This window comes from Mesorhizobium sp. J8 (assembly GCF_016591715.1).
GTDB lineage: Bacteria > Pseudomonadota > Alphaproteobacteria > Rhizobiales > Rhizobiaceae > Mesorhizobium.
The window spans coordinates 2,824,506-3,268,050 of sequence record NZ_AP024109.1 but is presented as its reverse complement, the minus strand read 5'-3'; the positions used below and the strand labels follow the sequence as shown (position 1 = coordinate 3,268,050).

General features: G+C 63.2%; 448 protein-coding genes, 1 tRNA gene and 7 pseudogenes (2 of these 456 only partly in view). 191 read left to right on the top strand and 265 right to left on the bottom strand.

Features of this window, described 5'->3' with window-relative positions; all coding sequences use genetic code 11:
• Positions 1-948: the 5' portion of an enoyl-CoA hydratase/isomerase family protein gene (locus MJ8_RS15565; RefSeq protein WP_201415184.1), read on the bottom strand. The gene continues 96 nt to the left of window position 1, outside the view; 948 of the gene's 1,044 nt are visible here — the first part of the coding sequence; it begins with the start codon at positions 946-948; its stop codon lies off the left edge, out of view.
• A 178-nt stretch (positions 949-1,126) separates the two neighbouring features.
• Between MJ8_RS15565 and MJ8_RS15560 the strand changes: the two genes are divergently transcribed.
• From MJ8_RS15560 to MJ8_RS15550, 3 genes are all read left to right on the top strand, one after another.
• Positions 1,127-1,939 (top strand): DUF2066 domain-containing protein, encoded by an 813-nt coding sequence (locus tag MJ8_RS15560; protein ID WP_201415183.1) that lies wholly within the window; start codon positions 1,127-1,129, stop codon positions 1,937-1,939.
• Between the two features lie 242 nt (positions 1,940-2,181).
• A complete protein-coding gene (gene hemB, locus MJ8_RS15555; protein WP_201415182.1) occupies positions 2,182-3,213 on the top strand; it encodes a porphobilinogen synthase in 1,032 nt (343 codons plus the stop codon).
• 140 nt (positions 3,214-3,353) lie between these two features.
• Complete coding sequence (locus tag MJ8_RS15550) at positions 3,354-3,998, top strand: dihydrofolate reductase family protein (RefSeq protein WP_201415181.1); 645 nt, start codon at positions 3,354-3,356, stop codon at positions 3,996-3,998.
• Positions 3,999-4,195: 197 nt separating this feature from the next.
• Here MJ8_RS15550 and ppk2 read toward each other — a convergent pair whose 3' ends face one another.
• The gene (gene ppk2, locus MJ8_RS15545) at positions 4,196-5,116 is read right to left on the bottom strand and encodes a polyphosphate kinase 2 (protein WP_201415180.1); all 921 of its coding nucleotides are present in this window, start codon (positions 5,114-5,116) and stop codon (positions 4,196-4,198) included.
• Positions 5,117-5,378: 262 nt separating this feature from the next.
• On the opposite strand from ppk2, the gene MJ8_RS15540 reads away from it, so the two are divergent.
• Positions 5,379-6,422, top strand: coding sequence for an aldo/keto reductase (locus MJ8_RS15540; RefSeq protein WP_201415179.1), 1,044 nt, complete (start codon positions 5,379-5,381; stop codon positions 6,420-6,422).
• Between the two features lie 7 nt (positions 6,423-6,429).
• On the opposite strand, the gene MJ8_RS15535 is transcribed toward MJ8_RS15540, so the two are convergent.
• Positions 6,430-7,401: a glycosyl transferase family 90 gene (locus tag MJ8_RS15535; RefSeq protein WP_201415178.1), complete on the bottom strand. Its 972-nt coding sequence runs from the start codon at positions 7,399-7,401 to the stop codon at positions 6,430-6,432.
• A 114-nt stretch (positions 7,402-7,515) separates the two neighbouring features.
• Positions 7,516-8,181 (bottom strand): GntR family transcriptional regulator, encoded by a 666-nt coding sequence (locus MJ8_RS15530; RefSeq protein ID WP_201415177.1) that lies wholly within the window; start codon positions 8,179-8,181, stop codon positions 7,516-7,518.
• A 115-nt stretch (positions 8,182-8,296) separates the two neighbouring features.
• Between MJ8_RS15530 and MJ8_RS15525 the strand changes: the two genes are divergently transcribed.
• Both MJ8_RS15525 and MJ8_RS15520 read left to right on the top strand, forming a co-directional pair.
• Complete coding sequence (locus MJ8_RS15525; protein WP_201415176.1) at positions 8,297-9,544, top strand: MFS transporter; 1,248 nt, start codon at positions 8,297-8,299, stop codon at positions 9,542-9,544.
• A gap of 81 nt (positions 9,545-9,625) precedes the next feature.
• Positions 9,626-9,955 carry a DUF423 domain-containing protein gene (locus tag MJ8_RS15520; RefSeq protein WP_412177103.1) on the top strand — a complete coding sequence of 110 codons (330 nt, stop codon included), beginning with the start codon at positions 9,626-9,628 and terminating at the stop codon, positions 9,953-9,955.
• Position 9,956: 1 nt separating this feature from the next.
• Here the strand turns inward: MJ8_RS15520 and MJ8_RS15515 are convergent, their stop codons facing one another.
• Positions 9,957-10,103 carry a hypothetical protein gene (locus MJ8_RS15515; RefSeq protein WP_201415174.1) on the bottom strand — a complete coding sequence of 49 codons (147 nt, stop codon included), beginning with the start codon at positions 10,101-10,103 and terminating at the stop codon, positions 9,957-9,959.
• Between the two features lie 57 nt (positions 10,104-10,160).
• On the bottom strand, positions 10,161-10,304 hold the full coding sequence (locus MJ8_RS15510) for a hypothetical protein (protein ID WP_201415173.1): 144 nt from the start codon (positions 10,302-10,304) through the stop codon (positions 10,161-10,163).
• A 172-nt stretch (positions 10,305-10,476) separates the two neighbouring features.
• On the opposite strand from MJ8_RS15510, the gene MJ8_RS15505 reads away from it, so the two are divergent.
• Entirely contained in the window at positions 10,477-11,556 is a 1,080-nt protein-coding gene (locus MJ8_RS15505) for a LacI family DNA-binding transcriptional regulator (protein ID WP_201415172.1), read from the top strand.
• Between the two features lie 54 nt (positions 11,557-11,610).
• Here MJ8_RS15505 and MJ8_RS15500 read toward each other — a convergent pair whose 3' ends face one another.
• A complete protein-coding gene (locus tag MJ8_RS15500; protein WP_201415171.1) occupies positions 11,611-12,798 on the bottom strand; it encodes an OpgC family protein in 1,188 nt (395 codons plus the stop codon).
• A gap of 198 nt (positions 12,799-12,996) precedes the next feature.
• Here MJ8_RS15500 and MJ8_RS15495 point away from each other — a divergent pair, with 198 nt between their 5' ends.
• Positions 12,997-13,662: an alpha/beta hydrolase gene (locus MJ8_RS15495; RefSeq protein WP_201415170.1), complete on the top strand. Its 666-nt coding sequence runs from the start codon at positions 12,997-12,999 to the stop codon at positions 13,660-13,662.
• Positions 13,663-13,845: 183 nt separating this feature from the next.
• Here MJ8_RS15495 and sthA read toward each other — a convergent pair whose 3' ends face one another.
• Positions 13,846-15,234, bottom strand: a complete 1,389-nt coding sequence (gene sthA / locus MJ8_RS15490; protein ID WP_201415169.1) for a Si-specific NAD(P)(+) transhydrogenase — start codon at positions 15,232-15,234, stop codon at positions 13,846-13,848.
• Between the two features lie 194 nt (positions 15,235-15,428).
• Between sthA and MJ8_RS15485 the strand changes: the two genes are divergently transcribed.
• The 4 genes from MJ8_RS15485 (at position 15,429) to MJ8_RS15470 (ending at position 18,626) form a co-directional block, all read left to right on the top strand.
• Entirely contained in the window at positions 15,429-16,112 is a 684-nt protein-coding gene (locus MJ8_RS15485; RefSeq protein WP_225248278.1) for a methyltransferase family protein, read from the top strand.
• Positions 16,113-16,219: 107 nt separating this feature from the next.
• Positions 16,220-16,690: an RDD family protein gene (locus tag MJ8_RS15480; protein ID WP_201415168.1), complete on the top strand. Its 471-nt coding sequence runs from the start codon at positions 16,220-16,222 to the stop codon at positions 16,688-16,690.
• Between the two features lie 160 nt (positions 16,691-16,850).
• Positions 16,851-17,615: an arginyltransferase gene (locus tag MJ8_RS15475; RefSeq protein WP_201415167.1), complete on the top strand. Its 765-nt coding sequence runs from the start codon at positions 16,851-16,853 to the stop codon at positions 17,613-17,615.
• A gap of 123 nt (positions 17,616-17,738) precedes the next feature.
• On the top strand, positions 17,739-18,626 hold the full coding sequence (locus tag MJ8_RS15470; RefSeq protein ID WP_201415166.1) for a DMT family transporter: 888 nt from the start codon (positions 17,739-17,741) through the stop codon (positions 18,624-18,626).
• Here the strand turns inward: MJ8_RS15470 and MJ8_RS15465 are convergent.
• Positions 18,614-19,813: an AI-2E family transporter gene (locus MJ8_RS15465; protein ID WP_201415165.1), complete on the bottom strand. Its 1,200-nt coding sequence runs from the start codon at positions 19,811-19,813 to the stop codon at positions 18,614-18,616. The two genes, MJ8_RS15470 and MJ8_RS15465, sit on opposite strands and share 13 nt — an antisense overlap.
• A gap of 296 nt (positions 19,814-20,109) precedes the next feature.
• Positions 20,110-22,365, bottom strand: a complete 2,256-nt coding sequence (gene parC, locus MJ8_RS15460) for a DNA topoisomerase IV subunit A (RefSeq protein ID WP_201415164.1) — start codon at positions 22,363-22,365, stop codon at positions 20,110-20,112.
• Between the two features lie 414 nt (positions 22,366-22,779).
• On the opposite strand from parC, the gene MJ8_RS15455 reads away from it, so the two are divergent.
• Positions 22,780-23,970 carry a hypothetical protein gene (locus tag MJ8_RS15455; protein WP_201415163.1) on the top strand — a complete coding sequence of 397 codons (1,191 nt, stop codon included), beginning with the start codon at positions 22,780-22,782 and terminating at the stop codon, positions 23,968-23,970.
• A 233-nt stretch (positions 23,971-24,203) separates the two neighbouring features.
• Here the strand turns inward: MJ8_RS15455 and aspS are convergent, their stop codons facing one another.
• Positions 24,204-25,997, bottom strand: a complete 1,794-nt coding sequence (aspS, locus tag MJ8_RS15450; RefSeq protein WP_201415162.1) for an aspartate--tRNA ligase — start codon at positions 25,995-25,997, stop codon at positions 24,204-24,206.
• Between the two features lie 111 nt (positions 25,998-26,108).
• Positions 26,109-26,867 carry a DeoR/GlpR family DNA-binding transcription regulator gene (locus MJ8_RS15445; protein ID WP_201415161.1) on the bottom strand — a complete coding sequence of 253 codons (759 nt, stop codon included), beginning with the start codon at positions 26,865-26,867 and terminating at the stop codon, positions 26,109-26,111.
• A 119-nt stretch (positions 26,868-26,986) separates the two neighbouring features.
• Here MJ8_RS15445 and MJ8_RS15440 point away from each other — a divergent pair, with 119 nt between their 5' ends.
• Both MJ8_RS15440 and rnd read left to right on the top strand, forming a co-directional pair.
• Positions 26,987-28,213: an MFS transporter gene (locus tag MJ8_RS15440; protein WP_201415160.1), complete on the top strand. Its 1,227-nt coding sequence runs from the start codon at positions 26,987-26,989 to the stop codon at positions 28,211-28,213.
• Positions 28,214-28,379: 166 nt separating this feature from the next.
• The gene (rnd, locus tag MJ8_RS15435; RefSeq protein ID WP_201415159.1) at positions 28,380-29,531 is read left to right on the top strand and encodes a ribonuclease D; all 1,152 of its coding nucleotides are present in this window, start codon (positions 28,380-28,382) and stop codon (positions 29,529-29,531) included.
• Between the two features lie 155 nt (positions 29,532-29,686).
• Here rnd and MJ8_RS15430 read toward each other — a convergent pair whose 3' ends face one another.
• The 4 genes from MJ8_RS15430 to MJ8_RS15415 form a co-directional block, all read right to left on the bottom strand.
• Entirely contained in the window at positions 29,687-30,217 is a 531-nt protein-coding gene (locus tag MJ8_RS15430; RefSeq protein WP_225248277.1) for a hypothetical protein, read from the bottom strand.
• 61 nt (positions 30,218-30,278) lie between these two features.
• Positions 30,279-31,781 carry an IMP dehydrogenase gene (gene guaB / locus MJ8_RS15425; RefSeq protein ID WP_127235843.1) on the bottom strand — a complete coding sequence of 501 codons (1,503 nt, stop codon included), beginning with the start codon at positions 31,779-31,781 and terminating at the stop codon, positions 30,279-30,281.
• 140 nt (positions 31,782-31,921) lie between these two features.
• Positions 31,922-32,371 (bottom strand): PIN domain-containing protein, encoded by a 450-nt coding sequence (locus MJ8_RS15420; protein WP_201415158.1) that lies wholly within the window; start codon positions 32,369-32,371, stop codon positions 31,922-31,924.
• Positions 32,368-32,613: a type II toxin-antitoxin system Phd/YefM family antitoxin gene (locus tag MJ8_RS15415; protein ID WP_127873837.1), complete on the bottom strand. Its 246-nt coding sequence runs from the start codon at positions 32,611-32,613 to the stop codon at positions 32,368-32,370. The genes MJ8_RS15420 and MJ8_RS15415 overlap by 4 nt, the downstream gene beginning before the upstream one ends.
• Positions 32,614-32,819: 206 nt before the next feature.
• Here MJ8_RS15415 and MJ8_RS15410 point away from each other — a divergent pair, with 206 nt between their 5' ends.
• Positions 32,820-34,241 carry an MFS transporter gene (locus MJ8_RS15410; protein ID WP_201415157.1) on the top strand — a complete coding sequence of 474 codons (1,422 nt, stop codon included), beginning with the start codon at positions 32,820-32,822 and terminating at the stop codon, positions 34,239-34,241.
• Between the two features lie 156 nt (positions 34,242-34,397).
• On the opposite strand, the gene MJ8_RS15405 is transcribed toward MJ8_RS15410, so the two are convergent.
• Together MJ8_RS15405 and MJ8_RS15400 are read right to left on the bottom strand one after the other, a co-directional pair.
• A complete protein-coding gene (locus tag MJ8_RS15405; protein WP_201415156.1) occupies positions 34,398-35,093 on the bottom strand; it encodes an RlmE family RNA methyltransferase in 696 nt (231 codons plus the stop codon).
• Positions 35,090-36,451 carry a Ppx/GppA phosphatase family protein gene (locus MJ8_RS15400; protein ID WP_201415155.1) on the bottom strand — a complete coding sequence of 454 codons (1,362 nt, stop codon included), beginning with the start codon at positions 36,449-36,451 and terminating at the stop codon, positions 35,090-35,092. Before MJ8_RS15400 ends, MJ8_RS15405 begins: the two co-directional genes overlap by 4 nt.
• A gap of 264 nt (positions 36,452-36,715) precedes the next feature.
• Between MJ8_RS15400 and MJ8_RS15395 the strand changes: the two genes are divergently transcribed.
• Complete coding sequence (locus MJ8_RS15395) at positions 36,716-37,648, top strand: lysylphosphatidylglycerol synthase transmembrane domain-containing protein (protein ID WP_201415154.1); 933 nt, start codon at positions 36,716-36,718, stop codon at positions 37,646-37,648.
• 237 nt (positions 37,649-37,885) lie between these two features.
• Here the strand turns inward: MJ8_RS15395 and MJ8_RS15390 are convergent, their stop codons facing one another.
• Together MJ8_RS15390 and MJ8_RS15385 are read right to left on the bottom strand one after the other, a co-directional pair.
• A complete protein-coding gene (locus tag MJ8_RS15390) occupies positions 37,886-38,167 on the bottom strand; it encodes a hypothetical protein (RefSeq protein ID WP_201415153.1) in 282 nt (93 codons plus the stop codon).
• Positions 38,164-38,484, bottom strand: a complete 321-nt coding sequence (locus MJ8_RS15385) for a hypothetical protein (protein WP_201415152.1) — start codon at positions 38,482-38,484, stop codon at positions 38,164-38,166. Before MJ8_RS15385 ends, MJ8_RS15390 begins: the two co-directional genes overlap by 4 nt.
• A gap of 76 nt (positions 38,485-38,560) precedes the next feature.
• Here MJ8_RS15385 and MJ8_RS15380 point away from each other — a divergent pair, with 76 nt between their 5' ends.
• The 6 genes from MJ8_RS15380 (at position 38,561) to MJ8_RS15355 (ending at position 41,126) form a co-directional block, all read left to right on the top strand.
• Positions 38,561-39,124 carry a dienelactone hydrolase family protein gene (locus tag MJ8_RS15380; RefSeq protein ID WP_201415151.1) on the top strand — a complete coding sequence of 188 codons (564 nt, stop codon included), beginning with the start codon at positions 38,561-38,563 and terminating at the stop codon, positions 39,122-39,124.
• 176 nt (positions 39,125-39,300) lie between these two features.
• Complete coding sequence (locus tag MJ8_RS15375; protein ID WP_201415150.1) at positions 39,301-39,588, top strand: hypothetical protein; 288 nt, start codon at positions 39,301-39,303, stop codon at positions 39,586-39,588.
• Complete coding sequence (locus tag MJ8_RS15370; protein WP_201415149.1) at positions 39,588-39,968, top strand: hypothetical protein; 381 nt, start codon at positions 39,588-39,590, stop codon at positions 39,966-39,968. The genes MJ8_RS15375 and MJ8_RS15370 overlap by 1 nt, the downstream gene beginning before the upstream one ends.
• Before the next feature lie 2 nt (positions 39,969-39,970).
• Positions 39,971-40,675 (top strand): SOS response-associated peptidase, encoded by a 705-nt coding sequence (locus MJ8_RS15365; protein WP_201415148.1) that lies wholly within the window; start codon positions 39,971-39,973, stop codon positions 40,673-40,675.
• 12 nt (positions 40,676-40,687) lie between these two features.
• Positions 40,688-40,861 (top strand): hypothetical protein, encoded by a 174-nt coding sequence (locus MJ8_RS15360; protein WP_201415147.1) that lies wholly within the window; start codon positions 40,688-40,690, stop codon positions 40,859-40,861.
• 13 nt (positions 40,862-40,874) lie between these two features.
• On the top strand, positions 40,875-41,126 hold the full coding sequence (locus MJ8_RS15355) for a hypothetical protein (protein ID WP_201415146.1): 252 nt from the start codon (positions 40,875-40,877) through the stop codon (positions 41,124-41,126).
• 2 nt (positions 41,127-41,128) lie between these two features.
• Here the strand turns inward: MJ8_RS15355 and MJ8_RS15350 are convergent, their stop codons facing one another.
• Entirely contained in the window at positions 41,129-41,353 is a 225-nt protein-coding gene (locus MJ8_RS15350; protein WP_201415145.1) for a hypothetical protein, read from the bottom strand.
• 87 nt (positions 41,354-41,440) lie between these two features.
• Here MJ8_RS15350 and MJ8_RS15345 point away from each other — a divergent pair, with 87 nt between their 5' ends.
• Complete coding sequence (locus MJ8_RS15345; RefSeq protein ID WP_201415144.1) at positions 41,441-41,674, top strand: hypothetical protein; 234 nt, start codon at positions 41,441-41,443, stop codon at positions 41,672-41,674.
• On the opposite strand, the gene MJ8_RS15340 is transcribed toward MJ8_RS15345, so the two are convergent.
• Positions 41,649-42,518 (bottom strand): RNA ligase family protein, encoded by an 870-nt coding sequence (locus MJ8_RS15340; protein ID WP_201415143.1) that lies wholly within the window; start codon positions 42,516-42,518, stop codon positions 41,649-41,651. The genes MJ8_RS15345 and MJ8_RS15340 overlap by 26 nt on opposite strands.
• A 127-nt stretch (positions 42,519-42,645) precedes the next feature.
• On the opposite strand from MJ8_RS15340, the gene MJ8_RS15335 reads away from it, so the two are divergent.
• Positions 42,646-42,831, top strand: coding sequence for a DUF3606 domain-containing protein (locus tag MJ8_RS15335; RefSeq protein WP_201415142.1), 186 nt, complete (start codon positions 42,646-42,648; stop codon positions 42,829-42,831).
• Positions 42,832-43,006: 175 nt separating this feature from the next.
• On the opposite strand, the gene MJ8_RS15330 is transcribed toward MJ8_RS15335, so the two are convergent.
• Positions 43,007-43,210 carry a KTSC domain-containing protein gene (locus MJ8_RS15330; RefSeq protein WP_201415141.1) on the bottom strand — a complete coding sequence of 68 codons (204 nt, stop codon included), beginning with the start codon at positions 43,208-43,210 and terminating at the stop codon, positions 43,007-43,009.
• Between MJ8_RS15330 and MJ8_RS15325 the strand changes: the two genes are divergently transcribed.
• The gene (locus tag MJ8_RS15325) at positions 43,131-43,487 is read left to right on the top strand and encodes a hypothetical protein (protein WP_201415651.1); all 357 of its coding nucleotides are present in this window, start codon (positions 43,131-43,133) and stop codon (positions 43,485-43,487) included. The two genes, MJ8_RS15330 and MJ8_RS15325, sit on opposite strands and share 80 nt — an antisense overlap.
• 379 nt (positions 43,488-43,866) lie before the next feature.
• On the opposite strand, the gene MJ8_RS15320 is transcribed toward MJ8_RS15325, so the two are convergent.
• The 3 genes from MJ8_RS15320 to MJ8_RS15310 form a co-directional block, all read right to left on the bottom strand.
• Complete coding sequence (locus tag MJ8_RS15320) at positions 43,867-44,232, bottom strand: hypothetical protein (RefSeq protein ID WP_201415140.1); 366 nt, start codon at positions 44,230-44,232, stop codon at positions 43,867-43,869.
• A 171-nt stretch (positions 44,233-44,403) separates the two neighbouring features.
• Positions 44,404-44,697: a hypothetical protein gene (locus tag MJ8_RS15315; RefSeq protein WP_201415139.1), complete on the bottom strand. Its 294-nt coding sequence runs from the start codon at positions 44,695-44,697 to the stop codon at positions 44,404-44,406.
• Positions 44,698-44,807: 110 nt separating this feature from the next.
• Complete coding sequence (locus MJ8_RS15310) at positions 44,808-45,656, bottom strand: glycoside hydrolase family 108 protein (protein WP_201415138.1); 849 nt, start codon at positions 45,654-45,656, stop codon at positions 44,808-44,810.
• 42 nt (positions 45,657-45,698) lie between these two features.
• On the opposite strand from MJ8_RS15310, the gene MJ8_RS15305 reads away from it, so the two are divergent.
• Positions 45,699-45,974: a hypothetical protein gene (locus MJ8_RS15305; protein WP_201415137.1), complete on the top strand. Its 276-nt coding sequence runs from the start codon at positions 45,699-45,701 to the stop codon at positions 45,972-45,974.
• On the opposite strand, the gene MJ8_RS15300 is transcribed toward MJ8_RS15305, so the two are convergent.
• The 4 genes from MJ8_RS15300 to MJ8_RS15285 all read right to left on the bottom strand — a co-directional run bounded on the left by MJ8_RS15300 (position 45,971) and on the right by MJ8_RS15285 (position 48,122).
• The gene (locus tag MJ8_RS15300; RefSeq protein WP_201415136.1) at positions 45,971-46,987 is read right to left on the bottom strand and encodes a phage late control D family protein; all 1,017 of its coding nucleotides are present in this window, start codon (positions 46,985-46,987) and stop codon (positions 45,971-45,973) included. The two genes, MJ8_RS15305 and MJ8_RS15300, sit on opposite strands and share 4 nt — an antisense overlap.
• Positions 46,984-47,214, bottom strand: a complete 231-nt coding sequence (locus MJ8_RS15295; protein WP_201415135.1) for a tail protein X — start codon at positions 47,212-47,214, stop codon at positions 46,984-46,986. The genes MJ8_RS15300 and MJ8_RS15295 overlap by 4 nt, the downstream gene beginning before the upstream one ends.
• A gap of 24 nt (positions 47,215-47,238) precedes the next feature.
• Positions 47,239-47,628 (bottom strand): response regulator, encoded by a 390-nt coding sequence (locus MJ8_RS15290; protein ID WP_201415134.1) that lies wholly within the window; start codon positions 47,626-47,628, stop codon positions 47,239-47,241.
• 74 nt (positions 47,629-47,702) lie between these two features.
• Entirely contained in the window at positions 47,703-48,122 is a 420-nt protein-coding gene (locus MJ8_RS15285) for a phage tail protein (protein ID WP_201415133.1), read from the bottom strand.
• Between the two features lie 139 nt (positions 48,123-48,261).
• Here MJ8_RS15285 and MJ8_RS15280 point away from each other — a divergent pair, with 139 nt between their 5' ends.
• Positions 48,262-48,504: a hypothetical protein gene (locus tag MJ8_RS15280; RefSeq protein ID WP_201415132.1), complete on the top strand. Its 243-nt coding sequence runs from the start codon at positions 48,262-48,264 to the stop codon at positions 48,502-48,504.
• Between the two features lie 7 nt (positions 48,505-48,511).
• Here MJ8_RS15280 and MJ8_RS15275 read toward each other — a convergent pair whose 3' ends face one another.
• The 4 genes from MJ8_RS15275 to MJ8_RS15260 form a co-directional block, all read right to left on the bottom strand.
• A complete protein-coding gene (locus tag MJ8_RS15275; RefSeq protein WP_201415131.1) occupies positions 48,512-50,464 on the bottom strand; it encodes a phage tail tape measure protein in 1,953 nt (650 codons plus the stop codon).
• Positions 50,464-50,865, bottom strand: coding sequence for a phage tail assembly protein (locus MJ8_RS15270; protein WP_210345622.1), 402 nt, complete (start codon positions 50,863-50,865; stop codon positions 50,464-50,466). Before MJ8_RS15270 ends, MJ8_RS15275 begins: the two co-directional genes overlap by 1 nt.
• Positions 50,865-51,398: a phage major tail tube protein gene (locus tag MJ8_RS15265; protein WP_201415129.1), complete on the bottom strand. Its 534-nt coding sequence runs from the start codon at positions 51,396-51,398 to the stop codon at positions 50,865-50,867. Before MJ8_RS15265 ends, MJ8_RS15270 begins: the two co-directional genes overlap by 1 nt.
• A gap of 140 nt (positions 51,399-51,538) precedes the next feature.
• Positions 51,539-53,071, bottom strand: a complete 1,533-nt coding sequence (locus MJ8_RS15260; protein ID WP_201415128.1) for a phage tail protein — start codon at positions 53,069-53,071, stop codon at positions 51,539-51,541.
• Positions 53,072-53,186: 115 nt separating this feature from the next.
• On the opposite strand from MJ8_RS15260, the gene MJ8_RS15255 reads away from it, so the two are divergent.
• Positions 53,187-53,942 (top strand): methyltransferase domain-containing protein, encoded by a 756-nt coding sequence (locus MJ8_RS15255; protein WP_201415127.1) that lies wholly within the window; start codon positions 53,187-53,189, stop codon positions 53,940-53,942.
• Here the strand turns inward: MJ8_RS15255 and MJ8_RS15250 are convergent.
• From MJ8_RS15250 to MJ8_RS15215, 8 genes are all read right to left on the bottom strand, one after another.
• Positions 53,939-54,232, bottom strand: a complete 294-nt coding sequence (locus MJ8_RS15250) for a hypothetical protein (RefSeq protein ID WP_201415126.1) — start codon at positions 54,230-54,232, stop codon at positions 53,939-53,941. The two genes, MJ8_RS15255 and MJ8_RS15250, sit on opposite strands and share 4 nt — an antisense overlap.
• Positions 54,232-55,578 carry a hypothetical protein gene (locus MJ8_RS15245; RefSeq protein ID WP_201415125.1) on the bottom strand — a complete coding sequence of 449 codons (1,347 nt, stop codon included), beginning with the start codon at positions 55,576-55,578 and terminating at the stop codon, positions 54,232-54,234. Before MJ8_RS15245 ends, MJ8_RS15250 begins: the two co-directional genes overlap by 1 nt.
• A 17-nt stretch (positions 55,579-55,595) precedes the next feature.
• Complete coding sequence (locus MJ8_RS15240; RefSeq protein WP_201415124.1) at positions 55,596-58,835, bottom strand: DUF4815 domain-containing protein; 3,240 nt, start codon at positions 58,833-58,835, stop codon at positions 55,596-55,598.
• Between the two features lie 40 nt (positions 58,836-58,875).
• The gene (locus MJ8_RS15235; protein WP_201415123.1) at positions 58,876-60,003 is read right to left on the bottom strand and encodes a phage tail protein; all 1,128 of its coding nucleotides are present in this window, start codon (positions 60,001-60,003) and stop codon (positions 58,876-58,878) included.
• The gene (locus MJ8_RS15230) at positions 60,000-60,863 is read right to left on the bottom strand and encodes a baseplate J/gp47 family protein (RefSeq protein ID WP_201415122.1); all 864 of its coding nucleotides are present in this window, start codon (positions 60,861-60,863) and stop codon (positions 60,000-60,002) included. Before MJ8_RS15230 ends, MJ8_RS15235 begins: the two co-directional genes overlap by 4 nt.
• 110 nt (positions 60,864-60,973) lie before the next feature.
• On the bottom strand, positions 60,974-61,351 hold the full coding sequence (locus MJ8_RS15225; RefSeq protein ID WP_201415121.1) for a GPW/gp25 family protein: 378 nt from the start codon (positions 61,349-61,351) through the stop codon (positions 60,974-60,976).
• Between the two features lie 11 nt (positions 61,352-61,362).
• Entirely contained in the window at positions 61,363-61,581 is a 219-nt protein-coding gene (locus MJ8_RS15220; protein ID WP_201415120.1) for a hypothetical protein, read from the bottom strand.
• A 137-nt stretch (positions 61,582-61,718) separates the two neighbouring features.
• Positions 61,719-62,582 (bottom strand): sigma-70 family RNA polymerase sigma factor, encoded by an 864-nt coding sequence (locus tag MJ8_RS15215; protein ID WP_201415119.1) that lies wholly within the window; start codon positions 62,580-62,582, stop codon positions 61,719-61,721.
• Positions 62,583-62,819: 237 nt separating this feature from the next.
• Between MJ8_RS15215 and MJ8_RS15210 the strand changes: the two genes are divergently transcribed.
• Entirely contained in the window at positions 62,820-63,275 is a 456-nt protein-coding gene (locus MJ8_RS15210) for a carboxymuconolactone decarboxylase family protein (protein WP_201415118.1), read from the top strand.
• 131 nt (positions 63,276-63,406) lie between these two features.
• Here MJ8_RS15210 and MJ8_RS15205 read toward each other — a convergent pair whose 3' ends face one another.
• The 15 genes from MJ8_RS15205 to MJ8_RS15135 form a co-directional block, all read right to left on the bottom strand.
• On the bottom strand, positions 63,407-63,955 hold the full coding sequence (locus MJ8_RS15205; RefSeq protein WP_201415117.1) for a phage baseplate assembly protein V: 549 nt from the start codon (positions 63,953-63,955) through the stop codon (positions 63,407-63,409).
• A 202-nt stretch (positions 63,956-64,157) separates the two neighbouring features.
• Positions 64,158-64,967: a hypothetical protein gene (locus tag MJ8_RS15200; protein ID WP_201415116.1), complete on the bottom strand. Its 810-nt coding sequence runs from the start codon at positions 64,965-64,967 to the stop codon at positions 64,158-64,160.
• Complete coding sequence (locus MJ8_RS15195) at positions 64,964-65,356, bottom strand: hypothetical protein (RefSeq protein ID WP_201415115.1); 393 nt, start codon at positions 65,354-65,356, stop codon at positions 64,964-64,966. Before MJ8_RS15195 ends, MJ8_RS15200 begins: the two co-directional genes overlap by 4 nt.
• A 30-nt stretch (positions 65,357-65,386) precedes the next feature.
• A complete protein-coding gene (locus MJ8_RS15190; RefSeq protein WP_041005510.1) occupies positions 65,387-65,617 on the bottom strand; it encodes a hypothetical protein in 231 nt (76 codons plus the stop codon).
• 48 nt (positions 65,618-65,665) lie between these two features.
• Positions 65,666-66,721: a major capsid protein gene (locus MJ8_RS15185; protein ID WP_201415114.1), complete on the bottom strand. Its 1,056-nt coding sequence runs from the start codon at positions 66,719-66,721 to the stop codon at positions 65,666-65,668.
• A 57-nt stretch (positions 66,722-66,778) separates the two neighbouring features.
• Positions 66,779-67,558, bottom strand: a complete 780-nt coding sequence (locus tag MJ8_RS15180) for a hypothetical protein (RefSeq protein WP_201415113.1) — start codon at positions 67,556-67,558, stop codon at positions 66,779-66,781.
• Positions 67,559-67,603: 45 nt separating this feature from the next.
• Entirely contained in the window at positions 67,604-68,935 is a 1,332-nt protein-coding gene (locus MJ8_RS15175; protein WP_201415112.1) for a S49 family peptidase, read from the bottom strand.
• A gap of 9 nt (positions 68,936-68,944) precedes the next feature.
• On the bottom strand, positions 68,945-69,217 hold the full coding sequence (locus MJ8_RS15170; RefSeq protein WP_201415111.1) for a hypothetical protein: 273 nt from the start codon (positions 69,215-69,217) through the stop codon (positions 68,945-68,947).
• Complete coding sequence (locus tag MJ8_RS15165) at positions 69,217-70,821, bottom strand: phage portal protein (RefSeq protein ID WP_201415110.1); 1,605 nt, start codon at positions 70,819-70,821, stop codon at positions 69,217-69,219. Before MJ8_RS15165 ends, MJ8_RS15170 begins: the two co-directional genes overlap by 1 nt.
• On the bottom strand, positions 70,818-72,815 hold the full coding sequence (locus MJ8_RS15160) for a terminase gpA endonuclease subunit (protein WP_225248275.1): 1,998 nt from the start codon (positions 72,813-72,815) through the stop codon (positions 70,818-70,820). The genes MJ8_RS15165 and MJ8_RS15160 overlap by 4 nt, the downstream gene beginning before the upstream one ends.
• Positions 72,812-73,378 (bottom strand): hypothetical protein, encoded by a 567-nt coding sequence (locus MJ8_RS15155; RefSeq protein ID WP_210345621.1) that lies wholly within the window; start codon positions 73,376-73,378, stop codon positions 72,812-72,814. The genes MJ8_RS15160 and MJ8_RS15155 overlap by 4 nt, the downstream gene beginning before the upstream one ends.
• Before the next feature lie 174 nt (positions 73,379-73,552).
• Complete coding sequence (locus MJ8_RS15150) at positions 73,553-74,149, bottom strand: phage tail protein (RefSeq protein WP_201415108.1); 597 nt, start codon at positions 74,147-74,149, stop codon at positions 73,553-73,555.
• A gap of 96 nt (positions 74,150-74,245) precedes the next feature.
• On the bottom strand, positions 74,246-75,082 hold the full coding sequence (locus MJ8_RS15145; RefSeq protein ID WP_201415107.1) for a hypothetical protein: 837 nt from the start codon (positions 75,080-75,082) through the stop codon (positions 74,246-74,248).
• A 310-nt stretch (positions 75,083-75,392) separates the two neighbouring features.
• The gene (locus tag MJ8_RS15140) at positions 75,393-77,117 is read right to left on the bottom strand and encodes a phage/plasmid primase, P4 family (RefSeq protein WP_201415106.1); all 1,725 of its coding nucleotides are present in this window, start codon (positions 77,115-77,117) and stop codon (positions 75,393-75,395) included.
• A 17-nt stretch (positions 77,118-77,134) separates the two neighbouring features.
• A complete protein-coding gene (locus MJ8_RS15135) occupies positions 77,135-78,379 on the bottom strand; it encodes a P4 alpha zinc-binding domain-containing protein (RefSeq protein WP_225248274.1) in 1,245 nt (414 codons plus the stop codon).
• 137 nt (positions 78,380-78,516) lie between these two features.
• Here MJ8_RS15135 and MJ8_RS15130 point away from each other — a divergent pair, with 137 nt between their 5' ends.
• Positions 78,517-78,798, top strand: a complete 282-nt coding sequence (locus MJ8_RS15130) for a DUF982 domain-containing protein (protein WP_201415105.1) — start codon at positions 78,517-78,519, stop codon at positions 78,796-78,798.
• Between the two features lie 62 nt (positions 78,799-78,860).
• On the opposite strand, the gene MJ8_RS15125 is transcribed toward MJ8_RS15130, so the two are convergent.
• Genes MJ8_RS15125 through MJ8_RS15110 form a run of 4 tightly spaced genes read right to left on the bottom strand, consistent with a single transcriptional unit; the run spans position 78,861 to position 79,893 of the window.
• A complete protein-coding gene (locus tag MJ8_RS15125) occupies positions 78,861-79,091 on the bottom strand; it encodes a hypothetical protein (protein WP_201415104.1) in 231 nt (76 codons plus the stop codon).
• Positions 79,084-79,380, bottom strand: a complete 297-nt coding sequence (locus tag MJ8_RS15120; protein WP_201415103.1) for a hypothetical protein — start codon at positions 79,378-79,380, stop codon at positions 79,084-79,086. The genes MJ8_RS15125 and MJ8_RS15120 overlap by 8 nt, the downstream gene beginning before the upstream one ends.
• A complete protein-coding gene (locus tag MJ8_RS15115) occupies positions 79,358-79,594 on the bottom strand; it encodes a hypothetical protein (protein WP_201415102.1) in 237 nt (78 codons plus the stop codon). The genes MJ8_RS15120 and MJ8_RS15115 overlap by 23 nt, the downstream gene beginning before the upstream one ends.
• A 50-nt stretch (positions 79,595-79,644) precedes the next feature.
• Positions 79,645-79,893, bottom strand: a complete 249-nt coding sequence (locus MJ8_RS15110; RefSeq protein ID WP_126083020.1) for a transcriptional regulator — start codon at positions 79,891-79,893, stop codon at positions 79,645-79,647.
• An 83-nt stretch (positions 79,894-79,976) separates the two neighbouring features.
• On the opposite strand from MJ8_RS15110, the gene MJ8_RS15105 reads away from it, so the two are divergent.
• The gene (locus MJ8_RS15105; protein ID WP_201415101.1) at positions 79,977-80,681 is read left to right on the top strand and encodes an XRE family transcriptional regulator; all 705 of its coding nucleotides are present in this window, start codon (positions 79,977-79,979) and stop codon (positions 80,679-80,681) included.
• 10 nt (positions 80,682-80,691) lie between these two features.
• On the opposite strand, the gene MJ8_RS15100 is transcribed toward MJ8_RS15105, so the two are convergent.
• The 5 genes from MJ8_RS15100 to MJ8_RS15080 form a co-directional block, all read right to left on the bottom strand.
• A complete protein-coding gene (locus tag MJ8_RS15100; RefSeq protein ID WP_201415100.1) occupies positions 80,692-81,786 on the bottom strand; it encodes a DNA methyltransferase in 1,095 nt (364 codons plus the stop codon).
• Positions 81,783-82,883, bottom strand: coding sequence for a hypothetical protein (locus tag MJ8_RS15095; protein WP_201415099.1), 1,101 nt, complete (start codon positions 82,881-82,883; stop codon positions 81,783-81,785). The genes MJ8_RS15100 and MJ8_RS15095 overlap by 4 nt, the downstream gene beginning before the upstream one ends.
• Positions 82,884-83,963, bottom strand: coding sequence for a ParB N-terminal domain-containing protein (locus MJ8_RS15090; protein ID WP_201415098.1), 1,080 nt, complete (start codon positions 83,961-83,963; stop codon positions 82,884-82,886).
• A 260-nt stretch (positions 83,964-84,223) separates the two neighbouring features.
• Complete coding sequence (locus MJ8_RS15085) at positions 84,224-85,081, bottom strand: thermonuclease family protein (protein WP_225248273.1); 858 nt, start codon at positions 85,079-85,081, stop codon at positions 84,224-84,226.
• Entirely contained in the window at positions 85,078-85,494 is a 417-nt protein-coding gene (locus MJ8_RS15080; protein ID WP_225248272.1) for a hypothetical protein, read from the bottom strand. The genes MJ8_RS15085 and MJ8_RS15080 overlap by 4 nt, the downstream gene beginning before the upstream one ends.
• 52 nt (positions 85,495-85,546) lie before the next feature.
• Here MJ8_RS15080 and MJ8_RS15075 point away from each other — a divergent pair, with 52 nt between their 5' ends.
• Positions 85,547-85,819 (top strand): hypothetical protein, encoded by a 273-nt coding sequence (locus MJ8_RS15075; protein WP_201415097.1) that lies wholly within the window; start codon positions 85,547-85,549, stop codon positions 85,817-85,819.
• Between the two features lie 204 nt (positions 85,820-86,023).
• On the top strand, positions 86,024-86,620 hold the full coding sequence (locus MJ8_RS15070) for an outer membrane protein (protein ID WP_201415096.1): 597 nt from the start codon (positions 86,024-86,026) through the stop codon (positions 86,618-86,620).
• 176 nt (positions 86,621-86,796) lie between these two features.
• Here the strand turns inward: MJ8_RS15070 and MJ8_RS15065 are convergent, their stop codons facing one another.
• Complete coding sequence (locus MJ8_RS15065) at positions 86,797-87,420, bottom strand: hypothetical protein (RefSeq protein ID WP_201415095.1); 624 nt, start codon at positions 87,418-87,420, stop codon at positions 86,797-86,799.
• Positions 87,421-87,554: 134 nt separating this feature from the next.
• Here MJ8_RS15065 and xth point away from each other — a divergent pair, with 134 nt between their 5' ends.
• Positions 87,555-88,328 (top strand): exodeoxyribonuclease III, encoded by a 774-nt coding sequence (xth, locus tag MJ8_RS15060; RefSeq protein WP_201415094.1) that lies wholly within the window; start codon positions 87,555-87,557, stop codon positions 88,326-88,328.
• A 218-nt stretch (positions 88,329-88,546) separates the two neighbouring features.
• Positions 88,547-88,975, top strand: a complete 429-nt coding sequence (locus tag MJ8_RS15055) for an EF-hand domain-containing protein (protein WP_225248270.1) — start codon at positions 88,547-88,549, stop codon at positions 88,973-88,975.
• A gap of 67 nt (positions 88,976-89,042) precedes the next feature.
• Here MJ8_RS15055 and MJ8_RS15050 read toward each other — a convergent pair whose 3' ends face one another.
• Both MJ8_RS15050 and MJ8_RS15045 read right to left on the bottom strand, forming a co-directional pair.
• The gene (locus tag MJ8_RS15050; protein WP_201415092.1) at positions 89,043-89,918 is read right to left on the bottom strand and encodes a plasmid partitioning protein RepB C-terminal domain-containing protein; all 876 of its coding nucleotides are present in this window, start codon (positions 89,916-89,918) and stop codon (positions 89,043-89,045) included.
• The gene (locus MJ8_RS15045) at positions 89,915-91,480 is read right to left on the bottom strand and encodes a recombinase family protein (protein WP_201415091.1); all 1,566 of its coding nucleotides are present in this window, start codon (positions 91,478-91,480) and stop codon (positions 89,915-89,917) included. Before MJ8_RS15045 ends, MJ8_RS15050 begins: the two co-directional genes overlap by 4 nt.
• Before the next feature lie 65 nt (positions 91,481-91,545).
• Here MJ8_RS15045 and MJ8_RS15040 point away from each other — a divergent pair, with 65 nt between their 5' ends.
• Both MJ8_RS15040 and MJ8_RS15035 read left to right on the top strand, forming a co-directional pair.
• Positions 91,546-91,806 (top strand): type II toxin-antitoxin system HicB family antitoxin, encoded by a 261-nt coding sequence (locus MJ8_RS15040; protein ID WP_201415090.1) that lies wholly within the window; start codon positions 91,546-91,548, stop codon positions 91,804-91,806.
• Between the two features lie 181 nt (positions 91,807-91,987).
• Complete coding sequence (locus MJ8_RS15035; RefSeq protein ID WP_201415089.1) at positions 91,988-92,305, top strand: YMGG-like glycine zipper-containing protein; 318 nt, start codon at positions 91,988-91,990, stop codon at positions 92,303-92,305.
• Between the two features lie 38 nt (positions 92,306-92,343).
• Here MJ8_RS15035 and MJ8_RS15030 read toward each other — a convergent pair whose 3' ends face one another.
• The gene (locus MJ8_RS15030) at positions 92,344-94,377 is read right to left on the bottom strand and encodes a sensor histidine kinase (RefSeq protein ID WP_201415088.1); all 2,034 of its coding nucleotides are present in this window, start codon (positions 94,375-94,377) and stop codon (positions 92,344-92,346) included.
• 161 nt (positions 94,378-94,538) lie between these two features.
• On the opposite strand from MJ8_RS15030, the gene MJ8_RS15025 reads away from it, so the two are divergent.
• Positions 94,539-95,153 carry a class I SAM-dependent methyltransferase gene (locus tag MJ8_RS15025; RefSeq protein WP_201415087.1) on the top strand — a complete coding sequence of 205 codons (615 nt, stop codon included), beginning with the start codon at positions 94,539-94,541 and terminating at the stop codon, positions 95,151-95,153.
• Between the two features lie 20 nt (positions 95,154-95,173).
• Here MJ8_RS15025 and MJ8_RS15020 read toward each other — a convergent pair whose 3' ends face one another.
• From MJ8_RS15020 to MJ8_RS15010, 3 genes are all read right to left on the bottom strand, one after another.
• Entirely contained in the window at positions 95,174-97,045 is a 1,872-nt protein-coding gene (locus tag MJ8_RS15020; protein ID WP_263649675.1) for a PAS domain-containing sensor histidine kinase, read from the bottom strand.
• Between the two features lie 210 nt (positions 97,046-97,255).
• The gene (locus MJ8_RS15015) at positions 97,256-97,507 is read right to left on the bottom strand and encodes a hypothetical protein (RefSeq protein ID WP_225248269.1); all 252 of its coding nucleotides are present in this window, start codon (positions 97,505-97,507) and stop codon (positions 97,256-97,258) included.
• A gap of 172 nt (positions 97,508-97,679) precedes the next feature.
• Positions 97,680-97,949 carry a hypothetical protein gene (locus MJ8_RS15010; RefSeq protein ID WP_201415084.1) on the bottom strand — a complete coding sequence of 90 codons (270 nt, stop codon included), beginning with the start codon at positions 97,947-97,949 and terminating at the stop codon, positions 97,680-97,682.
• Between the two features lie 233 nt (positions 97,950-98,182).
• Between MJ8_RS15010 and MJ8_RS15005 the strand changes: the two genes are divergently transcribed.
• From MJ8_RS15005 to MJ8_RS14990, 4 genes are all read left to right on the top strand, one after another.
• The gene (locus MJ8_RS15005; protein WP_201415083.1) at positions 98,183-98,698 is read left to right on the top strand and encodes a hypothetical protein; all 516 of its coding nucleotides are present in this window, start codon (positions 98,183-98,185) and stop codon (positions 98,696-98,698) included.
• Complete coding sequence (locus tag MJ8_RS15000) at positions 98,698-99,384, top strand: hypothetical protein (RefSeq protein ID WP_210345620.1); 687 nt, start codon at positions 98,698-98,700, stop codon at positions 99,382-99,384. The genes MJ8_RS15005 and MJ8_RS15000 overlap by 1 nt, the downstream gene beginning before the upstream one ends.
• A gap of 101 nt (positions 99,385-99,485) precedes the next feature.
• On the top strand, positions 99,486-100,694 hold the full coding sequence (locus MJ8_RS14995) for a tyrosine-type recombinase/integrase (protein WP_201415081.1): 1,209 nt from the start codon (positions 99,486-99,488) through the stop codon (positions 100,692-100,694).
• 45 nt (positions 100,695-100,739) lie between these two features.
• Positions 100,740-100,813: transfer RNA gene (locus tag MJ8_RS14990), tRNA-Gln, on the top strand.
• Here MJ8_RS14990 and MJ8_RS14985 read toward each other — a convergent pair.
• The 3 genes from MJ8_RS14985 to MJ8_RS14975 form a co-directional block, all read right to left on the bottom strand.
• Positions 100,781-102,370, bottom strand: a complete 1,590-nt coding sequence (locus MJ8_RS14985; RefSeq protein WP_201415080.1) for a recombinase family protein — start codon at positions 102,368-102,370, stop codon at positions 100,781-100,783. The genes MJ8_RS14990 and MJ8_RS14985 overlap by 33 nt on opposite strands.
• A gap of 66 nt (positions 102,371-102,436) precedes the next feature.
• Positions 102,437-102,664, bottom strand: a complete 228-nt coding sequence (locus MJ8_RS14980; RefSeq protein WP_201415079.1) for a hypothetical protein — start codon at positions 102,662-102,664, stop codon at positions 102,437-102,439.
• A gap of 92 nt (positions 102,665-102,756) precedes the next feature.
• Positions 102,757-103,347 (bottom strand): hypothetical protein, encoded by a 591-nt coding sequence (locus tag MJ8_RS14975; protein WP_201415078.1) that lies wholly within the window; start codon positions 103,345-103,347, stop codon positions 102,757-102,759.
• On the opposite strand from MJ8_RS14975, the gene MJ8_RS14970 reads away from it, so the two are divergent.
• Positions 103,346-103,720, top strand: a complete 375-nt coding sequence (locus tag MJ8_RS14970; RefSeq protein ID WP_318528215.1) for a helix-turn-helix transcriptional regulator — start codon at positions 103,346-103,348, stop codon at positions 103,718-103,720. The genes MJ8_RS14975 and MJ8_RS14970 overlap by 2 nt on opposite strands.
• Positions 103,721-103,928: 208 nt before the next feature.
• On the opposite strand, the gene MJ8_RS14965 is transcribed toward MJ8_RS14970, so the two are convergent.
• The 3 genes from MJ8_RS14965 to MJ8_RS14945 form a co-directional block, all read right to left on the bottom strand.
• Complete coding sequence (locus MJ8_RS14965; protein ID WP_210345619.1) at positions 103,929-104,195, bottom strand: hypothetical protein; 267 nt, start codon at positions 104,193-104,195, stop codon at positions 103,929-103,931.
• A 19-nt stretch (positions 104,196-104,214) separates the two neighbouring features.
• Positions 104,215-108,876 carry an RHS repeat-associated core domain-containing protein gene (locus MJ8_RS14960; protein WP_225248267.1) on the bottom strand — a complete coding sequence of 1,554 codons (4,662 nt, stop codon included), beginning with the start codon at positions 108,874-108,876 and terminating at the stop codon, positions 104,215-104,217.
• 432 nt (positions 108,877-109,308) lie between these two features.
• Positions 109,309-110,280: a hypothetical protein gene (locus MJ8_RS14945; RefSeq protein ID WP_201415075.1), complete on the bottom strand. Its 972-nt coding sequence runs from the start codon at positions 110,278-110,280 to the stop codon at positions 109,309-109,311.
• 343 nt (positions 110,281-110,623) lie between these two features.
• Between MJ8_RS14945 and MJ8_RS14940 the strand changes: the two genes are divergently transcribed.
• The 8 genes and pseudogenes from MJ8_RS14940 to MJ8_RS14915 all read left to right on the top strand — a co-directional run bounded on the left by MJ8_RS14940 (position 110,624) and on the right by MJ8_RS14915 (position 117,472).
• On the top strand, positions 110,624-111,676 hold the full coding sequence (locus MJ8_RS14940) for a phosphatase PAP2 family protein (RefSeq protein ID WP_201415074.1): 1,053 nt from the start codon (positions 110,624-110,626) through the stop codon (positions 111,674-111,676).
• Positions 111,677-112,649: 973 nt separating this feature from the next.
• Positions 112,650-112,811 (top strand): annotated as a pseudogene (tnpA, locus tag MJ8_RS32795) (IS66 family insertion sequence element accessory protein TnpA); the annotation flags it as partial.
• A 30-nt stretch (positions 112,812-112,841) separates the two neighbouring features.
• Positions 112,842-114,281, top strand: a complete 1,440-nt coding sequence (gene istB / locus MJ8_RS14935) for an IS21-like element helper ATPase IstB (RefSeq protein WP_201415073.1) — start codon at positions 112,842-112,844, stop codon at positions 114,279-114,281.
• 145 nt (positions 114,282-114,426) lie between these two features.
• Positions 114,427-114,981, top strand: coding sequence for an IS66 family transposase (locus tag MJ8_RS32550; protein WP_263649673.1), 555 nt, complete (start codon positions 114,427-114,429; stop codon positions 114,979-114,981).
• The gene (tnpC, locus tag MJ8_RS14930; RefSeq protein ID WP_263649672.1) at positions 114,929-115,789 is read left to right on the top strand and encodes an IS66 family transposase; all 861 of its coding nucleotides are present in this window, start codon (positions 114,929-114,931) and stop codon (positions 115,787-115,789) included. Before MJ8_RS32550 ends, tnpC begins: the two co-directional genes overlap by 53 nt.
• Before the next feature lie 132 nt (positions 115,790-115,921).
• Positions 115,922-116,395 (top strand): hypothetical protein, encoded by a 474-nt coding sequence (locus MJ8_RS32675; protein ID WP_201415072.1) that lies wholly within the window; start codon positions 115,922-115,924, stop codon positions 116,393-116,395.
• A complete protein-coding gene (locus MJ8_RS14920; RefSeq protein WP_201415071.1) occupies positions 116,395-116,847 on the top strand; it encodes a hypothetical protein in 453 nt (150 codons plus the stop codon). Before MJ8_RS32675 ends, MJ8_RS14920 begins: the two co-directional genes overlap by 1 nt.
• Before the next feature lie 70 nt (positions 116,848-116,917).
• Entirely contained in the window at positions 116,918-117,472 is a 555-nt protein-coding gene (locus MJ8_RS14915; protein WP_201415070.1) for a hypothetical protein, read from the top strand.
• 256 nt (positions 117,473-117,728) lie between these two features.
• Here MJ8_RS14915 and MJ8_RS14910 read toward each other — a convergent pair whose 3' ends face one another.
• From MJ8_RS14910 to MJ8_RS14900, 3 genes are all read right to left on the bottom strand, one after another.
• On the bottom strand, positions 117,729-118,574 hold the full coding sequence (locus MJ8_RS14910; RefSeq protein WP_201415069.1) for a S1 family peptidase: 846 nt from the start codon (positions 118,572-118,574) through the stop codon (positions 117,729-117,731).
• Positions 118,575-118,651: 77 nt separating this feature from the next.
• Positions 118,652-120,103 (bottom strand): SMODS domain-containing nucleotidyltransferase, encoded by a 1,452-nt coding sequence (locus tag MJ8_RS14905; protein ID WP_201415068.1) that lies wholly within the window; start codon positions 120,101-120,103, stop codon positions 118,652-118,654.
• Positions 120,103-120,498 (bottom strand): hypothetical protein, encoded by a 396-nt coding sequence (locus tag MJ8_RS14900; protein WP_201415067.1) that lies wholly within the window; start codon positions 120,496-120,498, stop codon positions 120,103-120,105. Before MJ8_RS14900 ends, MJ8_RS14905 begins: the two co-directional genes overlap by 1 nt.
• Positions 120,499-121,300: 802 nt before the next feature.
• Between MJ8_RS14900 and MJ8_RS14895 the strand changes: the two genes are divergently transcribed.
• Complete coding sequence (locus MJ8_RS14895; RefSeq protein ID WP_201415066.1) at positions 121,301-121,651, top strand: hypothetical protein; 351 nt, start codon at positions 121,301-121,303, stop codon at positions 121,649-121,651.
• A 22-nt stretch (positions 121,652-121,673) separates the two neighbouring features.
• Here MJ8_RS14895 and MJ8_RS14890 read toward each other — a convergent pair whose 3' ends face one another.
• A complete protein-coding gene (locus MJ8_RS14890; protein WP_210345625.1) occupies positions 121,674-122,090 on the bottom strand; it encodes a hypothetical protein in 417 nt (138 codons plus the stop codon).
• Positions 122,091-122,305: 215 nt separating this feature from the next.
• Here MJ8_RS14890 and MJ8_RS32315 point away from each other — a divergent pair, with 215 nt between their 5' ends.
• Positions 122,306-122,599 (top strand): hypothetical protein, encoded by a 294-nt coding sequence (locus MJ8_RS32315; protein WP_225248266.1) that lies wholly within the window; start codon positions 122,306-122,308, stop codon positions 122,597-122,599.
• Between the two features lie 224 nt (positions 122,600-122,823).
• Here the strand turns inward: MJ8_RS32315 and MJ8_RS14875 are convergent, their stop codons facing one another.
• Genes MJ8_RS14875 through MJ8_RS14865 form a run of 3 tightly spaced genes read right to left on the bottom strand, consistent with a single transcriptional unit; the run spans position 122,824 to position 123,462 of the window.
• Positions 122,824-123,072 (bottom strand): hypothetical protein, encoded by a 249-nt coding sequence (locus MJ8_RS14875; protein WP_201415065.1) that lies wholly within the window; start codon positions 123,070-123,072, stop codon positions 122,824-122,826.
• Positions 123,069-123,248, bottom strand: coding sequence for a hypothetical protein (locus MJ8_RS14870; protein WP_201415064.1), 180 nt, complete (start codon positions 123,246-123,248; stop codon positions 123,069-123,071). Before MJ8_RS14870 ends, MJ8_RS14875 begins: the two co-directional genes overlap by 4 nt.
• Positions 123,238-123,462, bottom strand: coding sequence for a hypothetical protein (locus MJ8_RS14865; protein WP_201415063.1), 225 nt, complete (start codon positions 123,460-123,462; stop codon positions 123,238-123,240). Before MJ8_RS14865 ends, MJ8_RS14870 begins: the two co-directional genes overlap by 11 nt.
• On the opposite strand from MJ8_RS14865, the gene MJ8_RS14860 reads away from it, so the two are divergent.
• Positions 123,461-124,042, top strand: coding sequence for a hypothetical protein (locus tag MJ8_RS14860; protein ID WP_201415062.1), 582 nt, complete (start codon positions 123,461-123,463; stop codon positions 124,040-124,042). The two genes, MJ8_RS14865 and MJ8_RS14860, sit on opposite strands and share 2 nt — an antisense overlap.
• Before the next feature lie 260 nt (positions 124,043-124,302).
• Here the strand turns inward: MJ8_RS14860 and MJ8_RS14855 are convergent, their stop codons facing one another.
• Complete coding sequence (locus MJ8_RS14855; protein ID WP_201415061.1) at positions 124,303-125,484, bottom strand: hypothetical protein; 1,182 nt, start codon at positions 125,482-125,484, stop codon at positions 124,303-124,305.
• A 995-nt stretch (positions 125,485-126,479) separates the two neighbouring features.
• Here MJ8_RS14855 and MJ8_RS14850 point away from each other — a divergent pair.
• Positions 126,480-126,935, top strand: a complete 456-nt coding sequence (locus tag MJ8_RS14850; RefSeq protein ID WP_225248311.1) for a DUF4145 domain-containing protein — start codon at positions 126,480-126,482, stop codon at positions 126,933-126,935.
• Between the two features lie 316 nt (positions 126,936-127,251).
• Here the strand turns inward: MJ8_RS14850 and MJ8_RS14845 are convergent, their stop codons facing one another.
• Positions 127,252-127,521 carry a hypothetical protein gene (locus MJ8_RS14845; protein WP_201415059.1) on the bottom strand — a complete coding sequence of 90 codons (270 nt, stop codon included), beginning with the start codon at positions 127,519-127,521 and terminating at the stop codon, positions 127,252-127,254.
• A gap of 254 nt (positions 127,522-127,775) precedes the next feature.
• Here MJ8_RS14845 and MJ8_RS14840 point away from each other — a divergent pair, with 254 nt between their 5' ends.
• On the top strand, positions 127,776-128,078 hold the full coding sequence (locus MJ8_RS14840; RefSeq protein ID WP_201415058.1) for a hypothetical protein: 303 nt from the start codon (positions 127,776-127,778) through the stop codon (positions 128,076-128,078).
• Between the two features lie 422 nt (positions 128,079-128,500).
• Here the strand turns inward: MJ8_RS14840 and MJ8_RS14835 are convergent, their stop codons facing one another.
• Positions 128,501-129,289, bottom strand: a complete 789-nt coding sequence (locus MJ8_RS14835; RefSeq protein WP_201415057.1) for a hypothetical protein — start codon at positions 129,287-129,289, stop codon at positions 128,501-128,503.
• Positions 129,290-129,296: 7 nt separating this feature from the next.
• Complete coding sequence (locus tag MJ8_RS14830; protein ID WP_201415056.1) at positions 129,297-129,563, bottom strand: hypothetical protein; 267 nt, start codon at positions 129,561-129,563, stop codon at positions 129,297-129,299.
• A 415-nt stretch (positions 129,564-129,978) separates the two neighbouring features.
• Between MJ8_RS14830 and MJ8_RS14825 the strand changes: the two genes are divergently transcribed.
• From MJ8_RS14825 to MJ8_RS14815, 3 genes are all read left to right on the top strand, one after another.
• Positions 129,979-130,185 (top strand): hypothetical protein, encoded by a 207-nt coding sequence (locus tag MJ8_RS14825; RefSeq protein WP_201415055.1) that lies wholly within the window; start codon positions 129,979-129,981, stop codon positions 130,183-130,185.
• Between the two features lie 3 nt (positions 130,186-130,188).
• A complete protein-coding gene (locus MJ8_RS14820) occupies positions 130,189-130,554 on the top strand; it encodes a hypothetical protein (RefSeq protein WP_201415054.1) in 366 nt (121 codons plus the stop codon).
• A 231-nt stretch (positions 130,555-130,785) separates the two neighbouring features.
• On the top strand, positions 130,786-131,247 hold the full coding sequence (locus tag MJ8_RS14815) for a hypothetical protein (RefSeq protein ID WP_201415053.1): 462 nt from the start codon (positions 130,786-130,788) through the stop codon (positions 131,245-131,247).
• A 184-nt stretch (positions 131,248-131,431) separates the two neighbouring features.
• Here the strand turns inward: MJ8_RS14815 and MJ8_RS14810 are convergent, their stop codons facing one another.
• The 9 genes from MJ8_RS14810 to eis all read right to left on the bottom strand — a co-directional run bounded on the left by MJ8_RS14810 (position 131,432) and on the right by eis (position 140,420).
• Positions 131,432-132,493 (bottom strand): ABC transporter ATP-binding protein, encoded by a 1,062-nt coding sequence (locus MJ8_RS14810; RefSeq protein ID WP_201415052.1) that lies wholly within the window; start codon positions 132,491-132,493, stop codon positions 131,432-131,434.
• Between the two features lie 7 nt (positions 132,494-132,500).
• A complete protein-coding gene (locus MJ8_RS14805) occupies positions 132,501-133,313 on the bottom strand; it encodes a carbohydrate ABC transporter permease (RefSeq protein WP_201415051.1) in 813 nt (270 codons plus the stop codon).
• A complete protein-coding gene (locus MJ8_RS14800; RefSeq protein ID WP_201415442.1) occupies positions 133,313-134,194 on the bottom strand; it encodes a carbohydrate ABC transporter permease in 882 nt (293 codons plus the stop codon). Before MJ8_RS14800 ends, MJ8_RS14805 begins: the two co-directional genes overlap by 1 nt.
• 141 nt (positions 134,195-134,335) lie before the next feature.
• A complete protein-coding gene (locus MJ8_RS14795) occupies positions 134,336-135,628 on the bottom strand; it encodes an ABC transporter substrate-binding protein (RefSeq protein WP_201415050.1) in 1,293 nt (430 codons plus the stop codon).
• Between the two features lie 59 nt (positions 135,629-135,687).
• Positions 135,688-136,704: a Gfo/Idh/MocA family protein gene (locus MJ8_RS14790; protein ID WP_201415049.1), complete on the bottom strand. Its 1,017-nt coding sequence runs from the start codon at positions 136,702-136,704 to the stop codon at positions 135,688-135,690.
• Complete coding sequence (locus tag MJ8_RS14785; RefSeq protein ID WP_201415048.1) at positions 136,701-137,417, bottom strand: N-acetylmannosamine-6-phosphate 2-epimerase; 717 nt, start codon at positions 137,415-137,417, stop codon at positions 136,701-136,703. The genes MJ8_RS14790 and MJ8_RS14785 overlap by 4 nt, the downstream gene beginning before the upstream one ends.
• Before the next feature lie 65 nt (positions 137,418-137,482).
• Positions 137,483-138,394, bottom strand: a complete 912-nt coding sequence (locus MJ8_RS14780; RefSeq protein WP_201415047.1) for an N-acetylmannosamine kinase — start codon at positions 138,392-138,394, stop codon at positions 137,483-137,485.
• Positions 138,378-139,205 (bottom strand): MurR/RpiR family transcriptional regulator, encoded by an 828-nt coding sequence (locus MJ8_RS14775; RefSeq protein ID WP_201415046.1) that lies wholly within the window; start codon positions 139,203-139,205, stop codon positions 138,378-138,380. The genes MJ8_RS14780 and MJ8_RS14775 overlap by 17 nt, the downstream gene beginning before the upstream one ends.
• 75 nt (positions 139,206-139,280) lie before the next feature.
• The gene (gene eis / locus MJ8_RS14770; RefSeq protein ID WP_201415045.1) at positions 139,281-140,420 is read right to left on the bottom strand and encodes an enhanced intracellular survival protein Eis; all 1,140 of its coding nucleotides are present in this window, start codon (positions 140,418-140,420) and stop codon (positions 139,281-139,283) included.
• A 52-nt stretch (positions 140,421-140,472) separates the two neighbouring features.
• On the opposite strand from eis, the gene MJ8_RS14765 reads away from it, so the two are divergent.
• Entirely contained in the window at positions 140,473-140,652 is a 180-nt protein-coding gene (locus MJ8_RS14765; RefSeq protein ID WP_201415044.1) for a hypothetical protein, read from the top strand.
• A gap of 424 nt (positions 140,653-141,076) precedes the next feature.
• Here MJ8_RS14765 and MJ8_RS14760 read toward each other — a convergent pair whose 3' ends face one another.
• The 5 genes from MJ8_RS14760 to MJ8_RS14740 form a co-directional block, all read right to left on the bottom strand.
• On the bottom strand, positions 141,077-141,481 hold the full coding sequence (locus tag MJ8_RS14760; RefSeq protein WP_201415043.1) for a periplasmic heavy metal sensor: 405 nt from the start codon (positions 141,479-141,481) through the stop codon (positions 141,077-141,079).
• A complete protein-coding gene (locus tag MJ8_RS14755; RefSeq protein ID WP_201415042.1) occupies positions 141,478-141,918 on the bottom strand; it encodes a hypothetical protein in 441 nt (146 codons plus the stop codon). Before MJ8_RS14755 ends, MJ8_RS14760 begins: the two co-directional genes overlap by 4 nt.
• The gene (locus MJ8_RS14750) at positions 141,915-142,511 is read right to left on the bottom strand and encodes an RNA polymerase sigma factor (protein WP_225248265.1); all 597 of its coding nucleotides are present in this window, start codon (positions 142,509-142,511) and stop codon (positions 141,915-141,917) included. Before MJ8_RS14750 ends, MJ8_RS14755 begins: the two co-directional genes overlap by 4 nt.
• 91 nt (positions 142,512-142,602) lie before the next feature.
• The gene (locus tag MJ8_RS14745; RefSeq protein ID WP_201415041.1) at positions 142,603-142,986 is read right to left on the bottom strand and encodes a hypothetical protein; all 384 of its coding nucleotides are present in this window, start codon (positions 142,984-142,986) and stop codon (positions 142,603-142,605) included.
• A gap of 28 nt (positions 142,987-143,014) precedes the next feature.
• Complete coding sequence (locus MJ8_RS14740; protein WP_201415040.1) at positions 143,015-143,449, bottom strand: EF-hand domain-containing protein; 435 nt, start codon at positions 143,447-143,449, stop codon at positions 143,015-143,017.
• Between the two features lie 241 nt (positions 143,450-143,690).
• Here MJ8_RS14740 and MJ8_RS14735 point away from each other — a divergent pair, with 241 nt between their 5' ends.
• The 3 genes from MJ8_RS14735 to MJ8_RS14725 are packed head-to-tail and all read left to right on the top strand — an operon-like array spanning position 143,691 to position 145,047.
• The gene (locus MJ8_RS14735; RefSeq protein ID WP_225248264.1) at positions 143,691-144,101 is read left to right on the top strand and encodes an EF-hand domain-containing protein; all 411 of its coding nucleotides are present in this window, start codon (positions 143,691-143,693) and stop codon (positions 144,099-144,101) included.
• Positions 144,102-144,132: 31 nt separating this feature from the next.
• Positions 144,133-144,555: a BA14K family protein gene (locus tag MJ8_RS14730; RefSeq protein WP_201415038.1), complete on the top strand. Its 423-nt coding sequence runs from the start codon at positions 144,133-144,135 to the stop codon at positions 144,553-144,555.
• A 57-nt stretch (positions 144,556-144,612) separates the two neighbouring features.
• Positions 144,613-145,047 (top strand): VOC family protein, encoded by a 435-nt coding sequence (locus MJ8_RS14725; protein ID WP_225248263.1) that lies wholly within the window; start codon positions 144,613-144,615, stop codon positions 145,045-145,047.
• Positions 145,048-145,589: 542 nt separating this feature from the next.
• Here the strand turns inward: MJ8_RS14725 and MJ8_RS14720 are convergent.
• Both MJ8_RS14720 and MJ8_RS14715 read right to left on the bottom strand, forming a co-directional pair.
• Positions 145,590-145,943: a response regulator gene (locus tag MJ8_RS14720; protein WP_201415036.1), complete on the bottom strand. Its 354-nt coding sequence runs from the start codon at positions 145,941-145,943 to the stop codon at positions 145,590-145,592.
• Positions 145,940-148,123: a PAS domain-containing protein gene (locus MJ8_RS14715; RefSeq protein ID WP_201415035.1), complete on the bottom strand. Its 2,184-nt coding sequence runs from the start codon at positions 148,121-148,123 to the stop codon at positions 145,940-145,942. Before MJ8_RS14715 ends, MJ8_RS14720 begins: the two co-directional genes overlap by 4 nt.
• A 275-nt stretch (positions 148,124-148,398) precedes the next feature.
• Here MJ8_RS14715 and MJ8_RS14710 point away from each other — a divergent pair, with 275 nt between their 5' ends.
• The 4 genes and pseudogenes from MJ8_RS14710 (at position 148,399) to MJ8_RS14695 (ending at position 153,561) form a co-directional block, all read left to right on the top strand.
• Positions 148,399-149,382, top strand: coding sequence for a sensor histidine kinase (locus MJ8_RS14710; RefSeq protein ID WP_201415034.1), 984 nt, complete (start codon positions 148,399-148,401; stop codon positions 149,380-149,382).
• 778 nt (positions 149,383-150,160) lie between these two features.
• The gene (locus MJ8_RS14705; RefSeq protein ID WP_201415440.1) at positions 150,161-151,087 is read left to right on the top strand and encodes a sigma-70 family RNA polymerase sigma factor; all 927 of its coding nucleotides are present in this window, start codon (positions 150,161-150,163) and stop codon (positions 151,085-151,087) included.
• A gap of 1,374 nt (positions 151,088-152,461) precedes the next feature.
• Positions 152,462-152,848, top strand: a complete 387-nt coding sequence (locus MJ8_RS14700; protein WP_201415033.1) for a response regulator — start codon at positions 152,462-152,464, stop codon at positions 152,846-152,848.
• Positions 152,849-153,109: 261 nt separating this feature from the next.
• Positions 153,110-153,561 (top strand): annotated as a pseudogene (locus tag MJ8_RS14695) (MucR family transcriptional regulator).
• A 466-nt stretch (positions 153,562-154,027) separates the two neighbouring features.
• Here the strand turns inward: MJ8_RS14695 and MJ8_RS14690 are convergent.
• From MJ8_RS14690 to MJ8_RS14675, 4 genes are all read right to left on the bottom strand, one after another.
• Positions 154,028-156,553 carry an Ig-like domain repeat protein gene (locus tag MJ8_RS14690; protein ID WP_201415032.1) on the bottom strand — a complete coding sequence of 842 codons (2,526 nt, stop codon included), beginning with the start codon at positions 156,551-156,553 and terminating at the stop codon, positions 154,028-154,030.
• 147 nt (positions 156,554-156,700) lie between these two features.
• Positions 156,701-159,892, bottom strand: coding sequence for an autotransporter domain-containing protein (locus MJ8_RS14685; protein WP_201415031.1), 3,192 nt, complete (start codon positions 159,890-159,892; stop codon positions 156,701-156,703).
• Between the two features lie 455 nt (positions 159,893-160,347).
• Positions 160,348-162,318, bottom strand: coding sequence for a BTAD domain-containing putative transcriptional regulator (locus MJ8_RS14680; protein WP_201415030.1), 1,971 nt, complete (start codon positions 162,316-162,318; stop codon positions 160,348-160,350).
• 247 nt (positions 162,319-162,565) lie between these two features.
• A complete protein-coding gene (locus MJ8_RS14675; RefSeq protein WP_201415029.1) occupies positions 162,566-162,703 on the bottom strand; it encodes a hypothetical protein in 138 nt (45 codons plus the stop codon).
• A gap of 272 nt (positions 162,704-162,975) precedes the next feature.
• Here MJ8_RS14675 and MJ8_RS14670 point away from each other — a divergent pair.
• From MJ8_RS14670 to MJ8_RS14650, 4 genes and pseudogenes are all read left to right on the top strand, one after another.
• Positions 162,976-163,545: pseudogene (locus tag MJ8_RS14670) on the top strand (alpha/beta hydrolase); the annotation flags it as partial.
• Positions 163,546-163,990: 445 nt separating this feature from the next.
• Positions 163,991-164,365, top strand: a complete 375-nt coding sequence (locus tag MJ8_RS14660; protein ID WP_201415027.1) for a DUF2147 domain-containing protein — start codon at positions 163,991-163,993, stop codon at positions 164,363-164,365.
• Between the two features lie 13 nt (positions 164,366-164,378).
• The gene (locus MJ8_RS14655) at positions 164,379-165,848 is read left to right on the top strand and encodes a cryptochrome/photolyase family protein (protein ID WP_201415026.1); all 1,470 of its coding nucleotides are present in this window, start codon (positions 164,379-164,381) and stop codon (positions 165,846-165,848) included.
• A complete protein-coding gene (locus MJ8_RS14650) occupies positions 165,845-166,255 on the top strand; it encodes a DUF2177 family protein (RefSeq protein WP_225248262.1) in 411 nt (136 codons plus the stop codon). Before MJ8_RS14655 ends, MJ8_RS14650 begins: the two co-directional genes overlap by 4 nt.
• On the opposite strand, the gene MJ8_RS14645 is transcribed toward MJ8_RS14650, so the two are convergent.
• The 5 genes from MJ8_RS14645 to MJ8_RS14625 all read right to left on the bottom strand — a co-directional run bounded on the left by MJ8_RS14645 (position 166,234) and on the right by MJ8_RS14625 (position 170,000).
• Positions 166,234-166,767, bottom strand: coding sequence for a hypothetical protein (locus tag MJ8_RS14645; RefSeq protein WP_225248261.1), 534 nt, complete (start codon positions 166,765-166,767; stop codon positions 166,234-166,236). The two genes, MJ8_RS14650 and MJ8_RS14645, sit on opposite strands and share 22 nt — an antisense overlap.
• A gap of 61 nt (positions 166,768-166,828) precedes the next feature.
• The gene (locus tag MJ8_RS14640) at positions 166,829-167,857 is read right to left on the bottom strand and encodes an SAM-dependent methyltransferase (protein WP_201415024.1); all 1,029 of its coding nucleotides are present in this window, start codon (positions 167,855-167,857) and stop codon (positions 166,829-166,831) included.
• 2 nt (positions 167,858-167,859) lie between these two features.
• Complete coding sequence (locus tag MJ8_RS14635; RefSeq protein ID WP_201415023.1) at positions 167,860-168,684, bottom strand: DUF1295 domain-containing protein; 825 nt, start codon at positions 168,682-168,684, stop codon at positions 167,860-167,862.
• A 9-nt stretch (positions 168,685-168,693) separates the two neighbouring features.
• The gene (locus MJ8_RS14630; RefSeq protein WP_201415022.1) at positions 168,694-169,347 is read right to left on the bottom strand and encodes a ChrR family anti-sigma-E factor; all 654 of its coding nucleotides are present in this window, start codon (positions 169,345-169,347) and stop codon (positions 168,694-168,696) included.
• Positions 169,344-170,000, bottom strand: coding sequence for a sigma-70 family RNA polymerase sigma factor (locus MJ8_RS14625; RefSeq protein ID WP_201415021.1), 657 nt, complete (start codon positions 169,998-170,000; stop codon positions 169,344-169,346). The genes MJ8_RS14630 and MJ8_RS14625 overlap by 4 nt, the downstream gene beginning before the upstream one ends.
• A gap of 148 nt (positions 170,001-170,148) precedes the next feature.
• Here MJ8_RS14625 and MJ8_RS14620 point away from each other — a divergent pair, with 148 nt between their 5' ends.
• From MJ8_RS14620 to MJ8_RS14610, 3 genes are read left to right on the top strand one after another with little or no spacing between them, the layout of a single operon-like run.
• Entirely contained in the window at positions 170,149-171,483 is a 1,335-nt protein-coding gene (locus MJ8_RS14620) for an NAD(P)/FAD-dependent oxidoreductase (protein WP_201415020.1), read from the top strand.
• Complete coding sequence (locus MJ8_RS14615) at positions 171,480-172,280, top strand: DUF1365 domain-containing protein (RefSeq protein ID WP_412177102.1); 801 nt, start codon at positions 171,480-171,482, stop codon at positions 172,278-172,280. The genes MJ8_RS14620 and MJ8_RS14615 overlap by 4 nt, the downstream gene beginning before the upstream one ends.
• On the top strand, positions 172,280-173,521 hold the full coding sequence (locus MJ8_RS14610; RefSeq protein WP_201415018.1) for an SAM-dependent methyltransferase: 1,242 nt from the start codon (positions 172,280-172,282) through the stop codon (positions 173,519-173,521). The genes MJ8_RS14615 and MJ8_RS14610 overlap by 1 nt, the downstream gene beginning before the upstream one ends.
• 141 nt (positions 173,522-173,662) lie before the next feature.
• Here MJ8_RS14610 and MJ8_RS14605 read toward each other — a convergent pair whose 3' ends face one another.
• A complete protein-coding gene (locus MJ8_RS14605; RefSeq protein WP_201415017.1) occupies positions 173,663-174,151 on the bottom strand; it encodes a TspO/MBR family protein in 489 nt (162 codons plus the stop codon).
• A 400-nt stretch (positions 174,152-174,551) separates the two neighbouring features.
• Between MJ8_RS14605 and MJ8_RS14600 the strand changes: the two genes are divergently transcribed.
• Both MJ8_RS14600 and MJ8_RS32310 read left to right on the top strand, forming a co-directional pair.
• A complete protein-coding gene (locus MJ8_RS14600) occupies positions 174,552-175,928 on the top strand; it encodes an HWE histidine kinase domain-containing protein (RefSeq protein WP_201415016.1) in 1,377 nt (458 codons plus the stop codon).
• Between the two features lie 937 nt (positions 175,929-176,865).
• Positions 176,866-179,121, top strand: a complete 2,256-nt coding sequence (locus MJ8_RS32310) for a hypothetical protein (protein ID WP_225248260.1) — start codon at positions 176,866-176,868, stop codon at positions 179,119-179,121.
• Positions 179,122-179,231: 110 nt separating this feature from the next.
• Here the strand turns inward: MJ8_RS32310 and MJ8_RS14590 are convergent, their stop codons facing one another.
• Positions 179,232-179,870, bottom strand: coding sequence for a hypothetical protein (locus tag MJ8_RS14590; RefSeq protein ID WP_201415015.1), 639 nt, complete (start codon positions 179,868-179,870; stop codon positions 179,232-179,234).
• Positions 179,871-180,889: 1,019 nt separating this feature from the next.
• On the opposite strand from MJ8_RS14590, the gene MJ8_RS14585 reads away from it, so the two are divergent.
• Complete coding sequence (locus MJ8_RS14585; RefSeq protein WP_201415014.1) at positions 180,890-181,156, top strand: hypothetical protein; 267 nt, start codon at positions 180,890-180,892, stop codon at positions 181,154-181,156.
• An 86-nt stretch (positions 181,157-181,242) separates the two neighbouring features.
• On the opposite strand, the gene MJ8_RS14580 is transcribed toward MJ8_RS14585, so the two are convergent.
• From MJ8_RS14580 to MJ8_RS14565, 4 genes are all read right to left on the bottom strand, one after another.
• Entirely contained in the window at positions 181,243-182,790 is a 1,548-nt protein-coding gene (locus MJ8_RS14580) for a hypothetical protein (RefSeq protein ID WP_201415013.1), read from the bottom strand.
• Between the two features lie 340 nt (positions 182,791-183,130).
• On the bottom strand, positions 183,131-184,564 hold the full coding sequence (locus MJ8_RS14575; protein ID WP_201415012.1) for an aldehyde dehydrogenase family protein: 1,434 nt from the start codon (positions 184,562-184,564) through the stop codon (positions 183,131-183,133).
• Positions 184,565-184,736: 172 nt separating this feature from the next.
• Positions 184,737-185,120, bottom strand: coding sequence for an ACT domain-containing protein (locus tag MJ8_RS14570; RefSeq protein ID WP_201415011.1), 384 nt, complete (start codon positions 185,118-185,120; stop codon positions 184,737-184,739).
• Positions 185,121-185,149: 29 nt separating this feature from the next.
• Positions 185,150-185,614, bottom strand: coding sequence for a GNAT family N-acetyltransferase (locus tag MJ8_RS14565; RefSeq protein ID WP_201415010.1), 465 nt, complete (start codon positions 185,612-185,614; stop codon positions 185,150-185,152).
• 445 nt (positions 185,615-186,059) lie between these two features.
• Between MJ8_RS14565 and MJ8_RS14560 the strand changes: the two genes are divergently transcribed.
• A complete protein-coding gene (locus MJ8_RS14560; RefSeq protein ID WP_201415437.1) occupies positions 186,060-187,019 on the top strand; it encodes a YeiH family protein in 960 nt (319 codons plus the stop codon).
• Between the two features lie 26 nt (positions 187,020-187,045).
• On the opposite strand, the gene MJ8_RS14555 is transcribed toward MJ8_RS14560, so the two are convergent.
• Entirely contained in the window at positions 187,046-187,555 is a 510-nt protein-coding gene (locus MJ8_RS14555) for a GAF domain-containing protein (RefSeq protein WP_201415009.1), read from the bottom strand.
• Positions 187,556-187,645: 90 nt separating this feature from the next.
• Here MJ8_RS14555 and MJ8_RS14550 point away from each other — a divergent pair, with 90 nt between their 5' ends.
• The 7 genes from MJ8_RS14550 to MJ8_RS14520 all read left to right on the top strand — a co-directional run bounded on the left by MJ8_RS14550 (position 187,646) and on the right by MJ8_RS14520 (position 195,980).
• Positions 187,646-188,074, top strand: coding sequence for an NUDIX hydrolase (locus tag MJ8_RS14550; RefSeq protein ID WP_225248259.1), 429 nt, complete (start codon positions 187,646-187,648; stop codon positions 188,072-188,074).
• Positions 188,071-189,048: a GlxA family transcriptional regulator gene (locus tag MJ8_RS14545; RefSeq protein WP_201415008.1), complete on the top strand. Its 978-nt coding sequence runs from the start codon at positions 188,071-188,073 to the stop codon at positions 189,046-189,048. Before MJ8_RS14550 ends, MJ8_RS14545 begins: the two co-directional genes overlap by 4 nt.
• A 134-nt stretch (positions 189,049-189,182) precedes the next feature.
• Positions 189,183-190,481, top strand: coding sequence for a M24 family metallopeptidase (locus tag MJ8_RS14540; protein WP_201415007.1), 1,299 nt, complete (start codon positions 189,183-189,185; stop codon positions 190,479-190,481).
• A gap of 27 nt (positions 190,482-190,508) precedes the next feature.
• A complete protein-coding gene (locus tag MJ8_RS14535) occupies positions 190,509-191,186 on the top strand; it encodes an isochorismatase family protein (RefSeq protein WP_201415006.1) in 678 nt (225 codons plus the stop codon).
• A 5-nt stretch (positions 191,187-191,191) separates the two neighbouring features.
• Positions 191,192-192,163, top strand: a complete 972-nt coding sequence (locus tag MJ8_RS14530; protein WP_225248258.1) for an alpha/beta hydrolase — start codon at positions 191,192-191,194, stop codon at positions 192,161-192,163.
• Between the two features lie 364 nt (positions 192,164-192,527).
• Positions 192,528-194,168: an ABC transporter substrate-binding protein gene (locus MJ8_RS14525; protein ID WP_201415005.1), complete on the top strand. Its 1,641-nt coding sequence runs from the start codon at positions 192,528-192,530 to the stop codon at positions 194,166-194,168.
• Positions 194,169-194,303: 135 nt separating this feature from the next.
• Complete coding sequence (locus MJ8_RS14520; protein WP_201415004.1) at positions 194,304-195,980, top strand: tetratricopeptide repeat protein; 1,677 nt, start codon at positions 194,304-194,306, stop codon at positions 195,978-195,980.
• 32 nt (positions 195,981-196,012) lie between these two features.
• Here MJ8_RS14520 and MJ8_RS14515 read toward each other — a convergent pair whose 3' ends face one another.
• Positions 196,013-196,876 (bottom strand): hypothetical protein, encoded by an 864-nt coding sequence (locus tag MJ8_RS14515; protein ID WP_201415003.1) that lies wholly within the window; start codon positions 196,874-196,876, stop codon positions 196,013-196,015.
• A gap of 143 nt (positions 196,877-197,019) precedes the next feature.
• Here MJ8_RS14515 and MJ8_RS14510 point away from each other — a divergent pair, with 143 nt between their 5' ends.
• Genes MJ8_RS14510 through MJ8_RS14480 form a run of 7 tightly spaced genes read left to right on the top strand, consistent with a single transcriptional unit; the run spans position 197,020 to position 203,239 of the window.
• Complete coding sequence (locus MJ8_RS14510) at positions 197,020-197,646, top strand: DUF4129 domain-containing protein (RefSeq protein WP_201415002.1); 627 nt, start codon at positions 197,020-197,022, stop codon at positions 197,644-197,646.
• Positions 197,643-198,857, top strand: a complete 1,215-nt coding sequence (locus MJ8_RS14505) for a DUF4350 domain-containing protein (RefSeq protein ID WP_201415001.1) — start codon at positions 197,643-197,645, stop codon at positions 198,855-198,857. Before MJ8_RS14510 ends, MJ8_RS14505 begins: the two co-directional genes overlap by 4 nt.
• Positions 198,844-199,797 carry an AAA family ATPase gene (locus tag MJ8_RS14500; RefSeq protein ID WP_201415000.1) on the top strand — a complete coding sequence of 318 codons (954 nt, stop codon included), beginning with the start codon at positions 198,844-198,846 and terminating at the stop codon, positions 199,795-199,797. The genes MJ8_RS14505 and MJ8_RS14500 overlap by 14 nt, the downstream gene beginning before the upstream one ends.
• Entirely contained in the window at positions 199,794-201,098 is a 1,305-nt protein-coding gene (locus tag MJ8_RS14495; protein ID WP_201414999.1) for a DUF58 domain-containing protein, read from the top strand. Before MJ8_RS14500 ends, MJ8_RS14495 begins: the two co-directional genes overlap by 4 nt.
• Positions 201,095-202,111, top strand: a complete 1,017-nt coding sequence (locus tag MJ8_RS14490) for a stage II sporulation protein M (RefSeq protein ID WP_201414998.1) — start codon at positions 201,095-201,097, stop codon at positions 202,109-202,111. The genes MJ8_RS14495 and MJ8_RS14490 overlap by 4 nt, the downstream gene beginning before the upstream one ends.
• Entirely contained in the window at positions 202,098-202,976 is an 879-nt protein-coding gene (locus MJ8_RS14485; RefSeq protein WP_201414997.1) for an RDD family protein, read from the top strand. The genes MJ8_RS14490 and MJ8_RS14485 overlap by 14 nt, the downstream gene beginning before the upstream one ends.
• Positions 202,973-203,239 carry a hypothetical protein gene (locus tag MJ8_RS14480; protein WP_225248257.1) on the top strand — a complete coding sequence of 89 codons (267 nt, stop codon included), beginning with the start codon at positions 202,973-202,975 and terminating at the stop codon, positions 203,237-203,239. Before MJ8_RS14485 ends, MJ8_RS14480 begins: the two co-directional genes overlap by 4 nt.
• A 13-nt stretch (positions 203,240-203,252) precedes the next feature.
• Here the strand turns inward: MJ8_RS14480 and MJ8_RS14475 are convergent, their stop codons facing one another.
• Positions 203,253-203,939, bottom strand: coding sequence for a D-lyxose/D-mannose family sugar isomerase (locus MJ8_RS14475; RefSeq protein ID WP_201414996.1), 687 nt, complete (start codon positions 203,937-203,939; stop codon positions 203,253-203,255).
• 188 nt (positions 203,940-204,127) lie between these two features.
• Between MJ8_RS14475 and MJ8_RS14470 the strand changes: the two genes are divergently transcribed.
• Positions 204,128-205,186 (top strand): D-TA family PLP-dependent enzyme, encoded by a 1,059-nt coding sequence (locus MJ8_RS14470; RefSeq protein ID WP_201414995.1) that lies wholly within the window; start codon positions 204,128-204,130, stop codon positions 205,184-205,186.
• Between the two features lie 34 nt (positions 205,187-205,220).
• Here the strand turns inward: MJ8_RS14470 and MJ8_RS14465 are convergent, their stop codons facing one another.
• The 8 genes from MJ8_RS14465 to hutI form a co-directional block, all read right to left on the bottom strand.
• Positions 205,221-205,979, bottom strand: a complete 759-nt coding sequence (locus MJ8_RS14465; protein ID WP_201414994.1) for a heme ABC transporter permease — start codon at positions 205,977-205,979, stop codon at positions 205,221-205,223.
• A gap of 62 nt (positions 205,980-206,041) precedes the next feature.
• Complete coding sequence (locus MJ8_RS14460; RefSeq protein WP_201414993.1) at positions 206,042-207,811, bottom strand: glucan ABC transporter ATP-binding protein/ permease; 1,770 nt, start codon at positions 207,809-207,811, stop codon at positions 206,042-206,044.
• 375 nt (positions 207,812-208,186) lie between these two features.
• On the bottom strand, positions 208,187-216,766 hold the full coding sequence (locus MJ8_RS14455) for a GH36-type glycosyl hydrolase domain-containing protein (protein ID WP_201414992.1): 8,580 nt from the start codon (positions 216,764-216,766) through the stop codon (positions 208,187-208,189).
• A gap of 270 nt (positions 216,767-217,036) precedes the next feature.
• A complete protein-coding gene (locus tag MJ8_RS14450; RefSeq protein WP_201414991.1) occupies positions 217,037-217,624 on the bottom strand; it encodes a HutD family protein in 588 nt (195 codons plus the stop codon).
• Positions 217,625-217,628: 4 nt separating this feature from the next.
• Positions 217,629-219,302, bottom strand: a complete 1,674-nt coding sequence (gene hutU / locus MJ8_RS14445) for a urocanate hydratase (RefSeq protein ID WP_201414990.1) — start codon at positions 219,300-219,302, stop codon at positions 217,629-217,631.
• A gap of 25 nt (positions 219,303-219,327) precedes the next feature.
• Complete coding sequence (gene hutG, locus MJ8_RS14440) at positions 219,328-220,146, bottom strand: N-formylglutamate deformylase (protein ID WP_201415433.1); 819 nt, start codon at positions 220,144-220,146, stop codon at positions 219,328-219,330.
• Positions 220,146-221,687: a histidine ammonia-lyase gene (gene hutH / locus MJ8_RS14435; protein ID WP_201414989.1), complete on the bottom strand. Its 1,542-nt coding sequence runs from the start codon at positions 221,685-221,687 to the stop codon at positions 220,146-220,148. Before hutH ends, hutG begins: the two co-directional genes overlap by 1 nt.
• Positions 221,684-222,913 (bottom strand): imidazolonepropionase, encoded by a 1,230-nt coding sequence (gene hutI, locus MJ8_RS14430; protein ID WP_201414988.1) that lies wholly within the window; start codon positions 222,911-222,913, stop codon positions 221,684-221,686. Before hutI ends, hutH begins: the two co-directional genes overlap by 4 nt.
• Before the next feature lie 97 nt (positions 222,914-223,010).
• On the opposite strand from hutI, the gene MJ8_RS14425 reads away from it, so the two are divergent.
• On the top strand, positions 223,011-224,366 hold the full coding sequence (locus MJ8_RS14425; protein ID WP_201414987.1) for a formimidoylglutamate deiminase: 1,356 nt from the start codon (positions 223,011-223,013) through the stop codon (positions 224,364-224,366).
• 14 nt (positions 224,367-224,380) lie between these two features.
• A complete protein-coding gene (gene hutC, locus MJ8_RS14420) occupies positions 224,381-225,127 on the top strand; it encodes a histidine utilization repressor (protein WP_201414986.1) in 747 nt (248 codons plus the stop codon).
• 8 nt (positions 225,128-225,135) lie between these two features.
• On the opposite strand, the gene MJ8_RS14415 is transcribed toward hutC (MJ8_RS14420), so the two are convergent.
• Positions 225,136-225,480 carry a RidA family protein gene (locus tag MJ8_RS14415; RefSeq protein ID WP_140751684.1) on the bottom strand — a complete coding sequence of 115 codons (345 nt, stop codon included), beginning with the start codon at positions 225,478-225,480 and terminating at the stop codon, positions 225,136-225,138.
• Between the two features lie 220 nt (positions 225,481-225,700).
• Between MJ8_RS14415 and aztA the strand changes: the two genes are divergently transcribed.
• From aztA to MJ8_RS14395, 4 genes are all read left to right on the top strand, one after another.
• A complete protein-coding gene (aztA, locus tag MJ8_RS14410; protein ID WP_201414985.1) occupies positions 225,701-226,510 on the top strand; it encodes a zinc ABC transporter ATP-binding protein AztA in 810 nt (269 codons plus the stop codon).
• On the top strand, positions 226,510-227,385 hold the full coding sequence (aztB, locus tag MJ8_RS14405) for a zinc ABC transporter permease AztB (RefSeq protein WP_201414984.1): 876 nt from the start codon (positions 226,510-226,512) through the stop codon (positions 227,383-227,385). Before aztA ends, aztB begins: the two co-directional genes overlap by 1 nt.
• 35 nt (positions 227,386-227,420) lie before the next feature.
• The gene (gene aztC / locus MJ8_RS14400; RefSeq protein WP_201414983.1) at positions 227,421-228,362 is read left to right on the top strand and encodes a zinc ABC transporter substrate-binding protein AztC; all 942 of its coding nucleotides are present in this window, start codon (positions 227,421-227,423) and stop codon (positions 228,360-228,362) included.
• A 148-nt stretch (positions 228,363-228,510) separates the two neighbouring features.
• Positions 228,511-228,849: a TIGR01244 family sulfur transferase gene (locus MJ8_RS14395; protein ID WP_201414982.1), complete on the top strand. Its 339-nt coding sequence runs from the start codon at positions 228,511-228,513 to the stop codon at positions 228,847-228,849.
• A gap of 150 nt (positions 228,850-228,999) precedes the next feature.
• On the opposite strand, the gene MJ8_RS14390 is transcribed toward MJ8_RS14395, so the two are convergent.
• Positions 229,000-229,467, bottom strand: a complete 468-nt coding sequence (locus MJ8_RS14390; RefSeq protein WP_201414981.1) for an Lrp/AsnC family transcriptional regulator — start codon at positions 229,465-229,467, stop codon at positions 229,000-229,002.
• A 136-nt stretch (positions 229,468-229,603) separates the two neighbouring features.
• On the opposite strand from MJ8_RS14390, the gene hppD reads away from it, so the two are divergent.
• The gene (gene hppD, locus MJ8_RS14385; RefSeq protein WP_201414980.1) at positions 229,604-230,719 is read left to right on the top strand and encodes a 4-hydroxyphenylpyruvate dioxygenase; all 1,116 of its coding nucleotides are present in this window, start codon (positions 229,604-229,606) and stop codon (positions 230,717-230,719) included.
• Between the two features lie 61 nt (positions 230,720-230,780).
• Entirely contained in the window at positions 230,781-231,008 is a 228-nt protein-coding gene (locus MJ8_RS14380; RefSeq protein WP_201414979.1) for a type II toxin-antitoxin system Phd/YefM family antitoxin, read from the top strand.
• Positions 231,009-231,011: 3 nt separating this feature from the next.
• Here the strand turns inward: MJ8_RS14380 and MJ8_RS14375 are convergent, their stop codons facing one another.
• The 4 genes from MJ8_RS14375 to hmgA are packed head-to-tail and all read right to left on the bottom strand — an operon-like array spanning position 231,012 to position 234,786.
• Complete coding sequence (locus tag MJ8_RS14375; RefSeq protein ID WP_201414978.1) at positions 231,012-231,548, bottom strand: DinB family protein; 537 nt, start codon at positions 231,546-231,548, stop codon at positions 231,012-231,014.
• A gap of 16 nt (positions 231,549-231,564) precedes the next feature.
• Positions 231,565-232,578 carry a fumarylacetoacetate hydrolase family protein gene (locus MJ8_RS14370; protein ID WP_201414977.1) on the bottom strand — a complete coding sequence of 338 codons (1,014 nt, stop codon included), beginning with the start codon at positions 232,576-232,578 and terminating at the stop codon, positions 231,565-231,567.
• Positions 232,575-233,462, bottom strand: coding sequence for an MBL fold metallo-hydrolase (locus tag MJ8_RS14365; RefSeq protein ID WP_201414976.1), 888 nt, complete (start codon positions 233,460-233,462; stop codon positions 232,575-232,577). Before MJ8_RS14365 ends, MJ8_RS14370 begins: the two co-directional genes overlap by 4 nt.
• A gap of 10 nt (positions 233,463-233,472) precedes the next feature.
• Complete coding sequence (gene hmgA, locus MJ8_RS14360; protein WP_201414975.1) at positions 233,473-234,786, bottom strand: homogentisate 1,2-dioxygenase; 1,314 nt, start codon at positions 234,784-234,786, stop codon at positions 233,473-233,475.
• Positions 234,787-234,919: 133 nt separating this feature from the next.
• Here hmgA and MJ8_RS14355 point away from each other — a divergent pair, with 133 nt between their 5' ends.
• Entirely contained in the window at positions 234,920-235,366 is a 447-nt protein-coding gene (locus MJ8_RS14355; RefSeq protein WP_201414974.1) for a MarR family winged helix-turn-helix transcriptional regulator, read from the top strand.
• A gap of 64 nt (positions 235,367-235,430) precedes the next feature.
• Here the strand turns inward: MJ8_RS14355 and tdh are convergent, their stop codons facing one another.
• Together tdh and MJ8_RS14345 are read right to left on the bottom strand one after the other, a co-directional pair.
• Entirely contained in the window at positions 235,431-236,465 is a 1,035-nt protein-coding gene (gene tdh, locus MJ8_RS14350) for an L-threonine 3-dehydrogenase (protein ID WP_201414973.1), read from the bottom strand.
• Positions 236,466-236,517: 52 nt separating this feature from the next.
• Positions 236,518-237,705, bottom strand: a complete 1,188-nt coding sequence (locus MJ8_RS14345; RefSeq protein ID WP_201414972.1) for a glycine C-acetyltransferase — start codon at positions 237,703-237,705, stop codon at positions 236,518-236,520.
• Between the two features lie 287 nt (positions 237,706-237,992).
• Here MJ8_RS14345 and MJ8_RS14340 point away from each other — a divergent pair, with 287 nt between their 5' ends.
• Complete coding sequence (locus MJ8_RS14340; RefSeq protein ID WP_201414971.1) at positions 237,993-240,062, top strand: putative bifunctional diguanylate cyclase/phosphodiesterase; 2,070 nt, start codon at positions 237,993-237,995, stop codon at positions 240,060-240,062.
• A 111-nt stretch (positions 240,063-240,173) separates the two neighbouring features.
• Entirely contained in the window at positions 240,174-240,908 is a 735-nt protein-coding gene (locus MJ8_RS14335) for a polysaccharide deacetylase family protein (protein WP_201414970.1), read from the top strand.
• On the opposite strand, the gene MJ8_RS14330 is transcribed toward MJ8_RS14335, so the two are convergent.
• The 3 genes from MJ8_RS14330 to MJ8_RS14320 form a co-directional block, all read right to left on the bottom strand.
• Positions 240,899-241,354, bottom strand: coding sequence for a type II toxin-antitoxin system VapC family toxin (locus MJ8_RS14330; protein ID WP_201414969.1), 456 nt, complete (start codon positions 241,352-241,354; stop codon positions 240,899-240,901). The two genes, MJ8_RS14335 and MJ8_RS14330, sit on opposite strands and share 10 nt — an antisense overlap.
• A gap of 17 nt (positions 241,355-241,371) precedes the next feature.
• A complete protein-coding gene (locus MJ8_RS14325) occupies positions 241,372-241,614 on the bottom strand; it encodes a type II toxin-antitoxin system Phd/YefM family antitoxin (protein WP_201414968.1) in 243 nt (80 codons plus the stop codon).
• A 64-nt stretch (positions 241,615-241,678) separates the two neighbouring features.
• Complete coding sequence (locus MJ8_RS14320) at positions 241,679-242,110, bottom strand: MarR family winged helix-turn-helix transcriptional regulator (protein ID WP_201414967.1); 432 nt, start codon at positions 242,108-242,110, stop codon at positions 241,679-241,681.
• Positions 242,111-242,256: 146 nt separating this feature from the next.
• Here MJ8_RS14320 and MJ8_RS14315 point away from each other — a divergent pair, with 146 nt between their 5' ends.
• Positions 242,257-242,664 (top strand): hypothetical protein, encoded by a 408-nt coding sequence (locus tag MJ8_RS14315; protein ID WP_201414966.1) that lies wholly within the window; start codon positions 242,257-242,259, stop codon positions 242,662-242,664.
• A 117-nt stretch (positions 242,665-242,781) separates the two neighbouring features.
• Here the strand turns inward: MJ8_RS14315 and MJ8_RS14310 are convergent, their stop codons facing one another.
• From MJ8_RS14310 to MJ8_RS14275, 8 genes are all read right to left on the bottom strand, one after another.
• On the bottom strand, positions 242,782-243,564 hold the full coding sequence (locus tag MJ8_RS14310) for an ABC transporter ATP-binding protein (protein WP_201414965.1): 783 nt from the start codon (positions 243,562-243,564) through the stop codon (positions 242,782-242,784).
• 13 nt (positions 243,565-243,577) lie between these two features.
• Entirely contained in the window at positions 243,578-244,372 is a 795-nt protein-coding gene (locus MJ8_RS14305) for an ABC transporter permease (protein ID WP_201415432.1), read from the bottom strand.
• Between the two features lie 80 nt (positions 244,373-244,452).
• Positions 244,453-245,454, bottom strand: coding sequence for an ABC transporter substrate-binding protein (locus MJ8_RS14300; protein WP_201415431.1), 1,002 nt, complete (start codon positions 245,452-245,454; stop codon positions 244,453-244,455).
• A 272-nt stretch (positions 245,455-245,726) separates the two neighbouring features.
• A complete protein-coding gene (hutC, locus tag MJ8_RS14295; RefSeq protein ID WP_201414964.1) occupies positions 245,727-246,458 on the bottom strand; it encodes a histidine utilization repressor in 732 nt (243 codons plus the stop codon).
• A 32-nt stretch (positions 246,459-246,490) separates the two neighbouring features.
• Positions 246,491-247,513 (bottom strand): zinc-dependent alcohol dehydrogenase, encoded by a 1,023-nt coding sequence (locus MJ8_RS14290; protein WP_201414963.1) that lies wholly within the window; start codon positions 247,511-247,513, stop codon positions 246,491-246,493.
• Between the two features lie 12 nt (positions 247,514-247,525).
• On the bottom strand, positions 247,526-248,848 hold the full coding sequence (gene hisD, locus MJ8_RS14285; RefSeq protein ID WP_201414962.1) for a histidinol dehydrogenase: 1,323 nt from the start codon (positions 248,846-248,848) through the stop codon (positions 247,526-247,528).
• 100 nt (positions 248,849-248,948) lie between these two features.
• Positions 248,949-249,722: an SDR family NAD(P)-dependent oxidoreductase gene (locus MJ8_RS14280; RefSeq protein WP_201414961.1), complete on the bottom strand. Its 774-nt coding sequence runs from the start codon at positions 249,720-249,722 to the stop codon at positions 248,949-248,951.
• 176 nt (positions 249,723-249,898) lie between these two features.
• Positions 249,899-251,944 carry an FAD-dependent oxidoreductase gene (locus MJ8_RS14275; RefSeq protein ID WP_201414960.1) on the bottom strand — a complete coding sequence of 682 codons (2,046 nt, stop codon included), beginning with the start codon at positions 251,942-251,944 and terminating at the stop codon, positions 249,899-249,901.
• A 126-nt stretch (positions 251,945-252,070) separates the two neighbouring features.
• Here MJ8_RS14275 and queF point away from each other — a divergent pair, with 126 nt between their 5' ends.
• A complete protein-coding gene (queF, locus tag MJ8_RS14270; RefSeq protein WP_201414959.1) occupies positions 252,071-252,532 on the top strand; it encodes a preQ(1) synthase in 462 nt (153 codons plus the stop codon).
• Between the two features lie 11 nt (positions 252,533-252,543).
• Here queF and MJ8_RS14265 read toward each other — a convergent pair whose 3' ends face one another.
• From MJ8_RS14265 to MJ8_RS14250, 4 genes and pseudogenes are all read right to left on the bottom strand, one after another.
• Positions 252,544-253,140: a hypothetical protein gene (locus MJ8_RS14265; RefSeq protein ID WP_201414958.1), complete on the bottom strand. Its 597-nt coding sequence runs from the start codon at positions 253,138-253,140 to the stop codon at positions 252,544-252,546.
• A gap of 4 nt (positions 253,141-253,144) precedes the next feature.
• A pseudogene (locus MJ8_RS14260) lies at positions 253,145-253,617 on the bottom strand (DUF3828 domain-containing protein).
• Between the two features lie 110 nt (positions 253,618-253,727).
• Positions 253,728-255,377 carry an ABC transporter substrate-binding protein gene (locus MJ8_RS14255; RefSeq protein ID WP_201414957.1) on the bottom strand — a complete coding sequence of 550 codons (1,650 nt, stop codon included), beginning with the start codon at positions 255,375-255,377 and terminating at the stop codon, positions 253,728-253,730.
• A 121-nt stretch (positions 255,378-255,498) separates the two neighbouring features.
• Positions 255,499-257,049 (bottom strand): trimethylamine methyltransferase family protein, encoded by a 1,551-nt coding sequence (locus MJ8_RS14250; protein WP_201414956.1) that lies wholly within the window; start codon positions 257,047-257,049, stop codon positions 255,499-255,501.
• An 89-nt stretch (positions 257,050-257,138) separates the two neighbouring features.
• Between MJ8_RS14250 and MJ8_RS14245 the strand changes: the two genes are divergently transcribed.
• Together MJ8_RS14245 and mutL are read left to right on the top strand one after the other, a co-directional pair.
• Positions 257,139-258,041: a LysR substrate-binding domain-containing protein gene (locus MJ8_RS14245; RefSeq protein ID WP_201414955.1), complete on the top strand. Its 903-nt coding sequence runs from the start codon at positions 257,139-257,141 to the stop codon at positions 258,039-258,041.
• Positions 258,042-258,165: 124 nt separating this feature from the next.
• Complete coding sequence (mutL, locus tag MJ8_RS14240; protein ID WP_201414954.1) at positions 258,166-260,034, top strand: DNA mismatch repair endonuclease MutL; 1,869 nt, start codon at positions 258,166-258,168, stop codon at positions 260,032-260,034.
• A gap of 30 nt (positions 260,035-260,064) precedes the next feature.
• Here the strand turns inward: mutL and MJ8_RS14235 are convergent, their stop codons facing one another.
• Entirely contained in the window at positions 260,065-260,796 is a 732-nt protein-coding gene (locus tag MJ8_RS14235; protein ID WP_201414953.1) for a hypothetical protein, read from the bottom strand.
• A 141-nt stretch (positions 260,797-260,937) separates the two neighbouring features.
• Positions 260,938-261,831 carry a DMT family transporter gene (locus MJ8_RS14230; RefSeq protein ID WP_201414952.1) on the bottom strand — a complete coding sequence of 298 codons (894 nt, stop codon included), beginning with the start codon at positions 261,829-261,831 and terminating at the stop codon, positions 260,938-260,940.
• A 90-nt stretch (positions 261,832-261,921) separates the two neighbouring features.
• On the opposite strand from MJ8_RS14230, the gene MJ8_RS14225 reads away from it, so the two are divergent.
• Positions 261,922-262,845, top strand: coding sequence for a LysR substrate-binding domain-containing protein (locus tag MJ8_RS14225; RefSeq protein ID WP_201414951.1), 924 nt, complete (start codon positions 261,922-261,924; stop codon positions 262,843-262,845).
• Between the two features lie 6 nt (positions 262,846-262,851).
• Here the strand turns inward: MJ8_RS14225 and MJ8_RS14220 are convergent, their stop codons facing one another.
• Positions 262,852-263,454: a hypothetical protein gene (locus MJ8_RS14220; protein WP_201414950.1), complete on the bottom strand. Its 603-nt coding sequence runs from the start codon at positions 263,452-263,454 to the stop codon at positions 262,852-262,854.
• A gap of 115 nt (positions 263,455-263,569) precedes the next feature.
• Here MJ8_RS14220 and MJ8_RS14215 point away from each other — a divergent pair, with 115 nt between their 5' ends.
• Positions 263,570-263,803, top strand: coding sequence for a DUF2093 domain-containing protein (locus MJ8_RS14215; protein WP_201414949.1), 234 nt, complete (start codon positions 263,570-263,572; stop codon positions 263,801-263,803).
• A gap of 74 nt (positions 263,804-263,877) precedes the next feature.
• Here the strand turns inward: MJ8_RS14215 and lpxK are convergent, their stop codons facing one another.
• The 7 genes from lpxK to epmA form a co-directional block, all read right to left on the bottom strand.
• Positions 263,878-264,906, bottom strand: coding sequence for a tetraacyldisaccharide 4'-kinase (lpxK, locus tag MJ8_RS14210; protein ID WP_201414948.1), 1,029 nt, complete (start codon positions 264,904-264,906; stop codon positions 263,878-263,880).
• A gap of 32 nt (positions 264,907-264,938) precedes the next feature.
• Positions 264,939-266,255 (bottom strand): lipid IV(A) 3-deoxy-D-manno-octulosonic acid transferase, encoded by a 1,317-nt coding sequence (gene waaA, locus MJ8_RS14205; protein ID WP_201414947.1) that lies wholly within the window; start codon positions 266,253-266,255, stop codon positions 264,939-264,941.
• A complete protein-coding gene (locus MJ8_RS14200) occupies positions 266,255-267,031 on the bottom strand; it encodes a lysophospholipid acyltransferase family protein (protein ID WP_201414946.1) in 777 nt (258 codons plus the stop codon). The genes waaA and MJ8_RS14200 overlap by 1 nt, the downstream gene beginning before the upstream one ends.
• 5 nt (positions 267,032-267,036) lie before the next feature.
• Positions 267,037-267,282 carry a DUF4170 domain-containing protein gene (locus tag MJ8_RS14195; RefSeq protein WP_201414945.1) on the bottom strand — a complete coding sequence of 82 codons (246 nt, stop codon included), beginning with the start codon at positions 267,280-267,282 and terminating at the stop codon, positions 267,037-267,039.
• A 75-nt stretch (positions 267,283-267,357) separates the two neighbouring features.
• Positions 267,358-268,167, bottom strand: a complete 810-nt coding sequence (locus tag MJ8_RS14190) for a 3'(2'),5'-bisphosphate nucleotidase CysQ (RefSeq protein WP_201414944.1) — start codon at positions 268,165-268,167, stop codon at positions 267,358-267,360.
• The gene (locus tag MJ8_RS14185) at positions 268,154-269,497 is read right to left on the bottom strand and encodes a TldD/PmbA family protein (protein WP_201414943.1); all 1,344 of its coding nucleotides are present in this window, start codon (positions 269,495-269,497) and stop codon (positions 268,154-268,156) included. The genes MJ8_RS14190 and MJ8_RS14185 overlap by 14 nt, the downstream gene beginning before the upstream one ends.
• A 188-nt stretch (positions 269,498-269,685) precedes the next feature.
• Positions 269,686-270,729 carry an EF-P lysine aminoacylase EpmA gene (gene epmA, locus MJ8_RS14180; protein ID WP_201414942.1) on the bottom strand — a complete coding sequence of 348 codons (1,044 nt, stop codon included), beginning with the start codon at positions 270,727-270,729 and terminating at the stop codon, positions 269,686-269,688.
• 129 nt (positions 270,730-270,858) lie between these two features.
• Between epmA and efp the strand changes: the two genes are divergently transcribed.
• Complete coding sequence (gene efp, locus MJ8_RS14175; protein ID WP_201414941.1) at positions 270,859-271,428, top strand: elongation factor P; 570 nt, start codon at positions 270,859-270,861, stop codon at positions 271,426-271,428.
• A 164-nt stretch (positions 271,429-271,592) separates the two neighbouring features.
• On the opposite strand, the gene MJ8_RS14170 is transcribed toward efp, so the two are convergent.
• Positions 271,593-272,246, bottom strand: coding sequence for a phytochelatin synthase family protein (locus MJ8_RS14170; protein WP_263649669.1), 654 nt, complete (start codon positions 272,244-272,246; stop codon positions 271,593-271,595).
• 455 nt (positions 272,247-272,701) lie between these two features.
• Between MJ8_RS14170 and MJ8_RS14165 the strand changes: the two genes are divergently transcribed.
• On the top strand, positions 272,702-273,964 hold the full coding sequence (locus MJ8_RS14165) for an MFS transporter (RefSeq protein WP_225248256.1): 1,263 nt from the start codon (positions 272,702-272,704) through the stop codon (positions 273,962-273,964).
• Between the two features lie 107 nt (positions 273,965-274,071).
• Positions 274,072-275,160, top strand: coding sequence for an acyltransferase family protein (locus tag MJ8_RS14160; RefSeq protein WP_201414939.1), 1,089 nt, complete (start codon positions 274,072-274,074; stop codon positions 275,158-275,160).
• Between the two features lie 26 nt (positions 275,161-275,186).
• On the opposite strand, the gene MJ8_RS14155 is transcribed toward MJ8_RS14160, so the two are convergent.
• Complete coding sequence (locus MJ8_RS14155; protein ID WP_201414938.1) at positions 275,187-275,825, bottom strand: DUF6923 family protein; 639 nt, start codon at positions 275,823-275,825, stop codon at positions 275,187-275,189.
• A 30-nt stretch (positions 275,826-275,855) separates the two neighbouring features.
• Positions 275,856-277,076: a helix-turn-helix domain-containing protein gene (locus tag MJ8_RS14150; protein ID WP_201414937.1), complete on the bottom strand. Its 1,221-nt coding sequence runs from the start codon at positions 277,074-277,076 to the stop codon at positions 275,856-275,858.
• Positions 277,077-277,197: 121 nt separating this feature from the next.
• On the opposite strand from MJ8_RS14150, the gene MJ8_RS14145 reads away from it, so the two are divergent.
• Together MJ8_RS14145 and MJ8_RS14140 are read left to right on the top strand one after the other, a co-directional pair.
• Entirely contained in the window at positions 277,198-277,947 is a 750-nt protein-coding gene (locus MJ8_RS14145; RefSeq protein ID WP_201414936.1) for a DUF899 domain-containing protein, read from the top strand.
• Positions 277,948-278,021: 74 nt separating this feature from the next.
• Positions 278,022-278,258: a hypothetical protein gene (locus MJ8_RS14140; protein WP_201414935.1), complete on the top strand. Its 237-nt coding sequence runs from the start codon at positions 278,022-278,024 to the stop codon at positions 278,256-278,258.
• Between the two features lie 22 nt (positions 278,259-278,280).
• Here MJ8_RS14140 and MJ8_RS14135 read toward each other — a convergent pair whose 3' ends face one another.
• Together MJ8_RS14135 and MJ8_RS14130 are read right to left on the bottom strand one after the other, a co-directional pair.
• Positions 278,281-280,326, bottom strand: a complete 2,046-nt coding sequence (locus MJ8_RS14135; RefSeq protein ID WP_225248255.1) for a response regulator — start codon at positions 280,324-280,326, stop codon at positions 278,281-278,283.
• A 19-nt stretch (positions 280,327-280,345) separates the two neighbouring features.
• Positions 280,346-286,042, bottom strand: coding sequence for a HAMP domain-containing protein (locus MJ8_RS14130; RefSeq protein ID WP_318528213.1), 5,697 nt, complete (start codon positions 286,040-286,042; stop codon positions 280,346-280,348).
• 327 nt (positions 286,043-286,369) lie between these two features.
• On the opposite strand from MJ8_RS14130, the gene MJ8_RS14125 reads away from it, so the two are divergent.
• Both MJ8_RS14125 and MJ8_RS14120 read left to right on the top strand, forming a co-directional pair.
• Complete coding sequence (locus tag MJ8_RS14125; RefSeq protein WP_201414933.1) at positions 286,370-287,392, top strand: aminopeptidase; 1,023 nt, start codon at positions 286,370-286,372, stop codon at positions 287,390-287,392.
• Between the two features lie 33 nt (positions 287,393-287,425).
• A complete protein-coding gene (locus MJ8_RS14120) occupies positions 287,426-288,067 on the top strand; it encodes a class I SAM-dependent methyltransferase (protein ID WP_201414932.1) in 642 nt (213 codons plus the stop codon).
• Positions 288,068-288,099: 32 nt separating this feature from the next.
• Here MJ8_RS14120 and MJ8_RS14115 read toward each other — a convergent pair whose 3' ends face one another.
• Positions 288,100-289,056: an AraC family transcriptional regulator gene (locus MJ8_RS14115; protein WP_225248254.1), complete on the bottom strand. Its 957-nt coding sequence runs from the start codon at positions 289,054-289,056 to the stop codon at positions 288,100-288,102.
• Between the two features lie 51 nt (positions 289,057-289,107).
• Here MJ8_RS14115 and MJ8_RS14110 point away from each other — a divergent pair, with 51 nt between their 5' ends.
• Entirely contained in the window at positions 289,108-289,935 is an 828-nt protein-coding gene (locus tag MJ8_RS14110; RefSeq protein ID WP_201414931.1) for an oxidoreductase, read from the top strand.
• A gap of 42 nt (positions 289,936-289,977) precedes the next feature.
• On the opposite strand, the gene MJ8_RS14105 is transcribed toward MJ8_RS14110, so the two are convergent.
• Positions 289,978-291,210 carry a cyanate transporter gene (locus MJ8_RS14105; RefSeq protein WP_201414930.1) on the bottom strand — a complete coding sequence of 411 codons (1,233 nt, stop codon included), beginning with the start codon at positions 291,208-291,210 and terminating at the stop codon, positions 289,978-289,980.
• Between the two features lie 17 nt (positions 291,211-291,227).
• Positions 291,228-291,821, bottom strand: coding sequence for an ankyrin repeat domain-containing protein (locus MJ8_RS14100; RefSeq protein ID WP_225248253.1), 594 nt, complete (start codon positions 291,819-291,821; stop codon positions 291,228-291,230).
• A gap of 210 nt (positions 291,822-292,031) precedes the next feature.
• Here MJ8_RS14100 and MJ8_RS14095 point away from each other — a divergent pair, with 210 nt between their 5' ends.
• Genes MJ8_RS14095 through MJ8_RS14085 form a run of 3 tightly spaced genes read left to right on the top strand, consistent with a single transcriptional unit; the run spans position 292,032 to position 295,235 of the window.
• Complete coding sequence (locus MJ8_RS14095) at positions 292,032-292,883, top strand: LysR family transcriptional regulator (protein ID WP_201414928.1); 852 nt, start codon at positions 292,032-292,034, stop codon at positions 292,881-292,883.
• Between the two features lie 57 nt (positions 292,884-292,940).
• Complete coding sequence (locus MJ8_RS14090; RefSeq protein ID WP_201414927.1) at positions 292,941-294,401, top strand: phospholipase D-like domain-containing protein; 1,461 nt, start codon at positions 292,941-292,943, stop codon at positions 294,399-294,401.
• Between the two features lie 24 nt (positions 294,402-294,425).
• Positions 294,426-295,235: an endonuclease/exonuclease/phosphatase family protein gene (locus MJ8_RS14085; protein WP_201414926.1), complete on the top strand. Its 810-nt coding sequence runs from the start codon at positions 294,426-294,428 to the stop codon at positions 295,233-295,235.
• A gap of 12 nt (positions 295,236-295,247) precedes the next feature.
• Here the strand turns inward: MJ8_RS14085 and MJ8_RS14080 are convergent, their stop codons facing one another.
• From MJ8_RS14080 to MJ8_RS14060, 5 genes are all read right to left on the bottom strand, one after another.
• Entirely contained in the window at positions 295,248-297,239 is a 1,992-nt protein-coding gene (locus MJ8_RS14080; protein ID WP_201414925.1) for a glycoside hydrolase family 127 protein, read from the bottom strand.
• A gap of 18 nt (positions 297,240-297,257) precedes the next feature.
• Entirely contained in the window at positions 297,258-298,115 is an 858-nt protein-coding gene (locus tag MJ8_RS14075; RefSeq protein ID WP_201414924.1) for a carbohydrate ABC transporter permease, read from the bottom strand.
• Positions 298,115-299,032 (bottom strand): carbohydrate ABC transporter permease, encoded by a 918-nt coding sequence (locus MJ8_RS14070; RefSeq protein WP_201414923.1) that lies wholly within the window; start codon positions 299,030-299,032, stop codon positions 298,115-298,117. The genes MJ8_RS14075 and MJ8_RS14070 overlap by 1 nt, the downstream gene beginning before the upstream one ends.
• Before the next feature lie 363 nt (positions 299,033-299,395).
• Positions 299,396-300,634: an ABC transporter substrate-binding protein gene (locus MJ8_RS14065; protein ID WP_412177117.1), complete on the bottom strand. Its 1,239-nt coding sequence runs from the start codon at positions 300,632-300,634 to the stop codon at positions 299,396-299,398.
• Between the two features lie 84 nt (positions 300,635-300,718).
• Positions 300,719-301,762, bottom strand: a complete 1,044-nt coding sequence (locus MJ8_RS14060) for a LacI family DNA-binding transcriptional regulator (RefSeq protein ID WP_201414921.1) — start codon at positions 301,760-301,762, stop codon at positions 300,719-300,721.
• A gap of 350 nt (positions 301,763-302,112) precedes the next feature.
• Here MJ8_RS14060 and MJ8_RS14055 point away from each other — a divergent pair, with 350 nt between their 5' ends.
• Positions 302,113-303,417 (top strand): outer membrane protein, encoded by a 1,305-nt coding sequence (locus tag MJ8_RS14055; protein ID WP_201414920.1) that lies wholly within the window; start codon positions 302,113-302,115, stop codon positions 303,415-303,417.
• Positions 303,418-303,501: 84 nt separating this feature from the next.
• Here MJ8_RS14055 and MJ8_RS14050 read toward each other — a convergent pair whose 3' ends face one another.
• The 9 genes from MJ8_RS14050 to MJ8_RS14010 form a co-directional block, all read right to left on the bottom strand.
• On the bottom strand, positions 303,502-303,912 hold the full coding sequence (locus MJ8_RS14050; RefSeq protein WP_201414919.1) for a hypothetical protein: 411 nt from the start codon (positions 303,910-303,912) through the stop codon (positions 303,502-303,504).
• Positions 303,913-303,919: 7 nt separating this feature from the next.
• Positions 303,920-309,085 (bottom strand): SdrD B-like domain-containing protein, encoded by a 5,166-nt coding sequence (locus MJ8_RS14045; protein WP_201414918.1) that lies wholly within the window; start codon positions 309,083-309,085, stop codon positions 303,920-303,922.
• A gap of 81 nt (positions 309,086-309,166) precedes the next feature.
• A complete protein-coding gene (locus MJ8_RS14040) occupies positions 309,167-310,468 on the bottom strand; it encodes an HlyD family type I secretion periplasmic adaptor subunit (protein WP_201414917.1) in 1,302 nt (433 codons plus the stop codon).
• Position 310,469: 1 nt separating this feature from the next.
• A complete protein-coding gene (locus tag MJ8_RS14035; RefSeq protein ID WP_225248252.1) occupies positions 310,470-312,515 on the bottom strand; it encodes a type I secretion system permease/ATPase in 2,046 nt (681 codons plus the stop codon).
• 556 nt (positions 312,516-313,071) lie between these two features.
• Positions 313,072-313,929: a patatin-like phospholipase family protein gene (locus tag MJ8_RS14030; RefSeq protein ID WP_201414916.1), complete on the bottom strand. Its 858-nt coding sequence runs from the start codon at positions 313,927-313,929 to the stop codon at positions 313,072-313,074.
• The gene (locus tag MJ8_RS14025) at positions 313,926-315,320 is read right to left on the bottom strand and encodes a M16 family metallopeptidase (protein WP_225248251.1); all 1,395 of its coding nucleotides are present in this window, start codon (positions 315,318-315,320) and stop codon (positions 313,926-313,928) included. Before MJ8_RS14025 ends, MJ8_RS14030 begins: the two co-directional genes overlap by 4 nt.
• Before the next feature lie 2 nt (positions 315,321-315,322).
• On the bottom strand, positions 315,323-316,684 hold the full coding sequence (locus tag MJ8_RS14020) for a M16 family metallopeptidase (RefSeq protein WP_201414914.1): 1,362 nt from the start codon (positions 316,682-316,684) through the stop codon (positions 315,323-315,325).
• Positions 316,685-316,838: 154 nt separating this feature from the next.
• Positions 316,839-317,393: a 16S rRNA (guanine(966)-N(2))-methyltransferase RsmD gene (gene rsmD, locus MJ8_RS14015; protein WP_201414913.1), complete on the bottom strand. Its 555-nt coding sequence runs from the start codon at positions 317,391-317,393 to the stop codon at positions 316,839-316,841.
• Positions 317,374-319,290, bottom strand: coding sequence for a pseudouridine synthase (locus MJ8_RS14010; RefSeq protein ID WP_201414912.1), 1,917 nt, complete (start codon positions 319,288-319,290; stop codon positions 317,374-317,376). The genes rsmD and MJ8_RS14010 overlap by 20 nt, the downstream gene beginning before the upstream one ends.
• Before the next feature lie 180 nt (positions 319,291-319,470).
• On the opposite strand from MJ8_RS14010, the gene MJ8_RS14005 reads away from it, so the two are divergent.
• Positions 319,471-319,932, top strand: coding sequence for a nucleoside deaminase (locus tag MJ8_RS14005; RefSeq protein ID WP_201414911.1), 462 nt, complete (start codon positions 319,471-319,473; stop codon positions 319,930-319,932).
• Positions 319,933-320,001: 69 nt separating this feature from the next.
• Here the strand turns inward: MJ8_RS14005 and MJ8_RS14000 are convergent, their stop codons facing one another.
• The 4 genes from MJ8_RS14000 to MJ8_RS13985 form a co-directional block, all read right to left on the bottom strand.
• On the bottom strand, positions 320,002-320,679 hold the full coding sequence (locus MJ8_RS14000) for a hypothetical protein (protein WP_201414910.1): 678 nt from the start codon (positions 320,677-320,679) through the stop codon (positions 320,002-320,004).
• Positions 320,680-320,868: 189 nt separating this feature from the next.
• Positions 320,869-323,832 (bottom strand): isoleucine--tRNA ligase, encoded by a 2,964-nt coding sequence (gene ileS, locus MJ8_RS13995; RefSeq protein WP_201414909.1) that lies wholly within the window; start codon positions 323,830-323,832, stop codon positions 320,869-320,871.
• Positions 323,833-324,152: 320 nt separating this feature from the next.
• Positions 324,153-324,950: a MipA/OmpV family protein gene (locus tag MJ8_RS13990; protein WP_201414908.1), complete on the bottom strand. Its 798-nt coding sequence runs from the start codon at positions 324,948-324,950 to the stop codon at positions 324,153-324,155.
• A 110-nt stretch (positions 324,951-325,060) separates the two neighbouring features.
• Positions 325,061-326,176, bottom strand: coding sequence for a glycosyltransferase family 4 protein (locus MJ8_RS13985; protein WP_225248309.1), 1,116 nt, complete (start codon positions 326,174-326,176; stop codon positions 325,061-325,063).
• 274 nt (positions 326,177-326,450) lie between these two features.
• On the opposite strand from MJ8_RS13985, the gene MJ8_RS13980 reads away from it, so the two are divergent.
• The 4 genes from MJ8_RS13980 (at position 326,451) to MJ8_RS13965 (ending at position 330,545) form a co-directional block, all read left to right on the top strand.
• Complete coding sequence (locus tag MJ8_RS13980; RefSeq protein WP_201414906.1) at positions 326,451-327,344, top strand: hypothetical protein; 894 nt, start codon at positions 326,451-326,453, stop codon at positions 327,342-327,344.
• A 141-nt stretch (positions 327,345-327,485) separates the two neighbouring features.
• Complete coding sequence (locus tag MJ8_RS13975) at positions 327,486-328,436, top strand: glycosyltransferase (protein ID WP_201414905.1); 951 nt, start codon at positions 327,486-327,488, stop codon at positions 328,434-328,436.
• Positions 328,436-329,866: a glycosyltransferase family 4 protein gene (locus MJ8_RS13970; protein WP_201414904.1), complete on the top strand. Its 1,431-nt coding sequence runs from the start codon at positions 328,436-328,438 to the stop codon at positions 329,864-329,866. Before MJ8_RS13975 ends, MJ8_RS13970 begins: the two co-directional genes overlap by 1 nt.
• Positions 329,867-329,990: 124 nt before the next feature.
• The gene (locus tag MJ8_RS13965; protein ID WP_201414903.1) at positions 329,991-330,545 is read left to right on the top strand and encodes an HdeD family acid-resistance protein; all 555 of its coding nucleotides are present in this window, start codon (positions 329,991-329,993) and stop codon (positions 330,543-330,545) included.
• A 17-nt stretch (positions 330,546-330,562) separates the two neighbouring features.
• On the opposite strand, the gene MJ8_RS13960 is transcribed toward MJ8_RS13965, so the two are convergent.
• Both MJ8_RS13960 and MJ8_RS13955 read right to left on the bottom strand, forming a co-directional pair.
• Positions 330,563-331,546, bottom strand: a complete 984-nt coding sequence (locus MJ8_RS13960) for a bifunctional riboflavin kinase/FAD synthetase (RefSeq protein ID WP_201414902.1) — start codon at positions 331,544-331,546, stop codon at positions 330,563-330,565.
• A gap of 25 nt (positions 331,547-331,571) precedes the next feature.
• The gene (locus MJ8_RS13955) at positions 331,572-332,432 is read right to left on the bottom strand and encodes a TIGR01459 family HAD-type hydrolase (RefSeq protein ID WP_201414901.1); all 861 of its coding nucleotides are present in this window, start codon (positions 332,430-332,432) and stop codon (positions 331,572-331,574) included.
• A 293-nt stretch (positions 332,433-332,725) separates the two neighbouring features.
• On the opposite strand from MJ8_RS13955, the gene MJ8_RS13950 reads away from it, so the two are divergent.
• The 3 genes from MJ8_RS13950 (at position 332,726) to MJ8_RS13940 (ending at position 337,816) form a co-directional block, all read left to right on the top strand.
• Positions 332,726-334,693, top strand: a complete 1,968-nt coding sequence (locus MJ8_RS13950; protein ID WP_201414900.1) for a pilus assembly protein TadG-related protein — start codon at positions 332,726-332,728, stop codon at positions 334,691-334,693.
• Between the two features lie 199 nt (positions 334,694-334,892).
• Positions 334,893-336,866, top strand: coding sequence for a TadE/TadG family type IV pilus assembly protein (locus MJ8_RS13945; RefSeq protein ID WP_201414899.1), 1,974 nt, complete (start codon positions 334,893-334,895; stop codon positions 336,864-336,866).
• Positions 336,867-337,183: 317 nt separating this feature from the next.
• The gene (locus MJ8_RS13940; protein ID WP_201414898.1) at positions 337,184-337,816 is read left to right on the top strand and encodes a LysE family translocator; all 633 of its coding nucleotides are present in this window, start codon (positions 337,184-337,186) and stop codon (positions 337,814-337,816) included.
• Positions 337,817-338,075: 259 nt separating this feature from the next.
• Here the strand turns inward: MJ8_RS13940 and MJ8_RS13935 are convergent, their stop codons facing one another.
• Positions 338,076-338,900 carry a DUF2189 domain-containing protein gene (locus tag MJ8_RS13935; RefSeq protein WP_201414897.1) on the bottom strand — a complete coding sequence of 275 codons (825 nt, stop codon included), beginning with the start codon at positions 338,898-338,900 and terminating at the stop codon, positions 338,076-338,078.
• A 237-nt stretch (positions 338,901-339,137) separates the two neighbouring features.
• On the opposite strand from MJ8_RS13935, the gene MJ8_RS13930 reads away from it, so the two are divergent.
• The gene (locus MJ8_RS13930; RefSeq protein ID WP_201415426.1) at positions 339,138-339,644 is read left to right on the top strand and encodes a CAP domain-containing protein; all 507 of its coding nucleotides are present in this window, start codon (positions 339,138-339,140) and stop codon (positions 339,642-339,644) included.
• A 68-nt stretch (positions 339,645-339,712) separates the two neighbouring features.
• On the opposite strand, the gene MJ8_RS13925 is transcribed toward MJ8_RS13930, so the two are convergent.
• The 8 genes from MJ8_RS13925 to MJ8_RS13890 form a co-directional block, all read right to left on the bottom strand.
• Positions 339,713-340,690: an isopenicillin N synthase family dioxygenase gene (locus MJ8_RS13925; RefSeq protein WP_201414896.1), complete on the bottom strand. Its 978-nt coding sequence runs from the start codon at positions 340,688-340,690 to the stop codon at positions 339,713-339,715.
• A 78-nt stretch (positions 340,691-340,768) separates the two neighbouring features.
• Positions 340,769-342,301: a DHA2 family efflux MFS transporter permease subunit gene (locus MJ8_RS13920; RefSeq protein WP_201414895.1), complete on the bottom strand. Its 1,533-nt coding sequence runs from the start codon at positions 342,299-342,301 to the stop codon at positions 340,769-340,771.
• A gap of 295 nt (positions 342,302-342,596) precedes the next feature.
• Positions 342,597-343,796 (bottom strand): HlyD family secretion protein, encoded by a 1,200-nt coding sequence (locus MJ8_RS13915; RefSeq protein ID WP_201414894.1) that lies wholly within the window; start codon positions 343,794-343,796, stop codon positions 342,597-342,599.
• Positions 343,793-344,272 (bottom strand): MarR family winged helix-turn-helix transcriptional regulator, encoded by a 480-nt coding sequence (locus MJ8_RS13910; RefSeq protein WP_201415425.1) that lies wholly within the window; start codon positions 344,270-344,272, stop codon positions 343,793-343,795. Before MJ8_RS13910 ends, MJ8_RS13915 begins: the two co-directional genes overlap by 4 nt.
• Before the next feature lie 194 nt (positions 344,273-344,466).
• Entirely contained in the window at positions 344,467-345,402 is a 936-nt protein-coding gene (locus MJ8_RS13905) for a helix-turn-helix domain-containing GNAT family N-acetyltransferase (RefSeq protein WP_201414893.1), read from the bottom strand.
• Between the two features lie 142 nt (positions 345,403-345,544).
• Entirely contained in the window at positions 345,545-346,681 is a 1,137-nt protein-coding gene (locus MJ8_RS13900; protein ID WP_201414892.1) for an alanine racemase, read from the bottom strand.
• Positions 346,678-347,958 carry a D-arabinono-1,4-lactone oxidase gene (locus tag MJ8_RS13895; protein WP_201414891.1) on the bottom strand — a complete coding sequence of 427 codons (1,281 nt, stop codon included), beginning with the start codon at positions 347,956-347,958 and terminating at the stop codon, positions 346,678-346,680. Before MJ8_RS13895 ends, MJ8_RS13900 begins: the two co-directional genes overlap by 4 nt.
• Positions 347,959-347,972: 14 nt before the next feature.
• Positions 347,973-349,157, bottom strand: coding sequence for an MFS transporter (locus MJ8_RS13890; RefSeq protein WP_201414890.1), 1,185 nt, complete (start codon positions 349,155-349,157; stop codon positions 347,973-347,975).
• 122 nt (positions 349,158-349,279) lie between these two features.
• On the opposite strand from MJ8_RS13890, the gene MJ8_RS13885 reads away from it, so the two are divergent.
• Positions 349,280-349,906, top strand: coding sequence for a TetR/AcrR family transcriptional regulator (locus MJ8_RS13885; RefSeq protein ID WP_201414889.1), 627 nt, complete (start codon positions 349,280-349,282; stop codon positions 349,904-349,906).
• A gap of 6 nt (positions 349,907-349,912) precedes the next feature.
• On the opposite strand, the gene MJ8_RS13880 is transcribed toward MJ8_RS13885, so the two are convergent.
• Complete coding sequence (locus tag MJ8_RS13880) at positions 349,913-350,809, bottom strand: LysR family transcriptional regulator (protein WP_201414888.1); 897 nt, start codon at positions 350,807-350,809, stop codon at positions 349,913-349,915.
• A 106-nt stretch (positions 350,810-350,915) separates the two neighbouring features.
• On the opposite strand from MJ8_RS13880, the gene MJ8_RS13875 reads away from it, so the two are divergent.
• Complete coding sequence (locus MJ8_RS13875) at positions 350,916-351,677, top strand: SDR family NAD(P)-dependent oxidoreductase (protein ID WP_201414887.1); 762 nt, start codon at positions 350,916-350,918, stop codon at positions 351,675-351,677.
• A gap of 8 nt (positions 351,678-351,685) precedes the next feature.
• Here MJ8_RS13875 and MJ8_RS13870 read toward each other — a convergent pair whose 3' ends face one another.
• Positions 351,686-352,537 carry a hypothetical protein gene (locus tag MJ8_RS13870; RefSeq protein WP_201414886.1) on the bottom strand — a complete coding sequence of 284 codons (852 nt, stop codon included), beginning with the start codon at positions 352,535-352,537 and terminating at the stop codon, positions 351,686-351,688.
• Positions 352,538-352,610: 73 nt separating this feature from the next.
• Between MJ8_RS13870 and MJ8_RS13865 the strand changes: the two genes are divergently transcribed.
• From MJ8_RS13865 to groL, 3 genes are all read left to right on the top strand, one after another.
• Positions 352,611-353,411, top strand: a complete 801-nt coding sequence (locus MJ8_RS13865) for a class I SAM-dependent methyltransferase (protein ID WP_201414885.1) — start codon at positions 352,611-352,613, stop codon at positions 353,409-353,411.
• 227 nt (positions 353,412-353,638) lie between these two features.
• Positions 353,639-353,935 carry a co-chaperone GroES gene (gene groES / locus MJ8_RS13860; RefSeq protein WP_040975262.1) on the top strand — a complete coding sequence of 99 codons (297 nt, stop codon included), beginning with the start codon at positions 353,639-353,641 and terminating at the stop codon, positions 353,933-353,935.
• A gap of 65 nt (positions 353,936-354,000) precedes the next feature.
• Complete coding sequence (gene groL / locus MJ8_RS13855) at positions 354,001-355,653, top strand: chaperonin GroEL (protein WP_071034971.1); 1,653 nt, start codon at positions 354,001-354,003, stop codon at positions 355,651-355,653.
• A 153-nt stretch (positions 355,654-355,806) separates the two neighbouring features.
• Here groL and MJ8_RS13850 read toward each other — a convergent pair whose 3' ends face one another.
• The gene (locus tag MJ8_RS13850; protein ID WP_201414884.1) at positions 355,807-356,412 is read right to left on the bottom strand and encodes a TetR/AcrR family transcriptional regulator; all 606 of its coding nucleotides are present in this window, start codon (positions 356,410-356,412) and stop codon (positions 355,807-355,809) included.
• A 113-nt stretch (positions 356,413-356,525) separates the two neighbouring features.
• Between MJ8_RS13850 and MJ8_RS13845 the strand changes: the two genes are divergently transcribed.
• The 3 genes from MJ8_RS13845 to MJ8_RS13835 are packed head-to-tail and all read left to right on the top strand — an operon-like array spanning position 356,526 to position 358,414.
• The gene (locus MJ8_RS13845) at positions 356,526-357,536 is read left to right on the top strand and encodes a zinc-dependent alcohol dehydrogenase family protein (RefSeq protein ID WP_201414883.1); all 1,011 of its coding nucleotides are present in this window, start codon (positions 356,526-356,528) and stop codon (positions 357,534-357,536) included.
• Between the two features lie 38 nt (positions 357,537-357,574).
• The gene (locus MJ8_RS13840; protein WP_201414882.1) at positions 357,575-358,009 is read left to right on the top strand and encodes an OsmC family peroxiredoxin; all 435 of its coding nucleotides are present in this window, start codon (positions 357,575-357,577) and stop codon (positions 358,007-358,009) included.
• A gap of 18 nt (positions 358,010-358,027) precedes the next feature.
• Complete coding sequence (locus MJ8_RS13835) at positions 358,028-358,414, top strand: nuclear transport factor 2 family protein (protein ID WP_201414881.1); 387 nt, start codon at positions 358,028-358,030, stop codon at positions 358,412-358,414.
• Between the two features lie 76 nt (positions 358,415-358,490).
• On the opposite strand, the gene MJ8_RS13830 is transcribed toward MJ8_RS13835, so the two are convergent.
• Together MJ8_RS13830 and MJ8_RS13825 are read right to left on the bottom strand one after the other, a co-directional pair.
• Positions 358,491-359,006: an OsmC family protein gene (locus MJ8_RS13830; protein WP_201414880.1), complete on the bottom strand. Its 516-nt coding sequence runs from the start codon at positions 359,004-359,006 to the stop codon at positions 358,491-358,493.
• Positions 359,007-359,062: 56 nt separating this feature from the next.
• The gene (locus MJ8_RS13825) at positions 359,063-359,488 is read right to left on the bottom strand and encodes a GFA family protein (RefSeq protein WP_201414879.1); all 426 of its coding nucleotides are present in this window, start codon (positions 359,486-359,488) and stop codon (positions 359,063-359,065) included.
• Between the two features lie 180 nt (positions 359,489-359,668).
• Here MJ8_RS13825 and MJ8_RS13820 point away from each other — a divergent pair, with 180 nt between their 5' ends.
• Positions 359,669-360,694 carry an AraC family transcriptional regulator gene (locus MJ8_RS13820; protein WP_201414878.1) on the top strand — a complete coding sequence of 342 codons (1,026 nt, stop codon included), beginning with the start codon at positions 359,669-359,671 and terminating at the stop codon, positions 360,692-360,694.
• Here MJ8_RS13820 and MJ8_RS13815 read toward each other — a convergent pair.
• The 3 genes and pseudogenes from MJ8_RS13815 to MJ8_RS13805 all read right to left on the bottom strand — a co-directional run bounded on the left by MJ8_RS13815 (position 360,691) and on the right by MJ8_RS13805 (position 362,954).
• Complete coding sequence (locus MJ8_RS13815) at positions 360,691-361,302, bottom strand: LysE family translocator (protein ID WP_201414877.1); 612 nt, start codon at positions 361,300-361,302, stop codon at positions 360,691-360,693. The two genes, MJ8_RS13820 and MJ8_RS13815, sit on opposite strands and share 4 nt — an antisense overlap.
• A gap of 273 nt (positions 361,303-361,575) precedes the next feature.
• Positions 361,576-361,893, bottom strand: a pseudogene (locus MJ8_RS13810) (YkgJ family cysteine cluster protein); the annotation flags it as partial.
• A 305-nt stretch (positions 361,894-362,198) separates the two neighbouring features.
• On the bottom strand, positions 362,199-362,954 hold the full coding sequence (locus tag MJ8_RS13805; RefSeq protein WP_201414875.1) for an SDR family NAD(P)-dependent oxidoreductase: 756 nt from the start codon (positions 362,952-362,954) through the stop codon (positions 362,199-362,201).
• Between the two features lie 209 nt (positions 362,955-363,163).
• Between MJ8_RS13805 and MJ8_RS13800 the strand changes: the two genes are divergently transcribed.
• A protein-coding gene (locus MJ8_RS13800; protein WP_201414874.1) for an IS630 family transposase occupies positions 363,164-364,112 on the top strand; the annotation gives its coding sequence in 2 pieces (ribosomal slippage) (positions 363,164-363,499 and positions 363,501-364,112; 948 coding nt in all).
• A gap of 100 nt (positions 364,113-364,212) precedes the next feature.
• On the opposite strand, the gene MJ8_RS13795 is transcribed toward MJ8_RS13800, so the two are convergent.
• A complete protein-coding gene (locus tag MJ8_RS13795) occupies positions 364,213-364,542 on the bottom strand; it encodes a YciI family protein (RefSeq protein WP_201414873.1) in 330 nt (109 codons plus the stop codon).
• A 95-nt stretch (positions 364,543-364,637) separates the two neighbouring features.
• Positions 364,638-365,291 (bottom strand): glutathione S-transferase family protein, encoded by a 654-nt coding sequence (locus MJ8_RS13790; RefSeq protein WP_201414872.1) that lies wholly within the window; start codon positions 365,289-365,291, stop codon positions 364,638-364,640.
• A 168-nt stretch (positions 365,292-365,459) separates the two neighbouring features.
• On the opposite strand from MJ8_RS13790, the gene MJ8_RS13785 reads away from it, so the two are divergent.
• A complete protein-coding gene (locus MJ8_RS13785; protein ID WP_201414871.1) occupies positions 365,460-365,639 on the top strand; it encodes a CsbD family protein in 180 nt (59 codons plus the stop codon).
• A 46-nt stretch (positions 365,640-365,685) separates the two neighbouring features.
• Here MJ8_RS13785 and MJ8_RS13780 read toward each other — a convergent pair whose 3' ends face one another.
• Positions 365,686-366,816, bottom strand: coding sequence for a metallophosphoesterase (locus MJ8_RS13780; protein ID WP_201414870.1), 1,131 nt, complete (start codon positions 366,814-366,816; stop codon positions 365,686-365,688).
• A gap of 148 nt (positions 366,817-366,964) precedes the next feature.
• Here MJ8_RS13780 and MJ8_RS13775 point away from each other — a divergent pair, with 148 nt between their 5' ends.
• The gene (locus MJ8_RS13775) at positions 366,965-367,552 is read left to right on the top strand and encodes a hypothetical protein (RefSeq protein ID WP_201414869.1); all 588 of its coding nucleotides are present in this window, start codon (positions 366,965-366,967) and stop codon (positions 367,550-367,552) included.
• A gap of 4 nt (positions 367,553-367,556) precedes the next feature.
• On the opposite strand, the gene MJ8_RS13770 is transcribed toward MJ8_RS13775, so the two are convergent.
• On the bottom strand, positions 367,557-368,183 hold the full coding sequence (locus MJ8_RS13770; RefSeq protein WP_201415424.1) for a TetR/AcrR family transcriptional regulator: 627 nt from the start codon (positions 368,181-368,183) through the stop codon (positions 367,557-367,559).
• Between the two features lie 148 nt (positions 368,184-368,331).
• Here MJ8_RS13770 and MJ8_RS13765 point away from each other — a divergent pair, with 148 nt between their 5' ends.
• A complete protein-coding gene (locus MJ8_RS13765) occupies positions 368,332-369,090 on the top strand; it encodes an NIPSNAP family protein (protein WP_201414868.1) in 759 nt (252 codons plus the stop codon).
• On the opposite strand, the gene MJ8_RS13760 is transcribed toward MJ8_RS13765, so the two are convergent.
• Together MJ8_RS13760 and choX are read right to left on the bottom strand one after the other, a co-directional pair.
• On the bottom strand, positions 369,091-369,915 hold the full coding sequence (locus MJ8_RS13760) for an alpha/beta fold hydrolase (protein ID WP_225248248.1): 825 nt from the start codon (positions 369,913-369,915) through the stop codon (positions 369,091-369,093).
• A gap of 8 nt (positions 369,916-369,923) precedes the next feature.
• Positions 369,924-370,862, bottom strand: a complete 939-nt coding sequence (gene choX, locus MJ8_RS13755; protein WP_201414867.1) for a choline ABC transporter substrate-binding protein — start codon at positions 370,860-370,862, stop codon at positions 369,924-369,926.
• A 77-nt stretch (positions 370,863-370,939) separates the two neighbouring features.
• Between choX and betI the strand changes: the two genes are divergently transcribed.
• The 4 genes from betI (at position 370,940) to MJ8_RS13735 (ending at position 374,409) form a co-directional block, all read left to right on the top strand.
• On the top strand, positions 370,940-371,590 hold the full coding sequence (gene betI / locus MJ8_RS13750; RefSeq protein ID WP_201414866.1) for a choline-responsive transcriptional repressor BetI: 651 nt from the start codon (positions 370,940-370,942) through the stop codon (positions 371,588-371,590).
• A 205-nt stretch (positions 371,591-371,795) separates the two neighbouring features.
• Positions 371,796-373,193: a class II fumarate hydratase gene (fumC, locus tag MJ8_RS13745; protein WP_201414865.1), complete on the top strand. Its 1,398-nt coding sequence runs from the start codon at positions 371,796-371,798 to the stop codon at positions 373,191-373,193.
• A 195-nt stretch (positions 373,194-373,388) separates the two neighbouring features.
• Positions 373,389-373,811: a DoxX family protein gene (locus tag MJ8_RS13740; protein ID WP_201414864.1), complete on the top strand. Its 423-nt coding sequence runs from the start codon at positions 373,389-373,391 to the stop codon at positions 373,809-373,811.
• A gap of 175 nt (positions 373,812-373,986) precedes the next feature.
• A complete protein-coding gene (locus MJ8_RS13735; protein ID WP_201414863.1) occupies positions 373,987-374,409 on the top strand; it encodes a DoxX family protein in 423 nt (140 codons plus the stop codon).
• Positions 374,410-374,537: 128 nt separating this feature from the next.
• On the opposite strand, the gene ppx is transcribed toward MJ8_RS13735, so the two are convergent.
• Positions 374,538-376,073, bottom strand: coding sequence for an exopolyphosphatase (ppx, locus tag MJ8_RS13730; protein WP_201414862.1), 1,536 nt, complete (start codon positions 376,071-376,073; stop codon positions 374,538-374,540).
• Positions 376,070-378,265: an RNA degradosome polyphosphate kinase gene (locus MJ8_RS13725; protein ID WP_201414861.1), complete on the bottom strand. Its 2,196-nt coding sequence runs from the start codon at positions 378,263-378,265 to the stop codon at positions 376,070-376,072. Before MJ8_RS13725 ends, ppx begins: the two co-directional genes overlap by 4 nt.
• A 241-nt stretch (positions 378,266-378,506) precedes the next feature.
• Between MJ8_RS13725 and MJ8_RS13720 the strand changes: the two genes are divergently transcribed.
• Both MJ8_RS13720 and MJ8_RS13715 read left to right on the top strand, forming a co-directional pair.
• Entirely contained in the window at positions 378,507-378,752 is a 246-nt protein-coding gene (locus tag MJ8_RS13720) for a zinc-finger domain-containing protein (RefSeq protein ID WP_201414860.1), read from the top strand.
• A 15-nt stretch (positions 378,753-378,767) separates the two neighbouring features.
• On the top strand, positions 378,768-380,000 hold the full coding sequence (locus MJ8_RS13715) for an FAD-dependent monooxygenase (protein ID WP_201414859.1): 1,233 nt from the start codon (positions 378,768-378,770) through the stop codon (positions 379,998-380,000).
• Between the two features lie 230 nt (positions 380,001-380,230).
• Here the strand turns inward: MJ8_RS13715 and MJ8_RS13710 are convergent, their stop codons facing one another.
• The 5 genes from MJ8_RS13710 to MJ8_RS13690 form a co-directional block, all read right to left on the bottom strand.
• Positions 380,231-380,899: a TIGR02117 family protein gene (locus MJ8_RS13710; RefSeq protein ID WP_201414858.1), complete on the bottom strand. Its 669-nt coding sequence runs from the start codon at positions 380,897-380,899 to the stop codon at positions 380,231-380,233.
• Positions 380,900-381,006: 107 nt separating this feature from the next.
• Entirely contained in the window at positions 381,007-381,810 is an 804-nt protein-coding gene (locus MJ8_RS13705; RefSeq protein ID WP_052457670.1) for an amino acid ABC transporter ATP-binding protein, read from the bottom strand.
• A gap of 77 nt (positions 381,811-381,887) precedes the next feature.
• Positions 381,888-383,045, bottom strand: a complete 1,158-nt coding sequence (locus MJ8_RS13700) for an amino acid ABC transporter permease (RefSeq protein WP_201414857.1) — start codon at positions 383,043-383,045, stop codon at positions 381,888-381,890.
• A gap of 4 nt (positions 383,046-383,049) precedes the next feature.
• Positions 383,050-384,237, bottom strand: a complete 1,188-nt coding sequence (locus MJ8_RS13695) for an amino acid ABC transporter permease (RefSeq protein WP_201414856.1) — start codon at positions 384,235-384,237, stop codon at positions 383,050-383,052.
• A gap of 62 nt (positions 384,238-384,299) precedes the next feature.
• Positions 384,300-385,328 (bottom strand): amino acid ABC transporter substrate-binding protein, encoded by a 1,029-nt coding sequence (locus MJ8_RS13690; protein WP_201414855.1) that lies wholly within the window; start codon positions 385,326-385,328, stop codon positions 384,300-384,302.
• Between the two features lie 483 nt (positions 385,329-385,811).
• On the opposite strand from MJ8_RS13690, the gene MJ8_RS13685 reads away from it, so the two are divergent.
• The 4 genes from MJ8_RS13685 to MJ8_RS13670 all read left to right on the top strand — a co-directional run bounded on the left by MJ8_RS13685 (position 385,812) and on the right by MJ8_RS13670 (position 388,779).
• Positions 385,812-386,984, top strand: a complete 1,173-nt coding sequence (locus tag MJ8_RS13685; RefSeq protein WP_201414854.1) for a cystathionine beta-lyase — start codon at positions 385,812-385,814, stop codon at positions 386,982-386,984.
• Positions 386,985-387,141: 157 nt separating this feature from the next.
• Positions 387,142-387,840, top strand: a complete 699-nt coding sequence (locus MJ8_RS13680) for an RNA polymerase sigma factor (protein ID WP_225248247.1) — start codon at positions 387,142-387,144, stop codon at positions 387,838-387,840.
• A 109-nt stretch (positions 387,841-387,949) separates the two neighbouring features.
• The gene (locus MJ8_RS13675; RefSeq protein WP_140751966.1) at positions 387,950-388,474 is read left to right on the top strand and encodes a DUF4142 domain-containing protein; all 525 of its coding nucleotides are present in this window, start codon (positions 387,950-387,952) and stop codon (positions 388,472-388,474) included.
• Entirely contained in the window at positions 388,471-388,779 is a 309-nt protein-coding gene (locus MJ8_RS13670) for a cupredoxin family copper-binding protein (protein WP_201414853.1), read from the top strand. The genes MJ8_RS13675 and MJ8_RS13670 overlap by 4 nt, the downstream gene beginning before the upstream one ends.
• A 184-nt stretch (positions 388,780-388,963) precedes the next feature.
• On the opposite strand, the gene MJ8_RS13665 is transcribed toward MJ8_RS13670, so the two are convergent.
• A complete protein-coding gene (locus tag MJ8_RS13665; RefSeq protein WP_201414852.1) occupies positions 388,964-389,143 on the bottom strand; it encodes a hypothetical protein in 180 nt (59 codons plus the stop codon).
• Between MJ8_RS13665 and MJ8_RS13660 the strand changes: the two genes are divergently transcribed.
• Positions 389,142-390,221, top strand: a complete 1,080-nt coding sequence (locus MJ8_RS13660) for an HPP family protein (RefSeq protein ID WP_201414851.1) — start codon at positions 389,142-389,144, stop codon at positions 390,219-390,221. The genes MJ8_RS13665 and MJ8_RS13660 overlap by 2 nt on opposite strands.
• Positions 390,222-390,241: 20 nt before the next feature.
• Here the strand turns inward: MJ8_RS13660 and MJ8_RS13655 are convergent, their stop codons facing one another.
• Positions 390,242-391,099 (bottom strand): crotonase/enoyl-CoA hydratase family protein, encoded by an 858-nt coding sequence (locus tag MJ8_RS13655; protein ID WP_201414850.1) that lies wholly within the window; start codon positions 391,097-391,099, stop codon positions 390,242-390,244.
• Positions 391,100-391,180: 81 nt separating this feature from the next.
• Here MJ8_RS13655 and MJ8_RS13650 point away from each other — a divergent pair, with 81 nt between their 5' ends.
• Positions 391,181-391,771: a TetR/AcrR family transcriptional regulator gene (locus MJ8_RS13650; protein ID WP_201414849.1), complete on the top strand. Its 591-nt coding sequence runs from the start codon at positions 391,181-391,183 to the stop codon at positions 391,769-391,771.
• Positions 391,772-391,818: 47 nt separating this feature from the next.
• On the opposite strand, the gene MJ8_RS13645 is transcribed toward MJ8_RS13650, so the two are convergent.
• From MJ8_RS13645 to MJ8_RS13635, 3 genes are all read right to left on the bottom strand, one after another.
• On the bottom strand, positions 391,819-393,042 hold the full coding sequence (locus MJ8_RS13645; protein WP_201414848.1) for an anion transporter: 1,224 nt from the start codon (positions 393,040-393,042) through the stop codon (positions 391,819-391,821).
• Between the two features lie 584 nt (positions 393,043-393,626).
• Complete coding sequence (locus MJ8_RS13640) at positions 393,627-393,791, bottom strand: DUF3309 family protein (protein WP_082045228.1); 165 nt, start codon at positions 393,789-393,791, stop codon at positions 393,627-393,629.
• Positions 393,792-393,885: 94 nt separating this feature from the next.
• Positions 393,886-394,023 (bottom strand): hypothetical protein, encoded by a 138-nt coding sequence (locus MJ8_RS13635; protein WP_201414847.1) that lies wholly within the window; start codon positions 394,021-394,023, stop codon positions 393,886-393,888.
• A 141-nt stretch (positions 394,024-394,164) separates the two neighbouring features.
• Between MJ8_RS13635 and MJ8_RS13630 the strand changes: the two genes are divergently transcribed.
• The 4 genes from MJ8_RS13630 (at position 394,165) to MJ8_RS13615 (ending at position 396,328) form a co-directional block, all read left to right on the top strand.
• The gene (locus MJ8_RS13630; RefSeq protein WP_095819989.1) at positions 394,165-394,332 is read left to right on the top strand and encodes a Thivi_2564 family membrane protein; all 168 of its coding nucleotides are present in this window, start codon (positions 394,165-394,167) and stop codon (positions 394,330-394,332) included.
• A gap of 100 nt (positions 394,333-394,432) precedes the next feature.
• Complete coding sequence (locus MJ8_RS13625) at positions 394,433-394,684, top strand: hypothetical protein (protein WP_318528212.1); 252 nt, start codon at positions 394,433-394,435, stop codon at positions 394,682-394,684.
• Positions 394,685-394,806: 122 nt separating this feature from the next.
• On the top strand, positions 394,807-395,247 hold the full coding sequence (locus MJ8_RS13620) for a GFA family protein (RefSeq protein ID WP_201414845.1): 441 nt from the start codon (positions 394,807-394,809) through the stop codon (positions 395,245-395,247).
• Between the two features lie 535 nt (positions 395,248-395,782).
• Positions 395,783-396,328, top strand: a complete 546-nt coding sequence (locus MJ8_RS13615; RefSeq protein WP_201414844.1) for a PAS domain-containing protein — start codon at positions 395,783-395,785, stop codon at positions 396,326-396,328.
• Between the two features lie 17 nt (positions 396,329-396,345).
• Here MJ8_RS13615 and MJ8_RS13610 read toward each other — a convergent pair whose 3' ends face one another.
• Positions 396,346-396,612: a hypothetical protein gene (locus MJ8_RS13610; RefSeq protein WP_201414843.1), complete on the bottom strand. Its 267-nt coding sequence runs from the start codon at positions 396,610-396,612 to the stop codon at positions 396,346-396,348.
• 169 nt (positions 396,613-396,781) lie between these two features.
• Between MJ8_RS13610 and MJ8_RS13605 the strand changes: the two genes are divergently transcribed.
• Positions 396,782-396,976 (top strand): hypothetical protein, encoded by a 195-nt coding sequence (locus MJ8_RS13605; RefSeq protein ID WP_127235553.1) that lies wholly within the window; start codon positions 396,782-396,784, stop codon positions 396,974-396,976.
• 158 nt (positions 396,977-397,134) lie between these two features.
• Here MJ8_RS13605 and msrA read toward each other — a convergent pair whose 3' ends face one another.
• The 3 genes from msrA to MJ8_RS13590 form a co-directional block, all read right to left on the bottom strand.
• Positions 397,135-397,656, bottom strand: coding sequence for a peptide-methionine (S)-S-oxide reductase MsrA (msrA, locus tag MJ8_RS13600; RefSeq protein WP_201414842.1), 522 nt, complete (start codon positions 397,654-397,656; stop codon positions 397,135-397,137).
• Positions 397,657-397,835: 179 nt separating this feature from the next.
• A complete protein-coding gene (locus tag MJ8_RS13595; protein WP_225248246.1) occupies positions 397,836-398,189 on the bottom strand; it encodes a hypothetical protein in 354 nt (117 codons plus the stop codon).
• Positions 398,182-398,544, bottom strand: a complete 363-nt coding sequence (locus tag MJ8_RS13590) for a hypothetical protein (RefSeq protein WP_201414840.1) — start codon at positions 398,542-398,544, stop codon at positions 398,182-398,184. Before MJ8_RS13590 ends, MJ8_RS13595 begins: the two co-directional genes overlap by 8 nt.
• Positions 398,545-398,782: 238 nt before the next feature.
• Here MJ8_RS13590 and MJ8_RS13585 point away from each other — a divergent pair.
• Together MJ8_RS13585 and MJ8_RS32545 are read left to right on the top strand one after the other, a co-directional pair.
• Positions 398,783-399,759, top strand: a pseudogene (locus MJ8_RS13585) (IS1595 family transposase).
• Between the two features lie 159 nt (positions 399,760-399,918).
• Entirely contained in the window at positions 399,919-400,041 is a 123-nt protein-coding gene (locus MJ8_RS32545) for a hypothetical protein (protein ID WP_263649667.1), read from the top strand.
• Here the strand turns inward: MJ8_RS32545 and MJ8_RS13580 are convergent.
• Positions 400,038-400,223 (bottom strand): hypothetical protein, encoded by a 186-nt coding sequence (locus tag MJ8_RS13580; protein ID WP_201414839.1) that lies wholly within the window; start codon positions 400,221-400,223, stop codon positions 400,038-400,040. The two genes, MJ8_RS32545 and MJ8_RS13580, sit on opposite strands and share 4 nt — an antisense overlap.
• Between MJ8_RS13580 and MJ8_RS13575 the strand changes: the two genes are divergently transcribed.
• The 5 genes from MJ8_RS13575 (at position 400,222) to MJ8_RS13555 (ending at position 403,098) form a co-directional block, all read left to right on the top strand.
• On the top strand, positions 400,222-400,992 hold the full coding sequence (locus MJ8_RS13575; RefSeq protein WP_201414838.1) for a hypothetical protein: 771 nt from the start codon (positions 400,222-400,224) through the stop codon (positions 400,990-400,992). The two genes, MJ8_RS13580 and MJ8_RS13575, sit on opposite strands and share 2 nt — an antisense overlap.
• 261 nt (positions 400,993-401,253) lie before the next feature.
• A complete protein-coding gene (locus tag MJ8_RS13570; protein WP_201414837.1) occupies positions 401,254-401,574 on the top strand; it encodes a hypothetical protein in 321 nt (106 codons plus the stop codon).
• A gap of 147 nt (positions 401,575-401,721) precedes the next feature.
• Positions 401,722-402,219: a hypothetical protein gene (locus MJ8_RS13565; RefSeq protein WP_201414836.1), complete on the top strand. Its 498-nt coding sequence runs from the start codon at positions 401,722-401,724 to the stop codon at positions 402,217-402,219.
• Positions 402,220-402,445: 226 nt separating this feature from the next.
• Positions 402,446-402,715: a hypothetical protein gene (locus MJ8_RS13560; RefSeq protein WP_201414835.1), complete on the top strand. Its 270-nt coding sequence runs from the start codon at positions 402,446-402,448 to the stop codon at positions 402,713-402,715.
• A 77-nt stretch (positions 402,716-402,792) separates the two neighbouring features.
• Positions 402,793-403,098: a hypothetical protein gene (locus MJ8_RS13555; protein ID WP_201415421.1), complete on the top strand. Its 306-nt coding sequence runs from the start codon at positions 402,793-402,795 to the stop codon at positions 403,096-403,098.
• A 94-nt stretch (positions 403,099-403,192) separates the two neighbouring features.
• On the opposite strand, the gene MJ8_RS13550 is transcribed toward MJ8_RS13555, so the two are convergent.
• From MJ8_RS13550 to MJ8_RS13540, 3 genes are all read right to left on the bottom strand, one after another.
• Positions 403,193-403,615 carry a DoxX family protein gene (locus tag MJ8_RS13550; protein ID WP_201414834.1) on the bottom strand — a complete coding sequence of 141 codons (423 nt, stop codon included), beginning with the start codon at positions 403,613-403,615 and terminating at the stop codon, positions 403,193-403,195.
• Positions 403,616-403,941: 326 nt separating this feature from the next.
• On the bottom strand, positions 403,942-404,880 hold the full coding sequence (locus MJ8_RS13545) for an IS110 family transposase (protein WP_201414128.1): 939 nt from the start codon (positions 404,878-404,880) through the stop codon (positions 403,942-403,944).
• A gap of 408 nt (positions 404,881-405,288) precedes the next feature.
• A complete protein-coding gene (locus tag MJ8_RS13540) occupies positions 405,289-406,044 on the bottom strand; it encodes a tryptophan 2,3-dioxygenase family protein (RefSeq protein ID WP_201414833.1) in 756 nt (251 codons plus the stop codon).
• A 137-nt stretch (positions 406,045-406,181) separates the two neighbouring features.
• On the opposite strand from MJ8_RS13540, the gene MJ8_RS13535 reads away from it, so the two are divergent.
• The gene (locus tag MJ8_RS13535; protein ID WP_201414832.1) at positions 406,182-406,652 is read left to right on the top strand and encodes an Lrp/AsnC family transcriptional regulator; all 471 of its coding nucleotides are present in this window, start codon (positions 406,182-406,184) and stop codon (positions 406,650-406,652) included.
• A 252-nt stretch (positions 406,653-406,904) separates the two neighbouring features.
• Positions 406,905-407,570, top strand: a complete 666-nt coding sequence (locus MJ8_RS13530) for a hypothetical protein (protein WP_201414831.1) — start codon at positions 406,905-406,907, stop codon at positions 407,568-407,570.
• A gap of 42 nt (positions 407,571-407,612) precedes the next feature.
• Here MJ8_RS13530 and MJ8_RS13525 read toward each other — a convergent pair whose 3' ends face one another.
• The 7 genes from MJ8_RS13525 to MJ8_RS13495 form a co-directional block, all read right to left on the bottom strand.
• Entirely contained in the window at positions 407,613-408,779 is a 1,167-nt protein-coding gene (locus tag MJ8_RS13525) for an SdrD B-like domain-containing protein (RefSeq protein ID WP_201414830.1), read from the bottom strand.
• Complete coding sequence (locus MJ8_RS13520; protein WP_201414829.1) at positions 408,776-409,681, bottom strand: HTTM domain-containing protein; 906 nt, start codon at positions 409,679-409,681, stop codon at positions 408,776-408,778. Before MJ8_RS13520 ends, MJ8_RS13525 begins: the two co-directional genes overlap by 4 nt.
• Positions 409,665-410,105, bottom strand: a complete 441-nt coding sequence (locus tag MJ8_RS13515) for a hypothetical protein (protein WP_201414828.1) — start codon at positions 410,103-410,105, stop codon at positions 409,665-409,667. The genes MJ8_RS13520 and MJ8_RS13515 overlap by 17 nt, the downstream gene beginning before the upstream one ends.
• Positions 410,106-410,428: 323 nt before the next feature.
• Positions 410,429-410,599: a hypothetical protein gene (locus MJ8_RS13510; RefSeq protein ID WP_201414827.1), complete on the bottom strand. Its 171-nt coding sequence runs from the start codon at positions 410,597-410,599 to the stop codon at positions 410,429-410,431.
• A gap of 145 nt (positions 410,600-410,744) precedes the next feature.
• Positions 410,745-411,098, bottom strand: coding sequence for an SPW repeat protein (locus MJ8_RS13505; protein ID WP_201414826.1), 354 nt, complete (start codon positions 411,096-411,098; stop codon positions 410,745-410,747).
• A gap of 184 nt (positions 411,099-411,282) precedes the next feature.
• Entirely contained in the window at positions 411,283-412,341 is a 1,059-nt protein-coding gene (locus MJ8_RS13500; RefSeq protein ID WP_225248245.1) for a sensor histidine kinase, read from the bottom strand.
• Positions 412,342-412,392: 51 nt separating this feature from the next.
• Positions 412,393-412,638 carry a hypothetical protein gene (locus MJ8_RS13495; protein ID WP_201414825.1) on the bottom strand — a complete coding sequence of 82 codons (246 nt, stop codon included), beginning with the start codon at positions 412,636-412,638 and terminating at the stop codon, positions 412,393-412,395.
• 268 nt (positions 412,639-412,906) lie between these two features.
• Here MJ8_RS13495 and MJ8_RS13490 point away from each other — a divergent pair, with 268 nt between their 5' ends.
• Positions 412,907-413,242 carry a hypothetical protein gene (locus MJ8_RS13490; RefSeq protein ID WP_201414824.1) on the top strand — a complete coding sequence of 112 codons (336 nt, stop codon included), beginning with the start codon at positions 412,907-412,909 and terminating at the stop codon, positions 413,240-413,242.
• Between the two features lie 33 nt (positions 413,243-413,275).
• Here MJ8_RS13490 and MJ8_RS13485 read toward each other — a convergent pair whose 3' ends face one another.
• The 3 genes from MJ8_RS13485 to MJ8_RS13475 all read right to left on the bottom strand — a co-directional run bounded on the left by MJ8_RS13485 (position 413,276) and on the right by MJ8_RS13475 (position 414,456).
• Entirely contained in the window at positions 413,276-413,497 is a 222-nt protein-coding gene (locus MJ8_RS13485) for a hypothetical protein (protein ID WP_201414823.1), read from the bottom strand.
• A 103-nt stretch (positions 413,498-413,600) separates the two neighbouring features.
• A complete protein-coding gene (locus tag MJ8_RS13480; RefSeq protein ID WP_201414822.1) occupies positions 413,601-413,810 on the bottom strand; it encodes a cold-shock protein in 210 nt (69 codons plus the stop codon).
• Between the two features lie 232 nt (positions 413,811-414,042).
• Positions 414,043-414,456, bottom strand: a complete 414-nt coding sequence (locus tag MJ8_RS13475) for an HD domain-containing protein (protein WP_201415419.1) — start codon at positions 414,454-414,456, stop codon at positions 414,043-414,045.
• A 420-nt stretch (positions 414,457-414,876) separates the two neighbouring features.
• Between MJ8_RS13475 and MJ8_RS13470 the strand changes: the two genes are divergently transcribed.
• On the top strand, positions 414,877-415,080 hold the full coding sequence (locus MJ8_RS13470) for a CsbD family protein (protein ID WP_201414821.1): 204 nt from the start codon (positions 414,877-414,879) through the stop codon (positions 415,078-415,080).
• A gap of 61 nt (positions 415,081-415,141) precedes the next feature.
• Here the strand turns inward: MJ8_RS13470 and MJ8_RS13465 are convergent, their stop codons facing one another.
• Positions 415,142-416,392: a trimethylamine methyltransferase family protein gene (locus tag MJ8_RS13465; RefSeq protein ID WP_201414820.1), complete on the bottom strand. Its 1,251-nt coding sequence runs from the start codon at positions 416,390-416,392 to the stop codon at positions 415,142-415,144.
• Positions 416,393-416,631: 239 nt separating this feature from the next.
• Here MJ8_RS13465 and MJ8_RS13460 point away from each other — a divergent pair, with 239 nt between their 5' ends.
• The 3 genes from MJ8_RS13460 to MJ8_RS13450 all read left to right on the top strand — a co-directional run bounded on the left by MJ8_RS13460 (position 416,632) and on the right by MJ8_RS13450 (position 418,368).
• Entirely contained in the window at positions 416,632-416,832 is a 201-nt protein-coding gene (locus MJ8_RS13460) for a hypothetical protein (protein WP_201414819.1), read from the top strand.
• A 519-nt stretch (positions 416,833-417,351) separates the two neighbouring features.
• Positions 417,352-418,071 carry a Crp/Fnr family transcriptional regulator gene (locus MJ8_RS13455; RefSeq protein WP_201414818.1) on the top strand — a complete coding sequence of 240 codons (720 nt, stop codon included), beginning with the start codon at positions 417,352-417,354 and terminating at the stop codon, positions 418,069-418,071.
• Positions 418,072-418,143: 72 nt separating this feature from the next.
• Positions 418,144-418,368: a hypothetical protein gene (locus MJ8_RS13450; protein WP_201414817.1), complete on the top strand. Its 225-nt coding sequence runs from the start codon at positions 418,144-418,146 to the stop codon at positions 418,366-418,368.
• A gap of 177 nt (positions 418,369-418,545) precedes the next feature.
• Here MJ8_RS13450 and MJ8_RS13445 read toward each other — a convergent pair whose 3' ends face one another.
• Both MJ8_RS13445 and MJ8_RS13440 read right to left on the bottom strand, forming a co-directional pair.
• Positions 418,546-419,472 carry a YihY/virulence factor BrkB family protein gene (locus MJ8_RS13445; RefSeq protein WP_201414816.1) on the bottom strand — a complete coding sequence of 309 codons (927 nt, stop codon included), beginning with the start codon at positions 419,470-419,472 and terminating at the stop codon, positions 418,546-418,548.
• 9 nt (positions 419,473-419,481) lie between these two features.
• A complete protein-coding gene (locus MJ8_RS13440) occupies positions 419,482-420,585 on the bottom strand; it encodes a flavodoxin family protein (protein WP_201414815.1) in 1,104 nt (367 codons plus the stop codon).
• Positions 420,586-420,856: 271 nt separating this feature from the next.
• Between MJ8_RS13440 and MJ8_RS13435 the strand changes: the two genes are divergently transcribed.
• Positions 420,857-421,042, top strand: a complete 186-nt coding sequence (locus MJ8_RS13435; protein WP_201414814.1) for a hypothetical protein — start codon at positions 420,857-420,859, stop codon at positions 421,040-421,042.
• Between the two features lie 20 nt (positions 421,043-421,062).
• On the opposite strand, the gene MJ8_RS13430 is transcribed toward MJ8_RS13435, so the two are convergent.
• Together MJ8_RS13430 and MJ8_RS13425 are read right to left on the bottom strand one after the other, a co-directional pair.
• Positions 421,063-421,380 carry a hypothetical protein gene (locus MJ8_RS13430; RefSeq protein WP_201414813.1) on the bottom strand — a complete coding sequence of 106 codons (318 nt, stop codon included), beginning with the start codon at positions 421,378-421,380 and terminating at the stop codon, positions 421,063-421,065.
• A gap of 29 nt (positions 421,381-421,409) precedes the next feature.
• A complete protein-coding gene (locus MJ8_RS13425) occupies positions 421,410-422,351 on the bottom strand; it encodes an SDR family oxidoreductase (RefSeq protein ID WP_225248308.1) in 942 nt (313 codons plus the stop codon).
• Between the two features lie 242 nt (positions 422,352-422,593).
• Here MJ8_RS13425 and MJ8_RS13420 point away from each other — a divergent pair, with 242 nt between their 5' ends.
• Both MJ8_RS13420 and MJ8_RS13415 read left to right on the top strand, forming a co-directional pair.
• Positions 422,594-422,770 carry a hypothetical protein gene (locus tag MJ8_RS13420; protein ID WP_201414811.1) on the top strand — a complete coding sequence of 59 codons (177 nt, stop codon included), beginning with the start codon at positions 422,594-422,596 and terminating at the stop codon, positions 422,768-422,770.
• Between the two features lie 195 nt (positions 422,771-422,965).
• Positions 422,966-423,265, top strand: a complete 300-nt coding sequence (locus MJ8_RS13415; protein WP_201414810.1) for a DUF982 domain-containing protein — start codon at positions 422,966-422,968, stop codon at positions 423,263-423,265.
• A gap of 4 nt (positions 423,266-423,269) precedes the next feature.
• On the opposite strand, the gene MJ8_RS13410 is transcribed toward MJ8_RS13415, so the two are convergent.
• Positions 423,270-423,989, bottom strand: a complete 720-nt coding sequence (locus MJ8_RS13410; protein ID WP_201414809.1) for a Crp/Fnr family transcriptional regulator — start codon at positions 423,987-423,989, stop codon at positions 423,270-423,272.
• Between the two features lie 167 nt (positions 423,990-424,156).
• On the opposite strand from MJ8_RS13410, the gene MJ8_RS13405 reads away from it, so the two are divergent.
• Both MJ8_RS13405 and MJ8_RS13400 read left to right on the top strand, forming a co-directional pair.
• Positions 424,157-424,390, top strand: a complete 234-nt coding sequence (locus MJ8_RS13405) for a DUF6894 family protein (protein ID WP_201414808.1) — start codon at positions 424,157-424,159, stop codon at positions 424,388-424,390.
• 40 nt (positions 424,391-424,430) lie between these two features.
• The gene (locus MJ8_RS13400) at positions 424,431-425,324 is read left to right on the top strand and encodes an alpha/beta fold hydrolase (RefSeq protein ID WP_201414807.1); all 894 of its coding nucleotides are present in this window, start codon (positions 424,431-424,433) and stop codon (positions 425,322-425,324) included.
• A 52-nt stretch (positions 425,325-425,376) separates the two neighbouring features.
• Here the strand turns inward: MJ8_RS13400 and MJ8_RS13395 are convergent, their stop codons facing one another.
• Entirely contained in the window at positions 425,377-425,601 is a 225-nt protein-coding gene (locus tag MJ8_RS13395; RefSeq protein ID WP_201414806.1) for a hypothetical protein, read from the bottom strand.
• Between the two features lie 437 nt (positions 425,602-426,038).
• Here MJ8_RS13395 and MJ8_RS13390 point away from each other — a divergent pair.
• From MJ8_RS13390 to MJ8_RS13370, 5 genes and pseudogenes are all read left to right on the top strand, one after another.
• Positions 426,039-426,134 (top strand): annotated as a pseudogene (locus MJ8_RS13390) (KGG domain-containing protein); the annotation flags it as partial.
• Between the two features lie 153 nt (positions 426,135-426,287).
• Complete coding sequence (locus tag MJ8_RS13385; protein WP_201414805.1) at positions 426,288-426,782, top strand: hypothetical protein; 495 nt, start codon at positions 426,288-426,290, stop codon at positions 426,780-426,782.
• Positions 426,783-426,809: 27 nt separating this feature from the next.
• A complete protein-coding gene (locus MJ8_RS13380; protein ID WP_201415649.1) occupies positions 426,810-427,028 on the top strand; it encodes a hypothetical protein in 219 nt (72 codons plus the stop codon).
• Between the two features lie 49 nt (positions 427,029-427,077).
• Positions 427,078-427,275, top strand: a complete 198-nt coding sequence (locus MJ8_RS13375) for a hypothetical protein (RefSeq protein WP_201414804.1) — start codon at positions 427,078-427,080, stop codon at positions 427,273-427,275.
• Positions 427,276-427,310: 35 nt separating this feature from the next.
• Positions 427,311-427,631, top strand: coding sequence for a plasmid stabilization protein (locus MJ8_RS13370; RefSeq protein WP_201414803.1), 321 nt, complete (start codon positions 427,311-427,313; stop codon positions 427,629-427,631).
• A gap of 45 nt (positions 427,632-427,676) precedes the next feature.
• Here MJ8_RS13370 and MJ8_RS13365 read toward each other — a convergent pair whose 3' ends face one another.
• Entirely contained in the window at positions 427,677-428,135 is a 459-nt protein-coding gene (locus tag MJ8_RS13365; protein ID WP_040981044.1) for an Lrp/AsnC family transcriptional regulator, read from the bottom strand.
• 170 nt (positions 428,136-428,305) lie between these two features.
• Between MJ8_RS13365 and MJ8_RS13360 the strand changes: the two genes are divergently transcribed.
• Together MJ8_RS13360 and MJ8_RS13355 are read left to right on the top strand one after the other, a co-directional pair.
• Positions 428,306-429,049, top strand: coding sequence for an AzlC family ABC transporter permease (locus tag MJ8_RS13360; protein ID WP_201414802.1), 744 nt, complete (start codon positions 428,306-428,308; stop codon positions 429,047-429,049).
• Entirely contained in the window at positions 429,046-429,345 is a 300-nt protein-coding gene (locus MJ8_RS13355; RefSeq protein WP_201414801.1) for an AzlD family protein, read from the top strand. The genes MJ8_RS13360 and MJ8_RS13355 overlap by 4 nt, the downstream gene beginning before the upstream one ends.
• Before the next feature lie 5 nt (positions 429,346-429,350).
• Here the strand turns inward: MJ8_RS13355 and MJ8_RS13350 are convergent, their stop codons facing one another.
• The 5 genes from MJ8_RS13350 to MJ8_RS13330 form a co-directional block, all read right to left on the bottom strand.
• On the bottom strand, positions 429,351-429,857 hold the full coding sequence (locus tag MJ8_RS13350) for a hypothetical protein (RefSeq protein ID WP_201414800.1): 507 nt from the start codon (positions 429,855-429,857) through the stop codon (positions 429,351-429,353).
• Positions 429,858-430,128: 271 nt separating this feature from the next.
• Complete coding sequence (locus MJ8_RS13345) at positions 430,129-432,222, bottom strand: EAL domain-containing protein (RefSeq protein ID WP_201414799.1); 2,094 nt, start codon at positions 432,220-432,222, stop codon at positions 430,129-430,131.
• A gap of 100 nt (positions 432,223-432,322) precedes the next feature.
• Positions 432,323-433,477: a M20 aminoacylase family protein gene (locus MJ8_RS13340; protein WP_201414798.1), complete on the bottom strand. Its 1,155-nt coding sequence runs from the start codon at positions 433,475-433,477 to the stop codon at positions 432,323-432,325.
• A gap of 88 nt (positions 433,478-433,565) precedes the next feature.
• Positions 433,566-434,762 carry a diaminopropionate ammonia-lyase gene (locus MJ8_RS13335; RefSeq protein ID WP_201414797.1) on the bottom strand — a complete coding sequence of 399 codons (1,197 nt, stop codon included), beginning with the start codon at positions 434,760-434,762 and terminating at the stop codon, positions 433,566-433,568.
• A gap of 190 nt (positions 434,763-434,952) precedes the next feature.
• Positions 434,953-436,155 (bottom strand): diaminopropionate ammonia-lyase, encoded by a 1,203-nt coding sequence (locus MJ8_RS13330; protein WP_201414796.1) that lies wholly within the window; start codon positions 436,153-436,155, stop codon positions 434,953-434,955.
• A 102-nt stretch (positions 436,156-436,257) separates the two neighbouring features.
• Between MJ8_RS13330 and MJ8_RS13325 the strand changes: the two genes are divergently transcribed.
• Entirely contained in the window at positions 436,258-436,731 is a 474-nt protein-coding gene (locus tag MJ8_RS13325) for an Lrp/AsnC family transcriptional regulator (protein WP_201414795.1), read from the top strand.
• A gap of 21 nt (positions 436,732-436,752) precedes the next feature.
• On the opposite strand, the gene MJ8_RS13320 is transcribed toward MJ8_RS13325, so the two are convergent.
• The 5 genes from MJ8_RS13320 to MJ8_RS13300 form a co-directional block, all read right to left on the bottom strand.
• Entirely contained in the window at positions 436,753-437,742 is a 990-nt protein-coding gene (locus MJ8_RS13320; protein WP_201414794.1) for a branched-chain amino acid ABC transporter permease, read from the bottom strand.
• 1 nt (position 437,743) lies between these two features.
• Positions 437,744-438,631 (bottom strand): branched-chain amino acid ABC transporter permease, encoded by an 888-nt coding sequence (locus MJ8_RS13315; protein WP_201414793.1) that lies wholly within the window; start codon positions 438,629-438,631, stop codon positions 437,744-437,746.
• Between the two features lie 268 nt (positions 438,632-438,899).
• On the bottom strand, positions 438,900-439,604 hold the full coding sequence (locus tag MJ8_RS13310) for an ABC transporter ATP-binding protein (RefSeq protein WP_201414792.1): 705 nt from the start codon (positions 439,602-439,604) through the stop codon (positions 438,900-438,902).
• Positions 439,601-440,365, bottom strand: a complete 765-nt coding sequence (locus tag MJ8_RS13305) for an ABC transporter ATP-binding protein (protein WP_201415418.1) — start codon at positions 440,363-440,365, stop codon at positions 439,601-439,603. Before MJ8_RS13305 ends, MJ8_RS13310 begins: the two co-directional genes overlap by 4 nt.
• A gap of 44 nt (positions 440,366-440,409) precedes the next feature.
• Complete coding sequence (locus MJ8_RS13300; protein ID WP_201414791.1) at positions 440,410-441,618, bottom strand: ABC transporter substrate-binding protein; 1,209 nt, start codon at positions 441,616-441,618, stop codon at positions 440,410-440,412.
• Between the two features lie 487 nt (positions 441,619-442,105).
• Here MJ8_RS13300 and MJ8_RS13295 point away from each other — a divergent pair, with 487 nt between their 5' ends.
• Complete coding sequence (locus MJ8_RS13295; protein ID WP_201414790.1) at positions 442,106-442,402, top strand: hypothetical protein; 297 nt, start codon at positions 442,106-442,108, stop codon at positions 442,400-442,402.
• Positions 442,403-442,512: 110 nt separating this feature from the next.
• On the opposite strand, the gene MJ8_RS13290 is transcribed toward MJ8_RS13295, so the two are convergent.
• Positions 442,513-443,112, bottom strand: coding sequence for a YdeI/OmpD-associated family protein (locus MJ8_RS13290; RefSeq protein WP_201414789.1), 600 nt, complete (start codon positions 443,110-443,112; stop codon positions 442,513-442,515).
• 177 nt (positions 443,113-443,289) lie between these two features.
• Between MJ8_RS13290 and MJ8_RS13285 the strand changes: the two genes are divergently transcribed.
• Positions 443,290-443,545: the start of an SDR family oxidoreductase gene (locus MJ8_RS13285; RefSeq protein ID WP_412177101.1), read on the top strand. Its footprint extends 467 nt past the window's final position; the window shows 256 of its 723 coding nt (coding positions 1-256); the start codon lies at positions 443,290-443,292; its stop codon lies off the right edge, out of view.

The window sequence follows — 443,545 nt, the reverse complement described above, 5'->3', positions numbered from 1 at the left end:
CGACCCCTTCTCGATAATGGCGGCGCGGATGCCTTCGTAGAAATCGTGGCCGGCCAGCATGCGGTTGAGGATGCGAAACTCCATCTTCATGCATTCGTCCATCGTCAGCGTCGATCCCGCGCTGATCTGGCGCCAAGCGACATTGAGGCTGGTCGGCGAGCGGGTTTTCAGCGTCGCCAGCGTCTTCGCGGCAAAGGCATCTTCAGCCCCTGCCCGTTCCAGGCTGTCGATAATGCCGGCGAGCGAGCTCTGCGAAAAATGGCGCGCGATCGCCTCCAGGTCCTGCCGCTCGGTCTCTCGTTTGGCGGGCACGAAGAAATCGCGCAGCTCCGCGTTTGCATCGCCGCTCGTCGCCAATTCGTCGAGCAAACCCGCCTGGTCGTCGGCCTTGATGGTGTGCGTGGCCAGCCCCGACCACAGCGCGTCGCCATAACGGATGCGGTTTCCCGTCAGTCCGAGATACATGCCGAAGGAGCCGCCCAGGTTCGGCAGCAAGTGGCTGGCGCCGACATCCGGGAAGAAGCCGATACCCACCTCCGGCATTGCGAACTGCGCGTTCTCGGTCAGCACCCGGTGCGAACCGTGGAAGGAAATGCCGACGCCGCCGCCCATGACGATGCCATCGATCAGCGCGACGTAAGGTTTCTTGAAGCGGGCGATACGGGCATTGAGCCGGTACTCGTCGGCGAAGAACTCGACAGGCGGCTTGCCGGCGCGGCCCGCCTCATAGATGTGCAGGATATCGCCGCCCGCGGAAAACGCCCTGCCCTCGGCCTTGACGACGACGACGCCGATGCCCGGATCCTGCTCCCAGGCGTCCAACGCCTTGCCGAGCGCCTTGACCATGTTGTGCGTGACGGCGTTGAGCGCCTTCGGCCGGGTCAACGTGACCACGCCCGCCCTGCCCAGCCGCTCGAAGCGGATCTCGTCGCCTCCGCCAAAATCCATCACCAGAGAATCCTTCTCTCCGCCCGCCGGGGGAGAGAAGTGCTAAAGGCGGCATGCGGACGCGTCAATGGCAGTGGTTCCGGGGCGGCGGCTCTTGCGCTGGCGGGCGGCCGCGCCAGATGTTAGGTAACCGGCAAAGCACCTCGCCCGCGTCCGACCGGTTTTCGAGCAGATCGACATGCCTGGAATTTCCCGCTTCGTGGTTGGATTGGCCGGTCTCCTGTGCCTAGGACTGCCTGTCCGCGCCGCGCCAATCGCCGAGCTCTACCAGGCGCAAACGATTGTCACCGGCACCGGAGAGGTAAACCGGCAGATCGGCTTCAAGGATTGCCTGGACAAGGTGCTGGTCAAGGTCTCGGGCGACCAGCGGCTGACGCAGAAGACGGAGATGCTGGCGCTGCGCGACAAGGCGGCCGACTTCGTCCAATCCTTTCGCTACCATGACCGGCTCGAGGGCATCCCGATCCATGACGAGCAAGGCACGCATGACAGGCCGCACGACCTGACCTGCCTCTACAAGCCTGCCGTCGTCGACAAGCTCCTGGCGCAGCTCGGCAGCAGGCCATGGCTCGGCGAGCGGCCACCGATCGCCGTCTTCATGACCGTCGAGCAGGGGGCGCGGCATTTCGTGCTGACGGCTGATGAGGATCAGGGCAAGGCGATGCGCGAATCCTTCGCCAATGCGAGTGGTCCGTTGCTGATGCGCCTCATCTTTCCCAAGGCCGGGCAGCTTGGCGGCCTTGGCGACAAGGCGCTTTCAGAAGCCGATATGACAAGGCTCGACAAACTCGCGAAGAAAACGGGAGCGGCCCGGGCGCTCGCCGGCAGCATCGTGTGGAGCGACAAAGACCTGGGCTGGATCGCCGACTGGCGGCTGGCCGATCGCGGCAAGACCTATCGCTGGCAGGCGCGCGGCGTCAGCTTCGACGAGGCCTTCCGGGTTGCGGTCAGGGGCGCGGCGCAAATCTTGTCGGGGCACGGGGCGCCTTGAGTTTCCTCGCCCCGCGAAGTGGGGAGAGGCGGCTCGGCGAAGCCGAGACAGAGAGGAGGCGCCGATTCCGTCGGCAAAGGCCCTCATATTGGAAGACTTTCCGCCCTGCTCCGTCCGCTTTGCGGACACCTCTCCCCGCCCTGACGGGTGAGGACCTCGCGCTTCGTCGCTGGCACAATCGTGTCGCATTGGTCAGCGATGGAGACGCGTGGTAAAAGCCGGCCCAAAAGAGAGTTTCGGCCATGAACAAATTCACCCCCGCAAAGCCTGCCGGCGCGCGCAGCGTCGACGAGATCACCGGCAGCCGGCGGCTCAGGCGCATGCGCAAGGCCGACTGGTCGCGCCGGCTGGTGCAGGAGAACCAGCTTTCGGTGAACGACCTGATCTGGCCGATCTTCGTCGTCGACGGCAAGAATACGCGCGAGCCGATCGCCGCCATGCCGGACGTCTATCGCCTCTCCGTCGACCTCGCGGTGAAGGAGGCCGAGCGCGCAGCCAAGCTCGGCATTCCGGCCATCGCCACCTTCCCCAATGTCGAGCTTGCGCTGCGCGACCAGACCGGCTCGCATATCCTCGACCCGGACAACATCATCAACCGCGCCACACGCGCCATCAAGGACGCGGTGCCGGGGATCGGCATCATCACGGATGCCGCGCTCGACCCGTTCACCAGCCACGGCCATGACGGCATCCTGCGCGACGGCATCATCGTCAATGACGAGACGGTGGAGCAGGTCGCCGCCGCGGCCGTCATCCAGGCGGCGGCCGGCGCCGACATCATCGCGCCTTCGGACATGATGGACGGCCGCATCGGCGCCATCCGCGACGCGCTCGACGCCAACGGTTTCCAGGACGTGGCGATCATGTCCTACGCGACGAAGTTCGCCTCGGCTTTCTACGGCCCCTATCGCGAGGCGGTCGGCACCGCTGGCCTGCTCAAGGGCGACAAAAAGACCTATTACATCGACCACGCCAATTCGGACGAGGCGGTGCGCGAGGCCGAGCAGGATCTCGCCGAAGGCGCCGACATGCTGATGGTCAAGCCCGGCCTGCCCTATCTCGACATCATCCGCCGGCTGAAGGACGAGCTCCAGATGCCGACTTTCGCCTACCAGGTGTCCGGCGAATATTCGATGATCAAGGCAGCCGCCGCCAATGGCTGGATCGATGGCGAAAAGGCGATGCTGGAATCGCTGCTTTCGCTGAAGCGGGCGGGCTGCGACGGCGTGCTGACCTACTTCGCGCCGGTGGTGGCGCAGATGCTGAAGGGATAAGCCCCCGACTGATCTGATGCTGTTGGATAACCGGCCGGCCACTCTGCCGGCCGGATTTTTTTGCCCGATAGAATACTGATTGCAAAATGCAATCAGTTAAGCTATTCCGCTTGCATATCACAACTGATCAGGAGGAAACCGTGTCCAAGCTCCGTGTTGATTGTTTTACGCTCTCGCTCGACGGCTACGGCGCCGGCCCCGACCAGAGCCTCTCCAGCCCGCTCGGCGTCGGCGGCGAAAACCTGCACAAATGGATGATCAAGACCCGCTCGTTCCACCAGATGATCGGCAAGGAAGGCGGGACGACGGATACCGATAACGATTTTGCGGTACGCAGCTTCGAGAATGTCGGCGCCTGGATTCTCGGCCGCAACATGTTCGCGCCGAGCCGCGGCGAATGGCCGGACGACGATTGGAAAGGCTGGTGGGGCCCCAACCCACCCTATCACGTGCCGACCTTCATTCTGACGCATCACAAGCGCGCGCCGATCGAGATGGATGGCGGCACAACGTTCTACTTCGTCACCGAAGGCATCCATTCGGCGCTCGAGCAGGCGAAGGCAGCCGCCGGCGGCAAGGACGTGCGCGTCGGCGGCGGCGTCTCGACCGTCCGTCAATATCTGCAGGAGAGCTTGATCGACGAGATGCATCTGGCGATCTCGCCTGTCCTGCTCGGCTCGGGCGAGCATCTGTTCGCCGGTCTCGACATGCTGAAGCGGGGATACCGTTGCACCGGGCAAGTGGCGACCGCCGATGCAACGCATGTGATGATCGGGCGGGTGTAGTTACAGCTCTTTCTCCCTGTTCACGGGGAGCAATCCGACAGGGCAATGAGGGCAGCGCTGCCGGTCGGAGATTAGCGACGGGCTACCCATGGTATTCCGCCTGCGCGACGAATTGCAGCTCAATCGCCGGCGCCGGCGCTGCCCTCATCCGCCCTTCGGGCACCTTCTCCCCGTGGAACGGGGAGAAGGAAAAGTGCTCAATACTTCTGCGGCACGTAAAGCTCGCGCGGCAGCACCTGGCGCTCGTAGTCCGGGTTAAAGACACGCTCCGGCAGCGTGATCTCCTCATGCGGCACTTCCTCGTAGGGCATCTGCTGCAACAGATGGTCGATGCAGTTCAGCCGCGCGCGCTTCTTGTCGTTGCCCTCGACGATGAACCAGGGCGCTTCCTTGATGTTGGTGCGGGCGAAGGTCTCTTCCTTGGCCTTGGTGTATTGCTCCCAGCGCACGCGCGACTGCAGGTCCATGGGCGACAATTTCCACTGTTTCATCGGATCGTGGATGCGCATCAGGAAGCGCATCTGCTGCTCCTCGTCGGTGATCGAGAACCAGTATTTCACCAGCGTGATGCCGGAGCGGACCAGCATGCGCTCGAATTCCGGCACGTCGTGGAAGAACTCCTCGACCTGATCCGGCGTGGCAAAGCCCATCACGCGCTCGACGCCGGACCGGTTGTACCAGGAGCGGTCGAACAGCACGATCTCTCCGCCCGCCGGCAGATGCGGCACGTAGCGCTGGAAATACCATTGCGACTTCTCGCGCTCCGTCGGTGCCGGCAACGCCACGACGCGGGCGATGCGCGGATTGAGCCGCTGCGTGATGCGCTTGATGACGCCGCCCTTGCCGGCGGAGTCGCGGCCCTCGAAGACCACCACCAGCTTCTTCTTGTGGTAGGCGACCCATGACTGCAGCTTGATCAACTCGGATTGCAGCCTGAGCAGCTCGCGGAAATATGTCATCCGCTCGATGGAAGGCGGGTGCGACTTCTTGTAGATCTTGGCGATCTCCAGCGAGAGCGCCGGTTCGGAAAGCTCCAGTTCATAGTCCTCGTCGAGCGTGTCCTCAAGTTCGGCTTCGAGCCAGTCCTTCGCCCCGGAATTCGGTTTCGAGTCATTCATCGCGCAGCTCCGTCTGCCTGTCAGCCATCATCGCCTCGGAATCCGCGCCGGCTCCGGACGGACATTCCTTGAGCCGACTGAGATACAGAGGCGCGGTGACGGTTTTATTGCAATCGGCCGGCGGCGAGCATCGACATAGAAGATATGTGATCGACCCGTATCGATAGCGGGGCGACAAGCGGCAGGAATTGTCCTACAAATCCCCTCACCTCTTCCGGGCGCTCACCACGGCGCTTCTTCAAACAAAATCGCGAGGACAGACATGGAATACCGCACGCTGGGCCGATCCGGCTTAAAAGTCTCGACGTTGACGCTTGGCACCATGACCTTCGGCGGCACCGGTCCGTTCGCCGCTGTCGGCAATTCCGACCTGGCGGAGGCCGGGCGCATCATCGACACCTGCATCGATGCCGGCATCAACCTCATCGACACGGCAAACGTCTATTCCAACGGATTGTCGGAAGAGATCATCGGCGAGGCGCTTGGCGGCAAGCGCAAGAACGATGTGCTGATCGCGTCCAAGGCGCGCATGCGCATAGGCTCAGGCCCGAACGACGAGGGTCTGTCGCGACATCATCTCATCCGTGAATGCGAAAAGAGCCTGAAGCGGCTCAGGACCGATGTCATCGACGTCTATTTCGTCCACCAATGGGATGGGCTTACCCCGGTAGAGGAGACCATCGCGGCGCTCGACACCTTGGTCAATCAGGGCAAGATCCGTTACATCGGCTGCTCCAACTGGTCGGGCTGGCAGGTGATGAAGGCGCTTGCCGTAAGCGACCGCCGCCACCAGGCCCGCTTCGTCACCCAGCAGATCCACTACACGCTGGAAGCGCGCGAGGCCGAGTATGAACTGCTGCCGATCTCGGTCGACCAGGGCCTCGGCGTGCTGGTCTGGAGCCCGCTGGCGGGCGGGCTGCTCTCCGGCAAATACCACCGCGACAGCCCGACGGCGCGCCAGCTCGGCGGGTGGAAGGAGCCGCCGATCCGTGACGAGGACCGCCTGTGGCGCATCGTCGACGCGCTCACCGACATCGGTAACGCGCGAGGGGTGTCGGGAGCGCAAGTCGCGCTTGCCTGGCTGCTCGACCGTCCGGCCGTAAGTTCGCTGGTGATCGGCGCGCGCAACGAGACGCAGCTCAAGGACAACCTGGCCGCGGCCAACCTTTCGCTCTCCGAGGAAGAAAGGCAGCGCCTCGACGCCGTCAGCCGGCCGCCGGTGCTCTATCCTTACTGGCACCAGCAGTTCACGGCCCGGGACCGTTTCGGGCCGGCCGATCAGGTGCTCGACCGCAGCGCCATTTGACTGATGGTCAGCCTGCGATGTAGCGCCAGACTTCCGCGTCGGGCTTAATCTGTCCGCTCAGCACGAAATATTTGTAGAGGACGAGCAGCGAGATCGCCTGCTCCTCCTGCTCATTGCCGAATTGGCGGCAATAGGCATTGGCGGCGGCGGTTATCCGGCCCGCCTCGGCGGGATGTTTTTCGAAATAGGCCACCTTGTCGACAAGGTCGGAGAAATCCGGCTGCAGCGGCACGTAGTGCACGTTGGGCTCGACCCGGGCTTCCGCAAACCAGGTTTCGTAGGTCGGCTCCGGCATCAGGCAGAGCGAATTGGAGCTCATGATCCATTTCAGGTTCGTCGCGACGTCGTTGCCCTCCAGCGAGACGATGTAGCGATAGCGGCGCTGCTGCTCGATATTCAGGAACGGCTTGCGGTATCCGTCCGGCGCGTCGGCCCGGTGGGAACCCGCATCGCAAATCGGCAGGTTGGCCGCCTTTTCCACGAAGCGGGTGCGAAGCGGATTGTTGAGATGACCGCGCCAGACCACCATCGGGCGCTTGTCGGCGAAAGACAGCTTGTCGGGCGGCATATAGAAGTGACGGAACTTGTTCAGCTTCATCAGCACGCCGTTCGCATTGTCGTCGCCGATGGGCCGGTCCTTGACGATCCTCGGGAGCTCCGGAACGCCGACGACGTCGCCGAATTCGAAATCGATCAGCAGGCCGGGATCGAAATAGCGGGCGAATTCCTTGAGGTCGTAATAATACATGCTGGAAGAGGTCGGCAGCTTGCCGATGGCTATGGCGTCCGGACTGGGCACGAACGGCTGTTCCAGCTTGTTGTAATAGTTCAGTCTCTCGCGGACCGTGTTGCCCGAAAGCCTTGCCTGCTCAAGCCGGCTGGCCAAGCGGTCGCGGAACAGCGATTGCGGTGCGCGGTCACGCGCGAAATTGCGCGCGTAGTAGAACAGCTTTGCGGCGGTTCGTGAGAGTGAGGCCATGCGTCCGCGAGTTCAGCAAGATGGTCAATGGTAGTCAGCCTTCATCCCCCTCGTCTCCTACAGCATTCTCCCGGCAATGTTGCAAGCCGCTAATGCGATTGGCCACACGACAACTTACGCGGCGACGACGGCGAACCCTCTTGCACGCAAGCCCCGCCGGTCGTCATGCAAGGAGTTGACAAGCCGATCGCGACTGCCCGCGATGTGAGCCGAAAGCAGCCGTGCCGCTTCGTCGGCATCGCCGCTCCTGACGGCGGCGAGGATGGCGTGGTGCTCGGCCCAGGCGCGTCCGAGCGCCCTTTCATCCCGTACCTCCAACCAACGTGCCCGCGACAGCCTCGTCATCGCGTCGCGTACCGCCCTGAGCAGAAACTCGTTGCCGGAAAGCCTCGCCAATTCGATGTGGAAATCCATTCCGACGCGATGCCATTCCTCGCGTGGCGTCTCGACATCGCACGAATCGAGCATCGCCGCGATCACCTCGATCCCGCTACGGTCTTCGAGCGCCGCCGTCAGGCGAACCGCGGCCACCTCGACGGCCTCGCGATAGACGGCGATCTGTCCGAGCTCGGCAAGATTGATCGGCGCGACCGTCCAGCCGCGACCGTCGCGGCCGATCAGCCCTTCGGTTTCCAGACGCAGCAGCGCCGCCCGCACCGGCGTGCGCGACGCGCCGAACCGGCTCTCGATCCAACGCTCGGTCAAACGTTCGCCCGGACCGATCTCCAGCCCGAGGATCATCTCGCGAAGCTGCCTTTCGACATTCTGCATCTGTGACATTGTCGCTCCGCTCTTCAAAGCCGCATTGACAGCGGCACCCGCCAGGTCCATGACGGATACCATCTTGGTATCCCAAGTCGGTATTCGTAACAACCCTAGCATTGGCATGCGCGACATGACGCCCAGCGAATCCGGACAGAGCGGCTTCAACATTCATTGGCGGCGCAACCTCGCCGTCTGCTTCGCCGGCTCGTTCAGCACGCTTATCGCCATGACGCTGCTGCTTCCGTTCCTGCCGCTTTACGTCGAGCAACTCGGCGCCGAGGGCCACGCAGCGATCGTGCAGTGGTCAGGTGTCGCTTATGGCGCGACCTTCTTCGCGGCAGCGCTGGTCGCACCCTTGTGGGGGCGGCTGGGCGACCGCTACGGCCGCAAGCTGATGCTGGTGCGCGCTTCGTTCGGCATGGCGATCTGCATGTCGCTGACCGGCATGGTCCAGAGCGTCTGGCAGCTGGTGCTGCTGCGGCTGCTGATCGGTTTTGCCGGCGGCTATTCCTCGGGTTCGACGATCCTGGTGGCGATGCAGACGCCGAAGGAGCGCTCCGGCTGGGCGCTCGGCGTGCTGGCGGCGGGCATCACGGCAGGCTCGCTGGTCGGACCGCTGCTCGGCGGCCTGCTGCCGCCGCTGATCGGCATCCGCGCGACCTTCCTGCTGTCCGGCGGCGTGATCTTCCTGGCGTTCTTGGCGACGACTTTCCTGATCAAGGAAAATCCGCCGGCACCCAAGCCCGCCTCGACAGCGAAGCCGAGAAGCGGCTGGTCGCAGATCCCCGACAAGCGGCCGATCGTCGCCATGCTGACCACCGGCATGCTGCTCGCCTTCGCCACAATGTCGATCGAGCCGATCATCACAGTCTACGTGCAGCAGCTCGTCGAGGACCAGAGCAAGGTGACCATGGTCGCGGGCGTCGTCATGTCCGCGGCGGCGCTCGGCACGATCCTGTCTTCATCCTGGCTGGGCAAACTCGCCGACCGCGTCGGCCACTGGAACGTCGTGGTCGGCGCCCTTGCCGTCTCAGCCCTACTGCTTGTTCCCCAAGCTTTCGTCACCAACGGCTGGCAACTGATCGGCCTGCGCTTCCTGATGGGCCTGGCGCTGGGCGGATTGCTGCCCTGCATCACCAGCGTCATCCGGCACAACATCCCCGACGGGATCGGCGGCAACGTGCTTGGCCTGGCGATCTCGGCGCAATATGTCGGCCAGGTCGCGGGACCGCTGTCCGGCGGCTTCGTCGGCGGGCATTTCGGCATGCGCTCGGTGTTTCTGGGTACGGCGGTGCTGATGGCGCTGGGTGCTGCCTACAACTGGATTGTTCAGTCGCGCCGGGCACGGCATATGCTGGTTGAGGCTGGCGAATCCTGACGGACGCCTCGCCCAACCGCAGCACGGAGCATCCAGGTGAGCCTTACCGGGCAAGTATCAAACGGCGGGAGCCGGATCCTCGTGCTGGCAGCCGGCCTCGTCGGCGCGGCCGGCGTGGCGCTGTCGGCAGCGGCCGCGCATCGCGGCGGCGCCTTCACCGGCACCGCGGCCAATTTCCTGCTGATGCATGCGCCGGCCTTCCTGGCCATCGGCCTCGCCGGCGGCAACCGCTGCCTCAGAATTGCCGGCCTCGTCCTGCTCGCGGGACTGCTCCTGTTCTGCGGCGATCTGCTCGCCCGCGACTTCCTCGGTTCGCGGCTGTTTCCAATGTCGGCGCCGATCGGCGGCACCCTGCTGATCGCCGGCTGGGTGGCGATCGCCGTCTCGACGCTGTGGCGCCCGCGGCCGTAGGTTATTTCCGACGACTTTCAATGGCGCGCCGCTTGTGCTTGCGCGCCAGCAGGTCGTTGGCGCGGCGCCGTTCGGGCTGCTCGGTTCCTGGTGTGATGCCCCAATAGTTGCGGTAGATGTCCTGAAACAGATGACCGATCGGATGCATGGCTGTTCTCCTCGTATTGAATCGATCCAACACATAGATGCGGAAAAGAGCGGCAGTTCAGCTGCGCTTGCGCTCCACGAGAAAGCGCGGCTCGCGGCGCCACGGACCCAACCTGCCTCTCCGCTTCTCGCTGACAGCGGCCGAGATGATACCCCAGTCGTTGCGGTAGACGTCCTCGAACAAATAGCTCACCGGATGCATGGCACCCTCCTGTCAAAGCCACTCCCCGTGGAGCAGAACTTGGACCGATTCAAATTATACTCCTCGATCACCTGACGTCAAGCGAAATTTGAATCGATCCAACAAAAATGTTAGATGACCGGCGGCAATTCAGCGGTCATGTTCGTCGCGTGACCGGATTCGGAGGAACGACATGGCATCACTCCTCGAAGGCCAGGCAAGACCGATCAGGCTGGCCGACATCGCCAAGGCCGCCGGCGTCTCACACGGCACGGCCTCGAATGTTTTCAGCCGGCCCGAGATCGTGCGCGCCGAAGTGCGCGAGCGGGTCAAGGCGGTCGCGGAGCAGATGGGCTATGCCGGCCCGGACCCGAAAGGCCGACTGCTGCGCGCCGGCAAGGTCAACGCCATCGGCGTTGCCACCACCGAACCCCTCTCCTACTTCTTCGACGATCCGTTCGCGCGCGTGATGATGGCCGGCATTTCCGAAGCCTGCGACGCCACCGGAGCGGGCATCGCGCTGGTATCGGCCGCCAATCAGGAAAAGCTCGCCTGGAATATTCAGAGCGCGCTCGTCGACGGTTTTGTGCTGTTCTGCATCGAAGGCGGCTCGCGGCTTGTCGACCTGACACGCGAGCGCAAGCTGCCCTTCGTCGCGCTGGAGCTCGGCTTCCAGGACGAGACCGTATCGGCGATCGGCGTCGACAATGTCGCCGGCGCGCGGCTCGCCGCGCGCCACCTCGCCGAGCTTGGCCATCGCCGCTTCGCAGTCCTGTCACTCGGCTTCGCCGACGATCGCACCGGCTTCGCCACGCCGGAAGTGGTGCGCAGCGCCGTCTATACCGGCACGCGCGATCGCCTTGCCGGCTATTTCGAGGAGCTTTCCCGCTTCGGCATCGATACGGCGACTATCCCGGTCTATGAGACCGAGAACGAGGAAAAAAGCACCAGGGCCGGCCTCGAGGCGATCTTCGCCAAGGGTGAAAGGCCAACCGCCATCCTGGCGATGTCGGACCGCATGGCCCTGATCGCCATCGACTGGCTGAAGGCGCGAGGTCTCAATGTTCCCGGCGATGTCTCGATCGTCGGTTTCGACGGCGTGCCGGACGGCGCGCTGTCCACGCCGCCGCTGACAACGATTGCCCAGCCGATCACCGAGATCGGCCGTCGCGCCGCGCGCATGATCCTCGACAATGACGGCGCGGTGCGCCGCGAGACGATGGGCGTCGAGTTCATCGTCAGAGGCTCGACCGGTCCAGCCCCGAAAGCCTGAGCAAGCTCAGATAGCTCCGCGCGGATACGCCGGCACCTGTCCTTGGCGCTGCGGTCAGTAGCCCACCCTGACCGGCTGCGCGCCGAATGGCGCGCGCGCAGGCTCCTCGCGCACCGGCTTGGCGCGGGACGGGCCGAGGCCGGCAAGCCATTCGAGATAGAGCGCGAGCGCGAGCTGCATGGCGATTCCGGCCGCGATCAGCAGCGTGTCGTAGGCAAGGCCGCCCGGGTTGATCAGCTTCAGCACCTGCGCCGCCATGGCCAGCAGCGTGCCGGCGATGAAGACCGGCAGCGAGCGCTTGCCCAGGATCGCCAGAGGGTTGTCGGGCCGTACGCGGAAGACGTTGGAGACCGCCGGCAGCGCCACGATCAGATAGGTGACCGACAGGATGTGCAAGAGCCGCGGCAGCGACAGGAAGGTCTTGTCGAAGCCGCCGATGACCACCGGCAGGTTGAACCAGGTGATCTGGCCCCAGAGCGGGCTGTGCACCCAGATCGCCGCGCCGATCACATAGATGCCTGCGGCGCCAAGCAACCACGGATTGACCGGAATCCGCCCGCCGCGCTTCACATGCAGCATGGCGGCAAGGCCGATGTTGAACAGGAACTGCCAGGATAGCGGGTTGAGGAACCAGAGGCCGGGCTCGGGATAGTTCGGCGGCGCGATCTGCCAGATGCCGGCGACGAGCCAGAGCAGGCCGGACACGATCAGCGCCGGCACCGGCCGATAGCTGACGAACAGGACGAAAGCGGGCGCAGCCAGAAGCAATGCCGCATAGACCGGCAGGATGTTGTTGTAGCCGAGCTGGTGTCCAAGCATGACGATGCCGAGCAGCACCTGCGGCGTGTTCTTCATCAACGGCTCGATGTTGATCATCGACAGCATTTCCGGACGGTGCGCGAACAGCGCAGCGGCGCAAAACAGCGCGATCACCACCATCGTGATGACAATGTGCGAGATATAGAGCACGCCGGCGCGCCGCCACATCTTCAAGGTTGCGAGCAATCGGCCGCCCGGCTTGAACTTCGTGCCGTAGGCCAGCGCCACCGAGATCCCGGAAATCAGCACGAAAGCTTCGGCCGCATCGGAAAAGCCGAAATTCTTGTAGGTCCAGTTCTCGAAGACCGTACCCGGCACATGGTCGATAAAAATGGTGAGCAGCGCGAGCGCGCGCAGCACGTCGATGCGTGTGTCACGCTCTCCGACTCGCTTGCCGCGATCGTTAGGGACAGGGGTGGTCATCGACAAAAGGCCTCAAAGCTGGTTGTTCATAGCCAGCAATGCGACCCCCGGGGCGCACCGCTTCGATTCCTCTCATAGGGAGTGTATCGGCGCAGAAACGGACTGAAATGCGCCTGGTTCAATCAACTTTCGCGGAGCGCGAAAATATTCCGTTTTGAAGCCGGCAAATCAACAAATCTCTCATGGAATCAAATGGATATGAGCGCTTCCGAATATAGCGACGAAAACAGCGTCCTGCGCGAGGATCTCAACTTTCCCTACCGTCTGCTCAGGCCCGCGAACGCGAGCGGCGAGTGCCTGTTCGTGCTGCATGGATCCGGTGTCGACGAGACGACGATGCTGCCGCTGGCGAGGCGGATTGCGCCCCGTTCGGTGGTCGTCGCAGCGCGCGGCCGCGTCCCGCAAGAGGACGGATTTCGCTGGTTCGAGCGAATCACGCCGACCAGTTTCGAGCAGGCCAGCATCCATGCCGAGACGGCCGCCTACGCCCGGTTTGCGACGGAAGCCGCGCGCCGACATGGGCTCGACCTAAAGCGTGCGACCTTCCTTGGCTATTCGAACGGCGCCAATGTGGTCTCCAGCCTGATGCTGCTCCATCCCGGCCTTGTCCGGCAGGCGGCGCTCCTGCGGGCAATGCCGGTGCTCGACCCGTCGCCGAAGACCGACCTCCGGGGAACGCGCGTGCTGATCATCGCCGGCGCCGCCGACCAGACCTATGGCCCCTTCGCCCATGCCCTTGTGACGCTGTTCAGCGAACGCCGCGCCGAGGTCGACGCGCGCATCGTCGCCTCGGGTCATGAATTCGGCGATGCGGACGCCGCGATCGTGCGGCAATGGCTGGCGGGTCCTATGGCGATCGCCTGACCCCGGCCAAGCGGGCTCCGGCGCCGCAGTCAACGGGTCGGGACCATTCTCAAAAAGCGGCTCGTGGCCACCCGGTAACGACCGGCGTTGCCGCCACCCGGTCGACTGTCGCAATACCAGCACTGGAGCATGATCCAGCCACGCGTTGGGGAGGCGACCCGAGCAACCTCCCGTGAAAAGCCCTCACCCCTGCCCCATCCGGTTCCAGGCGTCCAAACCCGCAATCTTGTAGGCTTCCGCCAGCGTCGGATAGTTGAAGGTGTTGTTGACGAAGAAGTCGACCGTGCCGCCGAGATTGATCACCGCCTGGCCGATATGGATGAGCTCGGTGGCGCCCTCGCCGACGATGTGGGCGCCGAGCAGGCGGCGCGTCTCGACGGAGAACAACAGCTTCAGGAACCCGCTTGAGACGCCCATGATGTGGCCGCGCGAGGTCTCGCGAAAACGCGCCAGGCCGACCTCATAAGCAGCGCCGCTCTCGCGCACCTGCTCTTCCGACAGACCGACCGTCGAGATCTCCGGCACGGCGTAGATGCCGTATGGAAAGCTCTCGGGCGGCGGCGGCAGGTTGACGCCGAAGGCGTGGCAGGCCGCCACCCGCCCCTGCTCCATCGAGGTCGAGGCAAGGCTCGGGAAGCCGATGACGTCGCCGGACGCGTAGATGTTCGGCACGCTGGTCTGAAAGGTGTGCGGGTCGACCTTGATGCGGCCTCTGGCATCGGCCTCGATGCCGATCATGTCGAGGCCGAGGCTGGCGACATTGCCGGTGCGGCCGGCGGCGTAGAGCACCATCTCGGAGCGGATGGTACGGCCATCGGCAAGCGTCACCTCGGCATGGTCAGGCTTCGAGGCGATCTCCTTCACCGTGCTGCCCAGCCGGATGGTCATGCCGCGGTCGCGCATCTGGTGGATGAAGTCGTCGACGATCTCGCGATCGATAAAGTCGAGAATGGTGTTGCGCGGCTCGACCAGTGTCACTGGCACGTCGAGCGCGGAAAAGATGGTGGCATATTCGACGCCGATGACGCCGGCGCCGATTACCGTCAGCGTGCGCGGCAGATGGTGGAGCTCCAGCATCTCGTCGCTGTCGAAAACGCGCTTCTTGTCGAAGGGCACGTCGGCCGGGCGGTGCGGCCTGGTGCCGACGGCTATCAGCGCGTTGGCGAAGCCGACCTCGCTGTAGTCGCCATTGTCGGCGGTCAGGCTGACCTTGTTCGGCGTAAGGAATTTTACCGCGGCGCGCGCGCTCCTCACCGTGTTGCGCATGAACTGGTGCTGCAGCACCTCGACTTCGTGGTCGAGCGTCTTGTGCAGCCGCTCGACCAGATCCGAGATCGAAATGTCCTGCTTGACCCGGTAGCCGCGCCCGTAGAAGCCGCGTTCGCGCCAGCCCGAGAGGTTGAGCACCGTCTCGCGCAGTGTCTTGGACGGAATGGTGCCAGTATGCACCGAGACGCCGCCCAAGCGCCGCCCTCTGTCGACCACCAGCACCGACTTGCCGAGCTTGGCCGATTGCACCGCGGCGCGGCGCCCCGAAGGGCCGCTGCCGATGACCAGCATGTCGTAGTCCATGTCCCCCGTCCCTCGTTGTGCGCCGCAGCAAGCTAGACCGGGAAGAATGTCATGTTCAACAGGCAACACGTTGTCCGGATATTCCCGGAATGACGCGAACCGACCAGAAACGGCCAAAAGCGGGCGAAACCTTAACGCAACGGCAAGCCCTTGCGTGCAAAGGTCTGACTGAGGGGACCATTGGGGTAACAGAGTTGGCGATTTCCAAAAGTGATGCGCTGACTGGCGCGGAAACGGGATTTTGGTCCGGACTACGAAGCAGCGGAGCCATCACTGACCTGCGCGAGGGCCTGTTCCGGTTCATAGCATTGCTGGTCGCCGCGATCTTCGTCTATCGCGGCGCGCGCCATCTGGTCGTCGATCCGGGCCGGCTGAACATCCTGCTGCTCATGATCTCAGATGCGCTGACTTTCATCTGGCTGCTTTTGGCGCGGCGGCCGATTGTCCGCGACTGGAGTCCTTTCACGGTATTCATCTCGCTCACAGCCGGTTTCGGCTCGGGCTTCGTCTCGCTCCAGGACGGCATCGCCATCCTCCCGCTTTATATCGCGGCGCCCCTGCAGTTCCTGGCGCTATGGCTGGTGATTTGGGGCAAGATGTCGCTCGGCCGTTCCTTCGCCATCCTGCCCGCCAATCGCGGCGTCGTCACCGGCGGCGCTTACCGCTTCGTTCGCCATCCGATCTATGCCGGCTACCTGTCGGGACACATCCTTTTCCTGCTGTCGAGCTTCTCGGTCTACAATTTCACCGTCTATGCAATCATCACCCTGTTCCAGATCCATCGCATCCTGCGCGAGGAACGTATCCTGGCGCTGACGCAGGAATATCGCGACTATCTCGGGCGGGTCCGCTATAGGCTTTGCCCCGGCATTTTCTGACGTCGCGCCGGTCCGCCGACGGCGTGTTCCTTGAATTCCGGGCCGCTCTCACCATTTGAGAGGTCGGCAGTATCCCTTCACAAGGATGCCGCGATCGAGGAACGGACATGAACGCACGCGTATTGGACGGCGAGATCATCACCACCAGATTCGAGGATACCCGCGCCTATCGTGGGGTCCGGACGAGGCGTATCTTTGCCTTCCTGCTCGATTATTTCTTCGTCGCGCTGCTGACCATTCCCTTCGCCATCCTGGTCGCCATTCTCGGGCTGTTGACCTTCGGGCTCGGCTGGGCGCTGTTTTCGGTGCTGTTGCCGATGGTCGCCATCCTCTACATCTGGAACACGCTGGGCAGCCGCGACCAGGCGACGACCGGCATGAAGATCATGGGCATCCGCCTGGAGAAGCTCGACGGCAGCCGCATCGACGGCATGACTGCCGTGGTTCACTCGGTGCTGTTCTGGGCCGGCAACGTCATCCTGACGCCGCTGGTGCTCCTGGTCACGCTGTTCTCCGACCGCAAGCGCACGCTGCATGATCTTTTGCTCGGCACCGTGGTCACCCGGACCGATATCTGACGGTGTCTCTGACGGTGTCGAGGGGCCGGGCGATCAAACCGCCGCGCCGCCCGCGCTAAAATATGAACAGGTCCAGGCCGTCGCGTCAGCACAATCCTGTTGAAATTTTCGCTGGCCGGGCCAAAGGTAGGGCGATTCGCAGGAGCGTTTCCAAGATTAGATGACGCAGCATCCGACCCAGTCGCCGCAGTTCTTCCTGACCGCGCCGTCACCATGCCCCTATCTGGAGGGACAGTTCGAGCGCAAGGTGTTCACGCACCTTGTCGGTGACAAGGCGCCGGAGATGAACGACCTGCTCACGCAAGGCGGCTTCCGGCGCTCGCAGAACATCGCTTACCGCCCAGCCTGCGAATCGTGCCGCGCCTGTGTCTCGGTGCGCATCCTGGCGCAGGAATTCGATCCCAGCCGCAACATGCGCCGCGTCGTCCAGCGCAATGCCGACCTCGTCGGGGCCATGCATGACGCACAGCCCTCGACCGAGCAATATTCGCTCTTCCGCGCCTACCTGGATGCCCGCCACCGTCGTGGCGGCATGTCGGACATGACCGTGCTCGACTATGCGATGATGGTGGAAGACACGCATGTCGACACCAAGATCATCGAATACCGGCGTCGCGGCCCCGACACTTTCATCACCGGCAAGGGCCATGGCGAGCTAATAGCCGTCGCGCTCACCGACAAGATGGCCGATGGTCTGTCGATGGTCTATTCCTACTTCAGTCCAGACTTCGAGGACCGCTCGCTTGGCACTTTCATGATCCTCGATCACATCGCCCGCGCCAAGGCGATGGGTCTGCCCCACGTCTATCTCGGCTACTGGGTCAACGGCTCGCGCAAGATGAATTATAAGATGCGCTTCATGCCGCAGGAGCATCTCGGCCCGAAAGGCTGGGAACGTTACGACCACGAAGCGGTCAGTCGCTAAAACAAGTTTTCCCGAATCCGCCGTCTATAGTGTTTCAAGGGAGAAGACGCTGGTCTTGCGCCCTCGCGCGACAAATCTGCAATCGCGCCGGCGCCGCTCCCGCTTTATTTCGAGAACGATCACATGTCTTCCCACCAGAAGGGCCTCCTGATCACCGCCATCGGCGGACTGGTGTTGAGCGTCGATATTCCGCTGATCCGGCTTGCCCATGGCGAGGCCTGGACCATCCTCTTGCTGCGCACGGGTTGCACCCTCGCGGCGGCACTGATCATGTGGGCCGTCTGGCGCTCGTACAGCAAGGATGCGCCGCAGCTCATACCCGGCCGGTCGGGGCTGATCGTGGCCGTAATTTACGGGCTCGGCGCGGTCGCCTTCATGACGGCCGTCTACCATACCTCGACCGCCGACCTGGTTTTCATCCTGGCCTTCAACACCGTGTTCGCGGCGCTGCTGTCGTGGCTGTTCCTGAAGGAACGGCCGCGGCCCCTGACCTTGGCGGCAATGGCCCTGATGATCGTCGGGGTCGCCATCATTGTCGGCGATTCCGTCGGGACAGGATATCTGTTCGGCGACATGATGACATTGTGCTCGGCCTTCCTGATTGCCTGCGCCATCACCATCTCGCGCGCCAGCGGCAAGGACATGGGCTTTACCGCGCTGATCGGCGTGATCCTGCCCTTTGCGGCGGCGGCGTTCATGGTCTCCAGGACCGGTTTTCAGGTGGAGGCGCCGTGGTGGATCATCTTGAACGGCGGTGTCGTCATGCCGATCGCGTTCTTCTGCCTTGCCAACGGGCCGAAATACATCTCGGGCGCGGAAGTCGCGATGTTCTATCTCCTGGAAACGGTGCTGGCGCCGGTCTGGGTCTGGATGATCTTTGCCGAGACGCCCTCACGCAACAGCTTGATCGGCGGCGGCATCATGATCGTCACGCTGGTGGCGCATTCGCTCTGGCAATTGCATGAGGGCCGCAAGCGCCGGAGCGACCTGGCCGTGCATCATCCTGCCTGAATTTTCCTCTGTTCGGCGGCCGCCTCGATCCGGAGCGGCGCGCCGGCCTCGTCGGCGGCAGGCGGACTCTCATCCATCAATTCGACCTCGCGCAGCCATTCGCGCCAGATGGCGACGAGCAGCGCCATCAGCACCGGACCGATGAACAGGCCGAGGAAACCCATCGTCTTGACGCCGCCGATCAGGCCGAAAAAGGTCGGCAGGAACGGCAGCTTGATCGGCCCGCCGACGAGCTTGGGCCGCAAGGTCTTGTCGACGATGAAGAGCTCGACCGCGCCCCAGATGAACAGCGCCGCGCCGGCAACCAGCTTGCCGCTGGCGGCAAGGTAGATCGACACCAGGGTGAAGGAGAGCGGCGCGCCGCCGGGGATCAGCGCCATGATGCCGGTGAGCGCGCCGAGCGTGACCGGCGATGGCACGCCCGCGAGCCAGTAGGCGACGCCCAGCACCAGGCCCTCGCCGATGGCGATGATGGTCATGCCCGTCACGGTCGAGGAAATGGTTGCCGGCACGACACGCGAGATACGCTCCCAGCGCGTCGGCAAGATGCGCTCGCCGAGACGGTCGACCTGGGCCGCGAAAGACTCGCCGTCGCGATAGGCGAAGAACAGCGCGATCATCATGAACAGAAGCGTCAGCAGCAGGCCGAAGGCGCTGCCGCCGGCGGCGAGGGCGCCGCGATAGATGGTGCCGATGTTGGAGCCGCTGATCAGCTGGATCAACTCGCCGATGCCGCCGGGATGGCCGAGATAGGCCGTCCACTGCTCGTTCAGCCACTCGCCGATCACCGGCATGGTGGCGATCCATTGCGGCGTCAGAGCGCCGTGCCGATTGGTCTCGATCGCCCAGATGACCCACTCGCGAAGCTCGTTGATGGCATAGGTGCCGGCGAGCGCGATCGGCACCACCAGGAAGGTCAGGATAAAAAGGATTGCCAAAGTCGCGCCGATTGTGCGGTTGCCGCCGACGGCGGCAAGCAGCCTTCGATAGAGCGGCCAGCTGGCGAAGGCGATGACGAGCGCGGCCAACACCGGGAACAGGAAGCCGTGGAAAAAATAGACGCCGGCGGCCACGATCAGCACCAGGAGCCAGCGCGCCGCCGACAGCGGCGGGATGACGGCGGCCCTGAGCGGCGTCGACAGACCGAACAGTCGCTGTCCCGGCTTCTGGATCTCAGCCCGCTTCAACCCGGCGTTTCTCCTCTGCCCGATGGTTCAATGGATGCTTATGCACCATCATAGTGCAGCAATCGTGACGATAGTCCAAATGATTGGGGCGACCTTTCCTTCTCACCTTGTGGGAGAAGGTGGACCGGCGCGATGGCGCCGAGACGGATGAGGGGTGTTCCAGCGAAGTGAGACGCCAAAACATCCAAGGAACTTAAGCGCTTTGGGACCGAGAGGTAGCGATCCATCCAACACCCCTCATCCGGCCGAGCTCCGCTCGTCCCCCTTCTCCCACACGGGGAGAAGGTTAGGTCGCGCTACCCAAACTTCCCCGTCCTCGGGAAACCCTTCGGCACCATGCGGCCGGCGGCGGCGCGCGCGCCGATCCACTCGGCCAGTTCCTCGCGCGACTTGGTGAAGGTGCGGTCGGCCGAATCCTGCCAGGAAAGCCCGGTCTCCAGCGTGAAGGTCTTCAGGTCCAGCACGCCGCCGTCCTTGTATTTCTGCAGGCGCACGCCCTTGCCGCGCGCCATTTCCGGGATTTCGGCGAGCGGGAAGACCAGCATCTTGCGGTTCTCGCCGACGATGGCGAGATGGTCGCCCGAAACCGGGATACAGCGCTTGGCCTCGTCCGGCGCCTTGACGTTCATCACCTGCTTGCCCTTGCGGGTGTTGGCGACGACCTCTTCCTCCGAAACGACGAAACCATTGGCGTCGTAGGAGACGAGCAGCAGTTTGCGCTTCGGATCATGGACGAAGGCGGTGACGATGTCCTGGTCGTTCTCCATGTCGACGATGATGCGGATCGGCTCGCCATGGCCGCGGCCGCCCGGCAGGCGGTCGGCGCCGATGGTGTAAAACTTGCCGCCGGTGGTGAAGACCAGGATCTTGTCCGTGGTCTGAGCATGGAAGGCGAGCTTCAGGCTGTCGCCTTCCTTGAAGGCAAGCTGCGAATAGTCGGTCAGGTGGCCCTTCATGGCGCGCAGCCAGCCCTTTTCCGACACAACGACAGTGACCGGCTCGCGCTCGATCATCGCATGCGCGATGTCGGTCAGGTCATGCTCGGGCGCGTCGGCGAACTGGGTGCGCCGCTTGCCGAGCTCGGTCTCGGGGCCGAACTTGTCGCGAAGCTGGGTGACTTCCCATTTGATCGTCGCCCACTGCTTGGCGTCCGACGCCAGCAGCGCCTCGATCTGCTTCTTCTCCGCGGTGAGGCCGTCGAACTCCTTGCGGATCTCGATCTCCTCGAGCTTGCGAAGAGCGCGCAGGCGCATGTTGAGGATGGCTTCGGCCTGGTTGTCGGTGAGCGACCAGCGGGCCATCATCACCTGCTTGGGCTCATCCTCCTCGCGGATGATCCTGATGACCTCGTCGATGTTGAGATAGGCGATCAGGTAGCCGGCAAGGATTTCCAGCCGTTTCTCGATCTCGCCGAGGCGATATTTCGAGCGGCGGACCAGAACGTCGCGGCGGTGGTCGAGCCATTCCTTCAGCACGCCTTTCAGCGAGAGCACGTTCGGCACCTTGCCGCGCGACAAGACGTTCATGTTGAGCGGGAAACGGCTTTCGAGCTCGGTGAGCTTGAACAGCGATTCCATCAGGATGCCGGGATCCACGGTGCGGCTCTTCGGCACCAGCACGATGCGGATGTCCTCGGCGCTCTCGTCGCGGATGTCCTCGAGCAGCGGCAGCTTGCGCGCCATCAACAGCTCGGCGATCTTCTCGATCAGCCTGGCCTTCTGCACGCCGTAAGGGATCTCGGTGACGACGATGCTCCAGGTGCCCCTGCCCTGGTCCTCCTGCTCCCATTTCGAGCGCACGCGGAAACCGCCGCGGCCCGTCTCATAGGCTTCGAGGATCGAGGCGCGGCTGTCGACGATGATGCCGCCGGTCGGGAAATCCGGTCCCTGGACGAAATCCATCAGCTTCGCCACCGGCGCATCCGGATGCTCGATCAGATGGAGAGCCGCGTCGCAAAGCTCGGCGGCGTTGTGCGGCGGGATCGATGTCGCCATGCCGACGGCGATGCCGGAGGAGCCGTTGGCGAGCAGGTTCGGGAAGGCGCCCGGCAGGACGGACGGCTCTTCATCCTCTTCATTGTAGGTCGGCCGGAAGTCGACCGCGTCCTCGGTGATGCCGGCAAGCAGCTCGGTCGCCACCTCGGTCATACGCGCTTCGGTGTAGCGCATGGCGGCGGCATTATCGCCGTCGATGTTGCCGAAATTGCCCTGCCCGTCGACCAGCGGGTAGCGCATCGAGAAGTCCTGCGCGAGGCGCACCAGGGCGTCGTAGATCGACTGGTCGCCATGCGGATGGAACTTACCCATGACGTCGCCGACGATGCGGGCGCATTTGGCAAACCCCTGATCGGGGTTGAGCCGGAGCAGCCGCATGGCATGCATGATGCGGCGATGGACCGGCTTCAGTCCGTCGCGCACATCCGGCAGTGCCCGGTGCATGATGGTCGACAGCGCGTAGGAGAGATAGCGCCGCTCGAGCGCTTCCTTCAGATCGACCGGTTCGATTTTGTCGCCGCCGCCATTGTCATCGGGCGGCAAATGCCTCTTTCCCATGGATTTGGACTAGCCGAGCGGGTGATTCGCGGCAAGCGCCGCGTGAACATCGGCGCATTTCGCCACGGCAAGTAGGCGCAACCGCGGTGTGAAGGATTTCACGGAAGCGGCGCCGCGACGGCTGCAATTTGCCGCCGATCTGCAACGGGCCGCGGCGGCTCCATCACGCCGGCCAACATCAATCCGTTACATGCGGCAGCTATCTGGCATGCAACGCGCTGGCGGAGGGAAGCCGCGGTCTTCATGACAAATTCACCGCACCGGGCAATGGCCGCCGACCGGCGTTTGCTTTCGTCGCCATTTTCGACAAATGTGCCGGGAAATGCCTTTTTCCCGTCCCGTTCGTCACGGAATGGTGATGAAGCAGGTTTCAAACAAATTTCATCATAGCCAAATCAGGACAGGGAACTCGCCATGACAATCCAACGCTCAACGCTCAAGAAATTGGCCTTTTCGACCTTTCTGCTGACGCTGCCGCTCAATGCGGCCTTCGCCGCCGATCCGGCGGTGGCCGAGCGCATCAAGGCAGCCCTTGCCGCCCAGGGCGTCGACATTTCTTGGACCGGCGTCTCCGGCGACGATTCGAACGCCGTGCTGCAGGGCGTTTCCATCAAGCCGGCGGCCGAAAAGGAAGCACTGCCGATCGGCGACGTGAAGCTGGAAGGGGTCAGCGAAGCCAATGGCGGCTACGAGATCGCCACCGTCTCCACCTCGCCCTTTGAGCACAGCAAGGACGGCGTGACGCTCAATCTCAGCCCGGTCGTCATCCACGGCATGAAGGTCCCTGCCGAGGGCGGAACGGATCCGCTGGGCTCGCTGATGATGTACAAGTCGGCGGAGCTCTCCAACATGACGGTCAAGGTCGGCGACAAGACGGCGTTCGCGATGGACGGGCTTGCCGTCCAGATCACGCCGCCGGCCGACGGCAAGGCGATGGATTTCACCGCCAATACCCAGAAATTCACCGCCGACCTGTCGCTGGTCGACGACCCCAAGTCGAAGGAGGCGATCGAGGCGCTGGGCTACCAGAACATCTCCGGCAACATTGCGATGGCCGGAACCTGGCAGCCGAGCGACGGCAAGATGGAACTGTCGAAATATGACATCTCTGTCGAGAATGCCGGCACGCTGGGCATGACCTTCAATCTCGGCGGCTACACGCTCGACTTCATCAAGTCGATGCAGGCCATGCAGAAGCAACTCGCCTCGCAGCCGGAAGGCGCCGACAAATCGGCGCAGGGCATGGCCATGCTCGGCCTGATGCAGCAGCTCTCCTTCAACGGAGCTTCGATCCGCTACAAGGACGACTCGCTGACCGGCAAGGTGCTCGACTATGTCGGCAAGCAGCAGGGCATGTCGGCCAAGGACATCGCCAACCAGGCCAAGGCGATCGTGCCGTTCGGCATGGCGCAGCTCAACAATCCCGAGCTGACGGCCGAGGTGTCGGCTGCCGTCAACACCTTCCTCGACGATCCGAAGAGCCTGGAAATCTCAGCCGAGCCGCCGTCGTCGGTGCCGTTCGCGCTGATCATGGCCGGCGCCATGTCCAACCCGCTCGACCTGCCGAAGACGCTGGGCGTCAAGGTCAAGGCGAACCAGGACTGATCAATAAGCTGCCTTCTCCCCGTCACAATACGGGGAGAAGGTGCCGGCAGGCGGATGAGGGGCAGCGCCGACGCTTGCGATTATCAAATCGATGCTGAACCGATGGCCTGTCGGAAGGCCCCAGTTGCTACGACTGCTCGCAAATAGCCAGCACCCGCGCCGCCCCTCATTGTCCTGCCGGACATTTCTCCCCGTAAAGTGGCGGGGAGAAAGGGGCAGTTGCCACGCCGCCGTCAGTCCTTCTTCGTCACCGCGACGCGCAGCGACAGTTCGCGCAGCTGCTGCGGAGTGGCTTCCGACGGCGCGTTCATCAGCAGGTCGTAAGCCTGCTGGTTCATCGGGAACATGGTGATCTCGCGCAGGTTCTTCGCCCCGACGAGCAGCATGACGATGCGGTCGACGCCGGCCGCCATGCCGCCATGCGGCGGCGCGCCATACTGAAAGGCGCGGTAGAGGCCGCCGAAGCGCTCTTCCACCGTCGCACGATCCAGGCCGCGAATCTCAAAAGCCTTGACCATGGTCTCCGGCAGATGGTTGCGGATGCCGCCCGACGCGATCTCGAAGCCATTACAGACCATGTCATATTGATACGCCTTGATTTCGAGCGGATCCTTGGTCATCAGCGCTTCGATGCCGCCTTGTGGCATCGAGAAAGGATTGTGCGCGAAATCGATCGCCTTCGCCTCTTCGTCCCATTCATAGAACGGGAAGTCGACGATCCAGCAAAGCTCGAAACGCTCGCGGTCGACGAGGTTCAACTCCTCGCCAGCGCGGGTGCGCGCGGCGCCCGCGAAGGAAACGAACTTCTTCGGGTCGCCGGCGACGAAGAAAGCGGCGTCGCCATCGGCAAGGCCGAGCTGCTGGCGGATCGCCTCGGTGCGCTCCTCGCCGATGTTCTTGGCGATCGGACCGGCGCCTTCGAGTTTCTCGCCTTCCTTGCGCCAGAAGATGTAGCCCAACCCGGGCTGGCCCTCGCCTTGCGCCCAGGAGTTCATGCGGTCGCAGAAAGCGCGGCTGCCGCCGGTCTTGGCCGGGATCGCCCAGACCTCGGCCTTCGCGTCATTGGCAAGTATGTTGGCGAACACCTTGAAGCCGGAATCGCGGAAATGATCCGAGACCGCCTGCATCTCGATCGGGTTGCGCAAGTCCGGTTTGTCAGTGCCGTAAGTGCGCATCGCCTCGTCATAAGGGATACGGCGGAACTTCTGCGTCACCGGCTTCCCGTCGGCAAACGTCTCGAAGACACCGCGAAGCACCGGCTCCATGGTGGAAAGCACGTCGTCCTGCTCGACGAAGCTCATCTCGAGGTCGAGCTGGTAGAATTCGCCCGGCAGGCGGTCGGCGCGCGGGTCCTCGTCGCGGAAGCAGGGCGCGATCTGGAAATAGCGATCGAAGCCCGAAACCATTATTAACTGCTTGTACTGCTGCGGCGCCTGCGGCAGCGCATAGAAGGTGCCGGGATGGATGCGCGACGGCACCAGGAAGTCGCGCGCGCCCTCCGGGGACGAGGCGGTGAGGATCGGCGTCGAGAACTCGGTGAAGCCGACCTCGCCCATGCGCTTGCGCATCTCGGCGATAATTTTCGTCCGCGCCACGATATTCCGGTGCAGCGTCTCGCGGCGCAGGTCGAGGAAGCGGTATTTCAGGCGGATATCTTCAGGGTACTCCGGCTCGCCGAAAACGGGGAGCGGCAGTTCCTTGGCCGCCGATAGCACTTCGATCTCGCGCGCGAAAATCTCGATCTCGCCGGTCGGCAGGTTCGCATTGACGGTTTCCGACAGCCGCGCCTTGACCTCGCCGTCGACGCGGATCACCCATTCGCCGCGCACGGTCTCGGCGACCTTGAACGCCGGCGAATCCGGATCGGCGACGATCTGGGTCAGGCCATAGTGGTCACGCAGATCGATGAAGAGCAGCCCGCCATGGTCACGCACGCGATGCACCCAGCCCGACAGGCGGACGGAATTGCCGACGTCGCTCTTTCTCAACTGGGCACAGGTGTGGCTGCGGTAACGATGCGTGGTCATGGGTAAAGTCCGGAAATTGCGGGCGAAGGCCCGGCTCGAAAATTGGCGCGAAAAGCGCATGAGAGGCCGGCTTTGTCAAGGCAACCGGTCACAGAGGCGCAGCTTGCGCCGTCAGGCAAAGTGAATTTGCGCGCCCTGGCTTTGGAAATCGGCGAGCGTGGCGGCAGGCGCGGTCTTTTCCACCACGAGATGGCGGATCGCATCGGCCCCCGCCACGCGATAGGGTGCGGCGGTGGCAAGCTTGTCGTTGGTGACGGCAATGACGATGCCGGCGCTGTTTTTCGCCATGGCGCGCTTCACTTCGGCTTCGGCCGAATCGAAAGCGGTGACCCCGCGCGCGACATCGAGCCCACAGGAGCCCAGAAAGAACAGATCGGCGCCGAGCTGAGCCACGGCGGCAAGCGTGTCGGCGCCCACGCAGGTGCCGAGATCGGGCACATAGCGGCCGCCGAGCACGATCAGTTCGACCAAAGGACGATCGACCAGCGCCGAGGCGACGCCCAGCGAATTGGTGGCGACGGTCAGTTCCATGTCGCGCGGGATCGCTCTGGCGATCGCCTCGTTGGTCGTGCCGCCGTCGATGAACAGGGACTGTCCCGCCGCAAGCAGCCCAACCGCCGCCTTCGCAAGGCGTGCCTTCTCCTCGACCGCATGACCGCTGCGCTGGCTGACGCTCGCCGCGGCAAAGGGCGCCGAGGCCACCGCGCCACCATAGACGCGGCGCAACTGCCCGGCCTTGGCCAATTCCCTGAGATCGCGGCGCACCGTGTCTTCCGAGACGCCGAAACGGCTGGCGAGCTCGCCGGCCAGCACCTTTCCGTCCGCCGCAAGCTGGTCGCGAATAAGTTGGTGGCGCTCCTCGGTAAGCATGCACGATCCTATTTATTTATGCACGTTATTGCATGTTTTGCCTGTTCATGCAAGAAACGGAGTCGTGAGCGGGCCTCGGAGTTCGCCCGCCTGTTTCCCTTGTTGTTGGATTGCCCACCATGAGCCTTGGCCTTAAACTCGCCCCGCAGCACCGCGTCTATGCCGGCTTTGCGATCTATTCCTTCGCCATGGGCAACATCTTCCCGCGCCTGCCCGACATCAAACATGCCATGGGGATCGAGGACGGCACGCTGGGGCTCGCCCTGATCGGCACGCCGATCGGCACGCTGGTCGCGCTGACGCTCGCGGCGCCGATCCTTGAGCGCGTCGGCTTTCGGCGCGCGCTGCTCTGGCTGGTGCCGCTGCTTGGCCTCGCCTATGCAATCGCGGTGCACGCGCCTGGGCCGGCGCCTCTGTTTCTGATGCTGCTTCCGGTCGGACTGATGATCGGCAGCATCGAGATCATCTTGAATGTCGAGGCCGACAGGACCGAGTTCCTGCTCAAGCGCCGCATCATGAACCGGGCGCATTCCTTCTGGAGCATCGGCTTCTTCGGCGCCGGGCTGTTCGGCGGTGCGCTGGCGCATCTCGGCCTGTCGCCGCAGCTGCATCTGGCGCTGGTGGTGCCGATGGTGACTGTTGCGATGGCGCTGTTCCTCGGCGGCTTCGAGCCGGCGCCCGCGCGTTTCGCCGCGACCGGCGACAAGGCGCCGATGTTCGCCCGGCCGACGCTGCCGATCCTCATCCTCGTCGCGGTGACGCTGTCGGCCATGCTGATGGAAGGCGCCAGCATGGACTGGTCGGCGATCTATATGCGCACCGTATTCGACTCTGGCCCGTTCGTTGCCGGCATCACCGTAGCGCTGTTCGCCTTCTCGCAGGCGACGACGCGCTTCTTCGCCGACAGCTTTGTCGACCGTCACTCGCCAAGCCGCGTGGCGCGCGTGCTTTTGGCGGCGATGATGGCCGGCGTGTTCATCGTCTTCTTCTCGCCCCTGCCCTTCATCTCGATGCTGGGATTTGCGCTTCTCGGCATCGGCAGCAGCGCCATCTTCCCGCTGGCGATCTCGGCGGCCGCTCAGCGCGCCGACCGCCCCGCGGCGATCAACGTCGCGGCATTGTCGCAGATCTCCTTCGTCGCCTTCCTGCTCGGGCCGCCGCTGCTCGGCTTCGTCTCGGATCACTGGGGCATCCGCTCGGCGTATGGCATCGGCATACCGTTCATCGTGCTGAGCCTTGCGGCAGCGGGCGCGCTCGGCCGGCGACCTTCGCCGAACGCTGTTTCGAACGGCACGGCGTCCGGCTCGACGGCAGAGGGGGTTCCGGCGCGGGCCTACGAGGCATGAACGGCTCGCCCGCCGCCTGAGGGGCATGGCGGGTTGGCGCGCGAGCGCCGTGCGATTTCGCATGGAAGAATCCGGCGATCGGGCTACCGCTTACGTTGCGGCGGCTTGACGAAAGCGCGCGCGGCTGAAATTGAAAGAGGCCTAATACTGTGCCAAAAGCGATTTGATGCGCGTCATCACCACACAAGAAGAACTCGAGAGCGTTATCGCGGCGTTCGAAAAGTCGGAATTCGTTACCGTCGATACCGAATTCATCCGCGAAACGACCTTCTGGCCGATCCTTTGCCTGATCCAGATCGCCGCGCCTGGGATCGAGGCGCTTATCGATCCGTTGGCGCCCGGCATCGACCTGAAGCCGTTCTTCCGGCTCATGGCCAATGAAGCGGTGCTGAAGGTCTTCCACGCGGCACGCCAGGACATCGAAATCATCGTCCATCTCGGCGATCTGGTGCCGCACCCGGTGTTCGACACGCAGGTGGCGGCGATGGTCTGCGGCTTCGGCGACAGCGTTTCCTACGACCAGCTCGTGCAGAAGGTCACCGGAGCGCGGCTGGACAAGTCCTCGCGCTTCACCGACTGGCGGCACCGGCCGCTCTCCGACAAGCAGCTCGAATACGCGCTTGCCGACGTCACCCACCTGATCAAGGTCTACCAGCACCTCAGCGCCGAGCTGAAGCGCGAGAACCGCGCACACTGGCTGAACGAGGAGATGGATATCCTCACCTCGCGCGAGACCTACGATCCGCATCCCGAGGATGCCTGGAAGCGGTTGAAGATGCGCTTGCGCAAGCCGCAGGAGCTGGCGATCGTCCAGGCGGTGGCCGCCTGGCGCGAGCGCGAGGCCCGCGAGCGCGACGTGCCGCGCGGCCGCGTTCTGAAAGACGACGCGATCTACGAGATCGCGCAGCAGGCGCCGCGCGACGCGGCGGCGCTCGGCAAACTGCGCACCACGCCGAAAGGCTGGGAGCGTTCCGCGACGGCAACGGCGCTGCTCGGCGCGGTGAATGCAGCCCTCGCCGTGCCCAAGGACGCGATGCCGAAACTGCCGAAAAGCGTGCAGCCGCCGGAAGGCTCGAGCGCGGCGGCGGAACTGCTCAAGGTGCTGCTCAGGATCGTCGCCGAGAAGGAAGGCGTCGCCACCAAGGTTCTGGCCTCCAGCGACGATATCGACCGCATAGCGGCCGAAGGCGACGAAGCCGACGTACCAGCGCTGCAGGGCTGGCGGCGCGCGGTTTTCGGCGAGCAGGCGCTGAGGCTGGTGCGCGGCGAGATCGGCATCAAGTTCGACAAGCGCAGGATCGCGGTGTTCGACCTATAGTGCGTTTCACCGTTTCACGGAAACGGCGAAACGCCCTACCTCTTTGATTTAACGCGTTGATTTAACGCGTTCCTGGACGGAAAACCGTTCACACTTTTCCTGAAATTGCTCTAACGCCCCTTTCCTTCTCCTACAAAGAGGAAAGGAAAGTCCGCTCAGCGCCGCTTTACTGCCAGCGCGAAGACCGCAATGACGAAGACCGGGATCGCCAGCAGCGCGAATTTGGTGACGGTTAGCAACGAGGCGAAGGCCAAAGAATCCGGATTGGCCAGTTGGAAATCGGAGAGCAGCCGGGCCAGGGCGAAATTCTGAGCGTAGTCGGCGATCGCATAGGGAAGCACCAGCGCCAGCGAGAACAATGCCTGGAGCTGCGCCGGCATGGCGCGGAACGTGCTGAGCCGCCGTCCGAAAACAAGGATGAGGCTTACCAGCGTCAACGACAGCAGTGCCGGGAACAGAAGGTCGAAGGTCAGGTAGTGCCAGACGATGATGATCTCGCCGCCGCGCCGGCCGAGCGCGGTGAGCCACGCCATGCCTTCATCGGGCGTGAAGCCGGCGACGCGCATGTCAAGCGAGATCAAGCCGCCGCTCAAGCGCTGGAAATAGAGAAATTCCAGCGCCGTCATGACGAGGAACAGCGCGATCGAAGCAATGGAGAGCGCCGCTGCGTGACGCGAAAGCCGCAACACCGCCGTGCTCAGATCACGCCACAGTCTCCGCTGGCGGTCGGACTGATCGGCCTGCCGATCAAAGTCCGCCCGGGTAATTGGGGCTTTCGCGGGTGATCGTGACGTCATGGGCGTGGCTTTCACGAAGTCCGGCGTTGGATATGCGCACAAAGGTGGCGCGCTCGCGGAAGTCTGCAAGGTCACGTCCACCCACATAACCCATAGCGGCTTTCAGGCCGCCTGCAAGCTGGTGCAGCACACCAGCCACAGGTCCTTTGTAGGGAACCTGCCCTTCAATGCCCTCCGGAACCAGTTTGAGGGTGTCGCGAACCTCGGCCTGGAAGTAGCGGTCCGCCGAGCCACGCGCCATGGCGCCGACCGAGCCCATGCCGCGGTAAGCCTTGAACGAGCGGCCTTGGTGCAGATAGACCTCGCCCGGGCTCTCGTCGGTGCCGGCTAACAGCGAGCCGATCATGGCCGCGCTTGCGCCCGCGGCGAGCGCCTTGGCGAGATCGCCCGAATATTTGATGCCGCCATCGGCAATGACGCTGACGCCGGCCTTGCTCGCCGTTTCGACCGCCGACATGATCGCCGAAAGCTGCGGCACACCGACGCCGGCGACGATCCTGGTGGTGCAGATCGAACCCGGGCCGATGCCGACCTTGACGGCGTCGGCGCCGGCATCGATCAGCGCCCGCGTGCCATCGGCCGTGGCGACATTGCCGGCCAGGATGCGCACTGAATTGGAGAGCTTCTTCGCTCGCGCCACGGCCTCCAGCACGCGCTGCGAGTGGCCGTGCGCGGTGTCGATGACCAGCAAGTCCACGCCGGCATCGATCAGGCGCTCGGCGCGCTCGAAGCCGTCATCGCCGACGCTGGTGGCGGCGGCGGCGCGCAGGCGACCCTGAGCGTCCTTGGTGGCGTGCGGGTTGAGCTGCGACTTCTCGATGTCCTTGACGGTGATCAGGCCGACGCAATTGCCCTTCCTGTCGACTACCACCAGCTTCTCGATGCGATGCTTGTGGAGCAGGCGCTTGGCCTCGTCCTGGTCGACATTCTCCTTGACCGTGATCAGGTTCTCACGGGTCATCAGCTCGTAGACCTTCTGCGACGGATCGGAGGCGAAACGCACGTCGCGGTTGGTGAGGATGCCGACGAGACGGCCGACCGTGTGGCCGCCGGTGCCGCCATTCTCGACCACCGGAATGCCGGAAATTCCGTTTGTGCGCATCAGCGCCAGCGCGTCGGCGAGCGTGGCGTCGGGACCGATGGTGACCGGGTTCACCACCATGCCGGATTCGAATTTCTTCACCTGCCGGACCTGCTCGGCCTGCTCGGCCGGGGTCAGATTGCGGTGGATGACGCCGATGCCGCCAGCCTGCGCCATGGCGATCGCCAGCCGCGCCTCGGTGACGGTGTCCATGGCCGCTGACAGGATCGGCACGTTGAGATCGATGTCGCCGGCAATGCGGGTGCGGATGTCGGTTTCGCCCGGCATCACCTCGGAATGGCCGGGCTGCAGGAGCACGTCGTCGAAGGTCAGCGCCAAAGCGCCGGTGGACGTTTCGATGATTCTTGCCATGGCCAGTCCTTTTGAATGCGGAAAAGGCGCTGGGCCGATTGGCCAGCGCCGACTCTCATCTTCCCTTTCAGGATTGGCGCTGGCTGGTAACACGTCCCGGGACGGAAGGAAAGCCGGTCGTTAAGGGGCGCTTCAGCTTCTCATTTGGTGCCTAGCAGGTCGCTGAGCAACGCATGGCGCGGTGACACAAAGGGATTGACGATGGTGACGCCGCCCCAGGTGAAGCCATGTTGCAGGTCCTCCGACAGGAGCAACCGGCAACCCGATTGCGAGGCTGTGGACAGAATGACCGCATCCCAAATGCCGAAGCGATGGTCCGCGGCCAGGTCCACGGCCGTCATCATCGCCTCGGGCGTCGTTCCGACAACCGGGAACGCATCGCGCCAGTTCAGGAGTGCGTCCCGGGCTTCTGCATGCGATCGACCTGCCTTGCGCACCAGCACATTGAACAATTCGCCAAGGACCTGAACAGGAATGACCGTCCCCTCTTGGGGAACGTTGGCCAGCAGTTCGAGGACGATCTCGCGTTTTTCCGCGTCGTTCACACCTTCGGCATAAGCAAGGACATTGGTGTCGATTGCGACCTTCACCGGTCGTCCTCGTAAAGTTCGTCACGAGTCCATTTTCCGGCGTCGACAACAGGCTGGCGCCTGAGACGCGACAGCAGCGACGCTCGCGAGCGGGAAGCCACCCCTTCGCTCTTTTCGGCGGGCACAATCCGCGCCACGGGCCGGCCATGACTGGTCACGACGTAGCTCTGGCCATCCCGTACCCCGCGAAGAATGAGGGAAAACTTGCGATTGGCTTCGGCTGCAGAGACGGCTTCATCCATGATATACGCCAGATTGTAGTTATATTCACTACAATAATGATCGACGTCGCCTTTGGCAAGCCATGATGAACACCAGTGGTTGCGGTCGCTGAAAAGTGACAGCAATTTAATGCGACATCCGGGCCGAGGCATGATAACCGCCGGGTCGCACCGGTTCGCCCCCAAGCCGGGCCTAGAATCGCGAAGACAAATCAGAGCGTTTCCCCTTGAACCGCATCATTCCGCTTATCCTGGCGGTCGCACTTTTCATGGAGAACATGGATTCGACCGTGATCGCGACGTCGCTGCCGGCGATCGCTGTCGACATCCATACCAGCCCGATCGCGCTGAAGCTGGCGCTGACGGCCTATCTGGTGTCGCTGGCGATCTTCATTCCGATCAGCGGCTGGATGGCGGACCGGTTCGGAGCCAAGACCGTGTTCCGCGCCGCGATCGGCGTCTTCATCGCCGGCTCCGTCGCCTGCGCCTTTTCCAATTCGCTGCCGGCTTTCGTGGTGTCGCGCTTCCTGCAAGGCATAGGCGGCGCGATGATGACCCCGGTCGGGCGCCTGGTGCTGGTGCGCGCCACGCCGAAGAACGAACTGGTCGCGGCGATGTCCTGGCTGACCGTGCCGGCGCTGGTCGGACCGCTGGTCGGCCCACCGATCGGCGGCTTCATCACCACCTATTTCACCTGGCACTGGATCTTTCTCATCAACGTGCCGATCGGGCTGCTGGGCATCTGGCTCGCCACGCGGTTCTTGCCCGAAACCGAGCCCGCCGAGACGCCGCCGCTCGATTTCCCGGGATTTGTGCTCAGCGGGCTCGCAGCGTCCGGCGTCGTCTTCGGCCTTTCCGTCGTCAGCCTGCCGGCGCTGCCGCCGCTGGCCGGTTTCGTCACCGTGGCGGTCGGGGTGATCTCCGGCGTGCTTTATCTCATCCACGCCCGCCGCGCCAGGAACCCGCTGCTGGCGCTGGAGCTGTTCCGCAACCAGGTCTTCCGATCCTCGGTGCTTGGCGGCTCGCTGTTTCGCATCGGCATCGGCGCGGTGCCGTTTCTTTTGCCGCTGATGTTCCAGATCGGCTTCGGGCTGACGCCGTTCCAGTCGGGCATGATTACCTTCGTCTCGGCGATCGGCGCCATCGGCATGAAGTTCGTCACCGCGCTGCTGTTCCGGCTCGCCGGCTTCCGGCGCGTGCTGATCTGGGGTTCGCTGGTCGCGGCCGCGTCGATCGCCATCTACGGCCTGTTCACGCCGCAGACGCCCTACGCGCTGATGTTGGCGATCCTGCTGGTCGGCGGCTTCATCCGCTCGATGTTCTTCACCGGCGTCAACGCGCTCTCCTATGCCGAGATCACGCCCGCCGACACCAGCAAGGCGACGCCGATCACGGCGGTCTTCCAGCAATTGTCGATCGCGATGGGCGTGGCGCTGGCCGGCGGCATCCTCGAAGTATCGACCTCGATCCACGGCGGGCCGCTGAATCTGCGGGATTTCCACATCGCCTTCTTCATCGTGGCGGCCGTATCGGCGGCAGCCTCGATCACCTTCATGCGGCTTGCGCCGGAGGCCGGCAGTGCCGTCTCGGGCCATGGCCGGCTGACCACGCCGAAAACGCTGGAATCGGTGGGAACGGCGGGGAAGTAGAGCGCTGCTTCCTCTTCTTAGAGAGGATGCCGCCGACGGCGACGGATGAGGGGAGTTCCGGGAAAAGCCAGCGCCTCACTCCGCTGGACCACCCCTCATCCGTCTCGGCGCTATCGCGCCGATCCACCTTCTCCCACAAGGGGAGAAGGAGAAGGGCTACCCCTTAAACTCCTTCGCCAGCAGATACAGCTCCACCGATTCATCGCGCGAGGCCGGCGGCTTCACATGATGGACCGAGCGGAAGTTCTGCTTCAGCAGCGACAAGAGCTCGTTCTCGGCGCCGCCCTGGAACGTCTTGGCGAGGAAATGCCCGCCGGGCTTGAGCACATGCAGCGCGAAATCGGCGGCGACTTCGCACAGATGCATGGTGCGCAGATGATCGGTGCGGCGATGGCCGGTCGTGGGCGCGGCCATGTCGGACAGCACAACGTCCGGCTGGCCACCGAGCGCTTCGGCCAGTTTTTGCGGCGCGTCCGGATCGAGGAAATCCATCTGCAGGATGACGGCGCCCGGGACTGGATCCATTTCGAGATAGTCGATGCCGACCACATGCGGATTTTCGGCGCTTGACTTCGTCCGTGCGGCCGCCACCTGGCACCAGCCGCCGGGCGCGGCGCCCAGGTCGATGACCTTCATGCCGGGCTTCAGGAGATGATGCTTGTCGTCGATCTCGATCAGCTTGTAGGCCGCGCGGGAGCGGTACCCGTCTGCCTTGGAGCGCTGCACATAGGGATCGTTCATGTGGCGCTCAAGCCAGCGGCGCGAGGATTCCTTCAGGCCACTCTTCTTCTTGATGCGGGTCTTGAGGACGCGAATGCTTCCAGAGCCTGGCTTTTCCGGCTTCTTCGTCATCGGCGCCCACCATTGCGCCAGACGCCGTCATCGGCCATCAGCTCGCTCAAAATCCCCTCGCGCAGACCCCGGTCGGCGACGCGCAGCCGCTCGGATGGCCATACACCGCGGATCGCTTCCAGGATGGCGCAGCCGGCGAGAACGAGGTCTGCGCGGTCGGCGCCGATGCAGGGGTTGGCGCAGCGCTGTTGGAAATCCCAGCCGATCAGCCGCTCGATCATGCGATCGACGCTGTCGCGGTCCATCCAGAGGCCATCGACGCGGCGGCGATCATAGCGATCGAGATCGAGATGCACGCCGGCGAGCGTCGTCACCGTGCCGGACGTGCCGAGCAGATGGAAGTTGGGGCTGGCCAGCACATGCGCGAGCCGGTCGCGGCCGTCGAAGGCCTTTAGCCGGGCGGCCACATCGTCGACCATGGCGGCAAAGGTCTCGCGCGTCACGGTGCGGCCGCCGAAGCGCTCCGCGAGCGAGACCACGCCGACGGGCAGCGACGTCCAGGACACGATGTGGTTGGCCAGACGTGGCGAACGCCGTCCAGTCAGGTCGATCAGCGCGATTTCCGACGAGCCGCCGCCGATGTCGAACAGCACCACGCCTTGCGTGTCGCGCTCGACCAGCGAGCCGCAGCCGGAAACGGCCAGGCGGGCCTCGGTCTGGCGGTCGATGATCTCGAGCTTCAGCCCGGCCTCGCGCTCGACCCGATCCAAGAACTCGATACCGTTGGCGGCCGAGCGGCAGGCCTCCGTGGCGATCAGCCTGGCTTTCCTGATCTTGCGGTTGCGCAGCTTCTCGCCGCAGATCTTCAGCGCCTCGACCGCGCGGTCCATCGCCGCCTGGCTGAGCCGGCCGCTGGCCGTCAGCCCCTCGCCCAGCCTGACGATGCGCGAGAAAGCGTCGATGACGCGGAACTGGCCGTGACGGCCAGGCACCGCGACCAGCAACCGGCAATTATTGGTGCCGAGGTCGAGCGCGGCAAAGACAGGCAATTCCTGTTGCGGCGGACGCTGCGGGGCCGCCAGCCTCGGCTCGACCGGCGAAGGCGCGCTCCGCGGTTGGCTTGCCGCCGTGGCGGCAGGCGCAGGCTGCGGCACGACGCCGTTCTCGTCGCGCGCGAATACCTTGCGGCCCCGCTTGCGTTTGCGGCGCTTGCGCGTCTTGCCTTTCGGCTGATCGCCATGCCGGTCGGCCTGACTTGCGCCAGTTTGCTTGTGGCCGGCATGTCTGGGGTCGGCATGTCTTTGGTGCGCGCCAGCGTGGCGGCTGAATCGCGCCGGCTGCGGGCTCGCCGGCTGCGTCGGCGGTGCCCCGGACATGCCCACTGCCGACGCGCCCGCGCCGGTATCGTGGTCTTCCACTTCAGTTCCTTCCGGCGCCGCGCGAACCGGGAACGGACGCAGCAGGCACCTCGATTTGTTTCAAGTTGAGGGCAGAGTAGCAGCGCCGTTCGCAATCACCAAGAGCGCGTGGCCGAATTTCGCTAACGTCACATTTGCCAGCGTCACGTTGGGGCAATGTCTTGCCGGTTGAATAGCCGGCTTCAATCAGGCATGTCTCAAATGCGGGTTCGAAGGGGTTGGGCAACATCAAATCAATGAGCTGCAACGCATGATGACGACGCCATGAATTGGAGGCGCTATTTCTGGCCGGTCATAGGCATCGCGGCGGTGGCGTTCTCGCTGTGGCTGCTCATCCACGAACTGCGCGGCATCTCGCTCGACGATGTATGGGCCGGCATCGCCGCCATCCCGCCGCGCGATTGGGTGCTGGCGGCGCTGAGCTCGGTCGTCGCCTATGCCTCGCTCGCCGGCTACGACCACATAGCGCTGCTGCATATCGGCAAGAAAGTATCGTGGCTGTTCGTCACGCTGTGCTCCTTCACCACCTACGCGGTGTCGCACAATATCGGCGGCTCGGTGTTTTCCGGCGCGGTGATCCGCTATCGCGCCTACGCCACGCGGGGATTGACCGGCCAGGAGGTCGGCGTGCTGGTGGCGATCTGCTGGTTCACCTTCATCCTGTCCAGCGTCTTCCTCGGCGGCCTCGTTCTGCTGTTCGAGCCGCAGATCATCGACCGCTTCACCGGCGCGCCGCACCATGGCGCCGCCTTTGCCGCGGGGCTCGCGATGCTTATCCTCGTCGGCGCCTATGCGTTCGGCAGCTGGCTTGGGCTGAGACCCTTGAAGATAGGCGGCTTCCAGCTCCACTATCCGGCGCTGCCGATCGTGGCGCGACAGTTGCTGGTCGGGCCGGTCGAGCTGCTGGGAGCTGCGGCGATCATCTACTTTGCCCTCCCCGATGCCGGAAATCCCGGCTATTTCGTCGTGCTGGGCGTGTTCATCGTGTCGTTCTCGATCGGGCTGCTGTCGCATGCGCCGGGCGCGCTCGGCGTGTTCGAGGTCGTCTTCCTCACCGGCCTTTCCGACATGGACCCGGTCGGCGTGCTTGCGGCGCTTCTGGTGTTCCGCCTGTTCTATCTCATCATCCCGCTGCTGATCGGCCTTGGCGTGGTGCTTTATTTCGAGCATTCGCAGTACAGCAAAGGCGAAAGCTGAGGGCCTCCGAGCAGCCTGCAGGCGGCTTCGTCAAAAAGGCTGCGATTGAACTCAGTTGCGGGCTTGACTATTTTCCGATGGCGGCTACAAGGCAGCGCTCGCGGCAAATGAGCCGCCCGCTTCGCGCGATACCAATCGCGCCTGCTGGGGAATAGGTTAACGGTAGACCCACGGACTCTGACTCCTCCTCTATCCGTTAAATTTCAAGCACTTAGCGCAATATCCCCTGTCTAACGCTCAGTCGGATATCAAGCGGTTAGGGTTGGAAGTGTCTAACTTTTTAGACCGCTTTCGCATCGCTTTTGTCGCGCTCGGAGGAGCCGCATCAGCCTCTTTGGTCGCGGTGCGATCGAACCTCACGGCCCTGCCCCGCTCCGCCGCAAACGTTCCCACGATCGACTGCAGTTCGCCTTCCGGAGCGTCGGCCCCAAGCGCCCGCAATACTGCAATCCCCGCCTTGATCGATACTGATCCGGGTTCATCGGTAAGCAGCTTGGTGAGCGCCTCGTTCATTTTCATGCAGGATCCTCCTTCCATACCGGCACGTGGTTGATCTTGATCGCCACAAGGCGGCGGATGCGTAGGCCGACGGCTTCGCGGCCGGTCGGCACGAAGGCTTCGACATCGAGCCGGCCGTGGTCGCGGCCGCCGGCCTCGCATGCCATGCGGTCGGCGAGGGAATCGACGTCGACATCGCCGAAGATCTGGATCAGGTCCGCAGGCTGGTAGTTGTGCAGGCGCTTGCAGTAGCGGCAACGCACGCGGACCAGGCGCAGACTGTCGATCAGATTGGACAGCGGAAAGTCGCGATATTTCGGGCTGTAGGGCTCGGGCATGAGAACAGAAAAGGAACAAATTCCTTGATCGTCAAGCCGGCGTGTGCAATCTTTTTGCCGCATCCCGGAGGAACCCATGATCGTGCTCTTTCACTCCTCTCTTGGATTACGGGCAGTGGAGCGCAAGGCGGCCGAGCGGATGCGCGGCGCCGGCCATCAGGTTATTACGCCGGACCTCTATAGCGGCGAAACAGCATCATCCGTGGCTGAGGGCCTGGCGTTGATGGCCAAGATCGGGTGGCAAACGATCTGCAGTCGAGCAAGGGAAGCGATCGCCGGAATACCAGAGACGGCTGTGATGGTGGGCCATTCCATGGGCGCCGGCGTTATCAGCGAGGTCTGGCCTGAAAGAGCGGCGTCCAAAGGGGTCGCACTCTTACACGGTCAGGCCGATATTCCCGCAAACGTGGGGCCGGGATTTGCCGTGTCGGTGCATGTCGCGGATCCTGATCCCTTCGCGACGCCGGACGAGGTCGCGGCGTGGCGCGGCCGCGCAGCGAAAGCCGGCTTCAAAGCCCGGGTCTTCACATATCCCAGCCTCGGTCATTTCTTCACTGATGATGGACTTCCCGACTACGATCCGGCCGCGACCGACCTCGCCTGGTGGCGGGTGCTGGCTTTTCTGCAAGAAGCAGCCTGACCGTTGACCTTGGAGCAACGAGGCTGCCGATCGGCCGATCGCGTTAAAGCGACCCGCCGTTCCGTCCAAACCCGACCTCCTGGCCATTTTCCAGGCTGTTCCGGCATGCATGATCAGGGGCCTCTTGACTCCAGTGTTCTCATTTTGTTCACTGTGGGCAAAATGGAGACACCGCCATGAAGCCTCTGCGTGCAACCGAAGCTGAGCAACCTGAAATCTTCGCGACCATCAAACGCGAACTGCCTGACATCACGCGTGCCTGCCACAAGATGACCAAGCAGCTGCGCGGCCTGTCTGACATCAGCCAAAAGATGGCGATTGCGGATCTGATGGCATCCTGGGTGATGGCCGTCTACCCGGAAGACTTGGAGCTGCAGCTGTCCCTCGCCGAGGCCATCCGCGATCAGGCGGAAATCACTCTGAGGGAAGCGTTCCGAGTAAAGGCGCGACAGAAGCAGCACTGATGGTGAGGCGCAGCCGCAGCATTCCGCCGCCTTCGGTGATCGACCGTGACATGCCGCATCAGGTCGCCCTGCCCGACGACATCTGCACCGATAGCAACTACACGCTCATCACACGCTTTCTGCGCGAACGAGCCTTGATCTGCCGGACTCGAGCGGTGATCGCAATCTGGGAAGACGGCAAACAGGAGCAATGGCGGCTGCACTGCTTTGCCGATCGCGAAGCCGCGGCGGCGTTCCTTGACCACTTCGGCGGCATCATGTTCGATCCGAAGCGAGACAGGGAGAACGGGCGCGCTCGCGGTGTCTGGCGTCGCCAGGGCGCCTACGAGCGAATTTTGAAAATGGGACCGCTCAGCGTGCCCGAAGCCCTGCGGAGTTAGGCATGTGTAACCTCTACAACATCACGACCAGCCAGGAGGCGATCCGCCAGTGGACGCGGGCGCTCCGCGACATCGCTGGCAATCTCGAGCCGTCGATCGATATCTATCCCAACCAATTTGCTCCGGTGGTTCGCAACGCCGCCGACGGCAGCCGCGAGCTCGCCAGGCTGCGATGGGGCATGCCGACGCCGCAGGAGCGGATTCGCGGCAACGCCGATTCCGGTACCACCAACATCCGCAATCCGCAGTATGCCCATTGGCAGCCCTATCTCGGCATCGAGAACCGCTGCGTGGTGCCGGTGACGAGTTTTGCCGAGCCCTCGCCGACACCGGGCGACAAGGACCCCGAGACCGGCGTTCAGAAGAACTTCTGGTTCGCGCTCAGCGAGGATCGGCCGCTGTTCTTCTTCGCCGGCCTGTGGACGCCCTGGCATGGCGTGCGCAAGGTGAAGGAAGGCCCGGGCGATCACGAGATCTATGGCTTCCTGACGACCAGGCCCAACGCTCTGATCGCACCGATCCACGAGAAGGCAATGCCGGTGATCCTGACCACGCCGGAGGAAACTGAATTGTGGCTCACCGCGCCATGGTCGGAAGCGAAAAAGCTGCAGCGCACGGCGCCGGAAGACGCGCTGGTGATCGTCGAGAAACCTGCCACGCAAATCAAGCGTCCGGCTCAGCCGCCGTCGCAGGGTTCCTTGTTCTGAAGGAGAAGCGCCATGGATCAGATCATCACCCTGGACAGCCGCCAGGAAGCAGCGTTGCAGAAAGTCGCCGACAGGTTCGTCTCCCTGCACAAGGGCGATACGATGAAGGCGTTGAAGGAAATGATCGTGCTCAATGGCCAGTTGCAGGACCAGATAGACGCGCTCAAACGGCGCCAAAACCAGTGAGCGAGAAGTTCCGGTGATCAACCCGCCCAGACGAGCCGCTGCCTATCCGGACCGCGAAATCGACTGCCAGGAAGCCATGGAGCCCGGCTTCCAAGCGATCGTTGACTGTATGCTCGAAGCAGGATGGACGCGCGGTGAGGTAATGAGCTCGTTGCGCCGTCTGATCGCCGCCGACAACATGACGCAAAAGGAAAATGCCAAGGTCGAGGCAGAGCTCGCGATTGCGCGTGCAATGATCCGGGCGGCCAGACCGCGCCGTTCGTGAGATCAGCGAGGCTTATTGACCGCACCTTCGTCGAGCTCGGCTTCCAACGTCTCGCTCACCGGCTTAGGCTCGCTGCCTAGCGGCACGCCGTCAAAACCCTGCAGCCAGGCCTCCGCATGCTCGGTCCAATAGTCCGGTACGGCACGCTCCTTGCCGTCCTTGCGCGCCTGCTGGCCGTACATCCAGGCGTAGCCAATGCGCTCCTGGTCCTTTTTCGCGACTGCCATCTTGTGCTTCCATGTCCGTTCGGAAGGCGTAGTATCTAGCAATACCGCTCTTGAGGCGAGGCCATCTGCCAAAGCTAGGCGACTAAGATGAAACTTCAGGTAGGGAAATTTTACATCACGGCTGACGGTGAGATCGTCGGTCCGATCGGTGCCAGCAATTTTCCCGGTCCTTTTTGGTTCGGTGAACTGGCAAGTTGCAAACCTGATTTGGTTGTGGAGACATTCCGTGCCGACGGTCGCGTCGAGCGTGGGCCGGGCATGAGGTCCAGATGCGGCGATCTCGTGGCCGAGGCATTCACTTCTCCTCCCAGAAATCCTTGAGCATCGCGTGGCGAAGCTGCTCTTCGCCCTTCAGAAACCGCACCCTGCCCGACAGCCCCGGCTGGAGCCACTCCGCCTTTTCTTTTTTCAGGCCCTTTGGCGGCGGGGCGCCGACCTTGCCCTGCACTTGGTCCCACAGCCGCTGCCGCTTGTCGGCCTTGAAGGTTACGAAGGCGCCGCCCATGTAGCGGCCCTTGTCGGCCATCAGCACCATGGCCGGCTTGCCGCGCTCGCGCTGCACGCCGATGATCTCCATCACCTTCTCGTCGAAGCATTTGATCTTGCGCCACTGCATGGTCGTACCGGAGCGGTAGACGCTATCGAGGCGCTTCGAGACCATGCCCTCCAGGTTCGCCTCGCAAGCCAGATGGTAGACGGCATCGCCAGTGCCAGGCAGAGCTTCGGAGAACTGGATATGACCGCCGGCGGGGATGAGCGCCTGCAAGACCTCCCTGCGGTCCTTCAGCGCCATGTCTCTCAAATCGTGGCCTTTGAGGTGCAAGAGGTCGAAGGCGACGAGATAGAGGTCTTGCGGGCGCCTGGTGATGGCTGATCGGAGCGCATGGAAGTCCGACAGGCCGGCTTCATTCGTGACGATCATCTCGCCCTCGATGATGAAGCTGTCAGCTTTCAGGCCTTCGGCTTCCTCGGCAATCGGCTTGTATTTGGCGGTCCAGTCGATGCCCGACTTTGTGAAAAGCCGGATTCCATCATCGTCCTTGATGAGCTGCGTTCTATAGCCGTCGAACTTTACCTCGTGGCTCCATTCGTCACCCTTGGGCGGCTGCTCGACCAATTCCGGCTCCATCGGGCGGATAAAGGACAGCCGGACCGGCTTACGCATGGCAACCCCAACGCATCACTCAAGTTCGATTCAATAGCGCAGGGTCGTTTCAGTTCCGTTAGCAGTCACTAATGGGAACAATCCCGTGTTGCCGCTGTTCAAAAGGACACGGACACGGAGTTGCAACATGGCAGACGACAAGACCAAGCGGGATTTTCGCGACCGCGACCGAGTTTCGGCTAATGACGACTATGAGGTGGAATATTTCGCTCAGAAGGTCGGCCTGACCGTCCAGCAGGTGCGCGAGTTGATCAAGAAGCACGGCAACGACCGCGAGACGCTGGAGCGGGAAGCCAGGAAGTTTGGCGCATGACGCGGCTTTCCGATCTCGGCCCTCCGAAGCGGGTGACGGTCCACTGCCCGCCCGGGGCCAAGGAGATTTCACATTTCTATCGCTGCGAAACCTGCGGCCAAACCGTCGACCTCAAAGACATTCGACAGGTTATGTGGCACCAGTTCCAACCGGAGCATGAGCCGCTTGAGCTCAGCTAGTCCGGAACGCGGCGATACCGGAAGCGATTCCGAATATGGTCGTTGAAATAGCGACCTTTGACAAATGCCGACCGGAACGCCGCGTAAGTCTCCGGCGGCACGTCCTCGAAGTCGTAGCGCTTGCCGCTGGCCACGAACCAGACGGAGAGGATCCTGCTGGCCGCGTCGTATTCTGTTTTCCTGATCGATGTTGATGGCATGGCGCACCTGCTTGGCAACGCAGGGGCGCGGCTTTCGTTTCAGGAATGCGAACCTATAACCCCCTCCATGAAGACCACAGCGACCTATGATTCGGCGGCAGGCACATTCACGCTCGAGAAAGGCGTCTGGCGGGGAACGTTCCCGATCGACGATTTGCCGAGTTGGATCCGCTTCTATCGCCAGCAGATGGAGCGGTATCCTGCGCAGGCCGCATCCTATGCAGCGGACATCAAAGCCCTCGAGGCGCTGATTGCGGAATTGCAAGGGCGGCAATAGAAGAGCCCGCACCGAGGGGAGCGATGCGGGCTCATGTCGGGGAAAATTTCAAACCCGACGCGACGACGTGAAACGCTGGGGAGGATATGCGTCGCGGCGACCGAACCTTCTCCTTGCGGACTTGTTCCAACAAAAAAGCCCACCGACCGGAGCCAGCGGGCTTTCACATTCCAGTAACTTGAGCCGGCTCAATCCGAGATCGGCACCGAAGGACCTGCAACAATGGCCGAAAGCTTCCCCTTCCGGACAAGGACGGGCTTTCGATAAGATTTCTTCATAGGTCACCCCCTTTGATCACAGAAACGTGACAAGCTCGCCCATGCGACCCAAGGTTGTCAAGCCCACCATAAACCCGCCAGCCGGAGCTGACGAGCGCGTCCTACGAACCTGTTGATGATCGCCGCCTGGTCATCTTGTCGCCTTCGATGAAGCGATCCATCCGTTCGTGCAAGGTGGACACGCTCCCCTTCAGGTCGCGCACGCCTGTCATCACCTCGTCGCGGAACTCTCTTAGGCCGGCCTTGGTGATGTAGGTCTCGGCAACATGCAGCTTGTGCGCGGCAAGCTGCTCGGTGAGCAGCGCTATCGAGGCCATCGCTGTGTCCGCCCTGACATGGGCGTCGCGGGCGTCTTTTCTCACCTCGTCGCGCGCCGTCTTGATCGCGGCCTCGATGCGCCACCATAGTCCGCCGACGGCGCCGATGACGGCGATCAGGAACACGACGTTCGAATTGAAGTCCGTCATCCGGCCTGTCCTCATCCCGGCTGGTTCAGTTCGCCGCGGCGAGCCGCGCTTGCCTTGGTGTGCCGGTCGCATTCGGCCGGCGTGTAGAGACCGATGGCGCACGCCGGCGCCATCGTCCTGTCGATCCTGTTCTGGTCCGCCAGCGTCTTGCCTTGTGCCCCGGCGAGGCTGTTACCGATGGCCGAGCGCAGGGCTGGCGCACCGCTGACGCCGGAAGTCGTACACGCCGCCAGCATCAATGCAGTCGTCAAAAGACAAGCGGGCATCGACGCCCTTCTCAATCGCATGCTGGTTCTCCTTCTCGATCCTGGCGCGCAGCTCGTCGGCGCCCTTGTGCTTGATGAGTTGATAGGCCCCGAGCGCTGCGCCGGAAGCGATGGCGACGATTGCCGCCCAGGCGATGATGCCGGCGAGAAAACGCGAGATGCCAAGGCGGCCGACGATGAAGGTGATTAGGAAGCTCATAGGAGCCACCAGACGAGGAACCCGGCGATGACTGCCAGGCTTACGGCGCCGACGATGCGCAGGCCTCGATCGATGATCGGGGTGAGAACGGCCTTCAGGTTCTCCATGGGTCAGCCCACCGCGCCGATGGCGTTTGCAAGACGCGCGGCCTTGCGGCGGGCGTACCAGCCATATGCAAGGCCGCCGATCGCCATGACCGCACTGACCAAAGCGAGGATGACGACGATCTTGCCGATCCACTCGCTGGTGTAGGTGAACGGCGAAAGCTGGCTCTGCAGCTCGGCCAGCGTGCCCGAAAGGCCGATGACGGCGACCCCGCCGCCGGCGGCCGCGTCGGCCGGCGCGGTCGAGGGGGCAGTCGTGGCATCCTCGACGAAGGCCTTGGCCTGACCGCCGTCAACGAAGTTCGCCGACTGCGGCACAGCACCGGTCGCCCAGGCTTGGCCGATGATGCGCACTTCCGCGACGCGCGCCGACCAGCCGCGGCCGAAGTCCTTCCAGGTCTTCAAATGCTGCAGAAAGGCGAGCCGCTGGTCGCAGATGCGGTCGATGAGGGCGTCATGGTCGTTGCAGGCCTGCACAGCGGCGATGGTGCCGAGACCGATGACGCCATCGATCCGGCCCCTGTAGAGCGAGCCGAGCGCGCGCTGCAGCCAGATGATCGACTGCTTCGGGCCCGAGTTCACCGCGCCATCGACAACGACATAGTCGACGCCGGCCGGCAACTGGTCGCCCTTCACGGCGTCCCAATACTGGCGGTCGTAGATTTCGAAGAGTTCCTGGCTGGTGATGCTTTTCACCGAGCGGGGCGCCAGCCCGTTGCTCTTGCGATAGGCGTCATAGACACGCTGGGTCACGCCTTTCATGGTGACGCCGCCCGGGTCGGCCGGATGATTGCTGTAGCCGCCCTCATGCGCGAGCACGCGGGCGAGCGATTCCTGCTCGCGGGATGCGGTCATCGATTTTTCCTTTCGCTTGGGAACTTTCCGGCTCGTCGGCAATTGAAGGCCGCGGCAGGGGGGACTTCAGATTTGGATCACTTCAGCAAGCTCGAGCAGCTGATCGATGCCGGCAGCGCCAACCTGGTCGCGCAGGCGCGCGGGCTGCTTGCTGAAATCAAAGGCAAGTCGCACGAACTGCCTCAAGCCGTGGATGAATTCCTGCTCGACATGATGACGCTTGAATTCCTGCTCGAAGCCGAGCGGGAGGCATTCTATGGCGCGGCACGAAGACTGGCGCGCATGCGCCTGACGATGGTGAAACTGCTTTCGAGCTAGCGGCTGTCCGCCCCGGCCGAGCCCTGCGGGTTGCCGAGCGAGATCTGCGTGGTGTAGCCGCTGCCGCGGTCGAGCGTGTCGGCGATCGAGGCGATGGTGTAGCTGCCGTCGACGCCGGCACGCAGGTCTATGATGGCCGTGCCTTCCGGCTCGGCGGTCGGCTCGCCTTCGATGGTGACCGAGCCCGAGCCCTTCGACCGCGCGCCGTCGACGCGATCGGAATCGGCGCGGGTCTTCGCCGACGTCTCGTCCGGCTCCATGAAGCGCAACACGTCTTCCGGCTCGACATCGTCGCCGGTCTCGACCTCTTCGATGACCTGCTTCGCCCTATGCAAGTCGTACCAGCGGCCCTTCTTCTTCTTGAAGCGCGGCCGGTCCGTCACCGGCGTCAGGCCGCTCGCCGATATCACCATGCCGCGGGTGATCCGAATCGTCGGCAGCGGCTGGCCGGTCGCCGAAACACCGGCATTGCGGGGGACAAAGCCCGCCTGCGTGCCCTTGATGGCGAAGGTTGCGCCATGCTCGCGCGCCAGGCGGTCGGCGAAGGCAAGGAAGCTCTCATTGTCCTGCGCCTCGTACTCCAACTGCCGGCTGGCCAGTGACGGATGCACCTTGATCGACAGGCCTGCATCTTGCGCGGCGTCCTGCAGCACCCGGCCGAGCGTCGTCTTTTCCCTGTGCCGGTCGGCCGGTTGCTTGACCTTGCCCTTGAGGCTCGCCGAACGCGCGGTGATGGAAAGGACGCTGCCGGATCCTCTGTCGGTCGACCAGTCGCAGGTGTCGACTTCGCCCTCGAAGGTCCGCATCGCGCCGCCCTGCCAGCCGAGTTCGATCGACACGGGTGTGCCGGTCTTGGGAAACCGCACCGTGGCGTCCTTGTCGTCCAGCGTGAAGGAGGCCGATTGCGTCGCCTCCGTGCTCGACTTGGTGATGGTCAGCGAGATCAGCAGCGGCACGAAGCGGGAGGTGACGTCCTGCCCGCCGACGACCACTCGGAAGTGGCCCTTTCTCATAAGAAGAGATCAACCACCGGCATGGCCGCGGCGCCCTCCGCCTGCATTTCCGCCGGCGTCATCACCGTGACGACCCGGCCGACCGGCAGATACGGGCCGGACCCGGCGAGGTCTTGGTTGAGCGCGAACGTCTTCGCCACCATGCCGGGGTAGGCCTTGCGATAGTGCCGCGCCAGAAGAGCGGACAGCGTCATGCCTTCCGACTTCACGGTGACCGTTTCTGTCATGTTCGGAGTCCAGATTGCTTGCGGCTAAGCGTTGCCGCGGGGGTGCTGATCGTTGAGCAGGGTGGCCAGGGCGATCGTGATTTGCGGCATGAAGAACGGTTTCGAGATCATGACGCTATTGGGAACGCCTTCGGAAGGCCAATGCACGTCACTGTCGCCGCTGATGTAGATTACCGGTAGAGCAGGCTTCGTGGCCCGAATTTCGCGAGCCAAATCCCAACCCGATTTTCCCGGCCCTAGGCGAATGTCGGTAACCAGAGCCTTGAACGTATCGGGTTCCGCGTCGAATGCAGTCAAGGCACTTTCGGCGCTGGTCACGCCCCTCACGGCAAAGCCAGCCTCCTCCAGTGCCGCTTCAATATCCATAAGGATGAGGGTTTCGTCTTCAACGACCAGAATCGTGCCGCCGTCCATGAATCCCAACCCTCATTTGGCCTACTACGCTCCCGGCATCATTCTGGTTCCACGTAATCGTTTTTTTCCGCATTTCAGGCGAGCAGCGAGAACAGCGAAGCGAAGAAGTCCGATGCGGCCGGCGCCGCCGATTTCTGCATCTTGACGGTGATGTCGACGATCTGGCCTACGCCGTCCACACCAAGGAAGGTGTGCTCGTCATTGACCGACTGCACGACGTAGAAGCCGAACACGCTGCCGTCGCCACGGGTGACCAGTTGCGGCGTGCCGGAAGCTTGAGCATTGCGCAGGATGTTCAACGTACCCAGGCCGCCAAGCTTCGAAGGGATCAGGCGGCCGGAGACGGTGAGCGTCTCATACCCGACGCCGACATCCTCGAGGGGCGGCATCGCGCCGATCACCGGTTTTTCCGCATAGTCGTGCGTCGTTTCACGGCCATGCGTATCGATGTTAAAGGCGAGATCGCACTCGACCAGGCCGATTTTCATGAGCATAAGCATGATCCCCCAAAGGCTAGGCAACCGCATCGGGTTCCTGTATGTTGACCACTATCGCCGGTAACGACCCAACGGACATCGGCGGCTGAGAGACAGCGATCTGGCGCTCCCGTCTGCATAAGACCGGAGCCACGCTATGTCTCCCAAGAGTCCCCGTCGCGCGCTGTATCCTGATCAGGACAGCATCCTGATCGCCAAATCGACAGACTGTATCGAACGCTCTCGCCGGCTGCTGATCGAGACAGAGCCTTTGCTCGATCCCCACCGGATGCGTCGTCCTAAAGTGGAGCGGGATATCGCCAGCATCCTGCGCGGCACTTGGTGGAAGTCTTATGACGACGACCAAGCGCCAGCCGCGAAGCGGCGGTACGGCGCGTGAGCAAGACCTATCGCGGCCCTCCGAAATCGATGGCCTGTCCGCGCGTGTCGGCCTGCACTTGCTGGCCGGTCGTCTTTCCGCCAAGCGAGCCGATCGGTCGCGACAGATCGGCGGTCGCGGATTTCAGGAAGCCGCTGACGCCGGCGATGAAGGCCGCCGCGGCGCTTCTGCCGAAAGACGATCCAGCCCCGGCGACGCCGGACGTGAAGGTCTGCGCGGCGTTCAGGCCGGCCTGCGTGCCGCCTTCGGCGATCTTGCTGCCAGCGTCGGCGCCGCCGGACTGCAGCCGGCGCTCGAATTCGTCGGCGTCGAAGCCGGCGACGTTCGGGCCGATGCCGGGATTGCCCGGCGCGGGCGGCACATAGGCCTGACCTCCCCTCGCCGGCGCATGCCTGCCTTGCGCGTAGACCTGGTACTGCCGCTCGGCAGGCGTCATCTCCGCCCAGCTCTTGGGCCGCGGCGTCGGAACCGGCGTCGAGGACGCCGGCATGCCGGTGTTGGGCTCGCGCGTCTGGCGATCCTCGAGGATCTTCGTCTGCAGGGCGTCGAAGACGCTCTTGATCTCACCGCGGCCGAGCTGCGCCAGGGCATCGCGAAATGCCTTCTCGGCCGAGGCGCCGGTGAAGCGATCGAACATGCCCAGTTCAGGATGCTGCTTATTGAAGCGTTCCTTGAATTCGGCGGCATAGGCCACCGGATCGCGGCCGCTGCCGCGCAAGGCCTCATAGCCCTTGTCGAGCGCCATCATGTCGGACAGGCGGCTGTTCATCTTCTCCAGCGCCGGATTGAGCGCCCTGCCGGACAGGTCGCCGAGCGCGGTCACCGTCTTCTGGATGTTGTTGATCAACTGCTGCCAGTTGCCTTCGGAATCTCCGGTGATCTGGGCAAAGTCCTTGGCAACGGTGCCGGAGACATTTTTGAGCCCCGCAAGGTGCTGCTCCAATTCCGGCAATTGCGTGAGCAGCGCCCGCATGCCTTGCAGCATCTGGATGTCGGTGAAGATCAGCGGCAGCTTCGACAGGTCGCCCTTGAGGGCTTTCTGCGTCACTTCGACCAGCGTCATGATGACGTTGCCGCCCTCCTTCCGCGTCTGGTCCATCTCGCGGCGGATATCGATGTGATACTTCTTGAAGTTCTTGGCGACCTCGTTGCCATAGGCCTTCTGAAGGATGTTGGAGAAGTTGGTCGCCGCCTCCGACGAGGATCCTGTCTGGTTGCGCACGATCTCCAGCATCGCGGCAAGCTGCTTCAGGCCTTCCGTGCCCTTGTAGCCGAGCGCGGCGAAAGCGGGCGTGATTGCCGGCAGTTCCGCCGCCATGTCCCGCAGCTCGAATTTGCCGGCCTTGCCTTCGGCGGCGAGGATATCGAAGGCCTCCTGCATCTTGTCAGCGGTGATGCCAAGCGAATTGGAGAGAGCATCGGCCGTCAGCGCGATATCGGAAATCTCGGCGCCGGATGCCTGCGCGGTGCGTGCGACCGTCGGCAGGAATGCCAGGCCGTCCTCAAGCGACCGGCCGGAAGCAATAAGCGTCTCAAGCCCCCGCACGACATTGTCGAACGGCATCTTCGACTTGTCGGCGAGCTCCTGCAGCACGGCGATCGTGGGCTTGATCGCCGTCGCCGGCTTGTCGGCATTGATGATGATGCGGCCGATCGTGCGCTCGAGCTGCGCATAGTCGCGCGCGGTGCGGATCGCGACATAACCGGCAGCGGCGGTGGCAACGCCGGCTACTTTGCCGAAGGTCGCCCATTGCGCCAGCCGCTTCTGCCGTTCGGCATCCTGCACAGCCATCAACCGCTCCTCGGCCACCTGCGTGCGCGTCAGACGCATATTGTTTCGCGCGAGGTAGACGTCGCGTTCCGCACGCTGGAGAGCGGTCAGATTTCGCCTGATCGTCTGGGCCCTGCCCGATGCTCGATCGAGCAGGCTCACGACCAGCTCTGCCGTCATCCTTGCCATCAGGCATCATCCTTTGGCGTGACGAACACGAACTCGGGCACGACCTGGTGGAAGATCTCCATCAAGGCTTCAGCGTCGTCCCAGGCGAGTTTCTTCAGCACGGCGGGGGAGACCTCGCAGAGCCGCGCCAGAAGCTCGCGGTTGCTGATCTCGGCATTCGACCAGTCGTCGATATCCTCGAGCACGGCCGGCCGCATCCTGATCCGCGCGATCTTCTCGCTGCCGCGCGCGATGGGGCGCCGCAGGGTCAGATAGCGGTAATCGGCATCGGTGAGCTCGAGGGCGGCTTCCTCCTCGGCAACGGCTTCCGCCGTCGGCTCGGCGGCCGCGACGGGCGCTTCGTCGGCGCCCGTCATGAAGTCCTCTATCGCGTTCCTGCCCATCTTTGCACTGCTTGCCATCATTCAATGCCCAGCAGGACGCGGGCCTTGGTCAGCTCGTCGACGCCGAACTGCCGGCGCCGGGTCGTGAAGTAGTCCCAGTAGAACCATTCCTCGTTGTCGACCGAAAGCTCGTAGTGGGTCACCTCGCCGATCTGGTGATCATGGCCGAAGGCCGAGGAGCGATCGAAGGCGTCCGGCGCGATGCGGCTGACGATGCCGCGAATGATGGTCTTCGCCTGGAAGGAGTCGCCGGTCTGCTTGTTCTTCAAGACGCCGTAGCCGGTGAAGTTCAGCGGCTGGTTGGTGCCGACGCCCATGGCGCGGTAGCTCGACTCGGCAAAGCCGGCGAGCTTGAAGGTCGGCTGGAGCGCCTTGATGGCATTCATGCCCCATTCCACCTCGCCGGGCGCGCCGCCGCCGAGATGAGCGACGGTCACCTGCTCCAGCGTGGGCAAGCCCAGCGATTGCAGCTTGATGTGGTTCGAATCTTCCGGGTTCTGGTCGCCGACGAAGAGGTTGACCTGTTCGAGCAGCAGAAGTTTCTCGGCCATGGTTTAGGGTCCTTCTGAGAGGTGAGGATGATTGGCGCACTTCGGCCCGAAAGGGCCGCAAGGCCGACCGGCCGCCGGGCATCTTTGCCCGCCCCGCCGGAGCCGCAGGCGGCAAAGCCGCCGGTGCGCGGCGTGAGGCATCAAGAAACCAGATTTTGGCGTGCCAAAAGCTCGTCGATCGTCGCCTGCAGGGCGGGCGCGTAGGGCCGGCTGGTCATGGTCAGGCGGCGGAACACCGGCGCTTCCTCGAATTGCGCATCGATATAGATGTGGCCGGCGCGCAGATCCTGGGCGTTGTTGAGTTCCGGATCGAAGCGGCATTTGAAGCCGAGGATGTCGCCATTGGCTTCCGCCTTGGCGAGGATGTCATGCACGGTGTTGACTATCGCCTGGATGGTCTGGGTCGTCAGGTTGAACTTGCCAAGGAACTGGCGGAGCGTCCGCAGGCAGGTGAGCTCGATGAAGTCGCGGCCGCGCACCTTGTGATACTGCTGCCAGATCGTCTGGTCCGACAGATTGTCGGTGCCGATATAGACGAAGCCGCCATCGGCGATGGCGAAGTCGTCGCCGCTGTCGCCGCGCACGATGATGCCGCCTTGCGCGGCGAGGATTTCCTGCCCCTCGGTCGAGCCATCGGTGAGCGAGAAGCGATAGTTCTGCTCGGGGCCGACGATGCCGTAAAGCGCCTGGTTGGCCCAGGAGCGGAACGGCCGGCCGTCATTCTCATAGTCGCGGCGCACGGCGACGCCGGCGATGCGCGGCGCTGCCGGCCTGGTGACGACATCACCATCCTTGTCGATGCGCTTGATGCCGGGCGTGACCGGGATCAGACGATCGGACGACAGCGTCTCGCGCCACTGGGTGAAGGCGGTGAGCCCGTTCGGCCCGTCGACAATTGCGACCGCGAGGATCTTGTTCAGCACCTCGGGCAACGCCGCGCAGACGGCATTGGCGAGCTCCTCGACCGTCGCGGTCGCGGTCGGCAGCACCTTGCCGGCGTCGGCGCCGCCGCCGGAGAAGGTCACGTTGAGCGGCGCCGAGAGATAGGCGCCGGGGCTGTCGATGACCAGCGACGCCACCTTCTGCGCATTGGGGCCGGTGCCCATCACGGCATGCGCGGTCGGCAGGACCTTGTTGGGGTCGGTGCCGCCGCCGGTGAAGGCGACATCCGGCGCGGCCGTCATGTTTGTGCCCTGGGTGGTGAGCGCCAGGCCGGTGAGCGCGCCGAACTGCTGGGTCGTGTAGCCGGGCGTCAGGATCAGGCGCGGATAGACGCCGAGATCGGCGCCGGCATTGACGAAGGCGTTGATGCCGGTGCCGTTGACGGACGAACCGACGATGTTGGCGATGGTTGCCGCGATGTCGGCGCCCTGGGCGACGCGGTTGACCACGAGCTGCGCGGCGACCTGATAGGGGCCGAGCTGCGCGTTGATCCCCTCGACGGCGTCAACGAAGAGCGAATCGGGGTCGCAGAGCGCCAGCCTGGTCGTGTCGTTGGAGTTCATGCGGACCGGGACGCCCACTGGAAACGCCGCGTCGAAGGCTTCCTGGGTTGCCGTAGCCGCCTTGGCGAAAGGCATGCAGATGCCGACGACGCTCATCAGCGCGTTCGACGGCACGGCCGCCTCGTTGGCGTCGCGACGGATGGTGATCCCGAAGACGGGGTCGGTCATGACTGTCTCTCCTGTGGGTTGAGAAATGCGGGCATAAAAAAGCCCGCTGAGCGCGGGCCTCTTGGGTTGTTCTTCGGTTTCAGGTATTGAGCAGCACCATTATTTGGAGACTGCGATGCACGAGACCTCTTTAGTGAAGGCTAAAGTATTTCTGGACGTTTACGGCGAAGAATTTGCGCAGTCGGAAATCGTGCGTGTTTTGGAGATCGGCTCAAAGTCCTACGACGCACAAGACACCTACAAACCTCTCTTTCCTGCGCCCCGGTTCTCCTACATCGGTCTGGACATCGAACCAGGCAACAATGTCGATATCGTGCCATCAAACACGTTCATTTGGCCCGAAATTGCGGATAGCTCTTTCGATATCTGCATCTCAGCATCCACCTTCGAGCACAACCCGTTCTTCTGGGTCACGTTTGCCGAGATCGCCCGCGTGACGAAGCCTGGCGGCCTTGCCCTGATAATCGCGCCGGGCGCCGGACATGTTCACCGCTATCCAGTCGACTGCTGGCGGTTCTATCCCGACTCGTGGGGTGCTCTCTGCGCGCTCACAGGCATGGAATTGGTCGAGTGCTACTTCGAGACAGATAAAATTGCGGTCGCAAATCCCGAAAATTTCTGGCGCGACAGCGCCGTTGTGGCTCGCAAGCCGAAGCTTTCGGGGCCAGAGCTCGATGCATTCCATGGTCGGCTGCAAAAGATAGTTTCGCTGTTTGCCGGCGAGAACCCTCCATCGCAAATCGCGCCGGAGCGGCATGGCAAATGGGTCGAGGCCTATGAGCGATTCATGCAGAAGAAATACCCGATGACTTTCAGCCGCATGCTGCACAAGGCGATCAGGAAGCCAGCCAAGATTTATCGCCGCGCCTAAGGAGCGAGGATTTCTGCCGGGTCGAGGTTCAGCGCGTCGACCAAACCAACCGCATCGGGATCATCGCAGTAGACAACAGGATGATCAGGCGCGAACCACCGCGCGAAATAGACCGGGTTCGCGGTGAGCATGGCATAGGCCTCATCCATCTTGCCAGCGGTGATAATGCGGGCCTGTACGGTCGATTTCAGCACGGTCGGTCGGTAGGGCGGACCTGCGTTTTCCATGACCCAATCAGGATTAACCGTGACCTCGCCGGTCATAACGTCGACGATGGTTTCTTCGGCCATCACTTGCTCCATGCGATGTTGAGCGTGCCTGCGTCGAACGAGCTGCCAGCAGATTCAAAAAAGCTGATTTGCGAAAGCGGTCCGCTGAGGGCGATAGCGCTGGCTAGGACGAAAGCATTTCTGCCAGGGGAGTAACCCGTTGCAGACCAGCCCCATACGTTGTTGACGGCGTCCATCAAGAACAGCTTGCCAAAGCACATGACGCTATCGCCAGAGTTATTTGTCTGACCAGCAAACATCGCATCTGTTACTGCAAATGCGTTCGACGCGCTTTGGAACAATCCGTAGCCACCTTCGTAGCCGGTGGTGACGAGACCGGCAGCCGGCCCGACACGCATCTTCAAGCTCCCGGCAGCGGCAAAGCTGATACCCCTGGCCATGATGGTGATCTCTTTCACGCCGGCAGGGATGCCGGTGAAAGTGATAGCCGTGCCACTCGCGGCTTGGACCGTTGCGGATGCGATACCCGACTGACCGGCCACAAACGCCGTCGTGGCAATCTTGGTTGAGTTGTCGCCCGCCGCCGGCGTCGGTGCAGTCGGCGTTCCGGTGAAGGCTGGGCTGGCAATGGCGGCGACGTTCGTGCCAATCACCAGGCCAAGTAGGGTCCGCATCGCTGCGTAGTCGGCTGCGGTAATCAGAGAGCGTCCATTGGCCGACGCGTTGGTGATATCCGCCGCCGTGATGCCGAGCAGCGTCTTCATCGCGGCATAGTTCGCCGCGGAAATCAGCGAGCGCCCGTTTGCCGATGCATCGGTGAGGTCGGCGACTGCGATCGCGAGCGCGGTCTTCAGCGCCGCCGCCGTGATCGCGCCGGTCAGGCCAGCCACCGAAGCGACGGCATCGGTGTTGTCGATCTTGACCCACTTCGTGCCGTCCGAGACCGCCCAGTCGCCGACCTTCCAGTCGGTGATGCCGCCGACGCTCGCTGCGCCGGCGACCGACACCATGTAGTACCAGCCCTTGTTTCCGGCCGCGGCTGCCGGGATGGTCGGGCTGTTGGTGTTGGCGTTCCAATCGCCCTGATAGTTGAGCGAGCCGAAGAGCGTCGACGGCAGTTGGGCGGCCGGCACCTTGCCGTCGGCGCCGAGCGATGCGTAGCCGTTGGCGTTGCCCTTCTCGCTCTCGTCCTGCTTTGCGTCGAGAGCCGCCTGCAGCCCGGTCGTGTCGGCGATGACGTGGCTGTGGACCAGCAGCGCGCGCTGGGCGACCGAGACCAGCAGTCCGGCGACATCGACGTCGATCGCGGACAGGGCCGCGATCAGCCGCAGGACATCGTCCTCGAGGTTGTTGCTGCCGAACGGAAGCTGGTAGCCCCGGTTCGGCGTCGTGTTTTCAACGGGCATGGCGGTCCTATTCGAGGTTAAGGCGTCGAGATCGCCCGGAAGTCATAGGCCATCGGCCGCGCCGCCGGCGTGCCGGTGAGCGTGATCCTGATGCGGCCGACCGGATTGGCGTTGAAGCCGAAGACATTGTATTTGCGCTCGATCCAGCCGGCGTCCTGAAGCGGCGTCTGCGTCACCTGCGCCATCGCCGACCAGGCGTCGTTAGCCGCGTCGGCATGCAGGAGAATAGTGGCGCCGGTCGGGATCTTCGTCTTCAGGTAGGACAGGATGTCGACGCCGGTGCCCATCGTGAAGGCGCGCGTCACATAGGTCCCGGTCGTCTGCAGTTCACCCTCGATCGCCAGGATCACCGGGAACACCACGGGCGAGACTTTCGTCGAGCCCGCGAGCACCGCCCGCACCTGCACATTGCCGGTATAGAAGGTCTGCAGCTCCCACGCCTGGCCCGGGTTGAGCAGCGTGACGGAACCGTCGTCGAGTTCGACCTCGAAATGCATCTCGGCCGCCGCGGTCGGCAGTTCGACCTCGGCGCGGATCAAGAGGTCGCTCATGTTCGCGGCCGCGAAGGTGCCGACATTGACCGTCTTGGTCGCCGGCGCGAACTTGGCGGCGATCAACTGGAAGCAGATGTCCTCGTCCTGGTGAGGCGTCCAGGTCTGCGCGTTCGAAGACGACAGCATGACGCCGACCGAATAGGGCTGCGCTGCGACCGGCTGCTGAAGATCGGCGTCGAAGTCGCCGAGCTTGGCGGTCATGATCGAGTGGTTGGCATCATTCGTCTTCACGACGAAGGCGTGTTCGACGCCCGCCGGCACCCAGATCGGATAGGGGAACCGGACTTCCGTCCACTGGCCGATAACCACGTCGTGCATGTCGTAGAAGGCCTGCGCGACGACGTTCACCGTCGGGATGCCGTTCTCGACCTCGACGATCTCGATCAGCAGCGCGTTGTCCGGATCGCCCACCTGGCAGACCTTCAGGTTGACCCCCGCGAGATGCCGTCCTTCGACCAGGGTGAAGGTCTGCGCCAGCGGATCAAGACCCATGCCGCCGGTGTGAGCAGGGCCGGCGTTTCCTCCCGTCTCGCGCGGCGCCGTGACGGATGTCGACTGCACCGTCGTGGTGATGACGCGGCGAAGCGTCTCGATGTCGATCGTGCCCTGGCCTACGAAGATCGCGGCGGCCTTCGATCCGCCCTGGCCTTCGGCGACGACGCCCTTCGAGCCAGCCGGGACATTGGCCGGGATCATGAAGTTGCCGACGATCTGGCCGGCGCCATCGGCGGAAAGGCCGCCGGGGTTGACGTCGATGCCGTCGAAATCGAGCTTGGTCAGGTTTTCGCCGGCGCCGAAGCCCTTGATCGTGAACTGCAGCGAGATCTGCCGCAGATAGGCCAAGGCCTCTTCGCGCGTCGAGCTCTGGATCGTTTCCCTTTGCGTCGTGGTGGTGGTGGTCGTGGTGCGGCCGCTGGTCGACCTCGACGTGGTGATGACGACCGGCGAGGAGAGCGCGGCGGCGCTGTCCGACGCCCATTCGGTGGCGGTCTCGGTCCAGTAATCCACCGGCGGGTTGATCGTCATCGACGCTGGCAGCGGCTCGAAGTTCTGGTAGGGATTGATCTTCGTGCAGCGGGTGGCTAGCGCCTGCTCGACCGCGACCTCTTCCGTCCAGTTGAGCAGCGTGACGCCCGGCAGGTTGATCGGGTGGAAGGTCGGGTCGATCGCCAGCCGCAAGAGCCCGCCGAACACGGCGGCAGTCTGCGGTTCGCCCTCGTCGCGATAGCGGTCCGAGGTGAAGGGATCGACGAAGACCCCGTTCTTCGAGATCGGCTCGCGGCTGTCGATGTCGCGCTGCAGACGCTCGAGCGCGATCAGGTCCAGCGCGTCGACCAGGCTGTTATACATCCGGTCGATCTTCGCCATCGTGTAGGCGCGGACACCGATGTCTGTGACGTCCGGCGTGCCGGTCCAGTTGTTCTCGATGAGCGCCAGCGGCAGCACGTCGGCGGGAACGGTCGGCGGCAGCGCATTGGTGCGGCTGGAAACGCCCTTCAGATAGACCGAATTGCCGTCGCTATCCATGCCGAGGATGTCGACGCGCGGCAGCTTGAAGTCATAGTCGACCTGGATTTGCCCGCCGTTGACGCCGCCGGCGACGGTGATGCTTGTCGCGGTGATGTCGGTCGGGGAGACGATGCCGAGATAGCGATATTTGACGGTGTAGCCGTTGCCGGCGGCCGGTTCCGCGCCACCGGGCGCCCACGACACAAGGTCGCCGGCCTTCACGTAGTCCGCAGGCGACGCGTAGGTCGTGCCGCCAAGCTTGACTTCGAGGATCGCCGTGACGCCCGTGTTGACCAGCGCATCGGACCCGTTCACGGTGCCGCCGCGCACGACGGTCTCGGTGACTTCCTTCTCGACCAGGACTTCGCGGATAGTGGCGATCGGCCCGTGGTTGAGGGTCACAACGGTCGGGTTGGCGCCGAACGTGTGCACCTCGGTCGGGATGCGGAACAGGTCGAAGGTTTCCAGTTCGCGATGCCGCAGCGCCGCGTAGCGGGTGCGCTTCTGGCCCTTGATGTTGGCGACACCCTCCGCGATGGAAAACACCTGGTCGGTGCCGTCCTTGCCAAGGGCGGAAACAGCGCAGCCCGTGACGATGTAGTTGCCGTTGGCGTCGAAGTCATAGACCGCAAGCTGCGCGTTGATGCCGGTCAGGTTCGGCGGCGGCGTCTGGTCGATGGCGACGCCGTCCTTGAGCAGATAGACCGAATAGAGGTCGCCCTCGCCGGCGTCGCCGGAAAAGCCCCAGGTCAGCGTCTGGACGACGCGGGCGGCACCCGCCTCGCCTTCGGACAGCGCGCCGGGCGTGAGGCCGTAGAGGGCCGGCTCATCCAGTTCGGTCACATAGGTCTCGACCAGCCGGACGCCGATATGCACCGCGCCGGCCATGGGAACACTGGTCAGCACGGCCGCGGGCGCGTCGAGCACGCGGCCGTTGATGTAGAGCCGGCCGACCGTCAGCGTAACGGTCTCGGCCTCGGCGTCGATGATGATGTCGGCGCCCTCGACGCGGTCGCCGTCGCGCGCGACCAGGTTGCCGATCGAGCGGATCTTCCGCTGCAGGATCTGTTGCGCCTCGAACAGCTCGGCCGCTTGGCCAAGCCGGCCGGCGCGGTTCAGAACGCCGTCCCACAGCGGGAAGGCGACCGACCGGTCATAGGCGCCGGACAGTCCCGATTTGTGCTCGTAAGCCATTTTGCCTCTGTTTTCAGAAGAGTGCGCGCGCAAGCGCGCGTCAGGCGATTTTCAGGATGGCGCGAAAGCGCTCGCGCGAAGTCTTGCCGAGCTGCGCCGGCGCGATGTCGAAGCCGCCGACGATGGCGCCGCCGGCGATGGCGGCGCCGGGCAACCACATGATGCCCGCCGGGTGCGCGCCAACCGGCGCGCCGCCAAGCGTGACGCTCCATGAATGGACTGTCTCGCCGTCGCCCTCGGCGAAATCCATCATGGCGTCGACGTAGATATTCGCGCCGGGAACGTCGGCCGCGATCCAGCCCTGCCCCGCGGCCTGGTAATAGCCACCGAAGAGCGCGGCCACCGGCCGGTAGACCCGCGCCTTGCGGAAGCCGATCGGCGATCCGTCCTGACGGTAGACGCCAATCCAGCAGGTCTTTGCCAAAAGCGCGGTGGCGATGATCTGCGCGCGCGAGGCTGCCGCATCCGACACCCATTGCAGCCCGGGCGTGTTCCAGGGGAACGGTCCCCAACTGATGGAGCCGCCCTCGACCGGCTCGATCCATGCGCCGAGCGCGGTCAGCTCGGCCTCGGTGAGCTCGTGAAAGCCGGCGTCGAAGGTGCGGCCGAACGACCATTTGACGCCGCCCGCATGCAGGAAGACACCGGAAGCGTCGTCCCAGATGCCGTCGTCCCAGACCGAATAGTCCCAATCGTGCTCGCGCACATTGTAGCCATTCCACGCGCGGTAGAATTCGGAGCGCACAGGGTCCGACAGGCGAACGACCGCCTCGATCGTGGCAAGGTCGTCTTCATTGTCGCGGAAGCGGTCGAGCTCGAGCTCGTAGAGGTGCCAGCGCGTGCGCCGCAGCGGCGCCTCGTAGAAGGTCGAGAAGGCGTAGCCGACCCATGTCAGGCTTTCGGCCACGCCCTGCGGGGTGCCCTTCACCCGCTGCCACCGCAAGCCATATTCGATGACCGAGGCGAGGTCCGGCAGATATTGCGTGACCCCGCCAAGCCCGTACTCAACCACCAGCCATGGCAGGATAGATTCCTGCACGGGCGCGAACTTGAAGCCGCGCAGCTCGTCGAAGCCGGGCTGCAGCTCCGGCAGGCGGTCGAGCGATTCCGACAGCGCGCGCTCGAAGGCCGTCGCGTTCTGCGGCAGCAGGTTCTGCCGATCGCTCACCGGTCGCGGCCCTTATAGGTCAGCGCGACCGTGCCGAGCTTCACCGCGGCGCCGTCATCCACCGTCGTGTCGGTCACCGGAGCGGTCAACGACACCTTCTGGACGCCGGGCACCTGGAGCTTGGAAACCAGCCAGGATCGCGTCAGGTTGAAGCCGAGCCCGCCCTCGTCGGCCAATGACTGGCGCAACAGCGCCTCGAGGCTGTCGAAGACGGTCATCGGCGTCGTCGGCAGGAGCCAGATATCGGCGGCGACGTTGACCGTGGCGCTTGTGGCCGAGACCACGGTGACGCGGTCGGAGATCACCCGCACGCTGTTCTTCTGCACCTCGGCGTCGACCGCGGCGAGCAGCGCGGCATCCGGCTCGCCGAAATTGTCGGTCGCGAGCACGGCGATGCGAATGTCCGGGCCGGTACCGACGCGATAGACGGCGACATCCTTGACGCGGATGCTCGCCCGGAACGCCGCGCTCTTGTACCAGTCCTCGGAGCCGGCGGTCGAGCGGCCGGATATAGCGACCACGGTGCGGGCGCGGAGCCTGGCATCAGTCTCGCCGTCGAGCCGCAGCACGTCGTAGAAGGCGGCGAGATGGTCGAGGTCCGCGCCAGCGGCAAAAGCCAGCAGGTTCGCCTTTACGGCGTCGTTGATGGCCGCGCGGTAGAGGACTTCCCTGAATGCGCCGACCTGCAACTGGATGTTGCCCGGCTCGCCCTCGAGGTCGATGATGCCGGAGACGTCGAGACCATAGGCAGTCGCCAGGTCGACGAAGACGGCCTTGATCGCGGCGAGAGCGTCGGCCTCCGACGTGACGGAGATCGCCTGCGGCGCCGGCAAGCCCTCGAGCGTGGACAGATCGAGCATCGTTGTTTCCTGGTTGCCTCCCGGCGCGCACCGGCGGCGTCGCCGCCTGCGGCTCCGGCGGGGCGCGGCAAGAGCCGCGACGCCCGGTCGGGCTTGCGGGCCCGGCCCGTCTACCCCGTTACGATCAGTTGGCCGCCGGCCTGACCGAGGCGCAGCGAGACGGTGCCGGCCGGGGTCATGTCGCCGAGATGGGCGCGCGGCCGATAGATGCCTTCGATGACCCAGTCGGATGCGCCCGTGCGATCGAGCGTCAGCGGCGAAATGCGCGTCGGCGTGAAGCGCGGCTCGAAAAGCAGGATCACGGCCGCGACCGACCACTGGAAGCGGATGACGGTCTGGACATTCGCCAGTTCGCCCAGCAGAGCGGGCACCGGGCTGCCGACATATTCCCTCAAGCACCGTTCGAAGTAGCGCGTCGTCAGCAGGATCTCGATCGCCTGGATGACATTGTCCCAGCCGCTCTGGCGGAGACCCGTCAAGCGATCCATGCCGAATTGCGTCACCCTTCTGCGCCCTTCGGGCTACGAAGGGCAGGCCTTTCCTTTGGCACCTTCGGCTCACGGGGTTTGCTGGCCCCAGCCTTCGGCGAATGCGGCGGCGCGGCCGGTTCGACAACATGGCCGCGAAGGCGCTCATAGACCGCCTGCGACAGTGTCAAGTCGATCGAGGTTCCCGCCGCGCCGAGATGCGGCGCGCGGTGCGTTACGATGAGCTGCATGAAAGCCCTCCTAGTGGTGAACGCTTAACGCTTGGTACCGAAGCGCAGAGTAGTTCTGGGTGGAAAGCCGCCCGTCTGTTTCAGCCGCGAAAACGTTAAGGCGGACGCTTCGGTGCTTCGACCGCGCTGGAGGCCTACTAGACCCTAATGTGCGTCAGCTTGTCTGGATTTTTGACGATATAGATAGCGAAGATCTTGCTCTCGCGGATGCCCAGCGCTGTTGTCTGCAGCGCACCGCTCGGGTCGAGGCTGACATAACCCGACAGGCCGTCAATGATCGCAGTTCGCAAGAAAGTGGGCGGGGTCAAAGCCTTGCGGTGAGCAGAAACGAAGAGGCGCAGTGCACGCTCAACGCCGCGAACAACATTGCGGAAGGCCAGCACCTTGCCACCGCCATCGCTATGGATCTCTACATCGCGCGCGAGCAGGGCTGAAAGCGCGGCGACATCGCCGTCGCGCGACGCAGCAAAAAAGGCGCGGGCGATTCGCTCGGCCTCCGCCGCGCCGACGCTGTACCGTTGCCGTGCGGTCTGAACATTCTTGCGTGCGCGAGAAGCAAGCTGCCGAACTGCGGCAGGTTCACGATCAAGCACGACCGCCACCTCGGTTAGCGCTACGTCGAACACTTCGTGGAGCAGGAACGCTGCCCGCTCGAGGGGCGACAGTCGCTCCAGTGCTACCATCAGCGTCACAGTTACATCGTCGGCAATGGTTTCGTACGCATCTGCAGTCTCGACCAATGGCTCCGGCAGCCAAGGGCCGACATAGGTCTCGCGACGCGCCCGTGCTGACTTCATGCGATCAAGACATAGTCGGGTGACGATACGAGTGAGGTAGGCGGCGGGAGCGCCGATTTCGTCCTCGGTGCCTGCCCAGCGCAACCAAGCATCCTGCACAACATCCTCCGCCTCGCTGACTGACCCCAGCATCCGATAGCTCAGGCGCACCAGCCGCTCGCGCTCCGAAGTGAAATCCGCAGTCCTTTGGTCTGAAAGCCGCATACACAACGCTCGCTTCGCTCTTCCTACTCTCGCCGAGGAAATCACAGGCCACATCGGCCCGTTGCTTTCGTCCAGCCTTGTTCCTCTTGCTTAATCAAAGCCCGAGGTAGGAGACGAGCCAGTCAGCGCAAATGTGACATCGCGCCCGCCAAAAAAGAAGTTCTTGATGTCACGCCATCGACCGCTGCCTCGTCAGAGTGGGCAGCGCATACACGAGCGCGGCTAAAGGAGATCATCATGAATCATAACACGCGCCTAAATTGGTACGAAGTAGCACCGGTTGGAGCGAAGGCGCTATTCGGCGTCCATCACTATGTCACGCACAACACCAATCTGCCCGAGGAACTGGTCCATCTCGTGTTCCTGCGCGTGTCGCAGATCAACGGCTGCGCGCATTGTATCGACATCCACACCCGAGATTTGCTCAAAACCATGGCGGCCGACAAGGTCACTCTGGTCCCAGTGTGGGCCGAGGTACCGCACCTTTTTTCCGATCAGTACCGCGCGGCGCTGGCCTGGGCCGAGGAGGTGACGCTTGTCAGTGAGACTCATGCTTCCGACCAAGCTTATGCTGCTGTTTCGGCTGCTTTCGAGCCTAAAGATCTAGTGGATCTCACCATCACCATTGCAGCGATGAACGCATTCAACCGGCTAGGCGCTCCCTTTCGCCTGCCGGTGAAGGCTCAGCCCTGAGATTAGGGGGGCGCCGTCGCTAGTTACGACGGCGCCATCCGGCTTCCATCAAGGCTGCTTGCAGGCTGCATTTGCTAGCTGTCTCGCGACCGAAGTTGGTCGTTTCCGGCCACTTCGCTAGGCTTTCACCACTAGTCGGCCGCATAGACTTTCGAGGACCCCTCGACGATCGGCCAGAAGCCGGTCGAGGAGCCCGACATGACGTGGACCTTGTCGCCGACGCGGGCGACCTTCTTCCCCTCGGCTGCGCCGAGGTCGATGCGCGATGCCGACAGTTCGGCCCGGTCGCCGCCGCCGTCGAACAGCATGGACGCGCCGCCGAACTTCGACAGGATCCGCGTGCCAGGATCCGATGACGGCGCGGCGTTCTGGTCCGAATAGGTCAGCGGCAGCGCGACGGCCTGGCGCATGTCGCCATGCGGCGCGACCAGCATCATCTGCTGCCCCTCCGTCGGCGGGCGCCAGGATTTCTCGTTGCCCGCGATCTCACCCCATGGGCGCAGTGGCGACAGGAACTCGCGGCCGTTGGCGTCGGACAGCAGGAGCTGCACGCGGTGGGCCGCGTGGTCGACCTTCTTCACCGTGCCGAAGCGCAGGTTGCCTGCGACCATGCGCTTGAGCGCGGCGATATCGGCCTGCAGGCCGAGAATGACCTTCACCAGTTCGGCGTCCATCGTCATGCCTCACGCCGCGCATCGGTGGCTTCGCCACCTGCGGCTCCGGCGAGGCGCGCCATGGGGCGCGACGCCCGGTCGGGCTTGCGGGCTTCGCCCGAAGGGGGCCCCGGCCGCAGGCCGCAAGGCCGACTGGCCGTCGGGCACGTTTGCCCGCCCCGCCGGAGGGCCGGCGAGCAACGCGAGCGGTGCGGCCCGTGAGGCATGATCAAAACTCCGGATCGGGCAGGATGTCTTCCGTCAGCTCGGTCTCGGCGCCATTAATCACGGTGCCGACATCGTCGAAGTCGACGGCCTCGACGAGGCCGGGAAGCGCGTCCGGCGGCGCAACGCCCAACATGCCTGGCACCGTCGCCGTGCTCATCAGGGTCGACTGCACCTTCTGCCAGCTCGTCAGATCGGCGCCCTTGCTAAGCTCGGCGCGCATGATGGCGACCGCCGCCTGATAGTCCGCGACCATCGCGAGCCTGGTCAGCGCCGCGTCGATGACGGCCGGCACCGGCGCGCCAGGCGCCGGATCGCAGACGGGCTCGATCTCGATCTCGACCATCCGGATGGCGTGCTTGCGGCCGCCTTCAGGGTCGACGCCGCGCGCGGCCTTCACCGGGCCGTAGGCGGCGATCAGGCCCCGAAAGCATTCGGCGAAATCGTTGGTCGGATCGGACAGCACGCGCCGCCACTGACGGTCGAGCATGTCGAGCGAGAATTCGAGGCCGGCGTCCGTGGCCGCGATTTCGATCTGGTTCACCGTCTGGCCGTCCGTGGTCTGGTAGGCGACGGCGCTTGCGACGATCAGGTCGAGCGCGAAGGTCACCGTACCGGACGTGACGAAAAGCCCCTCGTTCTGGCCGCTGTACTTGGCCTCGTCGATCCGCACCAGGATGACCGGCGCCTGCCGGTCGCTCATGATCGAAGACAAGGCCTCGATCGAGGAATCTGTCACCCCGTCAGCGGCGATGGTGTTACCGCGCAGCGCCTGCGCGGCCAGCATGCGCAGCATGGCGTTGACCAGGCTCATGTGGCGGCCTTCAGGTTCGACAGGTAGAACACGATGACTTCCGGCAGATCGTCGACGACGCGCACGATCGAGTAGATCGGCTCGGCCGGGCGGCTCGTCACTTCCGCCTGGTCACCGTTTTTCGGCAGCCAGGCCATGTCCGCGCGCGGGATCGATATCGTGCACAGCCGGCCGGCAAAACGGGTCGGCGCCATACCGCGGTCGCGACCGCCAAGGAAATCGAGGTCGGGACTGATATCGAACCGGCCCTTGAGGTCGATCATGGCCGACCGGGACGGATCTTCGGCAACCGACATCTCACCCCGCACTTTGGCGCGAATGGTGATCAGGTCGCCGAGGCGGGAGCGCGTCTCATGGACGAGGCGCGAGCGGGCTGCACGAATGTCCATGAGAGGATCCCGTCAGGCAGGCTGGTCGGCCTAGCCGAGATCCATCTGGCTCGACTCATCGGCGCGCGCCAGGTCGACCTTGGTAGCCGGGCGGGCGGCGCCTCGGCCGACAAGATCGTCAAGCTGCTTCTTGTCGACATCGAAGATCGCGCCGGGCGCCTTGACCTCGATCTCGGCGCGCTTGACGGTCTTGCCTTCCGGGCTTCTCTCGCCCGGCGTCTTGCACAAATGGACGGTGTTCAAAGCGACCGCTTTGACCATGATGCTTCTCCAGGTTCGATGGTAGACGATGGGGCGAGGTCGCCGCGATCAGGCGACGACGGTCGCCTTCAGGGTCGCATTGGGATTGACCGGCACCATGAGCGGCGCCGACTGGGTCACGATCTGCTCGACCGCCACATCGCCCTCGGGGATGTAGTCGCGCGGGAAGATCGGCAGCGGCTGGAACTGGGCATGCACGTCGACGATCGCGCCGAAGCAGCGGTAGCCCTGCACGTTCGGGCCGGTGAGCACGACATCCTTGGGCGACATGAACGGCGTCACGGCACCGTTGACGGTGTAGTAATCCTTGTACACCCACACCTCGATCCCGCCGCCGAGCGTGCCGCCATAGCGCACCTCGCCGGTGGTCATCAGCCCGGTCTTGATGGTCAGGTCGGCATTGCCGCGCCGCGTCAGGTCCATTTCGGCGAGGATCTCGGTATCGCGGCGCATGACGCCCCAGGCGTCGATGCCGACCGTGATGCGGTTGGGCGCGCCACCGAACTCGGCCGCATGCATCATATCCGCCCAACCCTGGATGTCGTCCAGGATCGACACTCCGGCCTCGCCCCAGCGGGCGCCGGCGCCGAGCACGACGGTGTGGCCTGCGGCGCGGCCGAAATCGACGAGGCGCTGCGGCATGTCCTTGCCTTCGATGACGACCTTCCCGTCGATGATGGCCTTCGCGGCCATCCATTCCCACAGCCTTTCGATCGCGACACGATGGTACTGCAGGATGTCGGCTTTCACCGCATCGTAGCGCGCCTGCGGCGTCTGCGCGTTAGGGCCGAGCAAGGTGCCGGGACGGCGGGTGAGCGCGCGCAGCGGGGACACGGGATCGCTCGGCTTCACATAGCCCGGCTTGAAGCGCTCGACCCGTGCGCCCTCCTCGTAGATCGCACGTCCCTGCGCCATCGGCGCGACGAATGGCGCGAGCTTGCGGCCGGCGCGCGGAATCTTCTCGAGGTCGACATATTCGTCGGTGAACGACATCTCGTGCGGGAAGAGCAGGTCGAGCCAGTAGCTCGGCACGATGTCCAGTTCGCGGAACACGCCAAGCAGAGTGTGCGTGTCCCAGAGTTCGTAGTGGTCGAAGTCCGCCATGGTCTTGGCCCTTGTGAAAGAGGCGGCCGGGGCCGCGATTGCGTTGAAGATGCGCGGTCAGAGGCGCTTGCGGATGAGGATGTTGGTGGGCGACGGCGCGCCCCGGAACGCGGCCTCGCGCTTGGCGTCGGTGTTGAAGGAGGCGTCCCAGTTCAGCGCATCCGGGTTGAAATTCCCGGCGCGATAGATCGCGACGCTCTGCGCGGCGTCGGTGTCGACCACCGGCGCCGTGGTGACGCCGATCGCCTGCACGCCGACCTGGTCGACGCCGCCGACCAGCGTGGCGTTGGCGAAGGCGGTGACCGAACCGGTTTCCGTGGTGGCGATCGCATTGCCGGCGGCGCCGGCCACCTTGGCGACGACGCCGACGATGCCGGCGGCATCAGCCTGCGCGGTCACATCCGGATGCGGCACGGTCAGCGAACCGTAGAGCGTGCCGGCGCCGGCGCCGCCGTTGATGGCTGCGATCAGGTTGCTGGCCGTTTCCGCCGCCGTCGCGCCGATCTTGACCTGCCCGGCGACGGTGGTCGGGGCAGCCTTCAGCGTGTAGACGGTCGCGGCGACGGTGATGGTGTCGTCGGCGGCGCCGACGCCGGAAAACACCAGCCGTCCGGCCGCCCGGGCCCCAGGGGCAAAGGCGAAGGTGGCAAGCGCGAGGCTGAGGCCGGAGGCCGCGAGGCGGACCACCGAGAAGGCTGGAATGGCCACATCGGCGGCAACGGGAAAATCCTCCGTCACGGGATGCGGAATGGCCGAATTGAAGATCTCGGCGGAGCTGAAGGCATCGGACACGTCGCGGGCCGCCATGCCCGGCTGTGCGAACGGAATGCTGGTCATGATCAACCCTTTCGGTGACGAGTTGCGGTTGGATGGGCCTGGGCGTCAGCCCTGCTTGGCAGGCGCGCCCGTCGAGGCGCGGTAGTTGGCCAGGATGCGGCTTGCCGCCTGCTGCGATGCCTCGGCGCTGTTTGCGCCGGGCTGCGCCAGGCCTGCCGCGGCGAGGCGCGACTTCTCATAGGTGGAAGCATCGGCCTCCGCGGGCTTGGAGGCGCCGACATTGGCGACCACGAAGGCGGCAACGTCCTCGCCCGACATATCGGGCGACTTCGCCGCCAGCTCGAGGGCGGCCGCCATGCGGGTGCCATCGCCCTTGATGCCTTCGGCGCCAAGCGCGGTGGCGAGGCGCTTGCCGGCTTCGGCGCTGCCGGCGGCGTGGCCCTTCTTCTCGGCCTCGGCGACGGCTTTGTCGTGATCGGCCTTTGAAATGCCCGCAACTTCGGTGGCGGCGGGCGCGCCGGTGGTCTCGCTCATGGATGTGCTCCCTTTCTGCGAGGTTGAGCGCCCGCCTTTCGGCGTGGAGGCGCGGGAAAGTTCGGCGAGCACGGTCTCGAAAGAACCGACCCGATCTGCGACGCCGGCGTCGACGGCTGCCTTGCCGATGAAAGTGCGGGCTTCCGTCTTGCGCGCGGCGGCAGCGGTCAACCTGCTGCCGCGCCCCTTCGCGACCGTGGTCAGGAAAGCGCCGTAAAAGGCGTCGACCTCGGCTTGCAGGTCCTCGCGGACCGCATCGGAAAGCGGCTCGAACGGATTGCCGTCCACCTTGTGCGCGCCGGCATGGATCAGCGTCGGTGTGATGCCTTCGCGGTCGAGCTGTCGGCTGAAATCGGCGTGCAGCAGAACGACGCCGATCGAGCCCGAGATGCCGGTTTCGGTGGTGACGATCTCGGTGGCGCCGGAGGCGATGGCGTACATGGCGGATGCCGCCATGCCGTTGACCACGGCGACGGCAAGCTTCTTCGCGGCCAGATCGCGCACGAGAGCGGCCGTTTCAAAGGCGCCGACGGCTTCGCCGCCCGGCGAATGCATGTCGAGGATGACCGACCTGACGGCCGGGTCTGCCGCGGCGGACTTCAACTGGAAGCCGATGCCTTCATAGGAGGTGAGACCGGAGCTCGCCCCGACCCAGGCCCCGCGGTTCACCAGCGAGCCGGTGATGGTGATGATGCCGACGCCATCGCGCGTGACGCGATAAGGCACGGCGCGACGGGCGCCGCTTTCGTCCTCGACAACCGAGGAGCCCTCGAAACGCGATGCATCTGGCGCGTTCACGCCGATGCGGCCGGCGAGAACGGAGAGGATGACCTCGGCCTTGTCGCGCGTGATCAGGAGCGGCCGGTTCAGCACCCGGTCGGCGATGTGGATCAGCGATGACATGGATGGCTCCTAGCGGATGAACCGCATGGTCTTGGCGTAGCGCGAGCGCTTGCCTGACTTTGCCGAGCAGGCGGCGGCGAGGCGCATCAGCTCGGCATCGAGCGATTTCAGGTTCGCCACTGAAAACCGCATCAGCTCGCGCGTGACCGGCGACTGGATCTGCAGCTCCTCGACATGCTCGCCGGCGAGGATGCGCAGCTTGGCCGCGTAAAGCGCCTGGTAGAGCGCGCAGGGATCTTCCTGGTCGACGGCGACGCCGTTGATGCTGACGAGGGCCGGCATCAGGCGTCTTCCTTCTGTGTGGGCGCTTTCTCGGCCGGTATGACGTCATCCTTCGGATCGCCGGCATTGCGCACGAAGGGCGACGGCATGCCGGCATCGGCATAACGCTTGTGCCAATAGAGCCGGCGCTCAAAGACTTCCTCCGCGTCGGCGCCGATCTCGGCGCATTCCATGTCCGGCGTCGACGTGCCGTTGAGCAGGCGCTCGGTCGCGGCCTTGGCGCTCTTCTGGTCGTCGGCGGTGGCCTTGGCCGGTCCCTGCCAGTTGGCCCAAAGCACCTTGTCGCGATTGGCCTTGAAGGCCTCGTAGCCGCCCTTGAAGGGCAAGCGCCCGGTGCCGATCAGCTCGTCGACGAGATGCTCGTAGGCGAGTTGGCAGATGGGTGCTGCGATACGCTCACGGCGGCGGGTGACCACGGGATGCAGCGAGGCGCTTTCCATGCGGGTCGAGGAATAGGTCGCGCCCTCGTAATTCATGGTGTAGCTGGCGACGCTGATGCCGATCGCGCGCGCCATGCCGCGCTGCAGTTCGGTCGAGACGGGCAGGAATTGCGGCCCCGGAATGCCGGTCGACATCAATTCCAGCTTCTCGCCGGGCGCCAGATGCGACAGCTTCGGATCGGTGCCGACGGAGATCTCGCTTTCCGCCGCCTTGTCCATGACGGCCAGGAAATAGTCGCGAAACTCGTCGCGCAGCGCCTTGCCCTCCTGGGTCTCGCCCAGAGCTTCCAGCCCTTCGAATGCCTCGGCTGATGGCCTCTCGCTGGTCAGGACCTGGGCGAAGACGGTTTGCAGGATCCCGGTCTGGATCGTGACGTCGACCAGTGTCTCCCATTGCAGATATTCTCGGAACGCCGCCACGAGGCGGGAAATGCCGCGAACGTCGTTGCTGTCGACCGGATCGAAAACATGGGCGACCATCTGCCGCCCCTCGCCGTCATAAGCCGCGTGGTCGCGCTTGACGACGATGCCGGTTTCCTTTTCGGCGAGGCGATAGGCGATCGGGCGGCCGTTCGGGTCATGGATGACGCCCTGGTAGAGCCCCTCGATCTCGCTTGTGTCCTGCACAAGCGCGGTCGGTGTGGTCAGGCAAATCTTGGTCCCGGACGCGATGCCGTAGCGGCGGCGTTCGGCTGGCGACATGTAGTCCATCAGCGCCAGGGCCTCGCCATAGACGACGTCGTGGCGCAGCGCGATGTCGACCTTCTGCGGCACGATGAACTTGCCCTTGAGGTCGCATTCGCGCGGGTTCCAGGCCCAGTGCTTCCACGCCGCCTTCAGCAGTCTGATGAACTCATCCGACTCCTGCTTGTCATAGCCGAACGCCGACAGGTCAGGCGCCGGGCTGAGAATCAGCTCGACGCCGACCGTGTCGGCGATGACTTGGTCGACGGCGCCACGCAGCCGGCCTGAATTCTGGATGATGTCCATCGCCAGCCCAGCGGCCCGCCGCCAGGCAATGCGAACTTCGTCGCGATGGTCGCGCAGCGCTGTGCCGCGCGTCGACAGTATCCTCGAGCGGCTGTCGCGCAGATATCCGGCCTGCGGAGACGGGCGCGGAGCGGACGCGCCTTCCCTGCCGAATATCCTGTCCAGCAACTTCATTTGCGGTTCTTCCATTTCTGGCGCCGGGCCTGCGAGGCCGGGTCATTCGTCGTCGCCACCGGCGCCGGCGCATTCGGAGCGGCCAAGGTCAGGCCGTTGAGCAGGTCGGGCTCGAGCGGCGGTTGCAGCCGCTGCCGTAAGGCCGACCAGTCGTCCGCCCGCCTCGTGGAGAGGCCGAGCATCTCGGCCATGGCCATGGCGTAGACATGAGCGTCGAGGCAGTGATTGTCCGGCCTCAGGCGTCTCCATTCCTCGTGGAACTTGCCGCGCACGACCTCGGCCACGAAGGCTTCGGCCGTGAGCTGCAGGAAATATTCCTTCGGCAGGAAGTCGCCGAAATGCACATAACCCGGCGGGTCTGCCGGCTCGCCGGAGCGAAGGCCGAGCTTGTGCAGGTTGGCGAACAGCTCCGCCTTCAGGCCCCAGGTGCCGACGGGCCACAGCATGGCGCTGCCGAAACGCTTGCGCTTGCCGCGCTTGGTGACCGACTTCTTGGCCGGAACGCTAATCGCCGGCACGCCGCGGCCGCCGACGCCCTTGACCGCATAGGCATTGGCGCGGCGCCGGCACCACTCCAGCACCTGGTTGGTGCGGCCGCCGTCACCGCCGTCCACCGCCAGCGCCTCGATCCGCCGCTGTCCGCCGAAGGCATCGTCGAGCGGCTTGGCGAAGAACGCGTCGAGCTTCGTCCAGGCGCCCTCGCCGGGATTGTCGGTCGTGCCTTCGAAGAAGCGAACGCCGAGCACCCAGCTCTGCCGGTCCTCGCCGAATGCGACGACCACGGCCCAGATGCCGTTATGCTGCACGTCGGCGCCAGCGACCAGGACAAGGCCGTCCGCCGGGACCCTCATTTCGGCGAAGGGCTCGCGGCGCTCCATCAGCCGCTCGTATTCCGGCGCGTTGCCCTTCACCTTGGCGGGAAGGCCGTACACCAGGTTGAAGATGCCCTTTTCGCCGAGCCCGCCGGGCTTGGCCTGGTTGAGCATGTCTTCCGCGATCGCCTCGTAGCTCATCATCAGCGAGATGAAGGCGTCGACGTGGAAGCCCGGATGCCGGTCGGGGCCGGTGAGCGTGGCTACGTAGCGACCGTGGCGAACGCCGATGACCCGCTCCGTTTCGCTGACGATGTGTCCGCAATGCGGGCAGACATAGAAGCTCTTATGCGGATGCAGCCGGTCGAGGTGGAAGCCCTCATGCGACTGGACGAACTCTGAACGGCATTCGACGCAAGCGATGTTCCAGAAGCGCTGGTCCGAACGCTTGAAGGACCGGTCGATGCGGCAATGCCCCTGGGCGTCGCCGAGCTCGTCGCCGGTGTCGATCTCGGGCGTCGACAGCTCGAATATCTTGTAGGACTTCGTGCGACGGAAGGCCGTGAAACGGCCGAAGAACAACGTCTCGGGATCGTCGCCGGTGACGTGGGTCTGCCACTTCGAGACTTCGTCCTTGACGCCGTAGCGCGTTGTCTTGCCCGACAGGTCGGTCGCCACATTGGCGTTGGCCAGCATCAGCGATCCGCCCGCGAAGCGCTTCTCGTAGATGGTGGAGCCAACGCCGGACCGGCTAACCGCGGGAAAGATGACCTGCTTACCCGTCTCCTTCTGCCAGGCCTCGATCAGCGGCTGCAGCTTCTGGCTGTTCATGTCCTGCAGGAAGTCTATCGACGGCAGGCCGTAGATCGTGTTGTCCGGCGCGGTGTCGGCGATGTAGAGCGCCCAGGCCAGCGCCAGGATCGACACGCCGGTCTGCTGCGACTTGCGCACCGTCACCAGGTTGCAAGGATGCTCGATGCTGAGGCAGTCGGCGATCTCGCCAAGATATGGCGCGTCGTCCAGCGCCCAGAATTCTCCCTTCTTCGGCCCGTCGACCAGGACGATGTTCTTGGGCAGCCACTCGCGAAATCGCGCCGGCGGCCGGGGTCTGATGCCATCCGCCAGTGCCACGCCGGCCAGGCGCAGCGCTCCCGGGTGGCCGGGCCCCATGTGGATGCTCAAAGTTCTTCGTCCTCGAGCGCCTCGTCGTGCTCGGTCGCTTGCGAGACGATGGCGGCCAGGCGATCCGCGATCTCGGTGTTGAGTTCGAAAGCGATCTGCCGCAACAAGACGCGCAGGCCGTGCGAACCTTCCCGCGAAACGGCAAGCGCCATATCGTCGGCCTTGTTCTGCAGCCGGGCGATGCTCGACCGGATCTCGCGACCGCAGACCGTCAAGGCCTCGCGCATGCGATCGGCGCGCACGAGCTGCCCGATATGCTCCTGCCGGCGCAGCTTCTCCCGCCCGACCTTCAGCCAGGCTTCCTGCCGAAGCGCCTCGTCGCGCGACGTGCTGGAATTGGCGGGCGATGCTGTCGGCGCATCCTTGCGTGCCGCCGCCACCTTCTCGGAACTCGCAAACTCGCCGCGGTAATGATCGTAGTGCGCCAGCGAGAAGCGCATGATGCGGTCGCGCGCGTCGCGCTCGACGGGCAGGTCGTGCTCCTCGACCAGTCGCCGCACGAGTTTCGTGACGGCCTGCTTCGTAACGCCGTCTCGCGCCGCCACGTCGGCCGGCGTCGCCATTACGGTCTCTTCGGGCGGCATTCTGACAACTTCCCTCAGGGCGCTGACAACCCCGACAACCCAACTTTTTCAGCGGTGCGACTGGCGGAAATCCGGGGGCCGGTCTGCCCGTGGGGGGTTGCAGTTGGGTTACGGTCCCTATTGTTGCGCGGTGACGCCTGGGCTGCTGCCCGGTCAGTCGAAGAAACCGGGGAGCATGAAGGTGATCTCATGCATGATCCTCGGCGGCAGCTCGCGGTTGGCGAACTCGGTGAATTCCTGAGCGGTGTCGCCCTTGACCATCTCGGCGGGGATGATCACGCCTGAATCGATGAACGAGACGGGCCTGCCCCAGCGCGTCGAAGACCGGTCCGGGGCGTAGACGTGGCCGCCGAGCCCTTTGGCCGTGACGCGATTTGGAAAGCGGCCCGCCTTGGTGAAATCGCCTGCGAATAGCCGGCGCTGTCCAAAGGGCGAGGCTGTCACCCCTGCCCGCGTTTCGCGCGGCTTGAAGTATTTGAGCGAGACGTCGCCGCCCTGCGTGCGCATGACATAGGCGAGCTTCCCGTAAGTGGGACGCTCGACCTTGATGGCCCTGCGGATCGTGCGATATGGCAGCCCGGTTTGCTTCGACAGCGTGCGCGTCAGCTTGGTGCGCAGCCTGTCGCCGACGTGGTTGACGGCGCGCCGCAGGACGTCGCTACGCTCCAGCTCGCTCAAGCGGCCAAGCGCGTTGTCCAGCCGCTTCAGCCCGGACAGGTCGGCCCACCTGATCTCCAACAGGCCGGCCACGCTCGCGCTCCGAAAACGAAAAGCCCCGGTCGCGAGGAGCGCCGGGGCCAGTTCTTTCTTACCGTGATCAGGTCTAAGTCAAGTTTCTGCCGCGCGTCAACGGACAGAGGCAGTTTTTTTCACTTGCCCGGCGGCGGCCCTGTCAACCAGCCATACGCCGGGCCTGTCCTCATCCAGCCAAGGCGTCATCGAGCGATCGGAAAACACCAGCCGATGCCCGGTCAACTGCGTGGCAAGTTCGCTCTCCAGCCGGCGCAGCGCCGCGACCCAGATCTGATAGTCGAGCCTGCCCATGATGTCGCCGCCCGGGTCGGTCGAGAACTCATACTTGCGATAGGCGCCGCTGACCGGCCGCTTGGCGCGTTCGTCATAGCCATGCACTTCGATGTCGAAGGTCTGGCCATTCTCATCCGTCATCCGCTTCATGACGAACCAAGCAGGCCGTCCAGCACGTTCAGCCAGTCGGATCTTCGACGCCTCTGCAGTCCAGTCCGGTTCGCGCCCGAGGATCGCTGTGCCGACGATCAGCGAGACAATTCCCTCGCCGCGCTGCTCGCGAGACCGTTTGCCATAGCGGTCGACTGCCCTTGCCACATGGAGTTCCGCCAGTCCTTGCGTATCCGGCCAATCGGCCAAGGCGTTCCATCCGGCTGGGATTACCACTTCGCACCCGGCCAGCCCCGCCACAGCGCGTCCGACTGTCACCGCATCCTCGTGCGGCTCGCCCTGTTCGAGCCAGAAGTTCTCATAGTCCCTGCGGCCGCTGTCGATCAGCGCGCCAAGCTCGCCAAAGCCGGTGATCTTGCCCCAGGAGGAGGACTGCAAGGACCGCCAAGCCGAATGCGGATTGTCCAGCCCTTCCACGCCGCCGCCTTTCGGCAACTCATGCACGAAGGCCCAGGTCAGCAGCTCGTCAATCGTCACCGTTTTCATGTCTTCTTCCTGCAGCAGTTCGCGATGGTTTTGAGAGAGTCAGGCAGTAGTCAGAGCAAAGCTCGAAGCGTGCGATTCCAGAGGGTTGGACGTGGACGCGACACCAGCGACAGTTTTTGAAGGCTTTGCGTAGGCTCCGTTCCCCCTCGCCCCGCTCTTCGCCCGTTACGTGCGCAGAACTGGTGCAGACTCCCGCAAGCCATTGTTTTATTTTCCTTATCGCCACTGAAAGAAGTGTCGCCCTGTGTCGCGAACTCCCGCAACTGCCGCCACCGCGCAGGCATACTGACGTTCTGGAGGGGCTCGGGGCTCATCGCTCCTCCTGGTCGGGCACGCGCGAAGCAGGTACGTCGACCAGGCGCACGCCGCGGTAGACGACAATGCGCCCATCAACCCGCTCATACTTCTTCTTCATGATAAGCCCGAAAGCCGTCAGCGAGATCGGCTTGCCGCCCTCGTCAACGGTGAAGTCGACATAGGCCTGGTAGAACTGTTTGGCGGTCAGCTCGGCCGCCGGATCGGGCACCACGCAGCGCGCGCAGAAGGCGGACGTGCGGTCCATCTCGTCGCGATATTCCTGCGTCTTCAGCCGCACGGCATCGGGGATGACAAGCCCCTCGCGCAGGAAGATCAGCACGCCTTCAATCAGCCAGTTCAGGATACCTGGATATTCCGGCACGAATTCCGAGACCACCTCCTCGAACTCGCGCTGATCGGCCTCGGCGATGATCTTCGACCAGTGGATGACGGCCATACGCCGCCAGATGCCGTTGTCGGTGCCGGATATGCGCGGGTAGCCGTTGCCCGACATGTGGCCGGTGAAGACCGGCCGGAAATCGAAATAGCCCTCGAACAGGTCGCGCACGGTGAAATGCTCGCCGCCGGTCAGGTCCTTGACCAGGTTCTCGCGCAGATCCTCGCCCTCTGGCAGCTCCTTCACGCGCAGGAAACGCCGGCCATAAAGCCGCGCCATATCGGGGTTGGCCGCACCGCCGGCCTTGCCTTCGCCGATGAAGGACTCCGAAGGCAGGGTTACCGCCACCTCGCCCAGCAACCGACAAAGCGTTTCCATGTAGACGGATTTGCCGTTAGCGCCCTTGCCGTAGTGGAAGAACAGCTTTTGCACCGTCAGCCCGACAAGGCCCAGGCCGGATGCCACCTGGACCATACGGCGCACGGCGTCGATCGGCAACTTGTCGCGCACGAACTCATTCCATTTCGGGCATGTCGCTTGCGGGTCATATTCCACCGGCACGCGCTGCGTGATCATGTCCTGGCGGCGATGCCCTTCCACCACTTTCAGCTCGGCGTCGGGGACTTCGATGAATTCGGGCACCTCCTCGCGATTGTCGTCGGGATCGTCATAGGCGGGGTTGCGGACACGCTTGCGGGTGCGGCGGAAGCAGAGCGTGTGGCTTGCCAGCGCCACCTTGAGCGGGTCGGCGTTGAACTCGTCCGGGCCGCGCTGGATGTGCGGCGCCGCGCAGGCAAGCATGGCTTCGAGCCTGGCCTTGTTTTTCGAAGACACCGCATGGGTCATGCGGCGGCTGACCCGCCGGGCGACATTCGCCTGCGCGGCTTCTGCGAGCTTGGCCAGTCGCTTTTGCGCGGGGGTGCGCTCTTCCCCGGGGATCTTGCAGGCCTTGAGCCCGCTCTCGATCGCATGCCGTTCGGCCTCGGTCGGCTCGGTGAAATCGACCTCGAGCGCGATGCGGCCGCCGACATTCTGCGCGATCGCCAAGGCGCGCGGCTCGCCGGTCTCGATATCCCAATGCGTGCCGGTCCAGACGGCAAAGGCCGCCCGCCGCGCCTTGGACTGTGCGCGCACCAGCAGATCCTCGCCGAAATGGGCAAGCAGCCTTTCGGCGTTGTCGGTATCGGAGTGGTCGAGGGATGCGCAGGCCCTGACGACCTCCAGGTCCACCTTGCTGCCCTTGCGCGGCGCCGTGCCGGGTTCGCCATCATCCGGCTCGAGACCTGCAGCGCGCGCCTGCCGCGTCGCTTCCGCAAGCACGGCAGCGACCTCTTCGGGCATTGCGGATTTCTTTCGGCTCACGCGACCCTCGCTGCCTGCGCCGCCATCGCGGCGAAATCGCAACCGGGACGCGGCCAGACGATCGGTATCGCCCTGCCCGGCCGCGCATGCCTTGCGCGGGCACGCGCCATGGCGGCCGCCGTCATCACGCGCTCGGAATCGGCGTCGGCCAGCAGCACCAACTCCTCGACGTGATCGCCGACCCAAATGGCGTCTTCGTCACCCGGATCAGTTCGAGGCACAGGCCCCGCCACCATGACCGGCCGCGGCACACCTTTCGCATCCGGCTTCTTCAGCGTCGGATGCGCGAAGCGCGAGGCGGCATCCGCCGGTCCGGCCAGATTGCCGAGATCGCCGGCGGCAAAATAGAAGGTGTCGGGCCGCCAGTTCTCCCAGCAAGCAAAGGCGGCGCCGTTCTCGATCCCCTCGCCGCCAACCCAGCGCCGCGCCGACGGATCGCCGAACAGCGGGATCAGACCGCCCTTCTTCGAGCCGCGCATCTTCTTCGACGGCAACAGCTCACCGCTGGCAGGGTCAAAGAGCTGCGGCCGGAATTTCGGCGCGCAGGCAAGATCGAGCCAGGTGATGTGACAGCCGATTGCGGTAAGCGACCGATCGATGAATGGCGCGATCATCGCCGGCCCGGCATGAAGAGCAACCGGACGCCCACGCTCGTCCTGCCCGTGCCAATAGGCAAGGTTGGACGCATAGCGAAGCCACCGCGAGGACCCGATCTCGCCGCAGCCGCGCGCAGCCAGATAGTCGGCGACCGGCCGCCCGTATCTGCCGACAGGCGCGGCGGCGTCGTAGATCGCGCGAGCCCTCTGCCGCTCCCGCTCGCGGAACTCGAGCTGAGTTCCTGACTTGCCAGCGGCCTGCATTTCGTTCGCCCGCCGGCGCTGCTCGATCCGCCTCAGCCTTCGGTTCCGTTCTTCCGCGCTTTCCTGTTCCGCCTCATCGGGTACCGACCGGTCGAGAACGATCGAGCAGGCTTCCAGGAAATGCGCGCGGCGATGCAGGTCCAGGCCCTCGCAATGCGCGGCCATGCCGATGCCGTCATTGCCGCCGACGCCGCCGGCGCGGCAATTCCATTTGTTCTTGGCGGTGTTGAAGGCGAAAGTGTCGGTGCCGCCGCAATGCGGGCATGGCTGCGGGTGCTCGTATCGGCTCCCGCTGAACCTCAAACCGAGCCTCTTGGCTGCATCCTCGATCGATACAGCGCGCGCGTCCTCGACAAAGAGAGCAAGGGCGTCTTCCATCATTTCTGCCCCTGCTCGGACAACGTCTTGAAGCTTTCGGCTGCCGTCCCGATATCTTCACCACAGCGCCACGGGCGCCCTTCGACAATTCGTGAATGTTTGCTCTCTGGCCGCGTTGAAGCAGCCGGGCGGAGGAAGCTATGGCTGACCAATTTGACCCACCGCTCGTGGTGGACGATGAATTCGGAGCGAGAGAAATCTGCTGCGCGATGGACGCGATCGAGTTCCTCGAGGAGTGGCCGCTGCAACGGCGTTGCAAGCTGCACCGCGCCGCCAGCGAAGCATGTTGCGATGCCTATGATGGACGCACGCCTGTCAGAGATGCCCGCACTGCTTTTGAAATGTGGGCGAGGATGGCGCATATCGTGGTGACGCGGCAACTCGAGGCTGTGCGGAAGGGCGGAATCTTCGAGATCTGCTGAGGGAAAAGCAGCGTCTCCTGTCGAGGCTCGGCAGCAATCGCCTATGATTTCCTCGCGCTCGATCATTCGTTCTGGCCGATCCCTTCGCCGCCGCGCGTGAACTTGCCTTCGGCGCTCAACAGCCCCCGCACCTGTTGCCCCGACAGCCCGAGCCTCGCCTTCACCTGCGCCATGCTCTGACCCATCTCGAAAAGCAGCCGAACGCCTTCAGCCTGCATGGGTAGCGGCAGGCGGAACAGCTTGCGCGGGCAGATGCCTTCCGGCCTGCCGAAGATTGCCAGCCTCTCAGACATCGACCGACCTTTCCGTTTCAGTGCTCTTCCCGTGAAACATTTCGGCGATTTCCGGCCTCGGCACGGCAGGCGGCGGCAGGTAGAAGGCGCGGAAGGAAAGCCTCAGCCAATCGCACACGGCGATGACCTTTGGCGCCGAGACGCTCTGGCCGTTGCAGATACGGGAAAGGTCGGAGGCGCTTACCCCGATGTCGCCAGCGCAGGCCCGCCAGCCGCGGCCGTCTTCCTTGAGCTTGGCCCGCAAGAGCTTGCCCAATTCGCGATAGTCATAGGCAGCGAGCCTGACCATGCCTGACCTCCTTTTTGAGAAAAAGCGCCGGCTCCTCGCCGATCCAGGCGCAGAGCGCAAGGAACTCATCGGCGCCCGGATCGCGGCCGCGCGCGGCGCGAAACACGGCGTCGACCTCGACATCGGCTTCCCTCGCCACGCGCGACGGGGACTTACCGCGATGGATGCGCCGGGCTTCGAGGAAGAGCGCGAAAAGCGTGAAATCAACGGGCATACGGCCGCTCCGCCGGCCGTTTTGCGGCATTTTGACCGAGGAGGCGCGGCTCATCGCGGCGCCTCCTCGCCGCTGCCGGTCCCGGCTTGGGAGGACGCGGGACCGGCAAGGATATCGGGACCGAAGAGGTCGGGCCGCTGCGCGTGGCGCGAGATGCCGGTGGCGCGCTCGATGTCGAGCACGCGTTCGGCCGGCACCCGCTTCCACGAATAGAAAGCCTGGTGACGGATGCCCAGATGCGAGGCGAGCGCGCCCAATCCGCCAACCTTGGCGGCTGCGATTCTGACGATTTCGATCATGGCTTGATGGTAGGTATTACCTACCTACTATGTCAACAGGCAATCGCTTGCAAAAAAGTAAGCAATAATTACTATGCTGCGGCATGATCGCGACGATACGCACCGACTCGACGTCCCTCGGCCAGCGCCTGCGCCAGGCGCGGGAGGCTGCCGGCCTGACGCAGAACGACATCGCCGATCACTTCGGCATCAAGCGCGTGTCGGTCACGCAATGGGAGGCGGACACCACCCGCCCCTCGATGGAGCGGCTGCCCGAACTTGCCGCAATGCTCAAGACCGATGTCGCCTGGCTGCTCGACGCCTCAGGCGCGGCGCCGGTGCCCATCGTGCGCGAGCCGAAGCCGAGAGCGTCGCGCACCCCGATTATCCCCGGCGACGAGCTGGTCGGCGGCCGCGACCTGCCGATCTACGCCGCCGCCATGGGCGGCGAAGGCCATATGATCGTCACCTTCGAGGCGATCGACTGGGTAAAGCGGCCGGCGGTGCTGCAGAATGTTCGAGGCGGCTACGGCATCCTGGTGCGCGGCGAGTCCATGATTCCTGCCTACTGGCCCGGGGATACCGCGCTGGTGAACCCGCATCTCCAGCCGGCGCGCGACTCCGACGCTGTGTTCTTCCACACCCCTCCCAAGGAGCGCGGCGACGAGGAAGCCATCATCAAGCGCCTGGTCGGCATGAACGATCGGGAGTGGACGCTGGAGCAATACCGGCCGGCGAAGACGTTTACGGAGAGCCGCGTCGACTGGCCGATCTGTCATCGGGTGGTGGGGAAGTACAATGCCCGATGATCCAAGCGAGCTAACCTAGTCGGAAAGCAAAGTCGTGTTCCATCCGGTCCGATTTGGTTCCGGGCCGGAACGAGTTGGTTTGCCGTTTCGCAATTTCAGATGAACGCCCCTGGTGCAACGGCCGAATCTTGCGATTTGGCATAGCGAACTGCAGCCCCGTTTGGAGACCTTCAAACAGATCTTCTTTGCTAAGGCGCGTTCCACCTATCCGCACCACAATAGTCGCCTCAGGGCGCAAAAGCTTAACAATCCCGGCCCAAATGTCCTGCAAAAACACCCAGTAGTCGCCTACTACTGTGAGCCTATCATCGCGATTTAGTCGAGTCGCCGGCCGCTCGGCTCCTCCTAAGAACCACAGCCGAAGCCATTGATCTTCCGAGTAATCGGTAGTGTCGAGGTAGGGAGGCGAAGTGACCACTAAGGACACTTGCCCTTGAAAATTCAGGAATCGATCCCCGGCGGTCCGTGAGTCGGCTTCCACTACTACCCCCTGCTTGCGAGGCGGTACTCTGGAATAGCGGAAAGCTACTGCCTCTCTTAAAATCTTAAAAGTCTCACGTCGGGGTGGGTTCAACCCGTGTTTTTTCCACCAGCGGACCGAGTAGTCCGGCTTTGTACTAATTGTTCTCGGCATCCTGTTACTTAAAGCCAAAGCCGACCGATGTGATTCGCCATGCAAGATACCCAGCAGAACGGCTGCTATAAAGCGATGAACGGAGCTATTCCTCCAATCCAAATTATCGCGCAGAAACGTCACCTCAGAATAGGTCTCCGGATGGAAACACATTTGGAAGAACTCACTTTGCGCTACCGCATCATGATCAGACGAATGGTAACTTTTTTCAAGCTCATCGACCTGTTGCAAAACGTGGAGAAGATCAGGGACCTGGGCCTTTGCTCCAGCTACGCAAGCCGCGACGGGGTTGATATCGGATCCAATGGCCCGCCTGTCATTAAGGAGACTTTCCAGCACGGTCGTCCCACGCCCACAAAACGGATCGAAGACCAACTCATTCGGGCGCGTATATGCAAAAAGCTGCTCGGCCACGAAGCTTTCAGGGAACATAGCGAAATAAGGGCAAATAGAATGAAGCGGGTGCCTCATGCAGCAGCTCGACGTTCAGCGAGTCCCTGCATGACTCTGTCGACCCATACGGAAACGTCGTCCACCCTATCCATTCCTTCAATGCCATTCAGTGGACCGCCAGGACCACCAAACGCCTCTGCGCATGAAAGGGCGATTCGCCCCCTGTCGAATATGACACCGAACGCACTTTCCCTCACCATAAAACGCCGGAGCACACCCGCGCTGTAGGGCTGTCTGTTGCCGAGCAGGTCCCTGGGTGGCTCGTCCAAGTCGAACCAAAGCGGAAAGGGAATACAAATAGCGGGCAAAAAGTGCTCAAACCGCTCATCAACAAACCACTGACGAATGGCTCTGACATCGTTGGCCACCGGCTTGTCTTTCCAGCCAAGTCCGGACGCTACCTGCGCAAACATTAAGAACGTGGCTGCGTGTCCGTCTTCAAACGGGCGCCAAGCTATGATGTCGATGCCACCGTCCTTGAGCTTGTCGTCGAAGCCATGCGGGATGTCAGGCCGCACAGAGAACGAGCCATATTTGCTCCAGACGGCTTTGAGCGCTGGGAGGAATGCGTCGCCTGTGGCCCGAGGAAATCCAAACGAGACCACCTGCGCCTTTGTATAACCACCAACAGCGATGCAAGAGCAAATTTGGAAAATGTTCCCAATCTGTGTGACCAGGGCTTGTGAATCTCTTGGCACCTTTATGATGGCGTCTCGAATTCCTGAGTCGAGCAGACAGAACGTGTAAAACAGTTGGCCCGTTTTCGGATCAAAACAGGTTGCCTTCCTTTTCAAAACCTGTGACTCGCCAAGCTTCCCTCCGACCTTAATCTCGAAAGGATAAGCTGCGTTTACAGTCCTAGACCGCAATACAAGCTCTTCAACGACCCGCTCCTCAAGGTCGTCAGCCGCCCTGTCGGTGACTTCTGGTTCACCAGTGTCATCACCGTCAGCGTCGAGGTCCTTAGCCGAGATTCTATCGTCTGACGCTCTTCGGAGAAGTGAGCGCACTACGGACACCGAAACCTCACCGGCGTCGCTGGCGAGTGTTAAGATCTCCAGCCAGTCCGCAAACCTTGCTCTACTAGAATTCAAATCGGGTGGGATGATGCGCACTCACAGATCCTCAGCGTCGCCCAAGCTTTTCTTGACCATGGTGTCTCGCAAAGTTCTGACGGTCGTGGCCAAGTTTCTGATCATGGCAAGTAACGTTTCGTCGCCATCGAAGTAACTTGATAGTCCTAATGCGTTTTCACATTCCTTTGACGCAGCCAAAAGCGCCTCTTTGAAGCGCTCTGAAGGTGGTTCGACCTGTTCGAATGCCTGATCAAGCCTTCTGCTGCTCACTAAGGCAGCCAACGCATTTTTATTTTCTATAACTCGAACCAACTGGTTCAAGTTAGGATTTTGGCTCGCGATTACGGTCGGCTCACGTTTCTGTTCCTGCCCGTAAAGCCATGACATCAATTGATCGAGCTGTTCTCCGTTTGCTGCTGGGACCGGGACCTTCGACAAGTCTTCGTCATCCTCAATTCCGAGAAATGTTCTGACACCCGGGCGAGAGACAGCCGTGTATAAATGAGAGAAAGCAAAACGCTTCTTCGTTCTCTGGTTGATATCAAATCCGCGTTCTTGCGCCTGCTCAAGGACCCGAAAACCCGCTATAAGACGACGAACCGTGTTGTGATTGTCCCCGAGCGTTCTACTTATTACGTCGACGTCTTCGCCTTCGTCCAGCCAGTCGGTAGCATACTTCGCCTTCGCGTACGCATCCCACTTAAATGGCCCGTTAATGTGCTTGAAGGCTACGAAGCGGCGCGCTTCCCCCCGAGTATCCACATAGCGAACCCTTACCTCTTTGGGCAATTGCTTTGCGTTTGGGATGTCTGGCAGTCGATAGTTAACTGCATCACGGAGTGCTTGACTTTCAATAAGCCGTAGTGCCGCTAACCGCCGATTTCCTTCGAATACAATATTAGTCTTGCTCTGTACGATAAGGGGTTCGAAGTCGATCCAACCTGAGGATAAAATGGACTGAACCAGTTCCTCAAGGTCGTATTCGTCTTTGAGGTACTGTACCGCCGCTTCCTCGTTCTCGAATTTCTCGGTCGGTACACGAGGGTTTTCAGGATCGAATTTCAGGTCCTTGATGGGGACCATCACATCCTGTTTTAGCACGTGGCTGTTGGCCGCCATGGTGTTAACCTTTCCAGTTCGGAAGGGGAGCAATGGTTGGAGGGTGCGATAGGGTCTGGCCTATGCAGAAAGATTTGTAAAGTTGGATTGCAACTCGCCTGAACCGCATGGCCAGGTCGGTTGTGGCGATCCCCGACTTTGCAATCCTACCACCCATCGGGGACGCATAGCATGGGGCATCAACCCACGCCACAGTCGTTGGGCCTGATCCTCCCTTGCCCAAGTCGCACAGCCGGCTCCCTCGTTCGGACGTCGTCAATCTATCGCTTCGACCTTCGCCATCCGGCCGCAATGGCTTCGGCTTCCGAGCAAAACCATCTCTCCCCTTTGGTCTCGTTGATGATTGTGACGCTGTAATATCTCTGCCCGGGCACGTGATAGATCCGCTCGCCTCCCGCCGAAATGTTGCCTTTGATGTTGCAGCCGCCATTCCCACCGTCGAGCGCGAAAGTTGGTTTCGCAGGCGCCTGCGGAACGTCGCTGTGCTGGGCCCGCCAATCCCATGGCGCTTGGAAGTTGCCAACCCATAGGCCCAGCTTTGCAGCCTGTGCCATGGCCTGTTGCGCTGAATAGGCGCCGTTGCTGTATTTGGGCCAGTCCAGCGCTTGCCCGTGCTCGACCATCCAGGCGGCGACGTCGGCTCCGTCGGCGCGCGTGCAGGTGCCGACAAAGCGCCCGTACCGGTCCCAAGTCACGAATGCGCATTGCACCGGCCTGGAGGCGGCCAGGAATTTGTCCAGCGCTTCGGCGGAGCGGCGACCGCAGGGATATTCAAAGCCCTTCGCGTCGTCGCAATATTGCCGGCTCTCCGGCGCGTCGATGCCGTTGAAGCGCACGCGCTGGCCGTGGATCTCGATCGTGTCGCCATCGATCACCGAGGCGGCGCCGACGATCGACACCGGCCTCGGCTTGATGATGTTCTGCAGGTTGATTTCCGGCAGGGGCGCACTGTTGTGCATGACGAATTGCGTGACCAGGGCGGATACCGCAGCGACCGTCACGAGCACGAGACGAAACGGCACGCTGGCCCATCGAGTGGCACGTGAGCGTTTCGCGCCAGTGCGTCGCCGCCATTGGTCGGAGCGATTGTCGTAACGGGACTTGTCGATGCCGATCACGGCGCGCCGCCCGGGCGGCTCTCGGCCGAGCGGCCGCCACAGCGCGATCCATCCGCAGCCCTACTTTCATCGGTCGGACAATTGCCGATGTAGCCGCCTCCGCCCGACGCGGGCGATCTATAGCGTTGGATCACAGCGACGCTGCGCTGCCCGTCGCCTTCGATATGCGTGTTGTTGCTGTTCGGATTGAAGGGATCGACCGTCTGCAGAAGCGAATTGGCGTTGTTTGCGTCGCCGGACGCAAGCGTCATCGTATCGTAATTGTTCAAATAGTCAGCAGCACAGCCCGACAACAGCACCACACTCGCCGCGGCAAAATACGATCGCAAATTCACAGAGGCATCCCCCGACACCGGCTGGCATAATGCTTCATTTGCGTTTTGTTGTCGAATCCGAGTTTGGCGGCTTGCCATTCGAGGCAAGCTAAGCAACGTTGGCAGCGGGTTTGGGACTTTTGGGGGGGCTATGAAGCGGTTTGTTTTAACCGTCGCTGCTTTCGTTTGCATTGCAGGCTGCGCGACACCACCGGACAAAATAGCAGGCGTGCCCAATGCTGGCCCCTGCACCCAAGCCGACAAGGAGCGCCTGGCGACTCTGACAAACCAGCAGAACAAGGCTGCGAACGGCGATGCGCTGGGCGTCTTCCTCATCGGCGTGCCGGTCGCGTCGATGTCCGGCGGAGACCACGAGACGGAGATCGCGGTGCTCAAAGGGCGCTGCGGGCCGCCGAAGACCTGACAGTCCGGGTCGCAATCAGCGGAAAAGCCCGTCGATATCGACCGGTGGCCAACGCGCAGAACGATTGCATTAGTGATCTTTCCGCAACAGCAATCCCGCAAGCTCTGTGGCAGATTGCGATTCAACGTAAGATTGCCTGCGGGGAAAAATATGAAATCTCTTTTGCTTGCTTCTGCCGTTGCCCTCGGCCTATGCGGACCGGTCATGGCGGCCGACGTCCTGGAAGGGGCTCCGACGACCGAGTGGACCTGGCAGGGCTTCTATGCTGGCGCCTTCGGTGCTGGCACTCTCGAGCACTACAAGATCCGCGAGCCCAACATCGGCGCCGATGTGACGCACAATGTGGGCTCGCCGACGATCGGCGGCTTCGCCGGCTACAATTTCCAGTCGGGCAACATCGTCTATGGCGTCGAAGGCGAACTCGGCTACCGGTTCAAGAAGGGCCACTTCCACGACGTGCCCGGCCCCGGTGATCTCGACGAGTCGCTCGGCCTGTTCGGTTCGGTCAAAGGCCGGGTCGGCATGGAGATGGGCGGGGTCCTTCCCTACCTGACGGCGGGTGTCATCGCGTCCCAGTTGAAGACCAATGCGATCGGCTTTGCGGAACGGAACGGAACGGCCGTCGGTGGGATTGTCGGCGCGGGCGTTGACGTACCCCTTACCCACAACGTGTTCCTTCGTGGCGAGTACGATTTCTCGTTCTTCGGAAAGAAGACGTTCGACTATTGCGGTGGCGGTTGCGTGCTCCAGCACACCGCCCAGACACATGACTTCCGCGTCGGAATCGGCCTCAAGTTTTAAGCCGTTAGAATTGTTGCAACTGACAACGCCGGGCAAATGCCCGGCGTTCTTCGTTAAAGCCGGGGTCGAAACGGCAATCGCCGGATCGGACTGTGGTCATGGACCTCGCAACCCATACGATTGGCAAAGTTTCGACTGAAGATTATATCCTCGCGGCGCCGCCGCTCCGGCACCCGTCAGCGCAAAAGCCCGTCCAAATCGAAGTCTTCCCAGCCTCTTAGGAGGGGCGACTCGTCTTGTGTATGACTTGCGGGTCCGCTGCTCTTTTTCTGCGCGCGCTTCAAGGCCGCCTTTGCGGCGGCGCGTCGCCGGTTCTCGGCGCGGGTGGCGGCGTCTTCCTCGCGCCAGACGGTGACCAGGTCGCGATCGAGAACATCCTCGATGTGGCGCGGATCGAACACGTGGAAGGTGATCTTCCTGGCGCGGCCGCGGAGCTTGACTGTTCTGGTCCCCGCGCTTTGCAGTCGACCGTCCTTCAGCCAGCGATGCCGTTCGCCGGAAGAGATCGTCAAGATGTCCTCAACCTCGCGAGGGATGACGGGCAGGTCCTCAATGTCAAGCATGGCTTCGGACACGATCGCCGCCGCCGCCGCAACGTCGGCATCCGAGTCCTCCGGCAGCCGCAAGGTGAGCACCCGGGATTCGATGTGAAGCAGCTTCCTCAGGGGCGCAGGCAAGCGAGCGCGGATCTCGAGGAAAATGCCCCTCGCCCGCATCGATGACCCTAAGGTGGCCGCCGCCGAAAGCGGCCACTCAGCCATCAGTTTCCCTACTGGGTCACTCTTTCGGCGGGCGGGCATACTTCTAATGGCGCTCCGATCGCGTTCGCTTCAAGGTGAGGAACGTCGGCGAGTCCCGGTTCGTTACCATAACGGTTGAACTCGCGGGCTGTCATTGCGTTGCAAGCGCAGGCAAACCACGCACGGAGAAAATCGTGACCCGGATCGCGACCTTCAACGTCAATGGCGTCAACGGCCGCCTGCCCGTGCTCCTGAAGTGGTTGAACGAGACCGATTATGACGTTGTCTGCCTCCAGGAGCTGAAAACGTCCGACGAGAAATTTCCCATCGAAGCAATACAGGACGCCGGCTTCGGCGCCATCTGGCACGGTCAGAAATCCTATAACGGTGTGGCAATTCTGGCGCGTGGGAGGGAGCCGGTCGAGCGCCGCCGCGGCCTGCCTGGCGATCCCGACGACACGCACAGCCGCTATCTCGAGGCGGAGATCGAAGGTCTCGTCGTCGGCTGCATCTATCTCCCCAATGGCAACCCGGCGCCGGGGCCCAAGTTCGATTACAAGCTGCGCTGGTTCGAGCGTCTCACCGATTACAGCAAATCGCTGCTGGGGGAGCGCGCCGTGCTTTGTGGCGACTACAACGTCGTGCCCACCGAGATAGATGCTGTGGTCCCTCGGCGTTGGTTGGGCGATGCCGTTTTCTTCCCGGAAAGCAGGAACGCCTACGCTCGCATGTTGAGCCTGGGCTGGGTGGATGCGATGCGACGGATCCACCCGGACAAAGGCATCTACACCTACTGGAATTTCTCCTATCGCGGCGGATACGACCGGAGCTCCGGCCTGCGCATGGATCATCTGCTCGTAAGCCCGTCCGTCGCGGCAGGCATCCGAGATGCCGGTGTCGACGTCGACACCCGTGGCTGGGAAAAGCCCAGCGATCACGCGCCCGCCTGGATTGAGGTGGGAAGATAAGGGGCTCGCGCCTGATCACCAGCAGGAACAATCGAGCAGAACCCCAGTTTGAGCTGCACAAGGAGGCAAACCACTTCCAATTAATGGAGCATTCCATGAGATATCCCCGCTGCACGGCGACTGCCGCCGTTTTTGTCCTCGCGGCCTTCCCCGCTCTTGCCCAGACAAACGGAACCCCCACCCCAGCCCCAACGACCCAACAGCCCGGAGCCGGACAGATGCCGGACATCAATGGGCAGGCAGGCGGCCCAATGCGTGAGATGATCCGCCAGATGATCGATCAGGCGGTCCAGGAGAAGATGCAACAGGATCGAAATTCGGAGGTGGCCGACGATCGTCGACAGGACGAGAACGCGCGAAAGGATACCGACCTTGGCGGCGATCGGTGGCAGAGACATCGCTACGGCGGCCCGCCCGGTGAGCACCGAATGGCCGGACATCATGGACCCCGCATGATGCGCGGCGCCGGAATGCGACTTATGTTCGCTTTTTTGGACACGAACGGTGACGGATCGCTGTCCGAAAATGAGGTTCAGGACGCCGTCGGCCGGGTGTTCTCCGCCATCGACCAGAATGGCGACGGGAACATCGACATGCATGAAATCCAATCTTTCCTGCACGGCCCCGGCGGTGACGATATGCCTTAACCCTGGAGAGGCAACGGGACGATCCTGAAGCATTCAGAGCGACAGGCATCCCCATAAAACGCGTCACCTAGAAAACAAGGTGCTTGCGCCTTCGTCCCGTCTTTTTCGCATGGCCTGCCAGAGCTTCCCGGCCCATCGGGACATCCAGGATCGTCTGCAGCTTTGCGAGCTGCCCGGGGAAATTTTGCGCAAGGTATCTAATCACCCGCGCATTCTCCATCAGCCGGTCGAGATAGGACCTTGCTGCCATAAGCTCGAGCGCCCAGGTGCCACTGTGAGCGGCGCAGCGCAGGAATTCATCATTCAACGCGTCAAACTCGATTTCCATGTCAGCCAGCTGCTCTGCTGTTACGCTGGCAAACTTCCTTTTCGGCCTGGACGGGTCCGCCAACTGCGACACTGGCGTAAGTGTGCTGAGAAGCTGCGCATAGTGGAAATTCGCCCGGTTCAGGGCGATCATCAGCCTTGCGGCTTTGAGTTGCCTTTCCGGCAGCATTCTGCGCAGCGAGGCGAAGACTTGGGGCGGCGTATACAAATCCTGCAGGAGATCCAGCACCTCGGACGAGATTCCGCTGATCAAAGGCTTCGGCTCAGCAGGAGGACAAGCGGTTTGCGCCGGTTGCTCGCCATTGATCCGCAGGGCCAGCGTCTTTGGCACGGCTGCGAGGCCTTCGGCCGACAACAGACGGCGGAATCGTTCCTCCTTCAACGGATCTCGCATCGCTTGAACTATAGTCTCGAGCCGGTCACGAGGGATCTGCGCCTCAGCCGTCAATTTGCGGGTTCTTTCGCATTCAGCTTCATAGGTCTTGCAGAGCCAGGGACCTGTGAACAAACGGGCGGGTTCGTACATTTCGTCCACTAGCGCGGCGTGCCGGGTCCGGCTGTTCTGCAGAACCTGGTAGGCGGCTTCCAGTCCCAAAGATTTGCCGCGTGCCTTCATGCAGCGCTCCCCACGGATGCCCGCTCAGCCAGCGCCACAAGCGGATCAAGGGATGGGTAAAGAAACGAATCCAGCCTCATCCCATTGTTGACGTGGAAATCTCCCCTGATCTCGGCGATTTCATGCATCGGGACTATCAGGTAATCGCGGATGGCCAGGTCGCCCGGATGCATTCGGATGAGAACGAAGATATCCGCCGGGACCTCTCCTGCAGGCCTCGAAGACCAGCGGGGATAGGCGCTGTGCGAGACGCGACAACGAGCGATCGCGATCACCACAGTGAACTCTTCATTGACCCGGACGAGCTCAGTTTCTGGGTCATAAGAAGCCTGCCCGCCGGCCCCTTTGATCGCGACCAAGAGGTCTTCCATTACCTGGTGGCGGGTAGCTTCGAGGCGCTTCCTTAGATCCATGAAGTGGCACTTCCTTGGCGGCAGGAAGCCAATCAGCCTATACGCATTAAGCAGGCCTCCGAAACGCGATCTATAGCGCCAGCTCGAGGGGCATTCGGGCGCTGCATTGATGATCTCATCAGACAGCTTCCCCTCGCGTTTGTAGACACTGCGCAGTGCCGCCAGCATTTCATCATCGCTCATGCGCGGGTACAGCAATTCTATTTTTTGCTGCGCCTTCTCGAACAATCTGCGGTTGACGATCGGCTCAATGGCGTTCTCAGCCCTTACCCATTGGTCCGGGGGATTCCACACCATTTTGCTTTTGAATTTCGTGCAGCGACGATTCCAGACGTTATTGCCGATGTATTTCTCGTTGGTGAGGATACGGCGCACCCCTTCTCGCTTCCATGGCCGGCCGAAGTCGTTCCCGATCCCCCGGGCATTCAGGTATCTCGCGATGTCGGCCTCATTTTTGCGCGACCCGACGAACAGGCGAAAGATCAGCTGAACAGTCGCTATCTCCTCCGGCGGGCCCGGCACGATAACGACCCGGTCAGATTGAAGGTTTTTGTGCTCGTTGCGAGCGAGCACCAGCTTAGGCTGACCAGACTGGTCGATCATCAGGCGTCTTAGTCCGAGCCCCTGCAAGCCACCGACGTGGAACCCCATCCCGGCCGCCCTTACCTGGCCCATGAAGACCTTCTGTGACAGCATTCGGCTATATTCCGCCGCCATGCTGCGTTTTATGGCCTTGAGCACGTCCGACCCGACGGTACCGTCATTCCCGAATTGCTCGGCGCAAAATTCAATCCGCACGCCGGCCATCTGGCATCGATATTCGTAAGAGGCGCTTTCATCGATGTTCTGGAACCGGCCCCATCGGCTCACGTCGTAGACGACGACCGTCTCGAAATCGGCAAGACCATGTTCCACGTCAAAGAGCAGCTTCTTGAGGCCGGGCCGGCTTTCCAGGTGCAATCCGCTTCGGCCCGGGTCTTCATATGTCGCAACGATGTCGTAGCCCATGACCTCGGCATAACTGCGGATTGCGTCCCTCTGGTTATCAAGGGAATAGGTCTGGTGCTCGGTGGACATGCGTAAATATTGGGCGGCGCGAACTCTGCGCCTCTCTTGGGGAGGCTTGCCGGCCGCTGCAAACTTGTCCATCGCCGTGCCCCGTTGTACGGGTTCTTTAAACCTAGGGGCCAATCGTCGGGCGGCAAGAGCCACCAATGCGCCAATATGTCGGACTGATCCACAAAGAGGCGGGCAGCCATTTCGGCGTGTCATTTCCCGACTTTCCCGGCGTAGTGACCGCCGGCACAACTGTTGACGAGGCGCGCGACCTTGCTGAGGAGGCTCTGGCGTTCCACGTGGAAGGGATGATTGAAGACGGCAAAGCGGTTCCGCTCCCCACCCCCCTTGAGCAAATCGAGCTGGATCCGGAGCATCGCGGTTGGCCTGCATTTTTGGTGCCGCTGAAGATCAACTGAACGGGGCGGCTGTTTACCGTTGCCGAGCGAACTTACCCGTTTGGCAACCATGGCTTTCAACTGCGGGGAAACCGTGATTCACTTCGTGAGCCGGCGTGCCGCCGTTCCGCCGCAATGCGACCGCAGTTCAGCTTCGTTCGCCCCCGTCGTCAGTCCCTGGGGCTTCAGAGGAGTTCTAGTGATGATTATCAAGAAGGCTATTCTGGCCGTGCTCATGACCGTGGCCCTTGCCGGCTGCGAGACGCAGACCGAGGGTCAGCAGCGCGCCACCACCGGCGCATTGCTCGGCGGCGCCGGCGGCGCCCTGGTCGGCCAGGCGATCGGCGGCAACACCAAGAGCACGGTGATCGGTGCCGCGAGCGGCGCGCTGCTCGGCGCCGTCGTCGGCTCGGCCACCACGCCGCAGCGCCGCGGGCAGCAGCTCTGCCGCTACCAGGACCGCTATGGCCAAATCTACACCGCGCCCTGCGACGACCGGTACTACAACGGCAATTACTAGGACAGTTAGGCCGACCGGCTGGTCTTCCCCTGTGAAGATCAGTCGGCCGGCTTCAAAGCTTGTTGGCGTTCCAACTGAACTGTGAAAAGGCAGCGCACTCCCGCGCGCTCGTAGATTAGTTCAACGCCCCCCGACTTTTCTCCGCCGAAGACCCGCTGCAGCAGTTGCGCGCCAAAACCTGCCTTGCCGGGCGCGACCGGTGGACCGCCCTGCTCGCGCCATTCCAGTTCGAGAATGCTTATTCCCTCGCTGTGCTTTTCAATTTGCCAAGAGATGGAAACCGAGCCTTTCGTATTCGAAAGCGCTCCATGTTTGATGGCGTTCGTCGTAAGTTCGTGAAACGCCAGGGCGAAGGAGAGCGCTGTGTTCGGAGGCAGCCAGATCTTGTCCCCGGACAAATCAAATCGCTCAATCGGCGCATGAGACCCTACCGAGGCCGCAATAACTTCCGCGACATCAGCTCCGCTCCAGTTCTGTCGGGTGAGAATGTCGTGTGCCTTGGCCAGCGACACGAGGCGGGCTGATAAGGCTGTTCTTGCCTGTTCGAGGCCGGTGGCGTTGCGGAGGATCTGGCCGGCTATCGCTTGGACCACGGCAAGGGTGTTCTTGACGCGATGGTTCAACTCGTTAACGAGCAACTGGCGCTGTTCTTCGCCGCGTTTGCGCTCGGAAATGTCCAAGCTGATCTGCACCGCCCCAATGATCGATCCCTGCGGACTGCGAATGGGCCGGGCGCTGGAAAGCAGATAGCGCTGCCCTCCCGTCGGCAAGGTGTAGACGAATTCTTCGTTGCTGGTGTTTTCGCCGCGCATGGCCTTGCTCAGCGGCCGATCTTCCCGGCTTACAGGCTGGCCATCCTTATATGCCAAGGTGGCGATTACCTGGTCAGGCCTGCCGAAGAGATCGCGCCCCTCGGTTGGCAGGCCCATAAGCTCGGCCGCGAACCGGTTCCGGATGACCTGGTGCGCCTGCGGGTCGTAGGTAAACCAGACCGCGGCCGGCACAGTCTCCAGAACCGTCTCCAGCTCGCGCGTGCGCTTCGAGATGGCATGCTGGGCAGCGATCATGGCCTTGGAAATCGAGGCGAACTCGGCGACTGAGGTGGAGACTTCCTGACCTGCGCGGCCGCTCCCAAGCGCATCGGCGCTCGCGGCGAGATCACCGGTAGCTTTGGTGATTCTTCTGCCCACGACGTAGGCGAGAGCCAGCGATATGAGCAGCGCTGCGAGACCCGTCGCACCGATTTGTGCGAGGGACCACCAGAGAGGTGCCTGAACGTCAGCCAAGGGAATGTTGGCGGTGTAGAACCACTCCGAATAGGGAGACCTGTAATAGCCTGCCAGCAGGGTGTTGCCTTCGAAATTCCGCGAGTGAAAGCTACCCGAGCGCCCTACGATTTTACTCACATATTCGGGCAAACCAGGCCTGCCGGTCACCTGGTCGTGCAGCTTCGACCTCGCGACATATCTTCCCTCACGGTCACCAACGCCGATGATCCATCCATCGGGTACGGCGGGCAGCATCACAAGGCGAATGCGTTCCGTGGGGACCGAGATCGAAAGCAGCAGCGGCACGCCCTTTGCGCCGGACACCTGTTTGGCAACCGCAATACGATATTCGTTCGGTCCCGGCGCGGCATATACGTCGCTGACCAGGATACCGGCGAGTTGCAATTGTTCATGCTCGGGAGCCGTAAGGGGACGCTCCGGCAGATCCGGCGTCCTGCCCGGCTGGCTGCTCGCGAGGTCGCGACCGTCGAAATCCCGGAGCGTGATTATCTGATCCGTACCCTGGACGATGCGCCGGGCTTCGCTGCCGAAGGCTTGCCAGTCTTGAGCCGCCAGGGCCGGAGATTTCGAAAGCCCGTCGAGAAGGGTTTGGAGACTGGCCAGTTCGCCTTCTACGACCAGCGACATCTGACGGGCAGTCCAGCGTGCTTCCTGCTCTAGCCGCGATTGTTCATGCAGCGCGTAGGCAACCAGCAGGTAGGCGGCGAATAGCCAGACCGGCAACACGACCGCTGCTATCAAGCCAAGCAGATGAGCTCGAGCCGATCGACGGACCAACTTCAACCCTCTCCCCAACAGCAGCCAAGCTTATCCCTATGCCGAGATACAGCAAGCTCGATTAGCACTGTCTGATCTTCCGTCCTTTGCGGCAGCCCTTTTTCCGTCATGCTTTTGCGCGCTTTTGGACCTACACTATTGAGACGGCGGGCAGGAGGAGGTCGTGAATGACAAGCCTTGCCGTTGCCCTGAAGAACCGAAGCAAACATGCCGTAAAGCGGCTGCTTCGCTATGACGAGCGCAACTGGCTGCGCATCCGCCAGATCGAAGCCTTCACGACATTTCTTGAAGCGGCCGACCGCAAGTCGCGCGACGTGATCGAAATCTCGCCGGGCTGGAACCGATATTGGCGGGCGCTCTGCCCCAACTATCGCTCGGTCGATTTCCCTGACTTCGATATCTGCAAAGATCGCACCGAGGAGCAATTTTCCATCGTCATCGCCGACCAGGTGCTGGAGCATGTGCAGCGCCCGCAAGCGGCCGCCGCCAACATCCACTCTATGGTGAGGCCCGGCGGCTGGGCGATGGTGGCCACACCCTTCCTGTTTCGCGTGCATGCGCGCCCGCACGACTACAACCGCTGGACGCCCGCCGGGCTCAAGCAGTTGATGGTCGAAGGCGGCTTCGCCGAAGATGACGTGCAGGCCTTCGGCTGGGGCAACAAGGCCTGCGCCAAGGCCCATATTGGCGGGCCGGTGCGGGCTTATGGCGTGTGGCGGGATCTCAGCAACGACGAGGAATACCCGCTGATGGTGTGGGCGTTCGCGAAAAGGCGGGATTAAGTCGGGCGAGGACCGAAACGCTATTCCTCTTCGTTCACGATATCGGCAATCTTGGAAGCGAGCCTTTCCATCGCGAACGGCTTCGTCAAAACATGCATGCCTGGAGCAAGGTGACCGTTCCCTACAGCAGCGTTTTCCGCATAACCGGTGATGAACAGTATCTTGAGTTTCGGCTCCGTCTGCCGCATCGCATCGGCGAGTTGGCGCCCGTTCATGCCCCCGGGGAGCCCCACATCCGTAATCAACAGGTCAATCTTTTCGCCAGCTTCCACAGTTTTTAACGCCGTCGCCCCGTCGGCCGCTTCGATAACCCTGTAGCCAATTTCGCCCAGGACTTCGGTGATGAGCATCCTGATCAGGGGCTCATCATCAACGACAAGCACCGTTCCGCCTTCGCCCGACAACTGCGTTTCCTCGATCTGCGGCTGTTCGTTTTGTTGCGGGCTAAGCCAATGGCGAGGCAGATAAAGGGCAACCGTGGTCCCTTTGCCCATCTCCGTATAGATTCGCACCTGGCCGCCCGACTGACGGACAAAGCCATATATCATTGAAAGGCCAAGGCCGGTTCCATGCCCGGTGGGCTTGGTGGTGAAGAACGGATCGAACGCGCGGGCCGCGACGTCCGGCGGCATGCCCGTCCCGGTGTCGGTGACGCTGATCTTAACGTACTGGCCGGGACGCATGTCACGTTCCTTGCCGATATGATCATCCACCCACATGTTGGCAGTTTCGATGGTGAGCCGCCCACCTTCAGGCATTGCGTCCTTGGCATTGATGCACAGATTGAGGATGGCATTTTCGAGCTGATTGGCGTCGCAAATGGTGGTCCAAAGGCCGATGGCAAGGACAGCTTCCGTGTCGATGGAAGGGCCGACCGTGCGCCGGATCATCTCCTCCATGTCAGAGACCAAGTCATTGACACTCACCGGCTTCGGATCAAGCGTCTGCCTGCGCGCAAATGCAAGCAATCTATGCGTAAGTGCGGCAGCCCTTTTTGTGGCACCTTGGGCAGAAGTGATATAGCGAGAGAGATCGTCGATCCGACCTTGCGCCAAGCGCATTTTCAGCACGTCAAGGCTGCCGGATATTCCGGTCAACAGATTGTTGAAATCGTGAGCCAGACCACCGGTCAACTGCCCTATGGCCTCCATTTTTTGGGCCTGAAACAATTGCTCTCGCGACTGCTCGAGTTCCCGCTGGGTTGCCAACCGTTCCGTCAGATCGCGAGTTACCTTGGCAAAGCCGATCAGTTGACCCTTGTCATCGCGAATGGCGTCGACGATCACATTCGCCCAGAATTTGTTTCCGTCCTTTCTGACCCGCCAGCCCTCCGCCTCATAACGACCTTCTCTCCCGGCCGCTTCGAGCACCCGGGCCGGCAGGCCCGCCTCCTTGTCCTCAGAGGTATAGAAGATTGAGAAATGCTGGCCGAGTATTTCTGCTTCGCTGTAGCCCTTGATGCGTTCGGCGCCGGTGTTCCAGTTGGTGATGTTGCCTTCGGGGTTGAGCATGTAAATGGCGTAGTCCGTCACACCCTGCACCAGCAGACGAAATCGACGCTCGGTTTCCAGAGCTGCCAATTGCATTTCTCTATGCTCGGTCATGTCGCGCGTGACTTTGGCAAACCCGGTGAGTATCCCGTCGTCGAAAATCGGGTCTATCACCACCATCGCCCAGAAACGGCTACCGTCCTTGCGGACGCGCCAGCCTTCCGCGTGAAATCTTCCCTCCTTTGCCGCTACCTTGAGCACCGCTTCCGGTACCCCTGCGTTGCGGTCCTCTTCCGTATAGAACACCGAAAAATGCTTACCGATGATCTCATCGGCACTGTAGCCCTTGATGCGGGCCGCGCCGGGGTTCCAGCTCTGGATTCTCCCGTGGGTATCAAGCATGAAAATCGCGTAGTCTACGACGCTCTGAACAAGACGATCGGCATTATTAGAAGAATGCAAAGTTTGGTCCTTGTCGCTGACAGAAACGCTATCCGGCCCGAGACAAACGCCCGAACCGGCCCCCGGTTGCGTTCTTGCGATCATTCAAAAAGCGGTCACAAAGTCGCGTTGCTTCGCCGACTCAGATCCGAAATTTGCTTGATCCGGCTCTCAGCAAGCTACCGACATTTCAGCTTCAAGCACCGGAACAGTCCCGTTGGCATAAAGGATAACTGCGTCGTCGAACTCGCCGCTCGCAGGATCGCCCGTCCGGCTGAAAGCCACGACTCCGGCCGAGCACTCGGCCAGTTTTTCTGCGAGGCGCAGAGCATGCTCGATATCCTGCACCTCCACCGCGCTTCCGGCCGTGATCGCTCCTCTGGGCGTGAAATTGAAACTCTGGACAACAAAATACGTCAGCAACACTGCCTCCTCTGCCGCGACAGTGTGACTCACGGCCGAGAACAAAACAAGTACAAACAAATCCGCAGCAGTGCAGCAATCCACAGAGTGGCAGTGGCAAAGCCAACCTACTCCGCTTGACAAGGTAGGTAGGCATTACCTACCATATCAGTATCGGAGTAGGCAGATGAAATCAGTCCTTGATGCGCAGCAACCCTGGAACGTTGGAACCGCTCGGGCCGTAGAGGATGAGCGCCCCTGCGCAAGCCAGGTCCTCGCCTTTACCGGCCCAGGCACTGACGGTCTCGTCGACCTTGCTGCGAATGACCGCCGCGACGGTGGGGTCGCCAAGGTCAACCTTGTAGGCGGTGATCATCACGGCCACTTCGCCTTGGCTAATTTCCAACTTCGAACAGATCTTCGTACCGGCGATAGCCTGCCCGAGATGGGATATGACTGCCATCTGCCTGTCGCTATAGGCGAATGCCTGCCCCGCGACGGCGCACCAAATTATCGCGGCAGCCCAAACCACTTTCCTCACTCAATCCCCCCTGCTTCAGCCTCGCGTCCGGCAAGCTATCACAACGCCACAGCGCTCGCGAACAGGCTCCCATATGCAGCCTTCATCGCCGCCCTTCTGTTCTGCGCCGCCGTCACGGTGGGCGCCATCTGACGAACCTCACAAGGAGAACGACTTTGCAGCAAATCAGCAGACCCTCGTCGCACAACCGCCCAGCCTTCCCTGATGCATTTGTCGAAACGCACCCGCGCTGCCTTGAAATGTCCGAAGCCATGCGAGACCTCTACGCTGTCAGCGGCGGGGTGAAGGCCGAAGATCTCATCCGGGCGGGTTTTACCAGCTCCGAAATAGTCGAATTCCGCGACAATGCGGCAAGGATGGCGGTGCTGACGAGCACCAAGCAACTAACCTTTCGCCCTGATCTGCTCGAGGACATGATCGAGAAGGCTAGGCATGCGGCACCCAACCGCCTGCCACTCCCGGCGGACGCGGAACCTACGCGAGGACTGATCCAGGCCTGGGGCGAGTACTGTGCCGCCAGGGGCGCCTTCCTGCTCGACCCGTGGCCCGGTCAGCGCGAACGCTGCATGGCGGTGCTGTCGAGCTACCTGGAGTCCTTGCCAATCTTCCCCGCCATCCGGAACAGCGTTCTGCACGCGGTGGAGGCCGCCATGCCGCAGGTGACGCAATGATGCCGGAGCAAGCAAGGCGCGTCCGCACGGCAAGTGTGATCCCGACCTTCAAGCCGGACGGATCCGCTTTCGACCTGGTCGATCCCAAACCAACCGACATCAGCTTTGCCGACATGGCCAACACGCTGTCCAAGCTCGCGCGGTTCAATGGGCTCTACCGTTGCCCGGCCTATTCGGTGGCACAGCATTCCGTGATGGGCTCCGATGCCCTGTACCGGGAGACCGGCGACGGCGTCGCCGCGGGCTACTTCCTCCTGCATGACGGGCACGAATATGCGCTGGGCGACATCACCAGGCCGGCGGTCGACCTCATACAGCTTCATATCGCAAGGCTGGCGGCCGAGGCCGGACTGGGAGACGCAGACTTTGTCGATAGGCTGGCGCACCGCGCGCTCGCCTCGGTCAAGCGTAGCATCGACGTGGCGATCTACCAGGCGGCCGGTCTGCCCGACATCAACGCTGTGTGTCGGTACGCTGGTCAGATTCGCGAAATGGACGATCGCATGCTGGTCGCGGAGGCCGCGGCTCTGTTCGGCGCCAGCTCCCGAAGCGCATGCCTGCCGCGCGTAGCGCTGCCACCGCCGAAGCTGGTTGGCGCCATCGTGCCATGGGGCGCCATGAAGGCAGAGCTTGCCTTCATCGAACGTCTGCAGCGCTATCTCGGCATCGCGGCGCGAGCCGGTTGAACGGAGACAGCGCGCAGTGCCCTTGCCCTCGAAACGCATGCTCTCTGCCGCCGAGGCCGCCGAATATTGCGGCGGCAAGTCGGTTGAATGGCTGAGGACACATGTTCGGGTTTCGCCGACCAGGATCGGCAGCCTGGTTCGGTATGACGTGCGCGCGCTTGATAGGTGGCTGGACGGCCGGAACCAATCGGAGCCGGCAACGGGAGACGAATGGCTGGGGTTGCTCGATGAGAATTAAGATTACAGGTTTGAAACGCTACAAGGACCGGCTCGGCATCGAGCGCGTCTACCACCGCAAAAGCGGAACGCCGATCGATCCGAAGCTGACTGGCCAGGCTTTGGCCGCTGAGGTCGACCGTCTCGACAAGCTGCAAGCGCCAAAGACCGCACAATCCGGCACGCTCGGCGCGCTGCTCGAAAGCTACAAGAAGTCACCGAAGTTCACCGATCTCGCCCCGCGCACGCAGTCCGATTACCAAAAGTACATGGACCATCTGAAGCCGATCTCGGGCACACCTTTTGCCCTGATCGACACTGCGTTCATGGCCAAGCTGCGCGACAAGACCGTGAAGAAGCGGCGTGGCGCCTTTACCAACCATATGATGGCCATGCTGTCATCGGCCTTCAAGCACGGCAAGGAATATGGCCTGGTGACATCCAATCCCTGCCTTGAGCTGGAAAAGGCGAAGATCGCAAAGGACCGGCGCAAAGAGAATCGCCCGTGGACGAAGATGGAGCGCGTGAACGTGCTGGCCGCCGCTCCGCTCCACTACAAGGTTCCAATCGCGCTCGCCCGATTCCTGGGCATGCGACGCGGCGACATCCTGCGGCTGCCGCGAATGGCTTATCGGGACGGCTATATCTCCTTCCGAGCGTCGAAGAACGGCAAAATCATGAAGCTGCCGGCGTTAGGCGAGCTGCGCAAGATTCTGGACGAAGCGCTGGAGGCATGGCCTGTTTCAGAGATTGACGTCACGATGCTCTGCCTCAATTCGCACAAGAAGCCTTGGACGGAGATGGGCTTTTCCGCATCGATCGGAAAATTCTTCGACGATTGCGTGGCGCGAGGGCTCGCCAACAAAGGCTTGACGATGCATGGCCTTCGGCATTCGGTGGCAACCGACCTGCGGGAACAAGGATACAGGCTTGAGGACATCAAGAATTTCCTTGGCCAGGAAACGATCGAGATGGCCGAGCATTATTCTTCGAGCGCGGACGTATCAGGGGTCTTGATCGACATGGCGAATGTGATACAAGCCGGCTCGAAACGAGAACGGGTTTTGTCTAACTCCCGCAAGAAAAGTGTCTAACCGCTTTTCGCTCGTTCGGCCAAAGCCTTGATATCAAAGGCTTTTTGGGGAATAGGTTAACGGTAGACCCACGGACTCTGACTCCGTTAGTCCTGGTTCGAATCCAGGTTCCCCAGCCAAACTGGACTCCCTGTTGATAAATCGCTCCGCTGTGTGCCTATCGCCGCTCCAGAAGCGACCGTTTCCGCAAGCAGATCAAACGGTTGCCGGAAGACCGCGTGAACCTCGCCTTGGTCCCAGTGGCAGTTCGACAGCACAAGATTCAAGAGCCGCTTTTTCTCCTGCGCAGGCTGTTTTGCAAACATTCGGCTAGCGTTGCGCGCCAGCTCCAACAACCGGATGCCGTCCTCCATGTATGATTCTTCGGCGCTGCCATGGCGCTCTATCTCGCGAAGCAGCCGCGTCTGTTCGGTTCGCCACTGTGCCGACATCCGGTCGTAGAAGGCGTTGTCGATGCGGCCATCGAGCTTGTCGAGATACATGGCATGCAGCCGGTCCTCGAGCCGCTTGTACTCGACTTGGCAACGGTGGATCGCCTGCTCGTGCTCGCGGCGCTCGTCGGCATGGCTGGCCACGAGGGCTGCTTTTACCCATTCCAGTATCTCTTCGTCGAAATGCAAGCGGTCAAGCAAGTTGGCGAAGGCCTGATCGAGCACTTCCTCGCGGACATATTTGCGGCGGCAATCACCGTACCCGCCCCGGCCTTTGTTGGTATGCCCCGTGCAGTGATAGTAGACATATTTGCCCTTCTTGATCTCCGCCACGATTGCGCAGCCGCATTCGGTGCAGGTGATCAGGCCGGTGAAGGCGAACTCGTTTCCTATCGGGTGCGTCGGCACCGCATTGCGACCCGTCAGGATGCCCTGGACCCGCTCCCATAGCTCGATCGATACGAGCGGTTCGTGCTTGCCCCGGTGCAATTTGCCGTTCCACTGGAACAGCCCCGTATAGAGGCGATTGCGGAGGATCGTATGCACCGTGCTGACCGGAACCGGATTGCCGCTCGTGGGATAGATCAACCCATCGCCATGGGCTGCCTTGGCCAGGGCCTTGAGTGAATACTGTCCAGTTGCGTAGCGCTCGAACAGCTGTGTGACGACTTGAGCCAGTTCAGGATGCGGCTCGATAACCTTTCTGCCATCCTTGCCCGTGGTGTTGATATAGCCCAGCGGAGCCTTGGTAGGCCAGATGCCCTGCTCCGCCTTCTCCGTCTGCCCTTTCCGCGCTTCTTCCGACAGGTTGTCGATATAGTTCTTGGCCATCAAGACCTTGATGCCGTGCATGAACTTTTCAGATGAGCGCGAGTCCCGCGATAGCGTCACACCTTCCTTGGCAAGGTGGATTTCTATATCCAGTTCATCGAGAGTCACCCAGTCCTTCAGGTTGCGATAGAGCCGGTCGGTCTTCTCGACCAGGACGCTTCGAATGCCGGGGTGCTTTCGCAGGTATTTGACCATCTCGGTGAAGTTTGTCCGGCCACTGGTCTTGGCCGTCTCGACATCGATAAACTCCTGCACGACGTCGAACCGATGTTGCAGGGCGTAGTCGCGCAGCAGCTTGCATTGCGCTGGGATGGAAAAGCCTTCCTTCTCCTGCTCCTTGGAAGAGACGCGCGCGTAGAGCAGCGCCTTTACAAGGCCTGCGGGCTTGGCGATGCGTCCAACGCGCTGGTTCATCTGCGGCACCTCCTCGTTCATTACGGTCGCAAACGCGAGGGCCGTCAGGTGACCATGAATCGCCAGCTATTTGCCCCGGTCAATCCGTTCCCATTCGGCAAGGATGCGGAAGAAGCCGCCGATGTTGTCGACGATTTGCCTTGCATCCTCCGTTGAGAGCGACCTCCCCATGCGAGCCTCAAACAAGCGGGCCGTTCGTTCCAGGAACGCCTCGTCAACGACGCGCCGCCGTGAAAACAGATCGGCCTCCGCGTCGCGTCTGACTGCGCGTTTTGCAGGACGCGCCGCCTTCACCGTTTCTGTCCCGAGAATATCTGCATCGGGACAAAGATGGCGGAAATCGCCTCAGCGCCGAATGGCCGTTATGTGCGCCCACGTATCCCTTTCTACTCTCTGTCGGACACCAATGCCCGGTACCCGACAAGCGGAAGATCAGCGGCGTCCTTTCCGAGACCGGTCAGATCGGCGGCTATGGCTTGATACCGCCGACAATCCGCCTGAACGATAGATCGGTCGGGCCCCTCAAGTGGCACGCTCCCGGCGACTTCCTTCAGATCACGCAGGATCGATTCGATGTGTGGCCAGGGAAAATCTGTCGGGTCGTCGATGTCGCGATCCGCGCCGACAATTATCTCCAGCTTGGCAACGACGCCGAGAAGTGAGTGTGCAGGCGTGCGCGGAAGCCTATCTTGAACCTTCAAAGCCGCTGTCGCGGCCTCCACTTCCGCCTGGTAGGCGATCGAATAGCCGGCCTTCACGTCCATCGGCGGCGCACAGCCGGCTCTGAGAATACGCGTTTCCAGCCGTTGCTGGAGCCGGCAGAGAACCCGCGAGACATGCTGGGCCCGCAACCAGTCTCGTAGCAGCGCAAAAGCCGGGTCTGCGTCGTCGAATTGACCGCATCTGTTTGCCGCCCGGTCGTCGCTTCTCTGCTGCGTGACGGAAGGCAAAGTCGTGGTATTGTCGGAATCAGCCATGATCCGAGCTCCCAGAAGCTTAGGCGTGGTCAGGCCGCACTGGTGTACCGAGCACCTGTGCGGCCGCGTTAGTCGCCCTCCAGTCATGTCACTTTTTGTGACTTTTTACAAGATGAATGTCATGAAAAAGGACATATTGCCCCAGCAACTCCGAGCAGCACGGGCATTAATCGATTGGACAAGAGAGGACTTGGCAAGCGCCTCCGGTCTGACAGTGCGTACACTTGCCAGAATTGAGAGCTCTCAAACGATTCCCAGACAAACGACGCTCGAAGCCCTGGCTAAGGCATTAGAGGAGGCAGGAATCGAATTCATTTCAGAGAATGGAGGGGGACCAGGCGTCCGGCTTTCCCGTCGGCTGGACGGCAAATGATATGTGGCAAATGACCTACACGGACACGGCCGGAGCATCTTCACACCACGCCCTTACGGCAAGCTGCAGAGGACCGTAAGACGGGAACTGAGAGTCCAGGTAAGACGGAAGTCCAAGCCTGTTCCGAAAGCGCCATCCATTCCGGAGCGCAATTTGACTTTTCAACGATACGGGCGCGTTTCTGACTTTCAGACAGGATACATACTGATCAAGATGCTTCCTTTAGCTCTGTGAGCAGACCTGCCACAGCCAAGGCGCGCTTCTCATCGCCGATCAATCCCATTGAACCTCTTTCAACCTCTAGCAAGTAGTCGCGAACCGCACTAACCGGTGCTTTACGTTCAATAAGGCCGATGAGCGGCCCTACATAGGCGTCATACTCGTCCTGCGCCACCGACACATCTCTGACCAGTAACGGGTCCCAATCCGATAGTAGGATTGCGCGGATTGCCGCTCCCATTAATTTGATACTCATCATCGTTTACCATAATTTGTCATTTCGGCCAGAGGGTAACAACTTGGCCGAGAGGGTTAAGGACCACGACTGCGCCGGCTCCAGTAAATCTGGTAGTGCCATTCGCCATCGGCGTCACCGAAATTGGGTTCGTTACGGCGTCCATGATAGCTGCTGGACCTACTGTTCGATTTATTGCTTGATTTATGCCATGTCTTGTAAACCCCGTTATATCGGCGACCGGCTGGTAGTATGGGTCGGCCGGGCCCGGCGCCCCTGGTCCGCACATGGGCAAAAGACCACTTGGATCCGAAAAGGTAACTGGGTTCCCGCCGACATAGGCATAGAGGTTTCCTGCGGGATCTGACATCTCCCCGATTGGATCCCTGGACAACCACCGCCCGGCAACTGGATCATAGGTTCGATAGAGAGTTAGGCCAAGCCCGCTGTCATTATTGTAGAGTGTTCCAGCGTAGTTGACATCCGTAAGCGGCCCCGTGCCTTGGAGGGGAACGCCGTAAGGGTCGTAGCTATAAGCAGGAGCACTGGTTGAGGTGGCGAACACGCGTCGTGCCGAGCCAATCTGGTCAGGGCCGTAAAAATAGGCAGCAGGAGACGCGCCAGGCACGAGCTCGCCCTCAACCAAGTATTCACGCGTGGTATCGTTGCCGGCGTTCCGCGCTTGGCAGAGGGAACTGTCGCACCAGACGTAGGTAGTTGTGACTGAGCTGCCAATGGCCGGCTTGCTGGTCATGGCGACGCGGCGCCCCAGGCCGTCATAGGAGAAGCTTGTCGCCTTGCCAGGCGTGACGGGATAAGTGATACTCACAAGCCGGTCCTCAGCGTCCCAGCTATAGGTGCGTTGGCCATCGGACACCAAGTTCCCATTGGCGTCATAGCTCAGAGCCTGCCCAGACAAGTTAGTGAGTTGGTTGAGGTTATTGTAGGTAGCCGATTGCGCGCTGGCTGACGGATACAGAGCTGCAGTATCGCTCGTCTCCGAAATCTGCGTAATTTGGTTCCCAGCGTTAGTGGTGTAGTCAAAGGTAGAAAACTGGCCCGCTGACAGTCCTGTGTTCTTGATCTGAGCCAGACGTCGATCGCCGGAATTGGGAAGATAGCTCCAGCTTGTCGACAGTGTCGAGTTTGAAAGCTGACGATTGGTTATTTGTCCCGTTTCACCAAGATATGTCAGCGCAAACGAGCCAAGGTCATTCGAGTGAGTGGTCAGGCGACTAATGGCGTCGTAGCCGAAGGTTTCCGCAGCAGCGCCAGCGACGGTCCGTGATGTTGGTCTTCCGAGCCCATCATAGGCATATGTAATGGCGCTGTTTGCCAGTGGCCCATTCTCCTGCTGAAGCTGGAGTGCACCTTGGGCGAAGGGTGGGAAATAGCTGTACTGGGTGGAACCACTACCGTCAGTCATTGATGCAAGGCGCGGGAAATAAGTGTCATAGCCAAAGCTGACGTTAGGTGTTGGGTTCACTGCGTTCAGATAGCTGATGCCAGTTAGCCTGTTATCCTTGGCATAGTTGTATTGTTTGGTCTGCCCTAGTGCATCGAGAACAGACTTCAGCCGACTGGTCGTATTCTCGTACGCATAAGTGAGGGTGCTGCTGTCCGCATATGTCTTCAGGGACAAGCGACCCTGCAAGTCATACGTCCATGCCGTGGTGCTGTTTTTGGAGTCGGTCAGGCTGGCAAGTTGGTCCTGGCGATCGTAGCCAAACAACGTTTGAGCGCCGAGCGGGTCGGTCGCCTTCGTGCGGCGCCGGTTCGCATCGTAGGTATAGCTCCATGTCCTGCCCAGTCGGTCCTTGTAAGCGACCAGGTCAAGCTTGTCGTAGGTGTAGAGATCAACCGTGCCGTCCGGATAGGTGACCTTTGTCAGCCGATCAGCAGCATCATAATCGTAAGTGGCAGTCCACCCTTCGGAATCGGTAAAGGTGCGCACGCGATCGAAGCCATCATAAGTATAGGTTGCCGCCGTGGCGTTGTTGGCATTGGTGATGGACGTCAGATTTGCCGACGCGTCGTAGTGATAAGTTGTCACGTGTCCCAATGGGTCGACCGACGAGGTCATTTGGCCAGCCGCGTCGTAAGTATATCGCCATGTCTGACTTGCGGCGTCGGTATAGAAGATCGGGCGGTGTTGACCGTTGTATGTGTACTGCGCGATCGTCGTCTGCACGCCCGCCTGGGTCTTCTGGCTGATTGCGGATAAATCAACCTGGTTGGCATACGCGTAAGATGTGGTGCGACCGATCGGATCAATGACTTGGGTCAGGTTGAAGAAACCACCTTCGTCATAGGAAAACTTGCTGAGCTGCGTCGTGCCGTCGTCGAGGACACGGCCGATCGCAGTTGGGTGACTGAAGGTTCCCCCATAGATGCTGCTTGTCTGTCCAGGATAGTTGTACCAGATGCGGTTCTCGAGCGGGTACTTGATGCTTTCGATCGCAGTGCCTTTGATCGAGGTATTCGGCATGTGCACAAAGTGCGTCACCCGGGCTTTGGTGTAGTCACATCCGCCGGTAGGCGTACACCCGGCCGCGACATAAGCGTCCTTGTCCCAGTGGAAGCTGTTCCGGTAGGTCAGATAGTTGTCCGTCACCGCCATGCCTTGCGGGACGGTGTTCGCCGGATCGCTGTTGGGAATCGCCGACGGTTCCACCCATTCTTCACGCTCGTGGTATCCTAACGGGTCCGTCACATCGACGAAGCGGGGCGGACTACTGGTCCCGGGCGTCGTATAGGCAAAGGTCGTCGTGCCATAGGGTGTCGTCAAAGCGTTGACGAGCGAATTCGCGTCGTAAGTGAACCTTGAAGTCAGGCCGATAATGTCGGTGATCGAGCTCAGGCGTCCATTGGCATCATACGAGAGGGTCGCGCTGCGGCCGAACGGGTCCGTAATTTTGGTGATCAGCAGGGGCGTGCCTAGCCGGTCGTATGTGAACGTGGTGAGACGTCCGACCGCATCGGTAAGCGAAATCAGCCGCTGCTGGCCATCGTAGTTCAGTGTTACCGCATTCCCTTGCGGGTCGACGACCTGGCTCAGCAATATTCTGCGGGGGAACGCTGCAGCGCCGTCCGACTGCGCGTAGATCTCAGCGCTACCATCTCTCAGTTGGCGCCGGTAAGTAATGGGCGAGCCGGACACACGAACCAGAATAGAGCCGTCATCGTCCTGCGCAGCAAACGTTCCAGCGTTGGAATCGTATCCGAGGTAATAGAATGCGCCACCACCCTGCATATATCGAGACACATTTGCGCCAGGGTTGGTCGGGTCGTCAGTGACATAAGCCAGCCAACTGATCGTCCATTTGGAGCTGACGTTGAAGAAATTGAAATTCGCCGGCTGACTGTCTTCTCTCTGATTGTAGCTTATGCTCACTTTGACGGGCGGGCCTATCGGTGGCGTATATCCGACTGGGGTATCCGAAAGGAACACGCTGACGCTCGATTCCTTGATGTTGTAGCCGCATAGCGGACAAGGTCCGGGTCCCTCTTTGCCGGTGGTAATACCGCCAGGTCCACCCGGTCCGCCGGGTCCACCCGGTCCGCCAGGTCCGCCTGGCCCGCCTGGCCCGCCGGGTCCACCCGGTCCGCCAGGCCCACCCGGCCCTCCAGGTCCACCGGGGCCGCCAGGTCCTCCTCCGCCATTTGCAAAAGGGTCACCCGGATCGCCAGGTCTAGGTCCGTTCGTGGGTCCCTTTCCCCAGATCGCGGATCCTTCTTTAGTGTCGACCGCCCTCCATCGACTGTCTGCCAAAAGATCAGAAGGAATGAGGAAGTAACCACTCGCTTCAGCGTCAAGTGCCGCTTGCGAGACCCAGAGGTCGGATCCAGAAAAGACCGAATCTCTGATATGAAACCGGCCGTTGGCCTGACCAACGACTGCCGCAAAATGCCCGACCTTCCAATGAAGGATCGAGGGGATGGGGACGTTCTGCCCAGGCTTCCGGAAGATCAGGCGATTGGAGAGGCCAGCTTTGTCGGCTAGCCCTGCGACCTCTGCGAGGTTCGTTCCGTTCGGTCCTGCGCGGTACCACTGAAGTCCATCAGATTTTTCGAAACTGACGTTGCGGGCTCTCAGCACTTGTTGAAGTGCGAGCGGGCCGCAGATGAACAAATGCCTTGGGTCTTTGGCGGCCAAATCCAGCTCTTCGCGCGCGTTTTGGAACGCCTCCGTGGCTGAGCCCGTAATCGGCCGCCCGCCAACCTCATCAAACAGCGCGGAGAGTTTGTCGTTCTGGCCCAGATTTGCATAGAGTTGCGCAAGCTCGGCGACGGCACGGTCGACCAAGGCTCTGGCCCGAGGATCCGTCGCCAACTTGCCCGAATCCCACGCTTGGCGCCAAGCCCCGATCGCACGCGAAAAATAACCTTCATGCACGTAGGAAAGGCCAAGATTGGTCCATACGGCCGCAGCCCAAGGCGAAGAGGGATGCTTGGCGACGAACTCTTCTAAGCCCCGCAACCTCGAAGCATCGCTGCTTTGTCCAAATTCGTTCAGCGCTTGCATAAGCGCGTCATCGTCTGTTTCGCTTGTTGGGCCGGTCGCGACCAGGGCCTCCGGAAGCCTAGCTGAGGAAAGTGCGGCCGAAACTGGAGCCGGCTCTCGAACTACCGCAGCGTTGACCGGTGCGGGCGACAATCCAAAGATCGCGACAGCTGCTGCTAACCACCTCAAATTCCTCATCATCGCCTCCGGAGAGCCATTCGCAATGCAAAGCCTGGAGCTAGGATTACCGACGTGTGGGACCGGGACTTACTGCCGGGTCGTCACCAGCCGCGTTACGGTGTCCATTTGAAGCAGCCCCACACACCAGATCCCCACACGGCGGACACCGGAGCGCCCCCGACCGTGTTGGTCTGCGATGTCCGGTTGCCATTGGCGTCGTAGCTGTAGGCTATGCAGGTATTGTTATCGTAGAGCGCAGTCGTAAGGCGGCCGGCCGGGTCATAGGTATACGCGACTGACCCAGCGATGGCCGAACTTGAAACCGTCAGAAACGCCAGGACGAGCATGCGCCGTGGCCTGCGAGGAATGAACGACTGCACCGAGATTGACATACGCGCTCCTTGAGTCATCGGCACAAACGGTTTCGCCATCGACGAATAGGCCGCAACGTCAAGGCGTGGTGTTCGTCCAGGACAACACGTCCAGTGGGAAGTCTCGGCCGGTGGTATTGTTCAGGATGAAAATCCCGACCGTTGACAGATTTGAGGTCAAATAATCCGTCATCGAAACCGACCAGCCAGGATTGAAATGCTCGCCATCGAACGAGAAGCTGAATGTGAACGTCCCGCTCGCAGCCTGAAGCTTCACCCAGATGGGATTCTGGGCGTTCACAATCCCAGTGGACGTCGACGAGCTGTTGTAGGTGTTGATGTTGGAAAACTTGAAATAGGAAACGGGGGTCTGGTTGCGGAAGCCAAAAGCGGCATACTTGCCGGACGTATCCTTGACGCAGATGCCCCAGAACCAATTGCTGTTGAGATAGCCCACCGGATACACTAGCGCGGTCACCGTGAAGGCGCTGCTGTTGACGATTGGCTGCTCCATCGTCGTATTGACGTTGCCGGAGCCGGGCGTGGACAAAACGACGCCACGGCTCGCCATGTCGGTCAGAGTGCCGGTGTTGCCGGTGCTGTTTGCCACCGTGAATGAAGAGGCTGTCGGCTTCGTCAAGGGAATGACGTTGGCATCGTAAAATGGGCTTACCGAACCGCCGGCGCCGCCTGCCGACGATATAGTGATGCTTCCAGGAGCGTTGGTGATGGTGATGCCGGAACCGGCTGTAAGATTCTGCGCCTGCGGCACGCCTCCCGTTGCGCCAATGACAAGCTGACCGTCGGTCAAAGGCCCTACTCCGGCCAAGGCGCCCGAGCCATTGTTGTATTGTATGGAGTTGGCCGACCCCCCGGGAGCTGCCGCGGTCAGACAGGCGACCAGGGCGTTGAAATCCGCCATTACCAGGGTCGCATCAGCGGTCTGGCCATTGGTCAAGGTGTTGGGGAGCGTGCAGGCTGCTCGCGCGCTGTTAGCCTCCGAGACGCAGAAAATTGCCAAGAGAGTGAAGAGAGTTGTCTTGCCAAACACCGTTGATCTCCACAAATTGCAGCGCGCAAGAAAGTGCGCGCCGCCACGACTTCGATGGCGAACGCTCGATCGAGATGGATTGACGAGCCACCATAGTTGGATCGCCGCCAATCCGACTTTCGTCAGACTTATCCAGAGAACATACTTCAAGTAGCATACATACACGATACAAGCAATGAATTTGAACATTAGCTTAGTCTAATGCAAATATTCTGAATTTTGTAACAAAATCATGCAAATACTATATGGTAGCCTGGTACACCGCGCCAATTGACTCCAGAACGGCAATGGATTCTTAATACCACGCAATTAACCGTCTCCCGCATTGCTTTGGGATATGGTGATGTCCGACCTTGCAAGAGCGAGAGCCGCACTGATCTGGTCGACGATCGGCTCCTACCTGGTTGTCTTGCCGCTCACGGCGCAGGTGGGGCTTAATGTCGACTACGGTTTCGTCGGTCCCTTCGCACTGTGGTTTATTCTGGCCCTGATCTGCGGCATCACATTCAGGCCGCGGCCGCGGATCAGGGCCGCGACCGAGAGCTTTCTCTACGGCGTCCTGCTTGTTGTCCCGATCGTTATTGCTGTCTATCTCGCCGCCCGACTCAACCTGCCCTTGGCTGACGACCAGTTGAAGGCCATGGATCAGGCACTTGGTGTCGACTGGCCAGCCCTTCTCAAATTCATCGACAGCCGGCCATACCTCGCGCAGCCGCTCAACCTTGCCTATGAGAGCTTCACTCAACAGCTTATCTGGTTGCCAATTGTCCTGGCAGTTTTTGGGCGCCCGCTGCGCTCGTACCAGATGATATTGATGTACGCGGTGATCTATTTCTTGGGCTGCGTCATATCCATCTGGTACCCAGCCCTTGGTACGTACACAACGTTCAACATTCACCCGGCCGATCTGCAAAACATAGATCGCACATGGGGGTACGTTTTCCTGGACGAGCTGAAGGGCGTCAGATCCGATCCCGCGTTCATCTTCAGCCTAAGCAAGGCCAAGGGAATCATGACGTTCCCATCTCTGCATGCAGCAAGCGCCGTCCTCTTCGCATGGGCAGCTTGGGAGTTGAAATGGCTCCGCTATCCGTTTCTCTTACTTAATGTGGTAATGGCCATTTCCGCAGCGGTTGTCGGCAACCATTACACGGTCGATGTGATCGCCGGAATTGGTCTCGCTGGCTTCGGGATCGCGATCGTGTTGATCGCCGTCCCCGGAAAAAGATCAAATCCCGAGATCGCCTCTATATATCCAAAGGTGTTGTCTCGAATGCCGGTCATCAGCCTCGCAACGAACCTTTTCCAGCGGGCTTCGGATGATCTGAACGAAGCTGACCGGCTAGCCGGTGGTCGGTCTCATGCCCTCGACATCGTCGACCAAAGAAGGGCCTGAAGGTGCTCGGGCAGGTCGAGTTCGCCGCGCGCTTCGATCTCTAAAAGACATCGGGCTTTGGCCAGGCGATCGCCTTCCTTGACCGCAGGATAGGCGCAGACGTCCAGCAGCCCTCTCCTCCTCCCGGCCAGCCCTGACGTGGTCGCGGCTGCGGCCGCACCTTCTGTGGACCTCGCCGAACGCTGCATATGCTGTCTTATGCGTCCCAATCAGGGCTAGCAGGTCATTGGATGGTTGCTGGTCACAAGGTAACGCTTTCGTGCCGTGACCGTTTGCGACAACGGTCGAGGCAACGACTGGGCAGCCTGAGCAAGGCGCGACGGCTGACCCTGGACGTGGTGAATTCTCCTCTTCACGGCAGAACCGAGCGACCACCGTCACATCGCCAGGACCTTAACAGGACGGTTCGCGCATTCATGTCAGTATTGATACCCGCCACGGCTCATACAGCTAACCAGGCGTAGGCGGCAGGGGCTCGGCATCGTTGGCGGCGATGCCACGTACGCAGTCGAGACACAAGACTCAGACTATGAAAGTCTTTGCCGCGAACAGTGTGTCTCAATGCAGAGGAATAAGCTCGGCAACCCTCACCGCGAGAGGGATATGCGCACCAGACAAGCCAGCGCTCGGCCGCCACCTGCGACCGACGCTGGCAGATCGGCCGTAGAGATGGCTCGCAGCGCAAGTCGCTGTCCAACCAGGCGCCGCCGCGTCGGAACGTGCCCCTCCTCCTTCTTCCCGCTCATAGTCCTATCGATCACACGCGGGCCAATGCACATTGCACTAAGCGCTTGAAGCAGCGTCAAAATCGCCATCGTCGCAATGTGCGTTCGACGGCCGCACGTTGCGAAATCTCCATATAACTCATTGAAAACCCACCGCTCGACCGCAGCACAATGTGCGCCCTTTTATCTTGCCATCCCTCGGTTGTTGGTGTGAGCGTCCGGTCCCTGCACATATTTGAAGTAGTGCAATCTCGCGTCATGTCGGGTTCCTTCTTATCAAGGAGGATGATCTTCGATGGCGCGCCGCTCCTGGGCCGGCCAACAGCCCCTATTGGTCGTCGCAGGTCGCGAGCTGGCTCAGCAGCAATCTCAGTGCGCAGGAATTCTGCCGCCAGCGCGATCTCTCGATCAGAACTTTCGATCTGTGGATGCACCATCTGGTGAGCAGTGACGACCTGCGCAAGCGTGCGGAAAAGCTGCAGAATTTGCGCCGGAAGAAGACCGGACGGCAGCGCAAGACGCAGCAACCGAAGCGCCCGCAGAGGCGGCCGCGCTATCGCTACGGCAAGCGCACGGACAGCGGCCCGGTTGCTTTGCGGGCGTTCTGGAGCATGCATGTCGAGGCACTGAACTGGAGCGGCCTGGGCCATGCCGAGTACGCCGCCGCGCTCGGACTTTCGCGACATGCGCTGCGGATCTGGCGCGATCGGCTCGAGGAATCCGGCGACGAAATGGACTGGCGATCGCTGCTTCATCCGAGTGCCCGAGCCCTATTAAGCAGCGCTGCTAATTGCGCACGGCGCCAATACCGCTTGACACCCGAGGCGATGGACGGGCGATCGCACCGGCGCAGCTTCACCGAAGAGCAGAAGCGGGCAATCGTTGCGGAGACCGAGAGACCCGGCGTTGTCGTCGCGCGGGTCTGCCGCCGCCATGGCATTGCCACCAGCATGGCCTTCCGCTGGCGGGAGGAGTTCGGCCTGACCGCCCGCAAGGCGCCAGAACTGGCGCTGGTCGAGCTCGCCGATGGAGCAGAAAACGAGCCGCCGGCGCTCGTCGCGTTGCGGAATCTCGTGCGGCCGCCGGACGGCATGGTGGCGATCGAGCTGGATGATGGGCAGCGCGTGTTCGCGCTGGCGGGCGCGTCTGCGGCTGCGGTCAAGCGGCACCTGGCCGAGTTGATCGAAGAGGGTGTACGCGAGCAGTTGAGGCTTGCGGCGTTCCTTGAACGCATCGCCGAGAGCGAGACTTCGGTGCGCGAGGAGAAGCGGGTCAAAAACTGGCTGAAGCAAAGCCGGTTGCCGATCGGGCGCACGTTGGAAGGCTTTGACTTTCTGTTCAATCGCAGCATCGAGCGCGCCAAGATCGAGATGCTGGCAACCTGCGAGTTCGTGCGCTGCAGGGAGACGATCCTGCTGCTTGGCCCGCCCGGCACGGGCAAGACGCATCTTTCCGCGGCGATCGGCGTCAAGGCCGTGCAGAACCGTTTCTCGACGCTGTTCATGGAAGCCGATGAACTGATCGAAAGCATGCGACGTGCCAGGGAGCCGGCGGCCGGCATACGCAAGCCGCGTTATCTGAGCGTGCCGTTGCTCATCATCGACGAACTGGGCTTCCAGGCGCTCGACCGGCGTGATGCGCACCGCCTGTTCCAGGTCGTCAACTACCGCTACGAGCGCTCCAGCACGCTCATCACCTCGAACAAATCCATCACCGAGTGGCCGGCCATGCTGGCCGGCGACGAAGCACTTGCCGCTGCCATCCTCGACCGGCTTTTGCACCATTGTCACGTCATCCAGACAGACGGTCCCAGCTATCGGCTTCGCCATATCGAGCAGCGGCTCATGGCCCAAATCGACGTGGATACGGCCCGTGCGTGACACCTTAATCCTCCACCGACGTGCGCGAGCAGCCCGCCGAAGCCAGACTCGTGTGGGTCGCTCCGGCGGGCTGCTCGTCTGCGTCGCCATCAACGCCAGCCCCGTCGTGCGGAAAACTTCCTGTTGCCCAAATGCGGAAATCTTCGTGCTGCTTGACAGCGCTCGCGCTGGAAGAGCTCGACGCCGTATCGCACGCATCCAGGAGAGCCGTCCGTTCGTCGGCAAGCCGTCGGCCGAGCGGCCTTCGCATCGCAAGCCGCTGCCCGATCATCTGCCGCGCGAGGATGTTCTGGTCGATGTCGACGACATGACCTGCGCTTGCTGCGGCGGTGCGCTGCATGCCATCGGCGAAAGCGTCAGCGAGATGCTGGACTGGATTCCAACGCAGCTTCGCGTGATCAGGACGACGCGGCCAAAATATGCCTGCCGGACTTGCGAGACGGTGGTGCAGGCGCCGGCACCGGAGCGGCCGATCGCTGGCGGCCTGGCGACGCCGGCGCTGCTGGCGCAGGTGCTGGTCAGCAAATATTGCGATCACACGCCGCTCTATCGACAGTCGCAGATCTTCGCCCGCAATGGCGTCGAGCTTCCGCGCTCGACCCTCGCCGGTTGGGTCGGCGGCGCGTGCTGGTGGCTGGAAGCCCTGCATGAGCGGCTGGCGAAGAACATCTTCGCCTCGCACCATCTTTTTTGCCGATGACACACCGGTCCCGGTGCTCGATCCCGGCCGCGGCCGCACCAAGACCGGCAGGCTGTGGGTATACGCCCGCGAGCAGAGGCCATGGGGCGGACCGGAGCCGCCAGCGGCGATCTACATGTTTGCGCCGGATCGCAAGGCTGAACGTCCGGGCTCGCATCTCGAGCACTTCAAGGGCGTCCTTCATGTTGACGGATACGCCGGGCTCGAGCGTCTTACCGGCAAGGGAGACATCGCTCTGGCTGCCTGCTGGGCGCATACGCGGCGCAAGTTCTACGAAGTTGCGCAAGCAACCAATGCGCCGATCGCGGTGGAAGCCTTGCGACGGGTCGGCGAACTCTATGCCGTCGAGACCGATGTTCGCGGCCAATCGCCGGGGCATCGGCTTGCAGCCAGGCGCAGCCGCTCCAAACCATCGTCGACGCCATGCGGATCTAGCTCGAAGCGCAGCTGCCGTTGTTGCCAGGTCGCAGCACCCTCGCTGAAGCCGCCCCGCTATGCGCTCTCGCGCTGGGACGGCCTGACCCGTCTCCTGTACGACGGCCGCATCGAGCTCGACACCAATCCGGTCGAGCGCGCGATCAGACCTATCGCGCTCGGCCGCAAGAACCATCTCTTCGCGGGCAGTGATGGCGGTGGTCATCGCTGGGCCGTACTTTGCTCGTTGATCGAAACATGCAAGCTCAACAACGTCGAGCCGTATGCCTGGCTGCGTGATGTACTCATCCGCATGGTCGACGGTCACCCGGTAAACCGGCTCGATGAACACCTGCCCTGGGCCTGGAAAGTCGGAAATCCTGTCAAGACTTGAGCGACGTGTAACGACCGGACGCTTACGGGCTTGGGCGCTGCTGGGGCGCGAAGCCCAGAACCTCGCGCCACTTTTTTTCGGCGGCTTAGGCGCCGGCAGCGCGGTGAAGCCGCGGAGCGTCGCACGGACGATATGCAGTCCGCCGTGCCGCATCTCGATGCAGCGGGCCTCGACGATGTGATGGATGGCCTGAAGGTTGTCCTCGACCTTGGGGTAGCGATCGACGGCGATGCAGACCTGCATGCCATCCCAGACGAACCAAACGGCTATCCGGTCGTCATCCGCTGGACGATCGCGAAGGGTGCATTCATCGGGTTCCTGACCGGCCTCGGTTACTCCTCGGCCGAGATTGAGCGTCGCATGGCGGACGGCACCAGCGCCGCCACCGTGCGCCGGCAATGGAAGAACTGGGGCCTGCCGCTGCATGAAGTCGGCGGCCCGAAGCATCGCCGCATCTCGGTCAACCTGACCTTCCGTGAGCGCGCCAAGCTCGCCCGCCAGGCGAAGAAGCGCGGATTAACAGGCGAGGAATATCTTCGCCGGATCAACGTCTGCGCGATTCGAGACGACATGTACGATGCAACCACAGATGGTGAGTTCGATTGATGGCCGGCTGGACACCGACGCTCGTTAAAAACGCCATGGTGCACGCGTTCGAGGTGCTGCTCGACACTACTGGCCAGGTCGGTCCGGACTGGTTCAAGAACAACTGGCCGGAATATCGGGTCGAGTTCTCGGACGAGGTCAACCAACACCAGGAGGGCGCCGCCCGCACCGTCACGCGAGTGCGCGTGCAGCGCACCGCGCGCGACAGCTCTCGGATGGAAAAGGTGCTGATCGGCGACCGCGGCATGCCGAATTGGGGCCGATACGTCGAAGCCGAGCCGGCCGCGCGCCGGGCGCCGGTAACCTGGTGCTTTTGGGCGATTCGTGGGCGCCATACCGAGGTAGAGTGCCAGCGCCGCGGATGGGCTTACTCGACATTTCGGCGGCGGCGCGACAAGGCCGCTGCGCTAATCTCAACCAGATTGAACGCTGCTGGCGTCGTCCCTTGGTGACGTCCCCATTGACTTTCTGGCCTCGTGCGCGCGCTATTATATTAGAAACTATACATAGGGAGGGCATTCCATGAAGAATTTCATTGCAATACTTGGCCCGTTCGCCCGCCGGCTTCTTGGAGCGAGTGTCTGCCTGTTTGTAGTAAGCGCCGGACATTGCGCGTTCGCAGCAGAGTTGATCAAGAATGGGAGCTTCGACGATCCTGGTTGTACGAGCGGCAAGGCGGCGGGCTGCAAGTATTGGGTCTTCAAAGGCAACTCGGCCGTCAATGATGATTCCCACAGTGGCAAGCTTGGCGCCAGCGTCGGCGGATTGGGCTCGGGCACCGGAAGCATCAGGCAGACGGTCGCTCTGAACGAGGGTCGCTACACCTTTTCATTCTGGTATATACCCCGACAAAAAGTGGCTGGTAAGACTCCAGCTATCGCCAAAATTGCGGGTAGAATTGTTTTCGCAACGATGCTCGGATCAGAGCAGCCGGACACGCATTGGTCCAAAGCCGAGGTGGTCGTCTATATTTCCGAGAAGGACGAGGGGGAACGGCAAGTCGAGTTTTTTGCGGACAATGCCCCCGATTACTCCGGCCCATTGTTCGACATCGACGACGTCAGCCTAACAAGATGAGCAGGCTCTCATGCTGCGCGAAGGCGGCCGCGCAGCTGGGCTTATTCGACGTTTCGCCGACGACGGGACAATGCCGCTCAAGTCATCGCCGCGAGTCTCAACCGTGAAGGCGTGTCAGCCTGGTAGTGAAAGAAGCAACCCATCTTGAGCGTCTCCGCATTGATCAGTGTCAATGCCGACGGCGCCACAATCATTCGAGCGCTCGCTCAGCCAGAACGTTTGCCGAGGTCCGGCGCGGCCGTTTTGGCATTACTGCTCAAAGGCGCCCACCGGCATCCATCTCCTGAATAAGCCTGTCGAAAGTGAGAATTTCGGTCGATCTAATCACTTGGCCCAAATGCATCATGGACGCGAACTGGAATGTCGGCCGCCTTGCCAGCTGGATTTCGCCCAGGTTGTTTATAGTGGGCCCGGCATAGAGAATGCCTACAAACCACAGCTTGACCCTGCCAATTTCTAGTGTGGCCGAACCACGATCCAGCCCCCCGTTTGGATCGTAGACAAAGACAGGCGACCCAGACGAGCCAGGAAAGCACGCGAGGTCAATCAGAAACTCACTCTTGCCTTGGTATTTTTTTGTTATGTCTGTCGCGGTTGATCCACTGCGCGCTATGGGCATGTTATTTGCAGTATCGAAAAGGCCGTTTGGGCACCCAATCATCGTGATCTTCTCGATCACATCGAACTTCGCCCAAATCTCATCGGTGGGAATGGCCGCTTTCTCCAGGGCAACGTAAAACAGCGGCCTCCCGCTCAAACGCATCATATTAAGGGTTTGGCCCATCGCGATGGCGCAAAGATCAATGTCTGGGTTGGGATGCGCGATCACACTCCCCTCTCCAATATTCATAAAGACGTTGAAAAACTCACCATCATTGACCGGAGATCCATCTCCGCCGTTCTTGTGAAAAGTCAGTCCAATGCGATCCGCTCCTTCCATGACGTGTTTGTTTGTCACGAGCAGGTGGACATCGCGGGTGCGGTCTTGGGCAAGGTGCACCACGTAGAAAAAGCCGGTCCCTGTTTGCAAAGGCCGGGGACCAGAGAACGTCGCCACTTTGGTAGCGCAATAGAACATCTGCTCAGCGAGGCTGAGTGCCATCACTCTTTCCCTTCTTCAACAACTGGCCCCCACTACAGCGAACTGGCTGGCATCTGCAGGTCTCTGCTCAAGCCGGCCTATTCCACCGCGACCAAGAATGGTTCGCTCTTTCCGATTTGAATGTTGCCCCTCTTCCGAATGACGAACGCTTCGGCCACATGGACCCCTCGATATTCGAGGCGCTCCCAGCGATAGCCTCGGGTATCGGACGGGTAGAACTCTCCGCGTAGCGCATTGTGGGCCCGGGCCACCCGACCAGTGTTAGTTATTCTCCATTGAACATCGTATTCTTCGCCGATCAGCGGCAGGCCGTTGGCGGCAGTGGCCCGAAATTGGACCCAGCGACCTGGCGGCAAAATGTCCGCTGAATTGATGTCTCTCAATTTGTTGAAACCACGCGACGCGTACAGCTCCGCCTTCACAACGACCGACATGGACGGGGTCGGAGACACTTGCCACGTCGGACGTCTCATATGAGGGAGGTTTCTAATGCCTCTGGGGATGACTTGTGCTCCGAAGCGCCCGAGCAGGGTGACCAAGTCGCCGGATGTGTCCGCTATCGCACCGAAGACTTGGCGCGCGCTCGCAACAGCCGTCTTGGAAACTTCGACAGCCTCCTCAAGCACCACGTCTTTCGCAAAGGCTTCACCGAAAACGCGCTGCCACTTGCCGATGCTTTCACTCCGGTCGGTTTCGGCAAATGCGTCGTCGATCCAACCTCTGTAGCGGTGGATCACCGTTCGCAGGTTGGCGTACTGGTCCTGCGTCATGTCTGATGCGAAGTCTTCACCATAGAGACACGGGTTGCTGACCATTGGCTTCACTTCGCGCGCCTGAAGCCAATCGTCCAAGCGATCAAAAATTGTCTTCAAAGTGGTCGGTGTGTCGGCGACGTTTGCTGAATTCTGGTCGAAGGCCGATACTCGCTCCCCCAGCAGCGTGGTGAGCATAATTGACGTACACTTGAACGTGCCTTTGATGTCGCGCAGATACTTAATGAGGCGAGTGACTTTCCGGAAGCTATTGCTTCCTGACCAAGTGTTTCGCTGAATAAGCCAGGACGTATACTCTTCCGGAGCTGACTTCTCGAACTGGTTGGTGTTTCTGTTGCAAACTTCGATGCTGCCAGCATAAGCGCGTCCGATCACGCAAGGGGCGATATCGATCTTTTTGTCGTTTGCATATGAAATTGTGACACAATGAGAATAGCGGCGCACCATGTCGCCGTATGTGGAGCTTGCCTTGAATTCCCAATAAAGCTCGTCGATGTAGTTCGTCGCCTCCCAGCCCTCGACCGGCGAAACCATGACCAGAAGATCGGCGTCAAACTCTCCCGCGTCGACGGGCTTTATGATGGTCTTGTGAGCCCAAGAACCCTGGCCCACCCATCTGACAATCTTTGGTTCCCAATCACTTTCGCGGACAAACTTCTTGATCGCATCGATGCTCGTTTCCAGACTGTCGACACGAGTCTGGTTGAGATTGACCTCGTCGTTGAGGAAATTCCTAAACAGGTCGACGTGTTTCATTACGCCGCCTGCGGTTTCTGTTTGATCTGCTGTAAGTTGGCGACGTATTCGGCCCAAAGGCTGTTGAGTCGCTTCTCCGACAACGAATAGGTGTAGGGCACCCCCTCCGGAGCACTTTCGACAGCCAGGTTGTATTCTCCCATAAGCAGGATTACGTCGGTAAGGGGAAAGTTGCCCGCTCGGGCTAGTTGAAGCCTCATCCGAACGCTTTCGATGTCACGGGCGGCGTTCCGATGACCTAAATAGGCCCCGAGAACGTCTGAAGAGAACGCGAATACGAGCAGGGCAAGAAAGATTCGGAGTATTGTCAGGGTTGTAGCCTTATCAGTAAAAGGCAGGGCAGCGAAGGCCATTAAGGCGAAGATGACAGCGAAGACGACCAGCACGCCAAGCATTGCGTTGGCGCTTAAGCCCTGGAGATGGCCGCTGAGATTCTTCGAGCATCTCCCCCAGTCTCGCTGGTCCGGGCGACGATGCTGTCGCGAAGTAGTCTGATTTCTGATGCTCTGCCGCCTCCTCTTCCGTGACCGTCATCATACGTCTGAACGTCAGCGTCGCGTCTGGGGTTAATTCACCACCTAAGCCTCCTACCAACAATGCGGCTCGTCGCGCTGCTTGCGCCGCATTGCGTGTGCGCTGATATCCAACGAATGCCCGCCACCACAAAACAAGCAAAACAAAGCCCACAATCGAGAGGATGTAGACCCAGGTGTCGTTGGTGATTAGGACTGAAGCTGCCGCAGGCACGGCGATCGCCAATTGAAGCAAAAACAGCCAGACGCGCTTCTTGGATGCTTTAGCAAACTCGGCCCTTTGATAGCCGACAAGAGTCTCTGCAGAAATAGACAAAATTCGCTCCCACCGATCCGTCGAAGGACGGCAAACCCAGTGAGAACTGGTAAACGAGCCCTAGGCAGCGGAAAAGCACTAAGGTCGCTTTTCCCCACTATACTACTCCTGCCATCTTGAACCCTAGAAGGGTCACTCCTGCCCAAATGCCAAGTTCAGCTATTCGGCGACCCAACGATTTGGCCGGGGCTGCGCTGGGCTCCATGGTCGGCACGTGCTTCAAGTAGAGCTTCGGCTCGGGCGCCGGTTGAAGACGTCTCCGGCGACATGGTCATGCAACAGTCTCGCCGGGGCGCAGGCAAGACGCGGAGCGTGGGCCGATGTCGGCGCCACGCTTCGGAGGCCTTGATGATCTTCGGCATGCCGGTCGAACAGCTTATCCAGTTCGCCAACTTCCTCGGCCTTGTTCTCCTTGGCGTTCTGGCCGCCTTCGGACTGCGCTACAGGAAGAAGAACCCGATGCCGCTGGAGCATCAGCTCGAGGTCGCCGGCGCGCTGGTCGACAGCAAGGCCGTCAAGCAGCTTGCGGAAGCGATCGAGGCGCACACGCGCGAGGCTGGTGCGCAACGGACGGACGCCGAGAAGAGCCGGCAACTCGGGTATCGCCTGATCGAGGCGATCAACCACTTCACGGGCGAGGTGTCCGACCTCCGCCAGGAGATTCGCAACCAGACGATGGTAATTGCTCGCAGGAAGTGACCAGTCACGGCGCTTGCCAGCATCAAGGCCTAGTGCAGAGCTTTACATGATCTAGCCGGATATTCGGGTTCCCATTGTAGTCGCCGGATCCTGCCTTGCCGCCGGGACTGACAAAACTGGACGTATCAAAACTAGGTTGGAAACGAGGAATCAGGAGTACCCCAAGATCATTGTAACCAACTGGGCACGGCGCATCCTCATGCGCGAACGCCACTACGCCCTTTAGCGTGCCTGCAAGATTCGAGACGGCACTCGCGACGGCTTCGGAAACGTGCTTAGGCTCACTGTCAACTACGTCTTTCAATTTGCCTTTGAGCGTTTCGACTTGGCTCTGAAGCTCATCCACCGTATCTACAGGATCGTCGCCAACATACTTTGGCCAAAGCAATGTCAGGCTTGTTCCACTCCCATCCACCTCAACGGCCATGACTTGCGTCACATGCCGCTCAAGGACCGGCGCGAGGTGCTACAGGCGCTTGTTCCGGCCGGCGGCGCATCCAGTTCAGCGAGGCGCTGCCTGGCACGGGCGACGCTGTCTACCATCTCGCCTGCGAGGCAAACCTCGAAGGCATCGTCTCGAAGCGGCTGGACAGCATCTATCGCAGCGGCCCGACGACGATCTGGCGCAAGATCAAATGCTTCGACGAGAAGGTGATGGAGATCATCGGCGTGCAGCGCGAGCGCGGCAAGTCGGCAATGGTGCTAATGGCCGACAAGGGCCGTTACATGGGCGGCGCCTTCGTCACCTTCAAGGCGGACAAGCGTCAGGCGCTATGGGCCCGGGTGCAAGGCAAGGTCGGCGCGCCGCCGCCCAAGGGCCTGAGAAAGGAAAAGGCGGAGTGGCTGAAGCCGGGACTTTCGGGCAGAGTGCGGTTTCTCAAGGGCGAAGAGACGCTTCGCCACGCAATGCTGAAGGACTTCTGGGAGGACGATGATGGCGGTCGCTAAGAGGGACCAAGAGCGCGTCACCTATCCTTGGATGTACGGCCAGCAGGCGCGCAAGGACGGCAAGGAACGCATCGCGCCGTAATATTGGGCGGAATATGCGGAAGCGTGGCTGCAGGGCTTCGACGGCGCGCCGCTCGGTAGCGAACCGAAGCCGGTGAGCGACCAGTTGGAAGCCGAGTTCGACGATAGCGCGGTGTCAAAGCGGGGATAGGTCGGAACACTTATCAGGGCTTCGGCCGGCCGGCCCGGATCATCGCCCGCGCGATCGCCAGCTCTGCTTCCACCTTGGCGTTTTCCTTCTGCGTCATGTTGTCGGCTGCGATCAGTCGACGAAGCGATTGTTTGATCTCCTCGCGGTTCCAGCCTGCCTCGATCATGCAATCAATGATCGCCTGAAAACCCGGCTCCATCGCCTCCTGACAGTCGACCACGCGGTCGGGATAATCGCCGGTGCGTCGTGGCTTTCTAATCAAAGGTAGGCCTCCCCGTCGCCGCGGTGCTCGTAGCAGAACCAGTGCGAAGCCTGTTTCGGCTTGGCAAATCCCCAGCCAGCATCCTTGCCGCAGCCTTCGTGGCCGCACAGATGGCCAAGCGGACCTCGTTCACGGCTCGGCGACTGTTCGCCTGGACGGCTGGGTTCATCGCTCATTTGCTAGATCCTGTTCGAAGTACTCTAGGATGATCACGTAACCAGCTTCGACCGGCATGCGCGGATCCTGGGTGGCGTCACGCATGATCACATCGTGCTCCGGCTGCCAGATGACATTGACGACGCGGCCGCCGTTCTCTGCGGCTTCGTTGAGCTTCATATGCAGCACCGTTGGGTTGTTCGGGCACGTCTCGACAGCATATCGCAGCGGCATGCGACATCTCCTCCACTCCAAAAAAGATTCCACAAACCGGCTTGACGGGCAAGGAATTTGTTCTCATTTCGTTCTCATGCCCGAGAGCTATGGCCCGAAGTACTGCGACTATCCGCTGTCGAACCTGATCGACACGCTGCGCATGGTCCGCGTGACCTGCCGCTATTGCAAGCGGCAGCACAATTACCAGCCTTCGGACCTGATCCAGATCTTCGGCGACGTCGATGTCGATTCGCTTGCTGAGCGGATGACATGCGAAACCGGCGGGCGGGATCACGGACGGCTCGACGTCGTGGCGTTCGTGCCTACCGGCCGCGAGGCCGTCGGTCTTCGCATCGGTCGCCTGGTGCAATCAAGGTCAATCGCGTGCCGGTTTGGCGGGAAGATCCGGCGTGAGCACCACACTAAGCACCACGGCAATCCTCTCTCGCTATCCGGCTGCCAAAATCATTGTCACATGCGAGAAATGCCGGATGCGAGCCAAATACGACAAGGCAGAGATGCTTGCGGCCGGCGGGGACAGGACGCTGACCGACCTCGGCGCCGAGATCGCCCGGCGCAGGGGCTGCAAGCGCATTGACGCTAACCTCCGCGACGTGAGGAAGATCTGCGGCGCAGTTTATGCCAATATAGGAGATGGATGTGTCTGACATCGTAGCTGCGCTGGATAAGCTGCTGGCGGACAACCCAGGTCCTGTCTCGATCGCCGCTGGAATCGCGGTCTTGCGTGCGATCGGTGCTCTACATTCGGATAGCGATCTTCAGTCATACATTGGCACGTTCGCGGCTGAGCGATCGCGGTCGATCTTATTTGACCTGACCACTAGCTCGTAGTGGCGGTTAATGTGGCCGCCTGGCGTCTTTCAATTCGTCGCTCTGTTGCTTGGCTTGTACTGCGGCGTGAGCACGAGCATTGATTGCGTTGATCCAACCTGAGGCCGCATCTTTGGTAGCCTTAACCGCGTCCTCCACCACCTTAAATCGTGCCCGCAACGCATCTGCCTCATGTGCGTCCTCCGGGACCTTCGAGACTGCAAGATCCAGCTCGTTCCGGATTCTCTCAGCATCTGCAACTGCAGCATCGGCATGTTGAGCCGCGTTCTGGTTGCTCTCGACTCCTTTGTCGCCAACTTCATTCTCCGCCATTCTTATCGCGGCTTCGGCGGACAAGACCGAGGCTGAGGCCGCTGCCAAGGCATCCTTCGCAACAGCGAGTCTCGCCTCTTTCGCAACTCCTAAAGACGTTTGAATGGCAAGCAAATCTCCAAGAGCTCGCTCATGAGCGGAGGGATCCCAGTGACCGAAGAAGCTCGGCACGCGTGGCGGAACGATGGCCGCATATCGCTTCCGACCATCGACGGCCGCCACGTCCTGCTGGTTGCTCCCATCCAAGAGCGCCTTCAAGTCTTTGGATAATGTTGCGTAGCATCCGGCTGCGTCATTGCAGGTGCCGTTAACACGATGCCACACTTCCCACCGCGGACGCACATCCGTTTGCAGTTCCGCCACCTCCACGCCGGCCTGGTCTGCAAACCCCACTTGACAGCTTGTCACAGCCGCCCTGTAAAGGAAATCTGCATATGCTTGCGCATAAGTATTTGGCTTCGTATTTGCTTTGAATGAACCAACGGTATTATCCTTGTCCTTCTGGAGGTTCTCTACAGGTTCTGGCGGATGCATACCAGGGAGGGAACTTTTCAAATCCGCTCCCAAAACTTCACCCGTGCCGACTGCTGCGCATTCGATGTGATTTATTTGTTTATCCAGGATCTCGTTAACTCTGAACATATACGTGTTGATACTCTGATCTATCAACGGCAACGCGTCTTTTAGAAGGCCCAGAATTTGCTCTCTGACCTCCTTTGGCAGACCGTCCACAAACTCGCGGGTTTTCTGATCTAGACCGACAGTGGCCTCCAGGTCGGCGCTCGCCTTGAAACCAAGATTGAGATCGATTGCGTGACTCGGGGTGCTGGCAATCCCGGCAGTGCAAGCTAAAATGAACGCTATCGTTCGACGCACCTGTCCCTCCGACAGTTCAAAATTCCTGTCTGTAGACAGTAATAGGTGAGAACCCGTCGGATGTAACACACACCTTGAAGGGCTCTGCGCCAGTGGCTCTAACGAACAGGCCGCCCGCTCCGAAGGCTGTAATCGTGGAAGTTCCCGTCTCGACTTTCCTATCGCCTCTGGGGAGGCCGAATAAGAAAACGCCGGTCCCTACTTCGTAGGATTTGCCAGTTGGACCAACGACTACGTATTGGATCGCGCCTGTTATATGTATGCTGAATTTCCGCCAATCGCTGTTTACAGTCTCACAAATGTAGCTGTCGGCCATTGCGACACTTGTTTGTGACGTCGCGACCAACACAGCGAAAGCTTTCGCTTTGTAGGACATCTTCTCCCCCCGATGCCTCTGACAACCGTATTGTCTCGTCAGAAGAGGATTAAGTGCAATCACAAGTCTGTGAGACTATTCAAACTTCCCGGTTTATCCACATCCGCTCGAAACACGCCGAAATTTCTTTGATCGCAGAGGTTATCCGTTCGGCCTGTCACGCCGGCTTCCTAATTTAGCCGATCTTGCGAACTGTCTCAGTCCACCCGAACGGGATTTGCGTCGGGGGGATTGTACGAGACGGGCTCCCGCTACTACCATTTCTCCAAATAAAATCAGGCACTTAGAAGCAACCGAGAGGTTGCAGGCGCCTGATTTTATGTTGCATCGTGTTGCAATCCACTACCGTTGATTTCCAGGGGTTTCCTGCGACTATCGGCAACTCCATGCGACATGAAACGCGACATAATGGGCGAATAGGATGCCATACTCTATAGGTGTCACAACAAACGCAGGATACCAACCCGGCGACAACCTTTTTGGTGTGGGTCGCTGCCCGCATTGTGACATCGCGAGCCCCAACTTAGTTCGTGTTTGGGCAGACCGTTGGCTAAAGTTCGGCGAGGAGCATTGGGCGGCGTTCCGTTGCAATACTTGCTCAGGAGTGTCGTCAGTGACGATGCGCTTTGATAGCGATGGCCGTATGTTTTCGACTGCGATCTTCCCTGCAGCTAAAATTGCCCACGAAGATATCCCCGATCCCGCCAGGAAGTTTCTACAGCAGGCTTATGAGACGCTGCACGCACCGGATGCTGCAGCGGTGATGGCTGGCAGCGCCGTGGATGCAATGCTCAAGGCCCACAAGCTCGTCGATGGAAGCCTCTATTCGCGAATCGACGACGCCCTAAAGCAGAATCTCCTTACAGATGGTATGGCTAAGTGGGCACACTCCGTACGCCTCGGCTCAAATCGTCCACGACACGCCGACGAAAAGCGACCGCACGTCTCGGCCGACGAGGCCAGACAGTCAGTGGAATTCGCGGAAGCTCTCGGCAACTTTCTCTTTGTCCTGACAGCCAAGATCGATCGCGGCATCAAAGCCGCCGAAGAAGCAGAGAAGAGTCCGGCCACATAGCAGCCGGGCTGTCGTAGGTCGGCCCCTTCAGATTACCAGCAACGTGCGCACGATCTGCTGTGCCAAGCGGACATTCGTCGTTAGCTGCTCATTGAAGTCGTTGTCCGTCTATGGCTTGGGCCTTGATGCGCAGGCCTTCTATCATCCGTTCCGGCACGCTCTCTATCTGCTTGACGATACTTGATGTGTGGTCTGTCGCTGCTTCCTATGCAATTCATCAGTCGCCACGAGCAGGCCGTCTTCATTCGGTCTCAGTAGCGCCTTCTCCTGCCGCCAAGCCTCATCAAGCTGCATGCCCAAGCGCACCAGATCCCGGTCAGGTGACGGTCGCCCCAAGTTCTCGAAAGAAACTGGATGAGCCGGAAGACTGGCGGGATGGATATGCGCCACCCAATGGGCATAGTGCCCAGGTTCGGCGAGACCGTTCATCGGCCAGTTCTTCCGCCAAGCGATTGACCTTTGTGACCGGCGTCTCGGTGGTCTCAGGCGCCGTGACGGCATTCGCATTTCCGTCAAAAGGAATGACTGACGCGGCGATCGCGGTGGTCGCTGCAAAAGCAGTTCTACGGCTGACGTGCTGGTTCATGATTGTCTTCGCGTCAGCTTCGATTGTGGGGGCCGTTGCGCGCCCTTCAACGGTCACCGAGTCGGGAGGTCTGGGGCGACCCGAACAACCGGCGAAGCTGCGTCGGCTATCCTTAGCCCGCTGCGGTGAGGTGGCACACATGTAGCGCGCTATCGGTCTGCAGACAATTTTATGTCCATTAGAACAAGCTTGAATAAGCGACGAGCTGCACCAGACTCGCCCTATGGCGAAGGACAGCATCAAAGGTCGGCGATATGGTTGCGATCGCGGCAACGATCCGCAAGCCCATCACTGAGGACCGGGTGAGCGTGCTGATCCCCTCCTACAGCCAGCCGCACTCGATCGTTGATCGGACACCGCACATCAGCAGCGGCCAGACGATCGAACTAACCGGCGAGGTCACACGGGTCGACGGCGACACCGTGACGGTCGGCGGCAAAGATCTTGGCATAACGGTCAAGGCGAGCACTGTGCGGGTGGTGACGAGCCACGTTCCGCCGAAGCGCAAGACGTCAAAGAAAAAGCCCGTCCCCAATGACCAAAGCAACGGGCCGTAGATGGGGTCTACCAAGGGCGAGCGGCCCGGAGGGGGACCGCTCATCGTGGAGACTCACCGTCTTGAATATTGCTCCTAGGTCCAACAGGAACATTTTAGCTGACTCGAATGTTTGTTTCTCATGGAGACGATGGACATTACCGAGTGCCGGGCCGCACTGCGATTGATCAAAGCGACGATCGAGGAGCATTGACCGCCCGGCGTGCTGATGAGAGAGGAGCAAGTGGGCGGGTATTACGGCCCGACGTTGCTCGACGAAGCGAAGGCACTGTCTGTGGCGATTGTTGCCACGGTGGAGCGGTTGTCGTTCGACGGCACCAAGCCGCCTGCGCCTAGCATCAAAGGTTAGCCAAAATTACTGGCGAGATACGGGTGAAAAGCCCGTCGGCAACGGCCCGTGGGATGCTCTGGCCAGTCCCGAAATCACGACGACGTTAGCCGCGTTGAGGGGTCTGTCTGCTCGATCAGATAATCGATGGCGAGGGTGGCTTCGGCCAATTCATCTCGTTGCATGGCAGCTTGGACTGGCAGAGAGGCAGCGTTGATGTTTGCCTCGATGGAATTGAGTGTGTGACGGATTTGGATGAATGCGGACAAGTTGCCTTGCCGGGGCCGGTCCGGCGACCGTGTAACCAGCCCGCGCAACTCACCGGCAGCCCTTTGCAATTGTTTCGATGCAGCACGAAAATCTTTGGGGGGAGACGCGCCGAACGAGATCACGGCGGTATCGGTTCCTTCTCCAAATTTGACTTGAGACCCGTCGGCTTCAGACATCTTTCTCAGGAAGGCGTCGCGATGCACTTCGATCAATCGATCTACCTCTGCCGCCTGCAACATGGCCGTTTGCTGCCCGATATATTGAGCTTGGCTCCGGGCCTCCTCGGCTTGCCGAGTGGAAACCTCTCTGTTCAGGCGAAACTCTTCCCGCGTGAGCCGCAACTCTTCGCTCTGCAACGCCAGTTCCTGAGACTGCACCATCGTCGCCACGAAAAGCCAAAGGAACGCCAGCGGCGCACACAGCCCAGCCAGAAAGTCGCCGAACGTGTTGAGAGAGGGAAAATCGAACGACTTGATTTGCAGTAGTCGATCAACGTCTGCGTCAGAAAGAGTGACCAAGATAGCCGCGAAGTAAATTCCCGTCGCCACCAGACCGAAATAGACCCAGCCGGAGGACCTTTGCCTGGCTCGAGGTTTTATGCTGGCTTCTACCATTGGATTTCTACTGTCTTCTGCCTGTACGATCCCGCTCTGCCATCCTCAGCAAGTTGCGAAGATGGTTCTCGATCAGGACGAGCGTTGCCAGCGTGCCGCATATGGCGGCGGCGAAGGCGAGGCCGATCACCAAACCCAAGGCGATGCCAAGCACCCCGTGTGCCGTGCCTTGCTCATACATATGCCGCCAGCCGGCGAGCCCGCCGCCAAGCGTTATGAGGACGGCGAAAGCCGCGTTGAACGTCGCGAGCGTGTCTGAAAGCAACCTAATCAACTGTAACCCCCACTCGTTTATTAGAAGATTGCCAAGTAATGCACCCTATGCAAGTATCTTGCTAGAGGGATGGGGGAATGCACCTTAAGCATCTATCTTGGCTTGCAATCGCGCTCGCAACATCGGGCTGCGCCGCCGGCTATCTCAACAATTACGACACGATGACCTTGGCATCTGGCGACGCCAATCACACCAACCAGCTTCTGCAGACCGTCGACCCTTTCAATCCTAACAGCAACAACACTCATATCGAGGGGGACGGCGCGCGGAGCGTTGCTGTTATCCAGCAATACAGGTCCGCCCCCGGCGGCGGTGGATATAGGGGAAACTGTGCCACACCGGGCGATACAGCCGCGGACGGATCATCTTGCGGCGGCCGTGCGGCCAGCGTGAGGCCCGGGGGAGCACTAGGGCCATGAAGTTCGGCATGCGCACGCCAAGCATCAAGCGTAGCCTGGCAGCGAGGACGTCGGTCAAGCGCATCGTGCGGCACAAACTTGGCCTCAAGGCGCCGCGGGGCATGGGGTGGGTTATCAATCCCAAGCGCGCCGCCTACAACCGCGTCTACGACCGCACTACGGTCAGCTTCTGGCGCCTCCTTAGAAAGATGTTCGGAGGCTGACGCTTGCGAGCCGTTGCCCATCGGTTGCTTATCGCCGCCACATTGGCCGGCACATTGAGCAGCGCACACGGGATGGAGATTACGCGTGAGCAGTGCGAGCTTATCCGTCGGCAGCTGATAGCCGGTGCGACCGACTCGCAAAACAGCCACGAGGCGCTCAAGGAAATCAATCTCGCGTCGTTCGATCTGGCGCTTTTGAAGTTCGAATTAGAGCAGATCGGCGGCGAAAAGGTACGAATCGTCACGGACCGTTTGCAGAAGAACCTCGACGCTATTGCGGCGGCCACAAAGCACTCGACGGAGGTCAAAAGCTACGACCAAGATGGTTTGCTCGCGTTTATGACTGTTTGCGGCCCGCCGCCTTCCTAAACAAGCCCGCCGCCCGCTGCTCGGCTTCCCGCCGTTCGGCCTCTTTTTCTCGGCATGGAAGCGCGCCTAGGCGTCTCGCGTAGCCGGGGCCGCTTTCTCGGGCATCGGGCGGATCCTTCCGGCCGACGCCCGAAATTTTCGGCGAGAATGCATCATCTGGCATAAGCAGTCCCTAATCAAGTGCCCGTTGTTCTCCTATCTTAGGCCGAGTTTCACCATGGAGGTTCAGCGGTGATCGATGACGTAGAGAAGGCGCACATTTGGGATATTGAACAGTCGATGACACTGGGCTTGGCGGGTGCCAGTTTGGCTGGAATGTTGACCGGCTACACAAGCTCGACGTTTGACAACTACGTCTTCGCTGCGATGGTTTGCTTCTGCATCGTAGTGCCACTGACGCTGACGGTGTACGCCATCGCGCACCCGGCGTCGAAGTCACTAAACATGGTCGAGTACGGCGGGCCTGTGGCCCTTGCGGTATTCGTCGCGTGCTTGCTGCTGACGCTTGGCGGCTACGGCCTCCTGCTCATGCATCTTTCATTGTCCTTGGGCATCTTTTTCATCGTGTTCTGCCCCGTCGCATTTTTGCTCGTTTTCGGCGGTTGCATTGTCTATGGCAAGATCACCGGCACAGGGGTCCCGCCCTCGCCTCGTTCAAAAAGGCCTAATGCAGCAACAGCGCAGTCACGTTAGCGAGTGATGCTATGAAGGCGAGCACGGGCATCATACGGCGCCGTCCGGTTCGGGTCCGTCGTCCTTCTTGCCACCTGACAAACCTGACGTACGCTTCAGGGCCCCGAACAGACAGTCCGCTTTCTAGTGGCTCAGGCCGCGCCGTCTTCCTTGCGAACTTACTATGTGCAAGTCGGGACGGGCGTCAGCGAATGCGCCTACTTTCTCGGTCGAAAACGCGGGCGCGGCTCGGCTGGAAGCGCAGGGTGATGGTCTCGCCGAAGCGCGGCTGATCCTCGCGGCGCTCGGCGACAACGGTCTCGCCGCTCGGCAGCGCGCCGTGCACGTAGGAGGTCGAACCCAGGCGCTCGGTGACGTCCACGGCAAGCGAGAGCGCGACACCCTCTTTCTCGTCGAGATGCTCCGGCCTGATACCCAGCGTCACCGTCTTGCCGTTCTCCAGCCTCGTCTTGAGGTGCGAGATGTCCACCTTCACCTCGCCGGCCATCAGCGCCTTGCCATCATCCACTACGGCCGCCTTGAGGAAATTCATGCGCGGCGTGCCTATGAAGCCCGCGACGAAAGCGTTGTCGGGATCGTCGTAGAGCGAGAGCGGCGTGCCGGTCTGCTCGATGCGGCCGGATTTCAGCACGACGATCTTGTCGGCGAGCGTCAGAGCCTCGGTCTGGTCGTGCGTGACATAGACCATGGTGCGGCGGATCGACTGGTGCAGACGCTTGATCTCAGCGCGGAGCTCTGTGCGCAAGGCGGCGTCCAGATTGGACAGCGGCTCGTCGAACAGGAACAGGCGCGGGTCGCGCACCAGCGCCCTGCCGATGGCGACGCGCTGGCGCTGGCCGCCGGACAGCTCGCGCGGCAGGCGCGAAAGCAGCGGCTCGATCTGTAGCAGACGCGCGACGCCCGCGACCTTCTCGTCCGAAGTCCTGCGGTCGAGCCCGCGCATCTTGAGCGGGAAGGCGATGTTCTGCGCCACCGTCATCGTCGGATAGAGCGCGTAGGACTGAAAAACCATCGCGACATCGCGTTCCCGCGCGGGCAGGTTGGTGACGTTGCGGTCGCCGATGACGATGCTGCCGGAATCGATGGGGTTAAGGCCGGCCACGGCATGGAGCAGCGTCGACTTCCCGCAGCCGGACGGCCCGAGCAGCACGACGAAGGAGCCCTCATCGACCTCGACCGAAACGTCGTCCAGCACAGGGACCGCGCCGTAGGATTTCGAGACCGACCGTATCGAGAGTTTCGCCATCGGTTGTTCAGCCCTTCACGCTGCCAAGCGTCATGCCGCGCACCACCTGTCCCTGCACCAGGACGCCGAGCACGATCATCGGCAGCATGATGAGGGTGGCGGCGGCGGTCAGCGCGCCCCACTGGATGCCCTGGAATGTCAGGAACGAGGTGATCGAGACCGGCAGCGTCTGAGTGTCTCGGCCGGTGAGCACAAGCGCCACGAAGAACTCGTTCCAGGTGAACAGCACGCACAGGATGAGCGTGGCTATGATGCCGCCGCGAGCGGCCGGCAAATAGACGTGCCAGAAGATCGAAAACTCGCGCGCCCCGTCGACACGCGCGGCATCGCGCAACTCCTTCGGGATGTCGTCGAAGAAGGTGAGGAGCAGCGAGATGGCGAAGGGTACGTTGACGAAGGCATAGGCGGCGATCAGCAGCCAGTGCTTGTTCAGCGCGCCGATGCGGGTCGCCAGGTAATACATGGGGATGACGAAGAGCAGCGCCGGCGCGATGCGCAGGCTGAGGATGAATTTCTCCCGGGCGCGGCGCAGCTCCGCCGGCTGCTGCGCCAGACCATAAGCCGCGACCGAGCCGACGGCGACGGCGAGCGCGCTGGAGAGGATCGAGACGATGAAGGAATTTGCGAAGGCGTTAAGGAAGCCGCGATTGGCGAACACCGTCCGATAGTTCTCGAGCGTCGGGCTGAACAGCCAGACGGGCGGAATGGCGAAGGCGTCGCGCGTCGTCTTGAAGGAGGTGACGACGACCCAATAGAGCGGAAACAGCACCGCAAGCAGAAGCAGGGCCAGACCGACATAGAACAGCGCGCGCCTGGTCATCAGCGGTCCCCCGTCTTCGGGAAGAGCACGCTGTACATGGTGAGCAGCGCGACATTGGTGAACACGGTCAGGATGATGGCGATAGCCAAGGCGTAGGAGATGTCGAAATTGGTGAAGGCGACGATGTAGCCATAATAGTTCAGCGTCTCGGTCGACAACGCCGGCCCGCCGCGCGTCATGATGTAGAAGAGGTCGAAGGCCTTGATGCTGTCGATCGCCCTGATCAGCGCGACGATGGCAAGCGCCCGGCGCAGCATGGGAAGGAGCACGTACCAGGTGACCTGCCATTCGCGTGCGCCGTCGACGCGGGCGGCGTTGAGCGGATCGGTGGGTGCCGATTCAAGCGCGGCCATCACAAGCAGGATGACGAAGGGCGTCCACTGCCAGATGTCGGCGACCAGTACCGAAAACAGCGCGATCCGCGGGCTGCCAAGCCAGTCGACCTGGGCGATGCCCACCAGCGACAGAAGATAGTTCGCCATGCCAGTGGCCGGGTCGAAGAGGAAGCGCCAGGTGAGGCCGACGACGACAGGCGTCATGATGATCGGCACCAGAAGCAATGTCCGCACCAGCCGCTTCATGGCGAAGTCGCGGTCGAGGAACAGCACGACGGCAAGGCCGAGCGCGATCTCGATCACGGTCGCCAGCACGGTGAAGAGCACCGTGCGCCAGAGCGCGGCCATGGCGCGCGGATCGCCGAGGAAGCGGATATAGTTGTCGAGCCCGACGAACTTCTCGCGCCCTGCCCGCATCAGCGAGAGGTCGTGCAGGGAAATCCAGATGACAAACAGCGTCAGCGCCACCGACGCTACCGTTAGGCAGATGATGATCGGCTGGAAGAAATGTCTTGTGGGATCGGACGCTGCGGCCACGGGTCTCATCATCTATCCAATGGATTCATGGGTTGAGCATGGTCTTTCCGAACTTACGGTCGGCGCAGCAAAAACCGGCACACTGTTCGGGATCATGCTCACGCCCTGCCGCGCACAGGGAGCGCACGCGGCAGGGCACGCCTCCCGCCCTTAGCGGGCGAGCGCGGCGTTGTTGGCTTCGTCGGCTTCCTTCAGGGCGTCGGCCGCGCTTGCGGTTCCGGCGAGCGCCTTAGAGACGGCGATGCCAGTGTTGTTGATGATCTCGTTCGCCTGCTCGACCGTCGGCAGATATTGCGGGTTGCCGGCGTTGATGGCCGCGATCATGCCTTCCTTGAAGGCGCCGTAGCGTTTGCCGAAGCTGTCGCTGTTGAGCGCCGAAAGCGAGGTCACGCCGGAGTTGGGATCGGTCTCGATCGACTTCAGCTGCTGTTCCTTGGCTGTCGCCCAGGCGGCGAACAGGGCCGCGGCTTCCTGATTCTTCGACTCGGCTGAGACATACATTGAATGCACGGCGAGCGACGAAGAGCCGCCCTTCGGTGAGGTAGACTTCATCGGCACCGGCACGTAGCCGACTTTGCCGACAACCGTCGAGACCGCAGGGTCTTCGTTATAGGCGCCATTGACGGTGGCATCGAGCGTGATCGCCGCCTTGCCCTGCTGGAAGAGCAGCCGGTTTTCCTCCCAGCCGAAATTGGCGACACCGACCGGACCGTAGTCCTTCAGCACCTTGGTGAAGGCATCGAGCGCGGCAATACCCTCGGGCGTCGCGAGCGCCGACTTGCCGCTCGCGTCGAAGAAGGAACCGCCGAAGCCCCAGAGATAGGCCGCCCAGACGTAGACGCCTTGTATGCCTTGCTGGCCTCGCATGGTGATACCGGCAATCTGCTTGTCGGTCTTTTCCGAGATGGTCTTGGCCGCGTTCTCGATGTCCTCGAAGGTCTTGGGTGCCGCCAGGCCATACTGCTCGAACAGGTCCTTGCGGTACATGACGAAGGTGCTCTCGCCATAGACCGGCAGGCCGTAGACCTTGCCGTCGAGCACGTTGGTGTTGAAGTAACCGGGTACAAAGTCGGCCTTGTCGAAATTCTCCCTGTGCTTGGCCAGAAAGTCGTCGAGCGGGACGATATAGCCGGACTTCACGAAACCCGGCAGGTAGATGATGTTGTTCTGGACCACGTCGTAGCGGCCGGACTTGGCGGAGAACTCGAGCAGTTCCTTGGCCGTGATGTCCTGCTCGGGCACGACCTCGATCGCGACATCGATGCCGGTCTTTTCCTTGAATTCGGGCACCATCTTCTGGATGGCGTCGGTAGTCGGATGTCCTTCCAGCAGCACCGATATCTGCACGCCGTTGAAGGGCTTGTCGTCGGCGGAGGCTGGCATGGCCATGGCGAGCGCGGCAGCGGCCGCGCCGAGCATAAGTACACTGCGTCTGTTCAGCATGTTTTCGTCTCCCATTGTTGGGCCGTCTGGCCTCGTTGCAACAGCGCCGTCAGTTGAGTTCAACCGAGGCGTACGATTTCGCCGCTCTGTGCCGACTGCATCATGGCTAGGGTGAGTTCGAGCGAACGAAGGGCTTCCCGACCGGTGGCGATCGGCATCGCCGCGCCGCCCAGCCAGTCGATGAGGCCGCCGAGCTGGCGCGCGAGGTCGCCGTCGATACGGCCGTTGAGCTGGGGCCAGTGCTGGGTATCGATCTCGCGCGACGTCTCGTCGCTGGCGAAATAGAGCCCGCTGTCGCCGCACTGGACCTCGAAGGATCCGTCGGTGCCGATAAGTTCCATGCGCGCGTCGATCATGTGACGCGCGCCGGAGGGCAGCGACCAGGCGCTCTCGAAATTGACGACCGTGCCGCCGGAAAAGCGCACGATGGCCGCGATGCTGTCCTGTGTGCCGGAGCTACCCAGCAGCTTGTCGGTCTGCTGCGCATAGACCGACACCGGCTGCTGGCCCTCGAGCATCCACAGCACCATGTCGACGTCGTGGACGGTGACATGCAGCGCCAGCGGCAGCTTGCCGCCATAGCGCTTCGGCCCCTCGGTGCGGGCGCTGTTGCGGCGGGCATAGATGTGGATCGGCTCACCAATCTTGCCCGATGTCATCAGCTCCTTGGCGGCGGCGTAGCGCGGATCGAAGCGCAGCAGGTAGCCGACGCCGAGCTTTACGCCCGCCGCCTCGCAAGCCGCGATGATGGCCTGGGCGTCGTCGACCTTGGAGGAGATCGGCTTCTCGACGAAGACGTTGATGCCGGCTTCGGCCACTGCAACGGCGGGCGCCAGATGCAGATTGTCCGGCGTGCAGATCGAGACTAGATCGAGATCGCGTTCCGAGCCGAGCAACGCCTGATGGCTGTCATAGACCTTGCAGCCCGGCACCTTGGCCGCCACGGCCTCGGCCAGCGCGCGGTTGGGATCGACGATGGCCGCGAGCTCGGAGCCCACCATGTTGGCGAAGATGCCGGCATGCATGGAGCCCATGAAGCCTGCACCAATGACGGCGACGCGACGGCGCTTGATCATGTCGGGTTCCTTCTCAGTTGCGGACGGGCACTCGAAGCGGCGACCTCGTCGGCGAAGCGGCGGGTGATGGCGTCGGGCCGGGTGATGGCGCCGCCGACGACGATGAAGCGGGCGCCGAGCTCGAAGCAATGGACGGCCTCGTGCGGCGACCATATGCGCCCCTCGGCAACGAAAGGCAGGCCGGCACGGGCGAGTTCCTCCATCAGGGCGAAGGCGGGGCCGCGCTGGTCGCTGGAATAGTTTGTGTAGCCGGCCATGGTGGTGCTGATGAGGTCAGCGCCGGCATCGAGCGCGCGCCGGCCTTCATCGAGCGTGGCGACGTCGCCCATGGAGAGCCGCCCCCTCGCCGCGATGCTGGCGAACATCGCCTTCAGCTCGGCTGGGCGCGGCCGGGCGGTGGCGTCGATCGCGACGATATCGGCGCCGGCCTCGACGACGGCGGCGACGTCGTCGAGCGTCGGTGTGATGTAAACCTCGGTGTCGTGGCGCCTTGCCTTGATCAGACCGATCAGCGGTGTCTCGACTGCGGCGCGGACGGCGGCAATGTTGGCCGCGCCTTCGATGCGCACCCCAGCGGCGCCGCCCAAGACGACGGAGCGCGCCATGGCCGCGATATGGCCGGGAGCATCGAGCGGCAGGCCGGCCTCGGCCTGGCACGACACGACCAGCGTTCCATCGAGTGTGGCGAGCAAATCACCGTGCTTGGCCTGCACTGGGGCATCTCCTGGAAGAGCATTACCACTCTAACCAAGCGCAGATGAAAGTTTTTGTCAACAATCTATATTCGATGAAAATTTCCGTCATGGCTTTTCGACCGCGCCAGCATAGCCGCGCCAAGCAGACCGGCATCGGCGCCGGCTTGGGCGGCGACGATAGGACGCCGAAAGACCGGCGGCAGGTCGAGCGAACGCGCCTGCAGCGCCTCGATGAAGCCGCCGGCGAGGCCGACGCCGCCGCCGACGGCAAAGCAGTCGACATCGACCGAGGCCGTCAGGTCGGCAAAGGCGTTGACCAGTGCTGCGACCGCGCCGGCGATGATTTCCGCGGCATTGCCGTTGCCTTGTTCCGCCGCCGCAAACAGCTCCGGCGCCGTTACCTTGCGGCCAAGGCGCGCGCTGCCCAGCCGCGCCAGCGCCGTACCCGAGGCGACCGTCTCCAGGCAGCCGCGCCGGCCGCAGCCGCACAGGATGCCGCCGGGCTCGGAGCGCGTGTGCCCGACATGGCCGGCGAGCCCGGTCGCGCCGCTTTCCAGCCGGCCATCTATCACCAGCCCGCAGCCGATGCCGGTGGAGACGGTGAAGAAGGCGAAGTTCCGATGACCCTTGCCGGCACCGATCGTGAATTCGGCCCAGGCGGCTGCCTGCGCGTCATTGACGACGAGCGGCGGCATGCCGAAAGCGCGCTCGATCGCCGAGGCAATCGGATAACCGTCCTCGATCGGCAGGGTTTCGGGGTTCAGCGCCGTCAACGCGCCGTCGCGCACGATGCCGGTGGTGGCGGCTGCCACCGCGCCAAAACCGCTTTTCGGCGCAAGCCCAGCGATGGCCGCGATCAGGTCGTCACCCCTGCCGGTGCGTGGCGTCGGCGCCTGGCGGCGGTTGGCGATCCTGCCGCCACGCACTTCGGCTGTCGCGATCTTGGTGCCGCCGATATCGATGGCGAGCACCGGCGCATCAGAAGCTGCGGTCACTCACGACCTCCGCCGTGCGGCTGAGCTCGACCAACCGCTTCGGATCCTGCCTGGTCATCTCGGCGACCAGCGCATCGACGATGAGCAGTTGGCTGATCTTCGATGGGAAGGCGCCGCCGGTGAGCGGCGTCTCCGGCCAGGAGGCGATCAACGCCAGGTCGCAGACGGCGATCAGCGGACTCTTCGAGCGGTTGGAGATACCGATGACGAAAGCGCCCTTGGAGCGGGCGAGATCAGCGACGCGCACGGCGTCGATGGTCGAGCCGGAGCTCGAGATCACCACCTGCACCGTCCCCGGCTGTGCGGTTCCCGCCGCCATAACCGCCAGATGCGCGTCGCCCAGCGCGCGGCTGAACTTGCCGATGCGGGTCATCTTGTAGGCGAGGTACTGCGCCGTGACGGCGGAAGCGGCGATGCCGAAACACTCGACCACAGAAGCGTCGAGGAGTTTTCGCGAAGCGACGGCGACGTCTTCGCGAACGATCAGCTGCTCGGTCTCCCGCAGTGAAGTGATCGCGGTTTCGACCAGCTGCTGGATGTCGTCGGAAGGAGAGCCATTATCGCGCGCTCGCTCATCGGTCGCCAGTTCCTTGGCCAAGGCCAGCTTGAAATCCTGGAAACCGGAAAAGCCCTGGTCGCGGCAGAAGCGCATGACACTCGCCTCGGACGATCCGGATGTCTCGGCAAGCTCGGTGATGCTCTGGCGCAGCGTGGCGTCGGGCTGCGCCAGCACCGTCTCGGCCACGCGCGCCAGCGCCGGTGTCATATCGCCCGCCGCCGCTCTCAACGAGGCTATCAGCGCGTGTGTCATGCAATATCCCTCAAAAGATTCCTGGTGTGAGCATGATCTTGTCCAAAAACCGGTTCCCACTTTTTGGAACCATGCTCAGAAATGTTCCGCCACCCAGGGCGGCGGTCCGGCAAAGAGCTGGTCACAGCGGCGTATGTCATCCGAGTCGCCGGAAACGAGGCCATACTGCGCCAGTTTCGCGGCGCTGCGAAAGCCCGTGAATAGCTGGGCGAAGGCGGTCGGCTGCACCGAGAACGCGGCGCCCGACGCGCCGGCCGCCTCGCCTACCTCCGCCTTGCCGGCGCGGATGTCGATCTCCAGCGGTGGCGCCTCGCCGATGCGCAACGCGAGCCGGGCGGCGTCGACATGGTAGCCGCGCTGGCGCAGCGCGGCTGCGGGGTCGAGCACGCGCAGCAGCCACTCCTCCTGATGCGCAAGCCGCCAGCCCTTGTCCGGCATGGCTGCCACCAGATCGTCCTGCGGAGCGCCGTGCCAGCGCACGGCCGGATAGACCGAGCGGAAGCGGGCGAGGAAGGAGAGCAGGCCAAGCGCCGCCTCGGGCGAAGCGGCAAACCAGTCCCGGACCTCAAGACGCGCCTCGTTGCCCATGTCGAGGATCAGATAGGCGGCCTCGCCCTCGGCCAGATAGGCGGCGAGAGCATCGGTCGGCGCGCGCCGCAACTCGTTCCAGTGCGCGGCAGCGCGCTCAAGCAGCCCGGATTCCGCAAGCATCTTTGCGCCATAGGCTACGGCCAGGCGCGGATCGCCGAGCTCGACGCGATCGAAGGCAAGCCGGCTTGCCGAAGGCAGTGCCGCCGTCGCCGCCTCGTAGACGATCTCGTGGCCAGCAAGCTCGAAACCGGCCTTGCGGTAGACAGGCCGTGTGGAGGCAAAGAGCGTTGCGATCGCTGCGCCGTTGCTCTTCGCTTCGTCGCAAAGAGCATCCACAAAAGGCACGGCGAGTCCTTTCCCGCGCCATTCCGGCGCGATCGCCACATGAACAATGTTGGCTGCCTTGACGGGCTTGCGGTGAAAGACATGCGCCGTTTGAAGCAGACCCGCGCACACCACCGGACGGCCGTCCTCGCCCCGAATGAGCCGAAGCGTTTCAAGGCCGATATTGGCGATGTATTCTCGTGAACGCACCTTGCTGAAGCCGAAGGCCCAGCTCAGCAAGCTGGCGATGCCGATGACATCTTCAGCGGTCGCCTTCTCGATTGTGGAGTTTTTTTTCATATGCTTTCCATCTATGACGATTTTTATCATAACGATTAAATAGGAGCGCGCAATGGGGGCGATCAATTCCGGCTACATCTGGGTCAGCGGAGCTTCGGACAACGAATTGCAGAAGCCGCTGTTTTGTCCGATCAATCATTGGTTTGGCCAACATCGCGTTCGAGACGCATATTGGCAGAACGCGTATCCGCCTTGCGGCGCATTGCCGACCGGCAGCCTTGGGAGAACTTGACGATCCGTAGACGACCACACCATGCCGATGATGTTCAGGTTCTGTGACGCGGCTTAGGCGATCGACACACCTCCGCCAGAACCTGTTGCTCGCGACAGGCTGACCTAGCGTATCGAGCCGCGAGCAACGCCGAGGCCGGGGGGGGGCCGGCGGCAACTCAGACATCCTGAACGTCGACTAGCCCCTGAACGCAAAAAACCGCCCCGGTTAGACCGGGACGGTTATCGATTTATGATAGAATTGGTTGCGGGGACTGGCTTTGGACCCGCGAAAAACGCTTCAGAACTCCCTCAGCAGACGAACGCTCAGACCACTGGATCCACGGTATCCCTCCCCCGCTATGAATCGCCAGGAGTACTGCTCTTACGGACCAGGGTGCGCACATTCTGCTTTCGTCACGGACTGACTGCTTAGGACGAAAAGCTCACCCTCCTCCGGCCGGCTTCGCGTTGACGTTCTTCATCGCGGCAAGCAGGTAGTCCTGCACCGTTGCCTGAAGGTTGGTCGTGGCGGCGCGCACCGTCGCCATCGCCTGCTTGACCGCCGCCTCGTCGAAAGGCTTCGCCTTCTCGGCCGCAGCCAGCTCGGCGCGGGCCGCACGTAATTCGCGCAGGGCTTCAAACGTTCTGGCGCGGTTGTCGCGCATGACCGCGCGGAACTCCTTGCGCACTTCAGGCGAATAGGCGCCCGCGACCTCCGCCAGAAGCCCCCGTGCAACGGCTGCCTGGCGCAAGCCATGCGCGGCATAGCCGACGAAGAAGAAGTTGAGCGCGAGCGAAAGGGCAAGCACAACCAGCACCGCCGCCCAGATCCACGAGCGACCGGTCATAGCGCATCCCCCTCGCCCGGATCGGCCGCGATCGCAGGTCCGCCGTCATCGGGAAGCCTGGCGCCCGCGGCGAGCGCCAGAAGCTCAGTATCCTGAGACTGGTCCTGAACGCGCGCCACCTGGTAACCGGCGATTGTCGCGGTGACCAGCAAGGCCGCGGCGCAAGCGGCGATGCCGGCCGGCGCGACGAGGAAGCGCGCCAGCAGCGAAGGACGCGCCGCGCCGCGATCGATCCGCGCCAGCACCTTGCGCGCCAAAACGCGATCGTCGCCCTCGACCAGCGCGGCCTCCCGCACGAGCCTGTCCAGCGCCGCGTCTGCGCCGGCATCGCCGTTAAGCGCCATGAAGGCTAGGGCGGGCCCTCTCAAGGCCGCCGGCCAGGCATCGATGTCTTCGCCGAAGCGGCGCCGGTTGTTCTCGAATTCCTCGCGTGTCATGAGGACTTCCTTTCGCGGCCCCCGGCCGCATCTGCTAAATGATCCCTGAGCGCACGGCGCCCGCGCACGAGCAACTGTTCCACCGAACCCGCGCTGGCGCCCATCACCTCGGCGATCGCACCGATGTCAAGCTCGCCCACCGCCCTAAGAAGCAGCGCCATCCGCTGGCGCTCCGGGAGGCGCGACAGGCCGTCGCGCACGATCGCCAGTTCCTGCCTTGCCGCCGTCGCGGCCTCGGCATTCGCCTCCGGCGCGGGCGGCTCCTCGGAGATGTCGTCCAGGCCGAAGAAATTGCGCAGTGCCCGGCGCCGGCGCTGATCGATGCAGCGATTGGCCGTGATCCGGTAGAGCCATGTCGAGGCGCGCGCCCGGCCGGGATCGAAGCGCGCTGCCTGTTTCCAAACGGTCACGAAAACCTCCTGCACCACGTCCTCGGCATCGGCCGCATGGCCTAGATAGCGCGTGGCGAATGTCCGCAGCCCACGGCCGTGACGGGCCATGAGCGCGGACAAAGCCGCCTGGCTGCCCGCGGCGATGCGGGCCAGAAGCTCCTCGTCGCCACCGGCAGCTTCATCCCGCACGGGTGCGGGCACCGGTCGACGAGCCTCCGGCGGCGAAGGAGAAATCCGCGACGATCCGGCTCGGGAGAAAAACGAATTCCGACGTCAAGTCCACCACCAGATGTCAGCGGCGCCAACGGCGGAAGCCGTGAACCGTGTTGCCGTTCGGGCCGGTGAAGCTGCCGACAGAACGGCCGCGAAACGGACCGGCCGCGCTGTAGCGTTGACCTGAAACGGTCTTGCCGTTCGGCCCGGTGGCAGAATAGCTCCTGGAGCAGCGGTCAACAACGCCGGCCTTGCACGTTGAATTCGACGTGTAGGTGCCGCCATTCGGTCCGGTCCGCGTGGTCGAGCCGGTGTAGGTATTGCCGTCGCGGTCGACGCTGCGGCTCAGTTCGCCGCCATGCACGGTCTTGCGCGTCCATTCCTCGGCCGAGGCGGGGGAAGCGGCCGACCAGAAGACCATCGCGCCAAGGCAAAGCAGCGGAAGTTTGAGTCTTGAAAGCATGTCATTTCCTTTCTGGAGGGCAGGTTGGTCAGTTGGCGTGAGCAGCCACGATCTTGCGGATCGCCGCGATCTCGTCGGCGGAGAGCCTGCCGTCGCCATTGCGGTCGGCGAGATCGAAGAGCGGCGTGCTGGCCTGGAACTCGTTCTCGGTGACCTTGCCGTCGCCGTTTTTGTCCATGCGCCGCCAGCGATTGCCGAGGTGGGCCTCGGCTGCCAGGGCGCGGTCATCGATGGCCCGGCGGGCGGTCTCGATCTCGTTCTCGTCAATGACGCCGTCGCCATTGCGGTCGAGCCTTTTGAAGAGACGTTCGCGGGCGGCGAGGATCTCGTCCTTCGAGATCGCGCCGTCGCCAATGGTGTCGAGGCGCTGCAGGATGCGCTGGCCGGGCATGTCCTGCGCCGCGGCGGCGCAGACCGGAGCGAGCCCGAGAAGCAGGCCCGCAAGGATTGCTGAGTGTTTCATGGTTGATCCTTTCGACTGTCACGTCGCGGGGGCGACTGTCGGCCAATACGCAGCCCGGTTCGTGCTCCTACGCCGGCGTCCGGATTTTTTTAGCGGCTGCCATAGCGCGGCACCCTGTGCATCGAACTTCGAAAAATTTGCGGGAGGTGCGTAGGAGGCGTCGAACTCCCGCGTAGGAGGCGCTGCAAGGACGGTCCGCGGCGGGCCGTCGATCACAGCGGAGACCCAGATGAAAAAGATCGTGACGGCCCTCGCCGGACTGTTTCTGTGCGGCTGCAGCGCCTTCGCCGCCGACCAGGGCGCCCGGGAGGCGTTCCGGCGCATCGACACCAACGGCGACAGAAAGCTCGAGTTCAGCGAAATCCAGGCGGCGCGGGCGCGGATGTTCGACCGGCTGGACGCCAATCACAACGGCGTGCTGGACCCCGACGAGGTGCGCGCGGCCGTGGCGCAGGTCAAGGCAAAGCGCGACATCCAGGCCGCGCGCTTCGCGGGGCTTCAGGCCGAGGCGAGCCGCATGGACCGCAACGGCGACGGCAAGATCTCGCGCGACGAATTCACGGCCGCCATTCCCGACCGGCTTCTGCAAGCGGACACCGATGGCGACGGCGCGCTTTCGATTTCCGAACTGCGGGCGCTGAAGCGCCAGTGATCCCCAGGACACAAGACAAAGGAGAGAGACGATGAAATGGATAGCGACAGCTTTTTGCGGCCTGATGCTCGGCGCATCGATTTTGACTTCGCCGGCCGAGGCCGTTCCGATCGTGCCCGCCTCGGGCCAGGCGTCGGTGACCAGCCAGGCGACGCCGGTTTGGTACCGGCGCGGCTTCTACGTCGTCGGCGGCGTCTATTACTACAACGGCTACCGGGGCTATTGGCGAATGCGGCCCGGCTACCGTTACTACAATGGCTACTGGTTCCCGGCCGCCGCCTTCGCGGCCGGCGTGGCGGCCGCCACGGTCGCGCCACCCCCGCCCCCCGCGGCGCGCCTGGCGGCCGCCCATGTGCGCTGGTGCTTTGACCGCTACCGCTCCTACCGCGCCTGGGATAACAGCTATCAGCCGCATGACGGCCCCCGGCAGCAATGCCGGTCGCCCTATTATTGAAACTCGGCGCTGCCGTCATCGACGCCGGAAAGAGGCTTGCCCATGCAGAACCGCTCCATGCCTGCAAATACCGTCATACCGGCGCTTGCCTACCCAGACGTTGAAGCGGCGAGTCGTTGGCTCTGCGAAGCCTTCGGATTCGAATTGCGGCTGACGATCGGCAATCATCGCGTCCATCTCGGCTTCGGCGAAGGGGCCGTCGTGGTCACGACCCTGAAGAGGCGCGGATTCGCGCCGTCCCCCGGCGATGAGGAGTTCTCGGTAATGGTGCGTGTCGAGGATGTCGATGCGCACCACCGCCGCGCGATGCGCCGTGGCGCCATGGCCCTGACCTCGACGACGAGCTATCCCTATGGCGAACGGCAATATTCCTGCCGCGATCTCGCCGGCCACGCCTGGACGTTCTCCCAAACGATCGCCGATGTCGCACCCGAGGAATGGGGCGGCAGAGCCGAGCGTCACGTCGAAACGGATTCAGACGACGCGCCTTAAGCGTTGTTAACGTATGCCGCTGCCTGCATGGGCGCAAAGCTGTCGTTGGGAATACCTAAGCGCTCGTGCTGACGCGCGATATCAGCAAGGCATCCGTGCCAGACGTCGACGCCTCTTGCCCGAAGGTCGAAATCTACTAACCCACCTTGTCCATAAGGAACTGCAACTCAGGCCGCGGCGCTACCCAGAAAGTTCGAAAAGCTTCCAGAAACCCCAGTCAATAGTCGATTGTAGAACTGTCCGACGTCGGCGGGGCCGGAAAACGGACTGCCGGCTTTGATTTCAATAGCTCGAGGCTGTTATGTCCATAGCTGCAGAATCCCGCAAGTAGGTAGAGATCGCCATCCACGAATTGTGCCAGTCTGGTTCGGATCGCCAAGCCGCAGATCGTTGCGCCGAGTGCCATAACCGTCGATGATCTTGCCGAAGTGAACCAAATATGGCCGTGACTGTCGCGATGCCTGGCTGGCCAACGGCGTTTCTTCCAAGGCCGCGAACAGCTGGCTTTTCAGCCGCTTTCCGCCCCAGGTGAACGCGCTCGCTCACAACGACCCCATGACTGCCAGCAGTTCATCCGGAGTGTAAGGCTTGGTCAGCACTGGCCCGGAAAACGAGAACGGCAATGTCTTCCCGTAACCGGTCGTCAGTGCCACAGGAACTCCCTTTGCCTGGAAAGCAGAGACAACGGGATCACTAAGCTCCCCGTTCAGATTGACGTCCAGCAGTGCCAGATCGACGCGGCTGCCCTCTACCAGCTTCAGGGCGTCCTCGAGGCGGTATGCTGGTCCTATAACTGTAGCCCCACAGGCCTCGATTGTCTCGCTGGCTTCGAGCGCGATGAGAAATTCGTCCTCGACAATGAGGACCGCTCGATTCTGAAGAGAAATCGCGCTCATGAGATCACTCGCTGCTCTGGAATGGAAATCCTGCAAACAAGCCCCTCGGGCCGGAAGTCCCGTTCGACAGTCGCCTGCAGATCTGCCCTGGCCGCCTGCTCGATCAGCACGGAACCGAACCCTCGCTTCGTCGGAGGTCGGCAGGGTGGCCCCCCCCGCTCAGTCCAGGTGACGATCAGCTGATCGCGAGAGTTCTGCCAGCTCAGATGTACAGCACCAGTCATTTGCGACAGGGCTCCGTATTTGCACGCGTTGGTGTTGAGTTCGTGCAGCACCATCGCCATTGTCAGAGCCTGCCGTGCGCTCAGCTGGATTTCCGGGCCTTCCATACGAACGCGGAGATCGTCCGCTCCCTGAAACGAGATGCAGCGTTCGGCAACTTCCGCCAGTGAAGCTCTCTCCCAACTCCGCTCGGCAAGCAGATTGTGGACCTGCCCGAGCGCCTTCAGGCGACCGTCAAGCGCAGCCAGAGCAGCAGGATCGCCTCCCTTGAAGGTCTGCTTGGCTAGCGATTGGACGACGCTCAACGTGTTTTTGACCCGGTGGTTCAGCTCGTTGATGAGAAGCTGTTGATGCTCCTCAAGCTGCTTGCGCTCGGTGATGTCGGCGGCGACGCCGAGCAATCGGACTGGCTGGCCCGAGGCGTCGAACTCGAACCGACCACTGACCTCCAGCCAGCGAAGCTCGCGATCTGACTTGCGCAGAATCCGGGACACCAGCCGATATGACCGATCCTGCCGGTCGACCTTCCGCAGTGCCTCCTCCAAAAGGAAGGCGTCGTCAGGATGCAGATAGAATTCAGTGAACTCGGCTTTGCCAGGGATGGGCTCATCCGGAGCGACCCCGAAGATGTCGTACATCCGCCGGTTCTCCCAGATCGTCCTGTCGGACGCGACGTCCCACTCAAACACACCGAGGCCCGCAGCCTCGACCGCGATCAGTTGGCGTTGCACACTCTGCTTCAATCGCTCTTCGGCTTTCCTGAGGTCATGGACGTCCGTGGCCGTTCCGAACCATCTTTGCGTCTCGCCGTTGCCAACGGGCGTTGCGCGGCTAAGGTGCCAGCGCGCGGTACCGTCGCGCATAAGAAGCCGGTGAGCAGTCTGATACGGCTGTCCGGTTTTCAGGGCCTGCTCCCAGGCTTGCCTGGTTTCTTCCAGGTCCTCTGGGAAGATGAGTTTGGTCCAATCAAAGTCGCCTCGGGTTCCCGTCCTCCCACCCGCATACTCCGAGGTTCTCGTGTTGCAGTAGTCCACCCGGCCCTGGCCGTCAGCCGTCCAAACCAACTGCGGCATGGCGTCAGCCATGTCCCTAAAACGACTTTCGCTTTCGCGCAGGGCTCTTTCGGCGTCTTCCTTCTCGGTCACGTCGACATTGACGCCGATCATGCCCATGAAAGTGCCATCCGGCGCATAGTTCGGGCGGGCCTCCGTCTGGAGGATACGATAGCCGCCTCCAGCCTTTCGGTATCGCGCCTTGAGCCCGACAGGCGATCTGCTGGCCAAAGCCTTCGTCATCGTCGCGGCGACAAAGGGAGCATCTTCAGGATGGATCGTGTCTTCCCATTGGAACATTCCGATTTCGGCTTCCTTGACGCCCCAGAACGCCCGCAAAAGACGATTGAGATGACTGCAATGCCCCGTGGCATCCGAGGTCCAGATCATGACGGGCGCATCCTCGGACATCAGTCGCAAGCGCTCTTCCGAAAGCCGTAACTCGCGTTCGGCCAAGAGGCGGGCTTCTTCAGCACGCCAACGTTCGACAGCAAAGCCCACCTGACGCGCGATAGCGACGGCAATCTCGTTCTCCCTCTCACTCCAGGCATGCGGCGCGTCGAAATAGCTCATGAACTTGCCGATGACCTGCCCGTGCGCTTCAATTGGCACGAAGGCCAGACCCCGAATTCCTTCTCTTGTAATGACTTCCTTGAGCCAGGCGGGCTCCTCCGTCTGAAGGATGTCCGCAACGTAGATCGGGGAGACGCCGCGCTGTCCAGCTCTCCACGGGGTATGTCCATCGACGGCCTGCCGATAATCGTCAGACAAGCCGCGCCATGCAACGAAACGCATGACCTGCTCATCGTCAAACTGAAGTATGGACGCAGATTTGCAACCTAGCGCGTCACAGATGGCCTCGAGCGCCGCCTCGAAGACCTCGTCCTTTGAGACCGCGCGATACAATCGATCGGTAAGCCGAAGGAGTATCCCCGTGACGCTCTCTGTCGCCTTCTGCCGGCCAGTTGTTCGATCCGTCTCCGCTGCTCGCATCCCCACCGCCAAGCAATAAAATAAGACATAGCTTAACTAAGCTAAGCCGGCTCGCGAGCTTGGCAAGGTCGCCCACGCACGAAAGGTCACGGTCTTTTCGATCCTCGTCGATCCTCGGCCTTGACCGCCGCCCGCCGCTCGGCAACATTGATCCTGTGCTGGGGGTGGGGCCGCGACGCGAGGAACCCATGACGCTCAATGCAGCGCTTCGGGAATTTGCCTTCGCGTATCTCCCGCGCGGCCAGGTTTCCATCACCCGCTCGCTGGTCACAGGCCTGATGGCCTTCGCTGTCGCGTTCCTGGTCCGCTCGTGTCTGTCACCGTGGGTAAGCGGACTCGCCTTCCTCACCTTCTATCCTGCAATTCTGATTGCAGCCCTCCTCGGCGGCTCGCTTGCCGGCCTCATCACCCTCGTCTTAGGCGTGCTTGCCGGAGGCTCGCTCTGGCTCGCCCCCGTCGCCTCGCCGCTCTGGGGCGTGGGTACATTGGTGGCGGTCGGAGCTTTCCTGGCGTTCGGTGGGCTCATGATAGGAGCAATCCACCTGACCCACGCATTGTTGCTTGCGCTCCAGGACGCGGAAGAACGAGCCTCGCTCGTCGCGGGTGAGATGCGCCACCGGGTCGCTAACTTGTTCCAACTCGTGCAATCGATTGCGCGTTTGTCCGCCAACCATTGCAGTTCGAAGGAAGAATTTCTGAGCGTCTTTTCCGAGCGCCTGAAAGCGCTGTCCGCCTCTCATGCCGATGTGGCAAGGCAGGCCGGCGGTATCTCTATACGAGGACTTCTTGAGGCATTGGCGGCGACCTATGGCAACGACCGTTTGATCTACGAGGGTCCAGATGCTACCGCCGATCCTGATATCACGCTGATGCTCGGACTCGTCCTCCATGAGCTTGCCACCAACGCCGCTAAGTACGGAGCGCTTGCAACCAATGCTGGCCAGGTAAACGTCAGTTGGGAACGCCGCGACGAGCTCATCCAGATGCATTGGCTGGAAAAGGGCGGTCCTCCCGTGCCGCCCTTGAAAAGACAAGGAGCTGGCACCCGTCTGTTGGAAAGCGCGTTCCGCGGCGAGGGAGGCGTCGATTGGCGCGCTGGGCCGGAAGGAATCGCAGTGGAGATTGCATTCAGAGCGGCCGACAAGGCACTTCCAAGAACCGATGGAGCTTGAGACGTGCGCCGAAAAGACGGAAGCAACTTGGCGATTGTATTATTTTACAGATTCACCAGCCTTAGCCGTCTATCAGCACGGGATGTGTCGGCCGGCCCGGCATATCAATCTGCTTTGGGTTTCGAGGAGAAGGCGCCTAGATGCCGCGACGCACTTTTTCGCGCCGCTCATGATATCGTTTCGCTCTGAGTTCCTGAGGGGAACGAGTGCGCTCCGCAAAGCTGTAAGGCGACGCTCTTCCGCAGTCGAGCGCACTATCGCTTGCTCAATAGCATCTTGGCTTTGCCCACGTGCGCGCGCGGCGCCAAGCGCGGCGTACGCGCCGGCGTTGCCGCCGCCTAAGATCAACACCTGTTTTGTCATAGTCGTCTCCTTCTGCCCCGGAGGCGACCTCGCCTCCTTGCTTGACAGAGACAATCCAGCACTGCGGCCTGTGACACGTAGGTGGTAAAATGGTTAGCAGCTCCGCTGGGACCAGCACCTCGCCTGCCACGGCTGGTCTTACGTCGCCACCGCGAGGAGGCTGCCGATTTCACGGGCGATGAGCGTCGTTTGGTTTCGTCCGGCGACCATCGAGAATCGTCCGAGGCAAACTTCCAAGAGCAAGCGGCTTTCGGAATTCAATAGCATAAAGCCGCTTGAAGTATCCAGCTTGTCGTCTTCCCCAACGGTGCCGCTCCCTTTCGCTCTTTCCGGACGCTTATCTCACATTTGAGGGAGCTATCTTGTCCGTACCTCAAAATTACCGAGGAGGTCATGTATGAAGCCGGTTGACCAAATGGCATCGCTATCGCGTCCGATCCATGCAGCGGGTAGAAACTGCTTAGGTGATCAATCTGTCGCCGATTCCGCTAGAGTATTCGACGTCCTTCGACCGAAGCTGCGTCGTATCTCGTATCGCCTGCTCGGCGCGGTTGCGGACGCCGAAGATGTCGTGCAAGAAGCCTTTGTGCGCTGGTTGAACGTTGATCAATCTACCGTTCGTGAACCAGAAGCATATCTCCGTCAAATCGTCACGCGGCTTTCCCTCAATACCCTAAAGTCAGCACGACGCCGGCGGGAGGTATACGTCGGCACTTGGCTCCCCGAGCCTATCATCGCAACCGAGGCGAATTCCCTCGAAGTGGACGCGGAAGATGATTTCACGCTGCCGTTGATGATTGCACTCGAACGCTTGTCGCCGCTCAAGAGAGCTGCTTTCATACTCCATGATGCTTTCGACATTGGATTCGACGAAGTTGCCAAGGCCATAGGACGCAATAAAACTGCTTGCGGTCAACTCGCGAAGCGCGCGCGGAGCAATATCCGTATTGCTAGGCCGCGTTTTCCCTTGGATCCTAAACACGGATTGGAGATCGCAGAGGCCTTTTATCGGGCGTCCCGCGCTGGCAACATGGATCAATTGCAGGAATTGCTGGCCGAAGATGTGACCGTGTATGTAGATGGTGGAGGCAAGGTTCGAGCAACCACGAAACCTCTTGCCGGAGCAAAAAGCGTGCTTCGCTTCTACCATGGGCTCGCCAAGATTAGGCTCTCGCTTGTTTTGAACTATGGCATCATCAACGGCCTTCCAGGCTTCGTTACGCAAGAAAACGACGTTGTGCAGGCGACCGCTCTGCAAATCGAAGATGGAAAGATCGTCGCCATTTATGCCATGCGAAATCCGGATAAGTTGAAACACCTCGATGTCCCGACACTCCAATAGAGCAGTGATGTCGTGCCGAAGCCGATCGAGGTAGGGAATTTCGATGATTTGTCTCGTGGACCAGCCACCGATCTCCGGCCTTTCCTTCAGGAACCAACATCGGCCGATGATTTACAGGATACTGAGGATGAATCGTGTGCAATTGCATCGATCGCGATTGACGTGAGGTCATTGAAACAAAGGAACACCAACGGTAGCAAAACGCGACATCGCCATTCTCGTCGGTGAGGATGACGTTGCCGCCTTAGCCCTCCGCATCACCGACTGGCCGGTCGGCGAACCGCCCAGAGGCTTGACGCGACGGAGTGCTCCGAGGCCGACCCCGGGGCGCTCCCGTCCCCGATCATTGGCAACTACAATGTCGCTCCACGAAGACGGACTCGGTCAGGCACAAGTGGGCCGCAATGTCGCGCGAGCGGCGGAAGCACGACGGATCGTCGATCGCCGCCATGAACGAAAGTGCCGTCACCGCCCAGGCGATCCGGGCCAGCTTGTTGGCGAGCGGAACGACCAAAGTTGCGCTTGGCGGGCGCTAGCACTGCCTCGGCCAAGCGCCGAGTTGAGCATCAGTCTCATCAAAATCAATGTGGTGATCCCTCCGGCGTTCTAATCCGTATTGAAGGGCATCAGGATGTGGAGGTCGGCCATGAGCGGGGGCGACAGGAGCGCTCCGGAGGATCGTATCGCTACCGTCATTATCCAGGCACGACTGGCGCGCCTGGAAAGCCGAAGGGTCATTGCCGAGGCAAGACTTCAGATTGAAGCGTCAAAGGAATTGCGGCGGCAGTCCGAACGCGTCCGGGCCGAGCGGCTTTCGGTCCCCAAGGTGCGCCCTAGCTTCGCGGATTAGCGACGACCAGTTCGGACCGAGCAGAGCGATAAGCTCCCAGGCTTGGGACTCGGTAATACCGGTTTCCTGTACGAGCCGAGCGACGGTTGGGGCATTCGAAGGGTTTCTACCTGGCGGCGCCATTGACAGCCTCCGCGAAGAACGGAAGCCAAGCCTGGTCGGGCCGTCCAGGCGTGTCGATCTGCCGCCTTGTGGCGACCAGCAAAAACCTGGAGCGAGCAATGCATTCTCTCGACCCGGCAACTAGCTGCGCGTGTTCGACGCTGTTTGACGACCGGCGAACCACGATCTCACGGATGACCTTGAAATGATGGTTCAACAGCGAACTCCGGTCTGTACAGACGGGAGCACGTAGCTGTCTCTCAGCCGCTGACGTCCAACATTAGTGGTCAGCGATAAAGCACAATAGGCCGCTTCCACGGCTAAGTATATAAAAATCGCCCACTCTTAACAAATGATGTTGACGATGGAACCATTTGGTGTCCTCGCGAGTTCGATAGCCCTAGGGGATAGGGGCATTCACAATGAAGTTGGGCGCTGTGCTGGTTGTCGAGGACGAGGCCCTGATCCTGCTCGACATTGAGGATGCGCTTGAAGAAGCGGGCTTCGTTGTGATTGCCGCCCGCAATGGCGCCCAAGCTATTCAGACGTTCGATGCTGATCCGCAGCATGTCATCGCCGTTGTAACAGATATCAGACTTGGGGCTGGTCCTGACGGCTGGGAAGTGGCGAAACACCTCAGAGAGGTCAGCCCAGTTCTCCCTGTCATCTACATGAGCGGCGACAGGGCGGTAGACTGGGCTTCAATGGGGGTACCCAACAGCCTCATGATTCAAAAGCCGTTCGTCATGCAGCAAATCATTACAGGGCTTGCAACCCTGCTCAACGAGACAGGTTCTCGAGAGCACTAGCCTGAGATCGTAAAGCTCTACGATCCGGAGGATCGGCCTGTGGGCCACCGCCCGTGGGCCTAAAGAGGCCAGAACTTGGCGTCTACGCGCGAGGGGAGCGCGCGAGAATTTGCGGCCCTTCACCGTGCCGCTCAATCCCCGACTCAAAGCAGACTGGACGCCCGTGGACAAACGGCGGTCGAGACGAGGGTTGTGACAAAAAATCGTAGCCTTGTTGGTGAAACCGGCTAAGAGAGTTCGGGTATCGCGGGGAGCTATTGCATGTCTGAAAAGATTGAGAACGGCCGAAGCCAAGTGATCGAGCTCACGGCGCACATCGTGTCCGCATACGTAAGCAAAAACGCGGTGCCGATGCGTCACTTCCGGCGCTTATCGAAAGCGTGAATTCCTCGCATTCTAAACTCGGAGGGCTACCCGAACGCGAGACGCCAGCCCTGATTCCCGCAGTCAATCCGAAGCGATCAGTGTTCCCAGATTATATCATCTGCCTCGAAGACGGCAAAAAGTTCAAATCGCTGTAGCGCCATCTTGGCGTGTACTACGGCCTTACGCCAGATGAGTATCGTGAGAAGTAGGGCTTGAAGTCGGGCTACCCGATGGTGGCGCCCAGCTCAGCTTCACGATCGCAATTGGCCAAATGGATGGGGCTTGGCCGAAAGCCGGCGGCAACGTCTGCCGAAAAAGCTCCCGCCAAACGGAACACCAAGGCTTAGGCCGGCCGTGTTTTGACGGTACCTAAAGCGCAAAAACCACCCTGGTCAGACCGGCACGGTTATTGATTTATGATAAAATTGGTTGCGGGGCCGAGCCACTGAAATGGACCTTCGGCAGTCGTCAGGTTTTTTGATCGTGGCCCCGGAGTCTGATATGCGCCGATACTCGGAAGTCGTGTAGACCGGGGTAACAAAGGCCGAACTGTCCCCGGCAGGGCGCAAGCTTACCGAATCACCGCCCATTTGCCTGCCATGCGCCAGGATGTGGAAGGCATCACCGATGCCGCTGCCGATATTTTCAAGACATCGGGGGGCGAAGTGCTGCGTTTGTCGACCACGCCTGGACCGCTGGAACGGTCCCCCTCGCCGGAGTTGGTTGGGAAGTGCCATTCTGATAACGCCGATAATTCCGCTGAACATGAAGGGCCCCTCCCGGAGATAGGTTGCGATTGCCGCGCCCTTCGGTTCAGTTGAGCGGGGTGGAGACCCTCAGGCGGCCGCTGAGATAGTCCGCGCTGTTGCCGCCGATCCCGCCTTGGGCGACGGACAGCCGGAGTCGCGCGCCACAGGGCATGCTGGCATCCACGCTCGCCTCCGCGCGACCGTGGAAATCGCCGCCACCGTCCGCTGAGGTGTCGCCGATTTTGAAGATGCCGTCGAGGCGCAGACCGAAATCAAGCGCGATGCCCTGGTCGGTGACATACCGGTATGAGACGCCAGGACCGAAGGCGATCTGGCCCAGACCTGTAGCGACGGACGGAATCGGCACGCTCAGGCTGTCGACATAGGCGTGGGAGGTCTCCTCGAAATAGGAGAAGCGCGCCCGTGGCGAGAAGGTCCAATCGTCATATTGCCATTTGCCCTGCAGGGTGGCGCTGAACAGCCAGCGGGTCGCGTCGAAATCGTCGGTATAGGTACCCGTCGGGCTGACGCGGTTCGACGAGGTTCCGGCGCCGGCAAGTAGGTCGAGATAGAGGTTGTCCGACAGCCGCGCCGTGAGATAGGGACCGGTCAGCCAGCCGGTACCTTCGGCCGTGCCGCCGGCGGCGGAGGTAAAGCCGTCTGTCCGGTCGAGTTCGACGAAAGCGCCGATCAGGAGATTGCTGTTGAGTAGATAGTCGGCGCCGAGGGTGACCATGCCGAAATTGCCGTCGGTATCGTTGATGTCGAAGCGACTGTAGGTGCCGGCGAACCACACGTCGAAGACATTGTTAGCCGCTCCCTCTCCCAACCGTCGCATCGCGGCGAGGCTGCCCGAGATATTGACCGCTCTGCTGTCGGTGATGCCTGATAGATAGGCGAGCAGGCTGCCGAGCGGGTCGGCGCCGCCCGCAGCACCGTTCAGCCGGTCTATCCGGCGCTGGATGTCTGGCTGGTTCTCGAGAATCAGCCCGGCGCGGGTCGCCATGAACTCCTCGATTATATCCGCGGTTTTTTCCCGCGCATTGGTGCTGGCGAAGGTACAGATTACGCTTTCGCCGGCGGCAAGGTTTATGGTGGCCTTGCGGCTTGCAGGGTTGCCGCTACTGTCGCCGTCGTTGCAACTGATCGATGAAAGGGCGAAACCGGCTCCGGTCATGTCGGCGGCAGTGACGGAATAGGCGCCCGCCTGCAGCGAGACGGCTGGACTGGCGCCGATGCCACCGCTGGTTTCGATGGTGAAGTTGAGGCTAGGTTCGGGTGATGAAAAGCCGAAGGAGCCGTCTCCGCCCGCAACCGTCTGTCGGATGAGGATCGAGCCCTGCGCCCGCACCTCTAGGGTGACGGCATTCGACGTGCTGGCCGCATTGCTGGCGTCGCCGCCGTAGCTCGCCACGACCGGGTGCGTGCCGGCTGTCAGCACCGAGGTGGTGAGGCTTACCGTGTTGCCGGCGAGCGGAACGGTGGCCGCGGCCGCGCCGTCAACGAAGAAGGTGACGGTTCCGGTCGGCGCCGGGCTGCTCCCCAGGGACGAGACCGTGGCTACAAAGGTGACAGGGTCGCCTGCGTTGGATGGGTTCGGGCTGGAGACGAGGGTCGTTGTCGTGGGCGTCTGGCTAATTACCACCACCGAATATGCCTGAGCGCCGGTGAAACCGTAGGCATCGGTCACTCTGACGGTGAAATTGAACGTGCTGGCGACGGTTGGCGTGCCGGAGAGCAGGCCATCGGAACTGAAGCTGGTGCCAAAGGGCACGGAGCCGGCATTGACGGAAAAGTTATAGGGGCCTGTGCCGCCGCTGGCCGTCAATGTCTGCGAATACGCCGTGCCGACGATCGCGCCGGGCAGCGAGGCCGGCGAGATCGTGATGGTTGGGGGGCTCACGTTGATGGTGACCGTGGCGGGCGCCGATGTCCCGTGGGTGTTGGTCGCCGTATAGGTGAAGCTATCAGGCCCGCTGTAGCCGGCGTTTGGCGTATAGGTGATCGACGTCCCCGAGACGATTGCAAGGCCATGGCCCGCGGCGGTGGCGACCGCAACGTTGTCTGCTGCACCGCCTGTGATGTTCAGGGTAATCGGGTTGTTGGTGCTGCCATAGGCCACTGCGATAGAGACGTTGTTGGCCACCGGCGGGATAGTCGGACCCGTGAAGGCAACGGTGTTGTCGGTGCTGGTCGAGGCGGTGTTGGCGATGCTGGCGCTATTGACAGCCACTCCGGCGGGGATGGAGGCGACCACAGTTCCCCCGGTCGTCATGCCGCTGACCGAGAGAGTATATGTGCTGCCCGATCCGGTGACGGTGGCGGCTAGCGAGCCCCCGGCGGTGCTGGAGGACAGATCCACATCGCCTGTGGTGAAGCCGGTCACGGCCTCGCTGAAGACGACGTCGAAGAGGATCGGCCCTGACGTGGCTGGGTCGCTCTGGCCGGCGGCCTGGTCGATCGTCACGCTTGGCGCCGCCGCCGCAAAGGCGGGGACAAACAAGGAAGTCAATGATGCGAACGCGACACAAGCCAGCATGATCGCGCGCCATCCCTGCATAGTGCCGCACGCATTAACAGCCCCGATCATCCCCAATCCCCGATAGGCGCACCGGACTTGCGGCCACGCTGGCCTCTCCATCTTAGAGTCGTTCAACAAAATTAGTATTTACTAACGTTATCGTCGCGCCATCCTGAGTTGCTTTAGTTTTTCGGGGCCAGTACCTCGGGCCGCTGATTAGAACTTCCAATTAAAGTCGGCACGCAGGGATTGATCAGAATGGCCCGAGCCGAACTGGCCACTATAGGAGACGCCGAGGGTCGCGGCAGGCGTCAGGTTCAAGGCGAGGCCGGCTTCCACCACCGCCGCATCGCGAGCGATGGGCGCGCCCGCAATCGCGAAGGGTGCGCCGCCGGCAAGGGCAAAGGTCGAAAGCGGTGTCGTATCGCCGACGGCATGCCGCCAGCCGAGCATGCCGCGAAGCGTCGCGGAGGTGTCGCCCAGCGCGAAATCGGTCGAGGCATGCAGGCCGAGCGTGGTGAAGGTCACGCCGGTGTTGGTGGCCGCGCTTTGCAGCGCCGCCGCCCCGCCCTGCTCTGTAAACGCGTCGGTATGGAGGTTCACATACGCAAGGTTGGCGAAGGGCTCGAAGCCGACATTGCCGGAGCGGAAGCCATAGCCGAGTTCGCCAAAGGCCTGAGCCGTCCCTGCGCGGTAGTCTGCCTTCAGGCTGTCGTTGAAGTCGGGGAAGGCGACCGAGCGGCTGGTCGAGGCATCGTGCCAAGTATAGGACATGCCGGCGCGGAAGCCGAGATCACCCCCTGGTGCATTCCAGCTTGTGCCGCCATAGAGGCCGAGATGATAGTTGTCGCTCGCGCCAGAGGAGGAACGGTCCTTCACCTGGAATTCGGTGCGGCTGTAGCCGGCCATCATCCCGAGCCGCCACGTATCCAAGACGGACGCGTCGCCGCCGAAAAGGAAGCCGCCGGTCGAATTCGAGAGGCGCGCGGCATTGCCGTCATCGCCGGTATTGCCCCAGCCGCCAAAGCCCTGTCCCCATATGGCGAGGCGATCGGTGGTCGCCGGCACGGCGATTGCCGCGGTGGCGCCAGGATCGAGCGACGCGAAGGCCCCCGCTCCCCCTACGTTGGCAGAATCCGCGTAAGCCAGGACCGGCGCCTGCGAAGCACCGACGGCCGCAAAAGCCGCACGGATACGGTTAGCCGCGGCATCGCGAGTGAACTGGCTGTCCTCGACTAGCGCCGTCTTTGCCGAGGTATGGACCTCGCCGGAGAGTTGGTCGAAGGCATTGCGGGCGGCGACGTCGGTGGGCAAGGCGAGGATCGCGTCGTAGAGAGCATTGCCCGTGAAGAGCGGATCGCCGCCCGCCAGGCTCTGAATGCCATCGGCCGCGGCCTTTTGGTTGCGGGTCAGGCCGGCATCCGCGAAGTCGCGCGTCAGTTGCACGTCGAGATAGGCGTTGTAGGTGTCGTAGCTGCCAGTCACCCCGAGGAAGGCGGAACTCGAAACGGTCCCCGTGACGGAACCGAAAGTTCCGGCCAGGCCGGAGCCCGTCGTCACGATCGTGTAGCGACCCATCCTGACGCCTAGTGCCGAGACACCGAGCGCCGCGTCGGTGATGTCGGCCGAGCCGGAGACCGCGATTAGATCGGATGCCCCAATACCATCGATATCGACCGCCATATGCGAGCCTGCCGACATTGTTAAGTTTCCTTGTACCGACAACGTGCCGATCCCGCCGCTGCCGGGAGCGATCGTGCCGCCACTGTCGATGGTCGCCCCACCGACCGCGCCACTACCTCCCAGTGTCCCGCCACTGTTCACCCTCGTGAGGCCCGAGGCGATCGATCCGTCGACCACGAGCTTGCCGGCGGCAACGGTGGTGTCTCCGGAATAGCTGCTCGTCCCAGTCAGGATCAGCGTGCCGAAATCGTTCTTCACCAATTGGCTGCCGCCTGTCAGCGCAGAAGCGATGGTCGCGGTGTAGGAAGCGCCCGACACAATACCGTCGCCAACCCGGATCGTGGTGGATCCGCCCGACCCCTGCAGGTCGATGGAATCGCCTTCCACCCGATAGCCGTCGGCGGCGAACTGCATTCCCGTCACGGCGATTGCACCGGCCGAGGCGTCCACGGTCACGACGCCGCCGACGTTTTGGAACACCGCGAAGGTCGGATTGGGCTTGTAAGACCCGTTCACCGCGCCATCGACCTGTGTCCAGTTGCTCCCGTCGGCGCGCCAGACGCCAGAGCCGCCATCGACCGCGCCATTGTGATGCAGCGCCGGATCGCCGCCATCCCAGAAACTGAATTCAGCGCCATTCAGATACAGCAGGTTGATTTGCCTGGAGCCGATGAAATATTGGATCGTGAAATTGCTCGTGCCAGGGGGAGTTGCTCCGACCGTGATCCCACCGTTGGCCAGCGTGAGCGTCGAACCGTAGTCGAACAGGCGATAGGCCCCCGCGCCAAAGTCGCCAGCGTCGGTTATGTTGAGAGTAACGCCATAAAACGACAGGTCACCGGAGACGTCAAAAAGGGGGGTAGCCGTTGGCGCCCCTAGCGCAGCGTCGAGTTTGGAGCCGGCATTCATCATCAGGCTGCCCATCTTCAACGTCGATCCGCTTCTACCCGAGAGCGTGCCGCCAGTGTCGATAGTGACGGAGTTGCCGATGGAGCCGCCGCCGCTGAGCGTTCCGCCAGTGTTGACCGTGGCGGCGCTGGCGGTGGAGCCGTCGATCCGCAACTCGCCGCCGTCGACGATAGTGGGACCGGTATAGTCGCTGACGCCGGTGAGGATCGTGGTTCCGGCCTCGGCCATCACCGCACCCGTGCCCGAGATCTCTGGCGCGAACTCGTAATTTTCAGCGGTATGGTTGAAAACGACGCTGCCGGACCCGTCCCCGAATATAACCGAGGTGGTATTGAGCATGCCAGGCGCTGCCGCCGTCTGACCGGACGCGGCCCCGATATTAAGCGTTCCATCCGAACCGGGAAGGTCTGCTACGAGGGTCGCGAAAACGTCCACAAGCCCCCCATTCTGGACCGTTAGCGTGCCTGAGCCGAGGGCTCCGACTGCAAGGATGCCGAGACTGGTCCAGGTCGAGCCCGCTCCGTCGACGGTGACCGTGCCCGTCGAGCCAGCACCATAGCCGACGTACGCGTAGGTGTCGCTCACTGCGCCACCGTTCTGAATCGTCAGCGAACCAGCGCCGCTGTTGCCGACAACGATGACATATCCCTTTGCATCAGGGGCGGAGACTGTCGCAGCGTTGGGCACGGAGGTGTCGATAACCGCGCTGGCCGAGCTATCCGGCACGCCCCCCAACCAGTTGGCGGAGTCGAACCAGTCGGTCGACGCGGCGCCGGTCCACTGAGACGAAGACGCATTCGCGGGATCCGCTGCCAACAACGACAGTCCTAGCGCGGCCATCGAGATAGCGCCAAGCAGTGTGCGGCGCATACGCCGTACGGGACGGGGGCGGTGCGAAACGGGCGCGAAGCCAAACGCTCTGCAGCTGCCGCACCCCGGCCAATTGTTCCTACCCGCGCCCGACGATGACTGTGCGGCCGCCGGCTTACGGCCGCCTTCCGGGTATCTTCTATGCAAAATCGTCCCCCCCGCAGTCACTGCCCTCGGAGCCTTCTAGATGGCTAAACGTTACGACTGCGCTTGAAAGCAAAGGCGGGGCGCTTGCCGAGCGTTATTTTGGCGTTAGGATTTCGTTATTTTCGGAATCTGAAGCCGCAAATGGCCCCGCTTTTGGGGACTGAAGAAACGGCCTGCACGAAAGTCCGCTTCCGCCCTGCGTGGAGACGTCTCGCATTGTTGCCATCGCGCGTCGCAAAGCCCGAATCGGAAAATCAGGAACCGGGAAGGCCTGCTTTCGACAGCATTTCAAGAAACCGGGAGTGATGGCTATCCCCCACATAGCGCGGCATGAACCCGGGAGAGACATTGCCCAGGTTGAGATGCGGGAGTTGTGACAAGCAGTGGTGGATGGCTCGTGATGCTTCTTCATTGTTGCCTGTCGCTGAAGCGGCGGCCGCCCAGAAAAGCGCTCCGCGCACGAATCCCGGCTTTGTCCTGACCACCTTGCGGGCGACTTCGAGCGCCCGCCGATCGTCTCCACCGGCGAACAACGCCATGACCAGGCCGTGATGGCGCCAGAAGTCGATGACGTCATGCGCTCCAAGCCGGATCGCCTCGTTGGCCGCGCGCATTGCCTCGCTGACCTGTCCGCGCAGCGCGAAGAGCATCGAAATATCGCCGTGGCCGCTGGGATAGCTCGGGTTGAGGCTGATCGCGTGCTGGCATTGTACGATCGCGTCATCGATCCGCCCATCCCATTCGTAAGCAAATGACAGGATGCAGCGGGCAATTTCGTCGTCGGGCACGGCCCTTACCGCTTCCTCGGCAAGCTCGATCGCATACCCGATATACACTTGCTCGCGAGGCAAAGCACCGAACGCAGTCCCCATGGTGATTGCGATCGACAGCGTCCGTTTCGCGCGAACGTTGCCGGGCGCAAGCGATAGCGCCTTCTCCGCGAGATCCTTCGAGACCAAAAGCGAGTCCCGGGTCATCTCGAAATACTTCATCAGGGCTTCGTTCACCAACCGGCGCACTTCGGGAGGACCGGGCGGGCTCTTGTCGCGAACCTTCCAGTTGGTCAATTGAAGCTCGAGGCTCACCGCCAGCACGACCGCCTGCGCGATCCTGTCCTGGAATTCGAGCGCGCTTTCCGATTGGCCGTCGAATTTCTGAGCCCAGACATTGTGACCACCCGGGGAATCGACAAGCTGGATGTTCACCCTCAGCTCATCTCCCGACCTCTGGACGCTGCCCTTGAGCGTATAGCGCGCCCGCAAGCCCTCCGGCGCCCTCGGCTCGTCGCCGCTCTTTCCGAGGGCCGAGATGACGATATAGTCGGCAACTTCGGAAAGCGCGGTGGTGATATCGTGAACCAGACCCTTCGCGAAGAAATCGTCGCCACGCAGTCCCGTCAGATTGACCAAGTCGGCCACTGCGATGGATGGACGGCCCGACCGCGGACCGACGATCGCCCCATTGGTGGTCTGCGGATTTGGTGGCTGCTGGGTGGAGGAAAGCAGCGATTGCCAAAGCGCTCTCGTCTCGGCGCTGACATCAACATCGAACTCTTTCCTTAAGACATTTCTGCAAGCCTCAAAGGTTCGCAACGCCTTGTCTCGCTGGCCGCCGGCAACAAGCAGTTCCATTTTCAACCGGTATGCTTCCTCCCGCGTCGGCTCCATGGCCAGCACGCGATCGGCCACGGCCAGCCCGTTTTCAGGATCCACAAGACGGGCGAGCCTCTCCAGCGATCCGAGCGCACGGTTCAGCAGCCTTTCGCGTTCCAAGGCCGCCCAATCGTCGAAAGCATTGCTGCCAAGGTAAAAGCCGTCGAGAAACGGCCCAGTGCAGAGTGCCAACGTGTGTTCAAGCTCCAACGCGGACCTGCCGGAGAGACCGGCTTCGAAATCTCCTACATCAACCCACACTGCGTTCGGCCTGATGCCAATCATTTCCTTGTTGGACTGAATGATTTCCATGCCCGATCGAGACAGATCCCGGCGCAGCACACTGAGCGTTTGCCGCAGGCTGTTTCGCGAGTGCGCGCTGTCGCTGTCGCCCCATAGGAGGTCGGCCAGCCGCTCGCGTGGTGCCGCCATACCGGGACAGAGGGCGAGATAGGCCAGGATCGCGGCGCCTCGCTTCCCGGTCAGCCGGACCTCCCTGCCAGCTTCCGCTTCGATGCGAAAACCACCGAAGAGCGAAATTCTGCCAGCAGTAACGCCTTTCCCACCATGCATTGGCAACAGTTCCCCACCCTGACGCGCCAACTCGAAACTTGCGCCTCGCAAGCGCCATGGCCCGAGGTCCGAGGTCCCGAGCATTATCGTGGCCCTGTTCATTTAGAACTATCTCAATCAGGATAGCCGATTCCGCTGCAGGTTTCTGGCCCAAGCAGGAATTAAGATGGTCGCATCAATTCATGGGACTTTGGCCTGAAAAGCTCCAAGCAACCCACGCGGATCAGATGCCTCTAGTCATGGTCCGCTAGATGGCACAAGAGGCAAGCACCAGTGCATCTTCATGCAAGGCGATGCGCTTGAAAGCTGCAAACGGGTAAATTGCCGCGAGCCGCCGCAAAGGGCAAAATAGAGCCGATCCAATCCGGTCACGCTTGTTGCTCATGTTCTCCCGCCCTTCGGTGTAGCTGTTTGTCAGGTTCAACACCGTGCACAGTATCGGCGAAGCTCACCCCCCGCCGATGGCCACCACTCATATCGCCTTAAGTGCTCGCACGCTGGCGCGACTCGATGACTTGGGAAAGCAAGCGTTAGTGGTGACCTTGACAGGCGGCCAGGACGGACCCCAACCATGTGCGAGGATCCTCCAAGGGGTGTTTGCCTTGGCATCCTCCCAGCACACCGGCGAGCAGAAGTAGTACCGCACCGGGCGTCGCATGGCTGACGGCCGAGGCGCTGCGCGATGTCGCCATGCGCGACCATGCTATTCCGACGACAGTCAGGAACGTGGTTTTCGCATCGCCGGACATCGATATCGACGTGTTTCGCCGTCAGTTCATCGAAATGGGCGCGACCCGTCCGCATTTCACGATCTTCACGTCGACCAATGACAAGGCCCTGCAAGTCTCCCGACTGCTTTCGGGGGGAGTTAGCCGCGTCGGTGGAGCCGATCTCAGACCCTACGGTTCAGTGCTCGAAGAGCTTGGCGTTTCGGTTATCGACACCAGCGACATCACTCCCGGCGATCCGCTGGGCCACACCGCGTTCGCCGACACACCCGGGATCGTGCACCTTCTTGGGCGGCGGCTTGCAGGACAAAGCCTAGCCGGAGAAGAGATGTCGTACGCTGATAAGATCGGGGTGACGGCCGTCGGTATTGCCGGTTCGGCGGCGCGGGTGGCCGTGGCTGCTCCAGCCGCAGTCATCAGCCCGAAGGCTCGCGAGATCTTGAAACGGGAGCTCTCCTCGGACACGGGTCAGATACGGGACGGGCAGATTTCCTACTGATCGTCGCGCGTGGCTACGGGCGAATTGGTGATCCGAGGATACCCTTGAGATTGAAACGATGACTGTTTCCAGCATGCGAGCAATGATCGTCTAGCCGATGCGAATTGTCGATCATGCACGCCGGCACGGCGGCTTTTCGCATCTATGGCCCCTCGAAAACGACAGTCGCCGACATCGCTCGTCTGCTCGGAATATCTCCCGCAAGCCTTACCGAATACTCCCCTCGAAGGCGGAGATATGGAACGCCATCGCATCGGATTTCTATGAAAGTGACCTCAGCTATGCACTCTCCCCGCAGGTGGCTTGGTGAGCGCAGCAAACCAATTGAAAGAAACGATGCTAGCCACCGTCGCTTGCTGCTGCAGCCCGGCTTTGAGCCGCGATGATCCAAATCTTCCCCCGTGCCGTAGAAATACCGAGCTAGCAGCAAGCGGAGAACGGGACGATGCAAGGTACGATTGCATTCCTATGTGCCATGTTCGTGGCATCGGCCGGCCAAGCCGATACGTTTTCGGACAGCCGCGGCGTATGGATGCGCGACGACGGCAATGCCAAGGTCTCGATCGCGCCATGCGGACAACAATTGTGCGCAACCAATTTGTGGATCCGCGACACCAGCAAGGGCGAGCAGCCCGGCGACAAGCTGATCATGACTCTGAAACCGACGTCACAGGGCACGTTGGCAGGTAAAGCTTACGACCCGAAACGAAACAGCACCTACTCAATGACGTTGAAGATCACGAGTGGCGGCCTCACCACGCGGGGCTGCATAGCCGCGGGCCTGATTTGCAGAAACGTGCGCTGGACGCCGGCGAAATGACCGGCGAGAGGCAATGAGCGGAGAAGCCCACGCGCCCACCATTGTGTTGTTCCGGCGCGATCTTCGCGTCGATGACAACGCCGCGCTCGCAGCAGCGGCCGATCGCGGCGCTCCGGTCGTGGCGCTCTATGTCCTCGACGAAGAAGCCGACGATACCCGCGCTATGGGTGCGGCCAGCCGCTGGTGGCTACATCATTCGCTCGCAGCTCTCGGCCATCGGCTTGGCCTCGCTGGCGCCGGCCTCTACCTGACCCGCGGACCGACCTGCGAGGTTGTCGCCAAGGCGATTGCCGCGAGCGGCGCCGATTGCGTGTTCTGGAACCGGCGGTACGACCCGGCAGACGTGGCGGTCGATGCCGGACTGAAGGCAGAGCTACGCAGAAAAGGCCTGACGGCGCAGAGCTTCGACGGCGCGCTGTTGCATGAACCTTCGCTTCTCAAGACCGGTTCAGGCGGGTTCTACAAAGTCTATACTCCATTCTGGAGGGCGATGGTGGACAAGGCGCATGTTCGCGATCCCATCGATCCTCCGGGATCGATCGACGGATGGCGAGGGGAACTGGACAATCTGCACTTGAACGCGCTTGAGCTGCTGCCGACCAATCCCGACTGGGCACATGGTTTGCGCGAAACCTGGAGACCCGGAGAAGAAGGCGCGCATGCCAGGCTTCGCGAGTTCATCGAGTCTGGTCTGGCTCACTATGAGCGCCAGCGCGACTTTCCGAGCCAGCTATCAACATCTCGGTTATCTCCGCACCTGGCATTTGGGGAGATCACGCCATATCAGATCTTGGCCCACCTGCGCAGGTCGAAGAATTCGGGCGCTACGAAGTTCCGCTCGGAGATCGGCTGGAGAGAGTTCTCCTATCATCTGCTGTTTCACAATGCCGATCTTGCCAAACGCAACTTCCGGCCGGAATTCGATGCGATGCCGTGGCGAGAAGACAAGCGGATGTTTCGGAGTTGGCAGCGCGGCCTAACGGGCTATCCTATCGTTGATGCCGGCATGCGCGAGTTGTGGCACACGGGTTGGATGCACAACCGCGTGCGCATGATCGTAGCGTCCTTTCTCATCAAGGATCTGATGATCGACTGGCGGCATGGTGAAAAGTGGTTCTGGGACACGCTGGTCGACGCGGATGCCGCCAACAACCCGGCAAGCTGGCAGTGGGTGGCCGGATCCGGGGCCGATGCCGCACCCTATTTTCGCATTTTCAACCCCGTCCTGCAGGGCGAAAAATTCGACCCTCGGGGCGAATATGTCCGTCGCCACATCCCGGAAATCGGCACATTGCCCGACCGCTACATTCATCGGCCATGGGAAGCTCCCGCCGCGCTGCTGAAAGACAACAACATCGAGCTCGGCAAGACCTACCCAAAGCCCGTCGTGGACCACGGCGCGGCACGAGACAGAGCACTGATCGTCTATCAGTCCATAAAGGATGGGGCCAGAGTTTCGACCGGCGACAGGAAGGCTTCGTGATGCGATATGCCATGGCTTACGTGACCACCCTTATCACATTCCTGGCCATCGACGCGGTTTGGTTGATGACCATGTCGCAGCGCCTTTACCGCAGGTATCTCGGCGACACACTCGTCGACAGCTTCAATCCTGCACCCGCAGCACTGTTTTACCTGATCTACATCGCGGGGATCATCTTCTTCGCGACCACGCCGGCGTTCTCGACTGGAAAATGGACAACCGCCGCGCTCAATGGATCGCTCTATGGGTTCTTCGCATACGCCACTTACGACTTGACCAATCAAGCCACGATCCGCGGCTGGCCGACGATCATCACGGTGGCTGATATATGCTGGGGCTCACTGCTCAGCGCGGTAGCCGCCACTGTGGGGTTCTTGCTGACCCGCTACTTCCTGCGCGGTGCCTGATCCCCACGCTGCTCCGAGGCGGCCATCACACCGGACAACAACAGCCCGATGAAGACGATCAGCGTCGCGGCGCTCACGGCATTGAGGCCGACCATGGCGCCGTTGTCGGCCGCGGTGAAGCTAGCCAGCGGCTCGCCGAAGAAGCGGGTCGGGATGAAATGAGCCGCGGCGCTCAGCGCTATAACAACGAGCCCGATCGCCCGCTCCGAGGGCCTGAACAGCGCGGCGCCGATCAGCGCGCATGGAAGCAGGAAGATCTCCACGCCCGAGCCGACACCGAACGCCTTGGTGCTCACAATGCCGTTGGCAACGCTCGTCAGAGGCAGCATGACTCGCGCGGCGAGCGGATGGCGTTTTGCGACGGCCGGAACGGCGAGGAAGAACGGCGTCGATAGAAATGTCAGAAAAGACGGCGCGATCTTGTCGGCTCCGACAGCGGCCCAGAGATACAGTGGATAGAACGGCTGGTTCCAGGCGAAGACCAGCGCGACCCAGTTGGCTGCGCTGGCCATAGGATCGTCATGCGCCGCATAAGCGCCGACACGGCGCCACAGTCGCCGAAGGCCATCCATGTCAGCCGGCCGGCCGCAGCAGATAGTGGCTGACGCCCCATTCCTTGCCGCCAGCATGGCCGAACAGGCCTTCGGTAGCTAGATAGAACAGCCGCCAGCGCCGGAGCCATAGCGCTGCGTCCGGTCCGTAGACATCGGCGAGGATTTGGTCGATGCGCCCACGGTTCTCGTCGAAGCGCTCCAGCCATTGCCGCGCCGTGCGCGCATAATGCACGCCGTTCCACCGCCAGTCGCGCTCGATGTTGAAGCAGTCAGGGAAATGCCCGATCAACCCGTGACTCGGCATGATGCCGCCAGTAAAGAAATGCTGCGCGATCCAGTCCGCTTCATCGCGATGGTCGAAACGGTAGGGACTGTGGCGGTGGCTGAAGACGTGGACAAATAGCCTGCCTTCCGGTTCCAGCCAGCCGCGGATGCGCGCCAGCAGGTTGCGCCAGTTGGACATATGCTCGAACATCTCGACCGACACCACCCGGTCGAACCGGCCTTGTGGCTCGAAGGCGTTCATGTCGGCAGTTATGACTTTGACGTTGCTCAGGCCACGCGCAGAAGCTTCGCCCTCGATGTACAGGCGCTGCGGCGCGGAATTGGATACCGCGACGATACGGGCCGCCGGAAAGCGCTGCGCCATGAAAAGCGTCAGCGAGCCCCAGCCGCAGCCCAGCTCGAGAATGGACTGCCCGTCGCGAAGTTCGGCATGCTCGACGGTCTGCTCCAGCGCGGCAATCTCGGCCTCGGCCAAGCTCTCGCTTCCGCTCAGGTAGAGGCAGCAGGAATATTTGCGGTTGGGGCCGAGCGTCAGCGCAAAGAATTCGGGCGGAAGTTCATAGTGCTGCTCGTTAGCGGCCACCGTGTGTTCGGCGATGGAATAGCGCACCATGTCGCTGGCAAAGCGTTTCTCCTCGATAGCAGCTGCCCTTGCTAGCCGCCGGCGCGTCTTTCCGACCAGGACGCCGATGCCGTAACGCGTGGCGGTATCCGGGATCGGCGCGCGCTCGACGGCGCGGATGGCGGTTGAGATCAGGCTCACGGTCATCTCCCTGCCTTGATAGGTGCCGCTTTCGGCGCGCCCGGCCAGAAGGCGTTGACGCGCGCCTGGTAGCGCCGGAACTGATCGCCGCGCGAGCGCAACATATGCGCTTCGAGCGGCGGGATGCCCGAGACATGGACCAGCAGCCAGTACATCAGCACCGGCCCGGCAAGCGCGGCAAAGCCCCAGGGATTGACTGGCTGGGTACCGACCGCGATTGCGGCGTAAGCGATCCAGCCCAGCCATTCGAAGAAGTAGTTCGGATGCCTGGACAGGCCCCACAGGCCGATATCGCAGACCTTCCCCTTGTTAGCCCGATCGGTGCGAAAGGCCTTCAGTTGACGATCAGCGAGCGCCTCGCCGCCGACAGCCACCAGTATGATCACAATGCCAGTCAGGTCGCTGAAACCAAGTTCCGGTGCCGGGTTGTGGGCCGCGGCCATGATTGCCATCACCAGCAGGAAGGCAGCCGCCGCCTGAATCTGGAGAAACCAGAACAGCCGGGATGCAAAGGCGGCACCCCACTGCTGCCTGAGTTGACCATAACGCGGGTCGTCACGGCCGTCGCCAATGGTGCGCATCGCAATATGGAGACCAAGCCGGAGCGACCAAGCCAGCGCCAAGGTGGCGACAAGCCATTGACGCCACTCATTGTCGGCTTCAGCGGTGGCGAAGAGCGCCGCATAGGCGCCGAAGATTCCGACCGCGAACGACCAGATCGCGTCGACCCAACCAGACCGGCCGGTGCGGATCGCGATCAGCCACGCCATAGCCATGGTCAAGGCAAGACCGACGGCGGCAACGACGATGGCTGCGACGATGCCCATCTATGACGTTCAACCGCCGAACAGCGGCTGGATCAGCCTGCCAAAGAAGCCACGCAGCTTCGTGTGGCCCTCGACCGCGGCAATGCAGATGCATTCGCCGTCCTTGTCCACGATCGGCTGGTGCTGGACCTGATCGTCGGCCTCGTCGAGATCCCCAGGGCCGTAGCGGCCGCGCGCATCGTGGAAAGCCCCTTTGAGCACATGGGTGTATTCCAAGCCAACATGGGTGTGTTCCGGGAGCCGGCGACCGGCAGTAACCTTCAGGAGCATGACGTTGGCCCTGTCATCTTCGGGCAGCGTCACGCGGCTCCAGCGCACGCCAGGTCCGATCCAGCGCCATGGGCCGATCCCACAATCGTCCAGCACCTGGGGCAAACGGATGCCGATATCTGCCCGCGGCAACCTCTGCCTCGGCGCCGCTGCGCCACGACCAGCCACGTTGGCGTCGATCGCCCCCATCACGCGATCGAGGGCCCCGGTTTCCACGGGTTCCGGCTCGATGTCATGCAGCCACGATCCGCCCACGGCTTCGTACTCGCCTATGCGAGAGGAGCAGGTTTCGCAGCCACCAACATGGACCGCCACCACGATCTGCGGGCCAGGTTCCAGCGAGCCATTGGCGTAGCGGAACAGCGTCTCATCACTTGGATGATGCTTGATCATTTGAGGTCGTCCAGGATTTGGCGCAGGCGGCCCAGAGCCAACCTGACGCGCGATTTGACAGTACCGAGCGGGATGCCGACCGCATCCGCAATCTCAGATTGGGTTTCCTCGCCGAAGAACGATTTCTTCAGGACGTCGGCCTGCTCGGGCGGCAGCAGTGCAATTGCGGTTCGCACCCGCTCTTCCCGTTCGGCCGCGATTATCATCTGCTCGCCCGAAACCGGCTCATCCGGTTCGTCGGAGCGGTCGAAAGCCTCAGTAATCGCCGCGGACCTGCCGTCACGGCGCAGCCGGTCGATCCGCGCATTTCGGGCGATGGTGAATATCCAGGTAGACGCCCCCGCACGCGCAGGATCGAAGTAGGACGCCTTCTTCCAGACCAACAGCATGGTCTCTTGCGCGACGTCCTCGGCGACAGACGCCGTCATTCCGCTGCGCCTGAGGAAGGCCTTAAGCCGCGGCGCATAGAAGGCGAACAAAACCGCGAAGGCTGCGCGGTCGCGCTTTGCCGCAACTGCCATCAGCAAACGGCTCGCTTCCAGCGGCGACAGAAGTTCTTGATCCGCGCGCACGGTCATCGCCAATCCGGTCTTCGCAGGATCGAAGGCGAGAATGGCTTTGTCGGCAATGAAAAAATGTCCCGATGCATTCATGCGTCCTTTTACGCGCGGCAACCTTTTTCGGATCACAAGCCGCGCAACGGCTGCCGAAGACGGTGATCCACAACACGCACCGCTGCGTAGAAATCGAAATTAGGGGAGGAAGGCGAACCCTTCCATAGCGAATCTGAGGGCCGATCGCATGCATTTGGAAGCGGACAAGCCGATGGACATTGCGGTCGTCGGTAGCGGCATTTCCGGGCTGTCCGCGGCATGGCTGCTTTCGACCCGCCACAGGGTCTCGCTGTTCGAGGTGGATCGACGTCTCGGCGGTCACAGCAACACCGTCCATGCCGGAGGCACACCCGTCGATACCGGCTTCATCGTCTACAACGAAGTCACCTACCCCAACCTGACGGCTTTGTTCGATCATCTCGGCGTGCGCAGCAAGGCCTCCGACATGTCCTTTGCCGTCTCACTGGATGGCGGCCGCCTGGAATATTCAGGAAGCGGGCTTGGCGGGCTGCTCGCGCAACCGTCCAATGTCGGCCGGCTGCGCTTCTGGCAAATGCTGAAAGAGCTGCTGCGCTTTTATCGCGAGGCGCCCCACGACATCGCACGCATCGGCGAGGTCAGCCTGACAGAATATCTCGACGCCAAGGGTTATAGCGCGGCATTTCGCGAAGATCACCTCTATCCGATGGCGGCAGCGATATGGTCGACACCGGCGCTGGAGGTAGGCAGCTATCCGGCCGCCGCTTTCATCCGCTTCTGCGAGAACCATGGCCTGTTGAAATTGGCAGGACGGCCGATCTGGCGCACGGTCGACGGCGGCAGCCGCAAATATGTCCAGCGGCTGGCCAAGAGCCTTGCCGGCCGCGCGTTTGTCGGGCGCGGCGTGCGCTCAATCACCAGGCGCGGCGATGCGGTCTGGCTCACCGACATGGAGGGCGTCGAGCAGCGTTTCGACCATGTCGTGGTCGCCACGCATGCCGACCAGGCGCTGCGCATGCTGTCCGATCCAAGCCACGAGGAAGGGCGGCTGCTCGGCAGTTTCGGATACAGCCGCAACGAAGCGGTGCTGCATGCGGACCCGCGTCTGATGCCACGCCGCAAGCGCGCCTGGTCGAGCTGGAACTATCTGACCGAATGCCAAGGCGAAACCCGAAAGCTATCGGTTTCGTATTGGATGAATAGGCTGCAATCCCTGCCCGACGACGAACAGCTCTTCGTTACCCTCAATCCCGTCGTGGAACCGGAGATCAATATGGTGCGGCATCGCGAAATCTACGAACACCCCATCTTCGATGCCGCCGCGATCCGTGCACAGCAGAAGCTGTGGTCCTTGCAGGGCAGCCGCAACACCTGGTTCTGCGGCGCCTATTTCGGCGCTGGCTTCCACGAGGATGGCCTGCAGGCCGGCCTTGCGGTTGCCGAGGCGCTGGGCGGGGTTCGCCGGCCCTGGAGCGTGACCAATGAATCGGGCCGTATCCACATCAGTGACGCCGCAACGCGGCACCACCTTGCGGCAGCGTGATGCCGAAACTGCGGTCAGCCCTCTATGCCGGCAAGGTCATGCACCAGCGGCTGAAGCCGCGGCGCCATCGGCTGTCCTATCGCATGTTCTTCCTTCTGCTCGACCTCGACGAGATCGAGCTTTTGAGCAAGAGGCTTCACCTGTTGTCGCACAACCGGTTCAATCTGTTCGGCTTTGCCGATGCGGATCACGGCGATGGGTCCGGCGGAGCGCTGAAGGCCTACGTCGAACGTCAGCTTGAGGCGGCGGGCATCGAGAGTGGCGGTGCGATCCAGTTGCTCTCCATGCCGCGCATGCTCGGCTACGCCTTCAATCCGCTCAGCCTCTATTTCTGTCACAACCGGCACGGCGACATGCAAGCGATCCTCTACGAGGTCAACAACACCTTCGGCCAGCGCCACAGCTATCTCATCCCCGTCGGCGAGGCTCATGACGGCACCGTCAGGCAGCGTTGCGACAAACGCTTCTACGTTTCGCCTTTCATCGCAATGGGAATGGGCTACCGCTTCCGGATCGGCCTGCCGGGCGAGAGCGTCGCCATCCACATCACAGGCAGCGATGGCGAAGGGCCGCTGATCGTGGCCAGCTTCTCCGGAAAGCGCCGTGACCTAACCGATGGCGCGCTCATGCGCGCGTTCCTCTCCTATCCGCTGCTGACGCTGAAGGTGATCGCCGGCATCCATTGGGAGGCGCTGCTGCTTTGGGCAAAAGGCGTACGGCTCCAACAGCGCCCTGCCCCACCTCGTCATCCCGTCACCCATGTCGCCTTGCCTTATACCGAGAGAGACCGAGCCTGATGTCGCTGGATACTGAAAGCAGGGCTAAAGCCGATCCGTGGTCCGGCATATTCGTTGGCCCCGTCCTCAAACGGCTGATCGGCTGCCTAAAGGTCGGTAAGATCACCGTGCGCTTGCCGAACGGCGCGACGCTAGACCATCAGACAGGCAGGCCCGGCCCTGAAGCGACGGTCGTGCTCTATCGCTGGCGCGCATTGCGACGTCTGCTGGCGGGCGGCGATATCGCCTTTGCCGAGGCTTACATGGACTGCGACTGGTCGAGCCCTGACCTGACGGCACTCCTCGAACTCGCCGCGGTCAACATAGCCGAGATCGAGCATGCCATCACCGGCCTGCTGCCCGTCCGCCTGTTGAACCGCGCACGTCATCTTCTCCGGGCCAACAGCCGTCGCGGCAGTCGGCGCAACATTGCCTTCCACTACGACCTCGGCAACGAATTCTACCGCCTGTGGCTTGATCCGAGCATGACCTATTCATCGGCGCTCTACCGGGCCAACACCGATACGCTGGAAGAGGCGCAGGAGAATAAGCTCGACCGTGTCGCCGAGCTGCTCGCGGCGCATGCGGGTGCAGAGATCCTTGAGATCGGATGCGGCTGGGGTGCGCTTGCTGCGCGGCTCGCCAAGGCGGGCGCCAGCGTCAAGGGCATCACCCTCTCAACAGAACAACTTGCCTGTGCCAGGGACGTCGCTGAGAAGAGCGGCGTTCGCGACAAAGTCAAGTTGGAGCTGCAGGACTACCGCGATTGCGGCGGCGCGTTCGACGGCATCGTCTCCATCGAGATGCTGGAAGCGGTGGGAGAGCACTACTGGCCGGCCTATTTCGACAAGCTGCGGCGATTGCTGAAACCCGACGGCAAGGCGGTGCTGCAGGTGATCAGCATCGACGACAGCCGCTTCGAGAGCTATCGCAGGAACCCAGACTTCATTCAGCGCTATATCTTTCCGGGCGGCATGCTGCCCACCAAGGCGCTGATCGTTGCGCATGCTCAGGCCGCGGGCTTGAAACTCGCATCGTCAGAATTTTTCGGGGAGAGCTATGCACGCACGCTTGCTGAATGGCGCAGTCGCTTCCGACAGAACTCGGCTGCCGTTCTGGCCCTCGGTTTCGACCGCCGTTTCCGCCGCATGTGGGAATATTACCTTGCCTATTGCGAGGCCGGTTTCAAAAACGAGATGATCGACGTGGGACTGTTCGTTTTCGAAGTCGATCAATCATGGCCAGTCCCAGGTTCAGGCTGAATTTTGGATGGCCGAACGCTAGCAGCGGGGGTTGATATCCTCTGTTAAGAGGTTCGTGACGACGGCCTGACTCATTCGGTCCGTATGTCCGACGATCGCAAAAGAGAGATCACACTATATGAGGAACACATTGTTTCGCGGTCAAAGGTTCAGTCGCCAGATTTCAAAGTTAAGTACGGACGCAAACGCAACCCACACAGCCAGCGGCACCAAACATATAGCCGCCACAAGATCGATTTTGCGGAAGCAGATTATCGTCCCCATGATCAATAGCCACTGTGGCAAGATGTTCAGTAAGCCAGCGAAGGGACTATGGAGCCCAAAAAATAGCCAGGACCATAAGGCGTTCAGTGCGAGCTGAGTGAAAAAGAGATGCAGCCCGGTCCGACGTTCACCGTACCTCCTCCCGACTTTCAGGATGCGCCAAACCGAACAGGCCATCAACACATACAAGATCGTCCACACCGGGGCGAAAATCCAATTCGGAGGGTTGAACCATGGCTTGGCAAGTCCAGCGTACCAAGAGCCGAGGTTGGGATAAGTCGCTAACTGCCCCAGGATTGAGGCGGCAACCACCGGAAGCGTGGCGATGGCAACCCTGGACAACCAAGGCAACCGTCCGCGCTTCATGTGGCTCTCTTGACTATACTGCCGCGTCATTGCCCAAATTTCGAATCCAGCACTCAAATGGTCGTCGCTGGTACGCTCAGGATGAATGGTTGGATCATTGTACTCCGGAAATAGTCGCGCGCCCTGCTACCAAGGCCCGTGAGATCGCTTGGTGGAACGACCGGCGGAGGCATGGCCCCGCCGCGCGACCACCCCCACCGCCAACAGAGTTTTGTCGCAGAGCACGGATACTTTAGCGATTTTGCGCGTTAGTGCGGCCATGGGGACCGGTTCCAGCTCAACATCCTGGCCTACGGGCAATGGCGAGGTCGCCGGATTAATCCGCAACTACGGGTGGAATTCGAGCCCTCTCGGCCCGCCTCAGAGGTGGACGCCGAGCCTGCGCACCACGGTCGACCTGATGCTGGCCTCCGAGGCCCAGATCGTGCTTTTCTGCGGGCCGGATTTCGTTGCGCTTTACAACGACGCCTACGCACCGACCATTGGTGACAAGCATCCGCGGGCGCTCGGCCGGCCGGCGCGGGAGAACTGGGCGGAGCTGTGGGACGACCTCGAGCCGCTGCTCAACGGCGTGCTCACCACCGGCAAGACGTTCTCGGCCAGGGACCGGCCTTTCTACATCGAGCGCTCGGGTGGGGTGGGCGAGACGGTGTATTTCGACGTTTCCTATTCGGCGGTGCGGGCGCAAGACGGCTCGGTCGAGGCAGTGCTGTGCATCGTCTCGGAGACCACGGCGCGGGTGCTCGCAGCGACGCGACTGCGCGAGAGCGAGCAGCGGTTCCGGGCGCTGGTCGACGCCAGCTCCGACATGATCTATCGGATGAGCGCGGACTGGCAGGAGATGCATGAGCTGGAGGGCCACGGTTCCGTGTCGACTGCCGAAAGGCGGACGGTTCGCTGGCGCGAGACCTATCTCTTTCCCGAGGATATACCCAACGTCGAGGCGGCTATCGGCCGGGCGATAGCCGGGCGCTCTGTATTCGAGCTGGAGCACCGGGTGCGGCGCGCCGACGGGAGCGTCGGGTGGACTCTGTCGCGCGCCGTTCCCATCCTCGACGAGCACGGAGCGATCCAGGAATGGTTCGGCATGGCCACTGACGTCACTGCAACGCGCGCCAGCGAGCAGCATATCCGGCTGCTGATGCGCGAGGTGAACCACCGCGTCAAGAACCAGTATGCGATCATCCTGTCGATGATCCGCGAGACCGCCAAGCGGGCGAAGGACGCGCGCCTGTTCGAGCATCAGATTCGCGAGCGCATCATGGCGTTGTCGCGCTCGCACGATCTTCTAGTGGTGAACGACTGGCACGGCGCCGGCATGTCCGACCTCGTGCGTGAGCATCTGAAGCCCTTCGCTCATGACGAGCGTGTTGAGCTGTCGGGGCCGGAGTTGACCCTGCGCCTCAACGCCGTGCAGAACATCGGGATGGCGCTGCATGAGCTCGGTACCAACTCCACCAAATACGGCGCGCTTTCAGGAGACAGCGGCGCGGTTCGGGTGAGCTGGCGAATGCCCACGAACGCCGAGGATCGCAGCCAGTTCGAGCTGGTCTGGGAAGAGCGCACGGCGCAGGCCGCGGAGCCAGTCGAGGACGAGCCGCATCTGGGCTTCGGTAGTGTCGTGCTGCAGCGGGTCGTGCCCACCAGCCTCTCCGGCAGCGCCTCGCTAGAACGACAGCCCGGCTTTCTGCGCTGGACGCTCACGGCGCCGCTGGACAATGTGGTCGTCGCGCCGGCAGGGCTGGATGATCGGAGCGGCGAAATAGCGCCGGCTTAAGGGCGGCACTGGCTTACGCCCGCTACCTGTTTCTAGGAAGCCGGTCTCTCGCATCATCCCCCGCATCCCGTGCCGAGAATCGTCGGTGGCCAGACTTTATGTGCTGGCGCGATTACCGCAATCGGCGCAGGAGAGATGACGAGGCTCCGAAGCCGTGTCCGCTTTCAGGGGATGGCAATGACGGACCGCCACGACCCGAAATAGGCGCGAAGCTGCCGTCCGCACAGATGCCTCCCCACTTGCGCGAAGACCGAATCTACTGTCCGGCTTTGTCCATAAGCACCCGCAATTCGGGCTGAGGCGCGACCCAGAAAGTTCGAAAAGCTTCCAAGAACCCCAGCCAAACCGGATGCCCCGTGGACGACTTGGTTCCACAAGCTTCTTTCGCCGTCCCCATGTACGATTCTCCGGCTTCGCCGTGCAGCGATTTCACGCAGGAGACGCGTCTGTTCGACCAATGCGCAGACATTCGGATCGCCTATCGAGTTTGAACGGAGACTCAGACCCGCGAAAAGAGCGGGCATCACCATGGCCGTTCTGCATGGCCGGAAGTACTGCCGATGTGGTTGACCCTGGGGGTCTGTGACCTAGCTTAGAGTTCAGAATGGACCGTCCGGGCTCCCCAAAATGCGGATTGGAAACGCACCGCGGGAGAACTTCTGGGATATTGACGATGGAGAGGTGCGAGTCGGCTTTTCGGGCATTGATGGCGGCGACAACCGGCGGCCACGGTATCTTCGAGCTTCGGTTCGAGCGCACATCTTCTGCGCCGGCATCTTCTGCCGGCGCACGACAGCGCTCCGCAACGCAACAAATACATTCGCGCGGCACTGGAGGCCCGAAGCGGTGACAGCTTGGAGTGCAGCAGCAGCTCTAGCCAGCATCGGGGAGAAGACCCAAACACCGCTTCGCGAACTTAAGTTGCACCCAAGACCACATGGGCACGACGATGCCAAATCATCTTGCCGAAATTTACACAAATAACACAGATCTCGCCATCTCGGGCGCGATTGCGATACTCGTACTGGCTGGCGTCTTTCTTGTGCTCAGGCATGCCCTTGTCGCAGTGCTGCGGAGTCGCCCGAAACCAAATGCCTACCTGAAGGAATGCAAGCCTGTTCCGCTCGAGGAGGTTCCTTGGGTCTGGGAACGCCCGGTCGACCTTGCAACCGGACCTGGTTCTTCCCAGGCTGTCGTGCCCTCGGATGCGGATGCCCGGCCTCAGGATGCAAACTACCGTCAGTTCGGGGTGCGAACCGAGCATTTCGAGATGATCTCCGAAGCTTGCGAGAGTTCGCCAGGCGACCTGGCCAATCCCTTCGCTTCCCCGACAAACATCGCTACGGCGTCACCTCCCCGTGTTCGCTGGCCTATCGGTCTTTTATCACGCCTGGGCATCGCCACGATCTGCCTGGCCGTGCCGCTTGGCTATACGATGACGAGACAAAACTGGGTCGAAAGCGTCCCCGCCATTTCGCAGGCCCAGAATCCCTCCAAGCCCGATCTTTCGCGATCCTTCGCGGTTCCGGCGAGCGCTGCATTGGATACGGAGGGACCAGCCCAGGGCGACGGGCGTACGAATGCCCAATCGCCTGGCCCGGATCTCGCGGCTGCCAAGGCTGAAGTCGAGGCTGCTCGTGCTCAGGCATCCGCTGCGAGGGATCTGGCCGGCCAGGAGCACCGAACTGTGGAAGAAGAGCGCGCCAGAAGCGCCTCTCTGCAGAGTGCGCTCTTGGAATCGCGCAAGCAGGTCGACGCGCTGAGGACAAGCATGGCGGCAGCCGAGAACGCATACGGGGAGCGTTTGCGCAACGAACTCGTGGCAGCCCGCACGTATGACGCATTGCAGCGCATTGCGGGAGACGCTCGCAGGCTGCTGGGCGAGAGCATCAACTATGTCGTTACGCAGTTGCCGGCTGCTCATCTGGAGCGTCAGCGAACCGAATTGATAGCGCGCGACCTATACCAAGCGCGGGCGCAAATTTCACAGCTTCAGGCCACGGCCGCCGAGGACCGTGCCAGTGCCAAGGCCTCGCTTGCGCAAGTGAACGGAGCGCTTGACGACGAGCGCCGGAAGTCGAAGGACCTTCGTGGCGACCTCGCCGAAATGGAACTGTCCAAGGCCGCGATCGCGGATAAGGCTGAGCGGGAACGAACCGGTGCAGCCACAGCGAGAGAACGGTTGGAGCAGACCGCAACCGGGACTGCGCAGACCCTCGCCAGAGAACGCGCTTCCGCAGCATCGACTCGCGAGGACCTCGATAAAGCCCGCCTCGAGCGCGACGCGGCTGAACAGGAACGAGCCAACGCGGTCAAAGCAAAAGAGCGTGCGGAGCAGACCGCAGCCGAGACGGCGCAGGCTCTGACACGAGAACGCGCTTCCGCAGCATCGACCCGCGAGGACCTCGATAAAGCCCGCCTCGAGCGCGACGCGGCTGAACAGGAACGAGCCAACGCGGTCAAAGCAAAAGAGCGTGCGGAGCAGACCGCAGCCGAGACGGCGCAGGCTCTGACACGAGAACGCGCTTCCGCAGCATCGATCCATGAGGACCTTAATAAAGCTCTCCTCGAGCGCGACGCGGCCGAACAGGAACGAGCCAGGGCTGTGTCAGCAAGAGAGCGTGCCGAGCAGACCGCAACCCAGACCGCGCAGGCTCTGACACGGGAACGCGCTTCCGCAGCATCGATCCATGAGGACCTTAATAAAGCTCGCCTCGAGCGCGACGCGGCTGAACAGGAACGAGCCAGGGCTGTGTCAGCAAGAGAGCGTGCCGAGCAGACCGCAGCCCAGACCGCGCAGGCTCTGACACGGGAACGCGCTTCCACAGCATCGACCCGTGAGGACCTTAATAAAGCGCGCCTGGAGCGCGGCACGTCCCCAGCACTTTCAGGAGAGGTCGCCAGGCTGAACGAAGCTCTGGACAACCAGCGCGAAGCCACTATTTCTCTGGCCCGCGAGCTGGCTGCCAAACGCGCGGACAATGACAAGCTCAGGACTGAGCGCCGCAGCGCGCAAATTGAGCCGCCGCAGCAGCCTCGCTCTGGCCGCGCATCGGCCGGCACCGGTCAGATGAAGGCTATCAGCCAGAAGACGACAACGCGCAGCAAGCGTCGCAACTCCTCGCGGGTGGTCCGCGTGCGTACTATCACGCTTCCGTTTGCCCTCCGGCCAATACACCCGACGTCGGATTGAATTCAAAACGATTGCGACGAGGGTGAAGGTCCAGTCATTGGCCTGCACCATTCGCAACACACAGAGGCCGGAAAAGGGGGATGAATTCGCAAAGAGTTCCGCGCTCTGCGCTATGTCAGACCGATCACGCTACCTTTCGCGTTCAATTCGCACCCGACCGGCGCCTGACGCGTCTCCACCCGTCCCTGATGCATATAGTCGATGCTGACCTGAATGGGGGCCGAGATCTTGCGTTGGCTCAACCGACGTATGGAACCTGCGCTGCTGACGCGCACAATGGCCGCACCAAACTTGGCGGCGGCCTGCTCGATTGCGTCCTGACAGGCGCGAACGACCTTATCCGGGACACCCGGCAGCGCTTCCATCGGGTGGACTGCTGATAGAACAGTGTTGTCTTCGAGAGGCTGCAGGGCGGGCGGGAGGTCGAGCGAATGTCCGCCGTTTGTGGACAGGTCGACAATGGCAGCTGGAGTTGACGGTATTGAGGCCGTTGGAGTGCTGCTGATCCCGTCATCGTTCGACGCCGGACTGCCGCTGTCGCCGACGGGATCGCCGGGATCGCCGGCAGATCCTTTGCCCTTGCCTTTGCCGCCGTTGTCGTGGCTGCCATGACCTCCATGATCACCCTGATGGCCGCCACCATCATGCCCTCCGCCGTGCGGGCCGGCGGCTGCAGTTCCAGCACAAGCTACCGCGATAGAACAAGCAAATGCAAAATAAGCCAAGCTGAATCCAAGGGATTGACGCACGGTAGTCTCCAAATGTGCCCAGCCGTGCTTGCGCGGCATGCGGTCAGAACGTCTAAACCGCCGCTGCCCAAGGCAAAAACTCGCGAATACGGTGCCCACGGAATTAACTAGTGGATGAATCCGCTGCATCAAGGATGCTGTGGAGGGGCGATCGATAGCGGCAACACAGCAATTTTTCCCAAGACCCAGAAACCACAACGCCGCAAATTATCGCGGGGATGTTTGAGCTTGTTGGCTTTCAGATAATCGGACGATTTGACCAAGCAGGCGGTCGTCACTAGCGAACGGCTCCAGCCGGATGGATAATACGCCTGTTCTCCGTCTTGATGTCGCGGAAGCGGAACAGCCTTAACCCGGCATAGGCGGCGGTGGCCGATCCCCTCGTCCACGCGGCAGGTGTCGGCACGATGAAGCCGACTTCGGCCAGGGTGGAAAAGACTTGGATTTCTGTCCAGGTCCCCAGCCACTCTCTCCGCGTCGGTCGCCGACCAATGGGAATGCGTGCCGACGCCGCCCTATCCGAACCGCGTCCCGGCGTAGGCAGCCTTCAATCGCTCATTTCGAGCCCTTCACGGCCAAGTGCCGATGCCGTTCGAAGATCGCCAGTTTGTGCCCGTATGTCATCGGCACCTCGGATCGGCACCCTTCGCATCTGAACGTCTTGATGCTCTTGATCCAGGAGCCCTTCCTGACGATCGTCCTGGAGCAGCGTTGACATTGGAACATCAAGTTCTTGTCATGCAGGTCATTTGACAGGGGCATGGTCCCTCCTCGCCGAGCAGGCTGTACCGGCACGCCTTCGCGAGGCTATAGCAAACGCTGCGCACAGAACCGTGACGGAAGTCACATGCAGAAGTTGCCCCCCGCACCAACGCTCCCTCAATTCCTTCTGTTGGGCGCATATATTAGCAATCAACGATGTATTAACGCCTATCGTGCAGCGTGCTCGAATCGGGAATTCCCGATCGACGATCCGGCACTCGGTGTGCCGAGACGCTCGACCGATGCGGAGCAAACGCATGAGTGTCGAAACAGCATTGGCGCAGCTATTGCGCATGATCCACCGTCGCGCCCTGAATTTGGCGGCACTGCCAGACGATGAGAGAGATCCATACTACGACAGCATCCGCCGATCCTGTTGCGGAGCGGCCGAGCACATCGGTCAATCCCCCGACAACGCCGCGATTACCGCAAACAGCATGGTGGAATTTACCCGGGCGATGGTCGGTATCATCGAGGCGGGCGCGGATAAACCGCAACCTCGACACCTTGCGCGTGACCTATGAGCCTTTCGCGCGGCGGATGAATTCCTGAAGCGCAGGCATGGGTCGGCCCCGCGCGGGAACTGGGGAGCTTCTATCGCATCGGGCCGCTACTGGAACTCGCTCAGCGGCAAGCTGATATCGTTGCACAGATTGCTGCAGAAGCTTTGAAGGGAGGTGCGATCTATGCCGATCTGGCGGGCGCGCGCGAAAGCCTCCTTCGCCTCTTTGATCTTGTTGGCTTTCAGATAATCGGACGATTTGACCAACCAGGCGGTCGTCACCAGCGAACGGCTCCAGCCGGATGGATAAAGCGAATACGCCTTTTCTCCGTATTTGATGGCGCCGTCGATGTCGCGGAAGCGGAACAGCCTTAACCCGGCATAGGTGGCATTGGCCGGGCCGGAGGTTGCGTTCACCTCCAGGTCGCGCAGGTAGATCCTGTCAGCGACATTGCGGTCGCCTCCCCAGTAATAGGCGAGCGCGAGCAGGGTGTCCTCGGGAAGATTCCGCCTCTGGTAAAGCTTCATCACGTCGACATAGCGGCCCTGCGCAAACAGCAACTGAGCTTCGTGATAGCCGACCGACGTGGCATCGTAGCCTTTGAGACCGGCTTCATCGAGCAGCTTGGTCATGGCCCCGACGTCGCCGAGACTGAGGGCCAGATCAAATCGGGTACCCCATATTTTCTCCGCAAGTTGCGGATCATTGCCGACCTTGTCGAGGATCACGATCGCGGCTGCGGCGTAGTCCGGCCGGTATTGAGGCCTGACGCCATCATTGTACATATAGCCAATGGTCAGATCGAGGCGCGCGATTTCGTACCAGAGAGCATTCGACAAGGCTTGCTTGGCTTGAAGTCGTTTGGTGATCTCCGTCAGAGCATCCAGCAGACCCGGCTGGTAGCTGTAGCCAGACAGGCATCCGTCGATGAGCTCGGCGAGCCTATCCGTGTCCGGCTCGAGCGCCAGTATCTGATCGGCCAAGGCAATCGCGGCGTCGTGGCTGGTTACACCTTGCAGGTTGGTGATCGCGAGGATTGCGCCAACCATCGCCTTGGTGTTTCCGGCCGTCTTGGGTAGTGCCGTCCTGGCCCACCCCAGCGCCTCCTGACGGTGATCCAACCGCTCGAGCATCAGGGACCAGGTGAGGTCGACCCAAGGGTTCGCGGCGTCCAGGGCAAGCGCCTTGTCGAGCTGCTTGCGGGCGCCGGCCGGATAGCCGGAATAGATATAAGTCCGCGCCGCATAGACATAGGCCGGCGGATAGGAAGGGTCGAGACGCTCCAGTTCTTCGAAGACGATGAAGAAGGATTTGCTCGACAGGGCAACTCCCATGCGGCTGGCAATCCTCATCCACTCCGCGCGGGTGGCCTCGACGCGGGCGGGAACGAAATCCGGGTGCGCGCTGACGAAGGCCTGAAGATCGGCCTTGATCTTGTCGGCCTTGTCGGCGGTCCAGCCATCGACCGTGCCGACAAGCTGCGTGAATTTTTGCCGGTCCGCCTCTGGGAGCTTTTCCAGCCACGGCTGCCCCGCCCAGGCGACACCCAATTGCACGCCCAACATCAGAACGGATGCCAGAAAAGACGCTACCCAGGTTTTGACTGTCCAGAAACGCATGTCGTTCCCACCGGTTTTAACGCGGCAAGAATGCACTGCGCCCCGTTAACGCCGGCGCAAACCGATTGTTCGAGTTTTACTGAGTTGTTCGCGGTTGGTTATTCGGTTGGCGCAGCAACCGGAACTATAGTTCTTTCCAATATGCAGGTGGATTGCAGGTTGATTGCCGCTTGGCGGCAGGAAGGAACGTTCCGTGGTCCTTCGAGCTCATCCGGATGGCCGTCTCATCCAGGCCAAGCGAGATATCAGCTCGCGCAGGGGCTGTTGAACATAGGGAGCAGTTTGCGACCGACAGGCTACAAAAAAGGCGCGGCTGAAACCCGCGCCTTTTCCATTCCTCAGCTTCGGCGATTGTCGGCTGAAAAAGAGTCGAGCCCTACTCCGCCGCCTCGTAACCCGCGATGCCCTTGATCTCGAGGAAATCCTCCAGGCCGTATTCGGCATATTCGCGGCCGTTGCCGGACTGCTTGTAGCCGCCGAAGGGCAGACCTGCGTCCCAGGTCGGATAGTTGATGTAGACATTGCCGGAGCGCATGCGCGCAGCCACCTCGCGCGCCTTCTCGATGTCCTTGGCCTGGATGTAGGAGGCCAGGCCATAGACGGTGTCGTTGGCCTGCTCGACCGCCTGCTCGACCGTGTCGTAAGGCATGATCGACAGCACGGGGCCGAAGATTTCCTCCCTGGCGATGCGCATGTCGTGCGTGACGTTGGCGAAGACGGTCGGGCGGACATAGTAACCGCGATTGAGCTCGGCCGGGCGGCCGGGGCCGCCGGCGACCAGCGTGGCGCCTTCGTTGATACCGCTTTGGATCAGATCCTGGATCTTGTCGAACTGAACCTGACTCACCACCGGGCCGAGCTTGGACGCGGGCGCGTCGGCCGGGCCGACGGTGAATTTCTCCGCCGCCTTCTTCGCATAGCCTGCCGCCTCGTCGTGACGGTCGCGCGGCACGAACATGCGGGTCGGCGCGTTGCAGGATTGGCCGCTGTTGGAGAAGCAGCCGGCGACGCCCTTGGTGACGGCCCGCTCCAGATCGACATCGGGGAACAGGATGTTGGCCGACTTGCCGCCGAGTTCCTGGTGCACTCGCTTGACCGTGTCGGCCGCCGCCTTGGCGACCAGGATGCCGGCGCGGGTCGAACCGGTGAAGGACATCATGTCGACATCGGGGTGGCTGGCCAAAGCCTGGCCGACCGTCGGGCCGTCGCCGTTGACGAGATTGAAGACGCCCTTCGGCACACCGGCCTCATCGATGATCTCGGCGAAGATGACGGCATCGAGCGGCGCGATCTCGGAAGGCTTGAGCACCATGGTGCAGCCCGCGGCAAGCGCGGGGCCGACCTTGCAGGTGATCTGGTTGAGCGGCCAGTTCCACGGCGTGATCAGGCCGACGACGCCGATCGGCTCCTTCACGATCAGCGAGGAGCCCTTGATGTGGCGGAACTGGAAGCTCTCCAGCACCTCGGCCATCTTTTCCAGATGCGCCTGGCCGACGCCGACCTGGCTGTCCAGCGCCATCTGGCGTGGCGCGCCCATCTCGCGGGACACGGCGAGCGCGAGGTCCCTGCTGCGCTTCTTGTAGATTTCAATGACGCGGTTGAGGATATCGAGCCGCTCCTCGACCGAGGTGAAGCCGAACGTCGCGAAGGCGCGCTTGGCGGCGGCCACCGCCTTGTCGACATCGGCCTTGGAACCCAGCGAAATCTGCGCGAAGACGTCTTCGTTCGAGGGATCGATGACGTCGAGCGTGCTTGGCACGACCGGATCGACCCAGGCGCCGTCGATATAGAACTGCAGATTGTGTGACATGGTTTCGCTCCGTGCGGGCCGGCGTTGCTCGATCGTGGTGAAGTCGTCGTCGTATATCGTCAGAAATAACGATGCGGCATGCGCCCTGTCAAACGCAAGCTTGAGCGATTGAGCCAGAACGTCAGGCGTTGCGCCAGAGCTGTGCGGCCGCGACAATCCGGATGGAATGAGGCTACAGCAACGTATGCCCTGCTTCGCCCAGCAAACGTATCGCCGCCGGCCCGTCCGAGGCCTTTACCAGCAGGTGGTCGCCGTCAAACGTGGACACCACGAAAATGCCCAGGCCGTTCTCCGACAGCGGCCGAACGACCGACAGGACGATGCCGGTTTCACCGAAGGCGAAGGGTCCTTCGAATTTGAAGGCGACCCAGTCGCTGTCCTGCCTGACGGTAGCCGGCACGCGCTCCTGCAGGCAGGCGATCGACAGTTCGTCCTCCGTCCTGCTGATGCTGACGAAGCCTGGCCCGTCCGCCCAATCGGGAATGCCCTCTCCAGCCTCAAGCCTCGAAATCGCATAAAGACCGGGAAGTTGCTTCAATCTGATCCGGGCAGCCATTCGTTGGACTCCCTCGCTGGTTTACGCGGTCATGGAAGAATCTTGCTCATATAGACGGTCGTGCCGCTCATGAACGGCTCCTCACGGTCGATCGCATAGCCGAGACTTTTGTACAGCAGCACATTCGCCTCGAAGGCGCCGTTGGTCAGCAGGCGAAGTTCGCGAAAGCCTGCTTCGACGGCCGCGCGCTCGGCGCTTTCAAGCAGCTTGCGCCCGATACCCCTGCGCTGCGCTTCGGACGCCACGGCGACGTTCTCGATCCACAGATGGTCGTCATGCACGATGGTTTCGATCAGGCCGACGATGCGGCCGTTCTCCGTAGCGAGGTTGAATTGGTGCTCCTGAATCGCCTTGTCGTAATCGGCGCGCATCGGCAAGGGCTCGCGGCCGATCACCGGCACCCATTTGGCATAGGCTTCGCGGACGATATCGCGGATGGCGGCGGCATCCGCCGCCTCGGCCGGCCGGAACCGGATGGAAGAATCGATGGTCATTGCAAAGCTCCAGATATGAAAACCCCGCCGGCTGAAATCGCGGGCGGGGCAGGAAACGAACGAACCGGATCTATCGTATCGGGTTTATCGTCGCGCAATCAGCCGGCCGCTCCGCACTCGGCGAAGGCGGCGTCGCTTGGCAATGGCGGGCGCGAGGGTAGCCATCGCGGCAAGCTGGAGGAGGAACCGGCAGGCGTCAAGGCTCGGCCGGCGCCGGTCGTTAGGCCACCAGTTGGCAGCTCACCAATCGTTCGTAAAAATCGATCATTATAACTCTAATAATTCGTTGGAAAGATTGGTTCGGGAATGGCATTCCGACGCCGACCGCGCCTGGAGAATTCGATTGTCTTTCCTGCCTGCCACTGCGAACGATCTTCCAGATCACTTGAACTCGGCCGCCGCCGGGCGCAGGCACCCTGCCCTGACCGCGATCTCGGCCGGCATTATGCCGGGACTGGTGCTGGTGGCGATGATCACCTGCGTCGCCTATTCGGCGCGCGGCTTCTCCGGCCTCACCTTGCTCAGTCCGATGATCCTCGCCGTCGTAGCCGGCATGATCTATTCCAACGTGCTCGGCCTTCCCGCCCATGCCAAGGCCGGCATCGCCTTTTCGCAAAAGCGCCTGTTGCGCTTCGCCATCGTGCTGCTCGGCTTCCAGCTCACGCTCGGCCAGGTGGCGGGCATCGGCCTTGGCGGCGTCGGCATCGTCGCCGCCACGCTCGGCGCCACCTTCCTCTTCACCGTCACGCTTGGACGGCTGATCGGCGTCGACCGTAAGCTTGCGCAACTGATCGCCGCCGGCACCTCGATCTGCGGCGCCTCGGCGATCGTCGCCGCCAACATCGTCACCGACGCGCGCGACGAGGACGTCACCTATGCCGTTGCGGCGATCACGCTGTTCGGCACCATCGCCATGCTCGGCTTCCCGCTGCTGGCACCCGTGCTCGGGCTCGACCAGCATGCTTTCGGCCTGTGGGCAGGCGCCTCGATCCACGAGGTGGCTCAGGTGATCGGCGCCGGCTTCCAGAACGGCACGCTTGCCGGCGAGACCGCGACCGTCGCCAAGCTGACACGCGTCGCCATGCTCGCGCCGACGGTGATCGCGCTCGGCCTGATGGCGCGCCGCGGCAACACGGACGCTTCCGGCGCAAAGCCGCCGATGCCCTGGTTCGTCGCGGCCTTCGTAGCCGTCGTGGCGCTGAACAGCCTGGTCGCGATCCCGGCGCAGATCCATTCGGCGATCGCCTTGGCCGCGCAGATCATGCTGACCATGGGCCTCGCCGCCATGGGTCTGCAGGCCGGCATTTCGGAGCTTCGCTCGCGCGGCCTGTGGCCGCTGATGCTGGCCTTCTCGGCTTTCCTCTTTATCGCGGGGTTCAGCCTGACGCTGGTGAAGTTCGCGTAAGGCGGGCCGAGACCAGCCTCAACCTCTCAGCCCTCGTCATCATCCTCGAACTCGCACGCCGCGACATAGATCGCGGCGAGCTTCTCGATGCCGGCTTGGTCCTCCTTGTCGAAGCGGCCGGGCAGCGGGCTGTCGAGGTCGAGCACGCCGAAGGCGCCTTCGGCGTCGCGCAACAGCACGACCAGCTCGGAGCGCGAATCGGCATCGCAGGCGATGTGGCCGGGAAATTCGTTGACGTCCTTGACCAGCATCGACATGTCGAGCTCGATGGCCTTGCCGCAGACGCCGTTGCCAACGGCGATGCGTACGCAGGCCGGCTTGCCCTGGAAGGGGCCGAGCACCAGCTCGTCATCGGAGGCGAGGAAATAGAAGCCCGCCCAGTTGAGGTCGGGCACCATCTGGTAGATCAGCGCCGCGGTGTTGGCGGCATTGGCGACGGAATCGCCCTCGCCTTCCAGCAGCGCCTTCAATTGCGTGGCCAACTCCTTGTAAAAGGCGGGCTTGTCCTTGGTGTCGATGGCGGTCGCCGCGAACATGGTATTGTCTCTCCGTTGCAAGCCGGCCGCGCGACCAGCTACAGTTCACCTCTCTCTGCCACCAAAACCGCCGCCGGGAAACAGCCTATCGTGACTTCCAGCCATTCCAGAACAGTGACGGCCAGCACGATCCGCATCGCCGCCGCCGTCATCCGCGACGACGGCGGCAGACTGCTTCTCGTGCGAAAGCGCGGCACCAGCACCTTCATGCAGGCCGGCGGCAAGATCGAACCGGGTGAATTGCCGGCCGCAGCCCTGGCGCGCGAATTGCGCGAGGAGTTGGGCATCGCCGTCGATCCAGCCGCGGCCTTCCATCTCGGCTCCTTCTCGGCGCCCGCCGCCAATGAGCCGGAGACCCAAGTCGAGGCCGAACTGTTCGAGCTTCCCACCACCGGCGAGCCGGTCCCGGCGGCCGAGATCGAGGAGTTGATCTGGCTTGACCCGAAGGCGGCGGCCGGTATCGAACTCGCGCCGTTGACCGCAACCTTTGTCATTCCGCGCTACGGTCGCCAACCATGAATTCACGCACCGTGGAAAAACAGGCAGCGAACGACGCGTCCCTCACCTTCGCGGTGCTGGTCTTTCCCGGCTTTCCGATGATGGCGTTTTCGTCCGTCATCGAGCCGCTGCGCGCCGTCAACATCCTTGCCAAGCGCGAGTGCTACCGCTGGGTGATCGTCGGCGCCGATCCCGGCACGGTCGAAGCCTCCAACGGCGTCGTCATCCAGCCCGGCTTTTCCGCGGCGGACGCGCCGAAGGTCGACCGCATCGTGGTGTGCTCCGGTGGCGATGCCGATCATGTCGTGGCCGATGAGGCGATGAGCTGGATCCGCAAAAGCCTGCGTGGCGGCGCGCATATCGGCGCCGTCGCGGACGCCGCCTTCTTCCTCGCCCGCGCCGGCCTGCTCGACGGCCATGCCTGCACCTTGCACTGGACGAGCCAAGCGGCCTTCACCGAGGCTTTCCCTGATATCGAGCTTCGGCGCGACCTCTTCGTCATCGACCGCAAGCGCTTCACCTCCGCCGGCGGCGTCGGCAGCCTCGACATGATGCTGGAGATCATCACGCGCGATTGCGGCGCCGAGATCGCGGCGGGGGTAGCGGAGTGGTTCGTGCACAGCCCGCTGCGCTCCAGCGTCGACCGCAAGCTGATGCCGCTCAGGCTGCGCACCGGCGTCCAGAACGAACTGGTGCTGTCGGCAATCGCCATCATGGAAGACGCGGTCGAGGAGCGGCTCGGCATGGCGGAGCTGGCGGAACGGCTCGGCGTGTCGCCCGACAAGCTGGAGCGCAATTTCCGGGCTGAGCTGGATGTCTCGCCCAATGGATATTACCGGAGGCTGCGACTGAAGCGCGCCGCCGATCTGCTCGCGCATTCGACGCTGATGGTGCGCGATGTAGCGCTCGCTTGCGGGTTTGCTTCGATGTCGAGCTTCGCAAGGGCGTTTCGCGAGGAGCACGGGCACGCGCCGAAGGCGATGCGAAGGCATTAGCTTTTCCTCTACGTCGAGTTCCTTCACACGCCCCTGTCCCGCCGACATCTCCGCGGCACCCAGCATAACATCTGCGGAATTCCGCACAGCGATCCTGCAGCGTCCGGCTATGTTCTCCCCATCAGGAGGCGCCCATGAGCATCGTCGTATTCGACCCCGACAGCACCGAGGATGTGGACTTCAAGGACCGCATGCGCCACCCCGCCGCGGCCGATCCGGCCGGCGGCATGTGGCTGTCCGACACCGAGCCGTCCTTCATCGACGCGGATGCGCTGCGCAAGGGGCGGCTGGCCAAGCTGCGCGCCTGGATGCGCGAGGCGGGCTATGGCGGCGTCGTTTTGTTCGATCCCTATAACCAGCGTTACGCCACCGGATCGCGCAACATGTTCGGCTATTTCCTGCGCAACTCGACGCGGTATTTCTTCATCCCGACCGAAGGGCCGATCGTGTTGTTCGAATATCCGCAGAGCTACCATGTCTCCATGGTGCTCGACACGATCGACGAGGCGCGGCCGTCGAAACTGGTCTGGTCTTCCGTCTCCGGCCGCGACGACGAGACCGCCGGGCCGTTCGCCGACGAGATCACCGAGCTTTTGAAAAAGCATGGCGGCGGTTCGATGAAGCTCGGCCTCGACCGCTGCAGCCATCTGCAGGCGCTGGCGCTCGAAAAGCGCGGCTGCGAGGTGAAGGACTGCCAGGGCGAGATCCTGGCGGTGCGCGCGGTGAAGACGCCGGAGGAAGTGAAATGCCTGCAGGCTTCGATGGCCGGCGCCGAGGCGGCCGTGGCCGCCGTGCGCGAGGCGATCAAGCCCGGCGTTTCCGAAAACGAGCTCTTCGCCATCATGTATCACGAGGTGATCCGCCAGGGCGGCGAGTTCATCGAGACCCGCCTGCTCACCTCGGGACAGCGCACCAATCCCTGGTTCAACGAGGCGAGCGGGCGCAAGATCAGGCCGGGCGAACTGGTCGCGCTCGATACCGACACGATCGGCTGCTACGGCTATTATTCCGACTTCTCGCGCACCTTCCGCTGCGGCCCGGGCAAGCCGACGCCCTACCAGAAATCGCTCTACCGCATGGCGCGTGACCAGGTGCAGCACAATATTGGCATCGTGAAGCCCGGCATGGCGTTCCGCGAGATAGCCGAGAAGGCGTGGAAGATCCCGGACCGCTTCGTCGACCAACGCTACACCTCGGTCATGCACGGCGTCGGCATGCATGGCGAAACGCCTTTCATCGCCCACGCAATGGACTACGAAACCTATGGCCGCGATGGCATCATCGTGCCGGGCATGGTGGTGAGCGTCGAAAGCTATATCGGCGAGAAAGGCGGACGCGAGGGGGTCAAGCTCGAGGACGAGATTCTCATCACCGAAACGGGGACCGAGCTGCTTTCGCGGTTTCCGTATGAAGACGAATTTCTTGACAACTAGCGCTCACGCATTGACAGCACACTCCGCATGAAAACGCCCATTTCCATCCGGCGCGGCACGGTGGCCGCGGTGTTCATCGATCTCCAGGAAGAGCATCGCAAGGACAAGCGCTATCTGGTCGAGGGATTTAGCGACATCCTCGCCAATGTACGGCGCTTGCAGGAGGCGGCGCGGCGGAATTTCGTGCCGCTTTACCACTGGGCCTATATCGTCGATCTCGCTCAGGCGCGGCCGTTCCACCCGGTCGACGAAAGCGGCAAGTCTGCCTTTTCCGACAAGGACGATCCGCTGACGGCGATCTGCCATGAAGTCGCGGCAAGAGACGGCGAAGCGACGCTGGTCAAGCAGGAGGCCAGCGCCTTCGGAAAGAACGATTTCGCCGACAAGCTCAAGGCGGCCGGCATCGAATGGCTGGTGATTGCCGGCGTGTGGACCGAGGCCTGCATCGACGCCACGGTGAAGGACGCCGTGGCGCGCGGCTTTCGCGTGCTTTTGGTCAAGGATGCATGCGGCAGCGCCAGCGCCGCCATGCATCAGACCGGCATCCTCAACCTTGCCAACCGGCTCTATGGCGGCGCCGTCACCAACACGCTCGATGCCTGCCGGCTGATGGCCGGCGACACGGTGGAGGTGTGGCAGATCGAGGGCTCGGTGCCGCTGCGCTTCACCTTCGAGAACGCGGCGCGGCTTTACGCCGAGCTCTGACGGCAGTGGCCGGCGACCCAACCGATCCGGCGAGCCGCGGCAAATATGCCGATCGGCTGGATCCGGAACTCTGGGACTATATCGACCGGGTCAACAGCTGGTACCCGCCCGAGATCGTTGCCGCGCCCCTTGCGGAGCAACGCGCGGTCTATGATCGGATGTGCGCCGCGTTCCACCAAGGCCATCCGGAAGGTGTGACGACCAGCGACGGTCTTGTCGCCGCGGCGGCGCATGCGATCCCGGTGCGACGCTATCGCATGGCGGACAAGACGGCGGCAGCGATCGTCGTCTATTATCACGGCGGTGGCTTTGTGCTCGGCAACCTCGACAGCCATGACGATATCTGCGCGGAAATCTGCGCCGGCACGGGCTTCGAAGTGGTCTCGGCCGACTACCGCCTGGCGCCGGAGCATCTCCATCCCGCCTCCTTCGGCGATGCGCTTGCCGTGTTCGAATGGGCCGCCTCGACCAGCGCATTGCCGATCGTGCTTTGCGGCGAAAGCGCCGGCAGCAACCTGGCGGCGGCCGTCGCTCACGCGACTCGCCGCCATTCCCGGCACGCGATCGGACAGATGCTGATCTATCCCGGCCTGGACGGCGACGAGAGCGAACGGTCGTACATCGAACATGCCGAAGCGCCGCTGCTCAGCGTCAGCGACATCGAGTTGTACCGGCGTATCCGCGCAGCGCCTGGGCAGGCTTTGGACGACCCGACGTTCTCGCCGCTCAGGGACCGCGATTTCTCCGGGCTCCCGCCGACGATCATCGTCACCGCCGAATGCGATCCGCTGTCCTCCGACGGCGAAGTCTACCGCGACCGGATTGTGGCCGCCGGCGGGCAAGCCTGGTGGCGCGAGGAGCCAAGGCTGGTGCACTCGTTCGTGCGGGCGAGGCCGACGGTGCCGCGCGCCGCGGAGGCCTTTGCAAGGATTGTTGCCGATATCGGCACGCTTGGGCGGGGCGAGTGGCGGTATTGAATGGCACTCCCCCTCACCCAGCCTCCGCTTCGCTCGGCTGACCTCTCCCCAAGGGGAGAGGAGCCTGTCAGCCTCGGCGCGAACCTCTTCTCCCCTCGGGGAGAAGGTGGCCGCGAAGCGGCCGGATGAGGGGGCGACGCCGTCTGAGGCAAATTTAGCCTGCGGAACAGCGCACAAGAACTGCGGAAAACCAAACATTTCGTCACAGAAAGCGGACCTATCATCAGCTGGCAGGCAACGGCGCCCTGGCGGTCGCATCCGCCCCCGCGCCTGGCGATCCCGGGGCGACCGTTGGCTTCTTGCAAGTCCTTGCTCCAACAGACCGCCGCGCGGGCAACGTGCGCCAACAACAGAGGGAACGACGATGAAGTTCATGCTGACCGACAGAAAACTGCACCCGCGGGCCAAGCCGACCGCAGACGATTTCAAGACAGGCGCAATCAGCCGACGCGAATATCTGGCGCTGATGGCGGGCTTGGGCGTCAGCGCCGCTGGCGCGATGGCGCTGGGCGGGATTGTCCCCTCGCCTGCCCGCGCCGCCGAACCGAAAAAGGGCGGGGTGCTGCGTGTCGCCATGAACGTCAAGGGTTTCAAGGACCCACGCACCTTCGACGGCGTCGAGATGTCGAATGTCGCGCGCCACTGCAATGAATATCTGGTGCGCTGGAACACCGACTTTTCCTTCGAGCCCTGGCTCTTGGAAAGCTGGGAGACCAGCGACGACGCCAAGACCATTACGCTTCATGTGCGCAAGGGCATCACCTGGTCGAATGGCGACACGTTCAACGCCGACGACGTGATCCACAACCTCAACCGTTGGTGCGATGCGTCGGTGGCCGGCAATTCGGTCGCGGCGCGCATGGGCGCGCTGGTCAACGCCGACACCAAAAAGCCGGTCGACGGCGGCATCCAGAAGGTCGACGACTACACCGTCAAGCTCAACCTGCCGAAGCCCGACATCTCGCTGATCGCCGGCATGGCCGACTATCCTGCGTTGATCATGCACCGCTCCTATGAGGGCGACGCCGATCCGAAGAAGGCCCTGGCGATCACCACCGGTCCGTGCGAGCTGGTGAGTTGGGACGCCGAGACCGGGGCGGAGGTGAAGCGCAAGGACAAGCCCTGGTGGAAGGGCGAGTTCCATCTCGATGGCATCAAATGGGTCGATTACGGCTCCGACCCCAACGCCACGCTGTCGGCCTTCGAATCCGGCGAAATCGACACCGACCACGAAACTGCTTCGGACGCCGTGTCGCAGACCGAAAAGATGGGTCTGCAGAACTCGGAGATCGCCACAGGCTCGACCATCGTAGCGCGCTTCAATGTCGCCAACGCGCCTTATGACGACGTCAAGGTCCGCCGTGCCGCCCAGCTTGCCGTCGACAATGCGGCCGTGCTGAAGCTCGGTATCGACGGGCGCGGAAAGCCCGCCGACAACCACCATGTCGGTCCGATGCATCCGGAATTCGCCGATATCGGTCCGGCCAAGCGCGATGCCGAGCAGGCGAAGAAGCTGATGTCGGAATCCGGCAAGGCCGACCATGAATATGAGCTGATCTCCGTCGACGTCGAATGGCAAAAGAGCACAGCGGATGCGATCGCGGCGCAGATTCGCGAGGCAGGCCTCAAGATCAAGCGGACCGTACTGCCGGCCGCCACCTTCTGGAACGACTGGAGCAAGTTTCCCTATTCCTGCACCGAATGGCTCGGCCGCCCGCTCGGCGTCCAGGTGCTGGCTTTGGCCTATAAATCGGGCGCGGCCTGGAACGAAAGTGCCTATTCGAACAAGGAGTTCGACGAGCTTCTCGACAAGGCGCTCGCGACGCCGGACGCCGCGCAGCGCAAGGAGATCATGGCCAAGATCGAGACCAATTTGCGCGATAGCGGCATCATCATCCAGCCCTACTGGCGCTCGGTCTACCGCACCTATCGCAAGGGCGTGCAGGGCTGCGAACAGCACCAGGCGCTCGAGCAGCATTTCGAGAAAGTCTGGCTGGAGTCCTGATCCTCCCGGGACCGCGCGGCCGGCGCGGCGTTTCAAAGCCGCGCCGGCCGTTTGCCATTTGCCAAGCGGTTGCCTTTCAGCTCAAATTGCGCCCGACCGGTACCCGCCGGCGCGGAATGCGAGAACCAGCAAGGCATGGACCAGTTCGACCTCGGCACCTATCGCCGCCCCATCTCCACCGCCTCGGCCGAGACGCAGCGCTGGTTCGATATCGGGCTGAACTGGTGCTACGGCTTCAACCATGAGGAAGGCATCAAATGCTTCGAGAAGGCACTGGAGAGCGATCCGGCTTGCGCCTTCGTGCATTGGGGCGTCGCCTACGCCGCCGGGCCTTTCTACAATTTGACCTGGAAGGAGCATGGCAAGGCCGAGGCCGACTATGCCGCCAAGCGCTGCTTCAAGCATGTGCGGCTGGCGCAGGCCAATGCGGCGAGCGCGAGCCCTGTCGAACGGCGGCTGATCGAAGCGCTCGGCGCCCGCTTCCAGCAGCCTTATGGCGTGAGCGGGGCGGAATTCGAAAAATGGGACGACGCCTATGCCGCCGCGATGCGGCAGGTCTATCGCGAGTTTCCCGACGACCATGACGTGATGGCGCTCACCGTCGAGGCGCTGATGATGCGCACGGTGCGGCGCCTGTGGGACCTCAAGACCGGACAGCCGGCGCCGAATTCGGATGTAATCGAAGCGCTGGAAATCTGCGAGCGTTCGATCCGGCTTTCGGATGAGGCAGGCACCGCGCCGCATCCGGCGGCGCTTCATCTCCATATCCACCTGCTCGAAATGTCGACGCAGCCCGAGCGCGGCATGCGCTCGGCAGAACGGCTGGGCACGATGTGCCCGGATGCCGGCCATATGAACCACATGCCGGGGCATATCTACGTGCTGTGCGGCGAATATGAGAAGGCGAAGATCGCCAGCGAGAAGGCAGTGCGCGCCAACGACCTCTATCTCGCCTATGCCGGCGAGCCGACCTATTACCTGCTTGGATGCTGCCACGACCTGCATCTGATGATGTTCACCTGCATGTTGCTCGGCCAGTACTGTCCAGCGCTCTGGGCAGCCGACAAGGTGCGCAGCCTGGTGACGCGCGACGTCGTCAGCATTGCCGAGCGGCCGAAGCTGACGCAGACGGTCGAGGGCTATCACGCGATGAAGTCGCATGTGCAGGTGCGTTTCGGGCGCTGGCGCGAGATCATCGACGAGCCGATGAATGGTGAGCCCGACCTCTATGTGGTCACCACCGCGCTGCAGCACTACGCCAAGGGCGTGGCACATGCGACGCTGCGCGATTTCGCAGCGGCCGAGCGCGAGCGCGAGTTGTTTAGCCGGCAAATCGACAACATCCCGCCGGAACGCCGCTTCCTCTCCAACCCGACGAAAGCCTCACTCGCGGTGGGCGCGGCCCTGCTCGACGGCGAGCTCGCCTACCATCAGGGCCGGCATGACGAGGCCTACGGGCATCTGCGCCACGCGGTCGAGCTCGACGACAATTTATCCTACACCGAGCCGTGGGCCTGGATGCACCCGCCGCGCCACGCGCTGGCGGCGCTTTTGCTCGACCAGGGCCATGCGGCGGAGGCCGAGCAGGTCTATCGCGACGATCTGGGCTTGAGCGGCGCCGTGCAGCGCTGCGCCCAGCACCCGGACAATGTCTGGGCGCTGCACGGGCTGGTCGAATGCCTGAAGCGCCGTGGCGAGAAAGAGGAACTTCCGGGGCTGCAGGCGAAGCTGGCGGCAGCATTGGCCAAGGCGGACGTGCCGATCACCTCGTCTTGCTTCTGCAGGACGAGTGTGGACTATTGTTGTCATTAGCATGCCGCGCGGACCAGACGAGGGCACCACCGCTACGAGAAGATCTCCGCCAGTTCGTCAACACTGGTGCCTTCCTTGACCCGGCGCAGCTCAACATAAGTTACCGCGATAGCCACCGAAAACACGGTTGAGAAGATGCTGGAGACAAGGCTGCTCCCAACAGCTCCAACCACGGCCCCCACGGGGGAGATACCACCGGCCGACGCGACTGAGAGCCCGAATATCAAAGAGAAGCCGACCTGGATGACCATCGCTATTATGCCGATCGCCAGGAACAATCCGAAAATCGACCAGCGGCTCCCCTTGGTCAACGCCCGGCTGCGCGCGATCGAGCCGAACACGCCCTGTTTCTCCTGAACCACGACTGGCAGCGCAACCGAAATGCTGAGCACCCAGATCGCGGCGGCAATGAAGATCGCAAGTCCAATGAGCCAACCCAGGAAGGGAATGAGCGATCCGAAAAGCGCCATCACGCCGCCGGCCACCACTATTGCGAAAAAGGCTATGATACCGATCCCAATCGCCGGCAAGAAGCTGCGCAACGCTACCTGTATGCAGTCGCCGATCGCCGGACGCTTGCCGTTCAGATCCTCGACCGTCGCCCGGACCAGCGCTGCCTGAGCAAGCAAGGCCAGCACGAAAATCACCAGGGCGGCGATCATCGAAGTGATTCCGTAGTTCGCCAGGGCTGCCTGTTCCAGACCGGCAGCGCCCCCTGCTCCGAAGCTGGCGATCCGACTGAAGTTCCAAAAGTTATAGATCAACGCCGGCAAAGCCGTGAAAAGGCCCACGATCATTGCGAGCGAGCCGAAGCTGCGACCAATGACTGAGAACGTATTGCTGAACACCCGGCCGATGCTGAACTTTTCCAGCCTGCCGCTTGCAATCGATGCCATGCTACATTTCCCCCTTTAAGGATATGCAAAACTCGAAAAGTATAGGTCATTAACAATCGTACGTCCGGTTGGGCCCGCTGGCAATTGTCATGGCGTATTGTCAGTGTCGGCCCCGAACCGCAGGTTGCAGGGGGAACGAGCGGGTGACGGCCGCAGGGACGGAAGACGCCGGACGGCTGGCGCAGTTGCACAAGCAACTGCTGGCCGACGATTCGATCCAGTTCGGGCTGCCGACCTATGTGCGGTCCGAGCCTCCCGAATGGCTGAAGTCGTTTCTGGACGGCTTGGCGAAACTCGGTCCCTATATGATCTATCTGTTCTGGGGCGCGGTGATCATCGGCGTCGCGATCATCGCTTTCCTGCTTCTCCTCGAGGCCAAAGGCATTGCCTGGCGCCTGCCCTGGCGACGAAAGCGCGAAGAGACCGAAGCGAAGGATGAGTGGCGCCCTGACGCGGAAGCTGCCCAGATCCTGCTCTCCGAAGCTGATGCGCTCGCCGCGCGCGGCGAATATGACGAGGCGGTGCATCTTCTGTTGCGCCGCAGCGTCGCCGACATCGCCACCCGGTTGCCCGATTTCCTGCGGCCGTCGCTCACCGCGCGCGACATCGCCGCGGCCGGCTCGATCCCCACCCGGCCTCGCGCCGCCTTCAGCGAGATCGCGCGCATCGTCGAGGCCGCCTTGTTCGCCCGCCGTCCCGTGGGTGCCGAGGGCTGGCGTCAGGCGCGCGGCGCCTATGAGCGTTTCGCCTTCCGGGATGCCTGGGCATGACCGCGCAGATGACAGGCGCAGCGCAAGAACCGTTCAGCCGCAAAACCCTGTTCTGGGGCATTTTCGCCAGCCTGCTGGCGGCCGCCGGTTTCTTCCTGCTCTCCACCTATGCGCCCGATTTCCGCGAGCCCGCGGGCGGCGGCACGCCGTTTTCCAAGGGCGGCACGGGCTATGCCGGGCTTGTCGAATGGCTGAAGCTCACCAATGGACAGGCACCGCCGATGGAGCGTGGCGAGAAGGACCTGGCATCCCCGCTGGCCTCGACCTTCCTGCTCGTCGTCACCATCGCGCCGGGCAGCGACCCGGCCGCGCTCGATCAGCTCATCAAGGCGCGATCGGGCAAGGACACGCTGTTCGTCCTGCCGAAATGGCAGACCTTTCCCCTCCTGGGGCATGATGGCTGGGAGACCAAGGTCGAGAGGCTGCCCAACAGCGTCGTCAACGATTGGCTCGGCCGCATCGCCAAGGCAAAGCTCGGCGAGGCGAAGAACACGCTCCCGCGGATCGATATCGCCGGCCGCATGGTGCCCGCGCCGGACGAGCTGCAATGGGTGGCGGACGACCATCCGCTGATAGCGGCAGGCGACGGTAGGGCAATCCTGACCGAACTCGACAACGAACCCTTCTACATCCTCACCGATCCCGATTTCATCAACAATGCCGGGCTGAAAGACGAGCAGACGGCGGCCGCCGCGCTCGACATGATCGCCATGATCGAACCCGCCAAGGGCGCCGTGATGTTCGACCTCACGCTGCACGGCATCGGCCAGAAATACGATCTTGCCAAGCTTCTGGTCGAACCGCCCTTCCTGGCGCTCACCCTGTCGGTGCTGGTGGCGGCCGCGCTCGCCTTCCTGCACGGGCTCGGCCGCTTCGGTCCGCCGCGCGCCGAGGGGCGCGCCATCGCCTTCGGCAAGCGGGCGCTGGTCGACACCACGGCGATGCTGTTGAAGCGCGCCGGGCGGCTGCAAGGGCTCGGCGACCGCTACGCGGCGCTGATGCGCCAGCGCGCCGCCACGCTGCTCGGGGCGCCGCATGGGCTGCAGGGCGAAGCGCTCGACCGCTGGCTCGATTCCCGCGACAAAGGCAAGGCGCACGGCTTCACCGCGCGATTCAAGGCAGTGAACGATTCCAACAGTTTGGCCGCAATGCATGAAGCAGCGGAAAAGCTGCATGACTGGACGGCAAGGAGGCTCGGTGAACGTCGATGAAGTGAAGGTCCTGGCGAACGCGATCAGGGAAGAGGTGGCGAAAGCGATCACCGGGCAGCGCGACACGGTCGACCTGATGCTGACGGCGCTGTTCGCCGGCGGGCATATCCTGCTCGAAGGCCCGCCAGGCACCGCCAAGACGATGACGGCGCGCTGCTTCGCGCAGGCGCTGGGCGTCGCCTATGGCCGCATCCAGTTCACGCCCGATCTGATGCCCGGCGACATCGTCGGCTCCAACATCTACAATTTCCAGACCGGGCAGTTCACGCTGACGCGCGGCCCGATCTTCTGCGACCTGCTGCTCGCCGACGAAATCAACCGCACGCCGCCGAAGACGCAAGCCGCCCTGCTCGAGGCCATGCAGGAACACGCCGTCACCTTCGACGGCACCACGCACTCGCTCGGCCGGAATTTCATGGTGGTGGCGACGCAGAATCCGATCGAGCACCAGGGCGTCTATCCCCTGCCCGAAGCGCAGCTCGACCGCTTCCTGTTCAAGCATCGGGTAAGCTATCCGGATCTCAAGGAAGAGCGCGCCATCATCGTCCATCACGGCGGCTCGGTGTCGCACGATATCGAGCAATACGGCATCAAGGCGCGGACCGACCGCAAGACGCTGGAAGCCGCGCTTGCCACGGTCGGCGGCGTCACGCTGGTCGACGATGTCGTCGGCTATATCGCGGCCCTCGTGCGCGGCACGCGCGAAAGCCCCGACCTGGAAGTGGGAGCGAGTCCACGCGCGGGCGCCATGCTGGCGCGGGCCGCGCGCGCCAGGGCGGCGCTCGACGGCCGCAACTATGTCATCCCCGACGACGTCAAGGCGCTGGCCGTGCCGGCACTGCGCCATCGTGTGGTTCTCTCGCCGGCCGCCCAGATCGACGGGCGGCTGGTCGAACAGATCGTCTCCGACCTGGTCGATCATACGGAAGCGCCGCGTTGATCTATCCGAGCGGACGAGCGGTCTGGGCAGCGGCGGCCGGGGCGATCCCCGCCTTCCTGATCGCGCTCGCGCTGCCCCATGTCTGGTATCTCGGCCTGTTGTGGATCTGCGTGCTGCTCGCCTTCCTGGCGGTGGACGCGGCCGCGGGCAGAGGCCGCGCCGCGCTCGACGCCACGCTGACGGCGCCGCCGCAGGTGGGCATTGGCGGACGCTTCACACTGCACATCGCGGCCGGTGTCGGGGCAAGGCTGCGGCGCCTGCAGGCGCGTGTCGGGCATGACCAGCGTCTGCAACCGGTCGCGGGCACCGGCGGCGCGCTGCCGGCCAATGGCGGCACGCTCGACCTCGAATTCGAGGCCATCCGCCGCGGCATCGCCAGCTTCGACCGGCTCTGGCTGCGCTGGCAAGGGCCGTTCGGGCTGGTGTGGAACCAGGTCGTGCTGCCGGTCGACCGCAAGGTCGCGGTGCTGCCCAATGTCAACAGCGCGCGCGATGAGGCGATCACGCTTCTGCAGCGCTCCGCGCTTGCCGACGGCCATGCGCAGAAGCGCGCCGGCCAGGGCCGCGAGTTCGAAGCGCTGAAGGACTACCAGCCCGGCATGGGCCGGCGCATGATCGACTGGAAGCGCAGCGCCCGCCACGGCAAGCTTTTGGCGCGCGAATTCCGGATCGAGGAGAACAACAACATCGTTCTGGCCATCGACAGCGGCCGGCTGATGTGCGAGCCGGTCGACGGCCTGCCGAAAGTCGACCGCGCGGTGACGGCGGCACTTCTGTCCGCCTTCATCGCGCTGAAAGGCGGCGACCTCGTCAGCCTGTTCTCCTTCGATGCCAGGCCGCGCGTCTCCAGCGGCGCGGTGCGCGGCTCGCCGAGCTTCACCATGATCCAGAAGCGTGCCGCCGAGATCGACTATTCGACCGAGGAGACCAACTTCACCCTGGCGCTGACCACGCTTTCGGCCAAGCTCGACCGGCGCTCGCTGGTCATCGTCTTCACCGATTTCGTCGACCCGATCAGCGCCGAGCTGATGCTGCGCACCGTCGGCCGGCTGACCGAGCGGCATCTGGTGCTGTTCATGCTGATGAAGGATGTGGAGCTTGAAACGCTGGCCGACATGGCGCCGGCGGCGCCCGAGGATGTCGCCCGCTCCGTCACCGCCGGCGACCTCCTGCGGCAGCGGCAGGTGGTGATCGGCAGGCTCAGGCTGCTCGGCGCGCATGTCATCGAGGCCGACCACCAGCGGCTCGGCCCGACGCTGGTCGAGCGCTATATCCAGCTCAAGGAGGAGAACCTTCTATGACGCTGTCCGCCGGCACCGACGCGGTTCGCCAGTCGCTGGCAAGCTTCCGCCAGGAACGCGAGGCCGACTGGAAAGCCTTCGAGGCGCTGCTGGCGCGCGTCGAGAAGCGCGCGCCGCGCGCGCTGTCGGAAGACGAGCTGCTGTCGCTGCCGCTACTTTACCGCTCGGCGCTGTCGTCGCTTTCGGTGGCGCGCGCGACCTCGCTCGACAGCGCGCTGATCGCCTATCTCGAGGCGCTGTGCCTGCGCGGCTATTTCTATCTCTACGGCGCGCGGCGATCCTTGAGGACGCGCATCGGCGACTTCTTCCTGCACGACTGGCCGGCCGCGATCCGCGATCTGTGGCGCGAGGTATGGACATCGGTCGGGTTGACGGTGATCGGCGCGATCGCGGGCTATTGGCTGGTCGCCTCCGACAAGCGCTGGTACGACGCCATCATCGCGCCGAGCCTCGCGGGCGGGCGCAATCCGGATTCGTCGGCCGAGACGCTGCGCAGCGTGCTTTACGGCGGCGGCGACCATTTTCTGTCGGGCTTCGCCGCCTATCTGTTCACCCACAACACGCAGGTCTCGATCCTGGCCTTCGCGCTGGGTTTCGCCTTCGCCGTGCCGAGCGTGCTGATCATCCTGATGAATGGCTGCATGCTCGGCGCCATTTTCCAGATCTATGCCGCCAAGGGGCTGGGCTTCGAACTCGGCGGCTGGCTTTCGATCCACGGCACGACGGAGCTGTTCGCCATTGCGATTGCGGGTGCCGCCGGCATGCGCATCGGCACCAGCATCGCCTTTCCTGGCGAGTTGACCCGCATGGCGGCTGCCGCCCGCGCCGGTCGCGTGGCGGCGACCGCCATGATCGGCGTCACGGTGATGCTGCTTTTCGCCGGACTGCTCGAAGGCATCGGCCGGCAGACGATCACCAGCGATATCGCCCGCTATTCGATCGGCGGCGCCATGCTGACCTTCTGGATTTGCTATTTCTACCTGTTCCGGATGCTGCGGCATGGCGACCGCTAGGACAGCGAAGGTCAAGGACCCGGCGGCATTGATCCGCCCGTTGGTGACGCCGGAGGGCGTCGACCTCAGGGTCAAGCTGGCCGACGCCGGCACTCGCGCTTCCGGCTTCCTGCTCGACGTGGTGATCATCATCGTGGCGGCGGTGGTGGTCAGCCTCGTTGCGCTGTTCGGCCTTGGCGGGCTTGGGGTGCAGGATGCCGAGCCGCTGTTCATTGTCTGGATCATCTTCATCTTCTTCCTGCGCAACGTCTATTTCATCGCCTTCGAAGCGGGACGGCGGGCAGCGACGCCAGGCAAGCGCATGGTTGGCGTAAGGGTCGCGTCGCGCAGCGGCGCCGGCCTCACGCTGGACCAGGTCATCGCGCGCAACCTGATGCGCGAGATCGAGGTTTTTCTGCCGCTGTCGATCCTCGCCGCACGCGCCAGCGCCGATGTCGCCGACACGCTGACGACCATCTTCGGACTTGTCTGGGCGCTGCTGTTTTCGCTGTTTCCGCTGTTCAACCGCGACAGGCTGCGGATCGGCGACCTGCTCGCCGGCACCTGGGTGGTCGAGGCGCCGAAAGTGGCGCTGGTCGAGGACCTTTCGCAGCGCAAGGACCCCGTCGCAGCGCGCTTCCAGTTCGGCCCCGCGCAGCTCGACGCCTATGGCATCGCCGAGCTGCAGAAGCTGGAGGAAGTGCTGCGCCGCAACGACTATTCGGCGCTCAAGGCGGTGGCGGAGACGATCGGCCGCAAGATCGGCGCGAGGGTCGAGCCGACCGATTCAAAGGCCTTTCTCACCGCCTATTACGGCGAGCTTCGCGCGCATCTGGAACGCAAGCTGCTGCTTGGAAATAGGAAGGCGGATAAATACGCGCGATGACGACATCGATATCAGAGCTGGAACTTCAGGAAATGGAAGCTCGAGCGGCAGCTGCCCAACCTGGGCCGTGGAAATCTTTGGTCGAGGGCCGAGACTTCCTAAGCGGCTCAAATATCATCCTGACCGGTGAGAGCGGCGAGGACATTGAATTGTCCGGTGCCACAATTGCGGATCAGGATTTCATCGCCGCTGCTCGGCAAGACGTCCCTCGCCTGATCGCGGAAGTGCGCACTCTGCGCGCACTTCTCAACCAGACCAAATAGAAGCCTCGGCGCCCTACCCCACCCACTTCTCGTAATCCGACACCAAGAGGTGCAGCGGCGCGACATCTTCGTCGATGTTGGAGAAGCGGCCGATCGGGTCGCGGAAGACGTTGTCGGTGAGGTCGTCATTGACGGTCGAGACCTCGCCGATCAGCACGTCCTTACCCTCGGCCCAGAAGGCGTGCCAGACGCCGGGCATCAGCGTCACGCTCTGGCCCGGATCGAGTTTCAGCAGCCCACCCGCGGGCAATCTGGTGATGGTGCCGTCGACCGGCACCGAGACTTCGGCCTTCGGGTCGATGCCGCCGTCGCGGTCGTGCATAAAGAGTTCCAGCACCAGCTTGCCGCCGCCGCGGTTGATGATGTCCTCGGCCTTGATGTTGTGGCGGTGCATCGGCGAAAGCTGATCCTTGCGCGAGATCATGATCTTTTCGGCATAGAGCATGCCCATGCCGAGCTTCATGTCCTCGTAGCGGCCGTTGCGCACGGTGAACAGGAACAGGCCGAGCTCGTCGAACTTCTCCTGGCCGTAATCGGTGATGTCCCAGCCGAGACGCGAGGTGAAGATAGCCGAGGAGTCCGCCTTGTGCGCCTTCATTTCTTCAGGCGACCAATAGGCGAAGGGCGGCATGATGTAGCCGAAGGAGCGGATGAAGGCGTCGGCTTCGCGGATGATGTCGTTGATCTTGGAGCGCTTCATGGGTTCCTTCCTCCGGCCGCTGCCTCTCGAAATCTACCCCTCCGAATAGCTCAATGCCGGTCCGCTGTCGACGCAAACCGGCGGTTCTGGACCGTGACATCCGCCAGGATCGGGGCCATAACCCATTCAGTTTTTGAAGCGCATGTCCTTGTGCCGAAATCGGCAGACATGCTTTGGACGGTGATCCCATGCCAAGCATAGACGACCTAGACACACCGGCGATCCTGATCGATGCGGCCCGCGCGGAAGCCAACATCAACAAGGCGCAGGCGCATGCCGACCGCCACGGGTTGAAGCTCCGCCCGCATATCAAGACGCACAAGCTGCCTTACTGGGCGAAGAAGCAGGTCGCGGCGGGCGCGGTCGGCATCACCTGCCAGAAGATCGGCGAGGCCGAGGTGATGGCCGATGCCGGACTCGATGACATCTTTCTCCCCTATAACATTCTTGGCCGGGCAAAGCTGGAACGGCTGAAGGCGCTGCATGGGCGTGTCACGCTGTCTGTGACGGCGGATAGCCATGAGACGCTGGAGGGCCTTGCCGCCACCTTCACCGATGCCGGTCATCCGCTTTCGGTGCTGGTCGAGTGCGACACCGGCATGGGCCGCTGCGGCGTGCAGAGCGACGACGAAGCGCTGGCGTTGGCGAAGGTGATCGACCAGGCGAAGGGCCTCTCCTTCGGCGGGCTGATGACCTATCCTGCGGCGGGGCGCGCCGCCGAGGCGGACGCCTGGCTGAAGGCCGCGCGCGACGCGCTTGCGGCGGCCGGCCTCGAATGCGAGCGCATCTCCAGCGGCGGCACGCCGGACATGTGGCGCTCCGGCGAGGACAGCGTCGTCACCGAATACCGGCCCGGCACCTACATCTATCTCGACCGCTACCAGGTCGCCAAAGGCGTCGGCACGCTGGACGACTGCGCGCTAACCGTTCTTGCCACGGTGGTCAGCCACCCGACAGCGACCCGCGCCATCCTCGACAGCGGCAGCAAGGCGCTGTCCTCCGATACGCTCGGCCTGCCGGAGTTCGGCGAACTGCTCGGCGTGCCAGGCGCCCGGGTCACCGGATTGAGCGAAGAGCACGGCACCGTCACGCTTGGCGACGACGCCAAGCTGCGCATCGGCGAGCGCGTGCGCGTCGTGCCCGACCATTGCTGCGTGGTGACGAACCTGTTCGACCAGGTGCACCTGATCGACGGCGACAAGGTGCTGGAAACGCTGCCGGTGGCGGCAAGGGGGAAGATGGGGTGAGGCGCGCCTTTCCCTGCTCTCACAAGGGAGAAGGCTAAGCCCGCTCCGCCTGGCGCGCCGCGACCCTGCGCATCGCGGTCACGCGCCGCCTGAAAATCTCCGTGCGCATCGCCATCAGGTGCAGCGCGAAGAAAAGCACCGTGAAACCCAGCGCCATGACGGCCAGCGGCCACAGCATGGAGGGGTCGATGGTCGGGCCGCCGAGGCGGAAGACCGACGCTGGCTGATGCAGCGTGTTCCACCAGTCGACCGAGAATTTGATGATCGGGATGTTGATGAAGCCGACCAGCGTGATGATGGCGGCGGCCCAGGCGGCGCGGCCGGCATCGTCCAGCGCGCGGGTCAGCGCGATGATGCCCAGATACATCAGGAAAAGCACGAACACGGAGGTCAGCCGCGCGTCCCAGACCCACCAGGTGCCCCACATCGGCTTGCCCCAGATCGAACCGGTGATCAGCGCCAACGCCGTGAAGGTGGCGCCGATCGGGGCCGCCGCTTTCAGCGCGACATCGGCCAACGGATGGCGCCAGACCAGCGTGCCGAGCGCAGAGATCGCCATGATCGTGTAGCACATCATGGCGAGCCAGGCGAAAGGCACGTGGATATACATGATGCGCACCGTAATGCCCTGCTGGAAATCCTCCGGCGCGGTGAAGCTCATATAGAGGCCGACGGCGAGCAGGACCGCCGCGACAGCCGCCAGCCACGGAATGAGCTTGTCCGCCAGCCCGACGAAGCGCGTCGGGTTGGCGAGGTCGTTCCAGCCGGAAAAGCGTGAGGTGGTGTCGCTCATGGCGACCTAAATAGACCGGCAGTGTCTTGGGGGCAATTCCCAACCGGGGAGAGAAGCGGCGCTTACGCCGCTTCCGTCACCGGACGGCTGAGGCGGCGGACCTCCTCGTCGTTGAGCAGGCCACCGGCGCGCAGCAGGGCGGCGAAGCGACCATTGCGCAGCGACAGCTCGGTGAAGCCGCCCATCTCGACCACCCTGCCCTTGTCCATGAAGACGACGAGGTCGGCGTCGCGGACCGTGGTCAGGCGGTGGGCGATGATGAAGGTCGTGCGGTTGCGGCGCAGCTCGTCGATCGCTTCCTTGACCCGATCCTCGGTTTCCACGTCGAGCGCGCTGGTCGCCTCGTCGAGCACCAGGATCGGCGCATCCTTGAGCACGGCGCGGGCGATGGCGATACGCTGGCGCTCGCCGCCCGAGAGCTGGCCGCCACGCTCGCCGACGACGGTGTCGTAGCCGCTGCTCTTCGACAGGATGAAGTCCTGCGCGGCGGCGGCATTGGCGGCGGCGTGCACCTCGTCGTTGCTCGCATCGGCGCGGCCGACACGGATGTTGTCCTCGATCGAGCGGTTGAGCAGGCCGGCGTCCTGGAAGACCGTGGCGATCGAGTGGCGCAGCGACTTGCGGGTCACCGTGCGGGTGTCGATGCCGTCGATGAGGATGCGGCCGCTGGCCGGTGTGAAGACGCGCTGTAGCAAGTTGATGAGCGTCGTCTTGCCGGCGCCCGTCGGGCCGACGATGGCGACCGTCTGGCCAGCCTGGACCTCGAAGGAGACATCCTCGATGCCGTGGCCGGAGTTGGCGAACTCGAAGCTAACGTTCTCGAAGCGGACATGGCCGGTGACGTTGGTCAGCTCGCGCAGGCCATCCGGCTCGATGGTCTCGGCCGCCGAGTCCTCGAGACGATAGAAGTCCTCCAGCTTGGCGCGGGCCTCGGAGATCTGGGTGGTGAAAGCCGACATCTGGTCGAGACGGGCGATCAGCATCCCGGCAAAGCCGGTGAAGGCGACGACATCGCCGACGCGGAGCTGGCCAAGGGTGACCAGATACGCGCCGATGGACAGCACGATCATCATCGAGATGGTCGACGACAGGCGGTTCAGCGCGTTGGCGATCGCCCACCAATCGAGCACCGGGTTCTGCGCGTCGAGCAGGTCCTTCACATAGCGCTTCAGCGTCGCGGTCTCGTGGGCGATGCGGTTGTAGCTCTGCAAGACGGCGACATTGCTGACGCTGTCGGAGACATGCGCGAAGACAGTGTGGTAGTGGCGCTCGACGGCGGTCTGCCCCGACTTGGTGCGGCGCATGACGATGCGGCCGATACCGACGTAAAGGATGCCCAAGCCAAGCAGTACCACGGACATGCGGATGTCCATGGACAGGGCGGTCGGAACCAGCAGCACCAGCGCGATGGCCGTCGAGAGATGCACACGCATGAATTCGAGCCAGAGGCTGAACAGCGTCTCGACGGCGCGCAGCAGCGTGTGCAACGAATTGGACGTGCCGCGCTGGTGGTGCCAGGCAAGCGGCATGGTGATGACCCGTTCGAAGGACTGGCACAGAACTTCCGAGCGGCGGGCATGGGCGAAGCGGTCGGCGCCGCGCGCCACCAGCACGAAGGCTATGACATTGAAGACACCGATGGCGGCCCAGACGGCGAGCGTCGAAAACACCGCGCCTTTTTCGGAGATGGCACCGATCACCCTGCCCAGCAGGATCGGCTCGAGGATCGCGATCGCCGCGAGCGCGACGTTGGCGCCGCAAATCAGCGCGACGCGCTTCTTGTCGGCCGCCAGATAACCCAGCGCTCTAAAGTAGATCTGCAGAAGTGACACTTCAGCTACTCCGCCAAACTCTTGTCTGTGCTCAATGCCCGAATTGTGCACCGCACCATTTTTTGACACGTATCGGTTAACGTGTCGCGAAACAATGCGTCGTCTATCCCTTCCGTTCCCATTTAGCGAACAAAAGATGACGACGGTACGAAATCTGACGTGATCACCTAACGGTTTGAGATAAAAGGTGAAATGTCAGGCTTACGGCAAAATAATGGCACTTGGCTCCCGCTGCCACATTTTTAATCACAAGCCGCTTGCTTAGCCTGCCCTAAAGGAAGGCACATGACCGGGCGCAGGGGCCTTGCCAAGTAAAAAACAGCGATCGGCCGCGCATCCCGAAGGACGCACGGCCGACAAGACAAGCCTTTGATTTTACGCAGGTATCCTGACGACGACTTCGGTCTTGCCGCCGGCTGCCGGCTCGAAAGAGGCTGATTTTTTCTTCGAACCATCGACTTCTAGCGAGATCGACTTGGTCTTTTTGTCGCGGATGACGCGAACCTTGATCTCGCTGTCGAACATCTTGAGCGTCGCGGCGTAGCCGTCCCAGTGCCCGGGCAGCTTCGGCCTAAACGTGATCTCCTTTCCGCGACGCTCGATGCCGAGGATGCCTTCCACCGCGGCCCGGTAAAGCCAGCCGGCCGAGCCTGTGTACCAGGTCCAGCCGCCGCGGCCGCCCTTGCCTTCGCCGGCATAGATGTCGGCGGCCACCACATAGGGCTCGACTCGGTAGTGCTCGGCCGCCGCCTCGTCCGAGGCGTGATTGACCGGGTTCAGCATCGAGAAGCAGCGATAGGCCTCGTCGGTGCGGCCCATCTCGGCCAGGGCGATCACGAACCAGGTGGCGGCATGGGTGTACTGGCCGCCATTTTCGCGCACGCCCGGCGGATAGCTCTTGATATAGCCGGGATCCTTCTCGCTCTTGGAGAAGGGCGGCGTGAACAGCTTGACGATCTTGAGCTCGTCGTCGACCAGCATCTTGGTCGCCTGTTCCATGGCCGTGGTCGAGCGCGCCGGATCGCCCTCGCCCGACAGCACGCTCCAGGACTGGGCGATCGAGTCGATCTTGCACTCGTCCGAATTGTGCGAGCCGAGCGGCGTGCCGTCGTCGAAGCTGCCGCGCCGGTACCACTGGCCGTCCCAAGCGGTGCTTTCCAGGGCACGCTTCAGAGCGTCGGCGTGCTTCGCCCAGGCCTGGGCACGCTTGGTGTCGCCCTGCCCCTTGGCGACCGGCGCGAAGTCGGTGAGCGTCTTCAGGAGGAACCAGCCCAGCCACACGCTCTCGCCCTTGCCGCCCTCGCCGACACGGTTCATGCCGTCGTTCCAGTCGCCGCCGAGGATGAGCGGCAGCCCGGCGGGGCTGCTGCGCTTGATCGCGAGATCGAGCGCCCGCGCGCAATGATCGTAGAGAGGCGCGGTGTTCTTGGTGATCTCCGGCGTGAAGAAGGCGTCATGCTCGCCCTCGCCGAGCTCCTGCCCGTCGATAAAGGGCAATTGCTCCTTGAGGATGCCGGCATCGCCCGTCACCTCGATGTAGCGGGCCGTCGCGTGCGCCAGCCAGACGACGTCGTCCGAGATCATGGTGCGCACCCCGGCATCGGTGCGCGGCAGCCACCAGTGCTGCACGTCGCCTTCCGGGAACTGCCGGCGCGCGGCATTGAGGATCTGATCGCGCGCCAGCTTCGGGTCGTGCGCCAGGAGGGCGAGCGTGTCCTGCAACTGGTCGCGGAAGCCGAAGGCGCCGCTCGCCTGGTAGAAGGCCGAGCGCGCGCGGATGCGGCAGGCGAGGCTCTGGTAAGGCAGCCAGTGGTTGACCATGGCGTTCATCGCCTCGTCCGGCGTCTCGACCTGGATGGTGTCGAGGAAACGGCGCCAGGTCTTTTCGTTGTCGGCCAGGCGCTGGTCGAAATCCTTGCCGCGATGAGCCTGCACCAGCGCGCTTGCCTCGGCGGGCGTGGCCGCGTCGCCGAGCAGCCAGAGCAGCGTGACATCGCCACCGGCAGGAATGTCGATGTCGCTGGCGAGAACCGCGCAAGGATCGTCACCCGCCTCGATACGGCCGGAAAGCGCAAGCCCGCCAAGCACGGCCTGCGGATATTCGGTCGTGCCGTGCCTGCCGATGAACTCGCCACGGTCGGCGGTCACCGAATGGACGGGATGGCTGGCCGCCAGGAAGGCGACGCGCTCGCCGAAGTCGAGCCCATACGGGTTTTGCGCCAGCATGGCGCCGGTCGCTGCGTCCCGGGAGGGCACGATGGTCGCCGCGGTGCGCGAGCGATGGCCGCCCAGCACCCACTCGGCATAGGCGTAAATGCGCAGCCGCGCCGGCGCCGGACCGGCATTCTGAATGCGCAACCGCGTGATCTTCACCGGATCGGTCGGATCGACCACCTGCGTCAGGTCCATCGACAGCGGCCCGCGCTTCGAGCGGAAGGTGGAGAACCCCTGCCCGTGCCAGGTCTCGTAGGTCATCGACGGATCACGCACCACTGCCGCCATGGGCGAGAACGCCTTACCGCTCACCTGGTCGTAGATATAGAAGCCCTCGCCCGGCCGGTTCGACACCGGATCGTTCGACCACGGCGTCAGCTGGTAGTCGCGGCTGTTGCGGCTCCAGGTGAAGCCGGCCCCTTCGGCCGAAACGTGGAAGCCGAAGGAAGCATTCGAGATGACGTTGATCCAAGGCTGCGGCGTCACACGCCGTCCGGTCAACCGCGTCACATAGTGGCGACCGTCGCCGTCGAAGCCGCCAAAGCCGTTCCACAGGCTGAGACCGCTGCCATCGGCGGCGATATCGTCTCCACCCTGGCTTGCCGGTACCGGCAAGGGCAGCGGCGGAGCAGGTTCGCGCGGCGAACCGCCCTCCGCCTGCAGCAAGGCATCGCGGGCCTGGAGGGCCGCGGTCTCCGCACGCTCGAGCTGGTCGAAGATCGTGCCGTTGCGGGTATGCAAGACGACGCGCGCGACCGACAGCAAGGTCTTGTAGGTCGGCTCGTCCATCAGGTCGCGGCGCACCGCGAAGATGTGCTGGCGAGGCCCGAGCTCGCGGCCGCGCAGGCGGCTGTTCTCGCACAGCGTCTCCACGGCGCGCTGCAGGTCCTGCACATAGGACGAGGCCTGCTCGTTGACGACGACGAAGTCGATCATCATGCCCCGCGCCCGCATATATTCCTGGAAGCGCAGCGCCTGGGCGACGATCTCGAGATCGGCGACGTCGCCGATGCGCACGAGGAAGATCGGAAAATCGCCGGAGATGCTGGTCGGCCACAGGCTCGACTGGCGGCCGAGGCCAGACGCGATGGATTCGGCCGGCAGGCGCAAGAACGGATCGGGATAGATCAAGTAGCGTGCAAGCTTCTGCACATTGGCGGCGTCGGTGAGGCTGAGCCCCAGATGACGTGTCTGCACCTGGCTGCGCGTCCAGGCAAGCATGGCCTGGCGGGCGAAGCTCTCCTGGTGGTCGAGGCGGGCGATCGCCTCGTCGAGCTCCGAGCGATTGGCGCCGACGGCGGTCCAGAAGGTCAGCGAGATCTTCTTGTTGGCCGGCACGCGGACCTGGCGGCGCAGCGCGGCCACCGGATCCAGCGTGAAGCCCTGGCTGCCGGAGAGCCTGACGCCGGGGTCGAAGGCGACGGCATCGGCGATGGTGCGGCCGCGGCCGATGAAAGCGCGCCGGTCGGTCTCGGCCTCGGCATCGCGCGACGGGCCCGACGGGTCGGTGACGAAATGCACCATGGTTAGGTCGGGGTCGTTCTTGTCGCGCTTACGTCGCGTGGCGAAGATCGCGCCGTTGTTCGGTGCGATCTCGGTCTCGACGAACATCTTGGAGAAGGCCGGATGCGCATTGTCCGAGGCCTCGTTGCCGAGCACCAGCTCGGCGAAGGACGTCACCTCGATATGTCGGTCGGTCGGGCCGTCATTATAAAGCGTGATGCGACGGCCTTCGCCATTGCCCTCGGAAATGACGATGCATTCGACCTCGGAACGCAGCGAGCCGACCGACTTGGTGAAGCTCGCCTTGTCGTCGCCGAACAGCGTCTGGACGCGCTCGCCCTCGGCGCGCTTCGGCTCGGCGGTGGCCGACCACCAGTCGCCGGTGGCGGTGTCGCGCAGGAAGATGTAGGAGCCGAGGCGGTCCTCGCTCGGATCCGGCTGCCAGCGGGTGACGGCAAGCTCGCCGAAGCGGCTGTAGCCGGAGCCGGTCGCGGTGACCATGACAGAATAGCGGCCGTTGGACATGACATTGGTCGCCCGCAGCGCCTTGATCGGGTCGAGGATGACACGGCTGTCCGGGCTCTCGGCCTCGGTCTCGTCCTTGGACCGCTCGTCGGCTTCCGTCCTGACGGTTGCGGTCGGAATGTCGCGCGGCGCCTTCTCCTGCAAAAGAAGCTCGGCCGACTCGATCACCGGGTCGCTGTGGAAACGCTCGCGCAGCCGGCCCTCGAAAATGGCGTCGGCGACAGCGGCGATCGACATGCCGGAATGGTGCGCCATGTAGTTCAGCACCACGGCGTGGTCCGTGCCCTCCGGAACGCGCTGCGGCGTGAAGTCGACCGCATCGTGGAAGCCATGCCGGCCAAGCGCGCCGATGGAGCGCAGGCGCTTCAGGTTCTGCACCGCCTCGCGCGGATAGAACTGCGCTGCCAGGATCGTGGCGTAGGGCGCGATCACGGTGTTCTGGCCGAGACCGCGCTTCAGGCCGAGGCCGGGCACGCCGAAATTGGTGTACTGGTAGGTGAGCTCGCGGTCGCGGGCGTTGTAGGCCGATTCGGAAATGCCCCAGGGCACGTTCTTCGAGCGCGCATACTGGATCTGGCGCTTGATGATGAGCTTGCTGGTCTGATTGAGGATCGAGCCCTGCGGCTCCTTCATCACCAGCGGCGGCATCAGATACTCGAACATCGAGCCCGACCACGACATCAGCGCACCTTGGAAGCCGATCTCGACAATCGGCCGTCCCAAGCGGAACCAGTGCTCGGTCGGCAGGTCGCCCTTGGCGATGGCGAACAGGCTGGTGAGCCGCGCCTCGGAGGCGAGAAGGTCATAGCAGCTCTCGTCGAGCTGGCGGTCCTCGACCCGGTAGCCGATCGAGAGCAGCTTGCGCTCCTGGCGCATCAGGAAGGAGAAATCCATCTCGAAGGCATAGCGGCGGCAGCGCTCGCGCAGGGCGAGCAGCTTGGCGCGCAATGCGGCGACGGCGCTCTCGTCATTGTGCGAATCGTGCACATGCGCCTCGCAGGTCGCCTCGAGTCTCGCCGCCCAGTCAGCGATGACGTCGCTTTTCGGCGAGGCCGCCTCGGTGTGGATGGCGGTGGCGAGCTTGCGGATCTCGCCAGCAAGCACCGCAAGGTTGATGGTGCGGATCGATGCCATCTCCGGCTGCGCCTTGATGGTCGCAACCGCGCGGCGCATGCCGTCGAGACGGTCGGCCAGGCGCTGGCGGAGCGGCCGCAGCTGCCGTCGGTCGTCCGGCAGCTCGTCCAGGCTCTCGTCGAGGATGGTGACGGTGTCGATGATGCCTTCGAAATCGCCCTGCAGGTGCACGGAAGGCGCTTCGGCCCACTCGGCGCAGGAGGCGGCCACCGCGACCAGATGTCCGGCGAGATTGCCGCTGTCGACCGCGGAGATGTAGAGCGGATAAAGCGGCTTCAGCGTCGTCGTGTCGTACCAGTTGTAGAGATGGCCGCGTTCGCGCGGCATGTTCTCGATCGTCGTCATCGTGGCGTCGATGCGGGTGATGGCGTCCGACAGGCTGATCCAGCCGAAATCGCGCGCCGACACGACCGACAACAGATAGACGCCGATATTGGTCGGCGACGTGCGCGGCGCCACCACCGGCGCCGGGCTCTCCTGGAAATTGTCCGGCGGCAGGTGATGCTGCTCGGGCGTGACGAAGGTCTCGAAATAGTGCCAGGTGCGGCGCGCGTAAGTGCGCAGCGCGTGGACGTCGGCGGTCGAGATGCGCAGCCTGTCCTCAGTCTCGGCCGAGCGGCTGATCCAGCAGGCGACGGCGGGCGAAGCGATCCAGAAGATGGCGAAGAAGAAGGCAACGAAAGCGCCCGTGGAATCGGCGAGCACCGGAATGGCGAGGCCGACGACGCCGACGATCACCGCGCCATACATCATGCCGTAATAGGCGCCGAGATCGTTCCCGCCCTTGGCCGCCTGCGAAGCGGTGCGCCATTCGAGCAGGTTCTGACGGCTGACGAAGAGGCGGTATATGGTGCGGATGATGGCATCGCCCATCATCCAGGCGAGATGCGCCATCAGAAGCACCTTCAGCGCCACCAGCGCGGTGCCGAACACGGTATCGCGGGCCAAAGCGGAGAAATGGCCGCGCGGCGTCTGGTCGCCGCTCTTGGGCAGGATGCCGTTCACGATGTCGAAGGTCGGCGCCATGAACAGGCTGAGGATCAGAAGCGCCTGCCACTGCGCGGCCTGAGTAAAGGGCAGCAGCGTCCAGCCGGCGACGCAGGCCATGACCCAAAAGATCGGAGTGACCGAGCGGCGCAGATTGTCGACCATCTTCCAGCGCGACAGCGCAGGCACCCCGGAGCGCGGGTCGAAAATATAGCCGAGCAGCTGCCAGTCGCCGCGCGCCCAGCGATGGTGGCGCGAGGCGTCGACCGAGTAGCGGGTCGGATAGTCCTCGACCAGCTCGACGTCGGTGACCAGTGCGGCGCGCGCGAGCGCACCTTCGAGCAGGTCGTGGCTGAGGATGGTGTTTTCGTCGATGCGGTTCTTCAGCGCCGCCTCGAAGGCGTCGATATGGTAGAGGCCCTTGCCCGTGAAGGACCCGTCGCCGAAGACGTCCTGGTAGACGTCGGAGACGGCGAACACATAGGGGTCGAGGCCGCGATTGGCCGAGAAGACGCGCTGGAAGAAGGAGGCATCGTCGCCGCTGGTGAGCGAAGCGGTGATGCGCGGCTGCAGGATGGTATAGCCGGCGGTGACGACACGCTTCACCGGATCGAAATGCGGGCGGTTGAGCGGATGGGCGAGCTTGCCGACCAGGCTCGAAACCGCGTCGCGCGTGGTGCGCGTGTCGGCGTCGAGCGTCATCACATAGACGACCTTTTCCGGCAGCGGCACGTCGAGCGGCAGGAAGGTGGTGTCGCTGTCGCCGCGCAGGAGAAGGTTCAGCTCATGCAGCTTGCCGCGCTTGCGCTCCCAGCCCATCCAGCAGCCCTGCGCCTGGTTGTAGAGCCGGCGCCGGTGCAGGAGATAGAAGCGCGGCGAGCCCTCCGACGGATAGCGGGCGTTGAGCCTGGCGATCTCGTCGCGGGCATATTGCAGGATCTCGATGTCGGCGGCGTCGATCTCGGCCTTGGAATCCGGCCAGTCGGACAACAGGGCGAAATGGATCTCCTGCGCCGTGTTGGCGAGATGGTGCACCTCGATGTTGCGGATGTTTTCCTCGACGTCGTCGCGCGAGCCGATCAGCGAGGGCACGACGACCAGCGTGCGCGCTTCCACCGGGATGCCGTGCTTGTTGTAGTCGTAGCCGACAAGTCGGGTCGGCTTGAGGAACAGCGCCACCACGGTGTTGAAGAAGGCGAGCGCGCCCTCGCTGGCCGGCACGGCGAACAGCGCCAGCATCAGCGTGATCGATTCGACCGACAGGCCGAGATTGGCGAGCGCCCTGCCCGAAAGCACCAGCAGCAGCACGGTCAACAGGAAGACCGGCACGACGATGCCCAGCCAGCCGGCGCTGGCAAAGCCGCGCTTGAACGTCACATAGAAAGGCGGCCGGTAGCCGATCGCCTTTTCCAGCTCCTGCCGGCGCGGGCCGACCAGGAAGAAGCCGACATCGGTGTGCACGGCGGGGTCCGCCGTTTCCGGCACGCCGGACGCATCGGTGAGCCCGGGCGTATGACCGGCCAGTTCGATCGCCTTTTCGGCGACGCGGTATTCGGAGAGATCGGAGCGGCGCGCCAGTTGCTCGATCGCGGTACGATACTGGTCGCGCGAGAAGAAATCGAGGTCGGCGAAATCGGTCTTCTCGCGCAGGAGTGTGTCGATGCGGCTGACACCTTCGAACCAGACGGTCCAGTCGACGTCATTGATGAGGCGCAGGCCGCGGATGATGTTGCCGGTGGTGACGTTGCCCGAGGACAGCGTCTGGTGCTCGGAGATGATGATCTCCTCGGCGTCGGAGCCGGTCTTTTCGAGCTCGCTTTCCAGCCATTCCAGCGCGCGGCCCGCGTTCTGCGAGCCGTCGCGCAGGCGGTAGAGCAGTTGGGTGGCGAAAGTGGTGTCCTGCGCATGCGCGCTGTAATTGGACAGGATCCTGGTTCGGTCGGCGTTGTCGTCGGTCGCCAGAACCCGGTCGGCGACCTCGTTGGCGATATGGCGCATCTGCCTGGTACGCTCGACGCGCACGGCGATGCGGCGCAGATTCTCGATCAGCACGAAGCGCAGCAGCGACGGCAGCGCCCAGAGCTCGCCGATCTTCATCGGCTCGACCGACTGGAAGCCCTCGACGATCGCCTTGAACATAGTGGCCGAGACCGAGCTGTCGGAATGCTCGACATAGCTCCAGGCAACAACGAAGGCGCGCGGCAGCACCGTGCCGTCGCCGAGTGTCAGCGTCGGCAACTGGCGATAGAAGCGGCGCGGCAGATCGCGCTTGACCTGGAATATCGTCTCCTCGACCAGGTAATTGTTGTCGAGCAGCCATTGCGCGGCCGGCGTGATGGTCTCGCCCTTGGCCTGGGCGGCATTGGTCGAGCGGTAGACTTCGAGGATCTTCTTGGCGCTGTCGCGGATGCGGGCCTGGAACTCGAACGGGGCGAGGCCGAACAACTCCTTGACCTCGCCCTTGGCGAGCGCAACGCCCAAGGCGCGCAGCCGGTCCTCAGGCAGGAAATTGGAGCGTATCGGCGCTTCCGTCACCGCCGGGAAGCCGGCGCTGGTCTGTTCGATCTTGTTTGGGTTCGTCTGAATGTTCATTGAAAATTCCGTAAGCGGGAGCGCAATGCGGCGTCACCGCCACGGCAATGGCCCTAAAACCGGTTCAATTGCAATTGGTTGCATGGCTGATCGGCCGAAAGTTTGTTTTGCGCACCACGACAGGGGCGTGCCCTTTCGACAGCTCGTGGGCGAACGCCCCTCGCTCTCCGCCCCGGGTTGGATGAGGGCAAGGATTCAGGCTTTTTCGTGATACATGCAAGGGGCCGGGCGATAATTCGCCCGCCCCGCGATCATGTTTGGCAACAGCCGTTAACGGTTGGCGGCGAGGCGATGGAGTCCGATCACGAAAAGCAGGCCCTCCCCCTTGAACTGAAGCCGCAATTCCGGGCTGCCGCGGTCGAGGATCAGCGTATCGAGCGGTCCGAGGTTAGACCCGTCGTCCGTGAAGAGCGTGGCGCCGGTGCCGACGGCAAGAACGAGCGTGGTGTCGGCGCGCGGCGCGATGCGAATCTCGCCGGAAAAAGGCCGGCGCTCGACCTCATGGGCCATGCGGCCACGGCGGGTCATCACGTTGAGATCGGTGATCGGACCCCCGATCAGCGCAGCGCTGGTCGGCACGTCGCCCGGAAAGGCGAGCGGCGCCGAAGCCGTCGTCAGCCGCGCCGGAGGCTGGCCGGCAATGTCGAGAATGACGCCACCGCCTTCCAGCACCGACAGCGTGCGGTCGATGCCGGCGAAGCTCGAGAACGGCCCGCTGGTCTCGACGCTGGCCATCGAGACGCGCCAGTCGAAATCGTCGAGCCCGGCGCCGTCGGGCGAAACCGCGATTTCGGTGGTCGTGCCGCCGCCATTCTTCCATGGCATGACGCGGTAGCCGGCGGCACGAAGGATGCGCATTGTTTTAACCTAGGATGCCCGGCAGGTTGAGCTGGTGTTCCTTGGCGCACGCAATGGCGATGTCGTAGCCGGCATCGGCATGGCGCATGACGCCGGTCGCCGGGTCGTTCCACAGCACGCGCTCCAGGCGTTTTGCCGCCTCGGGCGTGCCGTCGGCGACGATCACCATGCCGGCATGCTGCGAGAACCCCATGCCGACGCCGCCGCCATGATGGAGCGACACCCAGGTGGCGCCGGACGCGGTGTTGAGCAGCGCGTTGAGCAGCGGCCAGTCGGAAATCGCGTCGGAGCCGTCCTTCATCGCCTCGGTCTCGCGGTTCGGCGAAGCGACCGAGCCGGAATCGAGGTGGTCGCGGCCGATGACGACCGGCGCCTTGAGCTCGCCCTTGGCCACCATCTCGTTGAAGGCGAGGCCGAGCCGGTGGCGGTCGCCGAGGCCACCCCAGCAGATACGCGCCGGCAGCCCTTGAAAGGAGATGCGCTTGCGCGCCATGTCGAGCCAGTTGTGCAGATGCGTGTTGCCGGGAGTCAGCTCGCGCACCTTGGCGTCGGTCTTGTAGATGTCCTCCGGATCGCCCGAGAGCGCCGCCCAGCGGAACGGACCGATGCCGCGGCAGAACAGCGGCCGGATATAGGCCGGCACGAAGCCCGGGAAAGCGAAGGCGTTCTCGAAACCTTCGTCCTTGGCGACCTGGCGGATGTTGTTGCCGTAGTCGAGCGTCGGCACGCCGGCGTTCCAGAACGCCACCATCGCCTCGACATGCTCGCGCATCGATGCGCGCGCCGCCTTCTCGACCGCTTTCGGATCCGACGTGCGCTTCTCGCGCCATTCGGCCATCGTCCAGCCCTTCGGCAGATAGCCGTTGATCGGATCGTGCGCGGAGGTCTGGTCGGTGAGGATGTCGGGGCGGATGCCGCGCTTGAACATTTCCGGCACGATCTCGGCGGCGTTGCCGAGCAGGCCGACCGACTTCGCCTCCCCGGCCTTGGTCCAGCGATCGATCATCTCCATCGCCTCGTCGAGCGTTTCGGCCTTCTCGTCGAGATAGCGGGTGCGCAGGCGAAAATCGATCGAATCCGGATTGCATTCGATCGCCAGACAGGACGCGCCTGCCATGACCGCGGCCAGCGGCTGGGCGCCGCCCATGCCGCCGAGACCGCCGGTCAGGATCCACTTGCCCTTGAGATTGCCGTTGTAGTGCTGGCGGCCGGCCTCGACGAAGGTCTCGTAGGTGCCCTGGACGATGCCTTGCGTGCCGATATAGATCCAGGAACCGGCCGTCATCTGGCCGTACATCATCAGGCCCTTCCTATCGAGCTCGTTGAACTTCTCCCAGGTCGCCCAATGCGGCACGATGTTGGAGTTGGCGATGAGCACGCGCGGGGCATTGGAATGGGTCTTGAAGACACCGACCGGCTTGCCCGACTGGACCAGCAGCGTCTCGTCCTCGCCCAGCGTCTTCAGCGACGCGACGATGCGGTCGAAGTCGTTCCAGGTGCGCGCCGCCCGGCCGATGCCGCCATAGACGACCAGTTCATTGGGGTTCTCGGCGACCTCCGGGTCGAGATTGTTCATCAGCATGCGCAGCGGCGCCTCGGTCGTCCAATAGCGGGCATTGAGCTTATCGCCGCGCGGCGCGCGCACTTCACGGATGTTATGGCGAGGATCGGTCATCATTGTCCCTTTCGAGTAAGGCGGCGCTTTAGCGCCCGGCCCAGTCAATGGCGGCTTCGAGGATCGTTTTCAGCGTGGCGCGGATCGGCGCGGCGTAGCTGGGGTCGTAGGGTATGGGCCAGTTTTCCGGCGAACCCTTCTTGTCCGGCTCTCGCATGTAGCCGCGATTTGCGAGCTCCATCTGCAGCGCATGGACGCCGTTCCCGGGCTTGCCGAAGCTTCTGGTGATCCAGCCGCCCTTGAAGCGGCCGTTGACCACCCAGCTCTCGCCGTTCGCGGCGAGCATCTCCGCCACCCTTTCCTGCAGCGACGGAGCGGTGCTCTTGCCGTCATTGGTGCCGAGGTTGAAGACCGGCAGCGTGCCTTCGAACAGCCGCGGCAGCACCGAGCGGATCGAGTGGCAGTCGTAGAGGACGATGTTTTCGTGCATGCCGCGCAGCCGGTCGATCTCGGCCTGAAGAGCGGCGTGGTAAGGCACGAAATAGGTCTCGCGGCGCTCATCGATCTCTGATGGCGTCGGTTCGTCACCCATATTGTAGAGCGGATCGCCGTCGAAAGTGTCCGTCGGGCAAAGCGTCGTCGTGGCCTGGCCCGGATAGAGCGAGACGCCGGACGGATCGCGGTTGACGTCGATGACGGTGCGCGAAATGGCGGTGTGGACGACGGTCGCGCCGAGGTCGGCGGCAAAATCATAGAGCTTGTCGATCCACCAGTCGCAGTCGCGGCGGCCGAGCCAGGTCGAGACCAGGCGCGAGTCGAGCCCGGCGAGGTCGATGCCGGTGTGCGGGATCGAGACCAGCAGCGGCGCGGTGCCTTGGGTGACTGTGAGCCAGGAGGGCGTTGCCATCATGCCGCTCCCGCAATCGACGGCAACGCCACCGCGCCCGCCGCCTTCACCGCGGCACCGCTGCGTACCATGGCAATCGCCTTTTCCATGTCGGGGTGGAAATGGCGGTCATTGTCGAGATGCGGGACTTCGGTCCGGACCAGCTTGCGCACCGCCTCCAGCGGTTCGCTCGAAGCGAGCGGTGCATGGAAATCGCAGCCCTGGGCCGCGGCCAGCAGTTCGATGCCGATGACGGCGGTCGCATTCTCGATCATGCCGAGCAGGCGGCGCGCGCCGTGCGCGGCCATGGAGACATGGTCTTCCTGGTTGGCCGAGGTCGGGATTGAATCGACACTCGCCGGATAGGCCTTCTGCTTGTTTTCCGAAACGAGCGCAGCCGCCGTCACCTGCGGGATCATGAAGCCGGAGTTGAGCCCCGGCTTCGGGGTCAGGAAGGCCGGCATGCCGGAGAGCGCCGGGTCGACCAGCATGGCGATGCGCCGCTCCGACAGCGAGCCGATCTCGCAGACGGCGAGCGCGATCATGTCGGCGGCGAAGGCGACCGGCTCGGCATGGAAATTGCCGCCCGAAAGGGCGGTGTCGTCCTCGGCGAAGATCAGCGGATTGTCGGTAACGCCATTGGCCTCGGTCTCAAGCGTGTCGGCGGCCTTGCGCAGCACATCGAGCACGGCGCCCATCACCTGCGGCTGGCAGCGCAGGCAGTATGGATCCTGCACGCGCTCGTCGCCGACGCGGTGCGATTCACGGATGGCGCTGCCGGCCATCAGGTTGCGCAACGCATCCGCCGTCTCGATCTGACCGCGGTGTTTCCTCAACAGATGGATGCGCGGGTCGAAGGGCGCGTCAGAGCCCTTCGCCGCGTCGGTCGACAGCGCGCCGGCGACCAGCGCCGACTGGTAGAGCGTCTCGGCCTCGAACAGGCCGGCGAGCGCGAACGCCGTCGAGAACTGCGTGCCGTTGAGCAGCGCCAGCCCCTCCTTCGCGCCGAGCGTCACCGGCTCCAGCCCATGCGAGACGAAGGCAACCTTGGCCGGAAAGCGCCCATGCGGCGTAAAGCATTCGCCGACGCCGATCATGACGGCGGTCATGTGCGAGAGCGGCGCGAGGTCGCCGGAAGCGCCGACCGAGCCCTGCGCCGGCACGACGGGGATGACATCGTTGGCAAGCATCCCCTGCAGCAAATCGATCGTCTCTGACCGCACGCCGGAAGCACCCTGGGCAAGGCTGGCAAGCTTCAGCGCCATCATCAGCCGCACCACGGCCACCGGCATCGGCTCGCCGACGCCGGCGGCATGCGACAAAACGATGTTGCGCTGCAGCGTTTCGAGATCGCTCTCTGGAATGCGAACGCTGGCCAGCTTGCCGAAACCGGTGTTGATGCCATAGACCGGCTCGCCCTTGGCGAGTATGCGGGCAACCGCCTCGGCGCTGTCCCGGATCTTCGGCCGGCAGGCCGCATCCAGCTTCGGCACCGCGCCGCGATAGATGGCGCGCCAGTCGGCAAGCGTCGCGCTGCCAGGCTTCAGGGTCAGTTCGGTCATTGTCCTCTCCAGATACGGGCATGGAGCGGGTTAAAGCCCATGCGGTAGACGAGTTCGGCCGGGCGCTCGACGTCCCAGATGGCGAGATCGGCCGATTTGCCGGGTTCCAACGTGCCGGTCTTTTCCAGCAAGCCCAACGCGCGTGCGGCCTCGCGGGTGACGCCGGCCAGGCATTCGTCGACAGTCATGCCGAACAGCGTCGCGGCCATGTTCATGGTGAGCAGCAGCGAGGTGAGCGGCGAGGTGCCGGGATTGCTGTCGGTGGCGACAGCCATCTTCACGCCGTGGCGGCGGAAAAGGTCGACTGGCGGCTTCTTCGTCTCGCGGATGAAATAGTAGGCTCCGGGCAGGATGGTCGCCACGGTGCCGGCCTTCGCCATCCCGGCGGCGCCCTCCTCATCGGTGTATTCGAGATGATCAGCCGACAGCGCGCCATAGCGAGCCGCAAGTGCCGCGCCATGCAGGTTGGAAAGCTGGTCGGCGTGGAGTTTCACCGGCAGGCCGAGCGCCTTGGCCTTGTCGAAGACGCGCGCCATCTGTTCGGGCGAAAAGGCTATGCCTTCGCAAAAACCATCGACGGCGTCGGCGAGCTTTTCGGCGGCGACCTGCGGAAGGATGGTGTCAGCGACGAGATCGATGAACGCGTCCTTGTCGCCCTTGGCTTCCGGCGGCAACGCATGCGCTGCAAGGCAAGTCGTGCGCACCGTGACGGGGCGCTCGTCGGCCAGGCGGCGAGCGGCGCGCAGCGATTTCTTCTCGTTGTCGGCATCGAGGCCGTAGCCGGACTTGACCTCGACGGTGGTGACGCCTTCAGCGATCAGCGCGTCGAGGCGCGGCAGCGTCTCAGCGACCAGCTCGTCCTCACTCGCCCCGCGCAGCGATTTGACCGAGGAGACGATGCCGCCGCCGGCGCGGGCCACTTCTTCATAGGTGGCGCCGGCCAGACGCATCTCGAATTCGTTGGCGCGGTTTCCCGCATAGACGAGGTGCGTGTGGCAATCGATCAGGCCGGGCGTGATCCAGCGTCCAGCGCAATCGACGGTCTCGGCGCCCTGCCCTGCCGCAGCCGGCATATCGGCCTCGGGGCCTGCATAAACGATCAGCCCGTCGCGCGCGGCGACCGCGCCTTTCTCAACGATCCCGAGACCGGCCGCGCCATCGGCCATGGTCGCCAGGCGCGCATTGCGCCAGACCCGAGGACCGCTCTTCCCGTTTGCTCCACCCATCATCTTTTCCATTTGCTTGGACGGCGATTATGTATATACATATTGAAACGCGACGCAAGTGGTAATGTCGCCCGGGCATTCAGATTCGGAGAGGAACGTGACGGCGATCTTTGCGGAACAGGCGCTGCTGCCAGGCGGTTGGCAGGGCAATGTCAGGATCGCCTTCGAGGGCGGCCGCATCTCGACCGTCGAAACCGGCGCTTCCGCGTGGGCCGGCGACGAGCGCCATGCCATCCTCCTGCCCGGCATGGCCAACCTGCACAGCCACGCCTTCCAGCGCGGCATGGCGGGCCTTGCCGAGTTGCGCGGCCCTTCCGCGGACAGTTTCTGGAGCTGGCGCGAGGTGATGTACCGCTTCGCGCTGTCGATGACGCCGGACCAGGTCGAGGCGGTGGCGGCGCAGCTTTATGTCGAGATGCTGGAGGCTGGCTTCTCGCGCGTCGGCGAGTTCCATTACCTTCATCATGATCGCGACGGAAAGCCTTACGCCAACATCGCCGAGATGGCCGAGCGAATCGCCGCCGCAGCCGCCGACACCGGCATCGGGCTGACGCTGCTGCCTGTCTTCTATGCCCATTCTGCCTTTGGCGGCGCCGCTCCCAACGAAGGCCAGCGCCGATTCATCAATGATGTAGACCGCTTCGGGCGCCTGCTTGAGAAAGCTCGCGAGGGCGTTCGCTCATTGGAGCAGGCCGTCGTCGGTGTCGCGCCGCACAGTTTGCGCGCCGCGACGCCGGACGAGCTCAATGCCGTCGCAACCATGGCGCCGGACGGACCGATCCACATCCATGTCGCCGAGCAGATTAAAGAAGTCGAGGATTGCGTTTCCTGGTCGGGCAAGCGCCCGGTCGAATTCCTGCTCGCCAGTGCCGAGGTGGACGAGCGCTGGTGCCTGATCCACGCCACGCATATGACCGAAGCCGAAACGCTCGCCCTGGCGCGGACCGGCGCGATCGCCGGGCTTTGCCCGATCACCGAGGCCAATCTCGGCGACGGCACTTTCGCGGCGCCGCTCTTCATCGAGCATGGCGGACGCTTCGGCGTCGGCTCCGATTCCAATGTGCTGATCGGCCTGCCGGACGAGCTCAGGCAGCTCGAATATTCGCAACGCCTCGCCCACCGCGCCCGCAACGTGCTGGCCCGCGCCGGCGGATCGACGGGGCGCGCGCTGTTCGACGCTTCCCTCGACGGCGGCAGCCAGGCGCTCGGCGCCGCTCCGGCGCAAATTGCCGCCGGCTGCCCTGCCGATCTCGTCTCGCTCGACCAAAGCCATCCGTCGCTGGCCGGCAAGACGGGCGACGCCATCCTCGACGCCTGGGTCTTTGCCAATGGCAGCAAGGTCGATTGCGTCTGGGTGCATGGCAGGAAGCAGGTCAACGGCGGCAGGCACGCGAAGCGCGATGCCATCGCCGCGCGGTTCCGCGATGTCATGACCGCATTGTCGAAAGGCTGAAGCAGGACCGTCCGATGAGCCTGGTCGAGACAGACGATGTCGAAGGCGGCGAGATCCTCTCGCTGCACCAGCGCATCCTCTCCGACATCCGTGAAAAGATCCTCTCAGGCGCCTGGGCGCCAGGGCATCGCATTCCGTTCGAACATGAACTGACGGCTCAGTACAATTGCTCGCGCATGACGGTGAACAAGGCGCTGTCGCAACTGGCCAAGGCCGGGCTCATCGAGCGCCGACGCCGCTCCGGCAGTTTCGTGCGCCAGCCACAGTCGCAGGCGGCTGTGCTGGAACTGCACGACATCAGGATCGAGGTCGAGGCGCTCGGCCTCCCCTATCGTTACGAGCGGCTGGAACGCGTCAAGCGGCGCAGCAGCGCCGAGGACCGCGCGCTGCTCGGCCTTGCCGCATCGGGGCAGGTGCTTGCGCTGGAAAGCCTGCATTTTGCCGGCGAACGGCCGTTCGCACTCGAGCAGCGGCTGATCAATCTTTCAGCCGTGGCCGAGGCAGCCGAGGAAGAATTCCTCGACATCGCGCCCGGCCCTTGGCTGATCGGCCGTGTGCCATGGAGCGAGGCCGAGCACCGCATCCGCGCCATGGCGGCCGACGAGAATATCGCCGATGCGCTCGACATCGACGCGAGCGCGCCCTGCCTGGTGGTCGAGCGCCGCACGTGGAGTGCCGAGCACCCCGTGACGCATGTGCGCTTCATCTATCCTGCGGAGAGTCACACGCTGGTGGCGCGATTCACGCCCTCGCAGGGATAGCCGGCGCCTTACAGCGCCGCCGTAACGATGATCTCGACCAAATATTCCGGGCCGGCGAGCTTGGCTTCGCCGGTGGCGCGTGCCGGGGTGTGGCCCTGCGGCACCCACTTGTCCCATTCCGAGTTCATCTCGGCGAAGGTGCTCATGTCGGCCAGCCAGATGATCGCCTGGACGATCTTGGTCTTGTCGGTACCGGCCTTGGCCAGCAATTCATCGATGGTCTTGAGGATGTCGCGGGTCTGCGAAGCGACGTTGCCGCCGGGCTCGCCGACCTGGCCGGCCAGGTAGACGGTGTTGCCGTGGATGACGATCTGGCTCATGCGCGGGCCGACATCGATGCGACGAATGCTCATTGCGAGGTTCCTTCGTTGTGGGAGTCGCTGCTCTTTAGAGTCCGGGCCGGCGCGGAGCAAGGCCGGCGGGCACGAAACCAATTGAGCCAATTGTCTTGTACGCTCCTCCGCCTACACGGCGAGTTGACCGTGCGTGACACAATTCCGCCCGACGGCCATGTTGACTAATGTAATAACATCACATATCGACGGCACACTCGAATTCGCGGACCGACGTCTGATGACCAATGCCTGCCTGACCTTCCGCGACCTGACGCTCGGCTATGGCAGCCACCCGGCGATCCACCATCTCAACGGCATCGTCCGCAAAGGCTCGCTGACCGCGGTGGTCGGCGCCAATGGTTCGGGCAAGTCGACGCTGATGAAGGGCATTGTCGGCGTGCTGAAGCCTATGGAAGGCGCGGTGGTCCGCATGCCCGGCGTCCGCACCGCCTATCTGCCGCAGCAGTCGGAACTCGACCGCTCGTTTCCGGCGCGCGTCGTCGATCTGGTTTCGCTCGGCCTTTGGCCGAAGCGCGGCATGCTTGGCCGCTATACGAAGGAAGATCGCGAGTCGGTCGGCAAGGCGCTGATGGCGGTCGGGCTCGGCGGCTTCGAGAAACGCCCGATCGACACGCTGTCGGGCGGCCAATTGCAGCGCACGCTGTTTGCCCGCGTGCTGTTGCAGGACGCCGACCTCATCCTGCTCGACGAGCCGTTCAACGCGGTCGACACCAAGACCGTCGGCGACCTGATTGCCCTGATCAAACGCTGGCATGGGGAGGAGCGCACGATCATGGTCGTGGTGCACGACCTCGATCTGGTGCGGCAGAATTTTCCGGAAACGCTGCTGCTTGCCCGCCAGCCAGTGGCTTGGGGCGACACGAAGGAAACGCTGCGGCCGGAAAACCTGCTCAAGGCACGGCGCTTCCATGAGGCATGGGAAGAGAACGCGCCATGGTGCGAGCCGAGCGGGCATGATGACCACGGGCAGGACCATCATGATCATGCGCATGACCACCAGCATGGCTCCGGACCGAGGGCGGCGTGATGGATTTCCTCTACGGCCTGCTCATCGCGCCCTTTGCCGATTTCGCCTTCATGCAGCGGGCGCTGTTCGGCTCGCTGATGCTGTCGCTCGGCGCCTGCCCGGTGGGCGTCTTCCTGATGCTCAGGCGCATGAGCCTGTCGGGCGACGCCATGGCGCACGCCATTCTGCCTGGTGCCGCCGCCGGCTTCCTCCTCTACGGGCTTGAGATCCTGCCGATGACGGTCGGCGGGCTGATCGCCGGCATCATCGTCGCGCTCGGCGCGGGCGCGGTCTCGCGCTTCACCATTCAGCGCGAGGACGCCTCGATGGCGGCCTTCTATCTGATTTCGCTCGCGGTCGGCGTGCTGATTGTATCTATCCGCGGCTCCAGCGTCGACCTCATGCATGTGCTGTTCGGCACGGTGCTGGCGCTCAACAACGAGGCGCTGATCCTGATCGGCGGCATCGTGGCGGTCACGCTTGCCTGCCTCGCCATCTTCTGGCGGGCGCTGGTCGCCGAATGCCTCGATCCGCTGTTCCTGCGCTCGGTGAGCCGCATGGGCAGCCCAGTGCATTTCATCTTCCTCGGTCTTGTCGTGCTCAACCTCGTCGGCGGCTTTCAGGCCCTGGGCACACTGCTCTCGGTCGGGCTGATGATGCTGCCTGCAGCAGCAGCCCGCTTCTGGACGGCGCGCGTCGAACCGATGTGCGTGCTGGCCGTGCTGATCGGCTTTGCCTCGTGCATCGCCGGGCTGCTTCTGTCCTACCATGCGTCGCTGCCGTCCGGCCCGGCGATCATCCTTTCGTCCGGCGTCGTCTATTTCTGCTCGATCCTGTTCGGCACGCGGGGCGTCCTGCGCGCCCGCATCGTGCATCACCGCCACCGCACCGCCTGAACCCTCTTCCCACCCCTTAAAAGGAGACCTTGCCAATGCTGAAATCCTTCCGAGCCGCCCTGGCGTTGAGCGTTATAACATTAAGCGCCTTGGCGACCTCGTCAGCCTTCGCGGCGCCGCTCAAGGTCGTGGCGAGTTTCACCGTGATCGCCGACTTTGCGAGAAATGTCGGCGGCGACCGGGTCAACATCACCACCATCGTGGGGCCGGATGGCGACGCGCATGTCTATGAGCCGAGCCCGGCCGATGCGGTGGCAATGGCCAAGGCAGACGTCGTGCTGGTCAATGGCCTGCATTTCGAAGGCTTCCTGCAGCGCCTTGTCGACGCCAGCGCAACCAAGGCCGCGATCGTGACGCTGACCAAAGGCGTGACGCCGATCGACTTCAAGCCGGAATTCGCCGACGCCGATGCCGCTGAAGGCGCCGGTACCGGCGGCGGCAAGACTGTCACGGATCCGCACGCCTTCCAGTCGATCGCCAACGCCAAGATCTATGTGAAGAACATTGCCGACGCCTTCTGCGCGGCCGACAGCGAAGGCTGCGACAGCTACAAGGCCAATGCCGCCGCCTACACCACCAAGCTCGATGCGCTGGAAGGTGAAGTGAAGGCGGCAATCCAGTCGATCCCGGAAGCCAAGCGCGTGGTTATCACCTCGCATGATGCCTTCGGCTATTTCGAACATGAATACGGGCTGACCTTCCTCGCGCCGGAAGGCATCTCGACCGAATCCGAGCCCTCGGCGGCCGATGTCGCCAAGCTGGTGGAGCAGGTGAAGCAGGACAAGGCGGCGGCGATCTTCATCGAGAACATCACCAACCCGAGGCTGATCGAGCAGATTGCCGGCGAGACCGGCATCAAGGTCGGCGGCACGCTCTATTCGGACGCGCTGTCGGGATCGGACGGCCCGGCCTCGACCTATATCGACATGATGCACAACAACATCACGCAGATCAAAGGCGCGATCCTGGGAAGCTGAGCGACACGGCATCCAACCGGGCCGACACCGGCCCGGTTGGATTTTTCGATCGGCCGTCGCTATTTGGCAGGGAATTCCTTCAACGCGGATTGCCGCCCCTCTCCTGGAGTGGCAAGACTGCCGCCAAAGAGATCGCGAGGACGACATCATGGAATACCGCCAGATCAGCGACGACTATTCGGTCTCCGGCCAGATCCAGCCCGAGGATATCGCCGCCATCAAGGACGCCGGCTTCAAAAGCGTGATCTGCAACCGGCCGGACGACGAGCAGCCGGGCCAGCCTTCGGCCGGGAGCGTCCAGGCGGCGGCCGAGGCAGCGGGGCTTGCCTTCCGCTACATCCCGGTGATCAGCGGCCAGATCACCGTGGACAATGTCGAGGACCAGGCCGCCGCGCTCGACGAGCTCGAAGGCCCGGTGTTCGCCTATTGCCGCTCCGGCGCGCGCTGCACCAACCTTTATGGGCTGATCCAGCAGCAGCGCGGTTGACGATTTGCCGAGAAACTGTGCTGAGATTCAGGTCAGGCCGAGTCGAAAATGGTGGTTTCCGAGAACCGGAGCGGAGCGTACTTAACGTGAGCACCGGAAGCGCAGGAAGCGGCCATTTGCAGGCCGGCCTCACCTGAATATCAGCACACTTTAAATCGGCAGCGCGCCGGTTTCCTTGAGCGTGTCCAGCACGATCGCCGTCTTCACGTGCTGCACGGATTCGTGCGGCAGCAAAACGCCGTTGACGAATTCCGATAGTGACTTGAGGTCGGGCGTCACCACTTTCAAAATGTAGTCCATCTCGCCGGTCAGCGCGTGCGCTTCCTGCACCTCGGGCAGCCGGGCCACCAGCTCGCCGAAGCGGCGGGCATTGTCGCGGTTGTGGGTGGCCAGGGTCACCGAGATGACGTTAACCAGCGAAAAGCCCAGACGATCGCGGTCCAGCACGGCGCAATAACCTCTGATATAGCCGTCCTCCTCCAGCCGCTGACGGCGGCGGGAGCACTGCGAGGCCGACAGGTTCACCCGCTCGGAAAGATCGTTGTTGGTGAAGCGCGCATCCTCCTGCAGAAGCGCCATTATTTTGCGGTCAAATTGATCGAGGCGCGCATCATCCATGAATATTCCTCCATCCATGCACAATTTGCGCGCATGATGATCATTTCAAGCGGTTGAATGCAAGCACCGTGCGGCTGCTCCGCGCTATCATGGTGAAGATGGCCAAGCCCGGCCGCGCAGCTTTCGGAGGATTGCCATGGGCCCCTTCCCGCACGACGCCCCACCCGCGAAAATCAGCAAACAAAATCCGGCCGGCACCGATGGCTTCGAATTCGTCGAATTCGCGCATCCGGAGCCCGCCAAGCTCGCCGAGCTCTTCACCCGCATGGGCTATGCCGCGGTGGCGAAGCACAGCAGCAAGGACATCACCGTCTGGCGCCAAGGCGACATCAACTATGTCGTCAATGCCGAGCCCGGCTCGCATGCGATGAGGTTCGTCGAGAAGCATGGCCCCTGCGCCGCCTCGATGGCGTGGCGCGTGGTCGACGCCAAACACGCCTTCGACTATGCCGTCTCAAAGGATGCCACACCCTACGAGGGCACCGACAAGGCGCTCGACGTGCCGGCGATCGTCGGCATCGGCGGCTCGCTGATCTATTTCATCGAGGCCTATGGCGAGAAGGGCTCGGCCTATGACGCCGAGTTCCAATGGTTGGGCGCGCGCGACCCCCATCCCGAAGGCGTCGGCTTCTACTTCCTCGACCACCTCACCCACAATGTCTATCGCGGCAACATGGACAAGTGGTGGGATTTCTATCGCGACCTGTTCGGCTTCAAGCAGATCCATTTCTTCGACATCGACGGCAAGATCACCGGCCTTGTCAGCCGCGCCATCACTTCGCCCTGCGGCAAGATCCGCATTCCCCTGAACGAATCCAAGGACGAGACCAGCCAGATCGCTGAGTACCTCAAGAAGTACAATGGCGAAGGCATCCAGCATATCGCCGTCGGCACCGACGCGATCTACGAGGCCACCGACAAGCTTGCGGCCAACGGACTGAAGTTCATGCCCGGCCCGCCCGACACCTATTACGAGATGTCGCATGAGCGCGTGCACGGCCATGACGAGCCGATCGAGCGCATGAAGAAGCACGGCATCCTGATCGACGGCGAAGGCGTGGTCGATGGCGGCATGACCAAGATCCTGCTGCAGATCTTCTCGAAGACGGTCATCGGGCCGATCTTCTTCGAGTTCATCCAGAGGAAGGGCGACGAAGGCTTTGGCGAAGGCAATTTCCGCGCGCTGTTCGAATCGATCGAGCAGGATCAGATCAAGCGCGGCGTGATCAAGCTGGACGGCAAGGCGGCGTAGGGCCCGCAAGTTTGCGGCTCGATGGGCATTGGTCTAAGCTCCGGCCTCAAGGGGTCGAGCCGTGAACGTCTCTATAACCGAAGCGAGGGCTAAACTGTCGGAACTCGTCAGGCGCGCGAACGCCGGCGAGGAGATCGTAATCACCCGGCGCGGCAAGGCGGTTGCGCGTCTCTTGCCGCCACCAGCGAAGGAAGACCTGTTGCCACGCATCGGCGCCTTGAAGGGTAGGATCGGTATCGCTGACGATTTCAACAACCTCGGCGCTGAATGGGCCGAGTATCTAAGATGACAATCAGAGCCCCAGCCGCTCGACCTCGTCCTTCCTCAGCTTGACGTCGTAGTCGAGCAGAAACTCATCCAATTGCGGCGGCGCCACCGAAGTGCCGGAGAGCATCGCATGCACTTGGCCGCGATGGTGAATGTCGTGCAGGAAGACGTGGGCGAGAATGTCGCCGATCCGTTCGGGGATCATGCCGTCCTCGCGCCGGTCGGTCACGACGCGCCGGTCGAGATCGGCTTCCGACAGGCCGTCGCAGAAAGCGATGAGCTTGCGGTCGAAATCAGGCTGTGCCGCTGCCAGGCTTGCGGCGGCGTCTAACGGTATGAAGTCGTCGTAAGCCGCGGCACCCATGCCGCCATCGGTCAGGAAGTCGAAATAGAGAAGGTCGACCGCCAGGATGTGATTGAGCGTCTCCCTGATCGAAGGGAAGAAGCTGACGCGCCCGGCCTCGAACTCGCCGGGCTTGAGCGCGAGCACCGCGCGGTAGAGCCGGTCGTTCGACCACAGATTGTTGCGGGCCATGCGGCGCAGGTGCTCGAGCAGGGTCACCGTCGGGTTCTCCCCCTCACCCCTCGTATTTCTCGACCTTCTGCTCGATGGCGCCGAAGATCGAATGGCCGGCCTTGTCCTTCATCTCAATGCGCACCGTGTCGCCGAAACGCAGGAAGGGCGTTTTCGGTTCGCCGGACTCGATGGTTTCGATCATGCGCAGCTCGGCGATGCAGGAATAGCCGGCCCCGCCGGCCGAGACGGGCTTGCCCGGCCCGCCGTTCAGCTTGTTGGAGACGGTTCCGGAGCCGATGATGGTTCCAGCGGCGAGCGGCCGGGTCTTTGCGGCATGCACGATCAGCGCCGGGAAATCGAAGGTCATGTCGATGCCGGCATTGGCGCGGCCGAACGGCTTGCCGTTGAGGTCGACCAGCAGCGCGAGGTTGACCTTGCCGCCGTCCCAGGCCTCGCCCAGCTCGTCGGGCGTGACCGCCACGGGCGAGAAGGCGGAAGACGGTTTCGACTGGAAGAAGCCGAAGCCTTTCGCCAGTTCCGGCCCGGTGATGGCGCGCAGCGTCACGTCGTTGACCAGCATCACGAGACGGATCGCCTCCCTCGCCCGGTCCAGCCCGGCTCCCATCGGCACATCGTCGACAATGACGGCGACCTCAGCCTCCATGTCGATGCCGAAGGCTTCGTCGGCCATGCGAATCGGATCGCGCGGAGGAACAAGACTGTCCGAGCCGCCCTGGTAGATCAGCGGGTCGGTCCAGAAGCTTGCCGGCATATCGGCGCCGCGCGCCTTCCGCACCAGTTCGACATGGTTCACATAGGCGGAGCCGTCTGCCCATTGATAGGCGCGCGGCAGCGGCGAATGGGCACTGTGTTCGTGGAAGCGCTCCGACGGTACCGCGTTGGTCTCGAGCGATTCCGCCAACGTCGCGAGATGCGGGGCAAGGCGGCGCCAGTCGTCCAGCGCGGCCTGCAGCGTCGGCACAAGGAAGGAGGCGTCGGTGAACCGCGTCAGATCGCGCGAGACCACGACCAGCTTTCCGTCGCGCGTCCCGTTCTTCAATGTGGCAAGCTTCATGCGGTTTCCTCTCCTTGCACGGCTTTGGCGCCGCTTAGCCCCACAACAAGGCCGTCGCGGGCAATCGTCAAGTCGCCGGACCAAGTTTTCCTGACGGCAGCGACCCAATCGGCTTCGCCGATCGCCGGATCGTCAGCCGGAATGAGATGGTTGAGCACCAGCCGCCGCACGCCGGCATCTCTGGCGATCCGTCCGGCTTCTCCGGCCAGGCTGTGGCTGGCAAACAGATGCTCGCGCAGCCGCGCGCCATTGCCGGTCCTGGCGACCAGCCTCTCGACGCCTTCCTCCAGCATGGCTTCATGGACGAGGGTGTCGGCGCCCTTGGCGAACCCTACCAACGGCGGAAAGAAGGCCGTGTCGGCGGAAAACACCACGCTTCTGCAGCCGTGATCGAAGCGCAGCGCGAAGCAGTCGGTCACCGGCGGATGGTCGACGCGCAGCGCCGTCACCGTCAGGCCGCCCTCTTCCAGCACCGGTCCTTCGTCGAACTCTTCGACCGTGATCAGGTCGCGGATATCCGGCCTGCCCTCGTCGACGATGCGGATCTCGATATCGAAGTCCATCGCCCGGCAGAAATGCCGCCAGTAGTCACGGGTTCCTGGCGGCCCGTAGACCGTAACCGGCCTCGCCAGGCCCGCCGTCCAGGCGGTGTGGATCAGCGACCCGAGTTCCAGAACGTGGTCCGAATGGAGATGCGTGATGAAGATCAGATCGAGCGCCTTCAGGTTCATGCCGGCATCGACCAGGCCGCGCGTGACACCCAGCCCGCAATCGACAACAATGGTTCGCCCACCGAGTTCCAGCAGCGAGGACGTCGGCCATGGACCGCCTGGCCGCAAGGCGGGGCCGCCCTTCGAGCCCAGAAGCACCAGCCGGTCGCTCATCGGGCGCGCCTCAAGACCAGTCGCCCTCGGGTGTACCATTAAAGCGCTTCTTCAGGTCGGCCCAGCAGTCGATGTAGTTCTCCTGCAGAGTGCCGATCTCCGCGGCATAGCGCGTCAGCATCTGGGGAAAGCGGGTCTCGAACATGAAGGCCATGGTGTTGTCGAGCTTGACCGGTTTCAAATCCGCGCGGGTGGCTTTCTCAAAACCCGACGCGTCCGGTCCATGCGCCAGCATCTGGTTGTGCAGGCTGATGCCGCCGGGAACAAAGCCTTCTTCCTTGGCGTCGTACTGGCCGTGGATCAGGCCCATGAACTCGCTCATGATGTTGCGGTGATACCAGGGCGGCCGAAATGTGTTTTCCGCCACCAGCCAGCGCGGCGGGAAAATGACGAAGTCGACATTGGCCGTGCCCTCCTCGCCGCTCGGCGCCGTCAGCACGGTGAAGATCGACGGATCCGGGTGGTCGAACAGGATGGCGCCGACCGGGGAAAAGGTAGTGAGATCATATTTGTAGGGCGCATAATTGCCGTGCCAGGCGACGACGTCGAGCGGCGAATGGCCGAGCTCGGTGACGTGGAAGGTGCCGCACCATTTGACGATCAGCCGGCACGGCGTCTCCTTCTCCTCGAACCATGCGCAGGGCGTCTTGAAATCGCGTGGATTGGCCAGGCAGTTGGCGCCGATCGGGCCGCGGTCGGGCATGGTGAACTTGGCGCCGTAGTTCTCGCAGACGTAGCCGCGCGCTTCCGTGTCGGCGAGCTCGACCTTGAAGACGAGGCCGCGCGGCAGAACCGCGATCTCGCCAGGCCGAAGCTCGATCACGCCCATCTCGGTGACGAAACGCAGTGCGCCGACCTGCGGCACGACCAGCAACTCGCCGTCGGCATTGAAGAAATGGTCGTCGACCATCGAGCGGTTGGCGACGTAGACATGCGCGGCCATGCCGGACTGGCCGACCGCGTCGCCGGCCGTGGTGAAAGTGCGCATGCCGGAGATGAAGTCCGTCGGCTCGGAAGGCATCGGCGTCGGATTCCAGCGGTATTGGCCGAGCGCCAGCTCATGATCGCCGATATTGGGGCCTGTCTTCCACAAGGGATAGCTGGCACTTTTGAAGCGGCCGGTGTGCTTCACGCTCGGACGGATGCGGTAAAGCCAGGAGCGCTCGTTGGTGCCGCGCGGCGCTGTAAAGGGCGAGCCGGACAGTTGCTCGGCATAGAGGCCATAGGCCGGCCGCTGTGGTGAGTTGCGGCCCTGCGGCAGCGATCCGGGCAGCGTCTCGGTTTCAAAATCATTGCCGAAACCCGGCATGTAGGAAAAGGCCATCCGATCCTCCCTGATCCTGGCTTGCCAGCGTTCCGACACGCGGCACTGCCGGCGATGTTGACCAAACTGGTTTCATTTGTAACCATCGAAAATGTAACTATCAACGGCCGCGCTGCATCCCGGGGAGCGCTTCATGGAACCGGATATCCTCGAGCTGGAAAGCTTCCTGCCCTACCGGCTCTACCGGTTGGCGGACACCGTCAGCCGCGAGTTCTCGCGCATCTACAAGGAGCGCCACGGCCTGACGCGGCCGGAATGGCGCACGCTCTCAGGCCTCGGCCAGCATGGCACGATGACCGCCACGGAGCTCGGCGAGCAATCGGCCATGCACAAGACCAAGGTATCCCGCGCCGTGGCCGAGTTGGAGCGCCGGCGCTGGCTGACGCGGACGCCAGACGAGAAAGATCGGCGTGTCGAACATCTGGCGCTGACCAAGGCCGGGCTAGGCGCCTATCGGGAGATGGTACCGCTGGCGAAGGCGTTTGAAAGGGAGCTGCTGGCGAGGCTTAGCGTGGAGGAGCGTACCGCGGTCGTGACGGGGGTCGCGGCGCTGGAGAAAGCTTTGGAAGAAAAGAGCTGATAGGCCGGCAGGCCAGAGGGGGGTGCCTCGTGCAGGTGTTTCCAATCAGGATGCACCACTCCGCTCACCAATCCATCACCACCTTGCCCGAACTGCCGCTTCGCATCGCGTCAAACCCAACCTGGAAATCGTCGATCCCTATCCGGTGCGTGATCAGTCCCGAAACGTCGAGCGGGCCCTGTACGAGCGCGATCATCTTGTACCAGGTCTCGAACATCTCGCGGCCGTAGATGCCTTTGAGATGCAGCATCTTGAAGATGACCTTGTTCCAGTCGATCTCGAAGCCGGTGGGCGCGATGCCCAAAATGGCGATCTTGCCGCCATTGTTCATGGTGTCGATCATGTCGCGGAAGGCGGCGGCGGCGCCCGACATCTCCAGGCCGACGTCGAAGCCTTCGCTCATGCCGATCGACGGCATGACGTCGCGCAGCTTTTCCTTCGAGGCGTCGACCACGTGCTGAACGCCGAGTTTTCGCGCCAGATCCAGCCGGACAGGATTGATGTCGGTAATGACGACCTTGCGCGCGCCAACGCATTGCGCCACCAGCGCGCCCATGATGCCGATCGGACCGGCGCCGGTGACCAGCACGTCCTCGCCGACCAGATCGAAGGACAATGCGGTGTGAACGGCATTGCCCAGCGGATCGAAGATGGCGGCGATCTCGTCCGGCACGTCGTCGGGAATCGGCACGACATTGTGCTGCGGGATCGCCATGTACTCGCCGAAGGCGCCGGGACGGTTGACGCCGACGCCCAGCGTGTTGCGGCACAGATGCCCCCTGCCCGCGCGGCAATTGCGGCAGTGTCCGCAGACGATGTGGCCCTCGCCCGAGACGCGCTGGCCGACCTTGTATTCGGTGACCGCGGCGCCGTAGTCGGCGACCGTGCCGACGAATTCGTGGCCTATCACCATCGGCACCGGCACGGTCTTCTGCGCCCACTGGTCCCAATTATAGATGTGGACGTCGGTGCCGCAGATCGCGGTCTTCTTGACCTTGATCAGCACGTCGTTGGGGCCGATCTCCGGCACCGGCACCTCTTCCATCCAGATGCCCGGCTCGGCCTTGGCCTTCACCAGCGCCTTCATCATGTTGGACATTCTTTTCTTCCTTGAATCGCTTGATCCGGGACGGTTTTTCGGCGCCAGCCGTTCACGAAATCACGCCCAGTTCCCTGCCGACCTCGCCAAACGCCTCGACCGCGCGGTCGATGTCGGCGCTGGAGTGGGCGGCCGACATCTGCGTGCGAATGCGCGCCTGGCCCTTCGGCACCACCGGGAAGGAGAAGCCGATGACATAGATGCCGCGCTTCAGCATGCGCGCGGCCATCTCCTGCGCCAGCGCCGCGTCGCCCAGCATCACCGGGATGATCGGATGATCGGCGCCGGCCAGCGTGAAGCCGAGCTTGCCCATTTTGGAGCGGAACCGGTCGGCATTGGCATATAGGCGCTCGCGCAACGCGTCGCCATGGCGGATCAGGTCGAACACCTTGATCGAGGCTCCGGCGATCGCCGGCATCAGCGTGTTGGAGAAGAGATAGGGCCGCGACCGCTGGCGCAGCCAGTCTACCACTTGTCTTTTGCCCGACGTGTAGCCGCCGGAGGCGCCGCCCAGCGCCTTGCCGAGCGTGCCGGTGATGACGTCCACCCTGCCCTCGACGCCGCAATGCTCGGCCGAGCCGCGGCCGTTCCTGCCGACGAAACCGACCGCGTGGCTGTCGTCGACCATGACCATGGCGTCGTATTTCTCGGCAAGGTCGCACACGCCTTGCAGATTGGCGATGATGCCGTCCATCGAGAAGACGCCGTCGGTGGCGATCATCCGGAAACGGCAGTCCTTCGCCTCCTTCAGCCGCGCTTCGAGATCGGCCATGTCGTTGTTGGCGTAGCGGAAACGCCTGGCCTTGGAGAGCCGCACACCATCGATGATCGAGGCGTGGTTCAGCGCGTCGGAGATGATTGCGTCCTCCTCGCCGAGCAGCGTCTCGAACAAGCCGCCATTGGCGTCGAAGCAGGACGAGTAGAGAATGGTGTCCTCCATGCCGAGGAAGGAGGAGATCGTCGCCTCGAGTTCCTTGTGCTCCTCCTGCGTGCCACAGATGAAGCGCACCGAGGCCATGCCGTAGCCGTAACGGTCGAGCGCATGCTTCGCCGCGTCGCGCAGATCCGGACTGTCGGCAAGGCCGAGATAGTTGTTGGCGCAGAAATTCAGCACCTTCTCGCCGGCGACCTCGATCTCGGCGGACTGCATGGAGGAAATGATCCGCTCGGACTTGTATAGCCCCGCCGATTTCAGGCCCTGGAGCTCGCTGTCGATGTGGGAAAGGAATGCTTTGCTCATGGTGCGGCCCTGTTCGGTTCGAGGCCGGACTGTCGCGCTATGGCCGCAAAAAATCCATCGCAAAAGCGACCGCTTCGGTGGCGTCGCGAAAGCCCGGTCATGATCCCTGGCGACGATGCGTGCAAAATGCAGTGTGCGGGAAAGGACGTGATAACCATTTCGTGAGCTTTGCCGCGCCGCCGCGATCGCCGCCAACCTCCCTTGCCGAGCTGTTAACCCTTTCAGGGCAAGCGTTTTCCCGCCACGAGTCCAGGCAGGAATTCGTCGACCGGAGGGGTCAGCAAGTTATGTCGCAGCAGCCAGTGCAGAGCGTTTCGCGCAAGCTGATCCTGCTCATCAAAACCGGCTATTGGCTGGCGCTGACGATCATTGCGGCCATGGTGGTGGCGTCCTTCGTCCTCCTGCAGCAATTGATGGCGCAGCAACAGCATAATGACGCGCTGCTCGACATCGTCTCCACGCAGAAGGCGCTGTCGCAGCGCATCGTCTTCCTGGCAGGCGCCACGGGCTCGGCTTCGCGCGACAAGCAGCCGGCGCTGGTCACCGCGCTCAAGCAGGCCACGGCCGAGTTCGAGACCAACTACGACCGGCTGCTCAGGGAGACCGGCGCCGATCCGCTGTCGCCGGCCCGCAACGATCCGAAGTCGATCGAATATGTGCTGTTCAGCAAGCCGTTCCACCTCGATTATTTCTCGGTCGGCCTCGTCGCCAACGGCGACAGACTGGTCTCGTCCTTCGAGTCGCAGCTCGGCATGCAGAGCGACGGCTACAAGGGCGATGGCGACCGCGTCGGCCTCGACGCTTCCGTCGCCAACGCAACAATGTCCGGCTATGCCGCGCTCGGCCAGCGCATCAGCGCATTCGCCGATGAAAAGTCCAGCAACATCCTCGACCTGCACCGCACGCTGTTCTTCGCCACCCTCGGCGTCATCGTGCTGGTGGCGCTGTTCATCTTCCGGCCGATGTCCAACGCCATCCTGCGCAAGACCCGCGAGCTGGTCGACGCGCGCAATTCGATGGCTTTCATCGCCGTGCATGACGGCCTGACGGGGCTGCACAACCGCACCTTCCTCACCGATCATTTCGACACGCTGATCAAGGGCGCGCACCGCCGCCGCGAGCGCCTGGCCGTGATCCAGTTCGATCTCGATCGTTTTAAGCAGATCAACGACACGCTTGGCCATGCCGCTGGTGACTATGTGCTGGTGGTGACGGCGCAACGCATGCGCGATTCCTGCCGGGCGTCCGACCTCTGCGCGCGGCTCGGCGGCGACGAGTTCGTCATGATCCTCAACGGCGCCGGCACAACCGAGGACATCCATGCGCTCGCCAAGCGCATCCTTGGCGAGATCAACGAGCCGATCACCTTCCAGGGCACGACCATCATGCCCGGCGCCAGCGCCGGCATCGCCGTCTATCCGGTCGACGCCGACAACGCGCAGGACCTGCTCGTCCATGCCGACCTCGCTCTCTATTCCGCCAAGAAGCTGGGCGGCGGCAACTTCTCCTTCTTCTCGGAGGAACTGCGGCGCGAGCTCGACTACCGCAAGCAGCTCGAACAGGACATCCGCACGGCGATTGCCGAACGAAGCTTCGAGGTCTATTTCCAGCCGCAGGTGTCGCTGACCAGCGGCAAGATCAGCGGCATCGAGGCATTGGTGCGCTGGAAGCACGAGACGCGTGGCATGATCTCGCCCGGCGAGTTCATTCCGGTCGCCGAGAAATGCGGCTTCATGCCGGATATCGGCCGCATCGTCATCAGTAAGGCGATCAACGAGGCCGCCGAATGGGACCGCGCCGGCATCGATTTCGGGCGCATCGCCGTCAATGTCTCGGGTACCGAGCTACGCGAGGCGGATTTCGATACCTTCCTGTTCAGCACGCTGGAGCGCGCGGGGCTGCCGCCGCAGAAGCTGGCGCTGGAGATCGTCGAATCCGTCATCCTCGACGACGAGAAGACCGGGATCGCCGCGAAGCTCCGCCACATCCGCGCCGCGGGCGTGCATCTCGAGCTCGACGATTTCGGCACCGGCTATGCCTCGCTCAGCCACGTAAACCCGAACGAGATCGACCGGCTGAAGATCGATCGCCGCTTTGTCCAGAACATCAACGAGAACGGGGACAACTCTAAGATCGTGCGCGCCATCACCGAGCTTGCCCGCGGCCTCGGCATCTCGATCGTCGCCGAGGGCGCCGAGACCGAGGCGGAGCTCGACTCGCTGATGGCGATCGGCTGCGATCAGGTGCAGGGCTATTCGATCGCCTTCCCGATGCCGCAGGACAAGGCGCGCGAATGGCTGACGGCGCGCAGCCCGAAGAAGGCTAAGTTGAAAGTGCTGCAGGGCAGCCTGGCCTGAGATGCGCCGATATTCAGGTGAGGCCGGCAAATGGCGCTTCCCCGCGCAGTCACGTTCGATAAGACCCACGCTGCCATAGCGTCTTGCGGTGATCGCAAGCGGGTTTTGCGAATGCCGCTTCGTTATATCCTGCCGTTCCTGCTGCTTGTCGCATCTCCCGCCTTGTCTGCCGATCGTACGATTTACCTCACGTTCGACGACGGTCCGCTGAACGGCACCGGCAACATCCTCGACGTGCTGCAGGCCGAACAGGTGCCGGCGACTTTGTTTATGGTCGGCATGCATGCCGAGGCGAACGCAGCCAACCGCGCGCTGCTGCAGCGGGCGAAATCGATGCCGCTGGTGACGATCGGCAACCACAGCTACAGCCATGCCTATAATCACTACCGGCATTTCTACGGCGATACCGAAGGCGTGGTCGCCGACATGCTGAGGGCCAATGCCGTGCTCGGCCTGAAGCCGGCCGTGCACGCGCGTCTGCCGGGACGCGACGTGTTCCGGCTGCCCAATTACTCCAAGGACGACAATTCGCTCGGGCTGGCGGAGGCCGGACGCGAGGATCCGGACTACGAATTCGTGGCGGCGTCGGGTTTCTGGCTCTACGGCTGGGATCATGAGTGGGTGCACGAGGACAGCGGCAAGCCCGTGCAGAGCGTCGACCATCTGGTGAGCGAGATCGACCATCTGTTCGGTTACGGTCATTTCGCCAGGCCGAACAAGCTGATCCTGCTCATGCATGACGAGATGTTCCAGGACGCCTTCGACGGCAAGGCGAAACTGACGGCGCTGATCGCGGCGTTGAGGCTGCGCCACTACGCCTTCGGCGCGATTGCGGGTTACGACTGAGGCGGTTCGCTAGGTAGGGATGGTAACACCTTCAGCGGATTGAGCATCGGCACGCCAAGAGGTGCAAAATGGCGCTCGTTGCCTGTCAGGATCGTCAAGCCATGCACTTCGGCTGTCGCGGCGATCGCAATGTCCTCAAATCCTGGTTGATGAGCCCGGACACGATCACGGATCAATCCTGCGGCATGCGCCGCGCGGAGATCGAGAGGCAGTATCCTCTCGCCATAAAGGTATTCAATTGCCTGCCACCACTGGCGAAGCAATGCTGTTTTCGTCGTTGCGCCCTCGCGCTCGGCTTTCGCGATTCCAGCGGTGATCTCCGATGCCGTGACTACGGATAAAAACAAATAATTGCTGGCCTGATCGAGCCAATCGGCCAACTCCGCCCGCTGATTCCTTTTGGACGGCGCCATTGCCGAAATGATGTTGGTGTCGAGCAAAAACATAGGCTGAAAGGCCGCCCCTATAGGTCAACCTTGCGGACGGGTTTGCGCAGGCGGGGGGCAATGTCGTCTTCGTCCCCGGGAAACGCCGCCAGCAACCGTCCAAAGCTTGGCACGCGTGACAGCCTTTCGTACTCCTTGAACGACAGGATCACGGCTTGCTTGCGGCCGTGCCGCGTGATGACGGCAGGCTCTCCCGCAACGGCCTCATCGACGACTGCCGAAAGTGTCGCCTTGGCATCCTTCAGTTGAATTTCTCGCATCGCCAGGCTCCGCTATATGACTAGTGTAGTCATATAGCATTGGCTGCCAACCGAATCAACACAACTAAATGCCCTCCACATTCGCCCGCAGCGCCGCAAGCACCTCAGCGAATTCGGCCAGCCTGTCATCGGGAATACCGGCCCGCAGCCTCTTGTCGAAAGCGACGGCCGCTAGACGGAGGTTCTCGAACAGCGCTTCGCCGGCTTCGGTCAGCGCCACCTGATGGACCCTCCGGTTCTCCGGATCGCGGCGGCGCGTCAGCAACCCTTGCCCCTCCATGGCGTTGAGGTGGTGCGTCAGCGTCGCGCCCTGGATGCCGATCATGCCGGCAAGCTCGCGCTGGTTCGCGAGTTCCTTCGACTTGACCGACAGCAAGGTCAGCCAGACCGGCAACGTTCCGCCGGCCTCGGCCAGGGCGGCATCAAAGGCCTGCGCCACCACTTTCGAGGTGCGGGCGAGATTCATGCCGACGGGCGGGCGATCAAACGGTGTCATGACCTGACAGTAGAGCAAGCAATGACAAGGTGGAATTCGGCTTCATGCATTGACATCTAATCGTTAGATATCTAACTTTGGCTTAATAATGACGCATCGTCCTTGTTGCGGCGCGCAGGCGGCGGGCGAATGAGAGGAATTCGGTCATGCAATATGTCTACATCATCACCATCGGCCTGCATGTCATGGCCGGCGTGTTCTGGGCCGGCACGACCATTGCGGTTGCCCGCGATCCTGAGATCAAGGCGGAACGCTTCATCCGGCCGCAGCTCGGCGCCTCCGGCGTGGTGTTCCTGACCGGCATACTGCTTTGGTATTTCTTCCACGAGGGCGCGTTCGGCCCGATGGAGAAGGTACTGGCGCTGGGCATTTTGACGGCGCTGATCGCTGCCGGCGTACAGGGCGCCCTTGTCGCCTCCTCCAGCAGACAGTTGGCCGGCGCCGACCAAGCGACGCAAACCGAGCTGCGGGCAAAAATGACCAGAGGCGAACGCATCGCGGGCGGGTTGCTGGTCATCACCGTGTTTTGCATGGCGACCGCCAAGCTGTTTTGACCTCGCACGGCCGGCAAAACCGACCGGGCGCGGCGCGCAACGGACCGAAGCGGCAGGTGGCTCTCCTTGCAAAGGTCCGTTGCGCGCCACCGCGTTCCAATGAACGCTGAACCCGCTTCAAGCCATTTCAGGGCGCCTGGAGGCCTCGCGAATGGCCTTGTGGACATTGCGCTGCAGGTCCATGAACGCGGGGCTCTCCATGACCTCTTCGCGGCGCGGCCGCTCGATGCCGACGTCGAAGGTTCGCATGATGCGGCCCGGCCCGATGCCCATGACGACGATGCGGTCCGACAGAAAGACGGCCTCCTCGACATCGTGGGTGACGAAGAGCACGGTCAGCCTGTGCTCCTCCCAGATCTGGGTCAGCAGTTCCTGCATCTGATGCCTGGTCAGGGCATCGAGCGCGCCGAAAGGCTCGTCCATCAAGAGCATCTTAGGGCGGTAGGAAAGCGCGCGCGCGATGGCGACACGCTGCTTCATGCCGCCCGAAAGTTCGGATGGATATAGATTGGCCGAATGCGGCAGCTTGACCAAGTCCAGATGCTCGAGCGCGATCCTGCGGCAGGTGGCGCGGTCATGACCGGCGGCCTTGAGGGCGAACTCGATGTTCTGCTGCGCCGTCAGCCAGGGCAGCAGCGTATAGGACTGGAAGACGACGCCGCGATCGAGACCTGGCTTCAGGATCGGCGACCCGTCGATGTCGAGTTCGCCGGAGTCGAAATCCTGCAATCCGGCGACGATCGACAGCAGCGTGCTCTTGCCGCAGCCCGACGTGCCGACCAGCGACACGAACTCGTTGTCGGCTAGGTCGAGATTGATGTCGCGCAGCACTTCGGTGCGCCGCGCGCCGGTGCCGAAGCTCTTGTGGAGACCTTTGATCCGCAGCTTGGGGGAATTCATCGGCCCTGCCTCATCATGAACGGCTGTCCTGACGGAACAGCACTTTGCCCAGCGCCTTCATGACCTGATCGGTAATCAGGCCAAGAATACCGAGCAGAAGGATGTAGCCGATGATGGTGTTGGTCTGGAAATAGCGCTGCGAGACGGTGATGCGATAGCCGAGCCCGGAGGTCGCGGCGACAAGTTCGGCGAGCACAAGCCAGGTCCATGCCCAGCCGAGGCTGATGCGCAGCGTGTCCCAGATGCCCGGCAAGGCGCTGGGCACCACGATACGCGTCAGGATCTTGCGATCCGGCAGGCCGAGCGTCCTGCCGAGGCCGACGAAGTCAGCCGGCACGCGCTTGACGTTGTCCATGATCATCAACACCTGCTGGAAGAAAGTGCCGATGAAGATGATCAGGAATTTCTGGGCGTCGCTCGTCCCCGCCCACAGGATGGAGAGGGGCACGAAGGCGACCACCGGCATGTAGCGGATGAAATCGACCAGCGGCTCGATGGCCGCCTCCCAGGTCCGAAAGCTGCCGATCAGCACGCCGATCGGAATGGCGAGCGCCGAGGCGATGAGAAAGCCGACCGAAATACGGTATATCGAGGCCTTAAGATCGATGAGCAGCGTGCCGTCGGCCCAGAGCTTGCCGAGCTGCGTCGCCACGCTGGCGGGCGACGGCAGGAAGATCGGCTTGACCAGTTCAAGGCCCGTCGCCGCCCACCAGGCTAGGCCGAGGCCGGCAAAAACCGCCACGGCGATGATCAGGAAACGGGAGCGCGCGATGGGCGCGCCGATCCCGGAGGATCGGCGGCGTCGCATCGCTTTCCTGGCGGCAGGATCGGGCGGGTTCGCCTTGACAGCAGGCTCGTCGGACATCTCGGCGGCCGCCACGACCCGGTCTACTGCGCGGCCTTGACGAAGGCCGGATCGATCATCTGCTCCGGCGTCACGTCGGACTGGAGAAGCCCGGCATTCTTGGCCGCGGCCTCGACGTCGGCGAACGTCTTGGTGGAAAAATCGCCCGTCAGAGCGTCCTTGTTCTCAGCAAGCGAATAGTAGCGCACGCCGTCGAAGGCGGTATTCAGGTCCTCGACGCTCGAGCCGACCGCCTTGGAGATGATGGCGCGGCCGCCGGGCGTGTCGGCATTGTAGTCCTTGAGCGCGGCATCCCAGGCCTTGATCATGGCAAGCACCTGGCCGGGCCGCGACTTGATAACCTCGTCGCGTACCACCAACACGTCGCTGATCAGGCCGGGGTCCTCGCCGGCGGTGAATAGAAACTTGACGTCCTTGTTCTGCGCCTTGGCCGTGGTGAGATACGGCTCATAGGTGACCGCGACCGGGACGCGGCCGGCGATCAGCGCGCTGCCGGCATCCGCGGCCGGCATCGGAACCGGCTGGACGTCGGCGATCGACATGCCGTTCTTGGCGAGAGCGTATTTCAGCAGGATGTCGCTGGTCGTGCCTTCCTCGAAGGCGACCTGCTTGCCCTTGAGATCGGCGATGGAGTTGACGTCCTTGCCGGCGATCATGGCGTCGGCCGTCATCGAGACGTCGAGCAACAACACGATCTTGACCGGCAGGCCGGCCGCGACCATGCCCATGGCGGTATGGGTGGCGATGTTCGCCGCGTCGAGCTGGCCGCTCGCCAGGGCGGCATTGATATCCTTGTCCTCGGTGAAGTTGACGATCTGCACGTCCGACAGACCGCTCGCCTTGAACAGGCCCTTGGCTTCGGCGACATGCCATTGTCCGTAACCGAGCCACGGCTCTATGCCGATCTTGAACGATCCGGCCTCGGGCGTCGCGGGAATGGCCGTATCGGCCGCGTGGGCCAGCGGGGCGAAGCCGAGGGTGGCCGCCACCACGAGCGCACGGAATTGTCCTGTGAGGTTACGCATCATCCTTGTTCCCCTTGATGATTCAGAGCGCTTTTTTTGAACCAAACTTCCCGTCTGGTGAGAATGCGGCTTCTGCTTCTTGCGGCACTGTGCCTCGGCGTCTTACCTGCCACGTCGACGGAAGTGAAACGATATTCAACGTCGGCGGCGATGGATGTCAAGGTTAAAATACATACATGCATATACAAGCTGGAGAGGCTGATTTCCGCGCTCTTGGCAGCATTTGCGCGGGCTCCACTCATAACTCGCCAAGGGGAATAGTCCTGGCCGCCTCAGGTCTTGCGCGACGGAGAATAACGGCTGCCGAGCGAGTAGCGGCTGCCGACATAGGTCAGCTTGCTGATGGTGGCGACGACCGCGCCCGTCCAGGTCCGGCGATGCAGAAGAAGGCAGCAACTGCCGATGTCGATGGCGAGGCGCCGCGCCGTTTCGGCATCGGCCGGGACAGCGGAAATGATGTGCTCGACCTCGGTCACAGGCGTCTTCTGCATCAGGTAATCGTAGGTCGCCGTCTTCGAGAAATCCTGCTTGTCATAGTCGGGGATCAGGCTCGGATTGACGAAGCGCTCTTCCAGTTGCACAGGCAGGTCGTTCTCGAAGTTGACGACCACCGAATGATAGATCGCCGCGCGCTTGGCGAATTCGAAGGACAGCGAAAGCTCCTTGGTCGGCATGATCCTTTCGAGGACGAGAACCTCGGAGCGGTGCCTGTTGCCGCGCGCGACGATCTCGGCCGCGATGTTGTTGATCTCGATCAGCGTCGATTGCGGCCGGGGCGGTGCGATGAACGTCCCTACGCCCTGCAGCCGGATCAGGAAACCGGCCGAGGTCAATTCCCGCAAGGCGCGGTGGACGGTCATGCGCGATACGCCGAGCGCCGCGACGAATTCATTCTCGGACGGCAGCTTGCTGTCCTTGCTCCACTTGCCGGTCCCGATATTGGTCAGGATATAGTCCTTGACCTTCTCGTAGAGGGGGCTGGCCGTATCGGGCAAGGTATTCATCTTCAAAAGTCCCTTCGCCAAACATCGGAAAATCAAGTGCCGGCAGGCCGCCGCATCCGGATAACGGTTTTCAAGCCGTCGCCGTGCCCCGCCAAAAGATGCTCATAAGCGGCGGGAATATCGTCCAGGCCGATCTCGCGATCGATCAGGCTGATCAGCGGTTCGGACAACTCCGCCAGCATCCCGATGGCGTCGGGCAGCTCGTCGGCAAAGGCATGGCAGCCCAGCAGACCGATCTCGCGTTCGACCAGAATGTTGGGGTCGATGTCGAGGCGGCCGTGGAAAATGCCGACCAGCGCGACGGTGGCGCCGGAGCCCAGAACATCCAGCAACTGGTTGAGCGCGGCGATGCTGCCGGTCGCCTCGACGGCCGCAAGCAAGGGCGCTCCGTGGAGCGCGGCGGCGATGGCGTCGCGGTCGAGATCGACGGTGGTGGCGCCGGTCACCCGGGCGACACGCTCGCAGCGAGCCCTGTTGCGGTCGGCGATCAGCACCCTGCCCGGGAACGTCCGCGACAGGAGCAGCGCCGCAAAGCCGCCGATGGTGCCGCAGCCGACGACGAGCACGCAACCCGCCGTCTTCGGCAGGCGCCGCACCGCATGCAGCGCGACGGCGAGCGGCTCGGCCATGGCCGCCACCCTTTCGTCGAGCGCTGCGTCGACGACATGCAGCAGGCGCGCGGGCAGGAGCGCCTCTTCGGCGAAGCCGCCGTCGCATACTTCCCCAACGAAGCCCAGAGCCGCGCATAGATGCCGTCTGCCGGCGCGGCATGGCACGCATTCTCCGCACCAGAAACGGGAATCGGCGACGACCCGATCGCCCACGGCGACCGTATCAACGCCCTCGCCGACCGCAACCACCGTGCCGGTCAGTTCATGGCCGGCTGTCGAGGGCACACGGCTTATCCATTGTCCAGTGCGGAAATTGTGAAGATCCGAACCGCAGATGCCGGCGGCGTCGACAATGAGCTTCACCCACCCCGCCTCGGGTGTACCTGGCGCGGCGATGTCCTCGACACGCAGGTCGCCGGGTCCATGGAGTCTGGCGGCCTTCATTGCGCCGACCCGTCAGGCGCCGAGATAGCGGTCGCGGATTTCCGAAACCGCGTTCTCATGCGAGCTGAAGCCTTCATAGCGGGCAAGCCTGCGGGCATGGCCGGCAAGCTCCGGATATGCGGCCGAGGTCACATAGCCGACGGACGAGCGCTTGAGGAAATCCGTCACCGAAAGCGGCCCGTAGGTGCGCGCCCAGCGGCTGGTCGGCAACACCGCATTCGGCCCGAGGACGAAATTGGCTAATGTCACCGGCGTGTGCGGACCCATGAGGATCTCGGCCGCCTCGGTGATGTGGCCGAGATGCGCGAACGGCTCCCTGGAGAGGATTTCGAGATGCTCGGGCGCATAGTCGTTGATGAAGCGGTAGCTATCCTCCAGCGATGCGGTCAACACGATGCCGCCGCGCTTGCCGGTCAGCACCGCGCGCGAAAACTCGACCCGCTGCTCGCTCATACGGGACCAGTGCTCGGGAAGCGCCGCCAGGGCAGCGTCGGCGACCTTGCGGCTGTGCGTGACGAGATAGGCGGAGGAATCCGGTCCGTGCTCTGCCTCGATCAGAAGGTCGAGCGCGGCGAGACCACCGTCGACGCTGTCGTCGGCAAAGATGATCGCCTCCGAGGGACCGGCCGGAAGGCCGGTGTCGATGATCGAGGATAGCAGACTCTTTGCCGCCACCACCCAGGGGCTGCCCGGACCGACGATCTTGAGCGCGGGCTTCACCGTCTCGGTGCCGTAGGCGACGGCCGCAACGGCATGCGCGCCGCCGCATTTATAGACCGTCTCGACCCCGGCGAGCCGGGCGGCGACCAGGGTCGCGGCATCGACGGAACCGTCCGCGGTCGGCGGCGTCACGATGGCGATCTGCGGCACGCCAGCGATGACGGCCGGAACCGAGGTCATCATCGTCACCGACGGGAAAGCGCCCTTGCCGCGCGGAACATACAGCGCGACCGAGGCGATCGGCGTGTAGCGGTCGCCGGCATAGGCGCCGGGACGGACCTCCTTGAGCCACATCGTCTCGGGACGCTGCTCCTCATGGAAATGCCTGATGTTTGCGATGCCGAACCGGATGCTGTCGATGACATCCTTGTCGACCTTGCCGAAGGCGGCGTCGAACTCCGCTTCCGAAACCTTCAGACCGGCCGCGCCCACATCGGCCTTGTCCAGATCCCTGACGAAACGGAGCAAGGCAGCGTCGCCTTCCGTCCTGACTGCTTCGAGGATCGGGCGGACCTTTTCGACGAAGACCGAGAGGTCGGCTTCGGCCCGCTTCAGCAGGCTCGCCCGCTGCTCGGCGCTGGCGGATGAGAGGTCGTGGAAGCTGATGTCGGACATGGCTGCTCCTCAGAAACGCGGAAAAAGTATATACATGTATGTATAATGGCCACCAGTATTTTTCCGTGCCCGGCCGCCAGGCTGGCCATGGCAAGCCGCGTCAGATCGAGGCAAGAAAGCCCCCGTCCACCGGAAAGGACTGACCGGTGATGTAGGCCGAGGCGTCCGAGGCCAGGAACACCGCGATCCCGTGCAGGTCCGAAAGATCGCCGAAACGACGCTGCGGTATTTTGGCGAGCATCGATTGCTGCCACGCCTCGTCGGCGTAGAACACTTCCGTCATCGCCGTCCTGAAATAGCCGGGCGCAATGGCGTTCACCCTGATCCCCAGACCCGCCCATTCCGCCGCCAGCGCCCGCGTCATGCCGAGCAGGCCCGACTTCGACGAGCCGTAGGGCACGGCCGTGGGTATGCCGACTTCGGAGGTCAGCGAGCACAGGTTGATGATGGCGCCGGGCCGACCGGCGTCGCGCATGTGGCGGGCGGCGGCCTGGGCGCAGAAGAAGGCGCCCTTGAGATTGGTGTCGACGATCCGGTCCCAGAGCGCTTCATCGACATCGAGCGAAGGCCTGACCTCTTCCATGCCGGCATTGTTGACCAGTATATCAAGGCCGCCTAGCAGGTCAGCGGCCTCGGCGGTCGCGGCACGGCAGCGGGCGACGTCGGTGACGTCCAGGGCAATGGCATGCGCAACCCCGCCGGCGGCCCGGATCGCCGCCGTCGTCTCCCCAAGCGCGGCGAGGCTGCGCGCCGTGACGGCGACAGCGGCGCCGGCCGCGCTCAGCGCCTCGGCGATGCCGCGCCCAATGCCGCGGCTGGCGCCGGTGACGAGCGCCTTCCTGCCCGACAGGTCGAAGAGGGAAGCATTGCGCATGTCGATCCTCCTTGGCCTTGCCGGCCTGCCCTCGCCCGCGAGACTAACCGATCCTTGGTTATACATACAAGCATATACAAATGGTTTTGCAGCAGTGAAAAGCCGATCGCGGAAGGCGCGGTACCCGCAACTGGCGCTTTTCCCGCAGCCGCGATTTTCGCGCTGCGGCCTCTCCGTCAGATCCTGATCCCGAACCGGATGCCGTCATAGATGGCGGCGTGGATGTTGCGCGAGGCGACCGCGTCGCCGATGCGGAACAGCACGAAGCCGCCTTCGGCATTGCGCTTGGGGAAGATGTCGCCGCCGTTCACCAGGCGCTCGTAGTCGACCGCGCCGCCATTCTTCGACAAAGGTTTGAGAGCAAGGTAGAGGTCGTCGAGCGGCGCCGTGCCATGCTCGACCACCACCTGGTCGACCCGCCGCTCGGCCCGCCAGCCATCGGCGAAGTCCGAGGCCAGCTCGGCGATGAGCTGGTTGCCCTCGCGCCGCACCGACCGCAGGCGGGTGTTGATGGTGACGGTGACGCCTTTCTCGTGGAAGGCACGCATATAGGGCACGTGGTTCATGCCGCCCATTTCCGGCGCGAAGAAGCGCTCCGGCGAGACCAGCTCCAGCTTAGAGCCGCCGTTGGCGATGAGTTCGGCGGCGCCCATGCCCTGATGGCCGCCATTGTCGTCATAGAGCAGCACGTTCTCGGCCGGCTTGACGCTGCCGGCCATGATGTCCCAGCTCGAGGTCACAAGATTGTCGCCGGCCGTCAGCGGCGGGTTCTGCGGCATGCCGCCCGTCGCCACGATCACCACGTCCGGCGCCAGCGCCAGCACGTCGTCCTTCTCTGCCCAGGTGTCGTAGCGGATCTCGACGCCGAGGCGATCGAGTTCGGCCAGCCGCCAGTCTATGATGCCGATCAGTTCCTTGCGGCGCGGGTTCTGAGTGGCGAGCCTCACCTGACCGCCTGCCTGGCTGGAGGCTTCGAGCACGGTGACCTGGTGCCCGCGTTCGGCCGCGACGCGCGCCGCTTCCAGGCCGCCGGCGCCCGCGCCCACCACCACGACTTTCTTCTTCGGTCCTTCGCTCTTGGCGATGATGTGCGGAATCGTCGCTTCGCGACCGGTCGCGGCGTTGTGGACACACAGCGCCTCGCCGCCTTCATAGATGCGGTCGAGGCAGTAGGTTGCGCCGACGCAAGGGCGGATCTCGTGCTCGCGGCCTTCCATCACCTTCTTGACGATATGCGGGTCGGCAATATGGGCGCGCGTCATGCCGACCATGTCGAGCTTGCCGGTGGCGATGGCGTGGCGCGCTGTGGCGACGTCGGAAATGCGCGCGGCGTGGAAGGTCGGGAATTTGGTCGCCGCCCTCACCTCGCCGGCGAAATCAAGATGCGGCGAGGACCGCATGCCGGTCACCGGAATGACCTTGGTCAGCGACGCATCGGTCTCGATCGTGCCGCGGATGATGTTGAGGAAATCCACCTTGCCGGATGAGGCCAAGCGCCTGGCAATCTCGACTCCCACCTCCTTCGATATGCCGTTTTCGAAATCCTCATCGGCGACCATGCGAATGCCGACGATGAATTTGTCGCCGACGGCGGCGCGCACCGCATCCAGCACCATGTCGGTGAAGCGCAGCCGATTGTCGAGCGAGCCGCCGAACTCATCGTCGCGATGGTTGGTAAGCGGCGACCAGAAGCCGTCCATCAGATGCCCGTAGGATTCGAACTCGATGCCGTCGAGGCCGGCGGCCTGGCAACGCTGCGCGGCCGCGGCATAGTCGGCAACGATGCGCTCGATGTCCCAGTCCTCGATGGTCTTCGGGAAGGCGCGATGCGCCGGCTCACGCACCGGCGAGGCCGAAAGCACCGGCAGCCAGTCGGCCTTGTTCCAGCCGGTGCGGCGGCCGAGATGGGTGATCTGGATCATCACCTTGCAGTCGTGCTCATGGCAGGAATCCGCCAGTTCGGCGAGCCACGGCACGATGCGGTCGTCATAGACATGCAGGTTGCCGAAGGCGGCCGGGCTGTCGCGCGAGACGATCGCCGAGCCCGCCGTCATGGTCAGCGCCATGCCGCCCTTAGCCTTCTCGGCATGGTAGAGCCGGTAGCGCTCCTTCGGCATGCCATCCTCGGAATAGGCCGGTTCATGGCTGGTCGACATCACCCGGTTCTTTAGCGTCAGGTGCTTGAGCTGGTAAGGTTGGAGAAGCGGGTCGTTGCTGGTCATCTTCTTCCTGCCATTTCATTTGTGTTATGGAGCGGCCCAAACCCGCCGCGCCCGAAAGATTGCGGCGCAATTTCCGCCTTGTTTTGCCTGCCGCCCGGACCTTTGGGCGGCAGCAAGGAGCCACCCATGACCGACGCCAAGAACCTCACCCAGCTCGGCAAGCACGTCGAGACGCCACAGAGCCCCGAACAGGCGGTCCTGGAGACCGTGCCGTTCAATCGCGGAGACGGCCCGCCCGCGATCGTGCGCTTCACCTGCCCCGAATTCACCTCGCTCTGCCCGGTCACCGGCCAGCCGGACTTCGCCCACATCGTCATCGACTACGCGCCCGACAAGACGCTGGTGGAATCGAAGTCGCTGAAGCTGTTCATGACGTCGTTTCGCAACCACGGCGCCTTCCACGAGGAATGCACGGTGATGATCGGCCGCCGCATCGTGGAGGCGACCAAGCCGCTCTGGCTGCGCGTCGGCGGCTACTGGTTCCCGCGCGGCGGCATCCCGATCGACGTCTTCTGGCAGACCGGCGCGCCGCCCAAGGATGCCTGGCTGCCCGACACCGGCGTCGCGCCCTATCGCGGGCGAGGCTGAGTTAATCGCCATCATTCGCACTGATACTGGCTCAGCGCCCATTCGCCGGTGACCGACAGGAGGTCGGAGACCTTCCAGCCGCCGCCGACCTTCTTCAGCTTCCACTCCAGCCGGTGCTGGTGGCCCTCGACGACGAAGGCGACGACCACCTTGGCCTCGTCGCCATTCACGGCTTCGATAGTGCGCAGACTCCGGTCGATGGCGAGCTTGTCATAGTCGGCATTGTCGAGCGCCATGTTGGGATCGAGGCATTCGCCCTGCCCCGAGGCGCGCAGCGCATCGCTCTTGTCGAGAACGGTCTTCGCCGGATCGACGAAGTTCTTGCGCTGGGCGGGATCGAGCTCCAGCCCGAGATGCTCGTAGAAGGGCTTCACCACTGCGGTCGGCGATCCGGGCAGAACAGGGGCGACAGGCGCCGGTTCGGCCGGCTTGCTTTCCGGCGCAGCGGCTGCAGGCGGCGACGTGTCGATCGCAGGCGGCGAGGTATTGTCGCCGGATGAGGCTTTTGGGGGCGGCGCGCCGAAGAGCCCCTGCGCAAAGGCGCCGCCGCTCAGCCCCGCGGCCAGCATGGGCAAGCTCGCCAGCGCGAGGACGGAACGGCGAAGCACGGCATCACTCCGTCGAGGCGCCGCATCCCAGCGCGCTGAGCTTCCAGTCGCTGGTCTGGAGGTGATGTCGGCGATCTTCCACTTGCCGTCCACTTTCTTCAGCGACCACACCATTTCGCGTTTGGAGTCATCGCCTTCCGGGAAAAGATTGAAGCTCGCCGTCACCTCAGCGGTGTCGCCATTGACGGCCTCGGTGAGCTTCAGCGTCTTCGACACGGTCTTCTGGTCGAAATCCTGGGCGTCGAGGCCTGGGTCGAAGTCGATGCAGGACACCTCGTCGGGCTTCTCCTTCTGCGCCTTGTCGTTGGCCTCGAACAGCTTGGTGACCGGCTCGGTGAAACGGTCACGGTATTTGGCGTCCGCCTCGAACTTCACCGCCGGCACATAGAAGAACTTCACGGCGTTGGACGCCGGCCCGGCAAGCGCGGCGCCAGGCAAGGCAATCGAGAAGACAGCGGCAAGCACTATCGGCTTCATGCAGGATCTCCGGGGTTCGGTACGTGGCGGCAAGCTCGCCGCCACGCATCCTGCATATCGCCTTTTTTGCGGCTCATGAAGTCTTTGCGACTCATGAAGCCCGGGCGCGCTCAGGCATCCAGCCAGACGTTCTGGAAGTCCATCTCGTAGGTCTGGTGCATCGAGTAGTTCTTCACCTTCTTGTTCATGTGGCAGTAGAGCTTCTGCCAGAAGGGCTGGATGATGACGCCGGAGTCCTGCAGGATCGCCTCGACGTCCTTCATCACCTCCTTGCGCTTGGCGACATCGATCTGCGACAGCGCCTCCTTGAGCTTGGCGTCGAACTCCGGATTGGAATAGGCCGTCTCGTTCCAGGCCTCGCCGGTGCGGTAGCCGAGCGCCAGCACCTGAACGCCCAGTGGGCGCATGTACCAGATGGTCATGGAATAGGGATATTTCGTCCAGTCGTTCCAGAAGGTCGAGCCAGGCAGCACGGTGCGCTTCACCTTGATGCCGGCGTCGCGCAACTGGCCGGCGATGGCGTCGCCGGTGTTCTTCTGCCATTCGTCCTCGACCGTGATCAGCTCATGTTCGAAGTCGGCCTGCCCTGCTTCCGCCATCAGCTTCTTGGCGCCGGCCGCATCGCGCTCCTTCTTGGGCAGCGGGTAGTATTCGGGATGGATCGGGGCGACGTGATGGTTCTCGCCGACCGTGCCGCGGCCATTATAGCCGAGCTGCATCACCTGGTTGTTGTCGACCGCCATCTGCAGCGCGTTGCGGACCCGTTTGTCGTCATAGGGCTTATGCGTGACATTGGTGCGGGCAACGAGCGTGGTCGCCGTCGCGACCTCCGATTTCACCAGACCCATCTTGTCGAGCGGGTCGATGAAATCCGCGGGCGTTTCGAAATCTAGGTCGATCTCGCCGGAATCGAAGGCATTCAGCGTGGCGTTGAAATCGGTGCCGTAGTCGATGAACTCGACGCCATCGAGAGGTGCTTCGCCGCCCCACCATTTGCCGTTCTCACGGCGCTTGACGACCGCTTTCTGGCCGACCGCATAGGACACCAGCTCGAAGGCCCCCGTTCCGATCGGCTTCTTGATCGGATCGGCGCCGTCCTTGTCGAAGTCGCGATGCACGACCAGCGCCGGATAGTCGGTAAAGCCCGGGATGATGGCAATGTCGGGTTCATTGAGCTTCAGCTTGACCGTGTGGTCATCGACCTTGGTGATCGCGCCGTCCTTGGCCTTGCCTGTCTTGGTGTCGATCAGCGCGCCGACGCGGGCGGCCATCGAGTTGCCGGAAGCCCCCTTCTCGCACCAGCGGTTCAGGTTGGCGACCACGTCGTCGGCGTTGAAGGCATCGCCATTGTTCCAGGTGACGCCCTTGCGCAGGTGCAACGTGTATTCGGTGGCGTCGTCATTGACGTCCCAGCTTTCGAGCAGCACCGGCTCGAAGGTGAACTGGTGCGTGTAGCGCACCAGCGGCTCCAGCCAGGTGCGGGTCACATTCGCCATCTCCGTCCAGTCATAGGTGCGCGGGTCTTTCTGCGCCTTGACCGACATTGCGACATGCAGCGTTCCGCCCTTCTTGGGCTCGTCGGCGAGCGCCCTGGTCGGCGCGGCAAGGCCGAGCATGCCGTAGGCGAACGCGGTCGACGCTCCGAAGGCGCTTGCCAGAGCCAGGAATTCGCGCCGGTCGACCCGCCCCGCGCGTGCCTCCTCGGCCATCGCTTCGATAGCAGCCGGGACCCGGTCGCCATTGCTTCTGAACAGTGTCATTCTCTTTCTCCCATTGGTTTCTTCAGGTCTTCGCCCGGTTGGTCTAACTCTTTGTTGGAGCATGATCTTTTCCGGAAACCGGTTCCCGCTTTTCGGGATCATGCGCCGACGCTGCCATCCATCAACTAACGCTGTCCGGCAGCTTTTCCTCACGCCTAGCGATCAAATCCGCGAGACCTTCGGCAATGCCCTCGTCGAGCTTCGGCTCCTGGTAGTCGGCGAGCATGGCGCGCGCCTTTTCGAGGCCGCGCGTGTCATGGTCCTTCGCGCCTTCGGCGGTCCATTGCTCGAAGGAATTGAAATCCATGATGTTGGGCATGAAAAAGGCGCTCTCGAAATGCTCGAGCGTGTGCTGCGTGCCGAGGAAATGCCCTTGCGGGCCGACCTCGCGGATCGCCGCCATCGCGTCCTTGAAATCGTCGAAGGACACGCCGCCGGCATATTTGTACCAGCCCACCAGCTGCTCGCAGTCGGTGGCGAATTTCGAATAGCCGCAAGTCAGCCCCGCCTCCAGCCAGCCGGCGGAATGCCAGATGTAGTTGGCGCCGGACAGGATCGCGGCATGCATCAGCATGTTCGCCTCATAGCCCGCCTGCGCGTCGTTGAGCTTGGAGCCGACATGGAAGCCGGAGGTGCGCCACGGCAGCTTGTATTTCCTGGCCAGCGCGCCCATCAGATACATCATCTGCGCCGCTTCCGGCGTGCCGCCCATCGGCGCGCCGGTCTTCATGTCGACGGTCACCATGAACTGGCCGTAGAGCTGCGGCGAACCTGGCCGGATGAGCTGGGTCAAAGCCACGCCGGCAAGCGCCTCGGCGTTGACCTGCGCCACCGCGCCGACGGCGGAGGCCGAGGTCGAGGCGCCGCACAGCGCGAAGGGCGCCAGGATCAGCGGCTGGTTGTGGCTGGCATAGACCCGCATGGCGTCGATCATCGTGGCATCCCACACCAGCGGCGAGTTGCAGTTGGTGATCGCGACCAGCACGGGATTGTCGCGCACGAAGTCCTCGCCGAAGACGATTGCAGCCATCGCCATCGTGTCCTCGGCGCGCTCCTTGGACGTCACGATGCCCATGAACGGCTTGTCGGAATGCTTCAGCGCCGAATGGATGATATGGAGGTGCCGCTTCGGCACCGCGATTTCCATCGGCTCGCAGATGACCGAGCTCGAGGAATGCAGCGCCGGCGCCATGTAGGCCATCTTGTGGAAGTTGTTGAGGTCGGCCAGCGTGCCGTAGCGGCGCTTGTTGTCGAGGTCGCGGACATAGGGCGCGCCATACATCGGCACGAAGATGGAGTTCTTGCCACCGACGCGCACGGTGCGCTCGGGATTGCGCGCATGGAGGGTGAACTCGGCCGGAACCTTCGAGACCAGCTCCATCAACAGCGCGCGGTCGATGCGGACACGCGTTTGCCGGACATCGGCGCCGGCGGCCTTCCAGAGCTCGATCGCTCCGTCGTCGCGGAATTCGCAGCCCACCTCCTCGAGGATCTTGAGCGATTCCTCGTGGATCAGTTCCACCGCCTCGTCCGGCACGATCTCGTAGGCGGGAATCTTGCGCACAAGGGTCGGGAAGGACGCGATCGGCGCGCTTCTCAGCGCCTTGCGGCCAAGGCGGCCGCCGCCGCGGCGGTGGGTCGGTTCGGTCAATTCAACGGCCGGTGCGTTCATGGAGGCTCCTTCTTCCCGCGACCCAAGTTAGCGGGACGAAATATGGATGTGACGCTGGAAAATCCTGATCTCTTGTATAAGCTTGCCTTATGCGAAGCCTGCGCCATCTCCTGCCCTCCGCCGGCAGCCTCATCGTTTTCGAAGCCGCCGGCCGGCTGTCGAGCTTCACCGCCGCCGGGCGCGAGCTCGGCATGACGCAGGCGGCCGTCTCCTACGCGGTGCGGGGACTGGAGGAACAGCTCGGCGCCAAGCTGTTCCAGCGGCGCCACCGCCAGGTGCTTCTGACGGAGGCCGGCGAGCGCTTCCATGCCGATGTCTCGCTCGGCCTGTCGCATATCCGCAAATCGGCGGAGGACCTTCGCCTGCAGGCGACTGGCGGCCATGTCACGCTTGCCGCCTCGACCGCCTTCGGCTCGTTCTGGATGATGCCGCGCCTGCAGCAGTTCCGCGACGAGCTGCCGGGCATTGATCTCCGCATCCAGACCGCCGACCGAGACCTCGACATCATCGCAGAGGGGATTCCGCTCGGCGTGCGCGGCGGCGTGCCGCGCGACTGGCCGGACTATCACTCGCTATCGCTCTCCGAGGAAGAGATCTTCCCGGTCGCGGGGCCGAGCTACCTTGCCAAATTCGGCAAGCCGAAAACGGTCGAGGAACTGGCGACGCATCGGCTGATCCATCTCGAGGAGCCCTATCGCGAGGCGCCGACCTGGGACGAATGGTTCGCGTCGGCCGGAACCAGCCTGCGCAATGCGGAGCGCGGCCTGCGCATCAACGACTATGCGCTGGTGATCCAGGCCGTGATGGAGGGACAAGGCATCTCGCTCGGATGGCGGCATCTGGTCGAACGCCTGGTGGCATCGGGTCTGCTGGTGCCGGTAACCGATCATGTCATGCGGACCGGCATCGGCTTTCATGTCATCTGGCCGAAGAACCGCGACCTCAGCGACAATGCGCGCAGGGTGAGGGACTGGCTGGTGGCGCAGGCTTGAGGTTCACTCGGTTCGCGATGCAGGCCGCGCTGGCGGGGTAGCGGGGCGAGGATCGCGGCGTTAGCTGTTGCCAACCTCATCCTGCCCCTCCCCCACGCCGTTCGAATCCGCCTATAATCGCCGGATGCCCATCCGCCAGCTTTCCGAAACGATGATCAACCAGATCGCCGCCGGCGAGGTCATCGAGCGTCCGGCAAGCGTGGTGAAGGAGCTGGTCGAGAACGCGCTCGACGCCGGCGCCTCGCGCGTGGAGATCGTCACCGCCGGCGGCGGGCTGAACCTGATCCGTGTCACCGATGACGGTTCGGGCATTCCCGAACGAGAACTGGCGCTGGCGGTCGCGCGGCATTGCACCTCCAAGCTCTCCGACGACATCCACGACATCCGCTCGCTCGGCTTCCGCGGCGAGGCGCTGCCTTCGATCGGTTCCGTCGCGCGGCTCTCGATCCGCTCGCGCACGGCCTCCGGCGACAGCGCGGCCGAGATCGGCATCGACGGCGGACGGGTTTCGCCGGTGAAGCCGGCGGCGGCGAACCGCGGCACCACGGTCGAGGTGCGCGACCTCTTCTTCGCCACGCCGGCCAGGCTCAAATTCATGAAGGGCGAGCGGGCCGAAAGTTCGGCCATCAGCGACGTGGTGAAGCGCATCGCCATCGCCTTTCCCGCCGTCCGGTTCACGCTTGCCGGCGCCGACCGCTCGACGCTGGAGCTGCCGGCAACCAGCGATACCCCAGAGGGCCGGCTTGCCCGCGTCGCGCAGGTCATGGGCAAGGATTTTCCCGACAATGCGATCGCCATCGACGCCATGCGCGACGGCGTCCATCTTGCCGGTCATGTCTCGATCCCGTCCTACACGCGCGCCAATGCGCTGCAGCAATATGCCTATGTCAATGGACGGCCGGTGCGCGACAAATTGATCGCCGGCGCGATCCGCGGCGCCTTCGCCGATGTGCTGCCGCGCGACCGGCACGCGGTGACGGTGCTCTTCCTGTCGCTCGATCCTTCGACGGTGGACGTCAATGTCCATCCCGCCAAGGCCGATGTACGCTTCCGCGATCCGGGCCTTGTGCGTGGGCTGATCGTCGGCGCCATCCGCGAGGCGCTGGCCGGAGCGGGCATCCGCGCGGCGACGACAGGTGCCGCCGGCATGATGGCGGCGTTCAGGCCGGGCGTCGCGCCTTATTCGCATCCCGGGCCGATAGGCGGCCACCGCAGCTACGAGGCCGCCTATCACGCTTCCGGTTCCGGCGGCTTCGACCCGTTGCGCTCGGCGCAGCGGCCGCTCGACATGGGCGGTCCACGACCGCGACGGAACGGTTTTGCCGAGAACGAGCAGGCCGCCTTCGATACCGGCCCGCTCGCCAGCGCCGACGCGCGAGCCGGTACGGCCGAGCCGGCCGAGGCCCTGCTCGGCATGGTGCTGGGCGCGGCGCGCGCGCAGGTGCATGAGAACTATATCGTCGCCCAGACCAGGGATTCGCTCGTCATCGTCGACCAGCATGCTGCGCATGAGCGGCTGGTCTATGAGGCGTTGAAGAACGCGCTGCATTCGCGCGCGGTGCCCTCGCAGATGCTGCTTTTGCCCGAGATCGTCGACTTGCCGGAAGAAGACGCCGAGCGGCTGGCCATGCATTCCGACACGCTCGCCAAATTCGGCCTCGGCCTCGAACGCTTCGGCCCCGGCGCGGTGGCGGTGCGCGAGACGCCGTCGATGCTCGGCGAAACCAATGTGCAGCAACTGGTGCGCGACCTCGCCGACGAGATCGCCGACAACGACACCGTCGAGACGCTGAAGGAGCGGCTGGACAAGATCGCCGCGACCATGGCCTGTCACGGTTCCGTCCGCTCGGGCCGGCTGCTCAAGGCCGAGGAGATGAACGCGCTGCTGCGCCAAATGGAGGCAACGCCGGGGTCCGGCACCTGCAACCACGGCCGCCCGACTTATATCGAGCTCAAGCTCGCCGATATCGAGCGGCTGTTCGGGCGGCGGTGATATTCCGCGAGCCATCAGCAGGCAGGCTCATCAGTGCACCAATCGGTGATACATTCCGGTTTTCGGGGAGAAGCCATACTCCACCGTATAGCCGCCATTGCCGCCGCGAAAATTCACGGAAATAGTCTCTTCGTCCTGCAGTTGAACGTTCATATAAATGGGCGTCATCAACATGCCGGCGTTGCAGTCAGGATCGTCGAACCGGATGCTCTGAACGGCCTTCTTTTCCTTCTTGCTGACAACCTGTAGTTTGGTCATGCAGATGCCGGCGTCGGTTTTGGCGAAGATACCGGCAAACCGATCGATGGCCGTGTGCGCCCAAAAGGGGATTTCGACGATTCCCTTGATCTCGCCCTCGGCCGTGTCGTCGAGGCCGGCGACTTCCTTAAGCACGACCGGCAGCTTCTCCAGTCCCTTGGTCCAGGTTCCCCTTGCACCGCGTTCGCTGATTTCGAGCGAAAACGGGCATCTCGTGGTATCGACGGGCGCCTTTGATCCCACCACCAACACCCGATCCACTTCCTTGTCGTCCGTGATCTCGCAAAGCGAGAGCTTGGCTCCTTCGGCCTTGCCGTAAAGCGCAATGGGGGTCTGCTTGGCATCGTAAAGGTAGCTCCCCTCCACGGTGATCCCGCTGCCGAAGCTGTCATATCTCTGGAGTGACAAGTGGACCGGGTTCGGCCCGATCGAGCCCTCGTAATTCTTGACCTGATACCAACCTGCGAAAGCCTTTCCGCTCAACACGAGCAGGCAAAGCGTCACGGCTACGGACCATCTCCCCATCTCGATCCCCCTCCATCGAACGAGATCAAGATAGCTTGCTTCGTGCCTTCACCAAAAGCCGGCATCTGATTAAATTGCAACTTGTCAACTCGAGTCCGGAAACGCTCTCAACCTTTTGATTTAACGCTTCAAATTCACGACAATGACGCCACCCAGCGCCAGCGCGCCGCCGAGGATGCCGAGCAGCGACGGCACTTCGCCCAGCCAGAAGAAGCCGATCAAAGCGGAGGTCGGCGAGACGAGGTAGAGGAAGTTCGAGGCGCGAGCGGCCGGCAGGCGCGACAGCGCCGTCGCCCAGGCGGCATAGGCGATCAGCGAAGGCACGATGCCGAGATAGACGACGGCGCCGAGACCGGCGGTGTCGGCAACCGCCGCCTGCGAAAACGCTTCCGGCAGGAAGGGTGACAGGCAGAGCGCGCCGAGCACCATGTTGGAAGCGGAGATCGTCAGCGGATGGTGGCGGGCAAAGAGCGGCTTCTGCACGATGGTATTGACGGCCGAGCAGAGCGCCGAGCCCAACACCAGCAGCGCGCCGGCGTTGAAATGCAGGCCGTGCCCGTCGGCCACCGCGATGATGCCTATGCCGGTGAAGGAAACGACGGTGCCGACCCAGGCCATGCCGGAAAAACGCTCGCCGAGCAGGGCCATGGCCATGATGGCCGTGAAGATCGGGCTGACATTGATGATGAAGCCGGCCGCGCCCGCCGAGACGGTGAGCTCGCCGAAATTGAGCATGGCGGTGTAGAGCGCGACGAAGATGGCGCCGCCGAAGGCAAAGCGCCACAGCTCGTTGATCCTGGGCAGCGCCGGGCGCTTCACCGCGAGGAATATGGCGGCCGGGACCGCCGCGATGGCAAAGCGCAACGCGCCGAGTTCCAGCGGCTGGAAGGCCGCGAGGCCGGCGCGGATCGCCGGGAAAGCCGAGGCCCAGCCAAGCACCGTCAGCGCCACCGCGACCGCAGCGGTCGTGTCCATGCGCTGTGTCTCATTCAACGTGCCGGTGTAAGCGCTCATTGCCGTAACCTCGTCCTTCTGTGTCATGAATCCAGAAAACGCCATTGCCGGCCAATTGACAAACGACCAATTCGAGGGTCAGCTGTGAGCATGGATCACAGCTCAGACCAGATACTGCCGCTCGAGACGTTGCGCGCTTTCGACGCGGCAGCGCGGACGGGGAGCTTTTCCGCGGCGGCCGAAAAACTCAATCTCACCCATGGCGCGGTGAGCCGTCAGATCGCCAAGCTGGAGGACTGGCTGGGCTTGAAAGTGTTCGAACGCAATGCCCGCGGCGTGACGTTGACGATCGAGGGCAACCGCCTGCATTTGCGGACCGCCGAGGCCTTCGCGCTGATCTCGTTCAACTCCGACCGCTGGGTCGAGCCGCGCGGCACCGCCGTGGTGCGGCTGGCCTCCATCCCCTCGGTCAGCGGGCTTTGGCTGATGCCGCGCATGGCGGCGCTCGAGAACCATCCGACCAAGCTGCGCATCGTGCTCGACGTCGACAACCGCCAGGCCGACCTCGCCGACGAAGGCATCGACCTTTCGGTGCGCTGCGGGCGCGGCCGCATCCCCGGCCGGGTTTCGGTGCAGCTGTTCGAGGAGCAGATTTTTCCCATCGCCTCGCCGCAGCTCGCCAAGGAGATCGGGCGAGGCGATCCTGCGCGGCTGCTGAAATTCCCGCTGATCAACGATTCCGACGCGTCCGCGTGGCGCGCATGGTTTGCCGCGCAAGACGTCGATTACCGTCCCCGTCCGCAGGACAGGCGGTTCGAGGACTATAATCTGGTGCTGGACGCTGCGGCGCACGGGCTGGGCATCGCGCTGGCGCGGCCGCCGCTGACGGCGGACCAGCTTCAATCCGGCCGTATCGTCGGTGTCGATGAGCGCGTTGTGCTCAATCCGGTATCCTATTGGATGGATCGTCCGGTCGGCCGGCCGCGCGCGGCCGCGGCTGACCTTGCCAGGCGCATTGCCGAGCAGGCAGGGCTTGCTCCGGAAAAGCTCGAAGCTTTCCTGCAGGACGACTGAGCGGGTTCAGCGAAGCAACAGCACCATGATCGTCGCGGTCACCGCCGAGACGATGGCCGTGACGACTGATATCGTCCAGAGCGATACCGCGACGGAATCGGAGCGCGGCGCATGCCCAGCCGGACGGACCGCGGCACCGCGAGGCTGCGGCGCATTGGCGTTCGCAGCGACCAGCACCGCAGCCGAAGCGACTGCCGGCGAAAATGTGGACAATGCCGGCGCAACCGACGCCCTCGGCGGATTGTCGGCAATCGCTGCCTGCGGTGAGGCGAAGCCGCGCGGGACCTGATCGGTATCCGTCGCCACCCTGCCCGTCGCGGGCCTTGCCGGCGCATCGTCGGTGGCGGCATCCGGCTCCATCACGGCGCGGTAAGCATCCTCGACCTCTGCGGACGACAGGCGTTGCGGCGCCTGGGCGGCGGGGCGCGGCTCTGCGCTTTGCAGCGACTGGGCCGCGATTTGCGCCGCCTGCCCCGTCGAGGGCGCCTGCGGCTGGACCAGCGTCTTGATCAAAGCCGCCACCGCAGGATCGGCCTTGGGCGACGGAACCGGCTGCGGTGCGAGCGCTTCACCGATCAGCGCGTTCAAACGGGTCGAGGTGATGTCCATGCCGGCTTCCGGAAACCATTTTGCAGTTCAGCCATACCGGATGAACATTGCGTCAAGCTTGACGTTGCTTGCGATTTGTGGCGATTGAAACCCCGATGAACGCAAGCGTCCTTTCATGATGAACCGTTTCGAAGGCCCGGGCGGCAGGGAAGCCCGGATCCGCTATCTCGACGGCGACTTCCAGGTCACCAGTCCCGGCTCTTTCGTGCGCTGCGCGGTGACGGGCGAGAACATTCCCCTCGACGAGCTCAAATATTGGAGCGTCGCGCGGCAGGAGCCCTATGCGAACGCCGCGGTCTCGCTTGCCCGCGAGATCGAGATGCACCCGGAATTGCGCAAGCGGGGATAATTTCGGTTCGCGGAAACCGTTGCATCCGCTTCCGTGACACGCCTTCGCCCGTCAGCGCCGACCGGTCCCGAAACTCAGCCTCGCATCTTGCGCTGGCGCCAGGCGTCGAGCGTCTCGTCGATGATGCGTTCGGGCACATGATCGAGCTCGAACACGGCCTCGATATCGAGCACGTCCAGTTGATCGAGGAAACCGGCAGGCGTCTCGCCATGGCGCAGCCGGGCGGCGTCCTTTGCCGTGGTGACGAGGCGCAACCCCTCCCGTCGGGCAAGCAGCAAAAGCTCGGCGAGCTCGTCCTGCGCGTAGAAATGATGGTCCGGAAAAGCGCGTGACTGAACCACCTCGCCGCCCGCGCCGCGCACCGTGTCGAAGAATTTCTCCGGATGGCCGATGGCGGCGAAGGCAAGGAAGCGGCCGCCGGCGAAGCGCGACGGGTCCGCGGGCTCGACATGCGCCAGGAAGATCGGCCGCCCGGCGCGCGCCGCCTGGCGCACGACGCCATCGGCGGCGGCGCCCTCGCCCATCTTCAACAAGCCGCTGGTGTACACGAGCTGGTCGACGACCTTGGCGCGGAGCGGCCCGCCCGGGATGACGCGGCCATTGCCGATGCCGAAGCGGGCGTCGACCACCACCAGTGCGTAATCGATATGGATGCGCGCCGACTGGAACCCGTCATCCATGATCAGAAAGTCGCAGCCATGTTGCTCTATAAGCAGCTTCGCGCCGGCGGCACGGTTCGCCGTCACCGCGACGGGCGCATGCTCGGCCAGGAGCAGCGGCTCGTCGCCGACATGCTTGGCGGCGTCGTGATGCGCATCGACGACATGCGGCTTGGCGAACGAGCCGCCGTGGCCGCGCGACAGGAAGCCTGGCGTGAGCTGCATTCGCTTGGCTTGCTTGGCCAAGGCGATGGCGACCGGCGTCTTGCCGCTGCCGCCGACGGTGAGATTGCCGACGCACAGCACGGGTGCCGCGACCTTCTCGCGCGGAGCATGGCGCATGCGCCGGCCGGCGACCAGTCCATAGACCGCCGATGCCGGCGACAGCGCAAGCACGCGCCAGTCCGGCTTTTCCCACCAGAAGGGCGGCGCTTCGCTGGTCATCGCAGCTGTCCCACTATTCTTAGCGTCATGCGCTAGCGCCCGTTAGCGCCTTTCAGGCGCGCCTTGACGACCAGCGGCTGGATATAGGGCTCCAGCGATTTCAGCGTGCGGGCGAGCGCGCCGCGCATCTCGTCGACGGTGGCAGCACCCGCCGCCATCATTTCGTGGCGCGCCGCCTCGTTGGTCAAAAGGAAGTTGACGGCACCGGTCAGCATATCGCGGTCGCGCACCAGCTTGGCGCCGCCGCTGTCGAGCAGGCGCTGATAGGCCTCGCGGAAATTCTGCACGTTGCGTCCGGCCAGCACGGCGGTTTCGAGCATTGCCGGCTCGAGCGGATTCTGGCCGCCTTCCGACGTCAGCGAGCGGCCGACGAACGCGATCTCGGTCAGCCTCAAATAAAGGCCCATTTCGCCGATCGTGTCGCCGAGAAGGATATCGGTATCGGGCGAGATGCGGTCGCCCTTGCTGCGCCTTGCCACCGAAAGGCCCATGCCGGAAATCTGTGCGGCAAGCGCATCGGCGCGGTCGGGATGGCGCGGCACGACGATGGTCAAGAGCCCATGATGGCGCCTGTGCAGGCTGGCATGGACCTCGGCGGCCACGACCTCCTCGCCGTCATGGGTCGAGATCGCCGCCCAGGTCGGGCGCTCTCCGACCTGGCGCTGCAAGGTGGCCAAGGCCCGCTCGTCGGCCGGCGGCGGGTTGGTGTCGACCTTGAGGTTGCCGGATACGGTGACCGGCCGGGCGCCGAGCGCGCGGAACCGCTCGCCGTCGACATCCGACTGGGCGATGACATGGGCAAGGTTTTCGAACAGCGCCTCGGCAACACTGGCGCGCTTCTTCCAGGACATGAAGGAACGGTCCGACAGCCGGCCGTTGACCAGAACCTGCGGCACGTTGCGCGCGCCGAGCTCCAGGATGGTCATCGGCCAGATTTCCGATTCGGCGATGATCGCCAGTTCCGGCCGCCAGTGATCGAGGAAACGACTTACCGCCGGCTTGAGGTCGAGCGGCACATATTGGTGGATGATGCGGCTGCCGAGGCGCTCTTCGGCGACCTTGGCCGACGTCACCGTGCCGGTGGTCAGAACGATGTTGACCCCATAGTCGAGGATGCTCTCGACCAGCGGCACCACCGCGATCGTCTCGCCGACGCTCGCCGCATGGATCCAGATCACCGGCCCTTCCGGCCGCGGACGCCCCGCAACGCCGTAGCGCTCGCGCCGGCGGGCGCGATCCTCCTTGCCGCGCGAGGCACGCCAGGCGACATAGGGACCGATCAGCGGATAGGCGGCCGCCCCCGCATAGCGGTAGGCCGTCAGGGCCACGCGCGCCCAACGCTCGCTCATTAGCCGCCATCCACGAGGCGATAGGCCTCGGCCGTCGCGGCGTTGAGGGAGGCCGTGACCTCCTGTCGCTTGCGTTCCATCTCGGCGTCGTCGGCATCGGCCGGCACGAAGACAGGCGGGCCCACGATGACTGCCGAGCGGCCGAAGGGAAGGTTGATGGTGGTCTTGTCCCAGCTCTTCTCCAGCACCTTGCGGCGGCTGGTGGCGATGGCCGAGGGCAGGATCGGCCGGCCGGAAAGCTTTGCCAGAAGGACGATGCCGAGCCCGGCATCGCGCGGCGTGCCGTTCGGAATGTCGGCGATCATGGCGACGTTCTTGCCGATCACGAGGGATTTCTTTAGTGCGATCAGGGCTTTGGCGCCGCCTTTGTCGAGATGCCTCGAACTGTCGCGGCCGCCGGAGCCGCGCACGGCCTCGATGCCGAACTTCTCGAGCATCTGCGCCTGAAGCTCGGCATCGGCGCTGCGCGAGACCATGGCGACCAGCTTCCGGCCCTTGGGATAGTAGGCAGGGGTGAGAAGATGCTGACCGTGCCAGAGCGCGATGATGCCGGGCTCGAGATGCGCATAGGCGCCGCCGGCAACCTGGGTCGAGCCCTCGACCAGCGGGCTGGTGAGCCGAATCAGGCGCAGGAACCAGGCGAACAGGCTGGCGATGAAGTTCTTAACGAAACTCGACTGCGCCAAAGGCTCGCGGATGCGCCGCCATAGCGTGCGCGTTCCGCCGCGCCTGGCGGCGCGCCGCCGGGTCGCCCCTTTCACCGCTTCATGCTCCATCGACGTCAACCGCCGGCCTTCGAGTCTGGATCGAGCAAACGGTGCAGATGAACAACGAAATAACGCATGTGGGCATTGTCGACACTGGCCTGCGCCTTCGCCTTCCAAGCGGCGTGCGCCGATTGATAGTCGGGGTAGATTCCGACGATGTCGAGCGCGTCCAGGTCACGAAACTCGGTTCCGCCCAGCTTTTTCAGCTCGCCGCCAAACACAAGGTGCAAAAGCTGTTTCTTTCCGTCTTCCACGGCCATGCCGATCCTTCGCAGATTCATGAATTTTGTGAGATGTTTAGCCCAAAGTGGCCGATTTTGGAACTGCGGGCCGACTCACCCTTGGTCAAGGCCGGCAATTACGCCGGCCAGCACGCCGAGCAGTTCGCCGCTGCCTGCGGCGAGCGCGCCGTGGTTGATCACCTCGCCGGCGTAGCGCGGCGGCTTGCCGGCGCGATCAAGCAGCGCGCCGCCGGCCTCGGTGAGGATGAGGTCGGCGGCGGCGATGTCCCAGTCATGCGCGTTCGGCTTGACGAAGGTCGCGTCGAGCTTGCCGGCGGCGATCATCGCCAGCCGATAGGCAAGCGAGGGAATGTACGCCGTCCGGCGCAGCCTGTCCTGCCAGGCTTGCGGCATCAGATCGACCAGCGGCTTCGGTCCGCCGATATCGACGCTTTCGCCCAGCGGACGCACGTGGATGCGCTTGTCGTTGAGATAGGCACCCTCGCCCGGCAGCGCCCAATAAGTCTCGCCCTTGGCCGGGCATTCGAGCACGCCGGCGAGCGAGCGCCCGTCCTCGACCACGGCGACGCTGACGCACCAGGAATGCAGGCCATCGAGAAAGCCGCGCGTGCCGTCGATCGGGTCGACGACGAAGGTGCGGCGCGCCGACAGCCTGGCGTGGTCGTCGGCGGTCTCTTCCGACAGCCAACCGTAATCCGGACGCGCCCTGAGCAAGGTCTCGCGGAGATAGGCGTCGGCCGCATGGTCGGCCTCGCTGACCGGCGAGGTGCCTCCCTTCATCCACACCTGCGGGTTGTTGCCGAAATAGCGCATGGCGATGGCGCCGGCCTCCCGCGCGGCATCGCGCAACAGAACGAGATCGTCGCGGGCCGCGCTCGATGTCAATTGGTCAAGCGCCGGCAAGGGTCATCCCTTCGATCAGGAGCGTCGGCGCCGCCGTGCCGAAATTGCGGTCGAGGTCGTTCGCCGGCACCATGTTGAGGAACATGGTCTTCAGGTTCGAAGCGATCGTCACCTCGGCCACCGGATAGGCCAGCGCGCCGTTCTCGATCCAGTAGCCGGAGGCGCCGCGGCTGTATTCACCGGTCACCATGTCGACGCCCTGGCCGAAGACCTCGGTGACATAGAAGCCACGTTTCAGCGATGCGATGAGGTCTTCCGGCGAACGCTCGCCGGGCTCGATGGCAAGGTTGGTCGAGGACGGCGAGACCGACGAGCCGCTGCGCGAGCCGCGCCCATTGGTGACGAGGCCAAGCTCGCGCGCGGCCGAGGTCGACAGGAACCAGTGGTTCAAGACACCCTTGTCGACCATCAGCAGCTTCTCGCCTTCGACCCCTTCGCCGTCGAAGGGGCGCGAGGCCTGGCCGCGCCGCCGCAAAGGCTCGTCGGTGACGGTGATCGCGGCCGAAGCCACCTCTCTGCCCATCATGTCGCGCAGGAAGCTGGTCTTGCGGGCTACCGCCGCACCGTTGATGGCGCCGGCGAGATGGCCGGCTATGCCGCGCGCCACGCGCGGATCGAACACCACGTCGACCGGGCCGGTCGCCGCCTTGCGGGCTCCGAGACGGCGCACCGCGCGTTCACCGGCCTTGCGGCCAATCTCTTCCGGCGCGTCGAGGTCGGCGAAATGCTGGCGCGAGGAGAATTCATAGTCGCGCTCCATTGCGGTTCCCTCACCGGCAATGACGCTGGTCGAACGCGAGAAGCGCGAGGCGACGTACTGGCCGACAAAACCATGCGAGGTGGCGAGAACCAGGCCGCCCAGGCCGGCGCCGGCGCTGCTGCCCGAGGAATTGGTGACGCCCTTGACGGCCAACGCGGCCGCTTCGGCGGCAAGGGCTGCCTCCTTGAGCTGGTCGGCCGAAACTTCTGTCGGGTCGAAGAGATCGAGATCGCGCAAATTACGAGCAAGCAGCGCCGGATCGGCAAGGCCCTGATACGGATCCTCGGGCGAGACCTTGGCCATGGCCACGGCACGTTCGGCGAGCGCCTTGGGATCGGAGGCGGCGGTCGCCGAGACGCTGGCCACGCGCTGGCCGACGAAGACGCGCAGCGAAACGTCCTCGCTCTCCGAGGATTCGGTGCCCTCGACCTTCCCCAGCCGGACCGAGACGCCGGTCGAGCGGCCGCGCACCGCCACCGCGTCGGCCGCGTCGGCGCCGGCGCGCTTGGCGGCCTCGACGAGCGCCGCGACGCGATCGGTCAATTTCGCTGCGTCGAGCTTATCGGCCATAAGGTTGTTCCTGTTTGTTCACGCAGTCCGTCAGGCGACCCTGGCGTACGGATGCATTCGCACCATCGACGGATGCCACGGGCACCATCTATTGTTCCATCGACGCTTGTGCAATGGCGGATGCGGCAATCTCAAGGCAATCGCCGCGGTTCGTCCCGGATGCTTTGCCGCAGCAGCAAGAAAGGGCGTCAGTCGGCCACCGGCGCCCAGATGACGTCCTCGATCCTGGCAGCTCCGGTCGCCAGCATCACCAGCCGATCGAAGCCGAGGGCCGAGCCGCTGGCCTGAGGCATGAGGGCCAAAGCCGCGAGGAAATCCTCGTCCAGCGGATAGCGCTCGCCATAGACGCGCTCCTTCTCGTCCATCTCGGCGGCAAAGCGGCGGCGCTGTTCGGCCGCGTCGGTGAGCTCGCCGAAGGCGTTGGCGAGCTCGACGCCGCAGCAATAGAGCTCGAAGCGCTCGGCGACGCGCGGGTCCTCGGCGCTCGGCCGGGCGAGCGCCGCCTCGGATATCGGATAGCCGTAGAGGATGGTGGCCCGCCCCTGCCCCAGCGCCGGCTCAATCCTTTCCACCATCACCCGGCTAAAGAGATCGGCCCAATTGTCGTCAGGCGCGGTGCGCAGGCCGGCCCGGACCAGCGCTCCATGAAGCGCGTCGCGGTCGGTGCCGCCGTCGGCTGAAACGGTCGCGAGCAGGTCGATACCGGCATGGCGCGTGAAAGCCTCCGCCACGCTCAGCCGCTCCGGCTCGGCGAACGGATCGGCCTCGCGGCCGCGAAAACGGAAACTCCTGGCGCCGGCCTTTTCCGCGGCGAGCGCCAGGAATTCGGCACAGTCGTCCATCAGGCGCTCGTAAGTTTCGCCGACGCGATACCATTCGAGCATGGTGAACTCGGGGTGATGCAGCGGTCCGCGCTCGCGGTTGCGCCAGACCGGACCGAGGCTGAAGATGCGCTTCTCGCCGGCGGCCAGCAGCTTCTTGCAGGCGAATTCGGGCGAGGTGTGGAGATAGAGCGGCCGACGCGATGCGTCCGGCCCGATCGCCTCGGTGGCGAAGGCGGCGAGATGCGCCTCGTTGCCCGGCGAGACCTGCAACGCCGAGGTCGTCACCTCGATGAAATCGCGCTCCGCGAACCAGCCGCGCAGCGCCGCGGCAATGGCATTGCGCGCCATCAGCCGCGGCCGGCGGTCGGCATGGACATCAGGCGTCCACCAGGGCGAAGCGGCGGTCATGGGCAGGAAAATCGCTGCGAAGACTGGCGGTTCGGCGCAAGATGCGCTAGGGCGCACGCGATGGCCGCCGTCGCCGCTTCGCGGAAATCGACGCTTGCAGGCCGAAAAACTCGAACGGGATCCAATATCGTGGTCAAGGTCATCGCCAGTTCCTTACGCAAAGGCAACGTCGTCGATAAGGACGGCAAGCTCTATGTCATCCTCTTTGCCGAAAACATCCACCCTGGCAAGGGCACGCCGGTGACCCAGCTCGACATGCGCCGCATCGGCGACGGGGTGAAGGTGTCGGAACGCTATCGCACGACCGAAATGGTCGAGCGCGCCTATGTCGAGGAGCGCGAGCACACCTTCCTCTATTCCGACGGCGAAGGTTTTCACTTCATGAACCCGGAAAGCTACGACCAGGTCGTGGCTTCCGAGGCCGTGGTCGGCGACATGGCGCCCTATCTGCAGGAAGGCATGGCCGTGCAGCTCGCGCAGTTCAACGGCGTGCCGATCTCGCTGACGCTGCCGCAGCGCGCCGTCTTCGAGGTGGTGGAAACCGAGCCGGTCACCAAGGGCCAGACGGCGTCTTCCTCCTACAAGCCCGCCGTGCTCTCCAACGGCGTGCGCACCGCCGTGCCGCCGCATATCTCCGCCGGCACCCGCATCGTGGTGATGACCGCCGACGGTTCCTACGTCGAGCGCGCCAAGGACTGAGGTTTAAGGCAGGCCGGCGGCTCGCCTGCGACCAGGCGGGCTGCTCGGTTACGAGCCGCTCACGAGGCGGTTCGTATGGCGCGCTGCGCCGCGAACGCGGGCGTTTGCTTTTTGCAAGGCGTGAAGTCTCCTTATGCGCGCGCTCAACGGGAAGTTCAGTTGAATTACTCTCCCAAAGGCGCCGATATCAGCACATATCCGCGGGTTTTGTTCTCATTGTCGCTGTCGACCGTGTTCATCGCTCCGAACAGGTCGGCCGTCGTCACCCACACCGGCGGGTATTTGTAGCGGGCGACATCGAGGATCAGGAACTTGTCCGCTTTCTCGTCGTAGGCGGCCAGCGGGGATATATGCCCGCCTTTCTCCTGGCCCATCGCCTTGCGCACATAGTTGACGATGACGAAATGTCCGGGTTTGGCGAGGAACGAACTGGCCTGGGTGCGGAACTGCTCAAGGCTGGCATCCGAGGCGTGGCGGACCTCGGCCTTGATCGGCTGGGTGGAAAGAATGGCCCCGATCTGGTCGAGCGTCATTCCCTGCTTATCCAGGACCTGGCGAGGAAGAATGGCCTCCGTATGCTCGTTCAGGACATTGTCCTGCGTGAACGTCTTGTAAGGTTCGTATTCGGGCACTGAAGGCGCAGGAACGTTGAGCGCATTCAGCACCATGACGATGCTGGCCACGCCGCAATAGGCCTGCGTCTTTTGCGTGAGAAAATTGCTCGCAAGGGGGAAATAGGCTTCCTTCGCTGTGCTTTCGGCAAGAAAGCTCTCGCCGGCAGGAGAGCTGAACCCCGTCAGATTGTCCGGAAGCTTCAACGTCTCGGAGAAGGCGCCGGGTGCAGCCAGGAAAAACGCCAGCAGGAGCGAATAAAAACGCGCAGACATCGTGACCCTCCGCCCGATGAATGAAGGCGTCGAGGAATGTATCAGCTTTCGGAAGCCCTCGCACGTCGATCTGCTGGGGTGCCCGCCAGGCCAGGCCAGTCAATCAGCCACACCTCAGACAACCACCACCGGCAGGCCGGCGGCTTTCCATTCGGGCATGCCGTCCTCCAGCCGGCGGCCGCCGAACAATGCCTTGGTCGCCGTTTTGTCGTGTTGAATCCCTTTTGCGAAGACTTTCGAAACGCTTAAGATACCGCCATGCAGGGTACTCGCGTCGCTTTTGGTCCCTTGGTATTCGATCCCGACATCGGGGCGCTCCTTAAAGAGGACATCCCTCCCCCGCCGGAAGTCGCCCGGACCCGGGCGCTCAACGCCGGAGCAAAATCTTGAGCGCAGCGGCGTCGGCCGTCGCGCTCGGCCTCAAGGCCAACTGGAAGCAGTTTTCGCTCCTGGTGCTGATCAACGCCTTCGTCGGCGGCATGGTCGGCATCGAGCGAACCGTCGTGCCGCTGATCGGCGCGGAGGAATTCGGCGTCGCTTCGACCACGCTCGTCACGTCCTTCATCGTCAGCTTCGGCGTGGTCAAGGCCTGCGCCAACCTCGTCTCCGGCCAGCTTGCCGACACATGGGGCCGCAAACGCGTGCTGATCCTTGGCTGGCTGTTCGGCCTGCCGGTACCCTTCATCATCATCTGGGCCCCTAGTTGGGCCTGGATCGTCGCCGCAAACGCGCTGCTCGGCATCAACCAGGGGCTGGCCTGGTCGATGACGGTGATCATGAAGGTCGACCTGGTCGGGCCGAAATCGCGCGGGCTCGCCGTCGGACTCAACGAGTTCGCCGGCTATCTCGCCGTCGGCGTCACCGCCTTCCTCACCGGCTATCTCGCCAGCCGCTACGGGCTGCGCCCGGTGCCGATCTATCTCGGCGTCGGCTACGCGGTCCTCGGCGCGGCGCTGTCGATCCTGCTCGTGCGCGACACCCGCGAGCATGTGCGGCTGGAGCTGGCCAATCATCCAAAAGCTTCGTCGCCGCTCAGTTTCCGCGAGATCTTCATGCTGACCTCGTTCGGCGACCGCAATCTGTTCGCGGCCTCGCAGGCCGGCCTGGTCAACAACCTGAATGACGGCATGAGCTGGGGGCTGTTTCCGCTTTTCTTCGTCGCCAACGGGCTCGGCGTCGAGCGCATCGGCATCCTCAAGGCGGTCTATCCGGCGGCGTGGGGCATCCTTCAGGTCGCCACCGGGCCGTTGAGCGACCGATGGGGCCGCAAGGGGCTGATCGTCGCCGGCATGTGGGCGCAGGCGGCGGGGCTTCTCTTGACCGCCCTGACGCGCGATTTCGGCTGGTGGCTGCTGGCGAGCCTTTTGCTCGGCCTCGGCACCGCGATGGTCTATCCGAGCCTGATCGCGGCGGTGTCGGACGCCTCGCACCCCTCCTGGCGAGCGCGCTCGCTCAGCGTCTACCGTTTCTGGCGCGACCTCGGCTACGCGATCGGCGCCCTGTCCGCCGGCCTGATCGCCGACTTCTTCGGCTTCGCCGCGGCGATCATGGCCATTGCCGCATTGACCTTCCTGTCGGGCGCGATCGTTGCGGTGACGATGCGCGAGCCGCGTTCCGCCGCCATGGCTCCGACATCGGCCGATCGCTGAGACCGCCGCCGAAACGAGGGCCGCGTTTACGTTAATGGAAGCTTGATGCTGCGCGGGACGTGCCCGTCCGCTACAATTTGCACAGCTACAATTCCTTGAGATCGTTCATGACCAACCCGAACCGCATGCCGTGGGTGGATACGGCGAAAGGCCTTTCCATCATCCTGGTGGTGATGATGTATTCGGCCTACAACACCGGCGAATATACCGGCGGCGTCGGCTTCCTGCATTACGTGATCGGCTTTGCCACGCCCTTCCGCATGCCGGAGTTCTTCCTGATCTCGGGCCTGTTCCTGTCGCAGGTGATCGACCGGCCGTGGCGCCGCTATGTCGACCGCCGCGTCGTCCACTATCTCTATTTCTACGTGCTTTGGGCGCTCATCTCGATCGGGCTGAAGATCGGCATCTTCAGCCGCGATCCGGCCGGCATGCTGCACGATCTCGCCATGGCCGTCGTCCAGCCCTACGGCGTCTTGTGGTTCATCTACATGCTGGCGGTTTTCGGGATCGTCATCCGCGTCCTGCGCGAGCTTCGCGTGCCGCACTGGATCGTCATCCTGGCTGCCGCCGCGCTGCAGATGTGGGCGCCGAAGCCGGACAGCTACGCGCTCGAGCAGTTCGCGGCCTATTTCGTGTTCTTCTATCTCGGCTTCGTGCTGGCGCCGCTGATCTTCCGGCTGGTCGAATGGACTCAGGCTCGTCCGGCAATCGCCGTTGCCGGCCTGCTCGCCTGGGCGCTTGTCAACGGCCTGCTGGTCTATTCGCCGGGCTATGCCATGCAGCCGGTCGGCATGCAGATGGGCCTGGCGGCATGGCCGCCGCTGCATCTGGCGCTTGCCGTGGCCGGCGCGGTGGCACTGTGCGTGGCCGGCGGCTTCCTGTCGAAATTCGCCTCGATGGAGTGGCTGCGCTGGCTCGGCGAGCATTCGCTGGTCGTCTATGTCGCCTTCACCATCCCGATGTCGATCTTCCGGGGCGTCATGTTGGCAAGCGGCCTTCTGACCGACACCGGAATGCTGAGCCTGGCGGTGCTACTCGTCTCGGTCATCAGCCCGGTGGTGCTCTATTTCATCGTCAAGCGCATCGGCTTCGGCACCTTCCTGTTCGAGCGGCCTGCCTGGGCGCATGTCGACCGGCCGAACGCCGCGAAGGCGTCCAGCAAGCCCATACCGCGGGCAGCCCGCGAAGCGGCCTGACCAGGCCGCCGTTTTCCGCCAGCCCGTTATTTATCGCCGTGTCCCGGACGCCGCGCGGCCTTGATCTTGCCGCTGCTCCCGCCACCACAGAAGAAGCAGCCGCCGCCGTCGGATTCCAGCCCCGACACGCCGGAGGGCATCGCCAGTTCCTGCAGCACGTCGCCAGTGTCGGGATCGACGCGCACCAGATCGCCCGCCTCGTCTTCCCAAGTGGCGTGCCAGAGCTCGCCATCGACCCAGGTGACGCCGGTGACGACGCGCTTCGATTCGATCGTGCGGATCACCGTGCCCGTTTCGGGATCGATCTGATGGATCTTATGCGCCCGGTATTCGCCGACCCAGAGCGAACCCTCGGCCCAGGCCATGCCTGAATCCCCCCCGTTGCCGGGGGCAGGAATGGTGGCGACGACCTTGCCGATCTTCGGGTCGACCTTGTGGATGCGATCCTCGGCGATCTGGTAGAGATACTCGCCATCGAAGGCGGTTCCGGCATGCGAGGCGACATCGATCGTACGCACGATCTTGCCGCTGTCGGGATCGAGCGCGTTCAACTTGTCGCCACTGGCGAACCAGACATTTTCGCCATCATAGGTGACGCCGTTGATGCGCTCGACGCCGGGGAACGGCCCATATTCACGCAGGATCTCGGCAGCGGCTCGTTTCATTTCGATCTCCATTCGAACAATCACCGCAGACTAGTCGGTCGGCAGCGGACCCGGGAGTAACAACACAGTCGGGAATCCGGTCACCGGCGGCATCATCCAGCGGCGCGCCCGGCCGCGGCCGACCGCCTGCACCTTGTTCTGTGCCGACAGCTCTTCCAGCGCCCGCTGCACGGTGCGCGCGCTGGCGCCAAGCGCGATCGCCAGCGCCGAGCTCGACCAGGCCTCGCCATCGGTCAGGAAGGCGAGCACCGCGCCATGTTCGTCTTCGACCGGCGGCGCCAGCACGACGACCTCGGAGGCTTTCAACGGCGTCAACGCAAAGCCGGCGGCCGTGGCGTTGATCTCAGACACCCCGGCGAGCTCGGCACGCAGCCGCCCCATCTCGACCCTCAATCGCGCACGATGCGATTCATCGGCGTGCCTTGCCCGGAAGGCGCGCCTCAGCAGCACTTCGCGCGAGGCGTCCGCCGGCCAGGCCTCGGCAAGCGCGCGTGCCAGCGCGAACAATACAGGCCTTGTCGCCAGCGAAACGACCACATCGGCTTCGCGCACGACGTTGCGGCAGGCATCGACGACGAGCGCGCCCGAGGTCAGCAGCGCCTCGACCTCGTCGAGCAGCAGCTCTTTCTCCGTCCCGCGCGCGAGCAGCCGGCCGACCGGCGTGTTCAGAACCAGGGATGCCGCTTCGACTTCGGCCTTCAATGCCGGGATGTTGGCTTCGTAAGCGGCGAGCGATGCGCGGCCGAACGCCGAGCGCGCCGCCTTCGTCCTGAGGCGTCGCACGGCGATGCCGGCAGCCGCCAGCTCATGGGCGACGCGCGCGACCGGCGGCAGCGGCGCCGGATCGAAGTCCGCCAGCAGGCGCTCGGCCTCGTCGAGCCGGCCGATCAGGATGAGGCGGCGCGCCTCGAGGCTGCCGGCATAGGCGGCGTTCAGCCGGTCGCCATGCGCCGCAAGCGTTGCACGGGCGGACCGCAGCGCCTTCTCCGGCCAGCCGAGATCGCGCGAGACCAGCGCGATCTCGGCCTCGGCGACGACGCAGCGCGCGCGGGCGACGGTCTCCCTCGAACTGAAGGCCCTCGCCGCGTCCTTCAGCAGCGCCTTGGCCTTGGCAAAATCGCCGAGCTGCGCCATCGCGATGCCGCGCAGCGCCAGCGCCGCCGCATCGTCGCGCAGCGCGACGCGCTTCAAGGCACCGAGCGGATCGCCCGCAGCAAGCGCGCGGCCGGCGGCGTTGATCAGTGCATCCATGCCGTCGCCCCAGGGTGCGCCGGATCAAATCGCGTCACACTTGTAACTCTCACCATCGAACCATGCGGTCCTATGTCTGTCCTCGTCACCCCCAACCAAACCCAAGAACGGGACAAGAGCAATGACCCAACATATGAAGACACCGCCGGTCGTTTCGCAGGAAGCGTGGGAAGGCGCCTATGAAGAGATGCTCGTCAAGGAGAAGAGCTTGACCCGCGCCCGCGACGCCCTGGCCGCCGAGCGCCGCCGGATGCCGTGGATGGAAGTGAAGAAGGACTATGTCTTCGAAGGTCCGAACGGCAAGGCGAGCCTGCTCGACCTCTTCGAAGGCCGCCGCCAGCTCGTCATCTACCGCGCCTTCTTCGAGCCGGGCGTCTATGGCTGGCCCGAACATGCCTGCCGCGGCTGCTCGCTCGGCGCCGACATGGTCGGCAACCTCGCCCATCTCAACGCCCGCGACACCACGCTTGCCTATGTCTCACGCGCGCCGCAGGCCGACATCCAGCGGCTGAAGCAACGCATGGACTGGAAGATGCCCTGGTACACCATCACCGACAGCTGGGATAAGGATTTCGGCGTCGACGAGTGGCACGGCCACAACGTCTTCATCCATGACGGCAAGCGCATCTTCCGCACCTATTTCGTCAACAACCGCGGCGACGAAGCCTTCGGCACCGTCTGGAGCTATCTCGACATCACCCCGCTCGGCCGCCAGGAGGTGTGGGAGGATTCGCCCGAGGGCTATCCGCAGACCCAGACCTACAAGTGGTGGAACTGGCACGACAACTACGAGGAAGGCGCCGCCCCCGACCAGAGGTGGGTCGAGGTGTCGGATGCCGGCGAAGCGGCGTTCCGCAACAAGAACGCCTGAGCCTGATGCGACTCCGGCGGCCGCGAGCCGCCGGAGCCGATTTCGCCATGTCCTTTACTCAGAAGGTGGATATCATGAGCATCGACTCCCCTCGCCCGACCAGCCTGAGCGGCTTCGGCCTCGCCGACTGGCTCTGCCTCGCCGCGGCGCCGACCTTCGCGGCAATGGCCCTGCTGACCGCCGCCTATGGCGGCCACGACATGATGTGCATGTCGGGCGCCTCGCTGCTCGGCGGCATGGCACCGATGTATCTGTTGATGGCGGCGTTCCATCTTGCGCCATGGCTGCGGTTGGTGGCGAGGCGCGGGTGAATTGACGATCGTCCGGCTCCGCTCAGGGGCGGTTTTGCCTCCGTCTCGCCATCAGTATGGACTCGACAAGCTCCTGGTCTTTGTAGGGTTTCGCGAGCAAAGCAACATCCGCCGGCAGATCGCCGATTTCCTTGGTGTCGGCATAACCGGTGATGATGACCGCAGGCCAATCCGCCTTCAGGTTGCGCGCAAATCGTATCACGTCCAAGCCCGACACGAGCGGCATGGCGAAATCGGTAACGATGACGTCGAAATCCTGCGGCGCCTTCTCGATCCTGGCCAGTGCCTCGGCCCCGCCTGCGGCGCATGTCACATCGAAGCCGCTTTGCCTCAATGACGCAGCCGTCAACTCGCGCAGCGCATCGCTGTCGTCGACCAACAGTACGGACGGCCGGGCGCTGTTGCCCTCAATGCGAGGTTGGTTCACCGACCCCTGCTCGACCGATCGAGCCGGTTGCTTCAATGATCGTGGCAGCCACAGATGCATCGCCGTGCCTCGCCCGACAATGCTCTCGATCCGAAGCGTGCCCCCCGACTGCTTCGCAAAGCCGTAAACGGTGCTCAAGCCAAGGCCGGTGCCCTTGCCGACGGGTTTCGTCGTGAAGAAGGGCTCTATGACTTTCGCCACGATATCGGCCGGAATGCCGGAACCGGTGTCGACGACCGAGACGACGACATAGTCGCCCTGGCCAAGTTCGTCGGAGCGGCCGTCGGTCGTATGATTTTCGGCGCGTATCGTGATCGAACCACCCGTGGGCATTGCGTCGCGCGCGTTGAAAACCAGGTTCATGAGGGCGAGTTCGAGTTGGCTTGCGTCCACGAGCACCGGCCAGACCGAGTCATCTATTTGCCACTCGAAACGAACCAGGCCGCCGAGCACCGGCGCGACAAGCCCGGTCAGGCTCTCGCCTAGGCCGGCAAGTTGCAGAGGTGCAGGCTTCAGGTGCTGCCGCCGCGAGAAGGCGAGCATGCGATTGACCAGGTCGGCGCCTTGTTTGGCCGAGCGCCTTGTAAGGTCGAGCACTTTTTTTCCCTGCTCGTCGAGCGCGGTGCTGCGCTCGAGCAGCCCGAGCCCGCTGAGGATTGCCGCAAGCAGGTTGTTGAAATCATGGGCAAGTCCGCCTGTAAGCTTGCCGATGGCGTCAAGGCGCTGCGCCTTGAGCAGCCTGTCCTCAAGCTCGCGCCGCTCGGTTATGTCAAGCAACGTGCCGACGATTTCGTCGGAACCTTTCAGGGGATCATGCGAAAAGATCCCCTGATCCAGAAAGGTCCGATATTTGCCATCGGCGCATTGCCAACGGAATTCGCAACTGTACGAGCCAGCCGCCTTGGCGCCGAGGAGAGTGGCCTCGACATCCGGCAAGTCGTCAGGATGCACGCGGCTGAGGCCAAAACCAGGTTCAGACGTCAGCCGCTCGGCCGAAAATCCCGTCAACCGCTCGATACCGCTGGTGACGAAGCGAGCGTCGAACGGCGGCTCCGGCGATCGGGCATGGAAGCAAATCGGAACTGACTGCAGGATCGCTTCCTGGCGCTGCTCGGCGACACGCAAGGCTCGCTCCGCTTCGAGTCTCGATTTGTGAGACTCCAGGGCCTGCTCCAGCAGCGTCTGCTCCACGATCGCCTTGCGCCGGATTTCAAGGGTCTTCTCGTGCAGTTCGACGAACACGGCCACCTTCGAACGCAGCATGGCTGAATCGAAGGGCTTGAAGACGAAATCGACCGCGCCGGCATCGTAGCCGCGCAGCATATGCGCTTCTTCCTTGTTGATCGCGGTCAGGAAGATGATCGGAGTGCGCCTCGACTGCTCCCTTCGGCGGATCAATGAGGCGGTCTCGTATCCATCCAATCCCGGCATCAGCACGTCCAGAAGGATAACGGCGAACTCTTCCTTCAGAAGAAACCGCAATGCCTCCTCGCCGGATTGCGCGCAGACTACCTCGCCCACTCCAGCCAGGACTTCGCTGATCGCCAGGAGATTGCGATCATCATCATCAACGGCGAGGATGCGCGCGCCTTGCACCACCTCTGACAGGGCTGCACGATGCTCGGTTTTGGTCTTCAGCATCTTTTGCATTGCCGACCCGTCACATGACCGCCACGAGCTTCTCTGACGGGTGGGCGTGCTGTCTCGATCGACCGATCCAGACCCTAAGCAGCGCGAGCAGGAGATCAAGATCCACAGGCTTTGCTATGTAGTCCGAGGCTCCCGCATCAAGGCACTTTTGCCGGTCGCCCTTCATCGCCTTGGCGGTCACCGAGATCAGGGGGACATGCGCGATGGGCGGCATGCCGCGTATCTGCCGCATCGTCTCATAACCGTCCATCTCGGGCATCATGATGTCGATGAGCGCGACGTCCATGTCTGGATTTTGCTCGAGCAGCGCGATGCCGTCGCGGCCACGCTCGGCATGCAGAACCTCGATGCCATATGTTTCGAGCACGCTGGTCAGCGAATAGATGTTGCGGATGTCGTCGTCGACGATAAGAACTTTGGCGCCGGCCAGATCGGACCGATCAGACCGTTGGGCGGCCGCAGCCCCGTTCGTACGACTATCCCGCGGCAGGGTTGCCGACATCAGCAGCGCCAGCTGGCCAAAATTCTCGGCGCGGGCAACGTCCGCCAGCTCCGGTCTCAGCCCGATCAGTTGCTCCAGCGCCTCCGGATAAGGTGCGAAGAACACAAGCTTGGATGACAGCTTCTCCAGAGAGCCCGCCATATCCTCGATCATCTTGGCATTGTCCTTGCCCGACCTTCCGAAGCCCAGCACGATCGCGTCATACGTATCGAAGTCTATCCTTCGCCCGTTGGCGGCGACCCGACCGACCGGCGTAACGGAGGTGACGCCATCGCGAATCGCCTCGACCAGGGCGAGCCGCCGCTCGGGGTCGGCATCTACGATCAGGACATTGCGCTGGAGGCGCAACTTGCTCGAATGAATGCCCTCGAACACCTTCACGAGGTCGTCCGACGATACCGGCTTTGTTGAGACGCTGGCGGCGCCATTGCGCAACAGGCCCGCCGTGTCTTCCGCACCCGAGATGACATGTATCGGGATGCCCGCGGTCTTCGGGTCGTGCCGCAGAAGGTCGAACAGCACCCAGCCGTCTATATCCGAAAGGCCGAGGTCCAGAGTGATTGCATCCGGAACCAGCTTCCTCGCCAGCGCTACGGTCCCGGAGCCGGCGGTGGACAAGACGCCCTTGAGGCCCGCGGAGCGAGCCATGCCCAGCAGCAGCCCCGCAAAGGTAGGGTCGTCCTCGACAATCAGCACGACCCTGTCTTCCGGCGATAAGGCATCGCGGTCGTCGATTAGTTCCGGAACGGAAGCACCAGCCGCGGGCACCACCACATCCTGTTCGACAATAGCCGGCTGCGGGACCGTTCTAGGACCTTCGATGGGAATCACGAGCGTGAACGTCGAGCCCTTGCCTGGCGTGCTTTCCACCCTCAATTCGCCTCCCAGCAGCCGGGCGATCTCTCGGCTGATGGACAGGCCGAGCCCGGTGCCGCCATATTTTCGGCTGGTGGTGCCGTCGGCCTGCTGGAAAGCCTCGAAAATCAGCTTCTGCTTGTCCTCGGGAATGCCGATGCCGGTATCGGTGACTGCGATGGCCACTGCCTGGGGCGCCTGGACACCATTGCGCCGCGTGGTCTTCTCGGGCCTGAAGGTGAGGCTGACCTCACCGGTCGACGTGAATTTGAACGCGTTCGACAACAGGTTGAGCACGATTTGCTGCAGCCGCTTCTCGTCGGTGCGCACGGTCTCAGGAAGTCCGGGATCGAGTTCGATGGTGAAGCCCAGTCCCTTGTCGGCGGCCAACTGACGGAACGTGCGTTCCATGTGCTGGCGAAGATGCGCCAGCGGCATGTCATTGATCTCGACGGAAACAGTGCCGGATTCGATCTTCGACAGGTCGAGGATGTCGTTGATTAGGCTGAGCAGGTCGGTCCCCGCCGAGTTGATGGTTCGGGCAAACTCGACTTGCTTGTCGTTGAGATTGCCCTGCTGGTTGCTGGCCAGCAAATTCGAGAGGATGAGCAGCGAGTTCAGCGGCGTGCGCAGCTCGTGGCTCATATTGGCCAGAAATTCGGATTTGTACTTGGAGGTCAAAGCGAGCTGTTCGGCTTTCTCCTCGAGTGCCCGCCGAGCCATTTCGATTTCGAGATTCTTGTTCTCCACCTGCTTCTTTTCGTTTTCGAGCAGCTGCGCCTTTTCCTGCAGCTCTTCGTTGGTGGCGTGCAATTCCTCCTGCTTCTTCGTCAGTTCCGTCTGCCGCGCCTGCAGTTCGGAGGTCAGAAGCTGCGACTGTTTGAGCAGACCTTCGGTGCGCATCGTCGCCGCGATCGTGTTGAGCACGATGCCGACCGATTCCATCAGCTGGTTGAGGAAGGATTGATGCGTGTCGCGAAATTCGCTGAAGGAGGCAAGCTCGATCACCGCCTTGACCTCGTCTTCGAAGAGCGCGGGCAGGATAATGACATTGGCCGGCGCGGCGCTACCGAGGCCGGTCGTGATGCGCAGGAAGTCGGGCGGCACATTGTCGAGAACGATCGCACGCTTGTCGGCGGCGCTTTGGCCGATCAAACCCTCGCGCCAATCGAGCCGCTGTTTCATCGCCGCCTTGCTCTCGGCGCCGTATGAAGCCGCGAGCTCGAGATAGGATTCGTCTTCTTCCCGGTTGGTTACGTAAAATACGCCGTATTGCGCATTCACCAGCGGCGCCAGCTCCGACATGATCAGACGCGACACCGTCGCCAGATCGCGCTCGCCCTGCAGCATCCGCGAGAAACGCGCCAGATTGGTCTTCAGCCAGTCCTGTTCGGCGTTCTTGAGCGTTTGATCCTTGAGGTTGCGGATCATCTCGTTGATGTTGTCCTTGAGCGCCGCCACCTCGCCTGACGCCTGGACGCTGATCGAGCGCGTCAGATCACCCTTGGTCACCGCGGTCGAGACTTCCGCGATGGCCCGCACCTGGGTCGTCAGATTGGCTGCGAGCTGATTGACATTGTCCGTCAGGTCGCGCCAGAGGCCGGCCGCGCCCGGCACGCGAGCCTGGCCGCCGAGCTTGCCTTCGATGCCGACCTCACGCGCGACGTTGGTCACCTGGTCGGCAAAGGTGGCGAGCGTCTCGATCATGCCGTTGATGGTATCGGCCAGCGAGGCGATCTCGCCCTTGGCGTCGACGGTGAGCTTGCGGCGCAGATTTCCCTGCGCCACAGCGGTCACGACGTCGGCGATGCCGCGCACCTGGTTGGTAAGGTTGGTGGCCATCAGGTTGACGTTGTCGGTCAGGTCCTTCCAGGTGCCGGCAACGCCCTCGACGCGAGCCTGGCCGCCGAGCTTGCCCTCGGTGCCGACCTCGCGCGCCACGCGCGTCACCTCCCCGGCGAAAGAGTTGAGCTGATCGACCATCGTGTTGATCGTGGATTTCAGCTCCAAAATCTCGCCCTTGACGTCCACGGTGATCTTTTTCGACAGATCGCCGCGTGCGACGGCGGTGGTCACTTCAGCGATGTTACGCACCTGGCCGGTGAGGTTTTCGGCCATGGAATTCACGTTATCGGTAAGGTCTTTCCAGGTGCCGGCGACGCCGCGGACCTGGGCCTGGCCACCCAATTTGCCCTCGGTGCCGACCTCTCGGGCGACGCGGGTCACCTCTCCTGCGAATGAGTTCAACTGGTCGACCATGGTGTTGATCGTCGACTTCAACTCCAGAATTTCGCCTTTGACGTCGACTGTGATCTTCTTGGAGAGGTCGCCAAGCGCGACGGCGGTGGTCACCTCGGCGATGTTGCGCACCTGGCCGGTCAAATTCGCGGCCATGGCGTTCACATTGTCGGTCAGATCCTTCCATGTGCCGGCGACGCCCCGAACCTGCGCTTGCCCGCCCAGCTTGCCGTCCGAGCCGACCTCGCGCGCAACGCGCGTCACTTCCGACGCAAACGAGTTGAGCTGGTCGACCATCGTGTTGATGACGTCCTTGATCTGCAGGATCTCGCCCAGAGCGTCGACCGTGATCTTTTGCGTCAAGTCGCCGGTGGCGATCGCGGTCGCGACCTTGGAGACGTCCCGCAATTGCACCGTGAGATTGCCGGCCATTGCATTCACATTGTCGGTCAAATCCTTCCAGGTGCCGCCGACGCCTTCGACATGAGCCTGACCGCCGAGCTTACCCTCGGAGCCGACTTCGCGCGCAACGCGCGTCACTTCCGAGGCGAAGGAATTGAGCTGATCCACCATCGTGTTGACGGTGTCCTTCAGTTCCAGGATTTCGCCCTTGACGTCGACCGTGATCTTCTTCGACAGGTCGCCACGCGCGACGGCGGTGGTCACTTCGGCGATGTTGCGCACCTGGCCCGTAAGGTTGGCAGCCATCAGGTTGACGCTGTCGGTCAGGTCCTTCCAGGTGCCGCCGACGCCCTTCACGTCGGCCTGGCCGCCAAGCTTGCCTTCGGTGCCCACCTCGCGGGCAACGCGCGTCACCTCGGATGCAAAGGAATTGAGCTGGTCCACCATGGTGTTGATGGTGTCCTTGAGCTCCAGGATCTCGCCCTGGACGGCCACCGTGATTTTCTTCGACAGATCGCCCGAAGCGACCGCCGTCGTCACTTCGGCGATGTTGCGAACCTGTCCGGTCAGGTTTTCTGCCATCGAGTTCACATTGTCCGTCAGATCCTTCCACGTGCCGGCGACACCACGCACCTGGGCCTGACCGCCCAGCTTGCCCTCGGAACCGACCTCGCGCGCCACGCGAGTGACTTCCGAGGCGAAGGAATTGAGCTGGTCCACCATCGTGTTGATGGTGTTCTTCAGTTCGAGAATTTCGCCCTTCACATCGACGGTGATCTTCTTCGAAAGATCGCCGAGCGCGACGGCCGTCGTGACCTCGGCGATGTTGCGGACCTGACCCGTCAGGTTCTCGGCCATCGAGTTCACGTTGTCGGTAAGGTCTTTCCAGGTGCCGCCGACCCCTTCGACGCGTGCCTGACCGCCGAGCTTGCCTTCGGTGCCGACCTCGCGCGCCACACGGGTCACTTCCGAGGCGAAGGAATTGAGCTGATCCACCATCGTGTTGATGGTGTTCTTCAGCTCCAGGATCTCGCCTTTCACGTCGACGGTAATTTTCTTCGACAGGTCGCCCGAAGCGACGGCGGTGGTAACTTCGGCGATGTTGCGGACCTGCCCGGTGAGATTGGTCGCCATGGCATTGACGTTGTCGGTCAGATCTTTCCAGGTGCCGGCTACGCCTTTCACGCGCGCCTGGCCGCCGAGCTTGCCTTCGGTACCCACCTCGCGGGCGACGCGTGTCACCTCCGAAGCGAAGGACCCCAATTGCCCGACCATCGTGTTGACGACCTTGCCGATACGGAGAAACTCGCCTCGCAGAGGCCGGCCGTCGATCTCCACCATCATCGTTTGCGACAGGTCGCCTTTGGCAACCGCACCAATGACGCGAGCCACTTCCGTCGTCGGCTGAACCATGTCCTCGATCAGATCGTTGACGGAGCGGACGCTTGTTTCCCAGCTTCCTGTGGCATTGCGCACATGGCCGCGCTCACCGATCCGCCCGTCCTTGCCGACCACCCTGCTCAGTCGCTCGAACTCGCGCGTGACCTGATCGTTGATCTCCACGATCTGGTTGAAGGTGTCTGCGATGTCGGAATCGAGTCCCTCATAGACATTGTCAATGCGCACAGAGAAGTCGCCTCGTCGGAAGGCCTTGAGCGCATTCAAAATCTGGCGACGGTCCAACTGCGACTTGGATTTCAGCGTACTCACAGCGCCCCCTCACAGCCCTGGCGGATAACGATGAAGACTATCGTGAATAAAAACTGCCCTCACGGTACACTACCGCGAGGCCCACAACGCGCGAGCCGTGCTTCGGTTCCATTGCGATGCCGGCGAGATATCCATTGAGCGCCGGATGGCGAATGGCCGGACCCTGGATCATCAAATCGAAAGTCAGGTCGCAACGCTCCCTGGTTCTTGACGAAGCAGGTCCGCCTGTTTGAGACATGGAGCAAATGGAGACATTTGCTCCATGGGAGATGAACGGGCGGTGGGCTAGCTTTGAAGCGCGTTTTTCGATTGCTTGCCGCAGCGCTCATGGCATCCGGTGTGGCCGGATGCACCAGCATTTCCTATTATGCGCAATCGTTGGAGGGCCATGTCGAGATCATGGCTGCGCGCAAGAATGTCGCGAAGCTGATCCGCGATCCCTCGACGCCCAAGGCGTTGCGCGCCAAGCTGACGTCGGCCAGCGCCATCCGCCGCTTTGCGACGAAAGAACTGGCACTGCCCGACAACAGCAGCTACCGCAGCTATGTCGACGTTGGTCGCAACGATGTGACCTTGGCGGTCTTTGCCGCCCCGCAATTCTCGCTCGCGCCGGTAACATGGTGCTTTCCGGTGTTCGGCTGCGTTCCCTACAAAGGCTATTTTTCGCGCAAGGACGCGCTCGAAAATGCCGCGGCGCTGCAGCGGCAGGGGCTGGACGTCTATGTGACGGGCATCACGGCCTATTCCACGCTGGGCTGGTTCAGCGACCCGCTGCTCAGCACCATGCTGCGCCAGAACGACACCTATCTCGCCAGCCTCATCTTCCATGAGCTGGCGCATCAGAAGATCTATGTGAATGGCGACTCCGCTTTCAACGAGGCTTTCGCGGTTACCGTCGAAACCACCGGCACGAGGAAATGGCTCGCCGCCACCGGCAACCGCGCCGGATTGCGCCGCTACGAGATCGATCGCAAGCGCAAGGCGGATTTTCTCGGACTGATAGCGAAAACCCGCGACGAGCTGCGACAAGTCTACGGAAGTCCGCGTAGTCCGGAGCAGATGGCGGCTGCCAAAGCCGCCACGATCGACAGGCTGCGCATGCGCTACCGGCAGACGCGCGACAAGCGCTGGGGTGGATATCGCGGATATGATGCCTGGTTCGATAGCCCGATCAACAACGCGAAGTTGGCAGCGACCGCCGTCTATGGCGAAGAGGTTCCGGGGTTCCTTCGCTTGTTCGGCTTGTGCTCCGGCGACTATCCAAGATTCTACGCTTCCGTCCGACGGATAGGGAATTTGCCCGCGCCTTCCCGCGCCGAAGCGCTGAAGACTGTTGCTGCATGTCCTTGATAATTAAAGGAATTCCGGAGGCCGTGCGGGCACATGCTGGACAATTATGAGGTGGATAGGTTCGGCGTGATCATCGACTTCACGCCGATCAAATACGACAAGAAATACATTTCCTATTACGAGGACCTGAGCGACCGGACAATCAAGCTCGGCTATCAGCGGCTTGGCTGGGTGCTCGGCATCACCGGGGAGATTCCTCGCTCGGTGCTCGAAATCGGATATGGCACGGGCACGTTTATCGAAGCCGCCAAGATAACCGGAGTCGCCGATTGCGCCGGCTGCGATATCGCTGAATTCCCGCTGCCCAAGGGGGTTCGCTTCGTCGATTGGGATCAGGCGCTCGCCGGCTCATGGGACCTCGTCGCCATGTTCGACGTGCTCGAGCATATCCCGGATCTCAGCTTCCTCTCGCGCCTTCAGGCCCGCCACCTGGCCGTTGCCGTCCCCTATTGCCGCTGGCGCGACCTCGGCGCCGACGGCGACGCGTGGTTCGCCAAGTGGCGAATGCGCCTGCCCAACGAGCACCTGCACCACTTCGACCGTGACTCGCTGGTTGCGCTCCTGGCGCATAGCGGCTTCGAATGCGTGACGCTGAACTGTTTCGAGGACGGCATCAGGCTGCGGCCCGGAGAAGCAGGCCCGAACATTCTGTCGGGCTTCTTCAGGAGGCAATAGGCCACTGAAGCCGGTCCAGCGCCAATGGCACACTATTCCACCCAGGCCAGATCGCCCAGTTGGCGACGGACCCAGTTCATTTCTTCAGAAGCCGTGCGTCCGAAATGCCGCTTGAAGTCGCGGCTGAACTGAGCCGCGCTACGATAGCCGACGGAAGCCGCGACCTGAGCGATCGTGCCCTTGCGCGCGATCATCAATCTTGCCTCGTGGAGCCGCATCGCCTTCACGTACTGCATCGGGCTGCTTCCGGTCATCTCCTTGAAATGAACGTGATAGGAAGGCACGCTCATCCCTGCTTCTCCCGCCAGATCGGCGACCGAGATTTCGGAGCTGTAGTTTTCGCGCAACCATGCGAGGCTCCGCGCGATCCTTCCCGAACTGCCCCTTTGCAGCAAGGCGGCGGTCATCGCGCCGCCTTGCGGGCCAATCAGGACCCGGTAATGCAGCTCGCGCAGAAGGCTTGATCCAAGAATGGCGGTCTCGACAGGGTCGCGAAGGGCCTTCAGCAGGCGAAGCAGGACATCCTCGATATCGGGTCCCATCCTGCTCGATACGAGACTTCGCGGCCTGTCGCTTCCCACAATGGAGCGCATCTCCAGCCGCGCGGCGATGTCCGCCGCCAGCCGCATGTCGAATTCGACATAGACCGCAAGCAGCGGGCGATCGGGGCTGGCCGTCGACTCCATTCGAAACGGCACAGGCACTGACACCGCCAGATAATGCTCTTCATCGTACAGGTAGACCTCCCGCTCGAGCATGCCTCGCTTGCTACCTTGCAGGACGAACACCGCGCCCGGCTCATAAAGCACGGGGACGTCATGGAACACGGCCTCCGTCCGGAGCACCCGCACGCTCTCGAGCGCGGTCGCGTTGTATCCAATGCGTTCGGCGAGAGTTCCGGCGATATCGACCAGATCCCGTCTTCGCCCGGCGTCCGCTCGAATAGGATTTGGCAAGCTATTCATAGAAACCGCAATCGATGATGCCATCGTCGCATACTATTTGCCAAGGCGCACTCCATCAATGAAGGACCGCAAACCGTGGCAAGAAAGACCTTTTTCATCACCGGCGCCAATTCCGGCTTTGGCCTCGCCATCGCTTCCGCCGCCAGCCACACGGGCCATACGGTCATTGGCACCGTTCGGTCCGAGACGTCGCGCGCGGCGCTTGGCAGATCCTTTCCCGCGATCCGGACCGTCATCTGCGATGTCACGGAGTTCGATCACGTGCCGGACGTCGTTGCGCAGGCAGAAGAAGAGCACGGGCCTGTCGACGTCCTGATCAACAATGCCGGCTATGGCCATGAGGGCGTGCTTGAAGAGTCGCCGCTGGAAGAGATGCGGCGTCAGTTCGACGTGAACGTCTTCGGTGCCGTCGCGGTCGCCAAGGCGTTTCTTCCCAGGTTTCGCGAGCGGCGCCGCGGCTTCATCGTCAATGTCACGTCGATGGGCGGCATGATCACGATGCCGGGCATTGCTTACTACTGCGGCAGCAAGTTCGCGCTCCAGGGCATATCGGAGGTGATGCGTTCGGAAATGGCCCCGTTCGGCGTTCGCGTTACGGCGGTATGCCCCGGCTCCTTCCGGACGGACTGGGCCGGGCGCTCCATGGTCCGTACAGAAAGGTCCATCTCGGATTACGATGCGCTGTTCGATCCGATCCGGAAGGCCCGGCAGGCGAAAAGCGGCAAGCAGCTTGGCGATCCGGACAAGCTTGCGAAGGCCGTATTGGCTTTGGTGGAGTCCGAAGCCCCGCCGCCGCAACTCCTGCTTGGCAGCGATGCCCTCAGGCTCGTGTCCGAGCGAATCCAGCGCCTGCAGCAAGAGATCGAAGCCTGGAGGGCCGTAACCATCTCGACCGATGGCTGACTGCATAACCGCAAACGGCAAAGCCGCGGTTGGACGGTTGGGTCACACCGTGGCGCGAGGCTGCGCCAGCGCGTTGACGGCAGGCAGCCTCATTGCCCGCCCGTAGCTGTCGGGCGCGAGACGCAAGGTTAGCACCGTCACGACGGCGATGCAGGCGAGATGCAGCAGCCAGCCGGCGTGGAAACCGCCGGTCATGTCGTGCAGCACCGCGACGATCCAGGGCGGGATCGCGGCAATGAGAAAGCCGCCGCCTTGCATCATGGCCGAGAGCGCGCCGGCTTCCGCGGGGTCCAGCAGATGTTCGAGCGCGACGATCATGGTGAGCGAGAAGGAGCCGCCAAGCCCCACTCCCAGCAGGAGCGCGAGGGCGAAGGGCGCGATTTCGGGCTGCAGGATCAGCCCTGCGAAACCAGCCGCCTGCATGGCCAAGGTCAACCAGAGCCATGGCCTGCGGTCCGGGCTTTTGCCGGCAAGGGCCGGCAAGAGCAGGGCCGAAAGTGCCTGCCCCACAGCCATGACCGCCAGCAAGCCGCCGCTGGACGCGCTGGTCCAGCCTTGGTCCTGATAGTAGGGCGCGAGCCAGGCCACCGAAGTCGAGTAGCCGCCATTGACGAGGCCGAAGCTGCCCATCAGCAGCCAGGTGCGGGGCCGCTTGAGCAAGCTCGTTGCCGCGCTCCCGCCTTGCGGGCGGCCGACGTCGCGCGGCAGGCAGGCTGCGGCGAGCGCCACCGCCACCAATGCCGGCAGAGCCATCCAGGCGAGGCCGAAATGCCAGTCGCCCGAGGCCGTGGCGACGAGCGGCGCGAGTTGCGCGCCGAGCGCGCCGCCGCCCATTAGCATCGATGAATAGAGCCCCATGACGAGGCTGACATGGCGGGGAAATTGTCGCTTGACGATGCCCGGAAACACGGCCTGCACGACGGCCGCCCCAAGCCCGAGCAAGGCGGCGGTGCCTACCATCTCGAGGCCCGTCGACACGAAGAGGCGCAAGACAGATGCGAGAGCGAGAATGGCGAGCGCCGCGATGACCGCCCGGCTTGCGCCGATGCGTGCCTGCAAGGACGGGCCGGCAAAGGCGAAAATCCCCATCAGCAGCATCGGCACCAGCGTCAGCAGCGCGATGCCCTGTGCGCCGAGGCCCGTCTCGGCCCGCACCGCCGCGGCTAGTGGGCCGATACCAGTGATGAACGGCCTGAGATTGAGCCCGACCAGGGCGACAACGGCTAGCATGAGGAAACGGCTGGAGGCCGCCTCGATACCGTTCGGTCCGTTCATCGCGCCACCCATTTTTCTCAGCTTGCGCCAGCGGCCAGAAGGAGCTTCTCGATCTCCTTGAAGCCGCGGTCACGCGCATGCCGCAGCGGCGTCACGCCGTCGCCGTCGGCGAGATCGACGTTGGCCCCGGCTTTGATCAGCAATTCGACAATCCGCCGGTGGCGCTCGCCGCCGTCGCCGAGGATGATTGCCTCGATCAGCGCGGTCCAACCGAGCTTGTTGACATGGTCGACATCGACGCCGGCCTGGATCAGCGTGCGGACGGTCTCGACATGGCCGCGCTCGGAAGCCGGGATGAGCGCGGTGCCGCCATAGCGGTTGATGCTCTTGAGGTCGGCGCCGTTGGCAAGCGCCAGCTTGAGGATCTCGAGATGCCCACGTGCGCCAGCGTAAAGATAAGGGCTGTCCTCGATATTGTCCTTGGCGTTGACATCCGCGCCGGCCGCGATCAGCGCCCCTGCCGCCGCAATTCTGTTGTGATGCGTGGCGACGAGCAGCGGCGTGGCGCCGGTCCCGTCGCGCGTGTCGATCGCAGCGCCTTGCGACAAAAGCCTGCCTATGGCGTCCACGTCGCCGGCGGCGGCCGCGGCATGCAAAGGGGTGGTGCGCATGGTTTCTCCTGATGCGATCGCCGGAACGGAAGCGAACGCAAGCAAGGCAAAGGCAAAGAAGAGACGGCGCATTCCTGGCTCCCGCGGCAGCGGCCAATGCATGGCCTGTCCGCACGTCCAGATAGGATGGCGCAGCTGCATTTGGAAATTAAATGTATGCATCCGTCTCATTATGATTTTAAATGGCAATGCACCGAGGACATTGGCACGATGCTCGATCCGCGCCTTCTGCGTTCCTTCATCGCGATTGCCGACGCCGGCAGCTTCACGCAGGCGGCGGAGCGGCTCAACATGACGCAGTCGACGATCAGCCAGCAGCTCGCCAGGCTGGAGGACGCGGTCGATCAAAGCCTGGTCGATCGCGACACGAGGCCGATCCAGCCGACGGCCGCGGGCGAACGCCTGCTCGGCTATGCGCGGCGCATCCTTGCCTTGCAGCATGAGGCGGAAACGGCGCTTGGCGATCCAGCCGGCACTGCGCCGGTGCGGATCGGCGTGCCTGAGGATATCGTCAATTCACAGATGGCGGAGGTGTTCGGCGGTTTCGCCAAGGCCAACCGCGCGGTGCGGCTGGACGTCACCGCCGGCTTGAGCCGCGATCTCACGCGGCGCTATCGCGCCGGGGAGTTCGACATCGTGGTGGTCAAAGAGGCGACCGCCGAACTCGACTGCCGGGCAAGTTTTCCCGAACCCATGGCGTGGTTCGAAAGCGATGGGCGGCAGTCCGATTGGGCCGATCCTATCCCGCTCGTCGCCTTCCCGCCCGGCGGGCTCTATCGCGAGGCCATGTTCGAGCGGATCGAGCGCGAGCAACGCCGCTGGTACATAGCGTTCTCCGGCAGCAGCCTGCGCAATGTGCTGGTCGGCGTGGAAGCCGGGCTCGGCCTGTCGCTGCTGCCAAAGAGCACGGTGGCCGGGCGTCACGTCCAGCCCTATGCGGCGTTCGGCGCCGAGCCATCGATGGCGGTCTCGATCTATGCCTGGGAAAAGGCGGGGCCGATTGCGGATCTGGCAGATCGGATGACCGCGGTTCTTGCCGCCAGGTTTCGGGCGTCCGAATGAGCGCGGAATGACCCGTCCGCATTGCCTTCCGCGCCGGCTCGCACAATAGTCGGGCCGATGTTCGAGGCGATTGCGAGTCACTGGTCGACGCTTATCCTGATCCTCTCGCTGGCGATGGCGGCGGTGGGCATCGTCCACGCCATCATGACGAAGGAAGACGTGCGCGCCGCCACCGGCTGGGTCGGCGTGATGCTCTTGTCGCCTTTCCTCGGCGCGATCATCTACGCCATCGCCGGGATCAACCGCATCCGTCGCGCGACGATCAGCGCCATGCGGCCGGTCTCGCCCGAGGCCGCCGCCGCCAGGCATGACCGCGACGTCGCGCTGGAAGCCTTGATCAACGCCGAATACGGCCAACGCTTCACCGGGCTGAAGACGCTTGGCGACAGGGTGGCACGGCGTCCGCTGACCTCCGGAAACACCATTGCCGTGCTCAAGACCGGGGACGAGGCGTATGGGGCGATGTGCCGGGCAATTGACACCGCGCAAAGAAGCGTCCTTCTGGAAACCTATATCTTCGACAACGACGCGGTCGGAGCGTTGTTCGTCCAGTCGCTCGGCAACGCCGTCAAGCGCGGCGTCGCCGTGCGCGTGCTGATCGACGCCGTCGGCGTGCGCTACTCGGTGCCCAGCATCCTGAAACAGCTCAGGGAAGCGGATGTGCCAGTCGATCTATTCAACGGCAACATCGTCATGGGCCTGAGACTTCCCTATGCCAATCTCAGGACCCACCGGAAGATCCTGGTCGTCGACGGCAAGGTGGCGTTCACGGGAGGCATGAACATCCGCAAGGGATTCTCCGCCGAATTCGCCGGTTCCGACAGTTCGCGCGACACCCATTTCGAGGTCACCGGGCCGGTTGTGGCCGACCTGTTCGCGGTTGCCGCCGAGGACTGGCGCTTTGCCGGCAACGAGGCGCTGAAGGACGGGCCTTGGCAGGTCGAGCGCGCCGCGCCGCCTCCCGGGCAGCCGATGCTTGTGCGCGCGGTGGCGACCGGGCCGGACTCGTCCAACGAAACCAACCTGAAGCTGCTGATGGGCGCGTTTTCGGTCGCCCGCAAATCGATCCGCATCATGTCGCCCTATTTCTTGCCGGACCGGGAATTCATCAGCGCATTGACCACGGCCGGCCGGCGCGGCGTCGAAATCGACATCGTCGTGCCAGCGGTGAACAACCTTTTCCTCGTCGATCATGCGATGACGGCGCAGTTCGACCAGGTTTTGAAGCATTATTGCCGCGTCTGGCGCCATGAGGGCTCGTTCGACCATTCGAAGCTGATGGCGATCGACGGCGTGTGGGCCTATGTCGGCTCCTCCAATCTGGACGCCCGCTCGCTCAGGCTGAATTTCGAGATCGACATGGAAGTCCTGGATCAAAACTTCGCCGCCGAGATCGACGCCCGCATCGAGGCAGCCATCTCCACCGCACAGCCAGTTACGCTGCAGACGCTGAAGGAAAGACCCTTCATTATCCGCGTCCTCGACCGTTTGCTGTGGCTGGGATCGCCCTATCTTTAGAGCAGGAAATCGAGCAGCAGGATCATGGAGATAGACGACATCAAAGGACGCAGCCTGCCGGAGACCGTGCTGTTGTCGATCCGCGGCAGAAATGCGCGCAAGGCGAAGGCGACGCCGCGCAAGCGAGTCAACGACACTGAAATCGTCGTCGCCTCCTACAATGTCCACAAATGCATCGGCACCGACCGCCGGTTCGACCCTGAAAGGACGGCGCGCGTCATCCGCGAGATCAGCCCCGACGTGATCGCCCTGCAGGAAGCCGACAACCGCTTCGGCGACAGGGCCGGGCTGCTCGACCTTGCCCGGCTGGAAATGGAAACGGGGCTGGTGCCTGTGCCGGTCACCGGAAACGGCAAGGGACACGGCTGGCGCGGCAACGTGCTTCTGTTCAAGCGCGGCACCGTGCGCGACGTCCACCAGCTCAAGCTGCCGGGACTGGAGCCGCGCGGCGCGCTGGTCGCCGAAATCGATCTCGACGAGAAACGGTCGCTGCGCGTGATCGCCGCCCATCTCGGCCTCTTGCGCCGCTCGCGGTCCGAGCAGGCCCGCGTTGTGCTCGACATCATGAGCAGCGCCGACGAAAGGCCGACGCTCTTGCTCGGCGACCTCAACGAATGGCGGCTCGGCAACCGCTCGGCGCTGAACACGCTGCACACGACCTTCGGGCCGACGCCGCCGGCGGTGCCGACTTTTCCATCGGGCCTGCCGGTGCTGGCGCTCGACCGCATCATGGGTAACCGGCACGATCTGGTTTCAGGCGTCGAGGCGCATGACACGCCGCTGTCGCGCGTCGCCTCCGATCACCTGCCGCTGACGGCTTATGTGCATCTGTAGCGGCCGTTCGCCCTACCCTTCCCTCAGCCAGACCAGCATCTCGCCGGGGTCGCGATTGTCCCAGGCGAAATAGGGAACTGCCTTGAGTGTCATCTCCTCAGTGGCCGGCGGCTCGGGACGGTAGAGATCGGCGCCCCAGTTTTCGGTCTCGGCCCGGCTGCCGATGGCCGAAAGGGTGACGACGCCGCCGAGCAGGTTCGGCTCCTTGTGGGCCTCGAGCCTTGCCCCCCGCGGCAAAGCAATGCGGTGCAGCCCGCCGCCATTGTCGGTCTCCTCGACGCAGTAGATCAGCGGGCCGCGCGCAAGTGCTACACGACCAATGTCCTGGCGCACCTGCGGGTTGGCGAAGAGGCGCGCCATCGACATTTCGAGGTCGAGCTCGACCCGATCGCCCTGGCGCCATTCGCGCCGGACCGCGGCATAGCCGTCGACCGTGGCCGCTTCGAGATCGACAAGCTTGCCGTTGACCCGGAGTGCTGCCTTGCGGCACCAGGCCGGTACGCGCAGGTGAAGCGTGAATGCAACCGGCGCCTCCGGCCCGACCTCGATCGCGACCGCGCCGTCCCACGGATAGTTGCTGGTCTGGACCAGGGTGACCTGCCGGCCGGCGACCTCGAAGCGGGCCGTCGAGTCCCCATAGAGGTGCACCGCCAGCGCATCGTCGGCGAGGCCGTAGAAATAGCTGCCGATCGACGCCACCATGCGACCGATGTTGGGCGGGCAGCAGGGGCAGCGATGCCACTTCCAGCGATGATGGCCGCCGCGGCTCTCCAGCGGGTTCTCGTAGAAGAACAGCGAGCCATCGAGCGACAGCCCCGAGATCGAGCCATTGTACAAGGCCCGTTCCATCATGTCGGCGTAACGCGCATTCGGCCCCATGCCCAGCATGCGGCTTGCCCAGAACACAAGGCCGACGGAAGCGCAGGTCTCGGCATAGGCGGTTTCGTTGGGCAGGTCGTAGTCGCTGGTGAAGCCTTCATTGTGCGCCGACGGCCCGAGGCCGCCGGTGACGTAGAGGCTCTTCGTCATGAGATCGTCCCACAGCCGGTCGAGCGCAACGCGCAGCGTGTCGTCGCCATATTCGGTGGCGATGTCGGCCATGCCGGAATAGAGATACATCGCGCGCACCGCGTGGCCGACGACCTTGTCCTGTTCGCGCACCGGCTTGTGCGACTGGTTATATTCGTAGGTCTTGAAGTGGTAGGCCTTCGGATCGGCGCCCCGGGCGCGGGCCTCCTCGTCGAAATAATGCGGCTCTCGGCCGCGCTGGTCGATGAAATATTTGGCGAGTTCCATGTATTTCTTCTCGCCGGTGGCCCGCGCCAGCTTGACCAGCGCCAGCTCGATCTCCTCATGGCCGCAATAACCCTTTTTCTTGCCGGATTCGGGGCCGAACATCGAGGCGATGTGGTCGGCGTAGCGACACATGATGTCGAGCAGCTTGCGCTTTCCCGTCGCCTGGTAATAGGCGACCGCGCCCTCGATCAGATGGCCGGCGCAGTAGAGCTCGTGGCAGTCGCGCAGGTTCGTCCAGCGCAGGCCGGGCTGGATGCGCTGATACCAGCTGGAGAGATAGCCGTCCTCCTGCTGCAGTTTTCCATACATGTCGATGACGGCGTCGATCTTCTGCTCCAGCTCGGGGTTGCGGCGGCGATAAAGCGAATAGGCGGCGGTCTCGATCGTCTTGCCCCAGTCGGAATCCCAGAACATCTGCGTCGTCACCGTCGAGCCGGTGAACTCGGCGCCCTGCCCGTCGGCCTCGTCGGGCGACGGCGAATGGAACGGAATGACCACGCCCGGCGACGGCCGGTCCGGATCGATCTGCTCCAGCATGCGTGCCTCGACGCAGCGGTCATAGAGGATGCCGGCGGTCCTGGCGGCAACCGCGTCGACACGGTCGCCCCAGAAGCCGCGGACATCGACCTGCGGCACCGGCAACGGCCGGAAGGCGAGCTTCGGCCTGGCGGAGGCGCCGGTCCCTTTGGCGGGCTGCGATGCGATCATGATTTCACTCCATTCGAATTACTTGACGGCCCCGGCCATGAGGCCGCGGATGTAGAAGCGCTGCAACGCGAGGAACAGGAGCAGGCAAGGCACCATCATCACCGTGACGCCCGCCTGCACCGCGCCCCAGTCGATGGCGCCGAAGCGGCCGGACTGCAGCGCGGTCATCATCACCGGCAAGGTGAATTTGGACTGGTCGGTCATTAGCACGAGCGCGGCCAGGAACTCGTTCCAGGCGCCGAGGAAGGCGAACAGCGCAATGGTGACGACGCCCGGCCAGACCAATGGCAGCATCACCTTGATGAGCATGGTGACGTTGTTGGCGCCGTCCATGCGCGCCGCCTCCTCGATCTCGCGCGGCACCGCGTCGAAGGCGTTGCGCATCATGAAGATCGAGAAGGGCAGCTGCAGCGTGACATAGACGCAGACCAGCCCGGTCAGCGTGTTGTGGAGACCCAGCCTCGTCAGCACCAAAAAGATCGGTGTCAGGATCGATTGGAACGGGATCATGATCGTCGACAGGATGAGGACGAAGAAGAAGTCCCGGAACGGAAAGCGGAAGCGCGAGAAGCCGTAGCCGGCAAGCACGCTGACCAGCACCGAGAGCAGCACCGTCATCACCGAGACATAGATGCTGTTTTGCGCCGAGGCCCAGAGCCCGTCCCCGAAGGAGTTCAGCGTCTCGTAGTTCTCGACCGAGAAGCCGGTCGTCGGCCACGGCGGCAATGGCGGCTGGCGCGCCTCCTGCGCCGGCTTGAAGGTCGACAGCACGGTCCAGACGATCGGCGCCAGGAACAGCACCGAAGCGATGATGCCGGTGGAATGCCTGGCGAGGCTGAAGGCGGCCTTCCGGTTCTGCGACATCGCCTCGGCCATCAGTCAAGCCCCTCGGGCTTACGCAGCAGCCAGAGCTGGATGAGGCTGAGCGCCACCAGAATGACCAAGAGCACCATGGAGAGCGCCGCGCCGTAGCCGAGCTTGAACGAGACGAAGGACTGGTTGAAGATCCAGTAGACAGCCGTCAGCGTCTGGTTGCGCGGCCCGCCGCGCAGGATGATGTAGAACTGGTCGAAGGCGAGGATCGAGCCCGCCACCGACAGGATCAGCGCCAGCGCCAGAGTGCGGCGCATCAGCGGCAAGGTGATGGCCCTGAACCTGGCGAACGGCCCTGCCCCATCGATGACCGCCGCCTCCTGCAAGTCCTGCGGTATCGACTGCAGGCCGGTCATCAGGATGATCATGGTGAAGCCGGCGACCTTCCAGACCACCATGGCGATGATCGACCAGAAGGCCGGCTGGAAGGTGGCCAAGAGGTTGACCTTCTTTTCGGTCACGCCGAGGTCGAAGGCGGCCGGGCTGAACAGACCGGAATCGACATTGAGCAGCCACGACCAGAGCAGGCTTGCCGAGGCGAAACCCACCACCGCCGGCATGAAGAAGGCGGTGCGGTAGAGGTTGGTGAGCGGGCGCGGCCGCTCGATGAAGATCGCCAGCGGGAAGGCGACGGCGAAGATCGCGATGGTGACGATCACCGTGTAGTAGAAGGTGAATTTCAGAGCGTTCCAGAACCGCGTGTCGCGCAGGATGGCGAAATAATTGTCGAGGCCGATGAAGGAATGCTCGCCCATCAGCGGCCAATTATGCAGCGACATCCAGGCCGTCATGCCGAGCGGGATGACGAAGAAGACAGTGACGAAAGCGACGGCCGGCAGCACATAGAGCAGCCCCACCCATTGCCGCAGGCTGGTGGCGCGTGAACGGGCGGGAGCGGAGGTGACGGCGATGGCGGTCATGGTTTCACTCCCCCCTTCTCCCCTTGTGGGAGAAGGTGGATCGGCGCGCAGCGCCGAGACGGATGAGGGGTGCTCCAGCTGAGTGAGGCGTGGGCATTCCCTGGAGCACCCCTCATCCGACCGAGCTTCGCTCGGCCACCTTCTCCCACAAGGGGAGAAGGGGGAGCCAGCCCGCCGGCGCCCCGAACTGCCCACCGCAATCCGGCTGCCCATCGACATGTATGAGTGCGCTGTTTCAACACGTTAGTCCCTGCCATTCAGCGATGCATCATCCCGGCCGCCCGGCCAGGGAGACGGGACGGGCGGCCGGCCGGAGCCTGGGCGGCGGGGCGTTGCGCGATCCCCGCGCCGGCTGGCCCTGGATTACTTGTTCGGCGCCTGGTCGATGATCGACTGCATCGTCTCCTGCGCATTGGCGATGGCGCCGTCGACGTCGTCGCCGAAGAACACCTCGTTGATCATCTGCGTCCACGGACCGTTGGCGGAGTTGATCAAATCGTTGAACACCACCGAATAGGGAGTCCTGCCCTTGGCCATCGCCTCGGCCGCCACCTGGTAGCGTGGGTCGAGATCCTTCAGCGCGTCCTTGGCGATGTCGCCCCGCACCGGCAGGCTGCCATATTTGGCGAGAATGGTCTGGCCCTCCAGCGAATAGGCGAAGTCCAGGAACTCCTTCACCACGGCGATCTTCTTGGTGCCCTTGGTGACGACGAAATTGTCGCCGCCGGCAAAGGATGACCAGCCGCCATCCTTGCCCGGCAGGAAGGTGACGCCGTAGTCGACGTCCGGATATTGCGTGTTGAGCGCGCCAATGGCGAAGGCGCCGGAGGGCGAGATGCCGATCTTGCCGCCGGCGAAGGCGGCGAAGAAATTGGCACCGGTGTCGGTCTGCGCGCCCTCGGGCACCAGCCCCTTCTTGACCATCGAGCGGTAGAGGTCGATGGCGCCGCGCAGCTGCGGGCTGTCGAGCGTCGCCTTCGAACCGTCCTCGGAGAGGATATCGCCGCCCGAGGCCCAGATCAGCGGCGTGAAGGTGAAGATGTTGCAGCCGCCGCAATTGCCGGAGAAGTAGAAGCCCTTGATGTCGCCGCCGAGCGCGTTGACCTTTTCGGCGTCCGCCTCGATCTCGGCCCAGTTGGCCGGACCCTTCTCCGGGTCCAGCCCCGCCTGCTTGAACAGCTTCTTGTTCCAGATCAGCACCGAGGCGTCGGCCGAGAACGGCAGGCCGTAGATGCGGTCCTTATAAGTGCCGGTCTTCACATGCGCAGGCGAGAGGCTGGAAAAATAGGGCAAGGATTTCGCCCAGTCGGTGATGTCCTCCAACTGGCCGGCGGCGGCGAAGGAAGGCGTGTAGATCAGGTCGAGCGACAGCGCGTCGGGTGCGGTGCCGCCGGCGGCGGCAGCACCATATTTCGGGATGATCTCGGCATTGGGGATGATGTCGAGCTTGATCTGGTCCTTATGGGCTTTGTTGAAGGCATCGACGATGCGCGGCATGAAGTTCGAGCCGTCGGCGCGCACCCAGATGTTGGCGGTCTCGGCCGCCGCCGCGTGCAGGGCGCCGCCGATGACGGCCGCGGCAAGCATCAGCTTGGCAAGCATGGTCTTCACGTTACTCCTCCTCATGGTTCTCCTCCCAGTTTCGGCCACGCCGCCCGGCGGATGCGGGCGCGTGACCTTGTTGCTTCATCCCGACGGGCTTCCGCATGACTGACGCACCACCAGCCGGCACGGCAGTTTCCTGATGCCCGGCGCTGCCGGCTGGCCATCGACGAGCGAAAGCAAGGCAAGACCGGCCTCGCGGCCGAGGCTCGCCAAATTCATGTCGACGGAGGTGAGCGGCGGGCGCGTCGCCTCTGCCACGATCTCCCAATTGTCGAAGCCGATGACGCCCACATCGTCGGGCACGCGGATGCCGCGCTCGCGCAGCGCGTCGATCACGCCGCGGGCGATCTGGTCGTTGCCGCAGAAGACCGCGTCCGGCCGCTCTCCCCTGCCCGCGAACAGTCTTGCCACCGCCTCGTGGCCCCACGCCTCCGACCACTGCCCAAGCAGCGGCTCGCCCACTTGCAGGTTGTTCTCCTGAAGCACCGCGCAGTAGGCTTCGGCGCGCTCGTGCACAACCGCGAAGCTCGGCGGACCGCTGACATGGGCGATGCGCCGGCGGCCGAGCCGCAAAAAATGCTCGACCGCCAGCCGCGCGCCGCCGGCGTCGTCGGAAACGAGGCCTACCGCGCCGGGATCGGGCTGGGTGAAGGCATAGACGACCGGAATGCGCAGGTTGGAGAGATCGACCGGCAGGTGGCGGTCGATGCGCTTTCCGGTTGCGATGATGCCGTCGACGCGCTTGTCGAGCATGGCCTCGACATGCAGCTGGCCGAGCCGCTGATCGTCCTCGACGTTGCATAGGAACACCGAGACGCCCTTGTCGACCAGGGCATCCGAAACGCCGGCCATCAGCGGCAGCGAGAAGCGGCCGTATGTATCGTTGGTGAGCAGCCCGACGGTGAAGGAGCGCTTGCGCAACAGGCTCTGCGCCAGGCTGTTCGGCCGGAAGCCGAGCTGCCTGGCCGTCTCGCGGATGCGCTCGCGCGTCTCCACCGTCATCCGCCCCTGTCCGTTCAGCGCCTTGGACGCCGTGGCGACGCTGACGCCGGCCACGGCCGCCACCTCGCGCAGGGTGACGGGCGGCTTGGCAAAGACAGGCGCTGATTCGGCGTCTGAAACCATTTTTGGCGCAGGGTCTCCCAAGTTGGGAAAACCTTTTCTCACAGGAGCCCGCTTCATTCCGGCCCCGGGGGCGGATGTCGAAAGCAAAGGTTGGGAAAAGGTTTTCTCACAGGCAAATTAAACTGAAGGCGGACATCGCGCAAGGGTCATTTCTTGCAACTGGTCCAGCGCCAGACAAGTGGTCGGACCAGAAGACACCCTCTCCAAGGCCAGACCGACCTTTTCTGGGGGCATACGGGGACAACACCTGCCGTTACGGGAGTTTGCCCATGGGTGTGGCATTTCTGCCACCACAAATTTCGACAACCCCTGCTAGAACATCTCCGGGTTTTAACTTGGGGTTATCGGCTATGCTTCTTCGTCTTTCCGCGAAATCCGTTCTGCTGGGCGCCGTTTCGGCCGTCGCTTTGATGTCGGCCGCGCATGCCGCCGACGTCGTCCAGGAGCAGGCTCCCGGCTTCAACTGGAGCGGCGTCTATGTCGGCTTCGGCGTCGGCGCCGGCGCCAATGTTCACAAGCTCAGCAGCGATTTCGCGCCGGGCGTTTCGCTTAATGGCATCGGGGGCGAAGGCATCTTCGGCCAGGCGACCGTCGGCTACGACTATATGGTCTCGCAGCGCTTCCTGCTCGGCGGCTTGATCGACGCGCATGTCGGCACGATCAAGACTTCGCTTGACCTCGCTGGCCTGAGCGCCGACATCAAGGAAACCTATGGCTTCGACGTCGGCGTGCGCGCCGGTTACCTGCTGACGCCGAGCACGCTGGGCTACGTCCTGGGCGGCTACGCCTGGCAGAAGTACAAGCTCGACACCAATGCCGGTTTCGACATGGATTGGGATCAGGGCGGCTATTTCGTCGGCGCCGGCGTCGAAACGGCGATCAACAGCAACTGGACTCTCAAGGGCGAGTATCGCTACACGCGCTTCAGCACGAAGGACGACCTGCTTTCCCAGTTCGGAGCGCCTGACGGCACTCTCAACCTCGACACCTCACGCCACACCTTCGAAGTAGCAGCCAGCTATCGCTTCAACGCCAATGATGGCGGCGCGGCCAGCTTCGAGACGCCTTCCTACAACTGGACCGGCTTCTATGTCGGCGGTGGGCTCGGCGCCGGAGCGGTCGTGCATCAGATCGAGATTCCGCCACTGGGCGGCGCCAAGTTCAACGGCCTCGGCGGCGAAGGCGTGTTCGGCGAGGCCAGCATCGGCTACGACCAGGACATGGGCAGCTGGGTGGTCGGCGGCCTGGTCGACGCGCGTCTCTCCGGCATCAAGTCGAAGCTTGATCTGGGCGGCATCCTGGGCGGTATCGACTCGATCAGCCTCAACGCCGACTATGGTTTCGACGTGCTCGGCCGTATCGGCTTGAAGGTCAACGAGGCGACCCTGGCTTATGCCCTCGCAGGCTATAGCTGGCAGCACTTCAAGCTCGACGCTCCGGCACCGCTCGACGTCGATTGGGGCTCCAGCGGCTTCTCGGTCGGCGCGGGCCTGGAAACCGCCCTGTCGGACAAGATGACCGTGGGCATCGAATACCGTTACTCGCAGTTCGAGAAGGAAGACTTCTCGGATGCATTCCCGATCCCGAGCGGTCTAGCGACGGCGACCCCGTCCTTCCACACCGTGCGCATCGACGCCAAGTACAAGTTCAACTAAGCAAAAAGGCCTCCAGCCAAAGCAGGAAAGCCCGCCGATTGGCGGGCTTTTCTTTTATAGGTTGCCTCATAGTGTTTTGCTTAATCAGGACGGTTGTTGCTGGTTCTGTTCGACCGGATGCACCTTTCCGGCTTGCGTCAGTCGCGCCATGACCGCGGTCATCTGATTGTAAAGTTCGACGAAGCCTGCCGGCGGCATCGACAGTTGCCCGACAACGACGCGATTGATGTTCGCGCGCTCCACGGCATCGATGCGGTCCGAGTAGAGGGTCAGGCGCAGCACATCCTGGCGGAAGCTTATGGCCAGCGCGCCGTCGCAAAAAATCTCCGGCGCGTCGGGCCGGTCGATGATCTTCTCAACACGCTGGTTCATATCGGCCCTGTTTGCCTCTTCTTGAATTTGATCGCGCGAGTCCGGTGTCGAACGCCTCGGGAGCGAGGGATCGAGGGCGGGATGGGCTCGCCCTCGATCGGTATTTGCATGAGATTCGCGCACGCCTTGGTCAGACGTGAAGCTGCAGGTAGCTGCCCGAATAATTCAGCGCCGACGCGACGATGCCGAAGTGATCACCCTCGTCCTGGGTGGTGAAAACATGCGACTGGTTCAGCGACAGCATCATGTTGTTGCCGGTGGCGCCGTCGGTCGTGGCGTTCATGTCGGCAAAGATCTGGGCGCCGGACGGCAGACCGCCGGATCCGCTCTGCCAGGCAGCGCTGCTTGCCTTGACCGTCACCACCTTGTTCTTGTCAAGGAAGCCATCCGTCCCCGGTTCGTTATGGTTGTTGTAGTTGAGGACGTTCACACCGTTCACCACGGTGGTGGGCGCGTATTTGATCAGCCAGTCGGCTATGTTGGCATTCATGCCCGCGGGGGCGCTGAAGTTCGGAACGCCGGCCTCATTGAGCAGCGTGGTGATCGCATAGCGGACGAAATCGCCGAGCTTGTCACCCCCCGTGCCATTGGCCCCGCCGACGATCTCGCGGGCGTCGTCCCATTCGATGACCAGCGTCTTGCCGCCGGAGCCCTGGAACACCAGATCGTTATGATTGTCGCCATCGACATCGAGATTGCCGGGTAGGTTCTTGGCAATGTCGGGGTCCGAGATCGTGCCGGCGGCGGCGAGCTTGGAAGCGAGCGAAACACCTTTGCCGTCGACGCCGCCATTGCTGTTGTCGGTGCCGAGGATCGGGGCGTCCCAGACATATTCATGATTGTACCAGAAGCCCGGGGTGAGCCCGAGGGCGCCAAGCTCGTGGTTGCCGAAGGTCAAAGCGTTGCCGACATTGACTTCGGTGTGCAGCGGATCGAGTTGCCCTTCCTCCCCGGCGACCGCGACGAGTTCCTGTCCGCTGAGCACGGTTACGGTCGTGGTGGCGTCGCCGATGCCATCATTGTTGTGATCGACGGTCGCGCCCCAGGTCGTTCCGTCCGTGAACAGCTCGCTGACCGTATAAGTCCCTGGATGTAGGTTGCCGAAGGAGAAGTAGCCGCTCGCGTCAGTCGTGGTCGTGAGCGTGTCGATCGTGCCGTTGCCGTCCACATCGCCCACCAACTGGATGGTGATGCCCGCCATCGGGACATCGCTACCATCGTATTTGCCGTTGGCGTCCATGTCGTTGAACTTGAAGCCATGGATGGAACCCGGCACGAAATTGGCGAAGTCGAGGTTGTCCTGGTTGGCGCCCGACGTGCCGGTGATAGTGTAGCCGGCCTGGCCCAACGATTGGATGTAGCCGCTGCCGGCCGGCAGATACTCGTAGACCTTCAGCCCGGCATAGGTGTAGTCGAGGCCGGTGAACGACCACTTGCCACCATCATGCGTGACCGTCGACAGGTCGGTTCCGGCGTCATAGACGCCGTTCTTGTTCTTGTCGATGAAGATGGTGATCCCGTCGAGGCCGCTGTCGCCCGTCGTCTGGCCGTCGCCATTGGCATCCAGATACTTGGTGCCCGATATCTCGAACAGCTTGAAGTTGACGAAGTCCTGGTTGGTCAGGTTCTGGCCGGAGGTGAGGCTGTTCTGGTTGATCGTCGCCGAGGTCAGATGCGTCCAGCCGGTCCGATCCTCTTCCTGGATGAGGTAGTCGCCGGGCAACAGATTTTTAAACTGGTAGACGCCATTGCCGTCGGTGGTCGTCGTCGCCACCAGCTCGCCAGCGTCGGCGGTGTTGTTGTGGTTGGCGTCATTGTAGAGCGAGATCGTCCAACCGCTTACCGCAGTTTCGTCGCCGGTCGTCGCGAGGTTGCCGTCGGCGTCGACATATTTGTGGCCCGAGATCGAGCCCAGTTGCACGTTGACGAAGTCCTGGTTGGTCAGGTTCTGACCGGAGGTGAGGCTGTTCTGGTTGATCGTCGCCGAGGTCAGATGCGTCCAGCCGGTCCGATCCTCTTCCTGGATGAGGTAGTCGCCGGGCAACAGATTTTTAAACTGGTAGACGCCATTGCCGTCGGTGGTCGTCGTCGCCACCAGCTCGCCAGCGTCGGCGGTGTTGTTGTGGTTGGCGTCATTGTAGAGCGAGATCGTCCAACCGCTCACCGGGCTTTCGTCACCGGTCGTCAGCAGATTGCCGTCGGCATCGACATATTTGTGGCCCGAGATCGAGCCCAGTTGCACGTTGACGAAGTCCTGGTTGGTCAGGTTCTGACCGGAGGTGAGGCTGTTCTGGTTGATCGTCGCCGAGGTCAGATGCGTCCAGCCGGTCCGATCCTCTTCCTGGATGAGGTAGTCGCCGGGCAACAGATTTTTAAACTGGTAGACGCCATTGCCGTCGGTGGTCGTCGTCGCCACCAGCTCGCCAGCGTCGGCGGTGTTGTTGTGGTTGGCGTCATTGTAGAGCGAGATCGTCCAACCGCTCACCGCAGTTTCGTCGCCGGTCGTCGCGAGGTTGCCGTCGGCGTCGACATATTTGTGGCCCGAGATCGAGCCCAGTTGCACGTTGACGAAGTCCTGGTTGGTCAGGTTCTGGCCGGAGGTGAGGCTGTTCTGGTTGATCGTCGCCGAGGTCAGATGCGTCCAGCCGGTCCGATCCTCTTCCTGGATGAGGTAGTCGCCGGGCAACAGATTTTTAAACTGGTAGACGCCATTGCCGTCGGTGGTCGTCGTCGCCACCAGCTCGCCAGCGTCGGCGGTGTTGTTGTGGTTGGCGTCATTGTAGAGCGAGATCGTCCAACCGCTTACCGCAGTTTCGTCGCCGGTCGTCGCGAGGTTGCCGTCGGCGTCGACATATTTGTGGCCCGAGATCGAGCCCAGTTGCACGTTGACGAAGTCCTGGTTGGTCAGGTTCTGACCGGAGGTGAGGCTGTTCTGGTTGATCGTCGCCGAGGTCAGATGCGTCCAGCCGGTCCGATCCTCTTCCTGGATGAGGTAGTCGCCGGGCAACAGATTTTTAAACTGGTAGACGCCATTGCCGTCGGTGGTCGTCGTCGCCACCAGCTCGCCAGCGTCGGCGGTGTTGTTGTGGTTGGCGTCATTGTAGAGCGAGATCGTCCAACCGCTCACCGCAGTTTCGTCGCCGGTCGTCGCGAGGTTGCCGTCGGCATCGACATATTTGTGGCCCGAGATCGAGCCCAGTTGCACGTTGACGAAGTCCTGGTTGGTCAGGTTCTGGCCGGAGGTGAGGCTGTTCTGGTTGATCGTCGCCGAGGTCAGATGCGTCCAGCCGGTCCGATCCTCTTCCTGGATGAGGTAGTCGCCGGGCAACAGATTTTTAAACTGGTAGACGCCATTGCCGTCGGTGGTCGTCGTCGCCACCAGCTCGCCAGCGTCGGCGGTGTTGTTGTGGTTGGCGTCATTGTAGAGCGAGATCGTCCAACCGCTCACCGGGCTTTCGTCACCGGTCGTCAGCAGATTGCCGTCGGCATCGACATATTTGTGGCCCGAGATCGAGCCCAGTTGCACGTTGACGAAGTCCTGGTTGGTCAGGTTCTGACCGGAGGTGAGGCTGTTCTGGTTGATCGTCGCCGAGGTCAGATGCGTCCAGCCGGTCCGATCCTCTTCCTGGATGAGGTAGTCGCCGGGCAACAGATTTTTAAACTGGTAGACGCCATTGCCGTCGGTGGTCGTCGTCGCCACCAGCTCGCCAGCGTCGGCGGTGTTGTTGTGGTTGGCGTCATTGTAGAGCGAGATCGTCCAGCCGCTTACCGGAGTTTCGTCACCTGGCGTCGACAGCTTGCCGTCGGCGTCCACATATTTGTGCCCCGAGATCGAGCCTAGCTGGAAATTCCCGAAGTCGTTGTTGTGGCTATCCTGGCCGGCCGCCACGGTGACGGTGAACTCGCCCTGCGCGTTATTCGGCGCATCCTGCGACCATCCATCCTGCGGCACCTCACGGATCGTGTAGGTGCCGGGCGTGACCGTGAATTTGTAATATCCATTGGCATCGGTGACCGCGAACGGCTCTCCCGGATCCAGCTGGTTGTTGTTGTTGGCGTCGAGATAGATCGTCCAGCCGGCGAGAGCCGGCTCCCCGGCCTCCCAGATGTGGTCGGCATTCAAGTCGTCGAACTTGTGACCGTCGATCACCTGACCGATCTGGCGATTCCACTCCTCGAAGCCGGACTCAGACGTCCAGGTGCTCGGCGTCGATTCGGTAGGACCTTGATAAGTGCCGAGCTGATAGCCGAACGCCGAATATAGATATATGTAGGGCTTGTTTGGGTCGAAGTTGCTGACGGGAACCAGGAACGACATATCGGTGGTGTTGCCGCTGCCCGGTTGGAGTTCGCCGTTCAACCCGATGAATTTGTCGCCGCCGTCATCCAGATTATAGACCTGCGTGGCGTTCGGAAGGACGCCGGTACCCTGGTCTGGGTGCGCGCCGGATACGTAGTTGTGCAGATCACCGGCGGTTGCCTGCCAAATCTGCAGCGCGTCTAGGGAGAGATTTTGGACGCTGGCGGTGTTTGATTCGTTGATATCAAGGTCAAACCGATAGTATCCAACACCATTTATAAATTGAATTGGAATGTCGGCGATATTCAATGAATGAACATAATTACTTCCACCCTTCGCGGTATTATCAAGAATAAAATTATATTGAGAGGTTGGCTCTTTAGTTGCATTCGAGTCGGTATTATACCCCTGCTCCGAACCCGTGGCTTGAATTCGAACAAAGGGATCGAGCAGACCCGTTCCCGCTCCAGTCACGACATCCGAGGACGAAAAGATGGCGTTGTTGATTGTCACCGTGTTCTTGTATGTCAGATCGTAAGTGGGCGCATTCACCAGCGGCGCATCGGTGAAGTTCGCCGTCGCGATCTGGCCGCTTGCTTGATCCGTCGCCGTGAGCACGAATGCCTGGCCCGCCGCATCGGCATTGACGTACCACGACGTCTGGATCGATCCGTTGACGACGCCGTCGAGATCGCCCGAGCCGCCATCGGTGACGGTCCACGGCGTGCCGGTGCCGGTGAGGTCGTAGCTGAGCACATCGTCTGCGGTGCCGAGGACGCCATCAGCGCCAGCGCTGAGATGGGCGACCTGGAACGTGAACGTGCCTCCGTCCGGAACATTGGTCGTGATCCCCACCGTCTCGCCGGGCACATAATCCGCATCCGCCTGATCGAGCGAGATTGCAGGCGGAACAGGATCGGTGCTTCCGGTCGAGGTGGTGTCGGTCGTCGCAAGCGGATCGGTCGTCAGATTGTCGGTGATATCGCTAGAGGTCATGACATTTCCCCTTAACTTGGATGCTGCACCGTTGGGTGCGGTTCGTCGTTTCTGCTTTCATTTTCCCGCTCCAGGCGGGGCTTACTGTCTGAAGGCTCGGGTGATCTGGTCCTGCAATGGCTTCACCAGGTAGGAAATCACCGAACGGTCCTCGGTCTTGATGAAGGATTCCACTGGCATGCCGGGCACCAGCTTGACCTCGCCGAGGCGGGCGACCTGGGCGGCGGTCGTCCTGATGCGCACGGTGTAGTAGCTGGCGCCGGTGCGCTGGTCGGTGGCGATGTCGGGCGAGGTCCGCTCGACCACACCATCGATCTGCGGCGTGGTGCGCGTGTTGAATGCCGAAAAGCGCAGCGAGGCCGACTGGCCGACCCACAACTTGTCGATGTCGCTGGGCGCGATCCTGGCTTCCACGGCAAGGCTGTCATTGTCGGGCACGACCTGCATGATCGTCTCGCCCGGTTTCACCACACCGCCGACCGTATAGGCGATCGACTGCTGCACGACACCGTCCTGCGGCGCGCGGATGTCGACCCGCTTCAGTTGGTCCTCCGCAGCGACCTTGCGTTCCAAGAGCTCGCTCATCTGGCCGTCTATGTCGCGCAGGTCCTTGTTCACTTCGGTGCTGAGGTCGAGGTCGATCTGGATGATCTGCAGCTTGATTTCCGCGATCTTCCCTTGGGCCTGGGCCTGCGCGGCAATAAGCTGGCCGCGTTCGCCGTCGAGGCGCGTGGCCTCGCGCTCGGTCTGCGTCAGGCGGTCGATGGAAATGAGCTTCTTGGCCCAGAGCGCGCGCACCGAAGCGAGCTCCTTCTGCTCCAGCTCGATCTCCTTGCTCTTGGCATCGGCCTGAGCTGCGTCGCCGGCTATCTCCTTCTCGAGCTGGGCGATGCGCTCCCCAAGCTGGCTCTTCTGGCCGGCGCGGGAGGTGCGCCGGGTCTCGAAGTGCTGCTTTTCGCCGGCCACTGCCTCGGCGACGTCGGGATCGGCGATGCGGTCCAAAAGCTCGTTCGGGAAGATGATGGCGTCGCTGCCGCGGCGTTCCGAATCGAGACGGGCCTTGCGCGCCGTGAGCTGGTCGAGCGCCTTGCTCACCACCGCGAGATTGGCGGCCGGCACGGTGCGGTCGAGGCGCAGCAGAAGGTCGCCGGCTTTCACCTTGTCGCCGTCACGGGCATCGATCTCGGCAATGACGCCGCCGGTGGCGTGCTGCACGTTCTTGACGTGGGAATCGACGACGAGCGTGCCGGGGGCGATGACCGCGCCGGCGATCTCTGTGACCGAAGCCCAGCCGCCGACGCCGCCGGCAAGCAGGAGCACGGCTCCGAGACCAAGCCGTGTGTAGAAACGGATCGACGCATGCGAGGCGCCCGACGCAACCATGTCAGTTCCCTCCTTCGGTTCCGTTGGCGACTGCCGGGGTACCGCCTTCCGCAGCCACCCTCAGCGCAGGACCGGCTGCCGTTACGGGCCGCAGCGTCGGGAACATCTTGGCGAAAACTTCGTCCTTCGGCCCGAAGTCATGGATGCGCCCCTGGTTCATCGCCAGGACGAAATCGACGGCGGTCAGCACGTTCGGACGATGGGCGACGATGACGACAATGCCGCCGCGCTCACGAACGCCGAGCATGGCCCGGATCAAAGCCTGCTCGCCGTCCATGTCGAGGTTGGAATTCGGCTCGTCGAGCACCACGAGGAACGGATCGCGATAGAGCGCGCGGGCGAGCGCGATGCGCTGGCGCTGGCCGGCCGAAAGCGCCTCGCCATGCTCGCCGATCTCGGTCTCGTAGCCCTGACGGAACCCCACGATCAGTTCATGCGCGCCGGCCGCCTTGGCCGCGGCGATGATCGCGTCAGCGTCGGCATCCGGTTCGAAGCGCGAGATATTTTCGGCCACGGTGCCGGCAAACAGCTCCACGTCCTGCGGCAGGTAGCCGATATGGCGGCCGCGCTCTTGTGACGACCACTGGTCGAGATCGGCGCCGTCAAGCTTGACGCGGCCGCTGACGGGCTGCCAGGCCCCGACGAGAGCCCTGACCAGCGTGGACTTTCCCGAGCCGCTCGGGCCGATGATGCCGAGCCCATGGCCGGCTTCCATGGCGAAGCTGGCATCCTGGACCAGCAGCCGCTGGGTCCCCGGAGCCACGATGGCGGCACCGTGCACCATGACATTGGCGGTTGGCGTCGGCAGCAGCATCGGTTCGGCTTCGGCGGGCATGGCCGCTAGCACCCGGCTCAACCGCTGCCAGCCCTGGCGCGCGCCGACGAAGCCCTTCCAATTGGCGATCGCGAGATCGACCGGCGCCAGCGCCCGGCCGCTGAGGATGGAAGCCGCGATGATGACGCCCGCGGTCGCCTGCTCCTCAATAACCAGCCATGCCCCGATGCCGAGCATGGACGACTGCAGCAGCATGCGCAGCACTTTCGATACCGCGCCGAAGCTGCCGGCAACGTCGCTCACCTTGCGCTGGTCGGCGATGTATTCGAGGTTGGCATCGTTCCAGCGTTCGGCAAGCCCGCCGGTCATGCCCATGGCGGCAACGACTTCCGCATTGCGGCTGCCGGCCGTGATCAGCCCGCTACGCCGGCTCCCGCTGAGGGTCGCGGACGACACCGGTTTTCGCGTCAACCGCTCGGCAAGCAGGGTCAGCACGACCAGAACGAACGCTCCGAACAGCGCCGTCACGCCGAGAACCCAGTGGAACATGAAGATGATGACCAGATAGACCGGCATCCATGGCAGGTCGAACAGCGCCGTCGGGCCTATGCCGGACAGGAAGCCGCGCACGCTGTCGAGATCGCGCATCGGCTGCAGGCCGTCGCCCTCTCGCCCAGCCTTGAGCGGCAATCTCAGCATCGAGGTATAGACGCGCCGACCGAGCGCCTCGTCGAGGGCGCCGCCGATCCGCACCAGAACCCGCGCGCGCACGAAATCGAGAAAGCCCTGCCCGCAATAGAGGATGACGAGCAGTATCGAAATGCCGACGAGCGTCGGCAGGCTGCGGCTCGGCAGCACCCGGTCATAGACCTCGAGCATGTAGAGCGAGCCCGCCAGCATCAGCACGTTGAGCATGCCGCTGAACAGGCCGACCGCGACGAAGGCTGACCGGCAGCTGGCGAGTGCGGCGGCGAGCTCCGAACGAGCGGAGCCGGCCGGCCGACGGCCGGTCGCTCTGTTCGACGGTTTGCCGCGTGTCGCGGTACCAGCCGGCGCGGCGTCGACGACACTTTTCGCAACGTCTTGCGCCATGTCGCCGCGGGCGCGGAACATTGCCAGGCAACCGAAGCCAGCCATCGCCGCGGCAACAAGCATCGCGCCTATCGATGCATGCCGGCCGGAACCGAAGAGAAAAAACATGGCAACGCAAGCGACGAGGATCAGGCCGACGAGCCTCACCTTCGCCTGCGCCGAACCAAAGGTTGTGCCCATCGACCTGGGCGACGCGTTACTGAACCCCACAGCCACGACACGCCTTTCACATCTCTGGCGCGTCAGTGCCGCCGTCGGCATAGTGGCCGTACCAGACGGCCGGCTACCTATGCCAAAGGTGCTGAGATCAGCGCCTACTCCGTAAAGGCAGGATTTGCATAGCGTCGAGCAAGCCGCATCAACTGCTTCGGCCGGCGAGTGGCGGCTCTCGACGGCCTATTCTTCAATGATGACGGCGACGGCGGCGAAGATGCCGCAATGCGATTCCTACCCCAGTAGCGCCGTAACTCGTTGTTGCCGGTCAGGAGATTGTTTACGCTACCTTATATTAGGAGATTATTAACTCTACCGGAGCGTGCGTCAACGGGCAACTCGATGAAGAGTTTGTGACATGCCTCAAATCTATGCATAAAATACGGTTATTCGGCATAAAGAATACTTCGCGTTATTCTTAAGTCCAGCTCAACTGAAGACCTATGCCCCGACCTATCAGACTTCGGTTGTCGGACCTCGGTCGCCATCGCGTGCGCCTGTGGGATGCGGTCGGAAGAGGCTCTCAGACCACCTTCTTCTTGCCCTGCCTGCCGCCACGCGCTTCCACGGCCTTCTCGACGGCGCGCTTCAATTCGTCCTTGATCTCGACCGTCTCGGCCATCAGCGTCTCGATCTTGAGGAACTCGAGCACGCGGTATTTCGAGACATTCGGCCGGATCAGAATGTCCGGCGGGTGCTGCCTGAGCTTGTTGGCGATGATCGACTGCATCATCAATTGGGTGGCGCCATACATCAGGTCGACAGTGGTCGGATGCCTGCGCTCGGCCTCGCTCGGGGCGCCGACGACATCGACGGCGATGATGATGTCGGCGTCCTTCTCGATGAGGTCGAAAGGCACGGGATTGTAGATGCCGCCATCGATCAGCACGCGGCCCTCGCGCGTGACCGGACGGAAGACCGCCGGGATGGCCGCCGAAGCGGCAAGCGCCGAATGCAGGTCGCCTTCGGTGAACACCGCAAGGCTGTGGCCGAAATAATCGGTCGCCGTCACCTTGAGCGGGATCTTCAGCGCCTCGAATGTCTGCGGGATCGCCTCCGGCAGGAAAGCCTTCAGTATGCGCTCGACGTTGAACTGGCTGACACGGATGCCGCCCTGCATGGCCTCGGCGATCGTACCCGGCCGCGAGCGCCACATGCGCGCCGCCACCTCGGCCCGGCTGCCGAGGATCGAGCGGGCATAATCGTGGATCTCGGCGCCCGTCATGCCCGAGGCCATGCCGGCGCCCATGATGGCTCCGATCGACGAGCCGGCAATCGCTGCCGGCGTGATGCCAAGCTCATCGAGTGCCTCGATGATATGGATATGCGCAAGGCCGCGCGCGCCGCCGCCTCCGAAGGCCACCCCGAAGGTCGGACTCATCCCTTGCCGCCTCCGGCCACCTGCACCAGCGGCGGGCCGATGACCATAACGGCGGGGTCGGCCGACAGAAGCTTCCTTGCCACCGCCTTGACGTCGGCCAGCGTCACCGCGTTGATGAGAGCCGCGCGCCGCTTGATGTAATCGGTGCCGAGATGATCGAGCTGCAGCTCCACCAGGGTCGCAGCGATGGAGCTTGAGGAATCCAGATTGTTGATGGCGTAGGCGCCGATCATGTATTTCTTGGTCGCCGCGAGCTCCTCCTCGGTGGGGCCGTTTTCGGCCATGTCCTTCACCACCTGGCGTACGATGACAAGCGTTTGGGCCGCGCGGTCGGAACGCGTCGCCGTCGTCACCAGCAGCGCGTTGGAATGCTCGTGATCGACGAGATCGGAGCTGACGCTATAGGCAAGGCCGCGCTTCTCGCGCACCTGCTCGTAAAGCCGCGATGTGAATGTCGAGCCGCCGAGAATCTCGTTCATCAGCACGGCGGCGTAGAAATCGGGATCGCTGCGCTTCACGCCCGGCCAGGCAAGCTGCAGGGAGGTCTGCGGCAAGTCGTAATTCACTTCGAGCTGCTGGCCGAGCCTGGGCTTGATGTCGGCAACCGGCGCCAACGTCTGCCTGTCAGGCAGGTCGCCGAACACCTCGTCAAGCTTGCTGCTCAACGTGGCAGCGTCGATATCGCCCACCACCGTCACATGCAGGCCGCCCCGGGCGAAATTCGCCTTGTGGAAGGCCCTGAGGTCGTCGGCGGTGATGGTGGCGAGGCTGTCCTTGTTGCCCTCGTCCGGCCGCGCGTAGGGATGCTGGCCATAGATCGCGCGCAGCCAGCGCTGCTGGCCGATCGTGTTGGGGTCCCGCTCATTGGCGAGGATGCCGGAGAGTATCTGGGCGCGGATGCGGTCGATCGGCGCCTGGTCGAAGCGCGGGCTGTTGACCGCCAGCTTCAGCAGGCCAAAAGCCTCGTCCTTCTGGTCCGACAGCATGCGCATCGAGCCATAGGTGCCATCGCGCGCCGCCTGGAAACTCATCTCGGCGCCGGCATCGTCGAGCTTCAGTTGGAAGGCTTCGCTGTCGAGGTCGCCGGCCCCCTCGTCGAACAGTCCGGTCATCAGGTTGACCAGGCCTTCCTTGCCGGCAGGATCCTGCGCCGTGCCGCCGTCGAAGACGAAACGGATCGCAATCAGCGGGATCGAATGGTCTTCCACCAGCCAGGCGGTGACGCCCTTCTTCGACTTCACCTCCTGGATGTTCATCTCGGCATGCGCAAGCGCCGGCAGCAAAAGGAAGAACAGGGCGAAGCAAAGGGTGACGCAGGCGCGATAAATGCGCCCTCCTTCCCCCCTTGTGGAAGAAGGAAAGGTGCTCGTGAGGCTAAGAACCATGCTCATCATCAATTCCCCGCCTGCTGCTGCGGCAAGAGGTAGCCGGTGGTGGAGCGATCGAGCACAAGATAACGGGCGGCGACCGCCTTGACCTCATCGGCGGTCACCTTGCGGATGCGATCCGGCCATTCCTGGACGTCCTTGACATTGCCGCCGGTGGCAAGCGTGGAGCCATACATGTTGGCCATGTCGTCCTGCTTGTCGCGCGCGAAGATCATGGAGCGCACATAGCGCGTCTTGGCCCGCTCCAGCTCGTCGTCGCTCACGCCGTCCTTGACGATGCGGGCGATCTCGGCATCGACCGCCGCTTCGACATCGGCAAGCCTGGCGTCGCCGCGCGGCGCGCCATAGACGGTGAAGTTTGTGGCGTCGAGCATGGTGCCCTGGAAATAGGCGCCGGCCTCGGAAGCGATGCCCTGCTTGACGACGAGCTGCTGGTACAACCTGCTGCGGTTGTCGCCGCCGAGGATCTCGGCAAGCAGGTCGAGCGCCTCGGCTTCGCCGGGCCTGGCCGTATGGTAGGACGGCACGACCCATTGCGTCGAAAAATTCGGCACCGAGACGCGCGCGTCGGTCAGCGTCACCGTGCGCTTCGTGTTCTGCTCGGGCTCCACGGGGCGGATGCGCGGCCTGAGGTCCGGGCCGCGGGCGACCTTGCCGTAGGTCCTTTCAGCCATCGCCTTCACCGCGTCGGGATCGATGTCGCCCGCCACCACCAGAACGGCGTTGTTCGGCCGGTAATAGGCGTCGTAGAAGGCTTTCGCGTCCGGACGGTTCAGCTGTTCCATCTCCTGCATCCAGCCGATCACCGGAATGCGGTATGGCTGGTTCTGCCAGAGCGTCGCGTCGACCTCCTCGTCGAGCACCGCCTGCGGATTGCTGTCGATGCGCGAGCGGCGCTCCTCCAGGATCACGTCGCGCTCGGTCTTGATGACATCGTCGGTCAGGATGAGGTTGCGCATGCGATCGGCCTCGAAGCCCATCATCTCTTCGAGGGCGGAAGGCGGCACCGTTTCGTGGAAGGCCGTGTAGTCGTAGGAGGTGAAGGCATTGTTGGAGCCGCCGATCTCGGCCACGGCGCGGTCGAACTCGCCCGCGGCATGGGTGGTCGTGGCCTTGAACATCAGGTGCTCGAAGAAATGCGCGATGCCGGATTTGCCGGGCGGCTCGTCGGCGCTGCCGATCTTGTACCAGACCATGTGCGTGACGATCGGGGCGCGATGATCCGGGATGACGACCACTTCCATGCCGTTCTCGAGCAGGAAATCCTTGACTGCGCCGTCGTCGGTCGCGCGGGCGGGAGCAGCCGCCGCGAGCGCCAGCGTTCCGGCAACAAGCGCCGCTCGCAGCCCAATCCCCGTTGGTGTCATCAAGGTCTCCGGTCCCGGTTGCGCGACGATAGGCAAGGTTCGCCGACGAGGCAAAGTGAATTGTGAGTCATTTTCGAGGCAGGGCCGGAGCATGATGCCGAAAAGTGTGAAGCGGTTTTCCCACCACATCATGCTCCATCTCCACTAGGGCAACCTAGTTGGCCTCGATGAAGCGAATGACCGTTTCGCCGTAATTGCGCTCGTCGATCACCGAAAAACCGACGCCCGGCTCGAACGGCGCCGAGGCAGCCTCCTCGACGACGCAGAGCGCGCCGGGCAGAAGCCAGCCGCCGGCCTTAGCCGAGCGCAGCGCGCGCTCGCCGAGCCCCTTGCCGTAGGGCGGATCGGCAAAGACCAGTCCGAAGGGCGAGATGGTGCCCGCTTCGCCGAGATGCGTGGCGTCGCGGCGGAAGATCTTGGTGCGACCGGTGAGGCCATAGGCCTCGACATTCTCGCGGATCAGGCCTCGCCCCTCGGTCGATTCCTCGATGAAGACGCAGTAGGACGCGTCGCGCGACAGCGCCTCAAGCCCGAGCGCGCCAGTGCCGGCGAAGAGGTCGAGCACACGGCCGCCTTCGAGTTTTTCCGCGTAGCGATGCGCCAGGACATTGAACACCGCCTCGCGGGTGCGGTCGGTCGTCGGGCGGATGGCATTGCTTTTCGGCGTCGCCAGCGGACGCCCGCGGAACTCACCGCCGACGATCCGCATCGCCGCCCCTCTTCGGACCGCGCGGCCTGTCGCCGCCATCGCCTTCAGGGCGCTCGCCGCGGGGCTTGCCGAACGGCTTCGCGCCCGGCTTGCCCTTGCCGCCCGGTTTGGACGGCGCCTTGCGCGCCTTCGCCTCGGCGGCCCTAGCGGCGTCAGCCGCCGCCCTGCCCTTGCCGATTGGCCGGGCGCCCGGCGCCATCCAGACATTGGCCTTGCGCTGGCCCGGCGGTTCGATCAGCCGCTGCTCGCGTTCGGATTTCTTGCCGCCGAAGCGGGGCTTGTCGCCAAAGCCGCCGCGAGGCTTGTCGTGGAAACCGCCGCGATCGGACTTCAGGCCGCGCTCGCCAAACGTCCGCTCGGGCTTCGTCGAAAGCTTGCTCAGCGCCTCGTCGCGGCTGCCTTCGCGGCGCTTGCGCGCTTTGATCAGCCCGCCCTCGCCGATCGGCAGGCGGTCGCCGTCGCGGGTGAATTTCGGCCGCTCGGCCTCTTCGCGGCGTGGCCCGCCGCCGCGGACCGGCTTGTTGGAGAACGGCTTCTGGATCTCGGCATCGAAATTGGCGCCGGATTCCTCGATCAGCCGCTCGCCGAGTTGTTCACGAAGCACGCGGCCCTTGATCTCCAGCACATGGCCCTCCGGTAGATCCTCAAGCTGGAACGGCCCGTAGGATATGCGGATCAGCCGCGTCACCTCGAGGCCAAGCGCGCCGAGGATGTTCTTCACCTCGCGGTTCTTGCCCTCGCGCAAACCCAGCGTCAGCCAAGCATTGGTGCCCTGCTCGCGGTCGAGCGAGGCTTCGATCGAGCCGTAGAAGACGCCGTCGACGGCGATGCCGTCGCGCAGGCCGGCGAGCGCGCTCTCCTCGACCTTGCCGTGGACGCGCACGCGGTAGCGCCGCAACCAGCCGGTGGCCGGCAATTCGAGCACACGCGACAGGCCGCCGTCATTGGTCAGCAGAAGCAGGCCCTCGGTGTTGATATCGAGCCGGCCGATCGTCATCAGCCGCGGCAGATCGGACGGCAGCACATCAAAGACGGTCTTGCGGCCTTCCGGATCGCGGTTGGTGGTGACGACGCCCGCCGGCTTGTGGAACAGGAAGAGGCGCGTGCGCTCGATCGGCGGGATCTCGGTGCCGTCGAGATGGATGACGTCGTTGACGCCGACATTGAAGGCGGGCGAGTCCAGCACCTTGCCGTTGACCTTGACGCGGCCGGCCGCGATCAGTTCCTCGGCGTCGCGGCGCGAGGCGATGCCGGCGCGCGCCAGCCGTTTGGCGATGCGCTCGCCGCTCTCCGGCGCGGCTTCCGAGGGGCGCGGCCGCGGCTTGAAGCCGCTTTCGGCTTTTCCGCCAACTCCGTGTGCACGATCGCCGAAATCTCGTTTCGGCCGCTCGGCGAAATCACGTTTGGGACGATCGTCGAACGCGCGCTTGGGGCGGTCGAAGCGTCGTTCGCCTCGCTCGCCCTCGGCAGCCATCGGCCGGTCGCCGCGCGGCGCATAAGGCTTGCGGCCCTCACGCTTGTCGAAAGGCGCGCCGTCGCGCGGCGGACCTTTGCGGAAGGGTCGTCCGCCGCGCTCCCCGCCTTCACTCAGTTCGCGCGGCTTGTAGCTGCGCTTGAAATCGCGGCGCTCGCCGTCGGCGGCCATCGGCCGCTCGCCGCGCGGCGTGTACGGCTTGCCTTCCGGACGCGGGCCTTTGCGGAAGGGCCGTTCGCTTCGCTCCGCTCCCTCGCCCGTCTCACGCGGCTTGTAGCGCTTGAAGTCGCGCCCGCCTTCGGCGGCCATGGGCCGCTCACGGTTGACGAACGGCTTCTTGGCGCCGGGCTTGCCGCCGCGCTGGCCGGCCGGTTTCGAGCCGCCCTTGCGCGGCCCGCGTGGAGATTTCTTGTCGTCGTCCATTACTTTGCTCGTCTTCGCCTGCTACGGCACCGCGCGCCCTCGCAGGCGGCCAACGCAGGCAGTGTCATTCTTGATTTGCGCATCCAGCGGCGCTGCAAAAACCGATTCCGGTTTTCAGGGTCTCGCGCTAGATAACAGGATCACTCTCGGGTGGCGAGAAGTAATCGGAATGGAAACCCCTTGAAACGGCCGGATTTCATGGCCTTGGCACTTGAAGAGGCCGAGGCGGCCGCCGGCCGCGGCGAAGTGCCGGTCGGCGCGGTCGTCGCCAATGGCAGCACCCTGGTCGCGAAAGCCGGCAACCGCACGCGTGAACTCTCGGACCCGACCGCGCATGCCGAGATGCTGGCGATCCGCGAGGCCTGCCGGAAGCTCGCCAGCGAGCGGCTGACGGGCTACGACCTCTATGTGACGCTGGAGCCCTGCGCGATGTGCGCCGGCGCGATCTCCTTCGCCCGGCTGCGGAGGCTCTATTTCGGCGCCGCCGACGAGAAAGGCGGGGCGGTGATCAATGGCGTGCGCTTCTTCGCTTCACCCACCTGCCACCACACGCCGGAAATCTATCCGGGGCTCGGCGAGAGAGACGCAGCCCTCATGCTCAAAGATTTCTTCCGCGAGAAACGGAATGGCGGTGAATGGTGAAGTGAGTGGTTAGTAGTGAGTAGTGAGCAGCAGGTCACTATTCACTATTCACTATTCACTATTCACTATTCACAGGCCGAGCCAGTCGAACCAGCCGCCCTTCTTGCCTTCCGCCTGCGCCTTGAGGCGGCGCTCCTTCTTGTACTCGTCCTCGCCAAGCTCGTTCTGCGGCGCCGTCGTGGCGGCCTGGCGATAGGCGAGCGGCGGCTCGCTCAGATATTTGCGAACGGTTGGATCGCCCTGTTTCTGTTCGGCAAGGTTGCGCTGAATCGCGGCCTTGCGGGCGGCACTGCTGGAATCGTCCGGCGTCCAGGCCGGCGGATGGCTGGAGCCCGATTCGGCCAACGCCTTCTTCACCGCCTCCGGATTGGTCTGGATATCCTCGACCGCTTCCGGCTGGTAGTTCGGATCATTCTGGTGCGCGGTGGCGTCGGCACGGATACGGGCACGGCGCTGCTCCGGCGATTCGGGCCAATCGGCGCTCGCCGTCTCGACGCTTTCCTGCGGCGGCGGCAGGCTTTCCTTCTGCCCCGGCGCAGGCTTCACGAGTTCGGGGCGCGGCTTGTAATCGATGGGAGTGCGGCGCTTCGGCGTGATCGAGGCAGCGCCGGACACATCGTCGAAGAGCTGCGCGGCAGCCGTCTTGTCGGTCCCGTAGGTGGGCGAGCTCATGCAGCCGGACAAAGCGATGGCCGATGCCACAAGCGGCGCCACCAGCGCGGCGCGCGCAAACGTTCTGTCGGTCATGCTAAAAAATCCCACTCTAACAGCCTTTCGGTCGCCACCGGCCAACGGCACGGTCCCCATCTTCCCCGCATTTGCGATGGAAATCCGGCGACAATTTGTCTGCCGGAGTGTCGCGTGTTTACCTCAACCGCTTGTTAAGGGCAACGCACGGGCGGATTCGCCCCGCCCGGCGTGGCATTTATGCACCGGCTATAAACGGCCAAGCGCCTTCAACTCGTGCAGCACGGCAGCGTCGCGAGCCGAGACATCCGGGAATTCCGGATCCTGGCCGACATCCGCGGTGTAGCGCCAGGAGCGCGCGCATTTGACCAGACCGCGATCCTCGGCTTTCTCCACCACCACCGCCACGCCCTTAACGTCGTCGAGCGTGAAGGCGCCTTCCGGCGTCTTGCCGCGGCTGATGACGAGGTCGCTGGTGATCGCCATCTCCGCCATGTCGACATCGGCAATCGCCGCCTCCAGCGCGGCGTCCTCGATGGTGACCACCGGCACGGCCTCGAGCGAAGAGCCGATCAGCTTCTCGGCGCGCGCGATCTCCAGCGCGCCGGTGACGACGCGGCGCACCTGTCTCACCTTGCGCCATTTCTCGGCCAGCGCCTCGTCGCGCCAGTTCCGCGGGATCGCCGGGAACTGATCGAGATGCACCGAGACGGCTTCCGGATGGCGGTCGAGCCAGGCTTCCTCGGTGGTGAAGGGCAGCATCGGCGCAAGCCACTTCACCAGGCATTCGAAGAGGTGGCGCACCACCTGCACGGCCGCCCTGCGGCGCAGGCTCGACGGTCCGTCGCAGTAAAGCGCGTCCTTGCGGATGTCGAAATAGAAGGCCGAAAGCTCCACGACCATGAAGTCGAGCAGCGCACGGGTGATGCGCTTGAACTCGAACGCGTCGTAGCCCTGGCGCACCACTTCGTCCAACTCGGATAGCCGGTGCAGCATCAGCCGCTCCAGCTCCGGCATGACCTCGACCGGCACATCCTGGCCGTCGTCATGGGCAAGCGTGCCCAGCATCCAGCGGATGGTGTTCCTGAGCTTGCGGTAGGCGTCGATATTGGTCTGCAGCACGTTCTTGCCGAGCCGCTGGTCTTCCCAATAATCGGTCGTCACCACCCAGAGCCGCAGGATATCGGCCCCGGACTGCTTGATGACGTCCTGCGGCACGACGGTGTTGCCGAGCGACTTGGACATCTTGCGGCCTTCCTCGTCCATGGTGAAGCCATGGGTGATGACCGTGTCGTAAGGCGCCCTGCCCCTGGTACCGCAGCTTTCGAGCAGCGAGGAATGGAACCAGCCGCGATGCTGGTCCGAGCCTTCGAGATAGACGTCGGCCGGCCATTTGAGGTCCGGACGGTCTTCCAGCGTGAAGACATGTGTCGAGCCGGAATCGAACCAGACGTCCAGGATGTCCATCACCTGGTGCCATTTCGAGGCATCGTGGTTGCCGAGGAAGCGTTCCTTGGCGCCCTCGGCGAACCAGGCGTCCGCACCCTCCTTCTCGAAAGCGTCCATGATGCGCTGGTTGACGGCCTCGTCCTTCAGGATGTTGCCGTTCTCGTCGGCGAAGACGGCGATCGGCACGCCCCAGGCGCGCTGGCGCGACAGCACCCAATCGGGACGCTCCTCGATCATGGCGCGGATACGGTTCTGGCCGGCCGCCGGCACGAAACGGGTGTCGTCGATCGCTTTCAGCGCGCGGCTGCGCAGCGTCGTGCCGTCGCCGAGGTCCTTGTCCATATAGACGAACCACTGTGGCGTGTTGCGGAAGATGACCGGCTTCTTCGAGCGCCAGGAATGCGGATAGCTGTGCTTCAGCCGGCCGCGCGCGAAGAGCGCGTTGCGCTTGATCAGTTCGTCTATGACCGCCTGATTAGCGTTGCCCTTCTTGCCGTTGTCGTCGATGACGCGCGCCGGCCCGCCCTCGCGTCCCGGGCCGAAGCCCGGCGCGTCCTTGGTGAAGAAGCCGGCATCGTCGACGGTGAAGGGAATCGTGGTGTCGACGCCGCGTGCCCGGAGGTCAGCGGCCGCTTCCATCCAGGCATCGAAGTCCTCGCGGCCATGGCCGGGCGCGGTGTGCACGAAGCCGGTACCGGCATCGTCGGTGACATGCTCGCCGGCAACCATCGGCACCGGGAACTCATAGCCGCCGCCGAGGCCCTTGAAAGGATGCGAAAGCGTAAGCTTCCCAAGCTGTTCTGCCGATACGCTGTGAAGCCTGTTCAAGGTGACCTTGGCCTTGGCGGCACATTCCTCGGCCAAAGCATCGGCGAAGATCAGCTTCTCGCCGGGCTGCGGACCGAAGGCGTTCTCGGCCGCCGTCACCTCATAGAGGCCATAGGCGATGCGCGGCGAATAGCTCACGGCGCGGTTACCGGGGATGGTCCAGGGTGTGGTCGTCCAGATGACGACATGCGCTTCGACCAGATCGAGCGCGGCCCCATCCAGCGCCGGCGCGGTGCCGGCGACCGGCTGGGCAAGGCTCGCGACCGGGAACTTCACCCAGATCGTGTCGCTCTCATAATCCTGATACTCGACCTCGGCCTCGGCGAGCGCGGTGCGCTCGACAACGCTCCACATCACCGGCTTCGAGCCGCGGTAGAGCTGGCCGGACATCGCGAATTTCAGCAGCTCGCCGGCGATGCGCGATTCGGCATGGTAAGCCATGGTCGTGTAGGGATTGTCGAAATCGCCGATGACGCCGAGGCGTTGGAATTCCGAGCCCTGCACCTTGATCCAGTTGGCGGCGAAGTCGCGGCATTCTCTGCGGAACTCGTTGACCGGCACTTCGTCCTTGTTCTTGCCCTTGGCGCGATACTGCTCCTCGATCTTCCATTCGATCGGCAGGCCGTGGCAGTCCCAGCCCGGCACGTAGTTGGCGTCGTAGCCGCGCATCTGGAAGGAGCGGTTGATGACGTCCTTGAGGATCTTGTTCAGAGCATGGCCGATATGGATGTTGCCGTTGGCGTAGGGCGGGCCGTCATGCAGCACGAATTTCTCGCGGCCGGCAGCCTCCTCGCGCAGCTTTTTGTAAAGGTCCATGTCCTGCCAGCGCTTGACCAGGCCGGGCTCCTTCTCGGGCAAGCCAGCGCGCATCGGAAAATCCGTCTGCGGCAAATAAAGCGTTTTGGAATAGTCGATCGTCTCAGCAGTTTCTGTCATTGGGGTGTCGGTCATTGATCTGCCATCTCAAGGTACCCGACGACAAAAGCCGGGCGTTCAAGTCTTGCTTCGACGCATATCGTTTTCCCAAAACCGAAGCCACCTTCGGGCGATATGCGTTGATGTTCATGAAAAAACGCGAGGGGCGCGCGCGAAAACTCCCGGCGGCTCCAGCGGCGCTCAGGCCGCCCGGAACACCGGGCCCGTAATTCGTATCGCGATCGCGAAAAGGCGCGAAAAGCTCGTCATGGCGTGGCTTTTAGCGGATGGCGCGACAGGAATAAAGCGCGGATTTCAAGGCGTGAAGCCGCTTTCGCGACCTACATCGTGAAATTGAAGCGGTAAGTGGTCGAGACGCCGAAGGTCCACTGGTTGCGGTCACCCCGTTCTTTGACCAGGCTGGAATCGGCTGCCGGCCCCATCAGGCGCGAATATTCGGTAAAGACGCTTGCCGTCATCGGCTCGGTCACCTTCCAGGTGATCGCTCCGCCGAGGCCTGTCGATTTCACGCCGCCGCCGGGATGGTACTCGCTCAAGCCCGAAGCCGCCGCTTCCTTGGCGTTGACGCCGTAATAGGCATCGAAATAGTCGGACGAGGCGAAGGAGACGCGCGGTCCGCCGGAAATGCGGACCGTCGGCGTGATGTCGTAGAAGGCGTCAGCGGCAATGTCCGCGACGAAACCGTTATGGGCTCGAATGCCGTGCCTGAGCTCCGCCCGCGCCCTCACCCAATCCAACGGATAGAATTCGAAGAAGCCGCCCGCCTCGCCGCCCCAGCGCACCGGATCGAGGCCTTTCAGCTCGTCCTTGCTCTCGCGCGAGAATATGAACTTTCCGGTCAGGCCGGCGCGAACGGAACCATCATCGATCAACGCCAGCGAGATGTTGTCGTTGCGCGAGGTGAAGCGCGCCTCGGAGCCGACCTTGCCGAGCGAAATGATCGGCTGGGCGCTGAGCATGTATTTCTTGCCGCCCTCGAAATTCGGCGCGACGAGAGCCGTGGCGCCGAGGGTGAGATACCAATCACCGGATATCCAGCTGCCTTCGCCCGCCTGTGCGACAGGCGCGGTGACCAGGCTCATGGCGATGGCCAGCGGAATCTTCCCGACAATACGCATCGTCACCCCTTACGCGAAACGCGCCGGCAACACCACCTGCCGACGCTCAAGCCATGCCGTGCGTTCGGTAAAATTTGACTTAAAATCGTAACATCGGACCGATAGGCCGGCTAGCCGACACGCCGGTTGCGGCGCAAGCTCTCTATCAGATCGCAGGCCGCTTCCAGTCCGCCGGTAAGCGAGTTTGACGCTCCGTAGCGAAGGGCCGCCTGGTGCCATTGCGCGCGGACCGCCGGGTCGCCGGCTTTCTGGATCGCCTGCCGCCAGATTTCGGGATCATCGCGGTTGGCCACGACCAGTCCCGCTCCGCTCGCTTCGACATATTTTGCATATCCGCAGGCGTCGGAGGCGATGACCGGCAAGCCGTTCGCGAGCGCCTCGAGGATGACCGTGCCGGTATTTTCGAGGCGCGCCGCGTGCAGCATGAAATCGCTTGCAACCACGATCGCCGGGATGTCTTCCTGGATGCCCAGCAACGTGACCCGATCCGACATCCCGGATTTGGCGATCAGGCCGCGAAGCCGGGCTTCTTCCTCGCTGCCCTTTCGAAAACCGGCGATCAGCCAATGTATCTGCGGAAACGGCTGAAGAGCCTTTACCGCCCGATCGAGGCCTTTCACCTTCAATTTGTTGGCAATGCTCAAGGCAATGACCGCTTCGCGAGGAAGCCCAAAGCGATCGCGGATCTCATTGCGGTCGCCGGCCTGCAGTTCCGGTCTGCGGCGTCTCGGATCGAGCGTCGGCCCGACGACGTGAATGCGGGATTCCTCGGTCCGCCAGAAGTCGCGGTAAAGCGCTGCCTGCTTTTCGCTGAGCGCAACGATCTGCACGCCGTTGCCGGGGGCAAAGATCATCGATTCGAGGTTCTGCTGGCGCATGAATCGGGGCGAAAACGGTCGCCACCATCCGAGTTTCGAGGCAAAATAAGGAGGGTCGCCAGCGTAGTAGATGTCCAGGCCGGCCATCTTGTTGAAGCCGACCACACAGTCGAAGTCGCGTCTGGCCGCCAGCACGGTCCTTCCGAGCGTATATTCCGTACCGGGGTTGGAGAGGACCCGTGCCGGATGGACTTTTATCGTCGCCAAACTCTCGACATGACCGACCTGGCGAGTCGTCAGGATCGTCACATTATGGCCGCGCGCGATCAGTCGGTCGCTGATATTCAGACAATCCCTCTGAAGGCCCCCGTTCATAAACAGGGCAGAGATTGCACAGCAGATTCTCATCACATTTTCCGGAGCGCCGCCCCACCCCCCAAGATTGACGGAGAGAGACTCCGGGTGCGCCCCAGACTTCCCCATTCAAACAAACACAGCGGGCGCTCAAATGTCGGTCGTGTTGAAAAGACGAATATGCTGTATATAGCCGGTTATCAAGAGACTTGAATGCTTTCGCGTTCAAGCTTTTTTCCCCAAAGAAACCCTACCGGAGTGTGCTCATGAAAATTCCACGGTTCAATCGTGGCTGCCGGGCCGGTTCCAACCGAACGCCGCGGTAATCGTGCCAAAGGCCCTGCGCGAATACGACTGGCGGCAATGGCTGAGGCTGCAGCCGCCGCTGCATGCCATCAAGACTGCCCGTTACCGCAGAATCGACCGGAGCTTTCTGCGCCAGCCGGTCAGGCATGGCGACATCCGGGATATTCGTGCCGCCGCCCGGGGCCGCCATGTCCTGCTGACGGTAGCCTTCGGCGACGCCCAGTGCCTCGATCTGCAATTGCGGCTGACGGGAGGTCTTGTTCGCCACGATGTCCACATCGTCGCCGACAACAGTGTCAGCGATGTTTCCGCGGATGAGAACAGACGGGTTTGCGCGGATCGTGGCGCCGCCTATGTCAGGCTTCCGGCCAATCCATGGACTGTGAAAAACCCGAGCCGGTCGCACGGCGCATCCCTCAACTGGATGTGGCACAATGTGCTCAAGCCTGCAGCACCGGCCGCGTTCGGATTCCTGGACCAGGATCTTTTCCCGACGCAGCCATGCGACCCCTTCGAACCTCTTGAAACCACGGCTTTTTACGGCGATCTGCGCTGGGCGGGCGCGCGATGGTATTTGTGGGCCGGCTTTTGTTTCTTTCGATTCGACGCCGTCAGCCGCGAGCCTCTCGATTTCGGGCTCGACTGGTTCGCCGGCCTCGACACGGGCGGAGCCAATTGGGAGGTGCTCTACCAGGACGTGGACCCGAACACGGTGCCGCAACGGCCGATAACCGCATTCGCCGCCTTGCCGGGGATTGAGCTGAGAAAGGCCTATTGCGAATGGCGGGGAAGCTGGCTTCACGAAGTCGGCCTCGACGGCGACCCGTCGTTGAAGGCGAAAAAGCGCGAAGCGGTGCTGCGGCTACTTGCCCCCGCCCTCGAGATTTCGCTCGGAACGCGCGGACAAGGAAATTGACAGTCGGGAAATTGACAGTCGACAGATCGACGGAACTTTGGAATTGAAATTTGTAAGACCAGGCTGCCGACATCCGGCAATTCAGCGGCCATTCGATTCCGGCCGGTCATCGCAAGGACTATTCTATTGCCGGCAGTAAGCGTGATCATTCCAGTGAGAGACGGCGCGCAATATGTCGGCGAGGCCCTACAAAGCATCCTGGACCAGGATCTGGCGGATTTTGAAGTCATCGTCGTCGACGATGGGTCTTGCGACGACAGCGTCGCGATCGCGACGTCGATCAGCGGCCGTGACAGCCGCGTCAAAGTCGTCGCCAACAGCGGCAAGGGGATCGTCGACGCGCTGAATATGGGGATTTCGCTCGCGCGGGCCCCTCTTGTGGCGCGCATGGATTGCGACGACATCTCGCTGCCCGACAGGTTGCGCCGGCAGATGGCGCGTTTCGAGGCGGATCCCGATCTGCAGTTGCTCGGCACCGCGGGATTGCAGATCGACCGGGACGGAAAGCTGTTGAGGCCGATAGAGGTTCCCGCCGGCAACGACCCGTTGCGGGAAGCGCTCGCCAAGTATAATCCCATGCTTCATCCGACGGTGATGTTCCGGACCGAGGCCGTCCGGCGCGCGGGAGGCTACCGTCGCGCGTTCACCTATGCCGAAGACTACGATCTATGGCTGCGGCTTTCCGAGACGGGAAAACTGGCCAACATGGAAGTGCCGCTCGTGAAGCTGAGATCGCATCCGGGACAAGTATCGCGCGTAAAGCAGGATCAGCAAAAGGCGGCCGCGGCATTGGCCAGGCAGTCGGCGCTGTTGCGCCGCTATCGCGCCGAGCCGTTCGACACGAACGGCCAACCGGCGCAGGCCATCGCACGCTTTCTGGCATCGCGCGCCGCCACTGGGGTCGGTATCTCCAGCCTGGAGAGGCGCGACATCGAGTTGCTGCTGCGAACCGCGGGCATACCCTTGGCCGTCACGTGCAAGCTGCTGTTCCTCGCGGCTGTCGGCGCCCCCTCTTTCAGGACGCTCGCGCTCGGACCTCGACTGGCCTGGCGCAGGATGATCGCGCGCCCTGCAAAGATGCGGCTGAACTGATGCGGCGGCTTGTCGTCGATCTCTCGAGCATGGCGCGTTGGCTCGGCCCTCCGGTCGGCCTGGTCCGCGTGCAGCGGCATTACAGCGCGGCGGCGGCCGCCTTCGAGGCGTGCGAGGTGGCGTTCACCGTGTTCGACCCGGTCGGGCGGATTCTCAGGCGGGTTTCACCGCAGATGGCGGCGGAAATTATCGCCGGCGATATCTCATGCGACATGAGTTTCCTACCGGACCCTGCGCGTATCAAGATGCGGTTTTACGATCGCTGGCCGGCCTGGGCCCGGCGGTTGCTGATGGCGATCTTAAGGCCGCGCCGTATCCTGATAACCGAAATCGGCGCGTTCGGCCGGCGCAATCCCGGTAGCCCTTTTCTGCGTTTCCTCGAGCGGGTCGAAACCCGGCTGATGAAGGAAAACGAGCGGCGGCAAGTCGCTCGCGAGGACGGTTCACGTGTCCGGATCGTCCCGCTCCGGACCGTTGCCGGCGACAGATACGAGCTTTCGCCCGGCGACCATCTGCTCCTGATGAACAGCGACTGGGCGCATACCGATGTCGCGGTCATTTCGTACGCGGCGCGCTCCGCCGGCGCAAAGCTGATCGTGCTCTTGAACGACATCATCCCGATCCAGTTTCCCGAATGGTACAAGCCGCACGACGTCAAGAGATTTACGGACTATGTGTCCCTGGTGATCGGGCTGGCAGACCGCTTCATCCTGACTTCGAGGCGCGTCACCACCGATGTCGAGGACTATGCCGCCAAGCTGGGCGTCCACCTGCCGGAACTGAGGCATGTCCCTCTCGGCTGCGACAGCGCCCGCAAGTCGAAGGCGGACGGCCGCTTGCCGGACGGGCTCGAGGCGGATCGCTACATCCTCTTCGTTTCCACCATCGAGCCGCGCAAGAACCATTCGCTGCTCATGGATGTCTGGCGCCGCCTCGTCCTTGACGGAACGGCCGCGCATAGCGGCATGAAGCTGGTTTTCGTCGGCCGCAGCGGCTGGATGGTCGATGAGGTCCTGGCGAAGCTTCACAGCCATCCCGACTACCGCAAGAGCCTTGTCCATCTCGACAACGTCGATGACGCAACCTTGTCCCTTCTTTATCGCAACAGCGCGTTCTGCGTGTACCCGTCGCTCTATGAGGGATATGGGCTGCCGCCGGTCGAGGCGCTGGCCTACGGAAAGGCACTGATCGCCTCGACGGGCGGAGCCATCGCCGAGGTGGTCGGCTCGTCGGGATTGTGCCTCGATCCGCTCGACATCGAAGGATGGGAAAGCGCCATGCGGGAGTGGATCACCTCGCCCGCGGCCCGTGCTCCGTACGAGGCGAAGGCCGCGGCATTCGTGGCGCGGAGCTGGGAGCGGGCCGGCCGGGAGACGCTGGAGGCGGCGCTTGCGCCATTCGCGGACGAAGCCCGGCCACCAGAAGAATGACCGCCTTCACGTTCGGAAAATGGGCCGCCCGCGGTTCGGTCCCGCGTTGCTGGACGGCCAGCGCCATTCAGTTTAGCTTCCTTTCGCCGCACGACCGGTGGTGAATTTCGAGGGAGATGAAACCATGACTCTGCCAAGCGACGCTCTCAAGGACGCGATCGGCCAGACGCGGGACAAATGGGGATGGTTCGTGGCGCTCGGCGTGTTGCTGCTGATCTTCGGCGGCATCGCTTTCGGCAATCTGTTCATCGCCACCGTCGCTTCCGTCTATGTCGTCGGCTGGCTGATGCTGATGGCGGGCATCATCGAGATCATCCATGCCTTCGGGGTCAGGACCTGGGGACGTTTCTTCTATTGGCTGTTGAGCGGGCTGCTCTATGCCGTCGCCGGCTTTTTCGCCTTCGACAACCCGTTGCTCGCCTCGGCGGTGCTGACGCTGCTGTTGGCCATCGCGCTCGTCGCTTCGGGGCTTCTTCGGTCCTGGGTGGCCTTCAGCCATCGGCCGCAGCAAGGCTGGGGATGGCTGCTCGCGGCCGGCATCATCACCATTCTGCTCGGCCTTATGATCGCCATGGGCTGGCCGGTGAACAGCCTCTGGGTGCTGGGCATATTCCTGGCGATCGACCTGGTGTTCCAAGGCTGGAGCTTCATCGCCATAGGGCTGGCGCTGAAGCGGTAGGAGCGCCAGACGAGACGCTAGAACGCTATCTCGGCGTCCAGTTGCGAGAGCGGGCGCACTCCCGCCAGCAGCGCCCTCGCCTCTGCCTCGTCCGTTTTCATCTGCGCCACCAGCGCGTCGAGGCCGTCGAATTTCAGCTCCGGCCGCAGGAAGCCGAAGAAAGACACCTGGCAGGTCTGGCCGTAGAGATCGCCGGAAAAATCGAAGACATATGTTTCGAGCAGCGGCGCGCCGTTGTCATCGACGGTCGGACGCCGGCCGAAGCTTGCGACGCCGTCATGGAGCGTGCCGTCGGCGCGACGGAAACGGACGGCATAAATCCCTTCCTTCAAGGCCGCTTCCGGCGAAAGCCGCATATTGGCGGTCGGGAAGCCCAGGGTGCGGCCAAGCTGCTGGCCGCCGATCACCTCAGCCTCGACGGTGAAACGGTAGCCGAGCAGACCGGCGGCCTCCTCCACCTTGCCTTCGGCCAGCAGTTCCCGGATGCGGCTCGACGAGACCACCTCGGCGCCTTCGTCGCGGAAGGCGTCGACCAGCGTCACGCCAAAACCATGCCGTTCTCCAGCCGCCATCAGAAAGGCCGGGCCGCCCTGGCGGTCCTTGCCGAAGTGAAAGTCGAAACCGGTGACGGCGTGGCGGATGCCGAGGTTCTTCTCCAACACATCGGTCACGAAAGCCTCGGGCGAGAGCGAGGCAAAATCGCGCGTGAACGGCTGCTCGACCAACGCGGCAAAGCCAAGGCTTGCGAGCAGCCGCGCCTTCATCGGCGGCGGCGTCAGCACGAAGAGCGGCACCTGTGGCCGGAACACCTTGCGCGGATGCGGCTCGAAGGTGAGCACCAAAGCGGGCACGCCGTCGCGGCGGGCCTCGCTCAGCGCGCGCTCCAGGACGGACTGGTGGCCGCGATGGACACCGTCGAAATTACCGATCGCCACAATGCCGCCGCGCAGATGCGCCGGCAGCGGCGCGACCGCCGAAAGACGTTCGAAGGCTTGCTTCATGTCGAGGCGCCCGTCATGACCAGACCTATTGCAGACGCGGAATAACGGCTACCGGCCGGTAGCCGTGCTTTTCAAGAAAGCCCGCCAGCCTTTCCGGATCGGGCCGCAGCGGATCGCCATAATCGCGAGCATGGATGCCGCCGGAGACATAGAGCACGTCGAAGCCGTTGTCGGCCGCTCCCTTGACATCGGTCATCATGCCGTCGCCGATGGCGAGAACCTCGCTGCGCTCGACGGCGCGGCCGAGAAGGCCGGCGACCTCCTTCATGGCGACATCGTAGATCGGCGCGAAGGGCTTGCCGGCAATCAACGTGCGGCCGCCCAGTTGCGCGTAATCGCGCGCGAGCGCGCCGGCGCACCAGATGGTGCGCTCGCCGCGCTCCACCAGGATATCCGGATTGGCGCAAATGAACGGCAGATTGCGGGCCCGGAGCCGCTGCAGCAATTCGGTATAGTCGGCGGGTTTCTCCACCTCGTCGTCATAAAGGCCCGTGCAGACGATGCCGGAGGCCTCGAATTCCTCGACGAGATCGACGTCGAGCCCGTCGTAAAGGGTGAAATCGCGTTCGGGACCGATGTGAAATATCTTCCTGGGTCCTTCGGCGATCAGGTCGCGGGTCACGTCGCCGGAGGTGACGACCCGGTCGCAGGCATCGGCGGGAACCCCGATGACTTTCATCTGGGCGACGACGTCGGCGCTGCGACGCGGCGAATTGGTGATCAGCACGACAGGCACCTTGGCCGCGCGCGCCCTGGCAAGCGCGGCGGCGGCAGCCGGAAAATGCCATTCGCCATTGTGCACGACGCCCCACACGTCGCACAGGATGGCAGCGTAGCGCCCCGCCAGATCGTCGAGCGAAGCGATGATGTCGGGCGAATCCGCCATGCCGTGTCCTTGATTTTGATCCTGGCAAGACCGCGACGGTCCCCTTCGATTCAGGGCCGCCACGACCGGTCCCGCATAACCGAAGCGCTCCATCCTGTCACGAGCTTTCCCCGCCACTACTATCGGGGTCGATCCCGCAAGCCCGCAAAGCACAAGGTTAACGCGCCGTCAAAAAGCCAGTGCGTGGTTGATTGTTTCGCGCAAGCTGAAATTTAACGATTTATGACCATGGTAGCAGACCGGATACGACCAACGTCGTAGCTCAATATGGATCCTTGGCGGGGGTAAGCACAATGATCCGCGATTTTTTTTGCGATAAGCGTGGTAATTACGCCTTAATGACTGCCATCACGATGATCCCGCTGATGGGCGGCGTTGCATTGGCGGTGGATTATACGGAACTTGTCCGGCAAAAACAGGAGACGCTGAACGCGCTTGACGCCGCTGGCATTGCGACAGCACAGCAGATCGTCGCCGGCGCCAGCGATACCGATGTGAAAGCCTATGCCAAGAATTTCTTCGAGGCCAACCTCAGACACGTTCTTCCCGTAAACACGGCCTTAACCGTTACCTTACCCAATAACAATGCTGGCGGCGGCACGCTGAAAATGCAGGCGACGCTCAAATATCGTCCCTACTTCCTGCCGGCAGCCGCCATGCTGCTCGGTAAAACCGCCAGCGCAACCGACATCAACGTCGTCGCGACATCCGAAATCCGGTTAAAGGATACTCTTGAAGTTTCCCTGGTTCTCGACAATTCCGGTTCGATGTCGAGCCTTGGCTCCGGGACTGGCCAGAAACGTATAGATCTGCTGAAGAACGCGGCTAAGCAGTTGGTCGACACACTTGCCGCGCAGGCCCAGCAGATGAAGCAGGTCAGCAAACCGGTGCAGTTTTCGCTGGTTCCGTTCTCCGCCTCCGTCAATGTTGGCCCGGCACATGATCAGGATGCCTGGATGGACCTGTACGGCGCCTCGCCGATCCATCACGAGGATTTCGACTGGTCCACGATGACCGCCGCCAACGATCCCAACAAATATGCGCAGAAGGTCGGCGGCATATGGTACAAGCGCGGCGATGGCTGGGGAGACACCAAGGATCAACCCCTCACACGTTTCAGCCTCTATTCCGACATGACCGTGGAGTCCGACCGCGAAACGGTGCAGCCTCCGAAGCAGTATGTCTGCGACGTCACCAAGAAGGACGGCACCTGCAGCAAAGGCCATTGGGTCACACCGTCTCCGACATACGTCTACACCACGAGCCGCTATGCGAGTTGGCAGGGATGCGTCGAGGCTAGGCCATATCCGTACAATGACGACGACACGACGCCGACGACTTCCAATCCTGCTACACTTTTCGTGCCGATGTTCGCACCCGACGAGGCTGGAACATTGTGGCGCGACTTCAACCGCGACGGCGTCAATGACGTCAGCAGCGCCAACTATGGTTACAGCAATAATTGGTGGGCCGACTGGCCGTACTCGTCCAACCCGACAGCGTCGCAGCGCCAATCCGACATGCGCAAATACTTTCTGGTGAAGCCCTACGGGTCTGCTTCGGCAAGCGCCGGCGACGGTCCGAACGCGGCCTGCACCACCAGTCCAATCACTCCCCTTAAAGATGTCACGGTGGCGACAGAAAAGCAGGAGCTGGACGACGCTATCGACGACATGGCGCCGACCGGCAACACCAACGTGCCGGAAGGTCTAGCGTGGGGCTGGCGAACCCTGTCCAGCAATGAGCCCTTCACGGAGGGACGACCGAATACAGAAAAGGGCAACGATAAAGTCGTTATCGTCCTGACCGACGGCGCCAATACATATAGCGCCGTCAGCGATGCCGGCTATGCCAACAATCGGTCCACATACGCAGCTTACGGATATACCGGGCTGACATACCCCGGCTCAGGCAGCGTTACGCGCCTGTTCATGAACACCAGCAATGCCGTTCCAAAGACCACCTATACCGACAGCAACTATACCGCAGCGCTCGACGAGAACATGCAGACACTTTGCGCTAACGCCAAAGCTGCCGGGATTATAGTGATGACCGTCTCGCTCGATCTGGTCGACACCAAGACAGACGAAAAGAAGGCTATGGCCGCGCTCAAGGCCTGCTCGTCAGATTCACGCTTCCGCAAGGATCCGACCGATCCGACCAAGCCGGCGAAGCTGTTCTGGAATTCGACCGGCGCCACGCTGTCGGATGACTTCAAGGCCATCGGCAACGAATTGTCGAACCTGCGCATCGTCGGTTGATCTGGTCCGACAAATGACTGATGGCGCCCGCCCTTGCGGCGGGCGTTTTTCGTCGTGAGCCATGCCATGACAACTGGCTTGGTTAGCGGTTGGTGAAGCCGTTGTTAAGCAATCGAGCGGTTTACCAAACCGGTCCTTCAGCGTTTTGTGGAAGTGTGGCCCGGCGAAAATCCGTCGGCGGGGGGCCGCTTCAACTGCAATGCGCAAATTCCGGCATCAATTCTGCCGCGACCGCCGCGGCAACTATGCGCTTATGACAGCAGTCGCCATGGTGCCGCTGATGGGGGCGGTGGCCATGGCCGTCGATTTCAGCGAGCTCAATCGCCAGAAGCAGATGGTGCTGAACGCGCTCGACGCCGCCAATTTCGCCGCCGCGCGACGGCTTGCCGAAGGCGCCACCGACGACCAGATCAGAGCCTACGCGGTCGACTTCTTCAACGCCAACCTCAACAATATCGACCCCGCCGACATCTCGCTCAACATAACGCTGCCGACCAACCAGGCCGGCGGTGGTCTGCTCAAGATGAGCGCGACGCTGAACTACCACCCTTACTTCTATCCATCCTCCTCGCTGCTCGTCGGCGCGTCGACGGTCGACGCGAACAAGCCAATCAACCTCGCCATGGACTCCCAGGTGCGGCTGAAGAACACGTTGGAAGTGGCGATGGTGCTCGACAATTCGGGCTCTATGACAACGCCCGGCACAGGCACGGGACAGAAGCGCATCGACCTGCTCAAGCAGGCCGCCAAGCAGCTCGTCGACACGCTGGCGCAGCAAGCCTCGCAGATCAAGCAGATCGACAAGCCGGTCCAGTTCAGCCTCGTGCCCTTCGCGGCCTCGGTCAATGTCGGGCCGAACAACGACAACGCCCCTTGGATGGACGTCTATGGGCTATCGCCGATCGCCAACGAGAATTTCGACTGGTCGACGCTGAACGCGCCCGACAAATACGCCCAGAAGATCAACGGTATCTGGTATAAGAAGGGCACGGGCTGGGGTGACACGCAGGACCAGGTGCTCAGCCGCTTCTCGCTCTATCGCGATATGCAGGTCGTGACCAGCCATGAGCGCATCGTCGGCAGCAAGCGCGTCGTGTGCGACCAATATCGCTCCGACAACACCTGCAAGCGCAGCCACAACGAATACGACTACAATGACACCTACGGCCCGTTCGCCAGCTGGCAAGGTTGCGTGGAGGTGCGTCCCTATCCCTACAATGTCAACGACACGCCGGCTTCGGGCGGTCCCAACAATACGGGCATCGGCGTTGGCGATCCGGCAACCATGTTCGTGCCGATGTTCGCGCCCGACGAGCCCGGCAACCAATGGAAGGTGACGCAGGATCCCAACGAGCCGAACCCGGTTACCTACGGCGCGGCCAACAGCTGGTGGAACGACGACCCATCCAGCACCACCGGCAAGACGCGGCAATCCAATATGGCCAAGTATTTCATGCCCCGGCCGATCGATGCACCGGTGCTGTCGAAGGGCGCCGGCCCGAACTACAGCTGCACCACCACGCCGATCACGCCGCTCACCGACGTCACAACCACGGACGGCCTGGCGGCCATCAAGGCGGCGATCGACCTGATGCAGCCCAACGGCAACACCAATGTGCCCGAGGGCATGGCCTGGGGCTGGCGCACCGTCTCCAGCGCCCCGCCATTCACCGAGGGGCGGCCGGAAACCGAGCGCGGCAACGACAAGGTCGTCATCGTGCTCACCGACGGCGAGAACACCTATTCGACGGTCAATCCCGACCCGGCCGGCAACAAGTCGACCTATGCCGCCTATGGCTATACCGGCGTCGGCTACAACGGCACTTCGGTCACCCGCCTGTTCGGCGGCACGTCGAGCGCCATCGGCCAGTTCAACTACTCGTCGAGCAACTACACCGCGGCGATGAACGAGCAGATGGCGAAGCTTTGCGACAACGCCAAGGCAGCCAACATCATGGTGATGACGGTCGCGCTCGACATGTCATCGACCGACACCGGCGACCAGAAGGCGATGGCCGCGCTGAAGGCCTGCTCCTCCGATTCCCGCTTCCGCAAGGATCCGACCGATCCCAGCAAGCCGGCCAAGCTGTTCTGGAACGCCACCGGCGCAACGCTGTCCGACAACTTCAAGGAGATTGCCAACGAGTTGTCGAATTTGCGCGTGGTGGGGTAACGGGAACAGCGCCGGCGCGGAAACTGCTGATCTCCCCCCTTGCGGGGGAGATGTCCGGCAGGACAGAGGGGGGTGTGACGGAACGCAGAGCTTTGTCGTGATTCATTCTCAACCCGCCCTCGACCGTGCACAAGATTAGCTGATAGGCCGGCGGGACAGCACCCCCCTCTGCCTTGCCAGGCATCTCCTCCGCAAGGGGGGAGATTGGCAGCTTCGCAGCTTTCGCCAATTGTCGGCGCTGGCGCAAAAGCTCCCGCAATCAAGACCTTGCAGCCGGCGAACGGCCGTGATGAGTGTTTGCACGAACGGAGACTACCTTGCCCGACGCCGCCAACCATCTGACCTTTGCGCTGATCTGCCTCGGCATGGTGCTGACGCCGGGGCCGAACATGATCTACCTGATCTCGCGCTCGCTGTCGCAGGGGCCGAAGGCCGGGCTGATCTCGCTCGGCGGCGTGGCGCTGGGCTTCCTGTTCTATGTGGTCTCGGCGACCTTCGGCATCACCGCGCTCATCTTCGCCGTGCCTTATGCCTATGACGCGCTGCGCTTCGCCGGCGCGGTCTATCTGCTGTGGCTTGCCTGGCAGGCGCTGAAGCCCGGTGGACGCTCTCCGTTCCAGGTGCGCGAGCTGCCCAGGGACCGGCCGCGCAAGCTTTTCGTCATGGGGCTGATGACCAACCTGCTCAATCCGAAGGTGGCGGTGCTCTACCTGTCGCTGCTGCCGCAGTTCATCAATCCGGCCAAGGGCCATGTCCTGTCGCAGCTTCTGATGCTCGGCGTGACGCAGATCTCGATCAGCCTCACCGTCAACGCCATCATCGCGGTGACCGCCGGTACCATCGCGACTTTCCTTGCCGGACGGCCGTTCTGGCTGGTCGTCCAGCGCTGGATGATGGGCACGGTGCTGACGGCTCTCGCCTTGAAAATGGCAACCGAGGCGCAGCGCTAAAGCAATTCCAGGAAAAGTGCGAGCGGTTTTCCGTCCGGAATTGCGTAAAAACAAAGAGATAGAGCGGTCGCCGTTTCCGTGAAAAGGTGAAACGCTCTAGGGTACATTGATATTCAGGTGAGACCGGCCTGCAAATGACGGCTGTCTGCGCTTCCGGTGCTCACGTACTGCAGTACGCTCCGCTCCGGTTCTCGACAGCCATCATTCCCGACTCGGCCTGACCTGAATCTCAACGCACCCTAAGGGCGAGCCATCAGATCTACATCGGCCGGCGCACCGGCCGGATCTGCTCCGGCTCGACCACCTTTCGATAGAGATGCCAGGTCGCGTGGCCGAGGATCGGCATGACGACGGCAAGGCCGGCAAACAGCGGGATCGAGCCGATCACCAGCAGCACGGCGACCGTCAGGCCCCAGAGCGCCATCGTCAGCGGGTTGGCCATCACCGCGCGGGCCGAGGTCTCGATCGCCGAGACGGCGCCGACGTCGCGGTCGAGCAGCAGCGGGAAGGCAATGACGGTGGTGGCCAAAACGACGACGGCGAAGACGAAGCCGACGGCGTTGCCGACGAGGATCAGCGTCCAGCCCTTGCCGGTCGTCAGCACATCGCGCAGGAAAGTGCCGCCCGAAGCAGGCGGCTCGGCGCCGAACAGGCTGGTGTAGAGCGACTGCGCGGTGAACAGCCACAAGAGGAACAGGGCGAAGAGAAGGATGCCGATGACCGCGATCGACGGCAGCGCCGGCGAATGGCGGACGTCGAGCGCGTGCCGCCAGTGGCTGTTCATGCCGAGCTCGCGCCGGCGGCTGATCTCGTAGAGGCCGATGGCCGCGAACGGGCCGATCAGCGCGAAACCCGACATCAGCGGATAGACCAGCTGGATAGCGTTCGAGCCGGAGGTCCATTGCGTCAGGATCAGGCCGACGATCGGGTAGATCAGGCACAGGAACACATAGTGTGAAGGCTTGGCCCAGAAATCCTCGGCGCCGAGCCTCAGCGCGTCCCAGACATCCGAGGTGGAGATGCGGCGAACCGTAGGCTGCACATGCATCCCATACGCGTCCGCCATGACATGAAAACCGGCCATAACCGTCCTCCGTTCGTCAGTGCATGAGCCCGAAAACCAGGAGGTTCTCGTCAAGCAATCATGCGCCAGATCAACGCGGGTCGGTCACCGCCTGTGATGGCCGCCCGTGGCTGCCACTTCAAGAACGGCCGCATCATAGCCGATCTTCCGGGAAAAGTCGCCGCTTCACGCGATTTTCATCCCTTGCCCTTCATCTCCTGCCCGGCAAAAGCCATGATCGGCGGTATCAGAGGCCGGATGAGCATCTCGATCCCCACCCTCCCCGATCTCAACCGCCGTTCGCTGCTCAAGGCCGCCGGCCTCGCGGCGCTTGCCGGCATCGCCGCCTGCGGCACCGTCACGGTGCCGACCGGCGAAGGCGCGGGTGTCTCTTCCTCCGCCACGGCGACACTGGCCGGTATCCGTGCCTCCGCAGGGCTGCCGGCGCTGGCGCCGGACGCGCAGCTCGAACAGGCGGCGCTGCAGCAGGCCGGCTACATGGCCTCGCGTGAGCGCATGAGCCACACCACCGGCTGGGGCAAGGATTTCGCCTCGCGCATGAAGGACAATGGCGTGCGAGGTGCCGCGGCCGAGAACATCGCCGAGGGCCGCTTCGACCTTGAGAAGCTGTTCGACATCTGGATGCACTCCGACGGCCACCGCCGCAACATGCTCGACCCGGACTTCAGCCGCTTCGGGCTGGCCTATGTGCGCGACGGCCGCGATCCCGCCCTGCGTTACTGGGCGCTGGTACTGGGCCGATAAGGCGTCGATCTTCTCATCTGGCGAATGTCGTTATCCCAAAACCGCCACACACTTTTGGGCGACATGCGTTATTTCGTCGTCGCCTTGAACTTGCCCATCAGATAAGGGCCGGAGCGCACCTGCTCGTATTTCGGCGCCTCTCCCTCGGCCAGGCACGCGTCCAGAACCGTGATCTCGGCATCCCAGTTCGGCTGGTGGAAGAAAGCCATCGATTGCCGGCGATCCTTGCCGCCCTCTTCCGCCGGCGGGTTGACGACGCGATGCACGGTCGACACCCAACGATCGTTGGTCCAGCGCGCCATCAGGTCCCCGATATTGATGATGAAGGCGCCGGGGATCGGCGGCACCTCGGCCCATTCGCCGCCCGGCGTGACGATCTGCAGCCCGCGCGACCCTGGCTGCGGCAGGAGGATGGTCAGGCTGCCATAGTCGGTATGGGCGCCGGCGCGGATCTGGCCGGGCTTCGGCGCGACATGCTGCTCGGGATAGTTCAGCGCTCTTAGCGCGCTGATCGGCGCATCGAGGAAAGCGTCGAAATAGGTTTCCGGCAAATCAAGCGCGATGGCGAAGACCCGCATGATGCGCAGCGCCAAGTCCTCGAGAGCCGCGTAATAGGCCTTCCAGGCTTCGACGAAGCCCTCGGGCTCGGCGGGCCAGATCGTCTCGGCGTAGCAGAAGGCCAGGGCCTCCGGGTCCTTGATGCCCGGCGGCACGCGGAGGGGGCCGCCGTTGAAGCTCTCCTTCAAGTCCGGCGGCGTGTCGACATTGCGGGATTTTGCCAGCGCCTCGAGCTCGGGGCCGAGATATCCGTAGGGATAACCCTTGTAGGGCGCCTTCGAGCGCTGCTTTTCCGCTGGCGGCAGGTCGAAGAACGCTTTCGCTTTCGACCAGGCGGCGTCGATCACAGCTTGCGGAACACCGTGGTTCTTGACCGCCAGGAAACCGGTGTTGCGACAGATGTGGTCGACCTCGCGGCCGAGCGCCTTCTTCCGCGCGGCGCTCGCGGTCTCGAATTGTGCGAGATCGAATACGGGAAATGTCTGCATCGCGTTCATCCAACCGCTCAACGCCGGAACGATGCAGCCTGTCCCGGCCATGATCTAGGACCAACCGGCGTGGCGGTCCTAGTCCATATGAACTGCGGGCGCCCCGCCCGCCGGCGCCGCCTTGGGCTTGCGCAGCAGGATGACGAACGGGATCGCGGCCAGCGTCATCACCATCAGGATTTTGAAGTCGTTGATGTAGGAGATCATCATCGCCTGGGCGTTGACGGCCAAGTCGACCTGCGAAAGCGCCGCCGGGTCGCCGGCGGCGGCGGCCGGAGACGCCGCCCACAGGTTCGGGTTGTACGGATTGACGAAGGCCGACAGCTCGGTGTGGTTGATCTGGGTGTTGCGCACCATCAGCGCCGCGACCACCGACACGCCGATCGATGAGCCCAGATTGCGGACCAGGCTGAACAGCGAGGTGGCATCGGTGCGGTAGCGGACGTCGAGCGTGGCGAAGGCGACCGCCGACAGCGGCACAAACACCATGCCCATGCCGAGACCCTGGATGACGCCCGAGGTGATGATCAGCCAGTTGTCCATCTGCGGCGTGAAGCTCGCCATGGTGTAGAGCGATTGCGCGGTGAGCAGGAAGCCGATGGCGACGAGGATCCTGGCGTCGATCCTGTGCATGATGCGGCCCACGACCAGCATGGAGATCATCGTGCCAATGCCGCGCGGCCCCAGCACCACGCCGATGGTCACGGTCGGATAGCCGAAGATGTTGGCCAGCATCGGCGGCAACAGCGACATCGAGGCCAGGATCAGCACGCCCATGACGAAGATGAAGCCCAGCCCGGTCACGAAATTGCGGTCGAGGAAGATCTTTGGATCGATGAAGGGATGCTCGGCCGTCACCGTGTGGATGATGAACACCCAGAAGCCGGTGAGCGACAGAGCGAGCTCGATCCAGATCTCGGCCGAGTTGAACCAATCGACCTCGCCGCCGCGGTCGAGCAGAAGCTGCAGTGCACCGACGCCAAGCGAGAGCATGGCGAAGCCGAAGAAGTCGAAGCCGCGCACGCGCTTGGCGATGACGGGCAGGTAGGCGGCCATGCCGAGGAAGGCCAGGATGCCGACCGGCAGGTTGATGAAGAACACCCAGCGCCAGTTGAAGTTTTCGGTCAGCCAGCCGCCGAGCGTCGGGCCAAGGATCGGCCCCAGCATGATACCGGCGCCCCAGATCGCCATCGCCTGGCCATGACGCTCCTTCGGGTTGATGTCGAGCAGGAAGGTCTGCGACAGCGGCACGATGGCGGCGCCGAACACGCCCTGCAGCAGGCGGAACAGCACCATCGTCTCGAGGCTCCAGGCCAGGCCGCAGAGCATGGAAAAGATGGTGAAACCGACGACGGAAGCAAGAAACAGTTCCTTGCGGCCGAGCCGGTCGGCAAGCCAGCCGGTGACCGGCGTCATGATCGCCGCGGCCACGATATAGGAGGTCAGCACCCAGTTGATGTTGTCGGGCGAGGCGCCGAGGTCGCCGGTCATGGTCGGCAGCGCGACATTGGCGATCGTGGTGTCGAGCGCCTGCATGATCGTCGCCAGCATCAGCGCGACCGTGATCAGTCCGCGATGCGGCACTTCCTTGAAGGCTTCGGGCGTGCTCATGATGCTGAACTTCCAGCAGGTAACAAAAACGTGTACACTGGGCTTCCGGGCGGCAAGCCTTCCGTTGAGAGACCGTCATCGCGGTGGGACGCGACTATCGATGTGGGGGTTACATCGACCGAAAGTCTCTGTTGGAGCGGATGCCTGCCGCCCGGAAACCTGAGGACCGACGGGTCCGTGTCGAAGGTTTCGGCTTTGATCGCGCCGCCAGGCGGCTGATCTCAAACGCTTATCCTTCTCACTCCTCCCATCAGACCAATCCCCTGCTCCGCCCCCGATTCACGAGGGCGTATCGTTACTGCGCGCTCTCCCCCGCCGTGGCGTGACCGAAGATCGACGGCAAGCCGCGCGCCACGCCGGTATCGACGGTGACGGTCGCGCTCATGCCGGTGCGCAGCGCCATCTTGGCATCGGGATCGGTCAACTCCAGGCGCACGGGAATGCGCTGCGTGACCTTGACCCAATTGCCGGTGGCGTTTTGCGCGGGCAGAAGCGAGAACTCCGCGCCCGTGCCGGCGCCGATCGCCTTGACGGTCGCCTCGAAGGTGCGGCCCGGATAGGTGTCGACGACGATCTCGGCCTTCTGGCCCGGCTTCATGTTGGTGAGCTGGGTCTCCTTGAAATTGGCGTCGATCCAGGTGTCGCCGGTCTCGACCAGCGCGAAAAGCGGCGTGCCGACCGAAACATACTGGCCGACCTTGAAGGAGGCCGCCTGGTAGATGACGCCGTCCGCCGGCGCCTTGACCGTCGTCTGAGCCAGATCGTAAGCGGCCTTGTCGCGCGCGGCGAGCGCCGCCATCACGGTCGGATGCTTGTCGGTCTCGATGTCCGGATTGCCGCCGAGCGCCGCCTTGGCGCTGACGATGCCCTGCTCCGCGACGGCCAGTTGCTGCTTGGCCTTGTCGAGGTCGTTGCGGGCCTGGTCGAGCGAGGACTTGGCGTTGATGCCCTTCTGGGCGAGATCGGCGGCGCGGTTGTACTGCGACTGCGCGTAATCGACCTCACTCGAGGCGGACTTCTCCTGCGCCATCGCCTGGCTGTAGGCGGCGCGCAGCTGCTCCACATTGAGGCGCGCCGCGGCGACCGCCGCATCGGCCTGGGCGAGCGCGATCCTGTAAGGCTCGGGATCGATGACGAAGAGAAGGTCGCCCTGCTTGACCTGCTGGTTGTCGGCGATGCCGACCTGGACGATACGGCCGGCCGTGTCGGAAGCAACCGAAATCCTGGCCTGCTGCAGGTTGGCGTTCTCGGTTTCCTGATAGCGGCCGCCCGTCACCCAGACGTAGGCGCCGCCGGCAAGCAGCGCCAGCGGCAGGGCAACCATCAACAGGAAGCGGCCGAGGCGGCGCTTTTTCTTCGGCGCGACCGGGGCCGGTTGGGGCTCGCGAGGCACCGCGACCGGAGCGGCCGCAGGCTGCGCCGGAGCTTCTGCGACCGGCTGCGCCGGCGCGAGCTTGGTGACGTTCTCGTCTTCTTTCCTGGCTGCCGCGTTCATGCTGCTGCGCCTTCCGCACTCTTCATCTTTTCCAGGGACGACGTTTCGCCGTCCGTTAGATTCTGCACGATGGTGTCCAGCACCCGGATCAGGATGCGACGTTCTTCCGCCGACACGCCGGTCAGCGATTCCTCATAAACCTCGCCGGCCAGGCTCTTGACGTCGGCATAGGCCGCGTTCGCCTTCTCGGTCGGGAAGATCATGCGCACGCGCCGGTCGGTCGCATCCTGGCGGCGCTCGATCCAGCCGCCCTCCTCCATGCGGTCGACCAGGCGAGAGACGCTGATCGGCTCGATTTCGAGGAGCTCGGCGAGCCGCGCCTGCGCGACGCCCGCCTCCTTGGCAACGCGGACGAGCAGCCGCCACTGCGCCGATGAAAGGCCCAATCCACTGGCACGCGCCTCGAAACGCTTGCGCATCAGGCGCTGCACGTCGTGGATCAAAAACCCCAATCTATCGATACCATCTGAAACCATGAGCGACATATATAATAAGCGTGCTTACTATTCAAGTGGGATGCTTTGCGCCAGAAGCCGGCAAATCGACATGGCAGCCATGCGACGCCCGCAACGGTTAGCGATCGATGAAAATGCGGCGCCAAGCCCTGCCTAGAGGCCGGAGATCATGGAGGCGCGCCCCGCGTGGGCCCGCAAGGGGAGAAGAAAAAGAGCTAAAGCTCCAAATTCCAGGTCTGGCCGACCAGATCCTTGCCGAAGGAATGATGGCGTTCCTCGTCGACCAGCTTGAAGCCCGCTTCCTGGTAGATGCGGCGGGCCGAGCCAAGGATGTCGTTGGTCCACAGCGTCAGCGTCTTGTAGCCCTTGGCGCGCGCGAAGGTGATGCATTCGTCGACCAGCCGCCGGCCAATGCCAAGGCCGCGCGCCGACGGTTCGACATAGAGCAGCCTGAGCTTCGCGACCTTGGGCGATTTGCGCACGACGAAGACCGAGCCAACCACCTCGCCTTCGCGTTCGGCGATCCAGCTGCGTTCCCATTGCGGGACGAAATTCTTGACGAACTCGCCGAGGATTTCGGCGACCAGCGCCTCGAAGGTTTCGTCCCAGCCATATTCCTCGGCGTAGAGCATGCCCTGGCGGCGCGTGACCCAGCCGATGTCGCCGACCTGCAACGGCCGCAGGATATAAGGCACTTTCGGTTCGGGCCTGTCGCCGAGCAGGTCCTGCACCGTGCGCATAGCCTTGACCAGCCGTTCCTGGTCGGCCGGCGCCAGGCGATCCAGCAATGCGCGCACCTGGTTGTGGGAATCCTGGTTGAGCGGCGCGAAGGCCTCCCTGCCGGCGGGCGTCAGCACGATCGATGCGCGGCGCGCGTCCGTCTCGCTTGCCTCGCGCTCGACCAGGCCGCGCTCCTCGAATTTCTTCAAAAGCCGGCTGACATAGCCGGGGTCGAGGCCGAGGTCGCGCACCAGGTCGCTGGCGACGAGCCCCTCGCGATGGGCAAGCTCGTAAAGCACCCGCGCCTCGGTCAGCGAGAACGGGCTCTTCAAGAGCCCCTCGTCGAGCAGGCCGATCTGGCGGGTATAGAAGCGGTTGAAGGCACGGACCGCATCGATGCGCTCCTTGCCGGGGTGATCGTGGATGGTCATGGGAAGTCCTCCTGTCCTGGACAGGATCAATCATTTAGTTGACTGAGTCAATAAATTGGTCACAGCTTCGTCGTTCCAGGGCTGAGCAAGGAGCGACGCGAAGCGCAGACCCCGGAATGACGACCCCCCTGTCGCCGGCGCCCTATCCCATCGGCAGCACCGGCCAGAACTCCACGATGCGCCCGCCGGCGAACACCGCGATCGCACCGAAATGCTGCAGCACCGCCTCGCTCTGCGTCGGCCGCAGAAAGGCATAGTCGCCGGGCTTCACATCCGCGCCCGCCGGCAGGCCCATGAACTGCTGGTTGGAAGAGAGCCCGATCAGGCCGTTCGGCTTCATGCCTTCGGGAAACGCCGGCTCGGCCATCCACTTGCCGCCGTAAAGATAGCAGCCCTTGCGTGGGAAGAGGCCAAGCGCCTGCAGCGCCTTGGAGACCGCCGGCGGACCGGGCAGCATCGGATCGAGCGCCTTGAGGATCGGGGTTGCGATGAAGGCTGCCGGCTGGAAGCCCGCCAGGCCGGGCGTGTCGAAATCCTTGGGCAGCACGAAGGCCGAGCCGATCGACACTTCGTTGGCTACGCCGCCGCCATGCAGCAGCGCCGTCTTGGACCCGCCGATGTTGAGGATGCGGCGCTGGCCCGGATCGACGGCGGCGGCGAACTCCGCGGCCTTGGCGGAGGCCTGCTTCAGCGCGCTGGTCGCGCCGCCGAACAGGCCCGGGATCTCCGGCGCATGCGCCTCATAGGCCATGATGCCTTCGCAGTGGAGGCGTTCCGGTATCGTCAGTGCCCTGATTTCGGCGGCATCAGGAAAGCCGCCGCGATGCAGACCGACATCGACCTCGAAGGCGAAGCGCAATTCGGTGTCGAGCGCGGCGGCCAAGGCGCCATAGTCGGCCAGCCGCTCCGGCGTGTCGATCAGCCAGCAGACGCGCGACCACCAGCCGGCGCCGCCTCTGGTCAGCGCGGCCCTGGCGGCGCCCACCGGCATCGGCTTGCCGTAGAGAAGATCGCCCTCGGGAAAGGCGTCGAGCACGGCCTGCGTCACCGGTGGATGGAAGGTCATGAAGCGGTTGGTTTCCAGCGCTCGCGCGATATGCGAGAGCAGCGGCACGCAAGGCAGCGACTTGTCGACCAGCCGCGGGGCGAGGCCCGGCGCCAGCCTCTGCTTCACCAGTGCGATGTTGCCGTCCAGCCGGTCTCGGTCAAGCACAAGGCAGGGCCGGTAAATGTCGGCGGCACGCAACGCCTCGGACAGGGCAGCGAAATAGGCGTTCATGTTCGGATGCCGAACAGGCCGGCCATGTAGGGCGAGACGAAGCGGTTGTCCGGATCGATGTCGCGCCGCACGGCAAGCGCGTCGTCCCAGCGCGGATAAAGCTTCTTGAAATCCGCCGCCTTCAGGCTGTGCATCTTGCCCCAATGCGGCCTGCCGCCATACTTCAAGAAGATCGGTTCGGCGGCGCGCATGAAGGGCAGCGGATCGTTCGCCGCATCGTGGTGGATGGCGATCGAGCAGGTCAGCCTTTTGTAGAAAGGCGAAAGCCAGAACTCGTCGGGCGCCACCGAGCGCACCTCCATCGGGAAATAGACTTCCGGGAAGTGCTTCTCCGTCAGCGCGATGATTTCGGCCAGCGCTTTCGGCCCTTCCTCGTAAGGCAGGTGGTACTCCATCTCGTTGAATCTGGTGCGACGATCGCTGGCATAGACGTTGAGCCAGTCCTGAACGTAATCCTCGGAGGGGACTTTCTTCACCGCCCCCCTGATCAGGGCGCGGCGCAAGGACGGCAGCCAGCGCAGCGCCGTGCGCAGCTTGCGCAGCGTCGCCAGTCCCTCCTCGTCGTCCTCGGTCGGCCGCTGCATCGGCTGCGCATCGCTCAGGTCGCTGGCAATGAACTGCGCATAGCCGGCGAATGGGATGTAGTAAAACTCGGCCGAACGATGCGCGGCCATCATCGTCTCGAAGTTCTTGAGCATGTCGCCGACCGGCAGCACCCATTTGCGGCGGCGCAGCCGGTAGGTCGCGATGTTGTTCATCGTCACTTCGGTGAGGATGCCGAAGCTGCCCAGCGCGACGCCGGTCGCGTGGATCATGTCCTGGTCGCCTGCCCGGCTGAACTCGCGTAGCTTGCCCTGCCCGTCGACGAGCTGCACCGCCTCCAGCTGCGTGTGATAGGCGCCGAGCGTCGGGCCGGAGCCGTGCGTGGCGGTGCCGAGCGCGCCGCCGATCGCCTGCTTGTCGATGTCGCCCATGTTGGGCAGGCCCTGGCCGATGCCCTGCAGGATGTGCATCAGGGCGCCGAGCCGCGTGCCCGCCCCCACCCGCGCCCGGTTGTTCGCGGCATCGTGCGAGACCAGCCCTTCGATCTTCTCCAGCGAGACGATGGTGCCTTCGGACTGCACCAGCGGCGTGAAGGAGTGACCGGCGCCGGCGACACGCAACGGACCGGGCGCCGAGCGCACCAGCTCGGCGAGTTCGCCGGCATCGGCCGGTGTCGCGATCTGCTTCGGGGACGCCGTGACGAAGCCAGACCAGTTGCTCCAGGCGTTTGTCATCCTAGCCCTCCCGCTCAGGCTTTGCCGCGGCGGCGAGCGACCAGCCCGAAGACGCCGAGCAAAACGACGCTCGCCAAAGCGGTGGCGGCCGCAAATTCCGGCACCGGCCGGAAATTCTCACCTTCGATCAGAAGCGAGGCGGCGATCGGGCCGATGGCGAGGCCGAAAAGTTGGGCCGCCGGCACCAGGAGGGCGGCGGTGCGCGTCTCGTCGGCGGTGATGGCGAGGCGGATCTGATAGGGCACGATAAAGAGCAGGATGAAGCCCATCACCAGCGCCACCGCCCAGAACACCGAAAGGCCCGGGCCGGACGCCAGCAGCACCGAGCTGATCGCCGCGACGATGCCGATGGTCGTGATGGCGAAACGATAGTCGATGCGCGCCTCGAAGATTGTCGCGGTCATGGCGCCGATCACCTGCGCGGCAAGGCTTGCCGAAACCATCAGGCCGACGGTGCGGCCGTCGATGCCGAACTGCGCGCCGATGGGCTCGAGGAAAGCCCAGACGGCGCCGAAGAACATGAAATAGCAGAAGATCGACAAGAGCGCGGTGACCGCGGGCACGGTCGCGACGTTGGCGAACTGCTCTTCCTTGGGCAGGTCGGCATAGTCATCCGGCACGACCCAGGCGACGGCCAGCGACAGCAGGCAGACGATGCCGAGGGCGATGAAGCCGCCGGCCGAGCCGGCTCGCGGCACGGCATAGAGCGCCAGGATTATCGCCAGCGCGCATTGCGCCAAGGTCTGCAGCGTGACGAAATACCCGCCGATGCGTTCGGCCCGGCGCGAGCGGGCGATCAGCTCCGTCGCGACGGCGACAAGCCCGCCCTCAGCGAGGCCCGCCAGCGTGCGCGCGCCGATCAGCGCATTGGGACTGCCGGCATAAGCGGTCCAGACATTTGCAAACGCCAAAAGCACGAGCAGTGCCGCGCTTTTCCAGCGCATGTTCCTGGCGGGCAGCAGCATCGCCACAATCGCCGAACCGATGGCAATCGCGATCATCTCGGCGGTGGCGACCAGCGCAAGCTCGTCGCCGGTGACGTGACCTTCGCTGTAGAGCGCGCCGAGCAGCACCGGCTGCAACCCGAGGATGAGCAGGCCGACCGAGCCAATCCAAAGCGCCGAAGCCAGTTGCAGCCCGGTCGGATTGCCGACAAGCCAATCGCCATTTTCCGCCCGCGCGGCTTGCGATGCAGTCACGAGATGCTCTCCCTTGCAGCTCGGTCGAAAAACTGACAAGTTGTCAGCATTTCGCAAAACTGATACTTGATCATGTTTCTTGTCAACCGCGAATTCGCACTTTTCCGGGAAAGATGCGGGCAATGACGGATGCAAAGCGAACGGCGACGGAGCCCAGGCGCAGGCCGAAGCAGGAGCGCAGCCGCGAGCGCATCGACGCGATCCTCGCCACGACCATGCGGCTGATCGGCGAAAAGGGCATCGACGCGGTGACGATGAAGGAAGTCGGCGCGCTGGCCGGCGGACCGATCGCCACGGTCTATCATTATTTCCCCAGCAAATCGGCGATCCTGGCGATGCTCTACGAGCGTTTTTCCGAGGAAAGCCGCGCAAGGTTCGGCGCGATCATCGCCGGGATCGGGAGCCTGGACGACGTGACCACGGCGGCCGACCGCCTGCTCGACGACTATTATGCCCGCGTCGCGGCTGACCCGGCCATCCAGGATCTGCACAATGCCATCCAGGCCGACAAGGCGCTGCAGCATCTCGACATCGCAGAAACGAGGCAGCAGGCCAAGATGTTCTGCGACCACGTCGCGCCGATGCTTGAAGCGGGGCGGCGCGAGGCATTCGGGCGCGTCGTGTTCCTGATCTTCCAGCTTGCCGGCGGCGTCGTGCGGCTTGCGCTGACACAGGACGAGGCGGAAGGACAGAGGACGATCGAGGATTATCGCTCGATCATCCATACGCAGTTGCGGCTGTTTCTCTGAGCGCGATCAGGGATCCAGCTTCGGCCCCAGGATCTCCACCAGCCAATCCACGAACACCCTTACCCTTGGCGAAAGCTGGCGGCTCGGCGGATAGAGCACCGAGATCGGCGTCGGCGTCGGCGGATTGTCCGGCAGCACCTCGACCAGCCTGCCCGCTTCGATGTCGGCGGCGAAGCGGCGGCGCGGCGCCTGGTAGAGGCCGAAACCCTGGCGCACCAGCGTGGCGGCAGTATCGGAATTGGAGACGGTGACGCGCGACGGCAGCACGATCTCGCGAATCTTGCCGTCGACGGTGAATTCCAGGGGCATCACCTGGCCGGTGCGGGACGAGACGAAGCCGATCATGACGTGCCCGGCAAGCCCCTCCAGGGTGCGCGGTAGGCCGTGGCGCTCGACATAGGCGGCGCTGGCAACCGTCGCCTCACGCGCCATGCCGATGCGGCGCGCGATCATGTCGCTGTCAGGCAGCGTGCCGGCGCGGACCACGCAATCGACGCCCTCGCGCACCAGATCGACGAACCGGTCGCCCTCGCCGATATGGACACTGAGCCCGGGATAGCGGGCGAGCAGCGCCGGCAGTTCCGGAATGACGAAGGTCCGGGCCATGTTGCCGTTGATGTCGATGCTCAGGCGTCCGCGCACCTCATGCGCGCCGAAGCCGCCCTCGGCATCCTCGATGTCGGCGAGAATGCCGATGCAGCGCTGGTAATAGGCTTCGCCGTCGAGCGTCGTGGTCACGTGGCGCGTTGTGCGCCTCAGCAATTGCACGCCGAGCCGCTCCTCGAGCTGCTTGATCGCGGCTGTGGCGCTGGAGCGCGGCAGGCCGAGATCGGCGGCTGCCGCGGTGAAGCTGCGCCGTTCCACAACGCGAGTGAAGAGCCGCATGCTGTCGAACCGATCCATGGCCGATTGTTCGCACAAACTGAATAGTGTTGGCAATCCGTGCCGGATTATATCGATCAGGCCGGCGAGTATATGCATCTCCATCCAGACAGAAGGAGATTTCGCCATGACCACTCGTCCCATCGCTCTCATCACCGGCGGCAGCCGCGGCCTCGGCCGCAACACCGCGATCCACCTCGCCCGCAAGGGCGTCGACGTCATCGTCACCTATCGTTCGCGCGCCGACGAGGCGAAGACCGCAACCGCCGAGATCGAGGCGGCCGGCGGCCGGGCAGCGGCGCTCGAACTCGACGCCGGCGCCGTCGCCAGCTTCCCGGCTTTCGTCGAAGCGCTGAAAAAGACGCTTCGCGAGGCCTGGCGGCGCGACCGCTTCGACTTTCTCGTCAACAATGCCGGCACCGGCCTGCGCAAGATGATCGCCGAGACGACGGAAGAGGAATTCGACACGCTGATGAACATCCATCTCAAGGGCGTCTTCTTCCTCACCCAGGCGCTGCTGCCGCTGATCAACGATGGTGGCCGCATCGTCAACATCTCGAGCGGGCTCGCCCGCTTCGCCGCTCCCGGATCGTCGGCCTATGCAATGATGAAGGGCGGCATCGAAGTCTTCACGCGCTACCTTGCCAAGGAGCTTGGGCAGCGCGGCATCACCGCCAACACCGTGGCGCCCGGCGCGATCGCCACCGACTTCAACGGCGGCCAGGTGCGCGACAATGCCGAGATCAACCGCATGGTAGCCGGCGTCACCGCGCTCGGCCGCGCCGGCGTCGCCGACGATATCGGGCCGATGATCGCCTCGCTGCTCTCCGACGACAATCGCTGGGTCAACGCCCAGCGGATAGAAGTATCGGGCGGCATGAACATCTAGGCGGTCGGTTATGAAACCTGCCGGATCAGTCCTTCGAAGCCGTCGGCAAGGTTGGCGTTGCCGGCGGCGATGAAGCTCGACAGATTGCGGGCGCGCCCGGGTGTCTTGTTGGCATCGAGCAGCACCGCCCTGCCCTCATGCATGACGAAGTCGAACTTGCCGTAGTCGAAGCCGAGCTTGCGTCGTAGCGCGCGAAGCTCGTCCGGCACCGGAACCGGCTCGCGGCGGATGGTGTCGTCGCCCTTGACGAGGCTCTGCGGCGAGACATGGCGGGTGCAACGCTCGCGCTCGCCGCAGAACAGCCAGAACCGTGCAGCGAAGCCGTCAGGCTCCGGCTCGGGAATGAATTTCTCGACGACCAGATCCTGACGTTCAAAGACTTCGGCCGGAACGTCGGCGAGCGAAGCGTGGACCTCATATTTGTCGAATGGTTGGACGCCGGGAAACGGCTCCGGTTTGCCTGCACGCCGCGCGCGCTGGTTCAGCTGCTGCTCCGGCGTTCCCCAATGATTGAGGCTGCTCTTGACGATGACCTTTCCCGCCCAGCGATCGCCCCTGCCAATTGCCGCACCGCTGACGCGGCGTTTCGAAATGTCTGTGGCGCCGAGGTTGAGGCAGAAGGGAAAGCGGCGCGCGTAATCGGCATAATCTGGCGGTGTCACCGTCACGTCCAGATGCAGCACCGCGATGTCGGCGGCCGGCTTGGCCGAAATGCCTTTCAGTATCTGCACCGAATGGCCGCGGCGCTTCAGTTCTTCCAGCACATCGAAGAGCATGTAGGGGCTGTCACGGCGCATCAGCAGCCCACGCCGGCCCTGGAACCGGTCCAACTCATGCGTGATCACGGCGATGCGCGCCATGCCTGTCCCCCTTGGCTTGTTCAGCATCCTCTATTATCCCGTCAAATACAAAGCGCTAAGCGGGTTGGCTTGCATGACAGAGCATTGGAATGCAATTCGCAGGCATTGGCAGTTGCTCGGACCGCCGTTGCGGCCGCCGCCGGAAGTCGTCGAGGCTTACGACCGCGCGCTCGGCCTTGCCCGGGCGCATGTCGTCATGCTCGGCGTGACGCCGGAGCTCGCGGGACTTGGCGCCACGATGACGGCGGTCGACGAATCTCCCGACATGATTGCCGGCATCTGGCCGGGCGACACGGACACGCGCAAAGCGGTGCAAGGCGACTGGTTCGATCTGCCGTTTCCCGGCGCCAGCATCGAAGCATTGATCGGCGATGGATGTCTCTCGGTCATCGGCGCGGCCGACCTCAGGCGCATGCTGTTCGCGTCGATCGCGCGGGCGCTCAAGTCCGACGGCCGCGCCGCCATCAGACTTTATGCGTCGCCCGACACCCTGGACAAACCGCGGGAAGTCCGCGCCCTGGCGCTGGCCGGCGGCGCCTCGACCTTCCACGACCTCAAATGGCGCGTGGCCATGACCGCGATCGCCGGCGCGCCCGACTACACGATTCCGGTCACCGGCATCGTCGAGCAATTCGACAGGATGTTTCCCGACCGCGAGGAGCTATCAGCTCGAACCGGATGGGAATTGCCGGTCATCGGAACCATCGACGTCTACCGGAACTCGTCTGTCGTCTACAGTTTCGCCCCCGCGGCAGCGCTGATCGAGGAAGCCCGGACCTTCTTCGATGATGTCCGGCTGGCTTCGACCGGAACATACGGTCTGGCCGAACGTTGCCCGCTGCTGGTGCTGCGCTCGCCGAAACATCCCGAATAACGGGCTGGATTGCTCGCCCATGCTTCGCTGCAGCCACCGTATTTCCGCCCAAGGTTCCGCGGGAGAGAAATTTCGCGCCGCCTGCCCCTTGCGCGCGCCTTGACTCTCACACCCTGCCAGCATATTTCAGCGCCACGTTAGCACTCGCCTCTGGTGAGTGCTAACTGATGTCCGGCTCCCGCCGGATGGAGGAACAGTTCTCACCGTTCTCATTCGAGGAAGACAACATGGCAAAGTCCAAGTTCCGCCCGCTTCATGACCGCGTGGTCGTTCGCCGGGTCGAATCCGAATCCAAGACCGCCGGCGGGATCATCATCCCGGATACGGCGAAGGAGAAGCCGCAGGAAGGCGAGATCATCGCCGTCGGCTCCGGCGCTCGCGACGAAAGCGGCAAGCTCGTGCCGCTGGACGTCAAGGCCGGCGACCGTGTGCTCTTCGGCAAGTGGTCGGGCACTGAAGTCAAACTCAATGGCGAAGACCTTCTGATCATGAAGGAATCCGACATCATGGGTATCATCGGCTGATCATCGGCCTCTCTCCATCAACTGAATTTTCGGGCTCTCCACGAGCCCCTGTCAGGAGCTAAAACATGGCTGCAAAAGACGTAAAATTCTCCCGCGATGCCCGTGAGCGCATGCTGCGCGGCGTCAACATCCTCGCCGACGCGGTGAAGGTCACCCTCGGTCCCAAGGGCCGCAACGTCGTCATCGACAAGTCGTTCGGCGCCCCGCGCATCACCAAGGACGGCGTCACCGTCGCCAAGGAGATCGAGCTCGAGGACAAGTTCGAGAACATGGGCGCCCAGATGGTCCGCGAAGTCGCTTCGAAGACCAACGACATCGCCGGCGACGGCACGACGACCGCGACCGTTCTCGCCCAGGCGATCGTTCAGGAAGGCAACAAGGCCGTTGCCGCCGGCATGAACCCGATGGACCTCAAGCGCGGTATCGACCTCGCTGTCGGTGAAGTCGTCACCGCGCTCGGCAAGGCCGCCAAGAAGATCAAGACCTCCGAGGAAGTCGCCCAGGTCGGCACGATCTCGGCCAATGGCGACGAGTCGGTCGGCAAGATGATCGCGGAAGCGATGCAGAAGGTCGGCAATGAAGGCGTCATCACCGTCGAGGAAGCCAAGACCGCCGAGACCGAGCTGGAAGTCGTCGAAGGCATGCAGTTCGACCGCGGCTATCTCTCGCCCTACTTCGTCACCAACGCCGACAAGATGGTCGCCGATCTGGAAGACGCCTACATCCTGCTGCACGAGAAGAAGCTCTCCAACCTGCAGGCCATGCTGCCGGTCCTGGAAGCCGTCGTTCAGACCTCGAAGCCGCTGCTCATCATCTCGGAAGACGTCGAAGGCGAGGCTCTGGCCACGCTGGTCGTCAACAAGCTGCGTGGTGGCCTGAAGATCGCCGCCGTCAAGGCTCCGGGCTTCGGTGACCGCCGCAAGGCCATGCTGGAAGACATCGCCATCCTCACCGGTGGCCAGGTCATCTCGGAAGACCTCGGCATCAAGCTCGAGAATGTCGGCCTCAACATGCTCGGCCGCGCCAAGAAGGTGTCGATCTCCAAGGAGAACACCACCATCGTCGACGGCGCCGGCAAGAAGGCCGAGATCCAGGGCCGCGTCGCCCAGATCAAGCAGCAGATCGAGGAAACCACCTCGGACTACGACAAGGAGAAGCTGCAGGAACGTCTGGCGAAGCTCGCCGGCGGCGTTGCCGTGATCCGCGTCGGCGGTGCGACCGAAGTGGAAGTGAAGGAAAAGAAGGACCGCGTTGACGACGCGCTCAACGCGACCCGCGCGGCCGTGGAAGAAGGCATCGTCGCGGGCGGTGGCGTGGCCCTGCTGCGCGCTTCGGCCAACGTCAAGGCCACCGGCGCCAATGCCGACCAGGCCGCTGGCATCGCCATCGTCCGTCGCGCCCTGCAGGCTCCAGCCCGCCAGATCGCGTCGAACGCCGGTGCGGAAGCCTCGATCGTCGCGGGCAAGATCCTTGAGAACAAGGCGCAGACCTACGGCTACAACGCCCAGACCGGCGACTATGGCGACATGATCGCCATGGGCATTGTCGACCCGGTCAAGGTCGTGCGCACCGCTCTCCAGGACGCGGCCTCGGTCGCCGGCCTGCTCGTCACCACCGAAGCCATGATCGCCGAAGCTCCGAAGAAGGAAGCTGCCGGCGGCATGCCGGGCGGCATGCCCGGCGGCGGCATGGGTGGCATGGGCGGCATGGACTTCTGAGGAAATCCATAAGCACGCCCATCAATTAACATTGCTCAAGCCCGCAAGCGGGCTTGAGTGGCGGCATGGACTTCTAATCCAGGCTATCCAGCTAACGCATATGGAAAGGGCGGCAGACATGCCGCCCTTTTTGTTTGGCATTGAGGACCAACGCTACGCGGCGCTCTCCGCTTGCTGCGCCTTGCCGGCGAGCACGGCCTGCTCGACAAGCGCCGCGACCTCATCGGCGACAACGCTGACCGGCGTGTGGTCGCGGGTGGCCCGGGCGATCACCATCAAGCCTTCGAGCGAGGATTCGACCAGCAGCGCCAGCGCCTGCGCGCGCCGCTCCGGCACCCCTGCCCTGACGAAAGCCTGGCGTAGCAATCCGATCCACTGCTCGAAGGCCGAGCGGCAGATTTCAGCCAGCTCCGGAACGTTGTTCGGCGCGTCGAGCACGACCGGCGCCACCGGGCAGCCGAGCGAGAACTCGTTCTCCTCCAACATGCGGGCGACCGACTGGTAGATGTGGTGGACGGCAACGGCGGGATCGCTTTCCACCGAAAGCGCGGCGCCCAGCCGCTCCGTCACGTCGGCGACGCTGGCGCGCGTCACCTCGATGACAAGCTGGTCCTTGCCGCCCGGGAAATGAAAATAGAGCGAGCCGCGGGGTGCTGCGCTGGCGCTCAAAATATCGTTGAGCGAGGTTCCATGATAGCCGCGCTGCCGGATGAGCAGCGCCGTCGCCTCGATCATGCGGGTGCGTGTGTCCGTCGCCACCTCAACCTCACGTCATGTCAACTTCTGTCAGGAGCAAGCATTATAGGGCTTGCCCATAATATGACAATCGGTCTACATAATATGTAAATCGGTCTACATATTTGGAGACAGCGATGCAAAGCTACCGGCTTGAAGAGTTCGGCGGCATCGGCAAATTGGCGATGCGCGAGGAAGCAATGCCCGAGCCAGGGGCGAACCAGATCCTGGTGCGCGTGCGCGCGACCTCGCTCAACCGCCGCGACACGATGATCCTCAACGGGACCTATCCGCTCACGCCACGCGCCGGCATCGTGCCGCTGAGCGACGGCGCGGGCGAAGTCGTCGCGATCGGCAACGGCGTGACCCGCTTCGCCGTCGGCGACCACGTCACGGGCAGCTATTTCGCGCGCTGGATCGACGGTCGCATGCATCCGGGCGTCGTCGACCAGCTTGGCTGCACGCTGGACGGCATGCTCAGCGAATATGCACTGCTCGACGAGCAATGGGCGGTGCGGCTGCCCAACCATCTCTCATGGCGGGAAGCGGCTACCTTCACCTGCGCCGGGCTGACCGCCTGGAGCGCGCTGACCGGCGCCGAGAATCCGAAGCCTGGGCAATGGGTTCTGGTGATCGGCTCAGGCGGCGTTGCGCTGTTTGCGCTGCAGTTCGCCAAGCTCGTGGGCTGCCGCGTGGCCGCCGTCACGTCCCGCGCCCAAAAGGCCGACAGGCTGCGGGCTCTCGGCGCTGATGTGGTCATTGCGGCTGCGGAAACACCGGATTGGGGCATCAAGCTGCGAGAGGCGACCGGCGGCATCGACCTGGTTGTCGAGACCGGCGGTCCGGCGACCTTTGCGCAGTCGCTGATCGCCAGCGCCCTCTACGGGCGCATCGTGCTGCTCACCGTGCACGACCAGAACGGCAAGTCGGTCGAGATCCCAGGCGCCATCTACCAGCGCAGCCTTGTCACCATCGGCCGGCTCTTCGTCGGCAGCCGCAGCGCGCTGGAAGCAATGCTCGCCGCTGTCGCCGCGCATCGGCTGAAGCCGGTCATCGACAAGGTCTTCCCCTTCGCCGAGGCGCGCGAGGCCTACCGTCATTTCCAGCAGGGCGATGTCTTCGGCAAGGTCGTCATCGACGGCGCGTGACCATCACACTTCCCGCAAACAGAGAGAGGAGATCAGCCATGACGATCCGTGAAGCCTCAGCCCAATGGCAAGGCACGCTCAAGGAAGGAGCCGGCCGGCTGCGGCTGGGCAGCGGCGTGTTCGAAGGCGCCTATTCCTTCCCGTCCCGCTTCGAGAACGGTCCGGGCACCAATCCGGAAGAACTGATCGCGGCAGCGCTTGCCGGCTGTTTCTCCATGGCGCTCACCGCGATTCTCGGCGCCGACAAACACACGGCCGAGAGCATCCATACGATCGCCAGGGTGCATCTCGGCGCGACCACGGCGGGCCCGACGATCACTCGCATCGAGCTTGAAACCGAGGTCCGCGTCGCCGGCATCTTGGCCGAGGACTTCGAACGGCTGGCGCAAAAGGCCAAGGCAGCCTGCCTGGTCTCGCGGGCACTGGCCGGCGTCGCAACGATCACGCTGAAGGCGAGCCTCGCAGCTCAATGAAACGACAGGACAAGACCAATGACTCAGGAATTGATCATCGACATCGCCACAGCCGAGCGCTCCGCCGAGACGGCGCAAATCATGCGGCGCTATAACGACGTCTTCCAGCGTCACGATCCGTCGGCGCTGAACGAACTGGTGGCGGAAGACTGCGTGATCGAGAACACCACGCCGGCGCCGGACGGCGCCCGCCGCACCGGCAAGGCCGCGTGCGTCGAATTGTGGTCGGCGATCGCCACCGGACCCGGCACGCGCTTCGACCTCGAAGAGACTTATGTTGCCGGCGACCGCGCCACGATCCGCTGGCGCTTCTGGATGTCCGACGGCAGTTCGCTGCGCGGCGTCAATCTGATGCGCGTCGCGGATGGCAAGATCGTCGAGGCGATGGGCTACGTCAAAGGATAGTGCCCGGCGCGGAAGGGCCGCGCTCAGGCCAGCCCGGAATCCATCCCCGCCAGGTTTGGATTCCGGGCAATCGCGCCTACGACACCACTCGGTTGAGCTTCACGGAGGTCTTCGGGCTGCGCTGGATGGTCTGGAAGATCACGCAGTAGCGGTCGGTGAGCTCCATGAGTTGGGTCAGCCGGCTTTGCTCCACATCCGACTCGATGTCGAAGCGCAGGCGGATTTCCTTGAAGCCGACCGGCACGCCTTCGGTGACGCCCAGCGTGCCGCGAAGGTCGACATCGCCCTCGGCGGAGATTTCCGCCGACTTGATCGGGATATCGAGCACGGCCGCGGCCGCCCGCATCGAAACGCCGGCACACGCGATCAACGCCTCCAGCAGCATGTCGCCGGAACAAAGCTCCCGGCCGCTGCCGCCCGCCTTCGGATGGATGCCGGCCAGCGCAAGCCCCCGTCCGGTCTCGACCTTGCAGGTCACCCTTGTGTCGTCGGCGGTGCCCTTGGCCTTCAAGGTAAGAAGCGCGGCCCGCGCGTCCTTGCGATAAAGATCCTTGATCGGCTCCTGCGTGGCGCGAAACGTCGCGATATCCATTCAAGTTCTCCTGTCGTGAATTGCGGTTGTCTGAAATCGTCAGCCATCGTCCGGGCCTATTCCGGGATCGCGATGCCCGAGCCGCCGAGCTCGGCCGGAAAATCCTTGAGCTTCGGCAGCCCGTCTTTCATCGGCAGCACCGTCTCGGCGTAGTTGACGTGAACCCCTGGCGTGAATTCCACCGTCGGTATGGTGGCCGCATAGACGTCGACCAGCCCGAGCGGCGGGTGATCCGTCATCAGATGACCGCCGCACTTGGTGCAAAACTGGCGGTCGCTCATCGCGGACTTCTCGAAACCGGACAGAAACTCCGCGCCCTTGGTGACCTTGACGTTCCCGGGCTTCCACAGCGTGAAGGCGTTGACCGGAGACGCCGACCACGAACGGCAGGAACTGCAATGGCAGTAGCCCATCGCCTCGGCGGTTCCGTGGACCTCGATTTCCACGGCGCCGCAAAAACACCCGCCCTTATGTACCGTCATGACTTTCGTCCTTTTCTTTCGTTACGTTCGATCGCGCGGAGCGTCCAACAGAAGACGCTCCCGACGCCGGTTCGGGTTTAAAGCTTCCGGCCGGGGACGGAATGACGGGGCGTCCGCGTTAGTTGACAGCGCGTCCGGAACTCGAATGGGATGCCGCGCAGCTTGCAAGAAAGGCGTGGAATGGCCGGGGACGCTCTATCGGATCTTTTGAAAACGGTGCGCCTCACCGGCGCGACGTTCTTCGACATCGAGGCGCAGGACCCATGGGCGGTGTGCTCGCCCGCGCCCGCCTCGATATTGCCGAGGATACTGCCGGGCGCCGATCACCTGATTTCCTATCACGTGCTGACGTCCGGCCGTTGCTATGCCCGCATCGTCGGCCAGGAGGCGATCCCGGTCGAGGCCGGCGAGGTCGTGGTCTTCACCCAAAGCGATCCGCACATCATGTCGAGCACGCCCGATCTCCGGGCCGATCCGCCGACGGCGGATGTGCTGCAGATCGCGGCCGCAAGCCAGACGCCCTTCCCGATCAACTACGTCAAGGACGGATCGTTGTCGGCACGGCTGGTCTGCGGCTATCTCGCCTGCCATGCCCTGCCCTTCAATCCCCTGCTCGAAGCGCTGCCGCCCGTCATCAAAGCCGGAGACGTCGAAGGCGATGGCGGCTGGCTCGGCCAGTTCATCAGGCTGGCGGTCTCCGAAGTCGCTGAGAAGCGGGCCGGCAGCGAAACGGTGCTGACCAAGCTCAGCGAACTGATGTTCGTCGACGTGCTGCGCCGCTATGTGGAGTCACTACCCCCGCAACAGACCGGCTGGCTGGCGGGCCTGCGCGATCCGCATCTGGCGAAGGCGCTTGCGCTGATCCACGACCGTCCGGCCCATAATTGGACGGTGGAGGCGCTGGCCAAGGAGTCCGCGCTGTCGCGCACGGTGCTGGCGGAGCGCTTCACCAAGATCGTCGGCATGCCGCCGATGCACTATCTCGCCAAATGGCGCATGCAGATCGCCTCGGAGCTGCTCAGCGCCGGCAACGGCAACGTCGCCGGCATCGCAGCGGAAATCGGCTACGAATCCGAGGCCGCGTTCAGCCGTGCCTTCAAGAAGATGATCGGCGTCCCGCCTTCGGCTTGGCGGCTCGGCGTCCGGGCCGCGGCCGGCTCCGGAAGAGACGAGGCATCCGAGGCCGCGAACGGATCAGAGCGCTAGCGATCGGCCAGGGCCAGCTTGGCGCCGAGCATGACGAAGGCAGCGGCGAAGCTGCGGCGCATCCAGGTCAGCACTTTCGGCCGCGTCACGATATGGCTGCGCACCGAGGCCGCGAACACGCCATAGACGGCAAAGATGACGAAGGTCATCAGCATGAAGACGCCGGAGAGCTCCAGCATCTTGGGCAGCGCGTGCGGCTCGGTGGTGCTGACGAATTGCGGCAGGAAGGCGAAGAAGAAGATCGACAGTTTCGGGTTGAGCACGTTGACCAGGATGCCGGTGGTGATGGTCCTGGCGGTCGAGCGCGGCGCGGCATCCTCGTCGATGCTGAGACCGCCTTTTTCCTTCAACGTGTTCCAGGCCATGTAGAGCAGGTAGGCGACGCCGAGATATTTCAGCGTCTCGAAGGCGACGGCGCTGGTGTGCAGCACAGCGGCAAGGCCGGTGATGGCGGCCGCCATATGCGGGATGATACCCAACGTGCAGCCGAAGGCGGCGACGACCGAGGCGCGCGCGCCGCGCGAAAGGCCGGCGCTCAGCGTGTACAGGACGCCGGTGCCGGGCGAAGCCACGATGATCAGCGACGTCAACAGGAATTCGATGCTCATGGATTCCTCCGCGGCCCTGCCCGACGCGAAGGTATCGGGAGGCTGAAGCGACGGCAAGCGGGCGGAGAGCATGATCTCCCCCCTCGTGGGGGAGATGGCCGGCAGGCCAGAGGGGGGCGCGAAGGAACGCCAACCTCTCACTCTTCTCTTTGGAGTTTACTCGGATGTCCGATCGAAGCACGCCTGAGGCGCTGGCGGGACAGCGCCCCCCTCTGCCCTGCCAGGCATCTCCCCCACAAGGGGGGAGATTGGCAGTTTCAGCCCGTGCGCCGCCCTCGCCATCAGGCAGTCGTCGCCGCCGGGCATGCAGGCGCGGCAGACATCTGGGCGGAGATCATAGATGCCGCAGGCCGTGTGTTTGCCGACCTCGCCGGTGAGCGCCGCGCACCGCGCGCCCTCGCAGCGCATACCAGACTGGTCGGCTGAAACCAGCTCGGCCGGAATGCGGTCGAGCTGCTCATCCTCCTCGGTGGAAAAGCGTGGCCAGTCGGCCGCGTAGGAGCAGCAGGCGCCGCAGCTCTGGCAGTCGAAGGCGACGCTTTGCGAAAGCGGAAAGGAAATGGCGGGGTCGAGCGGCAAGGCGATCCTCATGCGTGCCTTTGTCTTGGCCTAGAGCAATTCCAGGAAAAGTGTGAGCGGTTTTCCGCCCGGAATTGCGTAAAAACGAGGAGCTTGAGCATTTCACCGTTTCCGTGAAACGGTGAAATGCTCAAGGATTGCGGTGCCCGTCCACCCTTCAACGCAATTTTCCGGCAACACTTTTTTGCTTGCGGGGGAACTCTTTCGCCGGCTGCCGGTTTTATCCTTGCTGTCAGCAGTTCGAGAGCAATCGAGAAAGGTTGACGGCAAAAAGACGCCTCCCGCGTGTAAAAAGCGCGAGAGGCGTTATTCGTTGTTCAGCGTTCCTGATCGGTCGGGCGGATAAGTATCTCGTTGACGTTGACCCTTGGCGGCTGGCTGACGGCATAGAAGATGGCGTTCGCGATATCCTCGGCAGTCAGCGCTTCCATAGTGGCGAGACGGTGTTCGAGCCCGGCCTTGAATTCCGCATTGGTGATGTGATCACCGAGCTCGGTGCGCACCAAGCCCGGCTCGATGACGGTGACGCGCACCTTGTCGGCATAGACCTCCCGGCGCAGCGCCTCCGAGAAGGCGACGACGCCAAACTTGGTCGCCGCGTAACCGGCCGCGCCCGGATTGGCCACGCGGCCGGCCACCGAGGAGACGTTGACGATATGGCCTTTCGAGGCCTTGAGATGCGGCAGCGCCGCCTTGGTGGTCGCCATCAGGCCGATCAGGTTGAGCTCGATCATTCGCCGCCAGTCGTCGAGATCGGCTTCGGCCGCGGGGGCAAGCAGCATGACGCCGGCATTGTTGACGAGGATGTCGAGCCGCCCCCATTCGGATACGACCTTGTCGACCATCGCGACAATGTCGCTGGCCTTGGCGATATCGGCTTCAATGGCGAGAGCGACGCCGCCCGCCTTGTCGATGCGGGCAACCAGTGCTTCGAGGCGATCGGCACGACGGGCGGCGACCGCGACTTTCGCCCCGGCCGCGGCAAGGGCCGCGGCAGTCGCCTCGCCGATACCTGACGAGGCGCCGGTGACGAGCGCTACCTTGCCCGTGAGTGTTGAATTTGCGGATGTCATGAGAAATCTCCAGATGCCCGCCCGCTCCTTCACATAGGCCGCGCGGCCGAAGCGTGAAGCCCGCCACCGGACCAGTTGACGCGATCTGGAGCTGTCCCGGCTTCAGCCCGTGGGCCTAGAGCGTTTCATAGCTTGATTGAATCGGAGGGGATTCCCGCTCGGCCTGATTTGTGATTCAAGATGCTGGCTGGATAGGAGGCCAGCATCTGATGGTTCGACCTCTTTCCGATGATTTACGCGAGCGGGTTGTTGCGGCGGTTTTGAGTGGCGAGAGCCGCCGGTCGGCCGCCAAGCGGTTCGGTATCGCAAATTCGACAACCGTGAAATTGTTGCAGCGTCATCAGGCAACCGGCTCGGTGGCGCCGGGCAAGATGGGTGGCCACCGTAAGCGGGTTCTGGAACCGCATCGAGCCTTCATCGTGGAGCGGATCAACCAGACCTCTGATCTGTCGCTACATCGGCTGAAGGACGAGTTGGCCGCGCGCGGGGTCAAGGTCTCGCACAATGCGGTGTGGCAGTTCCTGCGCCGCGAAGGGCTAAGCTTCAAAAAAAACGCTGTTCGCCCTTGAGCAGGCACGTGCCGATATTGCCCGTCGGCGCCAGCGATGGCGATCCTGGCAGGCCGGCCTCGATCCCCAATGCCTGGTCTTCATCGATGAGACCTGGATCAAGACCAACATGGCTCCCCTGCGCGGCTGGGGGCCGAAGGGCAAGCGGCTGCGCGGCCTGGCTCCACATGGTCATTGGCGCACGCTGACTTTCCTCGGCGCGCTGCGCTGTGATCGGCTCGCGGCACCTTGCGTCTTCGACGGACCGATCAACGGTCAATGCTTCCGCGCCTATGTCGAGCAGCAGCTCATCACCGTGCTGAAGCCCGGCGACATCGTCATCATGGACAACCTGGGCAGCCATAAGTCGGCGGCCATCAGGCAGATGATCAAAGCCGCTGGCGCCAGGCTCTGGTACCTGCCGCCCTACTCACCGGACCTCAATCCGATCGAGCAGGCCTTCGCCAAGATCAAGCACTGGATGCGCCAGGCGCAGAAACGCACCGTCGAGGACACTTGGCGACACATCGGCCACCTCGTCGAAGCCATCGAGGCAGCCGAATGCAAGAACTACTTCGAAAACGCCGGATACGCTTCCGTCAAAACATGAAAGACTCTAGGACTCCTTGGCGGCTTTGTGCCGAACAGGAAAGGCCCTAACAGGAAAGGCCCGAACTAGAAATGCGCGGGAGGCGTTTTCCATCGGTGCGTTACATGATCACGCTCAACATCGGCAGGATTTCATAGCGGAAGCCGCGGCCCGAACTCGATACGGGATCGCCATCGGTTACGGCCCTCGCCTCCGCCTCGCTGCCGGCACGCAGGATCAGCAGCCCCCAGGGCCCGGCCGGATCGGCGACCGGGCCTGCCATGATCATGACGCCTTCGCGGAGCTTCTCGCGCAGATAGTCGGCATGCCTGCCCATCAGCGCCCTTTCCTCCTCCGTCATGGTGAGGGCGAAGTCCGGCCGAGGCGGGATCAGCCGGCAATGGAAGATCGTCGATGCCAAGGCTTCACGCGGTGCTTCGCTGGTGGCCATAGGTCCTGCTCCGAAAGCTTATTGCCGCCGGCCGCCCACGGTGCGGATCGGCTGCGCAAGTTCCACGAAACGTTACACCTTCTTGCGCGACAGCTCTATTCGTCCGGGCCAGGCTCCGGCCATTGCTCCTTGGCGGCTTCAGCATACCAGTGCCGCATCGCCGGCGTCGCCAATACCGCGTCGACATAGGCGCGGGTGACGGGCGCCAGCTCGCCGCCATAGGTGTCGAAGCGCGTGACCACCGGCGCATACATGGCGTCGGCCGCGGTGAAATGGCCGAACAGGAACGGACCGCCCTGGCCATATTGCTCCCGGCACTGGCGCCAGATCGCCTCGATCCTCGCTCGCTGCGCCTCGCCCTCGGCATCGAGCGGCTTGTGCGATTTCGGCCGGCGCAGATTCATCGGCCAGCCGTAACGGACCTCGCGGAAGCCGGAATGCATCTCGGTCGCCACCGAGCGGGCCAGCGCGCGGGCGGCAAGATCCTCCGGCCAGAGCTTTTTCTCAGGGTAGAGGTCAGCAAGATATTCAAGGATTGCAAGCGTTTCCCAAACGATCCTGCCTTTGTGATTCAACACCGGCACCAAGCCGGTCGGCGATACCTTGGCAAGGTTGGCCGCCGTTTCCGGCGTGCGCAGCCGCACGAAGCCTTCCTCGAAAGGGATCTCCAGGTGCTTCATCGCTACCCATGGCCTGAGTGACCAGGAGGAGAAGCATTTGTTGCCGATATAGAGGGTGAACTCCGCCAAGACTGACCTCTCTCCATGCTGGTTGCGGCCCAAACCTAACCGCTTCACCTTCGAGCCGAAAGCCATTGTCGCACCGCCGGTTTGCGGAACCAACAAACTCTGCGTGCGTTTGGCTGCCGGATACAGTTCTCATATCCAGCTTCCCATCCAGACCCAGGAGATGCGCGCATGGTGAACAGGGATCAGGTCGCCGGTCTTGCCAAGCAGATGAAGGGTTCGGTCAAGCAAGCGGCCGGCAAGGCCACCGGCAACCGGCGAACCCAGGTCGAAGGTGCCGCCGACAAACTCGCCGGCAAGGTGCAGAAGGCCTATGGCGACGTGAAGGACAAGGTCAATAAGGCGTTCTGACTCACCTTGAAGACAGGACCGGCAAGGCCGCCGCGAGGCGGCCTTTTCATGTCTGGAACTGCTTGGTGAAGGCGTTGGTGAAGACGATCTCGCCGTGATCGCCGACCGCCTCGCCCAACGCCACATCCATGTTGTCGGCCGTCACGCGCGCCAGCGCGAAGCCGCCCATATAAGCCGCCTTCGGCTTGACGATGTCGAGCCCGTCGCGCTGGTAGATCATCGGCACCTCATGCTGGTGGCCGTGGAAGACGGCAATGACGTTGTAACCCTTGATCGCGGCCAGCAGTGCCTGGCGATCGGCCTCGCCCCACCAATGCGGGCGGCCGGCGCCATCGTCGTCATAGGTGCGCTTCACCGGATCCCACCGCTCGATCGAGAAACTGTCCCAACCGTAGTGCTGGAACAGGATCACCGGACGGCCGTCGCCGGCATAGGTGGCGAGGTCCTGCTTCAGCCAGGGCAGGCTGCTCGGCGCGCCGTGGCCGGTGTCGCCTGCGAAGCGGTGCGTCTGGACGAGGTGCAGGCCGCCCCAGTCCCAGGAGTAGCAGTCCGTGTCGACGTCGTATTCGGTTGCCGGCACCGGCGGCTTGAAGAACACGCCGGGGCGATGGTTGACCTCGACATAGTCGCGCAATTCGCGGCGATACCAATCCACATGCGGCGGCGAGCCGTTCTGGTCGAGATCGTGATTGCCGAGCCCAACATAGACCGGGATGTGGACGCGGTCCGGCCCGACGCCCTCCTGGTAGCGCTGGGAGAACTGCAGAAGCTGCGTGCCTTCGCTGGGCTCGGTGACCTGGCCGCCGCCATCGTCGGTGATGTCGCCGCCGGTGACGAGGCCGAGCGGCGTGCCGATGCGGGTGCCGGCTGAATGCAGGCCGGTGGAGACACCGTCGATCTCGGCCGGCCACCTTTTGTCCGCAATCGCGTTCAGCGCCGCGACATTGCGCAGAAGTGCCGCATCGGTCTTGCCTTCCTGCCGGCAGTTGGGGCTGAGGCCGCTCGCCATGCGGCAGGCATGGATATCGGCGATGAAGAGGAAGGTGGCATCGATCGGCTGGACGCGCTTGCCGGTCTGGCCGAAGGCCGCGCGAGGCAAGGCAGAGGCGGCAGCGAGACCTCCCATCCCGGCGATGAAGGTGCGGCGCGACACGGTTGCTGGCGAAGAGCGATTCATCGTCACCCGATTAAACACCCTCGAACCGCCCCGTCCAGTTCCGTGCCGGAAAGGCGTTTCACACCCGGTGCAATCGTGAATGGCTGTTGGTCGACAGAGCAACGGGGGTCTGTCATTGCTTTGGCACATGCATCCAGGGGAGGAAGGCATGAAGACCCTCATAGCCGGCATGACATTCGCCATGCTCGCCTGCGCCGCGCAGGCCGCAGACTGCGTCGACGCCAAAACCGCGAAAGCCGGCTTCGTGCTCGAAAAGCCCGGCATAAGCAGCGAGTTCCGACCGGCGCCCGGCGGCATGGTCGCCGTCGCCAACAAGTACGAATCGGACTCGCCGCAGACGCAATATCTCTACGCCGGGCTGATCGAAGTGTTTCGCGACAGCGACACCGGGCGGCTGTCGATGATTCCGCTCGGCGACTTGAAGAAGCTGTTCCCGCTGAAGGCCGGCGCCAGGAGCAAGACCGATTTCGTGCGGCTGTCTTCGAAAAAGGCGCCGACGGGCACCGAGACGCTGGCTTTGGCCGTCAAGGGCAAGGAGAGCTACAAGCTCGGCGACTGCAAATACAATGTGCTCGCGATCAGCGAAACGATCACCGGCGATACGGGCAACGTCATCGACACCTTCACCGCGCTCTATTCGCCGGACCTGAGGGCGGTGCTGGCGCGGCGGTACGACGAAGGGACGAGCGCACAGAGCGAGGTGGGGTTCGAGACGATCAAGCCGCTGAAGGAGTGAGGAATTATCCGACCTTAGACCGCAGCAACACACGGCGACGACGCTTTGCCGTCAACTGGCCCTGCGATGACGGCAGCTCGGAACTTTCCAACCCCTTCAGGCACTCCCGCAACATCCCGGCGTCCTGCGATGCCTTGGCCATCGACATGGCGCCGGAATAGGCCGCCACGGTCAACGCCGCAAAACGCTCCGGATCGGTCTCACCCTCTCCGCCGCCCTGTTGATCGGCCCGGATCTTGTCGGCGATCGCCTGGCGCCAATCGGCAAAGATCCCGGCCAGCGCCGAGCGAAATTCATCGTCGGCCAGCGACAATTCATGCGCCAGGTTGTTGAGCGGGCAGCCGCGCACATAGCCTTGCTGCTCGAGTTCCGCCGCCACAGCCTCGAACACGGCGCGCACACCTTCGCGGGCCGAGGGCGCCGCCAGCACCGGGTCGATCCAGGTCTCCCGGACCGCTGCCGCCACCCGCTCCTCGATCACCGCCAGCGCCAGCGCCTTCTTGGTCGGGAAATGATGATGCAGCGCGCCGCCCGTGACGCCGGCCGCCGCCATCAGATCGCCAAGGCTCGAGGCGTGATAGCCGCGCGCCTGAAAAGCGCCTTCCGCTACGTCGAGCACGCGCCGGCGCATGCCTTCCGGATCGTTGGTGCGCTTTTTGCGCCGCGCTCGCGGCCGAGTTGCAACCTCTCCTGACATTCCATCACGATACCAGATTGACAAAACAGGACAACCGGTCTGTTTATGAACAGGACAATCACCCTGTTTTGAGGTTCTGGCCATGACCCGACCTTTCCGCCTTGCCTCGCCTGTCGTGGAGCTGCGGCAATACACGCTGAAGCCGGGACGTCGAGAAACGCTGATCGCGCTGTTCGATCGGGAGTTCGTCGAGACGCAGGAAGCGACAGGCATGACCGTCATCGGCCAGTTCCGCGACCTCGACCGCCCCGACATGTTCGTCTGGCTGCGCGGCTTCGAGGACATGCAGGCAAGGAAGGACGCGCTGAGCGCCTTCTATGGCGGGCCGGTCTGGGCCGCGCATCGCGACGCCGCCAATGCGACGATGATCGATTCCGACGACGTGCTGCTGCTGAAGCCGGCTTGGCCGGGTGCGGCGTTCGACCTGTCAGGGATGCGACGCTCGACGGCTACCGAAGCCGAAAGTATGAGCGATGAGAGCCGCTTGTCTGGCTTTGTTGAGATTTCGATTCATCATTTACAATCAGGTGCGGAGCCCGGTTTTAACGAGCGCTTCCGGACCGAGGCGGTTCCGCTGCTTGCCGCAAACGGCGCCCCGCTCCTTGGCGCGTTCGTCAGCGAGTATGCCGAGAATACGTTTCCGCGTTTGCCTGTGCGGGCCTCCGAAAACGTCTTCGTCATCGTCACGGGGTTCGACGATGACGATACCCATGCGAGCCATCGGGCCGCCCTCGCCGCTTCGCCGGCATGGCAAGCGGTTCGCGAAACCATGCAGGCCGTTTCCACAAAGCCAGTTGAGACACTGCGCCTGATGCCTACGGCCCGGTCGCTGTTGCGATAATCACCTGACGGGCAGCACACCGGCTATTGCCTTGGCGACAAAGGCCGGCTCGTCCCAATGCGGGTTGTGGCCGCAGTCGTGCGCCCAAATCAGACGCGATCCAGTCAGCGCCCCTGCCATCGACTTCTGGTGCGCTTCACCAAAAAGCGGATCGCGCCCACCGGCGATGATCAGGGCCGGGGCCCGAACGGCGCGCGCCGCGGCGGTCAGATCGGTGCGGCGGATTTCCTCGAGAATGGCGCGCCAGCGCGCCGCGGGGATCGCGGACGCATCTTGCGCGAGGCCGGCGAGAAAGGCCCGCGGCACACCGGGCCGGCAGGCATGCCACCAATCATAGAACGGATCGGACGGCGAGATCGGGTCGCGCAAGGCCGCGACGCCGTCGATCAGTTGGTGATCCGATCCGAAGTCGGGCTTCAGCGTGCTGGCCAGGATCACCATCCCGCCGATCAGTTCCGGATATTGCGCGGCCAGGGCGATCGACACCATGCCGCCCAGCGAATGTCCGACGACGACCGGCCGGTCAAGCCGCAAGCGCCGGACCAGTCCGGCAATGTCGGCGGCGAAGTCGGCGACGCCGCAGCCCTCGCCCGCCTGCGAGGCGCCATGGCTACGCAAGTCCGGCATGATCAGTCGGCGCCCGGGAAGATGCGGCGCCAGCAGAGAAAAACTGCGGCTGGTATCGGTGAAGCCGTGAATCAGCAGCAACGGCGGCTCCGCGCCGGCGATCTCGACATAGGCCAGGTCGAGGCCGCCGACATCGACAACCCGCTTGCCGCAGGACCATGCGGTCTGCTCGATGCCCTGCTCCCCAGGCTCCAACAACGCCGGCCTCACAGCCCGAGCTTTTCCTTGACCGCGGCAAGGCCGGGCTTGCCGTCGAAGGTGGTGACGCCGGCGAGCCAGGCGTCGAGGCGGTCCTTATGCAAGGTAATCGACTTCAGCGCTCCGTCCTCCGGCTTCATGCCGTCATTGATAAGGTAGCCCATGCCGACATTTTCCATGTCGATGTCGAAGGCGAGGTTCTTCAGGAATTGCGCGACGTTCGGGCATTCCTGGAGATAGCCCTTGCGCACCTGGGTGGTCACGGTGGCGGCGCCGAAATTCGGACCGAAGAACTTGTCGCCACCGGTCAGGTACTTGAAGTCGTACATCGTGTTCATCGGATGCGGCGCCCAACCCTGGAAGACGATGAACTGCTTCTCCTTGATCTCGTAGCCGACCTCCGAAAGCATGCCGGCTTCACTCGACTCCACCACCTGCCATCCGCCGAGGTCGAACTGAGGATCGGCGATGGCGTCCATCATCAGCTGGTTGGAGCCCGGCTCGATGCCGTACATCTTCTTTCCGAACTTGTCGGCGAATTTGTGCAGGTCGGACAGGTCCTTGACGCCGGCGTCCCAGACATAGGTCGGCACGGCGAAGGTGTATTTGGCACCGACCAGATTGACCCGAACATTCTCGATCGAGCCGTCCTTCTTGTAGGGTTCGTAATAGGTGACCATCGCCGGATCCCAGTAGCCGAGGAACAGGTCGAGGTCCTTATTCTTCATGCCTTCGTAAATGACGTTGATGCCGAGCACCTCGCTCTGCGGCTCGTAGCCGAGCGCCTGGAGCAGCACCTTGGCCACACCGGTTGTAAAGGCGAGATCGTTCCAGCCCGGCTCGGCGATGCGGACTGCCTTGCAGCTTTCGGCCTCGGCGGCCCGAGCCGCCTGCGAAGCCATCATCAGGGCCGCGAAACAGACGCCATTTGCAAGCATGCGCAACATTTCAGCTCTCCTCATCTTTTTGACCTATTGGTCGATTTATTGTCCCATTGGTCAATTGTTGATCTGGACGGACGAAAATGTCAACATGGATTCGCCATGCATGGATCGGCCCAGTGAAACTCACGCGCCTCAGCGACATACGCCGCAAGGAGTTGCGGCAGGCGGCCTTCGCCGTTCTGGAGCGCGAAGGCATTGCCGGCGCGACGCTGGAAAAGGTCGCGGCCCAGGCCGGCGCCTCGAAGGGCATCGTGCTGCACTATTTCCGCAACAAGCAGGAGCTGTTCGAGCACGCCATGCGCGAAGCCAACGCCGTGCTCTGTCACGCCGTCGTCGCCAGGCTGCAGCGGGCGCGGTCTCCGATGGAACGGCTGGACGCCGTGATCGAGGGGAATTTCGAGGAGCACCTGTTCTTGCCGCCGCTCTGCCATGCCTGGCTGTCGCTCTGCGCCGAGGTGCCGCGCGACGAGAAGCTGGCGCGCATCCAGAAGGTGATCCACGCACGCATGCGCTCGAACCTCTTGTCCGGCCTGCGCGGCCTCGCTTCGCCGGAACTGGCCGACGAGATCGTGCTTGGCGTTACCGCTTTGATCGACGGACTGTGGCTCAGGCTCGGCCTGCAGCCGGGCAGCGTCACGCGCGAGCAGGCGGTGCGCCAGGTCAAGGACTTCATCGCGGGGCGGCTGGCGCCACGCCAGCCCGCGCCCGTCGAGCTGGCCTCGGCCGGATAAAGTTCACACCCGGCGAGAGTTTCCGCGCTTGACCGCCCGCGTTGCGACAGCGTCCCCGCTGCCCTGCTGGATATCTGATCCAGGAGGGGGGTGCGATTGACCCGGCCTTCAACCGATTTGCATCTTTCCCTCCCGCAATCTCCGCTTGATGCCGTTTGTGCAACGCGATACGCCGTTGCCCAAATCGACAGACCGGAGAGTTCCCGTGAGCGCTGAAAAGACCAGAACCGAAACCGATACGTTCGGTCCCATCGAAGTGGCGACCGACCGCTATTGGGGCGCGCAGGCGCAGCGTTCGCTGGGCAATTTCAAGATCGGTTGGGAAAAACAGCCGGCTTCGATCGTGCGTGCGCTCGGCATCGTCAAGCGCGCCGCGGCCGAGGTGAACATGGAGATGAAGCGGCTCGATCCGGCCATTGGCAAGGCGATCGTGGACGCCGCGCAGGAAGTCATCGACGGCAAGCTTAACGACCATTTCCCGCTGGTGGTGTGGCAGACCGGCTCCGGCACGCAGTCCAACATGAACGCCAATGAGGTGATCTCCAACCGTGCGATCGAAATGCTCGGCGGCGTGATGGGTTCGAAGAAGCCGGTGCATCCGAACGACCACGTCAATATGAGCCAGTCGTCCAACGACACCTATCCGACGGCCATGCACATCGCCTGCGCCGAGCGGGTCGTGCACCACCTGATCCCTGCCCTGCACCATCTGCACAAGGCGCTCGACGCGAAGGCCCGCGCCTTCAACCACATCATCAAGATCGGCCGCACGCATACGCAGGACGCCACGCCGCTCACGCTCGGCCAGGAATTTTCCGGCTATGCCGCGCAGGTCGCTTCGTCGATCAAGCGGATCGAGCAGACGCTGCCAGGTTTGCAGGAGCTGGCTCAGGGCGGCACTGCCGTCGGCACCGGCCTCAACGCGCCGGTAGGCTTCGCGGAAAAGGTGGCGGACCGCATAGCTTCGATCACCGGCATCGCCTTCGTCACCGCGCCGAACAAGTTCGAGGCGCTCGCAGCACACGACTCCATGGTGTTCTCGCATGGCGCGATCAACGCGGCCGCCGCGGCCCTCTTCAAGATCGCCAACGACATCCGCCTGCTCGGCTCCGGCCCGCGCTCCGGCCTCGGCGAGCTGTCGCTGCCGGAGAACGAGCCCGGATCCTCGATCATGCCCGGCAAGGTCAATCCGACCCAGTGCGAGGCGCTGACGCAGGTCTGCGTGCAGGTGTTCGGCAACAATGCAGCACTCACCTTCGCCGGCAGCCAGGGCCATTTCGAGCTCAACGTCTACAACCCGCTGATGGCCTACAACTTCCTGCAGTCGGTGCAGTTGCTGGCGGATGCCTCCGTGTCCTTCACGGATAATTGCGTGGTGGGCATCGAAGCGCGCGAGGACAACATCAAGGCCGCGCTCGAGCGCTCGCTGATGCTGGTGACGGCGTTGGCGCCGACCATCGGCTACGACAACGCCGCCAAGATCGCCAAGACCGCGCACAAGAACGGCACGACCTTGCGCGAGGAAGCGCTCGCCACCGGCCTGGTTAGCGAGGCCGACTACGACCGGCTGGTGCGGCCGGAGGATATGACGCATCCGGGGTAAAGACGCTCAAGCCACAGATCAATGTTTTGCGGTGGGAGAATTTGCTCCCGGGGCCGATTCCGGCGAAATTAATTTCGGGGCGGTTTCACAACCATAGAACATGGTTTCTGTGAACAATGTGTCGCCACATAGGCGGCTTTTTGTGAACAGTCCCGATCGTTTATCTGACGGACCAACCCGCTCGGAGAAACCGCCATGTCCATCAACTCTTCCGTCGCCGGCAACGGCACCGCGTCCAACAGCTCCACGACGATCCTGCTCGGCCGCATCCTGCTTTCGGTCATCTTCCTGCTTTCCGGCTTCGGCAAGCTTACCGCCATTTCCGGTACCGCCAGTTATTTCGGCGCGCTCGGCCTGCCGGTGCCGACCGTAACCGCCGTCGTTGTCGGCCTGATCGAGCTGCTCGGCGGCCTTGCCATCCTGCTCGGCTTCCAGACCCGCATCGCCGCTTGGGTGCTCGCCATCTTCACGATCGCCACCGGGCTGGTCGCGCACACCGGCTGGGCCGACCAGATGCAGATGATCCAGTTCCTCAAGAACCTCGCCATCACCGGCGGCTTCATCCTGCTCGCCTCGTCCGGCGCCGGCGCCTATTCGATCGACGCCAAGCGCGCCTAAGACACTGATGCAATTCCGATGGAAAGCGACGGCGAAGCCGCCGCGCCTGGTTGCTTCCTGGAATCGCTCCCCTCCCAAGCCTTGAACGCAAAGCGGCGCGGAATTTTTCGCGCCGCCTTTTCGTTGCAGGCGTAGATTGGACCGGCAGCCGGCGTCGCCGGCGAGGGAGGTGGCCATGTTTCGCAACGCGTTGCTTCTGGTCTCGCGGCTCCTTCTTGCCGCGCTGTTCGTGCCGTCGGGCTTCCAGGCGCTCACCAACATCGCCGGCACGACCAATTATTTCGCCGGCCTCGGCCTGCCGCTGCCCATTTTGGCAGCCTGGGGCACCGGCCTGTTCGAGCTGGTTGCCGGGCTTTTGATCCTCGTCGGCTTCCAGACGCGGATCGTGGCGCTCCTGCTTGCGGCTTTCTGCGTGGTCGCCGGCTTCATCGGCCACTACGGCCAGGGCGGCGACGATGCCACGCTTGCCTTCCTGCACCAGCAGATGCTCATGAAGGATATCGCCATTGCCGGCGGCTTCCTGGCCCTCGCCATGGCCGGCGCCGGCGCATGGTCGGCTGACGGGCGTGGCTTCGGCCTCAATGCCGAGGTGACCTAAAGCGCGTCGCGATCTTTCAGATTCGCTCCATGCGCTTTAGGTTTTTTAATTTGCGCATGTCTTTATCCCGAAACCGGTTCCCCTTTCGGGAGACATGCTTTAAAGTCGGTGCTATTTAGCGAAACGCCCTATTTTACCGAAACGCTCGGCCCGCCCTCGACCGCCAGCACCAGGCGGCGGTTGGTGATGCGCGCGAGCTGCGCCAGCCGTCCGGCAGGCCGCTCGCCATAGAGGTCGGAGAGCGAGGCCGGCAGCACCAGCGCCAGCGCGCCGTTGCCGCGGCTTTCCCATTTCAGCCTCGGCATCACGCCCGGCATTGCCGCGGTCAGCAGATAGACCACACGCATCATCGCCGCCAGCACGCGGGCGCGCTCGAGCAGGCGCGGCGGCGCCAGCGCCTTGATCTCCGGCGCGACGCCATCGTTGAAGATGCCGTCATGGCGATAGGCGTTGGCCAGGGCCAGATAGGCGCGGCCGGGATGGTCGACGCCGATGAAGGAGGCATGCGCGATGATGTTGAGCGACTGCCTGCCGCGATATTCGGGATGCGCGCGCCAGCCGATATCGGCGAGCAGGCAGGCCGCATGGCGATAACGCGCCTCATCTTCCGTTTCGTCGATGCCGAAGGCCTTGAACGCCTTGCCGGTCCATTCGACCAGATCGTGCGCGTGGTGCACCGAGCGGGAGCGCAACAGCGCCAGTTCCTCCGCAGCCGATATCAGCGGATCGGAATTCTGCTCCTCGGCGTCGAGCAGCGAATAGAGAAAGCCCTCGCGCACGCCCTGCGCCGAGACGACGATCTTCGAGGGCTGCATCGCCGTCATGATCTCCTGCAGCACGACCGCGCCGTAAGGCAGCAGGGAGCGACGGTTCTTGGAGACGCCCTCGATGCCTCTCACCTTCTCGACCTCGCCCTTGGCCACCTGCTTCAGGAAGACCTGCGCGCTGTCGGCCGAAATTTCGTAGTGATGCATGACGCCGAGCGGATAGTTGGTCATCTCCATATGCAGCCTGGCGAGGTTTCGCCAGGTGCCGCCGACGGCATAGAAGACCCTGCCCTGTCCGCCCTTGAGAAGCTTCGCCCGCGCCAGCTCCTGGCGCGCGATCTTCTGCGCTTGCACCAGCGAGTTCTTCGCCATGTCCTGCAGGCGCAGGCCGCCGAGCGGCAGTGTGATGCCGTCGCCGATCGCTTCGCGATTGATGTCGATCAGCTCGAGGCTGCCGCCGCCAAGGTCACCAGCGATGCCGTTTGCCGGATGGAAGCCGGAGATGACGCCGAGCGCCGAATAATAAGCCTCCTGGCGGCCGGTGAGCACGCGGATCTCCGTCTTCAGCACATCCTCGGCGCGATGGATGAAATCGGGGCCGTTGCCGGCCTCGCGCGCCGCGGCGGTGGCCAGCACATAGATATGCTCGGCGCCCGCCTGATCCGACAGCGCGCGGAAGCGGCGGAACTCCTCCATCGAGCGCGTCACCGCCTCGGGGTCGAGCTTGCCCGTCGAAACGATGCCGCGGCCGAGGCCGGCCAGCATCTTCTCGTTGAACAGAAGCGTGGGCGAGCGCGCCAGTCCCTCATAGACGACAAGGCGGATCGAGTTCGATCCGATGTCGATGATCGACAGCGGCCGCCGGTCCTGAAGCCGGCCTTGGGAAACTGCAATCACGCGGCGCCGTTCTTCTTGCGGCGCTTGAACTGGGCAATGCGCTTGGGCGCATGCGATTTCAGCGCGTCGCCCCGTCCGGAGAGGCTCGGATTGGTCATGAAATATTCCTGCGCGTTGAACGGTTCCTCGCCCTCTTCCAGCACAACGCGCCGGGAGGTGCCGTCAGCCAATACGTCGAAACTTTGCTGGTTGTCCATGACATTGCCCAGCATGATCTGGCCAAGCACCTGTTCATGCACAGTTGGATTGGTGATCGGCACCAGAGTCTCGACGCGGCGATCGAGATTGCGCGGCATCATGTCGGCGGACGAGATGTAGACGATCGCCTCGTCCGACGGCAGGCCGTGGCCGTTGCCGAAGCAGAAGATACGGCTGTGCTCGAGGAAGCGGCCGACGATCGATTTGACCCTTATGTTCTCGGAAAGGCCCGGCACCTGCGGCCTCAGGCAGCAGATGCCGCGCACGACGAGGTCGATCTCGACGCCGGCGCGGCTGGCGTCGTAGAGCGCGTCGATGATGATCGGGTCGACCAGAGCGTTCATCTTCATCCAGATGCGGGCCGGCCGGCCCTCGCGCGCATGGGCGACTTCCTCGGCAATATGCCTCAGGATGCGCTTGCGCAGCGTGAAAGGCGACACGGCAAGGCGCATCTCCTCGGCCGGTTCGGCATAGCCGGTGATGAAGTTGAAGATCTGCGCGACATCGCGCGCGATGGTCGGATCGGTGGTGAAGAAGGACAAGTCGGTATAGATGCGGGCGGTGACCGGATGATAGTTGCCGGTGCCGAGATGCACATAGTTGCGCAGCCGGCCGTCCTCGCGGCGCACGATCAAGGACATCTTGGCATGGGTCTTCAGCTCCAGGAAGCCGAACACGACCTGGACGCCGGCACGTTCGAGGTCGCGCGCCCAGCGGATGTTGGCCTCCTCGTCGAAGCGCGCCTTGAGCTCGACCAGGGCGGTCACCGACTTGCCGGCCTCGGCGGCGTCGATCAGCGCGCGCACGATCGGGCTGTCGTTCGAGGTGCGGTAGAGCGTCTGCTTGATCGCCACCACTTCCGGATCGGCTGCGGCCTGACGCAGGAACTGCACCACGACGTCGAACGACTCGTAGGGGTGGTGGACGATGATGTCCTTCTCGCGGATGGCGGCAAGGCAGTCGCCGCCATGCTCGCGGATGCGCTCGGGGAAGCGCGGATTGTAGGGCGTGAACTTCAGGTCGTCGCGCGGAATGGCCACGATCTCGGAGATCTGGTTGAGCGCAAGCGGACCGGTGAGAACGCTGATGCGGCTCGCCGAGACGCCGAGCTCGCCGGCGACGAAATCGCGTAGTTCCGCCGGCATCAGCGTGTCGAATTCGATGCGGATCACCGAACCGCGCCGGCGCCGCTTCAGCGCCGTCTCGAACAGGCGCACGAGGTCTTCCGACTCTTCCTCGACCTCGATATCGCTGTCGCGGATGATGCGGAACGTACCCGAGCCCTTGACCTCATAGCCCGGGAAAAGCTTGCCGATATAGATGCCGACCGCTTCCTCCAGCGGGATGAAGCGGACATGATGCTTGCGGTCGGGCAGACGGATGAAGCGTCTGAGCGCCACCGGCAGGCGCAAGAGCGCGCTCATCTCCTCGCCGTTCTTGCGATGGCGTAACTGCAAGGCGATCGAAAAGCCGAGATTGGGGATGAACGGGAACGGATGCGCCGGGTCGATCGACAGCGGCGTCAGCACCGGGAACACCTGCTCCTGGAAATGCTGCTCCAGCCAGACCTTTTCGTCCTTGGTGAGCGCGTCGCGGGTGATGCTTTCGATGCCTTCCTTGTTGAGCAAGGTCATCAACGCCGAGAGGCTCTTCTGCTGGTCTTCCTGCAGCCGCTCGACCTCGCGCAGCAATTGCTCGAGCTGCTGCTCGGGCGTGCGGCCGTCCGGGCTCTTCAGCGCAATGCCCTCGCGCACCTGGCCGGCGAGGCCGGCGACGCGCACCATGAAGAATTCATCGAGATTGGCGGCAGAGATCGACAGGAAACGGACGCGTTCGAGCAGCGGGTGATGCTCGTTCAGTGATTCCTCGAGCACGCGACGGTTGAATTGCAGCCAGGAGAACTCACGGTTGACGAAACGGTCGGGATTGCCGCCGTCCGGACTTGCCGCCTCAACGGTGATGAACTCGCTCTGCACAGGCTTCAGTTCGTTCATGGTTTCCCGCTCTTGCCCACTACCGTCCCTTGGAGCGCCATTTGGCGACGCTCTAACATGTTTTTGTGACGCATGATCGTCACGGAATCGCTCCTCGCCCGGCCTCATGCGCTTAACCGGCTCAACTTATCCTCTGACAGGCTTTTGCGACAGTTTGATTTCATCGATCTTGCAAACTGGTCTGTTATGCTCCAGATGCAGGCTGGTCACACCCACTGGCCGAACCCGATTGGAGACGACGATGGCAGGCGGCAGCATTCCCCATTTCCAGAACGACGCGGGCCATTCGGTCATCGAGATCGGCGTCAAGGAATTCATGTGCACCGGCGCCAGCCCGCCGTTCGACCATCCGCATGTGTTCCTCGACATGGGCGACGACAATGAGAAGGTCTGCCCCTATTGCTCGACGCTCTATCGCTATTCGCCGTCGCTGAAGGCGACGGAAACGCAGCCGGCCGGCTGCCTCTATGTCGATCAGGCCGCCTGATCTTCCTTTCCAACCATGAGTGAAACACGGTCCCGGCAGGTCGTCATTGCCGGGGCTGGCATTGCCGGGCTGACGGCGGCGCTTGCCTTTGCAGAGCGTGGCTTCCCGGTAAGACTGTTGGAGCAGGCCAGGCAACTCGAAGCGGCCGGCGCCGGCCTCCAGCTTTCCTCTAACGCGACCCGCGTCCTGCGCCGGTTCGGCGTCCTCGATCGCCTGCTGCCTGAGGCAATCCGGCCGGAAGCGGTGGTGCTGAAGGATGCAAGGAGCCTGCGAGAGCTGGCCCGCGTGCCGCTTGGGGAGGCCGGAGAAAAGCGCTGGGGCGCGCCCTATCTCGTGGCGCACCGAGCGGACCTGCAGGCGGCATTGATCGCGGCAGCGGCGCTGCGGCCCGATATCGAGCTCGTCACCGGCGCGCGCGTGACCGGCACCGCCGTCGGCCCCCACAGCGTGACCGCGGCAGTCGAGATCGACGGCAAAGCGACGAATGTCGCGGGCGGCCTGCTAGTCGCAGCCGACGGCGTTTGGTCGTCGGTTCGCGCCGGACTTGCCCGGACTGCCGGCTTTGCAGCAAGCCGCTTTTCCGGCGAGCTCGCCTGGCGCGCGACGGTCCCGGCGGAAAGCGCCGCCGGCCAGGCCTTCATGCAGATCGGCGCTACCAACTGCGTGACCACCTTCCTGCATGCGGGCTTCCACATGGTCGCCTATCCGGTGAGCAAGGGCAGCGCCTTCAACCTTGCGGCCTTTACCAAGGGCGAGCGCATCGCCGAAGGCTGGTCCGGCCACGCCGACCCCGCCATTCTTTCGACCGCCATGCGGGGCACGGCGGCAACATTGGCGAAGCTGGCGGCGCTTGCCGGGCCATGGACGGCCTTCCCCATCCACACGGTCGCGCAGCGGCGCTGGACAATGCCGGAGGGCATTGCGCTGATCGGCGACGCCGCACATGCCATGACGCCGTTCGCGGCGCAGGGCGCGGCCATGGGGATCGAGGATGCCTCGATGCTCGCCGATCTGGTCGCCGATTTTTCAGGCGATCCGGCCCAGGGCCTTGCCATTTGGGAAAATCTCAGGCGGCCGCGCGTCGAAAAGGTCCTGAAACGCGGCGCGCTGAACCGGTTGGCCTGGCATGCCCGGGGACCGATGGCGATTGCGCGTAACCTAGTGCTGGCGGCGCGGCCGCCGGAAAAGCTCGCCGCGGATCTCGACTGGCTGTACGGGTGGGCGGAGCAGAAGGTGGTGCAGCGGTAGGGTGCCTGACGGCCGGATAGGCTGGCGGGACAGCGCCCCCCTCTGTCCTGCCGGACATCTCCCCCACTGGGGGGAGATTGGCAGTTTCGCCGCCGGCGCTTCTCTTGCAACGTTGGTCATTAGCGAAAGCCGTCGTGACATCCAATCTCCCCCTTGTGGGGGAGATGTCCGGCAGGACAGAGGGGGGCGCGAAGGAATGAGACGTTGGCCAGTCTTACAAGGACGAGCTCTTAGTCATACAACCCCATCGACCACCACAGCGATACCGGGATCGGGTTCCACCAACCGGTGCGGAGGCCGGCGGTGCGCAGTCCCGCCGCCGTCCAGGTGTTGCAGCCGACCAGCGCGTTGAAATGGCCATCGGCTTCGTAGAAACGGTCATAGGTCGAATAGCGCGCGTTCTCGACCACCATCGGTCCATTCGGCCCCTGCCGGAAACTCGCAGCGATATAGTTGAGCAACGCCACGAAATGCGCCTCGTCGATATCGAAGCCGGCGACATCCGGGTTCGGCTCCTTGATTGCCCCGGCAACGTCGACATGCATCACCGAGGCGTCCAGCGTCAGCGCCTTCAGCACCGGCACCGCCTTCAATTGCGACCATGTGGGGGTCTCCAGATAGAAGGCGCGGCCACCCCAGCCGAGGACGATATAGCGCGCCTCCGGGACCTCGATCGGCAGGCCGGCATCGGCGAGGAAAGCAAATCGCCGGCGCACACCGTCATCGAGGGGCACGGCGATGTCGGTGTGGATCGGATTCTTCAGCACAAGGATGTGCCGCGTCCCCTCGCCTTCGGCCATCGCCGCGGGCCAGAGCGGGCGCGGCACCACCGTGCCGAGCGCGGCGGCAAGAAGCACCGCGGCAAGCAGTGCGGCCAGCGAACGCCAGATCTTCCTCATAGGGGTGCGGCGGTCCCTTTCGATCAGGCCAGCCCTCTCAGTCGGTTGCCAGATAGCAAAAAAGCCCGGCCGTTTCGCGGCCGGGCTTCGAATTGGCGTCAGATCGCTCAGTGCAGGATCTGCGACAGGAACAGCTTCGTGCGCTCATGGCGCGGATGATCGAAGAACTCGGCCGGCGTGTTCTGCTCGACGATCTGGCCCTGATCCATGAAGATCACCCGGTTGGCGACCTTGCGGGCAAAGCCCATCTCGTGGGTCACGCACAGCATGGTCATGCCTTCCTCGGCGAGGCCAACCATCGTCTCCAGCACTTCCTTGATCATTTCGGGATCGAGCGCCGAGGTCGGCTCGTCGAACAGCATGATGCGCGGATTCATGCAGAGCGAGCGGGCGATCGCCACGCGCTGCTGCTGGCCGCCTGAGAGCTGTCCGGGATATTTGTTGGCCTGTTCCGGGATCTTGACGCGCTTGAGGAAATGCATGGCGATCTCCTCGGCCTGCTTCTTCGGCATCTTGCGGACCCAGATCGGCGCCAGCGTGCAGTTCTCCAGGATCGTCAGATGCGGGAACAGGTTGAAGTGCTGGAACACCATGCCGACCTCGCGGCGCACCTCGTCGATCTTCTTCAGATCGTTGGTGAGCTCCTTGCCGTCGACGATGATCTTGCCCTTCTGGTGTTCCTCCAGCCGGTTGATGCAGCGGATCATGGTCGACTTGCCCGAACCGGACGGACCGCAGATGACAATACGCTCGCCGCGCATCACCTTGAGGTTGATGTCCTTGAGCACATGGAACTCGCCGTACCATTTGTGCATGCCGACGATGTCGATGGCCACATCGGTGGTCGAGACATGCATCTTTCCGGCATTGACCTTGAGGTCTTCCGCGCTGACGGCGTTTTCGGTGGCCATGGCCAATTCCCCTTTTTATCGTTGCGTTTGATACATGTCGTCAGCCCAAACCGCTACACGCTTTTAGGCGACACGCATCAGCGTTTGTAGCCGGTGTCGAGCCGGCGTTCGGTGTACATTGAATAGCGCGACATGCCGAAGCACAACAGCCAGAAAATAAAGGCGGCAAAGATCAGGCCGGACTTTGGGGTCTGCGGCGTCGCCCAGTTCGGGTCGGCGAAGTTCTGCTTCACCACGCCGAGCAGGTCGAACATCGAAATGATCAGGACCAGACTGGTGTCCTTGAGCATGCCGATGAAGGTATTGACGATGCCTGGGATGACCAGCTTGAGCGCCTGCGGCAGCACGATCAGGCCCATCTTCTGCCAGTAGCCAAGGCCGAGCGAGTCGGCGCCCTCATACTGGCCCTTGGGGATCGCCTGCAGGCCACCGCGCACCACTTCCGCCATATAGGCGGCGGCAAACAGCGACACGCCGATCAGGGCCCGCAGATATTTGTCGAAGCTGACGCCTTCCGGCAGGAACAGCGGCAGCATGACGCTGGCGAAGAACAGCACCGTGATCAGCGGAATGCCGCGCACCGTCTCGATGAAGACGACGCACAGCCATTTGATGATCGGCATCTTCGAGCGCCGACCGAGCGCCAGCACGATGCCCATCGGCAACGACACGGCAATGCCGACGAAGGACAGGCTGAGCGTGACCAGCAGCCCGCCCCAACGCGGCGTCTCGACATGCGGCAGGCCGAACACGCCGCCGACCAGCAGGAAGAAGGCGACGATCGGCAGCGCCACGAAGAGCAGAAGCGCGTTCAGCCCCTTGCGCGGCACGCGCGGGATCAGCATCGGCACCAGCAGCGCCACGAACAGGATGGCGACCAGTATTGGCCGCCAGCGCTCCTCGACGGGGTAAGTGCCGAACATGAACTGGCCGAACTTGGCGTTGACGAAAGCCCAGCAGGCGCCTGTCCAACCGTCGGGCTGGATGCCGCCTTGCGAAGCGGTCGTACATACCGTGCGGTCCGGGCCGGTCCAAACGGCGTTGATGAAGGCCCAGTTGATGATTTGCGGCAAGACCCAAAGTACGATGGCGATGCCCAACACTGTCAGGATGGTGTCGCCGACCGAACCGATCAGGTTCTTGCGCACCCAGGCATAGGCGCCGCGTTCGGTAGGCGGAGCGGGCTGCGCAAGCGCCATCTCGGTGCGCACCCAGGACATGTCGTGTTCCTGCATGGCCCTACCTCTCCACCAGCGCCATTCTGGCGTTGACGATGTTCATGACGAAGGACGTCACGAGACTCAGCACCAGATAAGCGATCATCATGATGAACACGCCCTCCACTGCCTGCCCGGTCTGGTTCAGCACGGTACCGGCGGTGGCGGTGAGATCGGGATAACCGATGGCGATCGCCAGCGAGGAGTTCTTGGTCAGGTTTAGATATTGGCTGGTGAGCGGCGGGATGACGATGCGCATCGCCTGCGGAATGACCACCAGCCGCAGGATCGGGCCGGAGCGCAGGCCGAGCGCGGCCGCCGCTTCACTCTGGCCCTTGCTGACGCCCCTGATGCCGGCGCGCACAATCTCGGCGATGAAGGCCGCGGTGTAGAAGGACAGCGCCAGCAACAGCGACAGGAACTCCGGCTTGATCCAGAAGCCGCCGGTCAGATTGAAGGTCGACTGCTTCGGGAAATCGAAAGAAAGCGGCATGCCGCTAAGCAGGAATGCAAGCACCGGCAGGCCGATGATGAGAGCGACCGACGTCCAGAACACCGGGAATTGCTGGCCGGTTGCCCGCTGCCGCTGCCGCGCCCTGTGGGCGACGAACCAGGTCATCGCGATGGCGAGCAGCAATGCCACGCCGATCAGCCAGGAGCCATCTCCCCAGACGGCGCGCGGCAGATAGAAACCACGCTGGTTGAGGAAGGAGCCGAGGGGCAGATGGATGCTCTCGCGCGGTGGCGGCAGCACGGCGAGCACGCCGGAATACCAGAAGAAGATGACCAGCAGCGGCGGAATGTTGCGGAAGATCTCGACATAGACCGTGCAGATCTTGCGGATCAGCCAGTTCTTCGACAGACGGCCGATGCCGATAGTGAAGCCCACGATGGTGGCAAGCACGATGCCGGCGACAGCAACGATGATGGTATTGAGCAAACCGACGACCAGCGCGCGGAAATAGGTCGAATCGGATGTGTAGGCGATCGGCGTGTCGGAGATGTCGAAGCCGGCCCTGCTCTTCAGGAACCCGAAGCCTGAAGCGATGTGCAGGCGCTGGAGATTCTCGATGACGTTGTGAACGATCCACCAGATCGAACCGAACAGCAGGATCACAACCAGCGTCTGAAAGAACAGGCTGCGTATTCTCGGGTCATTGATGAAGGAGCCGCGGCTCGACCCCTCGCGAAGGATTTCCTGCGAAGCCATGGACCGTCCCCTGAAAAGAGAAACCGGGAGGCAGACGACCTGCCTCCCGGATCACATTTCAATCAGCGGATCGGCGGGCCGTATTGCAGGCCGCCCTTGGTCCACAGCGCGTTGATGCCGCGCGCGATCTTGAGCGGGCTGCCCGAGCCGACATTGCGTTCGAACATCTCGCCGTAGTTGCCAACGGCCTTGACGATGTTGACGACCCAGTCGTTGGAGAGGCCGAGATCGGCGCCGTACTTGCCGTCGGGCTCGGTGCCGAGGATACGCTGGATGTTCGGGTCGGTCGACGTCTTCATCTCGTCGACATTCGCCTGGGTGATGCCGGCTTCTTCGGCGTTCAGCAGCGCGAAATATGTCCAGCGCGCGATATGCGCCCACTGATCGTCGCCCTGGCGCACGGCCGGGCCGAGCGGCTCCTTGGAGATGATCTCCGGCAGAACGACATGGTCGGCCGGCGAGGACAGGGTCAGGCGGATACCGTAAAGGCCGGACTGGTCGGTGGTGTAAGCATCGCAGCGGCCTGCGTCGTAGGCAGCGTTGACCTCTTCCAGCTTCTCGAACACGACGGGGTTGTATTCCATCTTGTTCTTCTTGAAGTAGTCGGCGAGGTTGAGCTCGGTCGTGGTGCCGCTCTGAACGCAGACGGCGGCGCCCGAAAGCTGCAGCGCGGAGTTCACGCCCGGCAGCTTTTTGGCGTTGATCATGAAGCCCTGGCCGTCGTAGTAGGTGACGCCGACGAAATCGAGGCCGAGCGCGCTGTCGCGGTTGCTGGTCCAGGTGGTATTGCGCGACAGAATGTCGATCTCGCCCGATTGAAGCGCAGTGAAACGCTCCTTGGCGCTGAGCGGCGTGAACTTGACCTTGGTGCCGTCACCGAAGACCGCGGCCGCGACGGCGCGGCAGAAGTCGGCGTCGATGCCCTTCCACTCGCCCTTGTCGTCCGGTGCCGAGAAGCCGGCCAGGCCGGTCGAAACGCCGCACTGGATAAAGCCCTTCTGCTTGACGGTGTCGAGCGTGCCGGCCGAAGCGGCGGACGCCATGAACCCGAGCGCGGCGGCGCCAAGGATGCCGATTGCAATGTGTTTCATGACCCACAGACCCTTTTCTGTTACAGGCGCCCCTGCTGCCAGGCGACACCCGATCTTTTTTCGTTTGTGAATGCAGCTTCCCACTTCAAGGCCACTCCCGGACCCGCATCGGTTGCCGATGCACTGCCTCCCATTCACGAAACGCATCGAAGGCGATTATTCCTGTGAGGTCAAGGGGAATGACCGAATCCCGGGAGGTTTGAAAAGCAATTGCCGCAAATGCCTGAATTGCGAACAAGAGCGCCATGAAACCGGCAGGCCATGCAAACAAATCAGTCAAGTTGCGCCGCCGCGAATCCATGACCGGGCGGCAAAATCCGCTTCGGCAATAGCGCTGCTTTATTGGGCGCGCGCGCCGCTGGATTGGCCTAGCGGAAGACCGGCCTTTGGCGAGTCCGGCGCGGTTGCGCGGGCTTTGCCACCGCTTTATGGCTGGTCCCCTGACATCATTCGACCCTTAAATCAATTGGCTGGCGACGAACCATGGCTAGAGACGGCATCGAAATGGGCATCAACACGCTGCTTGCCCATTCCGGCAACAACCCGCGCGACTATTTCGGCTTCGTCAATCCGCCGGTCGTGCATGCCTCGACGGTACTTTATCCAGACGCGGCATCCATGGCCGGGCGCAGCCAGAAATATACCTACGGCACGCGGGGCACGCCGACGATGGATGCGCTAACGCTCGCCGTCGATGCGCTGGAAGGCTCGGCCGGAACCATCGCCGTTCCCTCGGGACTCGCTGCGGTGACGGTGCCGCTGCTCGCCTTCCTTGCCGCCGGCGATCACCTGTTGATCGTCGACAGCGTCTACCACCCGACGCGCCACTTCGCCGATACGATGCTGAAACGGCTCGGCGTCGAGGTCGAATATTACGAGCCGCGCATCGGCCCCGGCATCGCATCGCTGATTAAGCCGAACACCAAGGTGGTGTTCACCGAATCGCCGGGATCGAACACCTATGAGGTGCAGGACATCCCGGCCATCGCCAAGGCTGCGCATGAGGCAAGCGCCATCGTGATGATGGACAACACCTGGGCGACGCCGCTCTACTTCAAGCCGCTCGACCATGGCGTCGACATCTCGATCCATGCGGCGACCAAGTATCCGGCCGGCCATTCCGACGTGCTGCTCGGCTTGGTTTCTGCCAACGAGACCTATTGGAAGAGACTCTACGAGGGTTTCTGCACGCTGGGCTGCTGTTCGGGGCCCGACGACATCTATCAGGTGCTGCGGGGCCTGCGCACGATGGGAGTGCGGCTCGAGCATCACCGCAAGAGCGCGCTCGATATCGCGCGGTGGCTCGAGGAACAGCCAGGCGTCGCGCAAGTGCTGCACCCGGCGCTGGAAAGCCATCCCGACCATGCACTCTGGAAGCGCGATTTCTGCGGCTCGAGCGGCGTCTTCTCGGTCGTGCTCAAGAGCGGCGGGCAGAAGGCGCAGCACGCTTTTCTCGATGCGCTCAAGATCTTCGGGCTCGGCTATTCCTGGGGCGGCTATGAGAGCCTGGCCGTTCCGGTCTTCCTCGGCGACCGCACGCTCGCCAAAGGTTCGTATGCCGGATCGCTGATCCGGCTGCAGATCGGGCTGGAAGACGTCGAGGACCTCAAGGCCGACATTCTGCGCGGGCTGGCCGCGGCGGCCGCCGCCGAGTGACGGGCTGATCGGCGAAAGCTTCCATAGAGCGGCAGACCGGAAGCGGCAGACAGGCCTCGGCCGAAGCGGTAGCATGGGCCGCGCAACCAACCCGGGAACCTTTTACCGGCAGGCGCATCCAATGCGGATGTAACGACTGCCGGGAGATCGGGACGAGATGAGAAAGCGTGCCATGCAAGCCGCCGAGGTCGGCCCGGTCGAGGCCGGCGACATGGTACTGGTGCGCCGGGCGCTTGCGCGCGATCCTGACGCGTTCCGCGCCATCATCAAGACGCATAACCAGCGGCTCTACCGCATCGCGCGCGGCGTCGTGCGCAATGATGCGGAGGCCGAAGACGTCTTGCAGGAAGCCTATATGCGCGCCTTCACCAGCCTCCATGCCTTTCGCGGCGCGGCCTCGCTTTCGACCTGGCTGTCGCGCATCGTCATCAACGAAGCGCTCGGCCGGCTGCGAAAGCGCAAGCGCATCGCGGCGGTGTCCGGAAATCCGGAAGCGCAGATCATCCGGTTTCCCCTGAACCAAAACGGCTTGAATCCAGGTGACGATCCGGAGCGAACGATGGCGCAGCGGCAGATCCTCGGGCTTGTCGAACGGGCGACCGACAGCCTTCCCGATGTCTACCGCACCGTCTTCGTCGCCCGTGTCATCGAGGGCCTCAGCATCGAGGAAACCGCCGACCTGCTGGGGCTGAAACCCGAGACGGTGAAGACCAGGCTGCACCGGGCGCGAGCGCTGGTGCGAAAGGCGCTGGACGACGAGATTGGCCCGGTGCTGCTCGACGCCTTCCCCTTCGCCGGCCGGCGCTGCGAGCGGCTGACGCAGGCGGTGATGAGACGGCTGGGATTCGAGCCCTGATTTCGATCCTCCCAGACCTTTTCCGGGAACGTTTCGTTCCGACCTGCATCCAATGGCAGTCAACACCAGATGAAGCCCGAGGCCAGCGCCGCCGGGCGAAGGAGATGCCATGTTTATGCGATCGACCGCCACCCTCGCCGCACTTTTCTTCGTGAGCACGGCGCCGCTGGCGCTAGCCGCCGAAAAGCCCACCGATCCTCAGATTGCCCACATCGCCTATACGGCCGGCACGATCGACATCGAAGCGGCCAAGCTGGCGATCAAGAAGTCGAAAAACAAGGAGATCGTCGACTTCGCCAAGGACATGGAGCGCGACCACGAGGCGGTGAACAAGCAGGCGCTCGACCTTGTGAAGAAGCTGAAGGTCACACCCGAGGACAACGACACCAGCAAGGCGCTGGCCAAGGCCGCGAAGGAGGAGCACGCCAAGCTGGCGAAGCTGAAGGGGGCAGCCTTCGACAAGGCCTATATCGAGAACGAAGTGGCCTATCACAAGCAGGTCGACAGTGCCCTCGAAACCCTGCTCATCCCTTCGGCCAGCAATGCCGAATTGAAGAGCCTGCTGGAAACCGGCCTCAAGATCTTCCAGGGGCATGAGCAGCATGCCGAACATGTCGCCGGCATGCTGAAATGAGGGTGCTGCTTCTTGCGCCTGTGCTGGCGACGGCGCTCTTCGCGTCGCCGGCCTTCGCGGCGACCATCGAGGTGACGATCGACAAACTGGTCTTTTCGCCGGCAAGCGTCCAGGCCAAGGTCGGCGATACGATCGAATGGGCGAACAACGACATCCTCGCCCACACCGCGACAGTCAAAGGCGGCTGGGATGTGATGATCCCGGCAAAGTCGAAGAGCAAGGTCACGCTGAAGACTGCGGGAGCGGTCGACTATTTCTGCCGCTTCCATCCCAACATGAAGGGTCATATCGACGTAGCGCCTTGATCTTCCATTGCCTGGGCCAGCCGTAAACAGAGCGAGGCGCGCAGTGCCTCGCTCTGTTTTATTAGCAGCGATCGTTCTGACGTCGGCGCTACCTGCTTGCGGTCGCCGTAGGCCGCCATATCGCACGGTCGTTTCGAGGAATAAACGACATCTTGCCGGCAAGTTGCCGAATGGAGCCCGTAGATCACACCAAAGCTCTGCCGCAATTGGCAAAGTCGAGGCCGTTGGCGACACGCCACGGGCTTCCGTATCGCGCAATAATATTTCCTCCAGCATCGACGAAGCGGATTGGTTTGGCTTTCCAACCGACACCTTTGACGGCATTGCCGGCAGCACGAAATTCTCGTTCGACAGGACCTGCCATGGCGTTTCGCCTCTTCGTTCCGATCCTCGCCGGCGCGACGCTTCGCGAACGGCTGCTTGCCTGTATCGGCGCGACCATCGGCATCGCACTTACCGGGATGATCAGCGGGCTGGCCATGGGCAGCGGCCCGCTTGTGGCCATGTTGGTCGCACCGATGGGCGCTTCCGCCGTGCTCCTCTTTGCGGTTCCGTCGAGCCCGCTGGCGCAGCCCTGGTCGATCGTCGGCGGCAACACGATTTCGGCGCTGGTCGGCGTGACGGTCGCGCATTTCGTGCATGACACGGTGATAGCCTCCGGCCTTGCCGTAGCGCTGGCGATCGCCGCCATGTCGTTCACGCGCTCATTGCATCCGCCGGGAGGTGCCGCGGCGCTTACCGGAGTGCTAGGCGGACCGGCGGTTGCCGCCGCGGGCTTCCTGTTTCCCTTCGTGCCGGTGGCGCTGAATTCGACCATCCTGGTGGCGCTCGGCTTCCTCTTCCACAAGCTGTCTCGGCGCAACTATCCGCATGTGCATGTGCCCGCCGCCAGCGGGCACGGCACCGCCGACCGGCCGCCGGCAGAACGCGTCGGCTTCCGGCCCGAGGATGTCGACGCAGCCCTCTCGGCGCTCGACGAGACCTTCGACATCGACCGTGACGACCTGGAGCGCCTGCTGCGGCAGGTCGAACTGCAGGCGATGGTGCGTTCGCAGCGCACGCTGCTTTGCCGGGACATCATGTCCCGCGATGTGATCTCGGTGACCGAAACGGCCTCCGCCGACGAGGCGCGCAAACAGCTCATAGACCACAACATCCGCACCCTGCCTGTAGTCGACACGAAAGGCCGTCTCACCGGCGCGGTCGGCTTGCGCGAGCTGATACGAGCGACCGACACCGTGAAAGGAGTGATGTCGAAAGCCGGAACGGCATCGCCCGAAACGCCGGCGATGAGCCTCCTGCCGGTGCTGACCGACGGCCGCAGCCACGCCGTGGTGATCGTCGATGGCGAGCAGCATATCCTCGGACTGATCACCCAGACCGACCTGCTGGCGGCGGCCGCGCGCGTCCAGGCACCGGCGCCGCTCAAAGCGGTGGCATAGAGCCAGATCAATCACCGGCCCTATCCCCGCTCGCCATTCGATCGAGCCATCGCTCCTTTAGTGTCAGCCGGCCGGGTGACATGCGTCCATGCGCCGTCATAGACCGGCTTGCGCCGCTCGATCCACGCACTCAGCCCTTCGCGCAGGTCGGTCGTGGGGGCCATGCGCGCGAACTGCTCGGCCTCGACCAGCAAGCCTTCGGCAATGCTGTGATTGATGCCGCGGGTGACTGCGGTGAGGATAGCGGTGACGGCAGCCGGCGAATGGCCAATGATGCGCCGAGCGAGATCCTGCGCCTGCGGCATCAATTCGGCATGTGGCACGACCTTGTTGACAAGGCCAAGCTCGACGGCGCGGTGCGGCGAAAACGCCTCGCCGGTCAAAAGCAGTTCAAGGGCCCGCTTGCGCCCGGCAAGCCTCGGCAGCCGCTGCGTGCCCCCGAAGGTGGGCGGCATGGCGAGGTTGATTTCCGGCTTGGCGAACAGCGCGCGATCGCTGGCGATCGCCAACGGCGCCGCTTCGGTGATTTCGCAACCGCCGCCGAAAGCCAGGCCGTTGACGGCGGCGATAACGGGTTTGCGAAAGGCCTCCAGCCGCGCCGTCAGGCGTTGGCCGCGCGCCACGAAATCGCGCAGCGCGACATCGGCGCCTTCGGCCACGCCCAACGAGAATTCGTGAATATCGGCACCGGCGGAAAAAGCCCGCTCCCCTGCCCCGGTAAGAATGACGGCGCGCACGCCATCTTCTGTCTCGATCCGGTCGAGGAGCGAAAGCAGCCGGTCGATCAGCGCGTAGTTCAGCGCATTCAGCTTGTCGGGGCGGTTGAGGGTGAGGATTGCGACGCGATCGCGCATCTCGCTCAGCACAAGGTCGGTCATGACTTATCCTTTCCAGCAGTTCGGCCGATAAGGAGCAGGCTTTCGATTGCTTGTATATTCACTAGTCGGTATACTTATCGGATGAGTGAAAACACCAACCCCACCCGAAAACGTCTCGTCGACGCGGCGACCAGGCTGTTCTATGCCGAAGGCATCGGCCGCGTCAGCGTCGATGCGGTGGCCGAGAAGGCCGGGCTCACAAAGCGCACGCTCTACTACCATTTCAAGAGCAAGGACGATCTGATCGCGGCCTATCTCGACGGCCGCGATCAACCCAATCTCGAGCAGATGGCCGGCTGGTTCGATGCGGCCGAAGGCGGCGCGGATAAAAAGGTGGCAGCAATCTTCACCAATCTGGCGCGGGTAGCGCGCCACCCCAAATGGAAGGGCTGCGGTTTTCTGCGCACGGCGGCAGAGTTGGCGGCGACGCCAGGGCACCCGGCGGTGAAGGCCGGAGCGCGCCACAAGACCAATTTCGAAAAATGGCTGGCCAGCGCACTTTCAAGCCACGATATCGGCGCAGCGAAGATGCTGGCGCGCGAGATCGTGCTTCTGATGGACGGCGCCTTTTCGAGCATGCTGATCCATCACAATCCCGACTACATCAACGCCGCCGGCCATGCCGCCGCGACGCTGATCCGGGCGAGGATGGCGGGCAAGCACGAAGCTTGAGCGTGACGCTCCCGGCGCGTCGATTGTAGCGGTCAGAGAGGCGGTCTTCAGGACAAGGCCAGCCAGGCGGTGCCGGCGAGAAGCGTCACCAACGTCAGCGGCAGGCCGACCCTGAAGAAGGCCGAGAAGGAAAGCTCCTTGCCGGCCGCCTTGGCCTGCTCGGCGACGATCAGGTTGGCGACCGAGCCGAGCAGCGTGAAATTGCCGGCAAGCGTCGAGCTCATCGCCACGACCAGCCAGGCGCGCTCTGGGTTCTCCAAGCCGGGAATGAAGGGCCTGAGCGCCAGCACCGCCGGCACGTTGCTCATGATGTTGGAAAGCACCGCGGTGAAACCGGAGAGCCGCCAGACATCGTCGAGGCCGATATTCTTCGCCCAAGCGATCATGTCGGGCGTGAGCAATGTGCGCTCGGCGCCTGCCATCACCACGAACAGGCCGGCAAACATGAACAGCAGCGGCCCGTCTATCTCCCGGTAGATGCGCCGCGGCTTGATTGCCCGGGTGACCAGCAGGAAGGCGCCGGCAATCAGCGCCGCCTTGGCGACGGGAACGCCGGCGAAGAAGGCTAGCGCCAAGAGGACGCAGACGATGGTCGCCTTCAGCACCTGCCCAGGCAGCATGCGGCCGCGATAGACTGCCGGGCTGAGCTCGGCGGGCCGGGAGAACTCGGCGCGGTAGACGACGCGCACAATGACAATGACGCAGAGCAGGCCGAACAGCGCCACCGGCGCGAGCGCCAGCGTGAAGGCCGGATAGGAAATGCCAGACAGCGCGCCGATCACCATGTTCTGCGGGTTGCCGGTGATGGTAGCGACGCTGCCGCAGTTCGAGGCCGTGCAGGTGGCGATGAGGTAAGGCACCGGGTTGCGGTTGATGACCCGTGTGACGTGGACGACGATCGGCGCCATCACCAGGCAGATCGCGTCGTTGACCAGGAAGGCAGAGAGCACGCCGGTCAACAGCGTCACCATGACCAAAAGCATGAATGGTGCATGGGCATGCTCGATGGCGAAGCCGCCAAGCGCGCGGAACGCTCCCGAAACCTTCAGATGCGCGACCACGATCATCATGCCGAGCAGCAGCGTGATGGTGTCGAAGTTGATGGCTTTATAGGCGTCCTCGATGCCGATCGCGCCGATGGCGATCATGGCGGCGCCACCCAGCAGCGCGATGCCGGCGCGGTCGATGCGCAGGCCCGGAATGCGGCCGACGGCCACACCGGCATAGGTGGCCACCAGGATGAAAAATGCGCCCGCGCCAGTCCACGTCATGCGAAAAAGGTTCCCGTTGCCTGCGCTGTTCGCCAGAATCTGCCGGCGCATGGACGCGCATCACTTTTAGCAAGGGCGAGGCAAAGAGAAAGCGCGCAAGGGCGCGAAAGCGGATGACGTTTTCGTGGCTTTCACATTCATAAACCCTAATGTAAAGAATAGTGAATAACCTATGTGACCGATAATCCAGGCGTTGGGGACTAAACGGATGAACACGGTCGTTGAAGCGGAGCATCGCGTCCCGTCGGGGGAGAAATTGATGCGTTCGCAGGAATGCTCCCGCTGTCACGGGGCCAAGAAGGTTTTCGTTTGCGCGCGCTGGCTGAGCTCGAACGGCCATTGCTGCCCGGAAGGCACCCATCGGGCGAGTTGTCCGGGACACAGCATCGTCTGCCTCGAATGCAGCGGGCGGGAGAGCTAGCCGGCTCCGGCAAGCGGTTGCCGGGGTACCGTAGCCACTGCTTCCAGGGTTACCGCGCGGGGCGGTCTGAGCGCGAAAAAGCGTGCTCGGCTACGATGTGCTTCTCGCCGCCCGAGCTGCTTGGGGCACCTGGCGAGAAGCTGAGGGATGCGCTGGACGACTATCAAATCCGTCCGAGCACAACCAGAATGATGACAATAACAAGAACCAGCCCCAAACCGCCGCCGCCATAGTAGCCAGTGCCATAGAAAGGCCCCCCGCCTATGCCGCTAAAGCCGCCAAGCAGAGCAAGGATAAGAATGATGATAAGAATTGTGCCGAGACCCATGGCCTTTTCCTCTTTCTGAAGCGCGAACCCGGTGCCGTTATGACCAACTCAACTCGCAAGCGGCGCGCATGTTCCGCTCACCTCCGGGCCGATTCTACTCGGGGCTGGCCGAGTAAGACGAAACCATCGGCTGCCCAGGGTTGGCCTCAAGCTTGATGGGGACCAAAAACATAAGGGCGATTGCGATGGCGATCGACGCAATAACAGTAGCAGTGCTGAACACGTCCTTCATATTATCATCCCTAATATTCAAAGATGCTGCACAACGCGCTCGCCAAGTCCCTGTTCCACTTCGCGCTCATGGAACCATTTTCGCGTCCACAACGTTTGGGGCAGCCTGATCTGGGCAACCTTGGCAAACGGAGGCAGGCCTATGGGCGCATCGGTTCTTATCGGCATCCTGATCACGTTCCTGGTGGTGATCCTGGTGCTCTATCTCGTACAACGCCTGCCGCTTGACGCCCGTGCGCGCCAGATCGCGCAGATCATCGTCATCATCATCGGTATCATTTCGCTGCTCAAATACCTTGCGGTCTTCTAGCCGCGATCCATATTCGACACCCGGGAAACTTCGATGCCGGTGGCCGATGAGAACCCAGTCGATCGCATTTACCGCGGGCAGAATATTGTGGGCCGGCACAATGTTATGCAGCTCCAGCGCCGCCTATGCCAGGCCCGACACGCGCGCGATGACTTGCGCGCAGACGCAGGCGCTGTTCAAGAGCGATCATGCCGCAGTCTTGACCACGGGTCCGAACACCTATGACAGGTTCGTTCGGCAGTTCGGCAACGAGTGCGACTGGCCGGAAGTGCCAGTCCCGACAACGGTTCCGACCAAGGACGGCGGGTGCCGCCTCTATCGGTGCGAGGAGCCGATCAACCTTCCCGATTGACCCTTGCTTCTTGGGCCTGTGCGGAACCATTGGAACGTCTTGTGGGTTTTAGCAGCCGGCAGTCGGGCTTGCCGGGCGTGAGAGATGTTTGCCTCCGCGCGTAACCGCAGGAAGGAACGGCCATGTCTGAAATCGCGCGCAGCGGCAGTTGCTTGTGTGGCGGCGTGCGGTTCCGCGTCACTGGCGAACCGCTCCGGGTCGGCCTCTGTCACTGCAAGGACTGTCGCAAGACAAGCGGATCGGCCTTCCATGCCTACGCCGTATGGCCGCTACGGGCGTTCGAGACCACCGGCATCACCAGCAGCTACGGGACTCGAAGTTTTTGCCCCTGTTGCGGAAGCCGCGTTCCGTTCGTCGGCGATGACGAGGCCGAGGTCACGATCGGCAGCCTTGACGTTGCGCCCACCGAAGGGTTGGTGCCGAGCTACGAACTCTGGATCGGACGCCGTGAGCCCTGGTTGCGACCCCTGCCCGGAGCGCGTCAGTTCGAGCATGATCGGGTCGCTGATGATCCAGCCGCAGGCGATGAACCCGGCGCGGAGCCACAACAAAGGTCAGCCTAGGTCGGGCTCTTGGCAGACTTTGGCCGGTGCGACAACGACCTTCAGTCCAGCGGCTGCCACCGTGCAGTCCGAAAAAGCGCTTGACTGCCGATTGACGGGCGCGGACTTTCCTCGAAGTCTGCTTTTCAAGCGGCTGTCGGTTTGCCAGCCAGTCAGCTGCGGTTAGCTCTTTGAACGTGGTAAAATGTGAGTCGTCGCCGGCATGGTCTCAGGCACAGAGGTTTTACCGATCTTACAAAATATAAGAATTTTCAACCATGTTTCCCGCAGAAATACAACCTTCGATATTGCTTCCCCCGTCATTCGCGATGCTTATCCCTTGAATACAAGCTGCAGTTGCATTACCATGGTAAAAAATTCTTTCGGCTCACGAATTTTCAATCACTACTGCTTCCGGTTATAGCGAACATGACGCTTGAATTGCCATGATCGGCAAGCGCTATGACTTCAGGCCTCGTACAAAAGGCCATCTTTGTTTCTTCTCGCTTTTGTTACATAGTACTGTCGAATCTTGAAACCGGACGGGGCGGTTTTCATGACGTTGGCGCCTGAACACGGCCGCAGCTTACATATGCGGTATCCACCGATAGACGGGTTCTGGACCTGGGACATCAAGCGTGACCGTGTCTATGGCGATGCTAATCTTTCAGATTATTTCGGTTTGACACTCGACGAATTCTCCCACGGCGCGTCGCTGGAGCGATGCATGCAAAGCATCGATCAGGACGACCGCTCAAGGGTTCGGCTGGCTATCCGCAAGGCTGTGGAGCGCAGGTCCAGCTTCAGAGAGGTCTATAGGGTCCGTTCCGAGAAGATGGGTTTGCGCAAGATCCTGGCCGTCGGTCAATGTTACGTCGACGGGATGGGCGAGGCGGCCCTCTATCCTGGCTGGTTCGTCGATCTGACGAATGATGCCGCGTGCGAGGAACAGGCACTGCGCGAGATTTACAACCATGTCGGGCAGGCCAGGGACATAGCGCGATCGATCGGACACGACCTGATGTCCTACCTTCTGGATAATATCGAGGAAGAGGTCGAGCAGCGGCTCGATAGAAGACTGGGGAGGCGAAGATCGTCCTGAGGCCGCCTCCCAACGTTTCAAGGCTGGCTTCGCTTGCCGCGCCTACCGACTTCAGCCGTGACCATGCGCGCGAAGTGGGATTGGGGCGACCGGCGCTCGATGAGTTTGGCCCGTTCCAGGGCCGCATCGCCGTAAAATTCGATCAGCACGCCGGCGGCCTTGGCGGCATCGGCTCTCAACCGACCGAAATCGGCCTGGCCGCTCTCGGTCGAAGCCCCGCTCCTGGCAATCACGTCAAGCATGGCTTGCAACTTGTCAGGAGTGCTGCCCTCGTCTTCGTGCATGGTCGCTATCCGATTGGGCGCGTAAAATATCGACATTTCCGCTCAATGTCCAACGGGTTCGTCGATCGGGCATCGATGCAACCGGGTACAGCTTCGCCGCGAGCGCGGCCACAATCTTCATACAAGCATAGTGAGCCAAACTTACCGCGCATACATTTGGGGGGAACCCATGGACCAGCCTAGCAAAATGGAAAACCTGCAGTTTGCGCAGGGGATCTTGCGGGAACTTCGCCAGAAGGCCGAAGCCGATGGCGAAAAGCTGCTAACCTACCTGATCGACATGGCTTATCTCGAAGCCAGTGACCGCATCCGCGCCCACTGGATCGGCAGCCACGAACACGAAGGCCGCCGCGCCAAGGGCTGAGCCTGCCCAAGGCAATTCGGACGATGCGCACCGTGGGTTTCCGTGCGGGATTTGCCCGGAGCGATACATCCTGAACGCAAAAAAGCCCGCCATACCTCTTAGGCATGGCGGGCTTGAATTCGGAGACCAAGGCTAAATGCGATAGCCTCGCTGCCGATCTATGATGCGGCAGCCTTTTGGCGGACCGGAAGCTTCCACCCCGGCCGCGCGAAGTGGCAGGTGTAGCCGTTGGGATAGCGTTCGAGATAGTCTTGGTGCTCGGGCTCGGCTTCCCAGAAGGGGCCCACCGGGGCAAGTTCGGTGACAACCTTGCCGGGCCACAGGCCGGACGCGTCGACGTCGGCGATCGTGTCCTCGGCGATCCGCTTCTGCTCGTCGCTGGTATAGTAGATCGCCGAACGATAGCTCATGCCGATGTCGTTGCCCTGGCGGTTCTTCGTTGTCGGGTCGTGGATCTGGAAGAAGAATTCGAGCAGCGTGCGGAAACTGGTCCTGGCCGGGTCGAAGATGATTTCGATCGCCTCGGCGTGGGTGCCGTGGTTGCGGTAGGTGGCGTTGGGGACATCACCGCCACTGTAGCCCACTCGCGTTGAGATCACGCCGGGCAGCCGCCGGATCAGGTCCTGCATACCCCAGAAGCAGCCGCCGGCCAGTACCGCGCGCTCGGTGGAAGAAGCCATGTCATACCTCCTTTGGATTGCTCCATATGTAGGCGCTGTGGTGCACCTCTTCCAGCCGCGCAGGCGCCTGGCGAAGGCAAGATAGCTTTCGTCAGGCAAAGGTGGAATGTTTCATGAGGGCGCTCAAAAATGTCGGATTAAGAATCACATGGAGCAAGGCTGCCCTCAGAACATCTCTGCTATTCCTCTCGTGCCGATCGGAATCTACGCACCACCACCTCGAACACAATGTCTGAAAGTTGCTCGACAATGGTTTGACTGACATCGACACTTTCCGAGAAATCCTTGGGCAGCAGCGTCAGCACGACCTTCAGATACTGGTCGGGCTTTTCGGCGCGCACCGCGGCGATGACGCCGGCGCCATGGGCGCGGAAGTCGGCGCGAAGCGCGGCGGCGAAGTCGTCGCCGAGCGTCTTTCGCGAGCGCTTTGGGCGGCCGGGCAAAGCGGCATCGCCGCGGGGAGCCTGCGGCTTTCGCCCTGCCCGCTTCGCCCCAGCGGGCTTGCGCCGCGCGGTCTTGTTTTCGTCAGCCATGAGCTGCCGCATCGGATGAGGCGGCCTTTGCAGCCTTCGCCTTGCGGGCCTTGCGCGCAGGTTTCCTGCGCGGCTTGGAGCGTGCCGGCTTGGCGGACCCGGCCGCCGGCTCGGCCATTGCCTTCAGCGTCGCGATGGCAGCGCGGGCTGCCGAGGGGCGAAGGCCCTGGGGCGCAAAGCCGAAACCGGCGACGGCATCCACCGTGCCGCCACGCACCATGCCGATGCGCACGCCGGGCGCGACCTGCTCGACGTGGCTCGAGGTCTGCGGCAGGCTTGCGCTCTCGAATTCGCCGATGGCGCTGACGATCTCGGCGCCGTCATCGGCGATGACGATGGTGGCGTAGCGTGGCATTGGGGGCCTCTGTGTTGCACGCGGATGGATAAGGCGGCGTTCCTTCGCGCCCTCGGTTCCGCCGGTGCTTAGAAACAAAAAACCCGCCTTGCGGCGGGCCGTTGGCGCAAATCAGCACCATGGGGAAAATAATAGCAGAGCTGCCCTCACCCGGCAATGGGGTATAGGCAAATTTTCCTAATTATATACTTGACGCACCAGAGTGAATTTGCGATAACAAACCCAAGGAGTTACCGCAATGTTCGATCTGACCGCCGAGATTTACCACGACGCCGACAAGGCCCGCGAACATCTGGAAGCCATCCACTGGCCGCATGGTCCGTTCTGCCCTCATTGCGGCAATGCTCGTCCGGAGCGCATTACCAAGCTTGCCGGTAAGTCCACGCGCCCCGGTGTCTACAAGTGCAACGAATGCCGCCAGCCCTTTTCCGTGACTGTCGGGACCGTATTCGAGCGCTCCAAAATCCCGCTCAACAAGTGGGTGCTTGCTTCGCATCTCTATGCCTCGTCCAAGAAAGGCATGTCGGCTCACCAGCTCCACCGTATGCTTGGCGTCACCTACAAGACCGCTTGGTTCATGGCGCATCGCATTCGCGAAGCCATGAAGGAAGACGTTAAGTCATCCGGCCCGATTGGCGGCGAAGGCAAGACCGTTGAAGCCGACGAAACCTACATCGGAAAGCGCGAGACGCCGCGCACGCCGTCGCCTCAGCGCAAAGGTCGTCCCTATCTCAAATCTGGCGGTAACCAGAAGCGCACCGTCGTCGGCCTTGTCGAGCGCGGCGGCAAGGTCCGCATGTTCCACTTGAACGACGCCACCGCTTCAACCGTGCGCGAAGTGCTGGTGCGCAACGTTGACCGCAAGTCGATCCTCTACACCGACGCTTCGCGCCTCTACACCCGCACCGGCGAGGAATACGCCTCGCACAAGACGACCAACCATGCGCAGGGCGAATATGTTCGCTATGAAGGCGAGGAGACTATCCATTCCAACACGATTGAGAACGTGTTCTCAGTATTCAAGCGCGGCATGATCGGCGTCTATCAGCACTGCGGCGAAGCCCATTTACACCGCTACCTTGCCGAGTTCGATTTCCGCTATAACCGCCGCGCTGCCCTAAAATCTCTGATGTAGAGCGCGCCGCCGATCTGCTTCGCATGGCCCGCGACAAGCGCCTCACCTATCGGCGGATTGGTGAAGCCGATCACGCCTAAGCAGAAGGCCCGCAAGCTTCTTCGACTACTCAAGAAACGCCGTCTCGACTCCGAGTAGGTGTTTCATCATTATTTTGCCGGTCTTGTGATTCGGTCGTCACCACACCTCACGGGCACACCTCCAAGGCGGGCCACTGCCCGAGAAAGGAGGTGATACGCATGAGCAAGACCTACAAGATCGGCCAGAGTGCCGTGACGGGCCGCTTTACGTCGGTGAAAACCGCGCAAAGCAAACCCAACACGCACATTGTTCGCACGATCAAAAAAATAAAGGCGGCCTAGCCGTCTTCTTCCGGGCGGTTGTTCTTCGCGGGATTGCCGCCCGGTTTCTGTTTTGCAGGCTTCTTGGTTAATGGCCGGTTAACCGGCTTCTTGGCCGTCCTATGGTCCGGCGGCGTATTCAAAAGGCGGCGCAAAACCTCGTCGCCTTTTTCCTGGTCCTTGTCTTTGCGGGATTCCGCCATGAAACTTTCCGAGGTTATGAAAAACCCTAGGCTAAAGGTCAAAAGGGCCGAAAGCCATATTAATGCTCTTATGCGGGATTCCTCCCCCTTGAGCCGTGATCTCTATGAAATTCGCAATGGGCTGCACCGGAGCCACGTTCTCTTGGCTCAGCCGGATTGTTTTGCACTGACCTTCACTCCCAAAGAGCCAATCAAAGAGCACTTTGGCGCGATCATGGGTGACGCCGTCAACAATCTTAGGGAAGCGCTCGACTACTGGATGAACAATGCCGTCCAATGCGTCGGGCCTGCAAAGAAGGTTCATTTCCCCTTTGCGCAAGAACGGAAAGACCTTGAAACCTCCCCCAATTATCCTGCGGTACATAAGGCCTTCCCCGATGCCGCGAAATTTATCGCGAAAGAAATAGAACCTTGCAGGGATACGAACCTCGATCTTTGGGCCGTCACCAGCCTTTGCAACGATAATAAGCACAATGACTTCCTGCCGACCGTGACGGTCATGAACATCGACAACATCAACCTCAGGGCCGGCGGAATAGTCATGAGAAACTGCGGTGCCGGATGGGATGCGAACGGCCCAATGACAGTTATCCAATCCGGCGTTCCAATCTCCATGCAAAACAATTTCAGCACGTCCGTCGAAATACGCTTCCCACAGGGAGCCGTTTTCGAGAACCAGCCTGTTATCCCAACGCTGGCGAATATGTCGAAGGTCGTCTCGCAGACGCTCAACGCCTTGGAAAAATTCATCACCCCCTATTGTAAGTGATTTAGAAGCGTGCGCCGGCCTGTCGGCATGAATCATAGGAAAATTTCCCTTGGTACGTCAAGTATATAATTAGGCAAATTTTCCTATCTTTTCGAAAACCCGCCTCACCGGCCCCATAGGCGAGGTGCGCCTCGCGCAACAGCCATGGATCGAGACGTGCGCCGAAACCGGTGGAAATTTGTCGGAACCAACCTTGGTCCGACGGGTTCCACCCTTAGTCGCAACGCGACAGACGAACCGTCTCGCACAGAGGAGAAGATCATGCTTATGAAGATCCTTGCAGCTTCGGCCCTGACGATCGGTCTCGCCACGGCGGCGATGGGCCAGACCGCTGGCACCGACGGAAACAATGGCGGCGGCAGCGGCCAGACGATCACCGTCGACCCGAAGACGCCGGCCACGCCATCGCCTGACCAGATGGGCCCGCCGGACACTGGCACAACCGGCAGTATCAGCGGCGGCGACATGAATTCGAACGCCGACAAGAACTGCCCGAACAGCCCGCAGGGCGCCGTGGGCGATGCGAACAACTCGACCGCCGGCACGGAGCCGAACGTCAACGACAAGAATTGCGGCAAGTAAGCCTTTGGTCCCTTACGTCGCGCAATGGCCGTGGAGCTAACTCCGCGGCCATTGCTCGTGGGCGGGTTAGTACCTCGGCCCTTCGGACGTTTCAGGCGGGAACCATGCGGCTTGCCACTCGTTTCACGGGCGAAAAGGAGAAAACCCATGGCAGACAACGACAGCACGACTGGCAGCGCGGCGAACGGCACCGGGACGTCGACAACGAGTTCGGAGCCTAGACGCAGCGCAGCCTCGCGCAAGACCGGTGCCTCTCGCAACGCCGCCTCGCGCGGCAACACGCGCTCCTCGAAGGCGTCGGAAGATGCCATGAAGAAACAGGTTGCGGAATTGAAGCGCGAGGTGAACCGGCTGAACCGCGCGCTCGCCGAACAGGCCGAGGATGCCGCCGAGACCGCGCAGGGCTGGTACCGAAGCGCGGCCGATCGTGCCTCGACCCTCTATAGCGGCGCCTCCGATCGCGCGTCGCGCGCGGCGAGCCAGTTGCGTAACCAGGCGCATAGCGTTTCGGAAACGGTGCAGCAGAACCCCGGCACCTTTTCGACGGCAATGCTGATCGGCGGCCTGGTCGGTTTGCTGGCAGGCATGGCGATCAGCCGAAATTCCGATCCCGAGCCGGACTGGCTGCGTCGCTGGCACAGGTGAGGTTTCCGGCCGGGGCCGTACAGCCACGACCGTACAAAGTAGTGAGCGCAGGCTGCTTGGGTGGCCGCGCGAAAAGAAAGGCCGGGCATTGCGCCCGGCCTTTCTGTCCAGGTCTCTTCGTCGCAACGTTATGCCGTCCCTGCCCTCTTATTGAGCCCGGTTGTGTCGGGCTGGTCATTAGCCGGAGCTTATGGGATCATTCCCGCAGAGAATCGCGGAGAGCAGCATGGACAGACCTGCCATGGCATCCGTTTTTCGGATGCGGCATGTGCCTGCAAGCATTTCGGGCGTTCGCAGCCTTGGTCGAGGCCAGGCCGATCCGATCTTCCATTCAAGACCACTCGGCGAAGCGATCCGCTTCATCGCCCAGGCCGAGGGCCAATACGACCTCAGCGCCGTCGCCGTCTTCTATAGCGACCGCCAGACGCCGCCGCTCGGCAATCGCGAGATCAGGCAGCTCTGGAGCGAATATGGCGAGCGGTGGTTGGAGGCTTAGCCGGCGCTGGCCTCCCCCGCTCGGATCGGAAACGCCGCTCGTGCGTTCTTGAGGCGAGGTTAATGGGAGGAAGCACTATGAATGTCGCCAATCTCCAGCTCGAAGGCCTGCTGATGGCCGTCGCCGCGATCAATCAAGTGCTCGTCAAGAAAGGCGTGCTCACGGTCGAGGAAATCGACATCGCGTTGCGCAAGGCCGAAGCGGGCGAGACCGGCGAGGAGCGTTCGGAGGCGATCTCGGCCTCGAACCGCGACGCCATCAATTTCCCGATCCGGCTGCTCGAGCTCGCCAATCAGTGCCAGCCTGAAGCGGACATGCCGTCCTTCTCGAAGCTGGCGCGCATGGTCGGGCAGATGAAGGAGCCGTATAACGACCAGATGTGAGGGTCGGTAGGCGCGTTGCCTTGAACCATGGGCGCCGGCCTCTCATCGCCCATTGGAGGCCCTTTCTCCCCGTGGAACGGGGAGAAAGATAGGATCACGCCCGGCCCGGCCAGCCCTGTCGTAGGGCCAGCACGCTGCCCGGGCCGTGCACGGCGGCGTAGAGCAGGCCGGCGGCGAAGGGGAAATGCGACATGAAGGCGCCGAACTCGGCCTGGTTTCCGGCCCAGTGCGACGGACCGTGGAAGGCGAAGCCCAGGAAGGTGACGTAGACCGCCCCGATCAGTGCCAGCGGCGTCATGAAGGCCCCGGTCAGGAAGGATATCACCAGCAGCGTCTCGAGGATCGCCGCGCACCAGGCCAGAAACAGCGGGAAGGGAAAGCCCGCGGCGGCGATGTAGCCGGCGGTGGCGCCCATATCCATGAGCTTGAAGGCGACGCCCATCGCGAACATGACGGCGAAGATCAGGCGGGAGATGAGAATGGCGACGGTCTGCCAGGTCGATTGAGTATTTTCCACGAGTGTCCCTCCGAGTTGTTGAAGCGGTCGATGCCCCAAGGACGGGCACGGGGAGAGGATTCCGACAGGGGTGGGGAAAATTGTTCGAGCGTCCTTGTCCTCTCCCCGACTTTGTCTAGGGATGCACACATCTTCTGTGACTGGTATGGCTGATCAGGCTTCGGCTTGATTGCCACGTGGTTCCCCCAATCCGTCGCTGCTTCGCAGCGCCACCTTTCCCCCCTCCGGAGGGAAAGGAAGGGAGCCTTGCGGACGAGCGTTGACGGCAAAAAGCTTGGCGCCTTTCCTCTCCCCCATCGATCGGGGGAGAGCGACTATCTGGCGTGTCAAGTTGCATTTGCGAACTCGGTTCTCGCGTCGCGTGCTTTTGCGTTGAGGATGACGAGAAGTTTTCTGGCGAGTGCGATGCGGATGAGCATTTTGGGCTTTCCCGCCTGCTGCAACCGTTGAGCGAACGCTTTGAGATGCGGATCGAACTTGGCGACGATGGCCGCGACGACAAAGAGGATGCCACGCGGTCCGGCTCGTCCGCCGCGCACATGCCTGTTGCCGGCGCGCCTGCCGCTGTCGTTGGCGATAGGGGCGAGGCCCGCCAGCTTGGTGATGGCCTTGTTGGAGATGAGGCCGATCTCGGGCAGCTCGGCCATCAGGCGGGCAACAGTGCGGCCAGCCACACCCTTGAGCGAACGAAAGGCCGACCCCAGCTTGGCCCACAGTGGATCGTCGTCGATCATCGAGGCGATCTCGCCTTCCAGACGCCGCTCTTCGCGCTTGAGGAAGGCCAGCATGGCCTCGATGCTGGCGCATACCACGGCATCGCGTGCGGCGCTTTTGCGCTGTTTGTTGATGGTGGCATCGCCGACAACCTGGCAAAGCCGCCCAACCAGCGCAGCAAGGCGCTGCTGGGAATTACTGGGCGGTGGGGTCGGAGCCGTCTTCTTGACTGCGCCATAATGGGCAATGACAGCAGCGTCGATCCGGTCGGTCTTCTCCAGATAGCCCATCGCCTCGGCAAAGCGCCGCACGCTTCTGGCATTGACCAGGGCGCATGGCATGCCGTGCGCCCACAAAAGCATGAAGCCAAGCCGCTCATAGCCGCCCGATGCCTCCATCACCGCAACGGCCGCGCCGTGGCTGCGACAGAACAGCCAAAGAGCTGCGATCCCCGTTGCATCGTTGGCGAAGCGCTCTATCGCCCCACTCGGCCAGACATGCGCGTCCAGCCAATCCTTGGAAACATCAACTCCACAAATGATCCTGTTCACGGTAACCTGCCTTGTACGTACGGTTGGAACCAAGCGACTGTTCGGTCGTGCGTGACGAAGGCGAAGATCCCAAGCTCTCCCGCGGCTGTAACCTCAGGTGGTACGGGCGACTTCGCCAAGCCAAGGTCCGGCTGGCCGGCCGGACCTTGGCTCAACCGCTTCAATCCCACGAAATCTCTCTCGTGTAGATACAAGGTGGCTCGGCGAAGCCGAGACGGAGTGGGGGTCGACCAGCGCTACATTGGACAATTCATGCGCCATGCATGCGATTGCCAAAGGCCAGCCGCCACGGAAAGGGGCCGCGCCAGCGATGATGGAACAAACGTCAGGCGGCGAACTCTCTGGTCGGCGCTCTGCGAAAACCTCTTCAGCCACATCCCCCGCTTGGCGCGGGGCGAGAAAGAAGGCTCAGCCCGCCTTCGCCTGCCGCGGATGGCTGATCGAGTCCCGCACGGTGCCGTATTCGGCGCCCCAGCGATCTGTCATGTCGCAGCGGATGTCCCAGAGCTCGGGGAAGAAGCGGTGGCGGGCGCCGCCTTCGAGAATTTCCACCGGCCTGCCCTTCAGCGATTTGGCGCCCAGCCCGATCGAGCGGTGGATCAGATAAAGGTGGTTGGCGCGGAACTTCTGGAACAGCTCGTCGAATTCGATCAGCGCCTCGGCCACTACATAGGAATCGCCGTGGTCGTATTGCTCGTCATAGATACCCTCCACGGTCAGCCCGCGGCCATCGAGATAGGCATGCTTGAAGGCCCGCCAAAGATCCGGCGGCAACCGCAGCAACAGCTTAAAGCCTGGCGATTCCTGACCGCTGCCATTGCCGAGCTGCAGGCGGATCTGCTGGTACTCCTTGGGCGACATCGTTTCCAGCAGATCGAGCTGCGCCGTCATCATGCGCATCAGCCGGTGCACGCGGCCCATCAGCGTGACGATGCGGTGGGTATCCTGCCTTTCCAGATAGTCGAGCACGTCGACCAGCGTATAGGCAATGAGCTTCATCCAGAGTTCCTCGACCTGGTGCACGATCTGGAACTGCAACTCGTCGGCATTGACCATTTCGGCGAGCGGCTTCTGGCAGGCGAGCAACCGGTCGCATTTCAGATAGACGCCGTAGTCGCGCATCTCGGGCGCCTCGATGCGGGCGTGGTAGTCCGTCTTGTCCATGGCTCATCCTCCTCGTGGTCGATCGGCCTTGCGGTAAGGATAGCGCTTTGGGCTTGAACATTGTTCCTTTCTGTTATCCAGAAGGCATGAAAAGAAGGACGATCATCGACTTCTTCAGCCATATTGGAGAACAAATAATGCTGGACGCCCTCGACCGCAGAATAGTCGCCGCGCTCGAGCGCGACGCGCGCATCTCCTTCGGCGAACTCGCCGAGGCGGTCGGCTTGAGCAAGACGCCTTGCTGGAAACGGGTGAAGGCGCTGGAAGAGGCCGGCATTATCCGGGGATATTCGACCCGCATCGATCCGGCCGGGATGGGCTTCGGCATCGAGGCCTTCATCCAGGTTTCAATCGACTTCGAGGTGTCGGACGCGTTCGAGGCGGCGGTGAAGAAGCACCCGCTGATCCGCCGCTGCTACGCCACCACGGGCGAAGCCGACTATCTGCTCCAGATCGTCACCGTCGACATGATGGCGCTCGACCGCATGCTGCGCGAGGAGCTCAGCCGCCTGCCCGGCGTGCGCCGCACAGTGACCTCGATGGCGATGCGCGAGATCAAGGGCGACATCTCGTTCGCCGAGGCGGCGGCGCGTGCCTTGCATGAGTAGGCGCAAGGGGTTTTGAGACCCCGGCAGCCCCTCCTCCAACCGAGCCCCGCAGGCCGCTCGTACGGGCACCGCGCCGAACCCTGACTTTTTCTGGCATGGTCGGAGAACAGGCTTCGTACCGGTCTATAAGTCGGGCCCGGGGGTACGCGGGTGGCTGATATCATCTCAAGCAGAATCGGTGCGGAGCCTGTCTTGTCGGCAGGGCGTCCGTGGTTTTTCGCATCGACGGCGAATGCCGAGGTCGCGTGCCGTATGCTCGCACCATTCAGGAGCACTTCGGCGGCGGCGCTGCTCGCCTCGACCATCCTGCTGCTGGCGACTGCCATGGCGACTCACGCGGCGTCGGTCCTGCCGGAGTCGAGAGCTGGGCTCCACCAGCCGATGGATGCGAAAGCCATGCTGCAGGAGGCCAAGCGCGCTCTTCTGGCCCAGGCCGCGGGCGGCAATGGTGGGAATGGCGGCAATGGCGGCTCCGCGGGCGGCAATGGCGGAAACGGGGGTAGCGGCGGCTCCGCGGGCGGCAATGGCGGAAACGGGGGTAACCGCGGCAATGGCGGCTCGACTGGCAATGGCGGCTCGGCCGGCAATGGCGGCGGCGCCGGTGGAAACGGAGGCAATGGCGGCGGCGCTGGAGGAAACGGTGGCAATGGCGGCTCGGCGGGCAATGGCGGCGGCCCCGGAGGAAACGGCGGCAATGGCGGCTCGGCGGGCAATGGCGGCGGCACAGGCGGAAACGGCGGCAATGGCGGCTCGGCCGGCAATGGTGGCGGCACAGGCGGAAACGGCGGTTCCATGGGGAACGGCAGTTCCGGCGGCAATGGCAGTTCCGGCGGTCACGGAGGCCATCATGACTCCAGCTTCGGCCATTCGGATGGCGGTTTCCGTTTCTGCGGAAACTCCCCACGAGCGGCTTGCTGACGCCACTTGACTTGAAGCGCCGCGCACTGACGGTGAACCATCCTATGGGCCGGTGCGGTAGGCGAAATCGTCGATCGCTGCCTGCCAGTAGTGCTGCGTGCGGATCTCGAGCCGGGTGATGCGCCTGTAGTCGGCAGCGAAATAGACAAGGCCGTTGGCGGACAACACCAGCCGATCATCATAGGCGGACTCATCGCCCCGCCAGGCCTTGAGGATGAGCGTCTCACCCTCCGCGTCGTCCCAGCCGGCGCCGAAATAGGCGCCGGTGAAATCGAACGGCTTGTCGCTGAACACCTGCGCGGGATGGCCCGAGCTGTTGTAGGCGATGAATTCGCCCGACATGGTCGTGTTGACGTAGCCCGGGCCGTCGGTGAAGCGCTGGTGCATGGCAACGAGATTGTACCAGCCGAGACCGCCATAGCCCGACGGAACCTCGAACACGCCGGGCGACGTCATCAGGTCGTCGAAGCCGACGACATGCTCCACCGGCAGCGGGGCCACGGCAGGTCCGCCTTTGCCCTGGAATGCCGAGAGCACCACCGGCGCCGCGCCGACGACGACATGCCGCCGCTCGGTCGCCCCGCCGGCAGAAAAATCGACCAGCCATTCGCCTGGCGCCACGGCCGCGCTGAAGCGCCCGTCCGGACCGACCTTGGCAGCGGCACTGAGGCCGTCCGGCCCCGTCAGCACAACACGCGTCCCGGCGGCGACAGCGCCACTGATCGTCAGATCCGCAGCCAGCCCGACCGGGTGCGTCGTCGTCTTTGCGATCATGTCGCCCGGCGATCCGGGCGAAACGACATAGTCGCTTTCCTGCGAGGCGTTGCCGGTGGTGAAGGAATAACCTGGCGGAGGCACGACGCGGAACGCGTAGTGCCCGGCGTCGACGACCTCGAAATTGCGCTGGGTAGCCGACATGCGGAAATTGGCGAAACCGCCGGCATTGGTCAGCCGCATGATGGTGCTGCCGTCTGGCTTGTCGAGCTCGACCGCCACGCGCGACATCGGCCGGTCGCCGAGATCGTAGACGCCGTTCCGGTTGAGGTCGCGGAACACGAGCAGCGACGTGTTCATCTGGCCACCTTCGAGGGAGCCCCAGACGCGCTTTGGATAATAGTCGTCGGCACTGCCGGCACGCGCCGCGCCGCCGACCGTCGCCGGGCCGATGGCCGCCGCGACGATGACGGAAAACCACAAACGACGCTTCACGAAATTTCCCCTCTGGCGGATGCCGTCGATCCGAACCCCTGGAGCCTCGCAAGGACCTTGTCCACGGCGTCCGCATCGAAATAGGCAAGATAAAGCAACGCCATGGTGGCGCTGAACGTATAGACCGGCAGCGTCAGATAGATGATGGCGTGGAAGGCCAGGCCCGGCAGGACCAGATAGCGCCTTGTCGCGCGGAAAGGCATGCCGAGGGCCAGGCAATATTCGAGCACGACCACGGCGACGGACACCATGGTGGCGGGCCAGGCAAGACCGGGGGGATAGTCCGATCCCGTATAGTACCAGAGCAATATCTGTTCCAGGCGCGCGCCGCTGAGGAAGGCATAGTTCGTCTTGTCGAAAGCGGCGAAGAAATAGAGCACCGAGAGCTGCACCACGATCAGCCGCAGCCCCCACAGATTGCCGCGCTCCGCCGCCGGTGGAACGCCCGCGCGCTCGGCGCGTATCACCGCCAGATAGCGGTCCAGCGAATAGGAGCGGCCGCAGGGGGTGAGCGCGATCAGGAGCGCGGCGACGGCAAGCAGATAGGTATGGTGGTGGGTCCAAGGCTCGCGCCCAAGCTGGAACCCGAAACAATAATACATCGCCAGCCCGACCGCGCCCGTCCAGACGGCGGCGGCGCGGCTGTGATAGCCGATGAAGAGCAGCGCGGTGGCGACGAAGAAGTTGGCCGCCAGAAACAGGCCGGCCGGCGATTGGTCGATATAGAGCAGCAGCTCGCCCGCCCAACGCGACCAGAACAGCATGGCCAGGCCGATGCGGATCAGTGCTGACGAGCGCGACGATCCCTCCGTCTCGGCCGCCCAGCCGACGAAGCGCGTAGCCCCGGCGTGCACCGAAAGCCAGTTCGGCCAGTCGGCGATTGCTTCACTCAGCGCAGGCATTTTGGGCATCGGTATGGATGGTCTGCCAGCCGCCGCGCGTGCCCAGCCGGGCACGGACGCGGATATCGGCGCCCTGCCCGGCGACCGCGCAGAGCCGCTTGATGACGGAAGCCAGGTCCTCGCGGCTTTGGATCCATTTCAGCCTGCCGTTGCGAGGCGCGCCAAGCATCTCGAACCGGTCGAGCGAAACAAGCGCGCCGTCGGGCCGGCGGATCTCGAAGGAAGCGTCGATCACGCCGAGCCCGATCGCGCTGAACATGGTCCAAGAGCGAAGCAATGCCGTTCGCACGCCGAAGACCTGCTCCGCGACCGGACCGGCGATCATGAAGGCGGCGATCGCCATGAAGGCAATCAGCCGCAATCGTGCCGGCGACAGCCGCCCGGCAGGCTCCGCACCTGTTCTGATCGAGATGATATCCGCCACCCGCGCACCCCCGTCGCGACTATAGATCGGATCAACGCGGTTCTTCGATCGTCCCAGAAAAAGTCAGGGCTAAAGCGCGTCGCGATCTTTCAGATTCGCTCCTGCGCTTTAGGCTTTTGGTTTTGCGCATGTCTTTGCCCCGAAACCGGTTCCCACTTTCGGGAGACATGCTTTAGGCGCGACCGTGGCGCGGCCTCGGCCACGATGTGAGATCAAGAGGAAGATTTCTTGCACAAGCTGCGAGGCGCTCGCCAGGCGGAGGAAGCGACAGGGCGGAGTGACGTGGGTGCTGCAGGACAGAGCGGGCGCGGAGGGTCGCGACCTCAGTACTTTACCGGTATATCCTCGCCAGCGAGCGGAGGCTTAACGCTCGCCACCCGCGCCGTCTCGCGCTCCTTCTCGGCATCGGCCTCGCGTTTCGGACATTCTTCGAAATCATGGTCGCGGCCGCCGCAATAGGAGCAGCATTTGGCAGGGGTGTCGGGGTAGAGCATCGGGGCCATTCCCAAGAATGCACGAAACGGTTTCCGGTTGCAGCAATTGCGTGAACCCGCAGCAACAGCCGCCCTACCCCATGCCCAAGAAACCAAAGCCCGAGGAGCTCGCCGCTCACGCGGCGGGCTCCCGTCCAGTCACCGCTCACGCATGCGCGTGGGGATGACGGAAGTCCCAGACGGCCCAAGCCGATGCCGCGACCACCAGCACGCCGAGGACGACATGCGTGGCCATGACATGCGTGTCAGCCGCGAAGTGTAGCAACCAGGGCGACACGATCAGCCAGAGCCCGAGGACCACACTGACCCATTCTTCCCACTCGGCGAACACCGAAAGCGTCGCCAGCGCCAGCGCGCCGAGGAGAACGCCGACAATCCAGGCGTTCCACGCGGGCACCATCGCCGCGGTGAATCCGATAACCCAGGGTGAGATGAACAGGCAGACTGCGAGGACCAGAGTGATCCAGTCCAGGCTCTTTCTTGCTTCCATCATTGCCATGACAACCTCCATGGATGAAGCTTGACCAAAGCAACTGTATCCGCGTGGACATTGCACGCTCACAAATGATGTAATTACGCTTTTCCGGTGCTGCAAGGAGGTGCGGCGACCGCGACCCGTGCCCTGCCCAGTGCATTCCCCCCGGCGCAAATCGCGCCGGCGGCCGCCACTGGACCCCGACGCCTCAACCGCTGAAATTGCTGTCCGGCGTGTCGGCGCCGAGCTGCGGCACGACGATCGCCTCGATCGGTGCGTCAAGCATCCACCTCACGCCGGCGGGCGTGCGTTCGAGGCTGGAGGAACCGCTCAGCGATTGCGGCGCCACCCGCTGCAGCACCACCGTGCCGAACCCCTTGCGCTCGGGCGCCTTCCGCGCGGCTGCGACCTTACCGGATGTCTCGTGCCAGAGAAGATGAAACCGTCGCCGCGCCTCGGGATCGGTCTCCACCTTCCAGGTGATTTCGACGTGGCCATCCTCCGAGGCCAGCGCCCCATATTTGGACGAGTTGGTGCCGAGTTCGTGGAAGGCCATGCCGAGATTCTGCACGGCATTCGATTGCAGCGTCAAAAGCGGCCCGGAGAGCGAGATACGATCTTCATGGCCGAAAGGCTTCAGATGCTCCTGGACAAGGTCGAACAGGCTGGCGCCGGCCCATTCCGAGGTGACCAGAAGGTCGTGCGAGCGCGACAGCGCCATGATGCGCGAACGGATCAGTTCCTCGAACTCGCTTGGGTCGGTCGAGCGCTTGCTGGTTTCCCTGACCATCGACAGGATCACCGCGAACTGGTTCTTCACCCGATGGTTGACCTCGCGCATCAAAAGACGAATGCGGCGTTCGCTTTCCTTGGCGGGGGTGATGTCTCGGGCGATCTGCGACGCGCCGACGATCTCGCCCGCGCTGTTCCTGATGGGCGACACGGTGATCGAGACAGCAATCAGCGAACCATCCTTGCGCTTGCGCGTCGTCTCCAGGCTTCCAACACCCTCGCCACGACGGATGCGGCCGATGATCTCGGTTTCCTCATTGTGCATGTGCTCGGGAATCAAAACCAGAATCGACTGGCCGATGGCTTCCTCGGCGCTGTAGCCGAACATGCGCTCGGCCGCGTGGTTCCAGTCGGTGATGACGCTGTTGAGGTCCTTGCCGATAATGGCGTCGTATGACGAATCGACAATCGCCGCGAGCCGCGCGTCGGCATCGGCGTTCGGACGAAAAGGCCCCCCTGTGCTGGTCATACGCATTAACTAGAGCCGGCGGAAATCAAGACAATGTGTATGTTGGATGGCATCTGCTTACGGCTTCGAGTCATTGGGACCGTTGCCTCTCATCCTGTCCGCCGAAATTACGCCGAAATCCTGCGACTTCGCACCCGCGTCGGCAGTCAGGAACCCGTCCGAGGAAAGCCCGCGGCGCAAAAGCTCACGCACTGCGGCCGAACGGCTGGGCATGCGCTTTTCGAAACGCCAGTTCTCCAGCGCCGCCAACTCTTCGTCGGTCAGCATGATCTGCAACCTCTGCGGCCGCTCCAGTTCAGCCATGCCCCGCCTCCTTCACAGATGTACAATGCCACGAATGAGTAAGTTCCTCATTGCAAGTAGAAGTAGGATTCGCCGTATAGGGCGTCAAGAACGCTTGAGCCGCAAAAGGTGGGACAGACTAGCGAAACCAACAATGCACCGAAACCACATTTGTTGGCGTATGCTAACTAATTGATTTGGCTTCTGCTTTTCGCTTTTTTCTTGCTATCCGGCCTGGTCCGGCGCATGATGGAGATTGAGGGATAACCTCCACGGAAGGAGGCATTCCATGTTCCAACGATTTTCCATCCGGCTGCGCGACGACGCTCATCACAGGGTGCAGCGGGCGTTTCGGCTCAGGGGTATCGTCAACATCATCCGGCTTTCGGAAGAGATCAGGCTGAGCAACCTGACAGAGAACATCGCCCGTGAGGATATCGAAGATCTGGTATTGCAGATCGCGCAGCTTTACGGGGCGCCGATCGAGTTCGACGACGATGCCCGGATGGCGCTTGATCTACCCAGCGACTTCGGCCGAGACAACCGTAACGATCTTGAGAAGATGTTGGATAGCCGTACGTGCGGCGATGTCCCGAGCGATCTGCTGCAGTTGGCGCGGGAATAGCGCCCCCCGTTCAGGCAGGGGCCCGCCTCGTGCTCACGCCTTCTTGCTGCGCTTCGGCGCGGGTTTCTTCGGCGCGGGCTTGGGCGCGTCCGCTTCCTGTGCGAGCCTGGCGGCGCGCAATCTCTTCGTCTTGGCCTCCCTCGCAGTTGCTTCCAGATCCATGATCTGCCGCGCGACGCGCGACGTCATGTCCGTTTTGGCTTCCGTTCGAGACGGAACCGGCTTGAACAGACTGGTATCCGATAGGGACTTCATTTCTTCTCCTTAATCAAAAAAGGCCGGGCAAGCCCGACCTTCTCCAACGCGCCTCCGCGGCCGATGCCAGTACATCCGTGGTCAAGGACCCGAGGCGCTGTGATCAGGCGGCCTGCAGGTTTTCGGCAGAACTTTTGCCGTTGCGGGCATCCTTCACGATCTCGAAGCTGACCTTCTGGCCTTCCACGAGGGAGCGCAGTCCAGCCCGCTCGACGGCCGAGATATGAACGAACACATCGGGCTGGCCATTGCCGACCTCGATAAATCCGAAGCCTTTGGTGGAATTGAAAAACTTTACGGTTCCAGAGCTCATTGCGATTTCCTTTCAAATCGACGTAAATTATCGCTGCTTGGCCACTTGTCCAAACGCCGAGTTCTTCGAAATTGAGAGGGAATATCGTCGGGCGCTGAGGCGCGAAAACAACGTTCGTTCAACAAGATCGATTTTCAATACATAGCGCTTAATTCTCACTTTCGCAAGGGAGGCGGAGATAATACTCGTTCTATGCCTCTAACCAGATGGGAGGCGGATTTGCCCACTGGCCCTAGGCGCTGGCGTTCAATCCATGCAGCACCGCAAGGCCCGTTTCATATCGAGCTGGGGAAAGCCCAGCCTGATGTGCCTGCCATAGATTATCTTTCAGATCGGCTTCCTTTATCGACCTGGCGAGCGGGTTCGAGGCTGCGCGGCAGATGAACCCCTGCTCGCTTTCGTCCATCCGTTTCGTCAGCGCGTCGACGGCCGCGACAACGGATGAACTGAAGCCAGCCTGTTCGAGCCGTTCGAGGCTCCAGCCCTCGCCTTTTTCGACGATGTCATGCAGATAGGCGACGGTCTTTTCATCCAGCGTCTCGACGGCCTCGGCGACGCGCCTCAGATGTTCGATGTAGGGCCTGCCGGTCTTGTCCTTCTGACCGCTGTGAGCCTGCTCTGCGATCTTCGCTGCCCGGTGGAACATAATCCTTCCAATCTCGTCACTTCCCGGCACGATAAAGCCCGCCCCGGCGAGGGACGGCCGAAGCGGGCTTTGCTCGGGTACGAGCCCAGATGACGCGCCTTTCGCGGGGGGGCGGGCTGCGCGCCATACTGCATTCAAGAACATCGGCGTCGGGCGAATGTTCCGCCCCTTGCGAATTTTTTCAGACCACGACCTCCGAGGCACAGCTAAAAAGAAGCCCGGACCAGGGACCGGGCAGGAGAGGTCTTGGGAACATGCTGACCGGAGGGGCCTGGCTCAGCACTTGTCAATTTGCCGCTCCACTGTGACGGCCAAATGAACCATCTCTTCGGGGCTCGGCGTTGCTGGAGAAACGCTTTTTGGCAGGAACCGCGCGGCCGCGCTGCCGTTAGCCTTCGTGTTCAACAGGAGGCCCTGCAAATGGATTGGAACCGCGTCGAAGGCAATTGGAAACAGGTGAAGGGCAAGGTCAAGGAACAGTGGGGAAAACTCACCGACGATGACCTCGACCGCATCGCGGGCAAGCGCGACCAGCTTGAAGGCAAGATCCAGGAACGTTACGGCCTTGAGAAGGATCGCGTTCGCCGCGATGTCGACGACTGGTACAGCATGCAGAGCTGGTAGCAGGCCTGCCCCTGAACGAAGGGCGCTGTCTTCGCGGCAGCGCCCTTTTCGTGTGCGCTAGTCAAGATTGCGCGAGGCGGCCGCGTATCTCCGCCTCGATCCCATGGTCAAGGTGCATCGGCAGATCGGCGGGCTTGCCATGGCCGAGTTCCGCCAGCGCAGCGGCATCACGGTGGAATTTTTCGAGGGACACCGTGCGGCCCTGCTCCAGCCAGCCTGTGGCGTGCAGGATGAAATGCGCGCCTGAGGACACAGCCGCCGAAAGCACCCTCCCCCCTTCGGCGCCGGATTGCGCGTCGTCGACCTTGGCCGAGGTGATGGCGCCGTCGCCCCGCACCGGCACGCCGAGCCGCCTGCCCAATTTCGCCGCGTAGTGCTGGACGAGCTGCGAGGCTGGATCGCCGAAATCGGGCAGCATCCGGCGCATATCGAACGGATAGGCAAGGATGCCCATCACCACCGGCGCGCCTGGACGCCAGAGTTGCGCCAGCGCCAGCCCGGCCAGCACCTCCGCATAACCCTGGATAAGCGCGCCGGCCACGGTGACGGGCGAGGTCGCGCCCATCATCATATAGGACGAGACCATGCTCGCCTCGCCCTTCAGCGCGATCGCCCGCAGGCACTTCAGCGGGTTCGGCCAATAGGTGAGCGGCGGCGTGGCGTTTATCAGGTGGAGAAGGTTGCACTCGCGGGCAGCCGCCGGCCGCCCGACCGCCGCGGCGGTCAGGTCGGCCACCGCCTCCGCGGCCGCCGGCGAAGCGATGCTGCCCATGAACGGCTTGTCGGAATGGATGAGATGCGCAAGCAGCATCTCCAGCGGCCGCCGGTCTTCAGGGACGTCCTCCATCACGCAGATCATCTGCCCAGTGTTGGTGAGTCCCAGCGCGGCATGCGCGGCGGCGACAAGCTCAGCGTAGATCTGCCGAGTGCCAGCCACCCTCTTGCCATTGCCGAGCACGACATTGGGCGCGCCGTAGATCGGCGCAAAAACGGGCGGTGCGCTTGCCCCCACCAGCGTATCCCGCGCCGGATTCCTGCCGCGCAGCAAGAATTTTGCCGGCGCGTGCCGGCGTATGATGCTGCGCAGCTCCGTCCCGTCCAGTCGCACGACATCGCCGCTCGCCACACCGCCTATCTGCTTCAGCATGTCGATGGTCTGCGGATCGTCCAGGAAGCGGATTCCCGTTTCCTCGAGAACCCGATCAGCCGCCTTCTCGATCGACTCCAGCCCGGCCTCGTCGTGTTCGGGACGACAGGATGAGGCGACGAAGTCCTGCGCCGCATGATGTTCTCTAGTCCATGAAGCCGACATGACTTGCCCCGATGTGGCCGGCGGCAGAGATTCAATCGCAGATGTACCGGCACCATCAGATTTATCCGGATTCGGTATCCGGCCGCGACGCTCCTCCCGCGCCATCTGACGTCGCTTTCCACAGGCCAGGGCTGACGCAGTCGCATCGCGCATGAGACACCTCACGGCACCTGGGTGAGACGCGACATAATCCCGATACGAGCAGGAACTTTCAGGTACGAGCGGCATTTGTCGTGGCCATGGATATTCTCGACACAAATTTTCTGGTCATTGAACAGGCGAAAGCCTTGCGCTTCGAAAACAGCCGCATGAGGAAACTGGCCCGAGCTTATGTCGAGCAATCCAGGGCGCTCGTCCAGCAGCTTGCGGCGGTTCGAAACCAGCCAGGTGGGACATCACCGCCCAACCGTGCAGACCTGAACTTGACCGAAGGCGGATAGGCTCTAGGTTACTGTCATCGCCGGTAACCATCCACTGGACACCATTGGCGGCTGAGAGACGACGAACGCGCTCCCGTCTGAAAACGGGAGAGCCCTGTGCCTCAACCAAAAACCGTGCTGCCGCGCGCACGCGAATCCTTCCAGAGCCAGCTGGTCCAAGGCAGCAAGGACGCCATCGAGCGCTCTCGCGAATTGTTGCGCCGCACCGAGCATCTGGTGCGCCCAGGATTGCCGATTGTTTCGAAGCGACCTAGCGACGAGACGCCCAAACCCTAACCTTTTCACAGCTTCGATCACGCCCACGGTCCGGACAAGCGCCGACGGCGAATTGATGCGAGCCGACCTCAGGCCGCCAGACCGACCATGCCTTTCGGCATTTCGCAGGGGAAAAAGCTCCGAATTATCAAATGTTAGCGCGCTCTGACCAACAACCCCATACCTCGTCAAACGCGCCTGTTTTGAATCACTTGTGACATCCCCTGTGAACGGGCCCGCTCGGCCCGCTCATGGAAGACATGAATGCTTGAATCGCTTTTCCTGAATCTCGGCCAGCATGACAGCCTATCGGACGAAGAGCAGGCGCTGCTCGGCGACCTCATGGCGGGCGAGCGCAGCTTCGCCGCCGGGCAGGATATCGTTGCGTCCGGATCGCGTCCGGCCTACAGCACGCTCATCCTCGACGGGCTCGCCGCGCGCTACAAAGTGCTTGCCGATGGCGGCCGGCAGTTCACCTCGCTGCAAGTTCCAGGCGATTTCGTCGATCTCTACGCCTTCCTGCTGAAGACGATGGACCACGGCGTCATCGCGCTCTCGCCCTGCCGCGTCATCCTGGCCGACCATTCGAAGCTGCGCAGCATCACCGAGCGGGCGCCGCACCTGACGCGGCTCTTGTGGCTCGACACGCTGATCGACGGCGCCATCCACCGCGAGTGGATCGTCGCCATGGGGCGGCGCTCGAAAGTCTCGCATCTGGCGCATCTGTTCTGCGAGCTGTTCGTCAGGCTGCAAGTGGTGAAGCGCACCAACGGCATGAGCTTCCATTTGCCAGTTTCGCAGGCTGAGCTCGCCGACGTGCTGGGCCTGTCGGTGGTGCATATGAACCGCGTCATCAGCGCGCTGCGCAACAGCGGTGTGATCGCCTGGGCGAGCCATACGGTGACGGTCCTCGACTGGCAGAAGCTGCAGCAGATCGCCGAATTCGACCCGACCTATCTTTCGATGACGCATGAGCCTCGCTGATCGCCGTCGCTATCAAATGCAATTTCACCACCCGCATTTGCGGCCAGAGTGATAGGTCGGGGAGCGCGAGGATTGAGGGCTTATCGCGTCGAAGAGATGGATGGCGAAACCGTCATTGCAAGCCATGCCGTCGAGGCGATGGCGCCCTTCGAGGCTGCCCGGATGGCGCTCGGCGTCGAGATCACGTTGCGCGGCGATGCCGACAAATGGATCCGGGTCGTCGAGCTGACCGACAGGCCGCCGACGCGGCTGCGGCCCGGCATCTTCGAATTCAGGCCCATGGGCCGTCGAAGCTGAGCGTCCGTCCCCCGACAAGTCGGCCGGTTCAGCAGTTGAGTGTTTCCGGCGACGGCACCGCTGAGATTCTTCCGGAACACGTGGCGGCCCGGCGCCGGCTCGGTTCAACTACGCTTGCCACCGATCTGGAGTATCAGCGCCGCGATCAGGCTGGAGAGGACTATGCATACCGCGACTTCAAAGCCGGGATTTTCCACGTACCGGGGGCGGGCTGGCGGTCGCCGGCGGCTGCTTGGCTGCCACCACAGGCGCAAGATCCGTGCGGCTGCCGCTGCGCACCGAATAGGCGCGCGTGATCTCGGCGCCGAAGAGGAAGATCTGTGCCGAATAATAGACCCAGACCAGCACAACCATCAGCGCCCCCGCCGCGCCGTAGGAAGTGGCGATGGCGCTGGTGCCGATATACCAGCCGATCAGCGATTTGCCGATGGTGAAGAGCAACGACGTGACCAGCGCGCCGACTCCGACGTCGCGCCATTTGAGCTCTCGGTCCGGCAGAACCTTGTAGATGGCCGCGAAGAGCAACGCGATCAACGCGAAGGAGACGACCGTGTTGATGCCGCTGACGATCAGCGTTCCAAACGGCAGGCTGCGGTTAATGACTTCGCCAAGCGCGGCGATCGCAGTGCTGGCCGCAAGTGACACCAGCAGCAGAAAACCCAGCGCCGCCACAAGGCCGAGACTTACCGCCCTCGCCCGCAGCAGGCGCGAAAACGACACGGCGCTGGGCTTGACCTTCCAGATCTCGTTCAACGTCTGCTGCATCTCGCCGAAGACGCCGGAAGCGGTGATCAAGAGCGTGACTAGCCCGATCAAGGTGGCCAAAGTGCCCGACGAGCCGTGCGAGGCGGTCTCGACCGTTGCCTTGAGAAGATCGGCGCTCTGCGAACCCATGACGCCCGATATTTGCGCGGAGAGTGCGAGTTGCGCGGCATCGTTGCCGATGACGAACCCGGCGATCGCGACCACGATCAGCAGGATCGGTGCCAGCGACGTGGTGGCGTAAAATGCCATTGCCGCGCCGTGGCTCAGCGCATTGTCGGCAATATAACCGGACACGCTTTCCTTGAGGATTGTCCAGCCTGCGTTGACCCAGCGCGGCATCTTCTTCCCCTATTTTGGCCGTGGATCCTTAAGGTCGGCTCCGATGGTGGAGAATTGCCCTGTCCGTCGCCTCGCGACTGCTTCGGCTAGAGCCAGCGCGGCGTTGGTCACTGCAATCTGAACGTCCTTGTCGGCGTCAAGCTCGTCATGGCTGGTTGCATAGGGCATCCAGTAGCCAATATAGCGATCGAGTTCGGCAATCTCGCCGACGGGATCGAGCTTCATCGAACGCAGCCAGTCGGCAAGCGCATGCCGTGCGTTCGCAGCGCCTTCCGTATCGCCGTGAACGACCACCGAGAACAGCCGGCCTTCGAGATGGCGGGGATAGTCCCAGCCAGAGAGTTCGGCTTGCTTGGCAAGCGCTGGATCCTTGCCCTGCGTCAGCGACGGATCGGGATTGCCACCGTCGGCGCAGACAAGCCGGTCCATCATCAACTTGATCGGCGACGACGTCTGATACCAGTTGACCGGCGTCACGATCATCACGCCATGCGCCTCGACCCAGAGTGGGTAGATGTCGTTCATCCAGTCCTGCACCTGGCCGAGCGAGTGGTTGGGGTAGCATGAGCATGGCCAGTGGCAGAGTGCCGCCGCCGTCGAGAAGCACGCCTTGCAGGGGTAGATCTTGCGGCCGTATTCCGAAGCGAGCCGCGACAGGTCGAGCACCTCGACCAAGAAGCCGTGCCCGTCGACAATGGCGCGTCGCGCCAGCTCGACCAGCCGAAAACTCTTCGACATCTCGCCCGGACAGGTATGCTCGCTGCGCGAGGAGCCGTTGATGATCAGGATGCGCGACGGCGCGGCCACGTCCTCATGCCGGCGCTGCGCCGCCTCGACCGCTTCACGCGCCGCTATCCATTCCACCGAAAGGTCGTAGCCGGGATCGTGGAACCCCTGCCCTGCCTTCCTGGTCACCGGACTCTTGCGTTCGTTGCTATAGGCTTGCCAGGCGATCTGGGCCAGCCGGCCGATGGCGTCGGCTTCCGCCTCGAAGGCAGGATCATAGAACAATTTCCGGTAACGCTGCTTGAATTCCGCCTCGCCGAGCCGCGGGCTCGGCATGCCTTTGCGCGGTTCTATGCCGGCTTTGTCGGATTGTGTTTGTTCTGCCATCTGCTGCCCAGCCCAATACTGAGCGGGCCGGGTGGGACAAGAGCTCGACTGCCATTTCGTTGGCCAGGGCGTGAAGCCGGAGAAACCAGCCCTGTTCTCTTTGCCACCAGGTCCCGCTGACGCGGCCCGCAAATCACAATCCAGGGCCGGCGCAATGGTTCCCCGATAAGCGCAGGCCGACGGCAGGCCCCAAATAAATTGCCGGCGAATTTTGCACCGGGAACCCAGGGGCCTATAATTAGTTGACTAAATGATTCATGGGGGTGAATCGATGGCCAAGAAGAAGAACAGACAGACCGGTTTCGGGATCGCGGCGGACTCGCGCGCCGAGGTCGATGAGGCGGCCTACTTTGCCCGCAAATGTGGCCTCACCCGCGACGAAGCGCTCCAGATGATCCGCGAAGCCCTCCGCTTGCCGGTCGTCAAGCCGAACAAAGACGGGAAGCGTAACCACTGACCTTCTTGACCAACAAGGTCTCACTGGCCCGTCTGCGGCTGCACCTGGCCAGGCTTGATCACGGGCATATCGCTGCCGGTGGGCGGTGGGGTCTTGGCATTCTGATCGCCGGTCGGTGGCGGCTTCAACACACCGCCGCAATTGCCGAGCTGTTTTGACAACTCGTCCGTATCGGCCTCTTGCTTCTGCTTCTGCTGCTGGTCGTTCGCATCGGGCTTAGCCTGGCAGTTCTGCGTCGGCTGATCCTTCGGTTGGGCGCCAGTCTGCGCCGCCGCCGGCAAGGCGGGGATCAGAGCCAAGGCCGCGATCAGAAGCGCTTTGTTCATCGGATCTTTCATGGGATCCTCCTCATGTCAGTGCTCGGGGATCAGTAACCCCCGATGATCGGCAGGATCTCGCCGGTGATGTAGCTCGAGCATTGCGGCGAGGCCAGGAATACGTAGGCCGGCGCGATCTCCTCCGGTTGGGCGGGTCGTTTCATCGGTGTCTTGGCGCCGAACTGCGAGACGTCTTCCGCTTCCTTCTCGGAAGGGTTGAGCGGCGTCCAGACCGGACCGGGCGCCACCGCGTTGACGCGGATGCCCTTCGGGATGAGGTTGCCGGAGAGCGCGCGGGTGAAGGCGTGGATGCCGCCCTTGGTCATCGAGTAGTCGACCAGTTCCTTCGAGCCCTCGATGCCGGTCACCGAGCCGGTGTTGACGATCGCCGAGCCCGGCTTCATGTGCGGCACCGCTTCCTGCGCCATGTGGAAATAGCCGTAAAGATTGGTCTTCAGCGTGGTGTCGAAATGCTTCTCGGTCAGATCGGCGAAATCGGCCGAGTGGATCTGGAACGCGGCGTTGTTGACCAGCACGTCGAGCTTGCCGAAGGCCTTGAGCGTCTCAGCCACCGCCTTGCGGCAGAAGGCGCGTTTGGCCACGTCGCCGCGCAAGGTGATGCAACGCCGTCCCTCCGCCTCGACCGCCTGCTTCGTCGCCTTGGCGTCGCGGTCTTCGCTCAGATAGGCAATGGCGATGTCGGCACCCTCGCGTGCGAACAGCACGGCCACCGCGCGACCTATACCGGAATCGCCGCCGGTGATAAGGGCGACCTTGTCCTTGAGCTTGCCCGACCCTTGCCAGAACGGTGCATCGTAAAGCGGCGCCGGCTCGATCGCCCATTCTTCGCCGGGCTTGGGGTGGTGCTGCTTGGGAAAAGGCGGCACGGGGTAACGGCGGGCGCCGGCCTGCATCGCGCCGGGCGACTGCGGCTTGGGCTTGCTGCGGTCGGTAGCATCGACCTTGCGCTGCACGCCGCGCTGCCTACGCATCGTTTCGCCGGTGTCTGCTTTGGTGGCGGCGCCCGATTTCACGGCTGCGTCGGATTTCTTTCGGCTGCTGGTCGGCATGGCTGTCTCCTTCTGTTCGAAGGACAACGCATGCAGGCTGAAAAGGTTGGCTTGGTTCGCCGCACCTCGCAGAGACGCTCGAGCATGCATCAAAGTTAAATGCGCGGCACAAGCGGGAGTGCTAACCCCTCTCGCCATTGGGGGGACTCTTCAGGAGGAGTCCCATGGACGTTCGAACTCTCATCGGCAGTCTCTCGGCAGCCTTGCTGCGCCGGCGTGCCGCCACACCACCGATCCCCGCCAGGGTGATCCGCGCCTCGCTCGCGGATGTGCCGCTCAGGCCGCGCCCCCGGCCGCCGCATCGGCCGGCGCCGCCGATCCGGCCTGCAAGCAACATGTAGCCTCGCAACCGCCGGGCGAATGCAACCGACTGGCCAAATCATCGTTTACGGCCATTCCCAATCTTGTGGCGGCAACCATGAAATCCTTGCGCATAAACAGTCCGCTTTTTCTCCTCATTGCTGCCGTGATGACAGCCGCGCCCTTTGTCGGCCTCGCCTGGCGCACGCATGAATGGCTCGGCTGGTGAGGAGCCGATGAGCCGTTTCCTGCCGCTCACCATCCGCTTCGTCAGCGGCGGCACGATGGTGGTCACCACGGTCGCCGAGGCTAAGAAGGCGCTTGCCGGACACTGGAAAAACAAAGAAGCACCGGCTTACCTGGAAGCGGCCCGGCTGGTGGATGACGCGATCGCGGGCACCTGCCGGCCGGCCATCGCCTTTGCCGCCTTCAAGAAGGTCGCTGTGCAACAGGGGCTGTTGAAGCCTACCCAGCCGAGCGCCGCGCTCACCATGCTCGACACGCTCTGGTCGCGCTCCAAGACGCCGCCCGGCTAGACGCTTATCTCGGCTCGCGCGCCATGCTGAGATAGGTCGGATCGAACTCGGCGATCGTGACCAGCCGCTCCCAGTCGAGGATCGTGATCATGTGGTTCGTCCAGTTGATGACGTTCATGCGTCGCAACGTGCCGATCACCCTGTTCATGTGCACGACCGACAGGCCGAGCACGTCGGCCAGTTGTGCCTGGGACAGCGGTAGGTAAAAACTCATATCGCGCGTCTTCTTCACCACCTGCAGCCTGACGAAGAGCTCGCAGATCAGATGCGCGAGGTGGGAGAGCTTGGAGCGGCGGCCCATGGCCACGATCCATTCGCGATGGATTGCGCCGTCGACCAGCGTGTCCAGCCACAAAAGCCGGGTGAGATGCGGCGCCTGCTCGGTGATAGTCTTGAGCTTGCTGTGCTCGGCAGCAGCCACATGGCAAGGCGACAAGGCAGTGATGCCGTGATCCATCGTCTTCAGCAAGAAGGCATGGAGATCGACGAAATCCCCCGGGACCTGCAGCGAGGTGAACTGACGGCCGCCGTCCTCCAAAACTTTGTAGCGAGCGGCAAACCCGTCGATGATCAGCGTGCTATAGGTCGGCCTGGTTCCTTCAGAGACGATATCCTCGCCGGTGCCGACATATTTCTCGATCGACAAAGTCGATGTGAGCAAGGCCTTCTCTTCGTCCGACAGGGCGTCATGCTGGCCGAGATTGAGGTAAAGCGATTCCAGCAATTACACGTTCTCCGTTGGCGACTGCTAACGCCGCAAGGTGGGGCTGGTTGCAGGCGGCCATGCGCCGACCGGCGGCACGGCACGGATTCTTCTCTCCGGATCAGCGGCTTGGAACCACGACCGCGCTGGTGAATTGACCTTCGAAATTTCCGGGGATCGACCTATCCATGCAGCGCTTTTACTTCGACCTCTACAACACCGAACACAGCCAGGAAGACACCGAGGGACAGCTCTTCGCGACCCGCGAGCGCGCCGGCATGGAGGCGTTGCGCATCCTGCACGACGTCGCCCGCGACGAAATGCCGGGCGGCAGGCATCTGACCATCACCGTCAAGGTGCTGGACGAAAAGCGCGACCAGATTTTCGAAGCGTCGCTGACACTGAATTCCGTCTGGACGTGAGGCGGTCGACGCTGTCGGCGCCAGCCGCCGGAGGCAAGCAATGTTTCAGGATTTCGACAGCCGCCAGGTGGACACCGGCGAAGCAAGGATCTTCGCCCGCCGCGCCGGCAATGGACCCGGCCTACTCCTGCTGCACGGGTTTCCCGAAACTCATGCGATGTGGCGCGACGTCGCGCCAAGCCTGGCGCGGGATTTCACAGTCGTCTGCGCCGATCTGCGCGGCTATGGGCAAAGCTCATGCCCGCCGTCGGCCACCGATCATGCGACCTATGCCAAGCGCGCCATGGCCGCAGACATGATCGTTCTGATGGAAACGTTCGGCTTCCGGCGCTTCATGGTCGCGGGTCATGATCGAGGCGGTCGCGTTGCCTACCGGCTGGCGCTCGACCACCCGGACCGCGTCGAAAAACTCGCCGTGCTCGACATCGTCCCCACAGCCGAGGTCTGGGACCGGGCGGATGCGAGGCTGGCGCTCGGCTATTGGCCTTGGTCGCTGTTGGCGCAGCCGGAGCCGCTGCCGGAGAGAATGCTGGCGGCCTGCGCGGAAGCGGTCGTCGAAAACGCGCTCTCCGGGTGGGGATCCGCGCCTGATGCATTCCCACCCGGCGTGCGCCAGCCCTATGTCGATGCGCTGCGCGATCCGGCGCATATCCACGTCATCTGTGAAGAGTATCGCGCGGCGGCCGTGCTCGACCGTCGGCATGATCGCGAGGACCAGACAGCGGGCCGTCGCATCGCCTGTCCGTTGCTGGCGCTGTGGAGCGAGCACGGCGCGCTTGCCGAGTGGTATGGGGACGAAAACGGACCGCTAGGCATATGGCGCCACTGGGCCGACGATGTCAGCGGCGGGGCGATGCCTGGCGGTCATTTCTTTCCGGAGGAGTCGCCGATCGAAACGGCGGCCACCCTGGACGCCTTCTTTTCCGGAAGATAGAAGCGATGCCGGCCAGCCAAGCGTCCGCTGGCTGCATGCCCTCTTGCCTGGCTCAGGCCAGCAGGAAGTAGAGCAGCGGAACCGCTGCCAGGCCGATTGCCATTGCGATGAGCGTGGCGTGGCCGAGGCGCTCGGCGCGCCTTGCAATGTCGGCAACCTCATCCTCGTCGTTGATGACATCAAGGAAGGAAAGATCGGCCGGGGTGGCACGCTGATTGTCATTGGCGGGTAGGTTATCGGCGTCCTGCCGGGCGGGCTTTGCAGAGATGTAGGTCAAAACGTCGTCTCGCTCCGAAGCCGGTCAAGCGGCCTTTCTTGTTCAAGAATATTGGTGCCCGCCGAATTGCGCGGGCAATCGGCGGGCACCAGGACAGCCGACGATGGAGGGGGCTTTCTCGACGGCCGCTCACCAATTCGCAAAAACCACATTGGTTGCATAAGCCGGTCCAATGCGTTGGCGGAATCGGACTTCAGTCTGATGCGGGTCACGAAATGTTTCAGTCGGAACATCCAGTGCCGGCACCTGTTCCCCTTACTCAAGGATGCCGAACGCGTCCTTGTTTCACCCCGAAGAAAATCCGAACCAACGGAGAGTTCGATATGCCCAATCAAGGCGGAACCCACGAACAGCACGTCAAGGCCGGCCAGCAGAGCCACAAGAACCGCGACGACCAGCAGCGCGGCAGCGGACAGCAGCAGGCCGAGGACCGGAATATGGGTCAGCGGGGCGCGGGTCAGCATAGGGGCGGCAGCGGCAACTTCGCCGAAGACCGTCAGCGTGCCTCGGAAGCCGGCCGCAAGGGCGGCCAGCGCTGAATTCGAATGGCGTCCGTGTCCTTCACGGACGCCATTCTGATCTGTCCGCGGGATTGCCCCGCGATGGAACTTCTCCCCCGTCCTCCAGTTCCTCTCCAGTCGGCTGTCCAGGGACTGCCGTCGCAGGATGTCTGAACGGAGGCACCAATGTCGCTGCACACGCTTCATCCCGAACATGTCGACGAGACCCGAATGCATGCCTATTCGACCTTCGGTCCTTTGCTGATTCATGCGCTGGCCCAGAAACTGGCGAACCGCCAGGGCATGCGCGAGTTGGACAAACTCGAACAATCGCTTGTACGCCTGGTCGAGGACACCGATGTTGCCGCTCCACACGCCGAAGCGATGAAGGAGTTCGCGGTCGAGCTCGTCGTGTCGACGCTGCGCAACGTGCGCGAACATCCGGACGCCAAGCATGACCTGGAGGAGGTCGACAAACGGCGCACCGAGGGCCGTTCGGAAGATTCCGACACGCTGGAAGAGCAGTTGCAGTCAGGGCTTGAAGATAGCTTTCCGGCAAGCGACCCGCCGGCCGTGGTCTCGACCGCGATCTCCGGTGGGGCGAAGGACATCGTCGGCACCGACGAGGTGCTGCGGCGCAAGAAGGAAGCGCGTCGCGGGCAGTCAGAGACGACCGGCTGACGCCATGGAAATCGAAGGAGTCCTGAGATGACCCAGGCAAAGGACAACATCCCCCACCGCCCGGGCGGCGCCCATGCGCCGCAAACGGGCAGCCTGCCGACCAAGGGCGGCGACGATCCCGACGTGCGCTTTCTGGCGGAGAACACCGATCTGTCGCCGAAGCAGGCGCGCGAACTGATCCGCGAGCATGGGCACGACCGCGACAAGCTCTTGAAGATCGCGCGGACCATGAAGGCGGAAAGCTGACGGCTCTCCAAGACAGAGAGCAAATGACCATCTGGAAAGCGAGGTTGACATGAGCAATTCACCCAACACCGGACGCCCCGGAACCTCCGATCAATGGCCGCGCTGGGAAGGCCCGAAGGCCAACAAGCCGCGCGGCTACCTGCCGGCCAAGGACGACCCTGACGAGGACCGCGACGCCGCCGGTGAGAACAACAAGGATCCGGAACGGTCCGATCTCAGCGACGTCGCCAAGAAGAAGGGTTCTTGAGACTTTATTCACTCAGCGCAACAAGGAGCAGGACGATGCCACGTGGCGACAAATCGAAGTACACGGACAAGCAGGAACGCAAGGCCGACCATATCGCCGAAGGCTATGAGAAGCGCGGCGTGTCAGAGAAGGAAGCCGAGCGTCGTGCCTGGGCGACAGTGAACAAGGATGATGGCGGCGGCAAGAAGGAAGGCGGCTCCGGCCGTGGTAAGCACACCGGCCATCCGGCCGCGCATAAGGGCGGAAAGGCTGGCGGCAAGGCAGCGGGCGAGCGGTCCGCGGCAGCGCGCTCAGCTTCAGCGAAGAAGGCGGCAGCTACGCGCAAGCGCAACGCGGAACACCACGCGCATCATTAGGCGACGACCGTTCTCCTTCTCCCAGAAGGAAGAAGGAGAACGCGCCTAAAGCGGCATCTCCGAAGTCTGCTTGATCGTCTGGGAGGGCACGTCCGTCTTGACGTTCTGCACGCCCTTGATCCGGCTCAGATGCTCCGACTGGAAGCGGCGGTAGTCATCGATGCCGGCCGCCACGATGCGCACCATCGCATCGCAATCGCCAAGCATCAGATAGCACTCCATGACTTCCGGGAATTTCGCCACCTCGGCGGCGAAATGTTCGATCGTGTCCTCGTCCTGCTGCTTCAGCCAGATTCGGGTGAAGAAGGTCTGGCCGCGGCCGATCTTGGCCGGGTTGAGCACCGCGACATAGCGGTCGATGACGCCAGCCTCCTCCAGGAGCTTGACGCGGCGCAGGCATGGCGATGGCGACAAGCCGACCTCCTTGGCCAGATCGTTGTTGGCCATGCGCCCGTCGCGCTGCAGTGCGCGCAGGATGCGCCTGTCGATCTCATCCAGTTTCATAGTTCAAGATTCCAATCTTTTGGTCTAATGCGCAATCCAAGACCAAATAATGACGAAAACGACGCATCTTCGCAACCCGATTGCCGGGCGTTTCGGCTAGTGTTCGGCGAACGACAACTCCACAACCGACCGGGAGAATGGCGGCCGGCAGGCCAGCCGAAGGCAAAGCCATGAGCGTTTCCGAGATCGCCCTTGCCGGGCAGCAAACCAGCAACCGCCGCGGCGCCGAGTTCCGGCGCGGGCTTGCCGCTTCGACGCCGGTGCTGCTCGGCATCATCCCCTATGCGCTGGTGCTCGGCGCGCAGGCCGCGCAGAAAGGCCTTTCCGTCGTCGAAGTGCCGCTGATGACCGGCCTCAACTTCGCCGGCGGTTCCGAATTCGCGGCGATTCAGCTCTGGACCTCGCCGCCGCATGTCCTTCTGATCGCCAGCATCACCTTGCTGGTCAACAGCCGGCATTTCCTGATGGGCGCCGCGCTTGCGCCGTTCATCAGGCATCTGCCGAAGCGACAGGTTTTTCCGGCGCTGTTTTTGATGTGCGACGAGAGCTGGGCGGTGGGCCTTGCCGACGCGCAACGCCGCGCCGCCGCCGGCCTGCGGCCGGCCTTCAGCCTGCCCTTCTATCTGGGGGCCGGCCTGCCATTCTACCTTGCCTGGGTAGCGTTCACGACCTGCGGCGCGGCGCTCGGCCCGGTGCTCGGTGATGTCGGGAAATATGGTTTCGCGATGGCCTTCCCGGCCGTCTTCCTGGTGCTGCTTAGCGGCATGTGGAAGGGCTTTGCCGCGGCACGGCCATGGCTGGTCAGCCTCGCGGTGGCCGCGCTCACCTATCTCGCCGTGCCCGGTGCCTGGTATGTGGCGGCCGGCGCGCTGTCCGGCCTTGTGGCCGCCTGGTTCCTGGCAGGTGAAAAATGATCGATCCAATGACCGTGCTCGCCATTCTGGCGATGGCCGGCGTAACTTATCTCACCCGCATCGGTGGCTATGTGGCGCTGAAGAACAGGGCGCTCAGCCCGCGCGCGACGGCGGTGATGGAGGCCGCGCCCGGCTGCGTGCTGATCTCGGTGATCGCGCCGGACTTCGTCTCGAAGAACCCGGCCGATCTCGCGGCGCTGGCCATAACCGTGCTCGCCGCGACAAGACTGTCGATGCTGCCGACGGTGGTGATCGGCGTGGCTTCGGCGGGCGTACTGAGGTGGCTGATCGGCTAGGGGCCTCAGCGGCCGTAGAACCCGAGCTCGCCCAGTTGAGTCGACGCGGCGTCGCCTTCGTCCGGCCCACCTGCATGCTGCCTCAACGCGGCATCCAGCCTTTCGCCGTTCCCGCTTCGCGGATCGACTGTCGCCTCGACGAGCGTATCGAGGGAAACGCCGAGCTGGTCCAGGCCGAGCTGCTTCTCGATTCCGGCGATTGCCGACGGAGATTGCCGTTTCAACGCTTCAACAGCGTTCTTGATGGCTAACCCATAGGAAGAAACGGACTCGTAGCCGGTTTGATCGACGGCAAACTCCTTGCCGGCGCGCTCCATCAGCCGGACCTTGATGGCTGTGATGTTGAGGCTGTCGACGCTGAACATGGATGCCGAGACCGCGGGCTCGGCCTGCATCGGCGGCGAGGCCGTGGGGCTGGAATTGACACGGGCGCTCGCCACCGGTCTCGCGATCGACGGTAATCGATGCTGTTGCGAGATCACGAGTGCGGTGCTGCTGAGTGTCGAAGACATTGCCGATCTCGCAGGGGCCCATCCGTCATGGAGCGGACGCCTGATAGTCGAGCCAGGACATCATGCCCGGGACGGTTCACAGGCGATAGGCCAATTGTCCTAAGAATTCGGCAGAGCAACCGTTCATGTTTTACGGAAACGGTGAACGGCTCTATCGCTTGTTTGGCCCAATCCCCCGGGGCGGAACCCAAGCAAAGGTCTACCGCGCCCGCCCCACACTTTGCTCGAAGCCTCCGCCACAGGCATCTCGCCGGTATGGGAGGCTGACCGTTCAGCCGGCCCTCATCTCCCGCGCGCCGCCCATGGCCCGCGCGACAATCGCTTCCAGCGGCTCGGGCCGGTGCAGGAAATAGCCCTGGCCATAGGCGACGCCCATGCCCTGTAGAATCTCCAGCGCGTTCTTCTGCTCGACCTTCTCGGCCACCACGGCAGCGCCCATCGAGCGGGCGATACCTGTGATTGCCGAGACGATCTCGCGGTCGAAGCGGCTATCTGCGATGTGCTCGATGAAGGAGCCGTCGATCTTGATGGCGTCGATGGGGAAACGCCTGAGATATTCGAAGGAGCTCATACCGGCGCCGAAGTCGTCGAGGCTGACCCGGCAATGGCGCTCGCGCGCTCGGCGCACAAATGCTTCCGCCGCATCGAAATTGGTAACCGCGGCCGTCTCGGTGATCTCGAAGCCAATGGCCGATGGCGGCGCGCCGCTCTCGGCAATGGCCTCGTCGACGAAGCTCCAGAGCTGCGGATCGGAAAGCGTCTGCGCCGATAGGTTGAAGTCGAGCGAGATCGCGCCCGCGCGCATCGCTCCGCCATGGCGTATCATCGCGGTGTGGATGATCCAGCGGTCGAGCCGGGCTGCAAGGCCGAAGCGTTCGGCGACCTGCACGAAATCGATGGGCGGGATCATGTTGCCGGTGCGGGCTTCGAGCCTGGCCAGCACTTCGACATGGCGGCTGTCTTCCCAGGGCAGCCCGAGCCGGTGGATTTCCTGACCGAACAGCTTCAGCCGGCCGTCCTCCATCGCATCGACCAGGTCGGCCGCCAGCCGCGCGGCGTTTAGGCCGGCGGCGCCCGACGTCGTCTCCGGCGAGAATACGGCGAAGCGGTCGCGACCGCCGGCCTTGGCGGCGTAGCAGGCATCGTCGGCGCAGGCGAGCGCGTCGGCCACGCTCATGTTGCGGTCGCGCACGAAGGCGATGCCGATGCTGGCGGCAAGCCTGCGCGAGGTGACGGCCGGGCCGAGATCGGCGTCGCGCACGGCGGCAAGCACGGCGCGGGCAAGCCGCTCGGCACAGGCGTCATTGCAGTTCGGCACCAAAAGCGCGAATTCGTCGCCGCCGAGGCGTGCCGCATGCGCCGACGCGGGCAGGCTGGCGAGAATGCCCGCCGCGACGCTCTTCAGCGCCAGGTCGCCGGCGGCATGGCCGGCATAGTCGTTGAGCGCCTTGAAGTAGTCGAGGTCGACATAGAACACGGCGAGTGGCAGCCGCTCGGCCATGGCGATGTTCTCGGCAAGCAGCCGGTCGAAGGCAGCGCGGTTGAGCAGCCCGGTCAACGCGTCGTGGCGCGCGGCGAAGGCAAGCTCCTCGGCGCGCCTCTTCTCCTCGGTGATGTCGCGGACCGTGCCGAGGATCTGACCGGCCGCGCCCGCGGCGATGAATCGTACAAGCGACTCGACGTGACGGATTTCGCCGTCGCGGCGGACGATGCGGTATTGCACGGCTGTGACACCCTCCGAGCCGACCGGCACATCGTGGGCACGCTCGGCGACTTCCTTGTCCTCCGGATGCAGGAAAGTGTGCCAGAAGTCGGCGGCCACCTCGTCGTGATCAGTGACGACACCGAATATCTCGCGCGTGCGGGCATCCCAATAGCTTTTCTGGGTGCCGATATCGAAATGCCAGATACCCGTGCCGCTGGCGGCGATTGCGAGACGGAAGCGGACGTTGATCTGCTCGAGCTCGGCCTCGACCTCCTTCTGCCGCGTTATATCTGTCTGCACTCCCATCAGCCGGAGCGGCTTGCCTTCGGCGTCGCGTTCGACAGTGCCGCCGCGGTCGAGCACCCAGACCCAGCGGCCGTCCTTGTGGCGCAGGCGCAGCTCCGTCTCGATGGAATCGACGAGGCCCGCAATATGCCTGTCGCCGCTTTCCTGAGCGCGCTGGCGATCGTCGGGATGGGTCAGCTTCAGCCAGAGGTCGGGCGCGTTGGGGAGCTCGCCCTCTTCATAGCCCAGCATCTTCGACCAAGTCGGCGAATAATAGCAATCGCCGGTCGACAGATTCCAGTCCCAAAGGCCGAGATGGGCGCGATCAAGCGCCAGCGCCCAGAACTTGCCGTTGCGTTTATCGTCGTCCGCCATTCTTGTTCTTGCCGTCCCGTCCCGGCAATATTGCATGAAAGCAGAGAAAAAAGAGTTACCGGGGGTGGAGCGCCGATCTCCTCCCTTGTGGGGGAGATTGCTAACCGGCCAACCGCCGCCTCACCACCGCCGCATGAAAACGCGCGCCGTGCAGCAGGCCTTCGTCGTTGAAATCATAGGTTGGGTTGTGAAGCGGCGCGGTGCTGCCGTTGCCCATGAAGACGAAGCAACCCGGCACATGGGTCAGGAAGCGGGCAAAATCCTCCGAGGCGGTCATGGGCTCAGCCGCGACGCCGACAGCGTCCTCTGCCAACACCGTGCGGGCCGCCGCAAGCGCCTCACCCACCAGCGGCGCGTCGTTGATCAACGGTACGAACTCACGCGTGTAAGTGACTTCAGCCGCGACGTTATAGGCCTGCGCCGTGCCCTCGGCGATGCGGCGCATCTCCTGTTCGATCGCAGCGCTCACCTCGGGCCGGAAACTGCGGCAATCGCCGAGGATGCGCGCCAGCCCGGGCAGCGCATTGCGGGTGCCGTCGGTGATGAGCTCGGTCACCGAAACGACGCCGATATCGGCCGGGCTCAGGCGCCGAGAGACGATGCTTTGCAGGTTGACGACCAGCGCGCAGGCGGCGACCAGCGTCTCCCGGCCGGCATGCGGCCGCGCAGCGTGGCCGCCGAGGCCCTTCAGCACGATCTCGAAATTGTCCTCGGCCGACATGACCGGACCGCTGCGGGTCTCGAAATGGCCGATCGGAAGGCCCGGCATGTTGTGCAGCCCAAAAATCTCCTCGAAGGGGAAGCGCTCGAGCAGGCCATCGTCCAGCATGGCCAGCGCGCCCCTGCCCCATTCCTCGGCCGGCTGGAAGATGAAGCGCACCGTGCCGTCGAAGCCACCTTCGCCGGCGAGCAGCTTGGCCGCGCCGAGCAGCATCGATGTGTGGCCGTCATGGCCGCACGCATGCATGGTGCCGGGCGTCTGCGAGCGCCAGGCATGCGTGCCTTGCTCGGCGATGCGCAGCGCATCCATGTCGGCGCGCAGCGCGATGGCGCGGTTGCCGCTGCCCCTGGTCAGCGTGCCGACCACGCCTGTGCCGCCGACGCCTTCGACCACCTCAAGCCCGAAGTCGCGCAGCTTTTGCGCGACGAACGCCGCGGTGCGTTTTTCCTCGAAACCGAACTCGGGATGGGCGTGGAGATCGCGCCGCCACGCCGTCATCTCACGGTGCAGTGCCTCAAGGTCGAGTTCAGCCATCGTCGCCCTCAAACCCTTTTCTTGGCGCGCCCTTTTCTCGACGCGATCACGGAAGGAAACCGGCGCCGCGCTTTTCCTGGAGTTGCCCTCAGGCAGTCTGCAGGAAGACCTCTTCCGGCGCCATGCCGACCAACTCGGCAAAGCGGCCATGGTCGGTTGCGCCCTCCGAGTTGATGATGAGCACGCGTGAATCCCTGTCGAGACCGAGCGCCGTGCGCATGTGCCTGTCGCCCGCGGCGCGGACCAGTCCGGCGAGGCCTGCCCCGCCGCTCTCGCCGGAGACGATGGCGGGGTCATTGCCCAACGGCCGCGCCAGCCGCTTCATCACCGCGATCGCGTCCTCTTCGTCCACCGTCATGAAGGCATCGCCGGCACGCGCCAGCACACGCCAGGCAACCAAAGACGGCTCGGCGCATTCGAGCATCGTCATCACGGTCGGCTGCTGGTTTGCGATTGTTACCGGACGCCCGGCCTCGGCCGAAGCGTAGACGCAAGCCGAACGCCGCGGCTCGACCACGATCGCCTTCGGCCGCCCGGAGCCGAGCATGACCGCCATATGGCCGGCGATCGCCGCCGCGAAGCCGCCGACGCCGGCCTGCAGGAAGACATGCGTCGGCGGCTCGGCCATGCGCCGCAGCGTCTCGCGCACGATCACCGTGTAGCCCTGCATGACGAGCCCGGGGACGCGCTCATAGCCCAACCAGGAGGTGTTGGAGACGATCTTCCAGCCGCGCTCGGCGCCGACTCGCGCGACTTCGCGCACCGCATGATCATAGCCGCCCTCGACCTCGACGATCTCGGCGCCGAAGCGGGCGATGGCCGCGAGGCGCTCGGCACTGACACCGGCATGGACGAAGATCACCGAACGCGCGCCGACGAGGCTGGCGCCCTGCGCCACGGAGCGGCCATGGTTGCCGTCGGTGGCGCAGACGAAGATCATGCCGGAGGCGATCTCGCGCACTCTCGGCTCGGCGATCTCCGAAACATCGACGTCGCGCCCGAGCCACTTGCCGGCTTCCTCCAGAACCAGCCGCATGACGGCATAGGCGCCGCCCAGCGCCTTGAAGCTGCCAAGGCCAAGACGCTGGCCTTCATCCTTGACATGAAGCGCCCCGACTCCGAGTTCGCCAGCCAGCGCCGGCAAGGCGTACAGCGGCGTCTCGGCATGGTTGTCGCGCGCCGTGAGGTAACGCTCGGCCCGCTCGCCTCCCGCCATGCCAAGCGACTCGGCGTCGGCGGCAACCAACGGCTGGTTGTGTTCGGGACGTTGGTTGAGAAGCAGCATGCTAGTCTTCCTGCGAGGCACTGAACTCTGTTGGCGGGCGCGATTCAGGCGCGATTCCGGGGCTTTAATTGGCTAAGTGATTGAAGTTTGTTTCGATTGGATGTCGCCGAATGTTCGCTTCGGGACGACCCGATACGGCCAACATGACTATTTTTGGGGTATTTCGCCTCGGTTGCAGGACGCCGACGGCTCATGCCGGCTGCCTCTCCTTGGCGACCTCGTCCGGCGCCATGCCGACCAGCTCGGCATAGCGGCCCGGATCGGTCGCGCCTTCGGAATTGACGATCAGCACGCGGGAGTTCCCATCGAGGCCCAGCGCCGCGCGCATCTTGTTGTCGCCGGCGGCGCGGATCAGCCCGGCGAGCCCTGCCCCGCCGCTCTCGCCGGAGACGATCGCCGGATCATTGCCCGAAGGCCGCGCCAGGCGATTCATCACCGAGACGGCATCTTGCTCGTCCACGGTCATGAAAGCATCGCCGAGCCGCGACAGAACCCGCCAGGCGACCAGCGACGGCTCGTAGCATTCGAGCATCGCCATGACGGTCGGCTGGCTGTGCGCTATCGTGACCGGGCGACCAGCCTTGGCCGTCTCATAGACACAGGCAGCCCGCGCCGGCTCGACCACGGTCACCGTCGGCCGATCCTCGCCGAGCATGATGGCGAGATGGCCGGCGACCGCCGCGGCGAAACCGCCGACGCCGGCCTGAAGGAAGACGTGGGTGGGCGGCTCACGCAACCGTTTCAGCGCTTCGCGCACGATCACCGTATAACCCTGCATCACCAGCCCCGGGATGCGTTCGTAGCCCGGCCAGGACGTGTCGGAGACGACGGTCCAACCGCGCTCGGCGGCCACGCGGGCGGCTTCCCTGACCGACTGGTCGTAATCGCCGGCGACGCGCACCATCTCGGCGCCGAAGCGGGCGATGGCCGCCACGCGCTCGCTGCTGACGCCCGAATGGACGAAGATGACGGAGCGCGCGCCGACCAGGCCGGCGCCCTGCGCCACCGAGCGTCCATGATTGCCGTCGGTGGCGCAGGCGAAGGTCATTTGCGCCGCGATCGTCTTCACCTCGGGCTTGTGCAGGTCCTCGACCGCGACGGCGCGGCCGAGCCGCCTGCCGGCCTCCTCCAGCACCAGATGCATCACCGCATAGGCGCCGCCCAGTGCCTTGAAGCTGCCGAGCCCGAGGCGCTTGCCCTCGTCCTTGATATGCAGCGTGCCGATGCCGAGTTCATCCGCCAGTGCGGGCATGGCGTGCAGCGGCGTCTCGGCATGGTTGTCGCGCGCGACAAGGAAGCCCTCGGCCTCCGTAGCCCCGGCGAGCCCCAACGTCGCGGCGTCTTCCTCGGTCAGGGGCTGGCGATGGTCCGGATGATGGTTGAGCAGGAACATGGGTTTCTCCGTCTTGATCGCTGAAATTTATTGCAAGCCAGGCGAGAAAGGCGCTCTGTTTTGGCCCATGAACTGCAAGTTTGTTTCGTTCGGAACGCCGCCATGCCCACTTCACCCGAACTCGACGCCTTCGACCGCGCCATCCTCGCCGTCCTGCAGAAGGACAACGCCACGCCGCAGCGCGCCATCGGCGAGGCGGTGAACCTCTCGGCGCCGGCAGTGCAGCGGCGCATCAAGCGTATGGAGGAAACGGGCGTCATCCGCGCCAATGTCGCGCTGGTCGACCCGGCCAAGGTCGGCCACCCGATCACCATCTTCGTCGAGGTCGAGGTGGAGAGCGAGCGCGCCGAACTGATCGACGCCGCCAAGCGCGGTTTCGCGGCGGTTCCAGAAGTGCAGCAGTGCTACTACGTGACCGGCGAGGCCGATTTCATCCTCGTCGTAACCGTGGCGACGATGGCCGACTACGAGGCGCTGACCAGGCGGCTGTTCTTCGAGAACAACAACGTCAAAAGGTTTCGGACTTTCGTGGCGATGGACAGGGTGAAGGTGGGGCTCGAGGTGCCGGTGGGGTGAAAGGAAGGCGCGACGCGGAAGCTATGGCGCCGCCTTCCCCCTCACTTCGCGCCTGCGCGACAGCCACCGTGCATAAACCTCCCCGACAATCCCGCGCCTGAAGATCAGCACGCAGACCATGAAGATCAGCCCGGTGGCGATCGTCACCGGGAAGCCGGAGGTGGCCAGCGTGTTCTCCAGGCCGACCACCAACCCCGCGCCGACCACCGGCCCGACCATTGTGCCTATACCGCCGAGCAGCGTCATCAGGATCACCTCGCCCGACATCTGCCAGGTGACGTCGGTGAGTGTCGCGAACTGGAAGACGATCGCCTTCGTAGCCCCTGCAAGACCGGCAAGCGCGGCCGACATGACGAAAGCGGCGAGCTTGTAGCGGCCGACGGAATAGCCGAGCGAAATGGCGCGGTTCTCGTTCTCTCTTATCGAGCGCAGGATCATGCCGAAGGGCGAGTTGACGATGCGCCAGATGGCGAAGACGCCGAGCAGGAAGATCGCGAGCACGAAGAAATACATGTTCATCGGCTCGCTGAGATCGACGATTCCGAGAAGTGTCCCGCGCGCAACGCCCTGGATGCCATCCTCGCCTTCGGTGAAGGACGCCTGCACGCAGAAGAAATAGAACATCTGCGCCAGCGCCAGCGTGATCATGGCGAAATAGATGCCCTGCCGGCGGATGGCGAGAAAGCCCATGACGAGGCCCATCAGCGCCGCACCCGCTGTGCCGAGCAGGATCCCGGCCTCGGGGGGCCAGCCCCAGGCTTTCACCGAGTAGGCGCAGAAATAGGCCGCGCCGCCGAAGAAGGCGGCATGGCCGAAGGAAAGCAGACCGGTGTAGCCAAGCAGAAGGTTGAAGGCGCAGGCAAACAGCGCGAAGCACAGCATCTTCATGACGAAGATCGGATAGATGACGAAGGGCGCGGCGATGAGCGCCACGATGCTCAGCGCGATCAGCGCCCGTTCCAGTCTGAGCGAGGCTGCGGCGCGTTGCTGGTGAAGGGTGGCCTCGCTCATCTCAGGCGTCCCTTCCAAACAGGCCGGCCGGCCTGAGCAAAAGCACGATCGCCATGATGACGAAGACGACGAGGTTCGAGGCCTCGGGATAGAAAACCTTGGTCAGGCCCTCGGCGAGGCCCAGCATGTAGCCGGTGACGATGGCGCCGAGGATCGAGCCCATGCCGCCGACCACGACGACGGCGAAGACGACGATGATGAGGTCCGAACCCATCAGCGGACTGACCTGGTAGACGGGCGCGGCAAGAATGCCGGCGAGGCCCGCAAGGGCCGCGCCCAGGCCGTAGGTGAGCGTCAGGAGCAGCGGCACGTTGACGCCGAAGGCCTGAACCAGCTCGGGGTTCTCGGTCGCGGCGCGCAGGTAGGAGCCCAGCCTGGTCTTCTCGATCAAGAGCCAGGTGCCGATGCAGACAATGAGCGAGGCAACCACCACCCAGCCGCGATAATTGGGCAGGAACATGAAGCCAAGGTTGGTGCCGCCGGCAAGCAACGCAGGCACCGCATAGGGATTGCCGGAGACACCGTAGTAGTAGCGGAACACGCCTTCGATCACCAAGGCGAGGCCAAAGGTGAAGAGCAGGCCGTAAAGCGGATCGAGGCGGTAGAGCCGCGACAAAGCGAGGCGCTCGACCAGCATGCCGAACAGGCCGACGATGAGCGGCACAAGGACCAGCGCCGGCCAGTAGCCGATGCCGAGATGCACCAGCAACAGATAGCCAATGAAGGCGCCAAGCATATAGAGCGCGCCATGTGCGAAGTTGATGATGCGCAGCAGGCCAAAGATGACGGCGAGGCCGAGGCTGAGCATGGCGTAGAAGGAGCCGTTGATCAGGCCGACGAGGAGCTGGCCGAGAAGCGCCTGGATGGGGATGCCGAAGAGCGTGGTCATGGCGCAACCGCTGAAAGATATGCAGGCGGGGCGGTCAATCGCCGGTGTTGGCGCTGCCCCCCATCTGGCTGCCGCCATCTTCTCCCCGTAAACGGGGAGAAGGGACTCTGGCGCGGGTGCTTTCGCCAACCGCTAACGTCGCAGGATGGGCGCCGGCGTTGCGGCCAGCTTCTTTCTCCCCGTTTACGGGGAGAAATGCCCGGCAGGGCAATGAGGGGCAGCGCCGACGCCCGACAGATAAGAGCTTTGTCTTGGACCGGCGCCACCATCATACCCCCAGCACCTCGTGCAGCTTGTCGGTGTGCGCGGAAAGCTCGCCGACCGGAAAGCCCTCCACCACCTTGCCATGGTCCATCAGATAAAAACGGTCGGCGATGCGGGCGGCGAAGCGGAAGTTCTGCTCGACCAGAAGGATGGTCATGCCGCGCTTCTTCAGTGTCGCCAGCAATTCGCCGATGCGTTGCACAATGACCGGGGCGAGCCCTTCGGTCGGCTCGTCAAGCAAAAGCATTTCGACACCGGTCCTCAGGATGCGGGCGATGGCCAGCATCTGCTGCTCGCCGCCGGAAAGCTTCGTGCCCTGGCTGTTGCGGCGCTCCTTGAGGTTGGGGAAGAGCTCGAAGATTTCCTCCACGCTCATGCCGCCCTTGGCCACCACCGGGGGCAGGATCAGGTTCTCGTCGACGGTCAGCGTGGCGAAGATGCCGCGCTCCTCCGGCACGAAGCCGATGCCTTGATGGGCGACGCGGTGAAGCGGCAGGCCGATCAGTTCCTTGCCGTTGAAGGTGACGCTTCCCGTCCGCTTGCGGATCAGCCCCATGATGGCGCGCAACGTCGTGGTCTTGCCGACGCCGTTGCGGCCGAGCAGCGTCACGGTCTCGCCGCGCATGACGTCGAGGTTGACGCCGTGCAGCGCATGGCCCTCGCCATACCAGGCGTGGAGGTCGCGCACGGCAAGCAGCGGCGCACTCATGCCCCGCCCTCTTCGTGCTCTGTCCCCATATAAGCGACGCGCACGCGCTCGTCCCTACTGACGGCGGCGTAGTCGCCGGCGGCAAGCACCTGGCCGCGCTGCATGACGGTGATCCAGTCGCAGAGATCGGCAACGACGGTGAGATTGTGCTCGACCATCAGCACGGCGCGATCCTTCGCCAGCGAGCGGATGATGCCGGAGATCATGCCGACATCCTCATGCCCCATGCCCGCCATCGGCTCGTCGAGCAGAAGCACTTTCGGGTCGAGCGCCAATGTCGTGGCGATCTCCAGCACGCGCTTGCGGCCATAGGAGAGATCGCCCGCCAGGCGATGGGCGGCGTCGTCGAGGCCAACGATGGCAAGCAGTTCGCGTGCCCTTGGCGTGAGCTTATCGAGCGCGGAAAGCGAGCGCCAGAATTGGTAGCCGAGCCCGCCGGGGCGCTGCAACGCGACGCGAACATTGTCGAGCACCGAAAGGTGCGGAAAAATCGCGGAGATCTGGAAGGAGCGCACGAGGCCCATGCGCGCCACTTTTGCCGGCGGCGTTCGGGTGATGTCGGTGCCGAGCAACTCGATCCTGCCGCTGGTCGGCTGCAGAAACTTGGTCAGCAGGTTGAAGATGGTCGTCTTGCCGGCGCCGTTCGGGCCGATGAGCGCATGAATCCTGGCGTGATGGACGTCGAGGTCGACATCCTTCACCGCCACGAAGCCGGCAAAGTCACGCCGCAAACCGCGGGCGGAAAGCACCACCCGCGGCATCTCGTCCGTGCCATCCGGCCGGACGGCCGTTGCGGTGTCGAGCGTCACTTGGTGACGAGCGGGCAGCCGCTGTCCTCGGCCTTCATGAAGGCCTTGTCGCCGGGAATGGTCGCCAGATAGGTGTAGTAATCCCAGTCCTTCTTCGACTCTTCCGGCTTCTTGACCTGGTAGAGATACATGTCGTGCACCATCGAGCCGTCGGCCTGCACCTTGCCGTTGGCGGTGAAGACGTCGTTGACCGGCATTTCATGCAGCTCCTTGGCAACCGCCTCGGTTTCGTCGGTGCCGGCCTTGTCGATGGCCTTGAGATACTGCGTCACCGCCGAATAGGTGCCGGCCTGGATCATGTTGGGCATGCGGTTGGTGCGCTTGAAGAAGCGCTGGGCGAATTCGCGGCTCTTGTCGTCGCGATCCCAGTAGAATCCTTCGGTCAGCACCACGCCCTGCGCAGCCTGCAGGCCAAGCCCATGCACTTCGGCCAGCGTGAAGAGAAGCGCGGCCAGCCGCTGGCCGCCGGCGACGATGCCGAACTCGGCCGCCTGCTTGATCGAGTTCGACGTATCGAGGCCGGCATTGGCGAGCCCGACGATCTTGGCGCCGGAGGACTGCGCCTGGAGCAGGAAGGAGGAATAGTCGGTGGAGCCGAGCGGATAGCGCACCTCGCCCAGCACCTTGCCTCCGCTCGCCTCGACAAGCTTGGCGGTCTGTTCCTTAAGCGAATAGCCGAAGGCGTAGTCGACGGTGATGAAATACCAGCTGTCGCCGCCCTGCTTGACCAACTCGCCGCCGGTGCCGACGGCCTGCGAATGCGTGTCATAGGCCCAGTGGAAGCCATAGGGCGAGCACTGCTTGCCGGTCAGGTCGGTGGCGGCGGCACCCGTGACGATGTCGATCTTCTTCTTTTCCTTGGAAAGCCCCTGGACGGCCAAGGCCACGGACGAGGTCGTGAGCTCCATGATCGCGTCGACCTGCTCGGTATCGTACCACTGGCGCGCGATGTTGGAGGCGATGTCGGGCTTGTTCTGGTGGTCGGCGCTGACGATCTCGACCGGCGCGCCCTGCACCTTGCCGCCGAAATCCTCGACCGCCATCTTGGCGGCCTCGACGGACCACTTGCCGCCGAAATCGGCATAGACGCCCGACTGGTCGTTCAAGATGCCGATCTTGACCTTGCCGTCGGAAATCTGGCCGGCCGCGGCCGGCATTGCGGTCGCCGCGAGCAGCGCGACCGAGACGAGACAGGATGCTTTCACTGGTGGTTCCTCCCTGGTGGCCAACCACGGGAAACGCGGCGGCCTCGCGATGGTTCAATGGTTGCGTCCGATATCTTGGAAAATGCGGTGTCTCGCCCCGATTGCCCCTCCTCTGCACGACCGCGCCACCACCCCGGATGCGTGAACCTAGCATCACATTTCGCGAGGCTGGAATGCTATTTTCGTAGCATGGCGGATGAATGGGATGACCGGTTCCCGGAGAAGATCAAGCCCGAGTGGCGGGTCTTTTGGCCAAGTGATACGGGGCGATCAGGACCTTCGCAGGATATGCCACTCGCGATCGAACCTGAAGGCGATGTCCATCGAATGGGGCCTGAGCGTTGGGGGTCCGGCAGACACAATCTGGAAACAAGATTCAACATTCGGGAAAAACTCGCGAAAAAAGCGGCTGTCATAAGCGGTACCGGAGCAGCCGAATTTGCGGCGCGCAACACAGACATCGACCTTAAACCCAAGGATTGCCGATATGAAAAAGACTCTTCTTTCCGCACTCGGCCTCGCCGTCGCGCTCGCTTTCGCGGTGCCGGCCGCCAATGCCCAGACCACCACCACGACGACGGCTCCGGCGACGACCACGGCTCCGGCTGCCACCACCGAAGCCGCGAAGCCGGCAGCGACTGACGCCAAGCCGGCCAGCAATGGCCCGCACAAGAAGCATCACCGCAAGCATCACCGTCATCACGCCCGCAAGCATCATCACGTGAGGAAGCACCACGTGCGTAAGCACCATGTGAAGAAGCATGTTGCGAAGAAGGCGGCGTAAGGCCGACGCGTTTTCGAACTTCATGACCGGATGATCCGGAACCGCTTCAAAAAGGGTTCAGGATCATCGCTTCCCGAAAACGCCGCCCCCTTCCGGGCGGCGTTTTTTGGTTATTTCTTCTTCTGCGGGTGGATGGTCTCGCCGCGCTTCAGCATCGCCACCAGATCGGCGATCTTCTTCTTGCGCCCGGCCTCGGTCTTCATGTTGTGGGTGCGGAAGGCGAGCGCGAAGCGGTTCTGGGCGGAAAGCTTCTCCAGCATCGCTTTCGCCTTCGGCTCGGCATCGATCGCGGCCTGAAGGTCGGGCGGGATGGTCATTTCCTTCGAGCCGGCATAGGCGCGGTCCCAACGGCCATCGGCTTTGGCAGCGTCGACCTCGCGCAGGCCGTGCTCGGTGATGCGGCCCTCCTCGATCAGGCGCGCGACATTGTCGATGTTGATCTTGCTCCAGATGCTCTTCTTGCCGCGCGGCGTGTAGCGCTGCAGGAAGCTCTTGTCGTCGAGCGACTTGCGCACAGCGTCGATCCAGCCGAAGCAGAGCGCCACGTCGATCGCCTCCTTCGGCGTGATCGACGGCAGTCCCGAACCGACCTTGTGAATCTTGATCCAGACCTCGCTTTCGCCGGCATGGTTGTCGGCCAGCCAGGCATAGAAACTCTCCGAGTCCGGGAATTCGCGCACCTTGTCCGGATCGACCTTGATCGGGGCCATCGTCACCTCGTCTATCGTCGTACCAATGTGAACCATTCCGAAGCGGTTGTAGCCTCGTCTGGCGCCAGTTTCCGTCAGCAGCTTTATGCAATCGGCAGCTCCGATACCACTATCGGTTTCTTCCGTTTCCGTTTCGCTTATCCACCTGCCACATGACCGTCCATGCAAAGGAAAGGCATGGATATGGAAAAGATCCTGATCGTCGGCGGCAGTTCGGGCATGGGGCTGGCGCTTGCCGGACGATGCCTCGCGGAAGGCGCGCGCGTCATCATCGCCGGGCGCGGCGAAGCGAAGCTGAGCGCGGCGCGGGAAGCGCTCGGCCGCCGCGATACACTCGAAATGGCGGTAGCTGACATCAGCCGCGAGGATGAGGTCGCCGCATTGTTTCAGCGCATCGGCAGGATCGACCATATCGTCAGCACCGCGGCCGACA

What these genes read in the sequence shown, in the direction of transcription:
- MJ8_RS14340 (WP_201414971.1), top strand. Translation starts at nt 237,993, where the DNA reads ATGTCGCAGCAGCCAGTGCAGAGCGTTTCGCGCAAGCTGATCCTGCTC.
- MJ8_RS15230 (WP_201415122.1), bottom strand. Translation starts at nt 60,863, where the DNA reads ATGCTCGATCTGTCCACGCTCGAGGGCTTGCCGGCGCCGCAGGCGATC.
- MJ8_RS14845 (WP_201415059.1), bottom strand. Translation starts at nt 127,521, where the DNA reads ATGAACCAGCACGTCAGCCGTAGAACTGCTTTTGCAGCGACCACCGCG.
- MJ8_RS13670 (WP_201414853.1), top strand. Translation starts at nt 388,471, where the DNA reads ATGAGGGTGCTGCTTCTTGCGCCTGTGCTGGCGACGGCGCTCTTCGCG.
- MJ8_RS13325 (WP_201414795.1), top strand. Translation starts at nt 436,258, where the DNA reads ATGCCCACTTCACCCGAACTCGACGCCTTCGACCGCGCCATCCTCGCC.
- MJ8_RS13620 (WP_201414845.1), top strand. Translation starts at nt 394,807, where the DNA reads ATGTCTGAAATCGCGCGCAGCGGCAGTTGCTTGTGTGGCGGCGTGCGG.
- MJ8_RS14505 (WP_201415001.1), top strand. Translation starts at nt 197,643, where the DNA reads ATGACCGCGCAGATGACAGGCGCAGCGCAAGAACCGTTCAGCCGCAAA.
- MJ8_RS13625 (WP_318528212.1), top strand. Translation starts at nt 394,433, where the DNA reads ATGTTATGCAGCTCCAGCGCCGCCTATGCCAGGCCCGACACGCGCGCG.
- MJ8_RS15000 (WP_210345620.1), top strand. Translation starts at nt 98,698, where the DNA reads ATGCCGGAGCAAGCAAGGCGCGTCCGCACGGCAAGTGTGATCCCGACC.
- MJ8_RS13770 (WP_201415424.1), bottom strand. Translation starts at nt 368,183, where the DNA reads ATGCGCCGGCGCGTGCTCGACGTAGCGGAAGGCGCTTTTCAGGCGCGC.
- MJ8_RS13990 (WP_201414908.1), bottom strand. Translation starts at nt 324,950, where the DNA reads ATGCGTATTGTCGGGAAGATTCCGCTGGCCATCGCCATGAGCCTGGTC.
- MJ8_RS15165 (WP_201415110.1), bottom strand. Translation starts at nt 70,821, where the DNA reads ATGAAGTTGCTGGACAGGATATTCGGCAGGGAAGGCGCGTCCGCTCCG.
- MJ8_RS14120 (WP_201414932.1), top strand. Translation starts at nt 287,426, where the DNA reads ATGCTGGACAATTATGAGGTGGATAGGTTCGGCGTGATCATCGACTTC.
- MJ8_RS15350 (WP_201415145.1), bottom strand. Translation starts at nt 41,353, where the DNA reads ATGGCAGTCGCGAAAAAGGACCAGGAGCGCATTGGCTACGCCTGGATG.
- MJ8_RS15205 (WP_201415117.1), bottom strand. Translation starts at nt 63,955, where the DNA reads ATGACGATGGACGCCGAACTGGTGAAGGTCATTCTCGGCCTGCAGGCC.
- hutI (WP_201414988.1), bottom strand. Translation starts at nt 222,913, where the DNA reads ATGGGTGGAGCAAACGGGAAGAGCGGTCCTCGGGTCTGGCGCAATGCG.
- MJ8_RS15280 (WP_201415132.1), top strand. Translation starts at nt 48,262, where the DNA reads ATGTCTCCCAAGAGTCCCCGTCGCGCGCTGTATCCTGATCAGGACAGC.
- MJ8_RS13845 (WP_201414883.1), top strand. Translation starts at nt 356,526, where the DNA reads ATGCAAAGCTACCGGCTTGAAGAGTTCGGCGGCATCGGCAAATTGGCG.
- MJ8_RS15240 (WP_201415124.1), bottom strand. Translation starts at nt 58,835, where the DNA reads ATGGCTTACGAGCACAAATCGGGACTGTCCGGCGCCTATGACCGGTCG.
- MJ8_RS13505 (WP_201414826.1), bottom strand. Translation starts at nt 411,098, where the DNA reads ATGGCAATGATGGAAGCAAGAAAGAGCCTGGACTGGATCACTCTGGTC.
- MJ8_RS13775 (WP_201414869.1), top strand. Translation starts at nt 366,965, where the DNA reads ATGAAGACCCTCATAGCCGGCATGACATTCGCCATGCTCGCCTGCGCC.
- MJ8_RS13815 (WP_201414877.1), bottom strand. Translation starts at nt 361,302, where the DNA reads ATGAGCATCGAATTCCTGTTGACGTCGCTGATCATCGTGGCTTCGCCC.
- MJ8_RS14790 (WP_201415049.1), bottom strand. Translation starts at nt 136,704, where the DNA reads ATGATCAAGCGCCGTCGCGTCGCCGTCATTGGTGCAGGCTTCATGGGC.
- MJ8_RS14045 (WP_201414918.1), bottom strand. Translation starts at nt 309,085, where the DNA reads ATGACCTCTAGCGATATCACCGACAATCTGACGACCGATCCGCTTGCG.
- MJ8_RS15190 (WP_041005510.1), bottom strand. Translation starts at nt 65,617, where the DNA reads ATGGTCAAAGCGGTCGCTTTGAACACCGTCCATTTGTGCAAGACGCCG.
- MJ8_RS13485 (WP_201414823.1), bottom strand. Translation starts at nt 413,497, where the DNA reads ATGAAGTCCCTATCGGATACCAGTCTGTTCAAGCCGGTTCCGTCTCGA.
- MJ8_RS14635 (WP_201415023.1), bottom strand. Translation starts at nt 168,684, where the DNA reads ATGGGCATCGTCGCAGCCATCGTCGTTGCCGCCGTCGGTCTTGCCTTG.
- MJ8_RS14605 (WP_201415017.1), bottom strand. Translation starts at nt 174,151, where the DNA reads ATGAAGCGCGGACGGTTGCCTTGGTTGTCCAGGGTTGCCATCGCCACG.
- MJ8_RS15445 (WP_201415161.1), bottom strand. Translation starts at nt 26,867, where the DNA reads ATGCTTACCGAGGAGCGCCACCAACTTATTCGCGACCAGCTTGCGGCG.
- MJ8_RS15295 (WP_201415135.1), bottom strand. Translation starts at nt 47,214, where the DNA reads ATGACAGAAACGGTCACCGTGAAGTCGGAAGGCATGACGCTGTCCGCT.
- MJ8_RS15070 (WP_201415096.1), top strand. Translation starts at nt 86,024, where the DNA reads ATGGCGGCCGACGTCCTGGAAGGGGCTCCGACGACCGAGTGGACCTGG.
- MJ8_RS14135 (WP_225248255.1), bottom strand. Translation starts at nt 280,326, where the DNA reads ATGCTGAAGACCAAAACCGAGCATCGTGCAGCCCTGTCAGAGGTGGTG.
- MJ8_RS14315 (WP_201414966.1), top strand. Translation starts at nt 242,257, where the DNA reads ATGCAATATGTCTACATCATCACCATCGGCCTGCATGTCATGGCCGGC.
- MJ8_RS13530 (WP_201414831.1), top strand. Translation starts at nt 406,905, where the DNA reads ATGCTCGCACCATTCAGGAGCACTTCGGCGGCGGCGCTGCTCGCCTCG.
- MJ8_RS14645 (WP_225248261.1), bottom strand. Translation starts at nt 166,767, where the DNA reads ATGGCCAGCGCAGCCAACTGGGTCGCGCTGGTCTTCGCCTGGAACCAG.
- MJ8_RS14355 (WP_201414974.1), top strand. Translation starts at nt 234,920, where the DNA reads ATGGAACCGGATATCCTCGAGCTGGAAAGCTTCCTGCCCTACCGGCTC.
- MJ8_RS15470 (WP_201415166.1), top strand. Translation starts at nt 17,739, where the DNA reads ATGTCTTCCCACCAGAAGGGCCTCCTGATCACCGCCATCGGCGGACTG.
- MJ8_RS15455 (WP_201415163.1), top strand. Translation starts at nt 22,780, where the DNA reads ATGACAATCCAACGCTCAACGCTCAAGAAATTGGCCTTTTCGACCTTT.
- MJ8_RS13495 (WP_201414825.1), bottom strand. Translation starts at nt 412,638, where the DNA reads ATGGCTGAACTGGAGCGGCCGCAGAGGTTGCAGATCATGCTGACCGAC.
- MJ8_RS15275 (WP_201415131.1), bottom strand. Translation starts at nt 50,464, where the DNA reads ATGGCAAGGATGACGGCAGAGCTGGTCGTGAGCCTGCTCGATCGAGCA.
- MJ8_RS13930 (WP_201415426.1), top strand. Translation starts at nt 339,138, where the DNA reads ATGAGCATCTCGATCCCCACCCTCCCCGATCTCAACCGCCGTTCGCTG.
- MJ8_RS15025 (WP_201415087.1), top strand. Translation starts at nt 94,539, where the DNA reads ATGACAAGCCTTGCCGTTGCCCTGAAGAACCGAAGCAAACATGCCGTA.
- MJ8_RS15180 (WP_201415113.1), bottom strand. Translation starts at nt 67,558, where the DNA reads ATGACCAGCATTCCGTTCGCACAGCCGGGCATGGCGGCCCGCGACGTG.
- MJ8_RS13540 (WP_201414833.1), bottom strand. Translation starts at nt 406,044, where the DNA reads ATGGACAAGACGGACTACCACGCCCGCATCGAGGCGCCCGAGATGCGC.
- MJ8_RS13835 (WP_201414881.1), top strand. Translation starts at nt 358,028, where the DNA reads ATGACTCAGGAATTGATCATCGACATCGCCACAGCCGAGCGCTCCGCC.
- MJ8_RS32675 (WP_201415072.1), top strand. Translation starts at nt 115,922, where the DNA reads ATGCAGTCCGCCGTGCCGCATCTCGATGCAGCGGGCCTCGACGATGTG.
- MJ8_RS14625 (WP_201415021.1), bottom strand. Translation starts at nt 170,000, where the DNA reads ATGAATGCATCGGGACATTTTTTCATTGCCGACAAAGCCATTCTCGCC.
- MJ8_RS14760 (WP_201415043.1), bottom strand. Translation starts at nt 141,481, where the DNA reads ATGACCGGTCGCTCGTGGATCTGGGCGGCGGTGCTGGTTGTGCTTGCC.
- MJ8_RS13705 (WP_052457670.1), bottom strand. Translation starts at nt 381,810, where the DNA reads ATGGCCACCGAAAACGCCGTCAGCGCGGAAGACCTCAAGGTCAATGCC.
- MJ8_RS14730 (WP_201415038.1), top strand. Translation starts at nt 144,133, where the DNA reads ATGAAATGGATAGCGACAGCTTTTTGCGGCCTGATGCTCGGCGCATCG.
- MJ8_RS15170 (WP_201415111.1), bottom strand. Translation starts at nt 69,217, where the DNA reads ATGCCGGCCCTCGTCAGCATCAACGGCGTCGCCGTCGACCAGGAAGAT.
- MJ8_RS14040 (WP_201414917.1), bottom strand. Translation starts at nt 310,468, where the DNA reads ATGGTTGCGTCGGGCGCCTCGCATGCGTCGATCCGTTTCTACACACGG.
- MJ8_RS13795 (WP_201414873.1), bottom strand. Translation starts at nt 364,542, where the DNA reads ATGGCCACCAGCGAAGCACCGCGTGAAGCCTTGGCATCGACGATCTTC.
- MJ8_RS15330 (WP_201415141.1), bottom strand. Translation starts at nt 43,210, where the DNA reads ATGCCATCAACATCGATCAGGAAAACAGAATACGACGCGGCCAGCAGG.
- MJ8_RS13580 (WP_201414839.1), bottom strand. Translation starts at nt 400,223, where the DNA reads ATGGCGGAATCCCGCAAAGACAAGGACCAGGAAAAAGGCGACGAGGTT.
- MJ8_RS13520 (WP_201414829.1), bottom strand. Translation starts at nt 409,681, where the DNA reads ATGCCTGCGCTGAGTGAAGCAATCGCCGACTGGCCGAACTGGCTTTCG.
- MJ8_RS14525 (WP_201415005.1), top strand. Translation starts at nt 192,528, where the DNA reads ATGAAGTTCATGCTGACCGACAGAAAACTGCACCCGCGGGCCAAGCCG.
- MJ8_RS15530 (WP_201415177.1), bottom strand. Translation starts at nt 8,181, where the DNA reads ATGTCACAGATGCAGAATGTCGAAAGGCAGCTTCGCGAGATGATCCTC.
- MJ8_RS14620 (WP_201415020.1), top strand. Translation starts at nt 170,149, where the DNA reads ATGCATTTGGAAGCGGACAAGCCGATGGACATTGCGGTCGTCGGTAGC.
- MJ8_RS13880 (WP_201414888.1), bottom strand. Translation starts at nt 350,809, where the DNA reads ATGGATCGGTTCGACAGCATGCGGCTCTTCACTCGCGTTGTGGAACGG.
- MJ8_RS15380 (WP_201415151.1), top strand. Translation starts at nt 38,561, where the DNA reads ATGATCGTGCTCTTTCACTCCTCTCTTGGATTACGGGCAGTGGAGCGC.
- MJ8_RS15340 (WP_201415143.1), bottom strand. Translation starts at nt 42,518, where the DNA reads ATGCGTAAGCCGGTCCGGCTGTCCTTTATCCGCCCGATGGAGCCGGAA.
- MJ8_RS13575 (WP_201414838.1), top strand. Translation starts at nt 400,222, where the DNA reads ATGAAACTTTCCGAGGTTATGAAAAACCCTAGGCTAAAGGTCAAAAGG.
- MJ8_RS14545 (WP_201415008.1), top strand. Translation starts at nt 188,071, where the DNA reads ATGAATTCACGCACCGTGGAAAAACAGGCAGCGAACGACGCGTCCCTC.
- MJ8_RS15535 (WP_201415178.1), bottom strand. Translation starts at nt 7,401, where the DNA reads ATGGCCTCACTCTCACGAACCGCCGCAAAGCTGTTCTACTACGCGCGC.
- MJ8_RS13950 (WP_201414900.1), top strand. Translation starts at nt 332,726, where the DNA reads ATGATCCGCGATTTTTTTTGCGATAAGCGTGGTAATTACGCCTTAATG.
- MJ8_RS14725 (WP_225248263.1), top strand. Translation starts at nt 144,613, where the DNA reads ATGCCTGCAAATACCGTCATACCGGCGCTTGCCTACCCAGACGTTGAA.
- MJ8_RS13555 (WP_201415421.1), top strand. Translation starts at nt 402,793, where the DNA reads ATGAATGTCGCCAATCTCCAGCTCGAAGGCCTGCTGATGGCCGTCGCC.
- MJ8_RS15195 (WP_201415115.1), bottom strand. Translation starts at nt 65,356, where the DNA reads ATGGACATTCGTGCAGCCCGCTCGCGCCTCGTCCATGAGACGCGCTCC.
- MJ8_RS14555 (WP_201415009.1), bottom strand. Translation starts at nt 187,555, where the DNA reads ATGTTCGCGGCGACCGCCATCGACACCAAGGACAAGCCCGCCTTTTAC.
- MJ8_RS13560 (WP_201414835.1), top strand. Translation starts at nt 402,446, where the DNA reads ATGGACAGACCTGCCATGGCATCCGTTTTTCGGATGCGGCATGTGCCT.
- MJ8_RS14310 (WP_201414965.1), bottom strand. Translation starts at nt 243,564, where the DNA reads ATGAATTCCCCCAAGCTGCGGATCAAAGGTCTCCACAAGAGCTTCGGC.
- MJ8_RS14245 (WP_201414955.1), top strand. Translation starts at nt 257,139, where the DNA reads ATGCGAAGCCTGCGCCATCTCCTGCCCTCCGCCGGCAGCCTCATCGTT.
- MJ8_RS14155 (WP_201414938.1), bottom strand. Translation starts at nt 275,825, where the DNA reads ATGAAACGAGCCGCTGCCGAGATCCTGCGTGAATATGGGCCGTTCCCC.
- MJ8_RS13865 (WP_201414885.1), top strand. Translation starts at nt 352,611, where the DNA reads ATGACAGAGCATTGGAATGCAATTCGCAGGCATTGGCAGTTGCTCGGA.
- MJ8_RS15105 (WP_201415101.1), top strand. Translation starts at nt 79,977, where the DNA reads ATGATCGCGACGATACGCACCGACTCGACGTCCCTCGGCCAGCGCCTG.
- MJ8_RS13445 (WP_201414816.1), bottom strand. Translation starts at nt 419,472, where the DNA reads ATGCCGCGCTGGGTCAACGCAGGCTGGACAATCCTCAAGGAAAGCGTG.
- MJ8_RS15480 (WP_201415168.1), top strand. Translation starts at nt 16,220, where the DNA reads ATGAACGCACGCGTATTGGACGGCGAGATCATCACCACCAGATTCGAG.
- groL (WP_071034971.1), top strand. Translation starts at nt 354,001, where the DNA reads ATGGCTGCAAAAGACGTAAAATTCTCCCGCGATGCCCGTGAGCGCATG.
- lpxK (WP_201414948.1), bottom strand. Translation starts at nt 264,906, where the DNA reads ATGACCAGCGAAGCGCCGCCCTTCTGGTGGGAAAAGCCGGACTGGCGC.
- tnpC (WP_263649672.1), top strand. Translation starts at nt 114,929, where the DNA reads ATGAGCGGCTGGCGAAGAACATCTTCGCCTCGCACCATCTTTTTTGCC.
- MJ8_RS13595 (WP_225248246.1), bottom strand. Translation starts at nt 398,189, where the DNA reads ATGGCTGACGAAAACAAGACCGCGCGGCGCAAGCCCGCTGGGGCGAAG.
- MJ8_RS14870 (WP_201415064.1), bottom strand. Translation starts at nt 123,248, where the DNA reads ATGAGCGATGAACCCAGCCGTCCAGGCGAACAGTCGCCGAGCCGTGAA.
- MJ8_RS14490 (WP_201414998.1), top strand. Translation starts at nt 201,095, where the DNA reads ATGACGCTGTCCGCCGGCACCGACGCGGTTCGCCAGTCGCTGGCAAGC.
- hutC (WP_201414986.1), top strand. Translation starts at nt 224,381, where the DNA reads ATGAGCCTGGTCGAGACAGACGATGTCGAAGGCGGCGAGATCCTCTCG.
- MJ8_RS14100 (WP_225248253.1), bottom strand. Translation starts at nt 291,821, where the DNA reads ATGCGCACCACCCCTTTGCATGCCGCGGCCGCCGCCGGCGACGTGGAC.
- MJ8_RS13330 (WP_201414796.1), bottom strand. Translation starts at nt 436,155, where the DNA reads ATGTTCCTGCTCAACCATCATCCGGACCATCGCCAGCCCCTGACCGAG.
- MJ8_RS15270 (WP_210345622.1), bottom strand. Translation starts at nt 50,865, where the DNA reads ATGGCAAGCAGTGCAAAGATGGGCAGGAACGCGATAGAGGACTTCATG.
- MJ8_RS13605 (WP_127235553.1), top strand. Translation starts at nt 396,782, where the DNA reads ATGGACCAGCCTAGCAAAATGGAAAACCTGCAGTTTGCGCAGGGGATC.
- MJ8_RS15090 (WP_201415098.1), bottom strand. Translation starts at nt 83,963, where the DNA reads ATGGCGGCCAACAGCCACGTGCTAAAACAGGATGTGATGGTCCCCATC.
- queF (WP_201414959.1), top strand. Translation starts at nt 252,071, where the DNA reads ATGACCGACGCCAAGAACCTCACCCAGCTCGGCAAGCACGTCGAGACG.
- MJ8_RS15225 (WP_201415121.1), bottom strand. Translation starts at nt 61,351, where the DNA reads ATGGATCGCTTGACGGGTCTCCGCCAGAGCGGCTGGGACAATGTCATC.
- rnd (WP_201415159.1), top strand. Translation starts at nt 28,380, where the DNA reads ATGCGCGTCATCACCACACAAGAAGAACTCGAGAGCGTTATCGCGGCG.
- MJ8_RS15315 (WP_201415139.1), bottom strand. Translation starts at nt 44,697, where the DNA reads ATGAGCTTCCTAATCACCTTCATCGTCGGCCGCCTTGGCATCTCGCGT.
- MJ8_RS13465 (WP_201414820.1), bottom strand. Translation starts at nt 416,392, where the DNA reads ATGTCGGCTTCATGGACTAGAGAACATCATGCGGCGCAGGACTTCGTC.
- MJ8_RS15185 (WP_201415114.1), bottom strand. Translation starts at nt 66,721, where the DNA reads ATGGCGGACTTCGACCACTACGAACTCTGGGACACGCACACTCTGCTT.
- MJ8_RS14095 (WP_201414928.1), top strand. Translation starts at nt 292,032, where the DNA reads ATGCTCGATCCGCGCCTTCTGCGTTCCTTCATCGCGATTGCCGACGCC.
- MJ8_RS13565 (WP_201414836.1), top strand. Translation starts at nt 401,722, where the DNA reads ATGGCAGACAACGACAGCACGACTGGCAGCGCGGCGAACGGCACCGGG.
- MJ8_RS13805 (WP_201414875.1), bottom strand. Translation starts at nt 362,954, where the DNA reads ATGACATCCGCAAATTCAACACTCACGGGCAAGGTAGCGCTCGTCACC.
- MJ8_RS14680 (WP_201415030.1), bottom strand. Translation starts at nt 162,318, where the DNA reads ATGCATGGTGGGAAAGGCGTTACTGCTGGCAGAATTTCGCTCTTCGGT.
- msrA (WP_201414842.1), bottom strand. Translation starts at nt 397,656, where the DNA reads ATGGCTTCTTCCACCGAGCGCGCGGTACTGGCCGGCGGCTGCTTCTGG.
- MJ8_RS14745 (WP_201415041.1), bottom strand. Translation starts at nt 142,986, where the DNA reads ATGCTTTCAAGACTCAAACTTCCGCTGCTTTGCCTTGGCGCGATGGTC.
- MJ8_RS14960 (WP_225248267.1), bottom strand. Translation starts at nt 108,876, where the DNA reads ATGAGGAATTTGAGGTGGTTAGCAGCAGCTGTCGCGATCTTTGGATTG.
- MJ8_RS13825 (WP_201414879.1), bottom strand. Translation starts at nt 359,488, where the DNA reads ATGACGGTACATAAGGGCGGGTGTTTTTGCGGCGCCGTGGAAATCGAG.
- MJ8_RS14200 (WP_201414946.1), bottom strand. Translation starts at nt 267,031, where the DNA reads ATGGAGCATGAAGCGGTGAAAGGGGCGACCCGGCGGCGCGCCGCCAGG.
- MJ8_RS15245 (WP_201415125.1), bottom strand. Translation starts at nt 55,578, where the DNA reads ATGCCCGTTGAAAACACGACGCCGAACCGGGGCTACCAGCTTCCGTTC.
- MJ8_RS13610 (WP_201414843.1), bottom strand. Translation starts at nt 396,612, where the DNA reads ATGCACGAAGACGAGGGCAGCACTCCTGACAAGTTGCAAGCCATGCTT.
- MJ8_RS15360 (WP_201415147.1), top strand. Translation starts at nt 40,688, where the DNA reads ATGGATCAGATCATCACCCTGGACAGCCGCCAGGAAGCAGCGTTGCAG.
- MJ8_RS13370 (WP_201414803.1), top strand. Translation starts at nt 427,311, where the DNA reads ATGCCACGTGGCGACAAATCGAAGTACACGGACAAGCAGGAACGCAAG.
- MJ8_RS14345 (WP_201414972.1), bottom strand. Translation starts at nt 237,705, where the DNA reads ATGAGCAAAGCATTCCTTTCCCACATCGACAGCGAGCTCCAGGGCCTG.
- MJ8_RS13645 (WP_201414848.1), bottom strand. Translation starts at nt 393,042, where the DNA reads ATGACGTGGACTGGCGCGGGCGCATTTTTCATCCTGGTGGCCACCTAT.
- MJ8_RS13305 (WP_201415418.1), bottom strand. Translation starts at nt 440,365, where the DNA reads ATGCCGCGGGTGGTGCTTTCCGCCCGCGGTTTGCGGCGTGACTTTGCC.
- MJ8_RS14280 (WP_201414961.1), bottom strand. Translation starts at nt 249,722, where the DNA reads ATGCGCAATGCTTCCCTCTTCGACCTGTCGGGCAGGAAGGCGCTCGTC.
- MJ8_RS15175 (WP_201415112.1), bottom strand. Translation starts at nt 68,935, where the DNA reads ATGTCATCGCTGATCCACATCGCCGACCGGGTGCTGAACCGGCCGCTC.
- MJ8_RS13455 (WP_201414818.1), top strand. Translation starts at nt 417,352, where the DNA reads ATGCTTGAATCGCTTTTCCTGAATCTCGGCCAGCATGACAGCCTATCG.
- MJ8_RS14975 (WP_201415078.1), bottom strand. Translation starts at nt 103,347, where the DNA reads ATGGCTGATTCCGACAATACCACGACTTTGCCTTCCGTCACGCAGCAG.
- MJ8_RS15475 (WP_201415167.1), top strand. Translation starts at nt 16,851, where the DNA reads ATGACGCAGCATCCGACCCAGTCGCCGCAGTTCTTCCTGACCGCGCCG.
- MJ8_RS15500 (WP_201415171.1), bottom strand. Translation starts at nt 12,798, where the DNA reads ATGACCACCCCTGTCCCTAACGATCGCGGCAAGCGAGTCGGAGAGCGT.
- MJ8_RS13440 (WP_201414815.1), bottom strand. Translation starts at nt 420,585, where the DNA reads ATGGCAGAACAAACACAATCCGACAAAGCCGGCATAGAACCGCGCAAA.
- MJ8_RS14030 (WP_201414916.1), bottom strand. Translation starts at nt 313,929, where the DNA reads ATGAGTCCGACCTTCGGGGTGGCCTTCGGAGGCGGCGGCGCGCGCGGC.
- MJ8_RS13425 (WP_225248308.1), bottom strand. Translation starts at nt 422,351, where the DNA reads ATGCGTAGGCAGCGCGGCGTGCAGCGCAAGGTCGATGCTACCGACCGC.
- MJ8_RS13460 (WP_201414819.1), top strand. Translation starts at nt 416,632, where the DNA reads ATGGATATTCTCGACACAAATTTTCTGGTCATTGAACAGGCGAAAGCC.
- MJ8_RS13340 (WP_201414798.1), bottom strand. Translation starts at nt 433,477, where the DNA reads ATGGCTGAACTCGACCTTGAGGCACTGCACCGTGAGATGACGGCGTGG.
- MJ8_RS13535 (WP_201414832.1), top strand. Translation starts at nt 406,182, where the DNA reads ATGCTGGACGCCCTCGACCGCAGAATAGTCGCCGCGCTCGAGCGCGAC.
- MJ8_RS13350 (WP_201414800.1), bottom strand. Translation starts at nt 429,857, where the DNA reads ATGTCTTCGACACTCAGCAGCACCGCACTCGTGATCTCGCAACAGCAT.
- MJ8_RS15110 (WP_126083020.1), bottom strand. Translation starts at nt 79,893, where the DNA reads ATGATCGAAATCGTCAGAATCGCAGCCGCCAAGGTTGGCGGATTGGGC.
- MJ8_RS14370 (WP_201414977.1), bottom strand. Translation starts at nt 232,578, where the DNA reads ATGAAGCTTGCCACATTGAAGAACGGGACGCGCGACGGAAAGCTGGTC.
- MJ8_RS13920 (WP_201414895.1), bottom strand. Translation starts at nt 342,301, where the DNA reads ATGAGCACGCCCGAAGCCTTCAAGGAAGTGCCGCATCGCGGACTGATC.
- MJ8_RS14740 (WP_201415040.1), bottom strand. Translation starts at nt 143,449, where the DNA reads ATGAAACACTCAGCAATCCTTGCGGGCCTGCTTCTCGGGCTCGCTCCG.
- MJ8_RS15395 (WP_201415154.1), top strand. Translation starts at nt 36,716, where the DNA reads ATGAATTGGAGGCGCTATTTCTGGCCGGTCATAGGCATCGCGGCGGTG.
- MJ8_RS14755 (WP_201415042.1), bottom strand. Translation starts at nt 141,918, where the DNA reads ATGACACGCGAGGAATTCGAGAACAACCGGCGCCGCTTCGGCGAAGAC.
- MJ8_RS13355 (WP_201414801.1), top strand. Translation starts at nt 429,046, where the DNA reads ATGATCGATCCAATGACCGTGCTCGCCATTCTGGCGATGGCCGGCGTA.
- parC (WP_201415164.1), bottom strand. Translation starts at nt 22,365, where the DNA reads ATGGGAAAGAGGCATTTGCCGCCCGATGACAATGGCGGCGGCGACAAA.
- MJ8_RS14150 (WP_201414937.1), bottom strand. Translation starts at nt 277,076, where the DNA reads ATGGATGCACTGATCAACGCCGCCGGCCGCGCGCTTGCTGCGGGCGAT.
- MJ8_RS14910 (WP_201415069.1), bottom strand. Translation starts at nt 118,574, where the DNA reads ATGGCACTCAGCCTCGCTGAGCAGATGTTCTATTGCGCTACCAAAGTG.
- MJ8_RS14220 (WP_201414950.1), bottom strand. Translation starts at nt 263,454, where the DNA reads ATGGACATCACCTCGACCCGTTTGAACGCGCTGATCGGTGAAGCGCTC.
- MJ8_RS15290 (WP_201415134.1), bottom strand. Translation starts at nt 47,628, where the DNA reads ATGGACGGCGGCACGATTCTGGTCGTTGAAGACGAAACCCTCATCCTT.
- MJ8_RS15075 (WP_201415097.1), top strand. Translation starts at nt 85,547, where the DNA reads ATGAAGCGGTTTGTTTTAACCGTCGCTGCTTTCGTTTGCATTGCAGGC.
- MJ8_RS14025 (WP_225248251.1), bottom strand. Translation starts at nt 315,320, where the DNA reads ATGAGCATGGTTCTTAGCCTCACGAGCACCTTTCCTTCTTCCACAAGG.
- MJ8_RS13905 (WP_201414893.1), bottom strand. Translation starts at nt 345,402, where the DNA reads ATGACCATCCACGATCACCCCGGCAAGGAGCGCATCGATGCGGTCCGT.
- MJ8_RS14610 (WP_201415018.1), top strand. Translation starts at nt 172,280, where the DNA reads ATGTCGCTGGATACTGAAAGCAGGGCTAAAGCCGATCCGTGGTCCGGC.
- hisD (WP_201414962.1), bottom strand. Translation starts at nt 248,848, where the DNA reads ATGTCCGACATCAGCTTCCACGACCTCTCATCCGCCAGCGCCGAGCAG.
- MJ8_RS15385 (WP_201415152.1), bottom strand. Translation starts at nt 38,484, where the DNA reads ATGCCCGAGCCCTACAGCCCGAAATATCGCGACTTTCCGCTGTCCAAT.
- MJ8_RS13765 (WP_201414868.1), top strand. Translation starts at nt 368,332, where the DNA reads ATGACCCGACCTTTCCGCCTTGCCTCGCCTGTCGTGGAGCTGCGGCAA.
- MJ8_RS13470 (WP_201414821.1), top strand. Translation starts at nt 414,877, where the DNA reads ATGGATTGGAACCGCGTCGAAGGCAATTGGAAACAGGTGAAGGGCAAG.
- MJ8_RS15525 (WP_201415176.1), top strand. Translation starts at nt 8,297, where the DNA reads ATGACGCCCAGCGAATCCGGACAGAGCGGCTTCAACATTCATTGGCGG.
- MJ8_RS15540 (WP_201415179.1), top strand. Translation starts at nt 5,379, where the DNA reads ATGGAATACCGCACGCTGGGCCGATCCGGCTTAAAAGTCTCGACGTTG.
- MJ8_RS14255 (WP_201414957.1), bottom strand. Translation starts at nt 255,377, where the DNA reads ATGACACTGTTCAGAAGCAATGGCGACCGGGTCCCGGCTGCTATCGAA.
- MJ8_RS14600 (WP_201415016.1), top strand. Translation starts at nt 174,552, where the DNA reads ATGCTGGCCTCCGAGGCCCAGATCGTGCTTTTCTGCGGGCCGGATTTC.
- MJ8_RS14455 (WP_201414992.1), bottom strand. Translation starts at nt 216,766, where the DNA reads ATGAACATTCAGACGAACCCAAACAAGATCGAACAGACCAGCGCCGGC.
- MJ8_RS13310 (WP_201414792.1), bottom strand. Translation starts at nt 439,604, where the DNA reads ATGAGTGCGCCGCTGCTTGCCGTGCGCGACCTCCACGCCTGGTATGGC.
- MJ8_RS13725 (WP_201414861.1), bottom strand. Translation starts at nt 378,265, where the DNA reads ATGAACGAACTGAAGCCTGTGCAGAGCGAGTTCATCACCGTTGAGGCG.
- MJ8_RS13870 (WP_201414886.1), bottom strand. Translation starts at nt 352,537, where the DNA reads ATGGCGCGCATCGCCGTGATCACGCATGAGTTGGACCGGTTCCAGGGC.
- MJ8_RS14305 (WP_201415432.1), bottom strand. Translation starts at nt 244,372, where the DNA reads ATGCGACGCCGCCGATCCTCCGGGATCGGCGCGCCCATCGCGCGCTCC.
- MJ8_RS15040 (WP_201415090.1), top strand. Translation starts at nt 91,546, where the DNA reads ATGCGCCAATATGTCGGACTGATCCACAAAGAGGCGGGCAGCCATTTC.
- MJ8_RS14905 (WP_201415068.1), bottom strand. Translation starts at nt 120,103, where the DNA reads ATGAAACACGTCGACCTGTTTAGGAATTTCCTCAACGACGAGGTCAAT.
- MJ8_RS14630 (WP_201415022.1), bottom strand. Translation starts at nt 169,347, where the DNA reads ATGATCAAGCATCATCCAAGTGATGAGACGCTGTTCCGCTACGCCAAT.
- MJ8_RS13675 (WP_140751966.1), top strand. Translation starts at nt 387,950, where the DNA reads ATGTTTATGCGATCGACCGCCACCCTCGCCGCACTTTTCTTCGTGAGC.
- MJ8_RS13490 (WP_201414824.1), top strand. Translation starts at nt 412,907, where the DNA reads ATGTTCCAACGATTTTCCATCCGGCTGCGCGACGACGCTCATCACAGG.
- MJ8_RS13290 (WP_201414789.1), bottom strand. Translation starts at nt 443,112, where the DNA reads ATGGCCCCGATCAAGGTCGATCCGGACAAGGTGCGCGAATTCCCGGAC.
- ppk2 (WP_201415180.1), bottom strand. Translation starts at nt 5,116, where the DNA reads ATGAATGACTCGAAACCGAATTCCGGGGCGAAGGACTGGCTCGAAGCC.
- MJ8_RS14125 (WP_201414933.1), top strand. Translation starts at nt 286,370, where the DNA reads ATGGCATCCGGTGTGGCCGGATGCACCAGCATTTCCTATTATGCGCAA.
- MJ8_RS13690 (WP_201414855.1), bottom strand. Translation starts at nt 385,328, where the DNA reads ATGAAACACATTGCAATCGGCATCCTTGGCGCCGCCGCGCTCGGGTTC.
- MJ8_RS14655 (WP_201415026.1), top strand. Translation starts at nt 164,379, where the DNA reads ATGAGCGGAGAAGCCCACGCGCCCACCATTGTGTTGTTCCGGCGCGAT.
- MJ8_RS15510 (WP_201415173.1), bottom strand. Translation starts at nt 10,304, where the DNA reads ATGCATCCGGTGAGCTATTTGTTCGAGGACGTCTACCGCAACGACTGG.
- MJ8_RS13640 (WP_082045228.1), bottom strand. Translation starts at nt 393,791, where the DNA reads ATGGGTCTCGGCACAATTCTTATCATCATTCTTATCCTTGCTCTGCTT.
- MJ8_RS14185 (WP_201414943.1), bottom strand. Translation starts at nt 269,497, where the DNA reads ATGGCCGATAAGCTCGACGCAGCGAAATTGACCGATCGCGTCGCGGCG.
- MJ8_RS14415 (WP_140751684.1), bottom strand. Translation starts at nt 225,480, where the DNA reads ATGAGCATTCGTCGCATCGATGTCGGCCCGCGCATGAGCCAGATCGTC.
- choX (WP_201414867.1), bottom strand. Translation starts at nt 370,862, where the DNA reads ATGTTGCGCATGCTTGCAAATGGCGTCTGTTTCGCGGCCCTGATGATG.
- MJ8_RS14225 (WP_201414951.1), top strand. Translation starts at nt 261,922, where the DNA reads ATGGATCACAGCTCAGACCAGATACTGCCGCTCGAGACGTTGCGCGCT.
- MJ8_RS13375 (WP_201414804.1), top strand. Translation starts at nt 427,078, where the DNA reads ATGAGCAATTCACCCAACACCGGACGCCCCGGAACCTCCGATCAATGG.
- MJ8_RS32315 (WP_225248266.1), top strand. Translation starts at nt 122,306, where the DNA reads ATGGAGATCATCGGCGTGCAGCGCGAGCGCGGCAAGTCGGCAATGGTG.
- MJ8_RS14195 (WP_201414945.1), bottom strand. Translation starts at nt 267,282, where the DNA reads ATGGCCGTGGAAGACGGAAAGAAACAGCTTTTGCACCTTGTGTTTGGC.
- mutL (WP_201414954.1), top strand. Translation starts at nt 258,166, where the DNA reads ATGCCCATCCGCCAGCTTTCCGAAACGATGATCAACCAGATCGCCGCC.
- MJ8_RS14475 (WP_201414996.1), bottom strand. Translation starts at nt 203,939, where the DNA reads ATGAAGCGCTCCAAGATCAACGACATCATCCGCGAAGCCGACGCCTTC.
- MJ8_RS14720 (WP_201415036.1), bottom strand. Translation starts at nt 145,943, where the DNA reads ATGAGCGCGATTTCTCTTCAGAATCGAGCGGTCCTCATTGTCGAGGAC.
- MJ8_RS15100 (WP_201415100.1), bottom strand. Translation starts at nt 81,786, where the DNA reads ATGAGGCACCCGCTTCATTCTATTTGCCCTTATTTCGCTATGTTCCCT.
- MJ8_RS13480 (WP_201414822.1), bottom strand. Translation starts at nt 413,810, where the DNA reads ATGAGCTCTGGAACCGTAAAGTTTTTCAATTCCACCAAAGGCTTCGGA.
- MJ8_RS13700 (WP_201414857.1), bottom strand. Translation starts at nt 383,045, where the DNA reads ATGCAGGAACACGACATGTCCTGGGTGCGCACCGAGATGGCGCTTGCG.
- MJ8_RS14080 (WP_201414925.1), bottom strand. Translation starts at nt 297,239, where the DNA reads ATGATCGCATCGCAGCCCGCCAAAGGGACCGGCGCCTCCGCCAGGCCG.
- MJ8_RS14145 (WP_201414936.1), top strand. Translation starts at nt 277,198, where the DNA reads ATGACCCAACATATGAAGACACCGCCGGTCGTTTCGCAGGAAGCGTGG.
- hmgA (WP_201414975.1), bottom strand. Translation starts at nt 234,786, where the DNA reads ATGGCCTTTTCCTACATGCCGGGTTTCGGCAATGATTTTGAAACCGAG.
- MJ8_RS15495 (WP_201415170.1), top strand. Translation starts at nt 12,997, where the DNA reads ATGAGCGCTTCCGAATATAGCGACGAAAACAGCGTCCTGCGCGAGGAT.
- MJ8_RS15260 (WP_201415128.1), bottom strand. Translation starts at nt 53,071, where the DNA reads ATGACCGACCCCGTCTTCGGGATCACCATCCGTCGCGACGCCAACGAG.
- MJ8_RS14565 (WP_201415010.1), bottom strand. Translation starts at nt 185,614, where the DNA reads ATGACCATCGATTCTTCCATCCGGTTCCGGCCGGCCGAGGCGGCGGAT.
- MJ8_RS13680 (WP_225248247.1), top strand. Translation starts at nt 387,142, where the DNA reads ATGAGAAAGCGTGCCATGCAAGCCGCCGAGGTCGGCCCGGTCGAGGCC.
- MJ8_RS13590 (WP_201414840.1), bottom strand. Translation starts at nt 398,544, where the DNA reads ATGCCACGCTACGCCACCATCGTCATCGCCGATGACGGCGCCGAGATC.
- MJ8_RS14520 (WP_201415004.1), top strand. Translation starts at nt 194,304, where the DNA reads ATGGACCAGTTCGACCTCGGCACCTATCGCCGCCCCATCTCCACCGCC.
- MJ8_RS15115 (WP_201415102.1), bottom strand. Translation starts at nt 79,594, where the DNA reads ATGCCCGTTGATTTCACGCTTTTCGCGCTCTTCCTCGAAGCCCGGCGC.
- MJ8_RS14070 (WP_201414923.1), bottom strand. Translation starts at nt 299,032, where the DNA reads ATGACCGCCATCGCCGTCACCTCCGCTCCCGCCCGTTCACGCGCCACC.
- rsmD (WP_201414913.1), bottom strand. Translation starts at nt 317,393, where the DNA reads ATGCGGATCGTCGGCGGTGAGTTCCGCGGGCGTCCGCTGGCGACGCCG.
- epmA (WP_201414942.1), bottom strand. Translation starts at nt 270,729, where the DNA reads ATGACCGCCGCTTCGCCCTGGTGGACGCCTGATGTCCATGCCGACCGC.
- MJ8_RS14535 (WP_201415006.1), top strand. Translation starts at nt 190,509, where the DNA reads ATGAAAACGCCCATTTCCATCCGGCGCGGCACGGTGGCCGCGGTGTTC.
- MJ8_RS13960 (WP_201414902.1), bottom strand. Translation starts at nt 331,546, where the DNA reads ATGAAGCAAGCCTTCGAACGTCTTTCGGCGGTCGCGCCGCTGCCGGCG.
- betI (WP_201414866.1), top strand. Translation starts at nt 370,940, where the DNA reads ATGTCAACATGGATTCGCCATGCATGGATCGGCCCAGTGAAACTCACG.
- MJ8_RS14775 (WP_201415046.1), bottom strand. Translation starts at nt 139,205, where the DNA reads ATGACACACGCGCTGATAGCCTCGTTGAGAGCGGCGGCGGGCGATATG.
- MJ8_RS13435 (WP_201414814.1), top strand. Translation starts at nt 420,857, where the DNA reads ATGGCCAAGAAGAAGAACAGACAGACCGGTTTCGGGATCGCGGCGGAC.
- MJ8_RS14395 (WP_201414982.1), top strand. Translation starts at nt 228,511, where the DNA reads ATGGAATACCGCCAGATCAGCGACGACTATTCGGTCTCCGGCCAGATC.
- MJ8_RS15560 (WP_201415183.1), top strand. Translation starts at nt 1,127, where the DNA reads ATGCCTGGAATTTCCCGCTTCGTGGTTGGATTGGCCGGTCTCCTGTGC.
- MJ8_RS13615 (WP_201414844.1), top strand. Translation starts at nt 395,783, where the DNA reads ATGACGTTGGCGCCTGAACACGGCCGCAGCTTACATATGCGGTATCCA.
- MJ8_RS13415 (WP_201414810.1), top strand. Translation starts at nt 422,966, where the DNA reads ATGAGCCGTTTCCTGCCGCTCACCATCCGCTTCGTCAGCGGCGGCACG.
- MJ8_RS14700 (WP_201415033.1), top strand. Translation starts at nt 152,462, where the DNA reads ATGAAGTTGGGCGCTGTGCTGGTTGTCGAGGACGAGGCCCTGATCCTG.
- MJ8_RS14765 (WP_201415044.1), top strand. Translation starts at nt 140,473, where the DNA reads ATGGGGGCGATCAATTCCGGCTACATCTGGGTCAGCGGAGCTTCGGAC.
- MJ8_RS14055 (WP_201414920.1), top strand. Translation starts at nt 302,113, where the DNA reads ATGCTTCTTCGTCTTTCCGCGAAATCCGTTCTGCTGGGCGCCGTTTCG.
- MJ8_RS13840 (WP_201414882.1), top strand. Translation starts at nt 357,575, where the DNA reads ATGACGATCCGTGAAGCCTCAGCCCAATGGCAAGGCACGCTCAAGGAA.
- MJ8_RS13915 (WP_201414894.1), bottom strand. Translation starts at nt 343,796, where the DNA reads ATGAACGCGGCAGCCAGGAAAGAAGACGAGAACGTCACCAAGCTCGCG.
- MJ8_RS15120 (WP_201415103.1), bottom strand. Translation starts at nt 79,380, where the DNA reads ATGGTCAGGCTCGCTGCCTATGACTATCGCGAATTGGGCAAGCTCTTG.
- MJ8_RS14920 (WP_201415071.1), top strand. Translation starts at nt 116,395, where the DNA reads ATGGCCGGCTGGACACCGACGCTCGTTAAAAACGCCATGGTGCACGCG.
- MJ8_RS13720 (WP_201414860.1), top strand. Translation starts at nt 378,507, where the DNA reads ATGGCAGGCGGCAGCATTCCCCATTTCCAGAACGACGCGGGCCATTCG.
- MJ8_RS13650 (WP_201414849.1), top strand. Translation starts at nt 391,181, where the DNA reads ATGAGTGAAAACACCAACCCCACCCGAAAACGTCTCGTCGACGCGGCG.
- MJ8_RS14810 (WP_201415052.1), bottom strand. Translation starts at nt 132,493, where the DNA reads ATGGCGAAACTCTCGATACGGTCGGTCTCGAAATCCTACGGCGCGGTC.
- MJ8_RS14290 (WP_201414963.1), bottom strand. Translation starts at nt 247,513, where the DNA reads ATGAAGGCCGCCAGACTCCATGGACCCGGCGACCTGCGTGTCGAGGAC.
- MJ8_RS14985 (WP_201415080.1), bottom strand. Translation starts at nt 102,370, where the DNA reads ATGAACCAGCGCGTTGGACGCATCGCCAAGCCCGCAGGCCTTGTAAAG.
- MJ8_RS14075 (WP_201414924.1), bottom strand. Translation starts at nt 298,115, where the DNA reads ATGGCCGAGGCGATGTCGCAGAACCGGAAGGCCGCCTTCAGCCTCGCC.
- MJ8_RS14800 (WP_201415442.1), bottom strand. Translation starts at nt 134,194, where the DNA reads ATGAGACCCGTGGCCGCAGCGTCCGATCCCACAAGACATTTCTTCCAG.
- MJ8_RS13935 (WP_201414897.1), bottom strand. Translation starts at nt 338,900, where the DNA reads ATGGCCGGTTTTCATGTCATGGCGGACGCGTATGGGATGCATGTGCAG.
- MJ8_RS13335 (WP_201414797.1), bottom strand. Translation starts at nt 434,762, where the DNA reads ATGCTGCTTCTCAACCAACGTCCCGAACACAACCAGCCGTTGGTTGCC.
- MJ8_RS15265 (WP_201415129.1), bottom strand. Translation starts at nt 51,398, where the DNA reads ATGGCCGAGAAACTTCTGCTGCTCGAACAGGTCAACCTCTTCGTCGGC.
- MJ8_RS14300 (WP_201415431.1), bottom strand. Translation starts at nt 245,454, where the DNA reads ATGCGTAACCTCACAGGACAATTCCGTGCGCTCGTGGTGGCGGCCACC.
- MJ8_RS13475 (WP_201415419.1), bottom strand. Translation starts at nt 414,456, where the DNA reads ATGTTCCACCGGGCAGCGAAGATCGCAGAGCAGGCTCACAGCGGTCAG.
- MJ8_RS13895 (WP_201414891.1), bottom strand. Translation starts at nt 347,958, where the DNA reads ATGACAAACGCCTGGAGCAACTGGTCTGGCTTCGTCACGGCGTCCCCG.
- MJ8_RS13710 (WP_201414858.1), bottom strand. Translation starts at nt 380,899, where the DNA reads ATGAGGAAGATCTGGCGTTCGCTGGCCGCACTGCTTGCCGCGGTGCTT.
- MJ8_RS14850 (WP_225248311.1), top strand. Translation starts at nt 126,480, where the DNA reads ATGCGCTTTGATAGCGATGGCCGTATGTTTTCGACTGCGATCTTCCCT.
- MJ8_RS13345 (WP_201414799.1), bottom strand. Translation starts at nt 432,222, where the DNA reads ATGGCGGACGACGATAAACGCAACGGCAAGTTCTGGGCGCTGGCGCTT.
- MJ8_RS13430 (WP_201414813.1), bottom strand. Translation starts at nt 421,380, where the DNA reads ATGAAAGATCCGATGAACAAAGCGCTTCTGATCGCGGCCTTGGCTCTG.
- MJ8_RS14825 (WP_201415055.1), top strand. Translation starts at nt 129,979, where the DNA reads ATGAAGTTCGGCATGCGCACGCCAAGCATCAAGCGTAGCCTGGCAGCG.
- MJ8_RS13820 (WP_201414878.1), top strand. Translation starts at nt 359,669, where the DNA reads ATGGCCGGGGACGCTCTATCGGATCTTTTGAAAACGGTGCGCCTCACC.
- MJ8_RS15255 (WP_201415127.1), top strand. Translation starts at nt 53,187, where the DNA reads ATGCACGAGACCTCTTTAGTGAAGGCTAAAGTATTTCTGGACGTTTAC.
- MJ8_RS14585 (WP_201415014.1), top strand. Translation starts at nt 180,890, where the DNA reads ATGAGTGTCGAAACAGCATTGGCGCAGCTATTGCGCATGATCCACCGT.
- hutG (WP_201415433.1), bottom strand. Translation starts at nt 220,146, where the DNA reads ATGGCAACGCCCTCCTGGCTCACAGTCACCCAAGGCACCGCGCCGCTG.
- MJ8_RS13780 (WP_201414870.1), bottom strand. Translation starts at nt 366,816, where the DNA reads ATGAATCGCTCTTCGCCAGCAACCGTGTCGCGCCGCACCTTCATCGCC.
- MJ8_RS15140 (WP_201415106.1), bottom strand. Translation starts at nt 77,117, where the DNA reads ATGCCCGAAGAGGTCGCTGCCGTGCTTGCGGAAGCGACGCGGCAGGCG.
- MJ8_RS14020 (WP_201414914.1), bottom strand. Translation starts at nt 316,684, where the DNA reads ATGACACCAACGGGGATTGGGCTGCGAGCGGCGCTTGTTGCCGGAACG.
- aztC (WP_201414983.1), top strand. Translation starts at nt 227,421, where the DNA reads ATGCTGAAATCCTTCCGAGCCGCCCTGGCGTTGAGCGTTATAACATTA.
- MJ8_RS13405 (WP_201414808.1), top strand. Translation starts at nt 424,157, where the DNA reads ATGCAGCGCTTTTACTTCGACCTCTACAACACCGAACACAGCCAGGAA.
- MJ8_RS13320 (WP_201414794.1), bottom strand. Translation starts at nt 437,742, where the DNA reads ATGAGCGAGGCCACCCTTCACCAGCAACGCGCCGCAGCCTCGCTCAGA.
- MJ8_RS15010 (WP_201415084.1), bottom strand. Translation starts at nt 97,949, where the DNA reads ATGGCAGTCATATCCCATCTCGGGCAGGCTATCGCCGGTACGAAGATC.
- MJ8_RS14485 (WP_201414997.1), top strand. Translation starts at nt 202,098, where the DNA reads ATGGCGACCGCTAGGACAGCGAAGGTCAAGGACCCGGCGGCATTGATC.
- MJ8_RS13365 (WP_040981044.1), bottom strand. Translation starts at nt 428,135, where the DNA reads ATGAAACTGGATGAGATCGACAGGCGCATCCTGCGCGCACTGCAGCGC.
- MJ8_RS15080 (WP_225248272.1), bottom strand. Translation starts at nt 85,494, where the DNA reads ATGGCAAGCCGCCAAACTCGGATTCGACAACAAAACGCAAATGAAGCA.
- MJ8_RS14390 (WP_201414981.1), bottom strand. Translation starts at nt 229,467, where the DNA reads ATGGATGATGCGCGCCTCGATCAATTTGACCGCAAAATAATGGCGCTT.
- aspS (WP_201415162.1), bottom strand. Translation starts at nt 25,997, where the DNA reads ATGACCACGCATCGTTACCGCAGCCACACCTGTGCCCAGTTGAGAAAG.
- MJ8_RS15065 (WP_201415095.1), bottom strand. Translation starts at nt 87,420, where the DNA reads ATGCCCGCCCGCCGAAAGAGTGACCCAGTAGGGAAACTGATGGCTGAG.
- MJ8_RS14450 (WP_201414991.1), bottom strand. Translation starts at nt 217,624, where the DNA reads ATGCGCATCCTTCGTGCCGCCGGCTACCGCGTCATGCCATGGAAGAAT.
- MJ8_RS14710 (WP_201415034.1), top strand. Translation starts at nt 148,399, where the DNA reads ATGACGCTCAATGCAGCGCTTCGGGAATTTGCCTTCGCGTATCTCCCG.
- MJ8_RS14215 (WP_201414949.1), top strand. Translation starts at nt 263,570, where the DNA reads ATGATGAACCGTTTCGAAGGCCCGGGCGGCAGGGAAGCCCGGATCCGC.
- MJ8_RS13910 (WP_201415425.1), bottom strand. Translation starts at nt 344,272, where the DNA reads ATGGTTTCAGATGGTATCGATAGATTGGGGTTTTTGATCCACGACGTG.
- hutC (WP_201414964.1), bottom strand. Translation starts at nt 246,458, where the DNA reads ATGAATACCTTGCCCGATACGGCCAGCCCCCTCTACGAGAAGGTCAAG.
- MJ8_RS14465 (WP_201414994.1), bottom strand. Translation starts at nt 205,979, where the DNA reads ATGAGCGACACCACCTCACGCTTTTCCGGCTGGAACGACCTCGCCAAC.
- MJ8_RS14575 (WP_201415012.1), bottom strand. Translation starts at nt 184,564, where the DNA reads ATGTCACACAATCTGCAGTTCTATATCGACGGCGCCTGGGTCGATCCG.
- MJ8_RS13900 (WP_201414892.1), bottom strand. Translation starts at nt 346,681, where the DNA reads ATGAACGCCTATTTCGCTGCCCTGTCCGAGGCGTTGCGTGCCGCCGAC.
- MJ8_RS13295 (WP_201414790.1), top strand. Translation starts at nt 442,106, where the DNA reads ATGAAAAAGACTCTTCTTTCCGCACTCGGCCTCGCCGTCGCGCTCGCT.
- MJ8_RS13735 (WP_201414863.1), top strand. Translation starts at nt 373,987, where the DNA reads ATGTTTCGCAACGCGTTGCTTCTGGTCTCGCGGCTCCTTCTTGCCGCG.
- MJ8_RS15135 (WP_225248274.1), bottom strand. Translation starts at nt 78,379, where the DNA reads ATGATGGAAGACGCCCTTGCTCTCTTTGTCGAGGACGCGCGCGCTGTA.
- MJ8_RS14690 (WP_201415032.1), bottom strand. Translation starts at nt 156,553, where the DNA reads ATGATCGGGGCTGTTAATGCGTGCGGCACTATGCAGGGATGGCGCGCG.
- MJ8_RS14860 (WP_201415062.1), top strand. Translation starts at nt 123,461, where the DNA reads ATGCGACATCTCCTCCACTCCAAAAAAGATTCCACAAACCGGCTTGAC.
- MJ8_RS13985 (WP_225248309.1), bottom strand. Translation starts at nt 326,176, where the DNA reads ATGAGAATCTGCTGTGCAATCTCTGCCCTGTTTATGAACGGGGGCCTT.
- MJ8_RS15370 (WP_201415149.1), top strand. Translation starts at nt 39,588, where the DNA reads ATGGTGAGGCGCAGCCGCAGCATTCCGCCGCCTTCGGTGATCGACCGT.
- MJ8_RS14660 (WP_201415027.1), top strand. Translation starts at nt 163,991, where the DNA reads ATGCAAGGTACGATTGCATTCCTATGTGCCATGTTCGTGGCATCGGCC.
- MJ8_RS13420 (WP_201414811.1), top strand. Translation starts at nt 422,594, where the DNA reads ATGGACGTTCGAACTCTCATCGGCAGTCTCTCGGCAGCCTTGCTGCGC.
- hutH (WP_201414989.1), bottom strand. Translation starts at nt 221,687, where the DNA reads ATGACCGAACTGACCCTGAAGCCTGGCAGCGCGACGCTTGCCGACTGG.
- MJ8_RS13655 (WP_201414850.1), bottom strand. Translation starts at nt 391,099, where the DNA reads ATGACCGACCTTGTGCTGAGCGAGATGCGCGATCGCGTCGCAATCCTC.
- MJ8_RS14470 (WP_201414995.1), top strand. Translation starts at nt 204,128, where the DNA reads ATGCCAAGCATAGACGACCTAGACACACCGGCGATCCTGATCGATGCG.
- MJ8_RS14570 (WP_201415011.1), bottom strand. Translation starts at nt 185,120, where the DNA reads ATGGCTGCCCGGATCAGATTGAAGCAACTTCCCGGTCTTTATGCGATT.
- MJ8_RS14970 (WP_318528215.1), top strand. Translation starts at nt 103,346, where the DNA reads ATGATCCGAGCTCCCAGAAGCTTAGGCGTGGTCAGGCCGCACTGGTGT.
- MJ8_RS13385 (WP_201414805.1), top strand. Translation starts at nt 426,288, where the DNA reads ATGTCGCTGCACACGCTTCATCCCGAACATGTCGACGAGACCCGAATG.
- MJ8_RS15285 (WP_201415133.1), bottom strand. Translation starts at nt 48,122, where the DNA reads ATGCTCATGAAAATCGGCCTGGTCGAGTGCGATCTCGCCTTTAACATC.
- MJ8_RS14160 (WP_201414939.1), top strand. Translation starts at nt 274,072, where the DNA reads ATGACCAACCCGAACCGCATGCCGTGGGTGGATACGGCGAAAGGCCTT.
- MJ8_RS14560 (WP_201415437.1), top strand. Translation starts at nt 186,060, where the DNA reads ATGCCGGGACTGGTGCTGGTGGCGATGATCACCTGCGTCGCCTATTCG.
- MJ8_RS15155 (WP_210345621.1), bottom strand. Translation starts at nt 73,378, where the DNA reads ATGGCGACGCCGGCCGACGTGGCGGCGCGAGACGGCGTTACGAAGCAG.
- MJ8_RS14865 (WP_201415063.1), bottom strand. Translation starts at nt 123,462, where the DNA reads ATGCCGCTGCGATATGCTGTCGAGACGTGCCCGAACAACCCAACGGTG.
- MJ8_RS13715 (WP_201414859.1), top strand. Translation starts at nt 378,768, where the DNA reads ATGAGTGAAACACGGTCCCGGCAGGTCGTCATTGCCGGGGCTGGCATT.
- MJ8_RS15440 (WP_201415160.1), top strand. Translation starts at nt 26,987, where the DNA reads ATGAGCCTTGGCCTTAAACTCGCCCCGCAGCACCGCGTCTATGCCGGC.
- MJ8_RS15320 (WP_201415140.1), bottom strand. Translation starts at nt 44,232, where the DNA reads ATGACGGACTTCAATTCGAACGTCGTGTTCCTGATCGCCGTCATCGGC.
- MJ8_RS13945 (WP_201414899.1), top strand. Translation starts at nt 334,893, where the DNA reads ATGCGCAAATTCCGGCATCAATTCTGCCGCGACCGCCGCGGCAACTAT.
- MJ8_RS14330 (WP_201414969.1), bottom strand. Translation starts at nt 241,354, where the DNA reads ATGTTTTTGCTCGACACCAACATCATTTCGGCAATGGCGCCGTCCAAA.
- groES (WP_040975262.1), top strand. Translation starts at nt 353,639, where the DNA reads ATGGCAAAGTCCAAGTTCCGCCCGCTTCATGACCGCGTGGTCGTTCGC.
- aztA (WP_201414985.1), top strand. Translation starts at nt 225,701, where the DNA reads ATGACCAATGCCTGCCTGACCTTCCGCGACCTGACGCTCGGCTATGGC.
- MJ8_RS13695 (WP_201414856.1), bottom strand. Translation starts at nt 384,237, where the DNA reads ATGGCTTCGCAGGAAATCCTTCGCGAGGGGTCGAGCCGCGGCTCCTTC.
- MJ8_RS13785 (WP_201414871.1), top strand. Translation starts at nt 365,460, where the DNA reads ATGGTGAACAGGGATCAGGTCGCCGGTCTTGCCAAGCAGATGAAGGGT.
- MJ8_RS13400 (WP_201414807.1), top strand. Translation starts at nt 424,431, where the DNA reads ATGTTTCAGGATTTCGACAGCCGCCAGGTGGACACCGGCGAAGCAAGG.
- MJ8_RS14230 (WP_201414952.1), bottom strand. Translation starts at nt 261,831, where the DNA reads ATGAGCGCTTACACCGGCACGTTGAATGAGACACAGCGCATGGACACG.
- MJ8_RS13830 (WP_201414880.1), bottom strand. Translation starts at nt 359,006, where the DNA reads ATGGATATCGCGACGTTTCGCGCCACGCAGGAGCCGATCAAGGATCTT.
- MJ8_RS14705 (WP_201415440.1), top strand. Translation starts at nt 150,161, where the DNA reads ATGGCATCGCTATCGCGTCCGATCCATGCAGCGGGTAGAAACTGCTTA.
- MJ8_RS14085 (WP_201414926.1), top strand. Translation starts at nt 294,426, where the DNA reads ATGGAGATAGACGACATCAAAGGACGCAGCCTGCCGGAGACCGTGCTG.
- MJ8_RS14115 (WP_225248254.1), bottom strand. Translation starts at nt 289,056, where the DNA reads ATGGCATCATCGATTGCGGTTTCTATGAATAGCTTGCCAAATCCTATT.
- MJ8_RS13570 (WP_201414837.1), top strand. Translation starts at nt 401,254, where the DNA reads ATGCTTATGAAGATCCTTGCAGCTTCGGCCCTGACGATCGGTCTCGCC.
- MJ8_RS15145 (WP_201415107.1), bottom strand. Translation starts at nt 75,082, where the DNA reads ATGAAAACGGTGACGATTGACGAGCTGCTGACCTGGGCCTTCGTGCAT.
- MJ8_RS13970 (WP_201414904.1), top strand. Translation starts at nt 328,436, where the DNA reads ATGCGGCGGCTTGTCGTCGATCTCTCGAGCATGGCGCGTTGGCTCGGC.
- MJ8_RS13500 (WP_225248245.1), bottom strand. Translation starts at nt 412,341, where the DNA reads ATGCGTATGACCAGCACAGGGGGGCCTTTTCGTCCGAACGCCGATGCC.
- MJ8_RS14320 (WP_201414967.1), bottom strand. Translation starts at nt 242,110, where the DNA reads ATGACACCGTTTGATCGCCCGCCCGTCGGCATGAATCTCGCCCGCACC.
- MJ8_RS13665 (WP_201414852.1), bottom strand. Translation starts at nt 389,143, where the DNA reads ATGGCAGGTCCTGTCGAACGAGAATTTCGTGCTGCCGGCAATGCCGTC.
- MJ8_RS14140 (WP_201414935.1), top strand. Translation starts at nt 278,022, where the DNA reads ATGAGCATCGACTCCCCTCGCCCGACCAGCCTGAGCGGCTTCGGCCTC.
- MJ8_RS14065 (WP_412177117.1), bottom strand. Translation starts at nt 300,634, where the DNA reads ATGCTTGCCAAGCTGATGCTTGCCGCGGCCGTCATCGGCGGCGCCCTG.
- MJ8_RS14010 (WP_201414912.1), bottom strand. Translation starts at nt 319,290, where the DNA reads ATGGACGACGACAAGAAATCTCCACGCGGGCCGCGCAAGGGCGGCTCG.
- MJ8_RS14325 (WP_201414968.1), bottom strand. Translation starts at nt 241,614, where the DNA reads ATGCGAGAAATTCAACTGAAGGATGCCAAGGCGACACTTTCGGCAGTC.
- ileS (WP_201414909.1), bottom strand. Translation starts at nt 323,832, where the DNA reads ATGACAGAAACTGCTGAGACGATCGACTATTCCAAAACGCTTTATTTG.
- MJ8_RS13510 (WP_201414827.1), bottom strand. Translation starts at nt 410,599, where the DNA reads ATGCTCTACCCCGACACCCCTGCCAAATGCTGCTCCTATTGCGGCGGC.
- MJ8_RS13635 (WP_201414847.1), bottom strand. Translation starts at nt 394,023, where the DNA reads ATGAAGGACGTGTTCAGCACTGCTACTGTTATTGCGTCGATCGCCATC.
- sthA (WP_201415169.1), bottom strand. Translation starts at nt 15,234, where the DNA reads ATGGACTACGACATGCTGGTCATCGGCAGCGGCCCTTCGGGGCGCCGC.
- MJ8_RS15220 (WP_201415120.1), bottom strand. Translation starts at nt 61,581, where the DNA reads ATGCAGCTCATCGTAACGCACCGCGCGCCGCATCTCGGCGCGGCGGGA.
- MJ8_RS13630 (WP_095819989.1), top strand. Translation starts at nt 394,165, where the DNA reads ATGGGCGCATCGGTTCTTATCGGCATCCTGATCACGTTCCTGGTGGTG.
- MJ8_RS15250 (WP_201415126.1), bottom strand. Translation starts at nt 54,232, where the DNA reads ATGGCCGAAGAAACCATCGTCGACGTTATGACCGGCGAGGTCACGGTT.
- MJ8_RS14060 (WP_201414921.1), bottom strand. Translation starts at nt 301,762, where the DNA reads ATGGTTTCAGACGCCGAATCAGCGCCTGTCTTTGCCAAGCCGCCCGTC.
- MJ8_RS15020 (WP_263649675.1), bottom strand. Translation starts at nt 97,045, where the DNA reads ATGCTTGATACCCACGGGAGAATCCAGAGCTGGAACCCCGGCGCGGCC.
- MJ8_RS32310 (WP_225248260.1), top strand. Translation starts at nt 176,866, where the DNA reads ATGGGCACGACGATGCCAAATCATCTTGCCGAAATTTACACAAATAAC.
- MJ8_RS15505 (WP_201415172.1), top strand. Translation starts at nt 10,477, where the DNA reads ATGGCATCACTCCTCGAAGGCCAGGCAAGACCGATCAGGCTGGCCGAC.
- MJ8_RS14840 (WP_201415058.1), top strand. Translation starts at nt 127,776, where the DNA reads ATGGTTGCGATCGCGGCAACGATCCGCAAGCCCATCACTGAGGACCGG.
- MJ8_RS13660 (WP_201414851.1), top strand. Translation starts at nt 389,142, where the DNA reads ATGGCGTTTCGCCTCTTCGTTCCGATCCTCGCCGGCGCGACGCTTCGC.
- aztB (WP_201414984.1), top strand. Translation starts at nt 226,510, where the DNA reads ATGGATTTCCTCTACGGCCTGCTCATCGCGCCCTTTGCCGATTTCGCC.
- MJ8_RS15515 (WP_201415174.1), bottom strand. Translation starts at nt 10,103, where the DNA reads ATGCATCCGATCGGTCATCTGTTTCAGGACATCTACCGCAACTATTGG.
- MJ8_RS13315 (WP_201414793.1), bottom strand. Translation starts at nt 438,631, where the DNA reads ATGACCACGCTCTTCGGCATCCCCATCCAGGCGCTTCTCGGCCAGCTC.
- MJ8_RS14540 (WP_201415007.1), top strand. Translation starts at nt 189,183, where the DNA reads ATGAGCATCGTCGTATTCGACCCCGACAGCACCGAGGATGTGGACTTC.
- MJ8_RS15375 (WP_201415150.1), top strand. Translation starts at nt 39,301, where the DNA reads ATGAAGCCTCTGCGTGCAACCGAAGCTGAGCAACCTGAAATCTTCGCG.
- MJ8_RS14835 (WP_201415057.1), bottom strand. Translation starts at nt 129,289, where the DNA reads ATGGTAGAAGCCAGCATAAAACCTCGAGCCAGGCAAAGGTCCTCCGGC.
- MJ8_RS15215 (WP_201415119.1), bottom strand. Translation starts at nt 62,582, where the DNA reads ATGCGGCTTTCAGACCAAAGGACTGCGGATTTCACTTCGGAGCGCGAG.
- MJ8_RS13955 (WP_201414901.1), bottom strand. Translation starts at nt 332,432, where the DNA reads ATGGCGGATTCGCCCGACATCATCGCTTCGCTCGACGATCTGGCGGGG.
- MJ8_RS14675 (WP_201415029.1), bottom strand. Translation starts at nt 162,703, where the DNA reads ATGAGCAACAAGCGTGACCGGATTGGATCGGCTCTATTTTGCCCTTTG.
- hppD (WP_201414980.1), top strand. Translation starts at nt 229,604, where the DNA reads ATGGGCCCCTTCCCGCACGACGCCCCACCCGCGAAAATCAGCAAACAA.
- MJ8_RS14035 (WP_225248252.1), bottom strand. Translation starts at nt 312,515, where the DNA reads ATGGGCACAACCTTTGGTTCGGCGCAGGCGAAGGTGAGGCTCGTCGGC.
- MJ8_RS14000 (WP_201414910.1), bottom strand. Translation starts at nt 320,679, where the DNA reads ATGACCGACAGAACGTTTGCGCGCGCCGCGCTGGTGGCGCCGCTTGTG.
- MJ8_RS14795 (WP_201415050.1), bottom strand. Translation starts at nt 135,628, where the DNA reads ATGCTGAACAGACGCAGTGTACTTATGCTCGGCGCGGCCGCTGCCGCG.
- MJ8_RS13740 (WP_201414864.1), top strand. Translation starts at nt 373,389, where the DNA reads ATGTCCATCAACTCTTCCGTCGCCGGCAACGGCACCGCGTCCAACAGC.
- MJ8_RS15390 (WP_201415153.1), bottom strand. Translation starts at nt 38,167, where the DNA reads ATGAAAATGAACGAGGCGCTCACCAAGCTGCTTACCGATGAACCCGGA.
- MJ8_RS15345 (WP_201415144.1), top strand. Translation starts at nt 41,441, where the DNA reads ATGAAACTTCAGGTAGGGAAATTTTACATCACGGCTGACGGTGAGATC.
- MJ8_RS15210 (WP_201415118.1), top strand. Translation starts at nt 62,820, where the DNA reads ATGAATCATAACACGCGCCTAAATTGGTACGAAGTAGCACCGGTTGGA.
- MJ8_RS14515 (WP_201415003.1), bottom strand. Translation starts at nt 196,876, where the DNA reads ATGGCATCGATTGCAAGCGGCAGGCTGGAAAAGTTCAGCATCGGCCGG.
- MJ8_RS15050 (WP_201415092.1), bottom strand. Translation starts at nt 89,918, where the DNA reads ATGAAGGCACGCGGCAAATCTTTGGGACTGGAAGCCGCCTACCAGGTT.
- MJ8_RS15300 (WP_201415136.1), bottom strand. Translation starts at nt 46,987, where the DNA reads ATGAGAAAGGGCCACTTCCGAGTGGTCGTCGGCGGGCAGGACGTCACC.
- MJ8_RS15335 (WP_201415142.1), top strand. Translation starts at nt 42,646, where the DNA reads ATGGCAGACGACAAGACCAAGCGGGATTTTCGCGACCGCGACCGAGTT.
- MJ8_RS14335 (WP_201414970.1), top strand. Translation starts at nt 240,174, where the DNA reads ATGCCGCTTCGTTATATCCTGCCGTTCCTGCTGCTTGTCGCATCTCCC.
- MJ8_RS13925 (WP_201414896.1), bottom strand. Translation starts at nt 340,690, where the DNA reads ATGCAGACATTTCCCGTATTCGATCTCGCACAATTCGAGACCGCGAGC.
- MJ8_RS13360 (WP_201414802.1), top strand. Translation starts at nt 428,306, where the DNA reads ATGAGCGTTTCCGAGATCGCCCTTGCCGGGCAGCAAACCAGCAACCGC.
- MJ8_RS32545 (WP_263649667.1), top strand. Translation starts at nt 399,919, where the DNA reads ATGAGCAAGACCTACAAGATCGGCCAGAGTGCCGTGACGGGCCGCTTT.
- MJ8_RS14105 (WP_201414930.1), bottom strand. Translation starts at nt 291,210, where the DNA reads ATGAACGGACCGAACGGTATCGAGGCGGCCTCCAGCCGTTTCCTCATG.
- eis (WP_201415045.1), bottom strand. Translation starts at nt 140,420, where the DNA reads ATGAAAAAAAACTCCACAATCGAGAAGGCGACCGCTGAAGATGTCATC.
- MJ8_RS14480 (WP_225248257.1), top strand. Translation starts at nt 202,973, where the DNA reads ATGACGACATCGATATCAGAGCTGGAACTTCAGGAAATGGAAGCTCGA.
- MJ8_RS13685 (WP_201414854.1), top strand. Translation starts at nt 385,812, where the DNA reads ATGGCTAGAGACGGCATCGAAATGGGCATCAACACGCTGCTTGCCCAT.
- MJ8_RS15365 (WP_201415148.1), top strand. Translation starts at nt 39,971, where the DNA reads ATGTGTAACCTCTACAACATCACGACCAGCCAGGAGGCGATCCGCCAG.
- MJ8_RS14090 (WP_201414927.1), top strand. Translation starts at nt 292,941, where the DNA reads ATGTTCGAGGCGATTGCGAGTCACTGGTCGACGCTTATCCTGATCCTC.
- MJ8_RS14995 (WP_201415081.1), top strand. Translation starts at nt 99,486, where the DNA reads ATGTTCGGGTTTCGCCGACCAGGATCGGCAGCCTGGTTCGGTATGACG.
- MJ8_RS14250 (WP_201414956.1), bottom strand. Translation starts at nt 257,049, where the DNA reads ATGAACGCACCGGCCGTTGAATTGACCGAACCGACCCACCGCCGCGGC.
- MJ8_RS14805 (WP_201415051.1), bottom strand. Translation starts at nt 133,313, where the DNA reads ATGACCAGGCGCGCGCTGTTCTATGTCGGTCTGGCCCTGCTTCTGCTT.
- MJ8_RS15200 (WP_201415116.1), bottom strand. Translation starts at nt 64,967, where the DNA reads ATGAGCCTGGTCAACGCCATGCTGCGCATGCTGGCCGCGCAGGCGCTG.
- hutU (WP_201414990.1), bottom strand. Translation starts at nt 219,302, where the DNA reads ATGATGACCGATCCTCGCCATAACATCCGTGAAGTGCGCGCGCCGCGC.
- MJ8_RS14915 (WP_201415070.1), top strand. Translation starts at nt 116,918, where the DNA reads ATGAAGAATTTCATTGCAATACTTGGCCCGTTCGCCCGCCGGCTTCTT.
- MJ8_RS14900 (WP_201415067.1), bottom strand. Translation starts at nt 120,498, where the DNA reads ATGCTTGGCGTGCTGGTCGTCTTCGCTGTCATCTTCGCCTTAATGGCC.
- MJ8_RS15035 (WP_201415089.1), top strand. Translation starts at nt 91,988, where the DNA reads ATGATTATCAAGAAGGCTATTCTGGCCGTGCTCATGACCGTGGCCCTT.
- MJ8_RS13875 (WP_201414887.1), top strand. Translation starts at nt 350,916, where the DNA reads ATGACCACTCGTCCCATCGCTCTCATCACCGGCGGCAGCCGCGGCCTC.
- MJ8_RS15125 (WP_201415104.1), bottom strand. Translation starts at nt 79,091, where the DNA reads ATGTCTGAGAGGCTGGCAATCTTCGGCAGGCCGGAAGGCATCTGCCCG.
- guaB (WP_127235843.1), bottom strand. Translation starts at nt 31,781, where the DNA reads ATGGCAAGAATCATCGAAACGTCCACCGGCGCTTTGGCGCTGACCTTC.
- MJ8_RS15055 (WP_225248270.1), top strand. Translation starts at nt 88,547, where the DNA reads ATGCCGGACATCAATGGGCAGGCAGGCGGCCCAATGCGTGAGATGATC.
- MJ8_RS15310 (WP_201415138.1), bottom strand. Translation starts at nt 45,656, where the DNA reads ATGACCGCATCCCGCGAGCAGGAATCGCTCGCCCGCGTGCTCGCGCAT.
- waaA (WP_201414947.1), bottom strand. Translation starts at nt 266,255, where the DNA reads ATGAGCGAGCGTTGGGCGCGCGTGGCCCTGACGGCCTACCGCTATGCG.
- MJ8_RS14365 (WP_201414976.1), bottom strand. Translation starts at nt 233,462, where the DNA reads ATGAGCGACCGGCTGGTGCTTCTGGGCTCGAAGGGCGGCCCCGCCTTG.
- MJ8_RS14965 (WP_210345619.1), bottom strand. Translation starts at nt 104,195, where the DNA reads ATGAGTATCAAATTAATGGGAGCGGCAATCCGCGCAATCCTACTATCG.
- MJ8_RS15045 (WP_201415091.1), bottom strand. Translation starts at nt 91,480, where the DNA reads ATGGACAAGTTTGCAGCGGCCGGCAAGCCTCCCCAAGAGAGGCGCAGA.
- MJ8_RS13885 (WP_201414889.1), top strand. Translation starts at nt 349,280, where the DNA reads ATGACGGATGCAAAGCGAACGGCGACGGAGCCCAGGCGCAGGCCGAAG.
- MJ8_RS15130 (WP_201415105.1), top strand. Translation starts at nt 78,517, where the DNA reads ATGGCTGACCAATTTGACCCACCGCTCGTGGTGGACGATGAATTCGGA.
- MJ8_RS15405 (WP_201415156.1), bottom strand. Translation starts at nt 35,093, where the DNA reads ATGACGAAGAAGCCGGAAAAGCCAGGCTCTGGAAGCATTCGCGTCCTC.
- MJ8_RS13380 (WP_201415649.1), top strand. Translation starts at nt 426,810, where the DNA reads ATGACCCAGGCAAAGGACAACATCCCCCACCGCCCGGGCGGCGCCCAT.
- MJ8_RS14895 (WP_201415066.1), top strand. Translation starts at nt 121,301, where the DNA reads ATGATCTTCGGCATGCCGGTCGAACAGCTTATCCAGTTCGCCAACTTC.
- MJ8_RS14275 (WP_201414960.1), bottom strand. Translation starts at nt 251,944, where the DNA reads ATGACCAGCAACGACCCGCTTCTCCAACCTTACCAGCTCAAGCACCTG.
- MJ8_RS13965 (WP_201414903.1), top strand. Translation starts at nt 329,991, where the DNA reads ATGACTCTGCCAAGCGACGCTCTCAAGGACGCGATCGGCCAGACGCGG.
- MJ8_RS14940 (WP_201415074.1), top strand. Translation starts at nt 110,624, where the DNA reads ATGTCCGACCTTGCAAGAGCGAGAGCCGCACTGATCTGGTCGACGATC.
- tdh (WP_201414973.1), bottom strand. Translation starts at nt 236,465, where the DNA reads ATGTCCAACATGATGAAGGCGCTGGTGAAGGCCAAGGCCGAGCCGGGC.
- MJ8_RS15415 (WP_127873837.1), bottom strand. Translation starts at nt 32,613, where the DNA reads ATGGATGAAGCCGTCTCTGCAGCCGAAGCCAATCGCAAGTTTTCCCTC.
- hemB (WP_201415182.1), top strand. Translation starts at nt 2,182, where the DNA reads ATGAACAAATTCACCCCCGCAAAGCCTGCCGGCGCGCGCAGCGTCGAC.